Source organism: Rhodopseudomonas telluris (genome assembly GCF_042432815.1).
Taxonomy (GTDB): Bacteria; Pseudomonadota; Alphaproteobacteria; order Rhizobiales; family Xanthobacteraceae; genus Rhodopseudomonas; species Rhodopseudomonas telluris.
In genome coordinates this window covers 169,341-623,107 of record NZ_JBHLWM010000005.1, presented here as the reverse complement: position 1 = coordinate 623,107, position 453,767 = coordinate 169,341, and the positions used below count along the sequence as shown (strand labels likewise).

416 protein-coding genes, 1 pseudogene and 1 riboswitch (2 of these 418 cut by a window edge) are annotated in these 453,767 nt (G+C 65.6%); of the genes and pseudogenes, 254 read left to right on the top strand and 163 right to left on the bottom strand.

The annotated features are described in order from the left end of the window. The 13 genes in view from ACFFJ6_RS14410 to hemA are tightly spaced (at most 21 nt apart) and all read left to right on the top strand, a layout consistent with a single transcriptional unit that may run on beyond the window. Positions 1-130 carry the 3' end of a ferredoxin:protochlorophyllide reductase (ATP-dependent) subunit N gene (locus tag ACFFJ6_RS14410; RefSeq protein WP_378388830.1) on the top strand. 1,157 nt of this gene lie to the left of the window's left edge, so the window shows 130 of its 1,287 coding nt (coding positions 1,158-1,287); its start codon lies beyond the left edge, outside the window; its stop codon occupies positions 128-130. A 1-nt stretch (position 131) separates the two neighbouring features. Continuing rightward, the gene (gene bchB, locus ACFFJ6_RS14405; protein WP_378388828.1) at positions 132-1,751 is read left to right on the top strand and encodes a ferredoxin:protochlorophyllide reductase (ATP-dependent) subunit B; all 1,620 of its coding nucleotides are present in this window, start codon (positions 132-134) and stop codon (positions 1,749-1,751) included. Continuing rightward, positions 1,726-5,472, top strand: coding sequence for a magnesium chelatase subunit H (locus ACFFJ6_RS14400; RefSeq protein ID WP_378388826.1), 3,747 nt, complete (start codon positions 1,726-1,728; stop codon positions 5,470-5,472). Before bchB ends, ACFFJ6_RS14400 begins: the two co-directional genes overlap by 26 nt. Further along, complete coding sequence (gene bchL / locus ACFFJ6_RS14395) at positions 5,469-6,407, top strand: ferredoxin:protochlorophyllide reductase (ATP-dependent) iron-sulfur ATP-binding protein (RefSeq protein WP_378388824.1); 939 nt, start codon at positions 5,469-5,471, stop codon at positions 6,405-6,407. Before ACFFJ6_RS14400 ends, bchL begins: the two co-directional genes overlap by 4 nt. Continuing rightward, positions 6,407-7,108, top strand: coding sequence for a magnesium protoporphyrin IX methyltransferase (gene bchM, locus ACFFJ6_RS14390; RefSeq protein ID WP_378388822.1), 702 nt, complete (start codon positions 6,407-6,409; stop codon positions 7,106-7,108). The genes bchL and bchM overlap by 1 nt, the downstream gene beginning before the upstream one ends. Beyond that, positions 7,105-8,538 (top strand): MFS transporter, encoded by a 1,434-nt coding sequence (locus ACFFJ6_RS14385; RefSeq protein WP_378388820.1) that lies wholly within the window; start codon positions 7,105-7,107, stop codon positions 8,536-8,538. Before bchM ends, ACFFJ6_RS14385 begins: the two co-directional genes overlap by 4 nt. Before the next feature lie 21 nt (positions 8,539-8,559). Continuing rightward, positions 8,560-9,327, top strand: coding sequence for a photosynthetic reaction center subunit H (gene puhA / locus ACFFJ6_RS14380; RefSeq protein ID WP_378388818.1), 768 nt, complete (start codon positions 8,560-8,562; stop codon positions 9,325-9,327). Then, positions 9,324-9,986, top strand: a complete 663-nt coding sequence (gene puhB, locus ACFFJ6_RS14375; protein WP_378388816.1) for a photosynthetic complex putative assembly protein PuhB — start codon at positions 9,324-9,326, stop codon at positions 9,984-9,986. Before puhA ends, puhB begins: the two co-directional genes overlap by 4 nt. Positions 9,987-9,999: 13 nt before the next feature. After that, positions 10,000-10,488 carry a photosynthetic complex assembly protein PuhC gene (gene puhC, locus ACFFJ6_RS14370; protein ID WP_378388814.1) on the top strand — a complete coding sequence of 163 codons (489 nt, stop codon included), beginning with the start codon at positions 10,000-10,002 and terminating at the stop codon, positions 10,486-10,488. Beyond that, positions 10,485-10,790, top strand: a complete 306-nt coding sequence (locus tag ACFFJ6_RS14365; RefSeq protein WP_378388812.1) for an O2-dependent cyclase accessory protein — start codon at positions 10,485-10,487, stop codon at positions 10,788-10,790. Before puhC ends, ACFFJ6_RS14365 begins: the two co-directional genes overlap by 4 nt. After that, on the top strand, positions 10,787-11,890 hold the full coding sequence (acsF, locus tag ACFFJ6_RS14360; protein ID WP_378388810.1) for a magnesium-protoporphyrin IX monomethyl ester (oxidative) cyclase: 1,104 nt from the start codon (positions 10,787-10,789) through the stop codon (positions 11,888-11,890). The genes ACFFJ6_RS14365 and acsF overlap by 4 nt, the downstream gene beginning before the upstream one ends. Before the next feature lie 13 nt (positions 11,891-11,903). Beyond that, positions 11,904-12,974 carry a putative photosynthetic complex assembly protein PuhE gene (puhE, locus tag ACFFJ6_RS14355; RefSeq protein ID WP_378388808.1) on the top strand — a complete coding sequence of 357 codons (1,071 nt, stop codon included), beginning with the start codon at positions 11,904-11,906 and terminating at the stop codon, positions 12,972-12,974. Then, a complete protein-coding gene (gene hemA, locus ACFFJ6_RS14350; RefSeq protein WP_378388806.1) occupies positions 12,971-14,182 on the top strand; it encodes a 5-aminolevulinate synthase in 1,212 nt (403 codons plus the stop codon). Before puhE ends, hemA begins: the two co-directional genes overlap by 4 nt. 378 nt (positions 14,183-14,560) lie before the next feature. Here hemA and ACFFJ6_RS14345 read toward each other — a convergent pair whose 3' ends face one another. Further along, entirely contained in the window at positions 14,561-15,541 is a 981-nt protein-coding gene (locus ACFFJ6_RS14345) for a LysR family transcriptional regulator (protein WP_378388804.1), read from the bottom strand. Positions 15,542-16,049: 508 nt separating this feature from the next. On the opposite strand from ACFFJ6_RS14345, the gene ACFFJ6_RS14340 reads away from it, so the two are divergent. The 6 genes from ACFFJ6_RS14340 (at position 16,050) to cbbX (ending at position 23,328) form a co-directional block, all read left to right on the top strand. Then, positions 16,050-16,736, top strand: a complete 687-nt coding sequence (locus ACFFJ6_RS14340; protein WP_378388802.1) for a response regulator — start codon at positions 16,050-16,052, stop codon at positions 16,734-16,736. Between the two features lie 18 nt (positions 16,737-16,754). Then, positions 16,755-17,609, top strand: coding sequence for a response regulator (locus tag ACFFJ6_RS14335; protein WP_378388800.1), 855 nt, complete (start codon positions 16,755-16,757; stop codon positions 17,607-17,609). A gap of 86 nt (positions 17,610-17,695) precedes the next feature. Next, positions 17,696-20,317: a PAS domain S-box protein gene (locus ACFFJ6_RS14330; protein WP_378388798.1), complete on the top strand. Its 2,622-nt coding sequence runs from the start codon at positions 17,696-17,698 to the stop codon at positions 20,315-20,317. A 192-nt stretch (positions 20,318-20,509) separates the two neighbouring features. Beyond that, complete coding sequence (locus ACFFJ6_RS14325; protein WP_378388796.1) at positions 20,510-21,967, top strand: form I ribulose bisphosphate carboxylase large subunit; 1,458 nt, start codon at positions 20,510-20,512, stop codon at positions 21,965-21,967. A gap of 12 nt (positions 21,968-21,979) precedes the next feature. Beyond that, positions 21,980-22,402, top strand: a complete 423-nt coding sequence (locus ACFFJ6_RS14320) for a ribulose bisphosphate carboxylase small subunit (RefSeq protein WP_378388794.1) — start codon at positions 21,980-21,982, stop codon at positions 22,400-22,402. A gap of 11 nt (positions 22,403-22,413) precedes the next feature. Continuing rightward, on the top strand, positions 22,414-23,328 hold the full coding sequence (cbbX, locus tag ACFFJ6_RS14315; protein WP_378389696.1) for a CbbX protein: 915 nt from the start codon (positions 22,414-22,416) through the stop codon (positions 23,326-23,328). Between the two features lie 196 nt (positions 23,329-23,524). Here cbbX and ACFFJ6_RS14310 read toward each other — a convergent pair whose 3' ends face one another. From ACFFJ6_RS14310 to ACFFJ6_RS14300, 3 genes are all read right to left on the bottom strand, one after another. Next, a complete protein-coding gene (locus ACFFJ6_RS14310) occupies positions 23,525-24,307 on the bottom strand; it encodes an alpha/beta fold hydrolase (protein ID WP_378388792.1) in 783 nt (260 codons plus the stop codon). Between the two features lie 3 nt (positions 24,308-24,310). Then, positions 24,311-25,606: an O-acetylhomoserine aminocarboxypropyltransferase gene (locus ACFFJ6_RS14305; protein WP_378388790.1), complete on the bottom strand. Its 1,296-nt coding sequence runs from the start codon at positions 25,604-25,606 to the stop codon at positions 24,311-24,313. A 162-nt stretch (positions 25,607-25,768) separates the two neighbouring features. Continuing rightward, the gene (locus tag ACFFJ6_RS14300; RefSeq protein ID WP_378388788.1) at positions 25,769-27,895 is read right to left on the bottom strand and encodes a S9 family peptidase; all 2,127 of its coding nucleotides are present in this window, start codon (positions 27,893-27,895) and stop codon (positions 25,769-25,771) included. A gap of 132 nt (positions 27,896-28,027) precedes the next feature. Here ACFFJ6_RS14300 and ACFFJ6_RS14295 point away from each other — a divergent pair, with 132 nt between their 5' ends. From ACFFJ6_RS14295 to ACFFJ6_RS14275, 5 genes are all read left to right on the top strand, one after another. Next, positions 28,028-28,903: a dihydrodipicolinate synthase family protein gene (locus tag ACFFJ6_RS14295; RefSeq protein WP_378389695.1), complete on the top strand. Its 876-nt coding sequence runs from the start codon at positions 28,028-28,030 to the stop codon at positions 28,901-28,903. Between the two features lie 288 nt (positions 28,904-29,191). After that, positions 29,192-31,522: a xanthine dehydrogenase family protein molybdopterin-binding subunit gene (locus ACFFJ6_RS14290; RefSeq protein WP_378388786.1), complete on the top strand. Its 2,331-nt coding sequence runs from the start codon at positions 29,192-29,194 to the stop codon at positions 31,520-31,522. A gap of 198 nt (positions 31,523-31,720) precedes the next feature. After that, the gene (locus tag ACFFJ6_RS14285; RefSeq protein ID WP_378388784.1) at positions 31,721-32,329 is read left to right on the top strand and encodes a LemA family protein; all 609 of its coding nucleotides are present in this window, start codon (positions 31,721-31,723) and stop codon (positions 32,327-32,329) included. A gap of 16 nt (positions 32,330-32,345) precedes the next feature. Further along, a complete protein-coding gene (locus ACFFJ6_RS14280; RefSeq protein ID WP_378388782.1) occupies positions 32,346-33,257 on the top strand; it encodes a TPM domain-containing protein in 912 nt (303 codons plus the stop codon). Between the two features lie 10 nt (positions 33,258-33,267). Continuing rightward, complete coding sequence (locus ACFFJ6_RS14275) at positions 33,268-33,765, top strand: TPM domain-containing protein (RefSeq protein ID WP_378388780.1); 498 nt, start codon at positions 33,268-33,270, stop codon at positions 33,763-33,765. Positions 33,766-33,782: 17 nt separating this feature from the next. On the opposite strand, the gene ACFFJ6_RS14270 is transcribed toward ACFFJ6_RS14275, so the two are convergent. Next, positions 33,783-34,106 carry a DUF2798 domain-containing protein gene (locus ACFFJ6_RS14270; protein ID WP_378388778.1) on the bottom strand — a complete coding sequence of 108 codons (324 nt, stop codon included), beginning with the start codon at positions 34,104-34,106 and terminating at the stop codon, positions 33,783-33,785. 67 nt (positions 34,107-34,173) lie between these two features. Between ACFFJ6_RS14270 and ACFFJ6_RS14265 the strand changes: the two genes are divergently transcribed. Continuing rightward, a complete protein-coding gene (locus tag ACFFJ6_RS14265; RefSeq protein WP_378388776.1) occupies positions 34,174-34,614 on the top strand; it encodes an RrF2 family transcriptional regulator in 441 nt (146 codons plus the stop codon). 9 nt (positions 34,615-34,623) lie between these two features. Continuing rightward, positions 34,624-35,514 carry an NAD(P)/FAD-dependent oxidoreductase gene (locus ACFFJ6_RS14260; protein ID WP_378388774.1) on the top strand — a complete coding sequence of 297 codons (891 nt, stop codon included), beginning with the start codon at positions 34,624-34,626 and terminating at the stop codon, positions 35,512-35,514. Positions 35,515-35,560: 46 nt separating this feature from the next. Here ACFFJ6_RS14260 and ACFFJ6_RS14255 read toward each other — a convergent pair whose 3' ends face one another. Continuing rightward, positions 35,561-36,172 (bottom strand): glutathione S-transferase family protein, encoded by a 612-nt coding sequence (locus ACFFJ6_RS14255; protein WP_378388772.1) that lies wholly within the window; start codon positions 36,170-36,172, stop codon positions 35,561-35,563. A 218-nt stretch (positions 36,173-36,390) separates the two neighbouring features. Here ACFFJ6_RS14255 and ACFFJ6_RS14250 point away from each other — a divergent pair, with 218 nt between their 5' ends. The 3 genes from ACFFJ6_RS14250 to ACFFJ6_RS14240 all read left to right on the top strand — a co-directional run bounded on the left by ACFFJ6_RS14250 (position 36,391) and on the right by ACFFJ6_RS14240 (position 39,162). Beyond that, positions 36,391-37,347 carry a hypothetical protein gene (locus ACFFJ6_RS14250; protein WP_378388770.1) on the top strand — a complete coding sequence of 319 codons (957 nt, stop codon included), beginning with the start codon at positions 36,391-36,393 and terminating at the stop codon, positions 37,345-37,347. Positions 37,348-37,473: 126 nt separating this feature from the next. Then, a complete protein-coding gene (locus tag ACFFJ6_RS14245; protein WP_378388769.1) occupies positions 37,474-38,970 on the top strand; it encodes a hypothetical protein in 1,497 nt (498 codons plus the stop codon). A 30-nt stretch (positions 38,971-39,000) separates the two neighbouring features. After that, the gene (locus tag ACFFJ6_RS14240) at positions 39,001-39,162 is read left to right on the top strand and encodes a hypothetical protein (protein ID WP_378388767.1); all 162 of its coding nucleotides are present in this window, start codon (positions 39,001-39,003) and stop codon (positions 39,160-39,162) included. On the opposite strand, the gene ACFFJ6_RS14235 is transcribed toward ACFFJ6_RS14240, so the two are convergent. Continuing rightward, positions 39,163-40,368, bottom strand: a complete 1,206-nt coding sequence (locus ACFFJ6_RS14235; protein WP_378388765.1) for a CaiB/BaiF CoA transferase family protein — start codon at positions 40,366-40,368, stop codon at positions 39,163-39,165. A 136-nt stretch (positions 40,369-40,504) separates the two neighbouring features. Further along, positions 40,505-43,510, bottom strand: coding sequence for a bifunctional proline dehydrogenase/L-glutamate gamma-semialdehyde dehydrogenase PutA (gene putA / locus ACFFJ6_RS14230; protein ID WP_378388763.1), 3,006 nt, complete (start codon positions 43,508-43,510; stop codon positions 40,505-40,507). Between the two features lie 180 nt (positions 43,511-43,690). On the opposite strand from putA, the gene ACFFJ6_RS14225 reads away from it, so the two are divergent. Then, positions 43,691-44,290, top strand: coding sequence for a hypothetical protein (locus tag ACFFJ6_RS14225; protein WP_378389693.1), 600 nt, complete (start codon positions 43,691-43,693; stop codon positions 44,288-44,290). Between the two features lie 85 nt (positions 44,291-44,375). Here the strand turns inward: ACFFJ6_RS14225 and ACFFJ6_RS14220 are convergent, their stop codons facing one another. From ACFFJ6_RS14220 to ACFFJ6_RS14205, 4 genes are all read right to left on the bottom strand, one after another. Beyond that, complete coding sequence (locus ACFFJ6_RS14220; protein WP_378388761.1) at positions 44,376-44,612, bottom strand: hypothetical protein; 237 nt, start codon at positions 44,610-44,612, stop codon at positions 44,376-44,378. A 258-nt stretch (positions 44,613-44,870) separates the two neighbouring features. Then, positions 44,871-46,631: a 2Fe-2S iron-sulfur cluster-binding protein gene (locus tag ACFFJ6_RS14215; protein WP_378388759.1), complete on the bottom strand. Its 1,761-nt coding sequence runs from the start codon at positions 46,629-46,631 to the stop codon at positions 44,871-44,873. A 350-nt stretch (positions 46,632-46,981) separates the two neighbouring features. Then, entirely contained in the window at positions 46,982-48,055 is a 1,074-nt protein-coding gene (locus ACFFJ6_RS14210) for a YcjF family protein (protein WP_378388757.1), read from the bottom strand. Further along, a complete protein-coding gene (locus tag ACFFJ6_RS14205; protein WP_378388755.1) occupies positions 48,052-49,521 on the bottom strand; it encodes a YcjX family GTP-binding protein in 1,470 nt (489 codons plus the stop codon). Before ACFFJ6_RS14205 ends, ACFFJ6_RS14210 begins: the two co-directional genes overlap by 4 nt. 210 nt (positions 49,522-49,731) lie before the next feature. On the opposite strand from ACFFJ6_RS14205, the gene trhA reads away from it, so the two are divergent. Both trhA and ACFFJ6_RS14195 read left to right on the top strand, forming a co-directional pair. Beyond that, positions 49,732-50,430, top strand: a complete 699-nt coding sequence (trhA, locus tag ACFFJ6_RS14200) for a PAQR family membrane homeostasis protein TrhA (protein ID WP_378388753.1) — start codon at positions 49,732-49,734, stop codon at positions 50,428-50,430. Positions 50,431-50,485: 55 nt separating this feature from the next. Further along, positions 50,486-51,289, top strand: a complete 804-nt coding sequence (locus ACFFJ6_RS14195; RefSeq protein WP_378388751.1) for an SDR family oxidoreductase — start codon at positions 50,486-50,488, stop codon at positions 51,287-51,289. 103 nt (positions 51,290-51,392) lie between these two features. On the opposite strand, the gene ACFFJ6_RS14190 is transcribed toward ACFFJ6_RS14195, so the two are convergent. Both ACFFJ6_RS14190 and ACFFJ6_RS14185 read right to left on the bottom strand, forming a co-directional pair. Continuing rightward, entirely contained in the window at positions 51,393-51,821 is a 429-nt protein-coding gene (locus tag ACFFJ6_RS14190) for a universal stress protein (RefSeq protein ID WP_378388749.1), read from the bottom strand. Between the two features lie 122 nt (positions 51,822-51,943). Continuing rightward, positions 51,944-52,474, bottom strand: coding sequence for a SixA phosphatase family protein (locus tag ACFFJ6_RS14185; RefSeq protein WP_378388747.1), 531 nt, complete (start codon positions 52,472-52,474; stop codon positions 51,944-51,946). 94 nt (positions 52,475-52,568) lie between these two features. Between ACFFJ6_RS14185 and ACFFJ6_RS14180 the strand changes: the two genes are divergently transcribed. From ACFFJ6_RS14180 to ACFFJ6_RS14170, 3 genes are all read left to right on the top strand, one after another. After that, a complete protein-coding gene (locus ACFFJ6_RS14180) occupies positions 52,569-54,032 on the top strand; it encodes an NAD(P)/FAD-dependent oxidoreductase (RefSeq protein ID WP_378388745.1) in 1,464 nt (487 codons plus the stop codon). A 125-nt stretch (positions 54,033-54,157) separates the two neighbouring features. Beyond that, a complete protein-coding gene (gene msrB, locus ACFFJ6_RS14175; RefSeq protein WP_378388743.1) occupies positions 54,158-54,655 on the top strand; it encodes a peptide-methionine (R)-S-oxide reductase MsrB in 498 nt (165 codons plus the stop codon). 221 nt (positions 54,656-54,876) lie between these two features. Then, on the top strand, positions 54,877-56,328 hold the full coding sequence (locus ACFFJ6_RS14170; protein WP_378389691.1) for a glycosyltransferase family 39 protein: 1,452 nt from the start codon (positions 54,877-54,879) through the stop codon (positions 56,326-56,328). A gap of 18 nt (positions 56,329-56,346) precedes the next feature. Here ACFFJ6_RS14170 and ACFFJ6_RS14165 read toward each other — a convergent pair whose 3' ends face one another. Beyond that, positions 56,347-56,619 carry a hypothetical protein gene (locus tag ACFFJ6_RS14165; RefSeq protein ID WP_378388741.1) on the bottom strand — a complete coding sequence of 91 codons (273 nt, stop codon included), beginning with the start codon at positions 56,617-56,619 and terminating at the stop codon, positions 56,347-56,349. Positions 56,620-56,705: 86 nt separating this feature from the next. Beyond that, positions 56,706-61,016, bottom strand: coding sequence for an ATP-binding protein (locus ACFFJ6_RS14160; RefSeq protein ID WP_378389689.1), 4,311 nt, complete (start codon positions 61,014-61,016; stop codon positions 56,706-56,708). A gap of 247 nt (positions 61,017-61,263) precedes the next feature. On the opposite strand from ACFFJ6_RS14160, the gene ACFFJ6_RS14155 reads away from it, so the two are divergent. Genes ACFFJ6_RS14155 through ACFFJ6_RS14145 form a run of 3 tightly spaced genes read left to right on the top strand, consistent with a single transcriptional unit; the run spans position 61,264 to position 66,624 of the window. Continuing rightward, the gene (locus ACFFJ6_RS14155; RefSeq protein ID WP_378388739.1) at positions 61,264-63,093 is read left to right on the top strand and encodes a flagellar hook-basal body complex protein; all 1,830 of its coding nucleotides are present in this window, start codon (positions 61,264-61,266) and stop codon (positions 63,091-63,093) included. A gap of 50 nt (positions 63,094-63,143) precedes the next feature. Further along, entirely contained in the window at positions 63,144-65,009 is a 1,866-nt protein-coding gene (gene flgK / locus ACFFJ6_RS14150; protein ID WP_378388737.1) for a flagellar hook-associated protein FlgK, read from the top strand. Between the two features lie 7 nt (positions 65,010-65,016). Continuing rightward, positions 65,017-66,624 (top strand): flagellar biosynthesis protein FlgL, encoded by a 1,608-nt coding sequence (locus ACFFJ6_RS14145; RefSeq protein WP_378388735.1) that lies wholly within the window; start codon positions 65,017-65,019, stop codon positions 66,622-66,624. 33 nt (positions 66,625-66,657) lie between these two features. On the opposite strand, the gene ACFFJ6_RS14140 is transcribed toward ACFFJ6_RS14145, so the two are convergent. Next, positions 66,658-67,587 (bottom strand): LysR substrate-binding domain-containing protein, encoded by a 930-nt coding sequence (locus ACFFJ6_RS14140; RefSeq protein WP_378388733.1) that lies wholly within the window; start codon positions 67,585-67,587, stop codon positions 66,658-66,660. 149 nt (positions 67,588-67,736) lie between these two features. Between ACFFJ6_RS14140 and ACFFJ6_RS14135 the strand changes: the two genes are divergently transcribed. The 14 genes from ACFFJ6_RS14135 to ACFFJ6_RS14070 all read left to right on the top strand — a co-directional run bounded on the left by ACFFJ6_RS14135 (position 67,737) and on the right by ACFFJ6_RS14070 (position 85,088). Then, positions 67,737-68,993: an MFS transporter gene (locus ACFFJ6_RS14135; protein WP_378388731.1), complete on the top strand. Its 1,257-nt coding sequence runs from the start codon at positions 67,737-67,739 to the stop codon at positions 68,991-68,993. 306 nt (positions 68,994-69,299) lie between these two features. Further along, positions 69,300-71,966: a DUF1522 domain-containing protein gene (locus ACFFJ6_RS14130; RefSeq protein WP_378388729.1), complete on the top strand. Its 2,667-nt coding sequence runs from the start codon at positions 69,300-69,302 to the stop codon at positions 71,964-71,966. Positions 71,967-72,146: 180 nt separating this feature from the next. Next, positions 72,147-73,079, top strand: a complete 933-nt coding sequence (locus tag ACFFJ6_RS14125; RefSeq protein WP_378388727.1) for an FkbM family methyltransferase — start codon at positions 72,147-72,149, stop codon at positions 73,077-73,079. 192 nt (positions 73,080-73,271) lie between these two features. After that, entirely contained in the window at positions 73,272-73,958 is a 687-nt protein-coding gene (locus ACFFJ6_RS14120) for an SIS domain-containing protein (protein ID WP_378388725.1), read from the top strand. Between the two features lie 207 nt (positions 73,959-74,165). After that, positions 74,166-75,104, top strand: coding sequence for an NAD-dependent epimerase/dehydratase family protein (locus tag ACFFJ6_RS14115; protein WP_378388723.1), 939 nt, complete (start codon positions 74,166-74,168; stop codon positions 75,102-75,104). Beyond that, positions 75,101-76,138 (top strand): GDP-mannose 4,6-dehydratase, encoded by a 1,038-nt coding sequence (locus tag ACFFJ6_RS14110; RefSeq protein WP_378388721.1) that lies wholly within the window; start codon positions 75,101-75,103, stop codon positions 76,136-76,138. Before ACFFJ6_RS14115 ends, ACFFJ6_RS14110 begins: the two co-directional genes overlap by 4 nt. 8 nt (positions 76,139-76,146) lie before the next feature. Continuing rightward, positions 76,147-76,806: a class I SAM-dependent methyltransferase gene (locus ACFFJ6_RS14105; protein ID WP_378388719.1), complete on the top strand. Its 660-nt coding sequence runs from the start codon at positions 76,147-76,149 to the stop codon at positions 76,804-76,806. Next, a complete protein-coding gene (locus tag ACFFJ6_RS14100; RefSeq protein ID WP_378388717.1) occupies positions 76,803-77,777 on the top strand; it encodes a thiamine pyrophosphate-dependent dehydrogenase E1 component subunit alpha in 975 nt (324 codons plus the stop codon). The genes ACFFJ6_RS14105 and ACFFJ6_RS14100 overlap by 4 nt, the downstream gene beginning before the upstream one ends. 10 nt (positions 77,778-77,787) lie before the next feature. Continuing rightward, positions 77,788-78,840 carry an alpha-ketoacid dehydrogenase subunit beta gene (locus tag ACFFJ6_RS14095; RefSeq protein WP_378388715.1) on the top strand — a complete coding sequence of 351 codons (1,053 nt, stop codon included), beginning with the start codon at positions 77,788-77,790 and terminating at the stop codon, positions 78,838-78,840. 144 nt (positions 78,841-78,984) lie between these two features. Then, positions 78,985-80,040 carry a zinc-binding dehydrogenase gene (locus ACFFJ6_RS14090; RefSeq protein WP_378388713.1) on the top strand — a complete coding sequence of 352 codons (1,056 nt, stop codon included), beginning with the start codon at positions 78,985-78,987 and terminating at the stop codon, positions 80,038-80,040. A gap of 5 nt (positions 80,041-80,045) precedes the next feature. Continuing rightward, complete coding sequence (locus ACFFJ6_RS14085) at positions 80,046-81,527, top strand: PfkB family carbohydrate kinase (RefSeq protein ID WP_378388711.1); 1,482 nt, start codon at positions 80,046-80,048, stop codon at positions 81,525-81,527. Then, complete coding sequence (locus ACFFJ6_RS14080) at positions 81,524-82,450, top strand: nucleotidyltransferase family protein (protein WP_378388709.1); 927 nt, start codon at positions 81,524-81,526, stop codon at positions 82,448-82,450. Before ACFFJ6_RS14085 ends, ACFFJ6_RS14080 begins: the two co-directional genes overlap by 4 nt. Further along, positions 82,451-83,257 carry an SDR family NAD(P)-dependent oxidoreductase gene (locus tag ACFFJ6_RS14075; protein ID WP_378388707.1) on the top strand — a complete coding sequence of 269 codons (807 nt, stop codon included), beginning with the start codon at positions 82,451-82,453 and terminating at the stop codon, positions 83,255-83,257. A gap of 28 nt (positions 83,258-83,285) precedes the next feature. Continuing rightward, a complete protein-coding gene (locus ACFFJ6_RS14070; protein WP_378388705.1) occupies positions 83,286-85,088 on the top strand; it encodes a thiamine pyrophosphate-binding protein in 1,803 nt (600 codons plus the stop codon). Between the two features lie 300 nt (positions 85,089-85,388). Here ACFFJ6_RS14070 and ACFFJ6_RS14065 read toward each other — a convergent pair whose 3' ends face one another. After that, entirely contained in the window at positions 85,389-87,524 is a 2,136-nt protein-coding gene (locus tag ACFFJ6_RS14065) for a tetratricopeptide repeat protein (protein WP_378388703.1), read from the bottom strand. A gap of 521 nt (positions 87,525-88,045) precedes the next feature. On the opposite strand from ACFFJ6_RS14065, the gene ACFFJ6_RS14060 reads away from it, so the two are divergent. The 3 genes from ACFFJ6_RS14060 to flaF all read left to right on the top strand — a co-directional run bounded on the left by ACFFJ6_RS14060 (position 88,046) and on the right by flaF (position 91,650). Next, the gene (locus tag ACFFJ6_RS14060; protein ID WP_378388701.1) at positions 88,046-90,703 is read left to right on the top strand and encodes a DUF1522 domain-containing protein; all 2,658 of its coding nucleotides are present in this window, start codon (positions 88,046-88,048) and stop codon (positions 90,701-90,703) included. Between the two features lie 195 nt (positions 90,704-90,898). Continuing rightward, complete coding sequence (gene flbT / locus ACFFJ6_RS14055) at positions 90,899-91,279, top strand: flagellar biosynthesis repressor FlbT (protein ID WP_378388699.1); 381 nt, start codon at positions 90,899-90,901, stop codon at positions 91,277-91,279. Between the two features lie 2 nt (positions 91,280-91,281). Further along, positions 91,282-91,650 (top strand): flagellar biosynthesis regulator FlaF, encoded by a 369-nt coding sequence (gene flaF, locus ACFFJ6_RS14050; RefSeq protein WP_378388697.1) that lies wholly within the window; start codon positions 91,282-91,284, stop codon positions 91,648-91,650. Between the two features lie 91 nt (positions 91,651-91,741). Here flaF and ACFFJ6_RS14045 read toward each other — a convergent pair whose 3' ends face one another. From ACFFJ6_RS14045 to ACFFJ6_RS14030, 4 genes are all read right to left on the bottom strand, one after another. Beyond that, entirely contained in the window at positions 91,742-92,122 is a 381-nt protein-coding gene (locus ACFFJ6_RS14045) for a hypothetical protein (protein ID WP_378388695.1), read from the bottom strand. A gap of 230 nt (positions 92,123-92,352) precedes the next feature. Continuing rightward, on the bottom strand, positions 92,353-92,841 hold the full coding sequence (locus ACFFJ6_RS14040; RefSeq protein WP_378388693.1) for a hypothetical protein: 489 nt from the start codon (positions 92,839-92,841) through the stop codon (positions 92,353-92,355). Positions 92,842-92,876: 35 nt separating this feature from the next. After that, a complete protein-coding gene (flgJ, locus tag ACFFJ6_RS14035) occupies positions 92,877-93,218 on the bottom strand; it encodes a flagellar assembly peptidoglycan hydrolase FlgJ (RefSeq protein WP_378388691.1) in 342 nt (113 codons plus the stop codon). Then, positions 93,218-94,339, bottom strand: coding sequence for a flagellar basal body P-ring protein FlgI (locus ACFFJ6_RS14030; RefSeq protein WP_378388689.1), 1,122 nt, complete (start codon positions 94,337-94,339; stop codon positions 93,218-93,220). The genes flgJ and ACFFJ6_RS14030 overlap by 1 nt, the downstream gene beginning before the upstream one ends. Before the next feature lie 308 nt (positions 94,340-94,647). Between ACFFJ6_RS14030 and ACFFJ6_RS14025 the strand changes: the two genes are divergently transcribed. From ACFFJ6_RS14025 to ACFFJ6_RS14010, 4 genes are all read left to right on the top strand, one after another. Continuing rightward, on the top strand, positions 94,648-95,067 hold the full coding sequence (locus ACFFJ6_RS14025) for a flagellar assembly protein FliX (RefSeq protein ID WP_378388687.1): 420 nt from the start codon (positions 94,648-94,650) through the stop codon (positions 95,065-95,067). A 190-nt stretch (positions 95,068-95,257) separates the two neighbouring features. Further along, complete coding sequence (dksA, locus tag ACFFJ6_RS14020; RefSeq protein WP_234831092.1) at positions 95,258-95,623, top strand: RNA polymerase-binding protein DksA; 366 nt, start codon at positions 95,258-95,260, stop codon at positions 95,621-95,623. 242 nt (positions 95,624-95,865) lie between these two features. Then, positions 95,866-96,135 (top strand): hypothetical protein, encoded by a 270-nt coding sequence (locus ACFFJ6_RS14015; protein ID WP_378388685.1) that lies wholly within the window; start codon positions 95,866-95,868, stop codon positions 96,133-96,135. Continuing rightward, positions 96,132-96,329 (top strand): hypothetical protein, encoded by a 198-nt coding sequence (locus ACFFJ6_RS14010; RefSeq protein ID WP_378388683.1) that lies wholly within the window; start codon positions 96,132-96,134, stop codon positions 96,327-96,329. The genes ACFFJ6_RS14015 and ACFFJ6_RS14010 overlap by 4 nt, the downstream gene beginning before the upstream one ends. Before the next feature lie 13 nt (positions 96,330-96,342). Here ACFFJ6_RS14010 and dapA read toward each other — a convergent pair whose 3' ends face one another. Both dapA and ACFFJ6_RS14000 read right to left on the bottom strand, forming a co-directional pair. Beyond that, positions 96,343-97,245 carry a 4-hydroxy-tetrahydrodipicolinate synthase gene (gene dapA, locus ACFFJ6_RS14005; RefSeq protein ID WP_378388681.1) on the bottom strand — a complete coding sequence of 301 codons (903 nt, stop codon included), beginning with the start codon at positions 97,243-97,245 and terminating at the stop codon, positions 96,343-96,345. Between the two features lie 11 nt (positions 97,246-97,256). Beyond that, positions 97,257-97,532: a hypothetical protein gene (locus tag ACFFJ6_RS14000; protein WP_378388679.1), complete on the bottom strand. Its 276-nt coding sequence runs from the start codon at positions 97,530-97,532 to the stop codon at positions 97,257-97,259. Between the two features lie 399 nt (positions 97,533-97,931). On the opposite strand from ACFFJ6_RS14000, the gene ACFFJ6_RS13995 reads away from it, so the two are divergent. Further along, positions 97,932-98,621, top strand: a complete 690-nt coding sequence (locus ACFFJ6_RS13995; RefSeq protein ID WP_378388677.1) for a response regulator transcription factor — start codon at positions 97,932-97,934, stop codon at positions 98,619-98,621. A 61-nt stretch (positions 98,622-98,682) separates the two neighbouring features. On the opposite strand, the gene ACFFJ6_RS13990 is transcribed toward ACFFJ6_RS13995, so the two are convergent. Beyond that, positions 98,683-98,940, bottom strand: a complete 258-nt coding sequence (locus ACFFJ6_RS13990; RefSeq protein ID WP_378388675.1) for a DUF3551 domain-containing protein — start codon at positions 98,938-98,940, stop codon at positions 98,683-98,685. A gap of 176 nt (positions 98,941-99,116) precedes the next feature. Next, positions 99,117-99,680 carry a TetR/AcrR family transcriptional regulator gene (locus ACFFJ6_RS13985; protein ID WP_378388673.1) on the bottom strand — a complete coding sequence of 188 codons (564 nt, stop codon included), beginning with the start codon at positions 99,678-99,680 and terminating at the stop codon, positions 99,117-99,119. A gap of 215 nt (positions 99,681-99,895) precedes the next feature. Here ACFFJ6_RS13985 and ACFFJ6_RS13980 point away from each other — a divergent pair, with 215 nt between their 5' ends. Both ACFFJ6_RS13980 and ACFFJ6_RS13975 read left to right on the top strand, forming a co-directional pair. Next, complete coding sequence (locus tag ACFFJ6_RS13980; protein ID WP_378388671.1) at positions 99,896-101,020, top strand: efflux RND transporter periplasmic adaptor subunit; 1,125 nt, start codon at positions 99,896-99,898, stop codon at positions 101,018-101,020. Between the two features lie 10 nt (positions 101,021-101,030). Continuing rightward, a complete protein-coding gene (locus ACFFJ6_RS13975; protein WP_378388669.1) occupies positions 101,031-104,183 on the top strand; it encodes a multidrug efflux RND transporter permease subunit in 3,153 nt (1,050 codons plus the stop codon). A 293-nt stretch (positions 104,184-104,476) separates the two neighbouring features. Here ACFFJ6_RS13975 and flgH read toward each other — a convergent pair whose 3' ends face one another. From flgH to flgF, 4 genes are read right to left on the bottom strand one after another with little or no spacing between them, the layout of a single operon-like run. Next, a complete protein-coding gene (gene flgH, locus ACFFJ6_RS13970; protein ID WP_378388667.1) occupies positions 104,477-105,235 on the bottom strand; it encodes a flagellar basal body L-ring protein FlgH in 759 nt (252 codons plus the stop codon). Between the two features lie 5 nt (positions 105,236-105,240). Next, on the bottom strand, positions 105,241-106,317 hold the full coding sequence (gene flgA / locus ACFFJ6_RS13965) for a flagellar basal body P-ring formation chaperone FlgA (RefSeq protein WP_378388665.1): 1,077 nt from the start codon (positions 106,315-106,317) through the stop codon (positions 105,241-105,243). A 12-nt stretch (positions 106,318-106,329) separates the two neighbouring features. After that, positions 106,330-107,118, bottom strand: coding sequence for a flagellar basal-body rod protein FlgG (gene flgG, locus ACFFJ6_RS13960; RefSeq protein WP_378388663.1), 789 nt, complete (start codon positions 107,116-107,118; stop codon positions 106,330-106,332). A gap of 11 nt (positions 107,119-107,129) precedes the next feature. Further along, positions 107,130-107,891 carry a flagellar basal-body rod protein FlgF gene (gene flgF / locus ACFFJ6_RS13955; protein ID WP_378388661.1) on the bottom strand — a complete coding sequence of 254 codons (762 nt, stop codon included), beginning with the start codon at positions 107,889-107,891 and terminating at the stop codon, positions 107,130-107,132. 360 nt (positions 107,892-108,251) lie between these two features. On the opposite strand from flgF, the gene fliL reads away from it, so the two are divergent. Genes fliL through ACFFJ6_RS13935 form a run of 4 tightly spaced genes read left to right on the top strand, consistent with a single transcriptional unit; the run spans position 108,252 to position 111,183 of the window. Then, positions 108,252-108,755 (top strand): flagellar basal body-associated protein FliL, encoded by a 504-nt coding sequence (gene fliL, locus ACFFJ6_RS13950; protein ID WP_378388659.1) that lies wholly within the window; start codon positions 108,252-108,254, stop codon positions 108,753-108,755. Positions 108,756-108,761: 6 nt separating this feature from the next. Continuing rightward, positions 108,762-109,964, top strand: a complete 1,203-nt coding sequence (gene fliM, locus ACFFJ6_RS13945) for a flagellar motor switch protein FliM (RefSeq protein ID WP_378388657.1) — start codon at positions 108,762-108,764, stop codon at positions 109,962-109,964. Next, complete coding sequence (locus tag ACFFJ6_RS13940; protein WP_378388654.1) at positions 109,961-110,398, top strand: DUF6468 domain-containing protein; 438 nt, start codon at positions 109,961-109,963, stop codon at positions 110,396-110,398. The genes fliM and ACFFJ6_RS13940 overlap by 4 nt, the downstream gene beginning before the upstream one ends. Continuing rightward, a complete protein-coding gene (locus tag ACFFJ6_RS13935; protein WP_378388652.1) occupies positions 110,395-111,183 on the top strand; it encodes a MotE family protein in 789 nt (262 codons plus the stop codon). Before ACFFJ6_RS13940 ends, ACFFJ6_RS13935 begins: the two co-directional genes overlap by 4 nt. Positions 111,184-111,456: 273 nt before the next feature. On the opposite strand, the gene ACFFJ6_RS13930 is transcribed toward ACFFJ6_RS13935, so the two are convergent. Beyond that, complete coding sequence (locus ACFFJ6_RS13930; protein WP_378388650.1) at positions 111,457-111,786, bottom strand: GrlR family regulatory protein; 330 nt, start codon at positions 111,784-111,786, stop codon at positions 111,457-111,459. Between the two features lie 344 nt (positions 111,787-112,130). Here ACFFJ6_RS13930 and ACFFJ6_RS13925 point away from each other — a divergent pair, with 344 nt between their 5' ends. Next, on the top strand, positions 112,131-115,937 hold the full coding sequence (locus tag ACFFJ6_RS13925; protein ID WP_378388648.1) for a tetratricopeptide repeat protein: 3,807 nt from the start codon (positions 112,131-112,133) through the stop codon (positions 115,935-115,937). On the opposite strand, the gene ACFFJ6_RS13920 is transcribed toward ACFFJ6_RS13925, so the two are convergent. Further along, on the bottom strand, positions 115,919-117,055 hold the full coding sequence (locus tag ACFFJ6_RS13920) for an FAD-dependent oxidoreductase (protein WP_378388646.1): 1,137 nt from the start codon (positions 117,053-117,055) through the stop codon (positions 115,919-115,921). The two genes, ACFFJ6_RS13925 and ACFFJ6_RS13920, sit on opposite strands and share 19 nt — an antisense overlap. On the opposite strand from ACFFJ6_RS13920, the gene ACFFJ6_RS13915 reads away from it, so the two are divergent. Further along, the gene (locus ACFFJ6_RS13915) at positions 117,033-117,905 is read left to right on the top strand and encodes a TetR/AcrR family transcriptional regulator (RefSeq protein ID WP_378388644.1); all 873 of its coding nucleotides are present in this window, start codon (positions 117,033-117,035) and stop codon (positions 117,903-117,905) included. The genes ACFFJ6_RS13920 and ACFFJ6_RS13915 overlap by 23 nt on opposite strands. A gap of 67 nt (positions 117,906-117,972) precedes the next feature. Here the strand turns inward: ACFFJ6_RS13915 and fliP are convergent, their stop codons facing one another. After that, positions 117,973-118,737 carry a flagellar type III secretion system pore protein FliP gene (gene fliP / locus ACFFJ6_RS13910; protein ID WP_378388642.1) on the bottom strand — a complete coding sequence of 255 codons (765 nt, stop codon included), beginning with the start codon at positions 118,735-118,737 and terminating at the stop codon, positions 117,973-117,975. After that, a complete protein-coding gene (locus tag ACFFJ6_RS13905) occupies positions 118,734-119,735 on the bottom strand; it encodes a flagellar biosynthetic protein FliO (protein WP_378388640.1) in 1,002 nt (333 codons plus the stop codon). Before ACFFJ6_RS13905 ends, fliP begins: the two co-directional genes overlap by 4 nt. Positions 119,736-120,067: 332 nt before the next feature. On the opposite strand from ACFFJ6_RS13905, the gene flgB reads away from it, so the two are divergent. The 7 genes from flgB (at position 120,068) to cckA (ending at position 126,398) form a co-directional block, all read left to right on the top strand. After that, the gene (flgB, locus tag ACFFJ6_RS13900; protein WP_378388638.1) at positions 120,068-120,478 is read left to right on the top strand and encodes a flagellar basal body rod protein FlgB; all 411 of its coding nucleotides are present in this window, start codon (positions 120,068-120,070) and stop codon (positions 120,476-120,478) included. Between the two features lie 22 nt (positions 120,479-120,500). Then, positions 120,501-120,926 carry a flagellar basal body rod protein FlgC gene (gene flgC, locus ACFFJ6_RS13895; protein WP_378388636.1) on the top strand — a complete coding sequence of 142 codons (426 nt, stop codon included), beginning with the start codon at positions 120,501-120,503 and terminating at the stop codon, positions 120,924-120,926. 34 nt (positions 120,927-120,960) lie between these two features. Continuing rightward, a complete protein-coding gene (fliE, locus tag ACFFJ6_RS13890; protein ID WP_378388634.1) occupies positions 120,961-121,266 on the top strand; it encodes a flagellar hook-basal body complex protein FliE in 306 nt (101 codons plus the stop codon). Between the two features lie 124 nt (positions 121,267-121,390). Further along, the gene (fliQ, locus tag ACFFJ6_RS13885) at positions 121,391-121,654 is read left to right on the top strand and encodes a flagellar biosynthesis protein FliQ (RefSeq protein WP_378388632.1); all 264 of its coding nucleotides are present in this window, start codon (positions 121,391-121,393) and stop codon (positions 121,652-121,654) included. A gap of 112 nt (positions 121,655-121,766) precedes the next feature. Then, complete coding sequence (fliR, locus tag ACFFJ6_RS13880) at positions 121,767-122,534, top strand: flagellar biosynthetic protein FliR (RefSeq protein ID WP_378388630.1); 768 nt, start codon at positions 121,767-121,769, stop codon at positions 122,532-122,534. Between the two features lie 26 nt (positions 122,535-122,560). After that, positions 122,561-123,637: a flagellar biosynthesis protein FlhB gene (gene flhB / locus ACFFJ6_RS13875; RefSeq protein WP_378388628.1), complete on the top strand. Its 1,077-nt coding sequence runs from the start codon at positions 122,561-122,563 to the stop codon at positions 123,635-123,637. Positions 123,638-123,851: 214 nt separating this feature from the next. Further along, entirely contained in the window at positions 123,852-126,398 is a 2,547-nt protein-coding gene (cckA, locus tag ACFFJ6_RS13870; RefSeq protein WP_378389686.1) for a cell cycle histidine kinase CckA, read from the top strand. Here the strand turns inward: cckA and ACFFJ6_RS13865 are convergent. Next, positions 126,395-127,303 (bottom strand): LysR family transcriptional regulator, encoded by a 909-nt coding sequence (locus tag ACFFJ6_RS13865; RefSeq protein ID WP_378388626.1) that lies wholly within the window; start codon positions 127,301-127,303, stop codon positions 126,395-126,397. The two genes, cckA and ACFFJ6_RS13865, sit on opposite strands and share 4 nt — an antisense overlap. A gap of 127 nt (positions 127,304-127,430) precedes the next feature. Between ACFFJ6_RS13865 and ACFFJ6_RS13860 the strand changes: the two genes are divergently transcribed. From ACFFJ6_RS13860 to ACFFJ6_RS13850, 3 genes are all read left to right on the top strand, one after another. Then, positions 127,431-128,420, top strand: a complete 990-nt coding sequence (locus tag ACFFJ6_RS13860) for an MBL fold metallo-hydrolase (protein WP_378388624.1) — start codon at positions 127,431-127,433, stop codon at positions 128,418-128,420. A gap of 378 nt (positions 128,421-128,798) precedes the next feature. Further along, complete coding sequence (locus ACFFJ6_RS13855) at positions 128,799-129,797, top strand: Tim44 domain-containing protein (protein ID WP_378388622.1); 999 nt, start codon at positions 128,799-128,801, stop codon at positions 129,795-129,797. A gap of 176 nt (positions 129,798-129,973) precedes the next feature. After that, complete coding sequence (locus ACFFJ6_RS13850; RefSeq protein WP_378388620.1) at positions 129,974-130,684, top strand: glutathione S-transferase; 711 nt, start codon at positions 129,974-129,976, stop codon at positions 130,682-130,684. A gap of 79 nt (positions 130,685-130,763) precedes the next feature. Here the strand turns inward: ACFFJ6_RS13850 and ACFFJ6_RS13845 are convergent, their stop codons facing one another. The 3 genes from ACFFJ6_RS13845 to ACFFJ6_RS13835 form a co-directional block, all read right to left on the bottom strand. Then, a complete protein-coding gene (locus ACFFJ6_RS13845) occupies positions 130,764-131,123 on the bottom strand; it encodes a GFA family protein (RefSeq protein WP_378388618.1) in 360 nt (119 codons plus the stop codon). Between the two features lie 145 nt (positions 131,124-131,268). After that, positions 131,269-131,439 (bottom strand): hypothetical protein, encoded by a 171-nt coding sequence (locus ACFFJ6_RS13840; protein WP_378388616.1) that lies wholly within the window; start codon positions 131,437-131,439, stop codon positions 131,269-131,271. Between the two features lie 213 nt (positions 131,440-131,652). Further along, on the bottom strand, positions 131,653-132,156 hold the full coding sequence (locus tag ACFFJ6_RS13835) for a hypothetical protein (RefSeq protein ID WP_378388614.1): 504 nt from the start codon (positions 132,154-132,156) through the stop codon (positions 131,653-131,655). 131 nt (positions 132,157-132,287) lie between these two features. Between ACFFJ6_RS13835 and ACFFJ6_RS13830 the strand changes: the two genes are divergently transcribed. From ACFFJ6_RS13830 to ACFFJ6_RS13815, 4 genes are all read left to right on the top strand, one after another. Beyond that, positions 132,288-132,569, top strand: a complete 282-nt coding sequence (locus ACFFJ6_RS13830) for a BrnT family toxin (protein WP_378388612.1) — start codon at positions 132,288-132,290, stop codon at positions 132,567-132,569. Continuing rightward, entirely contained in the window at positions 132,544-132,792 is a 249-nt protein-coding gene (locus ACFFJ6_RS13825) for a hypothetical protein (protein ID WP_378388610.1), read from the top strand. Before ACFFJ6_RS13830 ends, ACFFJ6_RS13825 begins: the two co-directional genes overlap by 26 nt. A gap of 99 nt (positions 132,793-132,891) precedes the next feature. Beyond that, positions 132,892-134,547, top strand: coding sequence for a fumarate hydratase (locus ACFFJ6_RS13820; protein ID WP_378388608.1), 1,656 nt, complete (start codon positions 132,892-132,894; stop codon positions 134,545-134,547). 16 nt (positions 134,548-134,563) lie between these two features. After that, positions 134,564-135,247: a DUF429 domain-containing protein gene (locus ACFFJ6_RS13815; protein WP_378388606.1), complete on the top strand. Its 684-nt coding sequence runs from the start codon at positions 134,564-134,566 to the stop codon at positions 135,245-135,247. Positions 135,248-135,477: 230 nt separating this feature from the next. On the opposite strand, the gene ACFFJ6_RS13810 is transcribed toward ACFFJ6_RS13815, so the two are convergent. Together ACFFJ6_RS13810 and ACFFJ6_RS13805 are read right to left on the bottom strand one after the other, a co-directional pair. Next, the gene (locus tag ACFFJ6_RS13810; protein ID WP_378388604.1) at positions 135,478-136,521 is read right to left on the bottom strand and encodes a DUF3616 domain-containing protein; all 1,044 of its coding nucleotides are present in this window, start codon (positions 136,519-136,521) and stop codon (positions 135,478-135,480) included. 221 nt (positions 136,522-136,742) lie between these two features. Then, on the bottom strand, positions 136,743-137,039 hold the full coding sequence (locus tag ACFFJ6_RS13805; protein WP_378388602.1) for a hypothetical protein: 297 nt from the start codon (positions 137,037-137,039) through the stop codon (positions 136,743-136,745). 301 nt (positions 137,040-137,340) lie between these two features. On the opposite strand from ACFFJ6_RS13805, the gene ACFFJ6_RS13800 reads away from it, so the two are divergent. Beyond that, positions 137,341-138,045, top strand: a complete 705-nt coding sequence (locus ACFFJ6_RS13800) for an Ig-like domain-containing protein (RefSeq protein ID WP_378388600.1) — start codon at positions 137,341-137,343, stop codon at positions 138,043-138,045. Positions 138,046-138,051: 6 nt separating this feature from the next. Here ACFFJ6_RS13800 and ACFFJ6_RS13795 read toward each other — a convergent pair whose 3' ends face one another. Continuing rightward, entirely contained in the window at positions 138,052-138,624 is a 573-nt protein-coding gene (locus ACFFJ6_RS13795; RefSeq protein ID WP_378388597.1) for an inner membrane-spanning protein YciB, read from the bottom strand. Positions 138,625-138,735: 111 nt separating this feature from the next. Then, positions 138,736-139,188: a hypothetical protein gene (locus tag ACFFJ6_RS13790; protein ID WP_378389732.1), complete on the bottom strand. Its 453-nt coding sequence runs from the start codon at positions 139,186-139,188 to the stop codon at positions 138,736-138,738. Between the two features lie 25 nt (positions 139,189-139,213). On the opposite strand from ACFFJ6_RS13790, the gene ACFFJ6_RS13785 reads away from it, so the two are divergent. Next, positions 139,214-139,573 (top strand): DUF6321 domain-containing protein, encoded by a 360-nt coding sequence (locus ACFFJ6_RS13785; protein WP_378389684.1) that lies wholly within the window; start codon positions 139,214-139,216, stop codon positions 139,571-139,573. A 148-nt stretch (positions 139,574-139,721) separates the two neighbouring features. Further along, positions 139,722-140,396, top strand: coding sequence for an SET domain-containing protein (locus tag ACFFJ6_RS13780; RefSeq protein ID WP_378388595.1), 675 nt, complete (start codon positions 139,722-139,724; stop codon positions 140,394-140,396). Between the two features lie 218 nt (positions 140,397-140,614). Here ACFFJ6_RS13780 and ACFFJ6_RS13775 read toward each other — a convergent pair whose 3' ends face one another. Further along, on the bottom strand, positions 140,615-141,013 hold the full coding sequence (locus ACFFJ6_RS13775; RefSeq protein WP_378388593.1) for a hypothetical protein: 399 nt from the start codon (positions 141,011-141,013) through the stop codon (positions 140,615-140,617). Between the two features lie 114 nt (positions 141,014-141,127). Here ACFFJ6_RS13775 and ACFFJ6_RS13770 point away from each other — a divergent pair, with 114 nt between their 5' ends. Together ACFFJ6_RS13770 and ACFFJ6_RS13765 are read left to right on the top strand one after the other, a co-directional pair. Beyond that, positions 141,128-141,949 (top strand): helix-turn-helix domain-containing protein, encoded by an 822-nt coding sequence (locus tag ACFFJ6_RS13770; protein WP_378388591.1) that lies wholly within the window; start codon positions 141,128-141,130, stop codon positions 141,947-141,949. 72 nt (positions 141,950-142,021) lie between these two features. Next, on the top strand, positions 142,022-142,687 hold the full coding sequence (locus ACFFJ6_RS13765) for a DsbA family oxidoreductase (protein WP_378388589.1): 666 nt from the start codon (positions 142,022-142,024) through the stop codon (positions 142,685-142,687). Here the strand turns inward: ACFFJ6_RS13765 and ACFFJ6_RS13760 are convergent, their stop codons facing one another. Next, positions 142,688-143,839 (bottom strand): GNAT family N-acetyltransferase, encoded by a 1,152-nt coding sequence (locus ACFFJ6_RS13760; protein WP_378388587.1) that lies wholly within the window; start codon positions 143,837-143,839, stop codon positions 142,688-142,690. A 248-nt stretch (positions 143,840-144,087) separates the two neighbouring features. Here ACFFJ6_RS13760 and ACFFJ6_RS13755 point away from each other — a divergent pair, with 248 nt between their 5' ends. Beyond that, a complete protein-coding gene (locus ACFFJ6_RS13755) occupies positions 144,088-145,569 on the top strand; it encodes a caspase family protein (protein ID WP_378388585.1) in 1,482 nt (493 codons plus the stop codon). A gap of 33 nt (positions 145,570-145,602) precedes the next feature. Here ACFFJ6_RS13755 and ACFFJ6_RS13750 read toward each other — a convergent pair whose 3' ends face one another. Together ACFFJ6_RS13750 and ACFFJ6_RS13745 are read right to left on the bottom strand one after the other, a co-directional pair. Further along, on the bottom strand, positions 145,603-145,842 hold the full coding sequence (locus ACFFJ6_RS13750) for a PilZ domain-containing protein (RefSeq protein ID WP_378388583.1): 240 nt from the start codon (positions 145,840-145,842) through the stop codon (positions 145,603-145,605). Positions 145,843-146,111: 269 nt separating this feature from the next. Next, positions 146,112-146,576 carry a PaaI family thioesterase gene (locus tag ACFFJ6_RS13745; RefSeq protein ID WP_378388581.1) on the bottom strand — a complete coding sequence of 155 codons (465 nt, stop codon included), beginning with the start codon at positions 146,574-146,576 and terminating at the stop codon, positions 146,112-146,114. Positions 146,577-146,902: 326 nt separating this feature from the next. On the opposite strand from ACFFJ6_RS13745, the gene ACFFJ6_RS13740 reads away from it, so the two are divergent. Next, positions 146,903-147,193 (top strand): hypothetical protein, encoded by a 291-nt coding sequence (locus tag ACFFJ6_RS13740; RefSeq protein WP_378388579.1) that lies wholly within the window; start codon positions 146,903-146,905, stop codon positions 147,191-147,193. Between the two features lie 188 nt (positions 147,194-147,381). After that, positions 147,382-148,038, top strand: coding sequence for a Crp/Fnr family transcriptional regulator (locus ACFFJ6_RS13735; protein WP_378389682.1), 657 nt, complete (start codon positions 147,382-147,384; stop codon positions 148,036-148,038). Positions 148,039-148,205: 167 nt separating this feature from the next. Here ACFFJ6_RS13735 and ACFFJ6_RS13730 read toward each other — a convergent pair whose 3' ends face one another. The 4 genes from ACFFJ6_RS13730 to ACFFJ6_RS13715 all read right to left on the bottom strand — a co-directional run bounded on the left by ACFFJ6_RS13730 (position 148,206) and on the right by ACFFJ6_RS13715 (position 150,205). Continuing rightward, a complete protein-coding gene (locus ACFFJ6_RS13730) occupies positions 148,206-148,343 on the bottom strand; it encodes a hypothetical protein (protein ID WP_378388577.1) in 138 nt (45 codons plus the stop codon). Between the two features lie 244 nt (positions 148,344-148,587). Then, the gene (locus tag ACFFJ6_RS13725) at positions 148,588-148,947 is read right to left on the bottom strand and encodes a hypothetical protein (RefSeq protein ID WP_378388575.1); all 360 of its coding nucleotides are present in this window, start codon (positions 148,945-148,947) and stop codon (positions 148,588-148,590) included. Positions 148,948-149,459: 512 nt separating this feature from the next. Next, on the bottom strand, positions 149,460-149,657 hold the full coding sequence (locus ACFFJ6_RS13720) for a hypothetical protein (RefSeq protein WP_378388573.1): 198 nt from the start codon (positions 149,655-149,657) through the stop codon (positions 149,460-149,462). A gap of 149 nt (positions 149,658-149,806) precedes the next feature. Then, complete coding sequence (locus ACFFJ6_RS13715; RefSeq protein ID WP_378388571.1) at positions 149,807-150,205, bottom strand: response regulator; 399 nt, start codon at positions 150,203-150,205, stop codon at positions 149,807-149,809. A gap of 168 nt (positions 150,206-150,373) precedes the next feature. Here ACFFJ6_RS13715 and ACFFJ6_RS13710 point away from each other — a divergent pair, with 168 nt between their 5' ends. Further along, complete coding sequence (locus ACFFJ6_RS13710) at positions 150,374-150,556, top strand: hypothetical protein (RefSeq protein WP_378388569.1); 183 nt, start codon at positions 150,374-150,376, stop codon at positions 150,554-150,556. A gap of 33 nt (positions 150,557-150,589) precedes the next feature. On the opposite strand, the gene ACFFJ6_RS13705 is transcribed toward ACFFJ6_RS13710, so the two are convergent. Further along, a complete protein-coding gene (locus ACFFJ6_RS13705; protein ID WP_378388567.1) occupies positions 150,590-150,835 on the bottom strand; it encodes a hypothetical protein in 246 nt (81 codons plus the stop codon). A 54-nt stretch (positions 150,836-150,889) separates the two neighbouring features. Continuing rightward, entirely contained in the window at positions 150,890-151,105 is a 216-nt protein-coding gene (locus tag ACFFJ6_RS13700) for a hypothetical protein (protein WP_378388565.1), read from the bottom strand. A gap of 292 nt (positions 151,106-151,397) precedes the next feature. Here ACFFJ6_RS13700 and recA point away from each other — a divergent pair, with 292 nt between their 5' ends. Then, positions 151,398-152,492: a recombinase RecA gene (gene recA / locus ACFFJ6_RS13695; protein WP_378388563.1), complete on the top strand. Its 1,095-nt coding sequence runs from the start codon at positions 151,398-151,400 to the stop codon at positions 152,490-152,492. Between the two features lie 568 nt (positions 152,493-153,060). Here the strand turns inward: recA and gcvP are convergent. The 3 genes from gcvP to gcvT all read right to left on the bottom strand — a co-directional run bounded on the left by gcvP (position 153,061) and on the right by gcvT (position 157,622). Beyond that, entirely contained in the window at positions 153,061-155,955 is a 2,895-nt protein-coding gene (gene gcvP, locus ACFFJ6_RS13690; protein WP_378388561.1) for an aminomethyl-transferring glycine dehydrogenase, read from the bottom strand. A gap of 143 nt (positions 155,956-156,098) precedes the next feature. Then, positions 156,099-156,464, bottom strand: coding sequence for a glycine cleavage system protein GcvH (gene gcvH / locus ACFFJ6_RS13685; protein WP_054162400.1), 366 nt, complete (start codon positions 156,462-156,464; stop codon positions 156,099-156,101). 9 nt (positions 156,465-156,473) lie between these two features. Then, positions 156,474-157,622, bottom strand: a complete 1,149-nt coding sequence (gene gcvT, locus ACFFJ6_RS13680) for a glycine cleavage system aminomethyltransferase GcvT (protein WP_378388559.1) — start codon at positions 157,620-157,622, stop codon at positions 156,474-156,476. A 135-nt stretch (positions 157,623-157,757) separates the two neighbouring features. Then, positions 157,758-157,863, bottom strand: a riboswitch (glycine riboswitch). Positions 157,864-158,101: 238 nt separating this feature from the next. On the opposite strand from gcvT, the gene alaS reads away from it, so the two are divergent. Next, entirely contained in the window at positions 158,102-160,771 is a 2,670-nt protein-coding gene (gene alaS / locus ACFFJ6_RS13675) for an alanine--tRNA ligase (protein WP_378388557.1), read from the top strand. 1 nt (position 160,772) lies between these two features. Continuing rightward, complete coding sequence (locus ACFFJ6_RS13670; RefSeq protein WP_378388555.1) at positions 160,773-161,546, top strand: GNAT family N-acetyltransferase; 774 nt, start codon at positions 160,773-160,775, stop codon at positions 161,544-161,546. 200 nt (positions 161,547-161,746) lie between these two features. Here ACFFJ6_RS13670 and ACFFJ6_RS13665 read toward each other — a convergent pair whose 3' ends face one another. From ACFFJ6_RS13665 to ACFFJ6_RS13645, 5 genes are all read right to left on the bottom strand, one after another. Next, positions 161,747-163,702, bottom strand: a complete 1,956-nt coding sequence (locus tag ACFFJ6_RS13665) for an AI-2E family transporter (RefSeq protein WP_378388553.1) — start codon at positions 163,700-163,702, stop codon at positions 161,747-161,749. A 58-nt stretch (positions 163,703-163,760) separates the two neighbouring features. Continuing rightward, positions 163,761-164,036 (bottom strand): GlsB/YeaQ/YmgE family stress response membrane protein, encoded by a 276-nt coding sequence (locus ACFFJ6_RS13660; protein ID WP_378388551.1) that lies wholly within the window; start codon positions 164,034-164,036, stop codon positions 163,761-163,763. Between the two features lie 229 nt (positions 164,037-164,265). Next, complete coding sequence (locus ACFFJ6_RS13655; protein ID WP_378388549.1) at positions 164,266-166,041, bottom strand: cation:proton antiporter domain-containing protein; 1,776 nt, start codon at positions 166,039-166,041, stop codon at positions 164,266-164,268. Positions 166,042-166,189: 148 nt separating this feature from the next. After that, a complete protein-coding gene (locus ACFFJ6_RS13650) occupies positions 166,190-166,522 on the bottom strand; it encodes a YnfA family protein (RefSeq protein WP_378388547.1) in 333 nt (110 codons plus the stop codon). Positions 166,523-166,675: 153 nt separating this feature from the next. Then, positions 166,676-167,902: an NADP-dependent isocitrate dehydrogenase gene (locus ACFFJ6_RS13645; protein ID WP_378388545.1), complete on the bottom strand. Its 1,227-nt coding sequence runs from the start codon at positions 167,900-167,902 to the stop codon at positions 166,676-166,678. 408 nt (positions 167,903-168,310) lie between these two features. Here ACFFJ6_RS13645 and ACFFJ6_RS13640 point away from each other — a divergent pair, with 408 nt between their 5' ends. From ACFFJ6_RS13640 to ACFFJ6_RS13615, 6 genes are all read left to right on the top strand, one after another. Next, complete coding sequence (locus ACFFJ6_RS13640; RefSeq protein ID WP_378388543.1) at positions 168,311-169,510, top strand: TrmH family RNA methyltransferase; 1,200 nt, start codon at positions 168,311-168,313, stop codon at positions 169,508-169,510. A gap of 162 nt (positions 169,511-169,672) precedes the next feature. Next, positions 169,673-170,665, top strand: a complete 993-nt coding sequence (locus ACFFJ6_RS13635; RefSeq protein ID WP_378388541.1) for a GGDEF domain-containing protein — start codon at positions 169,673-169,675, stop codon at positions 170,663-170,665. 323 nt (positions 170,666-170,988) lie between these two features. After that, positions 170,989-171,390, top strand: coding sequence for a DUF2147 domain-containing protein (locus ACFFJ6_RS13630; RefSeq protein ID WP_378388539.1), 402 nt, complete (start codon positions 170,989-170,991; stop codon positions 171,388-171,390). A 25-nt stretch (positions 171,391-171,415) separates the two neighbouring features. Next, positions 171,416-171,919 carry a mismatch-specific DNA-glycosylase gene (locus tag ACFFJ6_RS13625; RefSeq protein WP_378388537.1) on the top strand — a complete coding sequence of 168 codons (504 nt, stop codon included), beginning with the start codon at positions 171,416-171,418 and terminating at the stop codon, positions 171,917-171,919. A gap of 57 nt (positions 171,920-171,976) precedes the next feature. Then, entirely contained in the window at positions 171,977-172,459 is a 483-nt protein-coding gene (gene greA / locus ACFFJ6_RS13620; protein WP_378388535.1) for a transcription elongation factor GreA, read from the top strand. Between the two features lie 779 nt (positions 172,460-173,238). Beyond that, positions 173,239-174,060 (top strand): isocitrate lyase/PEP mutase family protein, encoded by an 822-nt coding sequence (locus tag ACFFJ6_RS13615; RefSeq protein WP_378388533.1) that lies wholly within the window; start codon positions 173,239-173,241, stop codon positions 174,058-174,060. Here ACFFJ6_RS13615 and ACFFJ6_RS13610 read toward each other — a convergent pair whose 3' ends face one another. From ACFFJ6_RS13610 to ACFFJ6_RS13600, 3 genes are all read right to left on the bottom strand, one after another. Continuing rightward, positions 174,061-175,290, bottom strand: a complete 1,230-nt coding sequence (locus ACFFJ6_RS13610; protein ID WP_378388531.1) for a three-Cys-motif partner protein TcmP — start codon at positions 175,288-175,290, stop codon at positions 174,061-174,063. 27 nt (positions 175,291-175,317) lie between these two features. Beyond that, positions 175,318-176,103 carry a phage Gp37/Gp68 family protein gene (locus ACFFJ6_RS13605; protein WP_378388529.1) on the bottom strand — a complete coding sequence of 262 codons (786 nt, stop codon included), beginning with the start codon at positions 176,101-176,103 and terminating at the stop codon, positions 175,318-175,320. 607 nt (positions 176,104-176,710) lie between these two features. Further along, the gene (locus ACFFJ6_RS13600; RefSeq protein ID WP_378388527.1) at positions 176,711-177,034 is read right to left on the bottom strand and encodes a DUF1476 domain-containing protein; all 324 of its coding nucleotides are present in this window, start codon (positions 177,032-177,034) and stop codon (positions 176,711-176,713) included. A 301-nt stretch (positions 177,035-177,335) separates the two neighbouring features. Here ACFFJ6_RS13600 and purC point away from each other — a divergent pair, with 301 nt between their 5' ends. The 6 genes from purC (at position 177,336) to ACFFJ6_RS13570 (ending at position 181,743) form a co-directional block, all read left to right on the top strand. Continuing rightward, positions 177,336-178,103 carry a phosphoribosylaminoimidazolesuccinocarboxamide synthase gene (gene purC / locus ACFFJ6_RS13595; RefSeq protein WP_182915243.1) on the top strand — a complete coding sequence of 256 codons (768 nt, stop codon included), beginning with the start codon at positions 177,336-177,338 and terminating at the stop codon, positions 178,101-178,103. A 295-nt stretch (positions 178,104-178,398) separates the two neighbouring features. Then, the gene (gene purS / locus ACFFJ6_RS13590; protein ID WP_054162419.1) at positions 178,399-178,644 is read left to right on the top strand and encodes a phosphoribosylformylglycinamidine synthase subunit PurS; all 246 of its coding nucleotides are present in this window, start codon (positions 178,399-178,401) and stop codon (positions 178,642-178,644) included. A 35-nt stretch (positions 178,645-178,679) separates the two neighbouring features. Continuing rightward, on the top strand, positions 178,680-178,934 hold the full coding sequence (locus ACFFJ6_RS13585; RefSeq protein ID WP_378388524.1) for a hypothetical protein: 255 nt from the start codon (positions 178,680-178,682) through the stop codon (positions 178,932-178,934). After that, positions 178,931-179,632 carry a phosphoribosylformylglycinamidine synthase subunit PurQ gene (purQ, locus tag ACFFJ6_RS13580; RefSeq protein ID WP_378388522.1) on the top strand — a complete coding sequence of 234 codons (702 nt, stop codon included), beginning with the start codon at positions 178,931-178,933 and terminating at the stop codon, positions 179,630-179,632. Before ACFFJ6_RS13585 ends, purQ begins: the two co-directional genes overlap by 4 nt. A gap of 315 nt (positions 179,633-179,947) precedes the next feature. Beyond that, positions 179,948-180,226, top strand: coding sequence for a DUF2256 domain-containing protein (locus ACFFJ6_RS13575; protein ID WP_378388520.1), 279 nt, complete (start codon positions 179,948-179,950; stop codon positions 180,224-180,226). Beyond that, positions 180,223-181,743 carry a cryptochrome/photolyase family protein gene (locus ACFFJ6_RS13570; RefSeq protein ID WP_378388518.1) on the top strand — a complete coding sequence of 507 codons (1,521 nt, stop codon included), beginning with the start codon at positions 180,223-180,225 and terminating at the stop codon, positions 181,741-181,743. Before ACFFJ6_RS13575 ends, ACFFJ6_RS13570 begins: the two co-directional genes overlap by 4 nt. A gap of 269 nt (positions 181,744-182,012) precedes the next feature. On the opposite strand, the gene ACFFJ6_RS13565 is transcribed toward ACFFJ6_RS13570, so the two are convergent. Next, on the bottom strand, positions 182,013-182,531 hold the full coding sequence (locus tag ACFFJ6_RS13565) for a PaaI family thioesterase (protein WP_378388516.1): 519 nt from the start codon (positions 182,529-182,531) through the stop codon (positions 182,013-182,015). Positions 182,532-182,663: 132 nt separating this feature from the next. On the opposite strand from ACFFJ6_RS13565, the gene ACFFJ6_RS13560 reads away from it, so the two are divergent. Beyond that, positions 182,664-184,028, top strand: a complete 1,365-nt coding sequence (locus tag ACFFJ6_RS13560) for a TrpB-like pyridoxal phosphate-dependent enzyme (protein WP_378388514.1) — start codon at positions 182,664-182,666, stop codon at positions 184,026-184,028. Between the two features lie 394 nt (positions 184,029-184,422). After that, a complete protein-coding gene (gene purL / locus ACFFJ6_RS13555) occupies positions 184,423-186,633 on the top strand; it encodes a phosphoribosylformylglycinamidine synthase subunit PurL (RefSeq protein ID WP_378388512.1) in 2,211 nt (736 codons plus the stop codon). Between the two features lie 406 nt (positions 186,634-187,039). Here the strand turns inward: purL and ACFFJ6_RS13550 are convergent, their stop codons facing one another. Both ACFFJ6_RS13550 and ACFFJ6_RS13545 read right to left on the bottom strand, forming a co-directional pair. Continuing rightward, on the bottom strand, positions 187,040-188,227 hold the full coding sequence (locus ACFFJ6_RS13550) for an acyltransferase family protein (RefSeq protein WP_378388510.1): 1,188 nt from the start codon (positions 188,225-188,227) through the stop codon (positions 187,040-187,042). An 85-nt stretch (positions 188,228-188,312) separates the two neighbouring features. Beyond that, a complete protein-coding gene (locus ACFFJ6_RS13545; RefSeq protein WP_378388508.1) occupies positions 188,313-188,675 on the bottom strand; it encodes a DUF427 domain-containing protein in 363 nt (120 codons plus the stop codon). A gap of 188 nt (positions 188,676-188,863) precedes the next feature. Here ACFFJ6_RS13545 and ACFFJ6_RS13540 point away from each other — a divergent pair, with 188 nt between their 5' ends. From ACFFJ6_RS13540 to ACFFJ6_RS13525, 4 genes are all read left to right on the top strand, one after another. Next, complete coding sequence (locus ACFFJ6_RS13540; protein ID WP_238734141.1) at positions 188,864-189,100, top strand: BolA family protein; 237 nt, start codon at positions 188,864-188,866, stop codon at positions 189,098-189,100. A gap of 22 nt (positions 189,101-189,122) precedes the next feature. Beyond that, a complete protein-coding gene (locus ACFFJ6_RS13535; protein ID WP_378388506.1) occupies positions 189,123-190,313 on the top strand; it encodes a low temperature requirement protein A in 1,191 nt (396 codons plus the stop codon). A gap of 438 nt (positions 190,314-190,751) precedes the next feature. Continuing rightward, a complete protein-coding gene (locus ACFFJ6_RS13530) occupies positions 190,752-191,570 on the top strand; it encodes a hypothetical protein (RefSeq protein ID WP_378388504.1) in 819 nt (272 codons plus the stop codon). Positions 191,571-191,653: 83 nt separating this feature from the next. After that, a complete protein-coding gene (locus tag ACFFJ6_RS13525) occupies positions 191,654-192,289 on the top strand; it encodes a hypothetical protein (protein WP_378388502.1) in 636 nt (211 codons plus the stop codon). 177 nt (positions 192,290-192,466) lie between these two features. Here ACFFJ6_RS13525 and ACFFJ6_RS13520 read toward each other — a convergent pair whose 3' ends face one another. After that, positions 192,467-192,745: a hypothetical protein gene (locus ACFFJ6_RS13520; protein ID WP_378388500.1), complete on the bottom strand. Its 279-nt coding sequence runs from the start codon at positions 192,743-192,745 to the stop codon at positions 192,467-192,469. A 233-nt stretch (positions 192,746-192,978) separates the two neighbouring features. On the opposite strand from ACFFJ6_RS13520, the gene ACFFJ6_RS13515 reads away from it, so the two are divergent. After that, positions 192,979-193,710, top strand: coding sequence for a hypothetical protein (locus ACFFJ6_RS13515; RefSeq protein ID WP_378388498.1), 732 nt, complete (start codon positions 192,979-192,981; stop codon positions 193,708-193,710). A 403-nt stretch (positions 193,711-194,113) separates the two neighbouring features. Here ACFFJ6_RS13515 and egtD read toward each other — a convergent pair whose 3' ends face one another. Then, on the bottom strand, positions 194,114-195,085 hold the full coding sequence (gene egtD / locus ACFFJ6_RS13510) for an L-histidine N(alpha)-methyltransferase (protein WP_378388496.1): 972 nt from the start codon (positions 195,083-195,085) through the stop codon (positions 194,114-194,116). A gap of 45 nt (positions 195,086-195,130) precedes the next feature. Then, positions 195,131-196,384: an ergothioneine biosynthesis protein EgtB gene (egtB, locus tag ACFFJ6_RS13505; protein WP_378388494.1), complete on the bottom strand. Its 1,254-nt coding sequence runs from the start codon at positions 196,382-196,384 to the stop codon at positions 195,131-195,133. 288 nt (positions 196,385-196,672) lie between these two features. On the opposite strand from egtB, the gene grxD reads away from it, so the two are divergent. The 4 genes from grxD to ACFFJ6_RS13485 all read left to right on the top strand — a co-directional run bounded on the left by grxD (position 196,673) and on the right by ACFFJ6_RS13485 (position 199,593). Then, positions 196,673-196,999 carry a Grx4 family monothiol glutaredoxin gene (grxD, locus tag ACFFJ6_RS13500; RefSeq protein WP_378388492.1) on the top strand — a complete coding sequence of 109 codons (327 nt, stop codon included), beginning with the start codon at positions 196,673-196,675 and terminating at the stop codon, positions 196,997-196,999. Continuing rightward, complete coding sequence (locus tag ACFFJ6_RS13495; protein WP_378389680.1) at positions 196,996-197,538, top strand: O-acetyl-ADP-ribose deacetylase; 543 nt, start codon at positions 196,996-196,998, stop codon at positions 197,536-197,538. The genes grxD and ACFFJ6_RS13495 overlap by 4 nt, the downstream gene beginning before the upstream one ends. A gap of 47 nt (positions 197,539-197,585) precedes the next feature. Beyond that, on the top strand, positions 197,586-198,866 hold the full coding sequence (locus ACFFJ6_RS13490; RefSeq protein ID WP_378388490.1) for a serine hydrolase domain-containing protein: 1,281 nt from the start codon (positions 197,586-197,588) through the stop codon (positions 198,864-198,866). A 427-nt stretch (positions 198,867-199,293) separates the two neighbouring features. Continuing rightward, a complete protein-coding gene (locus ACFFJ6_RS13485; protein WP_378388488.1) occupies positions 199,294-199,593 on the top strand; it encodes a hypothetical protein in 300 nt (99 codons plus the stop codon). A 128-nt stretch (positions 199,594-199,721) separates the two neighbouring features. On the opposite strand, the gene ACFFJ6_RS13480 is transcribed toward ACFFJ6_RS13485, so the two are convergent. Then, entirely contained in the window at positions 199,722-200,789 is a 1,068-nt protein-coding gene (locus tag ACFFJ6_RS13480; RefSeq protein WP_378389678.1) for a threonine aldolase family protein, read from the bottom strand. A 63-nt stretch (positions 200,790-200,852) separates the two neighbouring features. Next, a complete protein-coding gene (locus ACFFJ6_RS13475; RefSeq protein ID WP_378388486.1) occupies positions 200,853-201,476 on the bottom strand; it encodes a TetR/AcrR family transcriptional regulator in 624 nt (207 codons plus the stop codon). Positions 201,477-201,543: 67 nt separating this feature from the next. Between ACFFJ6_RS13475 and ACFFJ6_RS13470 the strand changes: the two genes are divergently transcribed. Continuing rightward, a complete protein-coding gene (locus ACFFJ6_RS13470) occupies positions 201,544-202,581 on the top strand; it encodes an NAD(P)-dependent oxidoreductase (protein ID WP_378388484.1) in 1,038 nt (345 codons plus the stop codon). A gap of 226 nt (positions 202,582-202,807) precedes the next feature. Here the strand turns inward: ACFFJ6_RS13470 and rpsD are convergent, their stop codons facing one another. From rpsD to purB, 5 genes are all read right to left on the bottom strand, one after another. Next, the gene (gene rpsD, locus ACFFJ6_RS13465; RefSeq protein ID WP_054162438.1) at positions 202,808-203,425 is read right to left on the bottom strand and encodes a 30S ribosomal protein S4; all 618 of its coding nucleotides are present in this window, start codon (positions 203,423-203,425) and stop codon (positions 202,808-202,810) included. Between the two features lie 245 nt (positions 203,426-203,670). Further along, positions 203,671-204,453, bottom strand: coding sequence for an acyltransferase (locus tag ACFFJ6_RS13460; RefSeq protein ID WP_378388481.1), 783 nt, complete (start codon positions 204,451-204,453; stop codon positions 203,671-203,673). Between the two features lie 6 nt (positions 204,454-204,459). Further along, positions 204,460-204,708, bottom strand: a complete 249-nt coding sequence (locus tag ACFFJ6_RS13455; protein WP_378388479.1) for a hypothetical protein — start codon at positions 204,706-204,708, stop codon at positions 204,460-204,462. 53 nt (positions 204,709-204,761) lie between these two features. Further along, entirely contained in the window at positions 204,762-205,559 is a 798-nt protein-coding gene (gene murI, locus ACFFJ6_RS13450; protein WP_378388477.1) for a glutamate racemase, read from the bottom strand. Positions 205,560-205,839: 280 nt separating this feature from the next. Then, complete coding sequence (gene purB, locus ACFFJ6_RS13445; protein WP_378388475.1) at positions 205,840-207,147, bottom strand: adenylosuccinate lyase; 1,308 nt, start codon at positions 207,145-207,147, stop codon at positions 205,840-205,842. A gap of 1,629 nt (positions 207,148-208,776) precedes the next feature. Here purB and ACFFJ6_RS13440 point away from each other — a divergent pair. Beyond that, positions 208,777-209,331 (top strand): hypothetical protein, encoded by a 555-nt coding sequence (locus tag ACFFJ6_RS13440; protein ID WP_378388474.1) that lies wholly within the window; start codon positions 208,777-208,779, stop codon positions 209,329-209,331. 252 nt (positions 209,332-209,583) lie between these two features. Here the strand turns inward: ACFFJ6_RS13440 and rpe are convergent, their stop codons facing one another. After that, positions 209,584-210,282 carry a ribulose-phosphate 3-epimerase gene (gene rpe, locus ACFFJ6_RS13435; RefSeq protein ID WP_378388472.1) on the bottom strand — a complete coding sequence of 233 codons (699 nt, stop codon included), beginning with the start codon at positions 210,280-210,282 and terminating at the stop codon, positions 209,584-209,586. Between the two features lie 302 nt (positions 210,283-210,584). On the opposite strand from rpe, the gene ACFFJ6_RS13430 reads away from it, so the two are divergent. Beyond that, complete coding sequence (locus ACFFJ6_RS13430; protein ID WP_378388470.1) at positions 210,585-211,349, top strand: EF-hand domain-containing protein; 765 nt, start codon at positions 210,585-210,587, stop codon at positions 211,347-211,349. 38 nt (positions 211,350-211,387) lie between these two features. Here ACFFJ6_RS13430 and ACFFJ6_RS13425 read toward each other — a convergent pair whose 3' ends face one another. Beyond that, complete coding sequence (locus ACFFJ6_RS13425) at positions 211,388-212,389, bottom strand: P1 family peptidase (protein WP_378388468.1); 1,002 nt, start codon at positions 212,387-212,389, stop codon at positions 211,388-211,390. Between the two features lie 143 nt (positions 212,390-212,532). Here ACFFJ6_RS13425 and ACFFJ6_RS13420 point away from each other — a divergent pair, with 143 nt between their 5' ends. Beyond that, positions 212,533-213,267: a cytochrome c biogenesis CcdA family protein gene (locus tag ACFFJ6_RS13420; RefSeq protein ID WP_378388466.1), complete on the top strand. Its 735-nt coding sequence runs from the start codon at positions 212,533-212,535 to the stop codon at positions 213,265-213,267. 66 nt (positions 213,268-213,333) lie between these two features. After that, positions 213,334-213,768 (top strand): pyridoxamine 5'-phosphate oxidase family protein, encoded by a 435-nt coding sequence (locus ACFFJ6_RS13415; RefSeq protein ID WP_378388464.1) that lies wholly within the window; start codon positions 213,334-213,336, stop codon positions 213,766-213,768. Between the two features lie 273 nt (positions 213,769-214,041). On the opposite strand, the gene ACFFJ6_RS13410 is transcribed toward ACFFJ6_RS13415, so the two are convergent. From ACFFJ6_RS13410 to ACFFJ6_RS13390, 5 genes are all read right to left on the bottom strand, one after another. Next, complete coding sequence (locus ACFFJ6_RS13410) at positions 214,042-215,154, bottom strand: branched-chain amino acid ABC transporter substrate-binding protein (protein WP_378388462.1); 1,113 nt, start codon at positions 215,152-215,154, stop codon at positions 214,042-214,044. Between the two features lie 161 nt (positions 215,155-215,315). Continuing rightward, positions 215,316-216,065, bottom strand: a complete 750-nt coding sequence (locus tag ACFFJ6_RS13405; RefSeq protein WP_378388460.1) for an ABC transporter ATP-binding protein — start codon at positions 216,063-216,065, stop codon at positions 215,316-215,318. A 163-nt stretch (positions 216,066-216,228) separates the two neighbouring features. Further along, on the bottom strand, positions 216,229-217,065 hold the full coding sequence (locus ACFFJ6_RS13400; RefSeq protein WP_378388458.1) for an ABC transporter ATP-binding protein: 837 nt from the start codon (positions 217,063-217,065) through the stop codon (positions 216,229-216,231). Then, on the bottom strand, positions 217,062-218,390 hold the full coding sequence (gene livM, locus ACFFJ6_RS13395) for a high-affinity branched-chain amino acid ABC transporter permease LivM (protein WP_378388456.1): 1,329 nt from the start codon (positions 218,388-218,390) through the stop codon (positions 217,062-217,064). The genes ACFFJ6_RS13400 and livM overlap by 4 nt, the downstream gene beginning before the upstream one ends. A 10-nt stretch (positions 218,391-218,400) precedes the next feature. Further along, positions 218,401-219,318, bottom strand: coding sequence for an ABC transporter permease subunit (locus tag ACFFJ6_RS13390; RefSeq protein WP_378388454.1), 918 nt, complete (start codon positions 219,316-219,318; stop codon positions 218,401-218,403). A 371-nt stretch (positions 219,319-219,689) separates the two neighbouring features. Between ACFFJ6_RS13390 and ACFFJ6_RS13385 the strand changes: the two genes are divergently transcribed. From ACFFJ6_RS13385 to ACFFJ6_RS13330, 12 genes are all read left to right on the top strand, one after another. Continuing rightward, positions 219,690-219,839 carry a hypothetical protein gene (locus tag ACFFJ6_RS13385; RefSeq protein ID WP_378388452.1) on the top strand — a complete coding sequence of 50 codons (150 nt, stop codon included), beginning with the start codon at positions 219,690-219,692 and terminating at the stop codon, positions 219,837-219,839. A gap of 264 nt (positions 219,840-220,103) precedes the next feature. Continuing rightward, positions 220,104-220,640 carry a hypothetical protein gene (locus tag ACFFJ6_RS13380; RefSeq protein ID WP_378388450.1) on the top strand — a complete coding sequence of 179 codons (537 nt, stop codon included), beginning with the start codon at positions 220,104-220,106 and terminating at the stop codon, positions 220,638-220,640. 173 nt (positions 220,641-220,813) lie between these two features. Beyond that, the gene (locus tag ACFFJ6_RS13375; RefSeq protein WP_378388448.1) at positions 220,814-221,278 is read left to right on the top strand and encodes an SRPBCC family protein; all 465 of its coding nucleotides are present in this window, start codon (positions 220,814-220,816) and stop codon (positions 221,276-221,278) included. 200 nt (positions 221,279-221,478) lie between these two features. Continuing rightward, positions 221,479-221,964, top strand: coding sequence for a (2Fe-2S)-binding protein (locus ACFFJ6_RS13370; RefSeq protein WP_054162453.1), 486 nt, complete (start codon positions 221,479-221,481; stop codon positions 221,962-221,964). Between the two features lie 55 nt (positions 221,965-222,019). Next, positions 222,020-222,826, top strand: a complete 807-nt coding sequence (locus ACFFJ6_RS13365) for an FAD binding domain-containing protein (RefSeq protein ID WP_378388445.1) — start codon at positions 222,020-222,022, stop codon at positions 222,824-222,826. A gap of 19 nt (positions 222,827-222,845) precedes the next feature. Beyond that, positions 222,846-223,754, top strand: coding sequence for an AAA family ATPase (locus tag ACFFJ6_RS13360; protein WP_378388443.1), 909 nt, complete (start codon positions 222,846-222,848; stop codon positions 223,752-223,754). 317 nt (positions 223,755-224,071) lie between these two features. After that, a complete protein-coding gene (locus ACFFJ6_RS13355) occupies positions 224,072-225,289 on the top strand; it encodes a vWA domain-containing protein (RefSeq protein WP_378388441.1) in 1,218 nt (405 codons plus the stop codon). 24 nt (positions 225,290-225,313) lie between these two features. Next, positions 225,314-225,637: an XdhC family protein gene (locus ACFFJ6_RS13350; protein ID WP_378388439.1), complete on the top strand. Its 324-nt coding sequence runs from the start codon at positions 225,314-225,316 to the stop codon at positions 225,635-225,637. A 194-nt stretch (positions 225,638-225,831) separates the two neighbouring features. Next, entirely contained in the window at positions 225,832-226,533 is a 702-nt protein-coding gene (locus ACFFJ6_RS13345; protein WP_378388437.1) for an XdhC family protein, read from the top strand. Beyond that, positions 226,530-228,143 (top strand): NTP transferase domain-containing protein, encoded by a 1,614-nt coding sequence (locus ACFFJ6_RS13340; protein ID WP_378388435.1) that lies wholly within the window; start codon positions 226,530-226,532, stop codon positions 228,141-228,143. The genes ACFFJ6_RS13345 and ACFFJ6_RS13340 overlap by 4 nt, the downstream gene beginning before the upstream one ends. 126 nt (positions 228,144-228,269) lie before the next feature. Then, the gene (locus tag ACFFJ6_RS13335; protein ID WP_378388433.1) at positions 228,270-228,596 is read left to right on the top strand and encodes a DUF4189 domain-containing protein; all 327 of its coding nucleotides are present in this window, start codon (positions 228,270-228,272) and stop codon (positions 228,594-228,596) included. Positions 228,597-228,638: 42 nt separating this feature from the next. Beyond that, entirely contained in the window at positions 228,639-229,049 is a 411-nt protein-coding gene (locus ACFFJ6_RS13330) for a DUF2000 family protein (protein ID WP_378388430.1), read from the top strand. Between the two features lie 24 nt (positions 229,050-229,073). On the opposite strand, the gene ACFFJ6_RS13325 is transcribed toward ACFFJ6_RS13330, so the two are convergent. After that, positions 229,074-229,280 (bottom strand): hypothetical protein, encoded by a 207-nt coding sequence (locus tag ACFFJ6_RS13325; RefSeq protein ID WP_378388428.1) that lies wholly within the window; start codon positions 229,278-229,280, stop codon positions 229,074-229,076. A 154-nt stretch (positions 229,281-229,434) separates the two neighbouring features. On the opposite strand from ACFFJ6_RS13325, the gene ACFFJ6_RS13320 reads away from it, so the two are divergent. The 5 genes from ACFFJ6_RS13320 to ACFFJ6_RS13300 all read left to right on the top strand — a co-directional run bounded on the left by ACFFJ6_RS13320 (position 229,435) and on the right by ACFFJ6_RS13300 (position 233,918). Further along, positions 229,435-230,151 carry a TetR/AcrR family transcriptional regulator gene (locus ACFFJ6_RS13320; RefSeq protein WP_378388426.1) on the top strand — a complete coding sequence of 239 codons (717 nt, stop codon included), beginning with the start codon at positions 229,435-229,437 and terminating at the stop codon, positions 230,149-230,151. Further along, positions 230,148-230,948 (top strand): HlyD family secretion protein, encoded by an 801-nt coding sequence (locus ACFFJ6_RS13315; protein ID WP_378388423.1) that lies wholly within the window; start codon positions 230,148-230,150, stop codon positions 230,946-230,948. The genes ACFFJ6_RS13320 and ACFFJ6_RS13315 overlap by 4 nt, the downstream gene beginning before the upstream one ends. Then, positions 230,945-231,880 carry an ABC transporter ATP-binding protein gene (locus ACFFJ6_RS13310; RefSeq protein WP_378388421.1) on the top strand — a complete coding sequence of 312 codons (936 nt, stop codon included), beginning with the start codon at positions 230,945-230,947 and terminating at the stop codon, positions 231,878-231,880. Before ACFFJ6_RS13315 ends, ACFFJ6_RS13310 begins: the two co-directional genes overlap by 4 nt. Continuing rightward, positions 231,877-233,049 carry an ABC transporter permease gene (locus tag ACFFJ6_RS13305; RefSeq protein ID WP_378388419.1) on the top strand — a complete coding sequence of 391 codons (1,173 nt, stop codon included), beginning with the start codon at positions 231,877-231,879 and terminating at the stop codon, positions 233,047-233,049. Before ACFFJ6_RS13310 ends, ACFFJ6_RS13305 begins: the two co-directional genes overlap by 4 nt. Before the next feature lie 260 nt (positions 233,050-233,309). Next, the gene (locus ACFFJ6_RS13300; RefSeq protein WP_378388417.1) at positions 233,310-233,918 is read left to right on the top strand and encodes a hypothetical protein; all 609 of its coding nucleotides are present in this window, start codon (positions 233,310-233,312) and stop codon (positions 233,916-233,918) included. Between the two features lie 12 nt (positions 233,919-233,930). Here the strand turns inward: ACFFJ6_RS13300 and bcsS are convergent, their stop codons facing one another. The 4 genes from bcsS to ACFFJ6_RS13280 all read right to left on the bottom strand — a co-directional run bounded on the left by bcsS (position 233,931) and on the right by ACFFJ6_RS13280 (position 236,901). Beyond that, complete coding sequence (gene bcsS, locus ACFFJ6_RS13295; protein WP_378388415.1) at positions 233,931-234,914, bottom strand: cellulose biosynthesis protein BcsS; 984 nt, start codon at positions 234,912-234,914, stop codon at positions 233,931-233,933. Between the two features lie 346 nt (positions 234,915-235,260). Next, entirely contained in the window at positions 235,261-235,500 is a 240-nt protein-coding gene (locus ACFFJ6_RS13290; RefSeq protein ID WP_378388413.1) for a hypothetical protein, read from the bottom strand. Positions 235,501-235,611: 111 nt separating this feature from the next. Next, positions 235,612-236,073 carry a DUF488 domain-containing protein gene (locus ACFFJ6_RS13285; protein WP_378388412.1) on the bottom strand — a complete coding sequence of 154 codons (462 nt, stop codon included), beginning with the start codon at positions 236,071-236,073 and terminating at the stop codon, positions 235,612-235,614. A gap of 24 nt (positions 236,074-236,097) precedes the next feature. Further along, a complete protein-coding gene (locus ACFFJ6_RS13280) occupies positions 236,098-236,901 on the bottom strand; it encodes a DUF72 domain-containing protein (protein WP_378388410.1) in 804 nt (267 codons plus the stop codon). Positions 236,902-237,192: 291 nt separating this feature from the next. Between ACFFJ6_RS13280 and ACFFJ6_RS13275 the strand changes: the two genes are divergently transcribed. The 3 genes from ACFFJ6_RS13275 (at position 237,193) to ACFFJ6_RS13265 (ending at position 241,196) form a co-directional block, all read left to right on the top strand. Continuing rightward, positions 237,193-238,326: a glycosyltransferase gene (locus tag ACFFJ6_RS13275; protein WP_378388408.1), complete on the top strand. Its 1,134-nt coding sequence runs from the start codon at positions 237,193-237,195 to the stop codon at positions 238,324-238,326. Positions 238,327-238,334: 8 nt separating this feature from the next. Continuing rightward, a complete protein-coding gene (locus ACFFJ6_RS13270; protein ID WP_378388406.1) occupies positions 238,335-239,828 on the top strand; it encodes a glycosyltransferase family 39 protein in 1,494 nt (497 codons plus the stop codon). A gap of 150 nt (positions 239,829-239,978) precedes the next feature. Continuing rightward, a complete protein-coding gene (locus tag ACFFJ6_RS13265) occupies positions 239,979-241,196 on the top strand; it encodes an NAD(P)/FAD-dependent oxidoreductase (protein WP_378388404.1) in 1,218 nt (405 codons plus the stop codon). Positions 241,197-241,434: 238 nt separating this feature from the next. On the opposite strand, the gene ACFFJ6_RS13260 is transcribed toward ACFFJ6_RS13265, so the two are convergent. Then, entirely contained in the window at positions 241,435-242,328 is an 894-nt protein-coding gene (locus tag ACFFJ6_RS13260; protein ID WP_378388402.1) for a sugar kinase, read from the bottom strand. A 184-nt stretch (positions 242,329-242,512) separates the two neighbouring features. Here ACFFJ6_RS13260 and ACFFJ6_RS13255 point away from each other — a divergent pair, with 184 nt between their 5' ends. Next, complete coding sequence (locus ACFFJ6_RS13255) at positions 242,513-242,764, top strand: hypothetical protein (protein ID WP_378388400.1); 252 nt, start codon at positions 242,513-242,515, stop codon at positions 242,762-242,764. Then, complete coding sequence (locus tag ACFFJ6_RS13250) at positions 242,761-243,600, top strand: VOC family protein (RefSeq protein WP_378389676.1); 840 nt, start codon at positions 242,761-242,763, stop codon at positions 243,598-243,600. The genes ACFFJ6_RS13255 and ACFFJ6_RS13250 overlap by 4 nt, the downstream gene beginning before the upstream one ends. A gap of 9 nt (positions 243,601-243,609) precedes the next feature. Here the strand turns inward: ACFFJ6_RS13250 and ACFFJ6_RS13245 are convergent, their stop codons facing one another. Further along, on the bottom strand, positions 243,610-244,833 hold the full coding sequence (locus tag ACFFJ6_RS13245) for a cytochrome P450 (RefSeq protein WP_378388398.1): 1,224 nt from the start codon (positions 244,831-244,833) through the stop codon (positions 243,610-243,612). A gap of 205 nt (positions 244,834-245,038) precedes the next feature. Between ACFFJ6_RS13245 and ACFFJ6_RS13240 the strand changes: the two genes are divergently transcribed. From ACFFJ6_RS13240 to ACFFJ6_RS13205, 8 genes are all read left to right on the top strand, one after another. Then, a complete protein-coding gene (locus ACFFJ6_RS13240) occupies positions 245,039-245,746 on the top strand; it encodes a TetR/AcrR family transcriptional regulator (protein ID WP_378388396.1) in 708 nt (235 codons plus the stop codon). Continuing rightward, complete coding sequence (locus ACFFJ6_RS13235) at positions 245,743-246,936, top strand: efflux RND transporter periplasmic adaptor subunit (RefSeq protein WP_378388394.1); 1,194 nt, start codon at positions 245,743-245,745, stop codon at positions 246,934-246,936. The genes ACFFJ6_RS13240 and ACFFJ6_RS13235 overlap by 4 nt, the downstream gene beginning before the upstream one ends. Before the next feature lie 141 nt (positions 246,937-247,077). Continuing rightward, positions 247,078-250,182, top strand: coding sequence for a MexW/MexI family multidrug efflux RND transporter permease subunit (locus ACFFJ6_RS13230; RefSeq protein ID WP_378388392.1), 3,105 nt, complete (start codon positions 247,078-247,080; stop codon positions 250,180-250,182). A gap of 280 nt (positions 250,183-250,462) precedes the next feature. Next, the gene (locus ACFFJ6_RS13225; RefSeq protein ID WP_378388390.1) at positions 250,463-251,713 is read left to right on the top strand and encodes an FAD-dependent oxidoreductase; all 1,251 of its coding nucleotides are present in this window, start codon (positions 250,463-250,465) and stop codon (positions 251,711-251,713) included. Positions 251,714-251,874: 161 nt separating this feature from the next. After that, positions 251,875-252,129: a DUF6489 family protein gene (locus ACFFJ6_RS13220; RefSeq protein WP_378388388.1), complete on the top strand. Its 255-nt coding sequence runs from the start codon at positions 251,875-251,877 to the stop codon at positions 252,127-252,129. Positions 252,130-252,148: 19 nt separating this feature from the next. Next, positions 252,149-252,937 (top strand): lipase family alpha/beta hydrolase, encoded by a 789-nt coding sequence (locus ACFFJ6_RS13215; protein WP_378388386.1) that lies wholly within the window; start codon positions 252,149-252,151, stop codon positions 252,935-252,937. 46 nt (positions 252,938-252,983) lie between these two features. Further along, positions 252,984-253,316, top strand: coding sequence for a poly(R)-hydroxyalkanoic acid synthase subunit PhaE (locus tag ACFFJ6_RS13210; RefSeq protein ID WP_378388384.1), 333 nt, complete (start codon positions 252,984-252,986; stop codon positions 253,314-253,316). Positions 253,317-253,529: 213 nt separating this feature from the next. After that, positions 253,530-254,018 carry a phasin gene (locus tag ACFFJ6_RS13205; protein ID WP_378388382.1) on the top strand — a complete coding sequence of 163 codons (489 nt, stop codon included), beginning with the start codon at positions 253,530-253,532 and terminating at the stop codon, positions 254,016-254,018. 312 nt (positions 254,019-254,330) lie between these two features. Here ACFFJ6_RS13205 and ACFFJ6_RS13200 read toward each other — a convergent pair whose 3' ends face one another. After that, positions 254,331-255,008, bottom strand: coding sequence for a TetR/AcrR family transcriptional regulator (locus ACFFJ6_RS13200; RefSeq protein ID WP_378388380.1), 678 nt, complete (start codon positions 255,006-255,008; stop codon positions 254,331-254,333). A gap of 163 nt (positions 255,009-255,171) precedes the next feature. On the opposite strand from ACFFJ6_RS13200, the gene paaA reads away from it, so the two are divergent. From paaA to paaE, 5 genes are all read left to right on the top strand, one after another. After that, the gene (gene paaA / locus ACFFJ6_RS13195; protein WP_378388378.1) at positions 255,172-256,155 is read left to right on the top strand and encodes a 1,2-phenylacetyl-CoA epoxidase subunit PaaA; all 984 of its coding nucleotides are present in this window, start codon (positions 255,172-255,174) and stop codon (positions 256,153-256,155) included. Between the two features lie 33 nt (positions 256,156-256,188). Further along, positions 256,189-256,476 (top strand): 1,2-phenylacetyl-CoA epoxidase subunit PaaB, encoded by a 288-nt coding sequence (gene paaB, locus ACFFJ6_RS13190; protein ID WP_378388376.1) that lies wholly within the window; start codon positions 256,189-256,191, stop codon positions 256,474-256,476. 240 nt (positions 256,477-256,716) lie between these two features. Then, positions 256,717-257,493, top strand: a complete 777-nt coding sequence (gene paaC / locus ACFFJ6_RS13185) for a 1,2-phenylacetyl-CoA epoxidase subunit PaaC (RefSeq protein WP_378388374.1) — start codon at positions 256,717-256,719, stop codon at positions 257,491-257,493. Next, positions 257,487-257,990, top strand: a complete 504-nt coding sequence (gene paaD / locus ACFFJ6_RS13180) for a 1,2-phenylacetyl-CoA epoxidase subunit PaaD (RefSeq protein ID WP_378388372.1) — start codon at positions 257,487-257,489, stop codon at positions 257,988-257,990. Before paaC ends, paaD begins: the two co-directional genes overlap by 7 nt. 8 nt (positions 257,991-257,998) lie before the next feature. Then, entirely contained in the window at positions 257,999-259,087 is a 1,089-nt protein-coding gene (paaE, locus tag ACFFJ6_RS13175; protein ID WP_378388370.1) for a 1,2-phenylacetyl-CoA epoxidase subunit PaaE, read from the top strand. A gap of 547 nt (positions 259,088-259,634) precedes the next feature. Here the strand turns inward: paaE and paaK are convergent. After that, positions 259,635-260,966, bottom strand: coding sequence for a phenylacetate--CoA ligase PaaK (gene paaK, locus ACFFJ6_RS13170; protein ID WP_378388368.1), 1,332 nt, complete (start codon positions 260,964-260,966; stop codon positions 259,635-259,637). Positions 260,967-260,977: 11 nt separating this feature from the next. Then, on the bottom strand, positions 260,978-261,379 hold the full coding sequence (gene paaI, locus ACFFJ6_RS13165) for a hydroxyphenylacetyl-CoA thioesterase PaaI (RefSeq protein ID WP_378389674.1): 402 nt from the start codon (positions 261,377-261,379) through the stop codon (positions 260,978-260,980). A gap of 219 nt (positions 261,380-261,598) precedes the next feature. Between paaI and paaZ the strand changes: the two genes are divergently transcribed. Then, a complete protein-coding gene (gene paaZ, locus ACFFJ6_RS13160; RefSeq protein WP_378388366.1) occupies positions 261,599-263,638 on the top strand; it encodes a phenylacetic acid degradation bifunctional protein PaaZ in 2,040 nt (679 codons plus the stop codon). A 65-nt stretch (positions 263,639-263,703) separates the two neighbouring features. Further along, positions 263,704-264,720, top strand: coding sequence for a quinone oxidoreductase family protein (locus tag ACFFJ6_RS13155; RefSeq protein WP_378388364.1), 1,017 nt, complete (start codon positions 263,704-263,706; stop codon positions 264,718-264,720). Positions 264,721-266,050: 1,330 nt separating this feature from the next. Here the strand turns inward: ACFFJ6_RS13155 and ACFFJ6_RS13150 are convergent. From ACFFJ6_RS13150 to ACFFJ6_RS13130, 5 genes are all read right to left on the bottom strand, one after another. Continuing rightward, entirely contained in the window at positions 266,051-267,277 is a 1,227-nt protein-coding gene (locus tag ACFFJ6_RS13150) for a bifunctional alpha/beta hydrolase/OsmC family protein (protein ID WP_378388362.1), read from the bottom strand. A gap of 123 nt (positions 267,278-267,400) precedes the next feature. After that, positions 267,401-268,063 carry a sulfite oxidase-like oxidoreductase gene (locus tag ACFFJ6_RS13145; RefSeq protein WP_378388360.1) on the bottom strand — a complete coding sequence of 221 codons (663 nt, stop codon included), beginning with the start codon at positions 268,061-268,063 and terminating at the stop codon, positions 267,401-267,403. Between the two features lie 17 nt (positions 268,064-268,080). After that, positions 268,081-269,280 carry a cytochrome P450 gene (locus ACFFJ6_RS13140; RefSeq protein WP_378388358.1) on the bottom strand — a complete coding sequence of 400 codons (1,200 nt, stop codon included), beginning with the start codon at positions 269,278-269,280 and terminating at the stop codon, positions 268,081-268,083. A gap of 61 nt (positions 269,281-269,341) precedes the next feature. Continuing rightward, positions 269,342-269,551, bottom strand: coding sequence for a ferredoxin (locus tag ACFFJ6_RS13135; RefSeq protein ID WP_378388356.1), 210 nt, complete (start codon positions 269,549-269,551; stop codon positions 269,342-269,344). A 100-nt stretch (positions 269,552-269,651) separates the two neighbouring features. Beyond that, positions 269,652-271,085 (bottom strand): amidase, encoded by a 1,434-nt coding sequence (locus ACFFJ6_RS13130; RefSeq protein ID WP_378388354.1) that lies wholly within the window; start codon positions 271,083-271,085, stop codon positions 269,652-269,654. Positions 271,086-271,208: 123 nt separating this feature from the next. Between ACFFJ6_RS13130 and ACFFJ6_RS13125 the strand changes: the two genes are divergently transcribed. Then, the gene (locus ACFFJ6_RS13125) at positions 271,209-272,303 is read left to right on the top strand and encodes an SbmA/BacA-like family transporter (protein ID WP_378388352.1); all 1,095 of its coding nucleotides are present in this window, start codon (positions 271,209-271,211) and stop codon (positions 272,301-272,303) included. Here ACFFJ6_RS13125 and ACFFJ6_RS13120 read toward each other — a convergent pair. The 5 genes from ACFFJ6_RS13120 to ACFFJ6_RS13100 all read right to left on the bottom strand — a co-directional run bounded on the left by ACFFJ6_RS13120 (position 272,290) and on the right by ACFFJ6_RS13100 (position 278,552). Next, positions 272,290-273,666 (bottom strand): GH1 family beta-glucosidase, encoded by a 1,377-nt coding sequence (locus ACFFJ6_RS13120; protein ID WP_378388350.1) that lies wholly within the window; start codon positions 273,664-273,666, stop codon positions 272,290-272,292. The two genes, ACFFJ6_RS13125 and ACFFJ6_RS13120, sit on opposite strands and share 14 nt — an antisense overlap. Before the next feature lie 185 nt (positions 273,667-273,851). Next, on the bottom strand, positions 273,852-275,330 hold the full coding sequence (locus ACFFJ6_RS13115) for an ATP-binding cassette domain-containing protein (RefSeq protein WP_378388348.1): 1,479 nt from the start codon (positions 275,328-275,330) through the stop codon (positions 273,852-273,854). Beyond that, positions 275,330-276,268, bottom strand: a complete 939-nt coding sequence (locus tag ACFFJ6_RS13110) for a branched-chain amino acid ABC transporter permease (RefSeq protein ID WP_378388346.1) — start codon at positions 276,266-276,268, stop codon at positions 275,330-275,332. The genes ACFFJ6_RS13115 and ACFFJ6_RS13110 overlap by 1 nt, the downstream gene beginning before the upstream one ends. A gap of 1 nt (position 276,269) precedes the next feature. Beyond that, positions 276,270-277,145 (bottom strand): branched-chain amino acid ABC transporter permease, encoded by an 876-nt coding sequence (locus tag ACFFJ6_RS13105; RefSeq protein ID WP_378388344.1) that lies wholly within the window; start codon positions 277,143-277,145, stop codon positions 276,270-276,272. 192 nt (positions 277,146-277,337) lie between these two features. Further along, the gene (locus tag ACFFJ6_RS13100) at positions 277,338-278,552 is read right to left on the bottom strand and encodes an ABC transporter substrate-binding protein (protein ID WP_378389672.1); all 1,215 of its coding nucleotides are present in this window, start codon (positions 278,550-278,552) and stop codon (positions 277,338-277,340) included. Positions 278,553-278,825: 273 nt separating this feature from the next. Between ACFFJ6_RS13100 and ACFFJ6_RS13095 the strand changes: the two genes are divergently transcribed. Further along, a complete protein-coding gene (locus ACFFJ6_RS13095; RefSeq protein ID WP_378388342.1) occupies positions 278,826-279,914 on the top strand; it encodes a tartrate dehydrogenase in 1,089 nt (362 codons plus the stop codon). An 18-nt stretch (positions 279,915-279,932) separates the two neighbouring features. Here ACFFJ6_RS13095 and ACFFJ6_RS13090 read toward each other — a convergent pair whose 3' ends face one another. From ACFFJ6_RS13090 to ACFFJ6_RS13075, 4 genes are all read right to left on the bottom strand, one after another. Further along, positions 279,933-280,793 (bottom strand): hypothetical protein, encoded by an 861-nt coding sequence (locus ACFFJ6_RS13090; protein ID WP_378388340.1) that lies wholly within the window; start codon positions 280,791-280,793, stop codon positions 279,933-279,935. A 147-nt stretch (positions 280,794-280,940) separates the two neighbouring features. Then, complete coding sequence (locus ACFFJ6_RS13085; protein ID WP_378388338.1) at positions 280,941-281,855, bottom strand: NAD(P)-dependent oxidoreductase; 915 nt, start codon at positions 281,853-281,855, stop codon at positions 280,941-280,943. 25 nt (positions 281,856-281,880) lie between these two features. Further along, positions 281,881-283,128 carry a Zn-dependent hydrolase gene (locus tag ACFFJ6_RS13080; RefSeq protein WP_378388336.1) on the bottom strand — a complete coding sequence of 416 codons (1,248 nt, stop codon included), beginning with the start codon at positions 283,126-283,128 and terminating at the stop codon, positions 281,881-281,883. Positions 283,129-283,203: 75 nt separating this feature from the next. Then, positions 283,204-284,175 carry a LysR family transcriptional regulator gene (locus ACFFJ6_RS13075; RefSeq protein ID WP_378388334.1) on the bottom strand — a complete coding sequence of 324 codons (972 nt, stop codon included), beginning with the start codon at positions 284,173-284,175 and terminating at the stop codon, positions 283,204-283,206. A 112-nt stretch (positions 284,176-284,287) separates the two neighbouring features. Here ACFFJ6_RS13075 and ACFFJ6_RS13070 point away from each other — a divergent pair, with 112 nt between their 5' ends. The 10 genes from ACFFJ6_RS13070 to ACFFJ6_RS13025 all read left to right on the top strand — a co-directional run bounded on the left by ACFFJ6_RS13070 (position 284,288) and on the right by ACFFJ6_RS13025 (position 297,335). After that, a complete protein-coding gene (locus ACFFJ6_RS13070) occupies positions 284,288-285,106 on the top strand; it encodes a putative hydro-lyase (RefSeq protein ID WP_378388332.1) in 819 nt (272 codons plus the stop codon). Positions 285,107-285,176: 70 nt separating this feature from the next. Continuing rightward, the gene (locus tag ACFFJ6_RS13065; RefSeq protein ID WP_378388330.1) at positions 285,177-286,427 is read left to right on the top strand and encodes an ABC transporter substrate-binding protein; all 1,251 of its coding nucleotides are present in this window, start codon (positions 285,177-285,179) and stop codon (positions 286,425-286,427) included. 133 nt (positions 286,428-286,560) lie between these two features. Further along, positions 286,561-287,439 carry a branched-chain amino acid ABC transporter permease gene (locus ACFFJ6_RS13060; RefSeq protein WP_378388328.1) on the top strand — a complete coding sequence of 293 codons (879 nt, stop codon included), beginning with the start codon at positions 286,561-286,563 and terminating at the stop codon, positions 287,437-287,439. After that, positions 287,439-288,425 carry a branched-chain amino acid ABC transporter permease gene (locus ACFFJ6_RS13055; protein WP_378388326.1) on the top strand — a complete coding sequence of 329 codons (987 nt, stop codon included), beginning with the start codon at positions 287,439-287,441 and terminating at the stop codon, positions 288,423-288,425. The genes ACFFJ6_RS13060 and ACFFJ6_RS13055 overlap by 1 nt, the downstream gene beginning before the upstream one ends. Next, complete coding sequence (locus tag ACFFJ6_RS13050; protein ID WP_378388324.1) at positions 288,422-289,156, top strand: ABC transporter ATP-binding protein; 735 nt, start codon at positions 288,422-288,424, stop codon at positions 289,154-289,156. The genes ACFFJ6_RS13055 and ACFFJ6_RS13050 overlap by 4 nt, the downstream gene beginning before the upstream one ends. Then, positions 289,140-289,844, top strand: coding sequence for an ABC transporter ATP-binding protein (locus ACFFJ6_RS13045; protein WP_378388322.1), 705 nt, complete (start codon positions 289,140-289,142; stop codon positions 289,842-289,844). Before ACFFJ6_RS13050 ends, ACFFJ6_RS13045 begins: the two co-directional genes overlap by 17 nt. A gap of 150 nt (positions 289,845-289,994) precedes the next feature. After that, on the top strand, positions 289,995-290,777 hold the full coding sequence (gene otnI, locus ACFFJ6_RS13040) for a 2-oxo-tetronate isomerase (RefSeq protein WP_378388320.1): 783 nt from the start codon (positions 289,995-289,997) through the stop codon (positions 290,775-290,777). A gap of 284 nt (positions 290,778-291,061) precedes the next feature. Beyond that, positions 291,062-292,753, top strand: a complete 1,692-nt coding sequence (locus ACFFJ6_RS13035) for a methyl-accepting chemotaxis protein (protein ID WP_378388318.1) — start codon at positions 291,062-291,064, stop codon at positions 292,751-292,753. A gap of 201 nt (positions 292,754-292,954) precedes the next feature. Beyond that, positions 292,955-296,149, top strand: coding sequence for an efflux RND transporter permease subunit (locus tag ACFFJ6_RS13030; RefSeq protein ID WP_378388316.1), 3,195 nt, complete (start codon positions 292,955-292,957; stop codon positions 296,147-296,149). After that, complete coding sequence (locus ACFFJ6_RS13025) at positions 296,139-297,335, top strand: efflux RND transporter periplasmic adaptor subunit (RefSeq protein WP_378388314.1); 1,197 nt, start codon at positions 296,139-296,141, stop codon at positions 297,333-297,335. The genes ACFFJ6_RS13030 and ACFFJ6_RS13025 overlap by 11 nt, the downstream gene beginning before the upstream one ends. Positions 297,336-297,502: 167 nt before the next feature. Here ACFFJ6_RS13025 and ACFFJ6_RS13020 read toward each other — a convergent pair whose 3' ends face one another. Beyond that, positions 297,503-299,014, bottom strand: a complete 1,512-nt coding sequence (locus ACFFJ6_RS13020) for an acetyl-CoA acetyltransferase (RefSeq protein ID WP_378388312.1) — start codon at positions 299,012-299,014, stop codon at positions 297,503-297,505. 34 nt (positions 299,015-299,048) lie between these two features. Beyond that, positions 299,049-299,828, bottom strand: a complete 780-nt coding sequence (locus tag ACFFJ6_RS13015) for an SDR family NAD(P)-dependent oxidoreductase (protein ID WP_378388310.1) — start codon at positions 299,826-299,828, stop codon at positions 299,049-299,051. Positions 299,829-299,989: 161 nt separating this feature from the next. On the opposite strand from ACFFJ6_RS13015, the gene ACFFJ6_RS13010 reads away from it, so the two are divergent. Genes ACFFJ6_RS13010 through ACFFJ6_RS13000 form a run of 3 tightly spaced genes read left to right on the top strand, consistent with a single transcriptional unit; the run spans position 299,990 to position 302,185 of the window. Further along, the gene (locus ACFFJ6_RS13010) at positions 299,990-300,790 is read left to right on the top strand and encodes an enoyl-CoA hydratase/isomerase (RefSeq protein WP_378388308.1); all 801 of its coding nucleotides are present in this window, start codon (positions 299,990-299,992) and stop codon (positions 300,788-300,790) included. 6 nt (positions 300,791-300,796) lie between these two features. Beyond that, positions 300,797-301,792 carry a phosphotransferase family protein gene (locus ACFFJ6_RS13005; RefSeq protein WP_378388306.1) on the top strand — a complete coding sequence of 332 codons (996 nt, stop codon included), beginning with the start codon at positions 300,797-300,799 and terminating at the stop codon, positions 301,790-301,792. A gap of 18 nt (positions 301,793-301,810) precedes the next feature. Further along, on the top strand, positions 301,811-302,185 hold the full coding sequence (locus tag ACFFJ6_RS13000; protein ID WP_378388304.1) for a DUF6285 domain-containing protein: 375 nt from the start codon (positions 301,811-301,813) through the stop codon (positions 302,183-302,185). 351 nt (positions 302,186-302,536) lie between these two features. Here the strand turns inward: ACFFJ6_RS13000 and ACFFJ6_RS12995 are convergent, their stop codons facing one another. Beyond that, a complete protein-coding gene (locus ACFFJ6_RS12995; protein ID WP_378388302.1) occupies positions 302,537-303,316 on the bottom strand; it encodes an enoyl-CoA hydratase-related protein in 780 nt (259 codons plus the stop codon). A 126-nt stretch (positions 303,317-303,442) separates the two neighbouring features. On the opposite strand from ACFFJ6_RS12995, the gene ACFFJ6_RS12990 reads away from it, so the two are divergent. Beyond that, positions 303,443-304,717: an acyl-CoA dehydrogenase family protein gene (locus ACFFJ6_RS12990; protein WP_378388300.1), complete on the top strand. Its 1,275-nt coding sequence runs from the start codon at positions 303,443-303,445 to the stop codon at positions 304,715-304,717. A 982-nt stretch (positions 304,718-305,699) separates the two neighbouring features. Here the strand turns inward: ACFFJ6_RS12990 and ACFFJ6_RS12985 are convergent. Together ACFFJ6_RS12985 and ACFFJ6_RS12980 are read right to left on the bottom strand one after the other, a co-directional pair. Beyond that, a complete protein-coding gene (locus ACFFJ6_RS12985; RefSeq protein WP_378388298.1) occupies positions 305,700-307,313 on the bottom strand; it encodes a fatty acid--CoA ligase in 1,614 nt (537 codons plus the stop codon). A gap of 316 nt (positions 307,314-307,629) precedes the next feature. Further along, positions 307,630-308,502 (bottom strand): SDR family oxidoreductase, encoded by an 873-nt coding sequence (locus tag ACFFJ6_RS12980; RefSeq protein ID WP_378388296.1) that lies wholly within the window; start codon positions 308,500-308,502, stop codon positions 307,630-307,632. 114 nt (positions 308,503-308,616) lie between these two features. Here ACFFJ6_RS12980 and ACFFJ6_RS12975 point away from each other — a divergent pair, with 114 nt between their 5' ends. Together ACFFJ6_RS12975 and ACFFJ6_RS12970 are read left to right on the top strand one after the other, a co-directional pair. Then, on the top strand, positions 308,617-309,429 hold the full coding sequence (locus tag ACFFJ6_RS12975) for a crotonase/enoyl-CoA hydratase family protein (RefSeq protein ID WP_378388294.1): 813 nt from the start codon (positions 308,617-308,619) through the stop codon (positions 309,427-309,429). Between the two features lie 219 nt (positions 309,430-309,648). Next, a complete protein-coding gene (locus tag ACFFJ6_RS12970) occupies positions 309,649-311,193 on the top strand; it encodes an acyl-CoA synthetase (protein ID WP_378388292.1) in 1,545 nt (514 codons plus the stop codon). A 292-nt stretch (positions 311,194-311,485) separates the two neighbouring features. Here the strand turns inward: ACFFJ6_RS12970 and ACFFJ6_RS12965 are convergent, their stop codons facing one another. Beyond that, positions 311,486-312,367, bottom strand: a complete 882-nt coding sequence (locus tag ACFFJ6_RS12965) for a LysR family transcriptional regulator (protein ID WP_378388290.1) — start codon at positions 312,365-312,367, stop codon at positions 311,486-311,488. Continuing rightward, a complete protein-coding gene (locus tag ACFFJ6_RS12960; RefSeq protein WP_378388288.1) occupies positions 312,364-313,416 on the bottom strand; it encodes a YeiH family protein in 1,053 nt (350 codons plus the stop codon). The genes ACFFJ6_RS12965 and ACFFJ6_RS12960 overlap by 4 nt, the downstream gene beginning before the upstream one ends. Positions 313,417-313,721: 305 nt before the next feature. Between ACFFJ6_RS12960 and ACFFJ6_RS12955 the strand changes: the two genes are divergently transcribed. The 4 genes from ACFFJ6_RS12955 (at position 313,722) to ACFFJ6_RS12940 (ending at position 320,486) form a co-directional block, all read left to right on the top strand. Then, the gene (locus tag ACFFJ6_RS12955; RefSeq protein WP_378388286.1) at positions 313,722-314,606 is read left to right on the top strand and encodes a hypothetical protein; all 885 of its coding nucleotides are present in this window, start codon (positions 313,722-313,724) and stop codon (positions 314,604-314,606) included. 86 nt (positions 314,607-314,692) lie between these two features. After that, the gene (gene ppc, locus ACFFJ6_RS12950; RefSeq protein WP_378388284.1) at positions 314,693-317,485 is read left to right on the top strand and encodes a phosphoenolpyruvate carboxylase; all 2,793 of its coding nucleotides are present in this window, start codon (positions 314,693-314,695) and stop codon (positions 317,483-317,485) included. Positions 317,486-317,781: 296 nt separating this feature from the next. Continuing rightward, positions 317,782-318,612: a glyoxalase superfamily protein gene (locus ACFFJ6_RS12945; protein WP_378388281.1), complete on the top strand. Its 831-nt coding sequence runs from the start codon at positions 317,782-317,784 to the stop codon at positions 318,610-318,612. A gap of 545 nt (positions 318,613-319,157) precedes the next feature. Next, complete coding sequence (locus tag ACFFJ6_RS12940; protein ID WP_378388279.1) at positions 319,158-320,486, top strand: OmpA family protein; 1,329 nt, start codon at positions 319,158-319,160, stop codon at positions 320,484-320,486. Between the two features lie 348 nt (positions 320,487-320,834). Here the strand turns inward: ACFFJ6_RS12940 and ACFFJ6_RS12935 are convergent, their stop codons facing one another. The 3 genes from ACFFJ6_RS12935 to ACFFJ6_RS12925 all read right to left on the bottom strand — a co-directional run bounded on the left by ACFFJ6_RS12935 (position 320,835) and on the right by ACFFJ6_RS12925 (position 323,443). Next, positions 320,835-321,749: an SDR family NAD(P)-dependent oxidoreductase gene (locus ACFFJ6_RS12935; RefSeq protein ID WP_011442468.1), complete on the bottom strand. Its 915-nt coding sequence runs from the start codon at positions 321,747-321,749 to the stop codon at positions 320,835-320,837. A 141-nt stretch (positions 321,750-321,890) separates the two neighbouring features. Beyond that, on the bottom strand, positions 321,891-323,030 hold the full coding sequence (locus tag ACFFJ6_RS12930; RefSeq protein ID WP_378388276.1) for a thiolase C-terminal domain-containing protein: 1,140 nt from the start codon (positions 323,028-323,030) through the stop codon (positions 321,891-321,893). A 5-nt stretch (positions 323,031-323,035) separates the two neighbouring features. Then, positions 323,036-323,443 carry a Zn-ribbon domain-containing OB-fold protein gene (locus ACFFJ6_RS12925; protein WP_378388274.1) on the bottom strand — a complete coding sequence of 136 codons (408 nt, stop codon included), beginning with the start codon at positions 323,441-323,443 and terminating at the stop codon, positions 323,036-323,038. 252 nt (positions 323,444-323,695) lie between these two features. On the opposite strand from ACFFJ6_RS12925, the gene ACFFJ6_RS12920 reads away from it, so the two are divergent. Next, positions 323,696-325,045 carry an amidase gene (locus ACFFJ6_RS12920; RefSeq protein ID WP_378388272.1) on the top strand — a complete coding sequence of 450 codons (1,350 nt, stop codon included), beginning with the start codon at positions 323,696-323,698 and terminating at the stop codon, positions 325,043-325,045. 225 nt (positions 325,046-325,270) lie between these two features. On the opposite strand, the gene ACFFJ6_RS12915 is transcribed toward ACFFJ6_RS12920, so the two are convergent. Both ACFFJ6_RS12915 and pobA read right to left on the bottom strand, forming a co-directional pair. Next, entirely contained in the window at positions 325,271-325,714 is a 444-nt protein-coding gene (locus tag ACFFJ6_RS12915) for a PaaI family thioesterase (RefSeq protein ID WP_378388270.1), read from the bottom strand. A gap of 452 nt (positions 325,715-326,166) precedes the next feature. Beyond that, on the bottom strand, positions 326,167-327,339 hold the full coding sequence (gene pobA / locus ACFFJ6_RS12910; RefSeq protein WP_378388268.1) for a 4-hydroxybenzoate 3-monooxygenase: 1,173 nt from the start codon (positions 327,337-327,339) through the stop codon (positions 326,167-326,169). A gap of 172 nt (positions 327,340-327,511) precedes the next feature. On the opposite strand from pobA, the gene ACFFJ6_RS12905 reads away from it, so the two are divergent. The 9 genes from ACFFJ6_RS12905 (at position 327,512) to ACFFJ6_RS12865 (ending at position 337,166) form a co-directional block, all read left to right on the top strand. Continuing rightward, entirely contained in the window at positions 327,512-328,537 is a 1,026-nt protein-coding gene (locus ACFFJ6_RS12905) for a TRAP transporter substrate-binding protein (protein ID WP_378388267.1), read from the top strand. 260 nt (positions 328,538-328,797) lie between these two features. Further along, entirely contained in the window at positions 328,798-329,292 is a 495-nt protein-coding gene (locus ACFFJ6_RS12900; protein ID WP_054162337.1) for a TRAP transporter small permease, read from the top strand. A 6-nt stretch (positions 329,293-329,298) separates the two neighbouring features. Next, positions 329,299-330,603: a TRAP transporter large permease gene (locus tag ACFFJ6_RS12895; RefSeq protein ID WP_378388265.1), complete on the top strand. Its 1,305-nt coding sequence runs from the start codon at positions 329,299-329,301 to the stop codon at positions 330,601-330,603. Positions 330,604-330,731: 128 nt separating this feature from the next. Beyond that, positions 330,732-331,193 carry a DUF3237 domain-containing protein gene (locus ACFFJ6_RS12890; RefSeq protein ID WP_378388263.1) on the top strand — a complete coding sequence of 154 codons (462 nt, stop codon included), beginning with the start codon at positions 330,732-330,734 and terminating at the stop codon, positions 331,191-331,193. A gap of 359 nt (positions 331,194-331,552) precedes the next feature. Further along, positions 331,553-332,359, top strand: coding sequence for a crotonase/enoyl-CoA hydratase family protein (locus tag ACFFJ6_RS12885; RefSeq protein WP_378388261.1), 807 nt, complete (start codon positions 331,553-331,555; stop codon positions 332,357-332,359). 13 nt (positions 332,360-332,372) lie between these two features. Next, positions 332,373-334,256: a feruloyl-CoA synthase gene (locus tag ACFFJ6_RS12880; RefSeq protein WP_378388259.1), complete on the top strand. Its 1,884-nt coding sequence runs from the start codon at positions 332,373-332,375 to the stop codon at positions 334,254-334,256. A 158-nt stretch (positions 334,257-334,414) separates the two neighbouring features. Next, the gene (locus ACFFJ6_RS12875) at positions 334,415-334,834 is read left to right on the top strand and encodes an acyl-CoA thioesterase (protein ID WP_378388257.1); all 420 of its coding nucleotides are present in this window, start codon (positions 334,415-334,417) and stop codon (positions 334,832-334,834) included. Positions 334,835-334,914: 80 nt separating this feature from the next. Continuing rightward, complete coding sequence (locus ACFFJ6_RS12870) at positions 334,915-336,072, top strand: ABC transporter substrate-binding protein (protein WP_378388255.1); 1,158 nt, start codon at positions 334,915-334,917, stop codon at positions 336,070-336,072. Between the two features lie 308 nt (positions 336,073-336,380). Beyond that, entirely contained in the window at positions 336,381-337,166 is a 786-nt protein-coding gene (locus ACFFJ6_RS12865; protein ID WP_378388253.1) for a GGDEF domain-containing protein, read from the top strand. A gap of 17 nt (positions 337,167-337,183) precedes the next feature. On the opposite strand, the gene ACFFJ6_RS12860 is transcribed toward ACFFJ6_RS12865, so the two are convergent. Genes ACFFJ6_RS12860 through ACFFJ6_RS12850 form a run of 3 tightly spaced genes read right to left on the bottom strand, consistent with a single transcriptional unit; the run spans position 337,184 to position 340,712 of the window. Further along, entirely contained in the window at positions 337,184-337,900 is a 717-nt protein-coding gene (locus ACFFJ6_RS12860) for an ABC transporter ATP-binding protein (protein ID WP_378388251.1), read from the bottom strand. Continuing rightward, positions 337,897-339,666 carry a branched-chain amino acid ABC transporter ATP-binding protein/permease gene (locus ACFFJ6_RS12855; protein WP_378388249.1) on the bottom strand — a complete coding sequence of 590 codons (1,770 nt, stop codon included), beginning with the start codon at positions 339,664-339,666 and terminating at the stop codon, positions 337,897-337,899. Before ACFFJ6_RS12855 ends, ACFFJ6_RS12860 begins: the two co-directional genes overlap by 4 nt. Positions 339,667-339,671: 5 nt before the next feature. Then, positions 339,672-340,712 carry a branched-chain amino acid ABC transporter permease gene (locus tag ACFFJ6_RS12850; RefSeq protein ID WP_378388247.1) on the bottom strand — a complete coding sequence of 347 codons (1,041 nt, stop codon included), beginning with the start codon at positions 340,710-340,712 and terminating at the stop codon, positions 339,672-339,674. A 162-nt stretch (positions 340,713-340,874) separates the two neighbouring features. Between ACFFJ6_RS12850 and ACFFJ6_RS12845 the strand changes: the two genes are divergently transcribed. Beyond that, positions 340,875-341,390, top strand: coding sequence for a MarR family winged helix-turn-helix transcriptional regulator (locus ACFFJ6_RS12845; protein ID WP_378388245.1), 516 nt, complete (start codon positions 340,875-340,877; stop codon positions 341,388-341,390). Positions 341,391-341,439: 49 nt separating this feature from the next. Here the strand turns inward: ACFFJ6_RS12845 and ACFFJ6_RS12840 are convergent, their stop codons facing one another. Further along, the gene (locus ACFFJ6_RS12840) at positions 341,440-343,164 is read right to left on the bottom strand and encodes a cation:proton antiporter (protein ID WP_378388243.1); all 1,725 of its coding nucleotides are present in this window, start codon (positions 343,162-343,164) and stop codon (positions 341,440-341,442) included. Positions 343,165-343,212: 48 nt separating this feature from the next. On the opposite strand from ACFFJ6_RS12840, the gene ACFFJ6_RS12835 reads away from it, so the two are divergent. After that, positions 343,213-343,800 carry a DUF3124 domain-containing protein gene (locus ACFFJ6_RS12835; protein ID WP_378388241.1) on the top strand — a complete coding sequence of 196 codons (588 nt, stop codon included), beginning with the start codon at positions 343,213-343,215 and terminating at the stop codon, positions 343,798-343,800. Positions 343,801-343,933: 133 nt separating this feature from the next. Next, the gene (locus ACFFJ6_RS12830; RefSeq protein WP_378388239.1) at positions 343,934-345,508 is read left to right on the top strand and encodes an adenylate/guanylate cyclase domain-containing protein; all 1,575 of its coding nucleotides are present in this window, start codon (positions 343,934-343,936) and stop codon (positions 345,506-345,508) included. A 277-nt stretch (positions 345,509-345,785) separates the two neighbouring features. Here the strand turns inward: ACFFJ6_RS12830 and ACFFJ6_RS12825 are convergent, their stop codons facing one another. From ACFFJ6_RS12825 to ACFFJ6_RS12810, 4 genes are all read right to left on the bottom strand, one after another. Next, positions 345,786-347,066 (bottom strand): glycerate kinase type-2 family protein, encoded by a 1,281-nt coding sequence (locus ACFFJ6_RS12825; RefSeq protein ID WP_378388237.1) that lies wholly within the window; start codon positions 347,064-347,066, stop codon positions 345,786-345,788. Between the two features lie 355 nt (positions 347,067-347,421). Then, positions 347,422-348,657, bottom strand: coding sequence for an ABC transporter substrate-binding protein (locus tag ACFFJ6_RS12820; protein WP_378388235.1), 1,236 nt, complete (start codon positions 348,655-348,657; stop codon positions 347,422-347,424). Positions 348,658-348,897: 240 nt separating this feature from the next. Then, entirely contained in the window at positions 348,898-350,436 is a 1,539-nt protein-coding gene (locus ACFFJ6_RS12815) for a UdgX family uracil-DNA binding protein (protein WP_378388233.1), read from the bottom strand. A 279-nt stretch (positions 350,437-350,715) separates the two neighbouring features. Then, complete coding sequence (locus ACFFJ6_RS12810) at positions 350,716-351,966, bottom strand: putative DNA modification/repair radical SAM protein (RefSeq protein ID WP_378388230.1); 1,251 nt, start codon at positions 351,964-351,966, stop codon at positions 350,716-350,718. Positions 351,967-352,131: 165 nt separating this feature from the next. On the opposite strand from ACFFJ6_RS12810, the gene ACFFJ6_RS12805 reads away from it, so the two are divergent. From ACFFJ6_RS12805 to ACFFJ6_RS12770, 8 genes are all read left to right on the top strand, one after another. Continuing rightward, positions 352,132-352,917 (top strand): ImuA family protein, encoded by a 786-nt coding sequence (locus ACFFJ6_RS12805; RefSeq protein WP_378388228.1) that lies wholly within the window; start codon positions 352,132-352,134, stop codon positions 352,915-352,917. After that, the gene (locus tag ACFFJ6_RS12800) at positions 352,805-354,403 is read left to right on the top strand and encodes a Y-family DNA polymerase (protein WP_378388226.1); all 1,599 of its coding nucleotides are present in this window, start codon (positions 352,805-352,807) and stop codon (positions 354,401-354,403) included. The genes ACFFJ6_RS12805 and ACFFJ6_RS12800 overlap by 113 nt, the downstream gene beginning before the upstream one ends. Positions 354,404-354,587: 184 nt before the next feature. Then, a complete protein-coding gene (locus tag ACFFJ6_RS12795) occupies positions 354,588-358,127 on the top strand; it encodes an error-prone DNA polymerase (RefSeq protein ID WP_378388224.1) in 3,540 nt (1,179 codons plus the stop codon). A 441-nt stretch (positions 358,128-358,568) separates the two neighbouring features. Beyond that, entirely contained in the window at positions 358,569-358,760 is a 192-nt protein-coding gene (locus ACFFJ6_RS12790) for a hypothetical protein (RefSeq protein WP_378388222.1), read from the top strand. Between the two features lie 254 nt (positions 358,761-359,014). After that, positions 359,015-360,412, top strand: coding sequence for a CoA transferase (locus ACFFJ6_RS12785; protein WP_378388220.1), 1,398 nt, complete (start codon positions 359,015-359,017; stop codon positions 360,410-360,412). Positions 360,413-360,731: 319 nt separating this feature from the next. Beyond that, a complete protein-coding gene (locus ACFFJ6_RS12780; protein ID WP_378388218.1) occupies positions 360,732-361,973 on the top strand; it encodes an efflux RND transporter periplasmic adaptor subunit in 1,242 nt (413 codons plus the stop codon). A gap of 189 nt (positions 361,974-362,162) precedes the next feature. Beyond that, positions 362,163-365,285, top strand: a complete 3,123-nt coding sequence (locus ACFFJ6_RS12775; protein ID WP_378388216.1) for an efflux RND transporter permease subunit — start codon at positions 362,163-362,165, stop codon at positions 365,283-365,285. A gap of 220 nt (positions 365,286-365,505) precedes the next feature. Further along, positions 365,506-365,775, top strand: coding sequence for a hypothetical protein (locus ACFFJ6_RS12770; protein ID WP_378388214.1), 270 nt, complete (start codon positions 365,506-365,508; stop codon positions 365,773-365,775). A 160-nt stretch (positions 365,776-365,935) separates the two neighbouring features. Here the strand turns inward: ACFFJ6_RS12770 and ACFFJ6_RS12765 are convergent, their stop codons facing one another. The 3 genes from ACFFJ6_RS12765 to ACFFJ6_RS12755 all read right to left on the bottom strand — a co-directional run bounded on the left by ACFFJ6_RS12765 (position 365,936) and on the right by ACFFJ6_RS12755 (position 369,116). After that, positions 365,936-367,354, bottom strand: a complete 1,419-nt coding sequence (locus tag ACFFJ6_RS12765) for a TolC family outer membrane protein (RefSeq protein WP_378389669.1) — start codon at positions 367,352-367,354, stop codon at positions 365,936-365,938. A 198-nt stretch (positions 367,355-367,552) separates the two neighbouring features. Then, entirely contained in the window at positions 367,553-368,332 is a 780-nt protein-coding gene (locus tag ACFFJ6_RS12760; protein WP_378388212.1) for an enoyl-CoA hydratase, read from the bottom strand. 82 nt (positions 368,333-368,414) lie between these two features. Further along, positions 368,415-369,116, bottom strand: coding sequence for a hypothetical protein (locus ACFFJ6_RS12755; RefSeq protein WP_378388209.1), 702 nt, complete (start codon positions 369,114-369,116; stop codon positions 368,415-368,417). Positions 369,117-369,541: 425 nt separating this feature from the next. On the opposite strand from ACFFJ6_RS12755, the gene ACFFJ6_RS12750 reads away from it, so the two are divergent. Together ACFFJ6_RS12750 and ACFFJ6_RS12745 are read left to right on the top strand one after the other, a co-directional pair. Continuing rightward, a complete protein-coding gene (locus tag ACFFJ6_RS12750) occupies positions 369,542-369,853 on the top strand; it encodes a DUF2946 family protein (RefSeq protein ID WP_378389667.1) in 312 nt (103 codons plus the stop codon). Between the two features lie 58 nt (positions 369,854-369,911). Further along, positions 369,912-372,131 carry a TonB-dependent receptor family protein gene (locus ACFFJ6_RS12745; protein WP_378388207.1) on the top strand — a complete coding sequence of 740 codons (2,220 nt, stop codon included), beginning with the start codon at positions 369,912-369,914 and terminating at the stop codon, positions 372,129-372,131. A gap of 27 nt (positions 372,132-372,158) precedes the next feature. Here ACFFJ6_RS12745 and ACFFJ6_RS12740 read toward each other — a convergent pair whose 3' ends face one another. Together ACFFJ6_RS12740 and ACFFJ6_RS12735 are read right to left on the bottom strand one after the other, a co-directional pair. Beyond that, positions 372,159-373,274 carry a DUF2336 domain-containing protein gene (locus tag ACFFJ6_RS12740; RefSeq protein WP_378388204.1) on the bottom strand — a complete coding sequence of 372 codons (1,116 nt, stop codon included), beginning with the start codon at positions 373,272-373,274 and terminating at the stop codon, positions 372,159-372,161. Between the two features lie 32 nt (positions 373,275-373,306). After that, positions 373,307-374,443: a GGDEF domain-containing protein gene (locus tag ACFFJ6_RS12735; protein WP_378388202.1), complete on the bottom strand. Its 1,137-nt coding sequence runs from the start codon at positions 374,441-374,443 to the stop codon at positions 373,307-373,309. 410 nt (positions 374,444-374,853) lie between these two features. Here ACFFJ6_RS12735 and ACFFJ6_RS12730 point away from each other — a divergent pair, with 410 nt between their 5' ends. The 3 genes from ACFFJ6_RS12730 to ACFFJ6_RS12720 all read left to right on the top strand — a co-directional run bounded on the left by ACFFJ6_RS12730 (position 374,854) and on the right by ACFFJ6_RS12720 (position 377,337). Beyond that, positions 374,854-375,423: a sigma-70 family RNA polymerase sigma factor gene (locus ACFFJ6_RS12730; RefSeq protein ID WP_378388200.1), complete on the top strand. Its 570-nt coding sequence runs from the start codon at positions 374,854-374,856 to the stop codon at positions 375,421-375,423. Then, a complete protein-coding gene (locus ACFFJ6_RS12725; RefSeq protein WP_378388198.1) occupies positions 375,420-376,289 on the top strand; it encodes a hypothetical protein in 870 nt (289 codons plus the stop codon). Before ACFFJ6_RS12730 ends, ACFFJ6_RS12725 begins: the two co-directional genes overlap by 4 nt. A gap of 463 nt (positions 376,290-376,752) precedes the next feature. Further along, entirely contained in the window at positions 376,753-377,337 is a 585-nt protein-coding gene (locus tag ACFFJ6_RS12720) for a TIGR03809 family protein (protein ID WP_378388195.1), read from the top strand. A gap of 11 nt (positions 377,338-377,348) precedes the next feature. Here ACFFJ6_RS12720 and ACFFJ6_RS12715 read toward each other — a convergent pair whose 3' ends face one another. Continuing rightward, positions 377,349-378,353 carry an alpha/beta fold hydrolase gene (locus ACFFJ6_RS12715; RefSeq protein ID WP_378388193.1) on the bottom strand — a complete coding sequence of 335 codons (1,005 nt, stop codon included), beginning with the start codon at positions 378,351-378,353 and terminating at the stop codon, positions 377,349-377,351. Between the two features lie 471 nt (positions 378,354-378,824). Here ACFFJ6_RS12715 and ACFFJ6_RS12710 point away from each other — a divergent pair, with 471 nt between their 5' ends. From ACFFJ6_RS12710 to ACFFJ6_RS12695, 4 genes are all read left to right on the top strand, one after another. After that, positions 378,825-380,891: a HAMP domain-containing methyl-accepting chemotaxis protein gene (locus ACFFJ6_RS12710; RefSeq protein ID WP_378388190.1), complete on the top strand. Its 2,067-nt coding sequence runs from the start codon at positions 378,825-378,827 to the stop codon at positions 380,889-380,891. A gap of 61 nt (positions 380,892-380,952) precedes the next feature. Beyond that, on the top strand, positions 380,953-381,447 hold the full coding sequence (locus ACFFJ6_RS12705; protein WP_378388188.1) for a hypothetical protein: 495 nt from the start codon (positions 380,953-380,955) through the stop codon (positions 381,445-381,447). Between the two features lie 168 nt (positions 381,448-381,615). Further along, the gene (locus tag ACFFJ6_RS12700; protein WP_378388185.1) at positions 381,616-383,619 is read left to right on the top strand and encodes a carbohydrate porin; all 2,004 of its coding nucleotides are present in this window, start codon (positions 381,616-381,618) and stop codon (positions 383,617-383,619) included. Positions 383,620-384,005: 386 nt separating this feature from the next. Continuing rightward, positions 384,006-384,356 carry a hypothetical protein gene (locus tag ACFFJ6_RS12695; RefSeq protein ID WP_378388183.1) on the top strand — a complete coding sequence of 117 codons (351 nt, stop codon included), beginning with the start codon at positions 384,006-384,008 and terminating at the stop codon, positions 384,354-384,356. Between the two features lie 222 nt (positions 384,357-384,578). On the opposite strand, the gene ACFFJ6_RS12690 is transcribed toward ACFFJ6_RS12695, so the two are convergent. From ACFFJ6_RS12690 to ACFFJ6_RS12630, 13 genes are all read right to left on the bottom strand, one after another. Next, positions 384,579-385,934: a TIGR03808 family TAT-translocated repetitive protein gene (locus tag ACFFJ6_RS12690; protein WP_378388181.1), complete on the bottom strand. Its 1,356-nt coding sequence runs from the start codon at positions 385,932-385,934 to the stop codon at positions 384,579-384,581. Between the two features lie 106 nt (positions 385,935-386,040). Continuing rightward, entirely contained in the window at positions 386,041-386,289 is a 249-nt protein-coding gene (locus ACFFJ6_RS12685) for a hypothetical protein (protein WP_378388179.1), read from the bottom strand. A 68-nt stretch (positions 386,290-386,357) separates the two neighbouring features. Continuing rightward, positions 386,358-387,014 carry a pyroglutamyl-peptidase I gene (locus tag ACFFJ6_RS12680; protein ID WP_378388177.1) on the bottom strand — a complete coding sequence of 219 codons (657 nt, stop codon included), beginning with the start codon at positions 387,012-387,014 and terminating at the stop codon, positions 386,358-386,360. Positions 387,015-387,188: 174 nt separating this feature from the next. Further along, the gene (gene meaB, locus ACFFJ6_RS12675; protein WP_378388174.1) at positions 387,189-388,181 is read right to left on the bottom strand and encodes a methylmalonyl Co-A mutase-associated GTPase MeaB; all 993 of its coding nucleotides are present in this window, start codon (positions 388,179-388,181) and stop codon (positions 387,189-387,191) included. Continuing rightward, complete coding sequence (locus tag ACFFJ6_RS12670; protein ID WP_378388172.1) at positions 388,165-388,950, bottom strand: PdaC/RsiV family protein; 786 nt, start codon at positions 388,948-388,950, stop codon at positions 388,165-388,167. The genes meaB and ACFFJ6_RS12670 overlap by 17 nt, the downstream gene beginning before the upstream one ends. Before the next feature lie 643 nt (positions 388,951-389,593). Then, complete coding sequence (scpA, locus tag ACFFJ6_RS12665) at positions 389,594-391,753, bottom strand: methylmalonyl-CoA mutase (protein WP_378388169.1); 2,160 nt, start codon at positions 391,751-391,753, stop codon at positions 389,594-389,596. Positions 391,754-391,813: 60 nt separating this feature from the next. Then, the gene (locus ACFFJ6_RS12660) at positions 391,814-392,278 is read right to left on the bottom strand and encodes a GFA family protein (protein ID WP_378388167.1); all 465 of its coding nucleotides are present in this window, start codon (positions 392,276-392,278) and stop codon (positions 391,814-391,816) included. Next, positions 392,275-394,146: a methylmalonyl-CoA mutase family protein gene (locus ACFFJ6_RS12655; RefSeq protein ID WP_378388164.1), complete on the bottom strand. Its 1,872-nt coding sequence runs from the start codon at positions 394,144-394,146 to the stop codon at positions 392,275-392,277. The genes ACFFJ6_RS12660 and ACFFJ6_RS12655 overlap by 4 nt, the downstream gene beginning before the upstream one ends. 120 nt (positions 394,147-394,266) lie before the next feature. Continuing rightward, positions 394,267-394,758: a 2-amino-4-hydroxy-6-hydroxymethyldihydropteridine diphosphokinase gene (folK, locus tag ACFFJ6_RS12650; RefSeq protein ID WP_378388161.1), complete on the bottom strand. Its 492-nt coding sequence runs from the start codon at positions 394,756-394,758 to the stop codon at positions 394,267-394,269. Beyond that, positions 394,751-395,128 (bottom strand): dihydroneopterin aldolase, encoded by a 378-nt coding sequence (gene folB / locus ACFFJ6_RS12645; RefSeq protein ID WP_378388159.1) that lies wholly within the window; start codon positions 395,126-395,128, stop codon positions 394,751-394,753. The genes folK and folB overlap by 8 nt, the downstream gene beginning before the upstream one ends. After that, the gene (gene folP / locus ACFFJ6_RS12640; protein WP_378388157.1) at positions 395,125-395,994 is read right to left on the bottom strand and encodes a dihydropteroate synthase; all 870 of its coding nucleotides are present in this window, start codon (positions 395,992-395,994) and stop codon (positions 395,125-395,127) included. Before folP ends, folB begins: the two co-directional genes overlap by 4 nt. 63 nt (positions 395,995-396,057) lie before the next feature. Next, complete coding sequence (locus ACFFJ6_RS12635; protein ID WP_378388155.1) at positions 396,058-396,465, bottom strand: DUF4332 domain-containing protein; 408 nt, start codon at positions 396,463-396,465, stop codon at positions 396,058-396,060. Between the two features lie 20 nt (positions 396,466-396,485). Continuing rightward, the gene (locus tag ACFFJ6_RS12630) at positions 396,486-396,854 is read right to left on the bottom strand and encodes a DUF2267 domain-containing protein (RefSeq protein ID WP_378389665.1); all 369 of its coding nucleotides are present in this window, start codon (positions 396,852-396,854) and stop codon (positions 396,486-396,488) included. 314 nt (positions 396,855-397,168) lie between these two features. On the opposite strand from ACFFJ6_RS12630, the gene ACFFJ6_RS12625 reads away from it, so the two are divergent. From ACFFJ6_RS12625 to ACFFJ6_RS12595, 7 genes are all read left to right on the top strand, one after another. Beyond that, on the top strand, positions 397,169-398,779 hold the full coding sequence (locus tag ACFFJ6_RS12625; RefSeq protein WP_378389663.1) for a helicase HerA-like domain-containing protein: 1,611 nt from the start codon (positions 397,169-397,171) through the stop codon (positions 398,777-398,779). Between the two features lie 404 nt (positions 398,780-399,183). After that, complete coding sequence (locus tag ACFFJ6_RS12620; RefSeq protein WP_378388153.1) at positions 399,184-400,590, top strand: M20/M25/M40 family metallo-hydrolase; 1,407 nt, start codon at positions 399,184-399,186, stop codon at positions 400,588-400,590. Between the two features lie 338 nt (positions 400,591-400,928). Beyond that, entirely contained in the window at positions 400,929-403,229 is a 2,301-nt protein-coding gene (locus tag ACFFJ6_RS12615; protein ID WP_378389661.1) for a TonB-dependent receptor, read from the top strand. 32 nt (positions 403,230-403,261) lie between these two features. Further along, a complete protein-coding gene (locus tag ACFFJ6_RS12610) occupies positions 403,262-403,984 on the top strand; it encodes a cobalt ABC transporter substrate-binding protein (RefSeq protein WP_378388151.1) in 723 nt (240 codons plus the stop codon). Further along, the gene (locus tag ACFFJ6_RS12605) at positions 403,981-404,262 is read left to right on the top strand and encodes a DUF3649 domain-containing protein (RefSeq protein ID WP_378388149.1); all 282 of its coding nucleotides are present in this window, start codon (positions 403,981-403,983) and stop codon (positions 404,260-404,262) included. Before ACFFJ6_RS12610 ends, ACFFJ6_RS12605 begins: the two co-directional genes overlap by 4 nt. Positions 404,263-404,326: 64 nt before the next feature. Next, positions 404,327-405,904 (top strand): PepSY-associated TM helix domain-containing protein, encoded by a 1,578-nt coding sequence (locus ACFFJ6_RS12600; protein WP_378389659.1) that lies wholly within the window; start codon positions 404,327-404,329, stop codon positions 405,902-405,904. Then, positions 405,901-406,203, top strand: coding sequence for a DUF3325 domain-containing protein (locus ACFFJ6_RS12595; protein WP_378388147.1), 303 nt, complete (start codon positions 405,901-405,903; stop codon positions 406,201-406,203). The genes ACFFJ6_RS12600 and ACFFJ6_RS12595 overlap by 4 nt, the downstream gene beginning before the upstream one ends. A 206-nt stretch (positions 406,204-406,409) precedes the next feature. On the opposite strand, the gene ACFFJ6_RS12590 is transcribed toward ACFFJ6_RS12595, so the two are convergent. Next, positions 406,410-407,189, bottom strand: coding sequence for a class II aldolase/adducin family protein (locus ACFFJ6_RS12590; protein ID WP_378388145.1), 780 nt, complete (start codon positions 407,187-407,189; stop codon positions 406,410-406,412). 265 nt (positions 407,190-407,454) lie between these two features. On the opposite strand from ACFFJ6_RS12590, the gene ACFFJ6_RS12585 reads away from it, so the two are divergent. Both ACFFJ6_RS12585 and ACFFJ6_RS12580 read left to right on the top strand, forming a co-directional pair. Beyond that, entirely contained in the window at positions 407,455-408,351 is an 897-nt protein-coding gene (locus ACFFJ6_RS12585) for a hypothetical protein (protein ID WP_378388143.1), read from the top strand. 162 nt (positions 408,352-408,513) lie between these two features. Beyond that, positions 408,514-408,933, top strand: coding sequence for a Ros/MucR family transcriptional regulator (locus ACFFJ6_RS12580; RefSeq protein ID WP_378388141.1), 420 nt, complete (start codon positions 408,514-408,516; stop codon positions 408,931-408,933). A gap of 24 nt (positions 408,934-408,957) precedes the next feature. Here ACFFJ6_RS12580 and ACFFJ6_RS12575 read toward each other — a convergent pair whose 3' ends face one another. Further along, a complete protein-coding gene (locus ACFFJ6_RS12575; protein WP_378389657.1) occupies positions 408,958-409,698 on the bottom strand; it encodes an SDR family NAD(P)-dependent oxidoreductase in 741 nt (246 codons plus the stop codon). Between the two features lie 82 nt (positions 409,699-409,780). On the opposite strand from ACFFJ6_RS12575, the gene ACFFJ6_RS12570 reads away from it, so the two are divergent. Both ACFFJ6_RS12570 and ACFFJ6_RS12565 read left to right on the top strand, forming a co-directional pair. Then, complete coding sequence (locus tag ACFFJ6_RS12570) at positions 409,781-410,443, top strand: TetR/AcrR family transcriptional regulator (RefSeq protein ID WP_378388139.1); 663 nt, start codon at positions 409,781-409,783, stop codon at positions 410,441-410,443. Between the two features lie 248 nt (positions 410,444-410,691). After that, positions 410,692-411,294 (top strand): DUF6456 domain-containing protein, encoded by a 603-nt coding sequence (locus ACFFJ6_RS12565; RefSeq protein WP_378388137.1) that lies wholly within the window; start codon positions 410,692-410,694, stop codon positions 411,292-411,294. A gap of 4 nt (positions 411,295-411,298) precedes the next feature. Here ACFFJ6_RS12565 and ACFFJ6_RS12560 read toward each other — a convergent pair whose 3' ends face one another. Further along, the gene (locus tag ACFFJ6_RS12560; protein WP_378388135.1) at positions 411,299-411,727 is read right to left on the bottom strand and encodes a SufE family protein; all 429 of its coding nucleotides are present in this window, start codon (positions 411,725-411,727) and stop codon (positions 411,299-411,301) included. A 115-nt stretch (positions 411,728-411,842) separates the two neighbouring features. Then, complete coding sequence (locus ACFFJ6_RS12555) at positions 411,843-412,247, bottom strand: DUF5330 domain-containing protein (RefSeq protein ID WP_378388133.1); 405 nt, start codon at positions 412,245-412,247, stop codon at positions 411,843-411,845. 400 nt (positions 412,248-412,647) lie between these two features. On the opposite strand from ACFFJ6_RS12555, the gene ACFFJ6_RS12550 reads away from it, so the two are divergent. The 3 genes from ACFFJ6_RS12550 (at position 412,648) to ACFFJ6_RS12540 (ending at position 415,706) form a co-directional block, all read left to right on the top strand. Further along, positions 412,648-414,465 carry a PAS domain-containing sensor histidine kinase gene (locus tag ACFFJ6_RS12550; RefSeq protein ID WP_378388131.1) on the top strand — a complete coding sequence of 606 codons (1,818 nt, stop codon included), beginning with the start codon at positions 412,648-412,650 and terminating at the stop codon, positions 414,463-414,465. Further along, positions 414,458-415,270 (top strand): peptidoglycan-binding domain-containing protein, encoded by an 813-nt coding sequence (locus ACFFJ6_RS12545; protein ID WP_378388129.1) that lies wholly within the window; start codon positions 414,458-414,460, stop codon positions 415,268-415,270. Before ACFFJ6_RS12550 ends, ACFFJ6_RS12545 begins: the two co-directional genes overlap by 8 nt. 88 nt (positions 415,271-415,358) lie before the next feature. Beyond that, a complete protein-coding gene (locus tag ACFFJ6_RS12540; RefSeq protein ID WP_378389655.1) occupies positions 415,359-415,706 on the top strand; it encodes a DUF1491 family protein in 348 nt (115 codons plus the stop codon). A gap of 54 nt (positions 415,707-415,760) precedes the next feature. On the opposite strand, the gene ACFFJ6_RS12535 is transcribed toward ACFFJ6_RS12540, so the two are convergent. From ACFFJ6_RS12535 to ACFFJ6_RS12525, 3 genes are all read right to left on the bottom strand, one after another. Then, entirely contained in the window at positions 415,761-416,729 is a 969-nt protein-coding gene (locus ACFFJ6_RS12535; RefSeq protein ID WP_378388127.1) for a DUF2336 domain-containing protein, read from the bottom strand. Positions 416,730-416,871: 142 nt separating this feature from the next. Beyond that, positions 416,872-417,912, bottom strand: a complete 1,041-nt coding sequence (locus ACFFJ6_RS12530) for a polysaccharide deacetylase family protein (protein WP_378388125.1) — start codon at positions 417,910-417,912, stop codon at positions 416,872-416,874. 80 nt (positions 417,913-417,992) lie between these two features. After that, entirely contained in the window at positions 417,993-418,496 is a 504-nt protein-coding gene (locus tag ACFFJ6_RS12525) for a hypothetical protein (RefSeq protein WP_378388123.1), read from the bottom strand. A 172-nt stretch (positions 418,497-418,668) separates the two neighbouring features. On the opposite strand from ACFFJ6_RS12525, the gene ACFFJ6_RS12520 reads away from it, so the two are divergent. The 3 genes from ACFFJ6_RS12520 to ACFFJ6_RS12510 all read left to right on the top strand — a co-directional run bounded on the left by ACFFJ6_RS12520 (position 418,669) and on the right by ACFFJ6_RS12510 (position 420,681). After that, the gene (locus tag ACFFJ6_RS12520) at positions 418,669-418,869 is read left to right on the top strand and encodes a hypothetical protein (protein ID WP_378388121.1); all 201 of its coding nucleotides are present in this window, start codon (positions 418,669-418,671) and stop codon (positions 418,867-418,869) included. An 8-nt stretch (positions 418,870-418,877) separates the two neighbouring features. Beyond that, the gene (locus tag ACFFJ6_RS12515; protein WP_378388119.1) at positions 418,878-419,654 is read left to right on the top strand and encodes a hypothetical protein; all 777 of its coding nucleotides are present in this window, start codon (positions 418,878-418,880) and stop codon (positions 419,652-419,654) included. Positions 419,655-419,799: 145 nt separating this feature from the next. After that, on the top strand, positions 419,800-420,681 hold the full coding sequence (locus tag ACFFJ6_RS12510; protein ID WP_378388117.1) for an oxygenase MpaB family protein: 882 nt from the start codon (positions 419,800-419,802) through the stop codon (positions 420,679-420,681). 67 nt (positions 420,682-420,748) lie between these two features. On the opposite strand, the gene ACFFJ6_RS12505 is transcribed toward ACFFJ6_RS12510, so the two are convergent. From ACFFJ6_RS12505 to ACFFJ6_RS12495, 3 genes are read right to left on the bottom strand one after another with little or no spacing between them, the layout of a single operon-like run. Beyond that, entirely contained in the window at positions 420,749-421,312 is a 564-nt protein-coding gene (locus tag ACFFJ6_RS12505; protein ID WP_378388115.1) for a DUF1254 domain-containing protein, read from the bottom strand. Further along, complete coding sequence (locus tag ACFFJ6_RS12500; protein WP_378388113.1) at positions 421,309-421,887, bottom strand: DUF1214 domain-containing protein; 579 nt, start codon at positions 421,885-421,887, stop codon at positions 421,309-421,311. Before ACFFJ6_RS12500 ends, ACFFJ6_RS12505 begins: the two co-directional genes overlap by 4 nt. 30 nt (positions 421,888-421,917) lie before the next feature. Then, positions 421,918-424,170, bottom strand: coding sequence for a transglycosylase domain-containing protein (locus tag ACFFJ6_RS12495; RefSeq protein ID WP_378388111.1), 2,253 nt, complete (start codon positions 424,168-424,170; stop codon positions 421,918-421,920). A 273-nt stretch (positions 424,171-424,443) separates the two neighbouring features. Between ACFFJ6_RS12495 and ACFFJ6_RS12490 the strand changes: the two genes are divergently transcribed. After that, on the top strand, positions 424,444-424,956 hold the full coding sequence (locus ACFFJ6_RS12490) for a YcgN family cysteine cluster protein (RefSeq protein ID WP_378388109.1): 513 nt from the start codon (positions 424,444-424,446) through the stop codon (positions 424,954-424,956). Between the two features lie 43 nt (positions 424,957-424,999). Beyond that, positions 425,000-425,743, top strand: coding sequence for a sulfite exporter TauE/SafE family protein (locus tag ACFFJ6_RS12485; RefSeq protein ID WP_378388107.1), 744 nt, complete (start codon positions 425,000-425,002; stop codon positions 425,741-425,743). A 345-nt stretch (positions 425,744-426,088) separates the two neighbouring features. Here the strand turns inward: ACFFJ6_RS12485 and ACFFJ6_RS12480 are convergent, their stop codons facing one another. Then, on the bottom strand, positions 426,089-426,595 hold the full coding sequence (locus tag ACFFJ6_RS12480) for a MarR family winged helix-turn-helix transcriptional regulator (protein ID WP_378388105.1): 507 nt from the start codon (positions 426,593-426,595) through the stop codon (positions 426,089-426,091). Positions 426,596-426,679: 84 nt separating this feature from the next. On the opposite strand from ACFFJ6_RS12480, the gene ACFFJ6_RS12475 reads away from it, so the two are divergent. From ACFFJ6_RS12475 to ACFFJ6_RS12465, 3 genes are all read left to right on the top strand, one after another. Next, positions 426,680-427,912 (top strand): cytochrome P450, encoded by a 1,233-nt coding sequence (locus ACFFJ6_RS12475; protein WP_378388103.1) that lies wholly within the window; start codon positions 426,680-426,682, stop codon positions 427,910-427,912. A gap of 9 nt (positions 427,913-427,921) precedes the next feature. Further along, positions 427,922-428,242: a 2Fe-2S iron-sulfur cluster-binding protein gene (locus ACFFJ6_RS12470; RefSeq protein ID WP_378388101.1), complete on the top strand. Its 321-nt coding sequence runs from the start codon at positions 427,922-427,924 to the stop codon at positions 428,240-428,242. A gap of 78 nt (positions 428,243-428,320) precedes the next feature. Beyond that, entirely contained in the window at positions 428,321-429,535 is a 1,215-nt protein-coding gene (locus ACFFJ6_RS12465) for an ABC transporter substrate-binding protein (protein ID WP_378388099.1), read from the top strand. 246 nt (positions 429,536-429,781) lie between these two features. On the opposite strand, the gene ACFFJ6_RS12460 is transcribed toward ACFFJ6_RS12465, so the two are convergent. From ACFFJ6_RS12460 to ACFFJ6_RS12445, 4 genes are all read right to left on the bottom strand, one after another. Next, a complete protein-coding gene (locus ACFFJ6_RS12460; protein WP_378388097.1) occupies positions 429,782-429,988 on the bottom strand; it encodes a hypothetical protein in 207 nt (68 codons plus the stop codon). Further along, entirely contained in the window at positions 429,985-431,133 is a 1,149-nt protein-coding gene (locus ACFFJ6_RS12455; RefSeq protein WP_378388095.1) for a PepSY-associated TM helix domain-containing protein, read from the bottom strand. The genes ACFFJ6_RS12460 and ACFFJ6_RS12455 overlap by 4 nt, the downstream gene beginning before the upstream one ends. Then, positions 431,130-433,445: a TonB-dependent siderophore receptor gene (locus ACFFJ6_RS12450; RefSeq protein ID WP_378388093.1), complete on the bottom strand. Its 2,316-nt coding sequence runs from the start codon at positions 433,443-433,445 to the stop codon at positions 431,130-431,132. The genes ACFFJ6_RS12455 and ACFFJ6_RS12450 overlap by 4 nt, the downstream gene beginning before the upstream one ends. 659 nt (positions 433,446-434,104) lie before the next feature. Next, on the bottom strand, positions 434,105-435,268 hold the full coding sequence (locus ACFFJ6_RS12445) for a serine hydrolase domain-containing protein (RefSeq protein ID WP_378388091.1): 1,164 nt from the start codon (positions 435,266-435,268) through the stop codon (positions 434,105-434,107). Between the two features lie 111 nt (positions 435,269-435,379). Between ACFFJ6_RS12445 and ACFFJ6_RS12440 the strand changes: the two are divergent. Then, positions 435,380-435,632, top strand: a pseudogene (locus ACFFJ6_RS12440) (BrnT family toxin). Continuing rightward, on the top strand, positions 435,625-435,927 hold the full coding sequence (locus tag ACFFJ6_RS12435; protein ID WP_378388089.1) for a BrnA antitoxin family protein: 303 nt from the start codon (positions 435,625-435,627) through the stop codon (positions 435,925-435,927). Before ACFFJ6_RS12440 ends, ACFFJ6_RS12435 begins: the two are co-directional and overlap by 8 nt. A gap of 29 nt (positions 435,928-435,956) precedes the next feature. Here ACFFJ6_RS12435 and ACFFJ6_RS12430 read toward each other — a convergent pair whose 3' ends face one another. Next, positions 435,957-437,030, bottom strand: a complete 1,074-nt coding sequence (locus ACFFJ6_RS12430; protein ID WP_378388087.1) for a linear amide C-N hydrolase — start codon at positions 437,028-437,030, stop codon at positions 435,957-435,959. A gap of 288 nt (positions 437,031-437,318) precedes the next feature. On the opposite strand from ACFFJ6_RS12430, the gene ACFFJ6_RS12425 reads away from it, so the two are divergent. The 9 genes from ACFFJ6_RS12425 to ACFFJ6_RS12385 all read left to right on the top strand — a co-directional run bounded on the left by ACFFJ6_RS12425 (position 437,319) and on the right by ACFFJ6_RS12385 (position 446,270). After that, positions 437,319-437,624, top strand: coding sequence for a hypothetical protein (locus tag ACFFJ6_RS12425; RefSeq protein WP_378388085.1), 306 nt, complete (start codon positions 437,319-437,321; stop codon positions 437,622-437,624). A 195-nt stretch (positions 437,625-437,819) separates the two neighbouring features. Continuing rightward, complete coding sequence (locus ACFFJ6_RS12420) at positions 437,820-439,415, top strand: MDR family MFS transporter (RefSeq protein ID WP_378388083.1); 1,596 nt, start codon at positions 437,820-437,822, stop codon at positions 439,413-439,415. Between the two features lie 141 nt (positions 439,416-439,556). After that, the gene (locus ACFFJ6_RS12415) at positions 439,557-440,969 is read left to right on the top strand and encodes a TAXI family TRAP transporter solute-binding subunit (protein WP_378388081.1); all 1,413 of its coding nucleotides are present in this window, start codon (positions 439,557-439,559) and stop codon (positions 440,967-440,969) included. Positions 440,970-441,094: 125 nt separating this feature from the next. Further along, entirely contained in the window at positions 441,095-441,259 is a 165-nt protein-coding gene (locus ACFFJ6_RS12410) for a Flp family type IVb pilin (RefSeq protein ID WP_378388079.1), read from the top strand. A 155-nt stretch (positions 441,260-441,414) separates the two neighbouring features. After that, positions 441,415-441,552 (top strand): twin-arginine translocation pathway signal protein, encoded by a 138-nt coding sequence (locus ACFFJ6_RS12405; protein WP_378388077.1) that lies wholly within the window; start codon positions 441,415-441,417, stop codon positions 441,550-441,552. Positions 441,553-441,861: 309 nt separating this feature from the next. Then, a complete protein-coding gene (locus ACFFJ6_RS12400; RefSeq protein WP_378388075.1) occupies positions 441,862-442,011 on the top strand; it encodes a hypothetical protein in 150 nt (49 codons plus the stop codon). A 209-nt stretch (positions 442,012-442,220) separates the two neighbouring features. Further along, complete coding sequence (locus ACFFJ6_RS12395; RefSeq protein WP_378388073.1) at positions 442,221-443,900, top strand: methyl-accepting chemotaxis protein; 1,680 nt, start codon at positions 442,221-442,223, stop codon at positions 443,898-443,900. An 83-nt stretch (positions 443,901-443,983) separates the two neighbouring features. Beyond that, positions 443,984-445,006 carry a hypothetical protein gene (locus ACFFJ6_RS12390; RefSeq protein WP_378388071.1) on the top strand — a complete coding sequence of 341 codons (1,023 nt, stop codon included), beginning with the start codon at positions 443,984-443,986 and terminating at the stop codon, positions 445,004-445,006. Beyond that, positions 444,999-446,270: a DNA-packaging protein gene (locus tag ACFFJ6_RS12385; RefSeq protein WP_378389653.1), complete on the top strand. Its 1,272-nt coding sequence runs from the start codon at positions 444,999-445,001 to the stop codon at positions 446,268-446,270. Before ACFFJ6_RS12390 ends, ACFFJ6_RS12385 begins: the two co-directional genes overlap by 8 nt. A 150-nt stretch (positions 446,271-446,420) precedes the next feature. Here ACFFJ6_RS12385 and ACFFJ6_RS12380 read toward each other — a convergent pair whose 3' ends face one another. After that, a complete protein-coding gene (locus ACFFJ6_RS12380) occupies positions 446,421-446,702 on the bottom strand; it encodes a GIY-YIG nuclease family protein (RefSeq protein ID WP_378388069.1) in 282 nt (93 codons plus the stop codon). 271 nt (positions 446,703-446,973) lie between these two features. Here ACFFJ6_RS12380 and ACFFJ6_RS12375 point away from each other — a divergent pair, with 271 nt between their 5' ends. The 10 genes from ACFFJ6_RS12375 to ACFFJ6_RS12330 form a co-directional block, all read left to right on the top strand. Further along, a complete protein-coding gene (locus ACFFJ6_RS12375; RefSeq protein WP_378388067.1) occupies positions 446,974-448,146 on the top strand; it encodes a phage portal protein in 1,173 nt (390 codons plus the stop codon). A gap of 53 nt (positions 448,147-448,199) precedes the next feature. Further along, positions 448,200-448,430 carry a hypothetical protein gene (locus ACFFJ6_RS12370; RefSeq protein WP_378388065.1) on the top strand — a complete coding sequence of 77 codons (231 nt, stop codon included), beginning with the start codon at positions 448,200-448,202 and terminating at the stop codon, positions 448,428-448,430. Beyond that, positions 448,427-448,624 (top strand): hypothetical protein, encoded by a 198-nt coding sequence (locus ACFFJ6_RS12365; RefSeq protein WP_378388063.1) that lies wholly within the window; start codon positions 448,427-448,429, stop codon positions 448,622-448,624. The genes ACFFJ6_RS12370 and ACFFJ6_RS12365 overlap by 4 nt, the downstream gene beginning before the upstream one ends. A 280-nt stretch (positions 448,625-448,904) precedes the next feature. Beyond that, positions 448,905-449,606: an HK97 family phage prohead protease gene (locus tag ACFFJ6_RS12360; RefSeq protein WP_378388061.1), complete on the top strand. Its 702-nt coding sequence runs from the start codon at positions 448,905-448,907 to the stop codon at positions 449,604-449,606. A 114-nt stretch (positions 449,607-449,720) separates the two neighbouring features. Further along, a complete protein-coding gene (locus ACFFJ6_RS12355) occupies positions 449,721-450,455 on the top strand; it encodes a hypothetical protein (RefSeq protein WP_378388059.1) in 735 nt (244 codons plus the stop codon). 11 nt (positions 450,456-450,466) lie between these two features. Then, positions 450,467-450,886, top strand: a complete 420-nt coding sequence (locus tag ACFFJ6_RS12350; protein ID WP_378388056.1) for a hypothetical protein — start codon at positions 450,467-450,469, stop codon at positions 450,884-450,886. A 20-nt stretch (positions 450,887-450,906) separates the two neighbouring features. Further along, positions 450,907-451,329 carry a hypothetical protein gene (locus ACFFJ6_RS12345; protein ID WP_378388054.1) on the top strand — a complete coding sequence of 141 codons (423 nt, stop codon included), beginning with the start codon at positions 450,907-450,909 and terminating at the stop codon, positions 451,327-451,329. Positions 451,330-451,482: 153 nt separating this feature from the next. Beyond that, complete coding sequence (locus ACFFJ6_RS12340; RefSeq protein ID WP_378388052.1) at positions 451,483-452,199, top strand: hypothetical protein; 717 nt, start codon at positions 451,483-451,485, stop codon at positions 452,197-452,199. Positions 452,200-452,312: 113 nt separating this feature from the next. Continuing rightward, positions 452,313-453,566 carry a phage major capsid protein gene (locus ACFFJ6_RS12335; RefSeq protein WP_378388050.1) on the top strand — a complete coding sequence of 418 codons (1,254 nt, stop codon included), beginning with the start codon at positions 452,313-452,315 and terminating at the stop codon, positions 453,564-453,566. Between the two features lie 95 nt (positions 453,567-453,661). Next, on the top strand, positions 453,662-453,767 hold the 5' end (the start) of the coding sequence (locus ACFFJ6_RS12330) for a hypothetical protein (protein WP_378388048.1). It continues 797 nt past the right edge of the window; 106 of the gene's 903 nt are visible here — the first part of the coding sequence; the start codon lies at positions 453,662-453,664; its stop codon lies off the right edge, out of view.

Here is a 453,767-nt window from a genome sequence, read left to right as displayed (position 1 = left end):
GGCGGAGGGCATCACGACCAAATGGTCGATCGAACTCGTGTTCACCCCGATCCAGGGCTACGAGCAGGCGGCCGACCTCGCTGAATTGTTCGCGCGCCCGCTCGTGCGCCGCGCCAAGCTGGTGGCTTGAGATGCAGCTCACCGTCTGGACCTATGAAGGACCTCCCCACGTCGGCGCGATGCGCGTCGCCACCGGCATGGAAGGCTTGCACTACGTGCTGCACGCGCCGCAGGGCGACACCTACGCCGATCTTTTGTTCACGATGATCGAACGCCGCGCCAAGCGGCCGCCGGTGACCTACACGACCTTCGCGGCGCGCGATCTCGGCAAGGACACCGCAGAACTGTTCATGACCGCCGCGCGCGAAGCCTATGCGCGGTTCCAGCCGCAGGCGATGATCGTCGGCGCGTCCTGCACCGGCTCGCTGATCCAGGACGATCCCGGCGGACTGGCCAAGTCGCTCGGCTTCCCGATCCCGGTGATTCCGATCGATCTGCCGGCGTATCAGCGCAAGGAAAACTGGGGCGCATCGGAGACGTTCTATCAGCTCGTGCGCGCGCTCGCCGGCCCGAGGGCGCCGGCGCCCGGCACCAAGCGGGCCGAGCGTGCGCCGGGTACGCGCGCCAAATGCAATCTGCTGGGCCCGACCGCGCTCGGTTTCCGTCATCGCGATGACGTCGCCGAAATCACCAAGCTGCTCGGCCAGCTCGGCATCGACGTCAATGTCGCCGCGCCGATGGGCGCCACGCCGGCGGACATCGCGCGGCTCGGCGATGCCGACTTCAACGTCGTGCTGTACCCGGAGATCGCGGGGCAGGCGGCGTCCTGGCTGCATCGCATCTTCCATCAGCCGTTCACCAAGACGATTCCGATCGGCGTCTCGGCAACGCGCGAGTTCATTCGCGAAGTCGCCGGTCTCGCCGGCGTCGATCCCGAGCCGGTGCTCGCCGCAGCCTCGACCCGGTTGCCATGGTACTCGCATTCGGTCGACTCGACTTACCTGACCAACAAGCGCGTCTTCATCTTTGGCGACGCTACGCACGCGATCGCCGCGGCGCGGATCGCGTCGGAAGAACTCGGCTTCAAGGTGGTCGGGCTCGGCACCTACAGCCGAGAATTCGGGCGCGACCTTCGCGAGGCAGCGGCGAAATACGGCGTCGAAGCGCTGATCACTGACGACTATCTCGAAGTCGAAGCCAAGGTGGCGGAGCTGCATCCCGAGCTGGTGCTGGGCACGCAGATGGAGCGCCACATCGCCAAGCGTCTCGGCGTTCCGTGTGCGGTGATCTCCGCGCCGGTGCATGTCCAGGATTTCCCCGCGCGCTACGCGCCGCAGATGGGGTTCGAAGGCGCCAATGTGATCTTCGACACCTGGGTCCATCCGCTGATGATGGGCCTGGAGGAACATCTGCTGACGATGTTCAAGGACGATTTCGAATTCAAGGACGGCGCGCTGCCGTCGCATCTCGGCACCCATGCGCCGCAGTCGGCACCCGAGATGGCCGAGGTAGCAATTGCGCTGCCGCAAGGCGCGGCAGCTCCACGCGACGCAGCATCCGTCTCGCCTGCTGCGAATGGTGCGGCCACGGGGGCGGTTTGGGCTCCCGAAGCAGAAAAGGAACTACAGAAGATCCCATTCTTCGTTCGCGGGAAAGCCCGCCGGAATACCGAGCGATTCGCCAACGAGAATGGCGTCGCAACCATTACTGTCGAGACCTTGTACGATGCCAAAGCGCACTTCGCCCGCTGACAAGACTCCGGTTCGGGTCGTCATCGTCACACTGGACAGCCATTTGTCCGGAGCCGCCGCGCGTGCACGGAACGTGCTGCGCAAGGATTATCCCGGCCTCGATCTGACCGTGCACTCGGCTGACGAGTGGGGCAGCGATGGCCATGCGCTCGAGCGCTGCCTCGCCGACATCGCGACTGGCGACATTATCATCGCCACCATGCTGTTCATGGACGATCACGTGCGCGCGGTGCTTCCTGCGCTGCAGGCGCGCCGAACGCAGTGTGACGCGATGGTCTGCTGCATGTCGGCGTCGGAGGTCGTGAAGCTTACGCACATCGGCAAGTTCGACATGAGCGCCGAAGCGCTCGGCATGATCAACTGGCTGAAGAAGCTGCGCGGCAAGAAGCACGAAGGCAGCGCCGGCAAGGGCGAAATGAAGATGCTGCGGCAGCTCCCGAAGCTGCTGCGGTTCATCCCCGGCACCGCGCAAGACATGCGCGCCTACTTCCTGACGCTGCAATACTGGCTGGCCGGCTGCGAGCAGAACATCGCCAATATGGTGCGGCTGCTGATCGACCGCTACGCGAACGGTCCGCGCAAGGCGCTGCGCGGCGCGGTCAAGGTCGAGCCGCCGATCGATTACGCCGATATCGGTGTGTATCATCCGAAGATGAAGGGCCGGATCGCCGAGACGCTGGACAAGCTGCCGGCGGGCCCGGCCGACAGCAAGGGCACGGTCGGCGTGCTGCTGCTGCGCTCCTATCTGCTCGCCGGCAATGCCGGTCATTATGACGGGATGCTCGAGGCGTTCGAGTCCAAGGGACTGCGAGTCGTTCCGGTGTTCGCATCGGGTCTCGATCAGCGTCCCGCGATCGAGAAGTTCTTCATCCACAACGGCCGTCCGACGGTCGATGCGGTGGTGTCGCTCACCGGCTTCTCGCTGGTCGGCGGCCCGGCCTACAACGACTCCAAGGCGGCGGAGGACATCCTGGCCGCGCTCGACGTGCCGTATCTGTCGGCGCATCCGGTCGAATTCCAGACGCTGGAGCAGTGGGCGGCGTCCGATCGCGGCCTGATGCCGGTGGAAAGCACCATCATGGTGGCGATCCCCGAACTCGACGGCTCGTCCGGACCGATGGTCTATGGCGGCCGGTCCGACGGCGGCGACGTTGCGTGCCCGGGTTGCGAGAAATTCTGCAAGTTCGAGCGCAGCGAGACCGGCGGCGACATGCATATCTGCGGCGAGCGCGCCGAGATGCTGGCCTCGCGTACCGCGCGGCTGATCGCATTGCGCCGCAGTGAGCGCAAGGATCGCAAGGTCGCGATCGTGCTGTTCAACTTCCCGCCGAACGCCGGCAACACCGGCACGGCCGCGTTCCTCGGCGTGTTCGAGTCTCTCTTCAATACGCTCGGCGCGATGAAGCGCGAGGGCTACACGGTCGAGGTGCCCGAGAGCGTCGACGCGCTGCGCGAGTCGATCATCAACGGCAATGCGGCGCGGTTCGGCGCCAACGCCAACGTCCACGCCCGCGTCACCGCCGGCGATCACGTCAAGGCGGAGCGCTGGCTGCGCGAGATCGAAGGGCAGTGGGGTCCGGCGCCGGGCAAGCATCAGAGCGACGGCAGTTCGATCTTTGTGCTCGGTGAGCGCTTCGGCAACGTCTTCGTCGGCGTACAGCCAGCGTTCGGTTACGAAGGCGACCCGATGCGGCTGCTGTTCGAGAAGGGCTTTGCACCGACGCACGCCTTCTCGGCGTTCTATCGCTGGCTCAAGCAGGACTTCGGCGCGCATGCAGTGCTGCATTTCGGCACCCACGGCGCGCTGGAATTCATGCCGGGCAAGCAAACCGGCCTGTCTGGCACCTGCTGGCCGGATCGGATGATCGGCGATCTGCCGAACATGTATCTGTACGCCTCCAACAACCCGTCCGAAGGCGCGATCGCCAAGCGGCGCTCGGCGGCGACGCTGGTCAGCTATCTGACGCCGCCTGTCGCGCATGCCGGCCTATATCGCGGCCTGCTCGAACTGAAATCCTCGCTTGAGCGCTGGCGCGGGTTGACGCCGGAAGAAGAGACCGAGCGCGCGAACCTCGCCGTGCTCGTGCAAGCGCAAGCCGCCGGTCTGGATCTCGCGCCGGCCGAACCGGCCTGGACCGCCGAAGAGGCCGGCGCGACCATCGCCAAGCTCGCGGATGCAGTGCTCGAGATGGAGTACGCGCTGATCCCGCACGGCCTCCACGTCGTCGGCAATGTGCCGTCGGAAGAAGAACGCGTCGAGACGCTGGAAGCGATTGCCGACGCGATGCACGGCAAGCGCCCCGACAAGGCGCTGCTCGAGGCGCTGGTGCGCGGTGGCCATCCTGAACATCTGTCGGGCAGCGGTCCGGAAGCGCAGGCCAATCTCGACATGCTCAAGGAGCTGGCCGGCATGGACAAGCTGCTGGCCGAGGATCACGAGCTCGCGGCGATTTTGCGCGCGCTCGACGGCAAGTTCATCCGGCCCGCGCCCGGCGGCGATCTGCTGCGCACCCCGCAGGTGCTTCCGACCGGCCGCAATCTGCACGGCTTCGATCCGTTTCGGATCCCGTCGGCCTATGCGCTGCAGGACGGCGCCAAGCAGGCCCAGCGGCTGATCGACAAGCACATCGCCGAGGGCAATCCCTTGCCCGAGACGGTCGCGATCGTGCTGTGGGGCACCGACAACCTCAAGAACGAAGGCGCGCCGATCGGCCAGGCTCTCGCGCTGATGGGTGCCCGGCCGCGGTTCGACGGCTACGGACGGTTGGCGGGCGCGGACCTCATTCCGCTCGCGGAGCTTGGTCGGCCGCGCATCGACGTGATCATCACCATGTCGGGCATCTTCCGCGATCTGCTGCCCCTGCAGATCAAGTTGCTGGCCGAAGCCGCCTACATGGCGGCGAGCGCCGACGAGCCGGCGGAGCAGAACTACATTCGCAAGCACTCGCTGGCCTATCAGGCCGTGCACAACTGCGACATGGAGACGGCCTCGCTGCGCGTGTTCGGCAATGCCGATGGCGCTTACGGCTCCAACGTCAACCATCTGGTCGAGAACAGCCGCTGGGAAGATGAGGACGAACTCGCCGAGACCTACACGAAGCGCAAGAGTTTTGCCTACGGCCTCAAGGGCCAGCCGGTCCAGCATGCAGAGCTGCTGAAGAGCGCACTCGCGGACGTCGATCTCGCTTATCAGAACCTCGATTCGGTCGAGCTCGGCGTCACCACGGTCGATCATTACTTCGACACGCTGGGCGGCATCAGCCGCGCGGTGCGCAAGGCGAAGGGCGGCCAGGCTGCGCCGGTGTATATCGGCGACCAGACTCGCGGCGCCGGCACGGTGCGGACGCTGTCCGAGCAGGTCGCGCTCGAAACACGCACCCGGATGCTGAATCCGAAGTGGTACGAGGGCATGCTGAAGCACGGCTACGAAGGCGTGCGCCAGATCGAAGAACACGTCACCAATACGATGGGCTGGTCGGCGACCACCGGCGAAGTCGCGCCGTGGGTGTACAAGCAGCTCACCGAAACCTTCGTGCTCGATCCGGAAATGCGCGCGCGTCTTGCGGCACTCAATCCGGTCGCTTCGGCGAAGGTGGCCCACCGCCTGATCGAAGCCCACGAACGAAACTACTGGTCTCCGGACCCGGAAATGCTCGAAGTCCTGCGCAAGGCAGGAGAAGAGCTCGAGGATCGCCTTGAAGGCGTAGGAGTTGCCGCATGAACATCCTGACTGATCCCCTCAAGCTGAAGACTTCGGGCTGCGCCGACCTGAACGCGTCGAAATGCGCCGAAGGCGACGGCGAGGGCAGCGTCCAGGTGCAGCTCGATCCCAACGTCAAGATCGGCAGCGCCAAGGTGTTCTCGATCTACGGCAAGGGCGGCATCGGCAAGAGCACGACGTCGTCGAACCTGTCGGTGGCGTTCTCCAAGCTAGGCAAGCGCGTGCTGCAGATCGGCTGCGATCCCAAGCACGACTCGACGTTCACGCTGACCAAGCGGTTGATCCCGACGGTGATCGACGTGCTCGAGGAAGTGAATTTTCACTCCGAAGAGCTGCGCCCCGAGGACTTCGTGTTCGAAGGCTACAATGGCGTGATGTGCTTGGAGGCGGGTGGTCCGCCGGCCGGCACCGGCTGCGGCGGTTACGTCGTCGGCCAGACCGTGAAGCTGCTCAAGGAGCATCATCTGCTCGAAGACACCGACGTGGTGATCTTCGACGTGCTCGGCGACGTGGTGTGCGGCGGCTTCGCTGCCCCGTTGCAGCACTCCGAGCGGGCGATGATCGTCGCCGCCAATGACTTCGATTCGATTTTCGCCGCCAACCGCATCGCCGCGGCGATCCAGGCGAAGTCGAAGAACTATGCCGTCCGACTGGCGGGAGTGATTGCCAATCGCAGCCGCGAGACGGACCAGATTGACAAGTTCGGCGAGCGCACGGGTATCAAGCGCGTTGCGCATCTGCCGGACCTCGATGTCATCCGGAAGAGCCGTCTGAAAAAAATGACACTTTTTGAGATGGATCACACCGACGAAATTCTGGCTGTGCAACAAGAGTATCTTCGGCTCGCTACCGAATTGTGGGAGGCGAAGGAGCCCCCGGTCCAGGGCAAGCCGCTGAAGGATCGCGACATCTTTGATCTCTTGGGATTTGATTGATGGCGTTGGGCAGCTACATCGAGCGACGCGGAGAGCTTGAGACCTATTTCGACCGCACCGCGGCCGATACATGGGCGAAGCTGACCTCCGATGCCCCCGTGAGCGGCATCCGCGCCACCGTGCGCGCAGGCCGCGATGAAATGCGCAACACGCTGTTGTCGTGGCTGCCGGCCGACATGACTGGCACGCGGCTGCTCGATGCTGGTTGTGGCACCGGTGCGCTGTCGATCGCGGCGGCGCGGCGTGGCGCGCAGGTGCTGGCGATCGATCTGTCGCCGACGCTGGTCGGCGTCGCGCGCGAGCGCCTGCCGGAAGATATCGATCCAGCTGCGATCGACTTCCGCTCCGGTGACATGCTCGATCCGGCGCTCGGCGAATTCGACTTCGCCGTCGCGATGGATTCGCTGATTCACTATCTGCCGCACGACATCCGCCGGATCCTGGCGACGCTGGCGTCGCGCACGCGGCAATCGATGGCGGTGACGTTTGCGCCGAAGACCCCGGCGCTGGCGCTGATGCATTTCGTCGGCGGTTTCTTCCCGCGCGCCGACCGTGCTCCGGCGATCGAGCCGGTTAGCGAGAAGAAGCTGCTCAAGCTGATTTCCGAGGACGCTGCGCTGGCTCATTGGCAGCCGGGCCGGACGCATCGCGTGTCGTCCGGATTCTACACTTCGCAGGCGCTGGAGATGGTTCGACGATGAGCCAGATGGCGGCAACATTAGCGAAAGGCTGGATGCGTCTCGGCACGCGCTTCCTGCCGTTTGCCGACGCCGCCACCAAGGAGCTTCCGCTTGGCCGTCTGCTACGACTGTCGCTGTTCCAGGTCTCGGTCGGCGCCTCTGTGGTGCTGCTCAACGGTACGCTGAATCGGGTGATGATCGTCGAGCTCGGCGTCTCGACGCTGCTGGTCTCGCTGATGGTGTCGCTGCCGCTGGTGTTTGCGCCGTTCCGCGTGCTGATCGGTTTCAAGTCGGACAATCACCGCTCGGTGCTCGGCTGGCGCCGCGTTCCTTATATCTGGATGGGCACGCTGCTGCAGTTCGGCGGCTTCGCCATCATGCCGTTCGCCCTGCTGGTGCTCTCCGGCGGCGGTGAGTATCCGGCAGTTTATGGCCAGATCGGTGCCGCCTTGGCGTTCCTGCTGGTCGGCGCCGGGATGCACACCACGCAGACCGCAGGCCTGGCTCTGGCGACCGATCTCGCGCCCGAAGAGTCGCGCCCGCGGGTCGTCGCATTCCTCTACGTCATGCTGCTGGTCGGGATGACCGGCAGTGCGCTGATCTTCAGCGAGCTGCTGCGCAATTTCAGCGAGCTGCAACTGATCCAGGTGATTCAGGGCGTCGCTGTTACGCAGTTGCTGCTGAACATCGTGGCGCTGTGGAAGCAGGAAGCGCGGAATCCGGCGCTGACGTCGGCAAGCCGCGAGCGGCCGCAGTTCAATCAGTCCTGGGCGCGCTTCCGCGCCGCCGGCGGTTCGTCGCGTATGCTGATTGCAGTCGCACTCGGCACTGCCGGCTTCTCGATGCAGGACATCCTGCTGGAGCCCTATGGGGCAGAAGTGCTGCGGCTGTCGGTCGGTCAGACCACGGCGCTCACTGCGTTCTTCGCGATCGGCACGCTGGTCGGTTTCGGCCTTGCTGCGCGCACGCTCGGCCGTGGCGGCAATCCCTATCGGCTTGCCGGCTTCGGCGCGCTGATTGGCATCTTTGCTTTCGCCGCCGTGGTGCTTGCCGCGCCGGCGCAGTCGGCAACGTTGTTTCGCGTGGGCACGGCGCTGATTGGTCTGGGCGGCGGATTGTTCGCTGCCGGCACCTTGACGGCCGCGATGGCGGTGGCGTCGGAGAGCGATCCCGGCCTGGCGCTTGGGACGTGGGGCGCCGTGCAGGCGACCGCGGCCGGCGGCGGCATTCTGCTCGGCGGCGGCATTCGCGATCTGGTCGCGTCGCTCGCGGATAGCGGTGCCCTTGGCAGCGTGCTGTCGGGGCCGGCGATCGGTTACGGCTTTGTCTACAACATCGAGATCGCGTTGCTGTTCGCAACGTTGGTTGCGGTCGGCCCGCTCGTGCGCACGGCACGATCGGCCGGAGCGCAGCCTGCTACCAAGTTCGGCCTCGCCGAATTTCCAGGTTAACAAAGAGGAAGGGGTCCGCTCATGCAACCCGGAGCGTATTTGGACTTAGCACAGGTTACCCTGTACGTATTTTGGATCTTCTTCGCCGGCTTGCTCTTCTATCTTCGCCGCGAAGACAAGCGCGAGGGCTATCCGCTGGTTGCCGACGTGGGCACCGGCACGCGTCTCGCCAAGATCGGCGTTCCGGCCCCGCCGGATCCGAAGACCTATCTGCTGCGCGGCGGCGCGACCAAGACCGTGCCGTCGACCGGCAACGACCGCCCGAATGTGGCGCTCACCCCGGCCGCGCCGTGGCCCGGTTCGCCGTTCGTCCCGACCGGCAACCCGTTCGCCGACGGCGTCGGCCCGGGCTCCTACGCTCAGCGCGCCGACGTGCCGGAGCTCGGCCTCGACAACCTGCCGATCATCGCGCCGCTTCGCGCCGCCAAGGGCATGTTCCTCGATCCGCGCGACCCGAACCCGATCGGTTTCCCGGTGGTCGGCTGTGACGGCCAGGTCGGCGGCACGGTGACCGAAGTCTGGGTCGATCGTGCCGAAGTGCTGGCACGCTATCTCGAAGTCGAGGTCGTCAAGACCAAGAAGAAGGTGCTGCTGCCCGTGCCGTTCGCGCTGATCAACAGCCCGGTCGGCAAGGTGTCGGTGGACGCCATCCGCGGCGAGCAGTTCGCCGGTGTTCCGGCTCTGGCGAAGGCCGATCAGGTCACCAAGCTCGAAGAAGACAAGGTCTGCGCGTATTACGGCGCCGGTACGCTCTACGCCACGCCGCTGCGTCAGGAGCCCATCGTATGACCGATTCCCCCAGCCAGTTTCGTGAGCTTCCGTCGCCACTGCCGGAGGGAGAGCGCGTTCTCTGGCAGGGGAAGCCGACCTTCAAAGGGTTGGCGTTCCGGACCTTCCACATGCGGGCAGTGGCGATCTATTTCGTCCTGCTGATCGTGTGGAAGGCCTGGTCGAACTGGTCACACGGTCAATCACTCGGAGAAGCGTCGGCGTCCGCGGCGACGCTTCTCGTCCCGGCGATCGGCGGTCTCGCACTGCTGACGCTGCTCACCTACCTGTTTCGGCGCGCGAGCTGCTACACTATCACCTCCAAGCGCGTGCTGATCCAGACCGGTGTGGCGCTGCCGATCACGCTGAACATTCCGCTCGGCAGGATCGCCAACGCCGATGTCAACGTTCTTCGCGATGGCAGCGGCGACATTCCGCTGCGGATCATCGATACCAAGCGCACCTCGTATGTTCTGCTGTGGCCGCATATCCGGCCCTGGCGCCTGCGCGAGCCCGAGCCGATGCTGACGTCGATCCCCGACGTCGCCAAGGTGGCTGCCACGCTCACCGAGGCGGTGAAGGCGCAGCTCGATCCCGCCGCAGTCTCTCTCGTTCAAACGGCTACCAGCGGACCTTCTCAAGGCCCGTTGTCGAACTCGACGGCCCCCGCCGTCGCTTGAACCGGAGACAGAGATGAGTGAGGCCGCCGAAAATTTCACCGTCCCCAAAGGCGCGCTGATCGGCGCCGCCGCGATCGTGCTGTTTGCGATCGGCGCCGGCGCGACCGTCCGCCTGACGGGTTACGGACACTCTCACATGACGCCGCCGGCCGTCGTGGAGAGCGTGGACTTGACGTTCGAGGACAGTCCTAACGGGCTGGTCAACATCTACCGTGCCGCTGATCACAGCCTGGTGCGCTCGATCCATCCTGGCGAGTCCGGCTTCGTCCGAGTGGCGATGCGCGGACTTGCGCGTGAGCGCATGCTGGCTGGCGTCGGTTCGGCGCCGCCCTTCGTGCTCGCCCGCCACAGCAACGGCCAGTACACGCTGACCGACACGGCGACCCGCAAGGTGCTCGACCTCAACGCCTTCGGCGCCGATAATCTCCGCGCCTTCTCTCAATTGATGCCCGGCCCGACGGTCGGTACAGCCAACGAAAAACACAAGGACGGCTCACAATGAGCACGTTCGGGATCGGGAAACGCACAAGCTTCGACGTACCCTGCACGGTGGAAATCGAGCAGACGTCGGAAACTCTCCATGCCCACGTGATCCTCGATGGCGACATCGAGATCGGTCCCGGCGACGAAGTGATGGTTCACGACGCGCCGACCCACGTCGAATTCGGCGAACGGCTTGTCGTTCGCCGCACCGCGACCGTGGTGCGGGCCACCTGGCTCGACAAGATCCGCGCGCGGCTGGAAGGTTATCGCGAACTGACCGAACTCTACGAAGTCAGCTTCTCAGATGGGAGGGTTTCATGATTCCAATGGAGGGAGGCGCGCAGGGCGCGCTCCGGCCGACGTCCCGACCCGCGATCAAGGGCAGTGTCGACAGCCTGAATATCGCCAAAGAGGACACCATTCTCACGCCGCGGTTCTACACCACAGACTACGCGGCGATGGACAAGCTCGACGTCACGCTGGTGCGTTCCGAATGGACCGCGATGATGAACGAGATGCGTGCCGACTATAACAAGTCGCACTTCAAGAAGACCGACGAATTCCGCGAAAGCGATCTCGAGAAGCTGCCGCCGGAGCTGCGGGCCGAGTTCAAGGACTTCCTAGTCTCGTCGCTGACGGCCGAGTTCTCCGGCTGCGTGCTTTATGCCGAGATCAAGAAGCGGATCAAGAATCCCGAGATCCGCGAACTGTTCGGCCTGCTGAGCCGCGACGAGGCGCGTCATGCGGGTTTCATCAATGAAATCCTCAAGGATCACGGCATCGGCGTCGATCTGTCGTTCCTGACCAAGGTCAAGAAGTACACCTACTTCCGGCCGAAGTTCATCTTCTACGCGACCTATCTGTCGGAGAAGATCGGCTACGCGCGTTACATCACCATCTATCGTCAGATGGAGCGCCATCCTGATCGTCGCTTCCATCCGATTTTCAAATGGTTCGAGCGCTGGTGCAACGACGAGTTCCGCCACGGCGAGGCGTTCGCGCTGCTGATGCGCGCCGACCCGTCGCTGCTGTCGGGCGTCAACAAGCTGTGGATCCGGTTTTTCCTGCTCGCAGTGTTCGCCACGATGTATGTGCGCGATCACATGCGGCCGGCGTTCTACGAGGCGTTGGGCGTCGACGCCACCGACTACGGCATGCAGGTTTTCCGGATCACCACCGAGATCTCCAAGCAGGTCTTCCCGGTGACGATCAATCTGGACGATCCGCGCTTCCTCGCCAATCTGGAGCGGCTGCGGAAGGCTGCGGACAAGATTGCCGAAACCCGCAGTCAAGGCTTTGTCGGCAGCCTGAAGCGGCCGTTCTACGCCGCGTCGGCGGCGATTGCCTTCGGCCGGCTGTTTCTGCTGCCGGCAAAGCGTAACGAACTGCCCCGCGTCATCGGCCTTCGTCCGGCCTGGTGAGGAGACTGGCGCAATGGTGTCCTATCTCGGCCCACCGATCTTCGCGGCCTTCGTCTGGTGGTTTTCCACCGGTGCAGTGCTGCTGCTGGTCGGCAGCGTCGGCCGCTCGGAACTGCTCCGGGCGGTTTGTGCGGGCGGCATGGTCACGATTGCGCTGTGCGGCCTGTCGGTCACCGCGCACGACACCAGTGTCGGCGCGGCCTATATGGCATTCAGCTGCATTATCTTCCTGTGGGGTGCCCAGGAGATTGCGTTTCTCTCCGGCTGGCTGACCGGCCCCCGCGCCGAGCCCTGTCCGCCGGATGCGAAGGGCTTCTCGCGTTTCAGCTACGCGCTGCAGGCGATCATCTATCACGAGATCTGCCTGCTGGCATGCGGTGCGGTTGTGGTGTGGGTGACGCTCGGCGCCGAGAACGAGGTCGGCCGCTGGACCTATCTGGCGCTGTGGGTGCTGCGCCAGAGCGCCAAGATCAATCTGTTTCTCGGTGTGCCCGTCACCAATGACGAACTGATGCCGGACGCCGTCCAGTTTCTGAAGACCTATTTCGCGCGCAAGCCGGTCAGCGCGTTTTTCCCGATCTCGGTGACTGCGGCCACGGCCGTGCTGGTGGTGATGATCCAGCGCATCGTCGAAGTCGCAGATACGCCGTTCGAAGTGGTCGGCCTGACGCTGGTATCGACTTTGTTCGCACTTGGCGTCGTCGAACATTGGTTCATGCTGCTACCGCTGCCTGCCATCACACTTTGGAGCTGGGGCATCCGTCCAGGTTTCTCGCCGGAGAGCATCATCATGGAACAGAATCCGTCCACCATCGCCGCTGCGTCCGTGCATGCCGCGCCGACGCAGGTTTCAGAGACGCAGGCCAGCGCCGAGGCCCGGACTATCGTGGGACCGCAGCTCGTCGTCGTCCCAACCGCTCGCAAGGAAGAAGCGCCGAAGGCGCGTTCGAGCTGCGCCCGCCAGCGACTCGAGGATCAGTTCCGACAGACTTTCCTCGAACAGCATCCGCGAAGCGGACTGGCTCCGGCCCGTGTCGGCATCGCTGCCGAACCGGTCGCAACGATCAACGGGAGGACGTCATGAATTACGAAGCTTATTTCCGCAGGCAGCTCGAAGGCCTCCATCGCGAGGGTCGGTATCGCGTATTCGCCGATCTCGAGCGCCACGCCGGCTCTTACCCGCGCGCCACGCATTACAAGCCCGACGGCACCGGCGAAGTCACGGTGTGGTGCTCTAACGATTATCTCGGCATGGGCCAGCATCCCGCGGTGCTGAGGGCGATGCACGAGGCGATCGACAGCTGCGGCGCCGGCGCCGGCGGCACCCGCAACATCGCGGGCACGAATCACTATCACGTCCTGCTCGAACAGGAACTCGCCGCGCTGCACGGCAAGGAAGCCGCGCTGCTCTTCACCTCCGGTTATGTCTCGAACTGGGCATCGCTGTCGACGCTGGCGTCGCGCATGCCGGGTTGCGTGATTCTCTCCGACGAGCTGAACCACGCCTCGATGATCGAAGGCATCCGCCACAGCCGCAGCGAGACGCGCATCTTCGCCCATAACGACCCGCGCGACCTCGAGCGCAAGCTGGCCGATCTCGACCCGCATGCGCCGAAGCTGGTCGCGTTCGAATCGGTCTACTCGATGGACGGCGACATCGCGCCGATCGCCGAGATTTGCGATGTGGCCGACGCGGCCAATGCGATGACCTATCTGGACGAAGTTCACGGCGTCGGCCTGTATGGCCCGAATGGCGGCGGCATCGCCGATCGCGAAGGGCTGAGCCATCGTCTCACCATCATCGAGGGGACTCTGGCGAAGGCGTTCGGCGTCGTCGGTGGCTATATCGCCGGCTCGGCTGCGGTGTGCGACTTCGTTCGCAGCTTCGCGTCCGGCTTCATCTTCTCGACATCGCCGCCGCCGGCGGTTGCGGCCGGTGCACTGGCCAGCATCCGGCATCTCCGCGCCAGCTCTGCGGAGCGCGAGCGTCATCAGGACCGAGTTGCTCGGCTCCGGGCTCGGCTCGACCAGGTCGGTGTCGCCCACATGGCGAACCCCAGTCACATCGTGCCGGTGATGGTCGGCGACGCTTCGCTGTGCAAGCAGATCAGCGACGAGCTGATCAGCCGCTACGGCATCTATGTGCAGCCGATCAATTATCCGACGGTGCCGCGCGGCACCGAACGGCTGCGCATCACGCCATCGCCGCAGCACAGCGACGCCGACATCGAGCATCTGGTGCAAGCCCTCAGTGAAATCTGGGCTCGCGTCGGTCTCGCCAAGGCCGCGTAAGCGCAACGGCCGTCAGCCCAGGACCGGCTATCGATCGCCGTCATTACGAGCGAAGCAATCCAAGGCCTCCGATCATGGAGCTGGATTGCTTCGTCAGTTTGCTTCGCACGATGACAGCTTTACAAGGCGATCCTGAGAGCCCGACAGAACGACAGCATTTGAAATCGGGCCGTTCCGTTTCCGCCCGTCATGCCCGGCCTTGCGCCGGGCATCCACGTCTTGCTGCCGGAAATGCGGGATAGCTTGGATGGCCGCGACAAGCCCAGTCACGCCGCGTTGGCGAGAACACTAAGCGATCTGGAACGCCGCGGAGACTTCACTTCGAATAGTGAGTCGGACTGCAAGGTCCGCGGCCCCGTTGTCTTGGACCATCTTTGTTCAGCGCTTGCCGCGTTGCGTCGCTGGCGGGGACGATGATCGCGTCAACCGCATTCGCCGGTCGGTGCGGGGCAGGAAATGCGGACCCTCCACCTTGAGGAAGTCCAGCATCGCGCGCGCCGGCGGCAGCAAAACCTTGTCGTTGCGTGTTACGACGAACCATTGCCGCACGATCGGCAGCCCGACAACATCGAGAATCACCAGCCGGCGTTCATCGAGCTCGGTCGCGACCGTGTGGGCGGACAGGAAGGCGATGCCGAGGCCGGCGATCACCGCCTGCTTGATGGTCTCGTTGCTGCCCATCTCCATGCCGATCGTCGGCCGGATGCCGGCGCTACCGAACAATTGCTCCATCAGGCTCCGTGTCCCCGAGCCGGGTTCGCGGGTCAGGAACGTTTCTCCGGCGAGTTCGGTCAGTGCGATATCGGACTTGCGTGCCAGGCGGTGGGCCGTCGGTGCGATAATGACGTGCGGATGGTCACCAATGAGATGGGTTTCGACCTCGAGATCGATCGGCGGCCGCCCCATGATGGCGATGTCCAGCTCGTAGCCCCGAAGGGCCGCGCCGATGTCCTGGCGATTGCCGATGAACAGCCGCACATCAATTTTTGGATTCTGCTTCAGAAATCCCGAGATCGCGAATGGCACGAAGTACTTTGCCGTCGACACCGCGCCGATCGAGATGCGCCCTGCTGTCTTGCCCGCGATCATCTCCAGCGAGGTGTCGCAGGCCGCGATCGCCGCCTCGATGCGCTCGCTGAGCGCCAGCACCTCGAGGCCAGCGTCCGTCAGTTGCATGCCGTCGTTGCGGCGCTGGATCAGCGGGAGGCCGGCGAGCGCCTGCAGATTGCGGAGTTGCAGCGTGACGGCCGGCTGGGTCAGATGCAGCTTATTCGCCGCCGCGGTGATGCTGCCGGTCTCGGCCAGCGCTGCGAGCGCGCGAAGCTGGCGGATCGAGACGGTTCGGAATTGACGGCTCATCGAGCGAATACTGCGCACGGAGGGATACTGGGGAAGTCTCGGCTATTCGCCAAACGCGGTCAACATTGAACAATGTGGCGCTCGTTGCTGCGCCGGCACAGGACCGCAGACCGAGGGGCGCGACTCCCAGGCCGGCCGTGGGGGCGACGAGAGTCGGCGGTCGACCGTCACCCCAGCCGACGCCCCTCCGTCGGCTCTCTCGTGGTTAGTTGGAAAATTCCAAAGTGTGCTCTGACGCGGTCCGCTACGTGTCGTTGAAGTATTTATTAAGTAATCAGTTCGCCGCCGACCTCGTACAAATTCAGGGAATACATCGATTGTGACGTTTCCCCGTTCTATGACGAGTAACAAGCGAAATGGCTTCCTCTGCAGCAAGAATCACCCTCATTTAAACGGTAAATTAGCGTGCAAACGACCAGAGTTCGCGCGATCGATGTAATTTGTAAACTAATCGAATTGTTTCGATCAGACCAATCGACAACTGCGCTACGGGCATAGGGGCTTGTCTGTGAGGAGTCGTATTCTGCACATCGATGACGATCCGGCGATGCTGAAAATCGTCGCCGCGGTGCTGTCAGTCGATCCAACCCTCGAAACAAAAGGCTGTCTTTCCGGCGAAGAGGGCGTGCGCGCGGCGGCGGAATGGCTCCCGGACTTGATTCTGAGCGACGTCTCGATGCCTGGCGTCAATGGTTTCGAATTGCTCGAACGACTACGTAATCGGGCAAGTACCATGGGAATTCCCGTGGTCTTCACCACATCCCGCAGCCGACTGGATCATATCGAGCAGTTCGTATCGCGCGGCGTCTCGGGCGTCATCGCCAAGCCGTTCAATCTGCGTGAACTCGTCAGCAACGTCCGCAGATATCTCGATCTCGCCGTGGCGGATCAGGGGAACGTCGAGCTTCCCGAGATTTCCATCGACCGCCGGCTCCAGGATGACAAGTCCAGTCTTCGGGAATTCCGCTGCGCGTTCGTAGCGGGTGACACCTCCGTGCCGATGCGCGACGTCGTGCACAAGCTCGTCGGGGTCGCCGGGCTCTACGGATATGAGGCGATCAGTGAAGCAGCAGCCTGTCTGGAGCGAGAGCTCGACAGCTTTGCGCGCGGTCTCGCGACCCGCACGGACGTTCTGTTCCGCCTTGATGCATTGCTGGGACAGCTCGATCGCGACACCGCAACCAGAGCTGAATGAGAACCCGGAGAGAAACCAATGGATGCGCGCAGAATTCTGATTGCGGACGATGATCCGGCGATTCTGGCCGCGCTGTCGACGCGTTGCCGGAAAATGGGATTCGAAGTCGATACCGCAGCCAATGGCCTGCAGATGCTGCTGAAGGCGCGACGGACCTCGCCGGATCTGATCATCGTCGACGTCAACATGCCTGAGCTCGATGGCCTCACGGCATCCTTCCATCTGCTGGAGCCGGGAGGGCCGCCCGTCGATGTCATCGTGGTCACGGGCATCTCGAGCGCCGAAACGCTGGAACGCTGCGAAGCGATGGGGATGTTCTACGCCTGCAAGCGACCGGCGTTTTGGCAGGACATCGGTCGCGCGCTGATACAGATCTTTCCCCAGATGGCTGAAGCGATCGCCGCAGAGACCGGCCCACAGACAAGGGCCCCGGGCGAAGTACCGACGCGGCCGCGGGTGCTGGTGGTCGATGACGACGAGCAGATCGGCGAGTTCCTCGCGAGCCGATTGAGGAAGCTCGGCATCGAGGTGCTCTATGCGTCCAATGCGGCGCGCGCCCTGCGGCTTGCCGCCGGTCAGTATCCGAGCGTCGTGGTGACGGACTATCACATGCCGGAAGGCGACGCCGGCTTTCTGATCACCCGGCTCCGGAGCAATCCGGCGACTGCGCAGACCCCGGTGATTGTCCTGAGCGGCAGAGACATCGACGAATCCACCGGGAAGCTGCTGACGCGCGATGTGCTGGGTTATCCGGGGGCAATCGGCATCTTCAAAAAGTCGTTCGACGTCAGCGCGTTGTTTGAGACGATTCAGCGTTACTGCTGCCCTGGACCAAGGGTGGATCCGATCGCCGAGGACAGGCCGCAGACGTGACCCCCCTGGATCCCGCAAAGCGCAAGTTCGAAGGCGCCCCGATGCCGAGCCGGCGTCTGCCCGAGCGCAGAAGCGGGCGCTCAATCGTGCGCCTCGGCGGGGTGGCGGTGATCGTTGCTCTGAGCCTCGTGGCCGGACGCATCGCCTCCGAGGATACACTATCCTGGAAAACATTCGGTACCTGGGCGCTCGATATTCCGTGGTGGATACTCGTGAGTTCGCTCGCGATCGGCCTCCTGATCGCCGGATTGATCGAGCTGCATTTGGCGGGACTGGAGCGCCGCAACGCCCGTACGCGTCAGTACATGCATTTGGCCGCGATCGTGGAAGGCTCCAGCTATGCGATCGTCGGCACGTCGATGGACGGCATAGTGCTGAGCTGGAACAAGGCGGCGGAGCGACTGTTTGGCTACACCGCCGAGCAGGCGATCGGCCGGAATGCCAGCCAACTCATCGTTCCCGATGACCTCCGCGAGGAAGAGCAGCAGATGCTCGCCGGCATTCGGGACGGAACGTCTTTTGCCTATCTTTGGACGAAGCGAAAGAAGGCGAATGGCGAGCTGGTCGACGTCGCCGTGAGCATTTCACCGATCCGGGCCGACGATGGTGAGTTGATCGGAATGGCGGCGTCGGCGCGCGACATCACCGATCTCGTCCAGGCCGAGCGGGAGATTCACAACCTCAACGCGTCGCTCGAGCGGCAAGTTGCCGAGCGAACCGCGCAGCTCGAAAAGACCTCGACGCTGCAAGCCGCAATCCTGGAGCGCGCGGCCTATGCGGTGATTGCCACCGATGTCGCGGGAACGATTACCCTGTTCAATCCGGCGGCCGAACGGATGCTGGGCTACAAAGCCGAGGAATTGATCGGCCGTGCGACGGCGATGCTGTTTCACGATCCGGATGAGCTCGCCGAGCGGGCGGAAGCAATGAGACAGGAGGGTGTTCATGTCGCCTCCAATCTCGGCGTCCTTCAGGCGCGCCTCGCCCGCAATGATCCGGACACGGCGGTCTGGACCTATATCGACAAATACGGCGACCGCATTCCCACAAGGCTGACACTCAGCCTGCTGCGGACCAAAGACGGCACAAATCTGGGCGTGCTCGGCATCGCCATCGATCTCACCGAGCAGCTGAAGTATGAGGACGAGCTCAAGGCGGCGCGGGCAAGTGCGGAGCATGCGAGTGCCGCCAAGGCGGACTTCCTGGCAAATATGAGCCACGAGATCCGAACGCCGCTCAACGGCATCATCGGCTATGCCGATCTCGTGCTCGAAGATCAGACGCTTGCCCCGGACACCCGTCGGCAGGTGACGCGCATCTTCGAGGCGAGCGATTCGCTACGTGTGATCATCGACGACATTCTCGACTTCTCGAAGATCGAGGCGTGCGGCGTCAAGCTGGAGAGCAAGCCGCTCTACATCAACGAACTCATCGCCAATTGCGCGTCGATCATCGAACCGAAGGCTGACGAGAAGGGGCTCAAGCTGGTCGCAACGGCGCGGGCCACCCCGCCGGTGCTGCTCGGCGATGCCTCCCGTCTGCGACAGGTCTTGCTGAACCTGATGAATAACGCGGTTAAATTCACCGCGGCCGGTTCGGTCGAACTGGTGGTCTCCTGCATCTCGCGCGTCGACAACGTCGCCCGTCTGCGGATTGCGGTGACCGACACCGGCATCGGGATCTCGCAGGACGAGCAGAAAGGGTTGTTCAAGCGGTTCAGCCAGGCTGACGAGACGATCTCCCGCAAATACGGCGGCACCGGTCTCGGTCTGGCGATCTCGCAACGCATCGTGCAAGCGATGCAGGGTGACCTGAAGATCAAGAGCCAGCCGGGCCTCGGCAGCACCTTCTACTTCGAAATCGACTTGCCGATCGCCGAGCAGATCGACATCGAGCGGCACGATACCCCGGTTCAGAGTAGCCGGAGAGCGCGCATCCTCATCGTCGATGACGTCGAGATGAACCGCGATCTCTGCAAGACCATGCTGGGGAGAGTGGGACACGAGGTCGATCTCGCGGACAGCGGCAGCACGGCGATCGCGATGGCCTGCGGCCGCAGCTACGACCTGATCTTCATGGACGTGCAGATGGGCGAGATGGACGGCATGGAAGCGACCCGTCGCATCCGCGCGCTGGGCGACGGCCTCAGCTCTGTGCCAATCATCGCCCTCACGGCGAACGTGCTCCCCGAACAGGTGGCGCGTTACAAGGCGGCGGGTATGGACGATCATCTCGGCAAGCCGATCAATCGTGCCGAACTGCTCGCCTGTGTCTGCCGATGGATCGAGGGAGGAATTGCGGAGGTGCCGCTGGCGCCGTCTGCCGTCGAGATCGACCAGCCGGTCTGTGATCAGGACGTGCTCGAGGATCTCCGGCTGTTCGCAAACGAGCAAGTGATCGCGGGGTTTGCGGCTCAGCTCTGCGAGACGATTGCGCGGATCAGGGCGCAATGGCCGCGCGACGTCGACCCGCGCTCGCTCGATCATCACGTATTCGATCTCGCGGCACGCGAGGCACTTGGAGCGATCTCCCACAAGGCGATATCGCTCGCCGGCCAGCTCGGCTTCGGCCAACTCGCGGAAGCGTGCCGCCGGATGGAGACGGCTTGCAGTGACCGCGCGCAGGACATCCCCTTCGCCTATGCGGCGCTTCATCAAGCGATCGACAATGCGCTGGTCCAGCTCGAAGCGCTGCAAGAGATCGCCTGACCGTTCATCGCCATATAAGTTTTACTTTGATGATGGCGAAGATAATGAAATTTCTCTTATTTCTGCCCGCGTGATCAAAGTCCCCCTGCAACGCATTCGCGATGCCGACCGGACGCGGGCCTCGTGAGCGGCGTCCACAACGGCATCCGACATCCTGTGGCTACGGCCTGCCAGGCTTTGAAGGAGGACGACATGAACGAGTCAGTCACCATCCGCGGCAAGGACCGCTATCGGTCCGGCGTGATGGAATACAAGAAGATGGGCTATTGGGAGCCCGACTACGAGCCGAAGGACACCGACGTCATCGCGCTGTTCCGCGTCACGCCGCAGGACGGCGTCGATCCGATCGAAGCCTGCGCGGCGGTCGCCGGCGAAAGCTCGACGGCGACCTGGACGGTGGTGTGGACCGACCGCCTGACCGCGGCGGAGAAGTATCGCGCCAAGTGCTACCGAGTCGATCCGGTTCCGAATGCGCCCGGCCAATACTTCGCCTATATCGCCTACGACCTCGACCTGTTCGAGCCGGGCTCGATCGCCAACCTCACCGCGTCGATCATCGGCAACGTGTTCGGCTTCAAGCCGCTGAAAGCGCTGCGGCTCGAGGACATGCGGCTCCCGATCGCCTATGTGAAGACCTTCCAGGGCCCGGCGACCGGCATCGTCGTGGAGCGCGAGCGTATGGACAAGTTCGGGCGTCCGTTGCTCGGCGCCACCGTTAAGCCGAAACTCGGCCTGTCGGGCCGTAACTATGGCCGCGTCGTTTATGAGGCGCTGAAGGGCGGTCTCGACTTCACCAAGGACGACGAGAACATCAACTCGCAGCCGTTCATGCATTGGCGCGAGCGCTTCCAGTATTGCATGGAGGCGGTCAACAAGGCGCAGGCGGCGAGCGGCGAGATCAAGGGCACATACCTCAACGTCACCGCGGCGACCATGGAGGACATGTACGAGCGCGCCGAATTCGCCAAGGAGATCGGCTCGATCATCGTGATGATCGATCTCGTCATCGGCTACACGGCGATCCAGTCGATGGCCAAGTGGGCGCGCAAGAACGACATGATCCTGCATCTGCACCGCGCCGGCCATTCGACCTATACGCGGCAGCGCAATCACGGCGTGTCGTTCCGCGTCATTGCCAAATGGATGCGGCTTGCCGGCGTCGATCACATTCATGCCGGCACCGTGGTCGGCAAGCTCGAGGGCGATCCGGCGACGACGAAGGGCTACTACGACATCTGCCGCGAAGACTACAACCCGATGCAGCTTGAACACGGTGTGTTCTTCGATCAGCATTGGGCCAGCCTCAACAAGCTGATGCCGGTCGCGTCCGGCGGCATCCACGCCGGCCAGATGCACCAGTTGCTCGATCTGCTCGGTGAAGACGTCGTGCTGCAGTTCGGCGGCGGCACCATCGGCCACCCGATGGGCATCGCAGCCGGCGCCACCGCCAACCGCGTTGCCCTGGAGGCAATGATCCTCGCCCGCAACGAGGGGCGCGACTACGTGCATGAGGGGCCAGAGATTCTGGCGAAGGCGGCGCAGACCTGCACGCCGCTGAAGGCCGCGCTCGACACCTGGAAGAACGTGACCTTCAACTATGAATCCACCGACACCCCCGACTACGCGCCGACCCCGTCGGTTTCGGTCTAAGGAGCAGAACCCATGCGACTGACCCAAGGCTGCTTCTCGTTCCTGCCCGATCTGACCGACGAGCAGATCGCCGCGCAGGTGCAATACGCGCTCGGCAAGGGCTGGGCGGTGAACCTCGAATTCACCGACGATCCGCATCCCCGCAATACCTATTGGGAGATGTGGGGCCTGCCGATGTTCGATCTGCAGGACGCCGCCGGCGTGATGATGGAATTGAACGAATGCCGCAAGGTGTACGGCGACCGCTACATCCGGCTGTCGGCGTTCGACTCATCGCACGGCTGGGAATCGGTGCGGCTGTCCTTCATCGTCAACCGCCCGAAGGAGGAGCCCGGCTTCCGGCTGGACCGCCAGGAAGTTGACGGCCGCAACATGCGCTACACCACGCGCGCCTATTCGGCCGATAAGCCCGAAGGCCGACGCTACGGAGGCTGATCGTGGACACGATGACGCCCGCAGCGACCAATGAGAGCGACGCGCCACCTGAGCGCGTCGACCTCCGCGCCGAGTTCGATGCCGTCGGCATCGGCGAGGTGCTGGACCAGCTCGACCGCGAGCTGATCGGGCTGAAGCCCGTGAAGACGCGGATCCGCGAGATTGCGGCGCTGCTGCTGGTCGAACGCTTGCGCAAGCGGATGGGGCTCGCCACCGGCAACCCGACGCTGCACATGTCATTCACCGGCAATCCCGGCACCGGCAAGACCACGGTGGCGCTGCGGATCGCCTCGATCCTGCACAAGCTCGGCTTCGTCCGCCGCGGCCACGTTGTCTCGGTGACGCGCGACGAACTGGTCGGGCAATATATCGGCCACACCGCGCCGAAAACCAAGGAAGTGCTGAAGAAGGCGATGGGCGGCGTGCTGTTCATCGACGAGGCGTACTATCTGTATCGCCCGGAGAACGAGCGCGACTACGGCCAGGAAGCGATCGAGATCCTGTTGCAGGTGATGGAGAATCAGCGCGACGATCTGGTGGTGATCCTCGCCGGGTATGCGGACCGGATGGAGAAATTCTTCGCGTCCAATCCGGGCTTCCGCTCGCGGATCGCGCACCACATCGATTTTCCGGACTACACCGACGGCGAGCTCCTCGGCATCGCCGAGGGCATGCTGAGCGACCAGAATTATCACTTCGACCCGGACGCGCGCGCCGCGTTCGAACGCTACATCGCGGTGCGCAAGACCCAGCCGCTGTTCGCCAACGCCCGCTCGATTCGCAACGCGCTCGACCGCATCCGCCTCCGCCAGGCCAACCGCCTGATCGCCGACCTCGACCGCTCGCTGAGCGCGGAAGATCTGATGACGATCGAAGCCGGTGACGTGCTGGCGAGCCGGGTGTTCGGGAAGGGGGAGGGGGCGTGAGCTGCAACAAGCCCACGCGATCGACCTCTCGTTCGTCATTCCGGAAGGCTCGCGAAGCGAGACTATCCGGAATCCATATTCCCTCTACTTGCTTTTGAGGTCGGCGTCGCGACGCGGTGCGCGAAAGCGACTTCGGTGGTTATGGATTCCGGGTTCGCGCTGCGCGCGCCCCGGAATGACGAACTTAAGGCTTTGCTTATGCCTGCAGCGCCTTCAGCACCTCGTCCGGCCGCTCGACCATCATTGTATGCCCGGCGCCCTTCAGGATCACGGTGCGCGATCCTGCGATCGCGGCCGCCAGCGTCTTGCCGTTCTTGGTCGGGGTCATCATGTCGCGCTCGCCGAGGATGAAGAGTGTTGGCACACTGAGCTTCGCTGCGGCCGTCAGCGCGTCCTTGTAGTCGTTACAGGCCGACAGGTCGTTGAAGATCACGCCGGGCTTGTTGGCTTCGAGCACGCGCACCGAGCCGCCGTGCATCCACAGGCCGGGGGCGAGGTTGCCGCCGATTTCGGCATCGGGGCCGAGACCCCAGATCGTCATCATCGCGATCGCCGCGGGGTCGTTGGCCTCGGCGGCTTTCAGCAGATCGGGGCCGACCGCCATCGTCGAGGTGGTGCCGATCAGCGCCAGCGACGCCACCTTGGCTGGATGCCGCGCGGCGGCTTCCAGCGCGATCAGCGAGCCCATCGAGTGGCCGATCAGCTTGGCGGGCTGCGCGCCAGCGGCATCCAGCAACGCGGCGATCCAGTCGGCCATCTCGGCGATGCTTTTCAGCGCCTCGCCACCGGAGCGGCCGTGGCCGGGCAGGTCGGGCGCCAGTACGGCGAAGCCGTGATGCGCGAACCAGCGCGTCTGCAGCGCCCACACCGAGTGATCGAAGCCGGCGCCGTGGATGAACACGGCGGCTGGTAGCGACGCGTCGAACGGCTTGCCGCCGGTGGCGAGGAAGGTGTCTGTCCCGTTGACCTTGATCTGCATGGCTCAGCCCTTCTGCGAAACGCGCAGCGCTTGCGCCAGGTCGGAGATGATGTCGTCGGCGGTCTCGATGCCGACCGACAGCCGGATCAGCTCTTCGCCGATGCCGGCGGCGGTGAGTTGCTCGGCGCTCATCTGCTGATGCGTCGTCGAGGCCGGGTGAATCACCAGCGTCTTGGCGTCGCCGACATTGGCGAGATGGCTGGTCAGCCGCAGCGCCTCGATGAATTTCCGTCCTGCTTCGCGACCGCCCTTGATGCCGAACGAGATGATCGAGCCGGCGCCCTTCGGCAACAGCTGCTGCGCCAGCGCGTAGTCCGGATGACTCTCCAGCGTCGGATGCAGTACCCAGTCGACAGCTTTGTTGGCCTGCAGCGCCTCCAGCACCGCCTTGGTGTTGGCGACGTGGCGATCCATCCGCACCGGCAGCGTCTCGATGCCCTGCAGCAGCTGGAATGCATTGGTCGGCGACAGACACGCCCCGAAATCGCGCAGGCCTTCCATCCGGGCGCGGATGACGAAGGCCGGCGGGCCGAACTGTTCGTCGAAGACGACGTCGTGATAGCCCGCATAGGGTTCGGTCAGCGTCGGAAACTTGCCGCTCGCGCGCCAGTCGAACCGGCCGCCATCGACCAGCACGCCGCCGATCGCGATGCCGTGGCCGCCGAGCCATTTGGTCGCCGAATGCATCACGATGTCGGCGCCGAGTTCGATCGGCTTGCTGAGATAGGGCGTCGCAAAGGTGTTGTCGATCAGCAGCGGAATCTTCGCCTCGTGCGCGATCGCCGCGACCTTCGGAATGTCAAGCACTTCGAGCCCGGGGTTGCCGATGGTCTCGCCGATCATCAGCCGCGTGTTCGGCTGGATCGCCGCTTGCAGTGCTGCATGATCGCGCGGATTGATGAACGTCGTGGTGATGCCGAACCGCGGCATCGTGTGCGCCAAGAGGTTGATCGTGCCGCCATACAGCGACGACGACGCCACGATGTGATCGCCGGCGTTCAGCAGCGTGGCGATGGCGAGATGCAGCGCCGCCATGCCGCTCGCCGTCGCCACCGCGCCGACGCCGTTCTCCAAAGCCGCGATGCGCTCTTCGAGCACGGCGATCGTCGGGTTGGAGATGCGGGTGTACAGATGCCCGGGCCGCTCCATGTTGAACAGCGCGGCGGCGTGGTCGGTGTCCTGAAACACGTAGGACGTCGTCTGATAGATCGGCACCGCGCGCGAGCCGGTGATCGGGTCGGGATGTTGCCCGGCGTGCAGGCTGAGGGTTTCAAATCCGGGCGGTTTGGGTGCGGCCATGATGTGCTCGGGTTGTTTCCTGGTGTGTTCGTTAGTTGGGCTCCGTCATTGCGAGGAGCGAAGCGACGAAGCAATCCAGGGGCTCGGTGCTCGGCGCTTCTGGATTGCTTCGCTGCGCTCGCAATGACGGGGAGAGGGTGTATTGCGGGCTTTATGACACGCTCACGCTTGCTCGTCAGCCAGGCCCACCGCCCACAGCGCGAAGGCGTAGACGATGGCGACCTCGTCGAGGCGGCTGAAGCGACCGGAGGCGCCGCCGTGGCCGGCGCCCATGTTGATGCGCAGCAGCACCGGGCCTCCGCCCGTCATGGTGGCGCGCAGCCGGGCCACCCATTTGGCCGGCTCCCAATAGGTGACGCGCGGATCGGTCAAGCCGCCCATCGCCAGGATCGCCGGATAGTCTTTCGCGGCGACGTTGTCGTAGGGCGAATAGGACAGGATGGTCTTGAAGTCCGCCTCGCTCTGGATCGGGTTGCCCCACTCCGGCCATTCCGGCGGCGTCAGCGGCAGCTTGTCGTCCAGCATGGTGTTGAGCACGTCGACGAACGGCACCTCGGCGACGATGCCGGCGAACAAATCGCCGGATCGGTTGGCGACGGCGCCCATCAGCATGCCGCCGGCGCTGCCGCCATGCGCGACGATGCGTTTGGCCGACGTGTAGTTCGCCGCGATCAGCGCGCGGGCGCTGGCGGCGAAATCGTCGAACGAATTGGTCTTCTTGTCGCGCTTGCCGTCCAGATACCAGCCCCAGCCCTTGTCGGCGCCGCCGCGAATGTGCGCGATCGCATAGACGAAGCCGCGATCGACCAGCGACAACGCGTTGGCCGAGAACCCGGCGCCCATGGCGTGGCCGTAGGAGCCGTAGCCGTAGAGCAGCAGCGGTGCCTTGCCGTCGAGCGCGAGGCCTTTTCGGTGCAGGATCGACACCGGCACCTCGGCGCCGTCATCGGCCTTGGCGGTGATCCGGGTGGTCACGTAGTCGGCCGGATTGTGGCCGGACGGGATCTCCTGACGCTTGCGCAGCACGCGCTCGCGCGCCGCCATATCGTAGTCGTAGACCTCCGATGGCGTCGTCATCGACGAATAGGAGAACCGCATCGTCGTGGTGTCGAATTCGTAGCCGCCGGAGGCCGACAGCGAGTAGGCGGCTTCGTCGAAGGCGATCGCGTGCTCGTCGCCATTGGCGAGATCGCGGATGGTCACCGACGGCAGCGCATTGGCGCGCTCCAGTCGCATCATGTGTCCGGAGAACAGGTCGAAGTCGATGATGTAGATGCCGGCGCGATGCGGGATCAGGTCGCGCCAGTTGGCGCGCACCGGATCGGCCAGCGGCGCGGTCACGATCTTGAAGTCGATCGCGCCGTCCGCATTGGTGAGGATGAACAGCTCGTCGCCGCGATCGCCGATCGAGTATTGCACGCCGAGCTCACGCGCCGCGACCAGCCGCGGCGGCGCAGTCGGATCGGCGATATCGATCAGCCGCTGTTCCGACGTCTCGTGATCGCCGCCTGCGATGACGCAGAACCGGCCGCTGGTGCTCTCGTGGATATGGGTGAACCAGCCGGAGTCTTGTTCTTCGTACACCAGCAGATCATTGGCCTGCGCGGTGCCCAGCTTGTGCAGCCACACCTGCATGGGCCGGTGGTTGTCGTCGAGCTTGACGTAGAAGAACGCCGACGAATCCGCCGTCCACACCACGCCGCCGTCGGTCTCCTCGACCACGTCGGGCAGGTCTTGCTTGGTGGCCCAGTCGCGCACGCGGATGGTGTAGTATTCGGAGCCCTTGGTGTCGGCGCTCCAGGCTTCGAGCTTGTGGTCGAGCGAATGCCGCCGCCCGCCGAATTCGAAGTACTCGAGCCCCTTGCCCAATTCGTCACCGTCGAGGATCACGTCGAGCTCGCCGCCATCACGCCGCGTGCGGCCGTACAGCGGGTGCTGGCCGCCTTCGCGATATTTGCGCAAGTAAGCGTATGGCCCGTCCGGCAGCGGCACGCTGGAATCGTCTTCCTTGATGCGCCCGCGCATTTCCGCGACCAGCTTCTTCTGCAGCGCGTCGGTGTGGCCGAGCACGCTCTCGGTGTAGCCGTTCTCGGCTTCGAGATAGTTGCGAATGTCCGGCTCAAGCAGCGACGGGTCGCGCAGCACCTCCTGCCAGTTCGGGTCCTTCAGCCAGGCATAGTCGTCGGTCAGCGTGATGCCGTGCGTGGTGAAGCTGTGCGGGCGGCGCGGCGCGACGGGGGGCGTCAGGCTGTCGCGGGAGGACTGGGTCATGGGCAGGTCTCGTTGCATGCGGAGGCCGTGGGTTGGCGAATGGGCTTAGCAGAGTTTGGCCCTTGCGGCGCGTGCCGGTTTGCGGTCGAAAGGACGCGGCCGGTTCCGCTGCCGGCCCAACCTTCGCGGAGTGTGCAAGTGGCTGAGATTATGTCCGAATTCCACGGCGTCTTCCCTTATCTGGTATCGCCGCTCGATCCGGACGGTGGCGTTCGCAGCGAGGTGCTTGGCCGGCTGTGCGACGATCTGATCAAGGCCGGCGTACACGGTCTGACGCCGCTCGGCTCGACCGGAGAGTTCGCCTATCTGGGCGCGCTGCAGCGCGAAGCGGTGGTGCGAGCGACGATCGAGGCCGTGGCGGGCCGCGTGCCGGTGGTCGCCGGCGTGGCGTCGACCTCGACGGCCGATGCGGTGGCGCAGGCGAGGGCGTATCAAAAGCTCGGCGCAACCGGCATCCTGGCGATCCTCGAAGCGTATTTTCCACTGAAGGATGCGCAGATCGAAAGCTATTTCCGCGCTATCGCCGATGCGGTCGATGTTCCGGTGGTGATCTACACCAATCCGCAATTTCAGCGTTCGGATCTGACGCTCGACGTCATCGCGCGGCTCGCCGAGCATCCGCGCATCCGCTACATCAAGGATGCCTCGACCAACACCGGGCGGCTGCTGTCGATCATCAACCGCTGCGGCGAGTCTTTGCAGGTGTTCTCGGCCTCGGCGCATATTCCGGCCGCGGTGATGCTGATCGGCGGCGTCGGCTGGATGGCCGGGCCGGCCTGCATCGCGCCGCGGCAGAGCGTGCAGCTGTACGAGCTGTGCAAGGCGCAACGCTGGGACGAGGCGCTGACGCTGCAGCGCAGGCTGTGGCGTGTGAATGAAGCCTTCGCCAAATTCAACCTCGCCGCCTGCATCAAGGCCGGCCTGACGCTACAGGGCTACGACGTTGGAGACCCTGTCCCGCCGCAAGCCGCGCTGACGGCGGACGAGCGCAAGGCGGTCGAGGCCGTGCTCGCGGAGATTGCATAGTCTCGAGCGGACGCCACGTATCGCGGCGCGCTCCCCTCCCCCTTGCGGGGAGGGGTTGGGGGTCGGGGTCCCCAGGCACAGACTCTCTTTGAGTTGCACTCTCTGAGTTGCAGATTGTCGCTCGCCCCGTGCCGACAATCGCACCGCCTCGCTCGCGGCACCCCCACCCCCGACCCCTCCCCGCAAGGGGGAGGGGAGGTCGTGCGCCTCGCCATTTCCGCCCCCTCTTGGCGTACCGCCGGGTTCTCCGCTAAAACCCTGACCAAGCAAGCAACAGAAGGAAGCGGCATGAACATTCTTCCCGGCTCCATGCGGTTCGGCGCGGGCCAGCCCGTCAAGCGTCTCGAGGATAAGCGTCTTGTCACCGGGCACGGCGGCTATCTCGACGACAAGCCCGCCGACGGCGCGTTGTGGCTGGTGATCATGCGGTCGCCGCACGCCCATGCCGACATCGTCTCGATCGATGCCGAGGCCGCGAAGGCCATGCCGGGCGTGGAGTCGGTGCTGACCGGCGCCGATCTCGTTGCCGACGACATCGGCACCATTCCGACCCTGCCGATCTTCAAGCGCCCCGACGGCTCGCCGATGGCGCTGCCGCCGCGCCGGCTGCTGGCGCACGAGAAGGTGCGGTTCGTCGGCGAGCCGGTCGCCGCGGTCATCGCGACCTCGCGCGATGCGGCGCAGGCCGCGATCGAAGCCATCGTGGTCGATTATAAGGAGCTGCCGGCGGTGACCGATCCGACCGCGGCAATCCAGCCCGGCGCCCCGGTGGTGTATGAGACCGCGCCCGACAACATCGTCGCGGCGATGAGCTATGGCGACGCCGCCAAGGTCGACGAGGCCTTCGCCAAGGCCGCCCACACCGTGTCGCTCGACATCGTCAGCCAGCGTCTGATCCCGTCGGCGATGGAGCCGCGCGCGACCATCGCCGAGATCGAGAAAAAGACCGGCCGGCTGATCCTGCACGTGCAGTCGCAGACCCCGGCGCAGACCCGCGACGCGCTCGCCGACGCCATCCTGAAGCGGCCGAAGGAGTCGATCCAGGTGCTGGTCGGCGATATCGGCGGGGGCTTCGGCATGAAGACCGGCGTCTATCCCGAGGACGCGCTGGTGGCCTATGCGGCGGTGAAGCTCGGCAAGAAGATCCGCTGGCGCGGCGATCGCACTGACGAATTCGTCGGTGGCACCCACGGCCGCGATCTGACCTCGACCGCCTCGATCGCGCTCGACGCCAAGGGCAAGGTGCTGGCCTATCGGGTGACCTCCATCGGCGGCACCGGCGCCTATCTGGCCGGCGCCGGCGTGATCATTCCGCTGGTGCTCGGCCCGTTCGTGCAGACCGGCGTGTACGACCTGCCGCTGGTGCATTTCGACATCAAGGCGGTGATGACCCACACCGCGCCGGTCGGCGCCTATCGCGGCGCCGGTCGTCCCGAGGCCGTGTACATCATCGAGCGGCTGATGGACGCCGCCGCGCGCCAGCTCAAGATGGACCCGCGCGCGATCCGCAAGGCTAACTACATCAAGCCGACGCAGCTGCCCTACACCAATGCGGTCGGCCAGGTGTACGACTCGGGCGCTTTCGCCCATCTGATGGAGCGCGCTGCCGAACTGTCCGACTGGGACGGCTTCAAGGCGCGCAAGAAGGAAGCGCAGAAGAAGGGCCTGCTCTACGGCCGCGGCGTCACCAGCTACATCGAGTGGACCGGCGGCCGCGCCCACACCGAGAACGTCAAGCTACACGCCACCGCGGAGGGCCGCATCGTGCTGCATTCGGCCACGCAGGCGATGGGGCAGGGGCTGGAGACAACGTACTCGCAGATGATCGCCGAGGCCCTCGACATTCCGATCGAGAAGATCGACGTGGTGCAGGGCAACACCGATCTGGCGCAGGGCTTCGGCAGCGTCGGCTCGCGCTCGCTGTTTGTCGGCGGCACCGCCGTCGCTGTATCGACCGTCGACATGATCGCCAAGGCGCGCGAGAAGGCCGCCAACATCCTCGAAGCCTCGATCGAGGACATCGAGTATTCCGGCGGCACGCTGACCATCGCGGGCACCGACCGCAAGATCAGCCTGTTCGAGATCGCCGCCAAGGAGAAGGGCGCGCGGCTCAGCGTTGATACGACCGGCGAGGTCGATGGCCCGAGCTGGCCGAACGGCGCGCATATCTGCGAGATCGAGGTCGATCCGGAAACCGGCGTGTCGCGAGTTGTTCGCTACACCACGGTCGACGACGTCGGCAACGCGGTGAACCCGATGCTGGTCGCCGGCCAGATCCACGGCGGCGTCGCGCAAGGCGTCGGGCAGGCGCTGTACGAGAACGCCGCCTACAATGACGACGGCCAGCTCCTGACGGCGAGCTATCAGGACTACTGCATTCCGCGCGCCGACAATCTGCCGCCGATCAACGTCACCCTCGACCCGTCGGCGCCGTGCAAGACCAACCCGCTCGGCGCCAAGGGCTGCGGCGAATCCGGGGCCATCGGTGGTCCGCCCTGCATCGTCAGCGGCGTCCTCGACGCGCTGGCTCCGCTCGGCGTCACAGCGCTCAATACGCCTCTCACTCCCGAGAAGGTCTGGCGCGCCATCCAGGACGCCAAGGCAGCGCAGGCAGCCTAAGGGCCATTCCGCGCTGGTTCCGTCACTGCGAGCCGCCGGCGAAGCAATCCATGTCGATCGGTAAGACTGGATTGTTTCGTCGCCGCGGTCCTCGCAATGACGGGGTGGCGCGATGATCTGAACCAATTCCGGCGAAGAACCGACAATCTGTCGCCCGGCGCGTGCTATGTTGCGCCGGTTCGCCCGGGAGAAGATTCGATGCGGAAGTTCCTGACGGTGCTGGCGGCTCTCGCCACGCTCAGCCTGACCAATTGCGGCTACAACACCATCCAGAGTGAAGACCAGGAGGTGAAGTCGACCTGGTCGGAGGTGGTCAACCAATATCAGCGCCGCGCCGATCTGGTTCCCAATCTGGTCAACTCCGTGAAGGGCTTCGCCCAGCAGGAGAAGGACGTGCTGCTCGGCGTCACCAACGCCCGCGCCAAGGTCGGCAGCATCCAGGCGACGCCGGAAGTCCTCAACGATCCGGCGGCCTTCCAGAAGTTCCAGCAGGCCCAGAGCGAGCTGTCCGGCGCGCTGTCGCGGCTCTTGGTCGTCACCGAGAACTATCCGCAGCTCAAATCCGATGAGCTGTTCAAGAACCTGATGGCCCAGCTCGAGGGTACCGAGAACCGCATCACGGTGGCGCGCAATCGCTACATCAAGGCGGTGCAGGCCTACAACGTCACGGTTCGGTCGGTGCCGACCAATTTCACCGCGATGATGTTCGGCTACAAGGAAAAACCCAACTTCACGGTCGAGAACGAGAAAGACATCTCGACCGCGCCGAAGGTCGACTTCACGCCGACGCCGGCTCCGGCCAAGTAAGCGCGGGACTGCGGCGATGAACGCCGTGCGGGCTTCGGTTATCGCGCTGCTGCTGGGCTTCGTCATGGCGGCGTCCGCGCAATTCGCGCGCGCGGACGTGGCTGTGCCGACGCTGACCGGTCGTGTGGTCGATCAGACCGGCACGCTGTCGAGCGACGCGATCGCGCGGCTTGATCAGAAGCTGAAGGCGTTCGAGGATCGCAAGGGCAGCCAGATCGCGGTGCTGATCGTGCCGACCACGCAGCCCGAGGCGATCGAGCAGTTCTCCATCCGTGTGGCCGAGGCGTGGAAGATCGGCCGTAAGAAAGTCGACGACGGCGCCATCCTGCTGGTCGCCAAGGTCGATCGCAAGCTGCGGATCGAAGTCGGCTATGGCCTCGAAGGTGCGCTTCCCGACGTCACCGCCAAGCGCATCATCGACGAGATCATCACGCCGAAATTTAAGGCCGGCGATTTAGCGGGCGGCATCGAGGCCGGCGTCGACCGCATGATGAGCGTGATCGACGGCGAGCCGTTGCCGACGCCGGAGCCACAGCACGAATGGGCGGCGCCGGAATCGTTCGACCAACTCTCCGGCTGGGCGATTCCCCTGTTGTTCGGCACGTTGTTCGTCAACGGCTTCCTGCAGCCGATGCTTGGCCGAATGGTGGCGTCGGCGCTGACCGGCGGGCTTATCGCCATCGCCGCCTGGGCGTTCGGACTGGTGTGGTTTCTCTCGCTGTTGGCGGGCGTGGCCGCGTTCGTCCTGACGCTGGTGATGGATCTGTTCGGAAGCGGAGCGATGCCGTCCGGCCGGCGCGGCGGCTCATCCGGCGGTTCTTGGTCGGGCGGCGGCTCGTCCTGGTCGAGCGGCTCGAGCAGCAGCAGCGGTGGCTTCAGCGGTGGAGGCGGCAGCTTCGGAGGCGGCGGCGCCTCCGGCAGCTGGTGAGGAGGCGGGCATGGGCATCCGGCGCATCGGCAAGCATCTCTTCACCAGCCGCGGGAAGGTTTATCGCGCGTTTCCCCCCGCCGCGTTCGATCGGATCGAGCGCGCCATCAAGGACAGTGAGACGAGGCACGGCGGGCAGATCCGCTTCGTCGTCGAGGGCGCGCTCGACAACGCGCCGCTATTTCGCGATCAGCCCGCACGCGAGCGCGCGCTCGACATTTTCTCGCAGCTCCGGATCTGGGACACCGAACACAATAACGGCGTCCTGATCTATCTGCTACTGGCCGACCGCGACGTCGAGATCATCGCCGATCGCGGCATCCATGCGCGCGTCGACGAGGGCACCTGGGACAGCATCTGCCGTGAGATGGAGGGAGCCTTCCGCGAAGGTCGCTATGAAGCCGGCGTGCTGCGCGGCATCGAGCTGATCACCGCGCATCTGGTCGAGCACTTTCCGAAGGACAGCACCGGCACCAACGAACTGCCGGACGCGCCCGTCGTAGTCTGAGGCGGCGGCGCGCGCCGTCAGTCGTCGGTCGTCAGCACCAGCGTCAGACGGCGCAGCACCGGCGCGGCGAACAATACAATCGGCAGCATCACCATCCACGAGGCCGCCCACGCGGTCAGCCAATGCGTGACGAAGACCGTGTCGCCGAGCAAATGCGCGCTGGCGATCAGTGAGGCCACCGAGGTAGTGATCCCCGACTGCAGGATCGCGTAAACGAAGTGGCTGAACCGTCTGGGAATGCCGAGCATCGCCATCAAAACCTTGTCCTGGATCGCCTCCGGCGCAGCAAGCTCCGTGCCAACTACATCGCGGACCTTGCGCGCGATGCTGCCCCCGATCACGCCCGATTGAGATCCGACCAGCGGAGGCGTCTTGCAAGCGCATCCGAATCGTAATAATCGAAGTTACATGAAAAGAGACAGCCGCCTGTCGTCGGTGCTCCATGCCCTGCTGCATATGGCGCAGCAGAACGAGCCGATGACGTCCGAGACGCTGGCCGCGTGCATGTGCACGAATCCCGTGGTGGTGCGGCGCACGATGGGGTTGCTGCGTGACGCAGGCCTCGTGACCTCGGCGCGTGGCCCGGCCGGCGGCTGGCTGATCAGTGCCGATCTCGCAACGGTCACCTTGCGTGACCTGCACGACGCGCTTGGTGAGCCTGCGATCTTCGCGATCGGCAACCGCAACGGGACGCCGGAGTGTCTCGTCGAGCAGGCCGTCAACGCCGCGCTCGACGGCGCGTTCGCTGAGGCCGAGTCGATGCTGCTCGAGCGCTTCGCCAAGGTGACGCTGGCGAAGCTCTCGGCTGACTTCAACCGGCGCCACGCGGCGCATCGCGCCCGCAGTTAAAGGATCGACATGCAATACGACGTCATCGTCATTGGCGGCAGCTACGCAGGCATGGCCGCGGCGCTTCAGCTTCTCCGCGCGCGCCGCAGCGTGCTGGTGATCGACGCCGGTCAGCGTCGCAATCGCTTCGCCGCGCACTCGCACGGCTTTCTCGGACAGGACGGCGCCGATCCCGCGGAGATCGCCGCCTCGGCGCGGCGCCAGCTTCAAGCCTACCAGACGTTGAACTGGATCGATGGCGTGGCCGACGTCGCGTCCGGACAAAAGGATGAGTTCACTGTCGGACTACGCGATGGCGCCCAGTACAGCGGTCGACGGCTGCTGTTCGCGACCGGCGTATCCGATACGCTACCCGCGATCGACGGCCTGCAGCAACGCTGGGGTGTCAGCGTTTTTCTCTGTCCGTATTGCCACGGCTATGAACTCGACCGCGGCCGCATCGCGGTGATCGCCACCGGCCTGATGAGCTTGCATCAGGCCCAGCTTCTTCCGGAATGGGGCGAGGTCACGCTGTTCACCAACGGCGCCGTCGTGCCCGATGAAGCGGTGAGCGCCGATCTCGGCGCCCGAGGCGTGACGATCGAACAAACGCCGATCGCGCGGATCGAGGACCATGCCGATGTCGTGCTGAGCGACGGCCGCCGACTGCCCTTCGCCGGCATCTTCACTGCTTCGCGGAACGCTCCGGCGACGCCGGTCGCGCAGTCGCTGGGCTGCGCGTTGAGCGAGACGCCGTTCGGCACGCAAATCCAGACCGACGATGCCAAGCAGACCAGCGTGCCCGGGGCGTTCGCCTGCGGTGATGCGGCACGGGTGCCGCATTCGCTGTCGCTGGCCGTCGCAGACGGCGCGTGGGCCGGCGCCAGTCTGCATCGGTCGTTGGTGTGGCCCGATGCGTGAGCCGATCGAGCCGTCTGGCGCCGAACGCCGCCACCACTCGTGAAGGTCAGGCCTTCGCTGAAGGCCGCGCCGCGACGCGCTGGTGCCAATCGGCCAGCACGGTGTTGGCCGGGTCCAGCGGCTGGCCGACCTGATTGCCGAACTCGATCCAGCCGAACAGCAACAGATCGGCCAGGGTGAAGCGCGAGCCGCAGACGAACTCCCTGCCCTGCATCTGCGTGTTCATCCACTGCAGGCGGTCGGCGGCGATCTTCTTCAGGCCCGGTGCGGCTTCGGGAATACACATAACGCGATCCTTGAACATCTTCAGCCCCTCGCTGAAGCGGAAGCCGTTGGCTAGCGGCTCGCAGATCGTCAGGTCGATCCGCCGCGTCCACATCCGGCACTCGGCGCGTTCCTTCGGCGTCGCGCCGATCAGCGGCGGCGTCGGATGGATCTCTTCGAGATATTCGCAGATCGCGGTGATCTCCGACAAAAAGCTGCCATCGTCGAGTTCCAGAGTTGGCGTCTGCCCGTGCGGATTGCGCGCCAGATGCTCGGGCTTGCGGTTTTCGCCGGAGCGGATGTCGACGGTCTGTGTCGGGATCGTCAGTCCCTTCTCGGCAATGAACATCCGCACCAGGCGCGGATTGGGTCCGATCGAATCGTAAAGCTTCATGGTCGTCTCCCCTGTCCCGGCGACTTGCTGCGCCGTGCTCGGTGACTGTCCTAGCGCGAGACGGCGTGCGGCGCAAAGCCGCGCGGCGATGGCCCGTGCGCGCCACACTGCGTGCCGAGATTTGTGATTCATGAAATTTCGGTAAGCACCGAGGGAAGTAACGAATTCGCAAGTAATCAAAGTTACCGAATGGTCAAGCGGACGAGGAGGATTGTGACGTGGACGAGCATCGCAAAGAGCCCATCAGCGAAGACCAGGCTGGCGCCGGCGTTGCGTCGTCCGGAGCGGGTGCGGTTGACGGCAACGACAGCGACGCTGTGAACGCAGCCGGGACCGAAGCGTCTTCTGAGCCCGGCAAGGAAGCCGCCGCTTCCAATCAGGTCGAGCGGCGCAAGGACAACGCTGCGGCCGCGCGGGATGCGGATCGCCTCGGCAAGGTCACCATCATGGCGCCGTCCCGCCACGAGAACTGGTATCGCAACTGGGACGACGAGATTGAAGTCGAAGCGCCGGACGAACCTGCCAACGCCGGCCGGCCGCACAACAAGCGCCAACTGGCGATGGTCGCCGTGGCGGTGATCTTCGCGGCCTTCGCCGGCGCGGCCGCCGGTGCGCTAACGAATGCCGGGTTCGTCCATTTCGGCGGCGGCGACGCAACCAAGCAAGCGCAGACACAAGCCCAGGCGCTGGACGATCAACTGGGCAAGCTGCAGGGTGAGCTCGCCGCGCTCAAGGCCAGCGTCGATCAGGCCAACAAGAGCGCGAGCGCGCAATTCGGCAAGACCGCCGACCGGCTGGACAAGATCGAGAAGGCGCAGGCCGAGCCGGCGCAGAAGATCGCCAAGCTGACCGAGACGGTCGAGAAGCTGCGGACCGCGCAGGTCGAAAAGCCCGCGCCCGCCCCGACGCAAGTGGCTTCGGCCTCCCAGGACGTGACCGGTTCGGTGTCGCCGAAGCCCGCGCCCAGGCCGAACGATGTCGGCCGCCTGCCGACCGTCGATGGCTGGGTGCTGCGCGATGTCTATGATGGAGCCGCGGTGGTGGTCGGCCGCGAGGGCACGTTCGAAGTCTATGCCGGCGACCCGCTGCCGGGCCTTGGCCGGGTCGACGCGATCCGTCGTCAGGACGGGCGCTGGGTGGTGGTGACGAGCCGCGGCCTGATCGTCGCCCGCTGATCATCACGAAATGCTTTGCGAGGGCGCGGCGTGGCAGACACGCTGCGCCCTTTTGCTTTAGGCTCCTAGCATAGTGCTGCACCGGCAGCGTTCAGGGAGCATGGCCGCGTGCGACGCCTGCTTGGATTGATCGCGCTGATCGGCGGTCTCGTCCCGCTCGTCGCGGGAGCGGCCGAAGAGTCGTCGCGTGCGCTGACCGTCACGGATCCGCATACGCTGCGCGAACTCGATCTGCGCGACCATCGCAATGAAGCGTCGCCGCACCCTGGCTTCGGCTTGGGACAGATGCTGGACCCGCAGCCAGGCGAAGCGAGGCCACCACGTCCCCTCGACAATGCTCGGCTGTTCGCATCGCCGACCGTCAGCGCGCTCCGCATGGCGCTCGACGATGAATTTCAGCGCTATCAGCTGACGCGCCCCGCCTCCGAATGGACGTTGTTCGATCGTGACAAACTGGCAGCGCCGACGACGCGCTTCATGCTTGCCGGCATCGTCAACCGGATGGATCGCGGCTATGTGGCCGTCGACGGTTGCGGCGAGATCCGGCTGATCTATCGGCCTGTCCAGGAGACGAATGACGGCGCGCAACGGCTGCCCATGACCTTGAACTTGGTGTTGCGCGCCCGCGGCGCAGGCGATGCGCTCACCTGCCGCGAGGTTGCGCAGCGCTGGCTCGCGGCGGAGGCATGGCCGGAAGTTGGCGCCGATCGCGCGCGGCGGCTGCTGGCTGCGGAGGGTCCGCTGGCGCCGCTCGGGCCTGCCGCCATCGATCGGCTCGAGATCAACCTGCAGATCGCAATCCAGCGCAATGCGGCAGCCGGAGCATTTGGCGCGGACTATCTGCTCAAGGTGTTTCGCTTCGATCGGACGAGCGGCCGCTACGAAGCTGCGCCGATGGAAAACCAGATCGACCGCGATCGTCTGCTGGCCGATCATGATCTGGGGGAGGCGTTCAAGCGCTGGCTGCTGCAGCCGGACACACTCACCGCGTTCGATCGCGGCACGCTGATCATCCCCGACGCCTATCTGGCCCGCGGCGCGATCGCCGCGACGCCGACAGCCTTTTCCCATGCGTCGGAGCGGCCGGCCGCAGGCTTGGTCGGCCCGGCGACGTCCGATCCCCTGATCAGCGATGCGGACATCGTCGCGGCCCTGCAACGCGCCGCCGATCGGGGAGTTGAACTGCAATCGGTTCGTTCGCCGGCAGGCTTCGAGCGGCGGCTCAACGACATCACTTGTTCGGGCTGCCACCAGACCCTCGGGATCGGCGGCTTTCATTTCCCCGGCGTGGACTGGACGGCCGATCCAGCGCGTCGCGCGGCCGCTGCCGGATCGCCGCATTTCATCGCCGACCAGGACCGCCGCCGCGCGATCGTCGCCGCGGTGGGGGAGGGGCGCTCGCCTAACTACGCGCGCGGCTTCAGCGATCGGCCGGAACTGCGCGGCACGGCCGCCGCGGGCGATGGCCCGCGCAATGGCTGGGGCGCTTCCTGCGGTTTGTCTCATGCCGGCATCGTCGATCCGAGCTTCCGGAACTGGACCTGTGCGGCCGGGTTGAGTTGCCAGCCGGTCCGCGGTGCCAAGGCGTTTCCCATCGGCATGTGCTTCGTAGCGCCGCGCTGATCCGCTGCGGACCTGATCAAGGAGGGGCCGGTGAGTGATCCAGGTTCTGACACCAAACAGATCAATAGCGAGATCGCCGACAATGAAAGCGCCCGGCAGACCGCAAGTTCGGTCCGCATCTCTGCCTTCGCGATCGCAATCACCATCGTGATTGCGATCGTCGTGTTCGGCTGGGTTTTCTTCCGCCGCTAACTATCCGACCGCGCCCGCCGCGCGTAGCGCGCGGATCGCCGCGTCGTCGTAACCGGCGCCGCGCAGCACTTCGTCGCTGTGTTCGCCGACGGCGGGCGGAAGTCGCGGCCTGGTTTTGGTGCTGCCCTCGACCCAGATCGGGCTGTTGATCGTCATGATCGTGTTGTTCTCGAACGGCACCAGCACTTCGTTCTCGATCATCTGCTGATCGTTCGGGATGTCGTCGAGAATGCCGACGACGCCGAACACCAGGCCGTTTCCGTCGAGCGCCTTGCGCCACTCCGCGAGATCGCGCGTCGCGAAGATCTCGTCGAAAATCGCGATCAGCTCGATCGAACGCGCGTGGCGATCGGGCTTGGTGGCGAAGCGTGGGTCATTGGTGAGATCTTCACGGCCGAGACAGCGCGTCAGCGTCGGCCACTGCCTCTCCTCGTTGAGCAGCGACAGGATCAGCCAGCGGCCGTCGCGGCAGCGATAGTGATTGGCCACCGCGTTGAGGGCGCGCTCGCGCGGCCGCCGCTCCTGGAATTCGGCGCCGACCAGCTTGGCCTGCGCCAGCACGCTCGACGACCAGATGCCGTTGGCCATCAGGTTGGATTTCACCTCGCTGCCCTTGCCGCTACGCTCGCGCTTGTACAGTGCGGTGACGATCGCGCCGTACAGCGCCATTGCGCAGGGATGGTCGCCCATGCCGGCGACCGAGCGGGCGGGCGTCGACTCCTCGTCGGCGCGGACCAGATCCATCATGCCGGAGCGTGCCCACCAGGCGTTGCTGTCGAAGCCCGGCTTGTCGGCTTCCGCGCCGCGCTCGCCATAGCCGGTGAAGCTCGCATAGATCAGACGCTCATTGAGCGGCGCGAGATCCGCGTAGGTGATCCCGAGCCGCGCGCGCACCGGCGGCGGGAAGTTGGTGATGAACACGTCGGCCTCGGCGACCAGCTTGCGCAGCACCTCTTTGCCTTCGGGCTTGGCGAGATCGAGTGCGAGGCTGCGCTTGTTGCGCGATTCCATCATCCACGCGTAGTTATGCTCGCTGCGCGGATAGCCGGGAAGATTGGGCAGGTTGCGATAGGGATCGCCGGCGCCGGGCGGTTCGATCTTGATGACGTCGGCGCCGAAATCGGACAGCACGGTGGCGGCCGCCGGGGCTGCGATGAAGCTGGCACAGTCGAGCACCTTGAGTCCCTTGAAGATGCCGTCGTCCATCGCAAACTGCTCCCTTGGCGTTTCTTGTTTCGTCGGCCGGAATATGCGCCGTGCGCATTCCGCGTCTCGCGCATATGAACCGCGTTCGCGCAGCGATGCAATATTCGAACCCGCATGCCGCTCTGCATGCCGGTGCTCACGCGTCGCCCGAAAGCAGGGCGGCATTGCCGCCCGCAGCGGCTGTGTTGATCGATAAAGTCTGTTCCAGTGCGAACCGCGGCAGATAATGCGGGCCGCCGGCTTTCGGGCCGGTGCCGGACAGTCCGGAGCCGCCGAACGGCTGCACGCCGATGACCGCGCCGATGATATTGCGGTTGACGTAAACATTGCCGACCGGCAGCCGATCGACGATTCGCGCAACTGTCTCGTCGATCCGCGACTGCACGCCGAGCGTCAGCGCGTAGCGGCTTGCCGCGATGGCGCCGACCACTGCGTCGAGTTCCGAAGCGTTGTAGCGCACCACGTGCAGGATCGGGCCGAACACCTCCTCGGTCAGTTCCGCGGCGCTGCGCAGTTCGAAGATGTGCGGCGCCACATAGGTGCCGGTCGTCGGTGCATCGCCCGCGTAGTGCAGCCGTGCGTCGCGTCTCATGTGCGCAATGTGAGCGTCGAGCTTGGCCTTTGCCTCGGCGTCGATCACCGGGCCGATATGCGTCGCCGGATCGCGTGGATCGCCGAGACGCAGTTCGCGCGCGCTGCCGGTGATCAGTTCGATCGTCCGATCGGCGACGTCGTCCTGCACGAACAATAGCCGCAGCGCCGAGCAGCGCTGCCCGGCGGAGCGGAATGCCGAAGCGACCACATCGTCCGCCACCTGCTCGGGCAGCGCGGTGGCGTCGACGATCATCGCGTTGATGCCGCCGGTCTCGGCAATTAGCGGCACGATCGGCCCGTCCTTGGCGGCGAGCGCGCGGTTGATCGCGCGCGCCACCTCGGTCGAGCCGGTGAACACCACGCCGGCGATGTCGGGATGCGCGACCAGCGCGGCGCCGATCGCGCCGTCGCCTTGCACAAGCTGCAAGGCCTCGGGTGGCACGCCCGCTTCATGCAGCAGCGTCACGGCGAGCTCCGCGATCACCGGCGTTTGCTCTGCCGGCTTGGCCACCACAGCGTTACCGGCCATCAGCGCCGCCGTGACTTGGCCGAGGAAAATCGCCAGCGGGAAGTTCCAGGGACTAATCGCGACGACTACGCCGCGGCCGCGCAGCCGCAGCGTGTTGCTCTCGCCGGTGGGGCCGGGGAGCGCCACGCCGTCCCCGAACAGACGCCGGCCTTCTGCCGCGTAGTAGCGGCAGTAGTCGATCGCCTCGCGCACTTCCGAAATGCAATCGTCCAGCGTCTTGCCGCCCTCGTCCTGCAACAGCGCGATGAAGGTGGTGCGCCGCTGTTCCAGCAGGTCCCCCGCGCGCTCGAGCGCGGCCGCTCTCACCTCAGCTGGCGTGGTGCTCCATACAGCGAAGCCTTTTCGGCCCGCAGCGATTGCCGCCACAGCTTGCTCCGCCGTGGTTGCGGCCATCGTCGAAAGCGGCCGCCGCGCCGCACCGATGTCGCCGAGCAAGGCCTGCAGTGCCGCGCGGTCGCCGAGTTCGATGCCGCGTGAGTTGATGCGCTGTGGCTGATACAGCGCGCGCGGCGGCCGAATGTGGTCGTTGCGCGCCTGCTTCGGCGTTCCGATGATCGTGGCCGGCCGCTGTAGCAGCTTTTCGACCGGCACGCGGTCGTCGCCGGCTTGCGCCACGAAGGACGAATTGGCGCCGTTCTCCAGCAGCCGCCGCACCAGATAAGCCAGCAGGTCGCGGTGGCCGCCGACTGGCGCGTAGATTCGGCAGGCCAGCGCGGGGTGATCGGCCAGCAGCCGCGCATACAGCGCATCGCCCATGCCGTGCAGCCGCTGGAATTCGTAGCCGTCGCTGCCGCCGGCGAGTTCGAGCACGGTGGCGACCGTCAGCGCGTTGTGGCTGGCGAATTGCGGATAGATCCGCGGTCGCAGCGCCAGCAGCTTGTGCGCACAATGCACGTAGTTGAGGTCAGTCATCGCCTTGCGGGTCAGCACCGGATAGTCGTCCAGCCCGCGCTCCTGCGCGCGCTTGATCTCGGTGTCCCAATAGGCGCCCTTCACGAGGCGCAGCATCAGCCGGCGGTCGAAGCGCTCCGCCAGTTCAGCGACGTGATCGATCACGGCGGCCGCGCGCTTCTGATACGCCTGCACCGCGAGCCCATAGCCATCCCATCCGCTCAGCGACGGATCGGCCAGACAGGCAGCAAACACCTCCAGCGACAGTTCGAGCCGGTCGGCCTCTTCGGCGTCGATCGTGAAGGCGAGATCATGCTGTCTTGCCTGCCGCGCCAACTCGATCAGCCGAGGCGTCAGCTCGCCCAGGACACGTTCCCGGCTCACCGCCTCGAACCGGGGGTGCAGCGCCGACAGCTTCACCGAGATGCCGGGCCGTGCCGGCAACGGTGCATTGGCGGCCGCGCGCCCGATCGCTGCGATCGCGTGCGCATAGGAGGCGTAGTACCGCTCGGCATCCTCCCGTGTCCGCGCGCCTTCGCCAAGCATGTCGTAGGAGTAGCGCACGCCCTCACGCTCATGCGCCTGGGCGCGCGTGAGGGCGGCCTCGATCGTCTCGCCGAGCACGAAGTGATTGCCGATGAGCCGCATGGCCTGCCGCGTCGCCGCCCGCACCGCCGGCGCGCCGATCCGCTTTGCCAGTGCGCCGAGCGTGCCCTGCGGTGTCTCGCCGGCCTGGACGACGAGGGCCGAGAGGCCGATCGCCCACGCCGATGCATTCACCAGCAGCGCGTCGGACTGGATGCGATGATGCGCGAAATCACCCTGGCCGAGCTTGTCCTCGATGAATGCGTCGGCCGTCGCGGCGTCCGGGATGCGCAGCAGCGCCTCGGCCAGCACCATCAGCGCCAGCCCCTCCTTGGTCGACAGCGCGTATTCGCGCAGCATCGCCTCGACGCTGCCGAGCCGGTCGTCGGCCCGGATCGCGTCGATCAGCGCGGTGGCGGTCGCATCGATCCGCGCCTCACTCGCAGGCTCGCGCGGAACCGCGTGCAGCAGTTCGGCGGCGAGCGTCCCGTCATCGGGCGCATAGGGTGCCGCAAAGGTGGGGATCGGCGGATGGGGCGACATTGACGATCCTCGAGTGTGTGCGGCCCGCATCAGCCTGTGCAGCAAATCGGGCGGTCTCTCACTCCCATATTGGCACCGGCAGCCGGTCACGCTAGCGTTCGCAGGGTTTTCGACAGGGCTGAGAACGGAATGCGGGCAGGAAAGCTGAGGTCAGACGCGAGACGTGGCGTGTTCGCCGCGATGACGGCGGTGGTCGCTCTCGGTGAGATGCTGATGCCGGCGCGGGCCGGTCAGCTCAGCTCCCAGGTGGCGCAGCTCTACACCTCGGTGTCGATCTTCCCGCCGACGGCCTCGACCATGACGGTCTGCTACGGCTTCGTTTGCCGCCGTCGTCACGAGTTCACCTTCACCGCCGGCGACCGTGCGGCGCTGACCCGGATCATGGCCGCGGGCAAGGCGTCCGCTGCGGCGGAACGCAAGGCGGTGCAGGCCGCGGTGGTGTGGCTCGACCGTAAGCTCGGCCCGGTGCTGGGCACCGACAAGCGCATCGCCCGCGCCGACTTCCGCTATTTCGACGACAAGCACAATTACGACTGCTGGGACACGACGCGCAACACGACGAGTCTGCTGCTGGTGATGCAGGAGTGGGGCCTGCTCAAGTATCACAGCGTCGGCGATCCGAAGTATCGCGGCAACGTGCTGGTGCTGCAGACGCCGCACAACACCGCCGTGCTGGTCGAGCGCGGCACCGGCGCCGAATGGGTGGTGGATATGTGGACCCGCGCTTATGCGCAGTCTCCGGAGGTGATGCCGGTGGACCAGTGGGTCAAGCTCGACTGAGCATCCCGAAAGCAGTCAACGCGATGGACGTCCCGGTCGCGCCGGCGACCGGGACGTCCGCATCTGCAACTGCGATGGGGATCGATCAGTCGCAGATGTTGAAGGTCCGCCACCGCCAGCCATAGGGCGTCGCGACGCGGCGGGTGACGTAGCAGCTGCCGCTGTCATAGCCGACGAAGCCGATCCCGAACGCCGGGCCATGCCAATGATGGTGGTGCGGATGCCAGCCCCAGCCGCCACCGGCGGAGGCCGCGGTCGGTGCCAGCGCCGCGACGCCGAGCGAAGCGGCAGCGATCAGTCCGAGTGCGAGTGTGCGAAACATGGTCGTACTCCTCCTCATGCGCACGAGGCGCGGTTGTTAGTCCAGTCGGATCCTGACTGCTAGATCCTGCCCATCGCACCTTCGTCGTCACGAAAATCAGACGGGTTCACGCTGTCCGGTTGTTTTCTGTCGCGGCCGACGCGCAGGATGCGGCTGCACGCGACTCGTGGCCCATCCCTCGAGGCCGTCGCTTCGCGACGACACCTCAGGATGAAGCTCAGCAATGAAAGAAACCGTCTTTGTGACGTCAGTTACTTGCTACGCCAGCGTCAGTTCGCTGGCGTCCAGCGCGGCCGTCAGTTCGCGCGACTGGGCGATCGGGCAGACCAGCATCGGCTCGGCGCGGCCGCGGATGTCCACCTGCTGGGTCGGCAGCGCGTCAGCGGGGAGGCCGGCGGTGGCGCGGAGTTCATCGGAGAGCAGCGTCTCGCAGCCGAGCGCCTTGGTCATGTCCTGCAGCCTCGCCGCGACGTTGACGGAATCGCCGAGCGCGGTGAACACCATGTGGTCGCGATAGCCGATCTCGCCGAGGATCACGAGGCCGCCGTGGATGCCGATGCCGAAGCGGATCGGCGAGCCGAGGTCGTGGCCGATGAAGCCGTTGAGTTCATCGACGGATGCGGCGATCGCAGCCGCGGCCCGGATCGCGTTGCGGCAAGCGTCGCGTGGCTGCTCGTTCATGCCGAACAGCGCCAGGACGCCGTCGCCGACGAACTGATTGGGCTGGCCGCCGCAGGCGATCACCGCGCGAGACACCGCGCCGAGGAAGCGGTTGACGATGAACACGGTGTCGAACGGCAGACGCGTCTCGGCGATCTGGGTCGAGCCGCGCAGATCGACGAACATGCTGACCAGATAGCGCTCGTCGCCGATCCGCGCCGACCGCGCGGCCTGTCGCGCGGCCGCGACGTTGCGTGGCGGAAACACCGGCAGGAAGGTGAGGTCGTGCGTGGGACGGAGCTGGCAGGCGAGCCGGATGGTCGGATCGTCGGCCGCTCCCACGCTGCCGAGGACGAAGGCCTCGCGGCTCGTCGGCGGCGGCAATTCGTCGACATCGCCGATCACGCGGATGCGGCAGGTCGAGCAGCGGGCACGGCCGCCGCAGACGCTGGCGTGGGGAATGTTATGGCGCAGGCTGGCTTCGAGCACGCTCATGCCCTTCGGCACGCGGACGGTGCGATCGCCCCCATAGGTCAGCCGGATCATGCCGCCGCGGCGCTCGTTGAGGCCGCGGATGGCGCGTGCCACCAGAGCGAGCGCGATCAGGCCGAGATAGCCGATCACGAATGCATCGCCGATCCGGTCGAGCGTCCGCTGCTGCTGCAGCGTGCCCATCTGCTTGATCGAGAGGTTGGCGTCCTGCCAGGCGGGATCGGCGGCGACGCGGATCACGTCGCGGCCGCCTTCATAGAAGCCGAGCAATGCGAGGGTCGGGATCAGTACGGCGACGACGAGTAGCGCCGGCATCGCCTTGCGGAAGGCGGGCTTGATACGCAGCCAGAGTCCAAGTCCGATGCAGCCGTGAATCCACGCCACCAGCATCACCGTGACCATCAGCCAGATCCGGTACGTCGGCCACGCCACCCAATAGGCGTACAGCACCTGCGGATACAGCTTGTCGATGCCGTACAGCACGTGGCTCAGCCGCAGGCCGATGACATGGGTGTAGATCAGCAGCGGCACGCTGAGACCCAGCACGAGCTGCAGCGGCTCGACGGTGCGCCAACGGAACTGGCGCCGCTGATACAAGGCCCATAGGCCGAGCGCCGCGTGGATCGTCACGGACCCGTAAAACAGGATCGCGACCGGCAGGAACTGCCAGATCTCCAGATGCCACAGCACGCCGGCCTGCAGTGCCTCCGGCGAGATATTGCCGAGCGCGTGATTGAGGAAATGGCTGAGCAAGTAAGCGAACATCACCAGCCCGGTGAACATCCGGAGCTGTCGGACGCCGATGCGGCGGAGCCACCCGAACGTCCGCGGGCGCGGACCGTCCGCTTCGCTGGCTCGGCGCTTCATCCAGTCCCTTCCCTGCAGTGCTCATGAATTCCGAGGGGCGCGCTTCTCGCGCCCCGGAATGACGACTTTTGAAAGGTCTGCCGGATGGCGTCAACTTACCAACGACGGTGATGGCTCGAATTGAAGCTTCGTGAGCGCCGAGAACATTGTGGGTCCGTCGGCGGCGAGGACGCGGTTCAGCTCCGCCAAGCATCGGCGACCCGCGGCCGTTCCTCACCCGACACTCTCCCGCATAGGCGAGGCGGCGCGCAGTGCTTGAGGTGAGGTGGGGAGCCAGTGACAGCGCCGTTGTTAACGGACGGTTAGTGAAAGTTAAGGAGGGCTTAGGCCCCCACGGCGTCGGCGCTGGTTTACTCTTCCTTCTCCCGCTTCTTCAGCAGGTCCTTGACCAGATCGCCGAGCACGGGGCGGGGCAGGGCGTTGAAGGGCAGGGGGCGGGTCAGGTCGATGGCGGCGAGGCCGAGGCGGGCAGTCAGCATGCCGTTGACGACGCCTTCGCCGAGCTTGGACGATAGCCGCGAGGCGAGGCCGTGGCCGAGCACGGACTGCATGACGCTGTCGCCGAGCGCGATGCCGCCGGTGATGGCAAGGTGCGACACTGTCTGGCGCATCAGCTTCATCATGCCGAGCGCGCCGGGGCGCCCGCCATACAGCCGCGCGAGCTGGCCGATCAGCCGGGTGGCGGCGATCGCCACGAACAGCACGTCGATCAGCGCCTTCGGACTGATCGCGGTAACGACCGAGACGCGCTGCGCCGCCTTCGAGATCAGCGCGCGCGCCTCGATGTCGAGAGTCGTCATCAGTTCGCGTTCGGCGAGCCGGATCAGGTCGGCGCCGTCGATGATGTCGTCGAGATGCTTGGTGAGCGTGGCGCGGCCGTGGGCGAGCTGGGGATTGGGGCTTTCGAACTTCAGGAGCTCGCGCACGATCGCCTGCGCTTCGGCGCGGTTGTCGGTCTCGATCACGCGGGCGGCGCGGCTGTGCAGTTGCTCGATCCGCGACAGCCGCATCAGGCCGAACGCCTCGCGGCCGATGATGATCGCGAGCGAGCCGCCGGCCAGCGTCGCGAGGATCGCGCCGACGGTGCCAAGCGTGGTGCTCTGCGCAAACAGATCCTCGACCAGCTTGCTGACCCACAGCCAGAACGCCAGCGACAGCAGGCCGGTCGCCGCGGTCCAGAACAGCGTGCCCCAGCTGAAGCCCTTCTTCGGATTGATGATGCTGCGCGGGGCCTTGGGCGCCACGATCGGCGTTTCCTTCTCCTGCGCGAGCTGCACGCGGGCGCGTGGCGGTGGCGCCGAGGGCGCCGGGTCGGGCGCAGTGGGGCGGGCGCTCGGGCCGGTGTCGTCCGAGTCGATCAGCACGACGCTGGGGTCGGTCAGCTTGAAGGTCGCCGGCCGGCGCGGAGGGACCCGCTCGGTCATTGCAGTTTGTCTCCGATCAGGAACTGGAGCGTGCGGTCGAGGCGGATGTGAGGCAGCGCCGGCCCCTCGGGGTCGTGCGTGGCGAGCCGTGGCGGCCGGAAGCGAAGGAAGCGGAAGTCAGCGTCCTGATGCGGGCCGGCCGCGAGGCCGCGGAAGGTGTCCTCGCCCTTGAACAGGCCCTGCAGATTGGTCGGCAGGTCGCCCGGGAAGGTCGCGACCTCGGTCTCGCCGTCGAACACTTCGCCCTCGGCCATTTCCCCTTTGATCGGCGTGCCGACGATCGACGGCAGCCGGTCGCGGCCGCGCTGCACCTGTGCCTCGCGGGTGGCGCGCACCGCGGCCAGCGCGACGACGTCGACGGTGGCGCCGGCGAATTCGGCGCGCTGCATGGCGCGCTCGACCAGCTTGCGCAGGATCGCCTCCAGCCGATCGTGACTGGAATGGTGCAGGTGATCGGCCTTGGTGGCGGCGAACAGGATCCTGTCGATCCGCGGCCGGAACATCGTCGCCAGCAGCGACGAGCGGCCGACGCGGAAGCAGTCGAGAATGCCGGCCAGCGCGGCCTCGAGATCCTGCAGCGCCTCAGGCCCGGCGTTGAAGGCACTCAGCGCGTCGGCCAGCACGATCTGCCGGTCGAGCCGGGCGAAGTGATCGCGGAAGAACGGCCGCACCACCACGTCCTTGTAGGCCTCGAACCGCCGCCGCATCATCGCCCACAGCGAGCGCTCCGGCGGCGTCCCGTCGATCGGCACGTCCAATGGGGCAAAGGTCAGCGCCGGCGAGCCGGCGAGGTTGCCGGGCATCAGGAAGCGGCCGGGCGGTAGCAGGCTCATGGCGAACTGCTCGTTGCGGCAGTTGCGCAGATAGGTGGTGAACAGCCGCGCCGCGGTCAGCGTTTCCTGCTCGTTCTCGCGGCCGTTCGGATCGAGCGTCGCCAGATGCGCGTGCCATTCCCGCGCCACCCGGGCGCGCGGATCCTGCCGCGATAGCGCGAGACTTTCCGTGGCCCATTGCTCGTAGCTCTTGTTCAAGAGCGGCAGGTCGAGCAGCCACTCGCCGGGATAGTCGACGATGTCCAGCGTGAGCGTCCGCTCGGCGCCGTTCTTGCGCTGATAGTCGATCACCAGCCGCAGCTCGCTGATATCCACGGTCGAACTCGGCCATTGCCGCTGCTCGATCAGCGTCGCCAGGAAGGTCTCGTAAGCGAACCGCGGCACCGCGTCGTCGGGCTGCGGCGCCAGCCGGGCCGTTGCGATCCGGCCGGTCGACATCGATTCGAAGATCGGAAACCGTCCGCCGCGGCACAGCCCATGCACCAGCGCGGTGATGAAGACCGTCTTGCCGGCGCGTGACAGGCCGGTGACGCCGAGCCGGACCGTCGGATTGAAGATGTTCTCGCTGTAGTCTTTCAGCGCCCGCGCCGACAGCCACGCTTCTTCGACCAGATCTGAAAAACTGAAGGCCATGCGGGCGATTATTCAATCAGAAGATAGGGTGGCGGGGACGTTAGCCGGAAAACGCGCAATGCGACAATCCGACCTGCGGGGGGCCTTGGCTTTGCCGCCTTTCCGACGGATAAAATTGGCAGGCAATTGCAGGCGGCCGGCCTGTATCGCACCGTTGTGCATCGCCATGTATGTGCCAGATCAACGAAAGACAGGGCCCACGCTCCGCCTATGACAGTGTTCCGCTTGAAGCAAATCGTTTCGCACGCCAGGATCGACGCCAAGGGCTCGGTGCACTGGAACTACGATCGTGCCGAACTGATCGCCGACGGTGTGGTCCACGTGCTGGGCCTGGTCGCCGGCCTGATCGCCGTGACGGCGCTGATCACGCTGACAGGGGTGTTCGCCTCGACCCCCACGATCGTCTCGGTATCGGTGTATGCGACCGGTCTGTTGGCGATGCTCGGCCTGTCGGCAGCCTACAATCTGTGGCCGGTGTCGCCGCGCAAATGGGTTCTGCGCCGGTTCGATCATTCGGCGATCTACATCCTGATCGCCGCCACCTACACGCCGATCATCAGCCAGATCCCGGACCAGAGCTTCGGTCTGGCGCTGCTCGCCGGCGTCTGGGGCGTCGCGGCGGTCGGCATCCTGCTCAAGCTGTTCAAGCCGGGCAAGTTCGACAAGCTCTCGGTCGGCCTCTATCTCGCGCTCGGCTGGAGCGGCATCATCGCCTACGATCAGGTGGTCCAGACGCTGCCGACGACGGCGATGTGGTTTCTCGGCATTGGCGGCGCGCTCTACACGCTCGGCGTGATTTTCCATGCGTGGCGCCGGCTACGGTTTCAGAACGCGATCTGGCATGCCTTCGTGCTGCTCGCCGCCGCCTGCCACTATGTGGCGGTGATGGATCTGGTGCTGGCGGCATAGCGGCCGCGCAGCCTTTGCGATAAAGACACCCCGGCAACAACAACACGGGGGAAACATGCAGATTGCAGGCAAGGTCGTCGTCGTCACCGGCGGCGGCAACGGCATCGGTCAGGCGCTGTGCGAGGCTTTCGCCAAGGCGGGCGCCGCCAAGGTGGTCGTGGCCGATCTCGACCAGGCGCGCGCCGACGCGGTGGCGCAGTCGATCGGCGGCGCGGCGTTCAAATGCGACGTCGCCAACGAATCCGACATCCAGCACGTCATCGAGGAAACCGAGCGCCAGTTCGGGCCGATCGACCTGTTCTGTTCCAACGCCGGCATCGGCGGCGGCTTCGATCCGCTATCGGAGAACGCCGGCGGCTCCTCGGACGAGCCGTTCATGAAGAGCTGGATGATCCACGTGATGGCGCATGTCTACGCCGCGCGGCATCTGATCCCGCGCTACAAGGCGCGCGGCGGCGGCTATTTCCTCAATACGATTTCGGCAGCGGGCCTGCTGTCGCAGGTCGGCAGCCCGGCCTATTCGGCCACCAAGCACGGCGCGGTCGGCTTCGCGGAGAACCTCGCGATCTCGCACAAGGCCGATAACATCCGCGTCTCGATCCTGTGTCCGCAGGGCGTCGACACCAACATGCTGCGCGGCCTGCCGAAGGGCCCGCAATCCGCCGACGGCAATCTGTCGCCCGAGCAGGTGGCGCAGGACGCGCTGAAGGGCATCGAGCAGGAGACCTTCCTGATCCTGCCGCACCCGCAGGTCCTCGACTACATGCGCAAGAAGACCGACAACTACGGCCGCTGGATCGGCGGCATGGCGAAGATCCAGGCCAAGCTGCGGGAGAGCTTTGGCGGGAAGGCGCACTAGAGCGGCCGCGATCGTCAGCCGTTCTCATCGCTAATTTCCTTGCCGGCTCCTCGCCTGTGGGGAGTCGCAAGCGGAACGCGCACCACCGCGGGGCAGCTTGAAACTAGCTGTCCCGCACCACCAGCACCGAGCAGGGCGCGTAGCGGACGACGTGTCCGGCGTTGGAGCCGAGGAAGTAGCTGCGCATCGCCGGGCGATGCGAACTCATCACGATCAGATCGGCGCCGATCGCGGTCACCTCCTCGATGATCTCGTGATAGATGCCGCCCTGACGCACCGCGGTGGAGAGCCGCGCCGGCTCGATGCCCGAAGCCGCCGCGACCTCGGCGAGCGCTGTCTCGGCATCGTGGCGCTGCTGCTCGTCGAAATCCGCCGGCACGTACTCGGCCAGCACCACCGGCGTGAGCGAGATCACGTGCAGCAGCCGCACCTTGCCGTCATAGGTCCGGGCCAGCGTCGCGGCCGTGTCGATGGCCTTCTTCGCCAGTGCAGTATCGGCGAGATCGATCGGCACCAGGATCGATTTGAACATTGGCAGCCTCCCGCGCCGCATGGCGATGCGCTGCAGTATGGCGCGAGGGCGCGGCGGACGGCAATGAGAAGGCGCTGGGTTGCGCACTGCGATGCGCGCCAGTCGTCTCGACGGGCGATCTGTTAACTCGCCTCGCGCAGAATCTTCGGGCTGACGAAGTGCTGCAGCTTGCCGGTGCCGAACCGGGCGTCGGCCCAGTCGGCGATCGGGAAATCGATCACCGCAATGGCACTGGTCGGCATGTTGCCCGACAGCAGCTTGCGGTCGGATTCGTTGCACCCGCAGGTCAGGCCGAGTGCCAGTTCCTGCAGGCCCGGATTGTGCCCGACCAGCATCAGCCGGTTGATGCCGGCCGACACCTCGTGCACGGCCTGCAGCAATTGTGCGGCGCTGGCGCTGTAGAGTTCCGGCAGATGTTCGACCTGCGGCTCGGCGCCCGCGGGGAACAGGCCGGCGAGGATGTCCCACGTCTCCCGTGTGCGCGCTGCGGTCGAGACCAGAACCTGATCCGGCACCAGCCTTTGCTCCGACAGCCATTCCGCCATCGCGGCCGCATCGGCCCGGCCGCGGTCCTCGAGCCGGCGGTCGTGATCGTTGCCGGTGGGCGCATCCGTTTCGGTTTTGGCGTGACGCAGCAGGATCAGTCGGCGCATGTGTCCCTTCCAGCGGGGGGCGAGCTTGCGGATTAATCGAAGTGCCCGGGCAGGACAAGGTGACAATCGCACGGGCTGTCCGTAAGGAAACGTCATGACCCCGCCCGTCACAAGTGCGACGAATGGACCGGACCCGCTGCCGACCGAAGCGGCCGCCGAACTGCACGCGCGGCTGACCTTCGATCTCGACGTCGATCTGTGCGTGATCGGCGCCGGTCTGGCCGGCCTGTCGGTGGCGCTGGAGGCGGCTCAGCTCGGCCTCAGCGTCGCCGTTCTGGAAGGACGGCGGGTCGGCTGGGCTGCCTCGGGCGCGACGCTCGGCAGCGTGCTGCCGGGTTACGGCGTGCCGATCGGCGACCTGATCGATCGGGTTGGTGTCGCCCATGCGGGCGAGCTGTGGAAGCTCTCCCATGAGGGCATGGCGATCGTCCGTGCGCGCGCCACCGAAGAGGCGATGCCCGGCATCGCACTGTCCGCGGGCGCGCTGGAGGTTTCCAACGTCGACCTCGGTGACCGCCTGATCACGCGGCTGCAAACGCTCGGCGTCGATTTCGGCAGCGAAGTGGAAGGCTGGCAGATCGACCGCGTCCGCGAGGTGCTGCGGACGCAGCGCTACTTCCACGCCATTCATTTTCCTGACGCGTTCCAGCTCGACGGACGGCGCTACATTCGCGGCCTCGAGGCGATGGCGCGCCGCGCCGGCGTCCGGATCTTCGAAGACACGCCGGCGCTCGGCATCGACTCCTCGGGCATCCGCAAGCGCATCGTCACCCCGCATGCGCGGCTGCGGGCGTCCGATATCGTCCTCGCCGGCAATGTGCATCTCGGCGCGGCGTCGCCGCGGCTGACGCGGACGCTGCTGCCGATGTGGCGCACCGCCGTGTTGACGGCCCCGCTCGGCGAGCGGCTGGCCGAGGCGATCGCCTTCCCCGGCTCGATTGCCGACACGCACGGCGTCGATCACTACCGCATCGTCGGTGGCGACCGACTGCTGTGGACCGGCCCCGAGACCACTTTCGAGATCCCGCCCAGACGCCTCGAAGGGCTGATCCGGCGGCGGATCGCCGCGCTCTATCCGCAACTCGGGGCCGTGGCCATCGAACGGAGCTGGAGCGGAGTGATCGGCCAGACCGTTCATGGGATGCCGCAGATCGGCGAATTGCGGCGCGGCCTGTGGGTGGCGAGCGGCTTCGGCCGCCAAGGGCTCGCCGCCACCACCATCGCCGGTCGGCTGATCGCGCGGGGCATTGTGCATGGCGACCGGCGCTGGCAGCTGTTCGATCCGTTCGAGCTGGTCTGGGCGGGCGGCCGGATCGGCCGGGTCGTCGGTCAGGGCGTCGCGATTGCCGAGCGGCGGACGGCGATCGCGGCCGGCATGCTCGCGCGCTACCGCGAACGGGCCGCCGAGCGTCGCCGGCTGCGCGAAGAGCGGCTCGAAGCCGCCAATCGCAGCGTGCGGCGCTTCCCGGCCGAGCGGACACCGACGGCGCGGCCAGCCGAGAGCCCCGATCATGCGGTGCAGGATGAGCATCGCGCCGATTCCGGCGGGCAGCATTAGCTGCCGACGCTCGCGACAATGTGAGCGCGGCCCGGACGCCGTGCTGTAACTTCCGGGACTGCGGCCGCGTATCTCCGTTCGACCATCACTGCGGCCGCCTGGGCCTGCATCGTACGGAGACAGCCATGATCGATCGTCGCCTGCTGCTTGCTTCCGCCGCCCTCGCAGCGGTGTTCGGCTTCCGGTGGCTGCGGCCCGAGGATGCGCGCGCCGCGGAGAAGTTCGAGATCGAGAAGACGCCGGAGGAATGGCGGGCGCAGCTGACGCCGATGCAGTATCACATCCTCCGCGAGGAAGGCACCGAGCGGCCGTTCTCCAGCCCGCTGCTGAAGGAGCACCGCAAGGGCACCTTCGCTTGCGCTGGCTGCGACCTGCCGCTGTTTGCTTCTGACACGAAGTACGACAGCGGCACCGGTTGGCCGAGCTTTTGGCAGCCGCTTCCAAACGCCGTTGGCGAACGGAAGGACTCGACGCTGGGCATGGTTCGCACCGAAGTGCACTGTCGCCGCTGCGGTGGGCATCTCGGACACGTGTTCGACGACGGTCCGAAGCCGACGGGGCTGCGGTACTGCATGGATGGCTATGCGCTGACCTTCAAGCCGGCGACATCGAACCCGAGCTAAGGGGGCGTTCCTGCACGCCGAGGGTTGCAACCCTCGGCTCCTCCGGTCTGGTTGCCTTGCCGCAGCGTCTCAGTGTGGAGGTTTTCCGAGAGGAAAGGCGCAACGGCGATTGACAAGACCGCCCCCCGTCCGCATCAAGCCGCCAACATTAACTTTTGGATATGTTGACGGCAGGCCAGATGGAGCGAGCGTCGTCCCGGTCGGGATTTTCCATTGGCTTGATGGTATTGGTCGCGTTCGCGCTTCTGCTGCCCGTCCTGCTTGCAGCGCTCGTTTTTCCCACGCCGCTCTACGATACACGCGAGCTGGTTGCGTGGGGCCGCCATTTCCCGCTGGTCACCCCGGTGCATCCGCCGGTGATGGTATGGGTCGGCGGGGTCGTCGATCTGCTGTTCGGCCCGTCCGGTACCGCGATCGTCTTCGTCAATCAGATCTGCCTCGCGATCGGGCTCGCCTATCTGTACGCCATCCTGCGTCTGCTGGTCGAACGCACGATGGCCGCCTACATGATCGCGCTGACGGCGGCGTCGTTCTACGTGGTGTTCGGTCCGCTGTCCTGGGCGCTCAACGCCGACATCCTGCAGCTCACCTCGTGGCCGGCGGTGCTTTATCACTTCCTGCGTGGCCGCAGCACTGATCGTTGGCTGCACTGGATCCTTCTCGGCGTATGGGCCGCGATTGCTGCGCTGACCAAGTACAACGCGTTGGTGCTGTTCATCGGAATGGCGGCCGGGGTTCTCGCGGTGCCGTCGTTCCGATCCTGCCTGCGCCGTCCGGGGTTTTACGTCGCAGCGCTGGTTGGCGTGTTGCTGTTCCTGCCGCATGTAATCGCGGCGCTGAAGGTCGGGACCACCATCCACTATGGCGAGCGCCACTTCACCGGCTTCGGCTCCGTCCCGAACACCGCGCGGCGGCTCGGCTGGCTGGTCGTCGGCTATCTTCCGCTGCTGATCCCCGGCGCGATCGTGCTGGCGACCGCCGTGGCTCGCCGCATGGTGATCTGGCGGGTGCCGCGTTTCGCCGAGGGGAGCGACGAGCTGAAATTCGTCGTCGTGGTCAATGCGGCGATGTTCGCCTTGCTGACCGTGATGATCGTCGGATTCGGCCTCGAATACATCGCTCGCTATGGCGCGCCATTTGCCGAATTGTCGGTGCTGACGCTGGCGCCGCTATTTTCCTGGGCTGCGGACAAGCGCGATGCCGTCATGCGCCAGACCGCGCAATCGCTCGGTGCGCTGTATGCGGTGCTGGCGATCATGGCCTCGGTGATCTACATCTTTTTTGCCTCGCACAGCGGATTGCAGGAGGCAACCGGACAGGCCGCCCGGCTCGTGCTGGCCGACTGGAACAGCAGGTACAAATGCGGCCCGGCCTATTTCCTCGGCGACCGTCAGACGGTGTACGGAATCGGCATCGCGGCGGGTCCCGAGGGCGATTCGATGACGATCGAATTCATCCCGAAGGCCCGCTGGTTCGATGCCAGGAAACTGGCCGCGCAGGGGGCCGTGCTGATCTACACGCTGCCGCAGGTGCCGGATAGTTTCGCAGCGGAGTTTCCCGATCTGCCGATGTCCGAGGAAAAGCAGATCAGCGTGCCGGTGCTGCGGACTCACACCGGAAAGACCAAAGAGTACTTCTATCGCTTCGTTGCGCCGAAGGCTTGCGGCGGCTGAGGACCGGCTCGACTCGGATCAGCCGACCAGCGATTGCCATTTCTCTGCGGCCTCGATTGCGGCCGGACGCAGCGCGTCGGCCGGCTGACCGCGGTGCAGCGCCTTGGCGTATTCGCAGACCGCCATGAAGGTCGAGGCGCGCGCCTCGTCGACCTCGAACGAATGCGGCGTGCCGTCTCCCTGAACCAGCCCGACCAGCCCATTGAGGATGCCCAGCGCTGACTTCGGATCGGTCAGTTCGGTCTGCCGCAAACACTGCAGCACATGCTGCGCCATCTCGCCTTCACTCATGCTCAACCCGTTCGACCGTGATTTCTGGTCGCCTGATACCATGATGCAGGGGCGGATGTCCTGATCTGGCGCAAGACGGAACCGGGTCAGCCGACCTTGGCGGATGCCGCCAGCGCCCGGCGAAGCACCTTCGACAGGTCCTCGACCGAATACGGCTTGTGCAGCAGCTCGAATCCGTGGTGGCCGTCGTCGGCCAGCACGTTGGCGTAGCCGGAATTCAGCACCAGCGGCAGGTTCGGCCAGCGCTTCCGGATTTCGCGACCGAGCGCCACGCCGTCCATGCCGGGCATCACCACATCGCTGAGCACGAGGTTGAAGCGCGCGGCGTCCTGATCGAGCAGTTGCAGCGCCTGCTCGGCGCTCGACGCCAGCACTGTTTCGTAGCCGAGGTCGTGCAGAAGCTGAGTCGAGAACTCGCCGACCTCGGCGTTGTCTTCCACGACCAGAACGCGGTTTCGGTCCTGCGATTTGTCGCTCTCACCCGGCGAGGGGCGTTCGCGTGGCACGACGGGCTTGTCGCTGAGCGGAAGCCGCAGCGTGATGGTGGTGCCTGCGCCCAACTCGCTGTCGACGGTGACGTGGCCGCCGGACTGTTTGACGAAGCCGTAGACCTGCGACAGGCCGAGCCCGGTTCCGCGGCCAACGTCCTTGGTGGTGAAGAACGGCTCGAAGATGCGATCGATCTGGTCGGGCGCGATGCCGCAGCCGGTATCGGCGACCGATACGGCGACCACATCGGAAACGCCGCCGGCGGCCTCCTGCAACGTCGGGCGTAACCGCGCGACGCGGATCTCGAGTTCGCCCTGGCCGTCCATCGCGTCTCGCGCATTGGCGACCAGATTGACCAGCGCAGCATCGAACTGATTGGCGTCGGCTTCGACGGCGAGCGGGCGCTCGTCGATCGTCAGCGTCAAGCCGGCACGCGACCCGAGCGCGGTGCTGAGCATCTCGGCGATCTGCTCGATCTGCGCGGCGACGTCGAAGACCTGCCGGTTCTGCGCGTGGCGGCGTGCGAAGGTGAGCAACTGGCCGGTGAGCTTGGCGGCGCGATCGGCGGTGTCGGAGATCGCATCGATGTAGCGGCGCATCCGGTCCGGCGGCAGCTCGCGCCGCCGCAGCAGATCGGCGGAGGAGCGGATCACGGTCAGAAGATTGTTGAAGTCATGCGCAACCCCGCCGGTGAGCTGGCCGATCGCCTCCATCTTCTGGGCCTGACGGAAGGCTTCCTCGGCCTTGCGACGCTCGGTGATTTCGACGGCCTCGGGCACGATGGCGATGACCTGCCCCTGCGCATCGTGAACCGGGCGCATCTGGAAGTCGAACCAGCGCCAGCCGCCGACCGGGAGATTGAGATGCAATTCGCGCCGGATCGTTCCGCCGGCCGCAACGCTGGCGACGGCTTCCTTGATCATCTCCGGCATGCCCGGCGTCGCGGCAAACCAGGGAGTGTCCCACACCGGCTTGCCGACGACTTCGTCCAGCGCCTTGCCGATGCCCGAGAGCGAGGTGAGGTTGGCGTCGATCAGGACGCCGTCGACGCCGAGAAGCGCCTGATAGGTGTAGCTTGCGGCGAAGATCGTGCGGAGCCGCGCTTCCTTCTGGCGCAATTCGGCGGTGCGCTGGGCGACCTGCTCCTCGAGCTTTTCGTTGAGGTTGCGCATCGCGGTCTCGGCGCGCTTTCGTTCGGTGATGTCACGGAAGTACACCGAGACGCTTTCGGCATTGGTCGGCGAGACGCGCAGGTGAAACCAGCGCCGTGTCGGCTGATGCTCGATCTCGAATTCAGAACCGGTTCGCCCGGTCATCGCCAGCTTGAGGCTGTCCTCGATGCGGCTGCCGATCAACGCCGGATACGCTTCCTGGCAGATCCGTCCGATCAGTTGCGACGCCGACCGCCGCATCATGCGTTCGGCGGCGGCGTTGATGTAGGTGAAGCGATAGTCGCTATCGATCGCGACGAATCCGTCGCTGATACTTGCCAGGATGCTCTCGGCGCGCTCGCGCGCGGCTTGCGCTTCCTGCCGCAGCGCGTGCTCGGTGCGGAGTGCTTCGCGCCGGACTTCGGCGGTGTCGAGATTGGAGCGGACCCGCGCCAGCAATTCGCGAGCGCTGAACGGTTTGCTGAGATAATCGTCGGCGCCGGCCTCGAGGCCTTCGACCTTCGCTTCCTCGCCGGCGCGGGCGGACAGAAAGATCACCGGAACGTCGGCCAGCTTGGGATCGTTGCGGAGCGCCTTCAGCAGATTCAGGCCGTCCAGCCGGGGCATCATGATATCGGACAGCACCAGATCCGGCCGCTGCTTCCAGGCTGCCTCGAGGGCCGCGATGCCATCGGCGACGGCTTCGATCTCGTAGCTCTCGCCCAGCAGGCGGACCACGTAGTCGCGCATGTCCGGATTGTCGTCGGCGAGCAGCACGCGAGGCCGCGTTCCGCTGGTGCGGGCGCTGCCGAGGCCGAGATCTTCGGCCGTGGAGGCGTAGGGCCGGTCGGTGTCGGACGCATCGCCGCCTTCGAGCCAGCCCATCGCTTCGTCGAGATAGGCCTGTGCGCGGACGTTGGTTGATACCTGATGCGTGGCGGGCTTCGGCCGGTCGAGTGGCAGGTGGGCCGTGCCGAACGGCAAGGTGATGCGGAAGGCGCTGCCGCGGCCGAGCGCGCTCTCGACGCTGATGCTGCCGCTGTGCAGCTTGACCAACTCCTGCACCAGCGCCAGTCCGATGCCGCTGCCTTCGATCGAACGTCCGCGCGCGCCCTCGACGCGGCGGAAGCGTTCGAACAGATGCGGGATCTCTTCGGCTGGAATGCCGGTGCCGGTGTCGCGCACCACGATCTCGGCCGACTTGCCGTCCGCCGTCACGCCGACCGTCACGGCGATCTCGCCTTCAAAGGTGAACTTGAAGGCGTTGGAGAGCAGGTTGAGGACGACCTTCTCCCACATGTCGCGATCGACATGGACCGGCTGCGGCAGCGGCGGCGCATCGATCGACAGCTTCAGCCCGGCTTTGTCGATCGCCGAGCGGAAGTTCGAGGCGAGTTCGGCGGTGAAGGCGGACAGATCGACCGGCCGAAAATGAGCAGTGAGCCGGCCGGCCTCGATCCGCGCGAAGTCGAGCAGGGTATTCACCAGCTTCAGCAGCCGTAGGCCGTTACGATGCGCGATTCCGAGCAGCGCGTGCTGGTCGCCAGATAGGTCGCTCTGGGTGAGCACCTCCTCGAGCGGACTGAGCATCAGCGTCAGCGGCGTCCGGAATTCGTGGCTGACATTGGAGAAGAACGCTGTTTTGGCGCGGTCGATTTCGGCCAGCGCCTCGGCGCGGCGGCGCTCTTCCTCGTATGCATCGGCATTGGTGATCGCCGAGCCGATCTGTCCGGCGACCAGCGCGAGAAAATCCCGATAGCCGGCGTCATAGAGGCGGAACGGATTGAGCCCCGCGATCAGCACGCCGGCGCGGCCGGTTTCGCCGCTCGACTGGATCGGCAGCACGATCGCCTGGTTCGGCGGACTGCGCCAACCGCCGGTGGGGAAGTCGAAGCCGAAACGCTCGTGGAGGCCGGTGACCAGTTGGGCCTCGTTGGTCTTCAGTGCAACGGCAAGCGGCCACGCCTCGGCGCCGGGCGCCAGCGACAGCACCGGCTTGACGCCTGGATGGTTGGCGTCGATGCCCGACGAGGCCGCAAGGTGCGCCGTCTCGCCGCCGGTCTCGACCAGGTAAATCAGCGCGAAGGGCAAGTCCCGCGGGTCGGTCGCCAGCGCGGCGGCGCTGCTTTCGCACGCCTGCGTGGCGTTGCGGGATTGCGCCGCGTTGCTCGCGACCTCGCGCAGCAGCGACAATTGCCGTTCGCTGATCACCCGCTGGGTGTCGTCGGTATTGGCGCAGAAAATGCCGCCGGGCGAGCCGTCCTCGGTCGGGATCGGGCTGTAGGAGAAGGTGTAGTAGGTCTCCTCCGGGAAGCCGTTGCGCTCCATGATCAGGAGCTGGGCTTCCACATAGGTGCCCTCGTGGCCGCTGGTCGCCTTGGCCAGCAACGGGGCGATGTCGTCCCAGATCTCGCGCCAGACTTCCTGGGTCGGACGGCCCAGCGCCCAAGGGTGCTTGCCGCCGATGATCGTCTTGTAGGCGTCGTTATAGAAGAAGATCAGGTCGCGGCCCCAGCCGATCCAGATCGGCTGCTGCGACGTCAGCATGATGCGGACCGCCGTCTTCAGCGCCTGCGGCCAATGCTCCGGCGGTCCCAGCGCGGTGGATTGCCAGTCGAAGTCGCGCGAAAGCGCGGTCAATTCGCCTTGCCCGAGGAAAAGATTCTCGTAACCGGCCGATCCTTCCGTGGGCGATACAACCGGCAATTTAAGGTCGGCCAACTCTTCCCCCGACACGAATGACCGATGCGAACGCATCAATCTGCAAAAAGTTCCTGAGCCTGGTTCCGTTCGGGAACTTTTCGCGGTCGCCGCGTCGGCGGACCGGCAAATATTGCCCGAGCCGGCAATTCCGCCACGCGCTCGGGCTGCTGCCCGCGGAGCTAAGCCCTTGAAATCATATGATTCCGAGCCTTGGCACAAGGCTTGCGGGAGCTTGTTCCGGATCGTTGCACCACCGGACAGCAAAAGGCCGCGCGGCGGCTCGAATTGGGAGAAGTGAGTAATGGGTATTTTCGGCGCTCTCACCACCTCGGTCGCGGGCCTGCGCTCGAACTCCTACGCGCTGGAGAACATCTCGGGAAACATCGCGAACTCCCAGACCACGGCATTCAAGCGGGTCGACACCTCGTTTCTCGATCTCGTGCCGCAGGCCGGGACGAGCCAGCAGGTTGCGGGTTCGGTGACCTCGCAGTCCCGCCTGACCAACACGCAGTCCGGTTCGGTGCAGTCGGCCTCGGTGTCCACCTACATGGCGATCAACGGCGAGGGCTTCTTCGCCGTGCAGAAGCCCGGGTCGTTCACCGACAACAATCCGGTGTTCACCGGCGTCAACAACTACACCCGCCGCGGCGACTTCTCGCTCGACAAGAACGGCTATCTGGTCAACGGCGCCGGCTATTATCTGCAGGGCGTGCCGATCGATCCGACCACCGGCAACCCGGTCGGCAGCACGCCGACGGTTCTGAAATTCCAGAACGACTTCCTGCCGTCGCAGGCCACCACCAAGATCAGCTATCGCGCCAACCTGGCGAGCTATCCGCTGACCACCAAGCACGACACCTCGCGGCCCGGCTCCGAACTGCTGCGCGCGGCCGACTTCGCCTCCAACCCGCAGGTCGCCGGCACGTCGCCGCCGCCGTTCGGCGACAACACCAAGGTCGGCCTGCAGGTCAACAGCAAGGCCGGCACCGCGATCACCGGCGCGACGCTGCTGAAGGGGGCGTCGGGCAACGCCGTGACCAACAGCTTCACCATCACCGACACGGTCACGGTCGGCAGCGGCTCCAGCGCCAAGACCATCGCGTTTTACGACTCCGGCGCGGGCGGCTCTGCCGGCTCGGCGGCGAACACGACCTACCTCGATCTCAACTCGGCCACGGTCACCGACCTGCTCGGCGCGATCGACACCGCGAACGGCAACACCGGCACGGCGTCCTCGGTCAGCGCCGGCTCGGTGACGTTGCACACCGGCGTCGCGTCCGATCTGCTCTTGACCTCGACGGCCGGCGGCTTTGCGGCGCTCGGCCTGACCAGCCCGGTGACCGTGACGCGAACCGGCGGCGGCACGGTGGGCACCGGCCAGGTGACCGGCGCCGACAACCAGACCTTCCTCGATGAATCGATTTCGGGCGGCGCCACCACGGCCTATGACGGCAGCGGCGCTCCGGTGAACGTGCAGTTCCGCTGGGCCAAGGTCGACTCGTCGACGCTCGGCACCGGCCACACCGACACCTGGAACCTGTTCTACCAGATCAATCCCAACGCCACCGGCACCCAGGTCGCCTGGCAGAACGTCAACACCAACTTCACGTTCAACTCCACCGGTCAGATGAATCCGGTGATCGGCCAGCTCACGCTGCCGAACCTTACGGTGTCCGGCGTCTCGCTCGGCAACGTGACGATGTCGTTCGGCACCGGCGGCCTCACGCAGTTCGCCGACACCAACGGCAACGTCCAGGTCAACCAGCTGCAGCAGGACGGCTACGCGGCCGGCCAGCTCGTCAGCGTGTCGGTCAGCAATGCCGGCCGCGTGGTCGGCTCGTACTCCAACGGCCGCAATATCGATCTGGCGGAAGTTTCGATCGCGACCTTCAACGGCGCAAACTTCCTGAAGCGAACCGATGGCGGCGCGTTCGAGGTCACCAACGAATCCGGCGAGGCGCTGTACGGCAAGGGCGGCAGCGTTTCGGGCTCCTCGCTGGAATCCTCCAACACCGACATCGCCGACGAATTCACCAAGCTGATCGTCACCCAGCAGGCCTATTCGGCCAACACCAAGGTCATCACCACGGCCAACACCATGGTGCAGGACCTTCTGAACGTGATGCGCTGAGCGGCGCATCACACCCCGTTCTGTTTCGTTCGTCCAACCGGTAGTCTGTCATGGGTCTCGGAGACGCACTTTCGATCGCAATGGCCGGCCTGCGTGCAAACCAGGCCGCGATGTCGCTGGTGTCGTCCAACGTCGCCAATGCGGAGACGCCCGGCTACGTCCGCAAGACGGTCGATCAGATCACCACCGGCTCGGGCGCGTCCGGCAGTGGCGTGTCGATCATCGGCGTCAATCGCGAACTCGACGCCTATCTGCAGTCGCAACTTCGAACCGAAACGTCCGGAGCCTCCTACGCATCGTTGCGGGCGGACTTTCTGAAGCAACTCCAGGGGCTGTTCGGAGACCCGAATTCGACCGGCACGCTGGAGAGTTCCTTCAACAGCCTGACCGCAGCCGTGCGGGCGCTTTCGACCAGTCCGGACAGCACGTCGGCGCGGATCGGTCTGCTTAACGCCGCGCAGGTGATGTCGGGCTCGCTGAATTCGATGTCGAACGGCATCCAGGCGCTGCGCACCGGGGCCGAAACCGGACTGTCGGACAGCGTCACGACCGCGAACAATCTGCTGCAGCAGATCGCCTCGATCAACAACAACATCCGCACCAATCCGGCCGGCGGCACCTCGACCGACGCGGCGACCGCATCGCTGCTCGACCAGCGCGATCAGGCGATCAGTCAGCTCTCGCAGCTGATGGATATCCGCGTCGTCACCGACGGCAGCAATCAGGTCACGATCTTCACCGGCTCCGGGATGCAGCTTGCCGGCATGCAGGCCGCCAAGCTGTCGTTCGACGCGCAGGGCACGGTGACGCCGGGCACGACCTGGAGTTCGAACCCGGCCTCCAGCCAGCTCGGATCGGTCAAGGTCACTTATCCGGACGGCTCGACGATGGACCTGACCAGTTCGTTGAAGTCGGGCAAGATGGCGGCCTATATCGAGCTGCGCGACAAGACGCTGGTGCAGGCGCAGACCCAGCTCGATCAGTTCGCCGCCTCGATGGCGAGCGCGTTGTCGGACAAGACCACGGCCGGCACCGCGGTGACGTCCGGTACGCAGGCCGGCTTCGCGCTCGATCTGTCGAACATGAAGTCGGGCAACACCGTCAATATCAGCTACACCGACACCACCACGGGCGCGCAGCGCACCGTCACGGTGATGCGCGTCGACGATCCGGCGGTGCTGCCGCTGCCGCAGACCGCGACGCTCGATTCCAAGGACTACGTGGTCGGCATCGATTTCTCAGGCGCGTCCGGATCGATCACCGCGCAGCTCAACGCGGCGCTGAACAGCCAGAACCTGCAATTCACCGGCACCGCGCCGAACATCACGGTGCTCAACAATGCCGGCTTCTCCACCGTCACCTCGGCGTCGGTGACCACCACCGAGACGTCGCTGGCCGGCGGCAGCGCCGCGCTGCCGCTGTTCACGGACGGCACCTCGGTCTACACCGGCGCGCTCAGCAGCACCGGGGCGCAGATGACCGGGCTCGCGCAGCGGATCGCGGTCAATCCGGCGCTGGTCAACGACCCGTCGAAGCTGGTGTCGTATTCGGCAGCGACCACGGCCGGCGACACGACGCGGCCCGACTTCATCCTCAAGCAGCTCACGACCAGCAAGTACCTGTATTCGCCGTCCACCGGCGTCGGATCGTCCACCGCGCCGTACAACGGCACGCTGGAAAACTACTTGCAGCAGTTCGTCTCGCAGCAGGGCTCCAACGCGCAGGCGGCCTCGCAGCTCGCGGACGGCCAGAACGTGGTGCTGAACACGCTGCAGCAGAAATACGCGACCAATTCCGGCGTCAACATGGACGAGGAGATGGCGCACCTGTTGTCGCTGCAGAACGCCTATTCGGCGAATGCGCGGGTGATGTCGACGGTGAACCAGATGTATCAGGCGCTGATGCAGGCGATGTGAGGCAGCAATGGCGATCGATGGCGTAAGCGGGCGTACTTCCTATATCGGCACCAGCATTCTGAACCTGCGCAGTCAGATCGAGAATCTGACCGGGCAGCTTGCGAATGGGCGGATCTCGACGACCTATGCGGGCGACGGCACCGGCCGCAGCCTGGCGATCGGGATGCGCACCCAGGTGGCGAACATCGCCAGCTATTCGGACACGATCACCAACATCAACACCCGGATCAGCGTCGCCAATCTGTCGCTGCAGCGATTGAATGCGATCGGCAGCGAAGTGAAGGGCGCGGCCGCGAGCGCCGGCGCGACGCTGGACAATACCGGACAGTCGTCGGGCCAGAAGACCGCCGGCCTGGACTTCTTCGATGCGGTCGACATGCTGAACGCGCAGTCGGGCGACCGCTATCTGTTTTCGGGGCGCGCGACCGACACCGCGCCGGTGACGGCGGCCGACCAGATCATGAACGGCAACGGTGCGGCGATCGCCGGGCTGAAGCAGGTGATCAGCGAGCGCCACGACGCCGATGTCGGCACCGACGGCATGGGACGCACCATCGTCTCGACAGGAGCCACGGCGACCTCGGTCCAGATCGGCGAGGACTTCGCCGCCAATCCCTACGCGACGCCGACGCCGATCGGCGCCTCGCCGTTCGGCCTGAAAATTTTCTCGATCGCGACCACGATCGCCGGCGCGACCGTGACGCAGCCGACCGAAACGCCGCCCACCACGGCGCCGACGGCGCCTAATCCGGTGGCGATGGGGATCGACCTGAACGGCAATCTGCCGAAGGAAGGCGACACCGTCACCTTCACCTTCAACCTGCCGGACGGCACGCAGGAGACGGTGAAGCTCACGGCGTCGTCGCAGACGCCGCTGCCGGCCAACAGCTTCGCGATCGATCCCGGCGACCCGCTCGCGGTGCCGCCCGTGGCCGCGTCGCCCTCGATCACGGCGAGCAATCTGAAGACGGCTCTCACCAACGCGGTGCAGAAGCTGTCGGGCAGTGCGCTGGCCGCCGCCTCGGCTGTCAAGGCCGGCGACGATTTCTTCAACAACACGCCGCCGCTGCGCGTCGCCGGCACGGCGCCGTTCGGCGCCGCCACCGCGCAGGTCGCCGGCACCAAGGCCAATACCGTGTTCTGGTACAATGGCGAACCGGACTCAGCTAGCGACCCGGCCCGCGGCACCGCGGTCGGCCGCGTCGACGACACGATCACCGTGCAATACGGCATCCGCGCCGACGAGCAGGCGTTGCGCAAGCAGCTGCAGACGGTCGCGGTGTTCGCGGCGGTGACGACCTCGGCGACCGATCCGAACGGCGCCAACAAGCTGGCCGCGCTCAATCAGCGGGTGGCGGCGAACCTTGCGACCGTGCCGGGCCAGCAGACCATCCAGAACATCCAGGCCGATCTCGCCGGCGCGCAGGCGTCGATGAAGGCGACCACCGATCGCCAGACCCAGACCAAGGCGCTGGCGCAGACCATGCTCGACTCGATCGAGGGCGTGAACAACGACGAGGTCGCGACCAAGATCCTGGCGCTGCAGACCAGCCTGCAGGCGTCGTATCAGCTGACCTCGCAGCTCTATCAGATGAGCCTGGTCAAGTTTCTCTAGAACCTTGCTCGGTTAGCCTCGCGCCGCGAGCTGTCACGGCGCGGAGGCTGCATTGCCGGCAGTCGGCCACCCTTCGCGTTCCAGCCAATCACAGAACACAGCGGTTGGTGAGCCAGCCTCGCTTCCGTCGGGCACGTAGGCGAAGTAGCTCCGCGCAGGAAGGCTGACATCGGGAAACGGCGCGATCAGGCGGCCGGCCGCGACGTCGTCGCCGATCAGCGCGGTGGGCCCCATGGCCACGCCCAGACCGTCCAGCGCGGCCTGGATGGAGAGAAAGAAGTGATCGAAGGTCAGCGTCTCGGCCGGGCTGAGGCGAGGCTGCCCAGCCTGGACCAGCCAGTCATGCCAAAGCCGCGGCATCGACGAGACGTTCAGCCAGGTGTGCGGCGCCAGATCGGAAATATCGTCGAGTGGCAGCTTCGCGATCAGCGAGGGGCTGCAGACCGGCAGGCGGCGCTCCGACAGAAACAGCCGGGATGTGAAGCCGTGGAATGCATCCGGTCCGCCGCGAATGACGACGTCGAAAACGTCCGGCAGCGCGTCGATCGGTTCGTTCGAGGTGGCGAGGCGAACCTCGATGTCGGGGTGCTCGTCCCGAAAACGTTTCAGCCGGGGAAGAAGCCAGCGCATGCTGAAAGTCGCCAGGGCGTTGACGCGGAGCACCGCCGCCGGCACGTCGCCGCCTGTCGCGCGATGGCGCTGGACGGCGTTGGCGATGCGATCGAGCGCTGGGCCGATCTCGTCGAGCAGAGCCTTGCCGGCGGCCGTGAGCGTTACGCGCCGCGTCGTCCGCCGAAACAACGCGGGCGCTCCCAGCCGGTCCTCGAGCAGGCGCACCTGCTGACTGATCGCCCCATGCGTGACGTTCAGTTCGAGCGCGGCCTGCTTGAAGCCTTCGAGGCGGGCGGCCGCCTCGAAGGCGCGGACGGCATTGAGCGGCGGCAGGGTCCTGCGCTGAGCCATTGATAGAAAACCTAACCCATCGGCCGATTATTACTGGTTTGTGACATCTGCATCGATCGTCCATGGTCGTTTCGACACGGTCTTCGAGTCTGAAAACGGATCATGATGCAGATTTTCTTTCACGCCAACCTGGTCCGCGACGCTTCGACATGAGCGCCGCGGCGAAAACGACTCCAAGCCATCCCCGCGATGCTGCGTCAGGATCATCGCGCCGGGAGCAATCGCGCAGCCTGCTGGCCGCGTGCCTCGCCCATGCGCTTCACGACGGCTACACCGATGGGCTCTATGCCTTCCTGCCGGTCTGGCAGGCGCAGTTCGGCTTGTCCTACGCGATGCTCGCCGTCGTTCGGGCGCTGTATTTCGGCACGATGGGAGGCCTGCAGATCCCGGCCGACCGGATTCTGCGCCGCGTATCGCCACGCGCAGCGCTGATCCTGTCCACGCTTGCGGCTGCGGCCGGGCTGCTGCTGATGGCGCTGCCGTTCGGATTTGCCGGGCTGTGCGTCGGGCTGGTCGTGGCCGGCATCGGGTCGAGCATTCAGCATCCGCGCGGCTCGATGCTCGTCGTCGACAGCTTTGGCACGTCCTCACGGCAACCGCTCGGCATCTACAATTTTTCCGGCGACCTGGGCAAAGCCGCGTTGCCCGCGATGATCGCGATGCTGCTGCCGATCTTCGCATGGCAATCAGTACTGGGGTTGCTGGCGGGACTTGGGCTGGTGATTGCGGCCGCGCTCGCGGTGCTGACACCACCGGCGCCCGCTCCGAACCACGCCGTCGAAGATGCGAAGCCCGCTGGCGGCCGCGGCGGCTTTCGCATCCTCACCACGATCGGCGCGCTCGATACCTCGACACGCATGGGGTACCTGCTCTTTCTACCTTTCCTGATCCACGGGCAGGGCGGCGGCCTGCAGGCTGTCGGCGTCGCGCTCGCCCTGCTGTTCATCGGTGGCGCGTTCGGCAAGGCGACATGCGCCTGGCTGGGTGACCGGCTGGGCGTCGTCGGCACCGTCATCATCACCGAGGCGGCGACCGCCTTGCTGATCGCGGCGACGCTGTTCACCCCGCTCGCGCTGACCTTCGTGCTGTTGCCGCTGCTCGGCATCGTGCTGAACGGGACGTCGTCGGTGCTCTACGGCACTGTGCCGGAGCTGTCCGACGGCGATACGGGGCGAGCTTTCGCAGTCTTCTATACCAGCGTCATCTGTGCAGGAGGTCTCGCGCCGATCCTCTATGGCACGATTGCCGACCACAGCAGCCGGACGGTCGGCGTGCTGGCCGCGTCGGCAACAGCCGCGCTGATCGTCCCGCTTGTCCTCGCTCTGAGGCCGCATCTGCGCGGGTCTCACTCAGCGGCGCCGGCGAGACGAACCGGGCTGCAAAGAGATTCGGAAGACGCAGCCTAGTTAAAGATCCGTCAACGAATAGATCGCCGTTGCGTTGATCGCGCAGCGGCCTGGGTTTGCTTGCTGATAAGCCGCGAACCGCGCAAGTCCCGCCAAAACCAGTATCTTTCGTCGAAAGCCGCGCGCCCGAGGTCGGCGCCGTCACTCACAACCTCGTTGTTATACGAGCGATAACCCCGTGGGTTTTACGCGCGTTCTGGTCCGTTAAAGCCGCTGCCTCTCCTTTACGCATTTTTAGAGTCTCACCGTCATGGTTCCGCGGTCGATCAAGAAGATCGTATTTGCGCACCAGGAAGGTAGCATCACATGTCAGGTATCGTTCTCTCGAACGCCGTTCGCCAGAATCTCTCGTCGCTCCAGGCCACGGCTGATCTGCTCGCCACCACCCAAAGCCGCCTCTCGTCCGGCAAGAAGGTGAACTCGGCTCTCGACAATCCGACCAACTTCTTCACCGCTGCTTCGCTCGACGCGCGCGCCAGCGACATCAACAACCTGCTCGACGGCATCGGCAACGGCGTGCAGATCCTGCAGGCCGCCAACACCGGCATCACCTCGCTCACCAAGCTGGTGGACAGCGCCAAGTCGATCGCCAACCAGGCTCTGCAGACGACCTCGGGCTACGCCACGAAGTCGAACGTGTCGGCGACCATCGCCGGTGCGACCGCGGACGACCTCCGCGGCACCCAGAGCTACTCGAACGCCGTTGCCACCGGCAACGTGATCTTCGACGGTACCGCCGGCGGCACCACCGCTGCGTCGGGTACCGACACGCTCGGCGGTGCGATCGTCAGCATCGCGGCGTCCGCGGCTGTCACCGTTCTCGGTGCGGCTGACAACACCGCGCTCGGCAGCGTCCTCAGCGTCGGCACTGGTACGGTTGCGGCCGCCGGCAGCGACCTGATCAGCGCGCTGACCAACGGCACCACCGCGACGGCCACTGGTCCGGCTGCGGGCGACTCGATCACGGTGAACGGCAAGACCATCACCTTCACCACCGCCGGCGCTGCCAGCAAGGACAGCAACGGCAACTACACGATCGGTCTCGACCAGACCCTGACCAAGCTGACCAACACCATCGACGACATCAACGGCAACACCGGCCATTCGTCGACCGTCACGGGCGGCAAGCTGGAACTGCACTCGGGCACCAACAGCCCGCTGACCATCGGCGACAACGCCGGCGGCGCCGTGCTGGCCAAGCTCGGCCTGACCGCGCAGACCGTTGACACCGCCGCTTCGACCGCGTCGGCCAACATCTCCGGCAGCACTCAGCTGTTCAACACCCATGGTGGTCTCTCCACCACCGCGATCGCTGACGGCACCACCATCTCGGTGAACGGCAAGACGATCACGTTCAAGACCTCCGATGCTCCGCAGGGCAACAACATCCCGTCGGGCACTGGCGTTCTCGGCCGTATCGGCACCGACGGCAACGGCAACTCGACCATCTACCTCGGCGACCAGACCAAGTTCACCAACGCGACGGTGGGCGATCTGTTGACCGCGGTCGATCTCGCGAACGGCGTCAAGTCGGCGTCGATCTCGAACGGCGTTGCCACCATCAGCACCAACTCCGGCCAGACTGCTTCGGCCGTGGCGGCTGGTATCACCACCATCCAGAGCTCGACCGGCGCCGACCTGAACATCACGGCCTCGACCGACCTGTTCAAGAGCCTCGGCCTCACCTCCGCGACCGGTACGGGTCCGCTGACCCTGACCAAGCAGCGCACCACCAGCGGCACCACGCTGGGCACGCTGATCGCGGACGGCTCGACTCTGAACGTGAACGGCAAGACCGTCACCTTCAAGAACGCCGCTGTTCCGACCGCGTCGTCGACCCACCAGGGCATCTCCGGCAACGTCGAAACCGACGGCAACGGCAACTCGACCGTGTACCTGCAGAAGGGCACTGTCGACGACGTCCTCAAGGCCATCGACCTTGCCACCGGTGTCCGCACCGCTTCGCTGGGTGTTTCCGGCGCGACGATCGCGACTGCCAACGGCACGGCCAACTCGTCGATCACGAGCGGCTCGCTGAAGCTGTCGACCGGCCTGGCGTCGGACCTCAGCATCAACGGCACCGGCAACGCGCTCGCTGCCCTCGGCCTCACCGGCCCGAGCGGTAACGCCAGCTCGTTCACCGCGGCTCGCGGTGCGGCGGCCGGCAGCCTGAACGGCAAGACGCTGACCTTCACCTCCTTCAACGGCGGTGCGGCCACCAACGTCACGCTCGGCGACGGCACCAACGGCACCGTCAAGTCGCTCGCTCAGCTGAACGCTGCGCTGGCCTCCAACAACCTGACGGCGTCGATCGACAACGCCTCCGGCAAGCTCACGATCTCGGCGTCGAACGACTACGCTTCCCACACCCTGGGCGGCGCGGACGGCGGTGCGATCGGCGGCACTCTGGCCTCGACCCTGACCTTCTCGGTGCCGAACGCGCCGGTGGTCGACGTCAACGCCCAGACGACCCGCTCGGGCCTGGTCAAGCAGTTCAACGACGTGCTCGACCAGATCAAGACCACCGCGCAGGACTCCTCGTTCAACGGCGTCAACCTGCTGAACGGCGACAACCTGAAGCTGGTGTTCAACGAAACCGGCAAGTCCACGATCTCGATCCAGGGCGTGACCTTCAACCCGACCGGCCTCGGCCTGTCGACCCTGAGCTCGGGCGTCGACTTCATCGACAACAACGCCACCAACGCGGTGTTGACGAAGCTGAGCGCCGCTTCGACCGCTCTGCGGTCGCAGTCCTCCGCGTTCGGTTCGAACCTGTCGATCGTGCAGGCCCGTCAGGACTTCTCGAAGAGCCTGATCAACGTGCTGCAGACCGGCTCGTCGAACCTGACGCTGGCCGACACCAACGAGGAAGCGGCGAACAGCCAGGCGCTGACGACCCGCCAGTCGATCGCGGTGTCCGCGCTGTCGCTGGCCAACCAGTCGCAGCAGGGCGTGCTCCAGCTCCTGCGCTGATCCGCGGCAGGCGTCGAACTAACGATCTGGAGGCGGCGGGGGAAACCCCGCCGCTTTCGTTTGTGGTGGCTGCGGCTTTGCGCAGCCTTCCGGCCGGTGTCGCAGGCGGGCATTTGCTTGCCCTCTCGCCAGAAATGTGGTCGGAGTGATTCATCGTCTCATCAGCGACGGCGTCGATCCATGAACCAGACCGCCCCGGTACCAGGTAGCACCGCGTCGTCTCAGCCCTCGGCCGCGCCGCACGCGCCGGCGGCCGATGAAGTTCTTGCCGCGATCATCGCCGCACTGCCCGAACTGACGCACCACCACGCGCCGGGAAGCGCCACCTATCAGGCCCTGGCCGCCGCGGCGCGGCAGGCGGTGGTGACGCTATTTGCACAAGGCGGCAGGGACGTTCCGTTCGGGCCGTTCGGTCGGATCAGCTTCCCGTATCATGCGATGGGCGCGGTCGACTCGCTGGACCTGTTCGGACTCGACGAACTGATCCTGTTCGCGTTCTACTGGCAGAACCGCGGCACCTACCAAAAGACCGCCGATATCGGCGGCAATATCGGCCTGCACAGCCTGGTCATGGCGCGCTGCGGCTTTGCGGTCGAAACCTACGAGCCGGATCCAGAACACGTCGCGCTGCTGCAGGCCAATCTGCGCGCCAACGGCGTCACCACGGTCCACGTCAACGAAGCGGCCGTCTCGGCGCAGGCCGGCGAGGCCGAGTTCCTTCGTCTGCGCGGCAATACCACCGGCAGCCACATCGCCGGCGCCAAGCTTGATCCCTATGGTGAGATCGACCGCTTCAAGGTGCGGCTCGAGGCCTTCGCCAGGATCGCCGCCGCCGTCGATTTCGCCAAGATCGACGCCGAGGGCCACGAGGCGGTGATCATCACCTCGCTGCCGGCCGCGCGGTGGGACAGCCTCGACGTCATGCTGGAGATCGGCAGCGACGCCAACGCCGCGGCGATCTTCGACTACGCGACCCAGGCGGGCGTCCGGCTGTTCACCCAGAAGACTGGCTGGCGCAAGGCGGAGTCGCTGGCGGATCTGCCGACGTCGTACAAGCAGGGCAGCGCCTTCCTGACGCGCAAGGACGCGATGCCGGGCCTGTCGCTCGCGTAGCCGCCGCAGCCCGCTGAGCTGTCCTGAATGGTCGGCCCGGGCCCCTCGTAGAATGCCGAGGGCGGCTGCGCGGATAGCGTGAGGAGGACCGGCGCGCGCTCGTTTATGTCTGTGGATGTCTGTGCGTTGCCAGTTGATTGCGATTCAGTCATTAGTGACGAATCAAGCGCATCTTGGGCGCCTGGGGCACAGATGATGAACTCGCGCAAGACGCAGGCCCGGGAGTCGGACTCCCACGAGTCCTCGGGTGATATCCAGACGGATGTCGCCGCGAGCCCGCTGGTGTCGCGCAAGCAGATGCTCGGCTATTTCGACGTGCTCCGCAACGCGCTGGCCGCCACCCAGGTTTCGAACCGCGACGGTCATACTTTCGGTCAGGAAGTCGCAGCTTCGCTGGTGATCGCCTGGGCGCGCGAGGCGCATGCCGAAGGTCGCAAGCTGATCTTCATCGGCAACGGCGGCAGCGCCGCGATCGCCAGCCATATGGCCGTCGATTACTCCAAGAACGGCGGATTACGCGCGGTCTGTCTCAACGACGGTGCGATGCTGACCTGCCTCGGCAACGATCTCGGCTACGAGCAGGTGTTCGCGAAGCAGATCGATCTGTTCGCTCAGCCCGGCGATCTTGTGATCGCGATCTCGAGCTCTGGACGCTCGCCGAATATCCTCAATGCGGTCGCGGTGGCGGAGCAGCGTGGTTGCCGCATCGTGACGCTGAGCGGCTTTGCGGCGGACAACCCGCTGCGCAGCCAGGGCGACATCAATTTCTATCTGGCTTCCGACCAATATGGCTTCGTGGAGATCGGTCATCTGACGCTGTGCCACGCGATCCTCGATTTTGCCTGCGGCCAGCGCGTTCCGTTGCCGGCGGCCGGCTGATCGCGTCGCGCGGCCCTACCAGCGCGTGCAGAAATGCGTGTATCTCTGGAAACATAGACAGCAGTGATTCGTGGACGCGGCACAGCCGTGTCCCGGTGTGGCGTTTTGCGTAGCGACCTTGCGTAGCGACTGGTGGCGGAGCCGGGTGTCCCGGTCCGGCCGCGGCCCGACACATCTGCTCTTGAATGATCTCGTTAGGATGATGCGATGAAGATCCTGGTGACCGGCGCCTGCGGCTATGTCGGGACCACGCTGGTGCCGAAATTGCTCGCGCGCGGCGACGAGGTGGTGGCGCTGGACATCATGTGGTTCGGCAACGACCTGCCGCAGCATCCGGCGCTGACGGTGGTGCGCGGCGACGTTCGCGACGCCAAATCGATCCCGCTGGACGGCATCGATGCGATCATTCATCTGGCCTCGGTCGCCAACGATCCGTGCGGCGATCTCAATCCCAAGCTGACCTGGGAGATCAGCGCGCTCGCCACCATGCAGCTCGCCGACCGCGCAGCGCGCGAAGGCATCGAGCGCTTCATCTACGCGTCGTCCGGCAGCGTCTACGGCATCAAGGACGAGGAGCACGTCACCGAGGATCTGACGCTGGAGCCGATCTCGGAATACAACAAGACCAAGATGGTCGCCGAGCGGGTGATGCTCAGCTACGGCGGCGACATGGCGGTGCAGATCGTGCGCCCCGCGACCGTGTGCGGTCCATCGCCGCGGATGCGACTCGACGTCTCGGTCAACATGCTGACCATGCAGGCGCTGACCAACGGCGAGATCACCGTGTTCGGCGGCAATCAGGTCCGCCCCAACATCCATATCGACGACATCACCGATCTCTACGTGATGCTGCTGGATCGGCCCGAACTGCGCGGCATCTACAATGCCGGCTTCGAGAACATCTCGATCCTCGACATCGCCCGGATGGTCGACGCGCAGGTGCCGACCAAGATCACGGTGACGGAGTCGAATGATCCGCGCTCGTACCGGATCAACTCCGACAAGCTGCTCGCGACCGGCTTCAAGCCGAAGAAGACGGTGAACGACGCGATCCGCGAGATCATCGTCAAGTTCCAGCGCGGCGAACTGAAGAACGAGGATCGCGCCTACAATCTGCGCTGGATGCAGCGGAGCATCGGGGCGTGACCGGACCGATCCCTGCGTCGTCGCCCGATGCGAAGGCCGGCGCGGCGTTCGGAAAGGTTCTGGTGCTCGGCAGCAACTCCTTCACCGGCGCCGAGATGGTGCGCGATCTGCTGGATCACGGCATGGAGGTCGTCGGCGTCAGCCGCTCGCCGGAGCCGCACGAGGCGTTCCTGCCGTATCGCTGGACCGATACGTCGCGCTTCCGGTTTCGTCAGCTCGACCTCAACCACGACCTCGACGCGCTGATGACGCTGATCGAGGCCGAGCGGTTTCCCTGCATCATCAACTTCGCCGCGCAGAGCATGGTCGGCGAGAGCTGGGCCAACCCCGATCACTGGTTCATGACCAACGTGGTCTCCACCGTGCGATTGCACGAGCGCCTGCGGCACTGCGATTTTCTCGATCGCTACGTCCACGTCACGACGCCCGAAGTCTACGGCGGCGCGACCGGAACACTGACCGAGGATGCGCCGTTCGATCCGTCGACGCCGTACGCGGTGTCGCGCGCGGCCGGCGACATGAGCCTGCGTTCGTACTTCCGCGCCTACGGCTTCCCGGTGCTGTACACCCGCGCCGCCAATGTGTACGGCCCCGGACAGCGGCTGTACCGCATCGTGCCGCGCACCATCCTGTTCATCCGTCTCGGCCGCAAGCTCCAGTTGCACGGCGGCGGCACCTCGGAGCGCTCGTTCATCGCCGCCTCCGACGTCGCCGACGCGACGCGGCGGATCGCCGCGAATGGCACGCTCGGCGAGACCTATCACATCTCGACCGACCGCATCGTCACCATCCGCGAACTGGTGGAGATGATCTGCGCCCGCATGGGCGTCGCCTTCGCGGATCACGTCGAGATCGTCGGCGACCGGCTCGGCAAGGACGCCGCCTACAAGCTCGACAGCGGCAAGATCCGCCGCCAACTCGGCTGGCGCGACCAGGTCTCGCTGGAGCAGGGCATCGACCAGACCATCGCCTGGGTCGATCGCTGGCTCGACGTGCTCAAGACGCAACCCTTCGACTATCAGCACAAGCCGTGAGGCCGGGAATGGGCCAGGAAATCGATCTGCTCGTCAACTATCCGCGCACCAAGCGCAATGTCGACGAGCGTGGCCAGACCAAGTCGGAAGAGGATCGCGCCGTCGCACGAAAGTTCGGCCAGGACTTTTTCGACGGCGACCGCCGCCACGGCTATGGCGGCTTCAACTACATGCCGCGGTTCTGGCAGCCGGTGATCCCGACGTTCCAGTCGCATTTCGGCCTCGACGCGTCGTCCTCCGTGCTCGACGTTGGCTGCGCCAAGGGCTTCATGCTGCACGACATGGCCGAACTGATCCCCGGCATCACCGTCAAGGGCGTCGATATTTCGGAGTATGCGATCACGCACGCGATCGACGACATGAAGCCGCATGTCAGCGTCGCCAGCGCGACGAAGCTGCCGTTCGCCGACAAGTCGTTCGACGTGGTGATCTCGATCAACACCGTGCACAACCTCGTCCGCGACGACTGCGCGACCGCGCTGCGCGAGATCGAGCGGGTGGCGCGCGGGGGTGCGTTCATCACCGTCGATGCCTATCGCGACGACGAGGAAAAGCGCCGGATGATGGCGTGGAATCTCACGGCGCAGACCATCATGCATGTCGACGAGTGGAAGGCGTTCTTCGCCGAGATCGGCTACACCGGCGATTACTACTGGTTCATCCCATGACGGCCGAGACGTCGCGCCGCCTGCTGTTCGACATGCTGCGGATCCGCAGCGTGGAGGAGACCATCGCGGCGCGCTACGGCGAGCAGAAAATGCGCTGCCCGACGCATCTGTCGGTCGGACAGGAGGCCGTCGCGGCCGCCGCCGGCGTGGTGCTTGAAAAGACCGATCTGGCCGTCAGCGGCCATCGCGCCCACGCGCACTATCTGGCCAAAGGCGGATCGCTGAAGGCGATGATCGCCGAGATCTACGGCAAGGTCACCGGCTGCGCCCGCGGCAAGGGCGGCTCGATGCATCTGATCGACGAGAGCGTCGGCTTCATGGGCTCGACCGCGATCGTCGGCGGCACCGTGCCAGTCGGCGTCGGTCTGTCCTATCCGATGAAGCTGAACAACACCGGGCAGATCGCCTGCGTGTTCCTCGGCGACGCGGTGCCGGAAACCGGCGTGTTCTTCGAGTCGGTGAACTTCGCCGTCGTGAAGCAGCTGCCGGTGCTGTTCCTGTGCGAGAACAACGGCTACTCGGTGTATTCGCCGCTCGGCGTGCGACAGCCGCCGGGCCGCAAGCTCTATGAACTCGTCGCCGGGTTCGGCCTGACCACCCATCATGGCGACGGCAACGACGCGCGCGCGGTGTATGCCGCGCTGAGCGAGGGCGTTGCGGCAATCCGGGCCGGCGAGGGACCGCGGTTCTACGAATTCGAGACCTATCGCTGGCGCGAACATTGCGGGCCGAACTACGACAACGACATCGGCTATCGCAGTGTCGCCGAATACGACGCGTGGAAGCTGCGCGATCCGGTGCCGGCGCTGCAGCGCGCGCTGATCGCCGAGGGCGTGATCGGCGACGCCGATGTCGCGGCGATGCAGGCGACGATCGACGCCGAAATCGCCGAGGCGTTCGCCTTCGCCGAAGCCTCGCCGTTCCCGCCGGCCGAAGACGCCTTCGCCGACGTCTATGCGGCGGCGGGCTGAGGAGGGCGCGATGGCAACCAGCTTCGCCGCCGCGATCCGGGATGGGCTCGCCACCGCGCTCGCCGCCGATCCCGGCGTGATCTGCTTCGGGCTCGGCACCGACGATCCCAAGGGCGTGTTCGGCACTACGCTGGATCTGCACAAGCAGTTCGGCTCCGACCGCGTGTTCGACATGCCGACCTCGGAAGCGGCGATGACCGGCTTTGCGATCGGCGCGGCGCTGAACGGGATGCGGCCGGTGCTGACGCATCAGCGGCTCGACTTCGCGCTGCTGTCGCTCGATCAGCTCGTCAACAACGCCGCCAAGTGGCGCTTCATGTTCGGCGGCCGGCGCGGCGTGCCGATCACCATCCGGATGATCATCGGCCGCGGCTGGGGCCAGGGGCCTACACATTCGCAGAGCCTGCAATCCTGGTTCGCCCACATTCCCGGCCTTAAAGTAGTAATGCCGACCACGGCCGCGGACGCCAAGACGCTGCTGCTCGGGTCGATCTTCGACGACGATCCGGTGATCTTCCTCGAGCATCGCTGGCTGCACAACATGCAGGGTGACGTGCCCGCCGGCGACGTCCGCGAGCCGCTCGGCAAAGCGCGCGTGGTCCGCAGCGGCGACGCGGTGACGATCGTGGCGATGAGCTACATGACGGTCGAGGCGCTGCACGCGGCCGATCATCTCGCCGCGCAGGGCATCGCCTGCGAGCTGATCGATCTGCGCAGCATCCGGCCGCTCGACTGGCCCACCGTGATTGCCTCGGTGCAGAAGACCGGCCGGCTGCTGGCGCTCGACCCGGGGCATCTCACCGGCGGCGTCGCAGGCGAGATCGTGGCGCGGATGGCGACCGATCATTTCGCCAGCCTGAAGGCCGCGCCGCAACGCCTCGCCGCGCCGGACGTTCCGGAGGCGACCAGCCCGGCACTGACCAAGAACTATCACGTCCGCGCCGAACACATCGCCGACGCCGTCGGCCGCATGCTCGGCCGCGAGGTCGAGACCGCGTCGCTGATCGCCCAGCGCACATTCCCGCACGACGTGCCGGGCACCTGGTTCTCCGGGCCGTTCTGAGGGCGCGATGATGGCACAATCTCACCCCGTCATTGCGAGGAGCGTAGCGACGAAGCAATCCAGCTCCGAGCACGGAGCGCTGGATTGCTTCGCTTCGCTCGCAATGACGGGGAGAGGGCAGGACTCGAACCTGCGGAGCCCGTCATGTCCGTGACCTTCCGCGCCGCCGTGCTGCACGAGCTCAATCAGCCGCTGTCGATCGAAACCGTCGAGGCGCCGGCGCTGGCGGCCGGGCAGGTGCTGGTGAAGCTCGCTTACTCCGGCGTCTGCCACAGCCAGGTGATGGAAGCGCGCGGCGGCCGCGGGCCCGATCGCTATCTGCCGCATATGCTCGGCCACGAGGGCTCCGGCGTGGTCGTCGAGATCGGCGAGGGCGTCGCCAAGGTGCGGCCGGGTGATCGCGTCATCCTCGGCTGGATCAAGGGCGCGGGCGCCGACGCGCAGGGCATCCGCTACAAGGGCCGCAACGGCTATATCAATGCCGGCGCGGTGACGACCTTCAACGAATACGCGGTCGTCGCGGAAAACCGCGTGACGCCGCTGCCGCCGGGCGTGCCCATGGACGTCGCGGCGCTGTTCGGCTGCGCGCTGCCGGTCGGCGCCGGCATCGTCATCAACATTGCCAAGCCGCCGCCGGGATCGACGCTTGCGGTGTTCGGCCTCGGCGGCATCGGGCTGTCGGCGCTGATGGCCTGCAAGCTGTTCAGCTGCAAGCAGCTGATCGCCGTCGATGTCGAGCCGGCCAAGCTGGAAATGGCGCGCGAGCTCGGCGCCACCGCGGTGATCGACGCCTCGCGCAGCAATCCGGTCGAGGAGATCCGCGCGCTCACCGGCGGCCTCGGCGTCGACTTCGCGATCGAGTCCGCCGGCCTGACGCGGGTGATCGAGCAGGCGTTCGACGCCACGCGGCGGTTCGGCGGGCTGTGCGTGTTCGCGTCGCATCCCAAGAGCGACGAGAAGATCGCGCTCGATCCGTTCGAGCTGATCTGCGGCAAGCGTATCCTCGGCACCTGGGGCGGCGACAGCCGTCCGGGCCACGACATCGAGCTGCTGGCGGGACTGTATCGCGACGGCAAGCTGCCGCTGGCGTCGATGTTCACGCGCCGCTACGCGCTCACGGAGATCAACGCCGCACTCGACGATCTCGAGCACCGCCGCAGCGTGCGGCCGCTGATCGAAATCGATCCGACGCTGGGGTGACCGCGATGCTGCATCCCGAGACAGAAACCACGCTGCAGCGCATCCGGGCCGAAGCCGGGCCGGACCGCGCCATCGTGTTCGTCTCCGGCAATTTCAACATCGTGCATCCGGGCCATCTGCGTCTCTTGAAGTTCGCCGCGGAGTGCGGCGATTTCCTCGTCGTCGGCGTCGCGGCCGATCCCGGCTATGACTGGATGCTGCCGAAGGATCTGCGGCTCGAAGGCGTCAACGCGATCGGCTTCGTCAACCACGCATTCCTGCTCGACGACAGGCCGGAAGATTTCATCGCCGCGCTGAAGCCGGCCGTGGTGGTGAAGGGCAAGGAACACGAAGGGGTCGACAATCCGGAGAAGCCGGTGCTGGATGGTTACGGCGGCCGGCTGCTGTTCTCGTCCGGCGAGGTGGCGTTCTCGTCGCTCGATTTGATCCGGCGCGAGTTTCGCGAGTTCAATCCGACGTCGATCTTCAAGCCGCTCGACTATCCGCGCCGCCATCGCTTCGGCTTCGCCGATCTCAAGGCGATCCTCGGGCAGTTTCCGGCGCTGCGCGTGCTGGTGCTCGGCGATCTGATCATGGACGAGTACATCGCCTGCGATCCGCTCGGCATGTCGCAGGAGGATCCGACCATCGTGGTCACGCCGGTGCTGCGCGAATTGTTCGTCGGCGGCGCCGGCATCGTCGCCGGCCACGCCGCCGGCATGGGTTGCAAGGTCGATCTGCTCACCGTCGGCGGCAAGGATGCGATGGCCGATCTGGCGCGCGAGCGGCTGGCCTCCTATCAGGTCGACGCCACCATCCTCACCGACGAAAGCCGGCCGACCACCAACAAGCAGCGCTTCCGAGCCGGCAACAAGACGCTGCTGCGCGTCAGCCATCTCAAGCAGCACGATATCGACGCCGACCTGCAGGAAACGATGCTGGCGGCGGTGCGCGACAGGCTGGCGACGACCGACCTCGTGGTGTTCTCCGATTTCAACTATGGCTGCCTGCCGACCAAGCTGGTCGAGGCGATCAGCGCGCTGTGCCGCGAGCGGTCGATCCCGATGGTCGCCGACAGCCAGTCGTCGTCGCAGGTCGGCGACATTTCGCGCTTCAGGAACATGCTGCTGATCAAGCCGACCGAGCGCGAGGCGCGGCTGGCGCTGCGCGATTTCGACTCCGGCCTCGTCGTGCTGGTCGAGGCGTTGCGGCAGAAGGCGAAGGCCAAGAACGTCATCCTCACGCTCGCCGCCGAAGGACTTCTGGTGCATGCCGCCGCCGGCCGCGGCTCGGTGCTCACTGATCGTCTGCCGGCGTTCAACACGGCGCCGAAGGATGCCGCCGGCGCCGGCGACTCGTTCTTCGTCTGCGCGGCGCTGGCGCTCGCGGTCGGCAGCGACATCTGGCGCAGCGCGTATCTGGCGTCGATCGCCGCCGCCTGCCAGGTCGGCCGCATCGGCAACATCCCGGTGACCACCGCCGACATCATCAAGGAGCTCGACGCGTGAGCGCGCCCGCCAAGGCGCTGCTGGTCGCGGCGGGGCTCGGCACGCGGCTGGCGCCGCTCACCGACGTGCTGCCGAAATGCCTGATGCCGATCGCCGGCCGGCCGCTGCTCGGGCTGTGGCTGGAGATGCTGTACGACGCCGGCTTCAGCGAGATCGTCGTCAATCTGCATCACCACGCCGACCTGGTCAGCGACTACATCCGCCGCAGCCCGTGGGCCGACCGCGTCATCCTCGCGCCGGAAGAAACGCTGCTCGGCACCGCCGGCACGCTGCGGCGGCACCGCGAGCGTTTCGCCGAGCGACCGACGCTGTTCGCGCATGCGGACAATCTCAGCCTGTTCGATCCACGCGCTTTCCTCGCCGCCCACGCGGCGCGACCGGGCGACTGCGCGATGACGATGATGAGCTTCGTCACCGATCATCCGCAGAGCTGCGGCATCCTTTCGCTCGATGCGCAAGGCCGCGTGCTGGAGATGGACGAGAAGCCGCAGCATCCAAAAGGCAACCTCGCCAATGCGGCGGTGTATCTCGTCGAGCCCGAGGTGATCGCGTTCATCGCGGCGCTCGGCAAGCCGATCGTCGACTTTTCGACCGAGGTGCTGCCGGCGTTCATGGGCCGGATCGGCTCGTTCCATAACGGTAGCTATCACCGCGACATCGGCAATCCATCGAGCCTGGCGCTGGCGCAGCTCGACTATCCGCTGGCGGCGACCCGGTTTGCAGCCTCTCCCCGTCATTGCGAGGAGGCGCTGCCGACGAAGCAATCCAGCCCGATGCAGGGGACTCTCGATTGCTTCGCTTCGCTCGCAATGACGGAAGCTAACGATCCCTGGTTCGGTCTGATGACCGACAACGATAATGCCCTCGCCAAAGCCTTCGCGCAGGCCGCGGCGAAGACTTACAGCAACGACGGAGCGCGCTAGATGCCGGGCAGCGTGATCATCGCGGCGATCTCCAGCGACATCGGCGTCAAGCTGGCGCAGCTCTATCGCGCGCAGGGCGTTGAGGTGATCGGCACCTATCGGTCGAGCGACAATCTCGCCGAGCTGAAGGCCGATGCCGGCATTCATCTGGTGCCTTGCGACCTGACCGATGCCGCGAGCGTCCGCAGCGCGGCGGCGCAGATCGCGGCGTTCGGCAATCCGTGGGAGCGGCTGATCAGCGCCGCCGGGCAGCTGTCGCCGATCGGCGATTTTTTCGGCCGTGATTTCGACGAGTGGGCCGCGTCGCTGTCGCTGAACTCCGTCGCGCAGATGCGGCTGCTGCATGCGCTGTATCCGCATCGCGATCAGTCGTCGGCCGCCAAGGTCGCGTTCCTGGTCGGCGGCGGCATCAACGGGCCGTTCCGCAACTACTCGGCCTACTGCCTCGGCAAGGTGATGCTGGTGAAGCTGTGCGAGCTGCTCGACGATGAGTATGCCGACGTGCACGCGATCGCGGTCGGCACCGGCTGGGTCAATACCAAGATCCATCGCCAGACCGTCGAGGCCGGCGATGACGCCGGCATCAATCTGCGCCGCACGCTGGAGTTTCTCGACAGCGGCCAGCAGGGCACGACGATCGAGGACATCTTCGGCTGCATCGAATGGGCTTTCGCGGCCGGCCGCGCCGCCACCGGCGGCCGCAATTTCTCGGTCGTGCACGATAGCTGGCGCGATGGCGGTGCGGCGCTGACTGCGCGGCTGGCGGCCGATCCCAACATCTACAAGCTGCGGCGGCACGGCAATTGAACGTCGCCGTCTGCGCCAGGAGGTTCGCGTGAAGCTCTCCGACTACGTCATCGATTTTCTCGCGCGGCGCGACGTCACCCATGTGTTCGGCATCTCCGGCGGCGCCGCGGTGCATCTGTTCGACTCGGCGGCGAAGCATCCCGACGTCACGCCGATCTTCCCGCAGCACGAGCAGGCCGCCGCGATCGCGGCCGACGGCTACGCGCGCGCCACCGGCAAGCTCGGTGTCGCGATCACCACGAGCGGTCCCGGCGCCACCAATCTGCTGACCGGCGTGTGCTGTACGTATTACGACTCGGTGCCGACGCTGATGATCACCGGCCAGGTGGCGACACATCGGCTCAAGGGCCAGAACGACGTCCGCCAGCTCGGCTTCCAGGAAACCGACGTGCCGTCGATCTTCGCCACCGTGACCAAATACGCGGTGCAGATCAGCGATCCGGCGACGATCCGCTATCATCTGGAGAAGGCCGTCTATCTTGCCTTCGAAGGCCGGCCCGGTTCGGTGCTGATCGATCTGCCCGACGATCTGCAGCGCGCCGAGATCGATCCGGACACGTTGGCGCCGTTCGTGCCTGAGGCGCAGATCGCCATCAGCGATCTCGACGCCGAGATCGCCGCGCTGCTGCCGCTGATCGCGCAGGCCAGGCGGCCCGTGCTGGTGCTCGGCGGCGGGCTGTCGACGCCGAGGATCGGCGCGGCGCTCGATCAGTTGATCGATCGGCTCGGCATGCCGGTGCTGACGACGTGGGCGGCGACTGATCTGATCGCGCACGCGCATCCGTTGCGCGTCGGGCCGTTCGGCGTGTACGGGCCGCGGCTCGGCAACTTCGCGATCCAGAACGCCGATTTGATTCTGTGCCTCGGCAGCCGGCTGTCGCAGAACGTCACCGGCGGCATCCTGCCGTCGTTCGCGCGCGAGGCGACGATCGTGATGGTCGATGCCAGCCGCGGCGAGATGGACAAGTTCGACAGCCGTGGCATCCGCATCGCCACGCGCATCGCGGCGCGGCTCGATGACTTCGTGCCGAAGCTGCTCGGCGCGCTCGAGGCGGCGCCGCCGCGCGCGGAGTGGCTTGCGAAGATCGCGCATTGGCGCAGCGCGTTGCCGGACGATCGGCCGGGGCCGGCCGGCGCCAATGCGGGCCATGTCGATGCCTACGACTTCGTCGACAAGCTCAGCGACGCCACGCCGAGCGACGAGCTGATCTATGTCGACACCGGCGGCAATCTGACCTGGACCTGCAACGGCTTCCGCATCCAGCGCGGCCAGCGGCTGATCTCGGACTGGAACAACACCGCGATGGGCTACGCGCTGCCGGCCGCGATCGGAGCGGCCGTGCAGGCCAAGGGCGGCGTGACGTGTATCATCGGTGACGGCGGCTTGATGCTGACGCTCGGCGAGATGGCGCTGCTGGCGCGGCACCGGCTGCCGCTGCGGCTGTTCCTGTTCAACAATCACGGCCACGGCATCCAGAAGCAGACGCTGGAGACCTGGCTCGACGGCAACTACGTCGGCGTCGATGCGCCGAGCGGATTGTCGTTCGTCGATTTCGCCAAGGTGGCCGAGGCGATGGACCTGCCGGTCGTCACCATCAGCCGCAGCGGCGACATCGCCGCGCAGCTCGCGGACGTCTATGCGCGCAGGGGACCGGTGTTCTGCAATGTCGAGATCAACCCGGCGCAGAAGCTGTTTCCGGTGCTGAAATTCGGCGCGCCGCTGGAGAGCCAGCTGCCGTCGATCGACGACGCCCTGATCGCGCGCGAGATGATCGTTGCGCCGTTCAAGCCCGGCGCGCCGCCGAGCCAGAGCGGCGGGGCGGGGGTGTGACCCGGGGGCTGCCGATCGGACTCCTTCTCCAACCCTGCGGCGCTTACCACATGTACTGAGTCCTCATCCTGCGGAGCCCGGCGAAGCCGGGCGTCTCGAAGGATGGGGCCACGCATCCCCCGCGGCCCATGGTTCGAGACGGCGCTGCGCACCTCCGCACCATGAGGTTGTTGTGTGTCGAAGTGCTGAAGACGTAGATGGCCGGGACGAGCCCGGCCATGACGACATGAAAACGATTATTCGTCGTGTCAGTTAGGAGTGTGCCGTAGCTGGCTCGTTGCTCAGGGGCTGACTCGTTGCTCAGCGTTTCCCAGTTAACACCACCTTCGCATCCGCCGGCGTGGCGCACCAGCGGTGCCACATGGTGCGGTAGGCGTCTTCGACGGCGCGGGTGTAGGCCGCCGGGCCGCAGCGCTCGACGATGAAGGCGGGCAGGCCGCGGCGGATCGAGCGGAGCTGTTCGCGATCCGGATCGAGCGCGATCGCCACATAGCGCTCCTCGTCGGTGGCGATGAATTCCGGCAGGCCGGCGGCCGCCAGGATCGCCGAACCGACGCGGCTGGCGACGGTGTTGCCGAGCTTGCTCACCACGGGCACGCCCATATGCAGCGCTTCCCAGGTCGAGACGCCGCCGGCCTGCGGGAACGGATCGAGGGCGAGATCGATGTCGCGCAGCGTCTGCAGGTGCTGCTGCCGCGAGGTCGAGCCGAGCAGGGTGATGCGATCGGCGGCGATGCCGTGGGCGGCGAACTTCTCCAGCAGCGTGTGGCGCACCGCGGGGTCGTCGATCTGGTGATCCTTCAGGATCAGCCGCGATGTCGGATTGCCGGTCATGATCCGCCCCCACACCGCGATCGCGGCGTCGGATAGTTTGCTGATGCGGTTGAGCGAGCCGTAGGTCAGATAGCCGTTGCGGTCGAACGGCAGCTCGGGCGAGCCCAGCCCGGCGGGCGGGGGCTCGATGATCACGATCGACGGCAGGTCGTAGATCGCCTCGGCATAGAACGACCGGACGTCCTTCGGCACTGCGACCGGGTCGGCGAACAGATAGTCGATCACCGGCAGTCCGGTGCCGGTGGCGTGGCCCCAGGCGGTGACCTGCACCGGCGCGGGTTTGCGCGCGAAGACACGCAGGCGGTTGCCGGCGGAGTGGCCCGAAAGGTCGACCAGAATATCGACCTTGTCGGCCCGGATGGTGTCGGTCAGGCGCGCATCGGTCCATTGCGACGAGTCGCGCCATTTGTCGGCCATCGTCTCGAACGCCTTGGTGGCCGCGTCCGGCAGCACCACGCCCGAGTAGCAGATCACTTCGACCTTGCTGCGGTCGTGGTGCTCGAAGATCGGCCGGAACGAGAACGCCGCCGAGTGCTGGCGATAGTCGGCCGAGACGTAACCGATGACGAGGCGCCGGTCCGGATCGCGATCGTTCGCGAACGGCGCCGCATGCGCCTTGTAGATCCGGGCGCCGACATGCTGCCACCAGCTCGCGCGCGCCGCCTGCTGCGAGGCGAAGTCGGCGTCGGAGCAGAAGTCCATCGAGAAGATCCGGCTGGAGATCGCCGGTTCGTAGTCCGGCCGCAACGCCAGCGCGCGGCTGTGCAGCGCGGTGGCGGTGTCGGCATCGCCGAGCGTCGCCATGCAGTTGCCCAGCAGCGTCAGCGACTGCACCGAGTTCGGCTCGATCTTCAGCAGCGCCGTGCAGGTCGCCAGCGCGCCCTCGACGTTCCGCATCTGCAGCAACAGGTCGGCGCGGGCGATGCCGGCGTCCATCGGTCGCTTGCCGATCGCCAGCGCGCGGTCGTAGCACGCCAGCGCCTCGTCGAACTGCTTCAGTTCCTTCAGCGTCGTGGCGCGATTGATGTAGGCGATGTCGTGCTGCGGATCGAGCTCGATGGCGCGCGCGTAGCTGGTCAGCGCTTCCTCGTAGCGGCCGAGCTTGTGAAGCGCATTGCCGCGGTCGTTCCACGTATCGACATGGCTCGGCAGCAGCTCGAGCGCCTTGTCGAGGCTGACGAGCGCCTCGTCAAAGCGGCCGAGCGCGATCAGCACATTGCCGCGGTTGGCGTGGGCGAAGGCGAGCGTGGGATCGAGCGCGATCGCCTTGTCGCAGGCGATCAGCGCCTCGTCGTAGCGCCTCGCGGCATTAAGCACGCTGCCGAGATCGGAATGCGCCTGCGCGGACTTCGGGTCCTCGATCAACGCGCGTTTCAGCGAGCGAATGCCGGCGTCGAGATGGCCGCTCTGATACTCGGCGAGGCCGAGGAAGTGCAGCGCCTGAAAATGGCTCGGGCTCTTCTTCAGCACCTTCTTGTAGAGCGATTTGGCCTCGTCGTATTGGCCGCCCTGATGCAGCACCCGGGCGCGCATCAGCATCAGCACCGGCTCGTAGGATTTGTCGTGAGACGAAGAGGCGGCAGAGGCCTTGGTGGGCGGCATGGCGTGTCCGAATCGGCCTGAGGAATCATGCTCTTCGGGCGATCCTACGCACCTCCGAGTCGATCGTGTAGATCGCGCTGATACTCGGGCCCCGGCGTAAATTATCCATTAACCATGATGGCCGCCGGATGGAGTCTCACCAGTCCCTTAACGGACCCACCCATTGGGCCCGATCATGGGGCCGGGAAGCTCGAATCAGCGGCATTCAGCCACCATTTCGGCGGCGCCCTTACCCAGCCCCGAGGCTTCCTATCATTGAAAAATCAGCGCTTTTTCCGTCCGGCGGGCTCTTAATTCGCTGTTAACCATATCTTAAAGACCGCTGGCCATAGTCCTGATGCTCAGGAAGAAGGTTGGCCGAGAATCGGCCGTGTTGATCCGGATCGTGCGCGAGTGCGGCCGAGGTCCCTCTCCAGAACAGGCGTCTAAACACAACCGGCAAGCGTCGCGGCAGAGCCCCGACGCAAGCAGCAGCGTACGACCGAAGTCGTCGCCCAGCGCGGATCAGGAAGGTTTGCACCATGTCTGATGTGGTTCTCTCGGCAGCGGTTCGCCAGAATCTGCTTTCGCTGCAATCGACTGCTGAATTGCTGTCGACCACCCAGAATCGGCTGGCGAGCGGCAAGAAGGTCAACACGGCGCTCGACAATCCGACGAACTTCTTCACCGCGGCCGGGCTCGACAGCCGCGCCAGCGACATCAACAACCTGCTCGACGGCATCAGCAACGGCGTCCAGATCCTGCAGGCGGCCAACACCGGCATCACTTCGCTGAACAAGCTGATCGACACCGCGAAGTCGATCGCCAATCAGGCGCTGCAGTCGAACGTCGGCTACTCCACGAAATCCAACGTCTCGGCGACCATTGCGGGCGCCACTCCGGACGATCTGCGCGGCACTCAGACCTTCGCCAGTGCGACCGCCACCAGCGCCGTGGTCAACGACGGCAGCGCCGGCGGCACCACCGGCGTCTCGCCGACCGACACGCTCGGCGGCGGCGTCGGCAGCCTCAGCGGCACCGCGATCTCCAAGGCTGTGGCGGCGGACGCCACCGCGACCGGCGCCGTGCTCTACACCGGCACCGCGACTGCGACCGCCACCAGCGCCGACCTGATCAGCTCGCTGACCAACGGTTCCACCGTGACGCCGAGCGGCCCGCAGGCCGGCGACTCGATCACGGTCAACGGCAAGACCATCACCTTCACCACCACGGGCTCGGCCAGCGCCGACAGCAACGGCAACTACACGATCGGCATCAATCAGCCGATCAGCGCGCTGCTGTCCACCGTCGACACCATCAACGGCAACACCAGCAACCCGTCGGTGATCGATGCCAACGGCCACATCCAGCTCCACACCGGCACCAACCGGGCGCTGTCGATCAGCGACTCGACGGGCGGTCTGGTGCTGGCCAAGCTCGGCTTCGGCGCCACCGTCAACGTCGCGCTCGGCACCGGCGCGGCGACTGCGATCACCGCCACCACCAAGCTGTTCAATTCGGTCGGCGGCCTCGGGCCGGCCATCGCCGACGGCACCACGCTGACGGTCAACGGCAAGTCGGTGGTGTTCAAGTCGAGCGATCCGCCGAGCGCCGCGGGTCTGCTCGCCGGTTCGGGCGTGCTCGGCAATATCGTCACGGATACGTCGGGCAACTCGACGATCTATATGGGGACGAGCAACACCTTCACCTCGGCCACCGTCGGCGACGTGCTCACCGCGATCGATCTCGCCAGCGGCGTGAAGACGGCGACCATCTCGGGTGGCGTTGCGACGTTCTCGGCCAACGGCACCCCGTCGCAATTGAACAGCGGCGTCGTGACGCTGCAGACCTCGACCGGTGCCGATCTCAGCATCACGGGTCCGGCCGACTTCCTGAACTCGCTGCGGTTGACCAGCTCGACCGGTCCAGGCCCGGCGACGATCACCGCGACCCGCACCACCAGCGCGTCCACCGTCGGCACCCTGATCCAGGACGGCTCGACGCTGAACGTCAACGGCAAGACCATCACCTTCAAGAATGCGCCGACGCCGTCGCCGTCGCTCACGCACCCCGGCGTCACCGGCCATGTCGAAACCGACGGCCTCGGCAATTCGACCGTGTTCCTGCAGGGCGGCACGATGGCCGACGTGCTGACCGCGATCGACCTCGCCACCGGCGTGCAGACCGCGAAGCTGGCGCAGGGCGGGGCAACGCTGACCACCCAGACCGGCTCGGCGAATTCGTCGCTGTCCAGCGGCTCGCTGAAGATCTCGACAGGCAGCGCTTCCGATCTGACGATCAGCGGCACCGGCAACGCCATGCTGGCGCTCGGCCTGGCCGGCAACACCGGCACCTCGACCGAGTTCAAGGCGTCACGCGCCTCCGGCAGCGGCGGCGTCGCCGGCAAGAGCCTGACCTTCACCTCGTTCAAGGGCGGCTCGCCGGTCAACATCACCTTCGGCGACGGCACCGGCGGCACGGTGAAGACGCTGGCGCAGCTCAACGCCAAGCTCGCGACCAACAACATGATCGCGCAGATCGACGCCAACGGCCTGCTGACGATCTCGTCGAACAACGACTACGCGTCGTCGACGCTCGGCTCGATCGCCGACGGCGGCGTGCTCGGCGGCACCATCACGGCGACGCTGACCTTCAGCACGCCGAACCCGCCGGTCGCCGACGTCACCTCGCAGATGGCGCGCGCCAAGCTGGTCGAGCAGTACAACAACGTCATTCAGCAGATCACCACCACGTCGCAGGACGCCTCGTTCAACGGCGTCAACCTGCTGAACGGCGATACGCTGAAGCTGGTGTTCAACGAGACCGGCAAGTCGACGCTGAACATCGTCGGCACCGCGCTCAGCCCCGCCGCGCTCGGCCTGCCGACGCTGGTGTCGGGTGTCGACTTCATCGACAACGCCGCCACCAACAAGACGCTGGCGGCGCTCAACACCGCATCGACCACGCTGCGCTCGCAGGCGTCGTCCTATGGTTCGAACCTGTCGATCGTGCAGATCCGCCAGGACTTCGCCAAGAACCTGATCAACGTGCTGCAGACCGGCTCGTCGAACCTGACGCTGGCCGATACCAACGAAGAAGCAGCGAACAGCCAGGCGCTGTCGACCCGTCAGTCGATCGCGGTCTCGGCGCTGTCGCTGGCCAACCAGTCGCAGCAGAGCGTGCTGCAATTGCTCAGGTAATCGTCGCGGTGAACCGCGAGGGCGCCGGTCGCACCCTCGCGTAACAGCCGCGATTCGTCGACCCGCAACGCCGCACTCGACTTATCCCCCGAAACACGACATTGGATCGCGACGCAAAGCCGGCGCATAACGGGCGCACGGTCTGGCGGGACGATTCGTCCTTGGTCGCATTCAACGCAATCAAAGGAAAACACGATGCCATTGCGAGTCGAATTGAAGCCGTTCGAGCGGATCGTGATCGGGCAGAGCGTGATCACCAATTCCGACTCGCGCACCACGTTTCTGATCGACGGCGACGCGCCGATCATGCGCGAGAAGGACATCCTCACGGCCGAGACGGCCAACACGCCGGTGAAGCGCGTCTATCTCTGCGTGCAGATGATGTATCTGCAGAACGACATCCCGGCGTATCAGGATCTCTATCTCGGCTTTATCAAAGAGTTGCTCGAAGCCGTGCCGAGTTTTCACGACACGATCGAGGCGACGAGTAATCTAATCTTAAGCGGCCAACTCTATAAGGCATTGAGGGAGCTGCGGCCTCTCATCAAGCGTGAAGAAGAATTGCTGCAGAGGTAACGATGTCGAGTGCTGCTCAAGCGTACGCCCGCACTGCACAACGAACGGCTTCACCGCGCGAAATCGAAGCCCAGGCGTTGCTCAAAGCCGCACGACAGCTTCAGGACGTCGTGACCAACTGGGACGAACGCGGCGCCATCGGCCTGAACGAGGCGCTGATGTTCAACCGCAAGCTCTGGTCGCTGTTCGTCAGCGATGCGCTGCGCGACGACAATCCTCAGACCCTCGAGATCCGGCAGAACATCGCCAACATCGGCGTGTTCGTGTTAAGCCAGTCGGCCGCGCTGCAGATGGCTCCGCAGCTCGAACCGCTCAACTCGCTGATCGAGATCAACCGCAATATCGCCGCCGGCCTCAGCGGCCGGCCCTGACGCGTCGTTCTTCATCCCGATTGCTCCGGACATGCGTCATCACCCGCGCTTGCAGGGGCAAGCCGGGGCATCGACAATCGACGACGTCTGCTCAGGCGATGCGATTGGTCGGAATCGGACCGGAGCGCTGCTGCAGTTTCGACTGATCCTGCTCTCGGAAATAGGCGCGAGCCTTGAGCTGCCAGGATTCAGGATACTGGTTGACGACTTCCGACGTCGATTCGTCGACCGATACGTACACCATCGCGGCGGCGGCCTGATCGAAGATCACCTGGCGCGAGATGCTGTCGGCACCGACCCGGGCGGCGTTGCTGGCGATCGCATTGCTGCTGGCGCCATTCGCCGTCGCGGAAACGCTCTGCGGCGCAGGCAACTGCGTCGCCACCGCTGATTGGACCGCTTCAGGCTCCGGCCTGACAACGGGCGGGATCACCAGCTGCCCGACGGGCTTCACGGTGAAGTCGAAACTCATGGCAGCCTCCTGGCTCCATCAAGACAAGTCCACCCCTCCGGTTCAGCATGCTGCACAGAACGCTTGAATCTAGTCCTGCAATCTGGGCGTGCATTTGATTTAAAGTGTAGAGACAGGTCCGCGAGGCGGCTGCAGCAGGGCTTGATGCCCTGCCACAGGTTTGCCTCATGGCTGCGAAGCCGCCATAGGCTCGCAAAAACGTAATTGGATACCGCTGCGGGACCGGCAGACTACAGCGAGCGACTGACGGCGATCGGCGTCAGGTTGCGCGGTCCCGGCGTGGCCTGCCGGCCGGCGGCCGTGTAGGTCTGCGGAATATTGCGACGCTGCACTTCGGCATTCACGCCGCGCACGATCCCTTCCGACACCGCATGCGCGGTCGCCAGCACCGTGAGATTGACCTGCAGCATCGCGCGGAAAACCTCATGATGGCGATGCAGTGCGCCAAGCAGATCCGGCGTCGCCTTGGCCATATAGGGCTGGCTTGCGCGCACCCGCGTGATCGCCGCGATGTAGCGTTTGGTGAGATCGTTCTTCTGCGCCTCGAGCTTCATCGCGTCCGGGATCCTGCCGGCGCGGACCAGCTCGGTCTCGCGTTCGATCAGGGCCAGCAGCTCGTTCATCACTTCGGTCAGCGCGTTGGCCAGTTGGCGCGCATCAGCCGGCGAAGCGACCGAGGCGGCCGGGGCGGGGGCCTGCTGGCGTTGCATCTGCATCATCGCGTGGTCCTTTCCACTCGAGCGGCGTTGTCCACTCAAGCCTTGGCGTTCGCTTGCTGAAGAATAAGGGTGCGGAAGACATCGCTGGCGATGCCGACGCCGCCGGCTTTCGCGACGGTCTGGGAATATTGCTCCGTCAGCATCGAGCGCCACACGCCGGTTCCGACGGTGTCGCCGAACGGGCCCTCACCCTTCAGGCCGCTGGTCATCTGCGAGAACATCGAGTTGAGAAACATCGCCTCGAAATCGCGGGCCGAACTGCGCGCCTTCGCCTGCGCCTCCGGGGAGACCTTGGGCAGCGCCGCGGCGAGATCGTAATCGGGGCGGCCGTTGCGGATCGGGATGGAGGTCGAGACCGGCGTCGGGACGATCGACATCACATCACCTCGATGTCGGCTTCGATGGCGCCCGCCGCCTTGATCGCCTGCAGGATGCCGATCAGATCGCGTGGGCCGATGCCGAGCCCGTTGAGACCGTCCACCAACTGCTGCAACGATACGCCATCCTTGACCAGCGCGAGCTTCTTGCCGTCCTCGGTGACGCCGATGCGGGAGTTCGGCGTGACTGTGGTGCGGCCGCGCGACAGCGGATTGGGCTGACTGACTTGCGGGCTCTCCGAAATCGACACGGTGAGATTGCCCTGCGCGACCGCCACTGTGGCGACGCGGACGTCGCGCCCCATCACGATGATGCCGCTGCGCTCGTCGATAATGATCTTGGCCGCCTGATCGGGCTCGACCTGCAATTGCTCGATCTCGGTGAGGAAGGCGACGGCGTTGCCTTTGAATTCCGCCGGGATCGAGAGCTGCACGGTCGAGGGATCGATCGGCTCGGCGCTCTTGGTGCCGAGGAAATCATTGACCGCGGCGGCGATCCGCTTTGCGGTGGTGAAGTCGGCATTGCGCAGCGCCAGCCGCACCATCGGCAGCCGGTTCAGTGCGAATTCGATTTCGCGTTCGATGATCGCCCCGTTGGCGATGCGGCCGACCGTGGGCACGCCGCGGGTGATCTTGGCCGCCTCGCCCTCGGCCTGGAAGCCGCCGATGGCGAGCGAACCCTGCGCCACCGCATAGACGTTGCCGTCGGCACCGAGCAGTGGGGTCACCAGGAGCGTCCCGCCCTGCAGATTCTTGGCATCGCCAAGCGCCGAGACGGTGACGTCCATCCGGGTGCCCTGCGTCGCGAAGGCGGGCAGGTTGCCGGTGACCATCACGGCGGCAACGTTGCCGGTGCGGATGGTGGCGCCGCGGATGTTGACGCCCATCCGCTCCAGCATCGCCTGCAGCGACTGCTTGGTGAAGGGGATGTTGTTCAGAGTGTCGCCGGTGCCGTTGAGGCCGACCACGAGGCCGTAGCCGATCAGCTGGTTCTGCCGGACGCCCTCGATATTGGCCAAATCCTTGATGCGCGAGGTCGCGCTCGCCGCCACGCCCGACAGCAGCAGCGCGGACAGGGCGGCTGCAGCGAGCTTCAAGATCGCGGTCGAAAGGCTCGGCATTCTCGGGCTCCTCGGGGACCGTCGCGCGCACGCGTGACTCGGCCTCGCTATCGTCTTGCGAGACCCGTGCCACTGCGGCGATGCAATCTAAGCATTTGTTTTTAATGGAATAAGTTTGGCGTTGGCCGCTTGATCGGGGCGGAGGCCACGGCAAAACTGCCTCTGGCCCGGCAAAATTTGCCGGGCGTTTACGTGGTGTTAACCATATCTGGCGACGGTGGGTTCCAGGGCTCTGAGCGCCCTTGCCAGCTTGGGTGTATGCTGTTCAGGCGCGGCGCCTAGCCAGGAACTGTCCGGCGAGAGAGACCATGCGAATCTACGGCCCGAACGGCACCACCACGTCGACCTCGTCCGGTCCCGCTCGTCGGACCGGATCGAGCACGTTTTCGCTACCAACCAGCACCACGACCCAGCCAGAGCCAGAAGCGCGCGCTGTCCACGCCCCGCTCGCGCCGACTGGCCTCGAGGCGCTGCTGGCCATGCAGGGAGTCGAGGACGCCACAGAGCGCCGCAAGCGCTCCGTGGCCCGGGGGCGCTCCGCGCTTGACGTGCTCGACGATCTCAAAATTGGCCTGCTGGCCGGCACCTTCAATCCTGCCACCGTGGCTCGGCTCCGTGCAGCCGCCGCGGAGCTCAAGACATCGTCCGGGGATCCGGGTCTTGATGCGGTCTTGTCGGAAATCGAGCTGCGGGTCGAGGTCGAGCTGGCCAAGGCCGGACAATACTGACCATCTCGCTGAAGTTCCGGCTTTTTTCTGCCTGTGCAGCCCGCTGTGTCCGGGCTGCAGTCGATATTGTCTGTCATCGGCGCGCGCTATATAAGCTGCCGCGCAGGCGGGGTTTTTGCCGCCCAACGAGATCATGGATTGCCCCTTGGATAAGTTGAAAAGCTATCGACCCTCCGAGAAAGAGCCGTTCATGAATGAACGGCAACGCGAGTATTTTCGCGCGAAGCTGCTGGCCTGGAAGGACGAGATTTTGCGGGAAGCAAAGCTCACGCTCCAGACCCTTCAAGAAGAAAACGTCAATCATCCCGACTTGGCCGATCGCGCCTCGTCGGAAACCGACCGCGCGATCGAACTGCGCGCGCGCGATCGGCAGCGCAAGCTGATCTCCAAGATCGACGCGGCGTTGCAGCGCATCGAAGACAACACCTACGGTTATTGCGAAGAGACCGGTGAGCCGATTTCCCTGAAGCGGCTCGAAGCTCGTCCGATCGCAACGCTGTCGGTGGAAGCGCAGGAGCGTCACGAGAAGCGCGAGAAGGTGTATCGCGACGAGTAGTTCTCGCCGCGGTCGGCTCGCCGATCTTCAAGTCTTTCAAGCGGGCCTCGTGCCCGCTTTTATTTTTTGCGTGTGGCGGCGTCGCAATATCTCGCCGAGGTCGCGCGTCGGGCCGGACCGCATACTTATTTCGTCCTTATGTTCGAGCGTCTTGTGTCGTCTCGATTCCTTATGCGCGTCTCTGCATCGTCCTTTCTCAGCCGGGCCTGGAGCCCGGCGATTTGGGAAAGGCGAGTGCCGACATGTCTCATTGGCGCCACAACGAGTTTCACGACATCCTGGGCAGCGACGCCTACCGGTCTTGGCTGATCAGCCGCAACGATCCGCCGATCGTGTACCCGTCCAGCGACATCGCCTGGAGGCGATTGCGCGCGCTGCTACGTCGCGCCACCAGCCGCATTGCGAGCTTCTTTGCGGCGATTCATATCGCCGTCGTGGCGCATAAGGTGCGGCGCGCACGTGGTGCATTTGTACGACTGGACGGCCGCGCGCCGTCCGGGAGGCGCTCATGAACCGCGATCGTTCGGCGGCGATCTTTGACCGGATTGGTTCGTACGGCAGGTTGATACCTGCACTGATCCAGAAGCTGCGGATGCTCCGCGATGCTCCAGATCGGTATCGGCGGGAGGCCCATTACATGCGCGGGCTCGGGCCGAAGTGGCGAGAAAAACATCGCCTGGAAACCCGGCCCGAGCCGAAGCATTGAGAGGGCTGGTGCTTCAAGGCGTACCTCTCAGAGCCGCCGCCGTCGCCTCGGTGACGGCGGCTTTCTGATCGCTCATCAAAGGCACCATCGGCAGCCGCACCCGTGGTGAACAAAGGCCGCGCAGCCCGAGTGCATATTTGAGAGATGCGACCGAACCGTCCGTCGCGAACGCGTCCCTGAGCGGAGCCATCCGGTCCATCAGCGTTGCGGCGCGCGCGACATCGCCGCGCGAAAACGCGCGAAACATCGCGAACGGCAGCGCCGGCAGGATGTTGGCGACGGTGGAGACGAAGCCGTCGCCGCCGTGCGCGAGATAGGTCAAGGCGGTCGCATCGTCTCCCGCCACCATCCGGAAGCCCGGCGGCACGTGCGGATGAAGCCGCAGCGGCCGCATCGCATCGCCGCTGCTGTCGCGGAGGCCGACGATGCGTGGATTATCGCAAAGTCTCATCAACGTCTCGTCGTCGAGCCCTCGGGCGCAGCAGGTTGGATTGTCGTGGATGACGACAGGCAGCCTCGTGGCACTGGCGATTGCATCGAAGTGCGCTTCGATGCCGGACTGCGTCGGCTTGTTGTAGTAAGGCACGACCGACATCACCGCATCGGCCCCGGCTGCCTCGGCGCGCCGAGTCAGGGCGATCGCCTGGCCGGTGCCGTTGCTGCCGGCCCCGGCGATGATTTTGACGCGCCCGCGCGACACCTTCACCGCTGTGCGGACGAGGGTGTCGTGCTCGGCCATAGTCAGCGTTGCCATCTCGCCAGCGGTCTCGCCAAGGAGCAGCGCGGTCGCGCCCGCCGCGATCTGCTGCGCGCAGAGATTCTCGAAGACTCCGATATCGATCGCGTCGTTTGCATCGAATGGTGAAGGCAAATCGGCGATGACGCCGGTGAGCCACGAGGTCTCGATCGAATTCATGGGATCGTTGCTCAGGCGGCGTGCCGTGATGCTTCGGCGGATAAAGGCGGCACGGCCTGGGCGGCGGAGGGGGCGGTTGTCATATTGAGTTCGAGGACGCATCCGATCGTGATGACGGCTTCCGGATGGTGCCCGTTCTCGAACAGGGCGTAGCGCACGGCGTCGCCGTGATGCGTGAACAGCCCGCCGTAGAGGCCGTCCCGGTGCTGTGCGACCCACTGGCCGCGGCTGTTCTTTCCGATCAGGACGATAGACGAGCTACGCGAGGGAGGTTCTGCAAAGGTCACGGTGGCGTCCTTGGTTGTTGTAAAGGTTGCGGAGTGAAGACTTGACTTGTGAAACCGCCAAGCGGGGAACAAAGCCGTCAAGTCGGCGATGCGCCGCAATGACGTGATCTTCGCTTCCGGAGATACGCAGGGCGCGGCGAGGGGGGACGGTCAGGTGATCTCGTCATGGCAGCAGTTCGATCCGTCAGCGGTCTCACTGCGCTAAACTGGGGCGCGCGATGTTAAGATTCGAGATCGAACCGTGGCGCAAAATATAAGCGCGGCATAATGGCGAGCGCGGCGGCACGACCCGCGGGCTGATCTTTACGATCGGCTTATGCTGCGGGTAGCCGTTTCACATCGAAAACTTACACGCGTGGCAGCAAGTCCCCCACATACCGAAGTGAGGGACACCGCCGCATGATTGCCAACCCCATGAAAGTGCTGGTCATCGACGATGACATGCCAATTCGTAAACTGTTGCGCACGGGGCTTGCGACGCAAGGCTATCAGATCCTCGATGCGGGGAACGGCAAGACGGCTCTCGAACGGCTGGCGCAGGACCCGGCGCTGATCATCCTCGATCTCAGCCTGCCCGACATTCAGGGGCACGATCTGATCGAGATCATTCGCGCGCGTAACACCAGCGTTCCCATCGTGGTGGTGTCGAGTCGAGACGACGAGGCCAGCAAAATCCGGGCTCTCGACCTCGGCGCAGACGACTACGTGGTGAAGCCGTTCGGTATGGATGAGTTGTTCGCCCGATTGCGCGCGGCGCTTCGCCACCATTTGCAGGCGCATGGCGAGCGGTCGGTCTTTCGCAGCGGCGGACTGTCCGTCGATCTGGTTCGGCGAATGGTCAAGATCGGCGACAGCCACATCAAGCTGTCGCCGAAGGAGTACGAGCTACTTCGCGTGCTGGTCCAGCATGCCGGGAAAGTCTTGACGCATCGCTTTCTGCTCGAAGAGCTGTGGGGCGAGTTGACCGACGCGCAGTACCTCAGAGTTTATGTGCGGCAGCTCCGCCGGAAGATCGAGCCGGATCCGGAGCGGCCTCACTTCATCCTCACCGAGGTCGGCATCGGCTATCGCCTGCGTCAGGCAGACTAGGCGACCGCCCTAAAGACCGGATCCGCCGCGCTGGCGACGGAGCATCATGAGCGCTGGAGCTTCAGCGCCGGTAGCGGCGCGGCTCGGGTTGCGACTGCTGTCGTTGCGCGCCGAAAGCGAACACCGGATTGACGTCGCAATACGCCTTGGTGCCGGATGCGGTCACCATGCACTGCTGATAGGAATCGAACTGGCAATTGCCCGGATAGCCCCATTCGCCGCCCTGCAGGCAGTAGGGAAAATCGCGCGCGTGAGCCGGCGCTCCCGCGAAGCTGAAGATCGTTGCGGCCGCGATCAAGGCGGCGCCCGTCCTGGTCATCTCGTCTCTCCATCGTACCCGCGCCCGCGGAGGCGGGGCTGATCGGGCCAAGGCCACACATGGGGGATCTGAGCGGCTGATACAACCACGAGAGCGGCATACGCGCGATGCGCGCCGTCAAGACGGCGGCGAGCGGTCCACCACGCGGCCCAGCCAGGCGGGCTGCTACCGGACGATCAGTCCTTCTGGGTCATCGCCATCAGTCGCGCCAGCAGCTTCTTGCGGCTCATCCGCAGGTCGGGCGCGAGCGCCGTGAGGTCGGCCAGCCAAGCGCCGTCAGCAGCGAGGCGGACGATTTCGAGCGCGGGCGCGGAGTCGGTCTTCTTGTGCTTGCTCATGCGGGCGCGCATCCAGACCGACCAGCGCGGCCGCAGCAGCGGGTCGGTCATCATCGACACCGCCAGAGCGCCGCCGCATTGGCCATCGTCAGATTCGCCGAGCGTGAAGGTGGCCATCACATAGGCACGGGTAAAACAGCCATAGCTGCCGTTGTCGTGCTGCAGCGCCTCGTCCACGGCGGCGCCGAATACGTCGAGTTGCGCATCGAAGACGGCCTCGATCAGTTTCTCCTTGCTGGCAAAATGATGAAACAAACCGCCTTTGGTCACGCCTGCCGCGGACGCCACGGCCTGCACGGTGACGGCCTGCAAGCCACGCTCCAGCGCAAGTTTGGCCGCGCAGTCGATCAAGGCGCGGCGCACGACCTCAGGTTGTTTCTTGCGCTCATAGGCGGTGCTCATGCGTCGCGACACCTTCTAAGTGGGCCTGACGAAGTCTTGATGTCGCCCGGTTGTCATTGTCAAGAATGTAATATACCAACCGGCCGGTATCTTTGAGGCGCACGCGGCGGCGTGGGGCGCGACGCGCAACGCCGTTTCGACCAGAGGTGAGTTCAGTGACGATGACGATCATGGTCCGCTTGCGAGCGGCCGCTGCCCCGACCCTGGCTCTGATGATGAGCGCAAGCCTGGCAGGATGCGGCGACAAGCAGGCCGAGGCCGAAAAGGCCAAGCCGCCTGTCGTGGTGAGCGTAGTGACGGTGACGCCCGAGACAGTGCGGATCGTCAACGATCTGCCGGGCCGCATCGCGCCGACGCGGATCGCCGAAGTGCGGCCGCGGGTTTCCGGCATTATCGTCGAGCGGGTGTTCAAGCAGGGCACGATCGTCAAGCAGGGCGACGTGCTGTACCGGCTCGATCCGGCGCCATTCCAGGTTCGCGTTGCCAGCGCCAAGGCCGCGCTGCAGCGCGCAGAGGCGACCCGCGCGCTGGCGGCCCAACAGGCCGAGCGGCAGACGCAACTGAAGGATCGCGGCGCGACGACGGGACAGCAATACGACAAGGCCGTCGCCGAACTGGCGCAGGCCGAGGCTGACGAAGCGTCGGCGCGCGCCGGCCTGCAGGCCGCCGAACTCGACCTGCAATACACGGAAGTCCGCGCTCCCATCACCGGCCGCATCGGCCGTGCTCTGATCACCGAGGGCGCGCTGTTCACCGTCGGCGGCAGCGAGAGCCTGGCCACCATCCAGCAACTCGATCCGGTCTATGCCGACTTCACGCAGTCGGCCAACGATCTGTTGGCGCTGAAGCGTGCGGCGGCGAAATCGGCGCGTAGCGGCGAGCCGATCGAGGCCGAAGTCCGCCTGCGCTTCGACGACGGCTCGGACTACGCGCGGCGCGGCCGACTGTTGTTCTCCGAAGCCTCCGTCGAGGCGGCCACCGGACAGGTGACGCTGCGTGGCGAGTTTCCCAATCCCGACGGCGATTTGCTGCCGGGGATGTATGTGCGGGTGCAGATCGTGCAGGGCGAGCAGACCAACGCGCTGACGGTCCCCGAGCGCGCGCTGCGCCGCGACCCGGGCGGTCAGGCGCAGCTTTACGTGGTCGGCGCCGACAACAAAGTGATGCTGAAGCCGGTGAGTCCGGCGCGGCTCGTCGACGGCCGCTGGATCATCGCCAACGGGCTCAAAGCCGGGGATTCCGTCGTGGTCGAAGGCTTCCAGACATTGTCGCCCGGCGCCGCCGTCGAACCCAAGCCGTGGCACAGCGCGACCTCGGTCGGCGCGGCGCGCGCGAACTGAGGCCATCACCATGTCGAGCTTCTTCATCTCGCGGCCCATTTTCGCGTGGGTGGTGGCGATCTTCATCATGATCGCCGGCGTGCTGGCGATTCCGTTTCTGCCGGTCGCGCAATATCCCAATGTCGTACCGGCCAAGATCTCGGTCACCGCCAACTATCCGGGCGCGTCGTCCGAAGAGATCTATCAGGGCGTGACGCGGCTGATCGAGGATCAGCTCAACGGCATTCCGGGCCTGATGTATTTCGAGTCGACCGCGGACGCGACCGGCGCGATCTCGATCGAGGTCTCGTTCCAGCCCGGCACGTCGCTGGCGCAGGCCACGGTCGACGTGCAGAACCGAATCCGGCGCGTCGAGTCGCGGCTGCCAAGCGCGGTCACGCAGCGCGGCATCGTGGTCGACGAAGCCTCCAGCGCGTTCCTGATGTTCATCTCGGTGCAGTCGACCGACGGCTCGATCGACAGCATCGGCATCGGCGATTACATCACCCGCAATCTGCTCAGCGAAATCCGCCGCGTCGAGGGCGTCGGCAAGGCGCAGCTGTTCGGTACGCAGCGTTCGATGCGGGTCTGGATCGATCCGGACAAGCTGCTCGGCCTCGGTCTCACGGTGGCCGACGTCTCCGGCGCGATCGCCACCCAGAACGCGCAGGTTGCGGCGGGCCGGATCGGCGCCACGCCGAATCCGGTCTCGCAGGAGGTCTCGGCGCCGGTGCTGGTCAAGGGCCAACTCGGCACGCCGCAAGAGTTCGGCGCGATCGTGCTGCGCGCCAACCAGAACGGCTCGACCGTTCGGCTGCGCGACGTCGCGCGCGTCGAAGTCGGCGGTGAGGACTACAACACCGAGAGCCGCCTCAACGGCCAGCCGGCTGCGGCCATTGGCATTCAGCTCTCCGCCACCGCCAACGCGTTGGCGACATCGAAGGCCGTCACCGCCAAGATGAAGGAGCTGTCGAAGTACTTCCCCAAGGGAATGACCTACGAGATTCCCTACGACACATCGCCCTTCATCCAGGCGTCGATCGAAAAGGTGCTGTACACGCTGCTCGAGGCGGTCGGCCTGGTGTTCGTCGTGATGTTCCTGTTCCTGCAGAACATCCGTTACACGCTGATCCCCACCATCGTGGTGCCGATCGCCCTGCTCGGCACCTGCGCGGTGATGTTCGCCACCGGATTCTCGATCAACGTGCTGACGATGTTCGCGATGGTTCTGGCGATCGGCATCCTGGTCGACGACGCCATCGTGGTGGTCGAGAACGTCGAGCGGCTGATGGCGACCGAAGGCCTGTCGCCGCGGGCCGCGACCGAAAAGGCGATGCAGCAGATCAAGGGTGCCATCGTCGGCATCACGCTGGTGCTGACCGCCGTGTTCGTGCCGATGGCGTTCTTCCCCGGCGCGGTCGGCATCATCTATCGGCAGTTCAGCCTGACCATGGTGGTCTCGATCCTGTTCTCGAGCTTCCTGGCGCTGACGCTGACGCCGGCGCTGTGCGCCACGTTCCTCAAGCCGGTGCCGGCGGATCATCACGAGAAGGGCGGCTTCTTCGGCTGGTTCAACCGCACGTTCAATCGCCTGGCGGGCCGCTACAGGTTCGCGGTGAGCTGGGCGACCGGGCGGGCCGGGCGCGTGATGGTGATCTATCTGGCCCTGCTGGCCGCGCTCGGATGGGCCTATATGCGGCTGCCCGCGGCGTTCCTGCCCGCCGAGGATCAAGGCTATCTGATCGTCGATATCCAGGCGCCGACCGAGGCGACGCAGACGCGCGCGATGACTTCGATCGAGCAGGCCGAGAAGGTGTTCCTCGACGATCCGAGTGTCGCGCAGGTGTTCACCGTGTCGGGCTTCAGCTTTTCGGGCAATTCCCAGAGCGCTGCGGTCGCCTTCGTGACGCTGAAGGACTGGAGCGTGCGCGGCCACGACGATGCCGAGACCATTGCCAAACGCGCCAACGTGCAGCTGGCGAAGATCGGCGACGCTTCGGTGATCGCGCTGTCGCCGCCGCCGATCGACGGCCTCGGCAATTTCAGCGGCTTCACCTTCCGCCTGCAGGATCGCGGCAGCCGCGGGCAGGCCGCGCTCGACGAGGCGGCTGCGCAACTGCTGGCCGCTGGCGCGAACAGTCCGGTGCTGACCGGCCTGCGCGTCGAAGGTCTCGCCAATTCGGCGCAACTCCATCTGGTCATCGACCGCGAGAAGGCCAACACCTTCGGCGTGTCGTTCGCCGATATCAACTCCACCATCACGGCGAGTCTCGGCTCGGCCTACGTCAATGACTTCCCCAACGCCGGCCGGATGCAGCGCGTCACCATCCAGGCGATGGACAAGCGTCGGATGCAGGCGGACGATCTGTTGAAGCTCAACGTCCGCAATGCCAGCGGCGGCATGGTGCCGCTCTCGGCCTTCGCCCGAACCGAATGGTCGAAGGGCCCGATCCAGGTGGTCGGCTTCAATGGCTATCCGTCGGTGCGCTTCACCGGCGACGCCGCCCCGGGGCATTCGTCGGGCGAAGCGTTGGCGGAGATGGAACGGCTCGCGGGGCAGTTGCCGAGTGGCTTCGGCTTCGAATGGGCCGGGCAGTCACTGCAGGAAATCCAGTCCGGCAATCAGGCGCCGTTCCTGCTCGGACTCAGCGTGCTGTTTGTCTTCCTGCTGCTGGCGGCGCTGTACGAAAGCTGGTCGATCCCGCTGTCCGTGATGCTGGTCGTGCCGCTCGGCATCATCGGCTCGCTGCTGGCGGTGATGCTGCGCGATATGCCGAACGACATCTACTTCAAGGTCGGCCTGATTGCCATCATCGGCCTGTCGGCCAAGAATGCGATCCTGATCGTCGAATTCGCCAAGGATCTGCACGCCGAGGGCAGGTCGCTGCGCGAGGCGGCGGTCGAGGCGGCAGCGGTGCGCTTCCGGCCGATCATCATGACGTCGCTCGCCTTCATCCTCGGCGTGACGCCGCTGGCGTTCGCGACCGGCGTCAGCGCCGGCAGCCAGAACGCGATCGGCACCGGCGTGTTCGGCGGCATGTTGTCGGCAACTCTGTTGGCCGTGCTGTTCGTGCCGGTGTTCTACGTGTTCGTGTTGCGCAAGGTCGAACGGCGAAAGCAGGCGGACGGCAAGAGTACGACGGGCGACGGCGAGCTGCAGTCGGCGACGCTTCCTCGACCGTAAGGTGACGACCGCCACCGCGCGTCTTTGCATCGTCCAACAGGTGAGGTGAGTTGACCCGTCATGGCCGGACTCGTCCCGGCCCTCCACGTTTTGCTGGCGGTTGACGTCGTAGTTCGTGGATGCCCACGGCAAGCCCGGCACTACAAGACGAACAGACGAAGCTCTGCTGTCGCGTGGTATGAAAAGGCCGCGGCCTCCGTCCGGAGGGAGAGCCGGAGGAGGCCGCGCTGGAGACACCTCGCCGCGCCTAGGTTCGCGGCCAGGTGTGGGAGCTCGTTGTCAGGTCATGACGATCAGAACGGGAGCAGCACGTCCATCACCTGCTGGCCGTAGCGCGGCTGCTGCACGTCGGTGATCTGGCCGCGGCCACCATAGGCGATGCGGGCCTGCGCGATCTTGCTGCTGTCGATGGTGTTGTCGCTCTGGATGTCTTCCGGCCGGACGATGCCGGCGACGATCAGTTCGCGGACTTCGAAGTTGACGCGGATTTCCTGCTTGCCCTCGACCACCAGGTTGCCGTTCGGCAGCACCTGCGTCACCACCGCGGCGACGCTGGTCTGCAAGGCTTCCTGGCGCTGCACCGATCCCTTGCCGTCGCTCGAGGAGGTCGAGTCGGTGGTGAGGATGCGGCCGGGCAGCACCTTGGCGGCGTCGCCGGTCAGCAGCTTGCTGCCGGCGAAATCGGTGATACCGGAATCTTCGGAGTTCTTCCGGCTGCGCTGGGTCTCGTTGGCGATGTTGGCCTTGTCGGTGAAGTTCACCGTCACCGTCATGATGTCGCCGACCTTGGCGGCGCGCTGATCGCGGAAGAACGCGCGCGAGCCGTTCCGCCATAGCGAGTTGGCGTTGTAGGACGCGACCTCCGGCTTCGGCATCGGCATCTGCACCGGCTTGTAGCCGGGCTGCGTCGTCGGGTTTTCGATCGCGCTCAGCGCCGGCCGTTCGCCGATCGAGGCGAGCCGGTCGATCGAGGAGCAACCGCCGGCGAGACCGCCCGTCGCGATGAGCGCGGTGATCAGGACGATGCGGTTGGTCGGAACTGACTTGAACATTGAACTCACTCGGGCTTCGCTGAGGCGGACGTGCGGACGGTCGCGGGTTCGGGCGCTGGGGTCGGTGCGGCGCTGGCAAGGACGCGCGGTACGGCGACCGACACCATCACCTGGCCGCGTCCGACAACGGTCGCCGTCACGGTGCGCTTCGATTGCAGATTGAGCACGTTGATGACGTCGCCCTCCGTGCCGGTTTCCAATGCCTTGCCGCGCGAGGTGAGATAGATGCCGGCGGCCTGGTAGATCAGCGTCACGCCCTGGTCGCGGGTCACGAGATCGGGCTTGGTGAGGTCGGCCGTGCGAAGGATCTGGCCGCCGCGCAGTGTGCGCCGGGTCTGCATGCCGATCGCGGCGTCGCGAGCCACCGTGTCGGAAGCGACTTCGGCCTTCGGCCGGCGCTCGATCGCCAGATCCGACGTCTTGATGACTTCATTGCGTTCGACCGGTCGGGTCAGCACGGCCACCGGCGTGGTTTCCACCACCGTGCCGGTGACGCGCAGCCGCACCGGTGCGGCATCTGCGCCGCCGGCGATTTCGAAGCTGAAGTCGAACCGGCCGCTGCGCCGGTCGAAGCGGTCGGCGACCAGTTGCGGCGCGCCGTCGAAGTTGGCGGGCAGCGTGCGTGCTTCGATCTCGCGGTCCCAGTTCAGCGCGAGATCCTCGGCCTCACCGAAGCCGTGACGTCGCTGCAGAGTCTCGATCACCTGCTGCTCGATCTCCTTGGCCGCCAGGTTGCGCGCGAGCCGCGTCACGGTGACCTCGCGGATGTCGCGGGTGTCGACGCCGATCACCTGATGGGCACGCAGCGCGGCGATCACCGCCGTCGTCGACAGTGCGCCGGTGGTGCCGAGGTCGGGCGCCCGATACACCGGGATCTGCGCCGCCACGCCGGCATTGTCGATCAGGTCGCCGATCCGCACCAATTCGTCGGCAACATCGACATGAGCGCGGAGCACCGGCGTGCGGAGAACTTCTTCGACCTGCGGCGACAGCCCGGAAGCCGTACTCTGCGGCGCCGTTTCGGCGGCGACGGCGGCCAGCGGCGTTGCGAGCAGGGCGGCGGCGAGGAGTGAACGGATCATCGGTCAGCTCCCTTAGCGGAACATGTTGGACGTGGATTGCAGCATCTGGTCGGCAGCGCTGACGACCTTCGCGTTCATCTCGTAGGCCCGCTGTGCGGCGATCAGGTCGGAGATCTCGTTGACGACTTCGACGTTGGCCTGTTCGAGCGTCTTCTGCATGATGTCGCCGAGACCATCGTTGGTGGCGATGCCGTCCTGCGGCGGGCCGGACGCCTGCGTCTCGAGGAACAGATTGTCGCCTTCCGGCTGCAGGCCGGTCTTGTTGATGAACCGCGTCAGGCCGATCTGCCCGATCACGGTCGGCGTGGTCGAGCCCGACACGGTCACCGAGACCTGGCCGTTGGTTGCGACCGTGATGCCGTAGGCGCCGTTCGGGATTGTGATGGTCGGCTGCACGGGATTGCCGCTCGCAGTCACCACGCGGCCGGTGTTGTCGGTCGTGAACGAGCCGTCGCGGGTGTAGCGGAAGGTGCCGTCCGGCATCTGGATCTTGAAGAAGCCTTCGCCGCGGACCGCGAGGTCGAGATCGTTGCCGGTGGTCGACAGCGTGCCCTGCGTCATCAGCCGCGGCGTGCCGACGGTCTTGACGCCGCCGCCGATATCGACGCCGACCGGAATGATCGTGCCCTGGTCCGACGCCTGCGCGCCGACGCGGCGGACGTGATCGTAGATCAGGTCCTGAAACTGCGCGGTCTGCTTCTTGAAGCCGGTCGTCCGCATATTGGCGATGTTGTTGGAGATCACCTGGACGTTGAGCTCCTGAGCGGCCATGCCGGTCGCTGCGGTGTAGAGTGCGCGCATCTCAGGTCTCCTTACGCCGGTACATCAGCGAGCCGCTCGATGGCGGTCTTCTGCAGATCGCCCTCCTGCTGCAGCAGGGAAGCGACCGACTGGTAGGAGCGGGTGACGGCGATCATCCGAGACATCTCGGCGACCGAATTCACGTTCGATTTTTCGACGAAGCCCTGGCGAACCACGGCCTTGGTGTCCGGCGCGCCTGGATCGTTGGTGGCGGCGAACAAGTTGCCGCCCTGCTTCTCCAGGCTCTGCGGTCGCGCGAACGACACCAGCCGAAGCTTGCCGCGCAGCGAGTCGATCGTGGCGGTGCCCTCGAGCACGCTGACATTGCCGTCGGCGGCGATGTTGATCGCCCTGTCGGTCGGCTGGAACACGATCGGGCCGGAATTGCCGAGCACCGGGTAGCCCGAGGCGTTAACGAGCTGGCCCTGCGGATTGATCGTCAGCTTGCCGTCGCGGGTGTAGCGCTCGCCCGCCGGGGTCTGCACCACCAGGAAGGCCGAGCCGTCGATCGCGATGTCGAGCGGGTTCTTGGTTTCGTCCAGAGGCCCGGAGGAGAAATCGTGATAGGCGGCGCGGTCCTGCACGAAGCTGACGCGGCGGTCCGGCGACGGGAAATTGTCTTCGTGCGCCCCGGTGTTCAGGAATTCCTGAAACATCGAGCGCTCGGCCTTGAAGCCGTTGGTATTGATGTTCGCCAGGTTGTTCGCGACGACATCCATCTGTCGTTCGAGCACGACCTGCCGCGACAAGCCGACCAGAAGCGTATTCTGCATCGGTGGTTCTCCCTTTAAGGATCTGCCTCCGGTCCTCCCAGACCATCCGCGGATCTCCGCGAACCGATGCTCTCCCAAGCGCGGCTCGCCCCATCGTCTTGCGAGCGGCGTGCCAACTTACAAAGTTAAATTATTTCAATTGGTTGTCTGTTTTCTCGGTCGCCCGGCGGTCGGCAATAAGGACTTGTTGACCATGTTGCCCGGCAAAAACTTCCTAGCTGGGAGCGGTCTGGAAAGGTTCCGTTAACCATTGCGACATTAGCGTCGTGCAATCAGGGCTCGAGGCGCTGGCGGCTTTAGTATCGCGTTGACGGTTCGCCTGGACGGCACATCGGCTCTTCTTGCAGGCGGACGCGGCCGATGGCGGATACAGAAAAACCGGAAGAAGGCGCCGAGGGCGCCGAAGGCGCTGCGCCTAAAAGCAAGAAGAAGCTGATCATCATCATTGCCGCCGCCGCGCTCGTGCTGGTCGGCGGTGGTGGCGGCGCCTGGTTCTTCATGTCCAAGGGCCACGACAAGGACAAGCAGCACGCCGAGGCCGCCGAGAAGGTGAAGCCGCCGAACTTCCTCGAGGTGCCCGAGATCATGGTCAACCTCGCCGGCTCGCCGGGCGAGCGGGTGCAGTATCTGAAGGCCAAGATCGTGCTCGAGGTGAAGGACGACAAGCTCGCCGAGCAGATCAAGCCGACGATGCCGCGGATCACCGATCTGTTTCAGACGTACTTGCGCGAACTACGCTCGAACGACCTCAACGGGTCGGTCGGCATGTTCCGGATGAAGGAAGAGCTGACCCGCCGGGTCAACGTCGCGATCGCACCTGCCCAGGTGAACGCGGTGCTGTTCAAGGAAGTGCTGGTGCAGTGAGCTGACATGGCCGGCCAGGAACAACTCGACCAAGACGCCATCGCTGCCCAATGGGAAGCGTCCATGGCCTCGGAAGATCCCGAGGCCGCAGCGAAGGCCGCGCAGGAGAACGAACTTACCGGGACGATGGCGGAGCAATGGGCCGCCATGGTCGACGACGGCGGCCGCGATCTCGGCGGCGGCAAGAACGGCGGCGAACGCGTGCTGTCGCAGGAGGAGATCGACAATCTCCTCGGCTTCAGCGTCGGCGAGGTCAGTCTCGACGAGAACTCGGGCATCCGCGCGATCATCGACTCGGCGATGGTCTCCTACGAGCGTCTGCCGATGCTCGAAATCGTGTTCGACCGCCTGGTGCGGTTGATGACGACGAGCCTGCGCAATTTCACCTCCGACAACGTTGAAGTCTCGCTCGACCGCATCACCTCGGTGCGGTTCGGCGACTACATGAATTCGATCCCGCTGCCGGCGGTGCTGTGCGTGTTCAAGGCCGAGGAGTGGCAGAACTTCGGTCTGGCCACTGTCGACTCCAGTCTGATCTATTCGATGATCGACGTGCTGCTCGGTGGCCGCCGCGGCCAGGCGTCGCTGCGCATTGAGGGCCGGCCCTACACGACGATCGAAACCAATCTGGTGAAGCGGCTGCTCGAAGTCGTGCTCGCCGACGCCGAGCAGGCGTTCCGGCCGCTGTCGCCGGTGGCATTCTCGATCGACCGCCTCGAGACCAATCCGCGCTTCGCCGCGATCAGCCGACCGGCCAACGCGGCCATCCTGGTCCGCCTGCACATCGACATGGAAGATCGCGGCGGCAACATCGAGCTGCTGCTGCCCTACGCCACGATCGAACCGATCCGCGGCGTGCTGATGCAGATGTTCATGGGCGAGAAATTCGGCCGTGATCAGGTCTGGGAAGGCCATCTCGCGACCGAGATCGGCCAAGCCGACATCTCGGTGGACGCCGTGCTGTACGAGGCCGAAGTGCCGCTGAAGCAGCTGATGGCGCTGCAGGTCGGCGACACGCTGCCGCTCGAACTACGCGCCGACGCGTTGGTCGCAGTCCGCTGCGGCAACGTGACCCTGACGGAAGGCCGCATGGGCCGTGTCGGTGACCGCGTCGCCATCCGCGTTACCAAACCGCTGCGCAAGCCGGTGACGACCTACGCGATGTTCGAACGGACCGATGAGCAAAGCAAAATGATGGAGGCACAATGAGCCACACCCTGGGACTCGTCATCGAAAGCCTCGTCGCCATGCTGCTGCTGCTGACGATCGGCTATTGCTGGTTGCTCAACAAGCGGCTGCTGCGCCTGAAAGCCGACGAACAGTCGCTGAAGGCGACGATCGGCGAACTGATCACCGTCACCGAGATCGCCGAACGCGCGATCGGTGGGCTCAAGCTCACCGTGCGCGAGGTCAACGAGAATCTGGGCCGCGAGATCGCCTCGGCCAGCACGCTGTCCGAGCATCTCAAGAAGCAGCTCGCCGAAGGCGACGCCGTGCTGCGCCGGTTGTCGAAGATCGTCGCCGCCGCGCGGCCGTCGTCGGAGCAGCCGGACGCGCAGCCGCAGCTATCGGCGGCGCGCGCCAACGCCGCGGCGGCTGAAGCCTTCGCCGAACGGCGACGACACAGCGGCCTCGCTGCATGAACGCATTTCGGGACGTCCGCATCCTTCCGGTTGTGCTGGTCGCGATCCTCGGCCTCGCCGTGCTGAAGATCGCCGGCCTGCTGCTGGATGGCGGCTACGTGTTCGATTACGATCCGAACACCAGCAAGCCGTCATGGGCGCAGGCGAACCTGAACTATCCGGGCGGAGCCACCGTCAAGGCCGCGGATCCCGATCTGAACTCCGATATCACCGGATCGGTGCAGGCGCCGCCGAAGAAGGAAGAGCCGAAGCCGGCCGTCGCGGCGCCCGAAGAGGTCAAGCCATCCGAGCCGCCGGTCGATCAGCCCGCCGGTATCTCGCCGTCCGAGCGCGCCATCCTGGAACGCCTGCAGGCGCGCCGGCAGGAGCTCGACGCCCGCGCGCGTGAGGTCGAGATTCGCGAGAGCCTGCTGAAAGCCGCGGAAAAGCGCATCGAGTCCCGCGTCGAGGAGATGAAGGCGACCGAGGGCCAGATCGGCAAGGCCAACGAGCAGAAGAGCGAGGCGGATGCGACGCGGTTCAAGGGCATCATCACGATGTACGAGTCGATGAAGCCCAAGGATGCCGCGAAGATTTTCGATCGGCTGGAAATGCCGGTGCTGATCGAAATCGCGTCTCAGATCGCGCCGCGCAAGATGTCCGACATTCTCGGCCTGATGACGCCGGAAGCCGCCGAGAAGCTGACGGTGGAGCTGGCACGCCGCGCCAGCGGCAAGGGCGCAGCCACGGCCTCGGCGGCAGCGCTTCCGAAGATCGAGGGACGGCCGGTGCCGGCGCGGCAGTAGGCGAGTGCGCGCGGCCGGCTGATCTCGGCAAGCTCGATCGCTTCAGCAAGAAGGCGTCGCGGGAGATGAGCCGGCGTTTCCAGGGCGCATGTCTCGACTTTGCGCACGGTGGTCGCCCGACCTGGTCACGCTACGATGTCGAGAACCGCCGCACGCGCACCTTCGACCATACCGACCGGGAGGAAAGCGATCCGCGGCGAGATCGCCGTCCCGCGTGGGGTGATTTCATCGTGTCTTGAACTCGTCATCTTGCGAGCTGCGGGGGCCGATATCCTAATCGCAGATCCGCGTCAGCACGGCCTTGAAGCCGAGCGCCGGGGCTTCGGCCGCGACGCCTTCCACCTGCGCGAAATCGCCGATCGACGAGCCGTGAAACTCGACGCGAACTTCATCGACACCGAACACCGACGCGATGTTCGGATCGTTGGTGTGGCGGCGGCTGCTGATCTTGCCGCGGATCTTGCCGCCATCCTGTTCGTAGGTGCCGATATAGGCGAAGGCGGAGCTGCCTCCCCGCAGTTTGCCGTCTTCGGCGAAAATGACGCCGACGGCTTTGCGTCGCGGCGTTTCAAATTCGACTTTGTACAATCCCTTCAACAGCATGACTAAAGCGGTCCCCAATTGAACGGCTGGTCTGAGTCTGGTCTGTGCGGGTGCGGATATGGATGTGGGAGAAACGGAGGATGTCTGCGCGAGGTCATACTACAAAAAACGGGATTAGCCGATCTATTTGAATCAAACTCGGCGCATCCCAGCTGCCCGCCCGGTTGTCGCACTGCTTTGATACCAACGGGTTGGGGCGATGGTTAAACCAGCGTTAACGGCTTTCATGATGAAGTAACGTCGAATTGCCTGCGCGGCGTGCCGCGCGGGACGCGATGCGTCGGATAACGCGAGAGGGCGGCTTCGGTTCGCCCGCCAAAAGGGTCGTTGACCGGAAGAAACCGATGGCGCGGATGGCTGCCGTTGCAAGCTGGTCGCAGGTGCTCTGGTGGCGCCTCGCACGAGTCTGCCTGACGCTGGCCGTCTGTTTCGGCGTGTTGCTGTCGGCACATCCGGCTGCCGCACAAGCGGTGCGCGGCGAAGCGAGTTTCGAGGCGACCGGCGGCTATGGCCGGCTGCTGTTCAAGCTCGCCGAGGATGTCGATTCCGACGTGGTGATGGCCGGGCTGATCGTGGTGATCAGGTTCAAAAAGCCGGTCGACATCCCGATCGACAAGCTGGCCGACTCCGCGCGCGAGTACATCGGTTCGGCCCGGCTCGATCCGGACGGCTATGCGGTGCGGCTGGCGCTGCTGCGCAAGTTCACCGTCAATCCGATGGTGGCCGGTGAGCGCCTCTATATCGATTTCCTGCCGGACAATTGGGTCGGCGCACCGCCGAGCCTGCCGCAGGACGTGGTCAAGGCGCTGGCCGAACGTGCGCGGGCCGCCGAGCGTGCGCTGCGCGCCCAGCAGGCCAAGGCCGAGGTCAAGAAGCGGCCGCCGATCCGCGTGCGGGCCTCGATGCAACCGACCTTCGTGCGCTACGTGTTCGAGGTCCCGCCGGGCGTTCAGGTGTCGTCGACGCTGACCGAGAGGAAGCTCACGGTGCAGTTCAACACCGGCTTGAATTTCGATCTCGCCGACGCACAGCTCGCCGGTGCACCGAATGTCGGCGCCATCAGCCAGAAGATCGACGGCAACGGCTCGAGCGTCGACTTTGCGCTGATCGGCGGCGCCGATGTGCGCTCCTTCCGCGAAGACAAGAACTTCATCGTCGACGTCAGCTTCCAGCCGCAGGAGAGCGAGCCGCCGAAGAAGAACGGCGCAGCGCTGGTGTTGCCGGAGATCGCCAAGATCGAGACCGCCAATCCGGAAGCGAAAACCGATTCTGGCAAACCCGAGGCAAAGCCCGAGATCGCCAAGCCGGAGATCAAGCCGGCGGCTGCCCCCGAGGTCAAGGCTGGGGGCAAGGCCGAAGCCAAGCCTGAAACCAAGTCCGAGGCAAAGCCCGACGCGAAACCTGTGGCGAAGCCGGCCGCACCCGCCGTCGCTGCGCCGAAACCGGCGGTGGAGCCGTCGCCCGCCGGCCCTTCGTCCCGCCTCGGCGACAAAGCTGTTGCCCCGGCCGCGCCGCCGGCAGTGGCCACTCCCGCCGCGGTCGTCGCCGCAGCCGGACCTGCCGTTGCCGCGATGGTCGCGCCGGCTGCCCCGCCTGCCACTCCTTCCGCCAATGTGCCGAGTGCCCCCGCGGCGGCTGCAAATCCCGCCCTGTCCGGCGCCGCCCGCCCGGTCGAGGCGCGCCGCACCTCCGACGGACTGCAGCTCGATCTCGCTTTCGCGCAACCGACGCCGGCGGCGCTGTTCCGGCGCGGCGAGGTGTTGTGGCTGGTGCTCGATAACACCGTGCCGTTCGATCTCACCGCGATCCGCCGCGAAGGCGGCGGTATCGTCGGCGACGTGAGCCGCGTGCCGCTGCCGAACGGACAGGCCATCCGTATCCGGCTCGACCGCCCGCAACTCGCGACCCTGAACGATGAGGATGGTGCCGGGAAATCCTGGTCGATCACGCTGGCCGATTCCGGCCGCTCCGCGTCACGACCACTGACCGCGGTACGCAACATCGCCGATCCGAACCGGGCGACCGTCAGCATCGCGTTGAGCGGGCTCGGCCAGATGCATCGCCTGATTGATCCGGAAGCCGGTGACGCACTGACGGTGGTGACGGCGCTGCCGCCGCCGCGCGGCTTCATCAAGCGGCAGACCTTTGTCGAATTCAATCTGCTGGAGACGCTGCACGGCGTCGTGGTCGAACTGAAGTCCGACGACGTGACGGTCGAGACGGCAGCCGACGCGGTGGTGCTGACGCGCCCGGGCGGGCTGACGTTGTCGTCCGCAGAGCCGGCGGGGCAGGCGGGCACGCCGGCCGAGCGGCCCTTCTTCGACGTGACGCAGTGGTCGAAGGATCAGGAGGGGCGCTATCTGCCCGCCCTCGACGCCCATATCAACGCGCTCTCGGCAGCGACCGGCGACGACGTTCTGCCGGCGCGGCTGGATCTGGCGCGGTTCTACATGGCGCGCGGCATGTATCAGGAATCCAAGGGCGCGCTCGATCTGGCGCTGCTCGGGATGAAGTCCGGGCAGGAGGACGCGGCGACGATGATCGGCCACGCCGCCGCCAGCGCCCTGATGGAGCGGCCGGAGCAGACGCTGAAGGACATCGCCAACCCGGCGATCGCGTCGACCTACGACGCGCAGATGTGGAAGGGCGTTGCGCTGGCGCGCCAGGGCAAGTGGGCCGAGGCGCGCGAGAAGCTGAAGTCGGTGCAATTCGCCATCACGGCGCTGCCGCTGGATATTCAGCGCGAGGTGCTGGAGACCGCCATGCGCGCCTCGCTGGAAGTGCGCGACTATGCCGGTGCCGCGAAGATCAGCAGCGACTTCGATCTGGTCGGCGTGCCGCCCGCGATGGCGCCGCAGCTCACGATGATGCGTGGCTGGCTTGACGAAGCGCTCGGCCGCGATCAGGACGCGCTGCGCCGCTACAAGGAGGCGATGGCCTCGCCGGACCGGCAGGCGGCCAGCGAAGCCAAATTCCGCGACATCGTGCTGCGCAGCAAGCGCAACGAGCTCACGCCGGAAGAAGCATTGCCGGAGCTCGAGCGGCTGTCGATGACCTGGCGCGGCGACGATCTCGAAGTCCGCACTCAGCAATTGCTGTCGAAACTCTATGCCAATGCCGGTCGCTATCGCGACTCCCTGACGGCGGCCAAGACCGCGACGCAGCTCGCGCCGAATTCCGAATATGCGCGCCAGGCGCAGGACGACAGCCGCGCGCTGTTCGCCCAAATGTATATCGGCAACAAGGGCGACGACATTCCGCCGATCGAGGCACTCGCGACCTTCTACGAATTCCGCGAACTGACGCCAATCGGCCGCCGCGGCGACGAGATGATCCGCCGGCTGGCCGATCGCCTGGTGGCGGTCGATCTGCTGGATCAGGCGAGCGAGCTGCTGCAGTACCAGGTCGACAAGCGGCTCGAAGGCGCGGCGCGCGCGCAGGTCGCGGCGCGACTGGCGATGGTCTATCTGATGAACCGCAAGCCGGATCGCGCGATCGCAGCGCTGCACTCGTCACGCATCGCCGACCTCGCCGGCGAACTGCGTCAGCAGCGGCTGCTGATCGAGGCCCGCGCGCAGAGCGACATCGGCCGTCATGATCTCGCGCTCGATATCATCAGCAATATTGGGGGCCGCGAGGCGATCCGTCTGCGCTCCGACATCTACTGGGCGGCGCGGCGCTGGCGCGAGTCGTCGGAGCAGATCGAATTGTATCTCGGCGATCGCTGGAAGGATTTCACGCCGCTGTCGTCGGACGAGAAGAGCGACGTGATCCGCGCCGTGGTCGGTTACGCGCTGGCCGAGGATGCGCTCGGCCTCGGCCGCTTCCGCGAGAAATTCGCGCCGCTGATGACCGATCCGGCCGATCTCGCCGCCTTCGACATCGCCAGCAAGCCGACCTCCGGCGACAGTGCCGCCTTTGCGGCCATCGCCAAGATGGCCGCCAGCGTCGACACGCTGGAAGGCTTCCTGCGCGAGATGAAGCAGCGCTTCCCCGACGCCAGCGCGCGTGCGACGCCGCCGGGTGCGGATATAACGTCGACCGGGTCTGTGCCGGCGATCACCGGCAAGCGGCGCGAGGCTGCGGCGGACCAGCAATCCCCCGGCGCTGCGCGACAGCGGCGGACGGGCGACTACGTGACGGGCAGGTAGTTGCCAAAGAGGTCGACCACGCACTGAGGCGCGGCGCTGCTGAAGAACAATCTGAGGTTCCGGTCAGTCTCGGCCGCCGCGGACGCGCTGCGGGGGAAGAGTTCTTTTTCATAAGCGACGAGCGCGGCGTCGACGTCATTGGCATTGGCGGCGATCGCCTTGCCAAGCTCGGCGCCGTCGTACATGGCGAGATTGGCTCCTTCGCCGGCAAACGGCGACATCAAGTGCGCCGCATCGCCGAGCAGCGTAACGCCGGGCAGGCGATCCCAATGGTGATCGACTGGAAGCGCATGGAGCGGGCGAAGCACGGGTTCGGTCTCGCTGTCGGTAATGAGGGCCGTCAGCTGCGGAGCCCAACCGCTGAATTCCGACGCGACCGTGGCCAAGGCCGTCGCCCGGTCGGTGAAGTCGATGCTGACAAACCAGTCTTCTGGCTTGTTCAGGGCCACGTAGGTATGCAGCGTGCCGTTGGCGTGGCGGTGAGCAAGGATGCCTTTGCCCGATGCAATTGCCATCATCGTGCCGCCACCGATCGCTTCAGCGCTGGCCTTGTGGCGGGTGTCGGCATCGAACAATTCGGTCTCGATGAACGTCGTGCCGACATAGGCGGGCGTTGCTTTGGAAAGAAGCGGTCGAACTTTCGACCACGCGCCGTCGGCCCCCACCAGCAGATCGGTACTCACCGTCGAGCCGTTGGTGAACGTCAGCATGTGCCGCCCGCCGCCCATCGGTGACACCGCTGCCAGCCTGTGTCCCCAGCGGACCGTGTCGGCGGGAAGAGAGTCGAGCAGAATCCTCCGGAGATCGCCGCGGTCGACCTCGGGCCGACCGCCGCCGCCGCGATCCGGCCAGTCCAGCAAGATGTTGCCGGCGTTGTCGACGATCCGCTTTGCATCGGCGCCGGGCTGGATGATCGCACGAAACCGATCGAACAGTCCCGCGGCCTTAAGCGCGAGCTGCCCATTGTATTCGTGAATATCGAGCAAGCCGCCCTGTGGCCGCGCGGCCGCTGATGCTTCCGCGTCGTAGACCGTGGCTGCGATGCCGTGAACGTGGAGGATCCTGGCAAGCGTCAGCCCGCCGAGCCCGGCGCCGATGATCGCGATCGGGTTGTTCATTGTTGCTCCGTTGCGGGTCGCCATTGGGGACGCGCCAAGGCGCCTATGGAACGTCGTTCCAGTCTATTGGAACGGCATTCCAAACCTGTCAAGATGCGGCATGGTCAGACATGCAGGTGGCACCCGGCGACGGCTGCAAGCGCTCTCGCGGGAGCGCATTATCGAAGCGTCGATCGATCTGTTGGACAGCAGCGGAGAGGACGGCCTGACATTCCGCGCCCTGTCCGAACGGCTTTCCACCGGGCCGGGCGCCATCTATGGGCACATCCCCAACAAGAGCGAGCTGCTGATCGCCGCCTGCGACTCCATCGTCGCCCGCACGCTCAACGCCTCTTTGGCGGGCGCGACGCCGGAAGCGACCATTCGTGGCCTCGCTCGGGGGGTGTTCGACATGATCGACGCGCATCCGTGGGTCGGTTCGGCACTGGCACGCGCGCCTGGACGGTTGCCGATGGTGCGCATTCTCGAAAGCATCGCTCAGCCGGTTTGCGCTCTTGGTGTGCCGGACGAGGAGCGGTGGGCGACGGTCGGGGCGTTGCTGAACTACATCCTCGGTGTCGGCGGGCAGAACGCAGCCAACGGGCAACTTGCCCGGACCCTCGGCCTGGATCGCTCCCACTTCCTGGGATCGGTGTCGACGGCCTGGTCCGAGCTAGATCCTGCCGAATATCCCTTCACGCAAGGCATCGCGGGACGGTTGCTCACTCACGACGACCGGGCCGACTTTCTGGCTGGTATCGACCTTATTCTCAGGGGTATCGACTCGGCGCGGCGTAGCCGAGCCCCAAGGGGCGCAGCGTCGCGAAGACCGTCAACTCGGCCACAGACATCAAACAGGCGTGGTGTTTAGATAGATGTTATCACGTGCGACGGCGTCGGCCGCGGACGAGGACTTGCCCAACGCGCGACTGAGCTGACTAACTCCCGCCGTAGCTCTGCACCAGGCTTCCCGCCACCAGCGACCAGCCGTCGACCAGCACGAAGAAGATCAGCTTGAACGGCAGCGACACCACGACTGGCGGCAGCATCATCATGCCCATCGACATCAGCACCGAGGCGACCACGAGGTCGATGATCAGGAACGGCAGGAACAGCAGGAAGCCGATCTCGAAGGCGCGCTTCAGCTCCGAGATCATGAAGGCGGGCATCAGGATGCGGAGCGACAGGTCCTCGGGAGTTGCCGGCGGCGGCTCGCCGGAGAGGTCGAGAAACAACTTGAGGTCTTTTTCCCGCACGTTCTTCTGCATGAAGATGCGCAGCGGGCCGGAGGCGCGGACCAGCGCGTCCTCGACACTCATCTCGTTGGCGATCAGCGGCTTGATGCCGTCGTCGTAGGATTTCTGCAGCGTTGGTCCCATCACGAAAGCTGTGAGGAACAGCGCCAGCGCGATGATCACCGTGTTGGGCGGCGCGGTCGCGGTGCCGAGCGCGGTGCGCAGCAGCGACAGCACCACGACGATGCGCGTGAACGACGTCATCATGATCAGGATCGACGGCGCGATCGACAGCACCGTCAGCAGCGCGATCAGCTGGATCGCACGCTCGGTGACGCCGGTACCGCCGCCGGCGCCGAGATTGATACTGACGTCCTGCGCATGCGCCGGTGCCGCCAGTGCGACAACGCTGGCGATCAGGACGGCGAGAAAATGGAAAACTCTACGCGGGTTGGTCGTCCGGCTCACGAAGGCGTCTTCGGGCGGCCCAGCAGCGACGCCATCTCGTCTTCGAGGCTCTCGAAGCCGGACTTGGTCGCCGGCGCGGCAGCCGGCGGCTCGGGACGCGGTTCAGGCGCTCGTGGCTCGGGCGCGCGTGGCGCGGGGCGAGCTGGTGTTTCGGCGGCAGCCGGCGCGTCCGGCTTGACGTCCGGCGGGCGGCGCAGCGCGGCTTCGAGCCGGTTGGCCATCTCGGCGAGATTCTGGTCGGCAGCAGACAGCGCGGAGGCGGACGGCGGCTCGGCCACGGCCGGCGCAGGCGGAGCGGGGGGCGCAACAGGGGGCGGCGGGACAGGACGCTCGGCGCGGATCGGAGGCGGCGCTTTCGGCAGCTCCGGTCGCGGCGGGCGCGGCATCACCGGATCCTGACGCGGGCGCGGCGCGGGCTCGAGGCGCGGCTCAGGCGCGCGCGGCTCGGGACGCGGCTCCGGTCTGCCGATCGGCGGGAGTTCGGGACGGACCATGGGCTCCGGGGCGAGGCCGGCGAACGGATCGCTGGCCGGAAACTCGCTGGTGCGGCGCGGCGGCATCGGAGGCGGACCTGGCCGGCGGGGCTCGTCGGCGAAGGACGGCCGCGCCGGGCGCGGCGGCAGCTCGGGCATCACCGGCTCGGGCGCTTCGGGGGCGGTTTCCGTCTCCCAATCCGCCGGTCCGAGCCGGGGTTCGACGCTCGGCCCCGTACGCACGGCCTCGCGTGCCGGGTTGGCGCGCACGATGCTGGTCTCGATGACGATGTCGCTGGGGCCGCCGATCATCAGAAGATGCTCGACATTGTCGCGGCGGACCAGAACCAGCCGGCGCCGGCCATCGACCGCTGCGGCATCGATCACCGCAAGTCGGGGCATCCGGCCGCTCTTGGTGTGCGTGCCGAGGCGGTTGCCGGCGAACCGGCGGACCAGCCAGGCGGCCGCGCCGATCATCGCCAGAACGGCCAGAAACGCAAAAAAGAACATCAATGGCTGCTGCATGCTCGATCCCCGGAGAAGCGCGTCGGTCTTGCCTTCGTCGGTAGCCGCCCCAAACGGGCCAGGGCCCCGCGACGCGCGGCGCGCTCCTTAACTCCTTCTTAATAACCGGCGGCCGGAACTGCCATCCGATTTTTCTCATACGCCACGAATCATGGGGACCAAACCGTGCGATCGGCCGCATCCCGGCTGGCGCACGGCCAGCGGCAACGCTTTCGTAACGAAGTCTCAAGCCTTTCGTAACGAATCTTAACCGGCCGTTAACCATCCACTCGGCAAATTCTGCCTACTCCCGGCGGACGCGCGACGCATCCGTGACCGGGACGGAGGCGGCGATGGCGATCAACGATCTTCCGATGCTGGCGGCTCTGCGCACCAAGATGCAATGGCATCAGGAGCGGCAGAAGGTGCTGGCCGAGAACGTCTCGAACTCGGACACGCCGAACTTCCGGCCGCGCGACCTGGTCGAGCCGAAGTTCGATTCCGCCGGCCAGCTGACCGGCCCGACCGCGGGCGGCTCGCTTCCCATGATGATGACCAGCGCCTCCCATCTGAAGCCGCCCGGCGGCACGACCTCGTTTTCGGAGGACCGCCGGGTCGGGTTCCAGACGAGGCCGGCGGGCAATGCCGTCAATCTCGAAGATCAGATGATGAAGGTCTCGGCCAACCAGATGGACTACGCCGCCGCGACCTCGCTCTACAGCCGCAGTCTCGGTCTGCTGAAGACCGCGATCGGCAAGCGCTGACGATAATCGGGGAGCCTGAGCCATGGCCGACGACGCAGGAGATTTCGCAAGGTCGATGGGGATCGCCACCTCCGGGCTGCGGGCGCAGGCCGGGCGGATGCGGGTGATCTCGGAAAATATCGCCAACGCCGATTCGACCGGGCAGACGCCGGGCGGCGACCCGTATCGCCGCAAGGTGCCGACCTTCACCTCGACGCTCGATCGTGCGCTCGACGCGCGCACCGTCGCGCTCGGCCGGGTCAAGCCGGACACGTCGGCGTTCCAGCTCAAATACGAGCCGACCAATCCGGCCGCGGATGCGACCGGCAACGTCAAATACCCGAACGTCAATTCGGTGATCGAAATGACCGACATGCGCGCAGCGCAGCGGTCCTACGAAGCCAACCTCAACGTCATCAGCGCCACGCGCCGGATGATCCAGCGCACCCTCGACATCCTCAAGTCCTGACCGGACCTGAGCGAACCTCTCCAGGAGACCATCGATGGCATCCCCGATTTCCGCAGCAAATGCCTATGCGAGCCTGGCGCGACTCGCCAATCCCGGCGGCGCCGGCAAGCCGACCGACAACGGCCCGTCGTTCGGCGCGCTGGTCAAGGACGCGATGAACAGCGTGCTCGACGCCGGGCGGAAGTCGGACGCGCAAACGGTGGCGATGGCCAACGGCAAGTCGAACATCATGGACGTCGTGACCGCGGTTGCTGAGACCGACGTCGCGGTCTCGACCCTGGTGTCGGTGCGCGACCGCGTCATCCAGTCCTACGAAGACATTCTGAAGATGCCGATCTGAACTTTCGCCGGCCGATAGAATCCCCGTCATTGCGGGCGAGCCAAGGCCGGCCAGACGCGCAGGGAATTGAACTGCTGCGTCGTTCGCTTCTCGCCCCGACGCAGCATCATATGAAAGATCATCCATGACCGGTCCTGAAACTCTCGACGTCGCGCGCGATGCGATCTGGACGATCGTCATCGTGTCGGCGCCGCTGATGGTGGTCGGCCTTGTGGTCGGCGTCGCGGTGTCGCTGGTGCAGGCGCTGACGCAGATCCAGGAACAGACGCTGGTGTTTGTGCCGAAGATCATCGCGATCTTCATCACGCTCGTGCTGACGCTGCCGTTCATGGCCGACCAGCTCCATCTCGAGATGATGCGGATCTCGTCGCGAATCACCGGCGGTTGACGCATGATCGGGACCCGCGCCTCCGGCCGGTATGCAGCGTCCGCGACGGCCCTCGTCGTGCGTGACGTCTGCGCCGCCGTGAAGGCGAGTTGTCCCGACGCAGAACCCGGCCATGCGCATCGACATCTCGTTCCTGCCCGCGCTCGGCGCCGCCTTCATGCTGGTGTTCGCCCGCGTGGGCGCGATGGTGATGCTGTTCCCGACGCTGGGCGAGACCAACATTCCGACCCGCGTCAAGCTGTCGATCGCGCTCGGGCTGACGCTGATCATCCTGCCGCTGCATCGCAACGCCTATCAGGTCGACATGTCGTCGCTGACGCCGCTGCTGGTGCTGATGATTCAGGAGATTATCATCGGCATCGTGCTCGGCGCTACCGCGCGCGTGACGCTCGCGGCGCTGCAGGTCGCCGGCTCAGTGATCGCGCAGCAGCTCGGACTCGGCTTCGTCACGGCGGTCGATCCGACGCAAGGGCAGCAGGGCCTGCTGATCGGCAACTTCCTTACCATTCTGGGTGTGACGATGCTGTTCGCTACCGACTCGCATCATCTGGTGATCGAGGCGCTGAGCGACAGCTACCGGATTTTCGCGCCCGGCGAACTGCTCAACAGCGGCGACGTCGCGGCATTGGCGACGCGGGCGTTCGCGGCCTCGTTCAAGATCGGCATGCAGCTCGCGGCGCCGTTCCTGGTGTTCGGCCTGGTGTTCAACATCGGGCTCGGCATTCTCGCACGGCTGATGCCGCAGATGCAGGTGTATTTCGTCGGTGTGCCGCTCTCGATCGTGATCGGCTTCATCATTCTCGCGGCGGTGCTCACCACGATGATGGGCACCTTCATCGGCTATTTCAGCGGCGTCATGCAGGACATGACACTGCGCTGAGCCTCACCCTTCGGGAAGGCTGAGCGATGGCCGACGATAACGACGAAGAGAAACAACAAGAGCCAACACAGAAGCGTCTGGACGACGCTCTCAAACGCGGCGACGTCGCCAAGAGCCAGGAGGTCAACACCTGGTTCGTGATCGCGGGCGGCACGCTGCTGCTGTCCAGCTTCTCGGGTTCGATCGGCACCGGCGTCACCGGCCCGATGAAAACCCTGATCGAGAAGTCGTGGATGCTCAAGGTCGACGGCGCGGGCCTTTTGGCGCTCACCAAAAGCCTGATGTACATGATGATCTCGGTGCTCGGCGTGCCGCTGTTTCTGCTGGCGGTGGTGGCTGTCGGCAGCAATCTGATCCAGCACCGGCTGGTGTTCTCGACCGAAGGCCTGACGCCGAAATTCAGCAAGCTGTCGCCGCTCGAGGGCGCCAAGCGGCTGTTCGGCAAGCAGGCGCTCGCCAATTTTCTCAAGGGACTGTTCAAAGTCATCACGCTCGGCGTGATCATGGTCGCGGTGCTGTATCCGGAGCGCGACCGGCTCGACGCGCTGCTGCAGATGGACCCCGCCGCGCTGCTCGGCGTCACCGTGTCGCTGACGCTGAAGCTGATGGGCGCCGTCGCAGCCGCGCTCGCCTTCGTGGCCGCGGGCGATTACTTCTTCCAGTATCGCACCTGGCACGAGCGGCAAAAGATGTCGCTGCAAGAAGTCAAGGAAGAGTTCAAGCAGTCGGAAGGCGATCCGCACATCAAGGGCCGCATCCGCCAGATCCGCTATCAGCGCATGAAAAAGCGAATGATGGCGGCGGTGCCGGGCGCCTCGGTGGTGATCACCAACCCGACCCACTTCTCGGTGGCGCTGAAATACGAGCGCGGCATGCAGGCGCCGATCTGCGTCGCCAAGGGTGTCGATGCGGTCGCGTTCAAGATCCGGGAAGTCGCCAAAGCCAACAACGTGCCGATCGTCGAAAACGTGCCGCTGGCGCGCGCCCTTTACGCCACCGTCGATGTCGACGAGGAAATTCCGGTCGAGCACTATCAGGCGGTCGCCGAGGTGATCGGCTACGTGATGAACCTGAGGCGCAATCTGTTCGGGCGACGGACCTGAGGTCGAAGCCGCCGCGGCTCCGCGTCGGCGCGGCGCCCGAGCTGTGGCGGAGCCGTTGCGCCCGCCGGCGCCCGTCGCCGGCCTTCAAACGGGCCCGGGAAAGCTGCCAAACGGGCGGTTTTCCGCGAGGTTGTACTTGCGCGGGCGGCTCCGATTCAGGCAGGTGGAAGCTGGCCGCCGCTGCGCCGGCAGGCAAGGGATCGGTTCGGTGACCATGACCATCAACGACCAGCAGGCTTCTTCCGCCGCGGAGCCGGCACGCCGTAGCGGCAGCATCGCGCTGGTGCTGCTGGTGGCAGGCGCCATCATCGCGGCTGCAGTCGCTTTCATGACGCTCGGCCGCGCCGAGGCGCAGCCCTACATTCTTGGTTTGCTGGCGCTGCTGGCGATGGTCGGCCTGTTCATGCTGTTCGCCTTCGCGGCCGGCATTGTCGGCTTTGCCGATCACGCCGCCGCCGACCCGGTGCTGCGCGCGATTTCCGAGAGCGCATTCGACGGTATCGCCGTGACCGACCCGCGCGGCCATGTCGTCTATGCCAATCCGGCCTATCTGGCGCTCACCGGCGCGACCTCGATGCAGGACGTGCGTCCGGTCGAACGGGTGTTCATCGGTAATCCGGATGTGTCCGAGGCGGTGTTCCGGCTACTGAAGGCGTCGCGCGAGGGCAAGCGGCTGCAGGAGGAGGTCCGGGTCGCGGGGGCCGACGGCGCGGCGGGCCGCTGGATGCGGCTGCGCGTGCGCCCGCTCGGGACCGGCAAGCGCGAGGCGAAGCAGACCGTGTGGTCGATCGCCGACATCACCCGCGATCGCGAGCACCAGGAGGACGTCTTCCAGGAGCTGCAGCACGCCATCGAATATCTCGACCACGCGCCCTGCGGCTTCTTCTCGGTCGATGCCGGCGGCAACCTCGTCTATGTCAACGCCACGCTGGCGAACTGGCTCGATCACGACCTCGCCGAGATCGGCTCGGGCGGCTTGAAGCTCGGCGACATCGTGTCCGGCGACGGCTCGGCGCTGCTCACCTCGATCGTGCCCGAACCGGGCGAAGTGAAGACCGAGGTGTTCGATATCGACCTGAAGATGCGCAGCGGCAAAACCATGCCGGTGCGGCTGTATCACAAGCTGGCCTTCGGCGCAGACGGCGTGCCGGGCGCGTCGCGCACGCTGGTGATTAGCCGGGCGCGGGACGAGCGCCTCGATCCGCAGCGCGCCGCCGAGATCCGCTTCATGCGGTTCTTCGACCACACCCCGATGGCGATCGCCACGGTGGACAAAGCCGGCGTGGTGGTGCGCGCCAATGCCCGCTTCGCCAAGCTCGCCCAGGGCCTCGATCCCTCGGGCGGCGCCGCCAAGTCGATTCTCGCCGCGGTCTCGACCCGTGATCGCGCCACGCTGGGCGCCGCGATCGAACAGGCCGCGCAGGGCCAGGCCGACATCGCCCCGGTCGAAGTGCTGCTCGACGGCGCCAAGGAGCGCTGGGGCCAGTTCTTCGTCACCGCGGTGGCGGACGACGGCGATGCCGAGGCGGCCATCGTCTATCTGCTCGAGACCACCGAGCGGCGCGCGCTGGAGAACCAGGTCAATCAGGCGCAGAAAATGGATACCATCGGCCAGCTCGCTGGCGGCATCGCGCACGACTTCAACAACGTGCTCTCGGCCATCATGATGGCCAACGACTTCCTGCTGAACGCGCACAAGCCGACCGATCCGTCGTTCCAGGACATCATGCAGATCAAGCAGAACGCCACCCGCGCCGCGACGCTGGTGCGGCAGCTCCTGGCATTCTCGCGCAAGCAGACGCTGCGGCCGCAGGTGCTCGATCTCGGCGAGGCGCTGACCGATATCGACAGGCTGCTGAAGCGGCTGATCGGCGAGAAGATCACGCTGGAGATGCAGCACGGCCGCGACCTGTGGCGGACCAAAGCCGACGTCTCGCAATTCGAGCAGGTGATCGTCAATCTTGCCGTCAACGCCCGCGACGCGATGCCGGACGGCGGCAAACTGACCATTCGCACGTCGAACGTCGCCGCGGCCGACGTGGCGCAACTCGCCCACAAGGGCATGCCGGCCGCGGACTATGTGCGCATCGAAGTCAGCGACACCGGCACCGGCATTCCGGCCGATATCGTCGACAAGATCTTCGAGCCGTTCTTCTCGACCAAGGAAGTCGGCAAGGGTACCGGCCTCGGCCTGTCGACGGTGTACGGCATCATCAAGCAGACCGGCGGCTTCGTCTATGTCGACAGCGCAGTCGGCAAGGGGACGACCTTCCACATCTTCCTGCCGCGCCATGACGTCGTGGCGGAGCCGCAGGCCACCGCCACCAGCGGCAGCGTCGCCGAAGTCGCGGCCGCGGCTGCGGCCGCCAAGCCGCGCGGCGACATGACCGGGCAGGGCACGATCCTGCTGGTCGAGGACGAGGAGGGGCTGCGCTCGCTCAACGCCCGCGGCCTGCGGTCGCGCGGCTACGAGGTGATCGAAGCCTCCAACGGCATCGAGGCGCTGGAGGAATTCGACGCCGTCAGCGGCGCTGTCGACCTCGTGGTGTCCGACGTGGTGATGCCGGAGATGGATGGGCCGACGTTGCTGAAGGCAATGCGCGGCCGCAATCCGGATCTGAAGATCATTTTCGTCTCCGGCTACGCCGAAGACGCGTTCGAAAAGAGCCTTCCCGAGAACGAGCAGTTCGCCTTCCTGGCCAAACCGTTCGCGCTGAGCGCGCTGGTCGCGAAGGTGAAGGAAACGATGGCGCCGAACTAAGTCGTCGTCGAGCGGCCCATCCGGGCGCGCAGGCGGGGCACGGTCCAGTCGAGAAAACTCCGCACTTTCCGCGGCAGCGGAAAGGCCGGCGCATGGATGAGATTCACCGGCAGCGGCTCCGGTGCGAACTCCGGCAGCAACTCCTGCAATTGACCGTCGCGCAACTGGTCGAGCACCTGGTAGGACAGCGCGCGGATGATGCCGACACCCGCAACGGCCGCCTGAATGGCTGCCTCGGTGGTGTTGACCGCCAGCTTCGGCCGTGGATCGACGCCGAACGCAGGGCTGTCTCCGCGGTAGCGCCATTCCGGCGCGGTCGCGAAGCCCTGGAAGCTGATACCGTCGTGCTCGGCGAGGTCGTCCGGCTGCTGCGGCGTGCCGCGGCGGGCAAGATAGGCCGGGCTGGCGCATAGGACACGGCGCACCGTACCGACGCGCGTCACGATCAAGGCGCTGTCCGCCAGGTGCCCGATCCGCAGGGCAACATCGATCTGTTCGTCGGTGAGGCTGACCTGCCGGTCGGCGAGGGTCAGGCGCAGATTGATCTCGGGCTGCTCCTTCAGAAACTCCAGCGCGATCGGCAGCAGATAGCGCTCGCCGAAGGCGATCGGTGCCGTCACGTGTAGTCCGCCGCGCAGCGCGCCGTAGTCACCGGCGGCTTGTCGCTCCGCTGCATCGAGTTCGTCCAGGATGCGGCGCGACGCTGAGACGAAGCCGCGGCCTTCTTCGGTCAGCGTGAGGCCACGGCTGGTCCGCAGCACGAGGCGGACACCGAGATGCTTTTCCAGCTCGCTGACCTTGCGGCTGACCGTCGCGAGAGGCGCGTGCAGCCGCCGCGCGCCGGCCGAGAGACTGCCCGCGTCGACAACGGCCAGCAGGACCGCCATCGCTTCGAAACGATCCATGGCGCTCTTCCAAAATTCGGGAGGCTAGCTTCCAAATTAGCAGGATACTTCCATAGATTGTAAGTGTCCTAGATTCTCCCGCGGAGCAACCGGCTCCTGCCACCTGCAACGACATGGGAGAGCGCGAATGCCTCAACTGTCCCGCCGCACCTTCGCCAGCGGCCTTCTCGGAGGGAGCCTCGTCGGGGGCGGCCTGATCAGTGGCGCTCTGGCGCCAGTCCACGCCAAGACGGAGCGGTCCGCCTCCGCGACAGCGGCGCCGGTGAGCGTGACGCCACTTGCACAAATCAAGATCGGCCGCTTCACGGTGACCGCGCTGACGGATGGGTATGCGGATATGCCCTACACGTTCTTCCCGGGGCGGTCGCCGGCCCAGGTGGAGCAAGCTGCCACTGCGCAGTTCACGGCACGGCAGAGCGGCGTGCGCTTTCTGTTCAACCAGTATCTGGTCGAAGACGGTCAGCGCCGGATCCTGATTGATTCCGGACCGGCGGGATCGATCGGCCAAACCGGCGCGCTGCCCAAGGCGCTCGGCGCCGTCGGCCTGCAGCGCGACCAGATCGATGCGGTGATCGTGACGCATATGCATCAGGATCACATGGGCGGGCTGATCGTCGGTGGGAAGAAGAACTATCCGAAAGCGGAGCTGTATATCGATCGCCGGGACGTCACCCATTGGACCGACCAGGCGAAGGCGAACGGCGCTCCCGACTATCTGCAACCGAGCTTTCGGATGGCCAAGGACGTCGTGCGACTTTATCCGAAGCTGCAAGCGATCGATGGTGAGCGTGAAATCGTCCGCGGCGTTTCGATCGTCGACCTCACCGGACATACGCCGGGCCATATCGGCGTGCGGATCGAAGACGGCGGCCAAAGCCTGATCATGGTGTCCGACATGATCTTCCCGGTCGTGCATCCGGCCGCGACCGATGTCTGCTTCCTGTTCGAGCAGGACCGTGCGGCGGCACAGGCGATGCGGGAACGCTTCTTCCCGCGCGCTGCTTCCGAAGGCGCGCTGATCGCCGCGACGCATATGCCCTTCCCAGGGCTCGGCCGGATCGTCTCCGACCGGGGGCAATTGCGTTGGCAGGCCGCCGACTGGGCGCTGCAGACCTGAGCTGCCTGCGGCGGGCGCGGTTCGCGGCGCCCGCCGACAGCAGCCTGATAATCAACCCGGAGTACGAGCGCTGATTTCGCTGTGAGGACGTTCCACCGCTGCCTGGCGCATTGATGCGCGGGCAGCGGCTCATCCCGACCGTTACTACGCTGCGTCCGCGGCTCGTGCTTCAGGGACGTCGTGCGCGAGCCGGCATTCGTGGCTGATCCAAGCCATGAAACTGCGACGCAATTGCTGGTTCAACAGCCGATGCCGCTTTTCCCGCGACCGAGGGCCGCAGGTTGCGACAGCCCCTGCGGCGTTGCGCATCCTTCACTTTTCCACGCCGCTGCCCATTTTGAGGGAGCTTTCCCCCTGCCGGGGAATCGAGGGAAACCAATGAAGTTTTTGCATCGCACGCGTGGCGCTGTTGCTGCACTGGCCGTGACCCTGTCGCTGGCCATGCCGCTGGCGCTTGCGCTCTCGTCGGCGGCCGAAGCCCGCGTCGGCGGCGGCGGCAGCTCGGGGTCGCGCGGTTCGCGCACCTTCTCGGCGCCGCAGTCGACCCCGACCGCACCGAGCGCCGCGCAACCGTTCAACCGCACCATGACCCAGCCGGGTAGCCCGGGCATGGGTGCCCCCGCGGCCGGCGCGGCCGCCAAGGGCGGCTTCTTCAACCGGCCCGGCATGGGCATGCTCGGCGGCCTCGCCGCCGGCTTCCTGGGTGCCGGCCTGCTCGGCATGCTGTTCGGCGGCGGCTTCATGTCCGGCCTCGGCGGCTTCGCGTCGATCCTGGGCCTGATCCTGCAGGTCGTCCTGGTGGTCGTGCTGGCCCGCCTGGCCTGGTCGTGGTGGCAGCGGCGGAACAACCCGCAGCCGGCGCCGGCCTATGCGTCCAACGCCGGCCCGACCGTCGGCCCCGGTCCGGAGCCCGCGCCCGCCTATCGCACCGGGTTCGGCTTCGGCAGCGGCGGCAGCGCGCCCAACCAGCCGCCGCTGGAGATCAAGCCTGAGGACTACGAGTCGTTTGAACGCCTGCTCGGCGACATTCAGGCGGCCTGGTCGAACGAGGATCAGGAGCGGCTGAACAAGCTCGCGACGCCGGAAATGGCTTCGTATTTCGCCAAGGATCTGGCGGAGAACAAGGCCAACAACGACATCAACAAGGTGTCCGACGTCAAGCTGCTGCAGGGCGATCTCGCCGAAGCGTGGCGCGAAGGCGAAACCGACTACGCCACCGTGGCGATGCGGTTCTCGCTGGTCGACAAGACGCTCGAGCGCGGCACCAATCGCCTCGTCGCGGGCAGCGAAACGCCGATCGAGGTCACCGAGGTCTGGACCTTTGCGCGTCGTCCCGGCACCGACTGGGAGCTGTCGGCGATCCAGCAGACGAACTGAGCTTCGTCTCTCCTTTTGAAGTCTCCGAGCGCCGCGGATTTCCGCGGCGCTTTTTTCTTGGCCGCAGCCGGGTTCCGCGGCGGTGAACCGGACCCGCGTTGACGCATTGACTATCCTGACGAGACTGCCGTTGCACGACGACGTGCCTTGCGGCCGCGCCGAGGAAAGGATCGCCGATGCGCTACGACCTGTACTACTGGCCAACCATCCAGGGACGCGGCGAGTTCGTCCGTCTGGCGCTGGAAGAAGCCGGCGCCGACTACGTCGATGTTGCGCGACGAAACAAGGCCGGCGTCTCGACCATGATGAAGATGATGCAGGCCAGGACCGGCACGCCGTCTTTCGCGCCGCCGTTTCTCAAGTCCGGCTCGCAGGTGATCGGCCAGACCGCGGCGATCCTGCTGTTTCTCGGCAGCCGCCACGGCCTCGCGCCGAAGTCCGAGGCCGGCCGGCTCTGGGTGCATCAGCTCCAGCTCACCATCGCCGATTTCGTCCAGGAAGTGCACGACACCCACCATCCGATCGGAACGTCGCTGTACTACGAAGATCAGAAAGGCGCGGCGAAGCAGCGCGCCGCTGAATTCCGCAAGGAGCGCGTACCTAAGTACTGCGGCTATTTCGAGCGGCTGATCGCAGGGAGCGGCGGGACGTTCGTGACCGGCCGCAAGCTCACTTACGCCGACCTGTCGCTGTTCCAGATCGTCGAGGGGCTACGCTACGCGTTTCCGAAGCACATGAAAAAATTCGAACGCGAGATCCCGAGTCTCGTCGCGCTCCACGACCGCGTCGAAGCCCGCCCCAACATCGCCGCCTACCTCGCCAGCGACCGCCGTATCCCGTTCAACGAAGACGGCATCTTCCGCCACTACAAGGCGCTGGATAAGTAATCATGCCTCTCCCCGTCATTCCGGGTTCGCGAGCTGCGCTCGGGCCCCGGAATGAAGACCGGGAGGGCCCGGCCCGCCGCTATCTGCTCCGCCCGTCTACCGGCGTCAGCTTCAGCGTGGCGAGGTCGATGCCGTCGATGCAGGCGACGTTGAGAGCGATGACTTCGCTGCCATCGGGCTTGGTCCCCCGCGCGAAGACCTCGACGCCGCATTCGCCGCAGAGCTGGTGGCTGATCGCCCGCTGATTGAACAGATATTCCTTCAGGCTCTCCTGCCCGGCCCGGAGCTGAAAGCTCTTCGGCGGCAGGAAGGTGAAGTGCAAGCCCTTCTTGGTGCAGATCGAGCAGTTGCAGGCCGTCACCGTCGCGAGGTCGGTGGTGCATTCGAACCGCACCAGGCCGCAATGGCAGCCGCCGGTATAGACTTTGAGTCCGCTCATGAGAAGGTTCGCTGGTCGTTGTCCTGCCGCGTTTATTCTACCAGAGCGATTACTGGCATGGATAGCGCGCCGAGCAGGCACCAGGGGCGGATATGAAAAGCCCCGCGCGAGGCGGGGCTGGTCATCGGGCATCGGAGTGACAGGCTCAGGCGAGCTGATCGACCCGCGTGCCCTGGCCGGGCGGCAGCGCCGCCTTGACCGGCTGCGTCGTCGTCGAATCGTCCTTGTCCTTCGGCGGGGGCGGCGGAGGCGGGGGACTTGCCTCGGCAGCCGGCTTCGAGACGGGCGTCGACGACACGCTCGAAATGCTACTCATCATCGATCCTCGTAGGTTGCGAGTGTCACCGACAACTCTTGGAAGCGGCCTTGCCACACCCGGTGGCCTGATCGCGCCCGTCATCGGACGATCGGCAGCATCGCGCTGTCCGGTGAACTTTGCGCGCAGCTCGGCGATCGGATTTGCTTCAAATGCAGCGCTTCCCGGGCGGTCCACGGGCCTCCGGTCGCCGGCCGAAATGTGCGGCGGCGCTTACTCGCTCTTGTCGCGCGACACCGCGATCGATGAGTCCGTCTTGCCGCGGATGCAGCGCATGTCGAGCCGGCGATAGCGCGATTTCACGTCGTTGCCGCGCAACAGGCCGACCCGGCCGAAGCACCGCTTCACGCCGCGCAGCGTATCGGCCTTCGGGATGGTGAACACGATCGCCGACGCACTCGCGATCAATTCCTGAAACTCCGCCGACGGCTTTCGCGACGGCGCAATCCCGAACACCTCGTTCTTCACCGTCCGGCTCGGGCACCCCAGCCGCAACGACTTCGCAGCCGGATGGGCCAGGTAGATCACATTGGCGACGGTCTTGCCGATCATCACCCCATCGATCTGCGACTTGAGCTGCTGCGCAAGGTCATCGCAGCGATCGGCATGGGCGGGGGAGGCGAGGGCGGCCGCGAGAACAAAGGCGCCGGCCAGTCCGCCGGCTTTCACCAGACGGCAGGAGCTTCGGAGCGCTGAGTCATCTGATTTGGTGAGCATCAATGTTCTCCGGGCGGCAATGCTATCAAATTTCATAGTCGAGCCGGGCAGGAATGCAAGCAGCGCTCCTGGCCGCAATTGCGAGCCATACAGGAGTATGGCAGTATCGCCGTACTCGGGCCGTGGACGCGATGTCTGATTTCGAGTGGGACGTTGCCAAAGACCGGCTGAACCAGGCCAAGCACGGCATTGGTTTCGAGATCGCCCAATCGGCATTTCTCGATCCTCGCCGTGTCATCGCTGAAGACGTCGACCACAGCCGGGACGAGCAGCGCTATTTCTGTTTTGGCAGAGTCCTGGGCGGTATCGTCACCGTGCGGTTCACCTATCGTGGCGGGAAGATCAGGATCTTCGGTTCCGGTTACTGGCGCAAAGGAAAGGCGATCTATGAAGAAATCAACGGCGAAGTATAGCAAAGGCGAGATCGGCCGGGTGCGGATCGTCGACGACTTTCTGCCATCGCCGGACCAACTCGTGCTGCGCGAGGACAACGTCAAGGTCACCCTCAGCCTGTCTCAGCGCTCGGTCGATTTCTTCAAACGCGCCGCAGCGAAGCAGAAGGTGCCGTATCAGCGCATGATCAGGGCGCTGGTGGATGCTTATGCGGAGAAGCAGGAGCCTAAGCGAGGGGGGTGAGCACGCCACTGCGCGGGGGCTCCCCCATTTTGAACCCTTCAAAATCCCGCCGAAACCGCCTAGACAGGGCCCCGAATTTCCCCATTCGAGGCCCCGCCCATGAACGCACCCACCCCCGTCCCGTCCGCCGCCACGCCGGTTCCGCCCTACAAGCACACGCCGCTGTTCCCGCTCGGCAAGGACGAGACGCCGTATCGCAAGATCAGCAGCGACGGCGTGCGGGTGGAGAAGGTGCTCGGCCGGGACATGCTGGTGGTCGAGCGCGAGGCGCTGCGGGCGCTGTCGGAGGCGGCGTTCGGTGACATCAATCATTATCTGCGGCCGGGCCATCTCGCCCAGCTGCGTAAGATCCTCGACGACACCGAGGCCAGCCCGAACGACAAGTTCGTGGCGCTGGACTTCCTGAAGAACGCCAACATCGCCGCCGGCGGCGTGCTACCGATGTGTCAGGACACCGGCACGGCGATCATCATGGGCAAGAAGGGCTGCAACGTCATCACCGCGGGTGACGACGAGGCGGCGCTGTCTGAAGGCGCGCGCGATGCCTATCTGCGCCGCAACCTGCGCTACTCGCAGGTCGCGCCGCTGACCATGTACGAGGAGAAGAACACCGCCAACAACATGCCGGCGCAGTGCGAGATCTACGCCGAGGGCGACGATGCCTACAAGTTCATGTTCATGGCCAAGGGCGGCGGCTCGGCCAACAAGAGCTTCCTGTTTCAGGCGACGCCCTCGGTTCTGACCAAAGACCGGCTGCTCGCGTTCCTGAAGGAGAAGGTGCTGACGCTCGGCACCGCGGCGTGCCCGCCCTATCACCTCGCCATCGTGATCGGCGGCACATCGGCCGAGCTGTGCATGAAGACCGTGAAGCTCGCCTCGGCGCGCTATCTCGATGCGCTGCCCACCCAGGGCTCGGCGGACGGCAATGCCTTCCGCGACCTCGAGATGGAGCAGGAAATCCACAAGATGACGCAGTCGCTCGGCGTCGGCGCGCAGTTCGGCGGCAAGTATTTCTGTCACGACGTCCGCGTCATCCGGCTGCCGCGCCACGGAGCGTCGCTGCCGATCGGGCTCGGCGTGTCGTGCTCGGCCGACCGTCAGGTGCTCGGCAAGATCACCAAGGACGGCGTGTATCTGGAGGAACTCGAGCACAACCCGGCGCAGTATCTGCCGGAGGTCGAGCAGGCGCTCGGCGGTGAGGTGGTGCAGATCGACCTCAACCAGCCGATGAAGGACATCCTCGCCAAGCTGACGCAGTACCCGACCAAGACCCGGCTGTCGCTCACCGGCACGATGATCGTGGCGCGCGACGCCGCCCACGCCAAGCTGCGCGAGCGGCTCGACAAGGGCGAGCCGCTGCCGGACTACTTCAAGAACCATCCGGTGTACTATGCTGGCCCGGCCAAGACCCCGGACGGCTACGCCTCGGGCGCGTTCGGCCCGACCACCGCGGGCCGCATGGATTCGTTCGTCGATCAGTTCCAGGCGGCTGGCGGCTCGATGGTGATGGTCGCCAAGGGCAACCGCGCGCCGGCGGTGCGCGAGGCCTGCAAGAAGTACGGCGGCTTCTATCTCGGCTCGATCGGCGGCGCCGCCGCGAACCTCGCCGAACACTGCATCAAGAAGGTCGAGGTGCTGGAATATCCCGAGCTCGGCATGGAGGCGATCTGGAAGATCGACGTCGTCGATTTCCCGGCCTTCATCATCGTCGACGACAAGGGCAACGACTTCTTCAAGGAGTTGAACCTCGGCTGACGCGCCGGCGTCGCCGATGATCGCCGTCGGCCTCGACGGCTACAGACACGGCTGGGTCGCCGTCACGCTCGACGGCGATCGCCATGCGATCGACTTCATCCCCGACATCTGCTGGCTCGCGAGCCAACGCTTCACCAGAGCAGCGATCGACATCCCGATCGGGCTCGACGCCGATGGGACGCGCGCCTGCGATCTCGAAGCCCGCACGCTGCTGCGGCCGCATGCGAGCCGCGTATTCACCGGCGCACGGCGCTGGCTGTGGACGGAGTTTCGCTACCCGGACGAATTTGCGCAGGCCAATCGGGCTGCGGCCGCGCGCGGCCAGCCGCGGGCGTCGCTGCAGCTCTGGCATCTCGGTCCGAAGATCATGGAGGTCGATGCGTTTATGCGCGCTCACCGCGACCTCGACGTCCGTGAGGCTCATCCGGAGTTGGTCTTCTTAAGGCTGAACGGCGGCCGGCCGCTGCCGTCGAAGCGAAGCGCAGACGGCCTTCGGCTTCGGCGCGAGCTGATCCGCGCGCAGGGCATCGTTCTCATCGACGAGTGGGTCGATCGCACGAGGATCGGCACCGGCGCCACGGCGGACGATGTGCTCGACGCTTGCGCCTGCGCGCTGGCGGCGCGCGACCCCGGTGGCTACTTGCCACCCGGCGAGCCGCCGCGGGACGAACACGGTCTGCCGATGCGGATCTGGTACTGATGAGGCTGAGCTAGAGCGGTCCTGCTTCAGGTAGAAACAAGCTTGATGACGCGCAGCTCATGCCACAAGTACATCCTCATCGTGAGGAGGCGCGTAGCGCCGTCTCGAACCATGGGCCGCAAGCACCCGTGGCCTCATCCTTCGAGACGCCCGGCTTTGCCGGGCTTCTCAGGGTGAGGACGCAGTGCCTCTGGACAGGCCGGATTGCTTCAATCGAACGATGAAGCGCTCTACCGCTTCAGTACGTACTCCAACGGATGACCGTTCTCCGGACCGTCGAACATCACCAGCACGCGGAGCGGGCCGCGCTCGTCGTCCTGCAGCACCAGCAGGGTCTCGGCCTTGGCGCCTTTGCCGGCTTGTGCGATGTCGAGGTCGGCGAGCTTCTGCAACGCGCCATCATCGACCCACAGGTAGATTGCCGGCTTGACCGGCTGGTCGTTGACCGGACCGGACAGCACCAGCAATCCGGCGCGTACCTTGGCAAGGTCGCGGATGCCGGTGTCTGCTCCCAGCTCGAGGTCGTGCGACTTGGCGTGGAGCGGCTCTCTGTCGGTGAAGATTGCGTCGCGGTCCACCGAGATGATGAAGGCCCGCTTGTCGAGCGACGGGCCGCGCAGGCCGAAATAGATCCGGCCGTTGCGGACCGCGAGGCCTTCGATGTTGATGCCGCCGTCTTCGAGCGGCTTGTCGTATTTGTCGGCCGTCGGCGGCAGCGTCTTTAACACGCCGCGCAGACGCGTCGTCGTCTCGAGGCCCTTCACGTCCTCGTCGGACACGAAGTCGGGCTGCAGCGTCTGCCTGTCCACCGGATAGCGGAATAGCGTGTAGCTCGGTGGATTCCCGGCCTCAGGCTGATGGCGCGGCCGGCCGTGCGAGCCGGTGACGTAGAAGTAGCCGTCGTCATACGCGGCGGCCTCGGCGTCCGGATCGCCCTCGGCGCCGTCCGGCATCAGCCGCACCACGCGACCGGGCCGTAGCGTGGTGCCTTCGATCGCGAAAGTCTGGGCGTATTTCTTGTCGTCGTTGACGATCACGCACGAGGCGAGCGGCGGCGAGGTCGGGGCGCAGGCCGCGCCGCTGAGATTGATCCTGGCTTTCTTGCTCTTGGCAAAGTCCTCGCTGACGCTCCATTTCGGCTCAGGGTGCACTCCGTCGCGCGCATCGGCCGGGACGAGGCCCATGAACATCAACCCTGCCAGGCCCATGATGGCGGCAGCGATCGGAGCGCGAGGGGACAGGTCGAACGATCCGACGAAAAGATGCGTGCTCATCACTGCCTCCCAGGAAGCTGTGGGGCAATCGGTCGATGAAATCGTCCGTGCGGAGCGATCGACGGGCAACCCCGCAAGAAGAATGAAGCAAGATCGCGCGTTCAAATATGCCGTTTAGTCTGAGGCGCTGCAGTCCTCTGTCAGTGAAAACCACGCGACCGCGTCGGGCGCGCTCGCGTGGTCATGACGTTGCGCCTGCACCCGCAGGCGCGATGGCCTGCTTACGCCCGCGTTCCGGTGAACGGGAACGAGCCCATCGGGCCGATGCCCATTTCGCCCGAGATGCTGTCGCCGCTCACCTTGCCGGTGTAGGTCAGCGTCAGCGGCATCGGGTTGGTGATGTCGAGCTTCCAGGCGACGTCGTCGCCGTTCACCGACCCGTCGAAGATTTCGCCGGAGTCGCCATCGGCCGATTGCGTGCCGGTGAGCTTGCCGCCGTCGGCCTTCAGCGTCAGGTCGGCCTGCCGCTCGCCCATCGGCGTGCTCATGGTGATCTTCCAGTTTCCGTCGACTGCCATCTGTTTCTCCCTTGAGCCGACCACGGGACACGGCCGGCAACCCTGCTTTAGAGCGTTTTCGCGCGAAACGGAATTCGGGGCGCCCGAAGAAAACGCGCGCTTTCAGAAAAATGCCAGCGCAGTTTCAGGATAATTCAGAACCGGCAGGCCGCCAGTAGGGCAGGATGGCGCAGCCGCATGCGCCCCGGGCTGAACCTCCGCGCTTCTACGGATACAGATACCAATGGTGCGGAGTCGATCAGGTGATAGGATGCAGCTCGGAGGACGCCTCGAGGTTCACCGCAAATGGTGGAGACTCGACATGCGGATGTCATTCTGGCGAGCCCTGATGCAGGTCTCCGTGCTGGCGCTGATCGTGCTGCCGGGCACGGCCTTCGCCCAATATGAAGTATTCAGCGAGCCGACGCGGATCGGCCTTGTCGCATCCATGGACCCGGACGCACCGGGCCATGTCAGCTTGCGCGCCGAACTCAGCAGTGCGGTCGGCACCGGCGTGGCGGACGGGCGGATCACCTTCATCGACATGACGACCCTGCAGGTGCTCGGTTGGACCAGCGTGGCGCAGCCGCAGATCACCGCGCAGGGCCTCGCGCCCGGCCGTCACATGCTACGCGCCGATTACAGCGGCAGCGCCGCACATCTGCCGTTGATCATCCTGCCGAGCCAGTCGGCCGAAGTCCCGCTCGATGTCACGATGCAACCGGCGCTGACCCTGTCGTCGTCGAGCGAACTGATCGCGCCCGGCGATCTGGTGACATTCGTTGTCACGGTGAGCGGCGACGCCGGAGTCGCTGGCGGCTGTGTGACATTTCGCGATGGTGAGAGCGTGATCGCGGCGCGTGTGCCGCTCGATCATGCCGGGACGGCGGCCTTCACGACATCGGCGCTGTCATCCGGCTCCCGCACCATCGTGGTGCAGTACGACGGCGATACCCGCTACGCCAAGGCGACGGCGCAAATCGAGCAGCAGGTGACCTCGCCGCTTGCCGCGGTCGAGCGCCGCTAGGCCCGGCTATTCGGCCATCGACACGGCGGCTGCGGGTTCGGCTCGGCGCCGACTGCGGATCGCCAGCCGGAACACCAGATACTGGGTCGCCACGGCCGCAACCTTCGCGGCCGGAGCGATCACCATGACGTAGAATGTCCACACCTTGATGTCGCCGGTCATCGCTGCAGCGATCACGCCGGCACCGAGCGTGATCATCAGGACGGCCCAGAAATATCCCGACACCCGCACGTAGTCCGGGATCGTCGTCGTCACGATCGGGGGCACGTAGCGCAGCATCCAGTCCCGCCGCAGCATGATGGCGCCGACCGCGATATGGCCGATGCTCGGCTTGATCAGCACGAAGCGCGGGTCATTGGTCAGCAGCGTCGCGCCGCCGAGGACGATCACCATCGCGACGCTCGCATAGGCCATCACGTCGAGCCGGAAGCCCTTGTAGCGCGCATAGGCGAACTGGCCGACGGCCCCGATCACCGCCACGATGGTAGCGAGCGCGACATTGCCGGTCGAGAAATACAGCACCACGAAGATGATGGTGGAGAAGAAGTCATTGCCGAGCTTGGAGAACACGGCCTTCATCGCAGGTTCCTCGCAGCGGCGGCCGCGCCTCGGCGCGGGCTGGTTGGCGCGATATTGCGCGGGACGGACAACGAAGTAAACCGCGCAGCGGCGCGAGGTGGCTGTCTCACGTCAGCGTGAAACCGCCCGGCTTTTCTGGCGTTGATGCGGCATGGCCAAGTCGACGAAGACATCAGCATCGAAGTCCTCCGGGGCAAAGACAAAGGCGAAAGCCGCCACCAAGAAGGCGCCGTGGTCGCGCGCGAATCCGCGCAAGCGCACCGGCAAGGCCTCAAAACATCTGTCGCCGGCCAAGAAGGCCGCCGCCAAGGCCCGCGCCAATCGCGCCGGCCGCCCGTATCCGAACCTGGTGGACAACATGGCCGTCGCGTCGAAGTCGAAATCATCCAAGTCCTCGAAGTCCAAAGCTTCAAAATCGAAGTCGTCCAAGGCCAAGGCTTCCAAGGCCAAGTCGTCGAAACGAAGGTCGGCCAAGACCTCCTCCGCCAGGAAAGCCAAGACGAAGTCGTCTGGGCGCAACGGCGGATCATCCAAGAAGAAAAGCGCAGCCACCGCGCCGCGCAAGGCTGCGGCATCCAGAACCTCTCCAATCCGGACATCTGCGGGCGGTCCGTCCGAGAAAGATCCCCGCGGCGGCCTCACCGCGGCAGGCCGCAAGGCGTTTGCCGAGCGCGAAGGGGCGCATCTCAAGCCGGGCGTAACCAAGAAGGCCGCGGAGATGTCGCCCGCCGAGATGCGTCGCAAAGGAAGCTGGGCCGTGCGGTTCTATGGACGGGCCAAGCTGCCGGCGCTGCAGGACAAACAAGGCCGCCCGACCCGCTTTGCGCTATCGGCACACGCCTGGGGCGAGCCGGTGCCGAAGACCGAGGCCGCGGCCCGGCGCATTGCCGCCAAGGGCGAGCGGCTGCTGAAACGCTATCATCGGCTGAAGGACAAAGGCGCGGCCTGACGCGGGGGGCGCACGAATCCCGGCGGAGATTCGAGGCATCAGGCTGGGGACGGTGCGCCGGAAAGGCCGGAAACCCCTGCCAATCGCGGTGGAATCGATCTAGAAGAACCGCTTGCGTTCCCTTCACCGCTCGCGACGTACAAAGCTCATGCCGGATCTTTCGACCAAGCCCTACCGTATCGGCCGCTCCAAGACCGGTCTCGGCCTGTTCGCCACCCAACCGATCAAGAAGGGCAGCAAGATCATCCGCTATTTCGGGCCGATGCTCGATTGCAACAAGAAGAAGGACGACGCGGTCGAGAACAAGTATCTGTTCCAGATCAGCAAGCGCTGGACGATTGACGGCTCGGTGCGCAAGAACATCGCGCGCTACATCAATCACTCCTGCAAGCCCAACGCGGAGTCGGACGTCAGCGTCAAGAAGCGCAAGATCATCATCCGGGCGATCAAGAACATCGAGCCCGGTGAGGAGATCAACTACGACTACGGCACCGAGTACTTCAAAGAATATCTGAAGCCGATCGGCTGCAAGTGTGACGCCTGCGAGAAGAAGCGCCTGAAGAAGGCCGCCGAAGCCCGCGCCGAGAAGAAGCAGAAGGCCGCGGGCCCCGCGAAGCCGGCCAAAGGAAAAGCCGCCGAAACGTCCAGGGGCAAGACCAAGGGCAAGGCTGCTCCGAAGTCCGGCAAGGCGAAGTCCGACAAGGTGAAGACCTCCAAGGCCGGCGCGAAGTCTGGAAAGACGGGAAAAGCTGCCGGCAAGGACTCCAAAGCGAAGACAGCGTCGAAGGCTGCAAAGGCCAAGTCCGGCAAGAAGGCCAAGTAGGCGGCTTCGGCCGCTCGACCGACCTCGACATAAGATCTCCGTCATGCCCGGGCTCGTCCCGGGCATCCACGTCTAGGGCAAGATTATCGGCAAAGAATGTGGATGGCCGACGCGGTTTGGTCGGAGTGTTTCAGCGTCATTGCGAGGAGCGCAGCGACGAAGCAATCCGGTATCATGCTCGGCGGATGGATTGCTTCGCTGCGCTCGCAATGACGGAGTTAGATCAACGCCGCCGACCGGCTCCGCTTCAGCCCCATATACTGCAGTTCCGCGAACACGCCGACCGCGATCGCCTGAATGACCACGAAGGCAATGCCGACGCCGTTCGGCGCCACGGCGCTACTGAGTAACAGCGCGATGCTGGCGAGAGTCCACAGCGCGTTGCCGATGATCACCAGCAGCACCAGCGGGCGCTGCAGGGCCGCGCGGGTGCCGAGCCAGCCGACGAAGGCGGCGTAGGCGATCAGGAACAGACCGGTTTCCAGCAAGAGCGGTTGCGGCAGCGCGAGCATCGGCGCAAGCGCGCCCGCGCCGGTGACGAGCAGCAGCGCCATGGCGCCGCTGACGAGCGCGTCGGCCTGGAGGGCGCGGCGGAGCAGCAAGGACGGATGGATCATGGTCGTCTCCTTCGGTGCGATGAACCATGACCGGACGATGCGCAGGCTTGCTGCCGAAATCGATTACCTCGCAGGTCATGGAAGCCGCGCAGGCTGCATGCTAGCTTTTCGGTCATGAACACCTCGATCTCCTCGGCCCAGGCCGCCGCCGGCGCGCAGCCGGTGCGCATCGGCGATTACTTGCGGCAATGGCGGCAGCGCCGCCGGCTCAGCCAGCTCGATCTCGCGCTCGACGCCGAGATTTCCGCGCGGCATCTGTCCTTTGTCGAAACCGGCCGCGCGGCGCCGTCGCGCGACATGGTGATGCGGCTTGCCGAGCGGCTCGATGTGCCGCTACGCGAGCGCAACGTGCTGTTGGTCGCGGCGGGGTTCGCGCCGGCATTTCCGCAGCGGACGCTCGACGACCCGGCGCTCGCGGCGGCGCGGGTCGCGGTCGATCAGGTGCTGAAAGCCCACGAGCCGAGCCCGGCGCTGGCTGTCGATCGCCACTGGAACCTGGTCTCGACCAATCGCATGGTGGCGCCGATGCTGCAGGGCGTTCCGCCGTCGCTGCTGGCGCCGCCGCTCAACGTGCTGCGGTTGTCGTTCCATCCGGAAGGACTGGCGGCGCGCACCGCCAACCTCGGCGAATGGTGCGCGCATCTGCTCGAGCGGTTGCACCGGCAATGCGAGGCGACCGCCGATCCGAAGCTGCTGGATCTGTATCAGGAGCTGAAGACCTATCCGGTGCCCGCCCGCGCCGCGCCGGTGGCCCCGGATGCCGTCGCGGTCCCGTTCCGCCTCCAACTCGGCGACCACACGCTGAGCTTCATCTCGACCACCATGGTGTTCGGCACGCCGGTCGATGTCACGCTGTCGGAGATCGCGATCGAGACGTTTTTCCCGGCCGACGATGCCACCGCGGCGACGCTGCGCAACATCGCTGCAGCCCTGTAACGCCTTGCGCGTGCTTGCTGGGCGCCCATCTGTATGGGAGTGTTCGGCAGGGAACAACACAAGGAGGCGCCGATGAGCGCGCTGAAGCCGCTGAAGATCGATGTCGTCTCCGACGTCGTCTGCCCGTGGTGCTATATCGGCAAGAAACGCATCGAGCAGGCGCTGGCGCTCGCGCCCGACGTGCCGGTCGAGCTCACCTTCCGGCCGTTCTTCCTCAATCCCTGGGTGCCGCGCGAGGGTGTTTCGCGCGACGATTATCTGACGCAGAAATTCGGCTCGCCCGCGCGCTACAAGGAACTGGCCAGCCGCGTCGTCGATGCCGCCGCGCAGGAGGGGCTCGAGTATCATCCTGATCGCGTGCAGCGGCAGCCCAACACGATCGATTGCCACCGCCTGATCCACTGGGCGGACGCGATCGGCAAGGGCCCGGCGATGAAGCAGCGGTTGATGGAATTGTACTTCCGCGACGGCGGCGACCTCACCGACATCGATGTGCTGGTGCAGGCCGCAGCCGAGATCGGCCTCGATGCAAACGAGGTCCGCGCCAAGCTCGCGACCGATGCGGACGTCGACCTGATCTCGGGGCAGGCCAATGAGGCGGCCGAGAAGGGCATTTCGGGCGTGCCGACCTTCGTGTTTGCGCAGAAGTATGCGGTATCGGGGGCGCAGGATCCGGCACAGCTCGCCAAGGCGATCCGTCACATCTCCGAAGAGATCAACGCCCAGGCGGCGGAGTAATCAGCGCTTCAGCAGCCGCTTGGCGGTCTGGCGCAGCGCCTCACGGGCGCGTAGCGCCAGCGTGATCGGTCCGAACAGCGGATCGCGGGCGCGTAGCGGGATCAGTACGTCGCCGACCGCGAACCGGCCGCGCCAGATCGGATCGATCATCGGATGATCGGGAGCGGCAGTCGAGTCGACCAGCTTGATGGCCGGATCGGCGCACAGGTGCCGCGTCAGCTCCAGCGTCAGCAGCACGCCGGGCGAACTGCGCGCGTGCTGCTCGGCGATCCCGAGCTTGAAGAAGTAAGCGCGATCCCCGTGGCGCAGCACGATGCCGGCAGCGATCGCCTCATCGCCGGCATGCAACAGTGCGACCTCACAGGCCCCCCGCGCGGCGAGAGTAACGGCGGCCTGGCGCAGTCGTGCCGCCAGCTCCGGTTGGTGCAGCAGGGCCGTGCCGCGGCGGCCCTTCCAGCCGCTGGCTTCGAGCGCCAGAAATACATCGTAGGCGCGAGCCACATCATCGGGCGCCTGTGCCACGCTGAAGCGGACCTCGCCATGATCGCCGAGGCGGCGCATCAACCGGCGATATTCCTTGAGCCGTTTGCCGCCCAGCGCGTCGCGCAGGAGGTCCTCGCTGTTGCGCGTCGCATCGAGGCAGGCGCGCGACCAGCCGTTGAGCAGCACGGGCGCGAGGCCCTCGGCCTGTGCCGCCTGCGTCAGCATCCGCACCGCCTCGCCGTCCCGCGAGACGTCGCGCAGCAGCAGCGCGCGAGCTCCCGTGGCGCGCGCCTTTGCCTGCAGCACGACAGCGGCCTTGGTGCCGTCCTCGCGGTCGAGCAGCGGCGTATCCAGCGAGCGAAACGGGTCGGCCGAGATCAGCACCGGCAGCGGCAGCCGGAAGGCGCGCCAGCATGACAGGACCGGCAGCAGCCCGGTGAGACGACCGGCGGCATCCTGCGCGGTCAGCGCGCGGGTCCCTCGGCTGGCTCGTTCGTCGCCATTGGCCGCCAGCGTCCATTCCGGCAGGTAGTAACCGTTCGGTTCGACGACGCGATCCGCCAGATCCCGCCAGGCCTGCGCGTCCAGTGCGGTGATCGACGGCAGAGCATGAGCTTCGCCATGCGACGCGCCCCGAGCGACCGGAGGTGCCTGCGAGATGTCCACCACGTTTACGTCCTGCGTTGTCTGGCGGCGCCGTGGAGCAGCGCCGTGTTTGCGCCGAACGTACCGGACGAAGTGTTCGATTGCGTAAGGCGTAGCTCTGATTTGTCGGGTAATGTTAACCCCGTCTTACCCGCGTTGGTTGTTCGCGGACGGCGCGCTGGCTCGGCCGTGGCGTCGAATTGCCACGGGCCTGAACCGCTTTCCTGATCGCGCCGACCAACCAGCGGGACGTCGATCGGGAAGGAGAGCCGATGGTGCGGGCGATGCTGTGGAACGCGGCGGTGGCTGCGGCTCTGATGTTGGGAACGGAGGCGGCGCTGGCGGAGAGCCGCGTCGCGCTGGTGGTCGGGCAATCGGCTTATCGGGCGGTACCGCCCTTGCCCAATCCGGCCAACGACGCCAAGGCGGTGGAGAAGATGCTCGGCGAGGCCGGCTTCGAGGTCACTGCCGCCAACGATCTGAGCCAGACCGAGCTACGCCAAATGGTCGGCGACTTCGCCGCCAAGATCGCCGCCAAGGGGCCGGACACCGTCGCGCTGGTCTTCTATGCCGGCCACGGCATCCAGGTCGACGGCGAGAACTATCTCATCCCGGTCGATATCGATCCCAAGCGGGAGACCGATATCCCGCTGCAGGCGGTCCGGCTCGACGACGTGCTCAATACGCTGACCTCGGTGCCGACCCGAAGCCGCATCATCATGCTGGATGCGTGTCGCAATAATCCGTTCCCCGAAATCCGCAAGACGACCGGGCAGGGGCTGGCGCTGGTCGATACCAAGACCGGTTCGCCCGGCACCTTCGTGTCATTCTCGACCTCGCCGGGCGCCGAAGCCGAGGATGGCGGCGGCGCCAACAGCCCGTACACGACGGCGCTGCTGAAGGCCGGCCGCGAGAGCGGGCTGCAGATCGAGGATACGTTCAAGCGCGTCCGGCTGGCTGTGAACAAGGCCACCGAGGGACGGCAGACGCCGTGGGACAGCTCGTCGCTGATCGACGATTTTCGCTTCTTTGGCGCTGTCGAGACCCCGGCCCAGCCGGCCGCGCAGCCCGAGAAGAAACGCACGGTCGAGGAATGGCGTAGCTTGCTGAAGGGCAAGAAGGTCGAGGAGGCCAATGAGCTGATCGTTTCGGACGGATCGGTCGACGCCTATGAGGCGTTCGTGTCGCTGTTTGCCGAGCCGCCGCTCGGCACGCAGGCGAAACGCTGGCTCGATCGCCATCGGCGGATGCAGGCCTGGAACAAGGCGGTTCTCGCCAACACGGCGGCGGCCTACAAGATATTTCTCGATCAGTATCCCGACAGCGACTTGACCGCGACAGCCAGGAAGCTGGAACTGCGGCTGCGTAACAAGCCCGAAGTCGCAGTGTCGGTTCCGGTCGCCACGTCGTTGAGTCCGACGCCGGTCGCGGCGCTGACGCCGGCGTCCGGCGCGACCTGTCCGTGCAGCACGCCGCCGGCGATCAAGAAGAAAGCGGACAAGAAGATCGACAAGTCCAAGGCGAAGCGCGCCGAGCGCGAGGAACCGCCAAAGCGGACCGCGTCCAAGCCGTCGCGCGGGCGGGTGTACTACGATGACGATGTCGATGACGTGGTGGTCGTGCGCCGGCCGCCTCCCGATTATGCCGATGTCCCGCGTGGGCCCACGATTTCGATCGGCGGCTATCGGGGTGGCAGCATCGGACCGCGTGGGCCGATCGGCGGAAACATCGGAGGACGGGGTAGTCGTTACTGATCGGCGATGAGTCCTTCGGGATCGGCCGAGCGACTACTCGAAGGCGACGCCGATACGCTGGGCGATACTCCAGACCGGCCGGCACCGGTGCATCACCTTGTCGCTCTCGATCACCAGCACGAAGTGCTCGGGGAGCCGCACGAGGCCGTCGATGTCGATCCGCGCACCGCCACCCGACAGGTTGCGAACCGTGCAATCGAAGCCGGCGCCGTTGAAGGCGATTGTGCCGCGCTTGTAGACCCGTTGGCGGGGCGATTCTCGTCGCTCGATCATCTCGTCTTTCCCATTGCCCCCGTGAGCGACGTGAATGTCCCACAAGGAAATTAGAAAGAGTTTGATGTGATTGCCGATGAAAAGCCGCGCCTATTCAGAGGTTGTTTACCGTGATCCGGAATCCCGCCTGTGCGGACCCCGGCGCCAGGCGCTTGCCCGCGCGATGTGATCATCGATGCCGACATGCTCGCCGCCTGACGCCAAGACGTTCAGCGCAAGCCAGAGCTTGAGCATCGTAGCGGCGGAGGTAATTAGGAGAGTAGTTGCCCCTACAGCATTGCGAATGCGCTCGATACCATCGCCACGGGCTTGCCGTCGCCGGCGCCGAGCAGCGTCACGCGGCCGAAGCTCATGGTGCGGCCGAGCCGGACCACGCGGGCCTCGGCGAGCACGTCGCTGGACGCGACCGCTTTGAGGAAGTGGGTGGTCTGATCGACCGTGGTCATCGGCCGAAAGCCGCGATTGGCGGCGAGAATCGCGAAGACCATCGCGGTGTCGGCCAAGGCCATCAGGGCCTGGCCGCAGACGATGCCGCCGCTGCGGCAGAGCCGCTCCGAGAATGCCATCCGCAGGGTCGCGCCCGGCTGCCAATCGGCCGCGGCGCCGGGGGGCGGGTCGGTTTCGATCGCCTCGACCGTCAGACCGAGATCGAGCACCCACGGCGCGAACACTTCACCGAGCGTTTGACGGGCCTGTTCGAGGCCGAACTCCGTTGCCTGCGGGGCTTCCGCCATAAATTGTCCCTCCCTGTGCGTTTTTTCTTTGCTGGACGTTGCCGACCGTGCCGATTGCACGGACGGCGTGTGATTTGTCGCATCGGAGCCGATTCTGGGCGGCTTGAAAACGCCACGGTCGATCCCTTAAGCTTTTGGCGGTTTGACAGGGTGGCGTATGGTCAAGCGTTCGATACTCGTGTTCGGCGTCGTTGCTGCGGCAATTCTCCTCAATGGTTGTACCCGCTGTGGTCCAATCTGGGAGGATTGGACGCAGTCGCCGAAGTCTTGCAGGTCCGATCGCCTCTGATGGCGGCGCCAGCCTGCCGCAAGAAGAGGGAAGTGACATGAAGGTACTGCGCGGCGCAGCGGTGTTGGTTTTGCTGATGGGGCCCGCGGTGGCCGTGGCCCAGGAGGCCCCGCACGTGAATCTGGTTCCCGAGATTCAGCACAAGTCGCCCGAGGAGAAGGCGCAGGACGCCATCCGCGAAAAGGCCTATCGCGAGTCACTGCGCAAGATTCCGGATGCCAAAGCTCCGAACGATCCCTGGGGTGACGTGCGTAGCAACGAGGCTGCATCCGCCAAGCCGAAGACTGCGACTACGAAGTCGAAGAAATCAGGACAGGCTGCGAACTAATTTCAGTGCCAACTACGACCACCGTCGAATAGCGTGGTCAAAACGGCACAGATTTTTCTTTGAAATTGATGTTGATGGACCGTCGCGGCGAATGTTTCGACGCGCGGCTATCGGCGCCTACACGGCGGAGGTCGTATTTCGCGATTGTAGGACAACACGTGAAGTCTCTCGATGTGGCGTTCGATCCAATGGCGTTTCTGAGTAGCGCGGGACCGGGTCGGACGATCCAGCAATTCCGCAAGCACCAAAGCATCTTTGCGCAAGGCGATAAGGCCGACAGCGTGCTGTATTTGCAGCAGGGGCGCGTCAAGCTCGTGGTGATGTCGGAGCAGGGCAAGGAAGGCGTCGTCGCGATCCTCGAAGCCGGGCAGTTCTTCGGCGAGAGCGCGCTCATCGGACGGCGACGCTTGTCGACGGCCGTGGCGCTTGAAGACTGCATGGTCACGGCGCTGACCGGTCCGATGCTGATTACTACCATCCAGCGCGAGCCCGGCATGTGCGAAGTTTTCATGACGCACCTGCTCAAGCGCAATTGCCGCGTGGAAGAAGACCTGATCGATCAGCTGTTCAATTCCAGCGAGAAGCGTCTGGCACGACTGTTACTGCTGCTCGCGGATTTGAGCGAAGGTGATAGTGCGAAGTCGCTGCCTGTTGATATCAGCCAGGAAACGCTGGCTGAAATGATCGGGACGACGCGCTCGCGCGTCAGTCACTTCATGAACAAGTTCCGCAAGCTCGGCTTCATCAACTACAACGGCCACATCGAAGTCTATCCGTCGTTGCGTAGTACCGTGTCGCCCGACAAGGCGCGGCTGCAGGACGGCGACACGCGCCGCTCCGATTAGCGCGATCGCGCTCTTCAGAACTGTGTGCGGGCGGTGGTCAGCACGCGGACACTCCTGACAAGAGACACGCCGAAACCGAGCACGTTCTCGGGCGCGGCTTGCACGGCTCTTGCCTGCCTATGCTCGCATCTCCCGATGCAAACGCAGGGGCGCGGCGGAGGCGCGCGTCAGCTTTTATCGCCCAGCAGCTTGCCGTCGACACGGTTGACGAAGTGGACCTGCGTGCAGGCGGGACAGCGGATCAGTTCGAAGGTGGTGGCCGTCGGAGGGGTGATGTCCTCAGCAACCCAGGCCTGAACCTTCATGGCAGTCCGCGGACATTTGTAGATCACATGAGGCATCAGGGCCGGAGCTCTGCGGGAATTTTCTGGACCATTGCCGGCCAGGCCTCTTCGTCTTTTGATCTAGATCAACTGTAGTATTCTTACACCTCAAAACTAGCGTGAATTCTTGGCAATGCGCAGCGTGCGCATACGCCCGGTAGCGGGATCCTCAGGGATGCCGACCGGACGTTGCAACGCGTGGACGGATAGAAGGTTTGTCTAGCGGCTATTGCCGGGCGCAGCTCACCACGATGCTGCTCGAGGTCGGACCGCAGCGCGCGGTCAGCACGCCGCGCTCGACCGTGATCGTATCGCTGAAGCGTGCCGAGGAGCTGCCGACGCACAGCGCCGAGACCAGGGTTTCGCCGCTGTCGCAGCTCGTCGGACAGCCGTTCGAAACGCAGCTGGCAGAAGTCACGGTGCGGATGCTGGAGGCCGAGACGCCGTCCTTGCCGGCCGGGCCGGGTGGTCCGGCGGGACCTTCGGGGCCCTGTTCGCCACGCGGGCCCGGAGTTCCCTGGCCGAGGTCGCATCCGCCCAGCGCAAGAGCCGCGGCCGTCAGTCCGATCAAAGTCCCGAGACGCATCTGCCCATCCCCCTGTGAATAATCGACCCGTAGCAGCCGCGGGCAGGAGCACGATGACCGCGCTGTCGAAGCTCCGGCGATGGCCATCAGCGATGGTCTGGAAACCTGCCGAGCATTCGACGTCTAGGTCAGAACCGGGCTCAAAACTTTGAGATGGCGCAAGACGATCGATCGGGACGGAGTGGCGCAAGAGCGAACACGCTGCAGAAGCTGCGCGTGCATCGATTTTCCGTGGCGCAGTTTCGGCGTACCGGCAGGCCAAAATGAAAGAGCCCCGAACGAGGCCATGTTCGGGGCTCCCGTCAGCGTCGGAACTCCCCACCTCTAGAAAGCTCGGCAATGACGGCTGGTAAGCTATCCAGCGAGGTGCGGCTCGCATTGCTTAGAATCAAATACCTCTGTGTTTGCAGCGCTCTGCAGAGCCTCCGGCGTTGGAGCGTAACCACGCGCCAATCGCATCGCGGGCGCTCGGAGAACTTGTCACGCCACTGTGCTGCCTACAAAGGCCCGCATCACGTTCCGCCACGGCTCGGCCGATCGCGCTCGCTGAGGTTCGCGATCAACTGCATCAGGACCCGGCGTCGCTCTTCGTCATGGGTTTCCGACAGCAGGCGGCGATAGAGTTTGAGGTTTTCCTCGCGAACAAACTTGTCCAATGGTGTTGTCCCCGTTCGTTTCAGGCACTGAACCATCCGGTCCGCGACCGGCATGAACTGACTGCGATGAAGCGAATGGTGGAAAAATACAGCGCCTGAGAATGGCTGTCGATCCGAGAGGCACAGACGAGGACGCACATAATTTAACTGACGTTGTAAGGTGAAGCCTTACATGCAGCCTTGGTCTTTGTCCGGATCGTCGTTCAAGCGCCCTGCGGCGCGCCGGGGGCGGGATTGTTGAGCAATTGGGTGATTGCCGCCACCACTTGCGAGGGCGCGAACGGCTTGGTGATGAGCAGGCTGTTGGGGACGCCGCGCGAGGCCCATTCGGCGGCGCTGTCGCCGGTCATGTAAACCACCGGAAAGCCCGGATCGATCTCCCGGACGATTCGGCCGACGTCCCATCCATCCAGGCGGTCGCGGCCGAGATTGACGTCGGTCAGGACCGCACGGAAACGCTGCGGATCCTCAAGCAGCTGCTGAGCCTGCTCGCCCGACGCGGCCACTTCGACTTTGAAACCACCTTCTTCGAGGGCTTCCTGTACGACACTCTGGATCATTGGTTCGTCTTCGACGACCAGGATCACGATCGAATTTTCCAAGACGAACCCCTGCCACAGGCATCGACCGGGACAACAAGTCTCGCGGGCGGTGGAAGTTCCATTTCGCCGGCTCCGAGGCCGGATGCGTGCGTCATGATTCCATTGGTGGATGGGGACTGGCGCGCCGAGACGTTAAGCAGGTACCGAGAAAGCACGGGAGTTGTTGCTATGACGTGGTACGTGGACGCCATCCTGGTCGGGATCATTCTGCCCTGGATCATCGTGACCTATCGGCTGATCGCAGCCTTTCGTTCCAGCGTCGCCAGCGGCCTCATTGCCTGGGCGAAATGGGCCGTGCCGTGCATTCCGGCGATGCTGCTGGTGATGTGGGGTGTTCAGAGCCTGCGCTAGAAAGCATGCCGGAATCATTGCGGGCGCGGCGGCTCAATTCGTTCCGTCGCTCCGGTTGATCGACAGCATCATGCCGTTCTTGATCCGTCGCGCTTCGGTGAAAGCGCGCTGCACGCCGAGATCGGCGGAGTCGGTCGAGAAGGTGATCAGCTTGTTGCAGTTGGGGCATTGCACCTGAACGCCTTCGCGGATGTTCCGGATCTTCTCGCGGAACGGCACGCGGCACTTGGTACACAGCACCCGAATCTTGTCCGGCGGCTTGGTCGGAGCGAGCTGCATGGTCATCCCCTAGTTCTGCGTGGGGACGATTGAGAAACGATGAACGGCGCGCGCTCAGGGCTCGGGGTGCGGGTCTTGTGGCAAACCTGTGATCTCGGGGAGGGGGGCAAAGCCCAGCCGCGAGGTCGCGTGCGCGGGCCGCCAATGCGTCGGTCGCCGCGGCACGAATTCATGGGTTTCGCAGTGCACCCATCCGCCGATCACCCGCCGGCACGGCTCCATGGTCCACTCGACCCGGCCGTCGACAATGACTGCCAGTTCCAGCTGCACGTCGAAGCTTTCTGTGCCGATGGGCTCCCACATACGACTAAAGGTGCGCTGTCCTATTCCGTGAGCATTGTCCCCAATCAATTACGGGCCGAGTCGGGCCGGGTTTCACGCAAAAATCGCGATTCCAACCGATCTAGCGAGGCGGTGACGGTGGATCGCGATGGGTGGCGGCCGTGATTATCTGCAAAGAACATATTGCGAACAGAGAACAAAGAGTGTACGTTCTTATCCATTGATTATCGGCCCCTCGCGGTTTGTCCCACCGGCGAATCCCGTCCATAAGGAGCATCACATGGCTTCCGCCCCCACTGCCCTGCGTATCGTCGAAGGTTCTTCCATGGACAAATCCAAAGCGCTGTCCGCCGCGCTGTCTCAGATCGAGCGCCAGTTCGGCAAGGGCTCGGTGATGAAGCTCGGCAAGAACGATCGCTCGATGGATATCGAGACGATCTCGTCCGGTTCGCTCGGGCTGGACATCGCGCTCGGTGTCGGCGGTCTGCCGAAGGGGCGCATCGTCGAGATCTACGGGCCGGAATCCTCGGGCAAGACGACGCTGGCGCTGCATTGCGTCGCCGAGGCACAGAAGAAGGGCGGCATCTGCGCCTTCGTCGATGCCGAACACGCGCTCGATCCGGTCTATGCCCGCAAGCTCGGCGTCAATGTCGACGAGTTGCTGATTTCCCAGCCGGACCACGGGGAACAGGCGCTTGAGATCGCCGATACGCTGGTGCGGTCCGGCGCGATCGACGTGCTGATCATCGACTCGGTGGCGGCGCTGGTGCCGCGCGCCGAACTCGAAGGCGAGATGGGTGACGCGTTGCCCGGCCTGCAGGCCCGCCTGATGAGCCAGGCGCTGCGCAAGCTCACTGCCTCGATCAACAAGTCCAACACGATGGTGATCTTCATCAACCAGATCCGGATGAAGATCGGCGTGATGTACGGTTCGCCGGAGACCACCACGGGCGGCAATGCGCTGAAGTTCTATGCCTCGGTCCGCCTCGACATCCGCCGCATCGGCCAGATCAAGGAGCGCGACGAAGTCGTCGGCAACCAGACCCGAGTCAAGGTGGTGAAGAACAAGCTCGCGCCGCCGTTCAAGCAGGTCGAGTTCGATATCATGTACGGCGAGGGCGTCTCCAAGATGGGTGAGATCCTCGACCTCGGCGTCAAGGCCGGCATTGTCGAGAAGTCCGGCGCCTGGTTCTCGCACGACAGCCAGCGGCTCGGTCAGGGCCGTGAGAACGCCAAGGCGTTCCTGCGCGCCAACCCGGATCTCACCGCCAAGATCGAAGCGTCGATCCGGCAGAACTCCGGCCTGATCGCCGAACAGATCCTCGCCGGCTCGCCCGAGAGCGACGCCGAAGGCGAGGAGCCGGTCGACGAATAAGGCTTGGCGCCGAGGCATCGGCGATGCTGTGAACGACAGCGCGGACAACGCTCCGCGCTGAGGAAATTCAAGACGGCGAGCGCTGCGCCCCCTGTTGCCGGGGATCCCGCAGCGCTCGCCGCATTTTTGAGCTGAGGCTGAGGCTGAGGCTGAGGCTGAAACAGCAAAATCGGCTGTCATCGCCCGCGAAGGCGGGCGACCCAGTATTCCAGAGCGCGTGTTGAGAGGTCGGGCTTCTGCTTAACGCTCTGCGATACTGGATCACCCGCCTTCGCGGGTGATGACGGGAGATTCTGGGGTATGGCGTTGCGTCATCCATCCCCGTCATGCGCCGGCTTGATTCGCGCATCCATCGCGCGCGCAGCGCGCTGCAGGACGGCCTCTTGCGGAGCGGATGGATAGCCGGGTCAGGCCCGCCAACGACGCCTTGGGTGATGTCGACGTTCGACGCGATGCGCCCGGCATGCGGATTTTTCCGGCACTGCGGCCGTGGCGGTCATTCTCCTTGCGCCCGGTCCCGAGTCGACGTTTCCGCCGACCCGTTGCCTCGCTTTCTCCACTACCGCGCTTACTCCGCGGCTCGCGCGTAGTCCGCCGCCAGTGCGTAGTCCTCGATCGGCGGGCAGGAGCAGACCAGGTTGCGGTCGCCGTAGACGTTGTCGACGCGGCCGACCGGGCTCCAGTATTTGTCGGTCCGCGAATGCGGCGCCGGGAAGCAGCCTTCCGTGCGCGGATAGGGCCGCGTCCACTCCGCCGAGGTGACGTCGTGCACCGTGTGCGGGGCAAAACGCAGCGGCGACTGCTCGATCTTGAAGCGGCCCTCCTCGATCTGCGCGATCTCGCGGCGGATCGCGATCATCGCGTCGCAGAACCGGTCGATCTCGGCTTTCGATTCCGACTCGGTCGGCTCGATCATCAGCGTGCCCGGCACCGGGAAGCTCATGGTCGGGGCATGGAAGCCGTAGTCGATCAGCCGTTTCGCGATGTCGTCGACGGTGACGCCGGTGGTGGTCTTCAGCGGTCGCGGATCGACGATGCATTCATGCGCGACGCGGCCGCGCAGGTTGCGATACAGCACCGGGAAATGCGGCTGCAGTTTCGCTGCGATGTAGTTGGCGTTGAGGATCGCGATCTCGGTGGCGCGCTTCAGGCCGGCGCCGCCCATCATCAGGATGTAGATGTAGGAGATCGTCAGGATCGACGCCGAGCCATAGGGCGCGGCCGACACCGTGCCGCCGCCGTGCAGCACGCCGCTGGTCGGCTCGCCCTCGGCCGGATGGCCGGGCAGGAACGGCGCCAGATGCGCCTTGACGCCGATCGGCCCCATGCCGGGGCCGCCGCCGCCATGCGGAATGCAGAACGTCTTGTGCAAATTGAGGTGGCTGACGTCGGCGCCGTAGTCGCCGGGCCGGGCGAGACCGACCTGCGCGTTGAGATTGGCGCCGTCGAGATAGACCTGTCCGCCATGGGCGTGGACGATGTCGCAGATCTCGCGGATGTGTTCCTCGAACACGCCGTGGGTCGACGGATAGGTGATCATCACCGCGGCGAGATTCGCCGAATGCGCTTCGGCCTTGGCGCGCAGATCGTCGACATCGACGTCGCCATGGCTGTCGCAGGCGACCACCACGACATCCATGCCGGCCATCGCGGCCGAGGCGGGGTTGGTGCCGTGCGCCGAGGACGGGATCAGGCAGATCTTGCGATGCGGTTCGTTGCGCGACAAATGATAGCCGCGGATCGCCAGCAGGCCGGCATATTCGCCCTGCGCGCCGGAATTCGGCTGCAGCGACACCGCATCATAGCCGGTGATCTCGGCCAGCCAGGCTTCGAGCTTGGCGAACATCGCGTGATAGCCTTCCGCCTGCGCGCGCGGCACGAACGGATGCAGGCTGCCGAATGCCGGCCAGGTCAGCGGCATCATCTCGGTGGTGGCGTTCAGCTTCATGGTGCACGAGCCGAGCGGGATCATCGCGCGGTCGAGCGCGAGGTCGCGGTCACTGAGCTTGCGCATGTAGCGCAAGAGTTCGGTCTCGGAGCGATAGTCCTGGAACGCGGCCTGCGTCATGTAATCGCTGCTGCGCGTCAGCGTTGCCGGCAGCGTGTCCGACGCATCCTGCTCGACGCTCGCATAGTCGAGCGCCCCGCCGAACGCGCGCCACAGCGCCTCGACCGTCGCCGGCGTCGTGGTCTCGTCGAGCGCGATGCCGAGCGACGTCGCGTTGATGCGCAGGTTGATGGTCTCGGCCTCGGCGCGGGCCACGATGGCGTCGCGCTTGTCGCCGACCTCCACCGTCAGCGTATCGAAATACGTCTCGTTCACCGGCGCGAAGCCGAGCTGCTTCAGCCCGGCGGCGAGCGTCGCGGTGCGGCGGTGGACGCGGCGGGCGATCGCAGCGAGGCCGTCGGGGCCGTGATACACCGCGTACATCGAGGCGATCACCGCCAGCAGCACCTGCGCGGTGCAGATGTTCGAGGTCGCCTTCTCGCGGCGGATGTGCTGCTCGCGGGTCTGCAGCGCCAGCCGATACGCCGGCTGGCCGTGGCTGTCGATCGACAGGCCGACAATGCGGCCGGGCAGGCTGCGCTTCAGGCTGTCACGCGCCGCCATATAGGCGGCGTGCGGCCCGCCATAGCCCATCGGCACGCCGAAGCGCTGGGCCGAGCCGATCGCGATGTCGGCGCCGAGTTCGCCGGGCGGCGTGATCAGCGTCAGCGCGAGCAGGTCGGCGGCCATCACGGCGATCGCGCCTTTCTCGTGCAGCTTGGCGATCGCGGAACGCGGATCGCGCAGCGCGCCCGACGAGCCGGGATATTGCAGCAGCGCGCCGAACACGTCGGCGGCGTCCAGATCGGTCTCGGGATCGCCGACCAGGATGGTCCAGCCGAGCGGCTCGGCACGAGTGCGTAGCACCGCCAGCGTCTGCGGATGGGCGTCGCGATCGACGAAGAAGGCCTTCGATTTCGCCGCGGAAGCGCGCTCGGCGAGCGCCATGGCTTCGGCGGCTGCGGTGGCCTCGTCGAGCAGCGAGGCGTTGGCGACGTCGAGCCCGGTGAGGTCGCAGATCATGGTCTGGAAGTTGAACAGCGCCTCCAGCCGGCCCTGGCTGATCTCGGGCTGATACGGCGTGTAGGCCGTGTACCAGGCGGGATTTTCCAGAATGTTGCGCTGGATCACGGTGGGCAGCACCGTGCCCGAATAGCCTTGGCCGATCAGCGAGGTGAACACTTGGTTCTGCGCCGCCAGCTCGGTCATGTGCGCGAGCGCTTCGGTCTCCGACAGCGGCGCGCCGAGCGACAGCGGCTCCTTGATGCGGATCGCATAAGGCAGCGTCTCGGCCATCAGCTGGTCGAGGCTGCCGGCTCCGACGGTGGAGAGCATCGCGCCGATGTCCTGCGGCGACGGCCCGATATGCCGGCGCACGAAGTCATTGGCGGCGTCGATCGGTCGGCGATGCGGCATGCTCTGGTCCTCGTTTCGAGAAATGCTCAACCGCGTCATTGCGAGGAGCGAAGCGACGAAGCAATCCAGGGGCTCAGTGCCCCGGAGCTGGATTGCTTCGCTTCGCTCGCAATGACGAATTCACGCGAACGGACGGCTTGTTATTAAGCCGTGTGGGCCTTGTAGGCGGCGGCGTCCATCAGGCCGTCGAGTTCGCTCTTGTCGGCGATCTTCAGCTTGAAGAACCAGGCGGCGCCGTCGGCGTCAGAATTCACCAGCGCCGGCTCGGTGCCGAGCGTCTCGTTGACCTCGAGCACCTCGCCCGAGATCGGCGCGTAGACGTCCGAGGCCGCCTTCACCGATTCGACCACCGCGGCGGCTTCAGCCTTCTTGACGCTGCGGCCGACCTTCGGCAGCTCGACAAACACCACGTCGCCGAGCTGTTCCTGCGCGTAGTTGGTGATGCCGATGGTGGCGACGTCGCCTTCGATCTTCAGCCATTCGTGATCGGAGGTGTAGAGGGTGGTCATGCGGAATCCTCAGCGCTTGTAGGTGTTCGGAACAAACGGCATGGCGGCGACGCGCAGCGGCAGACGCTGGCCGCGCACCTCGGCGAAAACCTGGGTGTCGAGCGTCGCGTGCGATCGCGTCAGATAGCCCATCGCCACCGGGGCGTTCAGGCTGGGGCCGAAGCCGCCGGAGGTGACGCTACCGATCGGCTCGGCCGCATCGGCGCTCGCGAACAGCGGCGCGCCTTCGCGCACTGGGGCGCGGCCTTCCGGCCGCAGGCCGACGCGAATGCGCGACGTGCCGCCGCCCAGCTGCTGCAGAATCACCGAATCGCCGAAGAAGCCGCCCGGCCGCGCGCCACCGGAGCGCCGGCTCTTCTGGATCGACCAGCTCAGCGCGCCTTCAACCGGGGTCGTCGTGGTGTCGATGTCGTGGCCGTAGAGACAAAGCCCGGCTTCGAGCCGCAGGCTGTCGCGCGCGCCGAGCCCGATCGGCAGCACGTCCGGATCGGCCAGCAGCTTCTCGGCGAATGCTTCGGCGCCGTCGGCCGGCACCGAGATCTCAAAGCCGTCCTCGCCGGTGTAGCCGGAGCGCGACACGATGCAGGGCAGGCCTGCCACGGTCAGCTCGGCGACGTCCATGAATTTCAGCTTGGCGACGTCCGGACAGAATTTGGCGAGCGCGGCCTCGGCCTTCGGCCCCTGCAGCGCCAGCAGGGCGCGTTCGGGCAGGGCGGTGATGTCGCAAGCCTCCGACAGATGCGCGCGCAGATGCGCCTCGTCCTCGGTCTTGCAGGCGGCATTGACCACCAGGAACAGCCGGTCACCCAGATTGGTGACCATCAGGTCGTCGCAAATCCCGCCGGTTTCATTGGTGAACTGCGCGTAGCGCTGACGGCCCGGCGCCAGCGCTGCGATGTCCTGCGGCACCAGACGCTCCAGCGCGTGCGCGGCGTCCTCGAGCTTGCCGGACTTCGCCCGCAGCTCGATCTGCCCCATATGCGAGACGTCGAACAGGCCGGCGGCGGCGCGGGTGTGGAGATGTTCCTTGAGCACGCCGGGCGTGTATTGCACCGGCATGTCGTAGCCGGCGAACGGCACCATCTTTCCGCCGCGCGCCAGGTGGAGCGCATGCAGCGGAGTTCGTTTCAAGGCAGCCGCATCATCACGGGCCAGCATATCCAGGCTCCCACGGTTCCCGAGACCGATTTCTCGTCACCATTTCGAGCCCCATCTGTCGCTGTGCCTGAGAGCATTATCCCGTCGGCGGACCTGCATCGGGCAGGGCCCAACCAGGTCTCTTTCCAGATGTCATCAAGTCGCGCGGTCCGTTTGCCTGAGAGTTTCCGGGGCGGTTGCTCCTTCGGCGCCGGCCCCCCTTCACTGAAGGATTGGGCCGATCTCTCCCGACGCGACTTAGTCTCAACAGGTAGGACACAAACACGGCCGCAGCAAGGCTGTCAACGCAGTGCAGCGAGCTATCAACGGCTGTTCGCAACCGCCCCAGGTTGGCCCCAGGCGGGACCTCGCCAGGTGGCAAACAACTGAATCAGCACCCACTTTCTGGACAGCGGCCGGCCCCGCGTCTAAAAGGCAGGACTCCGGGACAGTGGGGTCCGGCGGGCGTTTCGCGGGCATTCCGGACTGAATGGACGAACATGAGCGGCGTTAACGAAATCAGGTCTGCGTTTCTGAACTACTTCGCCAAGAACGGCCACGAGGCCGTCTCGTCGTCGCCGCTGGTGCCGCGCAACGATCCCACGCTCATGTTCACCAATGCGGGCATGGTGCAGTTCAAGAACGTCTTCACCGGGCTGGAGAAGCGTCCCTATCAGCGCGCCACCACCTCGCAGAAATGCGTGCGCGCCGGCGGCAAGCACAACGACCTCGACAATGTCGGCTACACCGCCCGGCATCTGACGTTCTTCGAAATGCTCGGCAACTTCTCGTTCGGCGATTACTTCAAGGAACGCGCGATCGAGCTCGCCTGGAATCTGATCACCAAGGATTTCGGCCTGAAGAAGGACAAGCTGCTCGTCACCGTGTACCACACCGACGACGAGGCCGCGAATTTCTGGAAGAAGATCGCCGGCTTCTCCGACGACCGCATCATCCGCATCCCGACCTCCGATAATTTCTGGGCGATGGGCGACACCGGTCCGTGCGGCCCTTGTTCGGAGATCTTCATCGATCGCGGCGAGCACATCTTCGGCGGCCCGCCCGGCTCGCCCGACGAGGACGGCGATCGCTTTCTCGAATTCTGGAACCTGGTGTTCATGCAGTACGACCAGGTGACGAAGGATGAGCGCGTGCCGCTGCCGCGTCCGTCGATCGACACCGGCATGGGCCTCGAGCGCATGGCGTCGATCCTGCAGGGCGTGGACAGCGTGTTCGACACCGACCTGTTCCGCAACCTGATCGACGCGACGTCCTCGGCGCTCGGCCGCGGTCCGAGCGGCGACGATGCGGCCTCGTTCCGCGTCATCGCCGACCACCTGCGCTCGTCGTCGTTCCTGATCGCCGACGGCGTGCTGCCGTCGAACGAAGGCCGCGGCTACGTGCTGCGCCGGATCATGCGCCGCGCGATGCGCCACGCCCAGCTGCTCGGCGCCAAGGAGCCGCTGATGTGGCGGCTGGTGTGGGCGCTGGTGCGCGAGATGGGCCAGGCCTATCCCGAGCTGGTGCGCGCCGAGGCGATGATCGAGGAGACGATGCGGCTCGAAGAGACGCGCTTCCGCAAGACGCTGGAGCGCGGCCTGTCGATCCTCGACGAGAAGAGCGCGACCCTGAAGAAGGGCGACATGTTCGACGGCGAGACCGCGTTCACGTTGTACGACACCTATGGCTTCCCGCTCGACCTGACGCAGGACGCGCTGCGCAACCGCGGCATCAACGTCGATATCGCCTCGTTCACCGACGCGATGGACCGCCAGCGCGCCAAGGCGCGCGCGTCATGGGCCGGCAGCGGCGAAGCCGCTACCGAAGCCGTCTGGTTCTCGCTGCGCGAAAAGCTCGGCGCCACGGAGTTCCTCGGCTACGACACCGAGACCGCCGAGGGCGTCGTCACCGCGCTGGTCAAGGACGGCGCTGAAGTCGATGAGCTGAAGGCCGGCGACAGCGGTGCGATCGTCGTCAACCAGACGCCGTTCTATGCCGAGTCCGGCGGCCAGGTCGGCGACACCGGCGTGCTGACCGCCGATGGCGTGCGCTTCGTCGTCACCGATACGCTGAAGAAGGCCGGCGATCTGTTCGTGCATTTCGGCACGGTCGAGCAGGGCACCATCAAGTCGGGCGTCGCGCTCGCGCTCGATGTCGATCATGCCCGCCGCTCGGCGATCCGTGCCAATCACTCGGCGACGCATCTGCTGCACGAGGCGCTGCGCCAGGTGCTCGGCGATCACATCGCCCAGAAGGGCTCGATGGTGGCGCCCGACCGGCTGCGCTTCGACTTCGTGCATCAGAAGCCGATCACGCCCGACGAACTGCGCCAGGTCGAAGACATCGCCAACGACATCGTGCTCGAGAACGACGAGGTGATGACGCGTCTGATGGCTGTCGACGACGCCCGCGAGGCCGGCGCCCGCGCGCTGTTCGGCGAGAAGTACGGCGATGAAGTTCGCGTCGTCTCGATGGGCAAGGCGGCGCGCGAGCATGGCTCGAACGCGCTCGGCTGGTCGGTCGAACTGTGCGGCGGCACCCACGTCAAGCGCACCGGTGACATCGGCCTGGTGTCGATCACCGGCGAGAGCGCGGTCGCCTCCGGTGTCCGCCGCATCGAGGCGCTGACCGGCCGCCACGCACGGCAGGCGCTGAACAACCTGCGTAACGATCTGCGCGTCGTCTCGGCGGAGCTCAACGCCTCGCTCGGCGACGTGACGTCGCGCGCCAGCGCGATCGTGCAGGAGCGCAAGAAGCTCGAGCGCGAACTCGCCGAGGCGCGCAAGAAGCTGGCGATGGGCGGCGGCGCTGCGGCCGGTGGCGGCAGCAGCGACGTGCGCGACATCGGCGGCGTCAAGCTGATGGCGCGCTCGGTCGAAGGCATCGAGATCAAGGATCTCAAGAGCCTGGTCGATCAGGGCAAGAAGCAGATCGGCTCCGGCGTGATCGCGCTGATCGCCAAGAGCGAGGACGGCAAGGGCTCGATCGTGGTCGGCGTCACGCCGGATCTGGTGGCGCGGTTCTCCGCCGTCGATCTGGTCCGCAAGGCGTCCGAAGTGCTCGGCGGCAAGGGCGGCGGCGGCAAGCCCGACATGGCCCAGGCCGGCGGCCCCGACGGCTCCAAGGCCGACGCCGCGCTGGAAGCGATCGCGGCCGCAATCGGCGGGTAGCATGACTGCGACGTTGGCGTGGCGGGTCGAGCAGGCCTGCCTCGACGCCTGGCCGGCGCTGCGCAGCGCGATGCAGGGCGACTGGTTGCTGCGGTTCGGCGAGGGCGTGTCGCGCCGCGCGAACTCGGTCAATCCGCTGCACGGCCGCGCCGCGAGCATCGCGGAGCAGCTCGATGGATTCGCCGCGCTGTATCGCGACCACGGCCTGCCGCTGATCGTCCGCGTCCCGACGCTGATCGCGGGCGCCGCGCAGGTCAATCGCGAACTCGATCAGCACGGCTTCACCAGCGAAGGCGAGACCTGCACGCTGCTGCGCGAGTTCGCCGGCGAGCGTTTCGCCGATGATACGTCCGCCGCCGCGCTGGACATCACACTGGCGCCGCGCCCGGACGCCGAATGGCTGGCCGCGATCGCGCGGCTGCAGGCACGGTCGTCGTCGCATGCGGCCGTGTACGCCCGCGTCGTCGATGCGATCGCGCTGCCCGCGGGCTTCCTCGCGCTTCGCCGCGACAAGGCGATCGTTGCGACCGCCTACGGCGTGGTGTCCGGCGATCTGTTGGTGGTCGAGTCCGTCGTGGTCGATGCAGCGCTGCGCGGCCAGGGCCTCGGCCGCCGCCTGATGCAGGCGCTGTTCGCCTGGGGCATCGGCAACGGCGCCAAGGCCGTCTGCCTGCAAGTCGTTGCCGACAACACCGCGGGCCGCGCCCTCTATGCGAGCCTGGGCTTCGACCAGGAACTGTACCGCTACGCCTATCGGCGGGCGCCGCAGAACTAACAGCCTCACCCCGTCCTTCCGGGGCGCGAGCGTAGCGAGCGAACCCGGAATCCGTACGCCGCAGCAGTGGCGGTCGAGGGACGGACTGAGTCCCGTTTTTTGCCGCTGAACACAGGGGGTATGGATTCCGGGTTCGCGCTGCGCGCGCCCCGGAATGACGAGAGGAGGAGTGGACGTATTGCGAAGTCCGTACTTCGCTCCTACACCGCCGCGCTGATCACCGGCATCTCGATGGTCTGCGGCGGCGGTTCGTTGGTGGCTTCCTCGACGCAGTATTTGACGGCGTCGCGTAGCGTCAGCACGGTCGCGTCGGCTTGAGCGGACTCGTTGGTATCGGCCACCTTCGGGGCATCCGCCGACCATAGCGCCACGATGATCTTGGCGTGCGGCGCCTTGCGGCGCAGGCGGCGGACGGCGTAGCGGATGTGCGTGGTGTTCGACGCTTCGAGATACGACAGGCAGATCAGCGCCACGTTCGAGACATCGAGACTGAAGATGTTCTTGGTCGACAGCGCGCTCGACGGCTCCACGCGCGCGCCGATGCCGTGCACGCGGCACAGATGCGACAGCATCAGCGCCGCGGCCTCGTCGAGCTGCGACCGCCCGCCGATGCACAGCACCGGCGCATCGCCTTGCCAGCCGGGCTTGAGGTCGGTCGGCTTCAGCACGGCGATGTCGTCGTCGGCGCTGTCGGTCGGCGTCTCTTCGACGGCGGCGGCCGCCTCGGCATCGGTGGTGGCGTCGTCGCCGACCGGCTCCTGATCGATCTCGTCGGTGAGGTCCTCGGTGAATTCCAGCACCGTGTCCTTGATCCGCGCGAGGCGTACCGCGTCGAGCGCGTCGCGGTCGAGGTCCGCCTGCGCGAGCTGCAGGCCCTTCAGGGCGACGTCGTCGTAGTAAGACGACAGCGAGCGTTCCTTGAGGAATTGCTCGGCCTTCTCGGCGGCTTCGGTCGGATCGCCCGCCAGCATGCGCTGATAGAAGATCTCCGGCGGCGACAGCGCCGGCCTGTCGCCGAACATCACGTCGAGAAATGCCAATCGCTCGACGTGGCGCCCGAGGACGACCAGACACACCGTCAGCGGGGTGGCGAGCACGAGCCCGATCGGTCCCCACAGCGCGGTCCAGAACGTCGCCGAGATCACCACGGCGACCGGCGACAGTCCGGTACTGCGGCCGTACACCATGGGCTCGATCACCTGGGCGATCGCCGGCTCGATCACGAAGAACAGGATCGCCGTCCAGGCCAGCATCGACCAGCCGGGATCGACCGCGACCGCAAGCGTCAGCGGGAAAGCGGCCGCGATGATCGATCCGATATACGGCACGAAGCGCAGCACCGCCGCGAGGATGCCCCACAGCGCCGGGCTCGGCACGCCGATGATCCACAGGCCGACGCCGATCAGGACGCCGAAGCCGGAATTGATCAGCAACTGATTGAGGAACAGCCGGCTCAGCCGGCTGGCGGCGTCGTCCAGCGCGGCGGTGGTGCGCTGCAGGTCGTGCGTGCCGGCGAGGCGGATCAGCCGGTTACGCAGATCTTCCCGCTGCAACAGGATGAAGATGACGAAGATCACGATGATGCCGGTCATCGCCAACGGCGAGATCAGCGGTGCGATCAGCGAGCGCAGATTGGCGAGCGTTCCGGGATCGGGCTGCAGCACTTCGACCGGAACGGGGGCGACGGGCCGCGACGGCGTCGTCGGCGTGTTGAGCGACGGCGTCGGCGCATTCTTCGGCTTGTTCAGCTCCTTGCTGAGATCCTGCAGCATGCCCTCGGCGCGTTCCAGCGTCGTCGAGCCGCCGGTGACGCCGCGCAGCGAGGTGATCTTGGCCTGGATGGTCGATTGATACTGCGGCAGGTCGCCGGCGAGGCGCGACAGCTGCGTGGCGATCAGGCTGCCCAGCGCGAAGATCACCGCGAAGGCCAGCAGCACCGTGGTGATCGCCGCGACCGCGCGCGGCACCCGCAGCGACTGCAGGAAGTTGACCGGGCGCGCCAGCACGAAGCTCAGCAGGATCGCCAGCGCCACCGGCACGAACACTTCGCGCCCGACATACAGCGCCGAAATGATGATGACGGCCAGGATCGTCACGGCGCACGCGCCGACGAGACCGGCGACGTCTTCCAGACTTTGCGGCTTCCCCAGCTTCATCACTTCGACGCTCTCGGCAGGATGCGGACCGGACTGACGCTGACGGCGGCGCGGCAGATTAGTATCGGCGGAAGCCGCCGCCCCGGACCAGCCGGAGGACGAGCAGCAGGATGATCGCGCCAATCGTCGCGTTGATGATCGCGCGCACGATGCCGGCGCCGAGATGGATGCCGAGCTTCGGCAGCAACCAGCTCCCGATGAAAGCGCCGACGATGCCGATCAGCAGGTCGCCGATCAGCCCGAAGCCGGCACCGCGGACGATCTGGCCGGCCAGCCAGCCGGCGACGATGCCGACGAGGAGAATAACGACGAGGCTTTCGCCGGACATGTTCATGAAGGAAGCTCTCCGTACGGCAGAGCGCCGATCATCGATAAGTGCAGTCGAGGTGCTGAGTTCCTTGCGCGGGCCAAGACTTGCGCGGGCCAAGACTTGCGCAGGCCCTGCCCGCCGCGGTCAAAACGAAACAGCGGGGCAGGTGGCTCGATGTGGAGGACGCGCACGCGCACGGCGCGTCGGCCGTCTAACGAACACGCGCGGGCGTCGCAAATCGGATTGCCGGTTATCAGTCCGTCGCCATTCCTTCGCGCACTTGCTTCTTCCGGGTGTCGCGCTCGTCGTGGATGATGGCGATCACCTTGCCGACCGGGGTGCCGAGCGTCTGCAGCACCGTGGAGGCGATCTCGAAGCTGGCTTCGAGCACTTCGCGGATCACGTCGGTGGCCCCGAGCTTGAACAGCCGGCGGGCGTGTTCGGCGTCGCGGGCGCGGACGATCACCGGCAGGTCGGGGCGCTCGGCGCGGGCGGCGGCGACGACGTGCTCGGCCGCCACCGCATCGTGCATCGTCACCACCAGCGCCGGCGCTCCGGCGAGGCCGCATCTGCGCAGGAAGGCGCGCTGGGTGGCGTCGCCATAGACCAGGTTGTGCCCGGCGCGGCGCGCCTTCGCCACCGCCTCGGGGTCGATCTCGATGCCGAGGAACGGCTTGTCCTGTTTCTTCAGGATGTCGCCGAGGATGCGGCCGACGCGGCCGTAGCCGACCACGATGATGCGGCCGTCTTCAGCCGGGCCGGGCTCGGCGTGACCGTCCGCCACTGCGGTGGCGTTGCGCACCCGCGTGCTGGCCTTGCGCGACAGCCGCGCCAGATACGGCGTCAGCATCATCGTGCCCGACGACACCAGCAGCATGAACTGCTCAACCTCGTGGGTGACGAGCCCCGACGAGCTGGCGAGGCCGAGCACCAGGAAGGCGAATTCGCCGCCGCCGGCGAGCAGCAGGCTGGCTTCCGCCACCACCGGCCACGACAGGCCGAACGCGCGTGTCAGGCCGGCGATCAGCGCCGCCTTCAGCGACACCATGCCGAACACCGAAGCCGCCACCATCAGCGGGTAGCGCGCCACTTCGGCGACGTCGATCCGCATCCCGACCGAGATGAAGAACAGCCCGAGCAGCATGCCCTTGAACGGCTCGATATCGACTTCGACCTGACGGCGGAATTCCGTCTCGGCCAGGACGAGACCGGCAAGGAAGGCGCCGAGCGCCATCGACAGGCCGGCGACGTGCGTCAGCAGCGAGGTGCCGACCACCACGAACAGGATGGTGGCCATGAACAGCTCGCGGTTGCGGGTGTGCGCCACCAGCCGGAACAGCCGGCGCAGCACCAGCCGGCCGAAGCCGATGATCAGCAGGATCGCGGCGATCGCCTGGATCAGCGCCATGCCGAGGCCGAACCACACCGAGCTGGCCGAGGTGGCGCCCTGCGCGGCGTCGCTATTGGCCTGGCCGAGCACCACGATCAGAAACAGGATCGGCACCACCGCGAGATCCTGCGCCAGCAGCACCGCGAAGATGCTGCGGCCCGCGAGCGTCGCCAGCCGCTTCTGCTCGGCGAGAAGCTGCAGCACGATCGCGGTCGAGGACAGCGCCAGACAGGCGCCGATCACCAGGCTGGCTTCCACCGTGTTGCCGAAGCCGATCGCGATGCCGGCGATCGCCGCGGTGGTCAGCACCACCTGCAGCATGCCGAGCCCGAACACCAGCCGGCGCATCGTCCAGAGCCGATCGAACGACAGTTCGAGCCCGATGGTGAACAGCAGGAAGGCGACGCCGAGTTCGGCGAGGCGGTCGACCGCGTCCTGCGACGTGATGGTGATCGCTTCCAGCCAGGGGATGCCGGTGCCGATGCGGCCGAGGCTGTAGGGGCCGAGCACGAGGCCCGCGACGAGAAAGCCGAGCACCGGGCTGATGCGCAACCGCGCCATCAGCGGAATCACCACGCCGGCGGTCCCGAGAAACACCAGTGCTTCGCGGTAGACTCCGATATCGCTTGCAGTTGTCATTTTGATTCCAGATCACGCGACCGACGCCGCGGCTCGGGGCTAAATCAAACTCTTGGAGAACTGCGTCAAAACATCGCAATGGATGGGGCGGCCAGCGTCCCGTGCCGCCGCGTGCAGGGCGTTGCCGCAGTAAAGAGATCGCGCCGGCTTACGCCGGCAGCGAGCGCGGGGCGAACAGGATCACGCTCATCCCGACCAGACAGATCGCCGCGCCGATCATGTCCCAGCTGTCCGGGCGGTGGCCCTCCATCGCCCAGCCCCATAACAGCGCGCTGGCGATGTAGATGCCCCCATAGGCCGCGTAGGCGCGGCCGGCAAATGGGCTCTCGGCAAGCGTCAGCAGATAGGCGAACAACGCCAGCGCGACCATGCCGGGGATCAGCCACAGCGGCGACCTGTCGAGTCGCAGCCAGGCCCAGAACGCAAAGCAGCCGGCGATCTCCATCACCGCGGCGGCACAGAAGGTGAGGAGGGAGGTCATCTTGCGGTCGCGCGCGGGCTCGAATTCGGAGGGGAGACGTCAGGCGTTGGACGTCCAGCATAGAGCGCGGTGGCCGAGAGGGAAGGCCGGCACCGGCCAAGAAAAAGGCGCGGAGGGCATCCGCGCCTTTCTGATCTTGAGATGTGCGCCCGATCAGGCGGCCTTGGTCTCGCTCATCGCCTTGTTGAGGTTCTGCGCGACCTTGTCGAGGAAGCCTTCGGTCGAGAGCCAGCGCTGGTCGGCGCCGACCAGGAGGGCGAGGTCCTTGGTCATCGCGCCGGCTTCGACGGTCTCGACGCACACCTTCTCGAGCAGGTCGGAGAAGCGGGCGAGCTCTTCGTTGGAGTCGAGCTTGGCGCGATGCGCGAGGCCGCGGGTCCAGGCGAAGATCGAGGCGATCGAGTTGGTCGAGGTCGCCTTGCCCTTCTGGTGCTCGCGATAGTGGCGGGTCACGGTGCCGTGGGCGGCTTCGGCTTCCACCGTCTTGCCGTCCGGCGTCATCAGCACCGAGGTCATCAGGCCGAGCGAGCCGTAGCCCTGGGCCACGGTGTCGGACTGCACGTCGCCGTCGTAGTTCTTACAGGCCCAGACGTAGCCGCCCGACCACTTCAGCGCCGACGCGACCATGTCGTCGATGAGGCGGTGCTCGTAGGTCAGGCCCTTGGCGTCGTATTCCTTCTTGAACTCGGCGTCGAAGATCTCCTGGAAGATGTCCTTGAAGCGACCATCATACACTTTCATGATGGTGTTCTTGGTCGACAGGTAGACCGGATAGTTCCGCATCAGGCCGTAGTTCAGCGAGGCGCGGGCGAAGTCCTTGATCGACTCGTCGAGGTTGTACATCGACATCGCGACGCCGGCGCCGGGCGCCTTGAACACTTCGCGCTCGATCACCGAGCCGTCCTCGCCGACGAACTTCATCGTCAGGGTGCCCGGGCCGGGGAACTTGATGTCGGTCGCGCGATACTGGTCGCCGTAGGCATGGCGGCCGATCACGATCGGCTTGGTCCAGCCCGGAACCAGCCGCGGCACGTTCTTGCAGATGATGGGTTCGCGGAAGATCACGCCGCCGAGGATGTTGCGGATCGTGCCGTTCGGCGACTTCCACATGTTCTTGAGGCCGAATTCCTTCACCCGCGCTTCGTCCGGGGTGATGGTGGCGCACTTCACGCCGACGCCGACCTGCTTGATGGCGTTCGCCGCATCGATGGTGACCTGGTCGTCGGTCGCGTCGCGGTGCTCCATCCCGAGGTCGAAATACATCAGCTCGACATCAAGGAAAGGGGTGATGAGCTTGTCCTTGATCATCTGCCAGATGATGCGGGTCATTTCATCACCGTCGAGTTCGACGACGGGGTTCTTCACCTTGATTTTCGCCATGCGGGATCGGGCCTTCTTTGAGACAGCGCTTCGGGGGCGGGATTGGGCTTGAGCCGCGCCCGCTATAGCACTGCCCGGCGCGCGCTGGAAAGCTGAATGGGCGGGCAATTGCGCAGGATTCGCAACGCTCCGGCGCATGGCGGGGACGCATGCGCGGCGGCTGTCCGGCAGGGCGCATAACGGCCCTTGCTCACGCGTCGGATGAGCGGGAACCTCAAGTTCTTAACGAATCGTCAAAACTCTTGGTAAATGTATTATTTCGCTTGAGAAAACGCGCCAGCCTTGGCACCAGCAAGGGCGCGGAACGGCGCCTGCGCGGTTGCCTTGTTCAAGCTCCGCTAGAATCTCAACGCGCCTCTGGCCGCCGACCTCGTGCGACACCGGGGCGCCCTTCCGAAAGCTCGTCCGATGGCCGGTTCAGGCACCGATAAATCCAAGCCCGCGGCGGACCTCGCCGGGCCTGTTGTGATTCTTGTTGAACCGCAGCTCGGCGAGAACATCGGGATGTGCGCGCGGGCGATGGGTAATTTCGGCCTTAAGCGTTTACGTCTGGTAAAACCGCGCGACGGCTGGCCGAATATCGCCGCGACCCGCGCCTCGGCCGGCGCCGATCACATCCTCAATGCGGTGGAGCTGTTCGACAGCGTCGAGGCCGCGGTGGCCGATTGCACGCTGCTGTTCGCCACCACGGCGCGCGCGCACGACCAGGCCAAGCCGGTGGTCGGGCCGGAAGCCGCCGCGCAGGAGATCGTCGCATCGACGGCCACCGGCGTCACCGCCGGCATCATGTTCGGCCGCGAGCGCCACGGCCTCGAGAACGACGAGGTGGCGCTCGCCAACCGCATCGTCACCTTCCCGGTCAACCCGGCCTTCGCCTCGCTCAACCTGGCGCAGGCGGTGCTGCTGATGGGCTACGAATGGTTCAAGCACGCCACGGGGGGCGCGCTGCCCTTCGCGATGCCGGAGCGCTCCGAGCCGGCGTCGCAGCACCAGATGACCGCGTTCTTCGACAACCTCGTCGCCGAGCTCGACCGCGTCGAGTTCCTCCGCCCGCCGGAGAAGCGCGACACCATGCTGGTGAACCTGCGCAACATCTTCACCCGGATGGATCCGACCAAGCAGGACATCCACACTTTGCACGGCGCCATCATGGCGATCGCCGAGGGCCGCAAGGGGCCGGCCAAGGGCGGCGTGCTCGACGGCGAGCAGGCGACGCGGCTGCGCGCGCTGCTGGCCGAGCGCGCGGCGGCCGGCGGCTCCGATGCCGAAGGCGGCTCGTTGCGCGGGCTCGCCCGCATGCTCCGCCGCAACCCGACCGATGCCGAGCGGCTGCTGTGGGAACATCTGCGCAAGGACCGCCGCTTCGCCGGCACCTTCAAGCGTCAGACCCCGGTCGGCCGCCACATCCCGGATTTCGTCTCGTTCCCCCACCGCATCGCGATCGAACTGGTCAATCCGGACGAGAGCGACGCGATCGTCCGCGACCGGGCGATGCGCAAGGAATGGCTCGAAGCGCGCGACTATCGCGTGGCGCTGATCGAGGCGACCGACGTCACCGGCGACATCGCCGCCGTGCTGGCGCGGCTGGAAGCGGTGCTGGCGGGGTAGGGCTCACCTCGGGTTAAGCATGCCACCGACGACGCGACCGGTTTCCCAACTGGTACCGCATTTGTAACGTATTTGTCCGAGCAATTCGCTTACCGCGATGGAAAGCCCCTTGCGAGGGGGGCGCGCGAAACTGCGACAAGGGCTCCGAGCTTGATACATGACATGCCAGATCGTGGACACGGCGGACCCGGGCAGCCGGCCTCGTCCGAGCCGCTGTGCCAGGTGACGATGTGCGAGTGCCTCAACGAAAACGCGCTGCTCGCCAAATATGCGATCGACCGGATCGCCGACATGATCATCTGGCTCGACGAGCACGGGCGGGTGATGTTCGTCAACGCGGCCGCGACCAAGCTGCTCGGCTACTCGCAGGCCGAGTTCCTGTCGATGACGGTGCTGGATCTCGATCCGCTGTTCAACGCCGACATCTGGCGCGACCACTGGCGCGACGTCGAATCCCGCGGCTCGTTCACGCTCGAAACCGTCAACCGGACCAAGGACGGCGTCGACATTGCGGTCGAAGTGACGGTCAATTTCGTCGAGTGTCTCGGCCGCAAGATGAACTGCTCGATCGTCCGCGACATCACCGAGCGCAAGCGCGCCGCCGAACAGCTCGCGGAGATGCACCGCAAACTGGTGCAGGCCAATCTCACCGACGAGTTGACGGCGATCGCCAACCGCCGGCATTTCGACAGCGTGCTTTCGACCAGCTACGCTAGGCATGTGCGGTCCGGCGCCCCGCTGTCGCTGATCCTGCTCGACATCGACCACTTCAAGGCCTTCAACGACCGCTACGGGCATCTGCAGGGCGATCGCTGCCTGCAGCGCGTCGCCGAAGTGATCGACAGGCGGATGTTCAGGCCGGCCGATCTGGCGGCGCGCTGGGGCGGCGAGGAGTTCGTCTGCATCCTGCCGGACACCGATGAGGCCGGCGCGCTGGTGGTGGCGACGGCTCTGCGTGAGGCCATCCTCGACCTCGCCATCCCGCACGAAGCGTCGCCGACCGCGCGCGTCGTCACCGCGAGTTTCGGCGTCGTCACCGCGACGTGCACGGCCGACAAGACGTCGCACAGTCTGTTCGAGACAGCGGATGCGTTGCTCTATGACGCGAAAAACCAGGGACGAAACCGCATCGTCCAGTCTCCCTCGCGCGGCTAGAGCAGTTTTGTTTCCGATGGAATCGGAGCTGACGATCCGGGTCTCTTGCCGCAGGGAAAGCCTCATGGTGAGGAGGCGCGCAGCGCCGTCTCGAACCATGGGCCACCCGTGCTGCGTTCCCTCATCCTTCGAGACGCCCGGCTTCGCCGGGCTCCTTCCTCAGGATGAGGACACATCGCCTCTGGAAAGACCGTATCGCTTCCATCAATCGATGAAGCGCTCCAGCAGGGCGGGGCGATCCGCGCCGATTGACTTGCGCCACATCCCGCGATTGGCTGGCTCACAAGCGGCGATGCGCCGCGTTCAAAATGGGGGAAGCAAACATGCGACAGCTCTCGATCGGTCGCCGCGCGCTCGGCATTGCGGTGCTGGCGGCGCTCGGCGCCGCCATGAGCGGCACCGCCGTCCGCGCCGATGACGTCGCCGGCATCTGGCTGCGCGACACCGGCGCCTCCAAGGTGAAGTTCGCGCCCTGCGGCGGCGCGTTGTGCGGCACGCTGGCCTGGATCAAGCCCGGCACCGACACGCCCGCCAAGGTCGGCCAGAAGGTGTTCTTTGACATGAAGCCGACCGGCCCGGACGCCTGGAGCGGCAGCGCCTTCAATCCCGAAGACGGCAAGACCTATGCGGGCAAGATGACCCTGTCCGGCGGCACGCTGACCACCCAGGGCTGCGCGATGGGCGGCCTGATCTGCAAATCCTCAACCTGGACGCGGAGTAACTGAGGCGGTCTTGCGAGTTACAGAACAAATGGTCTTGCCGGATGTCCTGAAGACGGGACTACGGATCGTATTTTGTGGCACCGCGGCGGGGCGTGCGTCCGGGGCCGCCGGTTGTTACTATGCGCACAAGCGGAACAAGTTTTGGAGCGTGCTCCACGACACGACCATCACGAACGAGAAGCTTGATCCCACAGCCTTCAACGAGGTCGTCAAATTCGGCATCGGACTGACGGACCTTTGCAAGGATCTAGCCGGCAGCGATCGCGACGTTCGGCCGAAGCCGGAACATCGGATCGTTCTGAGAGACAAGATCGAGCGACATCGCCCGACCTATTTGGCCTTTACGAGTCTGGAGGCCGGCAAGAGGTTCTTTGGTCGTCGCGTGGACTTCGGCCGGCAGTCCGAGTGCATCGGAGATACGAGGATCTTCGTGCTGCCATCGACCTCGCCAATGGCGGCTTGGAATTGGAACTCAAACGAGAAATATTGGTTCGAATTAGCCGAGGCCGCACGTTGCCTCGAATCTCGGTGAGAGCCGCGCATCTGCGTTTGCGTCCGGTTGGTCTTGCCGCTTGATCTGGAGTTGTGAGTGAGCGTCGCCTTTACCAAGGAAGAAAGTGCCGAGACCGCAGCGGAGACGATGCTGCCGGATCGGCCGATTTCGGAGCATCCCAATCTCGTCACGGCGGCGGGGCTGAAGGCGCTGGAGGCGCAGCTGGCCGAAGCGCGCGCCGGCGTCGAGGCCGCGGCTGCGATCGAGGACGTCAACGAACGGCGCCGCGCCGAGGCGATCCCGGCGCGCGACCTGCGCTATTTCGACATCCGCGTCCGCAGCGCGCAGCTGATGCCCGAGCCGGAAACCAACGAGGTCGTCGCGTTCGGCTCCACCGTCACCTTCCGCCGCCCCGACGGCCGCGTGCAGACCTACCGCATCGTCGGGGAAGACGAGGCCGACCCGAAGCAGGGCACGATCTCGTTCGCCGCACCGGTGGCGCGGCTGCTGATGGGCAAGGAAGTCGGCGACGTGGTGGGGAAGGGCGCACAGGAGCTCGAGGTGATGGAGATCGAGTAGGGGACTGCGTCGCCCGGCGTAGCGGACTCGTCGATGAGAAAGCGGATTGCTGCGCTGATATATGCGGCGGGTGGATGCACCGACTGTAGCCCGGGCGAGCGAAGCGACCTCGGGGATGAAGCTCCCCACGCAAGCCGCCGGGCCCAATCTCACATCGAGTTAGCCGCGTTAACGCTTTCGCCGTCCGCTCGTCGCCAAGCGAGCACGCGCCTCCCAGGTGTTGTAGGCCTTCCAACACTCGAACCCCGACATACAGGCGCGCTATCTCGCTCATCCCGATTCGCAGCGATTCGTCGGTGGTTTGTTCCGCCAGTGTTCGGAGTGTTAACGCGCAGACGAAAGCGCGTCACAGGATGGGACAGCCAACGTCGCCCGGGCGAGCGCGGGCGCGTACACGGAGAAAATCGGCCTGATCGTTCTCGCACTCGGCGCCCGCAGGCTGAGCGCGACGCGCGTTAACTGTTCGGCGGCCGTGAGCCGCGTGAATGGGCGCGTGCGCTCCTAGCGCTAGCGGGGGCGTGGGTGATCCAGCAACCACATCCAGCCCGCCTCGTCCCGCTGAGCCCGATTCGGCCGATTCGTCGCCCCTTTGTTCCGCCCGCGTTCGAAGTGTTAACGCGCGTCCGCCATGGCGTCACAAGCTGGGACGGTCGCGGCGCGTGGCGACCCGGCGCGTGCCGCTGTCACATCGGCCTTGTGCCGATCGTCCTGCTCTGCAGCCGCCGGGCGCGAGCGCGCACCGGGTCTGCTAGCCTGTCCGAAAATCAGGGAGATCGCCGATGACCACCACCTCGCAGAAGCGCGCCGCGTTTCGTCAGCTGCATCAGTCGGGCTGCTTCGTGCTGCCCAATCCGTGGGATGTCGGCAGTGCGCGGCTGCTGCAGCATCTCGGCTTTCAGGCGCTGGCCTCGACCAGCTCGGGCTATGCGTGGTCGACCGGGCGCGCCGACAATCACGTCACCTGCGACGACGTGCTGGCGCATCTGACGGCGCTGAGCGCCGCGGTCGATCTGCCGATCAACGCCGATTTCGAGGGCGGCTTCGCCGACGCGCCGGAAGGCGTCGCCGCCAACGTCACCCGCGCGGTGGCGACCGGCATCGCCGGCCTGTCGATCGAGAATTCCACCGGCGACGCGGCGCGCCCGCTCTACGACGACGCGCTCGGCACCGAGCGCATCAAGGCGGCCCGCGCGGCGATCGACGCCACCGGCGAAGACGTGCTGCTGGTCGCACGCTGCGAAGGTTTTCTGTGCGGCGAGCGCGACCTCGCCAAGACCGCGGCGCGGCTGGTGGCGTTCGCCGAGGCCGGCGCCGACTGCCTGTATGCGCCGGGCATCTCGACCGAAGCCGAGATCACCACGCTGGTGCAGGCCGTCGCGCCGAAGCCCCTCAACGTCCTGACGGTGCAGCCGGCCACCATGACCGTCGCCAACCTCGCCGCCCTCGGCGTCCGCCGCATCAGCGTCGGCGGCGCACTCGCGCGCGCCGCCTGGGGCGGGTTCCTCACCGCCGCGCGCGAGATCGCCGCGCAGGGGACGTTCACGGCACTGGCGGGCGCGGCGAAGGGGGCGGAGTTGAACGGGGTGTTTGGGGGGAAGTAATCAATAAAAGATTGGGAAACTGCGCTGACGCTTCACTCGAAGGATGTCGCCCGGCTTGATTGTGTTGGGGCGCTTTCGCTCGCCACCTTGTTCGGTAAAAATCTCCAAATCTGGATTCTCGATTATCACAGCGTGGACATCGTCCGTGTGTGCCGGCGTTGAGTTATAAATGCTGCTGTAAAACTCACTGACCGGTATCGCGTCGCCGAAGCTTGTAACCAATCGCGGAATATCTTTGTGAAGCTGTTGCTTGGCGTCTTCGCGTCCGGGGGGATCAAATAGATACAGCGCACCATCATGTGAAGGGTCGTAAGACAGCATATTTAGGCCGGAACGACCGAAGTGCGCCTGCATGGTGGCGTTCTCATGCAGCACGTTGTTGTACTCTTGTCTAGCTCTGTAGTTGTTAGCGAAGTGAATAAACCAATATCGCCATCCATCTGGATTGTTAATCGAAAATGGGCTTACGTAAGCGGCGCACCTGTTGAAGGAGTTAAATACGATCCGTTCGGCGGCGCCCAGCCATTCCTTATTGTTCATGACGCCGTCAAGGTTGACTAAGTCGTCTTCCGTGAGCCCGAATGGTCTGAGTTGTCTGCTTAGTTGTGCTCGATCTGTGCGTTGCAGAAATGCGAGAAGTGACGTGATCATGAAGGTATAGAAGATTTCGGCCGACGTGAAAGATTTGCAAATATCAATAATTGTTTCGTATTCAACGTGGCTGGTGCCACACTGGTCCAGATTGAAGATCACGCTGCGGTAGTTTCCGCGTTCGATTAGGCTCTTAATATCTGGATAGGCAGCTTCGAATTTGTCGTTGAAATATTGGACTTTGAGATGCAGTCGCCGCAGCCTGTCTTTCGATGCTGCAATTATTGGTTCTACTCGATCTTTTAGGATCTCAATTGCGTCCGGGTTAAAATCGTTAAAGATAAGTAAGCACTCGATGTCGATAGGCGACATGCCTTCCGCCGCGCGCTTGATGTTGAATGCTTCGGTGGCTATTTCAAGCTCTTGGAGGAAAATCAGCGGCGATCCCGGTGCGCCGCAATTATATGCGCCAGCCCCAGCAAAGCCGTCCACAATTGCAATTCGGAAGCGAGCCTGTTGTGGTCTCTGGCAGCGGACGGCTAGATAGCGCGAGAAATATTGGCGAACAATTTTGTGCTTGCGGCGCGAATGTTCTTCAAGTTCGGCGCCAATTTTCCACTCATAGGGCTTTCCGACCATCTGTCCCCAGTGCAATTGATCGCCCGTTTATGCTCCTAGTGCGAGTGCGGACTTGGGCATTTCGTCCCACTCGCGGCCACGATATTCGCGGCCGTTGTCTTTCTTGGAGCGGCGTTTGTTATCTTTGCCCCATGTACCCCATTGCTTAAAGAAAAATGCGGTGTTGTGGAGCTGACATTGGTCGTAGATGTCGTCAATCCATGCTTCTTTGATCGGTCTTGCTCCCCGACCGCTCTCGCCTCCAACGATGGCCCAATCAATTTCGTGCAAATCCACAAGCCCCACCGGAGCGATCAGGGGTTCGAAAGAGATGAAACGTATGGCGGCAGGAACATTTCGCAAATAGTCGATGCGTTCTGTCGCTTCGCCGCTTTCAACGCTCGTACCTAGCCACACGTTCGCCAGCGCTTTAGGAATTCGAGAGCGAAGCAGCGCGCCCATTCTGTCAGGGCGCTTAGTCAGTATTTGATAGTTGTGGTGCGGCGTGTCGCGCATCACTTCCCACACGCGGAGAATAAAATCGTCGCTAACGCGATCATGAAACAGATCGCTCATTGAGTTGACGAATATTTTGCGAGGTTTTTTCCATCGCATTGGGATGTTCAGCGCTTCGTGGTCCTCGCGAACGACGCCATTCCAAATCGTTCTCTTGCCGCTCTTCCGTGTGAGACCCTTGTATTTCGGTATGTTCATGGCCTGAAGGCGGCGAGCCATTTCCATTGCATAACAGTTTGTGCAGCCAGCGCTAATAATCGTGCAGCCCGCAACCGGATTCCAAGTTGCGTCCGTCCACTCTATAGAGGTCTCAGCCATTTTTTTCTCCGCCCGCGGAGATTGATTGCCAACGGTTAAATAAACCAAAACAGTACATGCTTTGTTCTTGTTCGTCTAATTGTAGTTGGGAGGGCCGCATCGGTTCGAATGGGTAGACCCGCGGCTAGGCGAAGGGACTGCAAAATCTGGAAGCAAAGATCGATCAGCGAAGCGGCTCAACTAGACCGCTGGTGGGATCGTGGCAGCTCTGGGCAAGGAGCCGTCGAAGCTTGGCGGCGTACTTGTCAAGATTTGCGGTCCGCCGGACTGGCGTTCGCATCCTAAGCCGAACCCGTAAGGATTGCTTACAAGTTGCCTTTGGGGCGGCGCTTGTCGACGTGTGCGGCGCCGGGTTCCAGGCTTCGTGCCAGTTCGACCGGGCGCCTGGCTTCGCGGATGGCTTCGGCGCCGGGCGCCGCTCTCAGCAGGGAATAGGAACCAGCGGCGATCGTAATATTCCTACCCCGGCGATTCCAGATAGTGCGAATCGGCTCTCATGACCGACCAACGGCCCCGCCAACAAAAATGCCCGGGACCAGCCCGGGCATTCTCAGCATCGCTTGTGCGACGAAGGGATGGTGCGCGCTGCGGGGACGCGCCGGCCGCCTTACTTCCCGGCCTTGATCTCGATCACCGCCTGGGCGAGGAACTCGCCGAGCTTGAGGCGGATTTCCTGCTCGGTGACCGAGACGCCCTTGTCGGCGAGGTCCTTGGTGACCTTGCGGACGACGTCGGCATCGCCGGCTTCCTCGAGGTCGGCCACCACGACCTCCTTGGCATAGGCCGCGGCGGCATCGCCTGTCAGGCCGAGCTTTTCGGCGGCCCAGAGGCCGAGCAGCTTGGAGCGGCGGGCCTCGGCCTTGAACTTCAGCTCCTCGTCGAGCGCGAACTTCTTCTCGAATCCTTCCTCGCGCTTGTCGAACGTGGTCATGTCTTGTTCCGATCTTGTCAGCCGGCCGCGGGAACGGGCCGGTTTGCGGTGGGCGGGTTCGATGCCTAGATATCCAGAGCGGAACGACAAGACAACTGCCAACAAGGACGCAGCCGAACGGGTAAAACTTGGCCGCACCCGGCCGGATCGATTGTGCCGGACCGGCCAATCAGCTAGGTTGCGGCAAGGCTAGGTTCTTGTTCTGTTTCCGGTTCCGGCCTTCACGGCAGCTCCGCCGTGGGTCCACATCCTCAGACGGAGCCACCCATCCATGGATTTCAACAAAACACGGTACATCCCCATGAGCCGGCGACGTCGCATTTACGAAGGCAAGGCCAAGGTGCTGTATGAAGGTCCGGAACCCGGAACCCTGATTCAGCACTTCAAGGACGACGCCACCGCGTTCAACGCCAAGAAGCATCAGGTGATCGAGGGCAAGGGCGTCCTCAACAACCGGATCTCGGAGTACCTGTTTCAGCACCTCAACGACATCGGGGTGCCGACCCATTTCATCCGCCGCCTCAACATGCGCGAGCAGCTGATCCGCGAAGTCGAGATCGTGCCGCTCGAGGTGGTGGTGCGCAACGTCGCCGCCGGCTCGCTGTCGCAGCGGCTCGGGATCGAGGAGGGCACCCAGCTGCCGCGCTCGATCATCGAGTTCTACTACAAGAACGACCAGCTCAACGACCCGATGGTCTCGGAAGAGCACATCACCGCGTTCGGTTGGGCGACGCCGCAGGAGATCGACGACATCATGGCGCTCGCGATCCGCGTCAATGATTTCCTCACCGGCCTGTTCCTCGGCATCGGCATCCGCCTCGTCGACTTCAAGATGGAGTGCGGCCGGCTGTTCGAGAACGACATGATGCGGATTATCGTCGCCGACGAGATCTCGCCGGATTCGTGCCGGCTGTGGGACATCAAGTCGAACGAGAAGCTCGACAAGGACCGCTTCCGCCGCGACCTCGGCGGCCTGCTGGAGGCCTACACCGAAGTCGCCAAGCGCCTCGGCATCCTGATGGAAAACGAGCGCCCGGTCGGCTCCGGCCCGGTGCTGGTGAAGGGCTGACGGCGACCAGCGCGGCCGCATTGGCGCGTGGCCCATGGTTCGAGACGCGTCGCTGCGCGACGCTCCTCACCATGAGGACGCGTCCAGGGCCGGCGCCGAGCCGCAGCCCTCATCCTGAGGAGCCCGGCGCAGCCGGGTGTCTCGAAGGATGAGAGTCGCAAGCGACGTCATTCCGGGCGAGCGTAGCGCGAAGCCGGAGTCGAGAAGTTGGTACGCACAACGATTCCGGGTTCGCGCTTCGCGCGCCCCGGAATGACAGAAGGGCAGGGCGAGCGCCCGGCATGACGAGGGGACGATGAAAGCGCGCGTGACGGTGACATTGAAGAACGGCATCCTCGACCCGCAGGGCAAGGCGATCGAGGGCGCGCTGAAGTCGCTCGGCGTCGCCGGCATCGCCAGCGTGCGTCAGGGCAAGGTGTTCGACATCGAACTCGCCGCCGATGCCGACAAGGCCAAGGCCGAAGCCGCCCTGAAGGACGCCGCCGACAAGCTGCTGGCGAACACCGTGATCGAGAATTATCGCGTCGAGGTGCTGGGCTAAGTTCGGCATCCTCGCGTGGAGCTGAGGGTTCTGCGATGGCTGAAGTCACTCCCGAACTGATGTACGAAGTCCTGAAATCGGTCCAGGCACGTCTCGCGCAGGTCGACGGCAAGGTCGACGAGCTCAAGCAGGACATGCAGGCGTTGCGGCACTCGCACAACGGACTCCGTCAGGAGATCGTCGGTATCCACACCGAACTCGGCAGCATTCACGCCACGCTGGTCCGCCACGAACAGCGCCTCGACCGCATCGAACGTCGTCTTGAAATCAACGAAGTGTCGACCTCATGAAATCCGCCGTTCTCGTCTTCCCCGGTATCAATCGCGAGCGCGACATGGCGCGGGCGCTGAAGCTCGTCTCCGGCAACGATGCAGCGATGGTGTGGCACGCCGACACCGAGCTGCCGAAGGGCACCGACCTCGTCGTCGTGCCGGGCGGCTTCTCCTATGGCGACTATCTGCGCTGCGGCGCGATCGCGGCGCGGGCGCCGGTGATGGATGCTGTGCGCAAGTTTGCGGCCGACGGCGGCCTGGTGCTCGGCGTCTGCAATGGCTTCCAGATCCTGTGCGAATCCGGCCTGCTGCCGGGCGTGCTGATGCGCAACGCGCGGCTGAAATTCATCTGCCGCGACGTGCATCTGCGCGTCGAGCGCGCTGACAGCCCGTTCACCCGCGGCTACACCGCCGGCCAGGTGATCAAGGTCCCGGTCGCGCACGGCGAGGGCAATTACGAGGCCGACGAAGACACCGTGAAGCGGCTCGAGGGCGACGGCCGGGTGCTGTATCGCTACTGCTCGCCCGAGGGCGAGATCGGCGAGAGCCACAACATCAACGGTGCCGCCGCCTCGATCGCCGGCATCGTCAACGAGCGCGGCAACGTGCTCGGCATGATGCCGCACCCGGAAAACCACGTCGAACCGATCATGGGGTGCACCGACGGTCGCGGCCTGTTCGAGGGACTGGCGGCGCATCTGAAGGCGGCGGCGTAGTCAGCGGCCGTCATTGCCGGGCTCGACCCGGCAAAACCCATCTTCTTCGCAACAACGACTGCACCACGGCTCGCTTCACGAGCGATCGATGCGCGAGCATTCGCCGCGCCGAACGGGCCTCGGCCCCGCAGGCGGGCCAGTTCCGCACCCCACCCTTCAGGTTCGTCATTCCGGGGCGCTCACGCAGTGAGCGAACCCGGAACCCATATCCCCTGTGGTCGTAATTAAAGGGGCGGTGCGCGGCTCGTGCAAAGCCGCGAGTCCAGGGGGTATGGATTCCGGGCTCGCGCAAGCGCGCCTCGGAATGACGGGGAGATGCTATGCGGGGCCTGTGCGGCGCAGGTCGATGCAACCCTTTCCAACCCGATGCGTAGTTGGTTCGACGCCACCTTGCTGCCGCCGAACCCGATGCCCCGGATGCGAACCAAAGCCGATCTACCTCGGAAGACCTGCGCCGCGTGCGGGCGGCCATTCGTGTGGCGCAAGAAATGGGCGCGGGACTGGGATGCGGTGAAGACCTGCTCGGAACGCTGCAAGAGTGAGCTGCGCCGCGCCAACCGCGACGCGCGAGCTGTGGACGTCGCCCGCGCATGACCACGCTTCGGCTCGTGCTCGGCGATCAGTTGACGCGCGAGGTCGCGGCGCTGCGTGATGTCGCGAAGGGCGATGTCGTGCTGATGGCCGAGGTCGCGGACGAGACTACTTACGTCAAGCACCACAAGCAGAAGATCGCCTTCGTGCTGTCGGCGATGCGGCACTTTGCCGAGGAGCTGCGCGGCGATGGCCTTACCCTCGATTACATCCAGCTCGACGCGCGCGGCAACACCGGCTCGATTGCCGGCGAACTGCGCCGCGCGGTCAAGCGACACAAGCCGTCGCGCGTGGTGATCACATCGCCGGGCGAATGGCGGCTGCTTGCCGAGTTGCGCGACCTCGATCTCGGCGTGCCGGTCGAGATCCGCGACGACGGTCGCTTCTTCGCGACCACCGCGCGGTTCGCCGCATGGGCCGCCGGGCGCAAGGCGCTGCGCATGGAGTTCTTCTATCGCGAGATGCGGCGCGAGACCGATCTGCTGATGCAGGGCGACGAGCCCGCCGGCGGGCAGTGGAATTTCGACAGCGACAACCGCAAGCGCCTGCCGGCCTCTGTCGCGGTGCCGCAACGCTTCGGCGTGGAGCCGGACGCGATCACGCGCGAGGTGATCGAGCTGGTCGAGCGCCGCTTCGCCGATCATTTCGGCGACCTTGAGCCGTTCGAGTGGGCGGTGACGCGCGCCGATGCGTTGCGCGCATTCGAAGACTTCCTGCGGCACGCGCTGCCGAATTTCGGCGCCTATCAGGACGCGATGGCGAGCGGCGAGCCCTTCATCTTCCACGCCGCGATTTCGCCCTATCTCAACGCCGGCCTGCTGACGCCGCGCGAGGTCTGCGTCGCGGCCGAGCGCGAATACATCGAAAAGCGCGCCCCGCTGAACGCGGTCGAAGGCTTCATCCGCCAGATCCTCGGCTGGCGCGAATATGTCCGCGGCGTGTACTGGCTGAAGATGCCGGACTACGCGCAGACCAACGCGCTGCATGCCACGCGCGACCTGCCGTGGCTGTACTGGTCCGGCGAAACCGACATGCACTGCATGGCCGAAGCGATCGCCCACACCCGGCGTCACGCCTATTCGCATCACATCCAGCGCCTGATGGTGACGGGCAATTTCGCGCTGCTGGCCGGCATCGATCCGAAGCAGGTCGCCGAGTGGTACCTAGCCGTCTACATCGACGCGTATGAATGGGTCGAACTGCCGAACGTGCAGGGGATGTCGCAATTCGCCGACGGCGGCCTCCTGGCGTCGAAGCCGTACGCGTCGTCGGGCGCCTATATCGACCGGATGTCCGACTTCTGCAAAAGCTGCGTCTATGACGTGAAGCAGAAGTCGGGGCCGAAGGCCTGCCCGTTCAACTATCTGTACTGGGCCTTCCTGATCCGCAACGCGCGCCAGCTGCGCGGCAACCAGCGCCTGGCGATGCCGTATCGCACGCTGGCCGGCTGGGACGCCGCGCGCAAGGCGGCGATCACGGCCGAGGCGGAGGCGTTTCTGGACGGGCTGGCGACGAAGTAATCCGTCCCCGCGACGAAGCCATAGCTGCGTCTCCGCACAAGCATCTCTCGTTCGTCATTCCGGGGCGCGCGCAGCGCGAATCCGGAATCCATAACCCCCGTGCGCTCGGTGGATACGCTGCGTTGCCGCCCCGACACATCGTCAGTCCAGGGGCTATGGATTCCGGACTTGCGCGAGGCGCGCAATCCGGAATGACGAGGAGAGGTTGTGCAGCCTGCGAGATTCCGGGGCGCGCTATGCGCCCCGGAATGACGGGGAGAGGCTGTGCCTCAATGGCTATCCGCCACCTCGGTCGGCGGCACCTTGCGTTTCACGCGCTTGATGGTGCCGGAGAAGGTGAACAGCGGGCGGTCGCCGCATTTCAGGATACCACGGACGAAGATCAGCGACTTGCCGGCGCGGGTGACTTCGCCGGTGGCTTCGATCAGTTCGCCTTCGAACGCCGCGTCGAGAAACTCCGCGCCGAACGCCACCGTCACGCCCGGTCCTTCCAGCTCGCGCGTCGCGATCGCGAACAGGCAGTAGTCGGCGAAGGTCATGAAGCAGCCGCCGTGCACGGCCTTCATGCCGTTGAGATGCTTCTTCTCGACGCGGAAGGCGCAGCGCACGCGGCCGTCGTCGTCGATGCGGTGCCAGAACGGCCCGTTGTGGGATTCGAAGGTGTCGCGCGTCCAGGTGCGCCAGCCGGCGAACTCGCCCTCGGTAGCAGTCTGAAGGTCCGGGCGGTGGGAGCGGGGCGGGGCGGCTTGCTGCACGGCGGAATTATCCTTTCGTCGGGTCTGCTCCATAAAACCGATGCCGCGCTGCAATGCAAATGCCGCGGCGATCTGGGCGCGTCGAATTGACCCTGCGCAAAGGGCGTGCATCCGGCCACAGTATAGGTTTCCGGCCGCCCGCGCGGCCGCCTCAGGGAGAACAGAATGAGCGACCAGATCAAGTACGTGCTGGACGAGGAGAACATCCCGAAGTCCTGGTACAACCTCACTGCCGACTTCCCGACGCCGATGCCGCCGGTGCTGCATCCGGGCACGCATCAGCCGGTCGGTCCGAGCGATCTGGAGCCGCTGTTTCCGATGGAGCTGATCCTCCAGGAAGTCGCGACCGAACGTTACATCGAGATTCCCGAGCCGGTGCGCGACGTGTTTCGGATGTGGCGCCCGGCGCCGCTGATCCGCGCGCGCCGTCTCGAGCAGGCGCTCGGCACGCCGGCCAAGATCTACTTCAAGTACGAAGGCGTCTCGCCCGCCGGCTCGCACAAGCCGAACACCGCGGTCCCGCAGGCCTGGTACAACAAGCAGGCCGGCATCAAGAAGCTGTCGACCGAGACCGGCGCCGGGCAGTGGGGCTCGTCGCTGGCGTTCGCCGGTTCGCTGTTCGGGCTCGACGTGCTCGTCTTCCAGGTTCGCGTCTCCTACGATCAGAAGCCGTATCGCCGCGCGCTGATGGAGACCTACGGCGCGCGCTGCATCGCCTCGCCGTCCACCGAGACCGACTCCGGCCGCGCCATTCTGGCGAAGACGCCGAACAGCCCGGGCTCGCTCGGCATCGCCATCTCCGAGGCCGTCGAAGTCGCGGCGAAGAATCCGGACATCAAGTACGCGCTCGGTTCGGTGCTCAATCATGTGATGCTGCACCAGACCATCATCGGCGAAGAGGCCATCAAGCAATGCGAGATGGCGGGCGACGATCCCGATGTGATCATCGGCTGCGCCGGCGGCGGCTCGAACTTCGCCGGCCTCGCATTCCCGTTCCTCGGCCTGCAGCTGCGCGGCGGCCGCAAGCGGCGCATCATCGCGGTCGAGCCGGCGGCGTGCCCGACGCTGACCCGCGGCACCTACGCGTATGACTTCGGCGACACCGCGCATCTCACCCCGCTGGTGAAGATGCACACGCTGGGCTCGACCTTCATGCCGCCGGGCTTCCACGCCGGTGGCCTGCGCTATCACGGCATGAGCGGGATGGTGTCGCACGCCTACGAACTCGGCCTGATCGAAGCGCGCGCCTATCAGCAGGTCGGCTGCTTCGAGGCCGGCGTGCAGTTCGCCCGCACCGAGGGCATCGTGCCCGCGCCGGAATCGACCCACGCGGTGCGCTGCGCAATCGACGAGGCGCTGCGCTGCAAGGAGGAGGGCAAGTCGGAGACGATCCTGTTCAACCTCTCCGGCCACGGCCATTTCGACATGCAGGCCTACATCAACTACTTCGAAGGCAAGCTGGTCGATCAGGACTACGACGAAGCCGACCTCGCGACCGCTCTGGCGGGACTGCCGGCGGTGGCGGCCTGAGGGCGGCCTGCTGCCTGCCCAACCTCATCCTGAGGTGCCGTCGCGCGGCGGCGGCCTCGAAGGATGAACCACAGCACGCGTCGCCGCATCCTTCGAGGCTCCCTTGCGGGCGAGCACCTCAAGGATGACGACGCCTCCCTTAAGAACGTCATGCCCGGGCTTGACCCGGGCATCCACGTTCTGAGGCACAGTGCCCGCGGCCGTGGATGGCCGGGACGAGCCCGGCCATGACGGGGATACGGGGTAATGTCTCGTCTAATCAGTGACTTGCGGTCAATTGGCCGCGTGCGGCGCCATCCCCAGCCGCGCAGAAAACCCTTTCCCCACCGGGCCGATGTTTCTACATAACAGCGGTCCGCGCCGGCCCCTCCGGCGTGCCGAGGAATGCTGCCCTATGTCCGCTCCCGAGCCGAAGATCACCCCGGAACTGATCGCCAGCCATGGCCTCAAGCCGGACGAATATCAGCGCATTCTCGATCTGATCGGGCGTGAGCCGACCTTCACCGAGCTCGGCATCTTCTCGGCGATGTGGAACGAGCACTGCTCGTACAAATCGTCGCGCATCCATCTGCGCGGGCTGCCCACCAAGGCGCCGTGGGTGCTGCAGGGGCCGGGCGAGAACGCCGGCGTGATCGACATCGGCGACAATCAGGCGGTGGTCTTCAAGATGGAGAGCCACAACCACCCGAGCTATATCGAACCGTATCAGGGCGCCACCACCGGCGTCGGCGGCATCCTGCGCGACGTCTTCACCATGGGGGCGCGGCCGATCGCCTGCCTCAATGCGCTGTCGTTCGGCGATCCGAAGCATCCCAAGACGCGGCACCTGGTGTCCGGCGTCGTCGCCGGCGTCGGCGGCTACGGCAATTCGTTCGGCGTGCCGACCGTGGGCGGCCAGACCCGGTTCCACACCCGGTATGACGGCAACATCCTGGTCAACGCCATGGCGGTCGGCCTTGCGGATGCCGACAAGATCTTCCTCGCCGCCGCCTCGGGCGTCGGCATGCCGATCGTCTATCTCGGCTCGAAAACGGGGCGCGACGGCATGGGCGGCGCCACCATGGCGTCGGCCGAGTTCGACGAGGGCTCTGAGGAGAAGCGCCCGACCGTGCAGGTCGGCGACCCGTTCGCCGAGAAGCTGCTGCTCGAGGCCTGCCTCGAGATCATGGCCAAGGACTGCGTCATCGCGATCCAGGACATGGGCGCGGCCGGCCTGACCTGCTCGGCGGTCGAGATGGGCGCCAAGGGCGACCTCGGCGTCGAACTCGATCTCGACGCGGTGCCGACCCGCGAGACCGGCATGACCGCCTACGAGATGATGCTCTCCGAAAGCCAGGAGCGCATGCTCATGGTGCTTAAGCCGGAGAAGGAAAAGGAAGCCGAGGACATCTTCCGCAAATGGGGCCTCGACTTCGCCATCGTCGGCTACACCACGCCGACCAAGCGCTTCGTGGTCAAGCATGGCGGGCAGGTGAAGGCCGACCTGCCGATCAAGGAACTCGGCGACGAAGCTCCGCTGTATGATCGGCGGTGGGTCGAGAGTCCGAAGTTGCCGGTGATCCACGCCCGCGACATCAACGCGCCGATGGGCGCGGCCGAGGCGCTGGAGAAGCTGCTGGCGACGCCCGACCTGTGCAGCAAGCGCTGGGTGTGGGAGCAGTACGACCACGTCATCGGCGGCAACACGCTGCAGCGCCCCGGCGGCGACGCCGCGGTGGTCCGCATCGAGGACGGTCCGAAGGGCCTCGCGCTGACCGTCGACGTCACGCCGCGCTATTGCGAGTCCGATCCGTTCGAGGGCGGCAAGCAGGCGGTGGCGGAAGCCTATCGCAACATCACCGCGGTCGGCGGCAAGCCGCTGGCGATCACCGACAACCTCAATTTCGGCAATCCGGAGCGGCCCGAGATCATGGGCCAGCTGGTCGGCTGTCTGCGCGGCATCTCCGAAGCCTGCATCGCGCTCGACTCGCCGATCGTCTCCGGCAACGTCTCGCTCTACAACGAAACCAGTGGCCGCGGCATCCTGCCGACTCCGTCGATCGGCGGCGTCGGCGTGCTCGATGACTTCACCAAGTCGGCTACGCTCGCGTTCAAGGCCGAGGGCGAGGCGATCCTGCTGATCGGCGAGACCAAGGGCTGGCTCGGCCAGTCGGTGTATTTGCGCGACATCTGCGGCCGTGAAGAAGGCGCGCCGCCGCCGGTCGATCTCGCCTGCGAGAAGCGCCATGGCGACGTCGTCCGCGGCATGATCCACGCCGGCACCGTGACGGCGGTGCACGACGTCTCCGACGGCGGCCTGCTGGTCGCGCTGGCCGAGATGGCTATCGCCGGCAACATCGGCGCCTCGCTCGATGCGCCGCCCGGCGAGACCGTGTCGCACGCCTGGTGGTTCGGCGAGGATCAGGGCCGCTATGTCGTCACCGTCAAGCAGGACGATCTGCTGACCACGCTGTCGAAGCTGAAAAACGTCGGCGTCCCCTGTGTCCAGCTCGGCACCACCGGCGGCCACACGCTGAAGATCGAAGGCGAACGCACCGTCGACCTTAAGGCCCTGCGCCACGCCCACGAGCATTGGCTGCCGGACTACATGGCGGGGAAGGCGTAAGCAGCGCATCCAGACGCCTGCCGCCGTCATTGCGAGGAGCGCAGCGACGAAGCAATCCAGCGCGGTGCACTGCGTTGGATTGCTTCGCTTCGCTCGCAATGACGCAGCGTGGGCTGTTCCCGTCATTTCGTGGGGCTCGTGTAGCGAGCGAACCCGGAATTTCTCCCGCGCATCAGCCGCGAACCCAACCCTCACGTTCGTCATTCCGGGATGCGCGCTCTTGCGCGCAGGCCCGGAATCCATAGCCACCGCAGTCGCGGCGAAGCAGTGCCTAAGTCCCGCTGTGCGTAAGTAACAAGCCGCAGTGATTATGGATTCCGGGCTCGCGCCAAGAGGCGCGCCCCGGAATGACGAACGAGAGGTGGTGGGCCGCGGCGGGGACGCCGGAGCGTGCCGACTTCGCTCGCTACAACACCCGATACGATCCGGGTATCTTCCGCAGCAGCGCCGTCGTTGCCCAGCTCAGGGCCAGCCCGAGCACGAACACCACGCTGGCCTTGACGATCGCCGGCCATTCGAGGTCGAACAGCGCGTATTGCAGCCACAGCATCCAGGCGTAGTGCACCAGGAAGATGCCGTAGGCGTCGTGCTGCAGCGGATCGAGGATGCTCCAGCCGGCGCGCTGGAAGCGCAGGAAGTAGGCCAGGATCGCGAAGATCACGGTGACGCTGAACGCCGCGAAGGCGAGGCCGTAGCCGGCTTCGTACCAGATCGGCAAGTCCGGCGGATTGTCGAGGATGCCGCGCTTGATGCCGATGAAGCCCCACATCGCCGCATAGGGCAGCACCGCCAGCATGGCCCAGATGTACCATTGCTTGGCCAGCCGGCCGCCGGCGCTGATCACGCCGCGCTCCGGATGGCAGGCGCCGATTCCGGCGCCCATGAAGAAATACGCCGCATACAGCAGGACGCGGCTCTCCTGCACCGAGAACGGGCCGACTTCGAACCATTGGTTCGGCCCGAAATACACCCGCGCCGGCACGTACAGCACGGCGGTGATCGCGAAGGTGGCGAGGATGTACACGAACGGCCGCTGATAGCCGAGATAGGCCAGCCGGTTCAGCGGATCGAGCGTGTGCCGCGAGATCCGGTACATCGTGCCGCCGATGAAGGTGTAGATGAACAGCACCCACAAAAACCACAGCGGGCCGCTCGGCCACGGGCCGACCGTGATCATGTTGCGGTAGAAATCGGCGAAGCTCAGCACCGGATCGGCGCGGAGCGCGATCGCGTAGTACGCGATCGGGATCACCGTGAAGGCCGCGATCACGAACGGGATGCCGAGCCGGATCAGCCGGTCGCGCGTCAGCGTGCCGATCTTCGGCCGATGGTCGAGGCTCGGCCACAGAAACAGCCCCGACAGCATGAAGAACATCGCCATGAAGAAGCTGTCGGTGGCGAGCACGACGCAGTCGAAGCCGATCCAGGACGCCGGGTCGGTGTGGCCGAAATGGGTGTAGGGAATCACCGAATGGTGAATCAGCACCAGGATGGTGAGGAAGGTGCGGGCGCGGTCGAGCGACAGGTCGCGGACACGAACGGCGGCGGATACGGCCGGCGCGACGTCGTCCCGGGTCGGATAGGTTGTGGTCACGGTCGGTCTCCCGTCCATCCGCGGCACGACAATGTCCGCGAAATGCCGGTCGGGCAAGATTGAAAACGTGGTCGAGCTTTCGGCTTTACGCCGGCAATTCTTCGATTTTGACCTTGTCTGGATAGAACGCCAGGTAGCCGGCGATCTCGGTCATCGCCGGAAACGGCTCCTCATAGCTCCAGATCGCGTTGTCGAGCGTGGTGCCGCCGGCCGCGACGCTGAAATAGCTGGCGTCGCCCTTGTAGGGGCAGTGGGTGGTGCGCGTGGTCTTGTGCAGCAGGGCCATGTCGGCATCGGCGCGCGGGATGTACTGCACCGGCGGGTAGCTCGCTTCCTTCAGCACCAGCGCCTTGCTCGATTCGGCGATCACCACGCCGCCGGCGGTGACGCGCACCCGCTTCGGATTCGGCGTGATCGTGATCGGATGATCGGGACCGGGAATTCTCATGGGCGTTCCTCGCGATGGGCGGATCTTGATTGGCAGATCTCGGTGGCCGGGGCGCCAGGCGCCGCGCCCAACCAGATGTGCGACCTCTGCGGGCTTTGAAAGGGCCGCGCTGCAATATAGTATCGCACAGGTAAGGGATGGCCGATGGCCGGGCCATCCGGAATCGATCAATTTTCGGAGGATTTCGAATGCCGATGGATGCCCGCGACATCGAGGCCATGATCAAGGCCGCGATTCCCGACGCGGAAGTGACGATTCGTGACCTCGCCGGCGATGGCGACCACTACGCCGCGACCGTGATTTCCGAATCGTTCCGGGGCAAGTCGCGGGTGCAGCAGCATCAGATCGTGTACGCCTCGCTGCGCGGCCAGATGGGCGGCGTGCTGCACGCGCTCGCCCTGCAGACCGGCGTGCCGGAAGCTTGAGGCCGCGCCCGGGCGTCTCGCCGTGACCGAGGCCCCGGCGGCCGTCCGCAACCTGCTGCGCGTGCGCAAGCCGCACGAGCACAGCCGCGTCACCTATGTCGAATTGTTCTTCGACCTGGTGTTCGTGTTCGCCGTCACACAGGTCTCGCATTTCCTGCTGGCGCATTTCACGCCGCTCGGCGCGCTGCAGTCGCTGATCCTGATGCTGGCGATCTGGTGGGTGTGGGTCTACACCTCCTGGATCACCAACTGGCTCGATCCCGAACTCACCCGCGTGCGGCTGATGCTGTTCGCGCTGATGAGCGCCGGCCTGCTGCTGTCGACCTCGATCCCGCGCGCGTTCGAGAGCCGCGGCCTGTCGTTCGCGCTGGCCTTCGTGGCGATGCAGGTCGGGCGCAGCGCCTTCGCGACCTTCACGACGCCGCGCTCCGAGCCGCTGCGGCTCAATTTTGTCCGCATCCTGAGCTGGCTGGTGATCAGCGGCGTGTTCTGGCTCGCCGGCGGCGCGCTCGACGGCACGGCGCAGATCGCGCTGTGGCTGGTCGCGCTGGCGATCGAATACACCGGCCCGGTGGCCGGCTTCTACGTGCCGTGGATCGGCGCCTCGACCACGCAGGACTGGAGCGTCGAAGGCGGCCACATGGCCGAGCGCTGCGCGCTGTTCATCATCATCGCGCTCGGCGAATCGATCGTGGTGACCGGCTCGACCTTCGCCGGCATCGAATGGACGGTGACGACGTTCGGCGCTTTCGCCTCGACGCTGCTCGGCGCGATCGCGATGTGGTGGATCTACTTCCACATCGGCGTGCATCTCGGCTCCGAGCGGATCTCGCAATCGAGCGATCCCGGCCGGCTGGCGCGGCTCGCCTACACCTACATCCACCTGCCGATCGTCGCCGGCATCGTCGTCACCGCCGTCAGCGACGAGCAGGTGCTGGCGCATCCCTCCGGCCATTCGAACATCGAAGTCACCCTCACCACGATCGGCGGCCCGCTGCTGTTTCTGCTCGGCGTGCTGCTGTTCAAGCGCGCAGTCCGCGGCCATCTGCAGCCGTCGCACATGGCCGGCATCGCGGTGCTGCTGGCACTGATCCCGTTCGCGCCGCTGATGGCCCCGCTGGCACTGTCGATCGCCACCACCGCGATCCTGCTGGCAGTCGGCATCTGGGAAGCCGTCTCGCTCGGCGCTGCCGCGCGCTCGCCGGTGGAGTGAGGGGCGGGGAGTGGGCTAGAGACGTCGGTGAGTATCGCTGAGGTCCGCTAAGGGCCACAACCAGACATCACCTCTGACGTTCAACGCAGAAGTCTCGACGGCGGAATTGATCGCCCCTTTTTCGGCCTAGCATCCAAACTTCAGCAGCAGCAAACGCAAATGATACCTCCGCTTTTCGAATGTGCAGGAGTTAGCGCCGGAAGGAAACGTGAAACGATGAATCAGGAGAATTTCTTAGTGCGCAGGGGCCGTAATCGTGGTCAGATCAACCACCTAGCAGTAGGGCGGGCGCATTCTTTGGCATTCCCGCGTCTACCGTAATTTCCAAGACGCCTGCACCGCACACTCGCCGGCACATGTTATCTGTCAGACTTGAGTCCAACCGATTGTAGCTACTCTCATGCAACTATGCTGCACCACCCAACCTTGAGGCTGCATATGGCCATCGAGATTCACCGAGTTATTTTTGAGAAGAAGCAGCTTGCTGACATACCTAAGGACGAGCGCTCACTCCTCCTACTCATGGGCCACGCCACCAACGAGCTGAACGTCCTCTCTAAGTTCATTCTGATGATGCGCAAAGATAAACCGCCCACGCAGGTCGAGGACTTTACCGAGGGTGGGCAGGTTTTCATCATCATGCGAACTCTGATCGGCAAGCTTCATGAGGCATGGGAGTTGTTCAAAGCGCGCGCGCAGTCGAACAAGGCAATCTCAGAAAAGCACCTAACGAAGCTCGACGAAGAAGCTGCGCGGGCGCTCAAAACGCTGAATGACTATTTCGGCAAGAAGAACGCTGTAACTGAGATCCGCAACAAGGTAGCGTTCCATTACAAAGATAAAGACGGCCTGATGGAAGAGAATTTCCAGCGACTTCCTGAGACGGAGCCTTGGGAATTCTACCTCTCAAAAACGCACGGCAACACCTTCTACTACGCTTGTGAGATGGTCGCGACTGGCAGCGCGTTGAGCCTTGCCGGGAAGATGGATGAAAAAGAACAGGATGGTCTTGCGGGGGATATCAAGGCGTTCTCTGAGCTGAGCAACGCGGTGCTAGAAGTCTCGAAGCACATCACCACCCTATTCTCATGGTTGATCTCGGATATTGTCGCCGCGCACGCTCCCGAGCCCAAAGTGATAACCGAGACACTCGAAGACGGTCCAAAGTTATCGGAATTCGCGCTGCCGTACTTTTTCGATGAAGACGAAGAGGATTGGACAAAGCAGTTCCAACAGAACGCCGAAAACGCGAAATAGTGAATGCCTGCAAACGAGCGATCAGGCCGAAGGAGCGCCGCGTCCGATACCAGCCACTCAATTGCATTGAAGAAGATGGATCAATGAACAAACTTATTACTTACGGCGGTGCTCTCGCCAGCGATATCATTTCAACCTTTATGCCCGGCGCCAGTACGCTTTCTAAATTTGCGGACGACTACGCTGAGAAAAAGAGAAGAGAGGCCTTAGATATTTTCATCAGCGAAGTGTCTCAAGGATACCATGGCAGGATTGATTTCGACGAACACGATATTGATCCGTTGATCGGAATTGTTCATCGTTTTTGGAAGGCGGTGGAAGATGGCGCGGCTCGTGAAAACCTCAGACTTCTCGCGCAAGTAATTGCCGGTTTGAAGAAAAATAAAGAGCTTGAAGATGCCGATCAATTTCGAAAGTGGGCGGGTATTTTGGAACAGCTTACGCGTGACGAATTGCTCGTTCTCGGCAAATCGCTACGAATCCGGCGAGATATCACTAATGCCGGCACAGATGTTGCGAACGATTTCTGGCAACGGCTGGAACCTTCGTTAGAGGCAGCCGGCTATTCAAAGAGAGAGATTGGCGCTCTCTGCGCTTCTGTGAGCCGGACAGGGCTATTGATCCCATTGAGCGGATTTGGGGCGCTCACTTACATGGACACCCCATGGCTTGAGAAGCTCGGCAAGTTGGCAGACCTTGAGAACCTTAGCCAGCGCTGAGTGTTTTTTGCCACTCAGCACTGACAAGGCCGCGTTAGAAGCCGCCTTCCGAGATGGGTCAGAACCGGAAGGCTTCAAGGCGAACACCGCGTTTGGAGTGACGGGCGCGGCGGACTCGGAATACGCGATGTCCGGGCGAGACCCGTAGCGGCCGTCATCTAGCGCCCGTTTGATGCGTTACCGACGCTGCTTCTTGCATCTTGACCGTACGATCACCGCCGAGCCGACCGTCAGCAAGGCGGACACGATCCAGATCGGTCCCAGCACGAAGATGGCGATCGCGCCCTGGCCGCAGTTCGTGGCAACGCATGCGGTCCCGAACAGATATGGAAAGCCCCCAAGCAGCAGCACGACGGCGAAGGCGGTGCTGAGCCAGAGTCCTTTGGCGCTCCATCGCGCCCCGAACAGCCACGGCAGGGCGGGAAAGCCGAACGACAGAACAACCAGAGCAATCATCAGATGATCGAACATGCTGTTGGTCTGTGACGCGCGGCAAACAGTTCAAACGACGAACGCGCGCTTGTCACTTGCTATCCCGAGTTCGGCAGCGGCATCGAAAGCCGGCAAGTAGACCGTCCACTCGACGACGGACCGCGTCGCCGACCGCTCGCCGGTTGACGCGCGGGCGCGCAGCCTTAACGAAGGCTTTAGGGCGACGCGGCACCGTGGCTCGGAGCGGAGGGGCGGGTTTGTCGAACTGGCGGGACGAGAAGGCGAAGGCCAATGCGCAGGCGCTGGCGCGGCTGACCAAGCGGCTGCCGGACGCGTTTCCGCAGGCCGTGCTGGTGCGGGCGCGAAGCTGCTCGTGGGCGCCCTCGACACTCCGCGTCGCGATCGACGGCTATTGGCGCACGCATCCGCTGCGCGCCGACCGGTTGGCGCGGGCGCTGGCGGCTCGCAGCGGCGCGCCCGAGGGATGGCAGTGGCAGGTCGGGGATTCCGACGCGGGACTGCCGGCGACGTTTCGGACGCCACCCGCGCCGTATCGTGAGAACGCCTTCGCGAAGGGACCGGGGTTCTGCTGCGTCTGCGGCCAGCCGGTGTATCGGTTCGGCTGGCACGCCGATCTGTGGGACGCCGGGCCGAACAACAATGCGACCTGGCACAGCGCCTGCGTCACGGCCTGGCAATTCTGGAACGCGCCGAGCGGCCAGACCAAGCTGCTGCGCCGGTTGCAGGGCCGGCGTTGCCGCGAGACCAACCGGCGCCTGTTCAAGGCCGCCGAGGTCGATCACCGGGTGCCGTTGTTTCAGGTCTGGCGGCAGCATCGCAACGCGCCGTGGCCGGAGCTGCTCGGCTATTGGGGGCTGCCGAACCTGCAGATGATCAACCGCGAGGTCCACGTCGAGAAATGCGCCAGCGAGGCGAGAGGGCGCAGCGCGGCGCGTGTCGCAGCATCAACGGAGACGGCATCCGCATAGTATCTCTCGCCTCCGGCCATGACGAGGTTGGGCCTGAACTGAGCGCTGATACGCGCGCGCTTGTGGCGAACAGGCTCAGGTCAACTATCAGGAGATGCCAACGAGCTCACTGCCTGCGTCGCCCTCACCCCAACCCTCTCCCGCAAGCGGGAGAGGGAGCCGGCTGCCGGTGCGGGGAGGTCGCGAATTAACGCAGGGAGGCTGCGGATGGAGGCAGGGAGGATGTCGCTGGACGGAGCAGGGAATTCATAAGTAACAACGGCCAAGGCCAGATCACTGCAGCCGCCCCGCCGGCAGCGCGCCCCCTCTCCCGCTTGCGGGAGAGGAGAGGGCGGGCGTGAGGGCGACGCGGGCACATAAGTTGCTTTTATAGCAACGTCCGCACTCGTACACAGCTCGGCTGTTACTCAGCCCGCTCCAGCGCATGCACCGAGAACAGCCCGTCCGCATCGGTCCAGCTTTGCTGCAGCGTCCAGCCCGCCTGTTCGGCCAGCGTGCGGAAGCGGGGGAGGCTGTATTTGTAGCTGTTCTCGGTGTGGATGGTTTCGCCCGCCGTGAAGGCGAAACGTTCGCCAAGGATGCGGACGGTCTGGTCGCGGCGGCTGACCAGATGCATCTCGATGCGGTGCTGATCGCGATTGTAGATCGCGCGATGAGCGAAGGCGCGCAGGTCGATATCGCCGCCGAGCTCGCGGTTGATCCGCGCCAGCAGATTGAGGTTGAACTGCGCGGTGACGCCGGCCGCGTCGTCATAGGCTGGCACCAGCAGCTTCTCGTCCTTCTCCAGATCGACGCCGACGATCAGCCGCGCGCCGCGTCCGAGGATGTCGCGGAAGGTGCCGAGCAGATGCGCGGCCTCCTGCGGCTCGAAATTGCCGATGGTCGAGCCGGGGAAGAAGCCGACCTTCGGCCGCGCGCGCACCGCGTCCGGCAGCGCGAACGGCGCGGTGAAATCCGCCGCGACCGGATACACCGCCAGCTCGGGAAAATCGGCGCACAGCTCTTCGGCCTGCGCGGCGATGAAGTCGCCGGAAATATCGACCGGCACATAGGCGGCGACCTGGTGGGCGGCGAGCAGCAGCCTGATCTTGGTCGTGGCGCCAGCGCCGAATTCGACGATCGCCGCATCGGGCGGGATCAGCGCGCCGATCTCGCCGGCGCGGGCGCGCAGGATGCCGAGCTCGGTGCGGGTCGGGTAGTATTCGGGCAGTTTGGTGATCGCGACGAACAGCTCCGAGCCGCGATCGTCGTAGAAGTATTTCGGCGGCAGCGACTTCTGCGGCCGCGACAGGCCGTCCAGCACGTCGGTGGCGAAGCTTTGCGTCTGCGGATCGAGCTGATGCGCTCGGGCTTGCACGGCGACGTGCATGTTCATGGGCGATCTCCCGGATGCGCGTGCCGCGCGTTCGTTATCAGGACGTCAGACGTCGTAGTCGGCGAGCCGCAGTCCGGTGAACTGCCAGCGGTGGTGCGGATAGAAGAAGTTGCGATAGGTCAGGCGGCTGTGGCCATCCGGCGTGACGCAGGACGAGCCGCGCAGCACCAGCTGATTGACCATGAACTTGCCGTTGTATTCGCCGAGCGCGCCCTCGATCGCCTTGTAGCCGGGGTAGGGTGCGTAGGCGCTGCGGGTCCACTGCCACACAATGCCGAAGGCGTCGGCGAGCTGACCGGCGCGCGCCGCGACTTCCCATTCCATCTCGGTCGGCAGATGCTTGCCGCTCCAGCGCGCGAACGCATCGGCCTCGTAGTAACTGACGTGGCAGACCGGCGCGTCGGGATCGATGCGCTGCAGGCCGCCGAGCGTCATGATCCGCCACTCGCCATCCACCTGCCGCCAATGACCCGGCGCTTCCCAGCCTTCGCGCTCGGCGCAGGCGAAGCCGTCCATCAGCCACAGCGTCGGCGTGCGATAGCCGCCGTCCGCCATAAAGGCGAGCCATTCGGCATTGGTGACGAGGTGGCGCGCGAGCGTCACCGGACCGACCAGCGCGCGGTGCGCCGGCTTTTCGTTGTCGAAATGGAAGCTGTCGCCGGCATGGCCGATCGCGTGGATGCCTTCCGGCAGATCGACCAGCGCGTCGCCGCTGTGCTCGGCCGCCGGCAGCCGCCACGTCGGATCGTAGGCGGGCGGTATGGGGTTCTGGGCGAAGGCGTGCAGGATGTCGGTCAGCATCAGCTCCTGGTGCTGCTGCTCGTGATTGAGACCGACTTCCACCAGCGGCTCGAGCTGCCGCAACTTTGCCTCATCGGATTCGGCGAACAGCGCCAGCATCGCCGCATCGACATGGCGCCGATAGGCCGCGACCTCCTCGACCCCCGGCCGCGTCAGCAGCCCGCGCGCCGCACGGGTGTGCCGGGGCCCCGCCGAAACGTAATAAGAGTTGAAAAGATAAGCATAATCCGGATGGAAGACGCGGTAGCCGGGCTGGTGCGGCCCGAGCAGGAACTGCTCGAAGAACCACGTCGTGTGCGCGCGGTGCCATTTCGCCGGGCTGGCATCCGGCATCGACTGCACCACCTGATCCTCGGCACTCAACGGCGCCGCCCGCCGCTCCGTCTCATCCCGCACCGTCCGATAGGCCTCAGCCAGCCGGGTCGCCAGCGCGCTTGGCGTCGAAGGAGATTCGGGAGAAACGGCTACAGAAACAGCGGCGGAGGAGAAATTCGACACGAGCAGCTCCGGTTTGGGAGAAAACGCTGCTTCCGAGAAGCGGTTCCGAGACTCGCCAAATAGGTGTTCGCGGCCGGAATGGAAGGCAGGAGCCCGACTCGGTCTGTCCGTTGGCAACCCTTGGGTGCTGGTGGGCGCGGCTCGCGATGCCGGAATGTTGAGGCAAATCAGACCGTCAGCACGCCTGACTGGCATTTTACTTGGGCTGCGAATGGTTTTCGCGCTACATATATGACAGACCGACCCGGCCGCTGGTGGTCAGCCGGCCGCGCCGCAAAGGGATCCGCCATGAGCATCGAGCAATTCATCGACACCGAAGTGAAGTCCAACGACGTCGTGCTGTTCATGAAGGGCACGCCGCAGTTTCCGCAGTGCGGCTTCTCGGGACAGGTCGTGCAGATCCTCGATCACATCGGCGTCCCCTATAAGGGCCACAACGTGCTCGAATCGGCCGAGCTGCGCGACGGTATCAAGCAGTTCTCGAACTGGCCGACGATCCCGCAGCTCTATGTGAAGGGCGAATTCGTCGGCGGCTGCGACATCGTCCGTGAGATGTTCCAGGCCGGCGAGCTGCAGAAGCTGTTCGCCGACAAGGGCATCAAGGTCGCGGCCTGAGCACTTTCGAACGCTTGAGCGGCGCGGCGACCCTCGAGGTCGTCGTCGCCGACATCACGACGCTCGCGGTCGACGCGATCGTCAACGCCGCCAACAGCTCGCTGCTGGGCGGCGGCGGAGTGGACGGCGCGATCCATCGTGCCGCCGGCCCGCAGCTTCTGGCCGAGTGCCGCACCCTTGATGGCTGCGCCACCGGCGATGCCAAGATCACCCAGGGATATCGGTTGCCGGCGCGGCATGTGATTCATGCCGTCGGGCCGGTGTGGCATGGCGGCGGTTCGGGTGAGGACGCCGCCCTGGCGTCTTGCTACCGCCGGGCGCTCGACCTGTGCCAGCAGCACGGTCTCGCCTCGGTCGCGTTCCCGGCGATCTCCACCGGCGTTTACGGTTTCCCGCCCGAGCGCGCCGCGCCGATCGCAGTCGGGACCTGCATCGAGACACTGAAGACAACGCCGTTCGTCACCCGAGTGGTGTTCTGCTGCTTTTCGGAACCGAGCGCCGCGCTGCACCGGGCTGCGCTATCGGCGACACTTGATTAGTTGACCGCGGCCGCTACCATCCTCCCTGCACAACTCGGGAGGACTTGATGATCTTGCGCCGTGTCGCGCGCCTGCTGATGACCGGAGCGCTCGCTGCGCTGATTGCCTCGCCGGCTCTCGCCGAAGGCAGTTTCGATCCGCCGCCGACCGCGCAGTTCTCGCAGGAGAAGCTCGGCCGCATCGATGCATTCTTCGGCAAGATCATCGAGGAGGGCAAGATCCCCGGCGCGGTGGTGTATATCGAGCGCCACGGCAAGCCCGTGTATAGTAAGTATTTCGGCGTGCGCGACGTCGCCACCAAGGCGCCGATGACCGACGACACCATCTTCCGGCTCGCCTCGCTGACCAAGCCGTTCACCGCCGTCGCGGTGATGACGCTGGTGCAGGACGGCAAGATCAAACTCGACGATCCGGTTTCCAGATACGTCCCTGCCTTCGCCGATGTGAAAGTCGGCGTCGAGAAGACCAAGGAGGGCGGCGAGAAATATCTCGACTTCGAGCCGGTGAAACGGCCGATCAAGATCAGCGACCTGCTGTTGCATACCTCGGGCATCACCTACGGCTTCTATGGCGACAGCCTGGCCCGCAAGGCGATCGCCGCGGCGAAGATCTACGACGGCGATCCGAGCACGGCCGAATTCGCCGAGCGCATCGCCAAGGTGCCGCTGCAGGAGCAGCCCGGCACGCTGTGGGACTACGGCAATTCCTACGAGGTGCTCGGCCGCGTCATCGAGGTCGCATCCGGCAAGTCGTTCTACGAATATCAGAAGGAGAAGCTGTTCGATCCGCTCGGCATGAAGGACACGCGTTACTACCTGCCGGAGGAGCAGCAGAAGGCGCGGATGGCGCAGCCGATGCCCAACGACGCCGACTTCCGCGTCGGGCGTCCGAGCCGGCCGGACATCGTCAAGAAGTGGGAATCCGGCGGCGGCGGCCTGACCTCGACGCCGCACGACGTGATCCGCTTTGTCCGGATGCTGCTGCACAAGGGTGAGCTCGACGGCAAGCGCTATCTCAGCGAAGCGACCTTCAAGGACATGACCACCGATCACGTCGGCCCGTCCTCCGGCATCGCGCGCGATTACTTCTATTTCCCCGGTGACGGCTTCGGCTATGGCTACGGCCTCGCTGTCCGCACTGATCCGGGCAACGCCAAGCCGCCGCCGCCCGGCTCGCTCGGCGAACTGAAATGGGACGGCGCCAGCGGCTGCTATTTCATCGTCGACCCCAAGCTCGACATGTTCGTCGTGCTGATGGAACAGACCCCCTCGCACCGCCAGCCGGTGCAGCGGGAACTCAAGAAACTGGTCTACGAAGCGCTGGAGTAAGCCGGCCCATCCATCAAGCAGCACCCGCGCCGACGACCGACCTCTTTATGAGTCATCCCGGGGCGCGCGAAGCGCAAACCCGGAATGACGGCAGGCTATCGCATACGGAAGCGGCTGATGCCGGAGACCACCCTCCCCTGGAGGGGGAGGGTCGCTCGCGTCGCGAGCGGGGTGGGGTGGCGAAGAGTTTATCCGCAGTGCCCGCGGCTCACCCCACCCTGTCGTCCATCCCGCCGGGCGGGCTGGACGCCGACCCTCCCCCTCCAGGGGAGGGTAAGGGATCGCTTCTGTGGTTGCTCCCTGCATAGATGCGGCCTGTCCGGCAATATCGAACAACGGCGCAGGAACTTCCCTCGCATCTTTGTGTTCCGAATTGACGCTGCGGCGTTTTGCAGCCACCGTTCCCGCGCAACCGAAAAGGAATCACATGACCTACAAGCAGCCTGGCCGTCAGGGCCTCGTCTCGCGCGTTCTCGCAGCGGTGGTGCTCACCAGCATCTATGCTTTCAGCCTCGTCGGCGCGACCGCGCTGATCACCGGCGTCTCGACCACCTCCGCCTCCGCGCAGCGCGGTGATTGGGGCCGTGGTCGCGGGCGGGGTTATCGCGGCGGCCGCGGCTATGGCCGGGGTTACGGACGCGGCTATGGCGGCCGTGGCGTTCGCGGTCCCGTGCGTGGCCGTGGCGCCTGCGTCGTCAACGCAGCCGGCGTGCGCATCTGCCTGTAATGACGTCGGGCCGCTGTGCCTGACAGATCATGACCTGATAGATCAAGACGTGAGTGGCCGGGTTCGTCCCGGCCATTTGCGTTTTCGGATTATTCAGAAAGCGCCGCGCGCCGGCACGGCGCGAGCGCCTACGCCTTCCGCAGGATCTCCCGCACCAGGTCGAGCGTCTCATCGATCATCGTGCGGCTGACGTCGAGATGGGTGCAGGCGCGGATGCGGCCGTCCATCATCGCCAGCATCACGCCGCGGGCGCGCAGCCGCGACACCATCTCGGGGCCCGGGATGCCGGCGCCGTCGGGCCTGAAGAACACCAGGTTGGTCTGCGGCTCCTGCACCTCGACGCCCGCAAGCTGCGCCAGACCCGCCGCGAGCGCCCGCGCATTGGCGTGATCCTCGGCGAGCCGCTCGACGTGGTGGTCGAGCGCGTAGTTGCAGGCGGCGGCGATGACGCCGGACTGCCGCATCGACCCGCCGAGCCGCTGCTTCCAGCGCCACACCTCGTCGATGAACGCGCGGCTTCCGGCCAGCGAGGCCCCGACCGGCGCGCCGAGGCCTTTGCTGAAGTCGATCCAGGCCGAATCCCAGCCCGCGACCATCTCGCGCGCCACGATGCCGGTCGCCACCACCGCATTCATCAGTCGCGCGCCGTCCATATGCGTCGCCAGGCCCGCGGCCTTGCCGGCGGCGGCGATCGCGTCGAGCGTCGCCTGCGGCCAGATCGTTCCGCCGCCGATATTGGCGGTCTGCTCGACGCTCACCATGGTCTGCGGCGGCTCGTAGCGCGAGCGCGGATGCAGCGCGGCGCGGAATGCCGCCAGCGAGAACTGGCCGCCGTCGCCATCGAGCGGCGTGATCTGGAAGCCGCCCAGCGCTGCGTGGGTGCCGCCCTCGCGCGACAGGATGTGCGCAGTGCGATGCGCGATGATCTCGTCGCCGGGCCGGCAGGTCGCCAGCGTCGCGGTGACGTTGCACATCGTGCCGGACGGCAGGAAGACCGCGGCCTCCTTGCCGAGCAGCGCGGCGACGCGCTCGTTCAGCGCGTTGGTGGTCGGATCGTCGCCGGTCTGTTCGTCGCCGACCTCGGCCCGCGCCATCGCCTCCCGCATCGCCGGCGTCGGCCGCGTCTGGGTGTCCGAGAGCAGATTGATGCGCACCGGCGGCGCGTTCGGATCGGGCGGGGGCGGGGTGTAGGACATCCCCGAAAAATAGACCATTTCCCGCGCTGATAGAACGAGAACCTCAGCCGCGGGCGGCTCCGGTCAGGCCGGCTGGCGCAGTCCGCCGAGGATCAGCGCGGCGAAAGCTGCGGCGGCCTCGGCCTCGCGGCACTGGCCACGGATCATCGCGGTCGACAGCGCTTCCCCGGCGCCGATCATGCCGACGCAGCGGCGCACAAGCTCGGCGCGCGGCAGGGTCGTGTACGGCTTCAGTGCGGTGGCGAACAGCTGGACGTAGCCGTCAAGCAGCTGCTGATACACAGCGTCCTTCTCCTGGCTGCCCGCCAGCGCGGCGCCGATCGCCTGCCATTCGCCGCTGGTGTTTGCCGAGCAATGCACATAGGCGGAGGCGAGAAGTTGCGCGGTGTCTTTCAGGCTGCGGTGACCGCTCGCCAGCGCCGCTCGCATCGCGTCGGCGTGTTCGGCGTCGATCGATTTGTACAGTTCGATAAGCAGCCCCGATCGCGTGCCGAAGTGATCATAGGCAATCGGCTTGGACACGCCCGCGCGCTCGGCGAGATGACCGAGCGTCAGCCGGTCGGCGCCCTCATCGCGCACGATCTGTAGCGCGGTCTCCATCAATTGCCGTCGCCGCTGCGCCTTCGGCAGCCGCTCGCCCGGTTCCGCGCCCGCCCCCGAGGCGGTGGCGGTTTTTGCTCTCGCCATGCAACCTACCTTTGGTAGCTTCGTTATGTTACGGATGGTAGGTTAAATGGAACGAGGGAGTCCCGCAATGTCGAACGATCCGATTCTCCTGATCGGCGGAGCCGGCCATGTCGGCCGCTGGACCGCACGATCGCTGCGCGCCGCGCATCCCGAGCTGCCGCTGCTGATCGGCAGCCGGGATCGAGCCCGCGCCGCGAAGGCCGCCGCCGAGCTCGACGCTGAAGCCGTGACGATCGACGACACGGCCGCCGATCTCGGCCTCGGGGATCGATCGCTGAGCGCGATCGCGACGCTGTTCACCGACCAGCGCCTGACCGCGCTGCATCTCGCCCAGACGCGCGGCGTGCCGCATCTGTCGATCTCGCCGGGGATCATCGAGCTTGGTCCGGAAGTCGCTGCCTACATGCATCGCCCGCAGGCGGCGCCGGTGGTGCTGGGAACGGAATGGATGGTCGGCGGCACGACGGCGCCGACGCTCGCCTTCGCCAGGGCGTTCGGCCGCATCGACGACATCGCGATCGGCGCGTTGCTCGACGAGGAGGATGCGTTCGGCCCGGCCGCTCAGGCCGACCTGAAGCGTCAGACCCGGACTATGCCGGTGGCCTTGCTGCGGCAGGACGGCGCCTATGTCTGGCGCGTCGGTGACGAACTCACGACCAACTTTCACTCCGTCGACGGCACCGCGATGGCGGCCTCGGCGCTGTCGCCCAATGACGTGCTCGGCCTTGCCGCCGCGACCGGTGCGCCCAACGTTCGCTTCAGCCTTGCCCTCGGCGTCAGTTCCAGCCGCCGGCGCGGTGAGCCGCTGTCGACCGAAATCATCATCGAACTCGCAGGTGTGGATCGCGCCAATCGGCCGCTGCGGCGTCGCCACGCGGTCGTCCATCCCGGCGGCCAGATGCCGCTGACCGGCCTCGGCGTCGCGCTGGTGCTCGAACGCTTGCTCGGTCTCGACGGCCGCCCTTCAACGCCGGCGGGCCTGTACTTCCCGTACCAGCTGATCGAGCCGGACGTGTATTTCGCGCGTCTCGCTCAGGCCGGCGGGGAGGTGATCGAGTTGGAGCCTTCTTCACCCTCCCCTGGAGGGGGAGGGGCGCTCGCGTAGCGAGCGGGGTGGGGTGGCGAAGAGTTTATCCGCAGTGCCCGCGGCTCACCCCACCCCGTCACGCATCCCGCTTCGCGGCATGCGTGCCGACCCTCCCCCTCCAGGGGAGGGTGGTACGCGCCGCGACATCTAACCGGACTTCACAAACAAAAAGGCCCCGGCGAACCGGGGCCTCGTTGCATCGGACTGAGCAGCAATCAGTACGAAGAAAGCAGTTCCGTCGCGCTTAGCGCGAGTAGAACTCGACGATCAGATGCGGCTCCATCTGCACCGCGAACGGCACGTCGGAGAGAGCCGGGATGCGCGCGAACTTCGCGGTCATCTTGTTGTGGTCGACTTCGATGTAGTCCGGCACGTCGCGCTCGGCGAGCTGGCTGGCTTCCAGCACGATCGCGAGCTGCTTCGACGATTCCTTGACCTCGATCACGTCGCCGACGCGCACCTTGTAGCTCGAGATGTTGACGCGCTTGCCGTTGACCTTGATGTGGCCGTGATTGATGAACTGGCGCGCCGCGAAGATCGTCGACACGAACTTGGCGCGGTACACGACCGAGTCGAGACGGCGCTCCAGGAGGCCGATCAGGTTCTCGCCCGAATCGCCCTTGAGGCGGGTCGCCTCGACGTAGATGGCGTGGAACTGGCGCTCGGAGATGTTGGCGTAATAGCCCTTCAGCTTCTGCTTGGCGCGCAGCTGAACGCCGAAGTCGGACAGCTTGCCCTTGCGGCGCTGACCGTGCTGGCCGGGGCCGTATTCACGACGGTTGACCGGGCTCTTCGGGCGGCCCCAGATGTTCTGGCCCATCCGGCGGTCGATTTTATACTTGGCTTCACTGCGCTTTGTCATCGCGTCCTCGGTTTGCATAGCCATCGCGACCGCGATGGCGTTTTTCAGTCTTGGATGAGGAAACGCGCCCTCCTGCTGCGGCCGGAATTCCTGCCGCCGACAGATCCGGCCCCAAAGCTGAGAGGGGTGGACCACGGGTCGCGAAACGCAACGCGGGCCGAAAGGCCCGCGTTGTTAGCCGGGTTCTAGGGAGAAACCGGCCGGATGTCAATTCGGCGACAGGCCGGAAATGGCGTCCGCCGGACTCAGGCGCCGACCACCCGCACCGGCGGCAGATCGGTGGCCGGGTTGTACATCGCCTGCAATTCGCTCGCGATGGTGGTGTTCAGCACCTGCTCGAGCCGGGTCATCGCCCGTGCGATCGGCGCGGCGTCGATCAGCCGGTGGTCGAAGCGGATCACCATGTCGAAGCGGCCGTCGTCGTGCAGCCGGCCATAGCTCAGCATGTAGGGGCCGGGGCTGATCGGGTAGAGATCGCCGGCGCCGAGCGCCGACACCGAGGACAGGCCGACGCTGCCGAAGAAATTCGCCTTCTGCCGAGCCAGCGCCATGCCGCCCCACCATACCATCCGCCGCAGCGGCCAGGGCAGGGCGCTGATCCGCAGCAGTTTGCGGAACATCGGCACGTTGCAGATCGGCGCGGTCTGCGCCTCGCGGATCAGGGCGTCCACGCAGCGCAGCGACAGCTCGTCGGCGCCGACCACCTTCTGCATCAGCACGCAATCCTCACCGCCGACATCACGCGCGATCGCGATCATCGCGACGCTGCGCGGCAGCTCGTAGAGGTGCGGGAACGGGAAATCGACCACCAGCGTACGCAGCATCGGCTGATCGCGCGCCACCAGCGCCCAGGCCTTGGCGACGATCGCCGCAAAGCCGGGCGGCGCCGCCAGCCGGCCACGGGCCAGCGCCAGCGGCGTCAGGTTCAGCGAGCGCTGATAAGTGATCAGCGGCACATCCCGCGACGCCCGCATCAGATCGGCGATCAGCCGCCGCCGCAGCGAAAGGATTCGGATCTTGCCGCGCACGTCGACCTACAGCGCCGGAGTCGCGAGCGGCTTGGTCTTGTCGACCATCCACACAGCCATCACCTTCGCGCCGCCATGTTCGTCGTCGCGCATGATCTCCGCCGGGAGTTCCGTCAGGCTGCTAACCGACACGTCACCGTCATGGAACTCGGTCGCGTGCAGCGCCGCACCGTCAATGCTGCTCGGATGCTGCTCTGCGATCGCCGTACCGGCTGTCATGAGGACGGCCCGCGCGATCAGAAGCCTGTTGGTCATGGCAGTCCTCCCTGCCTATGAAAGTAGCAGCGCCGGGAGCTCTCGGGAAGTACTCAGGCGGGGACGAGGCCACCGAAATATGGAGTTAGTGCGCTGACGAGCCGATGTCGCTGTCCTGAAGTGAACAGGATGGCGGCACTTTGTTCATGATGATGACTAGCGCTGCTGCTGCCGAGCAGGCTGACGACGCGGCGGGCGATCGCGGGCGCTGGATCGATCCACTCCACCGGCCAGGGCGCCAGCCGGACCAGCCGGTCGAGCAACAGTGGATAATGGGTGCAGGCCAGCACGATGGTATCGGTCCGGCTGTCCGGTCCGTCGCCGGCCACGAAGCAAGGCGCGATCTCGGCCAGGATCGCCTCGTCGGCGACCTTACCGCCGCCAAGCGCGGCTTCGGCCAGCGTCGCCAGATTCGCCGAGCCGACCAGCTTGACGTCGCAGCCCTGCGCGAAATCCCGGATCAGCGCGCGGGTATATTCCAGTCGTACGGTCGCGGAGGTTCCGAGCACCGACACCCGCTTGGTCTTGGACCGCGCGCAGGCCGGCTTGATCGCCGGCACCGTGCCGACGAAAGGCACGGTGTAGCGTGCGCGGAGCGGTGCCAGCGCGATGGTGGAGGCGGTGTTGCAGGCGATCACGACGAGGTCGGGGGCGTGGGCTTCGATCAGCTCGCCCATCAGCGGCACCACACGGCCGATCACCGCCTCTTCGCTGCGTTGGCCATAGGGGAAGAACGCGTCGTCCCCGACATAGACGTAGCGCGCATCCGGCCGCGCCTTCACCACCTCGCGCAGCACCGTCAGCCCGCCGAGGCCGGAATCGAAGACCAGAATGTTCGGATGCCCAGACACGACGCGAGTCTATCGCAGCTTGGTTAGTTTTCGGTTGTTTTTCCGGCGCCGCCGCAATGTCGCGGAGGCGGGTTGGGAATAGGGATGTCGGCTACACCCCGTTCATGGTCATTCCGGGGCGCGCAAAGCGCGAACCCGGAATCCATTCTGCCTGTGCTGCCGACTGATGCCCGGCGCCGGCCATGCTCTGCGCTGGCCGCGAGACCAGGGGGTATGGATTCCGGGCTCGCTCGCCGCGCGAGCGCCCCGGAATGACGAAGAGAGAGGTCGCGACGTCGCCTCAGCTCTCGCCGAACACCCGCTTGAAGATCGTGTCGACGTGCTTGAGGTGATAACCGAGGTCGAACTGTTCTTCGATTTCGGCGTCGGTCATGTACTTCTTCATGTCCGGATCGGCCTTCAGCAGCGTCAGGAAGTCGCCTTCGCCGCGCCACACCGGCATCGCGTTGCGCTGGACGAGCTTGTAGCTCTCCTCGCGCGAGCAACCCTTCTGGGTCAGCGCGGTGAGCAGGCGCTGCGAATGCACCAGGCCGCCGAGGCGGTCGAGATTCCTGGTCATGTTGTCCGGATACACCACCAGCTTCTCGATCACGCCGGCGAGGCGATTGAGCGCGAAGTCGAGCGTCACCGTGGAGTCCGGCGCGATCATGCGCTCGGCCGAGGAGTGCGAGATATCGCGCTCGTGCCACAGCACGACATTCTCCATCGCCGGATTGACGTAGCCCCGTACCATGCGGGCGAGGCCGGTGAGGTTCTCGGTCAGCACCGGGTTGCGCTTGTGCGGCATCGAGGACGAGCCCTTCTGGCCCTCGGAGAAATACTCCTCGGCCTCGAGCACTTCGGTGCGCTGCAGGTGGCGGATCTCGGTGGCGAGCCGCTCCATCGACGAGGCGATGACGCCGAGCACCGCGAAGTACATCGCGTGGCGGTCGCGCGGGATCACCTGGGTCGACACCGGCTCGACCGCGAGGCCCATCGCCTTGGCGACGTGTTCTTCGACGCGCGGATCGATATGCGCGAAGGTGCCGACCGAGCCCGAGATCGCGCAGGTCGCGACTTCCTTGCGGGCGGCGATCAGGCGCTCCTTGGCGCGTGAGAATTCCGCGTAGGCGTAGGCCATCTTCAGGCCGAACGTCACCGGCTCGGCGTGGATGCCGTGCGAGCGCCCGATCGACGGCGTCAGCTTGTGCTCGAAGGCGCGCTTCTTCAGCGCGGCCAGCACCTTGTCGAGATCGGCCAGCAGGATGTCGGCGGCGCGGGTGAGCTGGACGTTGAAGCAGGTGTCGAGCACGTCCGACGAGGTCATGCCCTGATGCACGAAGCGCGACAGCGGGCCGACGAATTCGGCCAGATGCGTCAGGAACGCGATGACGTCGTGCTTCACCTCGCGCTCGATCTCGTCGATCCGCTCGACATTGAATTGCGCGTCCTTGCCCTTGGCCCAGATCGTCTCCGCTGCTTCCTTCGGGATCACGCCCAGCGCCGCCTGCGCATCGGAGGCGTGCGCCTCGATCTCGAACCAGATCTTGAAGCGGGTCAGCGGCTCCCAAATGGCAGCCATTTCCGGACGGGTATAACGCGGGATCATCGGTGTCTCGTGATGTTGGGGGATTACGCCGCGCTTTAGCAGACGGGGAGCGGGGAGGCGAGTCGAACAGGCCGTCGCCCGGACTGGGATATTCGACCTTCGATCGTCATTCCGGGGCGCGAGCGCAGCTCGCGAACCCGGAATCCATACCCCCGGGCTTTCACGGTGGCGGGCCGCGTCGTGCCGCCGTACCTTAGTTCCGAATCCGGTGGTTATGGATTCCGGGTTCGCGCTCCGCGCGCCCCGGAATGACGACAGGCCCCGTAACCCGTAGCCTCGATGAAGCGAAGCGCAATCGAGGGCGGGCCGAGCGACGCGTTCGGCGCGCGATGCAGGTCGCCAGTGCTGCCCCGGATTTCGCTGCGCTCCATCCGGGCTACAGGTCTTGACAAAATTCCTACGAGGACTATAGTCCGCGTCGTCCTGTCCGTGAGGGGCGCTTCGCGAGGCGTCGTCAAGCGGGACAGATCGACGGGCCGGGCAACCGGTCCGGAACGATGGTTCGGCGGAGCTGACCGTTGTCAGCGAAGCCGAACGGACGCGGCGTCCCGCGCGGGTGGCTCGCACCCATTCGTCCGGGAGGCTTCGGGTACCCGTCCGGGCCTACTACGAGGCTCTGCGACTTGTTAGTTCGCTGGACGCGGGCAGGCGAAGGCGGCGTAATCCGCCGGATCCGTGGGGTTTCATTACCCCTGCCTGCCCCCGGAAGCACGGGCCCGAAGACAGAAAGCGCCGCGGTGGGCGCGCCGACGAGGCGTCGCGCGAGGACGCAAGCCCTCGCGACAAGCACCACCCCTTAGCGCCGACCGGCGCGCCCCCACCCCTCGCTGTGAAGCGACGGGCGCAAACCTCGGGCTCGATGGAGCCGCGAGAAGGATGAGGCGTGGCTGTTTGACATCGTGATCAACCGATCAACGCACTCGACGTCATCCTGAGGCGCGAGCGCAGCGAGCCTCGAAGGATGCGCCGCAAGCTCAGCACCCGTGTCCGCATCCTTCGAGGCTCGCCCTGCGGGCCAGCGCCTCAGGATGACGGCGCTGAGATACAGCGGCCGCTGTGTGGCCCACTCCCGTCATCGCCCGGCTCGACCGGGCGACCCAGTATCCCAGAGCGTCTGTTACTTCGCTGGGCATCGCCACAAGCGCCGTGGAATACTGGATCCTCCGCTTTCGCGGAGGATGACGGAAAATTGGGTGACACCGCGCGTTACTTGATGTGCCGCGCGTCCTCCTCACCACTCACTCCCATCATGCGCGGGCTCGACTCGCCTGCGGGGGAAGCCCCTTCGGCGCGGCGAAGGCCCGCGCATCCATCGCGCGAGGCAGCGCGCTGACCGGAACGCACCTTGCGAAGAGGATGGATTGCCGGGTCAAGCCCGTCCATGACGGCGTTCATTGCAACACGGCGTTTTATCGATCGCGCAGAGCGAAGCGTGCCCACGCTGAGCCTGCTGTGCTACGTTCGGCATGAGCCGATGAAACACGAAGCACACGGGTGCAGGCGCCTACACACCTGTCATTGATCTTCATTTCGCGCGAGGGGCCAGCTTGAAGCATGGGGCGTTCTGCGAAAATTCTGAAGCTTGTTCAGCCGCATTTGCCGAGCACAACTCTTTGCCGGGATATTCTTGTGGTCGGGCCGACCGAGTTCATTCTGCGCGGCTTGTTTCTCAATACGACCTCGCAAAAGCATCATATGGATTTGTGGAGGGTCGTGACCCCGCTGCATCGGCCGCTCGACGGTATCACGCTCACTTACGGTAACATCATTAGCGGGCCCGACAACACGCGCGTGAAGGTCGATGATCTGCAACGGGCCGCCGAGGTCGTGGAGCAGTACGCTCGCAATGAAGTCGGGCCATTGCGTTCTCTCCAGGCGCCGGCTCAGTTTTTGCAGCATATCGCCTGGAGGGGAGGCAGTGAATCCGAGCCCGTGCAGCTGGATTTTGCGCTCACGCATTTCCTCGTCGGGAATGTCTCTGAAGCGCTTCGAAGGCTGAAATTATTGACGACGCGCCAAGAGAGCTTTCCGGTCCACCGGCGCATCGCCGAGCAGGCGCTGGCCGCGCTTGAATACAGTCCGTCGGCCCTCCAGAAATTGATCGATGGCTGGCGCGACGCGAACGTTGCGGCGTTTGGTCTTGAGGCGACGGTTGTCAAGCGGTCGGGCTTGCGGCTGGTGTAGCAGACGGGTCAAGCGAAGCTTGCTCACACGATTCTGGTTATCAAGTTACGCGTGGGCACGACGCGCCTGCGGCGTATCACGGCCCACCCTACGCTTGTCTTGACCGTCTCGCCGCGGCGCGCGCCCATGCGGCGACACCGACTGCGATGGCCAGCATCAGCAACGGCATGCCGACAGCAACGAGCAATTGATCAGTCATTCGCTGAGACCTCCGAGAACGCCTCTCGCAACCAAATGAGCCTAACCTAACAACTAAACCATTTCCCCCCGCGCAATCGCGGCCGCATTCCTGATCCCCGCGATATTCGCCTTATACGCTTCCAGCGTTCCGCCCTTGAACACGGCCGAGCCCGCGACCAGCGCATTCGCGCCGGCGGCAGCCAGTTCGCCCGCGACCTTGTCGCTGACGCCGCCATCGACCTCGATATCGATCGGCCGTCCGGCCACCATCGCGCGGATCGCCTTGATCTTCTCGACTGCGCTCGGAATGAAGGCTTGGCCGCCGAAGCCCGGATTGACCGACATCACCAGCACGAGGTCGATATCGTCCAGCACGTATTCGAGCACGCTCGGATGCGTGCCCGGGTTAAGCGAGACGCCGGCCTTCTTGCCCAGCGCGCGGATCGCCTGCAGCGAGCGGTGCAGATGCGGGCCGGCTTCGGCGTGGACGGTGATGTGGTCGCAGCCGGCCTTGGCGAAGGCTTCGAGATAGGGATCGCACGGCGCGATCATCAGATGCGCGTCGAAGATCTTCTTGGTGTGCGGCCGCATCGCCTTGATGACGTCGGGGCCGTAGGAAATGTTTGGCACGAAATGGCCGTCCATCACGTCGAGATGGATCCAGTCGGCGCCGGCCTGATCGACCGCGCGGACCTCTTCGCCGAGCTTGGAGAAATCCGACGCCAGGATCGAGGGCGCGATGGCGAGAGGACGGGGCGCGAACTGGGACATGGCGGCTTCCTGGACGTTTCCTGAGCGGTCGCGGCGCTGCGGCGCGCGGCCGAGCGGCGAGGGGCCGATTCGCTAACACGCGAAAGAAGGCCTCGCAATGCGCCCCCGCATGGCGCGGCGCGCGCATTGTGCTCGGCAGGTTCTGCCGCCGCGGCAGAAATTTCCGCGGCCGCGGCGCCGCGTCGGGACGAAAACCTCAATCTTTCCAAGCCTCGGCGCGCTGGCACGGCGGTTGCTGCTGCTCCGGCAGGGATGCGGATGAGTAGTTGCGGCCGCGGCGCGGCGCTGAACGGAGTGTGGTCATGATTCCTGCCCTTGGCGCCCTCGGCGCGCTGTCCGGCTTGCTCAGCTCCCTGAGCTCGTCCTCGTCGGCCAATTCGTCGTCGAAGACGACCAGCCTGACCAATCCGTTCGAAACCGCGAGCTCAAGTTCGAGCAACAGCAGCAGCAGTTCGCTGCTCGGCTCCAGCAGCCTCAGCGGGTCGTCGTCCTCGGGCACGCTGTCGCCCGAAACCCTGCAGGCGCTGCTCGCGGCGCAGCAGAACCAGCCGGCCGATCCGACGACCACCAAGGACAAGAGCCGCGACGCCGCGCTGAAGGATCTGTTCGCGCAGCTCGACGGCAACAGCGACGGCTCGATCAGCAAGGCGGAATTCGAGGACAAGCTCGGCGCCGGCGGCACCAACGTGGCCAATGCCGACAAGGTGTTCGCCAAGCTCGACACCGACGGCGACGGCTCGGTCAGCATGGGCGAGCTGAAATCGGCGCTGAAGGGCAAGGGCCATCACCACGGCGGCGCTTCGGCGTCCGGCTCGGCATCGGGCTCCGGTTCGAACGCGGCCGATGCGCTCACCGGCGCGAGCGCCACGAGCGTCACCAATTCGGACGGCAGCGTGACCACGTCGATCACCTATCCGGACGGATCGAAAGTGACCTCGACCTCGGCGGCGACCAACAGCGCCTCCAGCAACGCCACCGCGAAGTACAATTTCGTCGAGCAACTGATCCATCGGCAGGCCAATCAGATTCAGGCCGGCGCGAACTCCACGGTCTCGCTTAGCGCGTAGTCGCCAAGGCCCGGATGGTGTCGCGTCGTGGCCTCACATCATGACGTCGAGCCGAACTTGTCGCGCCACGCCGGCTGCGCGCCGTCGAACGGCAGCCGCGTCGCTTCATAGACGCCGCGGGCAATCGCACGCGCGACCGTGTTGGCGGCGATCGCGCCGAGTTCGGTGAGGCCGGCCAGCGGATCGACCGCAATCTTGCCGGTCGCGGCGGCGAACACGACGTCGCCGTCGAGCGGTGCATGCACCGGATAGATCGCGCGGGCGAAACCGGTCTGCGCCAGCATCGCCAGCCGCTTCACCTGCGTCTTGGTCAGCACGGCGTCGGTGACGACAGCGACAAGCGTGGTGTTCTCCGCGGTCGCGGCGGCGGCGCCCTTGAGCTGGATCTTCAGATGCTCCGGCGTGAACTTCGCGGGCAAGCCGCAGCCGCCGAATTCGTCGCCTTGTTCGTACGGCGCCGACCAGAACCACGGACCGTCGCCGACCGTGACGCTGCCGATCGCGTTCACCGCCGCGATCGCGCCGACCGTGATGCCGCCGGGCGTCATCGCCGAAGCCGAGCCGAGGCCGCCTTTGTAGTTCGCCGTGGTGGCGCCGAGGCCGGCGCCGACGCTGCCGAGCGCGAAGTCCTCGCTCGCCGCGGCGGCTGCCGCGTAGCCGAGATCGCGATACGGCGAGAAACGGCCCCACGCCTTGTCGCCGCCATTGAGCATGTCGAAGATCACGCCGCCGGGCACGATCGGGATCGTCGCGCTGCCGATCGCAAAGCCGCGGCCTTGCTCGGCGAGCCAGCCTTGCACGCCGCCGCCGGCATCGAGCCCGAACGCCGAGCCGCCGGACAGCGTGAAGCCGTCGACCTGCTCGACGGTGTTGACCGGCTCGAGCAGCACGCCGTCGCGAATCCCCGGTCCGCCCCCGCGCACGTCGATCGAGGCGACGGCGGGCTGGTCGAACAGGATGGCGGTGACGCCCGAGGCGAGCTTGGCGTCGTCGGCATGGCCGACGCGAACGCCGGCGACATCGGTGATCAGGTTTTTCAAGGCAAGTCCGTGGATGTGGCGAGGTGAGGGCAGCATCTTCGGTCTAAACACTTGGTCGAAGCAACCCTCACGCGGCGATCACAAGGCGCGGAACGTTGCCGCATCGCCTTGCGCCGCGCGGGCGCGCCGGTGCATGTAGCCCCATGATCCACGACGTCTCCATCCCCGCCGCGCTGATCGCCGGTCTCGTCAGCTTCCTGTCGCCCTGCGTGCTGCCGCTGGTGCCGCCCTACTTGATCTATCTGACCGGCGCGACCATCGAGCACGTCGCGGCCGATGAAACCGAGCGCACCTCGAAGCGCGCGGTGATGATCTCGGCGGTGATGTTCGTGCTCGGCTTCTCGACCGTGTTCGTCGCGCTCGGCGCCAGCGCCAGCCTGGTCGGCGGGCTGATCCGTGCCTGGTCGGCGGAGCTGGCGATCGTCGCCGGCATCGTCATCATCCTGATGGGGCTGCACTTCCTCGGCCTGACCCGGATCAACATCCTGATGCGCGAGGGCCGGCTTCCGATCCCCAAGCCGGTCGGACTGTGGGGCGCCTATGTGATGGGCCTCGCCTTCGCGTTCGGCTGGACGCCGTGCATCGGCCCGATCCTCGCCGCGATCCTGTCGGTGGCGGCGGCCGAAGCCACGGTGGCGAAAGGCGCGGGCCTGCTCGCGATCTACTCGCTCGGCCTCGGCGTGCCTTTCCTGCTCGCCGCGCTGATGGTCGAGCAGTTCTCCGGCCTGTTCGCGCGGATGAAGAAACATCTCGCCACGGTGGAGCGCGCGATGGGCGTGCTGATGATCCTCACCGGCGTCGGCTTTCTTACGGGCGCGATCAGCGACGTCAGCATCTGGCTGCTGAATACGTTCCCGGCGCTGGGGAATATCGGGTAGGGCCACCGTCCGGAACGGATGCTTCCGTCGGGCGTCAATGCGTGAGCTTGCAGCAAGGAGCCACGCATGAGCCAAATGACCCTGTCGGACCTCTCGGAGAAGATGCGCGATATCGATTTTGCGATGCTCTCGACCCGCGCCGAAGGCGGCCAGATCGCCGCACGCCCGATGAGCAACAACGGCGACGTCGCCTATGACGGCGACTCGTATTTCTTCAGCTACGAAAACACCCACACGATCGACGACATCAAGCGCGACCCGCAGGTCGGCCTGTCGTTCACCGGCGCCAAGGGGTTTCTCGGCAAGCCGCCGAATTTCATCTCGGTCGAAGGCAAGGCCGAACTGATCCGCGACAAGGCGACGTTCGAAAAGCACTGGACCAAGGATCTGGAGATCTGGTTCGAGCAGGGCATCGACACGCCCGGCATCGTGCTGATCAAAGTCCACGCCTCGCGCATCCATTATTGGGATGGCGAGGACCAGGGCGAGATCAAACTCTGAGCTCTCTCTCGATTCCGAACCGCTGATCTAGATCAGGAGTGACCACGCCAATTGGTCACCCTCCGCGAAAGCGGAGGATCCAGTATCCCAGAGCCTTGGCTATGCTGACGAACGCTTCGAAAGACTGGGCCGCCCGGTCAAGCCGGGCGGCGACGGTTTTGCACCGGGCTTCAGCGTCATTGCGAGGAGCGAAGCGACGAAGCAATCCAGTTCAGTGCAGGGGGCTGGATTGCTTCGCTACGCTCGCAATGACGATAAAAGCAAACCACCGCCTCATATCGCCTTGCCGATCTCCGCGTAGTTGCCCTTGGCGTCCCACTTGTAGACGACGTAGTCGATCGCCTTGATGTCGCCCTTGGCGTCGAAGGCGAGCTTGCCGAGCACGGTGTCCCATTCGCCGGCCTTGATGGCGGCGATCACCTTCTTCGGGTCGGTGGTCTTGGCCTTCTCGACGGCCTGCGACCAGATCTGGAAAGCCGCGTAGGTGTAGAGCGTGTAGCCTTCCGGATCGATGCCCTTGCCCTTGAACTTCTCGACGATCGCCTTGGCGGTCGGCTTGTTGCGCGGGTCGGGGCCGAAGGTGAACAGCGTGCCTTCGGCGAGCGGGCCGGTGATCGAGGCAAATTCCTTGTCGTTCATCGCGTCGCCGGCCATCATCACGGTCTTGAGGCCCTGGTCGCGCATCTGGCGCAGGATCAGGCCGGCTTCCTGGTGATAGCCGCCGATATAAACGAGATCGATATTGTCGCGCTTCAGCCGCGACACGATCGAGTTAAAGTCCTTGTCGCCCTTGTTGTAGGACTCGAACATCTTCTCGGTGAAGCCCGCCTTGTTCAGCGCCTTCTTGGTCTCGTCGGCGAGACCCTTGCCGTAGGTGGTCTTGTCGTTGAGGATCGCGACGTTCTTGCCCTGATAGTTCTTCAGGATGTAGTCGGCGGCGACCAGGCCCTGCTGATCGTCGCGGCCGCAGACGCGCAGCACGTTCCACAGCTTGCGCTCGGTGAACAGCGGGTTGGTCGAGGCCGGGGTGATCTGCAGCGTGTTGCCGTCCGCATAGGCTTCCGACGCCGGGATCGACGACGACGAGCAGAAGTGCCCGGCGACGAACGGGATGCCGTCACCCGCGATCTTCTCGGCGATCGAGCGCGCCTGCTTCGGATCGCAGCCATCGTCGCCGGTCTGCAGCTTGAGCTGCTTGCCGAGCACGCCGCCGGCGGCGTTGAGGTCAGCGACCGCCTGGTCGGCGCCGTTCTTCAACTGCCGGCCGAACGCCGACTCGCCGCCGGTCATCGGACCGGCGACCGCGACCGTGATGTCCTGCGCCAGCGCCGTCGTCGACAGCGCCAGCGACGCGCCGAATGCCAAACCGAGAAGCTTGAGTTTCATGGAGTGATCCCTGAGATGAGACTGCAATTGATCGGCCGCGCCAGACCGGATCGCAGGCGCGACGTTCGCGGCATTGTTGGCAGATTTTGATGGCAAGTCATCGACAAAATGCCGCATCGCTTGCGTCGCGCTGGCACATTCTGCCGCAGGCGGTAACGAGGTCAGACCTTGCGGCCGCCTTCCAGATAGGCGGCGCGGACTTCCGGTCGCGCCAGCAATTCGGCGCCGCTGCCGCTCATGGTGATCAGGCCGTTGACCAGCACGTAGCCGCGATGCGCCAGCCGCAGCGCGTGGTTGGCGTTCTGTTCGACGATCAGCACGGTGAGGCCGTCCTGCCTGTTGAGCGTGCGGATCGCCTCGAAAATCTGGCGGGTGATCAGCGGCGCGAGGCCGAGCGACGGCTCGTCGAGCAGCAGCAGCCGCGGCCGGCTCATCAGCGCGCGACCGATCGCCAGCATCTGCTGCTCGCCGCCGCTCAGCGTGCCGCCGCGCTGGCTGGTGCGCTCGCGTAGCCGCGGGAACAGCGTCAGCACGCGCTCCAGCATGGCGGCGCGCTGATCGTCGGTGCTGTCGCCGGCGTCGGCGCCCATCTGCAGGTTCTCGGCCACGCTCATCCGCGGGAAGATGCGGCGGCCTTCCGGCGATTGCGCGATGCTCATCCGCGCGATGTGGTGCGTCGGCATCTGCGTGATGTCGACGCCGTCGAACACGATGCGTCCGGCCTTGGCGCGCGGCTTGCCGAAGATCGACATCATCAGCGTCGACTTGCCGGCGCCATTGGCGCCGATCAGCGCGACGATCTCGCCCGGCGCGATGTCGAGATCGACACCCTTCAGCGCCTCGATCTTGCCGTAGGCGGCGTGAAGGTTTTCGATGCTGAGCAGGGGCGTAGTGGCAGCGGTCGAAGTCATGATGCGACCTCACAACGCTCACGTCCGTCATGGCCGGGTTTGTCCCGGCCAGCCCCGATCGTCATTGCGAGCGAAGCGAAGCAACCCAGAAGCTCAGTGCACGGCGCTGGATTGCTTCGTCGCTGCGCTCCTCGCAATGACGAGAGCGTATGTTGTGACGACCTCACAGCCCGAGCTCCTGCTCGACGGCTTCGACCTCTTCGTCCTCGACGCCCAGATAGGCGGCGATGACGCGCTGGTCGTCGCGGATCTGCGCGGGCGTGCCATCGGCAATCTTGACGCCGTAGTCGAGCACGACCACCGCGTCGGAGATTTCCATCACCACGCTCATGTCGTGTTCGATCAGCAGGATCGATGTGCCGTCGCCGCGGATCTTGCGCAGCAACTCGCTGAGCTCGGCGCTCTCGCGCGCATTGAGGCCGGCCGCCGGCTCGTCGAGGCACAGCAGCACCGGCTCGGTGCACATCGCGCGCGCGATCTCGAGGCGGCGCTGGTCGCCATAGGGCAGGTTGCCGGCAGCATCGTCGGCGCGGCCGCGCAGCCCGATCTGGTCGAGCCAGTAGGTGGCACGCTCGATCGCCTGTTTCTCCGCGGCGCGCCACGATGGCGTGCCGAACAGGCCGAGCAACGTGAAGCCCGACGCGCGGAGCAGCGCGTTGTGCTGCGCCACCATCAGGTTTTCCAGCGCGGTCATGCCGGGAAACAGCCGGATGTTCTGGAAGGTGCGCGCCACCTTGGCGATCTTGGTGATGCGGAAGTCGTTGAGCTTGTCCAGCCGGTGCGTCGCGCCGTCTTCGTGCGTGAGGCTGATCGCGCCGGCGCTCGGCTTGTAGAAGCCGGTGATGCAGTTGAACACGGTGGTCTTGCCGGCGCCGTTCGGGCCGATCAGCGCGGTGATCTTGCCGCGCTGCGCGGTAAACGACAGATCGTTGACGGCGACGATGCCGCCGAACCGCATGATCAGGCCGTCGACGCGGAGGATGTCGCGATCGTCGCTCATCCGTGGCCCTCCTTGACGAGGTCGGACGAGATTGCCTGCTTGTGCTCGAGAAACACGGTCGGGGCGCGGTGGCCGATCAGGCCGCGCGGGCGCCACACCATCAGGAACACCATCGACAGGCCGAACACCAGCATGCGGAACTGATCGAGCCCGCGGAACAGTTCGAAGCCGCCGATTAGCGTCAGCGCCGCCAGCGCGACGCCGAGCTGCGAACCCATGCCGCCGAGCACGACGATCGCCAGCACCAGCGCGGATTCCTGGAAGGTGAAGGACTCCGGCGAGATGAAGCCCTGCCGCGTGGCGAAGAACGCGCCGGCGAAGCCGCCGAACATCGCGCCGGTGGCGAACGCCGTGAGCTTGGTCGTGGTGGTGTTGATGCCGAGCGCGCGGCAGGCGACTTCGTCCTCGCGCAGCGCTTCCCAGGCGCGGCCGATCGGCAGCCGCCGCAGCCGGATCGTCGCCCAGTTGGTGATCAGCGCCAGCGCCAGGATCAGATAGAACAGAAACACCAGCCGCTGCGATGGCGAGAACGGGATGCCGAGCATCGCCGCGAGGCCGTTCTCGCCCGGTGTCAGCGGGATGCCGAACACGGTGGGGCGCGGAATGCCGCTGATGCCGTTCGGTCCGCCGGTGAGGCTCTGCCAGTTGATGATGACCAGACGAATGATCTCGCCGAACGCCAGTGTGACGATGGCGAGGTAATCGCCGCGCAGCCGCAGCACCGGAAAGCCGAGCAGCACGCCCCAGAACGCCGCGAGGATGCCGGCGAGCGGCAGGCAGACCCAGAACGACAGGTCGAAATTGGTGGCGAGCAGGGCGTAGGAGTAAGCGCCGACTGCGTAGAATGCGACATAGCCGAGGTCGAGCAGGCCGGCGAGACCGACCACGATATTCAGGCCCCAGCCGAGCATGACGTAAGTCAGCACAAGGATGCCGAGGTCGAGAATGTAGCGCTGGTCGTAGAAGATCACCGGCACCAGCAGGGTGAAGACCAGCAGGGCGGGGGCGACAACCCGGCCGGCGAGGCTCAGCGTCTTGCGTGCGGCTTCGGGCACCAGCTTCGGCGTATCGACCGGTCCCCACCAGCGCCGCAGCAGTTCGACCACGATCGAGCCGAAAAACACCGCCGCAACCATGCCGGCGAGTTCCTCGAAGCGCGTCCAGTAGATCAGTCCGCCTTCGGGACCAGCCTCGGTCCGCACGCCGATCATCAGCGAAAACAAAACCAGCGCCACAAGGGCGCTGATCAGGGCTTTCTTCAGAATGAATCCTGCGCCGGCTTTGGCGGCGGCAGGGGCGGCGACGGCGTGCGCGAGTTTGGCCACGTCGATCCGCTCAGACTTTTTCGACTTCGGGGCGGCCGAGCAGGCCGGTCGGCATGAAGATCAGCACGACGATCAGGATCGAGAACGCCGCCACGTCCTTGTACTCGACCGAGAAATAGGCCGACCAGAACGTCTCGATCAGGCCGATCAGCAGACCGCCGAGCATCGCGCCGGGCAGCGAACCGATGCCTCCGAGCACGGCGGCCGTGAAGGCCTTGATGCCGGCGACGAAGCCCATGAAGAAATCGACCAGGCCGTAATACAGCAAGTACATCATGCCGGCGACCGCCGCGAGCGCGGCGCCGATCACGAAGGTCATCGAGATGGTGCGATCGACGTCGACGCCGAGCAGCGACGCCATGGTCTGGTCCTGCTCGCAGGCGCGCATGTCGCGGCCGAGCCGCGTCTTCGACACCAGCCAGGTGAAGATCGCCAGCAGCACGATGGTGGTGACGACGACCAAGATCTGGACGTTGGACAGCCGCACCACGAAGCCGTCGGCGCTTTCATGCAACGTGTAGCCGCCGGTGATGATCGGCGGCACCGGCTTGACGCGGGCGCCCTGCGACACCTGGGCGAAGTTCATCAGCACGAACGACATGCCGATTGCCGACAGCATCGGGGCAAGGCGAAACGAATGCCGCAGCGGTCGGTAGGCGATCCGCTCGACGGTCCAGCCATACAGCGCGGTGATCGCCATCGATACCAGCAGCACGACCAGCAGGATCAGCGGCACGAAGGTGAGTCCGAACGAGACCAGGATCAGGAAGCTGATCAGCGCGATGAAACCGCCGATCATGAAAATATCGCCATGGGCGAAATTGATCATGCCGACGATGCCGTACACCATGGTGTAGCCGATGGCGATGAGGCCGTAGATCGAGCCGAGGACGAGGCCGTTGATGAGCTGCTGGGCGAAATAGTCCATGCGCTGCCGTTGTCAGACGATCGAGGCCGACGTCCGGAAGAAGACGTCCGTAGGGATCCGATACTCGCGGCGCACAGGCAAAGCTCAAGAGCACCCGCTCGCGCTGGAGACACGATGCGGCGAGAGCCCCGGCAGCCGGCACGTCGCTTCGCTTGCAGATTTTGTAACAGTGCGAAGCGTTTACGGCAACAGCGCGGGATTACGACCTTCTTCCCTGTGGACGATGGTCGCAATCGCCTGGTTCCGCGACACCGGGCCGCCGCGCAAATGCCTCGTAAAGATCACGCCCCGGAAAGGTTGTTCCGGCAACCGGCAAAGCGGCACCCGCGTTATCTCGCCGGCTGATGCAAACAGCCGAAGGAGAAATCATCATGTCGAATCAGAACCAGCAGAATCCGACTCCAGGCCAAAAGCCCGGCCAGCAGCAGCAGGGTGGTGGAGCACGTCCGGGTCAGCAGCAGCAGGATCCGGGTCGGCAGGGCAATCCGCAGCAGGGCCAACACGGCCAGCGCGACCGCTAGTCCACCGCAACAGGACTCTCTCCAGGAGTCGGAAGGTCCCGCCGAAAGGCGGGATTTTCTTTTGGTGGCGGGCTTGGAGCTAAAGGGCCCTCACGGCAAAATCCGTGCCGATGTTCGATCCAGAGAGGTCGTTGGGCACCAAATCCACAGGGTTAACGGAAATTAAGGTTAACAAAGCGTTTCCGTTGTCGGATGTCGTTAACCGGGTTTAGCTCGGAAATTGCTGCTTTCCGCGTGTGGAGGCAGCCGGCAGCGGGAACCACGATGGCGAATTGGCGGATAAGCTCTGCGAACGGCGTGCTGATCGCGGCGTATTTCATCCCGAGCTGGGTGATCGTCGCATTCAAGATCATCATGTCGCCGATCCATGGTCTGTACGACCGGCCGAACATCTCCGTGGCGATCTTCCTCAGCGATCACTTCCATCTCGCCGCGCTGGCGACCATCCGGGCGGCGTGGCTGCTGGCCTTGGCCAAGCTGACGGTGGCGGCTTTCTTCGCGTTGTTTGTTGCGCTGCTGACCCGGCCGTCGATCCGCACCTCCGGTGGCTGCAACGAAGCCCTGTCGATCGCGCTGGCGCTCGGCAGCATCATCAGCTTCGCCAGCATGCTGATGGCCTCGCAGGCCGGCGAGATGGAAGCGATGCGGCTGCACGCCACCGAACTGCTGCTGCTGCTCGGCACCGGAATCGTCATGCTGGTTGAACGGCCGACGCCGGTCGTTATGCCGGTTGCGGAGCCGGCGCCGCGCGCGACGCGCCCGCTGATGACCAACTACCCGCACGCGGCCCAGAATTCCTGACCCTGCTCTAACCGGGCGGCCGCTGCCCACTTATATCGCAATGCGCAAAGCTCTTATGCGCGGTCCGTAACAACTTGCGGCCGCGCGCAGCTTTTGCTTTTGCGAATTGCGTGCTTTATTCGGCCGGCAACGCCGCCGATCAAGGCGTGCGACTGATTGCGGGAGGACGATCCATGGCCATGACGATGAACGGCGAAGTCCAACTGGACGCGCCGAAAGATCTGGTGTGGACCAAGCTCAACGATCCTGAAGTTTTGAAGCAGTGCATCCCCGGCTGTGAAGAGCTGGAGAAGACCGAAGACCAGGAGGGCTTTCGCGCCGTCGCCAAGCTCAAGGTCGGCCCGGTCTCGGCGCGCTTCAAGGGCCGCGTCACGCTGAGCGATCTCGATCCGCCGAACGGCTACAAGATCACCGGCGAAGGCGAGGGCGGCGTCGCCGGATTCGCCAAGGGCGGCGCTGTGGTCGGACTGTCCGAGAAGGACGGCGGCACGCTGCTGTCCTACGACGTCGAGGCGCATATCGGCGGCAAGCTGGCGCAGCTCGGCCAGCGGCTGATCAACGGTTCGGCCAAGAAGCTGGCCGATGAGTTCTTCGCCAACTTCTCCAAGGCGGTGCAGAACGGCAACGGCGCCGCCTGAGCGCGGCGTAACGTTCTGCCCGGGCACGCCTTCGATCACGCTGTCGTTATCACGCGGCTGTTATCAGGCGGCCGCGCGCCGATGTTCCGATCGGAGGTTGCCGATCCGGATCGGGGCCCCTAAGATATCCTCAAGAAACACAACTAAAGCGCGAATTCGCTGCCGTGCAACGCGGCGGTGCGCAACCAACGAGAGGGCCGATGGCCAAGATTTCCCTGATCGTGAACGGCAATCCGGTAACCGCCAACGTCGATCCGCGCACGCTGCTGGTGCAGTTTCTGCGCGAGAACCTGCGGCTCACCGGCACCCATGTCGGTTGCGATACGTCGCAGTGCGGCGCCTGCGTGGTGCATCTCGACGGCAAGGCGGTGAAGTCCTGCACCACGCTGGCGGTGATGGCGGACGGCCATGAAGTGACGACGATCGAGGGCTTGGCCGCCGACGGCGCGCCGCTGCATCCGATGCAGGAAGCCTTCCGCGAGAATCACGGTCTGCAGTGCGGCTTCTGCACCCCGGGCATGATCATGACCGCGGTCGATCTGGTGCACCGCAAGGGCCACGACCTCTCGGACGAGACGATCCGCGAGGAGCTGGAAGGCAATCTGTGCCGCTGCACCGGCTATCAGAACATCGTGGTGTCGATCGCCGCCGGCGCCAAGGCGATGGCTAATTCCGACCGCGCCTGATCGCGCGTCCGACCACGACCGCAGGCCGAAGCCGAACACGCTTTAGGGAAGCTCGATGTACGAATTCAAATATCACCGCCCCGGGACGGTCCGTCAGGCCGCGAACCTCTTGATCAAGAACGAGGACGCCAAGCTGATCGCCGGCGGCCACACGCTGCTGCCGGTGATGAAGCAGCGCCTCGCGGCGCCGCCGCATCTGGTCGACCTGTCGCATATCGAGGGCCTGAACGGCATCGAGATCAAGGGCCGTTCGCTGGTGATCGGCGCCACCGCCAAGCACGCCGAAGTCGCCAATTCGCCTATCGTCGGTGAGGCGATCCCGGCCCTGGCCGAGCTGGCGTCGCTGATCGGCGATCCGGCGGTGCGCCACAAGGGCACGATCGGCGGCTCGCTCGCCAACAACGATCCGACCGCGGACTATCCGGCGGCCGTGATGGCGCTCGGAGCCACCATCGTCACCAACAAGCGCAAGCTCAAGCCCGAAGAGTTCTTCCAGGGCCTGTTCACCACCGCGCTGGAGCCGGACGAGATCATCGTCAAGGTGCTGTTTCCGCTGCCGAAGAAGGCCGCCTACATCAAATTCCGCAACCAGGCCTCGCGCTACGCGCTGGTCGGCGTATTCGTCGCGCGGCGTCCCTCGGATGTCGCGGTGGCCGTCACCGGCGCCGGCTCCGAGGGCGTGTTCCGCGTCACCGCGTTCGAGGAGGCGCTCAAGGCGCGCTTCAATTCGAAGTCGCTCGACGGCATCCACGTCCCGCACGACGGCCTCAACAGCGATCTGCACGGCAGCGCCGAGTATCGCGCGCATCTGATCGGCGTGCTGGCGAAGCGTGCGGTCGATGCCGCCAACGGCAAGGCGTGACCTTGCGATCGGATCGCTCATGAGCGTCACGGCGCCTCCCGCTTCGGTCGACGCGACGCTCGAGCTGCTGACCAGCCGCGGTTACTTCGCCGAGCGGTCGCTCGCGACGGTGCTGTTCCTGGCGTTGCGGATGAACCGTCCGCTGTTCCTGGAAGGCGAGGCCGGCGTCGGCAAGACCGAGATCGCCAAGGTGCTGTCGTCGACGCTGGGGCGTCGGCTGATCCGGCTGCAATGCTACGAAGGCCTCGACGTCGCCTCCGCGGTGTACGAGTGGAATAGCTCGGCGCAGATGATCGCGATTCGTCTGGCCGAAGCCGCCGGCGACACTGACCGCGGCCAGCTCTCCAGCGACATCTTCTCCGAGCACTATCTGATCAAGCGGCCGCTGCTGCAGGCGCTGGAGCCCAACGTGTCCGGCCCACCGGTGCTGCTGATCGACGAGCTCGACCGCGCCGACGAGGCGTTCGAGGCCTATCTGCTGGAAGTGCTCAGCGACTTCCAGGTGACGATTCCGGAGTTCGGCACCATCAAGGCGCCGGCCCCGCCGATCGTCATCGTCACCTCGAACCGCACCCGCGAGATCCACGACGCGCTGAAGCGCCGCTGCCTGTATCACTGGGTCGATTATCCGAATGCGCAGCGTGAGCTGGCGATCGTCAAGTCGCGCGTGCCCGGCATTTCCGAAAAGCTGTCCGCGCAGGTCGTCAGCTTCGTTCAGGCACTGCGCGAACAGGACTTCTACAAGTCCCCCGGCGTCGCCGAGACGATCGACTGGGCGACCGCGCTGACCGAACTCGACGCCCGCGCGCTGACCGCCGAAGTCGTCGGCGACACGCTCGGCGCGCTGCTGAAGTATCAGGACGACATCACGCGGATGCAGGGCGACGCGCTGGCCAAGCTGGTGAAGGACGCGACGAGCGAGAGCTAGTTGCGGCGAAGCACTGCGCTCGCCGCATCGGCAGCGCACTCCCTCTCCCGCTTGCGGGAGAGGGTTGGGGAGAGGGAGCCCCAGGCACTGAGCTCGCGTCGCCCTCACCCCAGCCCTCTCCCGCAAGCGGGAGAGGGGGCAGGCCGTGCTCGCGGTAAGGTCGTGCACTGACTGAGAGCGATATTGTGCACTGACTAGGAGTGTCATTCCGGGGCGCGCCTCTTGGCGCGAGCCCGGAATCCATACTCCCGGCGGTGGTTATGGATTCCGAGCTCGCGCTTCGCGCGCCCCGGGATGATAATAGAGAGGGTGTGCGAATGCAGCGTAACCCGATGGCCGCGATGGATCACCTCAATCCGGCGACCGGCCGGATGGCCGACAATGTCGTCGGTTTCGCCCGGGCGCTGCGGGCCGCGGGGCTGCCGGTCGGACCGGGTGCGGTGATCGATGCGCTGGATGCGCTGCAGCTGATCGACATTGGCCAGCGCGCCGATCTCTACGCCACGCTCGAAGCGATCTTCGTCAAGCGCCGCGAGCATCTGCTAATCTTCGAGCAGGCCTTCGCGCTGTTCTTCCGCGCCGCGGAGGACTGGCAGAACATGCTGGACTCGATCCCGCTGCCGGACGCCGCCAAGAAGAAACCGCCGCCCGCGTCGCGCCGCGTGCAGGAGGCGATGTCGCCCTCGGCGACGCGCGACCTGCCGTCCGCCGAGGAGCAGGAATTGCGGCTCGCCGTGTCCGACAAGGAAATCCTGCAGAAGAAGGATTTCGCGCAAATGAGCGCGGCGGAGATCGCCGAAGTCACCCGCGCGATCGCGCGGATGAAGCTGCCGCAGGCCGAGCTGCGCACGCGCCGCGTCCGGCCCGACAAGCGTGGCCTCAAGCTCGATCTGCGCCGCACGCTGCGTGCCTCGCTGCGCAGCGGCGGCGAGATCGTCGACATCCGCCGGCTCGGGCTGATCGACAAACCTGCGCCGATCGTCGCGCTCTTGGATATCTCCGGCTCGATGAGCGAGTACACGCGGCTGTTCCTGCACTTCCTCCACGCCATCACCGACGACCGCAAGCGCGTCTCGACCTTCCTGTTCGGCACGCGGCTCACCAACGTGACCCGCGCGCTGCGCCAGCGCGATCCGGACGAGGCGCTGGCGAGCTGTACGTCCTCGGTCGAGGACTGGGCCGGCGGCACACGGATCGCGACCTCGCTGCACAGCTTCAACAAGCTGTGGGCCCGGCGCGTGCTCGGCCAGGGCGCGATCGTGCTGTTGATCTCCGACGGGCTGGAGCGGGAGGCGGACACCAAGCTTGCCTTCGAGATGGACCGGCTGCATCGCTCGTGTCGGCGGCTGATCTGGCTCAACCCGCTGCTGCGCTATCAGGGGTTCGAGCCGCGCGCCCAGGGCATCAAAATGATGCTGCCCCACGTTGACGAATTCCGTCCGGTACATAATTTGACCTCGATGCAGACGCTGGTCGAGGCGTTGTCGTCGGCGCCGCCGCCGCACCATTTCAGCGCGATCCGTTCCGCCGCCTGACGCCCCACCGCCGAGGAGACACCCATGCTCGATCGCGACGAAGACATTCTCAAAGCGGCGCAGGACTGGAAGAGCGCCGGCCGCGGCGTGGCGCTCGCCACTGTGGTCGAGACCTGGGGCTCGGCGCCGCGTCCGGCCGGCTCCAACCTCGTCATTAATGACGACGGCACGTTTCTGGGATCAGTGTCGGGCGGCTGCGTCGAAGGCGCGGTGGTCACCGAGGCGCTCGACGTGATCGAAAGCGGCCAGCCGAAGCTGCTGGAATTCGGCGTCGCCGACGAGACCGCCTGGAAGGTCGGGCTATCCTGCGGCGGCACCATCCGGGTGTTCGTCGAAAAGGTCGCTTAGTTCGTAGGCGGCGAGATTACGACCGAGGACGTGAGAATTCGTCCGTCATTGCGAGCGAAGCGAAGCAATCCAGAAGCGCAGTGCACTGGGCTGGATTGCTTCGTCGCTTCGCTCCTCGCAATGACGGGGGGTAACTACCAAGGCCATTGTCTTCGGCTGGGGTTTAGTTGCGATAAGAGAAGTGGGGCGCTGACGTGAAGTTCGAGACACTGCAACAGCTCAACACCGAGCGCGCCGCGCGTCGTCCGGCGATCGTCGTCACCGACACCGCGACCGGCGAGCAGCGGCTGGTGAAGGCCGCCGATATCGCCGCCGATCCCCTCGCCGCCGAATTGTCCAGGCAGCTGCGCATGGGCAAGAGCGCGACCATCGAAGTCGACAGCAAGAAGCTGTTCCTCAACGTTTACGCGCCGACCGCCAAGCTGGTGATCGTCGGCGCGGTGCATATCAGTCAGGCCTTGGCGCCGCTGGCGCGTTCGCTGGGCTACGACGTCACCGTGGTCGATCCGCGCACGGCTTTCGCCAGTCCCGAGCGCTTCCCGGACGTACCGCTGATCGCCGAATGGCCGGACGTCGCGCTGCCGCCGCTGAACATCGATCGCTACACCGCTTTCGTCGCGCTGACGCACGATCCGAAGATCGACGATCCGGCGCTGCTGCACGCCTTCGCGCGTGACTGTTTCTACATCGGCGCGCTCGGCTCGAAGAAGACCCACGCCCGCCGCGTCGATCGGCTGAAGGAGCAGGGCGCCAGCGAGGCCGACGTTGGCCGCATCCACGCGCCGATCGGGCTCGCGATCGGCGCGGTGTCGCCCGCCGAGATCGCGGTGTCGATCATGGCCGAGATCACCGCGACGCTGCGCCTGCCGGCGGCGGCGAAAGCCGTCGCGGCATGAAGTTCGGGCCGCGGCGCCCGGCAGAGGCGATCGGCGGTGTCGCCGTGCATTCGTTGCGGCAGAACGGACTGCTGCTGAAGAAGGGCACGCTGATCGGCCCGGCCGAAGTCGCTGCGCTCGAGCAGGCGGGCGTCGCCGAAATCGTGGTGGTCCAGCTCGAACCAGGTGACGTTTCCGAAGACGTCGCCGCCGGTGATGTCGCCAAGGCCGTCGCCGGCGACGGCGTTACCGTCGAACGTGCCTTCACCGGCAGGGCCAATCTGTTCGCAAACCGTCCCGGCGTTCTGGTGATCGATCGCGCCGCGGTCGATCGCGTCAACGCAGTCGACGAGGCGATCACCTTCGCGACGCTGCCGGCATTCAAGCCGGTGGTCGAGGGCGAGATGATCGGCACCGTCAAGCTGATCCCGTTCGGCGTCGAGGCGGGCTTGCGGGACGCTGCGGTCGCAGCCGGGACCGGCGGCGCGCTTCGGGTCGCGCCTTATGTCATCAAGCGCGTCGGAATCGTTTCGACGCAGTTGCCGGGGCTCGCCGCCAAGGTGATCGACAAGACGCTCCGCGTCACTGCCGAACGGCTGGCGCCGGCCGGTGCGTCGATCATCGCCGAGCGCCGCATCGCCCACGATCAAGCCGCATTGTCGGCGGCGCTGACGGAATTGCTCGGGCTCGGCGCCGAGCTGGTGATCGTGTTCGGCGCATCCGCCATCGCCGACCGCCGCGACGTGATTCCAGCGGCGATCACTGCGATCGGCGGCGCGATCGAGCATTTCGGCATGCCGGTCGATCCCGGCAATCTGCTGCTGATCGGCAGCGCCGGCGGCGTGCCGGTGCTCGGCGCGCCGGGTTGCGCGCGCTCGCCGGTGGAGAACGGCTTCGACTGGGTGCTGATGCGGCTGCTCGCCGGGCTGAAGGTGACGCGCGCCGACATCACCGGCCTCGGCGTCGGCGGACTGCTGATGGAGATCGTGACGCGGCCGCAGCCGCGCGTGCCCGTCGCCGAAGGCGGTCGCAACGTGGCGGCGATCATTCTGGCGGCAGGCCGCTCGACCCGGATGGGCGGGCCGAACAAGCTTCTGGCGGAGCTGAGCGGCAAGCCGCTGGTACGCATCGTCGCCGAACAGGTGATCGCTTCCAAGGCTGCATCCAAGGCCGCGCGCCCGATCGTCGTCACCGGCCACCAGGCCGACAAGGTCGAGGCGGCGCTGGCCGGGCTCGATCTCAGCTTCGTGCACAATCCGGACTACGCGGACGGCCTGGCCTCGTCGGTGAAAACCGGCATCGCTGCGGTCGGTGAGAACGCCGACGGCGCCGTGGTGTGTCTCGGCGACATGCCGCTGATCGATACCCAGCTGCTCGATCGGCTGATCGATGCCTTCGATCCGGATCGCGGCGCGCTGATCGTGGTGCCGGTCGCCGACGGCCGCCGCGGCAATCCGGTACTGTGGTCGCGCCGGTTTTTCGGCGAGCTGATGACGCTCGGCGGCGATGTCGGCGCGCGGCACCTGATCGCCAAGCACGCCGAGGCGGTCACCGAGGTCCCGGTCGACGGCCGCGGCGCCTTCGTCGACATCGATACGCCCGATGCCCTCGAAGACGCCCGGCGCGGCTAGCGCGACGGATTATTCACCAAGTTGAAAGTCCTTCGCTCATAAGTTCCCTCGGGGATCACCTCGGGGGAGGACGTCTTGAGCTTGTTTGCTGCCGCACGCCGTCGCGCGCTTTGTGCTGCCTTGTTGATGACCGTCACTGCACTCGCTCCGGCTCACGCCGCCGGCGCCATGGCGGTCGGCAAATGCGGCGCCTACGGTCAGGCGTTCGACTATCCGGCCGAAGCCGCCGCCATCGCGGCGGCGCGCAAGAAATGCAACGGCGACTGCACCACGATCACCATGCGGCGCGCCTGCGCGGCGCTGGCGATCGATTTGCGCAATCCGTGTGGCGCGCACGGCTACGCGGTGGAGCCGAAGATTTCCTCGACCCTCAACGAGGCCACCCGCAAGTGCTACGAATACGGCGGCAAGGAATGCGTCATCCGCGCATGGGCTTGCGACGCCAAAGGATGATGGCAGGCTGACAGCCAAGCCGATTTCGGTTAGTTGTTCGCCATGCAGTTCGATACCAAGATCGCGTTGGTGATCCGCACCGACCTCGAAGCCTGGCAGAAGCTCAACGTCGCCGCGTTCCTGTCTTCCGGAATCGCCGCGGCGTTCCCGGAATGCATCGGCGAGCCGTATCAGGACGGCAGTGATACGCCGTATCATGCGCTGATCGGCCAGCCGATCCTGATTTATGGCGCCGATCGGCCGGCGCTGGCCCGTGCCCTCGATCGGGCTCTCGCGCGCAATGTGAAACCGGCGATCTACACCGCCGAGATGTTCAAGACCACGCACGATGCAGCCAACCGCGAGGCGGTGCGGGCGGTGCAGCGGACCGATCTGGATCTGGTCGGGCTGGCAGTGAGGGCCGACCGCAAGGTGGTCGACAAGATCCTCGACGGGCTCAAGTTTCACACCTGAACCGGCCGCCGGTTTCCACCTCTGTTATTCCGGCATGGGCCGTGCGCGCTCGCCCGCGCCGGGCACGGGCTGGCCGGTCTCCTTCCGCTCCTCGGCCCGATAATTCGCCTTGGTCGCGGCTTCGGTGAGCTGCTTCTCGGCAGTCGTCCGTTGGCGATTGCGCATCAGCCCGTAGATCAGCGCGCCTGCGAGGATCACGACGCCGATCCCCCACATCCATTCGATCGACATGAGCTGTCCTCCCTCGGTGATTGTCGTTGCGAAGTGACAATCGACGGTCGGAGCGCCCGTTCCCCGCGGGTCCGTGACAATCCCGACGCACGACGTCGCACCCTCCGGGATGATCCGGATTGATTATGACTGACCAGTCAGTCACAATATGAGGATGAGCAGGTCGACTCCCTCTTCGCGGAAATCCGCAGTTCCAAAGCCCAAGCCGGGTCGGCAGGTGGCCACGGCGACGTCCGGGCGTTCCTCCAAGAGCCAGGCGAGGTCGGCATCGCTTCGGGCGCTGAGGGCGGCCGAGCGGCGTGCGGCGATCGTCGAGGCGGCGCTCGAGGAATTCACGGCGCGCGGCTTCGCGGCGACACGGCTGGACGACGTCGCCAAGCGCGCCGGTGTCGCCAAGGGAACGATCTATCTGTATTTCGCCGACAAGGAGACGCTGTTTCAGGAGTTGCTGCGGTTCTCGCTGCTGCCGTTGATCGGCGAGCTCGGCGCTCCGCCGCCGCCCGGCGTGTCGGCACGGGCGATGTTCGAGAGCTTCGCCGAGGTGTTCGTTCGCGAGGTCACCGAAACCAAGCGTGCCGACCTGCTGCGTCTGCTGATCTCCGAGGGGCAGCGGTTTCCATCGCTGGCCGAGTTTCACTATCGCGAAGTCGTCGTCCACGGCATCGCCGCGATGCGGCGTGTCATTGCGTACGGCATCGAGCGCGGCGAGATCAGCAACAAGGCGCTGCTCGACTATCCGCAGTTGCTCATGGCGCCGGCCATGCTGACCGTGGTGTGGCAGGGCCTGTTCAACCGCTTCGCGCCGCTCGATGCGCGCGCTCTGCTGCGGACACACATCGACATCATGTTCGACAAAGGAAACGCGCCATGATCGCGCGCCCGTTCACCATCGCCATCGCTGGGGCCGCGCTGCTCGCGCTGGCCGGCTGCGGCAACCCCGCCGATCGCGGTTACCAAGGCTGGGTCGAGGCCGACCTGATCTTCGTCAGCCCCGACGAGTCCGGCCGCATCACCAGGCTGACGGTGCGCGAGGGCGACGAGGCCCGCAAGGGCGAGTTGATCTACACGCTCGACGACGACCTGCAGCAGGCCGACCTCAACCAAAACAACGCGACGCTGGCGAACGCCAAGCAGAGCTTCGACCGCGCGCAATCTCTGTCCAAGACGGGCTCCGGCACGCAGGCCAATCTCGACGCGGCGGTGTCGGCGCTCCGCGTCGCCGAGGCCCGGGTCGAGACCTCGAAGACCCGGCTGTTGCGCCGCCAGGTCTTTGCGCCGGTCACCGGTCCGGTGCAGCAGATCTACTTCCGCGAAGGTGAGATGGTGGCGGCGCAGAAGCCGGTGCTGTCGATCCTGCCGCCGGGCAACATGAAGCTGCGCTTCTACGTGCCCGAACCGGTGCTGCCGAAGCTCGCCATCGGCGACACCGTCCGCGTGACTTGCGACGGCTGCGCGCCGGATCTGACCGCCAAGATCTACTTCATCGCCACCCAGGCCGAATACACCCCGCCGGTGATCTACAGCCTCGATGAGCGCAACAAGCTGGTCTATCTGATCCAGGCGCGGCCGGATCGGCCGACGGCCCTGCGCGTCGGCCAGCCGGTCAGCATCTTCCCGATGCCGAAGACGCCGGAACCGACGCCAGCCGCGGCGGGCGCCAAGTCATGACCTCTGCGGCCCCCGAGATCGCGATCGATGTCAAAGGGCTGACCAAGTCCTTCAATGGCCGCGAGGTGGTGCACGACCTGTCGATGCAGGTGAAGCGCGGCTCGATCTACGGCTTTCTCGGGCCCAACGGCTCCGGCAAGACCACGACGATCCGGATGCTGTGCGGCCTGCTGACGCCGGACAGCGGCGAGGGCACTTGCCTAGGCTATGACATCACGCGCGACGCCGACAAGATCAAGCGCCAGGTCGGCTACATGACGCAGCGCTTCAGCCTGTATCAGGACCTTTCGGTGCGCGAGAATTTGGAATTTGTGGCGCGGCTGTACGGCGTGCCCGACGCGCGCGGCGCGGCGCGCGAGATGATCCGGCGGCTCGGCCTGTCCGGCCGCGAGGAGCAACTCGCCGGCGAACTCTCCGGCGGCTGGAAGCAGCGGCTCGCGCTCGGCGCCTGCACGCTGCCCAATCCGCAATTGCTGCTGCTCGACGAGCCGACAGCGGGCGTCGATCCGAAAGCGCGGCGCGACTTCTGGAACGAAATCCACGCGCTCGCCGCCGAAGGCCTCACTGTGCTGGTCTCGACCCACTACATGGACGAGGCTGAACGCTGTCACGAGATCGCCTACATCGCCTACGGCTATTTGCTGGCGCACGGCACCGTCGAGCAGGTGATCGCCGCTTCGCAGCTCGCGACCTGGGTGGTGACCGGTGAGGGGCTCGGCGCGCTGGCGCATGACCTCGCCGGCAAGCCCGGCGTCGACATGGTGGCGCCGTTCGGCAGCAGCCTGCACGTCTCCGGCCGCGATCACGCGGCGCTCGAGGCCACGATCGCGCCGTATCGCAGCAATGCCGATCAGCATTGGCAGCACGGCGCGCCGTCGCTGGAGGACGTGTTCATCGAGCTGATGAGCCGCAGCAAGGACAATTTCCAATGAGCGCGGCGACAGACAAAACGCCGCCGCGCATCCAGCCGATTCCACGGCAGCGCTTCGGCTTTCTGCGCCGTACTTACGCGATGCTGGTCAAGGAGCTGATCCAGCTGCGCCGCGATCGCCTCACCTTCGCGATGATCATCGTGATCCCGGTGATGCAGCTCTGCCTGTTCGGCTATGCGATCAACACCACGCCGCGGCATTTGCCGACCGCGGTGCTGCTGCAGGAGGACAGCGACCTCGGCCGCTCGATCCTCAAGGCGCTGGAGAACACCGCGTACTTCCAGTTCGTGCATCAGGTGCAGAGCGTCGACGAATTCGATGCGCTGCTGCTGTCCGGCAAAGTGCTGTTCGGGGTCGAGATCCCGCGCGGCTTCGAGCGCGCCGTGCGGCGCGGCGACAAGCCGGCGCTGCTGGTCGCGGCGGACGCCACCGATCCGGTCGCGGCCGGTTCGGCGCTGTCGGCGCTCGGCGCTATCGTGCAGTCGGCGCTGGAGCACGACCGCGTCGCAGGCGATCCCGGCAATCCGCCGTTCGAGATCCGCGCCCACGCGCGCTACAATCCGGCGGCCTCGTCGCGGCTCAACATCGTGCCGGGGCTGGTCGGCACCATCCTGACCATGACGATGCTGATCTTCACCGCGCTCTCGGTGACGCGTGAGATCGAGCGCGGCACGATGGAAAACCTGCTGGCGATGCCGATCACGCCGGTCGAGGTGATGCTCGGCAAGATCCTGCCCTATGTGGGTGTCGGCTTCATCCAGGCGTCGCTGATCATCGGCATCGGCGTGCTGCTGTTCGGCGTGCCGTTGCGCGGCAGCCTGCCGCTGCTGGCGCTGCTGTCGACGCTGTTCATTACCACCAATCTGGCGATCGGCTACACTTTCTCGACACTGGTGCAGAACCAGCTGCAGGCGATGCAGGCGTCGATGATGTTCTTCCTGCCATCGATCCTGCTGTCGGGCTTCATGTTTCCGTTCGCCGGCATGCCGCGCTGGGCGCAGTACATCGGCGAATGTCTGCCGCTGACGCACTATCTTCGCATCGTCCGCGCCATCATGCTGAAGGGCTCGACGCTGGAGAACCTGCGCTACGACACGCTGGCGCTGGCCGCGCTGATGCTGGTGGCGATGACGATCGCGGTGACGCGATTCCGGCGGACGCTCGACTGACGCGCAACAATCCAGCCACCCTTGCGGCTACCAAGCTCCGCGCTCGGATCCATCCTCCGATCGTGGCTTCATGTGCTGCGGGCGGTCGGGGGCTCGGGACCGGAGAAGTATTGATAGCAATTGTCGATGTATTGATGTGTATATATAGTATTGTTTATTCTAATTTTACTGAATTGTTATCCTTAACCAATTCTTAATGCATTGGTTTACACGATTAATACTTTGTTTACTGTCGTCTCCGTGGGGAAATGGAGACGGAAATGGTGGGATTCGTGCGCGGGGCTGCGCTGGTCTTTGTCGGCATCATCAATTGGCAGGCAGCTGCCCAAGCGCAGTCGGCGCTGCTCGGCGTGGCGCCCGAGGCCGAGCTGCTGCAGCCACTCGAGGCACGGGGCTGTCCGCCGGCTGAACCGTCCGATCCCGCGACCACGGCATCGCTTGGCGACCGCTTTGTGGCCGCACAGCATTTCCGTGAGACGGCGTCGGCGAGAAATGGCGTGGCGATCAGTTGGCTTGGGACGATGTTCCGCCAGCGCTTCGTGACGAAAACCGAACCTGCGTCCGCGCGCACCATGCTGCAGCCGCTCCGTTTGCGCCGGCCTGCACGCGCCAGCGAGATCGTCGCCTGGCTCGGTGATCGCGGCGAGGTCACGCTCGGCGAGCTATGGTGTCTGCTGTCGCTCCAGCCGAATGGAGAGCAGGGCGCTCTGCTGACGAATGCGATCCCGAATCTGTTCTTCGTGCGCGATCGCGAGGAGAAATTGTGGACGGTGGATGTGGTGTGGGGTGGGCCGGGCTGGGAGATCGGAGCGAGTGCGATCGATGGTGATCGCCGGTGGGAGGCTGGCGCGCAGCCATTCTCGCGTTGAGGCGGCGCGCTCTTAGAGACGGAGCTGGGTGGCCAGCCGAGTGTAGGCGCCGTTGCGGCCGAAACTGTCGCTGACGAAGCCGACCGCTCCCGACCACTCCAACGGTCCCGTTGGCCACCCTGTGACATGGAGGCCCCAGCGCGTCTGCCGGCTCAGCTCGTCGCAGGAGCCGGACCACTCGGGGCCGATCCACACAGCATCGGCCACGCGCCAGCCGGCGGCGGCTCGAAAGCCGTACCCGGCCGCGATCGTGGTGGCATAGACCGATGCGGCGAGCATCAGCTCCGGCATCGGTTGCGCCCAGATCTCCGCTGCCATGCGCAGCCCCGGATGTGCGCCGCGCCACTTCGATGTCGGGTTGTCGGGCGTGAGGTTGTGTTGTTCGAGGTCCGGTCCGGCGAACAACTTCAGTTCGAATTCGCCGGTCTTGAATCGGACACCCGGCATGATGGCGGCGCGGAAGATATCGGTGGTGTAGAGACGGTTGGGCGTTCGATAGAACTCGGTGCCGTTGCTGAGCATCAGGCGCACTACGAAGCCGTCCTGGTTCAAGCCGTTCTGGGCCCAGTGCAAACCCGCCGACGCCGAATGGCCGTTACTCCAGATATCGTAGCCGCCGAACAGCAGCACCTGATCGGCAGTCGAGCCGCCACTCAGCGCCGGAGCGGAACTGGGGAATGGAGTGAGCATTGCCATCGCGTTGGCATCGGCGGCGGCGCCGAACGTGTTGTCGCCGTGATCAGTTGCTTGTCCTGTACCAAGTCCAGACTTGAGCCCTGTGGCAAGTCCCGCTCCAAGTCCTGCGCCGAGTTCTGCTTCGAGGCTCGCTTCCAGGCCGGTGGTGGGGAAATCGCCGGAGTCGAAATCATCCGGCTCCGACGGGACTGCATCGTTCTCGCCAGCAAGCTGCGCGACGTTACGATCCATGTTTGGAAGATCAGCCGGAGTGGTCTGGGCGATCGCGCCGAAGGCTCCGGCCGTAACGACCGCGGCCACGCTCACCACGCGTACCCAACTCACGCAACGCACCGCAACTCATCCTGAACGCAATGACTTGGTCGGCAATGCACGGATTAGAGCAGTGGTGTTATTCCTTGTCCAGTGACTACGATACGACCGTCGGGAAGCCGTATCTCATCACCGTTTAAAGTGATCGTCGTCCTCGAAACGCCTGACATAAACACGATCAATGAGCGACATCCCTGACGCCACCAAGGTCCTGTCCGATCTTGTCACGCGAAGTCGATCGAGGGCTTGCGCGAAGGCGCGGCCATGGCCGCGCCGGCCACGGCCAAACGAACGATCAGTTAGGTGATCGAGCGGCGATCGTTCAGCTGTTGTCTCAGCGCGGTGCGGTCGCGATGGCGTGTTCGAGGGCGACCGCGATCTTGCGGTCGATGTCGTGCATGCCGTCGACGTAGGCTTCTGACAGCGACAGACCTTCGGGCGAATTCGGATCGGCGCGGGCGATGGTTTCGAAATGATGGCGCAGCTTCTCCGGCGCCGGATGCGCCTTGATCACCGCGTTTGCAAAGTTCAGCAACGCCTTGATCTGGCCGTTCATGAAATCGAGTTTGTCCATCGTCACTTTCCCATCCGTGAGGTGGGCAGATCGTACCAGCGGGGAAGGGCGGTGCGATTGATCCCGCGCAAGCGAAAATCGTGAGCGACAGCTTGCCGCAACGGCCGGCTCTCAGAGCTGCGGAGCCACCAGATTATGGACTCCGACGCCATCGCGGGCGGAGACGATCTCCGCGATCCATTGCCGATGGCATTGGCGGTGGTCGCGCTCATAGCACAGGATGCAGACCGGACCCGCCTTCATCACCAGTGACGACAATTCGTCGAGCTGCTCGCGGGCCTGCGGCGTCTTCAGATGCGCATCGTAGATTCGGTGCAGCGTCTGCATCTGTCCGCCTCGGGCCGCCTCGCGGCCATCCTTCGGCGTACCAAGACCGCGCAAATGCAGGTAGCCGATGCCGTGCGCATCGAGCCCCGCGGCAAGCTGGGATTTCGAGAAGCCCGGACGGCGCGAGGCCGCGACCGCGCGAACATCGACCAGCAGCTTGACGCCGGCGCGCTGCAACTCGTCGAGCACGGCGCTGGCCGGCGTCTGTTCGTAGCCGATCGTGAACAGCGTGGGAGCTTTGCTCATGAATGCCTCGAATTGGTCGCCAGCCTAGCTCACCAGGCGGATCAGCTCCATCGCCGCGGCGGGGGCGCGGACCTTGCCCTCGTGAATCACATAAGCGAACACATCGCGCTTTTGTTTCTTGGTGTGTCCGGCGCCGACCTTCGGCAGGTCGTCCGGCTCGCCGCCACTTGCCCAGGTCTCCAGCCGCTGGGCCCAGGCGGCGAGCGCCTTCGGCGGGTAGCCGGCCGTGATGTCGTCCTTGCCCTTCTGCAGCCGGGCGTAGACGAAGTCGCCGACCACATCGGCGATCTCCGGATAGGTCGCGTGTTCGGAGTACACGACGGGAATGCCGTGCTCGCGAAGCAGGGCGATGAAATCCGGCGCGCAGAAGCTGTCGTGCCGGACCTCGACGACATGGCGCAGGGAGCGTCCGTCGATCGTGCGTGGCAGCAGCGCCAGAAATGCGCCGAAATCGACCGGATCGAATTTCTTGGTCGGGGCGAACTGCCACAGCACCGGGCCGAGCTTGTCGCCGAGTTCGAGCACGCCGGAATCGTAGAACCGCTTGATGCTGTCGCCGGCCTCGGCCAGCACCTTGCGGTTGGTGGCGTAGCGCGGTCCCTTCAGCGAGAAGACGAAGCCATCCGGCACCTCGCTGGCCCATTTGCGGAAGCTCTCCGGCTTCTGTGAGCCGTAGAAGGTGCCGTTGATCTCGATCGAGGTCAGCTTCGAGGCGGCGTATTCTAGCTCGCGCCGCTGCGGGAGCTTGTCGGGGTAGAACACGCCGCGCCACGGTTCGTAGGTCCAGCCGCCGATGCCGATGCGGATGTCGCCTGCCTTGCTTTTCATTCCCGTTTCCTCTTGCGCGCCGCCCAGGCCGTACCTATCTTGGTTGCAACGGCGATGGTGCTGCTGGCAAACGCCACGCACCGCCCGCCGAACGACCACAGAATAGTAGGGAGCGCCGGATGTACGCGCACCTGTTGTTCGTGGTCGTTAACGTTTGACCGGCCCGCGCTGGCGTCGGTGGGTCCAATTGGCCACTGGCCGCATCGTTTCCACCCGCTTCCCGATTGTCCCTCGGATTTGTAACGGAACGCGCCTTGGCAGCGTCCATGGGCCTCGATATACGCTGGCGCCATGACCCAAGCCAGCCCAGCGGTTGCAGAAACACGCGTGCAGCCATCCCCGGCGCTCCAGCTGAGCGTCGTCGTGCCGACCTTCAACGAGCGCGACAATATCGAGCCGCTGTTCCGTAAACTGGAAGCGGCGCTCGGCGGCATCGCGTGGGAAGTCATCTATGTCGATGACAACTCGCCCGACGGGACCTGGCGGGTGGTGCGCGAGCTGGCATCGCGCGAGCCGCGGGTGCGTTGCATCCGGCGGATCGGCCGGCGCGGTCTGGCGGGCGCCTGCATCGAGGGAATCCTCGCCGCCAGCGCGCCGTTCGCCGCCGTGATGGACGCGGATCTGCAGCACGACGAGACCCGGCTCGGCCAGATGCTGGCCCTGCTCGAAAGCGGCTCGGCCGACCTCGTGGTCGGCAGCCGCTACGTCGAGGGCGGCAGCGCCGCCAGCTTCGACAAGCAGCGCGCCGGTTTCAGCGCCCTCGCCACGACGCTGGCGCGGCAGGTGCTGAAGGTCGAGGTCGCCGACCCGATGAGCGGCTTCTTCATGATCCGCCGCGACCGCTTCGAACAGCTGGCGCCGCAGCTCTCCACCCAGGGCTTCAAGATCCTGCTCGACGTCGTCGCCACCGGCCGCGGCAGCCTCCGCACCGTCGAGGTGCCGTACAGCTTCGGCTCGCGGCTGCACGGCGAGAGCAAGCTCGACTCCATGGTGGCGCTCGATTTCCTCGGCCTGGTCCTGGCGAAATACAGCAACGATATCCTGTCGCTGCGCTTCATTCTGTTCGCGCTGGTCGGCTCGACAGGCGTCTTCGTGCACTTCCTCACGCTGTTCGTCGTGTTGAAGGTGTTCGACCAGCCGTTCGCCGAGGCGCAGGCCGTCGCCGCGCTGGTGGCGATGACCAGCAACTTCATCCTCAACAACTTCCTGACCTATCGCGACCAGCGGCTGAAGGGCTTTGCGATCCTGCGCGGCCTGCTGCTGTTCTATCTCGTGTGCGGCGTCGGGCTGCTCGCCAATGTCGGCGTCGCCTTCGCGGTCTACAACGAGCACATCACCTGGTGGCTGGCCGGCGCCGCGGGCGCGCTGATGGGCGTGGTCTGGAACTACGCGATGTCGGGCCTGTTCGTCTGGCGTAAGCGTTGACGTTCGCAATGCCGACTGCGACGCGGGATGTCGTCCGTGTCACGGCGATCGTCGTCGCCGTCCTGGTGGCGCTGCGCCTCGTTGCCGCCGCGGTGACGCCGCTGACTTTCGACGAGGCCTATTACTGGACCTGGTCGAAGCATCTCGCGCTGTCCTACTTCGATCACCCGCCGATGGTCGCCTTGGTGATCCGGCTCGGCACGCTGATCGCCGGCGACACCGAACTTGGCGTGCGGCTGATCTCCGTGCTGCTGGCGCTGCCGATGAGCTGGGCGACCTGGCGGTCGGCGGAGCTGTTGTTCGGCGGCCAGCGGCTTGCGGCCAACGCGACGCTGCTGCTCAACGCCACGATGATGGTGTCGATCGGCACCGTGATCGTGACGCCGGATGCGCCGCTGCTGGTTGCGGCCAGCTTCGTGCTCTACACGCTGGCGCAGGTGCTGTCGTCGGGCAAGGGCGTGTGGTGGCTCGGCGTCGGCGTCGCCGTCGGCGTCGCGCTGCTGTCGAAATACACTGCGCTGTTCTTCGGTCCGGCGATTTTGATCTGGCTGCTGTGGGTGCCGAAGCTGCGGCGCTGGCTGCTGACGCCGTGGCCGTATCTCGGCGGACTGATCGCGTTCGCGCTGTTCTCGCCGGTGGTGATCTGGAATGCCGATCACCAATGGATCTCCTTCATCAAGCAGTTCCGCCGTGCCCAGGTCGAAGGCTTCAATCCGAGCTATCTGCTCGAGCTGGTGCCGACCCAGTTCGTGCTGACCACGCCGCTCGTCTACATTCTCGGCCTGATGGGGCTGTATGCGCTGGCGCGCGGGGCGGGCGCATCCGGTGCGCGCGTGCTGGTCAGCTCGATCGTCTGGACCATCGCGCTGTATTTCGCCTGGCAGGCCACCCACGACCGCGTCGAGGGCAATTGGCTCGGCGCGCTGTATCCGGCCTTCGCGGTTGCCGGCGGCGTTGCCGCCGGACTGGCGAGCTGGGAGCCGCGCGCCCAGCGTGTCGCTGCGTTCTGCATGCGCTGGGCGGTGCCGGTCGGCGTGGTGATGTTCGTGCTGGTCGTTGTGCAGGCCAACACCGGCGTGCTCACCGGTTATCGCCGCGACGCCAGCGTCCGCGCGGTCGGCGTCGGCTTTCCCGAGATTGCCGCCGAGATCGCCGCGGTTCGCGAGAAGACCGGGGCGACCTGCGTGATGGCGGACGATTACGGCAACACGGCCTGGCTGGCATTCTATCTGCCGAAGGGCACCTGCGTGTTGCAGCGCAACGAGCGTTTCCGCTGGCTGCAGCAGCCGGCTCCGACGCCCGAGCAACTGGCCGGCAAGCTGCTGCTGGTCGGCGAAACCAACGCCGCCGCGCATCCAGGCCTGAAGGCGACGTTCGCCCGGATCGAGAAGGTCGGCGAGGTCGAACGCCGGCGCGGGCCGTTGGTGATCGATACGCTGGAGCTCGACATCCTCGACGGCGCCAAGCGCGACGTGCTCGACCTCACGCCGCCGGTCTATTGAAACGGCCGCCTGCCGCTTCTTTAGTCTAAACCTGCCCTGCGGAAAGCTGACCACGCGCGGGGCTTTGTGCTAGAGGCTGCCGCGATCCAGATCGGGTTTTCAAGTCCATCGACGCACGGCGCGCCGAGCCCAAACGAGACGAGAGATGCGATGAACGACACGGTGTTGATTGTTGGAGCCGGACACGCCGGATTTCAGGTCGCGGTTTCGCTACGCCAGGCCAAGTACACCGGCCGCATCGTGCTGATCAACGACGAGAAGCATCTGCCGTATCAGCGCCCGCCGCTGTCGAAGGCGTACCTCAAGAGCGGCGGCGATCCGGCGTCGCTGATGTTCCGTCCGGAGAAGTTCTTTCACGACCAGACCATCGAGCTGATCTCCGATCGCGCGGTGGCGATCGATCGCGCGGCGAAGACGCTGCTGCTCGGCTCTGGCGAAAAGATGGAGTACGGCCATCTGGTGCTCGCCACCGGCGCGCGCAACCGTCAGCTCGACGTGCCCAACGCGACGCTGGGCGACGTGCTGTATCTGCGCACGCTGGACGAAAGCGAGCAGGTGCGCCAGCGCATGCCGGAGAAGAAGCAGGTGGTGGTGATCGGCGCTGGCTTCATCGGCCTCGAATTCGCCGCCACCGCGCGCGGCAAGGGGCTTGAAGTCGATGTCGTCGAACTGGCGCCGCGGGTGATGGCGCGCGCCGTGACGCCGGAGATTTCCAACTACTTCCACGATCGCCACACCGCGGCGGGCATCCGCATCCACTACGGCGTCCGCGCGACCGAGATCGCAGGCGAGGACGGCCGCGTTACGGGCGTGTCGCTGAGCGATGGCCGCACGCTGCCGGCCGACCTCGTCGTGGTCGGCGTCGGCGTCATTCCGAACGTCGAGCTCGCCGCAGCGGCCGGGCTGCCGACCGCATCGGGCGTGATCGTCGACGAAAACCTGCTGACCGAAGATCCGAACATCTCGGCGATCGGCGATTGCTCGCTGTTCAACAGCGTGCGGTTCGGCGAGGTGATGCGGCTGGAGTCGGTGCAGAACGCCACCGACCAGGCGCGCTGCGTCGCCGCGCGGCTCACCGGCGACACCAAGGCCTATGACGGCTATCCGTGGTTCTGGTCGGATCAGGGCGACGACAAGCTGCAGATCGCGGGCCTCACCGCCGGCTTCGATCAGGTGGTGATCCGCGGCAGCGTCGCCGAGCGCTCGTTCTCGGCGTTCTGCTACAAGGACGGCCAGCTCATCGGCATCGAATCCGTCAACCGCGCCGCCGACCACGTGTTCGGCCGCAAGATCCTGCCGCTCGGCAAGTCGATCACGCCCGAGCAGGCGATGGATGTCAGCTTCGATCTGAAGAAGGCGATGGCGTAGCTGCGCACTACGCCTCCTCCGTGATTGCGAGCGAAGCGAAGCAATCCAGCTCCGTGCACTGGGCTGGATTGCTTCGTCGCTGCGCTCCTCGGAATGACGGGGAGAGTTAGTTCGTCATGGCCGGGCTCGTCCCGGCCATCCACGCCTTCCGGCCTTTCGAACGCTGCAAGGCGTGGATGCCCGGGACGAGCCCGGGCATGACGGAGTGGGGTGGCTTAAATCAGTAGCGCAGCCTGCCTCACGCCAGCGCCGCAAACTCCCGCTGCACCGCTTCGATATCCGCCACCGTCGGCAGACCGGCTTCGTTGCCGAGGCGCTGGATCTTGTAGGTCGAGGCGGCGCGGGCGAATTCGAAATGGTGCTGCCAGCCTTTGTCCGGGCTGTGCAGATACGAGAACACATAGGCGCCGTGAAATACGTCGCCGGCGCCGTTGGTGTCGATGACGCGCCCGCGCGGGATCGGGAAGGCCGGCTGGGTGCGGACGGTGCCGTCCTCGTCGTACCACAGCAGGCCGCGCTCGCCCTGGGTCACGCCGCCGACGCGGCAGCCGCGCGACTTCAAGTAATCGAGCATCTTCTCCGGCGTCATGTCCATCTGCTCGCACAGCCGCTCGGCGACGATCGCGACGTCGATGAATTCCAGCAGCTCGTGGGTGTTGGTACGCAGGCCGCCGCCGTCGAGCGAGGTCAGGATGCCGGCCTCGCGGCAGAGTTTGGCGTAGTGGATCGCAGCGTCGGGCTGGTGGCCATCGACATGCAGCGCGCGGCAATTGCCGAGATTGAGCACCGGAAACGGATGGATGTGTTCGTCGTCGCGGCAGCGCACGATGGCGCGCTTGCCGTCCTTCGGCATGATGAACGACAGCGACGACGTCGCGACCTTGCGCGGGTGCACGGAAATTCCGTACTTCGCCGTCATGTCCTGAAACATCCGGCCGAGCCAGTCGTTGGCCACGGTGGCGATCAGGTCCGGAACGACGCCGAGCTTTGCGCAGCAGAACGCCGCCGTCACCGCATTGCCGCCGAACGAAACCGCGTAGTCGGAGGCCACGTGTTTCTCGTCGCCGGTGGGGAGATGGTCGGTGATGAACGTGACGTCGATATAGGTCTGTCCGATAAAGAGTGCGTCCATGAGTATCCCGTACTGCGAGGCCTGACCCGACCTTCAAACCATAGCATCTGCTTGTTGCAGTGCATCGGCTAAAATTTTCCGCTGCGGCGGAACGGAAGCGAGACGCCTTGGGCCGAAAATCCCGGGCCAACGAAGCGGCGTCCGCCCTGGTTCCCGGCGGAATGTCGCAGTGAGGAAACGCGCTTTGGGAGCCGACGACCGGCCCGACAAGATTCGGCTGCGTCGCGACCGGGTATCGGACGAGGTGGGCAATGCGACGCGAATATCCGATGGTCGCGCCGCGGGCGGCGACCCGGTGCAGCGAGTCGCGCAGAAAAAGGCGGCGATTGCGACCGGTGCGATTCGCCGGGCACGTTCGACCGACAGACAGGCGAGGATGTTGCCATGGGCAGCGAACAGCGCGAAGCCGGTGATGGAGCGGTGCGAGGCCGCGTGATCACGGCGATCGATCATCTGGTGGTTCTGGTCAGCGACCTGCCCGCGGCTGTGGCTGCGTATCAGACGCTGCTGGGCCGCGCGCCGGCGTGGCGCAACGCCGACGACGGCACGGAGACCGTGCTGTTCACCCTCGACAACATGTCGCTCGAGCTGATGGCGCCGGCCGGCAGCGGCGGCAATGCCGATCGGATCCGCACGGTGATCAAGCTGCAGGGCGAAGGTCTCGCCAGCCTGTGCTTCCGGGTTTCGGACATCGATCGGACGCAGCGGCGGCTGGAACGTCTGGCGCTGCAGCCCGATCCTGTCGCCGAGGTCGAGCGGCGCGACGCCCAGACCGGTGCGACGCTGGGCTGGAAGCGGACGCGCGCGGCCACGGCGCTGACTCGGGGCGTGCGGATGTTCTTTCTGGAGCTCGGTGCCGAACGCCCGCGCTCCGAGGCGATCGGGCCGGCCCCGATCCTGGCGATGGACCATCTGGTGATCTCGACCACCGATCCGGACCGCGCGGCCGCGCTGTACGGCGCCAGGCTCGGGCTCGACATGGTTCTCGACCGCGCCCATCACGAGTGGGGCCGCCTGATGTTCTTTCGCTGCGGCGATCTCAATCTCGAGGTCGTGCACCGCCCCGTCGCGGGCTCTGACGCCGAGCACGACAAGCTGTGGGGAATCGGCTGGCGGGTTGACGATGTCGAAGCCACCCGCGCCCGCCTGGTCGAGGCCGGGCTCACCGTGACCGAGCCGCGCGCCGGCCGCACGCCCGGCACGCGCGTCGTCACCGTGCGCAGCGGCACCTGCCATATTCCGACGCTGCTGGTGCAGCTGCCACGGGATTGATCCGGCCGCTCAGGCCGAGAGCCGGCAGGGCACCCGCAGAAAGCCGCGAAACCGTGCTCGCCCGCCGCGCGCCGGCGCGCCGCTGATCGCGTAGTTCGGGAAGCGGGCCAGGAAGCGGCGCAGCGCGATCGCACCCTCCAGCCGCGCCAGCGCCATGCCGGCGCATTGATGCGGCCCGGTGGCGAAGGCGAGGTGCCGGTTCGGCGTCCGGCCGACGTCGAAGCGATCTGGATCGGGAAATTGCGCCGGGTCGCGGTTGGCGGCGCCGATGCACAGTGTCAGCGACGTGTTGGCCGGCATGGTTATGCCGCCGATCTCGGTCTCGGCGGTGGTGATGCGGTTGCCGAGCTGGTTCGAGCTTTCGTAGCGCAGGATCTCCTCGACCGCGGTCCGGGTCAGCCCGGGATCGGCAATCAGCCGCTGCTTCTCGGCGGGATGGGCCGCGAGGGCCACCAGTCCGTTGCCGATCAGGTTGGTGGTGGTCTCGTGGCCGGCGTTGAGCAGGAAGATGCAATTGTGCAGCAGCTCCTTCGACGACAGCTGTTCGCCGCTGCCGTCGCCCTGGATCAGCCGTGTCAGCACGTCTTTCTCCGGGTCGCCCGGTGCGGCGCGGCGGCGGGCGATCAGGGTTTCGAGATAGGCCAGGAAGTCGCGCACCGCGTCGTTGCCGCGTGCGAAGACCTCGGGGCCGATCACCGGCTCCAGCGCGCCGAGAATCGCCAGCGACCAATCCCGCAGCGGCCCGCGCTCGCCGTGCGGCACGCCGAGCAGGTTGCCGATCACCTCGATCGGGATCGCGGCGGCGAAGTCCTCGATCAGGTCGACCTCGTTTTTTGCGGCCATCGCGTCCAGCAGCCGATCGACCAACGCGATCAGGTCCGGCTCCATGCCGGCGATGGCGCGCGGCGTCAGCGCCCCTATGATCAGCCGCCGCACCCGCGTGTGCGAGGGCGGATCGTTGAACACTAGGCTGGTGGTGTGGTGCTCGAACAGCAGCGAGGCGCCGTATTTCGGGGCGAATTCGCGCTGCTTGTCGGAGGAGAACAACGTGGTGTTCTTGTAGACCGCGACCAGATCGTCATAGCGGGTCAGGAAATAGCCGCCATTGCGCAGCCGTTTGACCGGCTGGTGAGCGCGCAGCGCCCGGTAGGTCGGGTACGGGTCGGCATAGAATTCGGGCGTCAGCCGTTCGATCTCGAACGCCGTCGCCAGCTCGCTTGCGGTCGTTTCCATCTGCATCTCGTTTTCCCCCTTGTAGAGGGTTTCGGTCCCGAAGGGGATACCGGTTCGTGCGGCCCATCGCGGGATGGGGGGTGGGTGTTCGCTACGCGGATGTGGATGGCTAACTGTGCGCTTTTGAGCAATTTTCACGCTCACGATATGGTGGAACACAGCGAAGCCGATTGACAATCCAGTCGGTGAGTGCCTACTCACAACAATGAGTTCACTGCGAATGACGCGCGATTTGCGCCGGGAATTGATCCTTGGCGCAGCCAAGCGGTGCTTTGCCCGAAATGGCTTTGCCGGGACCACGACCAAGAGCGTCGCCGCCGCGGCGGCGATCTCGGAAGGGTTGCTGTTCAAGCATTTTCCGAGCAAATCGGCGCTGTATGCGGAGATTCTGGCTCAGGAATGCGAGGCCGATCCGGTGCTGGCCGGGTTTCTCGGTCTGCCGGCGTCGACCGAAACGCTGGTGGTGCTGATTCGAAATCTTGTCGCACACTTCCTGCATGTTTCGGATCAGCCGGACGAGGAGGAGGCTCAGCGGCTGCGGCTGCTGATTACCAGTCAGCTCGAGGATGGCGAGTTCGCCCGCCTGGTGTTCGAAAAGATCGCGAGCCTGATGGGGCCGCAGTTCTGCGCGTCGCTGGATCGCGCTGTGGCCGTGGGAGACGCCGTACGGGTCGGGAGCGATCCGATGAACCTGTTCTGGCTCGCCCATCAGACGATGCTGATGGTCGCGTTGGGCCGGCTGCCCGCGATCCACAGCCTGACCTTTGGCGGCGAGCAGGATTTCGAGCGCCAAACGTGCGAATACATTTTACGTGGTATTGGACTGAACGAAGCCGTAATTGCCGCGCATCTGGACCGTGAGCTTTCGCCTTGTCCGGCGCGTGCGGAAAACGACAGAGAGTGCACAAGATGACGGTTGCCGCAGACACTCCGCCCGCATCGCGGTCGGCCCCTGAAAAGCCGCGCCCGCGCCCGGCGCGCACCATCCGCTGGTTCATCATCGTCGGGGTGCTTCTGGCGCTGCTGGTCGGCGGGATCGTCGGCTTCAACGCCTTCCGCAACCACATGATCGCGCAGTTCTTCGCCAACAACAAACCGCCGCCGATCACGGTGTCGGTCGCCGAGGCGAAGTCCGAGGTCGTGCCCAATCTGCTGACCGCCGTCGGCGACCTCGCCGCCGTGCATCAGGTCAACGTCACCTCGGACGTCTCGGGCCGTATCACCTCGATCATGTTCGAGGCCGGTTCGCAGGTGGACAAGGGCGCGCCGCTGGTCCAGCTCTACGACGCGCCGGATCAGGGCGATCTCGCCAACTACAAGGCCCAGGCCAAGGTCGCCGAGCTGTCGCTCGATCGCGCCAAGCAGCTTGCCGCCCGCCAGTTCGGCCCGCAGGCCACCGTCGACCAGGCCCAGGCGTCGTTCGACCAGGCCAATGCCGGCATCGCCAAGACCGAAGCGATCATTTCGCAGAAGCTGGTGCGCGCGCCGTTCGACGGCGTGCTCGGCGTCCGCCAGGTCGAAGTCGGCCAATACCTCACCGCTGGCACCCAGATCGTCTCGCTGACCAACCTGTCGCGGATCTTCGCCAATTTCACCGTGACCGAGAAGGATTCCGGCACGCTGAAGGTCGGCCAGACCGTGCGGCTCAAGGTGGACGCCTATCCGACCCGCCAGTTCGAGGGCAAGATCACCACGATCGAGCCGCAGATCTCCGCCGACACCCGCAACATCAAGGTGCAGGCCACGCTCGACAATCCGGACCACGTGCTGCGGCCGGGCATGTTCGCCACCACCACGGTGGTGCTGCCGGACAAGCCCGCGGTGATCACCGTGCCGGAGACTGCGGTCGACTACACGCTGTATGGCGACTCCGTGTTCCTCATCAAGGAAGACAAGGCCGAAGACGGCAAGACCAATCTCTCCGCGGTGCGGACCTTCGTGCGCACCGGCGAACGGGTCGGCGGTCGTGCGGTCATTCTCAGCGGCGTGAAGCCGGGTGACCGCGTCGTGGCGGTCGGCCAGCTCAAGCTGCAGTCGGGCGCCGCGGTGGCGATCTCGAAGGATCCGCTGCCGCCGACGCCGGCGACGCCGCCGCGCTACTGATCCGAAAGGGCAGGCGGCGCTCTTCTGGCGCCCCGCTCACCTTGAAAAGGTCCGGCCGGCGATCGTCGCCGTCCGGGATCAACTGATCAACCGCACTGTCGCTGCGCATCGCGCGCGAGCTGTGCGCCACGGAGCGTCCGGATGGTCATCACCGATATCTTCATCAAGCGGCCGGTGCTGTCGCTCGTGGTCAGCATGCTGATCCTGCTGATCGGCTTCCGCGCGGCGATGACGCTGCCGATCCGGCAGTATCCGAAACTGTCCAACACCGTGGTGACCATCACCACGACCTATCCGGGCGCGTCTCCGGACCTGATGCAGGGCTTCATCACGACGCCGCTGGAGCAGGCGGTGGCCTCGGCCGAGGGCGTGGACTACATCACCTCGTCCTCGACCCAGGGCCAGAGCCTGATCACGGTCTACGTCAAGCTGAACTTCGACCCCAACCAGGCGCTCACCGAGGTGCTCGCCAAGGTCAATTCGGTCAAGTACCTGATCCCGAAGGAAGCCAACGACCCGGTGATCGTGAAATCCACCGGCCAGACCACGGCGGTGATGTATATCGGCTTCGCCAGCAACGAGCTGTCGGGATCGGCGATCTCCGACTACCTGACGCGCGTGGTGCAGCCGGTGCTGTCGACGGTCGATGGCGTGGCGTCCGCCGACATCCTCGGCGGCCAGACCTTCGCGATGCGGATCTGGCTCGATCCGGTGCGAATGGCGGGCCGCGGCGTGGCGGCCTCCGACATCTCCGCGGCTATCGCCGCCAACAACTTCCAGGCGGCCGCGGGTCAGACCAAGGGCTATCTGACGGTCTCCAACATCACCACCAACACCGACCTGCAGAACGTCGATCAGTTCAAGCGAATGATCGTCAAGGCGCAGGGCGGCGGCTTCGTGCGGATGGAGGACGTCGCCACGGTCGAACTTGCCGCGCAGAGCACCGACAGCAGCGTGGCGTTCTCGGGCGAACGCGCGATCTTCATCGGCGTCCAGGCGACGCCGCAGGGCAACCCGCTCAACATCGTCACCGGCGTCCGCGCGCTGTTCCCGGAGATCGAGCGCAACCTGCCGCCGTCGATGACCATGAAGGTCGCCTACGACTCGACCAAGTTCATCCGCTCGTCGATCGACGAGGTGGAGAAGACGCTGATCGAGGCGGTCGGCATCGTCATCGTGGTGATCTTCCTGTTCCTCGCCTCGCTGCGCTCCGTGATCATTCCGGTGGTGACGATCCCGCTGTCGCTGATCGGCGTCTGTACGGCGATGCTGGCGCTCGGCTTCTCCATCAACCTGCTGACGCTGCTGGCGATGGTGCTGGCGATCGGTCTGGTGGTCGACGACGCCATCGTGGTGGTGGAGAACATCCATCGACATCTGGAGGAAGGGAAGAGTCCCGTCCAGGCCTCGTTGATCGGCGCCCGAGAGATCGTCGGGCCGGTGATCTCGATGACCATCACGCTGGCGGCGGTGTACGCGCCGATCGGCTTCCTCGGCGGTCTCACCGGCGCGCTGTTCCGGGAATTCGCCTTCACGCTCGCCGGGTCGGTGATCGTCTCGGGCGTCATCGCGCTGACGCTGTCGCCGATGATGTGCTCGGTGCTGCTCAAGCATCAGGAGAGCCAGGGCTGGTTCGCCCGCAAGGTCGACTCCGTGTTCGGCGCCGTCACCCGCTGGTACGGCCGTCAGCTCGACCGTTCGCTCGACTATCGGCCGATCACCGCACTGTTCGCCGTCGTGATCCTCGGCCTCGTCGGCTTCATGTACATGAACACCGCGAAGGAGCTGGCGCCGGAGGAAGATCAGGGCATCGTGTTCGCGGTGACCAAGGGGCCGAAATACGCCAACATCGACTACTCGAACTTCTATGGCGAGAAGCTCGACAAGGCCTATGCGCAGTTCCCCGAGACCGATCTGCGCTTCATCCTCAACGGCACCAATGGTCCGAACAACGGCATCGCCGGCATGCTGCTCAAGCCCTGGGACGAGCGTACGCGCAGCGCCATGAAGCTGAAGCCGCTGGTGCAGGCCGAACTGAGCAAGATCGAGGGCGTCAACGCCTTCGCCTTCAACCTGCCGCCACTGCCGGGCGGGCCCGGCGGTCTGCCGGTCCAGATGGTGATCAACTCCACCGCCGGCTTCCGCGCCGTCTATGAGGAGATGGTCAAGCTCAAGGACGCGGCGCGCAAGAGCGGCCTGTTCATCGTCTCGGACAGCGACCTCGACTTCAACCAGCCGGTGGTGCGGGTGACAATCGATCGGACCAAGGCGAGCGACCTCGGCGTCAACATGCAGCGGCTCGGCTCGACGCTGGCGACGCTGCTTGGCGGCAACTACGTCAACCGCTTTAATCTCGAAGGCCGGTCGTATCAGGTCATCCCGCAGGTGCCGCGCATCGACCGGCTGTCGCCGCAGTCGCTCGACGGCTACTACGTGGCGAGTGCGTCGGGGAAGCAGATCCCGCTGTCGACCCTGGTGTCGATCGAGACCGCGACCGATCCGAACGCGCTGTCGCACTACAACCAGCTCAACTCCGCCACTTTCCAGGCGGTGCCGATGCCGGGCGTCACCGTCGGCCAAGCCGTGGACTTCCTCGAGAAGCAGGCCAAGAATCTGCCGACCGGGTTCGGCCACGACTATCTGGCCGACGCGCGGCAATACGTTCAGGAGGGCAATCAGCTCGCCATCACCTTCGGCTTCGCGCTGATCATCATCTTCCTGGTGCTGGCCGCGCAGTTCGAAAGTCTGCGCGACCCGCTGGTGATCATGATCTCGGTGCCGATGGCGATCTCGGGCGCGCTGATCCCGCTGTTCTTCGGCGTCGCGACGATCAACATCTACACCCAGGTCGGTCTGCTGACGCTGGTCGGCCTGATCTCGAAGCACGGCATCCTGATGGTCGAGTTCGCGCGCGAACTGCAGATCAAGGAGGCGCTCGACAAGCGCACCGCGATCGAGCAGGCGGCGCGGGTGCGGCTGCGGCCGATCCTGATGACCACGGCCGCGATGGTCACCGGCCTGCTGCCGCTGCTCACCGCGTCGGGCGCCGGCGCCGCCAGCCGGTTCTCGATCGGCCTGGTGGTCGTGTCCGGCATGATGATCGGCACGCTGTTCACGCTGTTCGTGCTGCCGGCGGTCTATGTGGCGATCGGCACCGATCACCGCGCCGCGCTGGAGTCCGATCGCGCCAAGCAGATCGAAGACTACGAACTGGAGCAGGCCTCGCCGTCGCTGAAGCCGACCTGAACGATTCGGCTCCACGTCGATCCGCAAAATCACGTCATGGCCGGGCTCGTCCCGGCCATCCACGTTTCAGTCTTATCGGCTTGTGCGCTTCGTGCTTATCGATGGTGCGGAAGGCGACCTCGACGATGGACAGCGATCGCTGTACGTCCACGCGCGTTGCAACCTTATGGCGACATGCCGCGCGACGAGCCGGGGTCGATCGTCGCACGTATGCAAATCTGCCGGTTCTGCCGAGGTCCGCTGTTTGCGAAATCGCGGCGATCTGCTTAGCTGGTGCAGCATGAAACACGAGACTGATGTTCTGGTGCTGGGCGCCGGCATTGTCGGCGTCAGCGCGGCGTTGCACTTGCAGCAGCGTGGCCGCGACGTCGTGCTGGTCGATCGCAATGCGGCGGCGGGCGACGAAACCAGCTACGGCAATGCCGGGCTGATCGAAGTCGCTTCGGTGCAGCCCTATCTCTTCCCGCGCGATCTCGGCCATCTGCTGCGCTACGCACTCAACCGCTCGGCCGACGTGCACTATCATCTGTCCGGCCTGCCGGAATTCGGGCCGTGGCTGGTGCGCTACTTCATGGCGTCGTCGCCGGAATCGGCCGCGCGCATCGCCAAGGCCGCATTGCCGCTGATCCGGCAGAGCCTCGCCGAGCACGAAGCGCTGATCGCCGAGGCCGGTGTGCCGGAGCTGCTGCGCAAGACCGGCTGGATCAAGTTGTTTCGCTCCGAGCAATCGTTGGGCAAGAGCGTCGCCGAACTCGAGGGCGTCAAACGTTTCGGCGTCACGGCCGATGTGCTGGACGATGCGGCGATCGCCGCGCGCGAGCCGAATCTGATGGGCCGCTTCGCCGGCGCGATCCACTGGCTCGAGCCCGGTTTCATTCCCGATCCCGGCGCGCTGGTGAAAGCCTATGCGGCGCTGTTCGCGCGCAAGGGCGGCCGCTTCCTGCGCGGCGATGCGCGCACGCTGCATCAGCAAGGCGGCGGCTGGCGCATCACCACCGACGACGGTGTCGTGTCGGCGCGCGACGTGGTGGTGACGCTCGGGCCGTGGTCCGATCTGGTCTACAAGCCGCTGGGCTATCGCATCCCGCTGGGCGTCAAGCGCGGCTATCACCAGCACTTCACCCCGCACGGCAACGCGGTGCTGCAGCATCCCCTCCTCGATGCCGATCGCGGTTACTTGCTGGCGCCGATGAACCGCGGCATCCGCCTCACTACCGGCGCCGAGTTCGCGCGCCGCGATGCGCCGCCGACTCCGGTGCAGGTGACGCGCGCCCGGGCGCTGGCGCGCGATCTGTTTCCGCTCGGCGACGCGATCGAGCCGCAGCCCTGGATGGGCGCGCGGCCCTGTCTGCCCGACATGCTGCCGGTGATCGGCAAGGCGCCGCGCCACGAGGGGCTGTGGTTCGACTTCGGCCATCAGCATCACGGCCTCACGCTCGGCCCGGTGACGGGACGGCTGCTCGCCGACATGATGACGGGCGCAGAGCCGTTCGCCGATCCCAAGCCGTTCGCGCTCGAGCGTTTCGGTTGAGGCCCACGGGCCACGCTTCGGATTGCTTGCATCGCACCGCCTGTCGCGGCGATACTGGTCGCGTTCAGGATGCTCCGCGGGGCGTCGCTGGGACGTCCTTAGCGCGCGGTGCGGAGAATGGTTCGCATCGCCGACACGCGCACTGCAAGTCTGGAGCGGCCATGAAAGTCAACGTCGAGATCGATTGCACCCCCGATGAAGCACGGGCCTTCTTCGGCCTGCCGAACGTGCAGCCGATGCAGAACGCGGTGATGGACAAGCTGCAGCAGCAGATGATGTCGAACATCGAGAAGGTGTCGCCCGAAGCGCTGATGCAGAGCTGGTTCACCTTCGATCCGAAGATCGCCGAACGCTTCCAGGAAATGTTCGTGACGATGGCCGGACTCGGCAGCACGCTGCCGAAGGAGAAGAAGTAAGGAGTTCGCAGGAGGCAGCATGCCGCTCGACGACCGTGCAAACGCTCACGATCGTCTGCGCCCGCCGAGCCTCGCGCTGTTGCTCGCAGAGGCGCGCAGCATCGTCGAGTTCAACGCGAGCGTGCTGCTGTCGCCGCTGTTGATGCAGGCGGCGAAAGGCGACGGCCATCCGGTGCTGGTGCTGCCGGGCCTGCTGGCGAGCGACTTCTCGACCGCGCCGCTGCGGCGTTACCTGCGCTACCTCGGCTATCAGGCGTTCGCCTGGGAGCTCGGCCGCAATCTCGGCGGCGTCTACCGGATGCGCGAACGGGTGCGCCGGCGGCTTGCCGCCGTGCACGCCGCGACCGGCCGCAAGGTCAGCCTGGTCGGCTGGAGCCTCGGCGGCATCTATGCGCGCGATCTGGCGCTGCATGCGCCGGAAACGATCCGCGGCATCGTGACGCTCGGCAGCCCGTTCACCGGCGACATCACCGCCACCAACGCGCGCCGCGTCTACGAGAAGCTGTCCGGCGAGCAGCTCGGCGGTGCCCGGCTGGAAGATCTGCAGGCGCTGGCGGGCGATATGCCGGTGCCGGCGAGCTCGATCTATTCGCGCACCGACGGCATCGTGAACTGGCGCACCTCGCTCGTGCGGCCATCGCCGACCGCCGAGAATATCGAAGTGCTGCTGGCCAGCCATATCGGCCTGACGGTCAACGCCGCCGTGCTATGGGCCATCGCCGACCGGCTGGCCCAGCCGGAAGGCCGCTTCAGCCCGTTCGACCGTCGTGGCCCGTTCGCGCTGGCCTATGCGCCGCCCGAGCGCTAAGCGAGCAGTTGCGGCGGATCGACGGGATCAAATTCAGGAGGACACGATGGCCGACAAGGACAATGACCCGGCATCGGCGTGGCAGGCGATGCTCGGCGAAATGAGCAAGGGCTTCACCACGCTGGCCAACCAGGCGATGGCGACGCCCGAGATCGCCAAGGCGGTCGGGCAGGTGAGCGGTGCCACCGCCGAGGCGCAGAAGCAATTCGGCACGATGGTCGAGCACTATCTCGCCGGCCTCAATCTGCCGACCCGCGCCCAGATGGACGACTTCGAGGCCCGGTTGGCCGCGATCGAGGCCAAGCTGGACCGGCTGGTGGCCGCCGTCGAGCAGGGAGCGGCTGGGGCGTCCGCCACCAAGCCGCCTCGGGCGAAGTGATCGGGCTGCAGCCTCCGAGGCGAAGCTACTTCCCGACCGGTGAGCGTCTTCAACGAAAGTCTTGTCTCATCAAATCAAAGGCTTAGGAGGCCTGTCATTGTTGCGTTGCACCAATTATATTGCAATGCAACATAACCTGTGTCATATTGAGCCTGTCCCGGGCCGCATCCGGACGGGGCAGGACCATAGCTCACACGAGGATGGAGACACCCGATGACTGACACCCATACCGACAGCCACGAAGCCGCGTTCGATCAGGTCAAGCAGGCGTTCGCGCCCGTGACCGACGCGTTCAAGAATTTCCAGAACCTGGAAGTTCCGGAAGCGACCCGCGACTTCGTCAAGCGTGCTGCCGGCACCGCCAAGGAAAAGGCTGCCGATCTGCACGCCGGCTCCGAGAAGCTCACCGCTTCGCTCGAGGAAGCGGTTGCCAATTCGGTCACCGAAGCGGCGCGGATCACCCGCAACATCCAGCAGGCGATCCATCACGACACCCAGGCGTTTTTCTCCGGCATCGACAAGCTCGCTTCGGCGAAGTCGATCAACGAAGCGGTGCAGATCCAGTCGGATCTGGTTCGCTCGCATGGCGAAGTGCTGGTGTCGCGCGCCAAGTCGGCCACCGAATATTTCAGCCGGCTGGCCGCCGACACCGCGAAGTCCGCGCAGGACAATTTGACCAAGACCTTCAGCAAGTCGGCCTGAGCCGACCGTCTGAACCTCCCGAGTCCTCAGGCCCGCTCACGCGGGCCTATTTTTTTGAGGCGTTGGTCTGGGTCAGCCATCGCTCCTAGCGCAAACACTCCCCGTCATTCCGGGGCGCGCGAAGCGCGAACCCGGAATCCATAACCCCTGCGCTTCGTGATCGCGCTAAGGTCTCTCCAGCTTTGCCGAACAGCGGCTGCTGCGGCGTATGGATTCCGGGCTCGCGAGCTGCGCTCGCGCCCCGGAATGACGAACGCTGAGTTTGTATTTGCTACGTCTCGGTTGTTCTCGTCGCGTAGCAGCTGATCGAGCTCACGCCCGCCGCGCCAAGGCCACCTGCGCGTCGCTCTTTTTCCGCGCTGCTCGCGCCGGCTTGTCAGCCGCGCCATCCACCACCGCGATCGCCTGTTCGGCGCCGGCGATCATCAGCGTCGTCGCCATCTGCGCATAGGCGTCGCGCGACAGGCCCTTGCCTTCGCGGAACCACAGATAGTGCCAGTTCAGCATGCCGAACAGCGACATCGTCAGCGGCTTCAAGAGCTGTGGCTTGGCCGCGGCCGCCGGGATCGCGGCGGCGATCGCGTCCGACATCAGCACCACCAGCCGGCGCTCCAGCGCCTTGAGTTCGTCCTGCTGTTCCGCCGGCAAGAGTTTCAGGCTGGAGATCTGCACCTGATGCTCGGCGTCGGCGCCGCGATAGGCTTCGAGCAGCGCCGCCGAAATCGCGAACAGCCGCTCGCCGGGCTCGGCCTGCTGCGTTGCTTCCTCCACGACGCTGACCAGATGCTGCAGATGATCGGCCAGCAGATCGAACAGCACCGCGTCCTTGGAGCGGTAGTAGTGATACATCAGCGCCTTGGAGACGCCGCAAGCGTCCGCGATCATGGTGATCGAGGTGCCGGTGTAGCCGTGCTCGGCGAACAGTTTCGCGGAACGCCCCAGGATGCCGAGGCGTTTCTGATCGTAGTCGGTCGCTCGCGTGCGAGCCATGGCGGGCAAAGTCCTTGGTGCAAATTGCTGTCGGCGCGGCGCGCCGGCACGCGCTGCGGATGATCCGGTTCCGACACTTGCATTGACCGTCCAATTGGTCAATTATATTTCCAACAAGGCGGGGCTGCAGGCTCCGGCCAATCAGGAAACGCCGAGGTCAGCCATGTACACACAGGCGCTCAACATCACAGAAGCCGAGGATCGCAGCCTCGAGGACGCCGGCCGCGCCGCGCGGTTCCAGCAGCGGATCGATGCCGAGGAGCGGATCGAGCCCAACGACTGGATGCCCGCGGCCTATCGCAAGACGCTGACCCGGCAGATCTCCCAGCACGCGCATTCCGAGATCGTCGGCATGCTGCCGGAAGGCAACTGGATCACCCGCGCGCCGACGCTGCGCCGCAAGGCCGCCTTGCTCGCCAAGGTGCAGGACGAGTGCGGCCACGGCCTGTATCTCTACGCCGCCGCCGAGACGCTCGGCTCCTCGCGCGAAGAGCTTGTCGATCAGATGCTGAGCGGCAAGGCCAAGTACTCGTCGATCTTCAACTACCCGACGCTGACCTGGGCGGATATCGGCGCGATCGGCTGGCTGGTCGATGGCGCCGCCATCATGAACCAGATCCCGCTGTGCCGCTGCTCCTACGGCCCCTATGCGCGGGCGATGATCCGCGTCTGCAAGGAGGAATCCTTCCATCAGCGCCAGGGCTACGAGATCATGCTGACGCTGGCGAAGGGCTCAACCGAACAGAAGGCGATGGCGCAGGACGCGCTGAACCGCTGGTGGTGGCCGTGCCTGATGATGTTCGGCCCGCCGGATCAGGCCAGCCAGCACAGCGACACTTCGACCAAGTGGAAGATCAAGCGCTTCTCCAACGACGAGCTGCGCCAGAAATTCGTCGATGCCACCGTGCCGCAAGCGCACTATCTCGGCCTGACACTTCCCGATGGCGACCTCAAATACAACGAGGCCACCGGCCATTGGGAATATGGCACGATCGACTGGGATGAATTCAAGCAGGTGCTCGCCGGCAACGGCCCCTGCAACCGCGATCGTCTCGCCGCCCGCCGCAAGGCGCATGACGACGGCGCCTGGGTCCGCGAAGCCGCCGCCGCCTACGCCGACAAGCGCAAGAAGAAACTCGCGGCGTAAACGCCCGCGATCTCAGTCTCCGGGAGGAGTGTGATGACCACGCCGAACACGCAGCTGTGGGAAGTCTTCATCCGCAGCCGCAACGGCCTCGCCCACAAGCACGTCGGCTCGCTGCACGCCGCCGACGCCACGCTGGCGCTGCAGGCCGCCCGCGACGTCTACACCCGCCGCGGCGAAGGCCTTTCGATCTGGGTGGTGCCGTCGAGCGCCATCACGGCGAGCGATCCCGCCGAGTCCGGCATGCTGTTCGAACCGGCGGAGAGCAAAATCTATCGGCATCCGACGTTCTACGACGTGCCGGACGAAGTCGGACACATGTAGTTCGCGGCCGTGGCCGCCACGCATCACGACGTCATCCTGAGGGGCCGCCGCGCATTCCGACCTCATCCTGAGGAGCCCGGCGTCGCCCGAAGGGCGAGGCCGGGCGTCTCGAAGGATGGACCACGAATCGAAGCCTTGTCCTCGCGTCGTCATCCTTCGAGACGCCTGCTGCGCAGGCTCCTCAGGATGAGGCCGTCACCACAACGAACGATGAGCCTGAGACAACCCGAGTAACAACCGATGTCCACCGCCTCGATCGCCATCACCGACTCCCCGCTGTTCATCTACACCCTGCGCCGCGCCGATGATGCGTTGATCCTCGGGCATCGGCTGTCCGAATGGTGCGGGCATGCGCCGATGCTGGAAGAGGACATGGCGCTGTCGAACATCGCGCTCGACCTGATCGGGCAGGCCCGCGAGCTGTACAGCTATGCGGGCGCCGTCGAGGGCAGGGGGCACGACGAGGACAGGCTGGCTTACTTGCGCGAAGAGCGCGACTACCAGAACCTGCTGCTGGTCGAGCAGCCCAACGGCGACTTCGCCCGCACCATCGCCCGGCAGCTCTACTACTCGGCCTTCGCCGATCCGTATTGGCGGGCGATGATGCGCTCGGCCGATCCGACGCTGGCGGCGATCGCCGCCAAGTCGGAAAAGGAAAGCGCCTATCATCTCCGCCACGCGTCCGAATGGATGATCCGGCTCGGCGACGGCACCGCCGAAAGCCACCACCGCGCGCAGGACGCGGTCGATGCGCTGTGGGCCTTTGCCGGCGAATTGTTCGATGCCGACGCCGGCGAGCAGCGGCTGATCGACAGCGGCGTCGCGATCGATCCGGCCAGCCTGCGCGACGCCTGGCACGGCACGATCAGCGCGGTGGTGAGCGAAGCGACGCTGACCCTGCCGACCGGCACATGGGTGCAGCGCGGCGGTCGCAGCGGCCGGCACAGCGAGCATCTCGGTCGGCTGCTCACCGAGCTGCAATACATGCAGCGGACCTATCCGGGCCAGACATGGTGACGCTGGCGGACAGCGACGCCGAACTGCGCGCCCGTGCCTGGGACGCCGCTGCGACGGTGGTCGATCCGGAAATCCCGGTGCTGACCATCGCCGATCTCGGCGTGCTGCGCGAGGTCGCTGTCACGGACGGTCGCGTCGAGGTCACGATCACGCCGACCTATTCGGGCTGTCCGGCGATGAACATGATCACGCTGGAGATCGAGACCGCGCTGGCCCGCGCCGGCATCGCCGATGCGCGGGTCAAGACCGTCCTGGCGCCGGCCTGGACCACCGACTGGATGAGCGCCGACGGCCGCGCCAAGCTCAAGGACTACGGCATCGCGCCGCCGCTCGTATCGTCCGGCCGCCGCGCGCTGTTCGGCGCGCTGGAGGTGGCGTGTCCGCAATGCGGTTCGGTCGATACCGAGCAGCTGTCCGAATTTGGCTCGACCTCCTGCAAGGCGCTGTGGCGCTGCCGGAGCTGCCGTGAGCCGTTCGATTACTTCAAGTGCCATTGAGCGCCACCATGAACATCTCCGCCACCATCCCGCGCTTCCACCCGCTGACCATCGCCGACCTGCGCCGCGAGGGCCGCGACGCGATCTCGCTGGCGTTCACCGTGCCGCCGGAGCTGGCGGACGCGTATCGATTTGCGCCCGGCCAGTATCTGACGCTGCGCACCACGATGGACGGTGAGGAGGTGCGGCGCTCCTATTCAATCTGCTCCGGCCCCGATGACGGCGAATTACGGATCGCGGTGAAGAAGGTCGACGGCGGCGCGTTCTCGGTGTGGGCCACCGAGGAGCTGAAGGCCGGCCACACGCTCGAGGTGATGACGCCGACCGGCCGGTTCGGCGCCGCGCACACGGCAAGCGAGGCGCGCACGTACGTTGGCTTCGCCGCCGGCAGCGGCATCACGCCGATTCTGTCGCTGATCAAGGCGGTGCTGGCGCGCGATCCGGACAGCCGCTTCTTCCTGTTCTATGGCAACCGCTCGACCGAACAGATCCTGTTTCGCGACACGCTGGAGACGCTGAAGGATCGTTATTTGCAGCGCTTCGCGGTGTTCCACGTGCTGTCGCAGGAAGAGCAGGACGTGCCGGTGATGCAAGGCCGGCTCGACCGCGACAAGGTGCGGCTGCTACTCACCGCGATGCTGCCGGCGGCGGGCGTCGATCACGTCTTCGTCTGCGGCCCGACCGGGATGAGCGACGACGTCGAGGCCGCGTGCCGCGAACTCGGCATCGCCGAGGACCGCATCCATGTCGAACGCTTCGTCTCCGGCCTCGGCGGCAAGCCGCGTCCGAAGACGGTGGTCGCCCCCGGCGCGCCGCCGAAGGCGATCGCGTCGCTGATCATCGATGGCAAGCGCCGCGAGGTCCCGGTCGCGGACGGCGAAGCCATCCTCGACGCGGCCCTGCGCGCCGGCGTCGATCTGCCCTTCGCCTGCAAAGGCGGCATGTGCTCCACCTGCCGCGCCAAGCTGGTCGAAGGCGAAGCCCCGATGGACCTGAACTACTCGCTGGAGCCGTGGGAGCTGCAGGCGGGATTCGTGCTGACGTGTCAGGCGAAGCCGACGACGGCGCGTGTGGTGGTGGACTACGATCATTTGTAGGAACTAACGTTCGTCATTCCGGGGCGTGCAGCGAAGCTGCACGAACCCGGAATCCATACGCCCTGTTTTCGTTGGTGCAGGAAGACGCCGGTTGCCGTCCTTGCGCGGAACGTAGCGGCCAGGGGTTATGGATTCCGGGTTCGCGCTACGCGCGCCCCGGAATGACGAACGAGAGGATGATGGTTGGTGCGCCCGCCTCAACGTCGTCATTGCGAGCGAAGCGAAGCAATCCAGAAGCCCCGTGCACGAAGCTGGATTGCTTCGTCGCGGAGCCTGTGCCCGGACAGCGCGTAGCGCTGATCCGGGTGCTCCTCGCAACGCCGTTGATAGTTCGTCATTCCGGGGCGCGCGCAGCGCGAGCCCGGAATCCATACTCCCTGCACTATCGATGTTATTGAGTCTGACCCACGCACGTCGTGCCCAACAACGAGCACAGGGGCTATGGATTCCGGGTTCACGCGCTACGCGCGTGCCCCGGAATGACGAACGAGGGGGGAGTGTCTTCGATCAGCCGTGGTGAGCGCGCGCGACGCTTCCCCTTCGCGCGCTACCCCTTCGGCCGCTTGTCGTACACCCGCTTGGCTTTGCCCAGCGAGCGCTCCAGCGTATCCGGCGGCACCACCTTCACCGTCGTCGAAATCCCGATCGTGTTCTTGATATACGCCGCCACCCGCTCGGCATGCGGCACCAGCCCGGCGCCGTCCCAGCTTTCCGGGCGGGCTTCGGCCAGTACGGTCATCTCGTCCATCCGGCCGTCGCGGGTCAGTTCGATGATGAAGTGGCCGCCGCACCAGTCGGTGGCAAGCAGCACTTCCTCGATCTGGGTCGGGAACACGTTGACGCCGCGCAGGATGATCATGTCGTCGGAGCGGCCGGTGATCTTTTCCATGCGGCGCATGCCGGGGCGCGCCGTGCCCGGCAGCAGCCGTGTGAGGTCGCGGGTGCGATAGCGGACGACCGGGAAGGCTTCCTTGGTCAGCGAGGTGAATACCAGCTCGCCCTTCTCGCCGTCGGGCAGCACAGCGCCGGTCACCGGATCGATCACTTCCGGATAGAAATGATCCTCCCAGATGTGCAGGCCATCCTTGGTCTCGACGCATTCCTGCGCGACGCCGGGGCCGATCACTTCGGATAGGCCATAGATGTCGGTCGCGTCCATGGCGAACGCCTGCTCGATCTCGGCGCGCATCGCGTTGGTCCAGGGCTCGGCGCCGAACACGCCGTATTTCAGCGACGACGCGCGCGGGTCGAGGCCCTGGCGCTTGAACTCGTCGAGGATCGCCAGCATGTAGCTCGGCGTCACGGTGATGACGTCCGGCTTGAAGTCGTTGATCAGCTGCACCTGCCGCTCGGTCATGCCGCCGGAGATCGGCACCACGGTGCAGCCGAGCTTCTCGCCGCCGTAATGCGCCCCGAGCCCGCCGGTGAACAGGCCGTAGCCGTAGGCATTGTGCAGGATCATGCCGCGCCGCGCACCGGCCGCGCGCAGCGAGCGCGCCATCACGGTTGCCCAGGTGTCGATGTCCTTCAGCGTGTAGCCGACCACGATCGGCTTGCCGGTGGTGCCGGACGAGGCGTGCACCCGGGCGAGTTGCTCGCGCGGCACCGCGAACATGCTGAACGGGTAGTTGTCGCGCAAATCGAGCTTGGTGGTGAACGGAAATTTCGCCAAATCGCTCAGCTCGCGGAAATCCGACGGATGCACGTCGGCGCGGTCGAACGCGGCCTTGTAGTGCGCGACGTTGTCGTAGGCGTGCTTCAGCGACCAGGCGAGGCGCTTGGTCTGCAACGCCACGATCTCGTCGCGCGAAGCACGCTCGGCATCGTCGAGTTCGGCGGCGTAGCCGGCCGGCTTGATCTGGTGAACGGTCGCGACCATGGCGGTTTCCCTCAGCGTGGTTGGGGCTCAGTCGGCGGCACCAGCGTCCCGCCGATCGAGCGGGAATGGCCGCGGAATTCGGCGATCACGGTGCCGGCGGAGGTGACGCGGACATCGTAGATTCCGGAACGGCCGGCGCGATTGATCTCGCGGGCGCTGGCGACGAGGCGCGCGCCCAGCTTGCTCGGCCGGATGAAGGTGATCTGGCCCTGCGCCGCGACGGTGTTGTCGTTGCGCGAGTTGCAGGCGTAGGCGAAGGCGCTGTCGGCGAGGGTGAAGATGAAGCCGCCATGGGCGATGCCGTGGCCGTTGACCATCTCGGTGGTGATCGTCATCGCCAGCGTCGCGAAGCCCGCGCCGATCTCGACGATCTCCATGCCGAGCGCCTTGCTGGCATGATCGTTCGCCCACATCGCATCGGCGCAAGCGCGCGCTAGCGCGTCGGGCGACAGACCCGCGAATGTGGTCGGGGCGTCGGTCACGTTTCTCTCCCTCGTCGTCCCGGGCTTCGAAAGCCTCTTGAATTGAACGATCGGTCAGTCAATTATTATGCGAACATACCATCGTGTCAACGGCCGCCGCGGGCGTCAAACCGCGCAACCAACAAGGCCGCACCAACGGGGAGGACGATCATGAGCCACACGCTGCAAAGCTTCGCGCGCGACACTTGGGTGACGCCGGCGCAGGGGCTGGTCGATATTCCCAGCGCGATCGACGGCCGCGTGGTGGCGCGCGCCTCCAGCGCCGGGCTCGACTTTGCCGCGCTGGTGCGGCACGCCCGCGAGGTCGGCGGGCCGGCGCTCCGCGCGATGAGTTTCCACCAGCGCGCCGACAGGCTGAAGGCGCTCGGCGCGTATCTCACCGAACGCAAGGAACAGCTTTACGCGCTCGCCGCCGACACCGGCGCCAATCGCCGCGACAACGCCATCGACATCGACGGTGGTCTCGTCACGCTCGCGGCCTTCGCGTCGCGCGGCAGGCGTGAGTTGCCGGATTCTAATTTCATCACTGAGGGCGAGGTCGAAGCGCTGTCGAAGCGCGGCAGCTTCGTCGGCCAGCATATTCTCACCCCGCTGCACGGCGTCGCGGTGCATATCAACGCCTTCAACTTCCCGTGCTGGGGTTTGTTGGAAAAGCTGGCGCCGGCGCTGCTCGCCGGCGTGCCGGTGATCGCCAAGCCGGCGACCGCGACGGCCTATGTGGCCGAAGCGCTGGTCAAACTGATCGACGAGTCGAAGCTGTTGCCGCCGGGCGCGCTGCAGCTGGTCTGCGGCGGGCTCGGCGATCTGCTCGATCATCTGAATGGTCAGGATCTGATCGCGTTCACCGGCTCGCTCGAAACCTCGGAGAAGCTGCGCGCGCATCCGAACGTCGCGCGCCACGCGATTCGCTTCATCGCCGAGCGCGATTCACTCAACGCCGCAATCCTCGGACCCGACATCACGCCGGCCGATCCGGAATTCGACCTGTTCGTCCGCGAGATCGTGCGCGAGATGACCGCCAAGGCCGGGCAGAAATGCACTGCGATCCGCCGCGTGCTGGTGCCGCGCGCGCAGCAGGCTGCGGTGATCGATGCGCTCAAGGCGAAGCTCGCCGAGGTCAAGCTCGGCGATCCGCGCAGCAACGACAAGGCGATGGGCCCGCTGGTCAGCCGCGGTCAGCGCGACGCGGTGCGCGCCGCGATCGCCACGCTGCAGAGCGAGGCCGAGATCGTGTTCGGCGATCCGGAAACAGCGGCCGGCGAGGGCATCGACGCGCAGGTCGGCGCCTACATGGCGCCGGTGCTGCTGCGCGCGCGCGAGCCGATGGCGGCCAAGCACGTCCATGCTACCGAAGCGTTCGGCCCTGTCGCGACCGTGCTGGCCTATGACGACGTCGGTCAGGCGATCGAGCTGGTCCGGCGCGGTGAGGGCAGTCTGGTGGCGTCGCTGTTCACCTATGAGGATGCCGTCGCTGAGCAGATGATCCTCGGCCTCGCGCCGTTTCACGGCCGGCTGCTGATCGTCGATCGCGACGATGCGGCGGAATCGACCGGCCATGGCACGCCGCTGCCGGCGCTGCTGCATGGCGGCCCCGGCCGTGCCGGCGGCGGCGAGGAGCTCGGCGGCTTGCGCAGCGTGGTTCACTACATGCAGCGCACCGCGATCCAGGCCTCGCCGCGGCGCCTCGCCAAGCTGACCGGCACCTGGACCCGCGGCGCCCCCGCCGCCGCGACGGCCGTGCATCCGTTCAAGCTGAACTACAACGAGCTCCAGATCGGCCAGAGCATCGAGACCGAAAGCCGGCCGATCACGCTCGACGATATCGAGCACTTCGCGCACTTCACCGGCGACACCTTCTACGCCCACATGGACGAGGCGGCGGCGAAGGCCAACCCGTTCTTCCCCGGCCGCGTCGCGCACGGCTATCTGATCCTCGCCTTCGCCGCCGGCCTGTTCGTCGATCCGGCGCCGGGCCCGCTGCTCGCCAATTACGGCCTCGACAATCTGCGCTTCCTCAAGCCGGTGTCGCCCGATGATACGATCAAGGTGAAGCTGACGGTGAAGCAGAAATCCGCGGCGCGGCGGCCCGAATATGGCGAGGTGCGCTGGGACGTCGAGGTGGTGAACCAGAATAACGAGCCGGTGGCGCGCTATGATCTGTTGACGATGAGCGCACGTCCGGCCGCATAGCTCGCGACGGCGAAATCTGGCAGAACACGGCGCCGCGCGTTGCGGCGTCCTGCCGGAGTTCGATCATGAGCGAAACCGCCACCCCCGTGTTCAAGACGGTCGAGGCGCGCTGCGTGCGCCTGCACGCCAAGGCGAGCGACGCCGCGGCGATCGCGCCCGCGATTGAGCGTCTGCCGCTGGCGCGCCGCGCCGAGACCGAGGTGCTGATCGAGCTGCGCGCCGCCGCGGTCAATCCGTCCGACGTCAAGGCCGCGACCGGGCTGATGCCCTACGCGGTGTTTCCGCGCACGCCGGGCCGCGACTACGCCGGCGTGGTGATCGACGGCCCGACCGACTGGATCGGCCGCGACGTGTTTGGCTCGTCCGGCGACCTCGGCATCCGCCGCGACGGCACGCACGCGACGCATCTGGTGGTGCAGGCCGCGGCGCTGGTCGAGAAGCCGGCAAGCGTGTCGTGGGAGGAGGCGGCCGGCATCGGCGTGCCGTTCGTCACCGCCGCCGAAGGCCTGCGACGCGCCGCGCTGGCGAGCGGCGAGACGCTGGTGATCATGGGCATCAACGGCAAGGTCGGGCAGGCGGCCGCGCAGATCGCGACCTGGCGCGGCGCCCGCGTGATCGGCGTGGTGCGCAAGCCGGAGCCTTACGCCGGTTACGCCAGCGCGCCGGTCGAGATGATCGACTCGTCGTCCGTGGACGTTGCCGCGCGCGTGCGCGAGCTGACCGGCGGCAAGGGCGCCGACGTGGTGTTCAACACCGTCGGCGATCCGTATTTCGCCGCGGCGAACGCAGCGCTCGGTCTGAAGGGCCGCCAGATTTTGATCGCCGCCGTCAAGCGCATCGTCGAATTCGACATCCTCGCCTTCTACCGCGCCCAGCACACCTATGTCGGCATCGACACGCTCGGCTTCTCGTCGATCGCCACCGGCGACGTGCTCCGCACCCTCGGCCCTGGCTTCGCGAGCGGCGCCCTGCAGCCGTTTCCGATCGTTCCCGGCGCGATCTATCCGCTCGACCAGGCGCAAGCCGCCTACCACGCCGTCGCCAACTCCTCCCGCGACCGTGTCGTGCTGCGACCGGAATAGAAGCGAAGTAGCATCCACCGCTCAGCCACGTGGGTCGTGATGACGCCATCCACCGGCCTATCGCGCTTCCACCCACCTCTCCCGGTCATTCCGGGGGGCGCGCAGCGCGAACCCGGAATCCATACCCCCTGGAGTCACGGCAAGCGCACAGCGCGGCGACACCGAGCTTCACAACGCAGCACAGGGGTTATGGATTCCGGGCTCCCGCGCTCCGCGCGTGCCCCGGAATGACGAACGAGAGGCCTTGAGTTGCTGCGAAGTAAGCGTTCGCCATCCGTGTAGCTCAATGCCCAACCCCGAGTCGCAGCGCGCTCCCTCTCCCGCCTGCGGGAGAGGGCTGGGGTGAGGGCGCCCCGAGCACTGAATCCGCGACTCGCGGAGCAGAGTGCCCTCACCCGGATCGCTGCGCGATCCGACCTCTCCCGCAAGCGGGAGAGGTGGATGAACGCGCGCCCCGGACTCACGAACGTAGCATGGGGGCGCAGGTGCACTTGACAAAATTCCTAAAAGGACTATAGTCCGCCTCAACCCGTCCCGGGGAGAGGGGCGAAACGCGATCGTCACGGTTCGCGGGGCGGGGGGCGATGGACGCGGCAGCGTCAGGCGGGGACGTGAAGGCAGGGCGGGCTCTCTTCCACTGGAAGATCCCGTGAGCCGACACCGAAGCGCTGACGACCACGTTGCCGCGGACGGCAAAGGCGTGTGGTCCTGATGTCCCGCGTGGCATCAAGCCCCGACCAGCTGTCATGCTTCCACCGAAGCGGACACCACAGTCGGACGCGACGGCGACCAAAAACCGTGTCGGGCGCCGGGGAGAGCACGAGATAAGCCGGAAGCACCATCGCGCGCGGAACGCCGGATGTTCTCCGGTGTGACCGTGGTTTTGAACTCGTGTGCTTTTTACTTACGCACACGAGGCCGCGGGTGCATCGGGCACCCGGCGTTCCGCGCGCCCTCTTCCCAAAGAGGGCGAAGGGATCGCAGCAAACCTCGGGCGCGACGCGCCGCGAGAATGCGGGCGCGTGGCTGCGTGGGGCTGTTGCGTAGTCGTGGCTGTTTCGTTCTGCGCAAAGCTATGGCGATTGATCTTTGAAGAGCGTCGAAGGGGCTGTTTGATAGTTGAATATGTTCGACGTGGAGCACGGGCTTTCCGCATCCTCCCCCGTCATCGCCCGGCTTGACCGGGCGACCCAGTATCCCAGAGCGCTCGTTGGAGCGCCGTGCCTTCTCCTCCACCGCTCTGCGATCCATGAGCACCCGCTTTCGCGGGTGATGACGGCTTCTTTCTTGGGAGCGCCTCGACCTTCACCCTGCCGTCATGCGCCGCTCCTCACTCCGCCTGCCGCGTCACGATCTTCACCTCCGAGGTCAGCGTCCGGTGCACCGGGCATTTGTCGGCGATCTCGATCAGCTTGGCGCGCTGCTCGGCGTCGAGATCTCCCTCGAACGCGATGATGCGTTCGATGCGGTCGAGCAGGCCGACCTTGGTTTCGCAGTCGGCGCAGTCCTCGGCGTGGATCTTGGCGTGGCTCAGCGTCACGGTGGTGCGCTCCAGCGGCAGCTGCTTGCGGTCGGCATAGAGCCGCACCGTCATCGAGGTGCAGGCGCCGAGCGCCGACAGCAGCAGGTCGTAAGGTCCGGGTCCGGAATCCGCACCGCCGACCGAGACCGGCTCGTCGGCGCGCAGCCGATGCGGCCCGACGCTGATCGCGTTCTGGAACTTGCCGCCGCCGGTCTCCTGCACCACGACGCTGCGCGGCACTTCCGGCGCGCCGGCGGGGGCTGCGACGGGCTTGGCGGCGTCGAGATAGCGCTCGGCCCAGGCGGCGATCACGTCGGCCGCGTAGCTGGCATCGCGGCGATCGCCGAGCAGGTGATCGGCATGATCGAGCGAGACGAAGCTCTTCGGATGCTTGGCGGCGAGGAACAGCTTGGTGGCGTTGTCGATGCCGACGGTGTCGTCGCCGGGCGCGTGCAGGATCAGCAGCGCCTTGTGCAGCTTGCCGACCTGCGCCAGCAGATTGTGCTCGGCGGCGTCGTCGAGAAACTCGCGCTTGATGGTGAAGGGCCGGCCGGCGAGCGACACCTCGACGCTGCCCTCTGTGCGGATCGTGTCGACATGCTCGGCGAACAGATGCGTGACATGCGACGGATCGGACGGCGCCGCGATGGTCGCGACCGCCTTGGCCTCGGGGATCTGCGCCGCAGCCGCCAGCACCGCGGCGCCGCCGAGGCTGTGGCCGATCAGCAGCGTCGGGGCCTGATGAACCTGACGCAGATGATCGGCGGCGAGCACCAGATCGGCAACGTTGGAGGAGAACGTCGCATTGGCGAACTCACCCTCGCTGGCGCCGAGCCCGGTGAAGTCGAACCGCAGCACCGCGATGCCGCGCGCCGCCAGTGCCGCAGCGATCCGCCGCGCCGCGAGGTTGTCCTTGCTGCAGGTGAAGCAATGCGCGAACAGCGCGAAGGCGACCGGCGCGGACTCCGGCAGATCGAGCGCCGCGGCGAGCTGATGGCCACCGCTGCCGGTGAATTGAAAACGTTCGGTCGGCATGGGGGCTCCATCATGCGGTCGTCATTGCGAGGAGCGAAGCGACGAAGCAGTCCAGCCCCGTGCACTGCGCTGGATTGCTTCGCTTCGCTCGCAATGACGGAGATAGGAATTGTGCGATCGCGATCAATCGTCCGAGTAGCGCTGTTCCTGCCACGGATCGCCACGATTGTGATAGCCGCGGACTTCCCAGAAGCCGGGCGCATCGTCGTCGCGGAATTCGACCGCCTGCAGCCACTTGGCGCTCTTCCAGAAATACAGATGCGGCACGACCAGGCGCACCGGGCCGCCGTGCTCGGGCTCCAGCGGTTCGCCCGACCACGCATGCACGATCAGCGCATCGGCGGCGGCGAAGTCGTCGAGCGCGAGGTTGGTGGTGTAGCCGTCATAGCTGCGCAGCACGACGTGGCGCGCCTGATCGTGCGGCTGGCAGGCTTCCAGTAGATCGCGTGTGGCAACGCCCTGCCAGCGGTTGTCGTAGCGCGACCAGGTCGTGACGCAATGGATGTCGGAGACGAAGTCCGATTGCGGCTGCGCCATGAACTGCGCCCAGTCCCAGAACAGCGGCTGCGCCACCGCGCCGTAGACGTCGAGCCGCCAGCGCTCGCGACTGATCGGCGGCGTGGTGCCGAGATCGAGCACCGGCCAGTCCTGCGTCAGATGCTGGCCCGGCGGCAGGCGCTGCTCGTCCGGGCGCGCATGGCGCCCGGTGAGAAACTTGCCCTCGGCAGCCCAACGCTGCTTGCTGCGGGTGAGCTTGGACTCCGGCGGTTCTGGTTGATCCGACATGGCTCTCCTGATGACGATTAGTTCGGGCGGCCGAGCAGCAGAGGCAACTGCCGCGGCCCCCGCACCGTTCCCTCCGACCAGCGCACAGCCTTGGTCGGATCGAGCCGGAACTGCGGAATCCGCTTCAGCCACTCCTCGAGCGCGACCGTCATCTCCATCCGCGCCAGATTTGAGCCGACGCAGCGGTGAATGCCAAGCCCGAACGCGACATGCGGATTTTCCTTGCGGTCGATCTTGACGCGGTCGGCATCCGGAAAAATCGCCGGATCGCGGTTCGCGGCCGGGAACGACAGCAGCATCATGTTGCCCGCCTTCACCGGGCAGCCGGCGATCTCGGTGTCCTTCATCACTTCGCGCGCCATCGTCACCGGCGAATAGGCGCGCAGAAATTCCTCGATCGCGGTCGGCATCAATTCAGGCTCGGCGACCAGCCGCGCGCAGTCGTCCGGATGCGCCGCCAGATGCCACAGCGCTGCGCCGATCGCGCTCCAGGTGGTGTCGATGCCGGCGATCAGCAGCAGCCGGAGCGAGCCGAGCACATGCGCGTCGGACAACGGCTGGCCCTTGTCGTCGCGGGCATTCATCAGCGTCGAGATCAGGTCGTCGCTCGGGTGCTGCTTGCGCTGCGCGATATGGCCGGCGAAGTACGTGCTCATCTCGTACACCGCCTTCATCAGCACCGCGTCGTCCTTGATACCGAGCTCGAGGACTTCGTGAATCCAGCGGATGAAGATGTCGCTGTCTCTCTCCGGAATCCCGAGCATGTGGCAGATGGTCTTGACCGGGATATGCTTGCTGTAGGCCGCCGCGGCGTCGCAGCTGTCGTCGGCGATGAAAGCGTCGATCAGCTCGTTGCACAGCTCGCGAACGCGCGGCTCCAGCTTCGCGACCGCGTCCGGCGTGAACGGAGGCAGCAGCAGGCGTTTGGCCGGCTTGTGCTCGGGCGGGTCGGAGGTGATCGGCGGAGCCGGCGGCGGCGAGGCCAGGCGCACTTCGCGCACGATGATCCGTCGCGACGAGAAATGCTCGGTGTCGTAGGAGATTTCCTTCACCGCCGCGAAGGTCGTCGGCATGTAGCAGCCGAGATAGCGGTTGGTGTGGACGACGGGGCTGGCGCTGCGGAGCTCGTCCCAGATCGGGTAGGGGTTCTCGGTCCAGCGCGGGTCGGTATGGTCGAAATCGTGAATCCAGTCAGTGACAGGTGCTCTCTCGGTCATCGGGCGTGTCCTCGGGTTCGTTGCTGCTGCGGTCTGCGCCGCGGTTGGTACGAAGCGGAGATCAGCTCTCGCTGACCTCGATCGCGACTTCCGGACAGTTCGACCTGGCGAGCCAGGCCTTCTCTGTCAGTTCAGCAGGGACGGTCCCGTCGCCCTTCTCGTGAGCGTTGCCGTAGTCGTCGAGGTCGAACAATTCGGGAGCCAGCGCCTTGCAGCGCGCGTGGCCCTGGCATTTGTCCTGATCGACGTGGATCTTGAGCGTGTCGGACATGCGGCGTTTCCTCATCGCCCGCCTTGATGGCAGGTCGGGTTGTCGTAACGCGCCGAGAGTAGCACAGCGCGTTACAACCGCCAGTGTCCTGCGGACCGCGTTACAGGCTCGCGGGCGCGGGCCGCGGGTCGATCGGCGTCGCCCCGCGCAGGCCGAGGATGTCCTCGAGCACGGCGGCGCCGGCGAGCAGCCCGGCCTCGTTGCGCGGCCGCGCGACCATCTGCAGGCCGACCGGCAGGCCCGAGGCGGTGAAGCCGCAGGGCAGCGACAGCGCGGGGCAGCACACCAGCGTGATCGCATAGACGATGCCGAGCCACTCGACGTAGTTGTCGAACTTGTGGCCGTTGCATTCGGCGAGGTAGCGCTGCTCGACCGGGAACGGCGCGGTGATCGTCGCGGGGCACAGCAGCAGGTCGTAGGTCTTGAAGAATTCGACGGTCCGGGCCGTCATCGTGACACGCTGGGCTTCGGCCTTGGCGAGATCGTCGACGCTGAGCGCGAGGCCCTGCTCGATGTTCCAGATCACCTCGGGCTTCAGCAGGTCGCGCTTGGTGCGCAGCAGCTCCGCTTTGCTAATGGCGAAGTCAAAAGCGCGCAGCACGTGGAAACACTCGTGCGCTTCGGAGAGATCGGGCTGTGCCTGTTCGACGATGACGCCGGCTTCGGCGAACCGCTCGGCCGCCTTGCGGGTGATCGCGGCGACTTCCGGATCGACCGGGGTGATGCCGAGATCCGGCGAGTAGGCGACGCGCAGCGGCCTGGTGCGGGCCCGCGCTGCAGCAAGAAAGGAGGAGGCAGGCGAGGGCAGCGACAGCGGGTCGGAGGCGTGCTCGCCGCTCATCGCGTCGAGCAGCAACGCGACGTCTTCGACATTGCGCGCCATCGGGCCATTCACCCCGAGATTGCGGTCGATCGCCGCGGCTGGCGTGTGCGCGACGCGGCCGAAGCTCGGGCGCAGGCCGACGATGCCGCAGAAGCTCGCCGGATTGCGCAGCGAGCCCCCCATGTCGGAGCCCTGCGCGAGCCAAGCCGTGCCCGAGGCGAGCGCGGCGGCGGCACCGCCCGACGACCCCGCGGCCGAGCGCGACAGATCCCAGGGATTGCGCGTCGCGCCGAACACTTCGTTGAACGTGTTGGCGCCGGCGCCGAATTCCGGCGTGTTGGACTTGGCATAGACCAGCGCGCCGTTGTGCTCGAGATGCTCGACCATCAGATCCGACTGCACCGGGATATTATCCTTGTAGATCGGCGACCCCTGCGTGGTGAGCACCCCCGCGACCGCGGTGAGATCCTTGATCGGCAGCGGCAAGCCGGCGAGCAGGCCGCGCTCGGCGGCCGGTCTCTTCATCAGCTCGGCCGCGCGATCGCGGGCGCGATCGAAGCACAGCGTCGGCAGCGCGTTGACGGCGCCGTCCACCTCCGAAATCCTCTGCTCCAGCGTGTCCAGCAGATCGAGCGGTGTGACCTCGCCGGCCTTCAGCTTGTCGACGATCGCACACGCGGTTTCCCGCACCAGAGCCGGATCTGCACTCACCCTGTGAACTCCCCTGAGTTGATTGTAGGCACCATGCGACTACATGAATGCCGCCGCGAGACTAGACGCATTGGGTAGCCCGGATCGCTTCCCAAGCCGCAGGTTCGGGCCTTATATCGCGCCATGGGTCTCTTCTCACATAACGACTCGAACGGCCACAACCTGTCCGAGTTCTGGCAATTGTCGCAGCGGTTCTGGCTCGGCGGCAAGCCCCGGGTCACCGGCCTGATCGTCGTGATGATCGGCGTCGTGCTCGCCCAATTGGCGGTGCAGTTCTATCTAAACCAATGGAATAGGCACTTTTTCGACGCGCTGGAACGGCGCGACGGGGCCGAGCTCTGGACTCAAACTTTCGTGTTTCTGGTCTTGGCCTGCACCAGCATTTTCCTGGCCGCCACCTCGGTCTGGGCGCGGATGACCGGGCAGCGCAAATGGCGCGAGTCGATGACCCGTGCGATCCTCGAGCGCTGGTCGCTGCGCAGCCATGCGGCGCCGATGAACGGCCATGATCACAGCGCCGAGAATCCGGAATACCGTCTCGCCGAGGACGTCCGGGTCGCGACCGACGCGCCGGTCGACCTGATCCTGGCGCTGCTGTCGTCGGTGCTGACGGCGCTGACCTTCTTCGGCGTGCTGTGGAGCGTCGGCGGCAGCATCGGCGTGAGCGTGTTCGGCAGCCGCATCGACATCCCGGGCTATCTGGTGCTCGGCGTGATCGGCTATTCGAGCCTGATGACGGCGCTGATGCTCTGGTTCGGCCGCCGCATGACCAGCATCAGCGAGCAGCGTAATCAGAATGAGGCCGAATTCCGTGCCGCTGCCGAGGTGCTGCGCGGCTGCGACCCGGGCGGCGAGGGCCGCGAAATCAAATGGATGGCGAGGCTCGATCATCGGCTGCAGGCCGTGCTGCGGTCATGGCGCGACTTGTGCTGGCAGCTCGTCGACATGACGCTGGTGTCGCACGCCAACTTCCTGTTCGCGCCGGTGGCTGCGTATTTCCTGTGCTTTCCGAAATATCTCAGCGGCGCGATGTCGCTGGGCGAAGTCACGCAGAGCGCCGCCGCATTCGTCACCGTGCAGGGAGCCGTGAACTGGCTGGTGGACAACTATCAGCGTATCGCCGATTGGCGCTCGTCCGCCAACCGCGTCGCGGCTTTGCTCGCCGCGATCGATAATATGCCGGCGCAGGGTGACACGCAGACGGCTATGCGGTCGTAGCGCCGCGCGCGTGCCGGATGACGTCGGCGTACCAGTCGAACGACGCCTTCGGGATTCGCTTGAGGGTCGGATAGTCCATGAAGACCAGGCCGAAGCGCACGCCGTAGCCGGACTCCCACTCGAAATTATCGAGCAGCGACCAGACGAAGTAGCCGCGCACGTCGGCGCCTGCGGCCAGTGCGGCGTCGAGGCCGGAAATGTAGTCGCGCAGGAAGGCGATGCGGCCGGAGTCGATCACTTGGCCATTGGCGTCGAGCTTCTCCAGCGTCGAGCCGAAGCCGTTCTCGGTGACGTAGACTGGCTTGCCGTAACGGTGGCTCACTTCGATCAGCGTATCCCGGAAGGCGTCGGGCTCGATCGTCCAGTCGATCGGCGTGCGCGGAATATCGGCTGGCTTCGGGCCCCAGCCGAGGCCGACGATCGCATTCGGGTCGGAGTTGATATAGACCGGGCTGTAGTGATTGACGCCGATCCAGTCGAGTGGGCGAAAGATCGCCTGCATGTCGCCGGGTCGAACGTGCGGCGCGATCGCGTCCCGGATCATGGCCGGGTACTCACCGAGATATTGCGGATCGGTGAAGGCGCGATTCCAGTAATCGCCGATCAGCGCAGCCTCGGCGACGTCTTCAGGCTTGTCGCTCGACGGACAGATTGGCTGATAGTTGCTCACCAGGCCGATCTTCGCGTCCTTGACGGTCTCGCGCAGCGCATCGACCGCGGCGCCGTGGGCGAGATTCACGTGGTGGATCCAGCGATGCAGCTTGTCGTCGGCGGTGCGGTCGCGCGCGCCGAACGAGCGGGCGAACAGGCTGAAGATGCCCGGCTCGTTGAAGGTGGCGAAGTGCTTGACACGGTGGCCATAGCGCCGGCCGACCAGCCGCGCATAGTCGGCGAACCAGCCGACAATGTCGCGGTTGAGCCAACCGCCGCGATCTTCCAGCGCCTGCGGCAGGTCCCAGTGATACAGGCAGATCCAGGGCTCGATGCCGGCGGCGTGAAGCTCGTCGATCAGCCGGTCGTAGAATGCAAGGCCGGCTTCGTTGACCGCGCCGGTGCCCTGCGGAAGCACGCGGGGCCAGGCGATCGAGAACCGATAGGCCTGCAGGCCGAGCGCCTTCATCAGCGCGACGTCTTCCTTGTAGCGATGATAGTGATCGCAGGCGACGTCGCCGGTGTCGTTGTTGGCGACCTGTCCGGTCCGGCAATACGTGTCCCAGATGCTGGGGCCGCGGCCGTCTTCGTTCGCGGCGCCTTCGATCTGGAAGCTTGCGGTCGAAGCACCCCAGATGAAATTTGGCTTGACGTGCGACAGCGATGGAAGAGCCTGCATCGACTCGTTGATCTTCGCTGCGAGCTCGTCCATGGCCTCTCTCCGCGTTGTTTGCTCCGCGCTGTGATACGCCCCACGAAAGGATGAGGCGCTTGCGCTGGATCAAACCGCGGCGTTGTGCCGCCCGCGATGACGCCGGTGTGGCACGCGGAGCCCGGCGTCGGCGCGTGCTACGCTCATGGCAGCATTGCGCCGGCGTCAGATCATGTGCAGTGCGGCTACAAGTAGCCTTCGCCGGCTTCCGCCGCGAAGCGCGCCGGATCGCCTTCCCACACGATCCGCGCGTGTTCGAGCACGTAAACGCGGTCCGCGTGCGGCAGTGCGAAGGTGACGTTTTGCTCGCCGAGCAGCACGGTGATCGGCGTGGTCTGCCGAAGTCTCTCGAGCGCCTTCGATAATTGTTCGAGGATCACCGGAGCGAGGCCGAGTGTCGGCTCGTCGAGGATCAGGATCTTCGGCTTCATCATCAACGCGCGGCCGATCGCGAGCATCTGCTGTTCGCCGCCCGACAGCGTCTGCGCCATCTGGCTTTGCCGCTCCTTGAGGATCGGAAACAGCTCGAACAGCCAGGCGAGCTGCGCTTCGCGCTCCGCGTCGGGCAACGCCTGGCCGCCGAGGTCGAGATTTTCCCGCACGCTCATCTCGCCGAACAGCTCGCGCGACTCGGGACACTGCACGATGCCGCCACGCGCGATCTTGGCCGGTGAAATGCCGCGCAGCTTCTCGCCGCCGCGCACGATCTCGCCGGTGTAGGGCAGGAAACCGGAGATGGTATTGAACAGCGTGGTCTTGCCGGCGCCGTTGAGGCCGACGACCGAGACGAACTCGCCTTCGTGCACGTGGATCGAGACGTTTTCCAGCGCCTGCGCCTTGCCGTAAAGCACGCTGACGTTTTCGACCTGCAGCAGCGGCACCTTGTCCTTGAAGTTGGTCTCCGGCCGCGCCGAGGTCTCGATTTTGCCACCAAGATACACCCGCCGCACGGTCTCGTTCTTCATCACGTCGGCGGCGGCGCCGGTGCAGATCTCTTCGCCGAGATACATCGCGAGCACGCGGTCGACCAGCGCGGCGACGCTCTTGACGTTGTGATCGACCAGCAGCACCGCGCGGCCTTCGTCGCGGAAGCTTGCGATCAGATCGGAGAACACGCCGACTTCAGTCAGCGTCAGCCCAGCGAACGGCTCGTCCACGAGCACCACCTTGGGATCACGTGCGATCGCCTTGGCGAGTTCGAGACGCCGCAGATCGGCGAACGGCAGCGTCGGAGGCTTGCGCCGCATCACCGCGCCGAGGCCGACACGCTCGGCGATCGCTTCGGCACGTTCGGCCAGCGCCTTGTCGTGAAACAGGGCCAGCAGGCTGTCCGGCAGCAGCGCCACCATGATGTTCTCCAGCACGGTCTGCCTGTTCAGCGGCCGCGAATGTTGAAACACCATGCCGAAACCCTTGCGGGCGATCTTGTGTGCGGGCAGGCCGGCGATGTTCTCGCCCTCGAACACGACTTCGCCGGACGTCGGCCGCTCGATCCCCATCAGCGATTTCATCGCGGTTGATTTGCCTGAACCGTTCGGCCCGATCAGCCCGAAGATCTCGCCGGCATGCAGCTCGAACGACAAGTTCTTCACAGCGGTGAGGCCGCCGAATTTCTTGGTGAGGCCGCGCGCTTCGAGCACCGGCGCGAAGTTGCTGGCGTCCATCAGGTGCGCGCCTCTCGCGGAGTTGTCTCTCGAGACATGGCGGCGCCGAGGAAGCCGCCGGGAAAGAACAGCACGACGAGCAGCGCGATCGCCGAGACGATGAAGGTGGCGAGTTCGCCGGTCGGCCGCAGGAATTCGCCGGCGACGATCAGGAAGATCGCGCCGAGCGCCGCGCCCAGCACGGTGCGCCGCCCACCGAGCACGGCCGCGACGATGACGTTCACGCCGACGGCGATGTCGACCACGGTGCCCACCGAGGCAGTACCGAAGTAGAACACCAGCAAGGCACCGGCGAGGCCGGAGAAGAAAGCGCTGACCACGAAGGCGAACAGCTTGTGCTTGACGATGTTGAAGCCCAGCGCGCCCGCTTGCACCGGATCCTGGCCCGAGGCCTGCAGCACGAGGCCGATCGGCGATTGCGAAAGGCCGTAGAGGATCGCGGCGCTGACGGTCATGAAGCCGAGCGCGATCCAGTAATTGGCGCTGGCGCTGATGGTGATGACGTCCGGGATTGTGAGGCCGATCTCGCCGCCGGTAAGGTCTGCGAACACCACGATGAAGTTCTGCAGCATCAGCACCGCGACCAGCGTGGTCAGGCCGAAATACGGGCCGCGCACCCGCAGCGCCGGCAGCGCAAGCACGAAGCCGGCGACCACCGACGCCATCGCGCCGATGAAGATGCAGAAATAGGGCGAGACGCCATATTGGTTGTTGATGATACCCGCGGTGTAGGCGCCGACGCCGATCAGGAAGGTCGGGCCGAAGTTGACCTCGCCGGCGAAGCCGAACAACAGGTCCCAGGCCATCGCGAACACGCCGAAGTAATACGCGACGGTTAGCAAGCCGAGAATGTAGCCCGAGACGTAAAGCGGCAGCGTCGAGGCGACCGCGACCACGACCAGCGCGATCCAGAACAGCCGCGTCCTGAAGAATCCCATCTCAGCGCCTCCCCAGCAGGCCCTGCGGCCGCAGATACATCACGATCACCAGCAACAGCAGCGCCGGAATGCTCCGATAGGCCGGGGAGATCATGTAAGCTGTGAAGGTTTCGAGATAGCCGACCACGAAGGCGGCGATCAGCGAGCCCGAGACGCTGCCGAGCCCGCCCAGCACCACGATCGAGAACGCACTCGCCGTCAGCGGGCCGACGCTATAGGACGACACGCCGAGGAACATGCCGAGCAGCACGCCGGCAATGCCGGCCAGGACACCGTAGATCGCCCACACCACGACGTAGATGTTGGTGAGCTCCAGCCCGAGCAGCGTTACGCCGCGCGGGTTCATCGAGGCCGCCAGCACCGCCTTCCCCATCTTGGTGCGGTTCACCAGCAGCCAGAGCATCGCGATCACCAGGCAGCATACCAGCGCCGTGAAGATCTCGTTGCGCGGCGTGCGTACGCCGAAGATTTCGACCACGCCCTGCACGATCGGCAGCACCGTCTTGGCGTTGTTGGTGAAGAAGTAGGCGATGGCCTCCTGGATCATGATGCCCCAGAGCAGCGTGCCGGTGAGGACGAAGATCTCCTTTTCCTCATTGGCGATTCGTCGCGAGCGCTGGATCGGCTGCACCACCGCGAAATAGGTGAGCAGCGCCGCGACCAATGCGGTGGCCACGCCGATCAAGGCGCCGAGATAATTGCCGACACCGAACGTGCTCGACGCCGCCCACGCCGCCACCGCTGCGGCCACCATGATGGCGCCGTGCGACAGGTTGAGGACGCCCGACACGCCGAAGATCAGCGTGAAGCCGGTGGCGCCGAGCGCGTACAGTGCGCTGATGGCGAAACCGTCGATCAGGATTTGCAGGGGGAGCATTCAGGGCCTTCTGTGCAAACGGACTTCACGTTCGTCATTCCGGGACACGCCTCTCGGCGCGGGCCCGGAATCCATACTCCCGGCGGTGGTTATGGATTCCGGGCTCGCGCTCCGCGCGCCCCGGAATGACGTGGTGAGGGTGCCGATAAAGAAATGCTCCCGGCTTGCGACCGGGAGCATAACCTCCACCACTCAGTTCTCGGTGACCTTGATGAAGGCCGGGAACTTGATCTTGGCCTTGGCGACTTCCGGCGGCCACACCGCGACCTGCTGGCCATCCTGCCACTGCAGGATCAGGCCGGTGATCAGGCCCTTGCCGTACTTCAGGCCGTGGGTGAACGGCTCGTCCTTGCCATAGAACTGGACGCGGCCAATGGTGCCTTCGTAATCGGTCTTTTCCAGCGCCTCGACCAGCTTGTCGCCGTCGGTTGACCCGGCGCGTTTCACCGCATCGGCGATGTAATAGACTTCGTCATAGGCGGTGTAGCCGGCGTAGGACGGATAGTTGCCGAATTTGGCCTTGAAGGCGTCGGCGAACGGCACCGATTTCGGCGTCACCGCGACGCCCGTTCCCGACACGCCCTGATAGAGCACGCCGTCGGAGGCGTTGTTGGTGTCCTTGCCGAACGTCGAGTTGGTGGCCTGCGAGGAGATGCCGAACATCGGGATCGGCACCTGCTGGTTCTTCCACTGCACCGTCGGCTGCACGCCGACATGCGAGATGCCGGTGATGATCACATCGGGCTTGGAGGACTCGATCTTGTTGAAGATCGGGGTGAAGTCGGTGGTGTCGGGCGAAAACCGGATGTGATCCAGCACCTTGAGCCCGGCGGTCGGCAGGCACTCCTTGTAGCCGACGTCGAGCGGCTTGGTCCACGCGGCGTCCTCGCTCATGATCACGGCGCTCTTCATCTTGCGCGCGTCGACCAGCAGGTCCTTGCCGGCGTCGCAGACCGACTGGGCCAGCTCCCCCGAAGTCAGATAGCCGTGGAAGGTGTACTTGTTCTTCTCGTAGTCGGCATGGATCGCCTTGGTGATTTCGTTCGATGCCGCACCCGGCGTGATGAAGGGAGTCTTCAACCGCGAGGCCCAGGGCATCAGCGCCAGCACCACTTCGGAGATGTAGCTGGCGATTACGACGTTGACCTTGTCTTCGTTGACGGCGCGCTGGAACGCCCGCACGGAATCCGCCGAAGAGGAGTGGTTGTCGTAGGTGACGATTTCGATCTTGCGGCCGTCGACGCCGCCCTTGGCGTTGATTTCCTCGGCGGCGAGCTGGGCGGCCTGCGGGATTGAGGCGCCGGCGATGGCCTGGGCCTCGGCGATCACGCCGATCTTGATCGGATCCGCAGCCGAAGCTGACGAGATGCCGACGCCGAACGCCGTCGCCATCACGACGGCACGCATCGACCACGAACGGAGTGAAGGGGGAGCTGCTGTCATGACGTTTCCTCGTTGTTCTTATTTGTCGGGCGCTTTGGCTCCGTTTTTGTGGGCGCGTTGGCCACGGCCTTGTTGATCGGCCTGCGCAGAGTGTAGCGCGCGTTTTGTCGCAGGCAAGCACAATGGGAGATTGCTGATAGTTGTTTATGTGTGCGCTGCAGCGTTGATCGCGCGCGCGGTTTGGTCCACATCCTGCGTGCTGCCATTCTGTGAAGCTCACGCATCGAGGAACCGTCCTTGGACAATACGAAGACAACGAAGAGCGAGTATCGGATCGCGGTCATCCCCGGCGACGGCATCGGCAAGGAAGTGATGCCGGAAGGCCTCCGCGCCCTCGAGGCCGCGGCCAAGAAGCATCGCGTCAATGTGAAGTTCGATCATTTCGACTTCGCCAGCTACGATTACTATGCCAAGCACGGCCAGATGATGCCGGACGACTGGAAGGAGAAGATCGGCATGCACGACGCGATCTTCTTCGGCGCGGTCGGTTGGCCGGAAAAGATTCCGGACCACATCTCGCTGTGGGGCTCGCTGATCAAGTTCCGTCGCGAATTCGATCAGTACGTCAATCTCCGTCCGGTGCGGCTGATGCCGGGCGTGCCGTCGCCGCTCGCCGGCCGCAAGCCGGGCGACATCGACTTCTGGGTCGTGCGGGAAAACACCGAGGGCGAGTATTCATCGGTGGGCGGCCGCATGTTCCCCGACACCGACCGCGAGTTCGTGACGCAGCAGACGGTGATGACCCGGACCGGCGTCGATCGCATTCTGAAGTTCGCGTTCGATCTGGCGCAGTCGCGGCCGAAGCGGCACCTGACCTCGGCGACCAAATCGAACGGCATCTCGATCACCATGCCGTATTGGGACGAGCGCGTCGAAGCGATGGCGAAAGCCTATCCCGAGGTGAAGTGGGACAAGTACCACATCGACATCCTCACCGCTCATTTCGTGCTGCATCCGGACTGGTTCGACGTCGTGGTCGGCTCCAACCTGTTCGGCGACATCCTGTCGGACCTCGGCCCGGCCTGCACCGGCACGATCGGCATCGCGCCGTCGGGCAATATCAATCCGGAAGGTGACTTCCCAAGCGTGTTCGAGCCGGTTCACGGCTCGGCGCCGGATATCGCAGGCCAGGGCATCGCCAATCCAATCGGGATGATCTGGTCGGGCGCGATGATGCTGGAGCATCTCGGTGAGAAGCAGGCGGCGGCCTCGATCGTCAAGGCGATCGAACGGACGCTCGGCGAGCGCACGCTGCGCACCCGCGATCTCGGCGGTCAGGCCGATACGACGGCTTGCGGCAAAGCCGTGGCCGAGATGATCGAGTAGCGCGCCTGCCCGGAACGGTCAGTGGCGCACGGCCGCGGCGCGTTTCGACGTGCCGCGGCCGTTCGGTGTCACGGGCTTGCGCATCGTTGGCTTGCGGAGCGCCGTCTGCGGCCGCCTGGGTTTGTGCGGTCGGGTTGCGATCGGGTGGTCCGGCTTGCGGCTCGGCAAGTCGAACCGGGCTCGCAGCGGGCGCTTGAGCTTCTCGCGCGGCGTCGGCTTCGCGGTGGAGGGATGTTTTGCGGCGACGGGGCGCTGCGACGGCCGGCGCTGGCTGAGCGGCACCGGCTTTCGCGCGGCGCGAGATCTGACGTTGAGCTTCCGCGTGCGTTCCAGAATTTCGACGATCGTGCCGATCCGTTGCGATGATGGCGCAGGCGCGCGGGCCGGAGTGACCGGCGCCGGAAGCACAGAACGGACCGTCGGGCACGCGGCAGGCGGAAGTGCCGCGGGCGAAGATGCGGTGGCGGTCGTAAGGCCGGCATCAGGAATGTGGACCAGGCGCGGACGCGGGTCCGGGTTGCCGCGCAGGATCTCCGAGACGTAGAACGCGGCGATCAGCAACGCGGCGCCGTAAACGATGTCCGGCCAGAACATCAGTGCCAGGCTGATCACGATCAGCGCGATGGATGCTGCCTTGAACAGCCGCTCGCCGTCGTCGAGCAGGCGCTCGACCCAGAGCCAGTTGCCACGCTGCCAGATCGGCGGCAGCAGCTTGACGCCGAGCGTGTCGCGCGCGCGGGCGAAGCCGAGGTCGCGCGCGGCGAACAGATACCAGGCGATGCCGAAGGCCAGCAGGAAAGCCAGCGTGCCGCCGAGTCCGGCTGCGCAGCCGACGATGATCACAAGCCCGACGGCGCAAGTCGCAATCCAGTCCTTCATGGGCAAACTCCCTGCAAGCCGCAGCGATGTTGCACCAGGACGGCACGGCCCTGCGTTGATCGGGATCAGCCGCCGCGAGCGGACCGCGGCGCTGGCGGGTAATTAGTTGCCGCCGGCGCCTGGATTACGGGGAGAGGAGAGAAGCCGTTACGGCTCTGCGGCGATGCGCCGGCAATGTACCAGCGCAGCGTCGATCAGGTTTTCGCTCGCCTCCGGCGTGCGGAATGCGGAGTGCGCGGAGAGGGTGACGTTTGGCAGCGTCGCCAGCGGATGGTCCGCCGGCAGCGGCTCGATCTCGAACACGTCGAGCGCGGCGTGGCGCAGATGGCCGGAGCGCAGTGCGTCGATCATCGCCGCCTCGTCGGTGAGGCCGGCGCGCGCGGTGTTGACCAGGATCGCACCCGGCCGCATCGCGGCGATGCGCTCGCGCGACAGGAATCCACGGGTGGCGTCGTCGAGCAGCAGGTGCAGCGAGACGACGTGGCTGTCGCGCAGCAGCGTGTCGATGTCCACGAAGGTGACGCCTGCTATGGTCTTCGGCGTCCGATTCCAGGCGAGCACCTTCATGCCCGAGCCGTGTGCGATCCGCGCGACCTCGGCGCCGATGCCGCCGAAGCCAATCAGGCCGAGGGTCTTGCCGGTGAGCTGCATGCCGTCCTCGCGCAGCCATTGGCCGGCGCGCATCTCGCGGTCCATTAGCGCGAGGTTGCGCGCCGCCGCCCACATCAGCGCGATGGTGGCTTCGGCGACGGCGGTGTCGCCATAGCCGCGGATCAGGTGGACGCTGATGCCGAGTTCGGCGAGCTCCTCGATATTCATGTAGCTGCGCGCGCCGGTGCCGAGAAACACCACGTGCTTCAGCCCGGTGCATTGCCGCGCGATCTCGGTCGGGAGGTAGGTGTGATCGATGATGGCGATCGCGGCGTCGCCCAGCACGGCGGGCAGGTCGCCCGGGCTGACGTCCGGATCGCGATGGATCACGATCGGAAGATCGTCGGGCCGCGCCTGCTGCTCCATGATCAGCGCCAGCGTGTCGCTGGCATCGACGAACACCGCGTGCATGTGTGCTTCCCCCCAACCCCGATTGTTACTTCGCGACGCCGGCGAGCGACAGCACAGTGTGCAGCAGCACGTTGGCGCCCGCGGCACAATCGGCCTGGGTCGCGTCCTCCAGCTCGTTGTGGCTGATGCCGTCCTTGCACGGCACGAAGATCATCGCGGTCGGCACCTTGGCGTTGAGGTTGCAGGCGTCGTGACCGGCCCCCGAGGTGATGCGGCGATTGGCGTAGCCGAGCGTTTCCGCAGCCGTCGCGACCGCGCCGACCAGTGTCGTGTCGAAATGCGTCGGCTCCTTGCGCCAGACCAGATCGAGCGTCACCTCGACCTTGCGCTTGGCGGCGATCTCGGCGGCCGCGGCGCGGATGCGCGCATCGAGCTGCGCGAGAATGGCCGCGTCCGCGCTGCGGGCGTCGATGGTGAAGGCGATTTCGCCGGGAATGACGTTGCGCGACGGCGCGGCGATCACCGCTTCGCCGACGGTGCCGACCGCGTTGCCGAGCTCGGTCGCGACCCGCTCGACGGCAAGCACGATCTCGGACAGCGTCGCCAACGCATCGCGGCGCAGGTTCATCGGGGTGGAGCCGGCATGGCTCTCGAAGCCGGTGATTTTGCCGTCGTACCACAGCACGCCTTGGCCGTTCTCCACCACGCCGATGGTCTTGCCCTCGGCTTCGAGGATCGGTCCCTGTTCGATATGCAGCTCGATGAAGCCGCTGAACGGCTGCGTGCCGACGGCCTGATCGCCGCGATAGCCGATGCTGTCGAGCGCCTCCGCAACGCTGATGCCGGCGGCATCCTTCCGGCTCAGAATATCCTCGACGGTGAAGTCGCCGACGAAGGCCGCCGATCCCATCATCGCGGGGGCGTAGCGCGAGCCTTCTTCATTGGTCCAGTTGGTGACGCACAGCGGCAGCTCGGTCTCGATGCCGGCGTCGTTCAGGGTGCGGATCACTTCCAGCGCGCCGAGCGTCCCGAGAATGCCGTCGAACTTGCCGCCGGTCGGCTGGGTGTCGAGATGCGAACCGAGCCCGATCGGCGGTTTCGACATGTCGCGGCCCTTGCGCAGCGCGAACATGTTGCCGAGCGCATCGATCCGCACCTCGAGCCCCGCCTGTTCGCAGGCGCTGCGAAACCAGTCGCGCACCTGCTTGTCCTCCGGCCCCAGCGTCAGTCGCCGCACGCCGCCTTTCGGCGTGCCACCGAACTTTGCCGTGGTGTGGATGGTGTCCCACAGGCGTGCGGAATCGATCTGCAGGTTCGAGGCAGGCTTGGTCATGAGGTCTCCGAATAAGACAAGACGCCGCCGAGCGGCGCGGCAGAGGTGAGAGAGTTCAACGCGCCGCTGCGCGCGTCAACCAATTGCGGGTTCGCGCGCCGGCAGAATGTCGCGGAGCTGCGCTGCATCGGGCGCAGCCTCGGGCACAGTTTCCGGCATGAAGCCGCCGGTGTGAGCGATGTCGACTGCGAGTTCGGCAACGCGCTCGATCGCTACCGTGTCGGGAGAGGCGAGCCAGCTGGCCGAGAACCGCAGCGGCGGGATCTTGAGGTCGGTCTGCAGCAACTGAAGACGTCCGTCGGCGAGTTCGTTCTCGACGATCGCGGTCGGGATCACGGCGATGCCCAGTCCCTCGATCGCCATGTGAACGACGGTGCCGAGCGAGGCCGACGCGTGCAGCCGGATCGGCGGCAGCTCCGGTTTGTTGAACAGCGAGCGGACGATCTCGTAAGGCTGCGTCTTGCGCGGGAAGGTGATGATCGGAAATCTGGCGAGATCCTCGACAGCCAGCGGGCCGCTGCCGAGTCCGAGTGAGGGACTCGCCAAAAAGCCGATCGCATACTCGCACAGTACACGGCTGCGCACCGTCGAGGCCGTCATCGGCCCGAGCAGGAAGGCGAGCTCGATCTCTTGCGCCAGCAGGCGCGCGCGCAGGTTCGGGGTGATGTCGACTTCGATCTCCAGCGACAGGTTCGGATACAGCCGATTGACCCGCTCGATCAGCCGCGGCAGCCATGTGTGCACGATGGTCTCGGCGACGCCGAGCCGCAGCACGCCGCGCATGCTGGACTGATCGCCGACTACCGCGAGCATTTCGGTGCGCAGCCCGATCAGCTTTTCGGCGTAGAGCATCAGCTGCCGGCCGCTCGGGGTCGGCGAGGCCATGCGATGATCCCGCTGCAGCAACCGGACGCCGAGTTCGCGCTCAAGTTGTGCGATCCGCTGGGAGATCGCGGGCTGCGTGGTGTTGAGCTTATGCGCGGCCCCGCGGAAGCTGCCCAGCGTCACGACCCACAGGAAGGTCTCGAGCGCTTTGAAGTCCACCATCGGGTGGCTCCTCTCATGAATAACGAGAGCTTATCGTTTCTGATCAGAAACAAAGATTAGACATTATATTACGCTTGCGCTCCACTGCTGTCGAGAGAGGCAGGATGAGAGGATGACTGTTTTTATGGCAGGCGAGCAGCTCCAGTCCGAGGGTTCGATGAGTCCACCTCACCAGGCGAGGCTCGCTTATCGGGCTGGCCTGGCCGACTCGACCGCCGGCGTTGCCCCCGGCTTCGTCCAGGGCAATCTGGCGATCCTTCCTGAAAAGTACGCCGCCGCCTTCCATCGCTTCTGCCAGCTCAATCCCAAACCTTGCCCGATCATCGGCATGTCCGACGTCGGCAATCCGATGATCCCGACGCTCGGCGTCGATCTCGACATCCGCACCGACGTGCCGGCCTACCGGGTCTGGCGCGACGGCGAGGTGATCGACGAGCCGGCTGACGTCATGGCGCATTGGCGTGACGATCTGGTCGCTTTCGTGATCGGCTGCTCGTTCTCGTTCGAAGAGGCGCTGCTCGCCGACGATATTCCGATCCGTCACATCGAGGAGAAAGTCCGCGTCCCGATGTATCGTACCAACATTCCCTGCACGCCGGCGGGACCGTTCGCCGGCCCGATGGTGGTGTCGATGCGGCCGCTCAAGCCGAAGGACGCGATCCGCGCCGTACAGATCACCTCGCGTTTTCCATCCGTCCACGGCGCGCCGGTGCATATCGGCCTGCCGCAGTCGATCGGCATCGCCGATATCGCCAAGCCGGATTATGGAGATGCGGTGACGATCAAGCCCGACGAACTTCCGGTGTTCTGGGCATGCGGAGTCACTCCGCAGGCAGTGATCGCGGCCGCCAAGGTCCCGTTCGCAATTACACACGCGCCCGGATTGATGCTTGTCACCGACCTGAAGAACAAGCACCTTGCGGTGCTGTGAGGCCAACCGAACCTTCGATCCAAAACCTTCGATCCCTTGACCATCAGCGCTGGTAACAAAGGAATATGACATGAAGATCGATCGCCGTAATCTCCTGCTGGGTGGCGCCGCGACGGCGGCCGTGCTGCCGTTCGCCACGGCCGCACGCGCGCAGGCCAAGGAAGTCGTCATCGGCGTGATCTATCCGCTGTCGGGCGCCAGCGCGCAGATCGGCGTCGATGCGCAGAAGGCGTTCCAGACCGCGGCCGAGCTAATCAATGGCAACTATGACTACGACCTGCCGCTCGCACGCGGCGAGGGCCTGCCGGGGCTCGGCGGCGCCAAGATCCGTCTGGTGTTCGCCGATCACCAGGCCGATCCGCAGAAGGGCCGCGCCGAGGCGGAGCGCCTGATCACGCAGGAGAAGGTGTGCGCTATCGTCGGTACCTATCAGAGTGCCGTCGCGGTCACCGTCAGCCAGATCTGCGAGCGCTATCAGGTTCCGTTCCTGTCGGCCGACAACTCCTCGCCGAGTCTGCACCGCCGTGGTCTGAAGTACTATTTCCGCGCCGCGCCACATGACGAGATGTTCTCGCAGGCGATGTTCGATTTCTTCGATGCGCTGAAGAAGAAGGGCCAGAAGATCGAGACGCTGGCGCTGTTCCACGAAGACACCATCTTCGGCACCGACTCGTCGAACGCGCAGCTCAAGCTCGCGCAGGACCGGGGCTACAAGGTCGTCGCCGACATCAAGTATCGCGCCAACTCGCCGTCGCTGACGGCCGAAGTGCAGCAGCTCAAGGCCGCCGACGCCGACGTGCTGATGCCGTCGAGCTACACCACCGACGGCATTCTGTTGATCCGCACCATGGGCGAACTCGGCTACAAGGCCAAGAACATCGTCGCGCAGGACGCCGGCTTCTCCGAAAAGGCGCTGTACGACGCGGTCGGCGACAAGATCCCGGGCGTGATCTCGCGCGGCTCGTTCTCGCTCGACCTCGCGCAGAAGCGGCCGATGGTCGGCAAGATCAACGAAATGTACAAGGAGAAGTCCGGCAAGGACTTCAACGACTACTCGTCGCGACAGTTCATGGGTCTGATCGTGATGGCCGACGCCATCAACCGCGCCAAGTCGACCGACGGCGAGAAAATCCGCGAAGCGCTGGTCGCCACCGACATGCCGGGCGAACAGACCATCATGCCGTGGAGCCGCGTCAAGTTCGACGAGCAGGGGCAGAACACCTTCGCCGACCCGGTGCTGCTGCAATATGTCGGCGGCAAGTTCGTCACGATCTTCCCCGAACAGGCCAAGGTCGCGGAGGCGATCTGGCCGATGCCGTAAGGAGATCGCTACCGCTCACCGTCATTGCGAGCGAAGCGAAGCAATCCAGCGCGGTGCACTGATCTGGATTGCTTCGTCGCTTCGCTCCTCGCAATGACGGGGATGCGCTTTTTCTTGTTCAGGAGCATTGCCTTTGACCACCGCCACGATCATCCAGTCCCTGGCCAGCGGCCTGCTGATGGGACTTCTCTACGGGCTGGTCGCGGTCGGCCTGGCTCTGATCTTCGGCCTGATGGACGTCACCAACTTCGCCCACGGCGAATTCCTGATGTTGGCGATGTACATCACCTTTTTCCTGTTCGCGTTCTTCGCGATCGATCCGCTGCTCGCCGCGCCCCTGGTGGGGGCGGCGATGTTCGTATTCGGCGCGGTGGCGTATTTATTGGTGGTCCGGTTCGCGATGCGGGCCAAAGCCAATATCGGCATGGTCCAGATCTTCACCACCTTCGGCCTCGCCATCCTGATGCGCGGCCTGGCGCAGTACTTCTTCACGCCGGACTATCGCAGCATCAACGTCTCCTGGCTCGGCGGCAAGACGCTGCAGATCGGCGGCGTGTTTCTGCCGGTGCCGCAACTGGTCGGCGCGCTGGTGTCGCTGGCAGCGTTCGGGGCGCTGTACTTCTTCATCAAGAAGACCGACTTCGGCCGCGCGCTCGAGGCGACCCGCGAGGACGCCGGCGCTGTGGCGCTGGTCGGCATCGACAAGAACAAGGTGTTCGCGCTCGGCTGGGGCCTCGGCGGCGCGCTGGTCGGATTGGCCGGCGCCGTGATGGCGATGTTCTTCTACATCTATCCCGACGTCGGCGCCTCGTTCGCACTGATCGCCTACGTCACCGTGGCGCTCGGCGGCTTCGGCAGCGTGTTCGGCGCCTTCGCCGGCGGCATCATCGTCGGTCTGGTCGAGGCCTCCACCGCGCTGATCCTGCCGCCGTCGCTCAAATCCGTCGGCATTTACGCGGTGTATCTGCTCGTTGTCTTCATTCGGCCGCGTGGCCTGTTCGGATCGATCTGATGGACGACGCTCACAACAAACGCCGCCTGCGCGACCTCATCGTCGCCGCGGTGCTCGCCTGTATCGCGGCGCTGGTGCCGCTGTTCGTCAAGGACGTCTACGTCCAGAACATCATGGTGCTCACCCTGATGTATGCGGCGCTGTCGCAGGCCTGGAATATCCTGGGCGGCTATTGCGGCCAGATCTCGCTCGGCCACGCGCTGTATTTCGGCCTCGGCGCCTATACGACGGTGCTGCTGTTCACCAAATTCGGCGTGCTGCCCTGGTTCGGCATGCTCGGCGGCGGGGTGATCTCGGCGGCGATCGCGCTGGCGCTGGGGTATCCGACGTTCCGGCTGCGCGGCCATTACTTCGTCATTGCCACCATCGTGATCGCCGAGATCGGCTTCCTGCTGTTCCACAATTGGGACTGGGCCGGCGCGGCGCTCGGCATCGACATCCCGGTCCGCGGCGACAGCTGGGCCAAGTTCCAGTTCACCCGCAGCAAGCTGCCTTACTACTACTTCGCGCTAGTGTTCTGCTGCGTCGCCTGGCTGGTGACGTGGTGGCTCGAGAATTCGAAGTGGGGCTATTGGTGGCGCGCCGTGAAGGACAATCCGGAGGCGGCTGAAAGCCTCGGCGTCGTGGTGTTCAACTCGAAGATGGGCGCGGCCGCGGTCTCGGCCTTCCTCACCGCGATCGGCGGCGCGTTCTACGCGATGTTCGTGTCCTACATCGATCCTGAGAGCGTGATGACGTTCCAGTTCTCGCTGCTGATGGCGTTGCCGGCGGTGCTCGGCGGCATCGGCACGTTGTGGGGGCCGGTGCTTGGTGCGGTGATCCTGATCCCGCTCACTGAACTGACCCGCTCGTTCATCGGTGGCTCCGGCCGCGGCGTCGACCTGATCCTTTACGGCACTGTGATCGTGCTGATCTCCCTGGCGCGCCCCGAGGGCCTGATCGGCCTGTTCTCGCGGCGCCCGGCCTCGAAGGGAGTGCCGCAATGACCGCGCCGCTTCTGGAAACCCGCGGTGTCTGGCAGCGCTTCGGCGGCCTCGTCGCCAATAGCGACGTCTCGATCTCGGTCGGCCGCGGCGAGATAGTCGGCCTGATCGGCCCGAACGGCGCCGGCAAATCGACTTTGTTTAATCTAATCGCCGGCGTGCTGCCGCCGACCCAGGGTTCGATCATCTTCGACGGCGAGGACGTCACGAAGCTGCCGGCGACTGCGCGCTGCGCTCGCGGCATTGGTCGCACCTTTCAGGTGGTGAAGAGCTTCGAGTCGATGACGGTGATCGACAACGTCATCGTCGGCGCGCTGATCCGCACCACGGTGATGCGCGAGGCCCGCCGCAAGGCGCACGAGGTGCTGGCGTTCTGCGGCCTCGATGCCCGCGCCGACGTGCTGGCCAGCCAGCTGATCCCGTCGGAGAAGCGCCGCCTCGAAGTCGCCCGCGCGCTCGCCACCGAGCCGAAGCTGCTGCTGCTCGACGAGGTGCTGACCGGCCTGACGCCGACCGAAGCCGAGAAGGGCGTCGAGCTTGTCCGCCGCGTGCGCGACACCGGCGTCACCGTGCTGATGGTGGAGCACGTCATGGAGATCGTGATGCCGCTGGTCGACCGCGCCATCGTGCTCGATCTCGGCAAGGTGCTCACCGAAGGCAAGCCGGCCGACGTCGTGCGCAATCCGAAAGTCATCACTGCTTATCTTGGGGATCGTCATGCTGTCGGTGCGTGAGGTCACCACCGCCTATAAGGGGCTGGTCGCAATTTCCCAGGTCTCGATCGAGGTCGAGAAGGGCGAAATCGTCTGCGTCGCCGGCGCCAATGGCGCGGGCAAGTCGACGCTGCTGAAATCGATCGCCGGGGCCGAGCGCATTCGCTCCGGCGAAGTGGCGTTCGACGGCCAGCGCATCGACGGCACCGCGCAGCACCTGATCACCGCGCGCGGCATCGCCTATGTGCCGGAGAACCGCCGGCTGTTCCCGCGTCTGTCGGTTCACGACAATCTGCGGCTCGGTAGCTACATGTTTCGCGGCAAGCCGGATCGTGAGCAGCCGCTTGAGCTGGTGTTCAGCCTGTTTCCAAGGCTGAAGGAGCGGCTCGAGCAACGCGCCGAGACGCTCTCCGGCGGCGAGCAGCAGATGCTCGCGATCGGCCGCGCGTTGATGACGAGGCCGCGGCTCTTGATGCTCGATGAGCCGTCGCAGGGCATCATGCCGAAGCTGGTCAGCGAGATCTTCCAGTCGGTGAAGAAGATCCGTGACGCCGGCATGACGGTGCTGATCGTCGAGCAGCGCATGGCCGAATGCCTCGAAATCGCCGACCGTGCCTACATCCTGCAGACCGGCCGCGTGCTGATGCAGGGCAAGGCGGCCGAGCTGATGGACAACCCCGACGTTCGGAAGGCGTATTTGGGGTTGTAGACAGCCACTGTCCGGATAGAGTGCAGCAGCTTTTTCCGTCGCCGACGTCGTTGCGAGCGAAGCGAAACAATCCACAGGCTCAGTACGTGACGCTGGATTGCTTCGTCGTTTCGCTCCTCGCAATGACGACGATCTCCTGCCGGGCTGCAAATGCCGCGCTTCGCCGCCAATCTCTCTTTCCTGTTCACCGAAGTGCCGTTCCTCGACCGCTTCGAGGCGGCGGCTGTGGCAGGGTTTCGGGCGGTCGAATTCCTGTTTCCCTACGACCATGCGCCGGAGGACATCGCCGACCGACTGCGGCGCTACGATCTCACGCTGGCGCTGTTCAACCTGCCGCCGGGAGACTGGACCGCCGGCGAGCGTGGCTTTGCGGCGCGGCCGGACAAGTTCGAGGAGCTGCAGCGGAGCCTGCATACGGCGCTGCCTTATGCGCTGGCCACCGGCGCCAAGCGGGTTCACCTGTTGGCCGGGCTCGCGGATCGACACGACGGCGCAGCCGCGTTGGCGTTCCGTCGGTCTCTGGCGGTGGCGGCGCATTTCTTTGCCCCGCACGGCATCGACGTGATGATCGAGCCGCTGAACAGGCGAGACGTGCCGGGCTATTTTCTCGATGATTTCGGCGTGGCGCGCGATCTGATCCGCGAGCTCGGCATTCCGAACCTCAAGCTGCAGTTCGATATTTATCACTGCCAGATCCTGCACGGCGATGTGGTGATGCGGCTGCGCGAGCTGATGCCGATCATCGGTCATATCCAGATTGCCAGCGTTCCGTCACGGCAGGAGCCGGATAGGGAGGAGCTCAACTATCCGTTCCTGTTCTCGGAACTCGATCGGCTGGGCTATGCGGGCTTCGTCGGCGCGGAGTATCGGCCGCGCGCCGCCACCACCGATGGGCTCGGCTGGTTCGCCTCCTATCGGGCTGGCAACACCTGACAGTCGTCGATCATTTCCGCCTGTGATCCCAAGCACGTCGTTCGACTCAAGACCGGAGTCGATTCACGGGATGCACCGCTCGTCGCCGGGATGCTGAGTGTTAGCCCGGCCTGACATCTCGTCCACTCAGAGTAGTTGTGCGGAAAAATTCGCGCTGACGGTTCCGATTTTAAGTCCTGAGTGAGGATTACCCCACTAATTCAAAAGGTGCGGCAGAAGCCGCAGCGCGGTGTCAGCCGTGGGGGCAGGGCGGCGCGTCTTTCAGAGTATTTGGGGATCCGACGATGTTCGACCGCCTTTCGATCCGCGCCAAGATCATGTCAGTTCTGGCTTCACTCCTGATCCTGATGATGGGTCTCGGTGTCGTAGCCATTCTGAAAATGCAGTCCATCAATGCACATACCGATGACATCGCCGTCAACTGGATGCCGAGCGTCCGGGCGCTTGGCGACCTGCGCGCGACCGGAATCACTTATCGAACGGTCATTCGTCAGCACCTGCTGTCGTTCTCGGCTGAAGACAAGCAGGCGGTGGACAAGACGGTCGAGGCCGTCAAGACGCGCGTCGCCGATGCTCGAAGCGCTTACGAGCGCCTGATCACGTCTGCCGAAGAGCGGGCGCTCTATCGGGAATGGTCTCAGCTCTGGGACGAATACGTCCGCGGCACCGAAGAGGTGCTGGCGCGATCCCGCAAGGACGTCGGGCGCGTTTCCGAAGAAACCCGCGACTACAATGCCAAGGTGGTGAACCCGATCGGCGTCAAGGCCGACGAGGTGCTGCAGCGGGACATCGACTTCAACAACAAGGGCGGCGATCAGGCCAGCAAATCGGCGGCCGATAGCTTCCGCTCCGCGCTGTACATGGTGATCGGCATTCTCGCGATCGCGACGCTGGCTTCGATCGGTCTTGGGATCCTGCTGGTCCGCGATGTGTCACGCGGCATCGGCTCGATCATTCAGCCGATGCAGGCGCTCGGCCGTGGCGATCTCACCGCGGTGGTGCCGCACCAGGGAGAGAAGACCGAGATCGGCGCGATGGCCGATGTGCTGCAGGTGTTCAAGCAGGCGCTGATCGACAAGCGCGCCGCCGACCAGGCCGCCGCGGCGGATGCCGATGCCAAAATCGCGCGCGGTCAGCGCGTCGACGCGATCACCCGCTCCTTCGAGTCGATGATCGGCGAGATCGTGCAGACCGTGTCGTCGGCTTCGACCCAGCTCGAAGCCTCTGCGGGGTCGCTGTCCGCGACGGCTGGGCGTTCGCAGGAAGTCACCACGCTGGTCGCCTCGGCGTCCGAAGAAGCCTCCAACAATGTGTCTTCGGTTGCTTCGGCCACGGAAGAGATGGCGTCGTCGGTCAATGAGATCAGTCGGCAGGTGCAGGACTCGGCCCGTATCGCCAGTGAGGCGGTCGAACAGGCCCGGCGCACCAATGCTCGCGTCGGTGAACTGGCGCAGGCCGCCACCCGGATCGGCGACGTCGTCGAACTGATCAACACCATCGCGGGCCAGACCAATCTGCTGGCGCTCAACGCCACCATCGAGGCGGCGCGTGCCGGCGAGGCGGGCCGCGGCTTCGCGGTCGTCGCCAGCGAGGTCAAGGCGCTGGCCGAACAGACCGCCAAAGCCACCGGCGAGATCAGCCAGCAGATCACCGGCATTCAGGCCGCCACCCAGGACTCGGTCGGCGCCATCAAGGACATCGGCGATATCATCGGCCGAATGTCCGAAATCGCCTCGACGATTGCATCGGCGGTGGAAGAGCAGGGCGCCGCCACCCAGGAGATCGCCCGCAACGTTCAGCAGGCGGCGCTCGGAACCCAGCAGGTTTCGGCCAACATCGTCGATGTCCAGCGCGGCGCCGGCGAAGCAACGGCGGCCTCGACCCAGGTGCTGTCTGCCGCCCAGTCGCTCTCGGTCGAAAGCAACCGGCTGAAATCCGAAGTCGGGCAGTTTCTCGAATCCGTGCGAGCGGCCTGACACGACCAACCTTGCCTCTTGAGCCGGCCGCGGGCCGGCTTGGAGCGTGGCTCCTCGGAACTGATCACCTCGCGAGATTGTGCGATGCGGCGGGGCGCCATGCGTGCCCTGCCGCTTGGCTATTGGGCGACGGTTCGGTAAGTCTCGTGAAGAGGCTACGTGGCAGCGTGGCCCCGCACCAAGATCGGGGAACGCCGACGGATGATATCGCTGGTCCGCATCGCACTGAGCCGGCCCTACACCTTCGTGGTGCTCGCGCTGCTCCTGCTGATCGTCGGCCCGCTCGCCGCGATGCGCACGCCCACCGATATCTTCCCCGAGATCCGCATTCCGGTGATCGGCGTGGTCTGGCAATACACCGGTTTGCCACCGGACCAGATGGCAGGCCGCATCACCACGCCGTTCCAGCGTGCGCTGACCACCACCGTCAACGACATCGAGCACATCGTCGCGAATTCTTATAACGGCTTCGGCATCGTCAAGATCTTCTTCCAGCCCAATGTCGACATCCGGACCGCCAACGCACAGGTGACGGCGATTTCGCAGACGCTGCTCAAGCAGATGCCGGCGGGCGCGACGCCGCCGCTGATCCTGAACTACTCGGCCTCGACGGTTCCGATCATCCAGCTCGCGCTGTCGGGCGACGGCATGACCGAGCAGAGCCTCGCCGACCTCGCGATCAATCAGCTGCGCACGCCGCTGGTCACCGTGCCCGGCGCGGCGATCCCTTGGCCGTTCGGCGGCAAGCAGCGCCAGATCCAGATCGATCTCGATCCCGGCGCGCTGCAGGCCCGCGGTCTGTCGGGGCAGGATGTCGCCAATGCGCTCGCCGCGCAGAACCTGATCACGCCGGTCGGCACCCAAAAGATCGGCGAGTTCGAATACGTCATCCAGCTCAACAATTCGCCGCTCAAAATCGAGGATCTCGGCAATCTGCCGATCAAGGCGGTGAACGGCGCGATGGTCTACATCCGCGACGTCGCCTCGGTGCGCGACGGCAATCCGCCGCAGACCAACATCGTCCATGTCGACGGCAACCGCTCGGTGTTGATGATGGTGCTGAAGGCCGGCGCGGTGTCGACGCTCGACATCATCGACGGCATCAAGCGCAAGATCGTCGAGGTCAAGGACGCGATGCCGGAGTCGCTGAAGATCGCCTTGATCGGCGACCAGTCGGTGTTCGTGCGCGGCGCCATCGCCGGCGTGGCGGTCGAAGGCGTGATCGCGGCGCTGCTGACCAGCGTGATGATCCTGCTGTTCCTCGGCAGTTGGCGCTCCACCATCATCATCGCAGTGTCGATTCCGCTCTCGGTGCTGGGCGCCATCGTCTGTCTGGCGGCGATCGGCGAGACGCTGAACATCATGACGCTCGGTGGCCTCGCACTCGCGGTGGGCATTCTGGTCGATGACGCCACTGTGACGATCGAGAATATCAACTGGCATCTGGAGCAGGGCAAGGACGTCGAAACTTCGATCCTGGACGGCGCGCATCAGATCGTGACGCCGGCTTTCGTGTCGCTGCTGTGCATCTGCATCGTGTTCGTCCCGATGTTCTTCCTGCAGGGCGTCGCGCGTTTCCTGTTCGTGCCGATGGCCGAAGCGGTGATGTTCGCGATGATCTGGTCGTTCATCCTGTCGCGCACGCTGGTGCCGACGATGGCCAAGTATCTGCTGAAGCCCCATGTCCATCACGGCAGCCTCGACGGCAAGCAGCGTTCGCGCAATCCGCTGGTCCGCTTCCAGCAGGGCTTCGAAAGCTTGTTCGCGCGTTTCCGCCACGGCTACGGCGACCTGCTGACCCTGGCGATGGGCCACCGCAGGCTGTTCGTCGCCGGCTTCCTCGGAGTCGTCGCGGTGTCGTTCGTGCTGGTGCCGTTCCTCGGCCGCAACTTCTTCCCGTCGGTCGACGCCGGGCAGATCCTGATGCACGTCCGCACCCAGGTCGGCACCCGTGTGGAGGAGACCGCCAACCAGCTCGCCGAGGTGCAGAAGGCGATCCGCGCGGTCATTCCGCCGGACCAGATCGAGACCATGACCGACAACATCGGCATGCCGATCTCGGGCATCAATCTGACCTACAACAATACGGGCGTAATCGGCACCCAGGACGGCGATATCCAGATCAAGCTGAAAGGCGAGCACCGGCCGACCGAGGAATACGTCAAGCTGCTGCGCGAGCAGCTGCCGCGGCAATTCCCCGGCATGAGCTTCGCCTTCCTGCCGGCCGACATCGTCAGCCAGATCCTGAACTTCGGCGCGCCGGCGCCGATTGATCTGCAGGTGCGCGGCGCCAATCTGGCGGCCAATTTCGAATATGCCGGCAAGCTGCTTGCCAAGATCAAGCGCATCCCGGGCGTCGCCGACGCGCGGCTGCAGCAGTCGCCGAACAATCCGACCTTCAATATCGACGTCGACCGCACTCGCGCCCAGTATGTCGGGCTGACCACACGCGACGTCACCAACAGCCTGGTGGTGAATCTCGCCGGCTCGTCGCAGGTCGCGCCGACCTATTATCTCAACCCCGATAACGGCGTGTCCTATTCGATCGTGATGCAGACGCCGCAATATCAGATCGACTCGCTCGGCAAGCTGGAGACGATTCCGATTTCCGCGACCGGCACCGCCGGCGCCAGCGCGCCGATCCTCGGCGGCATCGCGGACATCACGCGCTCCGCCGGCAACGCGGTGATCTCGCAATACGACATCCAGTCGATGGTGCAGATCTTCGCTACCACGCAGGGGCGCGATCTCGGCGCGGTGTCGGCCGACATTCGCAAGGTGATCGACGAGACCAAGGCCGAGGTGCCGAAGGGCTCGTCGGTGGTGCTGCTCGGCCAGGTGCAGACGATGAACAGCGCGTTCTCTGGCCTGCTGTTCGGCCTGCTCGGCGCGATCGTGCTGATCTATCTGCTGATCGTCGTGAACTTCCAGTCCTGGGCCGATCCGTTCGTGATCATCACGGCGCTGCCGGCGGCGCTTGCCGGCATCGTCTGGATGCTGTTCGCCACCGGCACGACGATGTCGGTGCCGGCGCTCACCGGCGCGATCATGTGCATGGGCGTCGCCACCGCCAACAGCGTGCTGGTGATCTCGTTCGCGCGCGAGCGCTACGCCGTGCTCGGCGATCCGGTGCAGGCGGCGCTCGAGTCCGGGTTCGTCCGTTTCCGCCCGGTGCTGATGACGGCGCTGGCGATGATCATCGGCATGGCGCCGATGGCACTCGGGCTCGGCGAGGGCGGCGAGCAGAACGCGCCGCTCGGCCGCGCCGTGATCGGCGGCCTGATCTGCGCCACCGTCGCCACCCTGATGTTCGTGCCCGTGGTGTTCAGCATGGTCCACAAGAAACAGCCGGCGCAGGACGCCGCCCCGGCGCCGGAGTTGTCGCATGTCCACTGAAGCGCCGCCGCGCAAATCCCGTCGCGGACTCGGCATCGCCGGCCTGCTGCTCGCCTGCGGCGCGGTCGCGGTGGTCGTGACGGGCATCAGCGCGCGGCAAAAAAGCAACGCCGACCTTCGCGTCTGGACCGACGAGCAGGCGATCCCCAGCGTCGCAGTGGCCAAGCCGGACGGAAAGGCGCGCGCCAGCACGCTCGATCTGCCGGGCCGGCTCGAAGCCTATTCCCGCGCGCCGATCTACGCCCGTGTGTCGGGCTATGTGAAGAGCTGGAGCGCCGACATCGGCGCGAAGGTCAAGGCCGGGCAGGTGATCGCGGAGGTCGAAGCTCCGGATCTCGATCAGCAATTGCTGCAGGCCCGCGCCGATCTCCTGAGCCAGCAGGCCAGCGCGCGGCTCTCGGAGGCGACGCTCAACCGCCGCAAGACGCTGGTGGCGTCGAACTTCGTCTCCGCTCAGGAGATCGATGAGCGCACCGCGGACCTGTCGAACAAGAAGGCGGCGGTGAAGTCCGGTGAGGCGAATGTCGAGCGGCTCGAAGCGCTCGCTGGCTTCAAGAAAATCACCGTGCCGTTCGACGGTGTGGTCACCGAGCGCAACACCGACGTGGGTGCACTGGTCAGCGCCGGCTCCAACGCCGGGCCTGCGATGTTCGTGGTGTCGGACATCGCGCGGCTACGTGTGTACGTCAATGTGCCGCAAACTTATGTGCCGCTGATCCGGATCGGCGCCAGGGCGGTGATCACGCTGCCGGAATATCCGAACCGGACTTTCCCGGCCACCGTCGAAACCTCGTCCCAGGCGGTCGATGCCTCGACCGGCACGACGCGGATGCAACTCGTGCTCGACAACCCGAAAGGCGAGCTGATGCCCGGTGGCTATGCCAACGTGAAGCTGAGCCTCACCAGTGATCAGGTGTCGCTCTACGTGCCGGCGAGTGCGCTGATGTTCAACCGCGCCGGTCTGCGTGTCGCCACCGTCGGCCCTGACGATCGCGTGCAGTTCAAAGATGTGAAGATCGCGCGCGATCTTGGCCGCGAAATCGAGCTCGCTTCCGGCCTCGCTCCCGACGATCGCATCATCATCGCGCCGCCGGACGGCCTGTCCAGCGGCGACAAGGTCCGCGTCGTGGGCGACGCCGTCAAAGGCAAGCCGACCGCGTCGGAGAGGCAGGACGTGAAGGGGTAGGTTGCTACGCCGATCGTCGCGTAGCACCGCCTCCATTGGGCGTCATTGCGAGGAGCGAAGCGAAGCAATCCAGCTCGGTGCACTGAGCTGGATTGCTTCGCTTCGCTCGCAATGACGAAGGAATGGCGCATACCCGCCGCGGTACGGTGCGGCTCAGTGGGTGCGGCTTAACTCGCCCGCCACTCCGGCACGCCATCGGCACCGGCCGATATCGCGCCACGCGCGCCAACCGGGGTGCGATCCAAATCCGTCAGCACCGCCAGCGTCGCCTGGTCCTGCGCCGGCACCCGCGCGAGCGTGCGGGCGCCATCGGGCGTGCGCAGCACAACGACGCCGTGCTCGACCTCGCCGCGGCCGGTGTAGATCACCGTGGAGCTCTCAATGGCTGCGTCGCCGGTGACCTCGGTGACGAATGGCGGCACCTCGCCGTAAGCCGCGTCGGCCCTGGCCTGGACGCTGACATTCTCATCGAGTGCCGACTCCGGCGCCTCGCGCGACACCACGAGCGCGTGGTGCTTGGTGACGAAGCCGCCCTGGCCGTACAGCAGGCCGCGCTTGCCGCCGTCGCGCAGCTTGCGCACCATCGCGCAGGCGGCGTGGGTCATGTAGGTGTTGAGCGGCGCGCCGAAGAATGTCAGGCCGCCGGTCACGGTCGGCTGCACGTCGTCGCCGAGCCCGAGCGTTCGTCGCGCCATCTTCGGCACCACCGGGAAGCACGAATACAGCTCGATCGCATCGAAGGCGCGGCCGTCGCCGTCGACCATCGCCTTGATCGTCTCCAGCACCGCGTTCTGGGCGTGGCTCTGCATGAATTGATCGCGCGCCAGGAAATCGCGCGGCTCTTCGGCCGACGCGCCGCCGTGGATGTAGATCAGCTTGCCTTCGGGAATGCCGGCCTCGCGTGCTTTCGCAAGCGACGTCAGCAGCACTGCGCCGCCGAAATTCACGCTCGGATTGGCGACCATCAGCTTGGTGTAGGGCCAGGCGATCAGCCGGTTGTCGGCGGACGGCGTGGTGATTTCGCCCGGCGTGTAAGCGCGCTTGATCCAGGCATTCGGGTTCGCTGCCGCAGCCTGCGCGTAGCGCGACCACAGCACGCCCGACTCGTCGAGGGCCTGACGCGGGGTCTGGCCCCAGTGCGCAGCAGTTGCTGCTTCATAGAGCGGATACACGGTGATTGGTCGCGCGATACCGAGCTGCGTCGCGAGTGGCTTCTGGAACGCTGCGCCGCGCTTCGGCTCCGGGGCATCGCTGGCGAACGGTGTCCACGGCAGTTCGAGCTTGGCGCGCGCCGCTTTGGTCGCGGTCGATTGCGCTTCGGCGCCGCACACCACCGCGACATTTGCTTCGCCGCGCTGGATGCGCAGCGCCGCCTCATGGATGAAACGGATCGGGCTCTCGCCGCCGACCGGCCCGTAGAAGCAGTGCCGCGGCGTGACGCCCAGCCGCTTGGCGAGCTGCTGCTCCGGATCGTGATAGCGCCAGCTCAGGAAGTTGACGATATCGATCGAGTCGATCTCGCGTAGTAGCGCGGCGGAGCTGTCGTCGCCGGCGCGCCGCACGGCGGCGTCCAGCAGGGCCAGCGGCTCCAGACCTTGCGCGATGTCTTTAGGATGATCGGCGATTTCGCCGACACCGACGATGACTGGAATGCGCTCGGGCGGAAGTTGGCTGGCCATCTGCTTTTCTTCTTGTTGGTGGAGGTTGTGTTCGTCAGAACGCCGTGTAGCCGCCGTCGATCACGAAGGTGTCGGCGGTGTGATACGAGGACGCCTTGCTCATCAGATACACGGCGATGCCGCCGAAATCTTCAGGCTCGCCGAACCGGCGCACCGGAATACGCGGCATCACGTTGGCGACGAACTTGTCGTTGCCCATGATGCCGGCGGTCATGTCGCTCTTGATCCAACCGGGCAGGATGGCATTCGCGGTGACGCCGTTGCGCGCGAGCTCGACCGCGAGCGCGCGCACCAGCGCGTTGATCGCCGCCTTGGTGGCCGCGTAGTGCTCGTTACGCGCGGTGCCGAAGATCGAGGCGAGGCTCGAGGTCGCCACCAGCCGTCCGAACGGATCACCATTCGCGGCGCGCTCGGTCATATGCCGCGCTGCGGCCTGGAAGGCGTGGAAGACGCCGTCGAGATTGGTGGCGAACATTGTGCGCCACTGCTCCTCGGTGCGATCGATAAAGGCCTGGCGTCCGCCGCCGCCGATGCCCGCATTGGCGAAGCAGCCGTCGACGCGGCCGAAGGTCTTCAGCGTCGCTTCCATTGCGGCCTTGACCGACGCCGGGTCGGTGACGTCACAGACCTGGGCTTCGGCCTTGCCGCGCGCGCCCGCGAGACTCTGCACGGCGGCCTTGTTCTTGTCCGGATTGCGGCCCCAGATCGAGACGTTGCAACCGGCCGCGGCGAGCGCCTGCGCCATGCCGAGACCGATGCCGCCATTGCCCCCGGTGACGACCGCGACACGGCCGCTCAGATCGAAAATGCTCATACAGCGTTTCCATTTTTGTTGTTGGGCGCTAAACCGTGACCACGGCCGTGCGCTGCTATCGTCGTCCGACCATGGACAAGCGCGTCGCAAAAATCAAATATGGCCTCGGAGAACGAAGTCCTTCCACACCGCGGAATAACGCGGTCCACAGCGAGGAAACTATGCAGTTCAAACACGTCACGCTCGAATTCGAAGGGCCGGTCGCCGTCCTGAAGCTGGACCATCAGGAAGTGATGAACGCGGTGTCGATCGACATGCTGGGCGGCCTCGGCGAGGCGCTCGATGCGATCGAAGACAAGCGCGCCGAAGTACGTTGCCTCGTCATCACCGGCGCGGGCCGCGCGTTCTGCACCGGCGCCAATCTGCAGGGCCGCAACTCCGGCAACAACATGAGCCAGAGCGGCAAGGGCGCGGGCGCCGCGCTCGAGACCGCCTTCCATCCGTTCCTGCGCCGGCTGCGCAAGCTGCATTGCCCGATCGTCACCTCGGTGAATGGCCCTGCCGCAGGCGCTGGCATGAGCTTCGCGCTGATGGGCGACATGATCTTGTGCGCAAAGTCGTCCTACTTCCTGCAGGCGTTCCGCCGCATTGGTCTCGTTCCGGATTGCGGCTCGACCTGGCTGCTGCCGCGCCTGATCGGCAAGGCGCGCTCGGTCGAATTGTCGCTGCTCGGCGAGAAGCTGCCGGCCGAGAAGGCGCTGGAATGGGGCCTCGTCAATCGCGTCCACGACGATGCCGAGCTGTGGGCCGAGACCATGAAGCTGGCGCAGGAGCTCGCCAACGGTCCGACCATCGCGCTGTCGCTGATCCGCAAGCTGTATTGGGACTCGCCGGAGAATTCGTTCGAGGAGCAGCTCAACCTCGAGTTCGAATCGCAGCGCATCGCAGGCTCCACCGATGACTTCAAGGAAGGCGTCGGCGCGTTTCTCGAGAAGCGCCCCGCGCAGTTCAAGGGCAAGTAACCGCGAATGGCCCAGCCCGCGATTGCGGACGCGCTCGCGCACAGCGTCAGGCGCTGGTGCGCGGGCGCGACGGGAATTCGCGCCGCCGCGCAGCTCTCCGGCGGCGCGAGCCAGGAGACATGGTCGTTCGTGATCGAGCGGCCGGATGGCGATATCGCGGCGATCCTGCGCCGCTCGCCTCCGGGCTATGGCAGCGTATCCGGCCGCGCGGCGGGCCTTGATGCGGAAGCGGAGCTGATGCGGCTTGCTTTCGACGCCGGCGTGCCGTCGCCGCGCGTTCTGCACGTGCTGACCGACGACGATCAGCTCGGCGCCGGCTTCGTCATGCAGAAGGTCGACGGCGAAACCATCCCACGCAAGATCCTGCGGGACGAACAGTTCGCCGACGCCCGGCCGAGGCTGGCGCGGCAGATCGGCACGATCCTCGCCGGCCTGCACGGCATCGATCGGTCTGCGTTGCCTGAGCTGCGCACGATCAGTTCGACCGAGGAGATCGGTTTGTTGCGCGAGGATTATCGCGCGATGGACTGGCCGCGCCCGGTGTTCGAACTGGCGCTGCGCTGGCTCGCCGATCACGATCCCGGCGTATCGCGAGCGATCACGCTGGTGCACGGCGATTTCCGCCACGGCAATCTGATCATCGGGCCTGACGGCGTGCGCGCGGTGCTCGACTGGGAGCTGGCGCATTGCGGCGATCCGATGGAAGACCTCGGCTGGGTCTGCGTCAATTCGTGGCGGTTCGGCGAGATCGACAAGCCTGTCGGCGGCCTCGGCTCGCGCGAGGAGATGTTCGCGGGCTATCGGGAAGCCGGCGGCACCGTCGATGCGGATCGCGTCAAGTTCTGGGAAGTGATGGGCACGCTGCGCTGGGGCATCATGTGCTGCGGCATGATGCAGCGCTTCCGCCAAGGCCCCGATCACTCGATGGAGCGCGCGATGATCGGCCGGCGCTCGTCGGAGACCGAGATCGATCTGCTGCGGCTGTTGGCGCCGCGCGGTTAGTTAGGAAAGGCGAAGCCGATGCAGGACGAACCGAGGCCCGACGAACTAATCAAGGCGGTCGCCGATTTCCTGCGCGACCACATCGCGCCGCAGATCACCGGCCACGCCGCCTTCAAGCTGCGCGTCGGCATCAACGCGCTCGATCTAGTGACACGGCAGCTGACGCTGGCGGATCGAAGCGATGCCGCGGAGTTGGCGAGCCTGAAGGACCTGCTCGGCGTCGATGGCTCGCTGCTCGAACTCAACAGCCTGCTCTCCGAGCGCATCGCCGCCGGTACGATGGATCTGTCGTCGCCCGGTTTGCAGGACCATCTGTGGCAAACCACAATGGCCAAGCTCGCGGTCGATCAGCCGAACTACGCGAGCTATCGGCGCGAGCGGAAACAGAATTAGTTGGTCCGCTGAGCCCTGATCGGCTCGCCGTCGCCGCGTCCGACACCTATCGTTCGTCATTCCGGGGCGCGCGAAGCGCGAACCCGGGATCCATATCCCCTGTGCTGTTTGTTGAGCGAAGTGTCGGTTGCCCGCCATGCGTCACAGCGAATGCTGCGGCGTATGGATTCCGGGTTCGCGAGCTGCGCTCGCGCCCCGGAATGACGGGGACAAGCGGTGCTCCGCCGCTAAGCTTCGTCATTGCGAGCGGAGCGAAGCAATCCAGCGCTCCGCGGCGAGTCTCAGGATTGCTTTGTCGCTGCGTTCCTCGCAATGACGAGCAGATGTCGTGCTCAGGAACCAGCCGCCGAACTACTTCCCCGTCCAGTTCGGCTTGCGCTTTTCCGAGAACGCCTTCGGTCCCTCGATGTAGTCCTGCGACGCGACCATGGCCTTCACCGCCGGGTAGTCGCGCTGCTCGGCGATCGCTTGCGGCAGCGAGACTTCCAGGCCGCGGCTCAGCGTCTGCTTTGAGGCGCGGATGGACATCGGCGAGACGGTGCAGATCGTTTCGGCCCAGCGCTCGGCCGCGGCGAGCGCCTGGCCTTGCGGGACGACTTCGTTGACGAAGCCGAGCTCATAACCTTCCTGCGCTTTGACATGCCGCGCGGTCAGGATCATCCCCATCGCGCGCTTCAGGCCGATCTGGCGGGGCAGGCGGTGCAGGCCGCCGGCGAGTGCGGCGAGGCCGACGCGCGGCTCCGGCAACGCAAAGGTGGCGTTCTCCGACGCGATAATCAGGTCGCAGGCGAGCGCGATCTCGAAGCCGCCGCCCATCGCCACGCCGTTGACGGCGGCGATGATCGGCTTGTCGCAATCGAACCGCGAGGTGAGGCCGCCGAAGCCGCTTTCGCCCCAGCCGCGCTTGCCGCCGGACGCCTGCCACTTCAGATCGTTGCCGGCGCAAAACGCCTTGTCACCGGCGCCGGTGACGATCGCCACCCATTGCTCGGGATCGGCCGCGAAGTCGTTGAACACGCCTTCGAGTTCGTAATGCGCGTCGGTATGCAGCGCGTTGTACACTTCGGGCCGCGACAGCATGACGATGGTGATCGGGCCCTTGCGGGTCACGGTGGAGAATTGCAGCGCCATCGACGTTTCCTTTTTTCGTTGAGCAGAATTGATGCGGCTGAAGCGCGCTTGACTTGTCGTGCGCGGCGCATGTTAATCACTCGCTTAACAAGATCAACAACAACACGAAGACTGTGGGAGCACGCCTTGGATTTTTCTCTGCCGCCGGATCTGGTCGCCTATCTCGCCGAGCTCGATCGCTTCATCGACGCCAAGATCAAGCCGCTGGAACAGGCGGACGATAATATCCGCTTCTTCGATCATCGCCGCGAATGGGCACGGACCGATTTCGAGAACGGCGGTCTGCCGCGCCACGAATGGGAAGAGCTGCTGCGCAAGGCGAAGGACCTCGCCGACGACGCCGGGCATCTGCGCTTCGCGATCCCGAAGCGCTATGGTGGGCAGGATGGCAGCAATTTGTGGATGGCAGTGATCCGCGAGCACTTCGCCGCCAAGGGCCTCGGCCTGCACAACGATCTGCAAAACGAACACTCGATCGTCGGCAACTTTCCGATCGTGAAGATGCTCGATCTGTACGGTCGCGACGATCAGAAGGCGATGATCGACGGTTCGATCAAGGGCAAGTATCGCATCACGTTTGGTCTCACCGAACCCGATCACGGTTCCGACGCGACCCATATGGAGACGCGCGCCGAAGAGGCGACACGCGACGGCAAGAAGGGCTGGGTCATCAACGGCGAGAAAATGTGGACGACGGGCATGCACGTCGCGACGCATTGCGCGCTGTTCGCCCGCACCTCGGGCAACGACGGGGACGCGCGCGGCATTACCTGCTTCCTGGTGCCGGCCGATGCGCCGGGCGTGAAGGTCGAGGAATATCTCTGGACCTTCAACATGCCGACCGACCATCCGCGGGTGTCGTTCAAGGACGTGTTCGTCACCGAGGAGGCGCTGTTCGGCGAGGTCGGGCGCGGCCTGTCGCTGGCGCAATGCTTCGTGCACGAGAATCGGATCCGTCAGGCGGCGAGCTCGCTCGGCGCGGCGGTGTTCTGCATCAACGAGAGCGTGAAGTACGCGCGTGAGCGCAAGCCGTTCGGCGAGGAGTTGGCGCGCAACCAGGCGATCCAGTTCCCGCTGGTCGAACTGGCGACCCAGGCTGAGATGCTGCGGCTCCTGATCCGCAAGACCGCGTGGGAGATGGACCAGATGACCCAGGCGCAGGTCGAGCACACGCTGTCCGACAAGGTGTCGATGTGTAACTACTGGGCGAACCGGCTGTGCGGCCAGGCGTCCGACCGCGCCATTCAAGTCCACGGCGGCATCGGCTATTCGCGGCACAAGCCGTTCGAGCACATCTACCGCCACCACCGCCGCTATCGCATCACCGAAGGCAGCGAGGAAATTCAGATGCGTAAGGTCGCGGGATTCCTGTTCGGCTATATGGGCGCCAACAAGCGGTAAGTTGATCAGTGCCCGGACGCGCTGCGGCAGCAATGCCGCTGCGCAGAACCGGGGTCCCGTATCTGCGGAGCAGCGCTGGCGCGCTGCACCGCGCGCGGGACACGGAGTGCGGTTCAACGATTCAACTATCAAACAGCCACGCCTCATCGTTCTCGCGGCTCCGCTGAGCCCGAGGTTTGCGCCCGTCGCTTCACAGCGAGGGGTGGGGGCGCGCCTTGAAGCGCGAGTTGGGTGGTACTTGTCGCGAGGGCTTGCGTCCTCGCGCAACGCCTCAATGGCGCGCCCACCGCGGCGCTTTCTGTCTTCAGGCCCGTGCTTCCGTGGGCAGGCAGGGGTAATGAAACCCCACTGATCCGGCGGATTACGCCGCCTTCACCTGCCCCCGTCCAGCGAACGAACAAGTCGCAGAGCCTCGTAGTAGGCCCGGACGGGTACCTGAAGCCTCCCGGACGCGCGGGTGCGAACCGCAACGCGCAGGACGCCGCGTCCAGCCGACGTCGCCAGCCGAGCTGGCGTCGCCGGGTTATCACTCCAGCCGGTGACCCGGCCTTCGTGATCTGTCCCGCTATCCGACGCCTCGCGAAGCGCCCCTCACGGACAGGACGAGGCGGATTATAAGCCTAATAGGAATTTTGTCAAGAGGCGTGGCCTGTAGCTCGGATGCAGCGCAGCCCTCCGGCATTTGCGACCAACACGATGCACTGTCATCCCTCGATTACGCTTCGCTTCATCGAGGCTACGAGCTGCATCGAGGCTACACGTTGAACCTCTCCGTCGTCATTCCGGGGCGCGCGAAGCGCGAACCCGGAATCCATATCCCTGGCTTTGCGGTGTCGGCAGGTGATTGCTACGCGGTGCCTTAACGCGACCGCTGTGATTATGGATTCCGGGTTCGCGAGCTGCGCTCGCGCCCCGGAATGACTAACGTGAAGGATGTGCGCCGCGCCTTGGCCGCGCAGCGTCGCGTCCGACGTGGTGGCGCTCAGTTCACCTGCCGGTCCTTGCCCTGCCAATACGGATCACGCAGGTGGCGGCGGAGGATCTTGCCCGATGCGTTGCGGGGCAGGGCCGGGATGAAGTCGATCGACTTCGGCGTCTTGAATCCGGCGATCCGGGTGCGGGTGAAGCCGATGATGTCCTGCGCAGTGGCTTCCTTGCCGGGCTTCATCACCACCACGGCCTTGACCGCTTCGCCCCACTGCTCGTCGGGCACGCCCACCACGGCGACCTCGGCGACGTCGGGGTGATCGCAGATCGCGCTCTCGACCTCGGCGGGGTAGATGTTCTCGCCGCCGGAGATGATCATGTCCTTGATGCGGTCGTGGATGTAGATGTAACCGTCCTCGTCCATGTAGCCGGCGTCGCCGGTGCGCAGCCAGTTGTTGCTGTCGATGGTCTTCCGGGTCGCCTCCGGCAGATTCCAGTAGCCGGCCATGTTGGAGCCGGAGCGCGTCGCGATCTCGCCGACCGCGCGCGGCGGCAGCGGGTTTCCGTCGGGATCAAGAATTGCGATCTCGACGCCGGGCAGCGCCTTGCCTGCGGAGCGCATCCGCTCCAGCCCCTCGACGTGATCTTCGGGCGGCAGCGCCACGATGGTGCCGGTGGTCTCGGTCATGCCGTACATCTGCACGAAGCCGCATTTGAACACGTCGATGCATTCCTTCAGCAGCGCGGCGGGAATCGGCGAGGCGCCGTACAGCATGTATTTCAGGCGCGAGAAATCGACCTCGCGGGCGCGCGGCTGCCGCACCACGAACTGCATCGCAGCCGGCACCATGAACAGCTTGGTGATTCCGGACTGTTCGAAGAAGTCGAGCACCTTGGTCGGATCGAATTCGCGCGCGATCACGCCCTTGGCGCCGTGATAGATGCTCATCATGCCCCAGCCGGATCCACCGATGTGGAAGATCGGCATCGCCACCAGCGAGACGTCGTCGGTCGTCCAGGTGTTCCACTCGGGCTTGTTGTCCTGACCGGCGCGGACCAGCGACAGGAAGTTTGCGTGGCTCAGCATCGCGCCTTTCGGCTTGCCGGTGGTGCCGGAGGTGTAGAGCTGGATCGCGATGTCGGAGGGCGCGATCGCGACTTGCGGATCGTCGGCAGGCTGCGCGTCGCGCCATTTGGCGAAGTCCTGCCATTCCGGCGCGCCGCCCTCGGTGGTGATGATGGCGCGCACGCTCGGGATCTGATCCTTGAGACCGCGCACCTGATCGACAAATTCCGGGCCGACGAACAGGATCGCCGCCTTGCAGTCCTCGACGATGTAGGCGATCTCGGGACCGGCCAGCCGCCAGTTCACCGGCGCCATCACCACCTTGGTCTTGATGGCGCCGCCCCACAGTTCGAAATACACGTCGCTGTTCTTGCCGAGATAAGCGATGCGCTCGTTCGGCTTGACCCCTGAGGCGGTGAGCGCCCGGGCGATCTGGTTGGTGTGCGCGTCGAATTGCGCGAAGCTGGTGATACGGCCCTCGAATTCATAGACCACATCGTCGCCGCGCGCTTTGGCCTGCGCGCGGATGACGTCGGCCAGTGTGGCGGGCTCGGACGAAGCAGCCGGCGCCGCTGCGCGGGCCTTCTCCTGAAGGTCGGACATTGTCACTCCCTGGGTGTTTTTTAGTTAGTTGTTGCTTGGCCGGAAGTCTGCCGCGCTTCGCAGGCAAACACAAGCGGGAGGGAGTGTCGCGGGAAGGGGAGGAGGTGCAGGCCGTCGTGGCCAGTGGCGCCGTGGGCAGAGCACAATCGCCACGCAGAAGAAAGGGGTCATCGCCCGGCTTGTCCGGGTGACCCAGTATTCCAGGGCGTTGGTGGTTAGCCGCTGACGCCCTGCAATACTGGATCCCCCGCATGCGCGGGGGATGACGTCGTCGTTAGTTGCTTTGCGCGCCTCAAGATAGCGCACGCGTTGCGTGTTACCCCCGCTTGGCGCGGTCCTTTTCGTTCTGCGCCTTGATCGAGGCCTTGGCCTGCTCCCAATCGTCGTTGCTCCAGTCGCGGAGCTGATAGAAGTTGCCGCCCATCGCGAGGCCCTGGGCGCCGTCCATGGCGATGGTTTCGCCGCTGATCCAGTCGCAGCCGCCGGAGATCAGGAACACCGCGACGTTCTGCAGCTCTTCCATGGTGCCGACGCGGCCCATCGGATTCATCTTGACGGTGCGGGCGCCCGCTTCGTCGCCCGGCTTGATCCGCTTGCTCATGCCCTCGGTCGGAATTTCGCCCGGCGCGATGGTGTTGAGGCGAATGCCGTAGCGGCCCCATTCGGTGGCCAGCGACATCGTCATGGCGTGGATCGCCGACTTGCTCATGGCCGACGGCACCACATAGGGGCTGCCGTTGCGCACCCAGGTCGTGGTGATCGACACCACGTTGCCGCGATGGCCGCCTTCGATCCAGCGGCGGCCGACCGCGTGCGTCACGTAGAAGGTGCCGTGCATCACGATGTTGGCGACGGCGTCGAAACCGCGCGGCGACAGCTCTTCTGTCCGCGAGATGAAATTTCCCGCCGCGTTGTTGATCAGGTCAGTCAGCGGGCCGGTCGCCCAGATCGTTTCGATCATGTGGTCGACCGCCTGCGCGTCGCGAATGTCGACGCCGTAAGTCATCACCTTGCCGCCGTACTGATCCATCAGTTCGGTCGCGGTCTCGTCGCACACGCCCTTGCGGCGGCCGCAGATGTGCACTTCGGCGCCGAGCTGGAGAAAGCGCGCCGCCATCGCCTTGCCGAGGCCGGTGCCTCCGCCGGTGACGAGGATGCGACGGCCTGCGAGAAGCTGATCGGTGAACATGTCTGGTGCCCGGAAAAGTGGAAGGTCTGCGTTGATTAAGCGATTGACTAAATTCCGACAACGCTTTTCTGTAGCGCCGCATTTGCTGACAATCACAACAGAGGAAACCGCCCCATGAATGATCGCGTATCGGTATCGCTGACGGACGGCGTCGCCGACGTCCGGCTGGTGCGGGCGGACAAGATGAATGCGCTCGATGCCGCGATGTTCGAGGCGCTGGTCGCGACCACCGAGCGACTCTCCAAGGACAAGAGCGTGCGCGTTGTGGTGCTGTCCGGCGAGGGTAAGGCGTTCTGCGCCGGCCTCGATATGGGGCGTTTTGCCGCGATGAAAGAAAACGGTGGTAACGGAATTCCGGGAGGCGAATTTCGCGATCTCACCAAGCGCACGCATGGCCAGGCCAACGCGGCGCAGCAGGCGGTGTGGGGTTGGCGGACGCTGCCGGTGCCGGTGATTGCTGCGGTGCACGGAGTCGCGTTCGGCGGCGGCTGTCAGCTCGCGCTCGGCGCCGATATCCGGCTGATGGCGCCGGACGCGAGGATGTCGATCATGGAAATCAAATGGGGCCTGGTGCCCGACATGGCCGGCACGCCGATCCTGGCGACGCTGCTGCGCGACGACGTGCTCCGCGAGCTCACCTACACGGGCCGCATCGTCGATGCGAAGGAGGCGGTGAGCCTCGGGCTTGCGACGCGGATCGTCGACGATCCGCGCGCGGCCGCGCTGGAGATGGCGCGCGAGATCGCCGGCAAGAATCCGGACGCCATCCGCGCCGCCAAGCGGATGATGAACAGTCTGTCGGTCGATCCCGGTCCGGCGCTGCTGGCCGAAAGCGTTGAGCAGCAGAAGCTGATCGGCTCGCCCAACCAGACCGAAGCCGTTCGCGCCAACATGGAAAAACGCGCGCCGAATTTCGCGGACGGTTAAAGCCAAACGTTTCGCGTCGTCATTGCGAGGAGCGAAGCGACGAAGCAATCCGGAAAGCCACGAACTCGGCGTTCTGGATTGCTTCGCTTCGCTCGCAATGACGGGGAGAGACCTGCACTCTACTTCCTCATGGTTCGAGACGCATCGCTGGGCGATGCTCCTCACCATGAGGGCCGAGACTTGCAGCACACCCGACATCAAGAAGCGGACAACTCAACAATGACTGACACCCAACTCATCCACGGCATTATTTCCGGCGAGCGCCATCGCAGCTTCGACGATGTCAATGCGCGGGCGGCGCGGATGGCGGGCGGGCTGCAGGCGCTCGGCGTCAAGCCGGGCGACTGCGTCTGCGTGCTGATGCGCAACGACGTCGCGTTTCTCGAGGCCGCCTACGCGGTGATGACGGTCGGTGCCTACATGGTTCCGGTGAACTGGCACTTCAAACAGGACGAGCTCGCTTATGTGCTCGGCGACACCGGCACGCGGGTGCTGATCGGCCACGCCGATCTTTTGCACGAAGCCGCCTCGGTGCTGCCGGCCGGCGTGACGATGCTGAGCGTGGAAACGCCGCCGGAAATTCTCGCCAACTACAAGATCGCGCCGGAGCATCGCACGGCGCCGGCAGCGGCGATCGATCTCGAAGGCTGGCTGGCGCAGCAGAAGCCGTATGACGGCCCGGCGCTGCCGCAGCCGCAGAACATGATCTACACCTCGGGCACCACCGGCCACCCCAAGGGCGTCAAGCGCTTCGCGCCGACGTCCGAGCAGGCCAAGAATGCCGAGGCGATGCGCGCGATGATCTACGGGCTGAAGCCCGGCGCCCGCGTGCTGTGCCCGGGGCCGCTGTATCATTCCGCACCGAATGCGTTCGGCATCCGCGCCGGCCGGCTCGGCGGCCTGCTGGTGCTGATGCCGCGCTTCGAGCCGGAGACGCTGCTGCAACTCATCGAGCGGCATCGCATCGACACCGTGTTCATGGTGCCGACGATGTTTATCCGGCTGATGAAGCTGCCCGAAGAGGTGCGCAAGAAGTACGACGTGTCGTCGCTGACCCATGTGATCCACGCTGCGGCGCCGTGCCCGGCCGACGTCAAGCGCGCAATGATCGAGTGGTGGGGGCCGGTGATCTTCGAATTCTACGGCTCGACCGAATCCGGCGCCGTGACCTTCGCCAGCTCCGAGGACGCGCTGAAGAAGCCCGGCACCGTCGGCAAGATTGCGCCCGGCGCCGAGATCAAGTTCATCGATGATGATGGCAAGGAGTTGCCGCAGGGCGAGATCGGCGAGATCTTCTCGCGGATCGCCGGCAATCCGGATTTCACCTATCACAACAAGCCGGAAAAGCGCGCCGAGATCGACCGCGACGGCTTCATCACCTCGGGCGACGTAGGCTACATCGACGCCGATGGCTACGTCTTCATCTGCGACCGCAAGCGCGACATGGTGATCTCGGGCGGCGTGAACATCTATCCGGCCGAGATCGAAGCGGCGATCCACGCCATCCCGGGCGTGCACGACTGCGCGGTGTTCGGTATCCCGGATGCCGAGTTCGGCGAGGCGCTGATGGCGATGCTCGAGCCGCAGCCCGGTGTGACGCTGGACGAGACTTTTATCCGCGATCAGCTCAAGCACGCGCTGGCCGGCTACAAGGTACCGAAGCACATCCAGATCATGGCCGAACTGCCGCGCGAAGACTCCGGCAAGATTTTCAAGCGCCGCCTGCGCGATCCGTATTGGGCGAAGGCGGGGCGGACGATCTGAGTCTCGATCGTCAATAATGCCTCCTCGTCATTGCGAGCGAAGCGAAGCAATCCAGCGCCATGCACGGAGCTGGATTGCTTCGTCGCTGCGCTCCTCGCAATGACGGAGACTGTTACTTAGCACCACGTCATGGCCGGGCTTGTCCCGGCCATCCAAGCCTTTGGACGTCGATACGCAGTGAAGGCGTGGATGCCCGGGACGAGCCCGGGCATGACGGGTGGTAAGTCCAGTTCAGGACGCGCTCAGCGTATCGTGTGTCGATGACTTCACCTGCGGCGTCCGATCGCCTCTATCACTCCGCCCGCAGCGCCTCGACCATCGCCGTCACGGCCCTGCTCGCCGTGTGCTCCTTGTGGCGCAGCAAATAGAACGCGCGGCCGGGGAGGTCGAGGCGGACGCGGTGCAGCGTGCCGGCGGCGAGCGAGGGGGCGGCGACGAGGTCGGAGATCGCGGTGGCGCAGGTGGACTGCTCGACCGCAGCGCGCAGCGCCTCGTTGGAGGGCAGCTCCAGCCGCACGTCGAGATCGGCGAGCGCGATGCCGGCGCGGCGCAGTGCGGCCTCGAACAGCGCGCGCGTTCCCGAGCCGCGCTCGCGCAGCACCCAGCCGGTGCCGGTGAGCTTGCTGATCGCGATCCGGGACTGAGCCGCCCACGGATGCTGCCGCCCGACCACGATCGCCAGCGTATCACCGGCGATGCGCGTCGCGCTCAACGCCGGCTCGTCGACCTCGCCTTCGACCACGCCGAGATCGGCGCGGCCGTCGCGCACCGCCTCTGCGACCTGCTCGGTATTGGCGATCGACACCCGGAGTGCGATGCCCGGATAGCTCTGTTGAAACGCCAGCAGGCGCGGTGGCAGCCAGTAATTGCCCACGGTCTGGCTCGCCGCCAGCGCCAGCGCGCCGCGCTTCAGCCCGGCGAGATCGTCCAGCGCCTGCGCGGCCGCCTTGGCGCGGCTCACCACGGCGCGGGCCTCGCCAAGAAACTCGCGGCCGGCCTGGGTCAGCACGATGCCGCGGCCGACGCGGTCGAACAGCTTGACGTCGTAGCGCGCTTCCAGCGCGGCGATCGCCGCGCTGGTGGCCGATTGAGTGAGGTTCAGCTCGCCGGCAGCTCGTGTCACATGCTGTTGTTCGGCGACCGCGATGAAGATGCGCAGTTGCTCCAGTGTCATCCATGCCATCCGGTGAGCTTGATCAGCGTCAGCGATAAGCTGGCGACGAACAGCGCAGCAGCGAGGCCGAGCAACGCCGGCCGCAGCCCGCGCGCCGCGAGCTTGCGCAGATCGGTTTCCAGCCCCATCGCCGCCAGCGCCATCGAGAGCAGGAAGGTGGTCAGCGCGACGATCTCGCTCTTCACGCCGCTCGGGATCGCCACGACGTGATTGACGCCGATCATCGCCACGAAGCCGAGCACGAACCACGGCATCGGCGGCGCGGCGTGGCCGGCGCTGTCCTGGGTGTGGCGGGCGCGGGCGCGCGCCAGCATGCCGAGCCCGATCACCAGCGGCGCCAGCATCGCGACGCGGGACAGCTTGGCGATGGTGCCGAACTCGCCGGCGTCGTGCCCGGCCTGGAAGCTGGCGGCCACCACCTGGGCGATCTCGTGGATCGAGGCGCCGGTCCACAGCCCGAAGCTGCGTGCATCGAGGCCGAGCGGGCCGGCAAGCAGCGGCAGCGCGATCATCGCGGCGGAGCCGAACACGGTGACGCAGGCGACTCCGTAGGCGACGTCCTCGTCGTCGGCGCGGGTGACGGTGTTGGCGGCGATGATCGCCGAGGCGCCGCAGATCGAGGTGCCGGCGGCGATCAGCTCGGCGAGCTTGCGGTCGACGCCGAGCCGGCGGCCGAGCCACACCGTGAAGCTGAAGGTCGCCAGCAGCGTCACCGCGATGATCGCCAGCCCTTCGCCGCCGACTTCGGCCAGTTGCGCGGTGGTGAGCTGCAGGCCGAGCAGGATGATGGCGAAGCGCAGCACCCGGCGCAGGCTGACCTTGACGCCCGAGAGCGCCCAGGCGGGCGTGCCGATCAGATTATGCCCCGCGATGCCGATCACGATCGCCAGCAGCATCGGGCTGAGATCGGCCGCACCCGGGAGGGCGTGGACGAAGGTCGCGCCCGCGGCGATCGCGGCGGTGAGCAGCAGCCCGGGTGCGATGGTCGTGATGTGGCGGGTGAGATGAATGGGGCGGTGGTGATCGGCATGGGCATTGGGCGTTGTCATGGCGCGGCTCCTGTGGTCCGAGCCATTCCGCGCCGTTTTCAATCATCAATCAAACGTATTGGTTTTATCATTTCAACAAGAATTATCGATTATTCATCAAGGGACGGTCCGTGGTGGAACTTGGGCCGCGTCGCGCTGTTGGCTCCGAAACGGATCGCCGGTTGCCGCGGCTGCAAGCCGCACGGGACCGCGCGTGGTCGCGGACCAAGCAACCTCCGCCGACAGCCCAAGGCGTGATAGGGTCGGCGCTGCCTCGATCTGTCTGTCGACCGAACGCCGCAAGGCCAGCTTCAGGAGCTTCGATCATGACCGGCGTGGACTATGACACTGCCTCAGCACGCAAATGGCATTCCGGCTTCGGCGGCTTTCTGCTGCGGGACTGGCCCTACATCTTGATGCTGCTGCTGTCGCTCGGCGGCGTTGCCTACACCAGCTTCGACCCGACCGGGCTGTATTGGGTGCTGATCACACCGCTGTTCGGGCTGATCTGCGTGGTGGCCCGCTGGCCGCATGTGGTCGGCCGTGACGAGCACATTCATCTGGTGGTCTCGCAGGCGCTGCACTGGGCCGCCGTGCTGCTGACCATGCAGCTGATGTCGCTGCAGGTGCTACGCAACGTTACTGGCGTTGCCTCGGCGCTCAGCGTGCTGACATTGCTGGCGCTCGGCACCTTCAGCGCAGGCCTGCATATCCGGTCGTGGAAGGTCAGCGTCGTCGGCGTGCTGCTCGGCCTCAGCGTGCCGGCAGCGGCGCTGCTGCAGCAGTCGGCTTTGCTGATCCTGCTGGTGGTGGCCGTGCTGATTGCGATCGCGGTGCCATTCGTGTGGTGGCGGGCGCGATCGTCGGTTGGACCGGAGCATCCGCTCTACGAGGCGCCGACGCGCGCCGAGACCGCGCCGATGACGGCGGCTCCCGTCGCCCCTGTGGCACAGACCACTGGATTCGAGCCGCCGTTGTTCGATCCGCCGGAGACGACGCCGGCCCCGCGGCCGTCGCTGCACGACCCCGTGCTGCCGCCACGTCCTGCCGCGCCGCCGGTGAGCACGGCGGCGGAGCCAGGATCGGTCATCGAGCCGGTGGAGCCCGAGACGCCGGCAGAGCCGGTCACTCCGCGCGATTCGGCGTCGGCGCCGACCGATGAGGGGGAAACGCCGCCCGACAACATCCGGCCGCTGTTCGGCGGTCGATGACGGTCCGGTGATCACGCCGCCCGCGGGTTGAACTTGCGTGCGGCGCACAATCGGTCAGGATGGACGTCGCCAGCTTGGAGTGTGCGATGTCCATCACGATGCCGACGGAGCCCGACACGTTGCCGAACCGCGCCGACGACGGCGCGCTGACCGAAGAGGAAATTCGGCTCCGTAACGACATCCGGCTACTCGGCCGGATTCTCGGCGACACCGTGCGCGACCAGGAGGGCGCCGCGGTGTTCGACCTCGTCGAACGCATCCGTCAGACTTCGATTCGCTTTCACCGCGACGAGGACAAGACCGCGCGACGCGAGCTCGAGGGTATCCTCGACGGCATGTCGGCGTCGGACACGGTCAAGATCGTCCGCGCCTTTTCGTACTTTTCACACCTCGCCAATATTGCCGAGGATCAGAACAACATCCGCCAGATGCGTGCCGGTTCGACCGCCGGCTCGGCGCCGCGCGCCGGTATGCTGGCGAAGACGCTCAAGCACGCGAGGGACGAGGGCATCGGCGCGCGCGAGCTGCGCGACTTCTTCAAGACGGCGCTGGTCAGCCCGGTGCTGACCGCGCACCCGACCGAGGTGCGGCGCAAGAGCACCATGGATCGCGAGATGGAGATCGCCGCGCTGCTCGACCAGCGCGACCGCGTCCAGCTCACCGCCGACGAATGGGCGCAGAACGAGGAGCAGCTCCGCCGCGCCGTGCTGACGCTGTGGAAGACCAACCTGCTGCGCCGGACCAAGCTCAATGTGCTCGACGAGGTCACCAACGGCCTGTCGTTCTATGACTACACCTTCCTGTACGAAGTGCCGCGGCTGTACGGCGCGCTGGAAGACCAGCTCGCCGCCGAGGACGGCAGCAGCGAGGAGCTGGCGAGCTTCCTGCGCATGGGCAGCTGGATCGGCGGTGATCGCGACGGCAACCTGTTCGTCACCGCCGAGGTGCTGCAGGGCACGCTGCAGCTGCAGAGCGCGCGGGTGCTGCGCTATTATCTCGACGAGTTGCATGAACTCGGCTCGGAGCTGTCGCTGGCGTCGCATCTGGCGCCAATCAGCGACGAGGTTCGCGCACTCGCGGAGCGCTCGCCCGATCACTCGCCGCATCGCCGCTACGAGCCATACCGGCTGGCGGTGTCCGGCATCTATGCGCGGCTCGCCGCGACCGCGACGCGGCTGAAGATCGACAGCATCCGCGCCCCGGTCGGCGAAGCCGAGCCCTACGACAGCGTGCACGCCTTCAAGGCCGATCTCGACGCCATCCATCATTCATTGGTGAGCACCAATGCGACCGTGATCGCGCGTGGCCGGCTGCGGCGGCTGCGCCGCGCCATCGACTGCTTCGGCTTCCATCTCGCCAGCCTCGATATGCGGCAGAACTCCGCGGTGCACGAGCGCACCATGACCGAGCTGATCGACACGGCGCACCCCGGCAAGTCCTACGCGGCGATGAACGAAGACCAGCGCGTCGCGCTGCTGACTGCCGAGCTGTGCAGCACCCGGCCGCTGACGTCGATGTTCGTCAAATACAGCGACGAGACCGTCGGCGAACTCGCGGTGTTCCGGCAGGCCGCGGCGGCGCACGCCACCTACGGCGCGCGGTCGATCCCGCAATGTATCATCTCGATGACGAAGGGCGTCTCCGATCTGCTCGAAGCGGCGGTGCTGCTCAAGGAGGCGGGACTGCTCGGGCCGACCGGCCGCAGCGCCATCAACATCGTGCCGCTGTTCGAGACCATCGAGGATCTGCAGGCCTGCGCCAAGATCATGGACCGGCTGCTCGGCATTCCGGAATATCGCCGGCTGGTCGATAGCCGCGGCGGCGTCCAGGAAGTGATGCTCGGCTACTCCGACAGCAACAAGGACGGCGGCTTCGTCACCTCGGGCTGGGAGCTGTACAAGGCCGAGATCGGGCTGATCGAGGTGTTCGAGCATCACGGCGTGCGGCTGCGGCTGTTCCACGGCCGCGGCGGCTCGGTCGGCCGCGGCGGTGGCCCGAGCTACGATGCGATCGTGGCGCAGCCGGGCGGTGCGGTGAACGGTCAGATCCGCATCACCGAGCAGGGCGAGATCATCACCAGCAAGTATTCCAACCGCGAAGTCGGCCGCAACAATCTGGAGATCCTCGCGGCGGCGACGCTGGAAGCCAGCCTGCTGCAGCCGCGCCGCAGCGCGCCGCGCCCGGACTATCTGGAGGCGATGGAGCAGCTCTCGGCGCTGGCATTCAAGGCGTATCGCGGCCTCGTCTACGAAAACGAGGGCTTCGTCGATTACTTCTGGGCGTCGACAGTGATCAACGAGATCGCGACGCTGAACATCGGCAGCCGTCCGGCGTCGCGCAAGAAGACCCGCGCGATCGAGGATCTACGCGCGATCCCCTGGGTGTTCTCATGGGCGCAGTGCCGGCTGATGCTGCCGGGCTGGTACGGCTTCGGCAGCGCGGTCGAAGCCTGGGTGGTGCAGCACCCCGACAAGGGCGTCGCATTCCTGCGCGCGATGTATCAGGAATGGCCGTTCTTCCGCACGCTGCTGTCGAACATGGATATGGTGCTGTCGAAGAGCGCACTCGGCATCGCCTCGCGCTACGCCGAGCTGGTCCCCGACGAAGCGTTGCGTGAAAAGATCTTCGGCCGCATCCGCGCCGAATGGCACGCCTCGACCGACAGCCTGCTGGCGATCATGGGCCACGACCGCCTGCTGCAAGGCAACCCGCTACTCGAACGCTCGATCCGCCACCGCTTCCCGTATCTCGATCCGCTCAACCATGTGCAAGTGCAGTTACTTCGCGAACACCGCACCCACGATCCCGACGAGCAGGTGCTGCGCGGCATTCAGCTGACGATCAACGGGATCTCGGCGGGGCTGCGGAATAGCGGGTGAGGGGACGCATCCCGTAGCCCGGATGAGCGTAGCGACATCCGGGGCAAGAACATCCGCATGTGGCAGCTGCCCATGCGGGCTTCTGCGTCGGCACAGCGCAATGCCCGCTCGGGCAACCGTTGACATCAGGCGTGAGGCACGCGAACATTGACGCCAAGGTTGATGCGACCTGCTGCTTGCGCCCTGCGAAGGGAATGGCGAACGTATCGAGCCACTTTGGCTTCCTTTGCCCGGGTCGAACGGGCCAGTAACGCAAGCGTCTGGCTTTCCCCGTTCGCTCATGCAGAGGCTCACAGATGCGCGATTTCCGCGATGCCAAAGTCATGGCGCAAACGCTTCGCGAAGCGTTGAACGCCAGATCCTACCCCATCACTCACAGCGAGAGTCTCGAGCTCGTCGCCAAGACGCTCGGCTTCCCGGATTGGAATGTCCTGTCGGCGAAGATTCAGTCCGCTGCTCCTTCGTCTCGTTCTGGAAGTGAAGACCCGCCAAAATCCGTTCGCCGAGAGATAGAAATCGACCGTCGTGTCCTCGATCAGTATGTCGGTTTCTATCGGCTGGGCGATCAAGCCGTCATGACGATCAGTCGCGAAGGGGATCAATTGATTTCGCGGCTGACAGGACAGCAGAACGTGCCGATCTACGGCGAAACCAAAACCCGGTTCTTCGCCAAGGTCGTCGATGCCCAGATCAGCTTTATCGCGAATGGAGACGGCAATGTGAGCGCGCTGGTGCTCCATCAAAATGGACGCGACATCGAGATGAAGCGCATCGACAGAGAGGCCGCCGAACAATTGGAGCGCGGGCTTGAAGCGAAGGTCGATAGCCAGTCGCCCAGCGACGGAACGGAGCAAGCATTGCGTCGGTTGATCGATAGTCTGTTCGTCGGCGAGCCGAACTTCGACGACATGAGCGCGCCGCTTGCCGAGGAGGTCCGGAAGCAGTGGTCTGAGCTCCGTTCGAGTCTCGTCCGGGCCGGCAAGATGCAGTCGCACCGTTTCATTGGCGTCGGAAGTGGCGGCGTCGATGTGTACCTGGTTCGGCACGAGCATCGATCGCTTTACTGGCGGATTGGATTGGATAGTGGAGGGACCATCGTATCTGCTTATTTTAGTCCCGGGCTCTAAATGGTCTGCTCCTAATTGAGAGCCGCGCGGCGGGCTGCTGGTGAACGGACCAGCAGCCCCAACGCGGCCGACCAATAGGCGCTGCCTGGGCATTCAGCTGACGACGAACGGGATTTCGGCACGGTTGGGAATTGTAGGTGGCCGCCGCCCCGTAGCCCGGATGAAGCGAAGCGCAATCCGGGGTGAGGCTGTCCCCGCATTCCGCTGCGCTCCATGCGGGCTACCTGACCACGAGCTGGGCGATCGCCTTGTGACGTCCAATCTGATCAGCGCATAGTTTGCGCAGTGCCGTGGTCACGTTGCGGTAACTCATTGCCGCCCACCGCACTCCCATACAGTTCGGTCACGCAAATACCGCCGCGCGCTGCCGCGCCCCGCAGCGCGTTGCTCATTCCATCATCATTCGCAACTACACGCCTCAACTTAAGTCAGATGGTCGTGCCAATGCGCTCGGCGTTAGCTTGCGCGCGGAAAAGAAACCGTCGCAGCGCGCGCAGCGATCGCATCGCATCATCGCGCGCCGGCCGTCGTGGGGGACGTCGTCGATGATCTATCTGGTGATGCAATATTGGCCGTGGCTGGTGGCCGCGGGCGTGGTCGGGATCGTGACGCCGCTGATCGCGAACGAGGCCGGCTGGGCAGCGGACCTCGAGAACTACTGGCTGATCCGGGTCGGCGTCGCGCTGGCCTTGCTGGTGGTGGTGATCGTGGCGCAGCTCGCCTCGGGGCGGCCGGAGCTGATGCTGGAGGCCGCGGCGGGGCTGATTGCGGCCTACATCCTCGGCGGCATCGTCGGCGGCCTGTCGGTGCAGTTGCTGCCGGCGCGGTTCGAGGGCTGGTGGGTCGGGCTGTTCGCGACCGGGCTGATCCTGCTGGTGTTCGGTATCACCACGCTGCCGAAGATCGAGCCGGATCTGCGCGAGCGCGTCGCCGAGGTGGTGAAGACGGCGGGCGCCGATCCGCTGAATTTCGACGTCGCCGGACGTGACGTGCTGTTGCCGGAAGATCTCGGGGCAAAGCGCGCGGCGCTGAGCGAGCAGATCCTGCAGGTCAAGGGCGTCCGGTTGGTGTCGGAGGTCGAGGAGCTGAGTGGCCCGGCGCTGGCGGCGAAGACCATCGCCAAGCTACAGGCGGACGCCGCCGCGAAGGCCGAGGCGGAAGCCAAGGCCAAGGCGGAAGCCGAGGCGCGCGATGCGGTGGAGAAGGCCGCTTCGGCCGCCGCGGCCAAGGAGGCTGCCGCCAAGGCGGCGAAGCACGCCAAGGCGAAGGCCGATGCGGAGGCAAAGGAAGCGGCCGCCAAGGCTGCAGCTGAAGCTGCGGCCAGGGAAGCCGCTTCGAAGGAGGCCGCCGAGCAGGAAGCTAGCGCCAAGGAGGCCGCAGCCAAGGAAGCGGCTGCGAAGGCCGCCAATACGGAAGAGGCCAAGCACGCCGCCGTCGCGCCGGCCACGGCGCCCGCCGTTGCGGCAGCGACCCGCACCGCCAATGCCGACGACACGGCGTCGATCCCGTCGCTGCAGGCTTGCCAGAGTCGGCTGTCGGCGGTGGTGGCGGCGCAGAAGATCAACTTCGAGCGCGGCAGCGCCGAGATCGCGCAGGCCTCGCTGCCTGTGCTGAAGCAGCTCGCCGAGGTGATCGCGCATTGCCCGGCCGCGACCATCGAAGTCGCCGGCCATACCGACGCCGCCGGCAAGAAGGCCGCCAACGAGGCGCTGTCGAAGCGCCGCGCCGAAGCGGTCGCCGACAGCCTGACCAAGGCCGGCGTCGGCTCGGCCAAGCTCACCGCAGTCGGCTACGGCGCCTCCAAGCCGCTCGCCGCCAACGACAATGCGGAGGGGCGTGCGAAAAATCGGCGGATAGAGTTCGTGGTGAAGTAGTCGGCGGGCACAACATCTCAGCGCGTCATGGCCGGGCTTGTCCCGGCCATCCACGCTTTGCCACGCGCGAGGCTGATACGTGGATGCCCGGGACGAGCCCGGGCATGACGGCGGAGAGGGCGAAGATATACGGCGACGCCCGAGTATGCCGCGGGTTGTCAGCACCCCAGCGTGCTTAGTTGCCTCATCCTGAGGAGCCCGGCGTAGCTCGAAGAGCGTAGCCGGGCGTCTCGAAGGATGAGGTGGCACGGCCTCGGCCTCGTGGTTCGAGACGCCCGACGTCGCCTGTCGGCGGCGCCGGGCTCCTCACCATGAGGGACTAAGGCAGAGGCGTGCGGGGCGTTTAGGTCAGATGGCGTCCCAGTTGAAGATGTCGGCGGAGCGGTCGAGCTTGTAGAACGAGCCCTTCAGCGCCGGCATGCCGTGCTCGGCCAGCGTCTCGCAGGTCCAGCCGCCGTCGCGGTGCACCGAGCGGATCGGGCGCGACTGGCCCATCAGGAAGATCTCGTTCATCCGCACGGCGAAGATCTGGCCGGTGACGTCCTTGGCGGCGTCGCCGAGCAGGAATACCGACAGCGGCGCGATCTTCTCCGGGCCCATCTGCTGCATCCGCGCGACGCGGGCCTTCTCGGCTTCGGTCTCGGTCGGGATGGTGCCGATCAGGCGCGACCAGGCGAACGGCGACACGCAGTTGGAGCGGACGTTGAAGCGCTGCATATCGAGCGCGATCGACTTCGACAGGCCGACGATGCCGAGCTTGGCGGCGGCGTAGTTGGCCTGGCCGAAATTGCCGATCAGGCCCGAGGTCGAGGTGAAGTGCACGAACGAGCCGCTCTCCTGCTCGCGGAACAGCCGCGCCGCGGCGTGCGAGACGTAGAACGAGCCCATCAGATGCACCTTGATGACCTGCTCGAAGGCGTCGATGCTCATGCGGTGGAAGATCGCGTCGCGCAGGATGCCGGCGTTGTTGACCACGCCGTCGAGCTTGCCCCAGGTATCGACCGCCTGCTTGACGATCTTGCTGGCCGGCACGGCTTCCGCAACGCTCTCGAAGTTGGCGACCGCGATGCCGCCTTCCTTCTTGATCTCTTCGACGACCTGCTCGGCCGGCGAGGCGTCGGTGCCCGAGCCGTCGGCGGCGACGCCGGGATCGTTGACGACGACCTTGGCGCCTTCACGCGCCGCAAGCAGCGCGATCTCGCGCCCAATGCCGCGCCCCGCGCCGGTGACGATGATGACTTTGCCGTCGAGTGCCTTGGCCATGTGTGTCTTCCTTTTTGTTTGTTGGTTGATGCGTGCAGGTCATTCCGGGGCGCGCGCAGCGCGAACCCGGAATCCCGAGGTGTTCTGCTGAGAGAGATTCCGGGTTCGCTGACTTCGTCAGCGCCCCGGAATGACTCTTGGTTACTTCTCGTTCGTAAAGATGATCGTGCCGGACGCCGCGAACATGCCGCCGACGCCGTGGCAGACCGAGATCTTCGCGTTCGGCACCTGCGCGGGCGCGATGCCACGCATCTGGCGGACGCTTTCCTGCAACGCGTACATACCGTACATGCCGGAGTGCATGTAGCTGAGCCCGCCGCCATTGGTGTTGAGCGGCAGCTTGCCGCCGGGGCGGGTGTTGCCGTCGGCGATGAACTTGCCGGTTTCCTCATAGGGCATGAAGCCGAGGTCGCCGAGGCCGAACAGCGGCAGATGCGCGAAGGCGTCGTAGATCATCAGATGATCGACGTCGCTGTGGCTGATACCAGCCTCGCGGAACGCGGTCGGACCGGCCACCTTGAAGGCGCGCGAGGAGTTGAACGTCTCCATCTGGCTGACCATCGGCGTCTCGACGCTCTCGCCGGTGCCGAGCACGTAGACCGGCTTGTGCGGGAAGTCCTTGGCGCGGTCGGCCGAGGTCATGATCAGCGCGCCGCCGCCGTCGGTGACGAGGCAGCACTGCAGCAGCCGGAACGGATAGGCGATCATCCGCGAGTTCAGCACGTCCGCGACCGTGATCGGGTCCTTCATCATTGCGCGCGGATTCTTCGCGGCCCATTCGCGCTGCACCACCGCCACCGAGGCGATCTGCTCATGGGTGATGCCGTAGGTCTTCATGAAGCGCAGCACCGGAATCGGAAACTGGCTCGGCGGCCCGTAGATGCCGTAGGGCGCTTCGAACTGGCCCTGCAGGCTGTCGGCGGGAATCGAGCGCGGCAGCTTGCCGATCATCGACTTGCCGCTCTCGGCGTGGGTGATCAGAACGGTCTTGCACAGCCCGGCCTCGATCGCCGCGGCGGCGTGGCGGACGTGCAGCATGAACGAGCAGCCGCCGACCGAGGTGCCGTCGACCCAGGTCGGGGTGATGCCGAGATAGTGGGCGATCTGCTGCGGCGTTTCGACCGCGGTGGCGATGCCGTCGATGTCCGACGGCTTCAGCCCGGCGTCGGCCATCGCATTGAGCGCGGCGTCGGCGTGGAGCTGGATCTGCGACATGTCGGGAATGACGCCGAGCTTGGTGGTTTCGGCGGCGCCGACGATAGCAACCTGATTGCGACGCATGGTGCTTACCCCTTCGCCGGACGGAATTGCGGAAGGGTGAGGTTGTCGTCGATCTTCTGGAAGGTGACTTCCAGCTTCATGTCGAGCTCGAGAGCCTCGGGCGTCTGCGGGCACTCCAGGATGTTGCTCATCATCCGCGGACCTTCCTCCAGCTCGACCACCGCGATGGCGTAGGGCTCGGTGAAGCCGGCCGCCAGCGGGCGGTGGTTGATCACGTAGGAATACAGGGTGCCCTTGCCGGAGGCCTTGAACACGCTGACCTCGCGCGAGCCGCATTTCGGGCAGAACGGGCGGGCCGGGAAATACGCGTGGGAGCAGGAGTCGCAGCGCTGCAGCCGCAATTCGCCCTGCTTGGCGCCGTCCCAGTAGAATTGGGTTTCGGGAGTTATCTTGGGACGTGCGCGTTCGGCCATGTGTTGGTTTTCTCCCTGAGCTGGCTCAATAGGCCCATCGGTTGTGGCGTCTTGATGCGATATCGACCGGCCAGCGTCAACACGCGGCCGGCGCGGGGGGATGTGCAGGAAACGTATTCCGGGGTGCGAACAATCAGCAGGGTGCGCATGGTCAAATGCCGGGCTCCGCGCTACAGGAGTCTCCGATTGTCCATCCGGCGATCGCGGCGTTCCGACCGGGCGCCCGGTCGTCCTTCCAGCGGAACGAACGCCATGACCGACCTTCCCACGCTTGCCGCGCTCGCGGCGGATCTCGACGCCGGACGCACCACGGCACGCAAGCTCGTCGAGCAATGTCTGGCGCGGATCGACGATGCGGCGGGCGAGGGCGCGCGGGCCTTCATTCATGTCGACCGCGACGCGGCACTGAAGGCCGCCGACGCGATGGACGCGCTGCGCGCCATCAAGGCGGCGCCGTCGCCTTATGCGGGCATTCCGGTGTCGATCAAGGATCTATTCGACATCAAGGGCCAGGTCAGCCGCGCCGGCTCGCGTGCGCTCGACGATAATCCGCCGGCCGAAACCGACGCGCCCGCGGTGGCGCGGCTGCGCGGCGCCGGCTTCGTGGTGATCGGCCGCACCAACATGACCGAATTCGCCTATTCGGGCATCGGCATCAATCCGCATTACGGGACGCCGAAATCGGCCTATGGCCGCGACGCCGGCCATGTGCCGGGTGGCTCGTCGTCCGGAGCAGCTGTGTCTGTCGTCGACGGCATGGCGCATGTCGGGCTCGGCACCGACACCGGCGGCTCGTGCCGTATCCCGGCGGCGTTCAACGGCATCGTCGGCTACAAGCCGTCGCAGCAGCGCGTGCCACGTGACGGCGCCGTGCCGCTGTCGTTCTCGCTGGATTCGATCGGCCCGCTGGCGCGCAGCGTCGCCTGCTGCGCGGTGGTCGACGCCGTGCTGGCCGACGAGCCGATCGTGCCGCTGGCGCCGCGGCCCGTGAAGGGCCTGCGCATCGCGGTGCCGACCACGGTGGCGCTCGACGAACTCGACGAGACGGTGCGCACCGCGTTCGAACGCGCGCTGAAGACGCTGGCCAGCCACGGCGCGATCATCGAGAAGATCGAAGTGCCGGAATTCAACGACGTCGCGCCGCTCGGCGCCAAGGGCGGCCTCACCGCCGCGGAGAGCTACGCCTGGCATCGCTACCTGCTGGTCGCCAAGGGCGACGTGTACGATCCGCGGGTGCGCGAGCGCGTCCTGCGCGGCGAGACGCAGAGCGCGGCCGAGTACATCGACACGGTCGGCGCCCGCAAATCGCTCATCACCCGCGCCACGGCGCGGCTCGCGCCCTACGACGCGGTGGCGCTGCCGACCGCCGCGATCACCCCGCCGAAGATCGCCGACCTTGCCGACGACAAGGCGTTCACCAAGGCCAACCTGCTGGCGCTGCGCAACTGCACGCTGATCAACATGATCGACGGCTGCGCGATCTCGCTGCCCTGCCACCAGGCGGGCGAAGCGCCCGTGGGGCTGATGCTCGCCGGCGTGAACGGCGCCGACCGCAAGCTGTTCGAGGTGGCGGCCGGCGTCGAGGCGGTGGTCTGGGGCTGAGCTAACTTAGTCCAACCTCTGCTCCTCTTGGTGAGGAGGCGCAAAGCGCCGTCTCGAACCATGAGGCGGCACGGCCTTCGCCGCGGTGTGCGTGTGGCCCGTCCTTCGATACGCCCGGCGTCGCTCTTCGAGCTTTGCCGGGCTGCTCATGATGAGGGCGTGAGCGTGGAGAGGTCGCCGTTGCGGCCATCATTGCGGCACACGTCGGCGACCCGGTCGGAGCGGTTACTCCTTCGGAGTCACCACGCTGAAGCTGCCGTTGGCGCGGGCGCAGCGTGTGCCATCGGCGGTGACGAAGCATTGCGCGACGCACAGCGTCCGGCCTATTTTGATCACCTCGGGTTCGATCTGCAGCCATTGGCCGATCCTTGCCGAGCCGATGAAATCGATCGCCAGCGACGCAGTCAGCAGCCGCGCGGCGCCGCCGAGCTTGAGGCCGCAGCTGTAGCCCATCGCGTTGTCGGCGAGCGCGGTGATCAGCCCGCCATGGGCGAGGCCGCGCGAATTGGTGTGCGCTTCGCGAATCCGCAGACCGAGGATCACCGCATCGGCCGTGGTCTGCGCGTACAGCGGCTCCCATGGCGCGGTGAGGGGGCTGCGCCGCGTATGGCGCACGAAGCCCGGAGGGATGTCTTCAAGGGCGATGTCGCTCGGATCGTTGTCGGTCATCGGAGGGCACTCGCGTCGTTGCGTCACCCACCCGTAGACCGCAGGGCGGCATCACCCGCAACGCCGACAAAGTTTGAAGCGCGATTTGAGACAGTGTTTGAAACGGGCTGCGAGCACGCGCGCGATGCTAATGAATTAGGCGCGCCGGCCGCGCTTTGCGGCAAGGCCTCTCCCCGTCATTCCGGGGCACGCGCGCAGCGCGTGAACCCGGAATCCATACGCCGCAGCTTCAGCTGTTGTGCACAAAAGCCATGTAAACGCCGACAGCGCAGGGGGTATGGATTCCGGGTTCGCGCTGCGCGCGCCCCGGAATGACGACTCGATTTCGTCATTGCGAGGAGCGAAGCGACGAAGCAATCCAGCTCAGTGCTCTGCGCTTCTGGATTGCTTCGCTTCGCTCGCAATGACGGGGATAGTGTTTTGCCCGCAGCCGAACGGCCGTTACGCGAAGCTCAGTACGGCAGCCCGACGTAATTCTCGGCAAGCGAGGTCAGCGCGGCCTGCGAGCTGATCAGGTAGTCGAGCTCCGCGGTCTGGATGCGCTGGGAGAAGGCGTCGCTGTCGGGGAAGCGATGGAGCATCGAGGTCATCCACCACGAGAACCGCTCGGCCTTCCAGACGCGGCGCAGCGCGTTGGCCGAATAGGCGTCGATGCCGGCGCTCGACTTCTCGCCGTAAAATTCGCGCATCGCGCGCGACAGATAGTAGATGTCGCTGGCGGCGAGGTTGAGGCCCTTTGCGCCGGTCGGCGGCACGATGTGGGCGGCGTCACCGGCGAGGAACAGCCGGCCGAACCGCATCGGCTCGGCCACGAAGGAGCGCAGCGGCGCGATGCTCTTTTCGATCGCCGGGCCGGTGACCAGCTTATGTGCCGTCTCCGGATCGAGCCGGCTCTTCAGTTCGTCCCAGAACCGCGCATCGCTCCACTCCGCGACGTCGTCGCTGAGCGGACACTGCACGTAGTAGCGGCTGCGATGCGCCGAGCGCATCGAGCACAGCGCGAAGCCGCGCGTGTGGTTGACGTAGATCAGCTCGTGCGACACCGGCGGGGTGTCGGACAGCACGCCGAGCCAGCCGAACGGATACACCCGCTCGAAGGTCTGCAGCGAGGAGGCCGGTGCGCTCTGGCGGCTGACGCCGTGGAAGCCGTCGCAGCCGGCGATGAAATCGCAGGTGATTTCGTGGCTGACGCCGTCCTTGGTCCAGCGCACCTTGGGCGCCTCGCCGTCGAAATCGTGCAGGGTGACGTCGGCGGCGTCGTAGATCGTGGTGAGGCCGGCGGTCTTGCGCGCTTCCATCAGGTCGCGCGTCACCTCGGTCTGGCCGTACACGGTGACGACCTTGCCGCCGGTCGCGCCCTTCAGATCGATGCGGTTGCGCTTGCCCGAAAAAGCAATCTCGAAGCCGTCATGCACCAGCGCTTCCTGATGCAGCCGTGCCGCGACGCCGGCTTCTTCGAGCAGGCCGACCATGCCCTGTTCCAGCACGCCGGCGCGGATGCGCGACAGCACGTAGTCTGGATCCTTGCGCTCGAGAATCACCGCGTCGATGCCGTAGCTGTGCAGCAACTGGCCGAGCAGCAGGCCCGAGGGCCCGGCACCGATGATGGCGACTTGTGTGCGCATGGGCTTTCCCCCGCAAGTTGGTTTGGGGTTTGGTTACGAGACGCCGCCGCCGCCGTCCAGTTGCGGTCCGCTGTCTACCAGCTATTCCGCGCCGGTCACTTGCTTTGAAGGTTATATTCTATAACAATACAACCAAAGGCCGTTTGAAGCCATCCAACAGGGAGAGACCTCGATGAGGAGAACGATGCTCGCGCTGCTGCTCGCAGCCGGCGTGATGCCCGCCTGCGTGTCCGCAGCTTCGGCGCAGGACAAGACGGTCAACTGGAAGGTCTCGCTCTGGGTGCCGCCGGCGCATCCGCTGGTCCCCGCCACCAAGGAGTGGGCGGCCGACATCGAGAAGGCCTCAGGCGGCACCATCAAGATGGCCGTGTTCCCCTCCGAGCAGCTCGGCAAAGCCTTCGACCATTACGACATGGCGCGCGACGGCATCGCCGACGTCACTTACGTCAATCCCGGCTATCAGCCCGGCCGCTTCCCGATCGTCTCCGCCGGCCAGCTGCCGTTCACCTTCAAGGACGGCAAGAAGGGCACGCTCGCGTTCAACGAGTGGTACCAGAAATACGCGCCGACCGAGATGAAGGACACCAAGCTGTGCTTCGCCTTCATCCACGATCCGGGTGCGCTGCACGGCAAGAAGAAAGTGCTGGTGCCGGCCGACATGAAGGGCCTCAAGGTGCGCCCCGCGCAATCGACCATCGGCGAGATGGTGAAGCTGTTCGGCGGCACCAACGTCCAGGCGTCGGCGCCGGAATCGCGTGACGCGCTGGAGCGCGGCGTGGCGGACGAGATCACCTTCCCGTGGGGCTCGGTGTTCCTGTTCGGCATCGACAAGGTGGTCAAGTATCACATGGACGTGCCGCTGTACTCGACCGTGTTCACCTACAACATCGGCCTGAAAGCCTACAACGCGCTGTCGCCGAACCAGAAGAAGGTCATCGACGATCACTGCACGCCGGAATGGGCGTCGAAGGTCACCGATCCGTGGGTCGATTTCGAAGCCAACGGCCGCACCAAGATGAAGGCGCTGGAAGGTCACGAGGTCTATCCGCTGACCGACGCGCAGCTCGCCGAGTGGAAGAAGGACACCCAGCCGCTGCGCGACTCCTGGGCCGAAGGCGTCAAGAAAGCCGGCGGTGACGCCGCGGCGATCGATGCCGAACTCAAGGCCGCGCTGAAAAAGTACGACGCGGGGCTGTAAACCAGTGCCTCGTCATTCCGGGATGTGCCCCGGCGGGCTTTTGCCCGACGGGGCGCAGACCCGGAATCCATACTCCCTGCAGGGGTTATGGATTCCGGGCTCGCGCGTTGCGCGCCCCGGAATGACGTCTCGTTTGTGGTGACGTCCATGCCGACGATCGAAACTTCGCCAACCAACAAAACCCCATGACCTCCGACCTCGACAAGCTGGCCGATCGGCTGCCCGGCGCGCTGGAGACGAAGCGTGTCGCCAAGAACGGCATGGACCGCTTCATCGACGTGATCGAATGGATCGCGGCGTTCTTCGTCGGCATCGTCGCGCTCAACACCTTCCTCGCCGTGTTCATGCGCAAGTTCTTCGCGGTGACGATCCCGGACTACTACAATTTCGGGCAGTTCATGCTCGGCGTGCTGATCTTCTGGGGCATCGCGGCGACGTCTTATCGCGGCTCGCACATCACCGTCGATCTGGTGTGGGCGGCGGCGTCGCCGCGCTGGCAGCGCGTCATCGACATCTTCGCCACCTTGGTGTTGCTGTTCGTCGTCAGCGTGCAGACCTACACGCTGTTCGACAAGGTGGTGACCACGCGCGCCGACCACATCGTCACCATGGACCTGCAGGTGCCGATCTGGCCGTTTTATCTGGTGTCGTGGATCGGCGACGTCTCCGCGGTGCTGCTGATCGCAATCCGAACTTTCCGGCTGATTTTCCATCCGGAGCAGATGCGCGAGCAGCGCATGAAGCCGGTGGAGTAAGCCGCGATGTCCAACGAAATGGTTGCACTGATCGGCTTCGTCAGCCTGTTCGTGCTGATGTTGCTGCGGGTGCCGGTCGGCATGGCGATGGGCCTCGTCGGCGCCACCGGTTTCGGCTATCTCACCGGCCTCGATCCGGCGCTGAAGCTGGTCGGCCAGACCACGATGCGCACCGTCACCGACTACTCGTTCGGCGTGATCCCGATGTTCCTGCTGATGGGCGCGTTTGTGTCGGCCTCGGGCATCAGCCGCGAGCTGTTCCGCGCCGGCAACACTTTCGTCGGCCACTGGAAGGGCGGGCTCGGCATCGCCACGATCGGCGCCTGCGGCGGCTTCGCGGCGATCTCCGGCTCATCGGTCGCGACCGCCGCGACGTTCTCCGCGGTGGCTTATCCGGAGATGCGGCGGTTCGGCTATCCGCAATCGTTCTCGACCGGGGTGATCGCAGTCGGCGGCACGCTCGGCGCGATGCTGCCGCCGTCCACCGTGCTGGCTGTATATGGCATCATCACCCAGCAGGACATCGGCAAGCTGTTCATCGCCGGCATCGTGCCGGGGCTGCTGGCGATCGTCATGCACATGATCACCATCTGGATCATCGGCGTCAGCAAGCCGGGCTTCCTGCCGGCCGGCCCGAAGGCGTCGTGGAGCGAGCGGATGGCGGCGTTTCGCGACGTGTGGTCGCCGCTGCTGCTGTTCGTGTTCGTGATCGGCGGCCTGTATGGCGGGTTCTTCATTCCGACCGAAGCCGGCGCGGTCGGCGCGGTCGGCGCGTTTCTGATCGGCATCCTGCGTGGCAAGCTGACCCGCGACGGCATCCTGCAGTCGCTGCTGCAGGCGACGCGCACCGCCGCTGCGGTGTTCACCGTGCTGATCGGCGCGCTGTGTTTCGGCTATTTCCTCACCATCACCCAGACGCCGCAACTGATCACCGAGTTCCTCACCGGTCTCGGCATCGGCCCCTATGGCGTGCTGGCGCTGATCCTCTTGATGTATCTGGTGCTCGGCTGCCTGATGGACGCGATGGCGATGGTGATCCTCACCGTGCCGATCGTGTTCCCGGTGATCATGGCGCTCGGCTTCGATCCGATCTGGTTCGGCATCATCATCGTCATGACGGTCGAACTCGGCCTGATTCATCCGCCGGTCGGGATGAACGTGTTCGTCATCAAGAGCGTGATCAAGGACGTCAGCATGGCGACGATCTTCAAGGGCGTGCTGCCGTTCGTCGCCACCGACCTGATCCGCCTCGGCATCCTTGTCGCGTTCCCGGTGATCGCCACCTGGCTGCCGATGCGGATGATCGGGTAGGGACGGAAAGCCCCGACATTCAACCTCACCGTCATTGCGAGGAGCGAAGCGACGAAGCAATCCAGCTCAGTGCAATGCCTCTGGATTGCTTCGCTTCGCTCGCAATGACGAGAGAAAGGGATTTGACGATGACCCCCACCCTCGAAACCAAATACGTCTTCACCATCACCGCGCAGATCGGCGAGGTGATCTCCGCGGGCGACACCGGCGCGGGCGTGCGCCGGGTGATTCCGGTGATCGGCGGCGAGGTGAAAGGCGAGGGGATCAGCGGTCGGGTGCTGGCGTCCGGGGCCGATTTCCAGATCATCCGGCCGAACGAGCTGATCGAACTGGAAGCCAAATACGCCTTCGAGACCGACGACGGCGCCGTAATCTATGTCGAGAATGTCGGTCTCCGGTTCGGGCCGATCGAACTGCTGCAGAAGTTGAAGCGCGGCGAGCCGGTCGATCCCAAGTTGATCTATTTCCGCACCCGCCCACGGTTCGAGACCGGGCATCCGAAGTATCAGTGGCTGACTCAGTATCTGTTCATCGGCGCCGCCGCCCGGCATCAGGACCGCGTCGTCGTCGAGGTGCATCAGGTGCTGTAAGGAAGACGTAGCGCGCCGAGACCGTGGCCTTCACCCTCCCCTGGAGGGGGAGGGTCGCTCGCGTAGCGAGCGGGGTGGGGTGACAGCCTCTCCGCCCAGCACAGCCCAACCCTCTCGCCTCGTAGGAGAGGGTGGCTTCGCGCAGCGAAGCCGGGTGAGGGGGCGCCTCCGCGCGGCCGAGAGTCAGTGCTCGGGGCACCCTCACCCCAGCCCTCTCCCGCAAGCGGGAGAGGGAGCGCGCAGGTCGTCTTGGCTACGGTTGTGCATCTCATGGCGTCAGACTTCTCACGCCGCGCTACGCCCATTGACTCCCGCGCCATTCGTTATAATCTATAACTATTCTGCACAGGACGTAATAAGTGCTCACAGGAAACGCCTCTGCCGCGACGCTCGCGGACTCCTCGACGCTGGTCGTCGAAACCGTCGGCTCCGTGCTGACCATCGGCCTCAATCGCCCCGCCAAGCGCAACGCGCTGAATGACGGGCTGATGGCTGCGTTGAAAGATTGCTTCACCGACATCCCGGACGACATCCGCGCGGTGGTGATCCACGGCATCGGCGATCACTTCTCCGCCGGCCTCGATCTGTCCGAGCTGCGCGAGCGCGACGCCACCGAAGGGCTGGTGCATTCGCAGACCTGGCACCGGGTGTTCGACAAGATCCAGTATTGCCGGGTGCCGGTGATCGCGGCGCTGAAGGGCGCGGTGATCGGCGGCGGGCTCGAGCTCGCCTGCGCGGCGCACATCCGCGTCGCCGAATCCTCCGCCTACTACGCGTTGCCGGAAGGCAGCCGCGGCATCTTCGTCGGCGGCGGCGGCTCGGTGCGATTGCCGCGGCTGATCGGCGTGGCGCGGATGGCCGACATGATGCTGACCGGCCGCGTGTACTCCGCTGCGGACGGCGTGGTGCACGGCTTCTCGCAATATCTGATCGAGGACGGCTCCGCTTACGACAAGGCGCTCGAACTCGGCAATCGCGTCGCGCAGAACGCGCCGTTGACCAATTTCGCCGTGCTGCAGGCGCTGCCGATGATCGCGGAGGCCAATCCGCAGACCGGCCTACTGATGGAATCGCTGATGGCGACCGTCGCGCAGAGCGATCAGGAAGCCAAGAACCGGATCCGCGCCTTCCTCGATCACAAGACCGCGAAGGTCAAACCCACCTGAGGTGGATACCATGATGAACGCGACTGCACGCGCCGACGCGGCCGGGAGTGATCCCGGGGTTCATCCGCTGCGGGACATCTCGTTCGGCCAGATCGGCATTTCGACCGATCGCAAGCCCGACGGCACGATCTACGTTCGCTCGACCACCACGCTGGCGGATTTTCCGGTCCGCATCACCGACCGTCTGCATCACTTCGCCGAGCAGACGCCCGACCGGGTGTTCATGGCCGAGCGCGACGGCAGCGGCGGTTGGCGCAGGATCACTTACGCCGAGATGCTGCGCGCGGCGCAGCGCATCGCTTCGGCGCTGCTGGCACGCGGGCTGTCGGCCGAGCGGCCGGTGATGATCCTGTCCGGCAATTCGATCGACCATGCGCAGGTGATGTTCGGCGCGCTCTATGCCGGCGTCGCGATGTGTCCGGTGTCGCCGCCTTATTCGCTGGTGTCGAAGGACTTCGGCAAGCTGCGCTACATCGTCGGCCTGCTGACGCCCGGCCTGATCTTCGCCGACGACGTCACGCCGTTCGCGCCGGCGATCCTCGCCACGGTGCCGGCCGATGTCGAGATCGCGGCGACGCGTGGCGCGGTCGAGGGCCGCGAGGTGACATCGCTCGCCGCGCTGTTGGCGACGCCCGAACATCCGGAACTGGCGGCGAAGCACGATGCGATCGGCCACGACACCATCGCGAAATTCTTGCTGACCTCCGGCTCGACCGGCAATCCGAAAGCGGTGATCAACACCCAGCGGATGATCTGCGCCAACCAGGTGATGATCCGCGAGGCGATGGCGTTCCTCAAGGACGAGCCGCCGGTGATCGTCGACTGGCTGCCGTGGAATCACACCTTCGGCGGCAACCACAATATCGGCCTGACGCTGTTCAACGGCGGTTCGATGTATATCGACGACGGCAAGCCGACGCCGGCCGGCATCGCGGCGACGATCCGCAACCTTCGCGAGATCGCCCCGACCGTGTATTTCAACGTGCCGAAGGGCTACGAGTCACTGCTGCCGGTGCTGCGCGAGGACGCAGCGCTGCGCAGACTGTTCTTCAGTCGGCTGCACGCGATGTTCTTCTCCGGCGCGAGCCTCGCGCGGCACGTCTGGGACGGCCTCGACGAGGTCGCCGTGCAGGAAACCGGCGCGCGGGTGCCGATGCTAACCGGGCTCGGCGCGACAGAGACCGCCCCGTTCTTCATGTCGGTGACCCCGCAGACCTCTCGGTCGGGTCACGTCGGCCTGCCGGTGCCCGGCAACGAGGCCAAGCTGGTGCCCAACAACGGCAAGCTCGAAGTTCGCGCCAAGGGCCCGAACATCACGCCCGGCTACTGGCGCGCGCCGGAGCTGACCGCCAAGGCGTTCGACGAGGAGGGCTACTATAAGCTCAACGACGCGCTGAAGCCGGTCAATCCCAACGATCTCACCGCCGGTTTCGATTTCGACGGCCGCATCTCCGAGGACTTCAAGCTGGCGTCCGGCACCTGGGTCAGCGTCGGTCCGCTGCGTGCCAAGTTCATCGCCGCCTGCGCGCCGTTGGTGCGCGACGTGGTGATCGCCGGGCTCGATCGCGACACGGTGTCTGCGGTGGTGATCCTCGATCCTGACGGCTGCAAGCTGGTCAACCCGGCGCTGGCGCTCGACGATCTCGCCGGCATGGCGAGGGACGCCACGATCCGGGAGGCTTTTACTGAGCGCTTCCGCAAGCTGCTGACGCAGGCGACGGGCTCGTCGAACCGCATCACGCGCGCGGCGCTGCTCGGCGAGGCGCTGTCGATTGACGCCGGCGAAGTCACCGACAAGGGCTCGGTCAACCAGCGCGCCGTGCTCGAGCATCGCGCCGCGCTGATCGCCGACCTCTACACCGACCCGCCACCGCCGCACGTGATCGCGGTGGAGTGATGAATTGATAACTGCCTTAGCGTTCGTCATTCCGGGGCGCCGCGTAGCGGCGAACCCGGAATCCATAACCGCCGTCGGGGAATATGGATTCCGGGCCCGCGCCAAGAGGCGCGTCCCGGAATGACGAACTTAGATGTTTTCGGATTGGATTAGTCTTGATGCTCACCAACCGCCGTGACGTGCAGATTCAGTGGGGCGATTGCGATCCCGCCAACATCGTGTACTACCCGCGTTACTTCGAAATGTTCGACGACTCGACCTCAGCGCTGTTTGCCGCCGCCGGCTGCTCCAAGCAGGACCTGGTGCGGGTCTATGGGCTGGTCGGAATTCCAATGGTCGATACCCGCGCCAAGTTCTACATTCCGTCGACCTATGGCGACGTGATCACCATCGAGAGCCGGATCGAGAAGTTCAATCGTTCGAGCTTCGAGGTGACGCACCGGGTGCTCAAGGGCGAGGCGCTGGCGATCGAGGCGTTCGAGACGCGGGTGCTGGTGGGGCGCGATCCGGCAGATCCGGACAAACTGAAATCGACCGCCATCCCGGCGGAGATCGTCGAAAAATTCAAGCGGGGCTGACTCGACGCTCCGCATGACGTAAGAACACCACACCACAACCAGGCCGAACGGCCGTCAGCATCACGAGGGAGGAGGAGCAGATGAGCAAATTCAAGCTGTCCGTCGCCGCAATGGCCGTGGCGATCGCACTGCCGGCGCTGTCCGGCGCCGCGCTCGCGGAAACCAATGAAATCACGGTGGGCATCAGCGTCACCACGACCGGCCCGGCGGCCGCGCTCGGCATTCCTGAGCGCAACGCGCTGGAGTTCGTGCCGAAGGAAATCGGCGGCCATCCGATCAAGGTGATCGTGCTCGACGACGGTGGCGATCCGACCGCGGCGACCACCAATGCGCGGCGTTTCGTCACGGAGTCGAAGGCCGACGTGATCATGGGGTCGTCGGTGACGCCGCCGAGCGTGGCGATCTCCAACGTCGCCAACGAGGCCCAGGTACCGCATTTCGCGCTGTCGCCGCTGCCGATCACGCCGGAGCGCGCGAAGTGGTCGGTGGTGATGCCGCAGCCGGTGCCGATCATGGGCAAGGTGCTTTACGAGCACATGAAGAAGCACAATGTGAAGACGGTCGGCTATATCGGTTACTCCGACAGCTACGGCGACCTGTGGTTCAACGACCTCAAGAAGCAGGGCGAGGCGATGGGCCTCAAGATCGTCGCCGAGGAACGCTTCGCGCGTCCCGACACGTCGGTGGCCGGTCAGGTGCTGAAGCTGGTCGCCACCAATCCGGACGCGATCCTGGTCGGCGCGTCCGGCACCGCCGCGGCGCTGCCGCAGACGGCGCTGCGCGAGCGTGGCTACAACGGGCTGATCTACCAGACCCACGGTGCCGCCTCGATGGACTTCATCCGCATCGCCGGCAAGTCGGCCGAAGGCGTGTTGATGGCGTCGGGTCCGGTGATGGATCCGGAAGGTCAGGACGACAGCGCGTTGACCAAGAAGCCGGGCCTCGAACTCAATACGGCCTATGAAGCCAAGTACGGCCCGAACAGCCGCAGCCAGTTTGCCGGTCACTCGTTCGATGCCTTCAAGGTGCTCGAGCGTGTCGTTCCGGTCGCGCTGAAGACCGCCAAGCCCGGCACGCAGGAGTTTCGCGAGGCGATCCGCAAGGCGCTGCTGACCGAGAAGGACATTGCCGCCACCCAGGGCGTGTACAGCTTCACCGAGACCGACCGCTACGGCCTCGACGACCGCTCGCGCATTTTGCTGACGGTGAAAAACGGCAAGTACACCATCGTCAAGTAATCGCTGCGGGCGGTACCGCCCCGCATTGCGAGCTTGTCAGACTTTTGGACGTTCTTTGGAGCCGGCCTCGTTCCGCGAGGCCGGCTTTTCTGTGCTCCGCAAGTCCCGCCGCGCCTTCGTTGCGTTGTTCCGTACGAGTCGCAGCGATTGGCCGATTGCGTTAGCGATGCGTTAAGTCTGATGAATCGGATTGCATGGATTTAACGTGCTTGCCATTCAGGGTTTGGTACCACTGCGGCATTCGTCCATTGGTCGGACAAAGCGGGGGCAGGCTGCGCGGCCCGTCGCCGCTCAGGTGATTGCAAGGTATGCCGAATTCGATCGTCACGCATCGCGATGTGATCCGTTACGCTGCGGGCCGGGCGGCCATTGCCGGCGGCCTGACGGCGGTCGCCACGCTGATTTTCCTGGTGACGGATCTCGGCACTGACCTGCAGGCGGTGGTGCCGGTCGGCACGGTGGTCCGCTCGTCCTTGATCGTGGCGCTGTCGGTGTCGATCACGCTGTCTGGTGCGATGAGCTTCCGTTCGGCGATGCTGATGCGGCAATTGGCGTTGACGCGCGCCGAGCTGATGCGGGTCTCGCGCACCGATCCACTCACCGGGCTTCTGAACCGGCGCGGCTTCGACGAAGCCGCCGCTCTACTGCTCGCCAATGCCAGCGCGGCCGGGCAGCGCGTGGTTGCGCTGATGTGCGACATCGACCGCTTCAAAGAGATCAACGATCGCCATGGCCATGACGCCGGCGACCGCGTGCTGGCACGGATCGGCGAAATCCTGCGCGATTTCGGCGCGCGGAACGACATGCTGATTGCCCGCCATGGCGGCGAGGAATTCGCCGGACTGATGCTGGACGTCAGCGACGAGGAGGCGACCCGCCACGCGCTGGCGTTGTGCCGCCTGTGCTCCACCGACGTCACCGGCGGCGGAGCCAGTGTATCGGTCACGCTCAGCTTCGGCCTTGCGACGCACCTTCCCGGCGGGGATCTGGCGGGGCTGATGCGCCGCGCTGACCGGGCGCTGTATCGCGCCAAGGATCTGGGGCGCAATTGCGTGGTGCAGATCGACGAGATGGAAGCCGTCGCCGTCTGCTGAGGCGGCCGCGTGTCTGCTCAGGCGTGCGAAAAGCCCAGATAGCTCGCCACCACCTGCTCGTTTTCCGCGACGTCCGAGGCCGGACCGTCGAGTACAAACTCGCCGAGCTCCATCACATAAGCGCGGTCGGCAATCGCCAGCGCCGCCTTGGCGTTCTGCTCCACCAGCAGTACCGACACGCCGGCTTCGCGCAGCTCGCCGACGATCCGGAAGATGTCGGCGACGATGATCGGGGCGAGGCCGAGACTCGGCTCGTCGAGCATCAGCAGCTTCGGCGCCCCCATCAGCGCGCGGCCCATCGCCAGCATCTGCTGCTCGCCGCCCGACAGCGTGCCGGCGAGCTGCTTGCGCCGTTCCTTCAGCCGCGGAAACAACCCGTAGACGCGCTCCTGGGACTGTGCTGCGACGGACTTGGCGATGCGGAAGGCGCCGAGTTCGAGATTGTCTTCAACCGTCATGGTGGCGAACAGCTCGCGATGTTCGGGCACCAGCGACAGCCCGGCGGCGACCCGGTCCTCGATGTCGAGGCGCGAGATGTCGACGCCGTCGAAGGTGACGCCGCCCTTCAGCGGGAAGATCCCCATCGTGGCGCTCAGCAGCGTGGTCTTGCCGGCGCCGTTGGCGCCCACCACGGTGACGATCTCGCGCGGGCGCACCTCGAGATTGACGGAACGGACTGCCTCGACTTTGCCATAAGACACCGAGACGTCGGAAATCTGCAGTAGCGCGCTCATGACAGCGCTCCCAGATAGGCCTTGATCACTTCGGGATTGGTCTTGATCGTCTCGGGCGTCCCCTCTGCGATCCGCGTGCCGAAATCCAGCACGACGATGCGGTCGGCGAGGTCCATCACGAAACCCATGTCGTGCTCGACCAGCAGCACCGACATGCCGCCGTCGCGCAGTTGCCGCAACAGCGCGGCGAGACGCTGCTTCTCCATGTGGCGCAGGCCGGCGGCCGGTTCGTCGAGCAGCAGCAGCACCGGATCGGCGCACAGCGCGCGCGCGATCTCGACGATGCGCTGCTGGCCGAGCGACAGCGAGCCGGCGAGCTGATCGATCTCGGCGCCGAGCCCGACGCGCTCGATCTGCCGGGTGGCTTCGGCGAGCAGCTTGGCTTCCTCGGCGCGGTCGAACCGCAGCATGCTCGACAGCGCGCCCGAGCTGCCGCGCAGATGCGCGCCGATCGCGACGTTCTCCAGCACGGTCATGTCCGGCACCAGCTTGACGTGCTGGAAGGTGCGGGCGATGCCGAGCTGCACCACGTCCTGCGGCGGCGCGTTGTCGATCGGCTTGCCGTGCAATTCGATCCGCCCGCCAGTGGTTGTGAGGATGCCGGTGATCAGGTTGAAGGTGGTCGACTTGCCGGCGCCGTTCGGGCCTATCAGCGCAACGATCTCGCGGGCGTGGACGTCGAACGAGACGTCGTTGACCGCCACCACGCCGCCGAATTGCTTGCGGGCGCGCTCGACTTTGAGCAGCGTGCCGGTCTCGGCCAGCGTCCGCTCGCGCGGCGGCGGCGCGGCGCTCGGATCGATGCGCGGACGCCGCAGCTTGATCGGCACGAGATTGCTGAGCAGCGGCCAGACGCCGCCCGGCGCGAGCTGCAGCAGAATCACCAGCATGATGCCGAATACGATGATCTCGAGCTGGCCCTGGCCGCCGAACAGCATCGGCAGATAGCTCTGAAGAACTTCCTTCAGCACGATCACGATCGCGGCGCCGAGCACGCCGCCCCAGACATAGCCGGCGCCGCCGACCACGGCGATGAACAGATATTCGATGCCGGCTTGCGGCCCGAACGGCGTCGGGTTCACGTTGCGCTGGAAGTGCGCGTACAGCCAGCCGGACAGGCCCGCGAGCACCGCGGCGTAGATGAAGACCAAAAGCTTCGCCCGCGCGGTGCGCACGCCGAACGCTTCAGCGGCGATATGGCCGCGGCGCAGCGCGCGGATGGCGCGGCCGGTGCGGCTGTCGAGCAGGTTCATGGTCAGCAGCGCGCTGATCAGCACCATCGCCCAGATCACGAAATAGATCGACTGCGGCGACCACATTTCCAGTGCGCCGATCGACAGCGGCGGCACGCGCGAGATGCCGTCGTTACGGCCGAGAAAGTCGAGCTTGCTGAACAGATAGTACAGTGAGATGCCCCAGGCGATGGTGCCGAGCGGCAGATAATGGCCGCTGAGCCGCACCGTCATCAGCCCCAGGATCACCGCCGCGCCGCCGGCGACCAGCAGCGACAGCGGCAGCGTCAGCCAGGGCGAGACGCCGTAGACGGTGGTGATGTAGGCGGTGGTGTAGGCGCCGAAGCCGCAGAACGCGGCCTGGCCGAACGAGGTGAGGCCGCCGACGCCGGTCAGCAGCACCAGCCCCATCGCCACCAAAGCGGCGAGACCGATATTGTCGAGCAGCACGATCCAGAACGGCGGAATGCCGGGGACCAGCGGCAGCGCCGCCATCACGACGGCGAACACGAGAATGGGCAGCCAACGCGGCATCGCGCTCAATCCTTCTCTTCTTCGACCGCGGGGGCCGCGAGCGAGCGCAGCACCAAGACCGGCAGGATCAGCGTGAAGACGATCACCTCCTTGTAGTTCGAGGCGTAGAACGAGGAGAACGCCTCGACCACGCCGACCACGATCGCCGCCACCGCAGTGAGCGGATAGCTGATCAGGCCGCCGATGATCGCGGCGACGAAGCCCTTGAGGCCGATCAGGAAGCCGGTGTCGTAATAAAGCGTGGTGATCGGGACGATCAGGATGCCCGAGATCGCGCCGATCACCGAGGCGAGCAGGAAGGCAAGTTGGCCGCTCAATGAGGTGCGAATGCCGACCAGGCGCGCGCCGAGACGGTTCACCGCGGTGGCGCGCAGCGCCTTGCCGTAACGGGTGTAGCCGAAGAACAGCCACAGCCCGATCATCACCACGATGGTGATGGCATAGACGGCGAGGCTCTGGCCGGTGAAGCGCAGCGGACCCAGCGTCACCGCCGCATCCGACAGCGGCGGACCGCGCAGGCCTTCGGCGCCGAAGAACACCAGGCCGAAGCCTTGCAAGGCGAGGTGCACGCCGACCGAGGCGATCAGCAGCACCAGCACGGAGGTGTGCGCCAGCGGCTGGAACGCGATGCGATACAGAAACAGACCGATGGCCGCGACGATCAGCAGCGACAGCGCGATGTTCACCGCAACGCCCGGCTTGGTGGCCGGCAGAGCCATCGTGAGCCCCAGCACGACCGCCGGAAACACCAGATAAATCAGCACGGCGCGGATAACTTTGCCGGCGCTGAGCGATTTGCGGATGCCGAACAGCTCGAAGCCGAAGGCGACGAGTCCCATGACCATCGCGAGCCCCGCTGTGCCCGGAATTCCGCCGGCCGACAGCGTCGCGTAGGTGAGGGCGCCGAAGGTGATGAATTCGCCCTGCGGGATCAGGATCACCCGCGTGACGGCGAAGACCAGCACCAGCGCCAGTCCGAGCAGCGCGTAGATCGCGCCGTTGGTGATGCCGTCCTGTAGCAGAAACAGCAGAATCGTGGTGTTCAAGCGGACGCTCCCCTCACGCGCAAACGGCGGTTGCACCGCCCTTCGCCAGCCGGCAGTTGAATTCCGCGCGGACTATTTGATATAGTTCATAACAATTATCGATTATAAGCTCAAGGCCCGGACGCAGTGGTCTTGAACAATCAAACACCGAGAGCCGAGGCGATGACCTCTTCCAAAGCTGCCGTCGGCAAACCGCTCCGTGCCCGCAAGGAGGCGCCCGCCGCCGAGCCCACCCACGAGGCCGGCGAACTGGCGATGGGCGAACTCGCCGGGCTGCTCGGCTACGCGCTGAAGCGGGCGCAGCTGCGTGTGTTCGAAGACTTCCTGCACTGCGTCGCGCCGGTGCAGCTCACGCCCGCGCAGTTCTCCGTGCTGCTGCTGCTCGACGCCAATCCCGGCCGCAACCAGACCGAGATCGCCACCACGCTCGGCATTCTTCGGCCGAACTTCGTGGCGATGCTGGATGCGCTGGAAGGTCGCGGTCTGTGCGTGCGCACCCGCTCGCCGAACGATCGCCGCTCGCACATCCTGATGCTGACCGACAAGGGCCGCGCCACGCTGGCGCGCGCCAAGAAGCTGGTCGAAACCCAGCACGAAGCGCGCCTCGTCGAACTGATCGGCGACGACAACCGCACCGCGCTGCTCGCCATGCTGGCGAAAATCGCGCGGGAGTTTTGAGCGCGCGCCCGAGACGATCAGGCTGATCGTCCCGACATTCGGCATGCCGCTATGGCAGCACTTCCTTGCGCTCCGCCAGCAAGGCATCGAGTGCCGCACGCTTGTCGTCGAGCAGGCCATCGTCGGCGGCTTCGATCACACTGTAGAGCTGTTCGGCGTCGCTGATCCGCGTCACCGTGACGTAGTCGGCGCCGGCGGTGTAGAGCGACTCGACGTCTGCGAGCAGGTCGGCGGTGGCGACGATCTTGGCGGTCGGGTTGAGGCCGCGGACATGGCGCACCAGCCGTTCGTTGGTGGCGCCCTTCAGCAGCGAATCCGGCACGCTGAGGATGATGATCTCGGCGCTGCCGACGCCGGCATGCACCAGCGTGTCGACATTGCTGATGTCGCCGTAGATCACGTGCATGCCGCGGTCTGCCAGTGTGCGATAGACGTTCGGATTGAAGTCGATCACGCTGATCTGCTGCAAGAGGTCCTGGTTGCGGCGTTCGATCTCGCTGATCAGGGCGCTTGCCGCGCGGAAGAAGCCGAGAATGACGATGCGCCGCGCGGCGCCGTGGCCGGAGCCGTGTTCGGGCTCTTCGGCCTGATGATCGAGGTCGCGCAGGCCGATCGCCTTGAGCAAGGGGATGGCGCGGCGGGTGATCTGATCGCTGCGGACCATCACGAAGGTCGACAGCACCGCCAGCAGTACGAAGGCGAACGACGCCGCGCTCGAGGTTTCGGTGCGCAGGTGGCCGGCCGGGATGCCGGTCTGGATCACCACCAGCGAGAATTCGCTGATCTGCGCCAGGTTCAACGCCGGCAGCAGGCTGGCGCGCAGCCCCTGCCGCATCAGATACAGCGGCACGAAAGTGGTCACCACGCGGCTGACCACGGTGAAGGCGGCGATCGCCAGCGCCATCGAGATGATCGAGCCGTTCGGGATCGGAATCGTCATGCCGAGGCCGACGAAGAACAGCGTGATGAAGAAGTCCCGCAGCGTTGTCACCTTGGCGGTGACGTCGAGCGCATAGGGGAAGGTCGATAGCGACACGCCGGCGACCAGCGAGCCCATCTCCCGCGACAGATGCAGCCGCTCGGCGATCTCGCCGATCAGAAAGCACCACGCCAGCGCGCCGAGCAGCACCAGCTCCGGGGTGCGGGCGATGCGGTGAAACAGCCAGGGCAAGACGTAGCGCGACAGAACCAGAGCGGTCGCGACCAGCGCCGCGACCCGGGCGATCGACAGCACCAGCACGCTGATCTGCAGGTCGGCCAGGCTCGGCTGCACGGCGAGGAACAGGATCGCGAAGATGTCCTGCAGCACCAGAATGCCGAGCGTGATCCGGCCGGGCAGGGTGTCGAGCTCGCGCTTCTCGTACAGCACCTTGACGATGATCACGGTGGACGACAGCGCGCAGGCGACCATCAGGTACACGGCGTCGAACTGGCCGCCACCTATCGCCAGCCCGATGGTGGCGAAGAACGCGATGCCGAGTACGCAGCCGCCGATCAGCTGCACGCCGGCCGCCACCAGGATGACGCTGCCGGCGCGAACGATCTTCTTCAGGTCGATCTCGAGCCCGATCATGAACAGCATGAAGATCAGGCCGAGCTCGGAGATCACCGAGATCGATTCCTGCGACTGCACCAGACCGAGGCCGAATGGACCGATGACGAAGCCGGCGATAAGATAAGCGAGGATCAGCGGCTGTCGGAAGAAATGGGCCGAGAGGCCGAGCATCCAGGCGAACAGGATGCACAGCGTTATGTCGCGAATCAGTTCGTGCATGCCCTCGGCCGCCGTTGAATGGATGGGCCGCACAATAAAGGTAATGCCATGCGATCGAAAGCCATAACTCGGAGCGATTGTGCGGCCTGGCGAATTGGTGCCAGCTGCCGGGCTGGGCTGATCGTCGCCGGACTGCTGCTGGCATCGGCGGCGCCGACCGCGGCGCAAAGCCGGGCGGACGCACCGAGCCTGGAGCAGACCTTCGCGTCGTCGCTGACCACGCTGCCGGCCGAGCCGCTATCGACCAGCGGCGCGGTCTATGTGCCGGCCTACTCCAGCGTCTCGATTGCGCAGGGCAAGGCCCGCGCCGATTTTTCGGTGACGCTCAGCGTCCACAACGCCTCCGAGACCAAGCCGCTAGTGATCCGGCGAATCGCGTTTTTCGACGGCGCCGGCAAGATGGTGCAGAGCTATCTCAAGGCACCGGTGGCGCTGAAGCCGTTCGCCACCGTCGAGGCGTTCGTGCCGACGCTCGACACCCGTGCCGGCACCGGTGCCAATTTCGTGGTCGACTGGGCCGGCAGCGGCGAGATCGCGGAGCCCGTGGTCGAAGCGCTGATGCTCGGCACCTTCGCCAATGGCCACTATGCGTTCATCTCGCAGGGCCGTCCGATCCGCACCACCGGCAAGGACTGATCTCGCTCGGCGCAGCCAGGCCCGCTGCGGGCGCCGCCGCCGCCCGGCGCTCGGTATCTGCGCCCGCTTCTCATCCGCAGCCGAAAGCATTAGGGTCCGATCCCGCCGGTAATTGGTGAGGCAGATCGCGCAGATGGATACGGAAAACGCCGAAAACCTCAGGTCGCGCGGCGTCTTGACCGGCGTCCTGATCGCCTGCCTGCTGCTGGCGCTGCCGGTGGCGGTGTGGCTCGATCTGACCCATCTCGCCGACGCGGCGCTGCGCCGGCAGGCCTCCGACCTTAATTCGGTGATCAAGAGCGTCAGGCACTACTACGCCGCCAATGTCGTCGGCCGGATCCTGGCGCATCCCGGTCAGGTTCAGGTGATCCACGACTACGAGACGGTCCCGGGCGCAATCCCGATCCCGGCGACGCTGTCGCTCGAGCTCGGCAAGGTGATCGGCGAGCAGCAGAGCAACATCTCCTATCGCTTCGTCTCGGACTATCCCTTCGCCAACCGCGCGCCGCATCAGCTCGACGGCTTCGAGCGCGACGCGCTGGCGGCGCTGCGCAAGGACGCCAGCGAGAATATCGTCTCGGCGACCGCCGGGCTGTTCAGCGACAGCGTCCGGCTCGTCTCGCCGGTGACGATGGCGCCGGCCTGCGTCGCCTGCCACAACACCCATCCGGAGAGTCCGAAGACCGACTGGAAGGTCGGCGAAGTCCGCGGCATCCAGGAGGTGACGATCACCCAGCCGATCGCGGCCAATCTGTTCTCGTTCAAGTTCCTGCTCGCGTACTTCGCGCTGGCCGCGGTGTGCGGCGTGTCGTTCGTCGCGATGCAGCGGCGCCAGGCCGACAAGATCGTCGCGATGAACAAGGAGCTGGAGACCAACAACGACTTCCTCGCCTCGCTGTCGATGAAGATCTCGCGCTACATCCCGCCGCAGATCTACAAGAGCATCTTCTCCGGCCAGAAGGACGTCACCATCCACACCGAGCGCAAGAAGCTGACGATCTTCTTCTCGGATATCCAGAACTTCACCGCGACCACCGAGCGGCTGCAGCCGGAACTGATCACCCAGCTGCTCAACGAGTACTTCACCGAAATGTCGGAGATCGCGCATCGCTACGGCGGCACGATCGACAAATTTATCGGCGACGCGATGCTGATCTTCTTCGGCGACCCGGAAACCAAGGGCGACCGCGCCGACGCGCAGGCCTGCGTGCGGATGGCGTGGGCGATGCAGCGGCGGCTGGCCGAACTCAACAGCAAATGGCGCGCCGCCGGCATCGAGCAGCCGTTCCGCGCCCGGATGGGGATCAACTCCGGCTATTGCAATGTCGGCAATTTCGGCAGCGCCGACCGGATGGACTACACCATCATCGGCGCCGAGGCGAACCTCGCGGCGCGGCTGCAGTCGATCGCCGAGCCCGGCGGCATCGTCATCAGCTACGAGACCTACGCACTGGTCAGCGACATCATCGCGGCGCGCACCCTGCCGTCGATCACCATGAAAGGCATCAGCCGCGAGGTGGTGCCCTATGTGATCGACCATCTGCGCGACGGCGACGAGCAGTCCGAGGTGGTGATCGAAAAGATGCCGGGACTCGATTTCTATCTCGACACCGCCGCGGTCACGCCGGCCGACAGCGACAAGATCCGCACGGTGCTGCTGCACGCGCTGTCGTCGCTGGAGCGGCGCGAGGTGAAGGCGGCGGAGTAGCGGCGGCTGTTAGTCAGGGCGTCCCCGCAAATGGGCGGGGTTCGAACTGGCTGTCGTTCTCAGACAGCTACGCAATGAGTGCGTCCGTCGCCGGGCATCGGACGGGTCGCAGCCTTGGTCCCTCATGGTGAGGAGGCGCGCAGCGCCGTCTCGAACCATGAGGCGGCACGGCGCCGGCGTCGTGGTGGATTGTCGTGCGTGTGGCCCATCCTTCGAGACGCCCGGCTGCGCCGGGCTCCTCAGGATGAGGGCGCGCCGGTTGAAGCGCCTGACGTCGTCACACCAAAATCACCCGGATATCGTTGACGTTCGTCAGCGTCGGGCCGGTCAGCAGCAGGTCGCCGGTGTGTTCGAACAGGGTGGTGGCGTCGTTGTTCGCGAGCGTCGCGGCGGGATCGAGCTGCAGCTCTTCGATTTTCGCGAAGGTGCGGGCGTCGATCAAGGCGCCGGCAGGATCGGTGGCGTTGCCGGCGCCGCCGTCCGCGCCGTCGGTGTCGGCGGCGAGCGCCGCGACCTCCGGCAGGTCGGCGAGATGCTGCGCCAGCGCCAGCGCGTACTCCTGATTGGGGCCGCCGCGACCGTTGCCGCGCACCGTGACGGTGAGTTCGCCGCCGGACAGGATCGCGAGCTTCTTGCCCGCCGCACGGGCCTCGCGCGCGAGTTGTGCGTGCGAGGCGGCGACGTCGCGGGCTTCGCCTTCGAGGTCGGCGCCGAGATCGACGACCTCATAGCCGGCGTCGCGCGCGACCTTGATGCTGGCGTCGAGCGATTGCCGCGGCGTCGCGATGATGGCGAAGCGAGCGCGCGCGAAGGCGTCGTCGCCGGCCTTGACGCTTTCGTTGCGCGGATCGTCCAGCGCGGCGCGGATCGCGTCGTCGAGATCGAGCTGATAGCGCGCGACGAGCGCGCGGGCGTCGGCGAGCGTGGTCGGATCCGGCACGGTCGGCCCCGACGCAATGGCAGAGGGTTCGTCGCGCGGCACGTCGGAGATCGCCAGCGTGACGATTTCGGCGGCGTTCTGCCCGGCGCGGGCGAGGCGGCCACCCTTGATCCGCGACAGATGCTTGCGCACCGCGTTGACCTCGCCGATCGGCGCGCCGGAGCGCAGCAGCGCACGCGTGGTCTGCTGCTTCTGCGCCAGCGTGATGCCCTCGGCGGGCAGGATCCAGTTGGCCGAGCCGCCGCCGGACAGCAGCACGAGCAGTAGGTCGTCCGGTGTGGCGGTGGCTGCGAGCGCGAGGCTGGCTTCGGCGCCGCGCAGGCCTTCGGCATCGGGCATCGGATGGCCGGCTTCGATCACCTCGATGGCGCGGGTCGGCACGCGGTGGCCGTGGCGTGTGGTGGCGATGCCAATGAGGCGCGCGGGATCGAGGCCGAGCGTGTCGAGATAATGCCGCTCGGTGGCGGCGGCCATCGCGGCGGCGCCCTTTCCGGCGGCGAGGCAGACGATCCGGCCGCGCGGCGCCGGCGGCAGCTGCGCGGCGAGGATGCGGTCGGGGTGCGCTGCCGCAACGGCAGCATCGAAGATGGCGCGGAGCAGGGGGCGGTGATCGGTCATGCCGCGGTTGTGGCAGGCACAATGCGAGGCGGCAAGAGCGTGAGGCACGGCGCCGCTGCAACCCTTTCCGTTTGTGGGAGAGGGTGCCGTTGCGCAGCGACGGGGGTGAGAGGTCTAAGGGCGATGCTGTTGACGCACGCGTCCGACCTGCTGGCGCGCCCCCCTCATCCGGCACGGGCTGCGTCCGTGCCACCTTCTGCCACGAGGGAAGGAAGAGAGTTGCGGAAGCCGAGTACGAAAAAGTCCTCCGCGGTGACCGCGGAGGACTCGATGATCAAGTTGAAAAGTCGGCGATAACCTCGGGATTCCGGGTTCGCGAGCTGCGCTCGCGCCCCGGAATGACCGGGTAGGTCAACTAGCCGCCGGTCGGCGCGGCGACTTCGCCTTCGATGACGTCGCCGAACAGCTTCCAGTTCTCGCCTTCGAACTTCATCATCTGCAGCTGCTCGATCGGCGCGAAGTCGGTCGCCGAGGTCTGGAGCTTGACGCCCGGCAGCAGGCCGCCGAGCTGCACGCCCTGCAGGTTGGCCGCCTGCTTCATGACGTTCTCGCGGGTGAGGTCGTCGCCGCACTGCTTGATCAGCACCGCGACGGTCTCGGCGATGTTGTAACCGGTCATGAACGAGCTGTCGGCGCGGCTGGCGTCCGGCGCGTACTTCGCCATGAACTCGTAATACGCCTTCATGCCCGGATCGTTTTCCCACTGCTTGTCGGTGGCGTCCTTGGCATAGGAGGCCGAGATGATGCCCTGGGCGTTTTCGAAGCCGGCGGGCTTCATCACGCTGCCGGTCGAGGCCGAGACGTTCGGCACGATCATCATCGGCTTCCACGCCAGCTCGGCGACCTTCTTGATGGTCTGCGCGGCGAATTTCGGCGTGGCGAAGATCACCAGCACGTCCGGATTGGCGGCCTTGATCTTGACGATGTGGGAGTCGACCGTCGGTTCGGTCAGCTCGTAGCTGTCCTCGATCACGACCTGCGAGGCCTTGGCGCCGAGGCCGTCCTTGAGGCCCTTGAGATAGTCCTTGCCGAAATCGTCGCCCTGGTACAGCACGGCGATCTTGGCGTCCGGCTTCTCCTTCATCAGGTACTTGGCGTAGATGCGACCTTCGCTCTGGTAGCTCGGCAGCCAGCCCATCGTCCACGGGAAGCGCTTCGGATCGTTCCACTTGGTGGCGCCCGACGCCAGGAACAGATGCGGCACCTTCTTGGCGTTGAGATATTTCTGGATCGCGGTGTTCGACGGCGTGCCGAGCGGCGAGAACATGAACAGGACTTCGTCGCTCTCGACCAGCTTGCGGGTCTGCTCGACCGCCTTCGGCGGCGAGTAGGCGTCGTCGTAAGAGATGTAGACGATCTTGCGGCCGTTGATGCCGCCCTTGTCGTTGATCATCTTGAAGTAGGCGTCCTGCGCCCGGCCGACGCTGCCATAGGCGGACGCGGGGCCGCTGTAGGGCACGATGTTGCCGATCTTGACTTCGGTATCGCTGGCGCCGGGGCCGTATTTCTTCTGCGCCATCGCCTGGCCGCCGGCGGCGGACAGCAGAGCGGCGGTCGCCAGGGTGGCGATCGTGCGGGAGAGAGCGGACATCAAGTTCCTCGCAGGTTGTTGTTGGTCTTGCTGCAGGCGCTGCTCTGCAGTGCAGCAGTGCGCCGCAGGGTTAGCCGGTTCGGCGGCTCCGCTCAACCCGTTGCGATCGCGACGGTTACTGAAAGTCGTTGGGTTTCGGTTGAATCAAAAGCCATCGCGCCGCCTGCGCGGAATTGTCGCGTTTGTCAGGGGGGCCTAGTGGCTTCTGTTCGACGGACCAGCGGCGGCTGCGGAACTGCATCAAGCCGCATGAGCTTTTTTCAAATGCGCCGCGACGATTTTGAGGTCGTCCACGAAGCGGGCGTATTCGCGTTCCTTGGCGTCGGCATCGGGCAGCCGGAGCAGGTAGGACGGGTGGACGGTGACCAGCACCTGGGGACCCTCGTCGCGCTCGATCAGATGGCCGCGGTTGGCATTGATCGGCGTGACCTTGCCGAGCACGCTCTGCGCCGCGGTTGCGCCCATCGCCACCACCAGCAACGGCTTGATGACGGTGAGTTCGCGCTCGTACCATTGCCGGCACGCCTTGATCTCGGGCGTGTTCGGCTTCTGGTGCAGCCGGATCTTGCCGCGCGGCACGAATTTGAAATGCTTCACCGCATTGGTGACGTAAGTCTTGCTGCGGTCGACCCCGGCCTCGGCCAGCGCGCGGTCGAGCATCTGCCCGGCGGGGCCGACGAACGGCTTGCCGGCGAGGTCTTCCTTGTCGCCGGGCTGCTCGCCGACCAGCATCACGGTGGCGTGCTGCGGGCCTTCGCCGAATACGGTCTGGGTCGCCGGCTGCCACAGGTCGCAGTCGCGGCAATCGCGCGCCTGGTCGCGCAGCGCCTCCAGCGTATCGCCGCTGTGCTTGGCTGTCGTCATCGGCTGTTCCTGTCGCTGCGGCTTCTTCGGCGCGGTCGCCTCGGCGGCGACCATCGCGTGGGTCTTGCGCTCGGCGTCCTCGATCAGCGGCTTGATCAGCTTGGCTTCGGGGAGGTTGCGCCAATATTTCTTCGGCATCTCGGCCTGCATGGCTTTGGTCTTCAGTCGCGCCGGATTGAAGATGCTGGCGTAGTAAGTCAGCCAGGTTTCCTCCAGCCGATCCTCCGACGGTGCCATCGATTTTGCCACGCCGGGCGTGATTGCGATCGCGTGGCCGTCCCAATGCGCGCAGACGTCCGGCGTCAGGATCGACCAGGCCATATCGGCGAAGCGGCGCGCGAAGAACGGCGCGGCGAGTTCGACGATGTGGTGCTCGGGCTCGAACCAGGCCACGTAGCGTGACTTCGGCTCGCGGCCGATTTCCTTGAAGCGGACGAAGGCGTGCATCTTGTGCTCGTCTCGCCGCACCGCTTTCGCCATCGCCTGCAGCCGCGCGACGTCAGGGTCGGTGGCGATCGACATCAGCTCGGGATTGGCGCGCAGCCGCCACAGCAATTGATAGAGATAGGCGAAGCGTTGCGGATCGCGATGCAGGATGGCGGTCTTGGCCAGCTCGACGAAGCGGGCGGGGACGTTGAAGGTCGGAGTAGGAGAGGGGGCGGTTGCGTCAGAGGATGGCGATGCCGGCTGCGTCGGCGGCGCTGACTGATCGAAAGGCGCTGGCGCCTCCGCAAACGCCCCGGTTCCTGAAGCGGCTGCTCCCGGCGCCAGCCCCGGCGCATCGAACAACTCAGGCTCGTCCCCCGCCACCGTCCAGGTAACATCCGCCGGCGCCACATCCGCCAACACCAACCCCCGCGCCGCCGTGCGCCAACCATCGAAATCGGTGTCGCTGTCGAGGCGGATGGCGTGCATGGCGGTGATTGCTTCTCTCCCTGAGCGACTTGTTATTTCGTCGTTGCCACTTGTTCATCGTCATCCTGAGGTGCCGCCGCAAAGCGGCGGCCTCGAAGGATGGGCTCCAAGCGCTTGTAGCTCATCCTTCGAGGCTCGCTGCGCTCGCACCTCAGGATGACGGCTTTGCTTGGAGTTAATCACCCATCCCCGTCATTGCGAGCGAAGCGAAGCAATCCAGCCCAGTGCACGGCGCTGGATTGCTTCGTCGGCTGCGCCTCCTCGCAATGACGCTAAACCTCAAAACCCGAATCCCAGTTGCTGCGCCTTCGGCTTGAAGCGCTCCGCCAAGCGTGCGCCGTCGAGCAGGTAGCTCGGCGGGCGGTGGTCGGGGAGAACGATGAAGGGCAGGGCCTTGTTCCGTGGGATGTGGAGTTTCGAAAGGTCCGCGGTGCGGATGGCGCTGTAGCGACGCGTGTCGATGATGCGGTCGACCGCCTTGCGGCCGAAGCCGGGCACCCGCAGCAATTCCTCGCGGCTGGCGCGGTTGACGTCGAGCGGGAAGCGATCGCGATGGCGCAGCGCCCAGGCGAGCTTGGGATCCATCTCCAGCGACAGCATGCCTGCGGCCGGATCGATGATCTCGCCGGCATCGAAGCCGTAGAACCGCATCAGCCAGTCGGCCTGATACAGCCGATGTTCGCGCACCAGCGGCGGCGCCGCCAGCGGCAGCGCGCGGCTTGAATCTGGGATCGGGCTGAACGCCGAGTAGTACACCCGCTTGAGATTGTACGAGCCGTAGAGATTGGCACTGGTGTCCAGAATGGTCTGGTCGGTGGCGGCGTCGGCGCCGACGATCATCTGCGTGCTTTGCCCGGCCGGCGCGAAGCGCGGCGGCCGGGCGCGGCTCGGCTGCTTGCGCGCCTCGGCCTTGGCTTCAGTCGCTTCATCCAGCCGCAGCCGCAGTCGCCCCATGGTGCGGCGGATGGCGCGGACGTCCTTCTCCGGCGCCAGCTTGGCCAGGCTGTTCTCCTCCGGCACCTCGATGTTGATGCTGAGCCGGTCGGCGTAGCGGCCGGCCTTGGCGATCAGCGCATCGTCGGCCTCGGGGATGGTCTTGAGATGGATATAGCCGCGGAAGTGGTGCTCCTCCCGCAGCCGCCGCGCGACTTCGACGACCTGCTCCATCGTGTAGTCGGCGCTGCGGATGATGCCTGACGACAGGAACAGCCCCTCGATGTAGTTGCGGCGATAGAAATCGAGCGTGAGCTGCACCACCTCGTCGACGGTGAAGCGCGCGCGCGGCACGTTCGACGAGGCGCGGTTGACGCAATACAGGCAATCGTAGTTGCAGGCATTGGTCAGCAGCACCTTGAGCAGTGAGATACAGCGGCCGTCCGGCGCGTAGGAATGGCAGATGCCCATGCCGGGCGCGGTCGAGCCCAGCCCACGGCCGTCACGGCTGTCGCGTTTCTCCGTGCCGCTCGAGGCGCAGGAGGCGTCGTACTTGGCCGCATCTGCCAGGATGGCCAGCTTGCGCTGCACGTCCATTGGGAATCTCCTTGATTCAACTCGGGAAAAAATTTGGCGCGGGACCTCGTGCCGATCCCGATTGACTCCCCATCACGCTAGGGCTTTATTAGAACATATCATGAACAAATGAGCCGGCAACGGGTTCATCGAATCTCGTGACGGCAACGGAAAAAGGAGCGGCGCATGGACGGCGCGCGCCACAGCATGCTTGCGCGCCTGAAGGGCGAAATCGACCGGCTCGAAAGCGGGACGACCGAAACGCTGCGCCGCGTGCCGCTCGGCCACGCCGAGGCCGACGCCGTGCTGCAGGGCGGGCTGGTGCAGGGCGCGCTGCATGAGGTGTTTTGCGACGGTCACCACAGCGCGGCGGCGACTGGTTTCACGGCGGGCGTGGCGCGGCTGCTGGCTGAGCAGCGCTTCCTGCTGTGGATCCGTCAGGACTTTTCCGCGCGCGAAAACGGCGAGCTGGCGATGGAGGGCCTCGCCGAACTCGGCCTCGATCCGCGCCGGCTGGTGATGGTGCGGGCGCACGATGCCGACAGCGCGCTGCGCGCGGCCGCCGATGCGCTGGCGTGTAATGGCCTTGGCGCGGTGATCACCGAACTGTGGGGCGAGACCCGCGCGTTCGATCAGGTCGCCTCGCGAAAACTGACGCTGGCTGCGCAGGACAGCGGCGTCACCGCGCTGATGCTGCGCATCGCCGCCGCGCCGCAGGCCTCGACCGCGGAGACGCGCTGGATGGTGCGCGCGGCGCATTCGCCGCCGAGCGAAGACTGGGGGGCTCCGGTGCTCGAAACCTCGCTCATCCGCAATCGTCACGGCCAGACCGGCCATTGGATCATGGAATGGAATTGTGATGCGTGCCACTTCCGTGAACCGCAGACGCATTCTCGGCCTGTGGCTGCCGAGGTTGCCGACCGATCGGTTCGAACGTCAGTTACTTCCGCCGAGCAGCGGCTCGCAGGTTGATGCCTCGCGCGCGCCACGGGTGGTCGCCGCCAAGCGCGACAACGCGCTGGTGGTGGTGGCTTGCGACGTGCGGGCGACGCAGGGCGGCGTGCTGCCCGGCATGCCGCTCGCCACCGTGCGGGCGATGCATCCGGCGCTTGAGGTGATCGATCACGATCCGCATGCCGACGCGCTGCTGCTGCATGCGATCGCCGACTGGTGCGATCGCTTCACGCCGCTGGTGGCGCTCGATGGCAGCGATGGGCTGCTGCTCGATATCACCGGCTGCGCGCATTTGTTCGGCGACGAGGCGAAGCTGCTGACAATGCTGACGGCGTCGCTGACGCGGCAGGGCTTCGCAACCAGTGCGGCGATCGCCGGCACGGCGGTGGCGGCGCGGGCGCTGACCCGCGGCGCGCCGCGGACTATCGTGGCGCCGGGCGAGGAGGCGCAAGCGGTGGCGCCGCTGCCGGTGGCGGCGCTCGGCGTCGATGAGGCGACCGTGCGCGGGCTGCGCCGCGCCGGGCTCAGGACCATCGGCGAGGTACTGGCGCGGCAATCCTCCGAACTCGCGGCGCGGTTTGGCGAAGGGTTCGTCGCGGTGCTGCGCCAGGCGGCCGGCGACGACGACGCGCCGATCTCACCGCGCAAGCCGGCACCGGACTACGTCATCGACAAGCGCTTCCCCGAGCCGGTCGCGACCACCGACGTCATTCTGCCGACGCTGCTGGGGCTGGCGAAGCTGCTGATCGCCGCGATGGAGCGGAGCGGTAAGGGCGCGCGGCAGCTCGTCGCCAGCTTCTTCCGCAGCGACGGCGCGGTGCGCAGCATCAGCGTCGAGACCGGCCAGCCGGTGACGCGGGTCGAGGTGGTGCAGCGACTGTTTGCCGAAAAGCTCGACGCGCTGGCCGATCCGCTCGATCCCGGCTTCGGCTACGATCTGATCCGGCTCGCCGCCAGCGTCAGCGTACCCACCACCGAGGCGCAGCGCGGTTTCGACACCACCGCGCATCAGGCCGAAGACGTGGCCCTGCTTGCAGATACGCTGGCGGCGCGGCTCGGGGCACGGCGCGTCGTCCGCTATCTGCCGCAGGACACGCATATTCCCGAGCGCGTGGCGCTCGCCGTGCCGGTGCAGCATTGCCCGCCGGATAGTAACGATGCGCCATGGCCGGCGCGCGCCGACGAGCCGCCGCTGCGCCCGCTGCGGCTGCTGCAACAGCCCGAGCCGATCGAGGTGCTGGCCGGCGTGCCGGACGGCCCACCGGCGCAGTTCATCTGGCGCCGCGTCACCCACCGCGTCACCCGCGCCGAAGGCCCGGAGCGGATCGCCGCCGAATGGTGGCGCGCCGCCGAGCCCGGCCTGACCCGCGATTACTTCCGCATCGAGGACGAGGAAGGCGCGCGGTTCTGGCTGTATCGCGACGGCCTCTATGCGATCGAGGTGATGCCGCAGTCCGACGGCACCGGCCAGCCGCGTTGGTACATGCACGGGCTGTTCGCGTGAGGTGGAGTTAAGCTCTAGGCCATGACCTCTCCCCGTCATTGCGAGCGAAGCGAAGCAATCCATAGCGTCGTGCACTGAACTGGATTGCTTCGTCGCGGAGCCCGTGCTCGGACGGCGCGAAGCGCCGATCCGGGTGCTCCTCGCAATGACGGACTAAATTACGAATTACTAAACCGAGACGCCCATGAGCGCGCGCTACGCCGAGATCGGCGTTACCACCAACTTCTCGTTCCTGGAAGGCGGTTCGCATCCGCAGGAGTATGTCCGTCAGGCCGGCGAGCTCGAACTCGATGCGATCGGCATCGCCGACCGCAATACGCTGGCCGGCGTGGTGCGCGCCTACAGCGAACTCGACAATAAGGAGCTGATCCACAAACCCAAACTGCTGATCGGCACCCGGCTGTGCTTCATCGACGGAACGCCGGATCTGCTCGCCTATCCGACCGACCGCGCCGCCTACGGCCGGCTCTGCCGCCTGCTCAGCACCGGCAAGCTGCGCGCCGAGAAGGGCGAGTGCCATCTGACGTTTGGAGACCTGGAAGAGTTCGTCCACGAGCCTGCGCCACCTAGCGATCGGCCTTCAGCTACTATCCACCACCTCCCCACGTCGTCATGGCCGGGCTTGACCCTGCCATCCACGGCTCCGAGCAAGGCCGTGCTGGCGTCCGTGGACGCCCGGGTCAAGCCCGGGCATGACGGTGGAAAGGTCACGGTTGATAGCTCGAAAATACTGCTGGTCGTGATGCCGTCCTATCGCTTCCAGACCAAGACCATCGCATCCGCGCTCACGCGTCTCACCGCGCTCAACACCGGAAATATCTGGCTCGGCCTCGCGCCTTATTATCACGGCGACGACAAGCGGCGGCTGGATCGGCTGCGGCGGATAGCGGCGTCCGCCAAGGTGCCGTGTATCGCCACCAACGATGTCCTGTATCACCATCCGGCGCGGCGTCCGCTGCAGGATGTGCTCACCTGCGTGCGCGAGAAGACCACGATCGGCAAGGTGGGGCGCCGGCTGGAAGGCAATGCCGAACGCCATCTCAAGCCCGCCGCCGAAATGGCGCGGCTGTTCCTCCATGATCCCGATGCTATCGCCGAGACGCTGCGCTTCGCCGATCGCATTACGTTTACGCTGAACGAGCTGAAATATCATTATCCCGACGAACCCGTGCCGCCCGGCAAAACGGCGCAGCAACATCTGCAGGATCTGACCGAGCAGGGCATCGTCGAATATTTCCCGCGAGGCATCAGCGAAAAGCTGCGCGCAACGATCGACAAGGAGCTGGCGATCATCGCGCATCGCGGCTATGCGCACTACTTCCTCACCGTGCACGACATCGTCCGCTATGCGCGGTCGCAGGACATCCTGTGTCAGGGCCGGGGTTCGGCCGCGAACTCCGCGGTGTGCTACGTGCTCGGCATTACTTGCGTCGATCCGACCGAGATCAACTTGCTGTTCGAGCGCTTCGTCTCCGAGGAGCGCGACGAGCCGCCGGACATCGATGTGGATTTCGAGCATTCGCGCCGCGAGGAGGTGATGCAATATGTCTATCACCGCTACGGCCGCCATCGCGCAGCGATCGTGGCCACCGTGATCCATTATCGGCCGCGCTCGGCGATCCGCGACGTCGGCAAAGCGTTGGGGCTGAGCGAAGACGTCACGGCGGCGCTCGCCGATACGGTGTGGGGCAGCTGGGGCACGGGGCTGAACGAGATGCAGGTGAGGCAGGCCGGGCTCGATCCGCAGAACACGATGATCGGTCGTGCGGTCGAACTCGCCACCGAGTTGATCGGATTTCCGCGGCATCTGTCGCAGCATGTCGGCGGCTATGTGCTGACCCAGGATCGGCTCGACAGCTACGTGCCGATCGGCAACGCGGCGATGGCCGACCGCACCTTCATTGAATGGGACAAGGACGACATCGATGCGGTGCAGATGATGAAGGTCGACGTGCTGGCGCTCGGCATGCTGACCTGCCTTCGCAAAGGGTTCGACCTGATCGCGCAGCACAAGGGCGTACGGTTTCAGCTCTCCGACATCAAGTCGGAGGACGACAACGCCGTCTATAAGATGCTCCAGCGCGGCGAGTCGATCGGCGTGTTCCAGGTCGAGAGTCGGGCGCAGATGAACATGCTTCCGCGGCTGAAGCCGCGCTGCTTCTACGACCTCGTCATCGAAGTCGCGATCGTGCGGCCTGGCCCGATCCAGGGCGACATGGTGCATCCGTATTTGCGGCGGCGGAACGGCCAGGAGCCGGTGGTGTACCCCTCGCCATCCGGAGAGGCCGGGGACAAGAACGAGCTCAAGGACATTCTCGGCCAGACGCTCGGCGTGCCGCTGTTTCAGGAACAGGCGATGCGGATCGCGATCGAGGCCGCGCACTTCACCCCGGACGAGGCCAATCAGCTGCGCCGCGCGATGGCGACGTTTCGCAATGTCGGCACGATCGGAAAATTCGAGAGAAAGATGATCGGTAATCTGGTGGCGCGCGGCTATCCGCAGCAATTCGCGGAAAACTGCTTCAATCAGATCAAGGGGTTCGGCACTTATGGATTTCCCGAGAGCCATGCCGCAAGTTTTGCCAAGCTGGTCTACGTCTCGGCGTGGATGAAATGTGAACACCCCGACGCCTTCTGCTGCGCATTGCTCAATTCGCAGCCGATGGGGTTCTACGCGCCGGCGCAGATCGTCGGCGATGCGCGGGCCAACAAGGTCGAGGTGCAGCCGGTCGATGTGTCGTTCAGCGAGGGGCAATGCACGCTGGAGGAGCGCTGCGGCAAGTATCACGCGGTGCGGCTCGGCTTCCGCATGATTGACGGCTTCCGTTGGGCCGATCCGGACGAGGAGCGGGTGCGGCGCGAAGCCGGCGAGGCGCCAAGCGACGATTGGGCGGAGCGCATCGTCGCGGCGCGGGCGAGGGGGGCGTTCACGTCGCTCGAACAGTTCTCCCGCATCACCGCGCTGCCGAAGCGTGCGCTCATCTTGTTAGCTGACGCCGATGCGTTCCGCTCGCTCGGGCTCGACCGCCGCGCCGCGCTGTGGGCGGTACGGCGGTTACCCGACGATGTGCCGCTGCCGCTGTTCGAAGCTGCCAGCGCGCGCGAGCAGGAGGACGAGCGTGCCGCGCCGCTCCCGGCGATGCCGATGGCCGAGCACGTCGTCGCCGATTATCAGACGGTGCGGCTATCGCTCAAGGGCCACCCGATGGAATTTCTGCGCGCGCTGTTCGCGGCCGAGCGCGTGGTGACGTGCCGCGACGTCTCTGACTCACGGCGTAACGGCCGCAGCGTGCGCTGCGCCGGCGTCGTGCTGGTGCGGCAGCGGCCGGGCAGCGCCAATGGCGTGATCTTCATGACCATCGAGGACGAGACCGGCATCGCCAACATCGTGGTGTGGCCGGCGGTGATGGAGAAATATCGCAAGGAAGTGATGGGCGCGCGGCTGGTGCTGGTCGAAGGCAAGGTCCAGGCGAGCCCGGAAGGCCTCGTGCATCTCGTCGCCGAGCGGCTGATCGATCGCAGTCACGACATGGGCCGGCTGGCGGACGGCCTGGTCCGCCCGGCGCTGCCAGACGGCGCCGATTTGTACGAGCCGCTCACTTCAGAGAAAGGCAACTACGAGGCCCTCAACGGCGACCGCCGCGACACGCCCGACACTCCCGCCCAGCGCCACCGCCATCCCCGCGACGTCCGCATCCTGCCGCCGTCGCGGGATTTTCATTGACGGATCACTCGCGGTCACGACCCGCAGCGGAAAATGGCTCCGTGGCAGGCACTTTGGAGCGCTCGGCAAAGACGGAATCCCTCGCGCTGGTCAATCGAGTCTGCTGTCTGACAGCCGAGAGGCTTGTCGTTCCGATCACCTTCTTGATCGAGAGCGAGATACGTCTCGCTATCGGTCCACTCACCTGTTACACAACGACCATCACCGCGTGCTCGCTGGCTGTTATCGGTGACTGAGAGCATTGCGCTCCCGCCTTAACCGAAGAGGCGGTGACATGCCCGACTCCCGCAAATTTGATATCCGCGAATGGATGGTTCCGCCGGTCCTGGTGCCGGTCTTCATCGTCGTGCTGATCGTTATCGCCGGCGTCGTGCCGCGCTGACGCGCCGGATCCGCGATCGGCGCGGGAGCGATAGAGCTCAATTTAACGGGAGACACGGTGTGACAGACAAAGCCGCCATTCGCGACGCTTACGGTGCTCCTGCCATTTTCGTCGGATCAAAGACCGGCCAGGACGATGCGCCCTTCGTCTTCGTCAGGGTCGGCGACGAAGAACGTCGCATGCGGCGTTCGGAATGGGACGCGCTTCCCGCCTGGACCGGGCCTCGCCCGATCTGGGCCAACAAAAGATAAGCGAACGAGTCCGGCCCGGCCCAGCTCTTCCTTATTCTGCCTGAGCGACTGATGTGGGCGTCGACCGTCACCTGGGGAGGGGCTTTTGCACAACTCGGGTGCAGCGCGCCCAGGGGCTGAAAAGGCTTGGCTGGGATGTGCGCCATGCCGGGCGCGCGCTTGCTCTTCGGATGGATACGCGCGTCACGTCCGCGTATGACGATGGTGTGAGTCGGAGGTCCGTCCAGAGGCGGACCGGAAGGCGAGGAAACACCATGCAATCTCCCCGCGAACTGCTTGCTGATCTGTGGATTTCCGTCGGCGGCGATGCCGCCGCGCTGGAGCGCGTCGCGCTGACCGGCGACGAGCCGCAATTGCCCTCGTCCTTTCGGGTCGATGCAGCCGCGCAGGTGTCGATCGCGGCGAGCGCGATAGCGGCTGCGCAGATCTGGGAGATGCGCAGCGGGCAGACGCAGACGATCAAGGTCGACAGCCGTCACGCCGCAATCGAATGCCGGTCCGAACGTTACTTGCGCCGCGATGGCGAGCCGCCGCCGCCGATGTGGGATCCGATCGCCGGCGTGTATCAGGTGAAGGGCGGCGGCTACGTCCGGTTGCACACCAATTTCCCGCATCATCGCGACGCGGTCTGCAACGTGCTGAACTGCGAGCCGACGCGCGAGGCCGTGCAGGCCGCCCTGCTGCAATGGGATGGCGAGGCGTTCGAAACCGCGGCCTATGCGGCCGGCGGTGCCGTCTCGTTCATGCGCTCGCGCGAGGAATGGCAGGCGCTGCCCCAGGCGGCCGCGCTGGCCGCGCTGCCGCTCGTCGAGATCAGCAGGATCGGCGAGGCGGCGCCGAAGCCTTGGCCGGCCGGCGATCGGCCGCTCGCCGGCCTGCGGGTGCTTGATCTGTCGCGCGTCATCGCCGGCCCTGTCGCCGGCCGCACGCTGGCGGCGCACGGCGCGGACGTCATGCTGGTATCAAGTCCGAAGTTGCCGTCGATCCCGTGGCTGGTGATCGACACCGGTCGCGGCAAGCTTTCGAGCTATGCGGACCTCACCACGCAAGCCGGCCACGCAGCGCTTCGCGCGCTGCTCGCCGAGGCGGATATCTTCAGTCAGGGCTATCGCCCGCGTTCGCTTGCCGCGCTCGGCTTTTCGCCCGAGGAGGCCGCCGCGATCAATCCCGGGCTCGTCTACGTGTCGTTGTCCGCCTATGGCCGGAGCGGGCCGTGGGCCGAACGGCGCGGCTTCGACTCATTGGTGCAATGCGCAACCGGATTCAATCACGCCGAAGGGCAGGCGGCCGGCGTCAGCGGACCGAAGGAATTTCCGATGCAGATCCTCGATCACGCCACCGGTTACCTGATGGCATTCGGGGCAATGGTCGCAAAGGCGCGCCAGGCCCGCGAGGGCGGAAGCTGGCACGTGCAGGTCTCGCTCGCCCGTACCGGCCAATGGCTGTGGGAGATGGGGCGGCTGGCCGACGGCCTCTCGGCTCCGGACATCAGCGCAGCAGACGCGGCGCCGTTTCTTGCGGATATGCCCTCCGGCTTCGGCAGGCTGACGGCAGTGCGGCACGCGGCCGAACTGTCGGCGACCCCGGCGCACTGGGCGCGTCCTGCCGTGCCGCTCGGCTCGGACCCGGCGCAGTGGCCGGTGCGGGGCTGAGCGCACCCGTTCGATGATCGTCGGAAGCCCGCTCTGCCCGGTTGTGACGATCAGACGAGACAAGCGGAGCGGGCTGCTCACTCTTGAAAAACTGATCGGCGCGACCGAGAAGTTAACGGGATCTTGAGCCGGTTAATCCACCATTCAGGTTCCGCTGGATAGGAACATTCGTCCGGGCGGCCATCTGCCGGGATGGTGCGCTGCGATGGTGATGCGATTTCACGCTGGACGCGCTTTTTAGTTGGCGTGTCACATGAATTCGGCACTATGAGCCGCCGGGAGGCGAACGCGGCGATCAAGCCGGATCTCGAGCTGGGCCATGCTGAACGAATTTACCGAACGTCTGCGAGCGGTGCCGCGCAAATGGCTCATTGTGGCCGGCTGTGGAGTTGTGGGCGCGGCGGTGATCGGCACCGTCGCGGTGCAGAGCTTCACGACCCCGGAGGTTCATTCGGAGATCTCCAGCCAGTCCCGCCGCAGCGCCGATCGCTACACGCCGAGCCCGTCCGAATGGGCCAGCCTGACGATCGAGCCGGTGAGCGATTTCAGCTTCCGGGCCGAACACATCACCGAAGGCAAGATCGCGATCGATGAAGATCGCTCGACGCCGGTGTTTTCGCCCTATGCGGGGCGGGTGATGAAGCTGCTGGCGCGCCCCGGCGATCATGTTGAACAGGGCCAGCCGCTGTTCACCATCGAGGCGCCCGATACGGTCCAGGCGCAGAACGATTTCATCGCCGCCTCGACAGCGCTCAACAAGGCGAAGTCGCAGCTTGAACTGGCGCAACTGCAGGACAAGCGGGCCCGCGATCTGTTCGAAGGCAAAGCGATCCCGCTGAAGGACTATCAGCAGGCCCAGACTACGCTGATCAGCGCGCAGAACGATATGCAGTCGGCGACCACGGCCCTCGAAGCCGCGCGCAATCGGCTGCGCATCCTCGGTCTCACCGAGGCGGCGATTACGACGTTCCAGGACAAGGGCAAGATCAATCCGGAAACCACGATCTACGCGCCGCTCGCGGGCACCGTCCTGCAACGCAAGATCGGCCCCGGGCAATATGTCAACGCCGGCGCAAGCGATCCGGTGTTCGTGATCGGCGATTTGTCCACCGTGTGGCTCACGGCCTTCGTTCGTGAATCCGAAGCCGCCGCGGTCGAGATCGGCCAGGACATCAGCTTCAAGGTGCTGGCGCTCCCGAACCGTAATCTGACGGCCCGCGTCAACTACGTCGCCGCGGCGATCGATCCGAACACCCGCCGGCTGATGGTCCGCGCCACGCTGGACAATCCGGACGGTGCGCTGAAGCCGGAAATGTTCGCCAATGTCACGATCTACTCGGCGTCCGACCATCCTGCCGTCGGCGTGCCGCGCACGGCGCTGATCTACGAAGGCGATCAGGTCCGCGTCTGGGTCGCCCGCGACGATCGCTCGATCGAGCTGCGCACCATCAAGCCCGGTCTCACCGCAGGCAATCTGGTCGAAGTGATCGGCAATCTGAAGCCCGGCGAGAAGATCGTCACCAAGGGCAGCCTGTTCATCGACCGCGCCGCCACCGGCTGAGGTTTTCTGACCTAGGGCACCCTTTCACTCCTCCTTCGCCTTCCCCTCTTGCCTCCTCGTCCCGCGCGAAAGGCCGCTCTCGCGTAACCTGTCGCAAAGTTCATTTGACGGTGCGGAACGATGATGGAGAGAACACCGGACGCCTGATCGCGGTTCCCGCCGCCTGCCTGCCTGAAAGGTTCGATCCGGATGGGTCGCCTCGTAGCCCTTGCCGTCAACCGACGCTTTTTGATGGTCGCGATGTTTCTGCTGGTGCTGGCCGGCGGCGCGATCGCTTTCAAGCAGCTCAACATCGAGGCCTATCCGGATCCAACCCCGCCGATGGTCGACATCGTGACCCAGAGCCCCGGGCTCTCGGCGGAAGAAATCGAGCGCTACATCACGATCCCGATCGAGACCCAGGTCGCGGGCATCAAGAACCTGAAGACGATCCGGACGATTTCGCTGTACGGCCTGTCCGACGTCAAACTGCAGTTCTCGTTCGATTACACTTATGACGAAGCGCTGCAGCAGGTGCTCAACCGGCTGTCGCAACTGCCCGCGCTGCCCGGCAATGCGCAGCCGGGCATCTCGCCGCTGAGTCCGATCGGCGAAATCTTCCGTTATCGGCTGGTCGGCCCGCCCGGCTACAGCGTGCTCGATCTGAAGACTTTGCAGGATTGGGTGCTGCAGCGCCGCTTCCGTGCGGTGCCGGGCGTCATCGACGTCACCGGCTGGGGCGGAAAGACCAAAACCTATGAGGTCCAGGTCGACTTCAACAAGCTGGTCGCCAATGGCTTGACCTTGCCGCAGGTACTGCAGGCGGTTTCCAACTCGAATATCAATGTCGGCGGCAACACCGTCGATATCGGCACCCAGTCGGCGGTGGTCCGCGGCGTTGGGCTTATCCGGTCGATCGACGATCTCGCCAACACCATGGTGACCTCGAGCAACGGCAACCCCGTCCTCGTCAAGGACATCGCCAATGTCAGCGTCGGCGAAAAGCCCCGGCTCGGCATCGCCGGCATGAACAATGACGACGACATTGTCCAGGGCATCGTGCTGATGCGGCGCGGCGAGAAGAGCTCGCCGACCATCGCGCGGGTCGAGCAGACGGTGAACGCGATCAACGCCTCTGGCGTGCTGCCTCCGGGCGTGCGGATCGAGCGGATTTACGACCGCAAGGATCTGATCGACACCACCACCCACACCGTGCTGCACAACATGGTGGTCGGCATCCTGCTGATCGTGTTCCTGCAGTGGGTGTTCCTCGGCAATTTGCGAAGCGCGCTGATCGTCGGCGCCACCATTCCGTTCGCGTTGTTCTTCGCGGTGATCATCCTGGTGCTGCGCGGTGAATCCGCGAATCTGCTGTCGGTCGGCGCGATCGATTTCGGCCTGATCGTCGACGCCACCGTGATCATGGTCGAGGCGATCTTCAGACGGCTGTCGCACAGCACGCCCTTGTCGGACGAAGAGCGCAGCCACATCTCGTCCGAAACCATCATGGACATGAAGAGCCATGCGATCCTGTCGGCCGCCGCCGACGTCTCGCGCTCGATCTTCTTTGCGGCAGCGATCATCATCGCGGCGTTCCTGCCGCTGTTCACGCTGTCCGGCGTCGAAGGCAACATCTTCGGGCCGATGGCGCGGACCTATGCCTACGCGCTCGCGGGCGGCCTGCTCGCCACCTTCACGGTGACGCCGGCGCTCTCGGCGATCATCCTGCCGTCGCACGTCAAGGAAACCGAGACGTTCCTGATGCGCTGGCTGCATCGGCTGTACATGCCACTGCTCGGCTGGGCGGTCGCCAATCGGCGGCTGGTGATGGCCGGCGCCGTCGGGCTGGTGCTGATGACCGTGGTGGCATCGCGCTTCCTCGGCCTCGAATTCCTGCCCAAGCTCGAAGAAGGCAATCTCTGGGTGCGCGCGACGCTTCCGCCGACCATCTCGCTCGCCGAGGGCAACACCTACGTCAATCAGATGCGGCGGCTCATCCAGAGCTTTCCCGAGGTCGAGTCGGTGGTGTCGCAACACGGCCGGCCTGACGACGGCACCGACGCGGCCGGTCTGTTCAATGCCGAGTTCTTCGCGCCGCTGAAGCCGGTGTCGCAATGGCCCGGCGTCAAGGACAAGGACGAACTCACCGCGCGGATGCTGAAACAGTTGCAGGACAAATTCCCCGGCGTCGAGTTCAACTTCTCGCAATATCTGCAGGACAACGTGTCCGAAGCGGTGTCCGGCGTGAAGGGTGAGAACTCGATCAAGCTGTACGGCAATGACCTGCAGGCGCTCACCGATACGGCGAACAAGATCAAGGCCGTGCTTGCGACGGTGCAGGGTGTCACCGACCTCGCGGTGTTCACCTCGCTGGGACAGCCGACGATCCAGATAGACGTCGACCGCGCTCGCGCGGCGCGTTACGGGCTGGCGCCCGGTGACATCAATGCGACCATCCGGGTCGCGATCGGCGGCGACAGCGCGGGCGATCTTTACGAGCCCGGCAGCGACCGGCATTTCCCGATCATCATCCGGCTCGCGCCGGAGTATCGCAAGAGCGCCGAGGCGATCCACAATCTGCGGATCGGCGTGCAGGGGCCGAACGGCATTACCCAGATTCCGCTGAGCGAAGTGGCATCGATCCAACTCGTCTCGGGCGCCGCCTATATCTATCGCGAGCAGCAGGAGCGCTATCTGCCGATCAAGTTCTCGGTGCGCGAGCGCGACCTCGGCAGCGCCATTCAGGAGGCGCAGCAGAAGGTCGCCGAGCAGATACAACTGCCACCCGGCTCACGAGTCGAATGGGTCGGCGAATTCGGCAACCTGCAGGACGCGATCAAGCGTCTGTCGATCGTGGTGCCGATCAGCCTCCTTCTGATCGGCGTACTGCTGTTCTTCAACTTCGGATCGTTCGTCGACACGTTGCTGGCGATGAGCGTGATCCCGATGGCGATCTTCGGCGGTGTGATGGGGCTGCTGGTCAGCGGCATTCCGTTTAGCGTGTCGGCGGCAATCGGCTTCATCGCGCTGTTCGGCATCGCCGTGATGGACGGCATCATCATTTTGTCACAGTACAATCAGCTCATCGACCAGGGTCTCGATCGCATCAAGGCGGTGGTGCGAACCGGCGAGCTGCAATTGCGTCCGGTGCTGATGACCTGCGTGATTGCCGGCGTCGGCCTGTTGCCGGCGGCCGTGTCGCACGGCATCGGCTCGCAGGTTCAGAAGCCGCTGGCGATCGTCGTCGTCACCGGCATGATGCTTGCCCCTGGGGTGATTCTAATCACGCTGCCGGTCCTGATCTCGTATTTCTCGCGCCGCCGCCTCGGATGATTACTTAGGCTGCGCGTAGTTCTGCGAGGATTCGCAACAAGCACATTTCAAGAAATGCCTGCGAAACAGCAGGAAATGCTCTGTCGCGGTGCGGCATGCGCCTGTCGCGTCAAATATTCGCAGGCCTCGATTGACCTGCGTCAAGCGGCATGCGTGTAGGCCATGTCAGCATGCAATCATGGCTAGGCTCCTGGTATATCGATGTCCGCAAAGCGGTCTGATGACTCAGACCTGGCTCGCCGACGAGGCGGGCGGAGATCGGCTGACCTACGAGCCCGTGTTTTGTCTGGCCTGCTCGCAACAGCATTTCATCTGCGCCGAGACTGGCCGGGCCTTGGGTGACCGGGTCGAGGCGATCACCGTGACGCATGGACCGGCATTTCCGCCGGAGCAGGGCGGGGGCTACGCCGTGGGCAATCCGCAGGGGCAGGCCGAGTCGTTTGGGCTGCCGACCACCGTGCCCTCCGGCGATCACGCCAAGGCGTGCTGATTCGTCAAAGGCGTGCTGATTTTTCTGCTACTTGTCGCGATCTCGTCAACCCGACGCATGTTTGCGATCGCGGATTCGGCCATGGGGCGCGGGCGAATTAGCAGCCACGAGTGGCGATTGCTGCGAGGCTGCCGACAGCAGACGTGCGGCACGTGCCGGCTTATTGTCCGGACGGCGTCCGCAGGCCGTGCCAAGCGTCGCGCACCTGATGGTAGTGAACTTCAGGCAGGTAGTCGGGCGTGTTGAGGCCGAGGGTCTGGACGTCGAGGCGGCCGATCGCACTGAGCAGGGTGTAGGAGGCGATCACCCGATCGCGCTGCGCGCCGATCAGGCGTGCGCGCGCCAGGATCAGGTCCTGCTGCGAGTTGAGCACGTCCACGGTGGTGCGCTGACCGCCTTGGGCTTCGCGGCTGACGCCTTTCAGCGCTATCTCGGCAGCGCGCACTTCGGCCTCGGAGGCGCCAACTGCGATCTTGGCTCCCTCGTTGCTGACCCAGGCGGCGATCGCGGCGGTCCGGGACTGATTGCGCACCTGGTCCAGCACCAGCCGGCTCTGCGCAGCGAGTTCTTTCGACTGCCGGGTCTGCGCGGCGGCGAGGCCGCCGTCATAGATCGGCGCATTGATCTGGCCCACGATCGAAGCTTGATCGGTCCCGTTGGTGCCGAGCGTGGAGTCGGACTGCCGGCTGCGGCTGGCGCTGCCCTGCACGGTGACGGTCGGCAGCAGCGCGCCTTCCGCCACCTTGATGGTCGTGGTGGCGACATCGACATCGTAGCCGGCCGCCAGAACGGCCGGATTGCCCTGCATCGCCAGCGACATCGCGTCTTCGCGGCTGCGCGGCAGCAGCCGGTCGACCGGCGAGGCGGGCCCGAGTCGGGAGGGAGAATTGCCGACGACCTGCGCGTAGGTGGCCTCGCTGATCGCGAGATTGACCTCGGCGGCGTTCAGATCCGAACGCCCGCGGCTGAGGCGGGCCTCGGCTTGTGCGGTGTCGGTCGGCGTCACGTCGCCGGCATTCAGCCGCTTGTTGGTGATGTCCAGCGTCTGGCTGAGAAAGTCGACGTTGGCCTTCTGCGCTGCGACCAGCGCCTGATTGGCCAGCACGTTCGTGTAGGCGGTGACTGCATCGAGCAGCACACCCTGACCGACATTGCGCAGCGCCTCGCGACCGGATTTCACCTGCAACTCGGCGACCCGTACGCTGTTGGCGTTGCGAAAGCCGTTGAACAGCGTTTGCGTCACAGTGACGCCGATCGTCCAGGGCTTGAGCGTTGCGGTCTGGATGGTGTTGTCCGGCAGCAGATTGCGAACCGACTGCATGCCGGCGCCAAGGCTGGCGATGATCTGCGGCCGGTAGCCTGAGAGCGCCGACGGTACGTTCTCGTCGGTGGCCCGCTGCCGGGCACGCTCCGCATTCAACTGCGGATTGGTCTGATAGGCTTTTGCCAGCGCCTCGGTGAGGCTTTCGGCAGATGCCGGAGTGATCAGCAGCAAGGCGACGGCTGTCGCGGCGCAAAGGCTTCGCCGCGCCACGCGCAGGCAGCCTTCAACACCGCTGATATGGGCGTTCTTGTTCATCCGTCCCGCTGCGTTCTGCAACATCCGCCCCCGCCGATGCCTAGCATGTTTAGAACGCGGTGCCGCGAGAGGCAAACCGTCCGCGGGACCTGTGGATGTTTGCTGTGAGCACTGTGGTGCCTTGGCAACGCTGCGACGATCGAGCGCGCAGCAGAATGCAGCGACCGCCGGGCGGTCGCCGCATCTGTCATCTTCTCGTCAGCGGTTCTTGATGTTCGGCTTACGCTTCTCGATGAAGGCCGCCATGCCTTCGGACCGATCTTCCAGCGCGAAGGTCGCGTGGAAGAGGTCGCGCTCGACCGCAAGACCTTCGGCCAGCGTGCTCTCCAGCGCACGGTTGACCGCGTTCTTCGCCATCGCCGCGGCGGGCCGCGACATCGAGGCGATTTTCTCGGCGGCGGCGAGTGCTTCTTCCATCAGCTTGTCCGCCGGCACGATGCGGCTGACGAGGCCGGCGCGCTCGGCTTCCTGCGCGTCCATCATCCGTCCGGTGAGGCACAGATCCATCGCCTTGGCCTTGCCGATTGCGCGCGTGAGTCGCTGCGTCCCGCCAATCCCCGGAATCGTGCCGAGGGTAATTTCCGGCTGGCCGAACTTCGCCGTCTCCGCAGCGATGATGAAGTCGGCCATCATCGCCAGTTCGCAGCCGCCGCCGAGCGCATAGCCGGCAACCGCCGCGATGGTCGGCTTGCGGCAGCGCGCCAGCCGATCGCCGCCGATTGCGGTGAAGTCCTCGTTGAACATGTCGATGAAGCCTTTCGGCTGCATCTCCTTGATGTCGGCGCCGGCGGCGAAGGCTTTCTCGCTGCCGGTGATCAGGATGCATCCGATCGCATCATCGGCCTCGAGGTCCTCGACCGCGGCGCCGATCTCGCCGAATACGCCGAACGACAGCGCATTCAGCATCTTCGGACGGTTGAGCTTGATGATGCCGACCGCGTTCTGGCGCTCGACGATGATGAATTCAAAACTGCTCATGATGCATTCCCGTTGAGGGCCGGTCGCGGCCGCGGGCAATCTGCCCGCTGGCGCGAGGCGCTTCAAGGGGAGGCCGCGGATCTCAGGCCATGAACATGCGGGCGGCCGAAGCCAGGGTCAGCAGGCCGCCGGCGGCAATGAAGATCTTGCCAATCAGAGACGCCTTGTCCCAGGCGCCCTCGTTGGCGGTGGCGGAGGAGACCTGTGCGGTGCCGACCGTCGCCGGCGCCGGCTGCTGCGGCGCTGCGGTGGAGGCCATGGTGGTCGGGGCCGGGGCTTCTGCGGCGCGGTCGAGCTCATTCACCTCGTCGGGAGCGACCACCGGGGCGGCGGCTGGTTGTGCCGACGCAGGCTCTGACCCGTTTGCCCCCGGCGTGGAGGTTGTCGGGCTCGGCGTCGCGCCATCGGCAGCTGCGACCTGCGGCAATTGGGCGTTGGCGTTCGCAACGGACGCCGGAAGGCTAGAGGAGGGCGGAACCGACGTCGCGGCATCGGCCTCGGAAGCCGGCGCCTTCGCTGCGTCTGCGGCGGCCGTGTTGGTTTTGCTGTCGTCCTTGGTGTTCTGGGCGCTCGGCTTGGCGGGCTTGGCCGGAGCCGTTTTCTTCTTCACCTGCCTGGCATGGGGCCGGGCTGCCTTCTTTTTGGCGACGGGCGCTGGGCTAGCCTGAGTCGCGCCATCTGCCGGCGCGGCGGCGGCGTGGGTCGGTTGCAGCGGTCCGTACAGACAAGCCAGTAATCCGGCTGCGATGATCAATGCCGAGTGGCTGCTGACCACGCTCTTCATGGCAATCTCCCCAAGTTTGCCAGCCCCAGCGTCACAATGCCCCTGCGGCAATGGCGTCAGCGGGGCCAAACCGTGAGGAATCGTCGCCAGCCCGCGGCAATATTTTGGCAAGTTCTGTGGCAAGCTGCCTCATTTGTGGACCCGGCCAGCCGAAGCCGTGTCCCGGAATTCGCCGCGAGTCGGGCCTCATTGGGATTGGCGAAGGACCTTCCTGCACTTGCACTGCGTTCGGAAGAGTCGAGGCCGAGAATGGATTGCTGTAAGGCCGGGGCAGTGCAAGGCATTTCCGGTTTGTTACTGATTGCGAATGAAATTGACTCGCTTCCCGGCTGTGCTAGCAGAGCAGTGGGGGTATCAAGTTGAGCCAGTTTGCACGCAAGCGCAGGATTGCATGGGTCGCCGCATGGACGGCCACCTACGCGCTCGTGCTTAACGTGCTTCTCGCCAGCGCACTACTCGCTGCGCAATCGCCGGCGCAGCTGCTTGCCGGTCACGAGTTCTGTCTGTCGAGTGAAGATGCGGCGACGCCGGTCGACTCCGGCAAGGCCAAGCCGGCCGCGATCCATTGTCCCCTTTGTATCGGTCATCATGTCAGCGCAGCGCCGCCGCCGGTCGCACCCGCGGTCGCGATCCGGCTGGCCTTCGGCACGACGTATGATCCGCCGCGCCCGGAAATCTTCGTCGCGTTCGCGCAGACGCGAGACCATCAACCACGCGGACCTCCGGCTCTGAGCTGACGATTTGCGCCGTTGTGGCGCGCACATCTCTCGTCATCTCAGCTCCCGGAGTAAGTCCATGTCGTCCGCAATTGTGCGACCGCGCCGGCTCGTGCCGCTGCACGCCGCTGCGCTTATCACCACCTCTCTCGTCACGCTGCCTGCGGCCGCTCAAAGTCGCCAGGACCTGCCGCCCGTCACCATCCAGGCGCCGGATCCGGTTCGCCCCGCCGCACCGCGGCCACAGCAACGCAGTCCATCCAGCAGCACCCGAGCCGTGCGAACCGTGGCGCCGGCGCCGCAAATCACGCCGCCGCCGGATGCTGCGCCAGCAGCGGGGCGAGGCCCTGCGCTCACTGTGCTTACGGTCCAGCAGGCGCTTGCCGACATTCAGCAGACTCCGGGCGGCGTCGCGCTGGTGCCGGCCAACGCCTATCGCAACTCCACCGTCGCCAACACCATCAAGGACATTCTCGACTACGTGCCGGGCGTGTTCGCGCAGCCGAAATGGGGCGACGACACGCGGCTGTCGATCCGCGGCTCGAGCCTGTCGCGCAATTTCCATCTGCGCGGCGTGCAGCTCTATATGGACGGCATTCCGATCAACACCGCGGACGGCTACGGCGATTTCCAGGAAATCGATCCCACTGCCTACAACTATGTCGCGGTGTACAAGGGCGCCAACGCGCTGCAGTTCGGCGCCAATTCGCTCGGCGGCGCGATCAATTTCGTCACCAAGACCGGCCGCGATCCGTTCCCGAACGGCGTCAGCGTCGATGCCGGTGCTTTCGGCTTCCGGCGGCTGCAGGCCAATGCCGGCGGCGTCAACGGCGCGTGGGACGGCTACGTCACCGCCTCGACTCAGGCGGCCGAAGGCTTCCGCAATCACAGCGACGGCGAGGCGCACCGGCTCAGCGCCAATACCGGCTATCAGATCACGCCGGATATCGAGACCCGGTTCTATCTCAACGTCAACCACGTCCGGCAGCGGATTCCCGGCAGCGTCAGCAAGGACAGCGCGCTGAATTCCCCGCAGACCGCCACAGCCAACAACATCGCGCTCGATCAGCAGCGCAACATCGACACGGTGCGGCTCGCCAACAAGACGACAATCCGGTTCGACAATACGGTAGTCGATTTCGGTGCGTTCGGCGTCGACCGCCATCTCATGCATCCGATCTTCCAGTGGCTGGACTATCGCTATCAGGATTACGGTGGCTTCGCCAAAGTCACGGACGATCGTGAGATTGGCGGCTTCCGCAATCGCCTCGTCGCAGGCGTCAACATTCTCAACGGCCGCCTCGACAACAAGCAATACGTCAACATCGCCGGGCAGAAGGGCGCGCTGGCGTCGTCGTCGCTCGACAAGTCGACCAACGCCTCGCTGTACATCGAGGATTCGTTCTTCTTCCTGCGCAACGTGGCGCTGGTCGCGGGCACGCAGTTCCTGCATGCGACGCGCGACCGCAAGGACCGCTTCCTGTCCGACGGCGATCAGTCCGGATCGACGGAGTTCAATCTCTGGAGCCCGAAGGGCGGGTTGCTCTGGCAGATCGATCCGACATGGCAGGCCTACGCCAATATTTCGCGCAGCGCCGAGGTGCCGAGCTTTGGCGAAAGCGCGTCGGGGCCGGGCATCCCGTTCATTCCCTTCACCAGCATCCGGCCGCAGCGCGCGACGACCTATGAGGTCGGCACGCGTGGCAGCCGGCCGGACCTCACCTGGGAGCTGACCGGCTATCGTGCGGAGATCAAGGACGAACTGCTGTGCCTCTACAGCGCGTTCGGCAATTGCAACGTCACCAACGCCGATCGTACCGTCCACCAGGGTATCGAGGCCGGGCTGGGCGTTGCGCTGTTCAAGAACCTGTTCGAGCGCGGCCCGGCGCCGGATCGGCTGTGGCTCAACATGGCCTACACGTTGAACGACTTTCGCTTCGACAACGATGCGAAGTTCGGCAACAATCTGCTGCCCGGCGCGCCGCGGCACTATCTGCGCGCCGAGCTACTCTATAAAAATCCGAACGGATTCTATGCCGGGCCGAATGTGGAGTGGGTGCCGCAGGCTTACTACGTCGACAGCGCCAACACGCTGCAGACCGAGCCTTATGCGCTGCTCGGCCTGAAGGCCGGCATCGACAATGGCGGGCCGTATTCGATCTACATTGAGGGGCGCAACATCCTCAATAAGACCTACATCGCCTCCGCCAGCATCATCGACAAGGCCAACGCCAACTCGCCGCTGTTCGAACCCGGCACCGGCCGCGCCGTCTACGCGGGCTTCAAGGCACGTTGGTGATCTAGACGGTTGAAAGGCGCCGGCCGCTCAGGCGGCCGGCGGCTTGGCAACGGCGGTGGATTGCTGCATGCGGTGGAAGCGCAGCACCTGCTGTGCGGTCGAGGTGCGCAGGCGCTCATAGGTGAAACGGCACTCGTCGAGGTCGGCGGACTTGATGCCTGTCAATTCGTCGCGCATCTCGATGATCGCCTTGACGGTGGCCCAGCTCAGCTTGCAGACCTTGGCGAGGATCAGCAGGCCCTCGTCGCGCGACTCGACCATGAGAGACTCGGCGGTTTCCACCGACGTGCCGGCGAGGCAGGCAATCGCCTGGTTGATCTCGTCGAATTTGCGCTCGTTGGCGAAGGTGAAGACCTGCTCCTCGTTGATCCGGCCGTCCTCGTACAGCGCACGCACGAGCCCGTGGGCGATATTCGTCTGCAGGCTGATCGCCGCCGGCGCGGAGCGCGCCAGCCGGCTCGCCTGTTTCACGGCGCTCGTCACTTCACCGGCGACTTGGGGATTCGCAGCCTGGAGCTTCGCACGTACCGATGCGGAGGCAAGCGCGATCATCTTGAGATATTGCGCCCGCGGGATGGCGCGGCGGCTGAGCTCGCCGGCCAAACCTTCGTCCAGTTCGGCGCGCTTGACGAGGATCGAATAGCTGTTGTCGGAGAACTCCGCGCCAGGGTTCCGGACGGTGCTCTGCACCACGTGTTCGTTGCCGAGTTCAACCAACACGTCGGTGACGGCGCCGCTGAGCGAGCGGCGCGTCGAGATGGCCATCATGTGGTTCTGCCCTTTGGTGCGGGCATTGGCGATCAGCGTGGCATCGTCGAGCTGATCGGATTGCGACAGAACTGGCGCGGCAATTTCGATCATGTCCTCGAAGGCGAGATGATGAATGATCCGCGGCGGCGCTTTCACCGGCGCCAGACGCTGCGCCAGCAGCACCTTGGCGTTACTCTCGATGTTCTTGACCAGGCAGTTGAAGACGTCGTCGAACAGGGCGATCTGATCGTCGCAATAGTCGACCTCGCCGTCGAGATAGAGGTCCGTGACGCGGCGCAGGGTTTCGACCCGGCGCGCGACGGTGCCATGCATCAGAGTGGCCTGCAACTCATCGAGGAGGTTGGCGGCGGAAAGTGCCGGTTGTGAACTCATCATCCATCCTGGCGTATCAACAACCTGATTCTTCAGATTGCGAAGATGCGGTTACGTCCCATTTCTTTGGCGGTGTAGAGCGCGCTGTCGGCGCGGGTGAGGACGGTATCCGCCGACTCGGCCGTTGCCGTCGTCGCGACGCCGGCCGACAAGGTCACTTTCATCCCCGACGAGAAGGCCGTCCAATCCAGCTCGGCCACGATCTCGCGCAGCCGTTCCAGCATTGCTTCCGCCTCCTCGCTCGCGGTGTTGGGCAGCAGCAGCAGGAACTCCTCGCCGCCATACCGGCCGAATCGATCGAAGCTGCGGATATTTGCGAAGATAGTGATCGCGAATGTGCGTAGCACTTCGTCGCCGATCGGATGACCGAAGCCGTCGTTGATCCGCTTGAACCAGTCGAGGTCGATCAGCGCCAGCGATAGGGGAGCTCCGCTCCGTTCGGCGCGATCGATCTCTTCGTTGAGCATCCGCATGATGCAACGGCGGTTAAACGTCCCGGTGAGCTCGTCCAGTTCGGCAAGCTCCTCGATCCGCTGATACGCATCGCGCAGCTCGGCGCCGCGCTTGTAAAGCGTCTCTCGCAACTTGCTGGAATACATCCCGATGAAGATGCAGCGGCCGATCGTCAGTACCAGCACCAGCAAAGTGGCGAGGCGTTCGGAGATTGAGCCGTGTGGCATCGCGAACGGTCGATCGGTGAACAGGAACAGTCCGGCCAGCGCCGCCGTCATGGCGCCCCAGCACAGCAGACTCTGGCCAGGGCTGGCGCGGACCGATGCCAGGCTGAAGACGATGAACAGCGATCCCAGGAACAGGAAGGCGGCTTGCGGCACCCAGAAGCTGAAGCCGAGCATCACCGCCATGTTGACCGCGACGGTCGGCACGACAAGGTAGTGATCCTTGAAACGGTCGTGGAAACCCGCCTCGGACAGCAGGATGTTGCCACCTGTAAGGACCAACGCGCAGGCGAAATAGGCCGGTACGGTGCCGAACGAAATCGTCCCCGCATAGGCGTAGATCAGCAGCAGGAGAGTATCGATCAGGTAGCTCACCGCCACCAAATCGAACATCTGCCGTCGCTGCTTCATCCGCTTGGCACGCATCGCGAGCGTCTTGGCGGAATCCGCCGACGCTGGTGAGATGCCCGGGAATGCGGCAGTTGCTGTCATCGCTCGCTTCGGCGCGTGTGAGTTGAGGGAACCTACGTGGAAAAGCCTTTAGGTTTCGTATCCTTGCAAGGCGGAGGAAGTTCGGGGGATAGTTCTTATGTATCTGCAACCAAAGAATAAATTTGGTTCGGGTGGCCTGGGGCTGGTTGCCGCAGGAGGGCCTTGGCTCCTCCAATGTGGATAGGCCGCGCATTTGGCGATCCAAATTGATAAAGATCCGACCCTAAGGGCGCGGGCGAGTCGGCTTCCGGGAAACTGGCGGCGCACTGCCGGGGGCAATCCCGGATGCGGGCGGGAACCCGTGTGCTTGGCCTCACAGAAGCAATGTGGCATGCAGGTCCGATGATAAATTTGCCTTTGGTTGTCGAACCTTCTGCGGGTTTCAACCGACTTATCGTGCGGGACGGCCGGTGATTACCAAGCAGGCGACTACCGACGAGGATCTGATCAGGCGGATCGCCCAAGGCGACCGTGGGGCGATGCAGGTTCTCTACGGCAGGCACCATGTCCGGGTTTATCGCTTCGGTCTGAGGCTGGTGAGGAACGAACAGATCGCCGAGGACCTTATCAGCGAGGTCTTTCTGGATGTCTGGCGCCAGGCTGGGAAGTTCGAGGGGCGGTCATCTGTTTCAACCTGGCTGCTGGCGATTACGCGGTTCAAGGCGCTCTCCGCGCTGCGACGCCGCAAGGACGCCGAACTGGACGATGAAGCCGCCGCTGCGATCGAAGATCCTTCCGACGATCCGGAAGTGACGATCCAGAAGAAGGATACCGGCGATGTGTTGCGGAAGTGCCTTGAAGGGCTTTCGGCCGACCATCGAGAGATCGTCGACCTCGTCTACTACCATGAGAAATCCGTGGAAGAGGTCGCTCATATTGTCGGCATTCCGGAGAATACCGTGAAGACCCGACTGTTCTATGCGCGCAAGAAACTGGCCGATCTGCTTCAGGCAGCCGGCGTGCAGCGAGGCTGGCCATGATGGCGATGAGCAAATCGATGCTTGAGCATCAGGAGCCGGGCGACATCGAGGCGCTGCTCCCGTGGTATGCGGCCGGAACGCTCAACGCTCGCGACGCGCATCGCGTTGCGGAAGCGCTCGAGCACGATCCCGAACTCGCCAAACAATACGCCGCCGTGCTTGACGAATATTCCGCAACGATCGAGCTGAACGAGAGCCTTGGTGCTCCGTCGTCGAAGGCCATGCAGAAACTGTTTGCGGCGATCGACGCAGAGCCGTCGCGGTCCATGCAGGCCGGTTTCGCGCTGCCGGGGGAGAGCTTCGGCGCCCGTTTTGCCGCCTTCGTCAAAGGACTGTCGCCCAAGGTTTTGACTTGGTCTGCCTCGGTCGCCAGCGTGGCGCTGGTGCTGCAGGCGGGGTTGATCGGTGCAATGCTGGTCTGGACGCCGGGGGGCGTGCTCGAAACCGGCACTTATCAGCCGCAGAGCGACCGCGCCCCGGCATCTCGCGCGGAGCAGGAGCGTGTGCCGCCGGCTGCCGCCCCCGCGCCGTCGACCATCGCGCCGCCGGCGGTGAACTCCGCACCTTCGGCCAGCGTGCCGCCTGCGGGCGCACCTCCCGCGACGATTCAGCGCGCTGCACCGCTCACGCGTAGCCTCGGCGGCGAGACCGTGCCGCGGGTGTTCGTCCGCTTTGCATCGGATGCCCGTATGTCGGAAATCACCGCGCTGCTCGAGACCTATCAGGCTTCCGTGGTCGACAGCAGCAAGGGCGGTGTGTTCCGACTGCAATTCGCCGGCGGCGCGCGATCCCAGCAGGACCTGGCGCGGCTGATCGCCCGGCTGGAAAAAGAGCCGATCGTGGCGGCAGTTCTGCCGGCGCCCTGAGACCGGATGCCGGAGCCCGCGTACCGCTTACAAGCACCTCACGCCGCGTGGGCGCAGAGGGCGATTTGCCCGGCTATGCCGCGCCAGCCACTTCAGAAAAATTCGCAGCCGCGTTGAACGTTTGATGTTGTCCCGCTGACCAATTGGTGTGGGAGCGCAAAGCCCCAACGAGGCTGTATTCGGCGCGAGCGCCCATCCACCCCAGCGCCAATATGGCTTGTGACCCGCCCGGCTGTCCCCCCGGGCGGGTCCTTTCTTTTTGGGGCGCTGCACTCCGCCGGCAACCTCACCCAAATTGGACACGACGCTCCGGAAGTGTCGCTGGATTCGCTCAGCCATACTTCGTGGCATTACGGGGGCACCGTCAGCTGGACATGGTAAATTTTTGTTAACAAACTGATTCATATGCTTGCATCGATTCGTAAGTAGCGTCGCGTTCGTTTCCCCCTCTGGCGGATTGATCATGGAAGTCACCGACGCGATGCGCGGTCGTGCGATTGTCGAGCGCTGGTGCGTGCTCGCAGAGCAGCGGCTGGAATACCTGACAGAGCTGTTCGAAAGCGGCCGCTGGCGACGGTTCTTCAGCGAAGTGGCTTTTCTGGAGAATATCCAGGAGGCCAAGGCGGCGGTCGAGACCTGGCGTGACCTGCTGTATCGCGAGGCGACCATCGACAATAAGCCGATCGACATGTCATGGCTCGGCCATAATAAGAATCTCGCGCCACGACCGATCTTCTACCTCAGCGACGAGACGGCCGCGGAGCCGGTCCGAACGTTGAGCATCCCGCTGCCGGCCGCTCCTGAGCCGACCCCGGTCTACAGCCTGACGTTGCCGGCCGACCCCACCCCGTCGGTTCAGGCGCCGGCGATGGCTGCGGTGGAAACAGCGTCGACGCATCTGAGCATAGTGCCGTCGGCCGATCCGGACGACACCATTGACCCGCAATTCCTCGATGCAATCGAGCCAGATGGGCCGCCCGCGTGGCAGACCGCGCTCGACTTCGGTGTGCTTGCGGAGCGCTATCCGCTGCTCCGCAAGGCCGGTTGATCGCGACCGACTTACTTCGACAGGAAATCCAGCACCAACTCGCGATAGCGGTCGGGTGCCTCCAGGAACACGAGGTGTCCCGTGTTCGGGATCACCTCGGCGCGCGCATTCGGCATCTCGGCCGCGAGTTTCCTGGCCAGCTCGGCGTTCTGCCCCATCTTCGCACGCAATTGCTCAGGCGCATTGGGCCTGCCCGGTGCGTTGTGATCGTCCGCGCCCATGATGAACAAGGTCGGGCGGGTGATCAGTGGGATCTCGTGTGCCACCGGCTCACGATAGATCATCTGCCCTGACGCCACGAAGGCGCGCAACCACCGCGGATAATCCGGACTGCCCTTGATATTGAAGCGGGCATCGATGAACGGCGTGACCTGATCCGGCGGCAGCTTGAGTGCATAGTTGGTCTCAAGCTGCTTGCGATAGCCTTCTGCGGTGAGCTTGTCTTCATTCGCGATGATGGTGTCGGTCGGCGTCGGCGGCACATAGAGCCGGTAGTCCTCCAGACCGATCGGCGCAGTCAGGACGAGATGGTCGACCAGGTCGGGGTAGGCGCGGGCGATCCGGACGCCGAGCATCCCGCCGAGCGAATGAGCGACGATATCGGTCTTGGTGACTCCGAGCTTGTCGAGCAATGCAACGGTGTTGCGCGCGAGATCGTCGAAATGCAGATCCCCGGTCGGCTTCGAGGATTTGCCGAAGCCGATCTGGTCCGGCACCACGACCCGATAACCCGCCTCACTCAGGACCTTGATCACCGGCGCCCAATAGCTCGACGGAAAGTTGCGGCCATGCAGCAGAACGACGGTCCGGCCGTTCGGCTGCGCCGGGGCAATGTCCATATAGGCCATAGTAAGATGTTCGTTCCCGGCGACGACGCCGAACGCCTGCACCGGATATGGATAGGGATAGCCTTCGAGATTGATACCATAGGGCTCGCGGGCATGAGTCTCCGCCGAGGCGAGTGACGGAGCGAGAACGATGGCGGCAGTAAGCAGCAGCTTCAGCAAGTGAGACATGGGCTTCCATCTGCGGGAGGGAGATCTCGACCACGACGCCTGAGCGTGCAAGTCGTTCCGGAGAGCGATGCAGCGTCGCAGCAGACGCAAGATGCTCTGCTAGACTTTGGACCAATGCAGGGCGGCCAGGTCAAGGTGCGAAAGGTTGAGTCGGAAGTCTCGGACGGTGCAGAAAACCCGATGAGACAATGAGTTGTTAGTAGGCTTTGATATAGATCAACCATTCGTGTTCGCTTCGTTGCGCGAACTGCCTTTCGTATTTGATTGGTTGTGCTGCCTGCCTCTTTAAACTTTCAAAATGAATTCGGGCGCATCTCTGCGCGGCGAACACCGCCGTTCGCCCACAAGCATTCATATCACGCCAGGAAGACCGCCGCCCGATCAGAACTGCGTCGCGACGCGGAGCGATGCCTGCCGTGATTCAACAGGACACAGCCGAGCCGCTTATGGGCTCGCAGTGAAAGTCAGATCATGACACGCACAGCCAAACCGACTGCCGCTCCTTCGTCGTCGAGTGCTCTCGCCATTTTCACCAATCGCAAGATTGGCACCAAGATCGCGATCGGCTTCGCTGCAATCCAGGTGCTGATGGCGATCCTTGCAGTGATGAACTATACCAGTTTCGGGACGCTCGGCGCAGCGTTCACCTCCTTCGGTCAACGCGTCGAGGTCGTCGATCTCGCCCACGATATCGACGGCGGCTTCTCGCATTTGCGAAACACCGTTCGCGAATATGGTTTGACCGGCGACGAGCCGCTGGTCAGCGATGTTGAGCAGGCCCGCCAGAAGCTCGCCGGCAGCATCGCGCAGGGCATGCGGCAGATTCAAAATCCCGAGATCCACGCGCAGTTGACCGACATCGATCAACAATTCGCATTGTACGGCGAAAAGTTCGCCGAGGTGGTCAAGCTGCGTCGGGATCAGAATCGCATCACGCTCGAAGTCCTCGGCCCGGTCGGCCAACGCCTGACGGCGAAGTTCGAACAACTGCAAGCTGCGACGATGACCGGCGACGGTGAGGGCCGCAACGCGCTGCTGGTCGGGCAGGGACTGAAAAGCTTCATGATGCTGCGGCTGGCCGCCAGCAAGATGCTGGGGATCCGGTTCGAGAAGGACTCGCTCGCGACCGCCGAGAAGGTGCTGGTCGACCTGAAAACGGCATTGTCGGCGTTGAAGACCTCGGTCGATACGGCATCGGAGCAGAAGCAGATCGCCTCGGTCGAGGCTGATCTGGCGGTTTATGCCGACGGCTTCCGACAGGCGGGGGCGGACGTTGCCGGCATCGAGGCGAAGATCGGCGAGATGAGCAAGGTGGCGGGTACGCTGGCGGCCGCGACCAGGCGCATCAGCCAGATCGGCGTCGCCGAGCAGCAGCAGATCGGCAAGGAAACGCAGGCACAGGTGTTCGATACCAGGTCGCAGACGCTGATCATCACCATCTCGGCGCAGCTCCTCGGTGTCGTGCTCGCCTGGCTGATCGGCCGTGCGGTGTCGCGTCCGATCGTGCAGATCTCCGACACGATGCGCGAACTGGCGTCCGGCAATCTCGACGTCGAAGTCGCCGGCTCTGGCCGGCATGACGAGATCGGCCTGATGGCCTGCACGGTCGAAGTGTTCAAGTCCAATGCGCTCGACGTGAAGCGGCTGAAGGAAGAGCAGGAAGAAGCTGAGCGTCGCGTCGCCGAGGAGCATAAGGCCGAGATCAGGCGGCTGGCCGACGACTTCGAAGGTGCTGTCGGTGAAATCATCCACACCGTGTCGGCGGCCTCGACCGAGCTGGAGTCTTCCGCCGGCACCTTGACCTCGACGGCGGACCGCTCGCAGGAGCTCGCGACCTCTGTCGCGGCGGCATCCGAGCAAGCCACCGCCAATGTGCAGTCGGTCGCATCGGCCACCGAACAGATGGCCTCCTCGATTTCCGAGATCGGCCGTCAGGTACATGAAGCGGCGCGCATCGCCGGCGAAGCCGTCGATCAGGCGCGCAAGACCAATCAGCGCATCGGCCAGCTCTCGGACGCGGCGAACAGGATCGGCGATGTGGTCGACCTGATCAATACCATCGCGGGGCAGACCAACCTGCTGGCACTCAACGCCACGATCGAAGCGGCGCGTGCGGGCGACGCTGGCCGTGGATTTGCCGTCGTGGCGCAGGAGGTCAAGGCGCTTGCCGAGCAGACCGCCAAGGCCACCGGCGAAATCAGCCAGCAGATCGGCGGCATGCAGTCGGCGACGCAGGACTCGGTCGGTGCGATCCGTGAGATCGGCGGCACCATCGAGCGGATGTCGGAGATCGCGTCCACGATCGCCTCCGCAGTGGAAGAGCAGGGCGCGGCGACGCAGGAGATATCGCGCAACGTGCAGCAGGCCGCGCGCGGTACTCAGCAAGTATCGTCCAACATTGTCGATGTGCAGCGCGGCGCCAGCGAAACTGGTTCGGCGTCTTCTCAGGTGTTGGCTGCCGCCCAAATGCTGTCTCGGGACAGCGCGCGCTTGCGCCAGGAGGTCGGCCGCTTCGTCGAGACCGTGCGCGCGGCCTGAGCCGCGCCTCTACTTGGCGCGGCGAGGATCGTTCGATAGAGAGCGGTGTGCGGCGCGGTTCTTGGGATTGCGACCGCGCACCGCGACGTCTGCTGCTCTCGATGGCCGGCTGACGGCGTGGGACAACGCGGCTCACGGCCGCGACGTGCTGCGCGGGCAGCCCGCTTACGTACGCGGGCAGAGGACTGACGGCGTCAATTTGTATCACGCGATGCCGATCGACGCGAAGATCGCGCTCGATCACGAACTCGGCGGCTGGGTCGGCAGTGCCGAGGTGCAGCTTGTCGCCGCCAAGACCGACGTCAGCCAGGTGCACAACGAACTGACGACGCCGGCCTATGCGCTGCTCAATCTGCGCAACGGCTATCGCTGGCAGAACGTCCGTCTTGATGCCGGCATCGATAACGTATTCGACAAGTTCTACACCCTGCCGCTCGGCGGCGCCGATCTCATCGACTACCGCACGGTGTCGATGATGGGCTCGTCGCCGACCTGGGGCTATTCGGTACCGGGTATGGAGCGCTCGTTCAACACCAGGCTGACGGTCTCGTTCTGAGCCGGATGACCAAACTTCGGCCTCCCGGCGGTGGCGGGGAGGCCGCCTTCTGCCGCTAGATACCTTTGCGGCGGTGAGCTGCTACCAAAGATCAACTCCGCCGACATCTTCGGTCATACGTGCGTCGATATGGTAATCACCCCGCGATGAATCCCGACGAGTCGAAGGATGTGGAAGCCGGTCTGCCCCGCTGTGATCGCGGCCCTGATCGCCAGCCCTGCGGCCGGTGACGCGGCCGTCAAGGCCGTGCGCATGGCAGATCCGGTGTTCGACTGGAGCGGTTTCTATATCGGCAGCCATCTCGCGGCGGTTGCCGGCCGCTCGGTTTGGTCGGTGCCGGGCGCGGCTCGTGCGAACGGTTCGCTCGATCTGTTCGAGCCTTTTCAGGCGTTCAAGGGGACGGGCAGCTACACAGTCGGGCTGCAGGGCGGCTACAATCTCGTGCTGCCGTCGCATTGGCTGGTCGGGATCGACGCCGATCTGACGTCGCCCAATGCGATCCGCGGCGATCATGCCGTCGGCCCGCCGGCAGGCGGGGCGCGGTTTGATCAGCAGGTACTGGTCGCGGGCACGCTGCGCGGCCGTCTCGGGTATGTGTTCGACGGCTGGCTGCCTTATGCGACGGCGGGATTTGCCTGGAGCTACGATCAGCTGCGCTGGACAGGAGACAGCGCGGCGACGCAGGGAGAGACCGCGCTGTTCTGGCGGTTCGGCTGGGCCGCCGGGGCCGGCGTCGAGTTTCCGCTGGCGCTGGCATGGAGCGCGCGGGCCGAGTATCTCGCGACCGGGTTCGGCCCGGCGTCGGTGAGCTTTCCGATCGCCGGGCAGCGGCTGGAGACGGACCTGCTGCTGCACAGTGTCCGCCTCGGGCTCGATTATCACCTCGGTGAAAACCTCGCCCGCAGCGACGTCTTCACCAAGGGCATCGACGCGCTGGAGCGGGACCGCTTCGCCGTCCATGGCCAGGCGACGCTGACCTGGCAATACGCGCTACCGTTTCGCGCGCCCTATAGCGGCACCAACAGTCTGACGCCCAACCAGGGCCGCGAGACCTTCGACACCACGTTCTATCTCGGCGCGAGACTATGGGACGGCGCGGAACTGTGGATCAATCCGGAGATCGACCAGGGTTTTGGCCTGAGTGGCACGTTCGGCGTCGCCGCGTTTCCGAGCGGCGAGTCTTACAAGGTCGGCTCCAACTATCCTTATGCGCGGCTGCCGCGTTATTTCATTCGCCAGACGATCGATCTCGGCGGCGAGATCCAGAGCGTGCAGGGCGGGCCGAACCAGTTCGCCGGCAAGCAGGCGGCCGATCGCATCGTCGTCGCCGCCGGCAAGTTCGCGGTCGGAGACATTTTCGACGTCAACAGATACGCCCATGATCCCCGGGTCGACTTCCTCAACTGGGGCTTCGCAGACGTCGCGACCTTCGACTACGCGGCCGACGCCTGGGCCTTCACCTACGGCGCCGCGGTCGAGTGGTACATCGGCGCATGGACCGTGCGGGCCGGCGTGTTCGACCTGCCGGTGACGCCGAACAGCACCGATCTCGATCCGAGCTTCGGCCAATTCCAGATCATCGGCGAGCTCGAACATCGCCACGAGGTCGGCGGCCAGCCCGGCAAGCTGATGGTCACGGGCTTCTTGAATCGGGCGCGGCTCGGCAATTTCGGCGACGCCGTCCGACTGGCGCAGGCGACCGGCACGATCCCCACCACCCCCGACGTGCGGCGCTACGCCAGCAAAACCGGACTGTCCGCGAGTCTGGAACAGCAACTGACGCCGGATGTCGGGCTGTTCGGGCGCCTCGGCTTCAGCAGTCCGAATCTCGAAGCCAACGCCTTCACCGATTCTGATCGGGCGGTTTCGGCGGGGCTCTCGGTTTCCGGCCGGCTGTGGGGGCGCGCGGACGACACATTCGGGCTTGCCGGATTGATCAATCACATCTCGGCCTCGCGGATCGCCTATCTCGATGCCGGCGGCCTGACGGCGATTGTCGGCGACGGCCGGCTGCCCAATCCCGGCACCGAGCAAGTGATCGAGGCCTACTACAGCCTGCCGGTCTATTCCTGGCGCCTCACCGCCGACTATCAGTTCATCGCCAACCCGGCGTTCAACCACGATCGCGGCCCGGTCTCGATCATCGCGACGCGGCTGCGCACGCAGTTTTAGGGCGTTGCGTTGTTGAACTGAGGCGATATGGCCTCTCAAGACGCGCCGAATCCCTCGTCCTGAGAGCCTGGCGAAGCCGGGCGTCTCGAAGGACGAGGCCGCGCAGCACCCCTGGCGCGTGGTTCGAGACGGCGCTGCGTGCCTCCTCACCACGAGGCTGTGCCTGCTGGCAGGTGGCTGGTGTGAGGCCGCCAGAATCGGATTCCAATTTCGAAGTGACAACTTCGACGCTCCGCGGTCATCGGGTGTAGCTGCATCGCACTCGCAACTATCATGCGTATGCGTCGTCGGCGTTGAAAGCTTCCTGTCAGCTTCGCTCAACTATCGTCCTGCGCAGATTCACACGCGCGCCCAGTCGGGCGCAGATGCATCTTGGGGAGGGTGCCGTGATCTCACGTTCGATCTTGGCGAGCATCGCCTCGCTGGCGTTTTGCGGAGCGGGACTTGCTGCGTCGGCGCAGGCGCCGAAGGATCCGCTGTGGAATTCGTATCACCTTGCGCAGCTGCCGACGGAAATCCAGCGGGTAGTTGCGTCACGCTGCCCGGCCGGACCGATCGCAGGCCATTATTTCGCGACGTACGCGCCGTCCACCATCGTGCTGCACTTCGAATATCTCGGCTGCCGCAACGGCGTGGCCGCCGTCTGCCGCGATGGCCAGTGTCTGCGGCAGGTGTATCGCGACGTCGGTGGTCACTATCGGTTGGAGCGCAGCTTTTTCGCCGCGGCGTATCAGTAAGCGGCTGGGCACGTTGTCAGTTTACCACTGCGGCGGCTCTTCCGGGGCGCTCTCGATTGATTGAAGCAATCGGGCTTCTCCAGAGGCGCGTAGTCCTCGTCCTGAGGAGCCCGGCAAAGCCGGGCGTCTCGAAGGATGAGGTTACGGATGCAGGTCGCCCATGGTTCGAGACGGCGCTGCGGACCTCCTCACCATGAGGTCGTGCTTCGCTGAAAGTGTCGATCAGCGAACCGAATTAGCACCCAGTGCGATCTGCGCGAACTTCGCCGCACCCGGCGCCGCCAGGTCCGGCGTCACCGGCTTGGCATGATCGAGCCCGACCACCGCGCCGCGCTGCGTCTCGGCGATGACATTGCCGGTGATCGCGGCGGTCCCGGCACCATCCATCACTGACACGCCGATGCCGACGAAGGCCTTGCGCACGACGTTTCCCGTGATGGCCACGTCGCGCAGATAGCGGCCCCAGCCGGCGACGATGCCGAACGAGGGGGCGTTTTCGATCACGTTGCCGGTCACCGCGGTGTCGGCCTCGACATAGATACCGATGCCGGCGTCGTCGTCCGGCGCGGTGCCGATCGGCCGCTTCGGCCGCAGATTGCGGATGATGTTGCCGTGCACGGTGCTGAGCCGTCCGCCTTCGTTGAAGTTGCACACCGAGACGCCGAGCGCGGCGCCGTCGACGGTGTTGTTCGCGATCACCGCGCCCTCGAAGGCGAACTCGGAATACAGCGCGACCTCGCGGACGTCGCTGACGCTGTTGCCGGTGATCTGGATGTTCGACGCCGAGTTGCCGCGAACGGCCGAGTAGTCGCAATTTTTGATGCGATTGCCGCTGACGATGACATTGCCGGCGCGGAACGCATTGATGGCGTTGCCATACTGCCCGGAGCCTCCGGGGCCTGCCTTGATGTTCTCGATCCGGTTGCCGGTGACGATGCTGCCATCGTCGCCGATTGCGGTGCGCAGGATCTCGATGCCGTTGTCGTTGGTGCCGAGAATGGTGTTGCCGTCGACGCGCAGGCCGCGCCCATCGAACGACACGACGCCGGTCACGGCGATTGCGGTGAGGATGTTGTCGCTGATCGTCCCGGAGCTGGTTTCCAGCCAGATGCCGCTGCCCCCGCTCGCTGTGATCGAGCATTGTTCGATGCGCAGCGCACGCGCGCCCACGCAATGCACCAGCCCGCGCCGGGCCGGCAGCGCAATGCCGCCGCCGTCGAGGACGAGCCCGGAAAGAGTGGGGGCGTTAGCGCCCGCGCTGTCGAACAGTGACGAGCCGCCGGTGAACACCAGCCGCGTCGCGCCACGGACGCCGCTGAGCTGGGCGCCTGACGGCAGGCGCAATGTCCCGGTGCGATAGTTGCCGGGCGGCAGCGCCAGCGGGACGCGGCGTTCCGCTGCGTCGTCAATCGCGCGCTGCAGTGCTTCAGTCTGATCGTCCGAACTATCAGGACGAACGCCGAGCTGCGTCGCGTCGCGGCCGCGCTTGGAGGTCAGCGGCGCTGCGGTGACCGGCGTCGCCGCTGTGGTGAGCACGCCCGCGAGAGCACCGAGCAGGCCGCGTCGATGGATCGTCATGTCTGCGCCTCTGCGTGAACTAGAGTGCTTTGGTAACGCAAAAATCGCCGCTCTTCGGAGAGCGGCGGTGTCGCAGAGCTGCGATGTTTGGCGGTAGGGTTAACCTTCAGGCGGCGTCGCGTGACAATTGATAGTCCGCCTCGGCATCCGCGTCCTTGCGGTTCGGATTATCACTGGGCTCGGCGCTGCAAGCGCGGATCTCATAACCGTTGTCCAGAATGCGCCGCGGGCTGGACGTCTCGTCCTCGGGATCGTCAATGACGAGGCCGCTGTCTTCCGCGTGTTTCCACACGCTGGCTTCGGTCGGATAGGCCTTGCTGATCTTCGCATCGTCGGAATAGAGCGCGTAGGGCATCGGTTCCTCCGTCCGCCTTCCAACGCGGAGCCGCGCCGCTGGTTCAGATCCGGAACTACGCTGCCGGATCACGCCGTCGTGAGCGGGAGCGTTGCGCGCCGCGTTTGCCGGATCGCTTCCAGCAGAATCGCTTCGCCGGCGTCGACCAGCTGTTCGGCGCCGATCGTGCCGTGCCGCCACGGTCGGCCGTCGCGGGCGATCAGCGGGACGTGAATGAAGGCGGCGAGGCGGGGGCCGCGCGGCCGGTGTGTCGCCTCGATCGCTCGCCAGCTCAGATAGTTGCACAAATAACGGCCGGCATCGCGGGAGAGCCGGGCGTCGATCCCGGTCGCACCGGCGGCGCGCAGCAGTCGTGCACAATGCGGGCCGAACATCTGCGCATCCGGCCCCGGTCCGATCGACGCCGTCCGCAGCTTCACGCGCTCCGCATCCGGCCACAGGGTGGTGATCGCATTGCGCGCGCGGGTCTCGATCCGCAGATGCCGGGTGCGGGCGGCGAGGCCAAACATTAGCAGCGTGTCGGGCCGGTGCGCGTCCAGCAGCGCCGGCAATTCGCGGTCGACCGCGCGATAGCTCACCGGGAAGACATGGCCGATCCGCTCGACGGCATCGAATGCCGGCCGCCGCAGCCGCACCAGCCGATCGACCAGCATGGGCGTCGGATTATACGGCGCTCCCGGAAACGGGCCGAAGCCGGTGATTAGGATGCGGAGAGGAGCGGCCATGGCGCGATGCCCATCCTCGTCATTGCGAGGAGCAAAGCGACGAAGCAATCCAGCGCGGAGCGCGCGGCTGGATTGCTTCGCTGCGCTCGCGATAACGCTTGGGGCGCATGCCCTGTACGAGCCGCTGGCGCAATTTCACACGGCTTCTGCTTGCTTGAACGAACGCCATATCGCTCACGCCAGCAGCTCGGCGATCGCGTCGGCGCCGATTGCTGGGGTAAGGCGGCCGGCGGCGACTTCGGTCTCGGTGTGCTTGACCTTGGCGCGGATCGCGGCGTCGCTCTTCAGGCGGGCCTTCCAGCGGTCCTCGAGCATCGTCCACATCCATTTGACCTGCTGCTCGCGGCGGCGGGCGTCGAACTCGCCGGAGGGCGCCGTCGCGTCACGATGCGCCAGCACGCTCTGCCAAAGCTCGGCGATGCCGGTGCCGGTCATCGCCGAATAGGTCTGCACCGGCGGCTGCCAATGGACTGAGCGCGGCGTCAGAATATGCAGCGCGGCGCGATACTCGCCGGCGGCCAGATTGGCGCGGGCGATGTTGTCGCCGTCGGCCTTGTTGATGGCGATCATGTCGGCGAGTTCGACGAGGCCTTTCTTGATGCCCTGCAGCTCGTCGCCGGCGCCCGGCAGCATCAGCGCCAGGAAGAAGTCGGTCATGTCGCAGACCGCGGTCTCGGACTGGCCGATGCCGACGGTTTCCACCAGCACCACGTCGAAGCCGGCGGCTTCGCACAGCAGCATCGCCTCGCGGGTCTTGGCCGCGACGCCGCCGAGCGTGCCGGACGACGGCGAGGGGCGGATGAAGGCATCGGCTTCGGCCGACAGCCGCGCCATCCGGGTCTTGTCGCCGAGGATCGAGCCGCCGGTACGCGCGGAGGAGGGGTCCACCGCCAGTACGGCGACCTTATGGCCCTGCTCGATCAGATACATGCCGAGCGCGTCGATCGTGGTCGACTTGCCGACGCCCGGCGAGCCGGTGATGCCGACCCGAATCGCGCGGCCGGTCTCCGGCAGCAGCTCCTGCACCAGCGCGCGGGCCGAGGCCTGGTGATCGCTGCGGCGGCTTTCGATCAGCGTGATCGCGCGTGCCAGCGCGGCGCGCTGGCCGCTACGGACGTCCCCGGCCAGCGACGGCAGGTCGAGCAGCTTGTTACTTGTTGCGGTCATCATCGCCTTTCGGGCGATCGCCGCCGAAAATCGCCGTGCCTTCCGCGGACAAATAGGGTTTCAGGCTCTGCCACGGCACGTAGGCGTCGTAGCTGCCCTCGGCATAGGCACCGACCGCGTAGGGCGCGTAGTGGAAGATCAGGCCGGAGCTCTTGTCGGTCTCGGTCGAGCGGGCGAGCGTCACCGGGCCAATCTTCAAGAGCTTCGGCTCGATGCTCTTGGCGTAGTCCTCGCCGTCGTCCTCGGTGCCGCGCTCCTTCTTCTCGGCCTTCAGCGACGCCAGCACACCTTTGACCATCGCCTGCATCGCGGGGCTGCCGTCGGCCAGATCGGTGAAGAACGGCCGGATGCTGATGCGCTTGGCCTGCTGCTTGTCCCACAGGATCGTATCGATCTCAGTATTGGGGTGCGCACCGCCGGTGTAGCTGTAGTCCATGCGCAGCACGCTGACATAGCGGTTCGCGACCAGCGAGTCTTGCGTGTAGCTGCGCTCATAGGTCCATGGTCCGTTGCGGAACAGCTCGGGATCGCTCTTGAGTTCGGGCTCGGCTTCGGCGCGCTGCTGGGCGATGTACTTCTTGCCTTCGGCGAGACAGTTCTCTGCCAGCTTCGCATCGGCCTTGATGGCCGCGTCGAGCAGCACCGTGCCGTCGATCGCCTTGGTCTTCACCGCATAGTCGGGCTTCGGCTTCGCCGGCTCGGCGAGAGCGGGGGAGAGGAGAGTTAAGAAGCCGAGCCAGAACCCGGCCTGTTTGATAAAGAATTTCATGCAACGACAGTCCAGGTCGATGAAGGAGATGTTTGCGAAGGTAGCTAGCGCAAGTTGGTATGCGAGGTCTTGCTCAGTCTTCGTTCAGCGAACGTTTGAGAGACGGCAGTTCTTGCCGGCTGAAACGCGGCAATTCCGCCGCAGGAACACGATCGCAGGCATGGTCGAGCTTTTCTCCCATCGCTGCTAACCGTCTCTAATCAACGCTCGGATCGGGTTTAAGGCTGGCCGGCAAGTGGGCCGATGCGATAGTGATGATCTCAAGCAGCCGCTCCACAGCCATGCAACTCGCAGGTCGTCTGCAAGGGTTTCGGCGAGGCTCGTTTCGATACGCTGGATTGCAAGCAGGATGTGCCTCATTCGATCCTCAGTGGTAACGGCCCCTTCGGGACCGGAGGCCGGTCACATGTTCATCTTGAACCCCGCAAGGAGAACGAGTTGGATAACTCGTCAAGCCAAAAGGCTTACCAACAGCCTACGAAGTATCCTTTCGACGAGTTCAGTAGCGCTCGTCGTGGCCGGGCTCGTCCCGGCCATCCACGCCTTTTGTGTTTCCGTCTGTAAGGCGTGGATGCCCGGCACAAGGCCGGGCATGACGGATTGCTGAGACTGCCTCTCCAAATCTGCGATCACCGTAACGCAGCTACTCCGCCGCCTGGCTCGTGTGCCCCAGCCGGGCATTTAGCTTGTGGATCAGTTCCTCGGCGGCGTCGGCGATCACGGTGCCGGGCGGGAAGATCGCCTCGGCGCCCGATTTGTACAGCGCGTCGTAGTCCTGCGGTGGGACGACGCCGCCGATGATGATCATGATGTCCTCGCGGCCCTGCTTCTTCAGCGCGGCCTTGAGCTCCGGCACTGCGGTGAGATGCGCTGCGGCCAGCGACGACACGCCGAGGATGTGGACGTCGTTCTCGACCGCCTGCCGCGCCGCCTCGTCGGCGGTGGCGAACAGCGGCCCGATGTCGACGTCGAAGCCGATGTCGGCGAACGCCGAGGCGATCACCTTCTGGCCGCGGTCGTGGCCGTCCTGGCCGATCTTGGCGACCAGGATGCGCGGCCGCCGGCCCTCGGCGTCCTCAAACGCATCGATCAGTGCCTGCACCTTCTCCACGCGGTCCGACATGGTCGCAGCCTCCCGTTTATAGACGCCGGTGAGCGACCGGATCTCGGCACGATGCCGGCCGTACACCTTCTCCAGCGCGTCGGAGATCTCGCCGACTGTCGCCTTGGCGCGTGCCGCGTCGATCGCCAGCGCCAGCAGATTGCCGCTGCCGTCGGAGGCCGCGTTGGTCAGGGCGGTGAGGGCGGCGTCGACGTCGGCCTGCTTGCGCTCCTTGCGCAGCCGGCCGAGCTTGTCGATCTGCAGGCGGCGCACGGTCGAATTGTCGACCTTGAGCACGTCAAGCGGCGCTTCGTTGGTCGGCTTGTACTTGTTGACGCCGATCACCGACTGCCGGCCGGTATCGATTCGTGCCTGGGTCTTGGCCGATGCTTCCTCGATGCGCAGCTTCGGCACGCCGGCTTCGATCGCCTTGGCCATGCCGCCGAGCGCCTCGACTTCCTGGATGTGGCCCCAGGCCTTGACGGCGAGATCGTTCGTCAGGCGCTCGACGTAGTAGGAGCCGCCCCACGGATCGATGATCCGCGTGGTGCCGCTCTCCTGCTGCAGGAACAGCTGAGTGTTGCGGGCGATGCGCGCCGAGAAGTCCGTCGGCAGCGCCAAGGCCTCGTCGAGCGCGTTGGTGTGCAGCGACTGGGTGTGGCCCTGGGTCGCCGCCATCGCCTCGATCGTGGTCCGCATGACGTTGTTGTAGACGTCCTGCGCGGTCAGCGACCAACCGGAGGTCTGGCAGTGGGTGCGCAGCGACAGCGACTTGTCGTTCTTCGGATCGAACTGCGTCAGCAGCTTGGCCCAGAGCAGCCGCGCCGCGCGCATCTTGGCGACTTCCATGAAGAAGTTCATGCCGATCGCCCAGAAGAATGACAGCCGCGGCGCGAACTTGTCGACGTCGAGCCCGGCCGCGATGCCGGCGCGGACGTATTCGACGCCGTCGGCCAGGGTATAAGCGAGCTCGAGGTCCTGCGTCGCGCCGGCTTCCTGCATGTGATAGCCGGAGATCGAGATCGAGTTGAATTTCGGCATCTTCTGCGAGGTGTAGGCGAAGATGTCGGAGATGATCCGCATCGAAGGCGTCGGCGGATAGATGTAGGTGTTGCGCACCATGAACTCTTTCAGAATGTCGTTCTGAATGGTGCCCGACAGCTTCTCCGGCGGCACGCCCTGTTCTTCGGCGGCGGCGACGAACAGCGCGAGGATCGGTAGCACCGCGCCGTTCATGGTCATCGACACGCTCATCTGGTCGAGCGGAATGCCGGCGAACAGCGTGCGCATGTCGTAGATACTATCAATCGCCACGCCCGCCATGCCGACGTCGCCGGCGACGCGCGGATGATCGCTGTCGTAGCCGCGGTGGGTGGCGAGATCGAACGCGACCGACAGGCCCTTCTGGCCGGCCGCGAGATTGCGCCGATAGAACGCGTTGGAATCTTCCGCAGTCGAGAAGCCGGCATATTGCCGGATCGTCCACGGCTGATTGACGTACATGGTCGGGTAGGGGCCGCGCAGGAACGGCGCGATGCCCGGCCAGGTGTCGAGGAAATCGATGCCGGCAACGTCGGCCTCGGAGTAACCCGGCTTGACCAGGATGCCTTCGGGGGTCAGCCACGGCTCGGCCGCGCCTCCCGGGGCGGGGGCGGCGGTCGGCTGGAAGGCGAGGTCGGCGAAGTTCGGAATCTTGCTCATGTTCTTCGTTCTCTGTTCCAGCCGAGATTAGCACGGCCGGTTTGACGCGTCATTCGGGGCTCAGTCGTGGTCCGGCTGCTGATAGCTGAACACCTGCGACAGCTTCTCGGGTCCGTAATTCTGCTTGGTGGTTTTGCTCGGCAGGGCTGCGAGCGTGCCGACCCAGCCGAGCCGGGACTCGGTGCCGAATTGCGAGGTCGGCACCAGCCGGTCCGGCCGGTCGAAAGTTCCGGTCATGATCTCGATGTTGTCGCCTTCGATCCGCCGATAGCTCAGCGGCGTGCCGCAGGCCTTGCAGAAGTCGCGTTCGGCGATCGAGGACGAGCGGAACGAGGCCGGCTTGCCGCGGGTCCAGGCGAAGCTGTTTTTTGGAATATCGGCGAACGTTGCGAACGGCGCGCCGCTTGCCTTCTGGCACATTCGGCAGTGGCACAGCGTCACCCGGACCGGAGCTGCTGACACCGCGAAGCGGATCGCGCCGCATTGGCAGCCGCCGGTGAGCACTGGTCTGCCGGATGCGGTCATGCCGCCTCGATCTCGGTCCAGGCGTCGGTGAGAAGCGCGAGGGCATCGCCGCCGGCGAAGATGAACTCCTGCACGCCCGCATCCCGCAGGCTGGCCTCCAGCTCGCCCGGACGGCCGGCGAGATAGATCCGCTTGCAGCCGGCCTGGCGCAGCGCCTGAGCGGCCGGAGCCGCGTGCGCCGGGTAGGACTTGTCGGACGAGCACAGACAGGCGAACGCCGCGCCGGAGGCCTTGAAGGCGGCGGCGAGCGCGGCCGGGTCGCTGAAGCCTTCGCTGTCCACCGCCTCGACGCCGCCGGTCTCGAAGAAGCTCTTGGCGAAGGTCGCACGGGCGGTGAAGTCGGCCGGCGTGCCGAGATTGGCGAGGAACACCTTGGGCCGCGCCGTCTTGGCGGCCAGCACCGCATCCGATTTGTCGCGCAGCGTCTCGAACGGCGTGGCAAGTCGGATCGGCATCAGCGGAGCGAAGCTGATCTTCGCCTCGCCGGCTGGCGGCACAGCGGCCGGACCGGCATTCAGCACCGTCGGCGGCGTCTCGTGCAGGTTCGGGAATTCGCTGGCGCCGGTGAGCACGTCGCGGCGCTTGCCGATCGCCTTGTCGCGCGCCGCGCGGGTGGCGGCGACCTTCGGCTGGAGCAGGCCCGCGGCGAGCGCGGCGAACGCGCCGCCAGCCTTCTCGATCTCCTGGAACTGCGCCCAGGCGGAGGTGCAAAGCTCCTGCGTCAGCGCTTCGATGCCGCCGGCGCCGGCCGCCGGGTCGGCGACCTTGTCGAGGTTGGACTCTTCGAGAAGGATCAGCTGCGTGTTGCGGGCGACGCGGCGCGCGAAGGCGTCGGGCAGTCCGAGCGCCAGCGTATGTGGCAGTACCACCAGCGAGTTGGCGCCGCCCAGCGCGGCCGAGAACGTCGCCACGGTGGCCCGCAGCATGTTCACGGACGGATCGCGCTGGGTCAGCATCCGCCACGCGCTCTCAGCCGCGACGAACAACGGCTTCGGCGACAGCCCGCAGCTCTCCTCGACGCGGGCCCACAGCAGTCGCAGGGCGCGGAACTTGGCCAGCGTCAGGAACTGATCGGCGTCGGACGACAGCCGCGCGTAGATCATGTGGCGCGCCTCGTCGAGCGGCACACCGGCGGTTTCGAGCGCGCGCAGATAGGCGGTTGCGGACGCGAGCACGAACGCCAGCTCCTGCGCTTCCGAGCCGCCGGCGTCGTGGATGACGCGGCCGTCGGCGGCGAGCAGGTTAGCCTTGAAGCCGAGTGCGGCGAGCCCAGTGGCGACTTGCGCGATTCCGCCGGCGATCTCGGCCCACTCGGACGCGCTCGATCCCTGCACGGCGCGGGCGCCGAGCGGATCGATGCCGAAGCGGATATCGCAGGCGGTTGGATCGGTGCCGCGGCTCTTGATCAGATCGGCGAGAGCGCGGACGAGGTCGCAGGATCGCGGCGCGAACTGCAACTCGATCGCGATGCCGGCGTCGAGGTGAACGCCGTCCAGTACCGTCGCGAGCGCGTCCTTGGTCGGCGGCAGGCCGAAGCCGCGCGCACCGACACTGCCGGCGAACACCAGCGTCAAGCCGGTCGCGCCGTTTTCGAGATCGTGCAGCGCCTGCTTGTTGGCCTCGCGCGCATCCGGATGATCGATCCGCTGCATGATTTTCCATGGCGCGGCGGGCGCGCGGCCGGCGACCGGCGCAGCCCCCTTGGCGCGCGGATAGATCGGCTGGATGGTCATGCCGTCATGGGTCTTGCTGACCAGCTTCTCGAACGGTGCGCCCTTCAGCACGCCGTCGACCAGCTTGCGCCATTGGTCGTAATTGGCCGGCGGGAAATCGGCGGCGAGCGACAGCTCGTTGCTTGCGGAAGACATGTTGAAAATCGGACTCCCCGATACGAAAACTTGATTGGGCCGGAAAATGCCACGCGCGGCGCGTCATGCCAAACGGTTGTTTCGGGCCAAAAGGCGCAGGACGCACGATTGTGCGCCGCATTAACCGCGTGGCGGCAAACGCTCGATGCCGGCGGTGGACAAGGCCGCCAGCGCATCCTTGAACGACCGTCCGCCGACCGTTCCGTCCGGCCGGATTTCGACCAGCGGCACCAGCACGAAGGCGCGTTCGAACAGCCGCGGGTGCGGCAGGGTCAGATCGGGACGATTGATGACGCCGTCGTCATAGGACAGCAGATCGAGATCGAGCGTTCGCGGACCCCAGCGGCGCTCGTTGGCGCGGTCGCGTCCGAATTTCTTTTCGATCTTGTGCAGCGTGAACAGCAGCGCGTGCGGATCCAGCCTGGTGTCGATCGCGATGCAGGCGTTGACGAAGGCGTCCTGCTGCTCGTCGCCCCACGGCGGCGTGGTGTAGTCCGAGGACCGCGCCAGCAGATCGGCCTGCGTCATGCCGCAGATGTTGGCGATCGCCTTGTCGAACGTCGCGCGGACGTCGCCGACATTGCCGCCGAGCGCGATCAGCGCCTCAGACATGGGCGTTGGGGCGAGTGCGGGTGATGATCACGCCGACGTCGTCGAAGATCGCCGGGATCGGGGCGTGTGGTTTGTGGACCGTGATCTTGACCGCGCTGATTTTCGAAAAAGCCGATAGGATCGCTTCGGCCACGGCGCCAGCGGCGCGCTCGAGCAGTTTGTAGTTGGCATCCTTGAACGCCGCCGTCGCGCAGGCGACGACATTGGAATAGGACACGGTGTCGGACAGCCGGTCGGTGCGCGAGGATTCCGACAGATCGACCGCGAGTTCGAGATCGATGACGAAGCGCTGGCCGACTTCGGTCTCGTGATCCATCACGCCGTGCCGCGCATGCAGCACCAGGCCGGTGATGAAGATGGTGTCGCTCATCGGCGATCCTCGCTGCTGGTGGTGATCGCGTGCGCGACCTTGAGCGCCTGCACGGTGGCGGCGACGTCGTGCGCGCGGATGATGTGCGCACCGTTCTGCACGGCGATCAGGTGCGCCGCGAGCGAGCCGCCGAGGCGGTCCTTCGGCTCCGACGGCGCGATTGTGCTGATGAAACGTTTTCGCGAGGCGCCGACCAGGATCGGCAGGCCGAAGTGCTTGAACGCGGCGAGCCGCGCCAGCGCGATCATGCTCTGCCGCGGCGTTTTACCGAAGCCGATGCCGGGGTCGAGAACGATGTGATCGGTGGGGATGCCGGCGCGCGCCGCAATGTCGAGCGTGCGGTCGAAGAATGCGTTGATATCAGCGACGATGTCGATCGTCTCGTCGACGGCATCGCGATTGTGCATGACGACCACCGGCGTGCCGTGCGCAGCAACGACGGCCGCCATCTTCGGATCGCGCTGCAGGCCCCAGACATCGTTGGCGATCGCCGCGCCGTTGCTCAGCGCCCAATCGACCACCTCGGCCTTCATGCTGTCGATCGACACCGGCGTGCCGAGCGCCGCGACAGCCGCAAGCACCGGGCGCAGGCGCTGCAATTCCTGCTCGGCCGAGACCGGCTGCGAGCCGTAGGGGCGGGTGGATTCGGCGCCGATATCGATAATGTCGGCGCCCTCGGCGATCATCTGCGCGGCATGCGCGCGGGCAAGGTCCGGAGCGAGAAACTCGCCGCCGTCCGAGAAGGAGTCCGGCGTGATGTTGAGGATCCCCATCACCGCCGCCACCGGGCGCTCCAGCAGCGCGCGCAGCGTTGCTGGCCCCGCGGTTGCGGTTGAAGGACCGATGGTCGAGGCGGCTGCGCTCATGGCAGCGCTTTGCGCGGTCCAAACAGCGCTGTCAAGCGCCTGTCGAAAGGGGATCGATCGACGTTAGTAGCTGATCTTCAGCGGCAGCTTGCGGGCCTGTTCGATCAGTTGCCCGACTTCCCTCTCGGAGGGCAGGGCGCGCAGCAGTTTGCGCTGCAGATTGGCCTCTTTCATGTTCTGCGCCAGTCGCGCCGGATTGCGGTGGGTGAATTCGCGCAGCGTGCTGACGCCGGCGGCGCGCAGCAGTTCGGCCTTGGCCTTGCCCATGCCGGGGATGCGCATGCAGTCGGCGATGTTGGCCCATTCCAGCAGTTGCTGTTCGCTGAGGCCGGTCTTGGCGGCGAGAGCCTTGCGGCCGCGCATCGTCTTGGCGGCTTCGAGCAGGGCTTCGGTGGTGCGGATTCCGATGGACTTCAGCTTGGCGGCTGCTGCTGTCGTGATGCCGTCAATCTGGGAGATGGGGTATGTCATGACACTCGGGGAACTGATGGTCAGGTGAACTGGCGGAGGCCGGGCGTGCCGGAGATGATTTCGCTCATCCGTTCGGCGCCGATCTTTTCACGACCAAAATGGAACAGCTCGCGGGCGAGTTTCTGGATGTCGCCCATGCCGAGGCCGAGGCCCATCAACTTGGTACCGACCGCCATGATGCCGCCGCCCATCAGGCGGCTGAGCGCGCCGCGCGAACCCTCGGCGGACGCGATCGCCTCTTCGGCGCCGGGGATGGTGTCGATCAGAGCCTGGACGTGGACTTGTGGGCCTTCATTGCGGAGAAAGTTCAGGATGATGCCGACGCTCTTGCCAGCAATAGCTTTCTCCAGGCCGGCCTTCTCGGCCAGCCGGTCAATCAACTCATCCATTACGCCCCCGCCGCCGGTTTTCTGCCGGATTGTACTTGTCCGATTATCCTGATCTCCCGCGCTTCGAAAAACAAGCAACGCGCGCGAGAGAAGCCGCCGAGCGGCCGGGATTCGAATCAAGTGTTGCAACATTGCAAGAGCGTTCTTGCCCAAAGCTCTCTACCAACAGATTAAAGCTGGACGATTTGAGACAACTTCGCCGCGGCATTTGGTCTGCGATGAATGAGCGTTGAGAAGTTCTCTTCATTATGCAGGATATGCGGCGCATGGAGTCCTGTGACGGCTCCGGCGATGGCACGCGAGGAAACGACACGATGGCGGCGCGCGAGACCGGTTACGGCGATACCGATGGACAGATTTTCATCGGCAAGGGCGAGCAGCCGGCCTGGTTGACGCTCGGGCTGGCCAATCGCCACGGCCTCGTCACCGGCGCAACCGGCACCGGCAAGACGGTGACGCTGCAAGTGATGGCCGAAGGTTTTGCGCGCGCTGGCGTGCCGGTGTTCGCGGCCGACATCAAAGGCGATCTCTCCGGCATTGCCGAGGCCGGCGAGGCGAAGGACTTCATCCTCAAGCGCGCCAAGGAGATGGGGCTGACGTTCCAGCCCGATCAGTTCAGCACGGTGTTCTGGGACGTGTTCGGCGAGCAGGGCCATCCGGTGCGCGCGACCGTGTCGGAGATGGGACCGCTGCTGCTGTCGCGGATGCTCGATCTCAACGACGTGCAGGAAGGCGTGCTCAACGTCGCGTTCCGTGTCGCCGACGACATGGGCCTGCCGCTGATGGACATGAAGGATCTGCGTGCGATGCTCGACGCGATCGCGCCGATCGCCGCGAAGGTCGCGGAGAATGGCGACGTCAACGCCGATATCCGGCAAGCCGCGCAGGCGCTCGGCAACGTCACCAAGCAGACGGTGGGAACCATCCAGCGGCAGTTGCTGGTGCTGGAAAATCAGGGCGGCGAGAGTTTCTTCGGCGAGCCCGCGCTGCAGTTGAAGGATTTCATCCGCACCGACAATCAGGGCCGCGGGCTCGTCAATATCCTGGTCGCGGATAAGCTGATGAGCAATCCGCGGTTGTACGCCACGTTCCTGCTGTGGATGCTGTCGGAACTATTCGAGGAGCTGCCCGAAGTCGGCGATCCCGAGAAGCCGAAACTGGTGTTCTTCTTCGACGAGGCGCATCTGTTGTTCAACGACGCGCCGAAGCCGCTGATGGACAAGATCGAGCAGGTGGTGCGGCTGATCCGCTCCAAGGGCGTCGGCGTGTACTTCGTGACGCAGAACCCGATCGACGTGCCGGACCGCGTGCTGGCGCAGCTCGGCAATCGCGTGCAGCACGCGCTGCGCGCCTTCACGCCGCGCGACCAGAAGGCCGTGGCCGCCGCCGCCGACACTTTCCGTCCCAATCCGAAGCTCGACACCGCAAAGGCGATCACCGAGCTCGGTAAGGGCGAAGCGCTGGTGTCGTTCCTCGAAGGCAACGGCACGCCCGCGATGGTCGAGCGCGTGATGATCCGGCCGCCGTCGGCGCGGATCGGGCCGATCACGCCCGAGGAGCGCAAGGCGATCATCGCCGCGAGCCCGGTGAAGGGTAAGTACGACACCGCGATCGATTCCGACTCCGCCTACGAGAAGCTGCGCGATCGGCTTGAAGGCAAGACGGCCGGCGCCGACGCGGCGCCCGCGGAAGGCGGCCTGTTGGGCCAGCTCGGCAGCCTTGTGTCGACCGTGTTCGGCACCAACACGCCGCGCGGCAAACTCACCACCGGTCAGGTCGTGGCGCGCAGCGTCGCCCGCACCGTCGCCACCACGGTGGTCGGAGGCCTCGCCGCCGAACTCGGCAAGAAGGTCGGCGGCTCGATGGGCAGCTCGGTCGGGCGCTCGATTGTGCGTGGCACGCTGGGTGGGATGTTGCGGCGGTGATGCGTTGATGCACTGCGCGGCGCATGGTTCGAGACGCCCGGCTTCGCTGTGCGACGCCGGGCTCCTCACCATGAGGCTGTGTAGAATTTCGGCGCCATGAGGACTGTGCGGCGTGTGCCGCACGGACAGCACCCTCATCCTGAGGTGGGGCCGCAGGCCACGTCTCGAAGGATGAGCGACGCACTCACCCTTGACGGGCAGCGAGTCTGCGTTGGCGGCACTTCATAAGCTCTCCAATTCGCCTATGATCCGTCAAGGCCGGGCTCGTCCCGGCCATCCATGTCCTCTTCGCCTCGTTGACGCAAGGCGTGGATGCCCGGGATGAGCCCGGGCATGGCGCGTTGATACGAAGGTGCCCAATGTCGCTCGCTTGTCGAGCGACGACACGTAAGGAACACACAACCATGTCCGCCAGCTCTCACGTCCAAGCCGTTCTCGCTCGCGCCGATGCCGATTTCGATGCTGCGCTGGAGCGGCTGTTCGCGTTGCTGCGGATCAAGTCGATCTCGGCCGATCCGGCCTTCGCGGCGGATTGCAACAAGGCGGCGCTGCATTTGTGCGCCGACATCGCGTCGCTCGGCTTCGACGCCGAGGTGCGCGAAACCGCGGGGCATCCGGCGATCGTCGCGAAAGCCAAGGGCAACACCGGCAAGCGGCCGCACGCATTGTTCTACGGCCATTACGACGTGCAGCCGGTCGATCCGCTCGAGCTGTGGCATCGGCCGCCGTTCGAGCCGGTGGTCACGGACCATGCCGATGGTCGCAAGATCATCGTGGCGCGCGGCGCGCAGGACGACAAGGGCCAGGTCTCGACCTTCATCGAAGCCTGCCGCGCCTGGAAACACGTCACCGGCGAATTGCCCATCGACCTCACCATCGTCATCGAAGGCGAGGAGGAGGTCGGCTCGAAGAATTTCGTACCGTTCCTCGAAGCCAACAAGAAAGACCTCGCCGCGGACTTCGCGCTGGTCTGCGACACTGGGATGTGGGACCCGAAGACGCCAGCGATCACGACGTCGCTGCGCGGCCTCGTCTATGAAGAGGTGAAGATCAAGGCCGCCAACCGCGATCTGCATTCCGGGGTTTATGGCGGCGGCGCGCAGAATCCGATCCGCGTGCTGACGCGCATCCTCGGCGGCCTGCACGACGAGCACGGCCGCGTCACCATTCCGGGCTTCTACGACGGGGTGAAGGATCTGCCGCCGGACATCCTTGAACAGTGGAAGGGGCTGAACCTGACCGCCGAGAGTTTCCTCGGGCCGATCGGGCTGTCGATTCCGGCCGGCGAGGACGATCGCCTGTTGATCGAACAACTGATCTCGCGGCCGACCTGCGATATCAACGGCATCGTCGGCGGTTACACCGGCGAGGGCTCGAAAACGGTGATCGCCGCGGAGGCTTCGGCAAAGGTTTCGTTCCGCATCGTTGAAGGCCAGGACCCGCTGAAGATCCGCGACGCGTTCCGTGCCTTCGTCACGGCGCGGCTGCCGGGCGATTGCCGCGCCGAGTTCCTTGATCATTCCAACGGCGCAGCGATCGCGCTCGACTGGAACATGAAGCCCCTGGCGGCGGCGCGCCGTGCGCTGACCGAGGAGTGGGGCAAGGACGCCGTACTGATCGGCTCGGGCGCCTCGATCCCGATCGTCGCCGATTTCAAGCGCACGCTCGGTCTCGATTCCGTTCTGATCGGCTTCGGTCTCGACGACGACAACATCCATTCGCCGAACGAGAAGTACGATCTCAACAGCTTCCAGAAGGGCATCCGCTCGTGGGTGCGGATTCTCGGCGCACTGGCGGAGGCGCCGCGCTGACGCAGCGCGGCAGAACGTCACACACCGACACGCGTGTGGTTGCTCGGCAAACGATCAGCGCTCGATCGCAGCAAATCCGCGACGCGGTTCCATCCGAGTAGTTCGACAGCGCATCTAAAGAGAAGGCGCTGTCGCAACTCCGAATTTCCGGGCAGATCGACTTTGTCGCGATGCGATCGCGCATGCTCATGATCGAGGCTTCGCTAGAGTCGTTCTAATTTGGCGACGCTGCGGAGCAGCAGCTGCATCCCCAACGTAAACGCATTCTAAACTCGCCGCGTTGTCTCGCTGATCGTCATCTCCTAGTCACGTGCCTTAACGTGAACTGGGGGCATCCGGTGAATTACTTCAAGAACAACAAGAACCGTTGGTACTTGGGCGTCGCGACGGGCGTGATGTCGGTGTGCCTGACAGGCGTGGGCGTGTCGGAGAGCCGTGCGCAGAGCACGGAATCGCGCGTATTGCCCCCTGTTTCCGTCGATGCTCCCCAACAGCGCGCGCGCGCAACACGTGCCGTCCAGCCGCGCGCGACGGCTCAACGCGCCGCACGCGTCACGCCGCGGCAGACGACCGAGCGGCCACCGGCGCCGGTGGCGCCACCGACCACGATGGGCAGCACGCGCACCATCGGCGCGCCGGCTCCTGCTTATGCGGGCGGGCAGGTGGCGCGCGGCGGCACGCTCGGTCTGCTAGGCTCGACCAGCGTAATGAACACGCCGTTCTCGACGGTGAACTACACGTCTCAATTGATCGAGGACCAGCAGGCGCGCACCGCGGCCGACACGCTGATCAACGATGCCTCGGTGCGGACCAGCACGGGCGCCAACGGTTTTGACGACACGTTCATCATCCGCGGTTTCCCTGTGAACGCTACCGACGTCGGCCTCAACGGCCTGTACGGGCTGTCGTCGTCGCAGCGCATTCCGGCGCAGATCATCGAACGGATCGAGCTGCTCAAGGGTCCCGGCGCGCTGATCAACGGCATTGCGCCGAGCGGCGCCGTCGGCGGTGGCATCAACATCGTCACCAAGCGCGCCACCGAAACCGATTTCTCGCGGTTGACGCCATTCTTCATGAGCTCTGCGAATTATGGATTGCATCTCGAGACCAGCCGCCGCTTCGGCGACAACAAGGAGTGGGGCGTCCGCTTCAACGGCGTCGGCCGCAATGGCGAGGCCTCGATCGACGATGGCAATTTCCGTAGCGGTCTCGGCGCGCTGGCGATCGACTATCGCGGCGATCGGCTGCGCTGGACGCTCGATGCGATCTCGCAGAACGACAACACCGACAACTTCCGTCCGCAGATCAGCCTGTCGTCATTCCTGGGCGCCGTTCCTGCAGCGCCGGATGCACGCAGCAACTGGTATCCCGGCACAAAGCTGCGCCAGAAGGACAACACCATCGCCACGGGGCTCGAATACGATCTGACCGACTGGCTGACGGCCTATGCCGGCGTCGGCTATCGCGAGGGCTCGAACTACCAGACCTTCCCGGTGTCCACGTCGCCGGTCGACGCGCTCGGCAATTTCTCGGTTCGGAATGCTTACTATGACTCCTACACCAAGACCGTCAGCGGCAATGTCGGCTTCCGGTCGCAGTTCGAAACCGGCTTCATCGGCCACAAGGTGAACGTCGCCTATACGGGCTTCTATCAGGAGGCGGGCAACGCCTATATTCAGGGGGCGACGACGACCGCGTCCAATATCTACAACCCGGCGCCCCTCCCGGCCGTGACGGCGACCCGGACGTCGCCGCGGCTCGCGTCCGAATCGACGCTGACCAGCGCCGCGATCGTCGACACGATGTCGTTTTTGAACGAGTCGGTGTTGCTAACGCTCGGCGTCCGCCAGCAGAACGTGAAGGTAGACAGCTTCAGCACGACCACCGGCGCGTTCACCAGCGGCTATGATGCCAACGCGACGACGCCGCTCGCCGGCATCGTCGTCAAGCCGTGGCACAACGTCTCGCTCTACGCCAACTACGCGGAAGGCCTGACCCGCGGCACCATCGTCGGCGCCGGCTACGACAACGTCGGGGACGTGCTGGCGCCGTACAAGTCGAAGCAGCAGGAGGCGGGCGTCAAGGTCGACTGGGGTCTGATCACGACCACCGCAGCGCTGTTCCAGATCGCGCGACCGAGCCAGATCCGGACCGCGGGCGGCGTCCTGGGCTCGCTGGCTTACGACGGCGAGCAGCGCAATCGCGGCGTCGAGCTCAATGCCTACGGCCTGATCCTGCCGAATCTGCGCGGCATGGTCAGTGCGACCTTCCTCAAGCCCGAGCTGACCAACCCGAGCGATCCGACCCAGCGCGGCAACGACGCCGCCGGCGTGCCGGACAAGACATTCTCGGCGAGCCTCGACTGGGATACACCGTGGGTTCGCGGCCTCGCGCTCAACGGCCGCGTCATCTACACCTCCGGCTCGTACCTCACCACCGCGAACACGGCACGTTTCCCGGACTGGACGCGTCTGGACATTGGCGCGCGCTACACGACGGCGGCGCTCACCGGCAAGCCGGTCACGTTCCGCGCCACTATAGAAAATGTCACCGGCGAGAACTACTGGCTCACCACTGGCACCTACGTGACCGTCGGCGCGCCGCGCACCTACATCCTCTCCGCTGCATTCGATTTCTGATCGCGGCCGGCGCAACCCACGAGGTGGACGACATGAACAAGTTCTGGCTCGCGATCGTCGCATTGCTCGGCACCATACTGCCCGCGCAGGCGCATCAGATCTGGATCGAACTGGCGGACGGACAGAAGGCGGTGGTGCGGTTCGGCGAGTTCGGTGAGAACCTGCGCGAAGCCTCGCCCGGTCTGCTCGACAAGTTCGGCAAGGTCACTGCCACGCTCGTCTCGCCCAAGGGCGAGCAAAAGGCCGATGCGACCAAATCGGCCGACGGCTTCTCACTTCCGTTCGCTGCTGCGGCTGGCGAGGCCATCGTCGCTGAAGACGCGAACTATCCGCTGTACACCTGGAAGCAACAGGACAAGGAGGCCCGCAACTGGTTCTACCCGGCTGCGCGCCTGATCACCGGCTTTGCGGCCCAGCAGCCGAAGCTGGTGCTCGATCTGGTGCCGACGGGGCAGCCCGGCCAGTTCAAACTGGTCTTCAAGGATCAGCCGAAGCCCAAGACCAAAGTGACGCTGACCACGCAGTCGGGCTGGGCCAAGGAGGCGCATACCGACGCGCAGGGGCTGGTCAGCTTCGAGATGCCTTGGAAGGGCGTGTATGTCGCCGAAGTCAGCGTCAACGACAAGACGCCGGGCGAACGCGCCGGCGAGAAATACGATGCGGTGAGCTACGCCACGACCGTCAGCTTCGTGCAGGCCGACGGTCTGCCGCCGATCCCTGCCGGCCCGGCGGCGAAGCCGGCCGCGCCGAAATGACGGCGCTGGTCCAGCGGGTGCGACGCACCGGTCCGCTGGTCTCGCGGATCGTCGCGGCGCTGTTCGGCAGTTACGGCATCGCGACGCTGTTCAGCCTCGCCGTGCTGGCGCTGCCGATCAGCAAGCCGCAGGCGGTGCTCACCGGCCAGCTCGCGAGCTTCGCGATCTATACCGGCGCGGTGATCTGGGTGTTCGCGGTGCGGCGTGCGTCGACCGCGTGGATCGGCCTGCTGATCGTGGCCGCGGCGCTGGCGCCGCTCGCCTGGTCGGTGTCCTGACGAGGAGCGCCCGGTGAAGTCGGACAGTAATCAGCGTGTGGCCGGCCGTGGTATCCGGCAGAGCATGTCCGGCCTGCACACCTGGACCGGGCTGCTGCTCGGCTGGGTGCTGTACGCGATGTTTCTCACCGGCACGGTGTCGTTTTTCAAGGAAGAGCTGTCGCAGTGGATGCGGCCGGAGCTGTCGCGGCTCGCGCAACCGCTCGATCCCGCGGTGGTCGCGCAACGCGTCGCCGACGAACTCGCACAGATCGCGCCCGATGCGACGCAATGGAGCATCAAGCTGCCCGAGGGACGCAGCAACAGCGTCTATGCGTTCTGGCGGCTGCCCGGCAGGCAAGGTCCGCGGGGAGGGTTCGGCGAAGGCCATTTCGATCCCGTGACCGGTCATCGCGTCGCGGGGCGCGGCACACTCGGCGGTGACTTCTTCTATCGCTTCCACTTCCAATTCTACTACATGTCGCCGTTCTGGGGACGGCTGCTCGCCGGCTTGGCAGCGATATCGATGCTGGTCGCAATCGTCGCCGGCGTGATCACCCACAAGAAGATCTTCACCGATTTCTTCACCTTCCGCTGGGGCAAGGGACAACGCTCGTGGCTCGATGCCCACAACGCGCTGTCGGTGTTCGGGCTGCCGTTCCACATCATGATCACCTACACCGGCCTGGTGACGCTGATGGCGCTGTACATGCCGTGGGGGGAGCGCGCCGCGATCAAGACGCCGGCCGAGCGTCAGCAACTCGCCGCCGAACTGAGCGCCTTCATCCAACCCGGCAAGCCGAGCGGCGAGAAGGCACAGCTGGCGTCGATCGAAGCGATGGTCCGCAAGGCGCAGGAGCATTGGGGGCAGGCCCATGTCGGGCGCGTCAACTCGGCCAATCCGGGCGACGCCGCCGCCCGTATCGCCGTGACCCGTGGCGACGCGGGCCGCGTGTCGATGAGTCCGGACTACCTCGAATTCGACGGTACAAGCGGCAAACTGCTGGCCGTTCACGATCAAGTCGGTGCGGCGGCCGAGACGCGCGGCGTGCTGTACGCCCTGCATCTCGGCCGCTTCAGCGATCTGGAGACGCGCTGGCTGTATTTCATCGTCAGCCTGATGGGTACCGCGATGGTCGGCACCGGGCTAGTGATGTGGACGGTGAAGCGGCGGGCGAAATTGCCCGATCCGGAGCGTCCGTATTTCGGCTTTCGTCTGGTCGAGCGGCTGAACATCGCCAGCATCGCCGGTCTGTCGATCGCGATGACGGCGTTCCTGTGGGCCAACCGGCTGCTGCCGCTTGGGATGGCCGAGCGGGCGTTCTGGGAAATCCACGTCTTCTTCATCGTCTGGGGCCTGACGCTGCTGTACGCTTTGTTGCGGCCGGCGCGAGCGGCCTGGGTCGAGCAACTGTGGGCGGCAACGGCGCTGCTGGCGCTGGTGCCGGTTCTCAACGCCGTGACCACGCTGCGGCCGCTGTGGCACAGCCTTGCAGTCGGCGACTGGGTATTCGCCGGTGTCGATCTGATGTGCTGCGCGTTGGCGCTGCTGCACGCCGTGCTGGCGATCCGGACCGCACGGCACGGAGCACGTCGCCCGGCTGAAGCGAAGGCCGTTCGACGACATTCGAACGCCGTCGCGGCCAGCGAGGCCGCGCAATGATTCACGCGCTTGTTCTGGCGCTGTGCGTGACAGGCTTCAGCGCGCTCGCGCTGGCGACGCGCCGGCCGCAGCACGAGATCCTGCGGCGGTCACTGCCGCGCCGAACTGTGACCACGTTTCGCACTGCCGGCAGCCTCGCCTTGCTGATCGCGCTCGCCGTGCTGGTCGCAGGTCGTGGTTCGGGACTAGGTCTGGTGATGTTCAGCGGTCACACCACGCTGGCAGCCGCGGTGGTCTATGTCGGGCTGATCGCCTACGGCCGGACGTCCGCGCGCGGCGCGCATCCCCGGCGAAGCTGACCCCGAACGCAAAAACGCCGCCCGGAATGGGCGGCGTTTGAATTCCGAAAAGCGTAGAGGGTGATGCGGACAGGATAGCATCGCCTTCGCGAATTTCAATCGGGGCCCATGCCGTCATTGCGAGGAGGCGAAGCCGACGAAGCAATCCAGTTTCTTGCGTGGGGCCTATGGATTGCTTCGCTGCGCTCGCAACGACGGAGCAGGCATCAATTCCGGTAGCTCGGATCGATGCGGTCGAGCTTGCGCAGTAGCGGCGGCCAGACCAGGCGGGTGGAGCGTGCCTCGGCGCGATGCGGGTTCGACAGCACCGCGGTGTTCTTGTCGATCACCGCCTGCTCGACCGGATACGCGGTCGGACCGAGCATCCGGGTCCGGACCTGCATGGTGCAGGCCCGCTCCAGATGGAACATCCGCTCGAACGCCGACGCGACGCTGCGGCCCACCGTCAGCGTGCCGTGATTGCGCAGCAGCATGTGGTTCTTCTCGCCGAGGTCGCGTTGCAGGCGCGGGCGCTCGTCATGGTCGAGCGCGATGCCTTCGTAATCGTGATAGGCGAGATCGTGGGTGACCAGCTGCGCGGTCTGATTCAGCGGCAGCAGGCCTTCCATGCAGCTCGCCACCGCGGTGCCGTCCGGGGTGTGCAGATGGATGACGCAGCCGGCGTCCTCGCGCACCTCATGGATCGCCGAATGGATGGTGAAGCCCGCGGGGTTGATGCTGTACTCGCTCTCGGTGAGCTGGTTGCCGTCGAGGTCGACCTTGACGAGGCTCGAGGCGGTGATCTCGTCGAACATCAGACCGTAGGGATTGATCAGGAAGTGGTGCTCGGGGCCGGGCACGCGCGCCGAGATGTGAGTGTCGACCAGATCGTCCCAGCCGTAATAGGCGATGAGGCGATAGCAGGCGGCGAGATTGACCCGCTGCTCCCACTCCGCCTCCGTCATCTGCGAGGGGACTTCCTTCAGGCGGGCTTCGGCTGGCGACATGCGTTCTCTCCCGGTTGTTCGGCGGTGATTGTGGCCACGGTAGCCCTGCGACTGTTTCGCAGCAAGCCGCTGCGCGCGCGGCAGTCATGATTTGAGGATCGGGCCGGCAAGGCCCGGCTGGCCGGGTGCAACGGGCGTGTCCCGCGTGCCCGCAGACTCGCCAACAAGTTGTTTGCAAACGGGAACGGCGATTGCCGATCTCGATCATATGACGTTATCGTGGCTCGGTGACCGCCGCGCGTGCTGCGGCGGACTGGAGTTTGGGATGATTTTTCTGCTGGTGGCCGGGATTGTCTTCCTGCTGGCCGGAGCGGCGTCGATCCTGTTCGGCGTCCCGGTCAAGGAGTTCAGCTTCGGCAATACGTTGATCCTGTCGGGAGTGTTGGGCGGCTGCACCGGGGCGATCCTGGTGGGGCTGTCGTTCGTCGCCCGCGAGGTTCGCGCGCTGGCCGTCGTCACCGCGGCCGCAGGCGCAGCGGCGCAGCGCCCCGCCGGGAAGTCCAGCTCGGTGGTCCCCGCTGCCGCCACGGAAACGGACAGCGAAAGCGGACTACTGTTCCCCGGCGACCGCTCCGAGCGCGAGGTCGCGCCATCGCCTGCGGACGTGCCGGCTCCGTCCTCCGGCCCTGCACCGTGGCAGGACGAACCCCCGCCGCGCGACCGTCTCCGCTCACGCCCCATCGAAACCCCGCCTGCGCCACCTCCGACCGAGTCGGAACCGAAGAAGCGTAATCTGCTGTTCTCGACGTCGCGTCGCGATCGGGACCGTGCGGGTCGCGCAAATGGGACGGATGGGGACGATGCGACGAAGCCGGGGAGCGTGCTGTCACAGGGAGTGACGCGCAGCTTCGATGAGGCCTGGCCGGATGCGGACCGTCCCCGGGCAGACGCCGGCGCGCGCCGTCGCCGGTCGTTGCTGGGCGGAGGCGAGGAGACTGCCGAACCTGCGGCACCCGAGCCGGAGCGACCGCGTCTGCCGGAACCTTCGCCAGCGCCGCGCAGCGAGGAGATGACCGAAGTGACCGTGCTGAAGTCCGGCGTCGTCGACGGAATGGCCTATTCGCTCTACTCGGATGGCTCGATCGAGGCGCAGATGCCGGAAGGCATGATGCGGTTCGAGTCGATCGACGCGTTGCGGGAGCACCTCGACCAGCGCGGTTAATCTGTTGGTCTACTTGCGTCGACTGAATGACGCGAAATACAGTCAGGTCCAAGCAAGGTCAGTGTTGCGTTCGGCGCGCGGCCTGCCGATCATCGTTCGAGCAGCAGACAAGATTCGACTGGCGCGGGAGTCCGCAGCCGGTCCGAGGCGATTGGATTCCTTATGAGTGACCCCGCGGGCAAGAGCTTTATCGAACTGACCGCGAGCATTGTCTCCGCCTATGTCGGCAACAATCCCACGCCCGCGGCGGATCTTCCCAACCTGATCGGGCAGGTCCACGCCGCGTTGCAGAAGCTGTCGTCCGGGCGCGCGGAGACTCAGGTCGTCGAGCCGGCGAAGCCCGCCGTGCCGCTGAAGAAATCGATGACGCCCGAATATCTGATCTGTCTCGAGGACGGCAAACGCTTCAAGTCGCTGAAGCGCCATCTGCGCACGCAGTACAAGATGACGCCCGAGCAGTACCGCGAGAAGTGGGGCTTGCCGCCGGACTACCCGATGGTGGCGCCGAACTACGCGGTCGAGCGCTCGCAGCTTGCCAAGAAGATGGGCCTCGGTCAGCAGCGTCGCCGCCGCGGCAAGTGAGCCGCGGACGGCGAGCTTTGCCTGTCAGGCGCCGAAGCCCGCGTCGACCGTGACCACCGAGCCGGTCATCAGGCCGGCAGCAGGGCTCGCCAGGAACGCGACCGCCGCTCCGATTTCGTCGACCGTGCCATAACGGCCGAGGGCTGTCAGAGCGCGAAGACCATCTGCCTGCTCACCCGCGGCCGGATTCATGTCGGTATCGATCGAGCCGGGCTGGACGAGGTTCACGGTGATACCCCGTGGCCCGACTTCATGTGAGAGACCGCGCGTGAAGGCCAGCAGGGCCGACTTCGTCATCGCATAGATCGTCGAGCCGCCGAACGGCACACGCTCGGCCAGCGTCGATCCGATGGAGATGATCCGGCCGCCGTCGGGCAGATGCGGGATCGCGGCCTGTGTGGCAAGGACGACGCCGCGCACATTGACGTTTAGCAGGGCATCAATGTCGGCGAGGCCGATGTCGGCGACAGCGCCTGCGCGGGCGATGCCGGCATTGTTGACCAGGATGTCGAGACCGCCGAGCCGCGCCGCCGCCTCATCGACCGCACGCTTCACCGCCGCCGGGTCGCCGCTATCGGCCTGGATGGCGATTGCGCGGCGGCCCTTGGCTTCGATCGCGCGGACGACGTCCGCGGCACGGTCGGCGGAGCGCTCATAGGTGATCGCAACGTCCGCGCCCTTGTCGGCCAGCGCCAGCGCGATTCCGACTCCGATCCCACGCGATGCACCGGTCACCAACGCTCGCTTGCCTGCCAGTTCACTCATCATCCACCTCTTTATGTAGTGATCGATATATAAATTGTTAGGCGGATTGGCGGGGCCGGTCAATGGATTTATATAACGACCAATGCAGAAATCTGGACAGGACCGGAATATCGAGAAGGCGGCCAGGCCGCGTGGTCGCCCGCGTGCGTTCGACCGCGGCGCTGCGCTGGCGCAGGCGACTCGCCTGTTCTGGCTCAAGGGCTATGAGGCGACTTCGATCGCCGATCTCACCGAGGCGATGGGGATTGGCGCGCCCAGCCTTTACGCCGCTTTCGGCTCCAAGGACGCGCTGTATGCCGAGGCCTTGCGCTACTACGGCGAGACCCACGAGCATGAGGTGTGGGGGGGCTTTCATGCCGCCGCCACGGCGCGGCGGGCGATCGCCGCCTATCTGATGGATTCGGCGGCCGCGCTGACGGGCTCGCTCGCCGACCATCCGCTCGGCTGCATGGTGACGTTGTCGGCTGTGGGGAGCGAGGGCCATTCCGAGCTTGGCAAGCTGGTTCAGGCGGCGCGGTCCGTCACGTTCGACCGGCTGAGAGCGCGTCTCAGCCAGGGTATTGCGGATAACGAGTGGCCCGCCGGCCTGGATGTCGCGGGGCTCGCTCGCTTCCTGCAATCGGTGCAGGCCGGCATGTCGATCCTTGCCCGCGACGGGGCAAGCAGAGCCGAGCTGGAAGCGGTTGCCCGAGCTGCAATGCGGACACTGGACGCCGCGCAGCGTGACGGCGAGGGCGGAGACTGAGTCCAATTTCAATGACAACTCGCTTGCGTTCTGAGGAAAAAAATCCGAAAATCTATTGCGTCGGGATTGATCTCGCGGCCGTTATGAGAATATATTCCTTTAATGGAAGTCTCAGATGAGGTTGCCCCGATGTCGATGTCAGTGCTGCGGCAGACCGCCGCTCGTTTCCGCGAAGAAGCTGTTCATGCGCTCAAGGTAAGCCCCGTCGGGGTGGCTGGTTTCGGCTCGCGTGCAGCGGGAGGCGTCCGATGAGGCGCCGGCGGCCCGCGCCCAAAACGGCCGCGCAGGATGCTGCCGAGGTCGGTGGCTTTCGCGCTCAGCATCTCTCCCTCGCGGAACGTCAGATCATGACGGAAGACGGGCTTGCCCGCGTCACGGTCGACGAGAGCGAAAGTCCGCTTGCCTGGCTCGCGCGCCGCAAGGGGCGCGATGGGCGCAGCCTGATCAGCGTGCATCAGTTCGTCGCCGGCGAGCGGCTACGCGCCGACTTCACCCGCGGCAATCTCACGCCGCGCGTCACCTCGAACTGGGGTGCGCCGACTGGCCGCTCGGGTGGTGGCGGAGCGGGCGAGATGACCGATCTGGTGGTGGCGTCGCGGCAGCGGGTGCAGAACGCAATTGCGGCCTGTGGGCCGGAGTTCTCCGGCGTCCTGCTCGACGTCTGCTGCTTCCTGCGCGGGCTGGAGGACGTCGAGCGGGAGCGCGGCTGGCCGACACGCTCCGCCAAGGTGGTGCTGCAACTCGCGCTGGATCGATTGGCTCGCCACTACGGGCTCGCGCCGACCACCGGCGCGGCGAATCCGAAGCTGCGGAGCTGGCTCGCCGACGGCGCGGAATTCGTCGTGGGGTAGCGCGTCAGGCCGACGCTGCGATCGCTTCGTGCGCGTCGGCCTTGATCCGCTCGATCATCGAACGCAGGCCGTTGGAGCGCTGCGGCGTCAGATGTTCGCGAAAGCCGAGCTCGTCGAACACGGCGATCGGCTCGGCGGCCAGGATTTCCTTCGGCGTGCGGCCGGAGACCAGGGTCAGCAGAATGGCGATCAGCCCGCGCACGATGTGCGCGTCGCTGTCGCCCAGATAATTCAGGATCGGCTCGCCGGCGGCGTTCTGCGTCACCCGTCGCGACAGCCAGACCTGGCTGGCGCAGCCATTGACCTTGTTGGTGGAGGAGTGCTCGTCCTCGGGCATCGGATCCAGGGTGCGGCCGAGTTCGATCACGTAGCGATAGCGATCGTCCCAATCGTCCAGCAGCGCGAAATTGTCCCTGATTTCGTCGATCGTCATGATCACCCGTATCTGCTCGTCGCGGTCCGCCAGCGGAACCTCTTCGTACAGATATATGGGATCGCCGGCGCTCGAAAGCGATATCGCCGGGCTCGTCTGAAAGTCGAGCGTATGTTCAGTTGGTGGGCGGCGCCGGATTGGGCAGGCGCCATTCGATGGCGAGATCGGCCGGCGCCAGCGTGTCGCGCGGCGCGGCGGCGATCTTCAGATCGTCGACCTCATCCATGCCGCCGATCGAGCCGGTCTGGTCGTTCGCTTTCTTGTCGATGATCATCTTGTAGACTTTGCGGGCGCCTTCCTGCGCGCGATGACCGATCACCGTGACGGCATGTTCGCCGACTTCGCAGGCCGCCGGCTGACGCTTGCAGAACTGGCTGAAATCCGAGACGGCGGCGCTGGCGGCGGAGACGGCTTCGGACGCGCCGACCTGCGGCAGCTTCTCGGACTCGGGCGTCTTGTCCTGGGGAAGTAGCACCAGCACAAGTCCGAGCCAGAACGTCAATCGAAGCAGGAAAAACATCTCGCGACCCCGTCGTCCAATCCGCGTTGCGATTGGTTTCGCAATCGAACCCTTCCTAGTTGGCTTCAATGAATTCAGGGTGTTTCGGTTACTTACAATTCGAGCAAAATCCCCCGAAACAAAGCGTCGAAACGATTCGACGTAAACATTCGATTGATGGCGCAGCACATTCGGGATCGCCTGCACGATGTGGCTACCAATTCGAAACCATATCGCGGCCGTTTTCGAAACGATGCGTTCACCATCCGTGCCGAATGAGGTGCTGATCCCGTCACAAATTCGGCCGCGCCGCTCGCTGATCGAATGCCTTAGCGTTCGTTTAAGGTGGCTCTGACACGGTGAGCCAACCAGAAACGGGGGCTCCGTCCCCCGTCACGAGGCGACAGCGAGCGCGGACCGCGTGGCAATATCCAGGATCATCAGCGAGTGTCTCGATGCACTGCTGCACCCGTCGGCGCGGTTCGATGCGCTGGCGAGCGCGCGGCATCGTGCATTCATCGCGCCGCGTCTCCTGGGCAGCCTCGCGGCGCTCGCCGCGTTTCCCGTCTATCTCGTTTTGCGTGGTGCGCCGAGCGCACTCGAGACGCTGGCCTTCGTCTGGCTGATCGCCCCGATTCTGCTGTCATGGTTCCTGTCGCGGACCGGCCGCTACGAGAGCGCGCATGTGCTGTCGTCGCTGTCGCTGGCGAGCCTCATCATGGTGATCGCCGCTCTGACCGGCGGCATCGAATCCTTCGCGGCGATCTGGCTCGTGCTCGTGCCCTCGGAGGCCGCGCTCTCGGCGTCGCGCCGCGTCGTCGCCTTCGCGGCGGGTCTGGCGCTCGGCTGCGCCGCGGCGTTGATTGCCGCCGGCCATTTCGGCCTGCTGCCTGCGCCCGAGACCGGTGAATTGTCGCGTGCCGCGGCGATGGCGCTCAGCGTCGCCGCCGCGACCCTGTACGCTTCCGGGCTCGCTTTCGGCTCGGAATCCCTGACGCGTACCAGCGACACGCTGCTCAGCGTCGAGGAAGAACGCTACCGGCTGCTCGCGCTCCACATGAGCGACGTGATCTCGCGCCATGCGCGGAACGGCGACTTACGCTTCATCTCGCCTGCGGTGGAGGCCCTGATCGGCCAGTCCACAGCACGGCTGCTTGGACAGGGGCTGTTCGATCGCGTCCATGTGGCCGATCGGCCCGCCTACCTGAAGGCGCTGTCGGATGCCGGCCGAGGCGAGCCCGGCAGTGTCGAGTTTCGGGTCCGCCGCGAAGTGCCGCGCGACGATCGCGGCCGTCCGGTCGCATCCGAGTTCATCTGGCTCGAGATGCGGTGCCGGCCGTTCGATCCGGACGTCCCGGGGGCGGCGAGGGATCACGAGGTCGTCGCCGTGATGCGCGACGTCACCGATCGCAAACTGCAGGAACAGGCGCTGGAAGAGGCCCGGGCCGAGGCGAGCCGCGCCGACGCCGCCAAGGCGCGCTTCCTCGCCACCATGAGCCACGAACTGCGTACGCCCCTCAATGCGGTGATCGGCTTCTCCGACATGATCCTGCACGAGGACGATCTGAGGCTCGCCCCCGAGCGGCGCAAGGAATACGCGCAGCTAATCAATGACTCCGGCCAGCATCTGCTGTCGGTGGTCAACGGCATCCTCGACATGTCGAAGATGGAATCCGGCAATTTCGAAATCGTGCCGGAACCCTTCGCGCCGCGTCCGGCGCTGCTGAACTGCTGCAATCTGCTGGCGCTTAAGGCGCGCGAGAACGGCATCGACCTGGTGACCCGCGCGCCGGAAAACCTGCCCGAGATCGTCGGCGACCCGCGCGCCTTCAAGCAGATCCTGCTCAACCTGGTGTCGAACGCCATCAAGTTCACCGAGCGCGGCGGCGCGGTGTCGGTCGAAGCCGTCGTCGAAGGCGTTCGCCTGGTGCTGCGCGTCAGCGACACCGGCGTGGGCATCGCCGCCGAAGACCTGAAGCGGATTGGTGATCCATTCTTCCAGGCGGGCAAGACCTACCAGCGGCGCCATGAAGGCACCGGCCTCGGCCTGTCGATCGTGAAGAGCCTCGTCGGGCTGCATGGCGGCGACATCGACGTGAAGAGCGAGGTTGATCGGGGGACGACGGTCACGGTATCGCTGCCGTTGGCGCAGCCGATGCCGAGCAACGTGACGACGCTCGCGCCGGTCCAGCCGTCGGAGCCGAAACTGCAAGACTATCAGGTGAAGAAGAGTGCGTAAGAGCCGAAAGGACGATGATGCGCCGCGCCGTCGCGGCGCGGCTGCGGCGGCCGTCGTGGATAGCGACGAGCGGGGTCTGGCGATGCGTCTGCTGACGCACAGTCCGCGCGACGTCATTGCCGGGATGTTCGCCTCGGCGGCGGTGGTCGCCATCATCACCAACGCGATCTTCATGCAGGCCGGACAACATCCGTCGCCGATGTTCGGCCGCAGCGCCGCGTCGTCGTCGGTGTCGGTGGTGACGCTGCCGCGTCCGCGTCCCGCCGAACCGCGCGCGGAGACCAAATCGCTCGATGCGGCGCTGCTGGAACCGAGCGCGACGGAGCTGAAGCCGGCCGAACCCAAGGCCGCGGAAGCAAAGCCTGTCGAGGCCCGCGCAGCCGAGCCCAAGCACGTCGACGCCAAGCCGGACACGCGCCGCAATGTCCGCACCGCCGACGCCGATCCCAGCGATCCGCTGGGCAATCTGGTCCGCAGCACGTCGCAGCCGCGGGGTGCCGCGCCGGCCGCCGCCGTCAATACGTCGGCCTCGCCGAACGTGCCGCGCCCGCCCGCCGCAATTCCCGCTGCGGCTTCGCGCGATCCGGTCGGCGAGATGATCACGTCGTCGCGCCGGATCGCCGCCGTGCAACGTGCGCTGACCGAATACGGCTACGGCCAGCTCAAACCGACCGGCACCGCCGGTGCGGACACGCAGGCGGCCATCCAGCGCTTCGAGCGTGCGCGCCGGATGCCGGTCACCGGACAGGTATCGGATCGTCTGGTGCGCGAACTCGGCATGGTGATCGGTCATTCGATCGATTAGCGCAGGGGGGGTGTCACCACGCGTGCTTACACGCGTGACCCCGAAATCACTCTGGCTTTGCGGCGCCCCGCGGCCTAAACCTCGCCCCATGCGATTAAAGAGCTCAATTTGGGTGTCCGCCTATCTGCGCCGTTGCCAGGGCGAGGGCGTGTTCGGCGCGGTGAGCCGGCGTGGCGCCGAGGACGCGGGCGCAGTGTTCGTGAAGGTCGTGATGCCCGATCGCACGGCGATGCTCTACGCGCCGGCGCCGCAGACCGCCTATGACGAAGACCGGCCATTCGAGCGCGTGTTCGCTCCGGTGTCGCCGCAGCCGCAGCCGGAAGCGCTCGTTGATGAACGTCTCGCCAAGGAGATCCGGTTCGACCCTGATATCTGGATCATCGAAACCGAAGACCGCTTGGGTCGGCACTTCCTCGATGTCATCAAACAGGCCTGAGTCCCGCTCGCGCGCGGATCGGCGATGATCATCAAGCCGCTCGGCCGAGCGGCGTCACCGGCTGGTGCCGGTCCGCGACGGCAACGGCGTGCCGGGCTGTACGGCCGGCCTTGAAGTGGGCGTCGCAGTGCGGGCGCGGTGGCGCTCGTCATCGTGCAGGACGGAGCGATACTTCGCCCGCGCCGTGGCGACAGTGGCGCCGCGCCATGTCGCAACCATGATCAGAGCCGTGCGCTCGTCGAGCCGATCGTAAAGCCGCGAAAGCCGATAGACCCGATCGACGGACGCGCCGAGCTCGGGATCGAGAAACATCAGCACCTGCTCGAATGCGGCAAGCTTCATGCCCAGCGCCTTCAGCGCGCAGGCGAGCGGTTCGCCTCCGATGTCCTGAACAACGCGCTCGGCTGTTCCGGTTGCGAGGATCAGCGCGTCGCCGAGTTCGTGCGTGAAGTTCTCGGCGTCGCCCGCGAAGGCCGCCATATGCAGCGTCTCGATCGCGCGCTGCGCTCGCTGGGGCGGAATGCGCGTTGCCGGCCGGAGCGGCGCTTCGGCGAGATTGTGCAGGATGAGCGCACGTTCGCGCGCCGCCGCGGCGAAGAACATCTCGTTGATCTGCGCCGCATCGTCGGGCTGGATCAGCAAGCTCGCCGCGCGCTGCTCGGCTTCGGTCGCCGGGCGCTGCGGACGGATGGGAGACGTCGGCGCGGTGGTGCTGATCGCTGCGGCCTGCGGCATGCGCCGATCGTCGGCGCTGCGCAGCGCCAGGCGTCGCGCAATCGCTTCAGGCGTGTAGGGATACACTGATAGTCGCGCACGCACCGCGGCGCGTGTCGCGTCATCGACCTCGTCGATCAGTCGCGACGTCAGTTCGACGAACTGCTGTTCTTCCTCGCGGGTGTGCACGCCGCCTTGCACATACAGATCGGTCAGCACACGCAGCAGCGTCGGGCGAATGTCAATTCCCTCGCGGCGCGAGAGCGACATCAGTCCGTCGAATCCTGGGAATGGTGCTGACTGGTTCATGGCGTCGCAAAGCAGGGCAACTGCGCGAAATCTAGCGCACCGTGTTTAATGCCGCGTTAAGTAAAACGCTTTGTTAATCAGCATCGTCACGGTGATCGGACGCAGTGGCAGGCCACTGCGTCGTCGTTCGCATCAGCGCCTATTACTTCGCGCCGCTGACGGTGCGGATCACGCTGTTGATCGGCCGCGCATTGCTGGCGGCCGGCTGCGCCGGCTGCACCTGCGCATCGTATTCCGGCAGCGTCGTGACCCGGTCCTTGGCGGTGATGAAGACCACCTTGTAGCCGCCGGCCTTGAGCTGGGAGAGCAGCTCCGGCAACGCCTGCGCGGTCGACTTCTGGAAGTCGTGCATCAGGATGATGCCCTTGCCGACTTTCTTCAGCTTGGTCATCACGCCGGTGATCAGTTGCTCCGGCTTGTGAATGCGGAAGTCCTCGGAATCGATGTCGATCGAGAACGTCGCGATGTTGCGTTCGCCGAGATACGCCTTCAGTTCGGGCGTCTGGCGCAATTGCGGGAAGCGGAAGAACGGCGAGGTGGGCTGGCCGGCCGCCAGCACGGTGCCGCTGATGCCCTTCTCGATCTCGGCCTTCGCCTCGGGGAAGGGTTTGATCGCAAGGTTGACGTGCGACCAGGTGTGCGAACCGACCGTATGGCCGGCTGCGACCACCTGCTTGAGAATGGCCGGATGCCAGCTCGCATGTTTGCCGATCGGGAAGAACACGGCCTTGACGCATTCGGCCGCGAGCGCGGCGAGCACCGCCGGCGTATTCACCGGCCACGGTCCGTCATCGAACGTCAGCGCGACTTCGCCGGGCTCGAGGAAGTCGTAGTCGCGATACTGAGACAGGCCGAGGCCAGGTCCACCGGTGGTGTCGATCTCGACCGTGCGGGAGATGCCGAGCGCATTCGGATTGCTGCAGGCCTGCTGCTGGGGCGCGGGGGCCGGCGCAGGGATCGCCGCGGGCTCCTTGGCGACGACGGGCTGCACCATCGGCGCGGGCGCCTTCGAGGCCTCCGAGGCCGGCGTCGGCCAGCGGGAGGCGATCGCGCCGGTGGTGAGTTCGGAAGAGGCCGTTGCGGCGGGCGCGTTCGGAGCCGAGAAGTAGGCGCGTCCCGCGCCAAGGCCGACCAGAACCGCCAGCACGCTGCAGCCAGCCGTCAAAACTGCAACTCTACGCATACCCAACTCCCGAACATGATTACCGCCCACCAGCGGTCAACTTGCTCGCGAAATGGTTAAGCTCGGGTTTTTAACGTCGATCAGCGACGCGCTTTCGTTCGCTTGCGCAGCGGCTTGTGCGGCTTGCCGCGGGCGACCGGTTTCTTCGCCGCCGGGCGTTCGGCGGTGTCGCCGGGCTGCGCGGCGGCATAAGACTGACGCAAGTTGTCGAGACTGCTGCCGATTTCGCCGACCTGCTCGGACAGCTTCTTGGTCTCGGCTCGCTGCGCGGTGATCAGTTGCTGCAGGGTGTGGAGCTGATCCTGCACCGCCTGCAGCTGATCGATCGACTCCTGCTGGGACATTTCGAGGCCCTTGGCCTTCTCCATGATCTGCTCGGAGGTCTGAGCGACGCGGACCTGGATCTGTCGGCCGCCGGCGGCACGTTCGGCTTCCGGCGTCAGGCCGGTGGCCATTCGCCACAGCAGGATCGCGCCGATTCCGGAAACGATCAGCACCAGAGCGGCCGCTGACATTGCGATCGGCTGGGCTCCGATCGTCGCCATCGCGCGCGACCGGAAATCTGACGGTGGAATCTCGGTCATGGACGTCACAAGCCTCGCGTCCGTGTGAAGTTCCCGCCCCACCGCGATGAAATAGCATTTTGCCAGCGGGGGTTGCAACCGGGCGGGGCCCCGCCATTAACAGCGCATTAACCATAACGCGACTTAATGACCTCGCATCACTCCAAATCAGGAAGGGCTGTGAGAGGTCGCAATGGGCACCATCCTTGAATTTCCGGCGGACGCGGGATCGCGGCGGTCGGGCTCAACCATGGTCCCGACGCCGGGCCACCTTGCGCAGGTCGTGATCCTGCCGGCGATCCGGATCGAACGTCACGCCCAGACCCAGGACGATGGCGGCCCGGAGCAGGGGGACGCGCCGCGCCGCCGGCGCCGCCGCCGCGCGCGGTCCTGACCACCACGATGGGCGCGATCCGTCATTCGGCCCCGGTGAGGGGTGGTCGCGTTCATTCCCTGGCGCTCCTGTTCACATTGCTCGGCGTTATGCTGGGCGGCTGCGCGGGCGGCGATTTCGGCCGTACCCGCGGCGACTTCGTCAATGACGACATGCATCGGTGGATGGGGATCGAGGCGACCGGCAGCGTCGGCGCCCGGGCCTCGGACTTCCAACTGACCGACGACGAGCGCACGCTGCGCGACATGGCCTATCCGCTGGTCGAGCCGCCGCGCTCGCGGCAGGCGTGGAAGACCGTGTTCGGTGACTATCAGCCGATCGCCGCACCGTGGCGCCAGTCACCGCCGTTCGATCGCACCGCCTACGGCAAGATGCTGGTCGATGAACCGCATCGCTCCCACGCCTCGCGCTACGCGGCGCTGAACGAAGACATCCGCAACGATCTGACCCGGTTCGAGCCGTTCAAGTTCACCGCCATGCGGGTGGTCGAGATGGACCGCAAGCGTGCAGCGGCGCTGAAGTACGTGTCCGACCTGTCGCCCCGCGAGCGGGCCGATGCGATTGGCCGGATGGAAGAGAATGCGCTGATCATCCAGTGGGTGCAGCAGTGCCTGCATCGCCGCGCCTCGTCCTATCGCTGGGCGCTGGAGCGTCTGGTGATCATGGCTCCCGATACGGTGGCGGCCGATGCGGACCGTCTGATCGCCGAGCTGGAAGTGCAGGCTGCCAATCTCGCCATACCTGCAGGCCCGGCGAAGGGGCACGTGCTGGTGTCGAAGGGGTGAGCGCGACGCTTTGCTGAGCTGATGCGGCGCAGCATCATGCCGACGCTGCGGTGCAGCGTCTTTCTTCCGCTCCTCCCAGCCGCTTTACGCAAGACCGCCTTGGTTCCTGAGAATGACTCTGCGCGTCGCTTTGGAGGAGGCGCTCATGATCGATTCTCTTGTGATGCAGGTCACGACTCCTGACGAGTTGGCCGCGCCCGAAGGATCTCCCGAACTGGCGGAGGCCCAGCGGACGGCGTGGCGCTTGGCTCACATCGACTTTCCGTGGGACATCAACAAGGCGCTCGAGTTCGCGCTGCTACGCACCTACGCGGTGCCGTCGATCTCGGGCCTTCTCGCGCGCACGGGGGAGTTCTCGGAGCGCGTCTCCAAGCGATATGACGATACGGCGCTGCTGATCCGCGAGGTGCTGCGTAACGGCCTCGACAGCGAGCGCGCGCGTCGCGCGTTCGGCCGCATCAATGCGATGCACGGCCGCTACCGCATCGCCAACGACGATTATCTCTACGTGCTCTCGACCTTCGTGTTCTCGCCGATCGACTGGGTCGGGCGCTTCGGCCACCGGCCCATGACCGCGGCCGAGCAACATCTGTGGTTCGTCTATTGGAACGAGTTCGGACGGCGGATGGGCATCGACGGTCTCTCTCCGGACATTGCCTCGTTTCGCGCTTTCGCGGACGAGTTCGAGCGCAAACGGTTCGTCTATGCGCCGTCGAACCGTCTGATCTCGGAGCGAACGATCGACCTCGTTCTGTCGGACTATTTCGTGCCGCGCATTCTGCATCGCGGCGGACGGCAGATCGCCTTGGCCATCGTCGACCGGCCGCTGGTCGAGGCGTTGGGCTTCAAATACCCGTCCGTAGTGTTGCGCGGGATCGCCACAGGGGCGCTCGGCCTTCGCCGTGCAATCCTGAAGTTGCTGCCGAAGCGGCGAGCTCCCAAGTGGCAGGAGATCGGTGGCCGGACCTATCCGGAGGGCTACAACATCGAGGAACTGGGGACGTTTCCCCGGGCCAAAGGCGTCTGACGATCAGTAAGCCGCTGCAGTGCGTACCCGAGGTGGAGTAGGTGGGGCGCGCGGCGCAGTGGGCCGCTCAGGACTTTGCCTGCGGCTCGGGCTGCACCTTGCAGCTCGCCGAACTCAGCGCGGCGCGCGCCTGGGGCATCATGCCGGGCTCCGAGGCGAGGGCCCTCATCACGATCAGGCCGGTAGTGGTCGGCGAGTCGATGATCAGCCGGTCGGCGGCGGTGACGTCCTCGTCTTCCGGCAGGTTGCCGTGCTGCTCGGCGGTCATCAAATCGAGTTCGATCACCTTGCGGCCAGCAGAGCGGTCGTTGATCGCGTAGTAGGCGATCTCGCTGCGCGTGTAGAACGACACCGCGGTGTAGGCTTGGCTCACCGGCACCACCAGCTTCAGCGGACCGTTCGACAGATCGTAGCGGCACACTGCGACGGCGAACGCAGGATCGAGGAATGGCAGCGGCGCGGTGTTGGGGGAAACCTGCGGCAGCTGCGAGACCTCGTTGACCTTGGTCAGCGGTGTCAGCCGCGCATAGGCGTCCTGGCTCGCGATGCGCGGCAGCGCCAGCACGCTGACCAGGTGCACGATGCCGCCGAGAACGAGGCCGGCAATGATGGTGGCGATGAAGCGGATCATGGGCAGCCGACCGTTGTGATGGCGGGCATCGGCGCGTCGCGTTGCGTGCGGGTGGCGACGCCGACCGGGGTGTCGTACAGCCGCAGCATCAGCTGATAGCGATCGACGCCGCCGGTCGGCAGCCAGTTGCCGGACCGGGAGCGCGCGGCGATCCGGATCCTGAATTCGCCGTCGGCGGAGCGAATGATCTCCTGGCTGGTGAAGCCGTAACGCTCGAGGCTGTTCGCGATGAGATAGCCGCGCGGATCGTACAGCGTGAGCGTCCAGAACCTGGCCGGCGGAGTGACGCCGCTGACCTCGATGTCGCAGCGGCCGTCCAGTGGCCGCTTGTTATCATCGGCGGTGGCGACGAAGGCGATGCCGTCACCGGCGCCGACCGGCAGCTCTCCGCTGCGCGCGATCGAGGCGCGGGCATAAGGATCGATCTCGGCGGTGCCGGCGCGCGGCCGCGCCGTCCAGGCGCCGATGGTCAGCGTTCCCAGATCGGTGCCGCGCGTGGCGGTCATCCAGGTCGCGCCGACGCCGACGCCCGCGGCGATGATCAGCGCCAGCAAAGTGAAGAAGATCAGGCGCACGTTGCAACCGTCCCTGGATGTCCCGCGGCCTTAGTTCTTGCGCAGCGGCGAGGCCGCCGCGCCGTTCGGCGTCGCCGAGGCGAAGCTCTCGGCTGCGCCGACGCTGGTTGAGGACACCGGCTTGCCGGGTTCGGCCGTGTCCATCACCTTGGCGGCATCGTCGAGCATCTTCTCAACGCGCACCAGGATGTCGGCGCCGCGGCGGGTCAGCACCGGCGGCGGCGCCGGCTTGGCGTCGTCGTCGGTGGCGCGGGCGTTGGCCTGCGCCGGCGAGACCGGCAGCTTGGTGCCCATGCCGACACCGGCGAGTTCCTTGACCTCGACGCCCTGATGCGCCGCCACCATGATGTCGTGCCAGGTCTGCGCCGGCAGCGAGCCGCCGGTCATGCGGTTGGTCGGCGAGTAGTCGTCGTTGCCGTACCACACCGCGCAGGAGAAGTTGCCGGTGTAGCCGACGAACCAGGCGTCGCGATAATTGTTGGTGGTGCCGGTCTTGCCCGCGGTCGGAATGCCGTCGAGCGCGGCGCGGCGGGCCGTGCCTTCGCTGACGACGTGGCTCATCATGCCGGCCATGTCGGCCGCGACCGAGGCGGGGATCGCCTGCCGCGGCTTCGGCCCATCGCGATCGTAGCGCCACACCAGGTCGCCGGCGCCGGTGCGGACTTCCAGCACGGCGTGCGGCTTCACCGCCTTGCCCTTGTTGGGGAAGGTCACGTAGGCGACCGCATGCTCAAGCACCGTGACTTCGTCGGCGCCGATCGGCAGCGACGGCGTATCGGGCAGCGGCGCAGTAAGGCCGAAGCGGCGCGCGACTTCGACGATCTTGGCGCGGCCGGCCTTCGGACCGGCCTTGCCGCCGAGCGTGATCGACAGCTTCACCGGCACGACGTTGATCGAGCGGGTGATCGCCTGGGTCAGCGTCACCGCGCCGGAATACGAATGGCCGTAATTCTGCGGACACCAATTGCCGATGCAGACGGGGCCGTCGACCACGATCGAGGTCGGCTTGAAGCCGTTGAGCAGCGCCGTCGTGTAGACATACGGCTTGAACGACGAGCCGGGCTGGCGATAGGCGTCGACCGCGCGGTTGAACTGGCTGGAGCCGTAGTCGCGGCCGCCGACCATCGCGCGCACGCCGCCGTCGAGATCGGACACCACGGTCGCGGCCTGGGTGGCGTGATAATCGCGGCCGAACTGGCGGAGCTGGTTTTCGATGGCGCCCTCGGCGGCGCGCTGCACGTTCATGTCGATCGCGGTGCGGACCACGAAGACGCGCTCGGTGTAGGACTTCGGGAAAGTGTCGACGACCTTGCGGACTTCGTCGAATGCCCAGTCGAGATAGTAGTTCGGCGAGTTCTCGTCGCGGCGGTCGACCACCGAGGCGGGATTGCGCCGCGCGCCGAACACCTGGCCTTCGGTCATGAAGCCGGCGTCGACCAGATTGTCGAGCACGACGTTGGCGCGGGCACGCGCGGCCGGCAGATTGATGTGCGGGGCGAATTTGGTCGGCGCCTTGAACAGGCCGGCGAGCATCGCGGCCTCGGCCAGGTTCACGTCGCGCACCGACTTGTTGAAGTAGAAGTGCGCCGCACCGTCGGCGCCGAAGGTGCCGCCGCCCATATAGGCGCGGTCGAGATACAGCTTCAGGATCTCGTTCTTGGTCAGCCGCGTCTCCAGCCAGATCGCCAGAAACGCCTCGTTGACCTTGCGTTCGAGCGTGCGCTCGTTCGACAGGAACAGGTTCTTGGCGAGCTGCTGGGTAATCGACGAGCCGCCCTGGCGCACGCCGCCGGCCTGGGCGTTGGTGACCAGCGCGCGCGCGGTGCCGGCGACGTCGATGCCGAAATGATCGTAGAAGCGGCGGTCCTCGGTGGCGAGCGTCGCCTTGATCAGATTGTCGGGGAAGTCTTCCAGCGGGATCGAGTCGTTGTGCTTGATGCCGCGGCTGCCGATCGGATTGCCGTAACGGTCGAGAAAGGTGACGGCGAGGTCCGACTTCTTCAGCCAATCCTCGTCCAGCGTTTCTCGAAACGCCGGCTGCGCCAGCGCCAGCAGTACCAGCAGTCCGCCGGCCCCCATCGTGGCGGCTTCCGACAGCGGTTCGATGAACACCCAGCGCTTCCAATGGCCGACATAGAAGCGGTCCATGAAGGTGGCGAAGCGTTCCCACAATTCGCGGATGCCGGCCGCGGAAGAGAACAGCGTCGAGTCGAGTCGGGCGTCGAGGTCCAGAAACCAGTTCCGGATCCGCTGCATGAAATTGTCTGGCAGAATCTTCGGCACCGGGTTTCGACCAATCGCGTGTGACGCCGGGCGGGCGCCTCAATCTGTCTTGCGGCAGGGTTGCGGCAAACCGAAGGCGCTTGAAGCCATTCTGGAGAATCCTGTTTCTTGTACCCGAGCGTCGGCCATAAACCAATGGCCGGGCAGGGATTTTTCAGCAAACGGGCCGCCACGCCACAGCTTCCTCGGAAACCGACGAGGCTAAGCGCTTGCGCCGTCGGCGCAACTCCCCCTAGAACCGCGCTTTGACAGCACGAAAGCAACCGTCCCGGCATGACCGCAGCCCGCAAGAAGATCTCCGATCAGGACGGTTTCTTCTGGAAAACCAAAACCTTGGAAGAGATGTCCGAGGCCGAATGGGAGAGCCTGTGCGACGGCTGCGCACGCTGCTGCCTGGAAAAGCTCGAGGACGAGGATTCCGGGCGGATCTATTTCACCCATGTCGGCTGCCGGCTGCTCGATGGGCACGCGTGTGCGTGTCACGACTACGCGAACAGGTCGGACCGGGTGCCGGACTGCGTGCGGCTGACGCCGCAGAACGTCCGTGAGCTGACCTGGCTGCCGCCGAGCTGCGGCTACAAGCTGGTGGCGGAGGGGCGGGATCTGTACTGGTGGCACCCGCTGATCTCCGGCGATCCGAACAGCGTGCACGACGCCGGCGTCTCGGTGCGCGGCCGGGTCGAGGCGATGGAGACCGACATCTCGGTCGAGGACCTCGAAGACCACATCGTGTCGTGGCCGGCGCTGCTGCCCAAGCGGGCCAAGCTGAAGAAGCCGCCGAAGTGATCGCGCCGGCCTGCCGCCATCGGTCGCGCCCGGAAGGACCGAGATGACTGCCTTGCTTATCCTCGCTGCGGCCGGCCTGTGGGCCGGCATGCAGAACACGCTCGCGGGCGGCGGCTCGTTCGTCACGCTGCCGGCGCTGCTGCTGGCCGGGCTGTCGCCGCTGTCGGCCAACATCACCTCGACGGTCGCGCTGTTTCCGGGGCAGCTCGCCTCCGGCTTCGCGGGACGGTCGATGGTGCTCGGCGTCGGGCGGCTGTCGTTCTGGTGGCTGATAGGTATCAGCCTCGTCGGCGGCGTCGTCGGGGCGGTGCTTCTGCTGATCACGCCGCCGACGATCTTCGCCCGGATGATGCCGTGGCTGGTGCTGTTCGCGACCGCTGTGTTCGCCTGGGGCAGCTTCGTGCGCACGGCGCGGGCGGAGCCGGCCAAGATCAATGTCGGCATGCTGGGCGCCATTCAGTTCGTCATCGCCATCTATGGCGGTTACTTCGGCGGCGGCATCGGCTTTCTGATGATGGCGGCGCTGTCGGTCGCCGGCATGCATGCGCGCAACGCCGGCGCCACAAAGAACGCGCTCGCCGCGGCGATGAACGCCTCGGCGGTGGCGATGTTCGCACTGTCGCCGGAGGTGAAGTGGATCGAGGCCGCGGTGCTCGCCGCGTCGTCGACGGTCGGCTACCTCGCCGGCGTCTGGGTGCTGCGTCGCGTCAACGAGAAGGCGCTGCGCGTCGCCGTCGTCGTGCTCGGCATCGCGCTGACAATCGGGCTGTTCTGGCGGCAATTTTAATAGTTGCTGCAGCGCGGTCGCGCCCACCTTGTCATCGCCCGCGTAGTCGGGCGATCCAGTATGCAGAGCGCTCGCCAACGCGTTCAGCCCTCATCGCCGGCGCCCTCACGTACTAAGATCCTCCGCCTTCGCGGAGGATGGCGACTGCAGCGAAGACAGCACGCCAACTTATTTGTTGCCAAGGCAACTGATCTGTGAGAATTGTTCCGAACAAGAGCGATCCAGTCGCCGTGTTCGGGAGGAATCATGTTCGGCAATCCAGCCGGCAAATGCGGCGTCGTGCCCAATGTCGACGCGGCGCGCGGCCAGCTCCGCGCGCTGTCTGATCGCGGGCAGCAGGCCGCGTCAGCTTTCGCCGGTGACGGCGCCGAGATTGTTGTGCAGGCGGCGCAGCAGATCGATCAGCACTTCCTGCTCACCCGCATCGAGGCACGACATCAGCCGCCGCTCGCGATCGAGCGCGGCGACGATCACTTTGTCATGCGTGGAGCGGCCCTTCGCGGTCAGCGAGATCGAATGGGTGCGGCCGTCGTTCGGATCGCTGCGGATCGCGATCAGTCCGCGTTGCTGCATGTCGGCCAGCGTGCGGCTCACCGGGCCCTTGTTGAAGCCGATCACCTGGCAGATCCGCGACGCCGCGATGCCGGGCTCGATCGCCAGCAGCGACATGATCCGCCACTCCGTGACGTTGACGCCGAATTCCCGCTGATAGAACGCCGTCGCGCTGTTCGACAGTTTGTTGGCGATGAAGGTGATGAAGGCCGGAACGTAGCGCTCGAGGTCGAGCGTTTGCGCGCTCGGCGCCGCTGCGGAACTGCGTGGTGATTTTCTGGGAGGCGAACCGGCGGTCATGGCGCTTTCGAGGGCTGGCGGCGGGTGAGCAGACATAAAGATACGAGGGCACGGTTCACAAGTGCCGAATGAAGGGAGGACGAGATGACTGCGACCCCAGCCGCTTCGCTGGCCGCGCCAGCGGCAAGCGTGCCGATCCCGCATCTGGCGATCGATCCGTTCTCGCTTGCGTTCTTCGACGATCCCTATCCGGATCAGCAGGCGATGCGGGACGCCGGCCCGGTCGTCTATCTCGACAAGTGGAACGTCTACGGCGTGGCGCGCTACGCCGAAGTCTACGCCGTGCTCAACGATCCGCTGACCTTCTGCTCGAGCCGCGGCGTCGGCCTCAGCGACTTCAAGAAGGAGAAGCCGTGGCGGCCACCAAGCCTGATCCTCGAAGCGGATCCGCCGGCGCACACCCGCACGCGCGCGGTCCTTAGCAAGGTGCTGTCGCCGGCGACGATGAAGCGGCTGCGCGACGGCTTTGCGGCCGCCGCCGAGGCGAAGATCGACGAGCTGCTGGCGCGCGGCGGCACCATCGATGCGATTGCCGATCTCGCCGAGGCCTATCCGCTGTCGGTCTTTCCCGATGCGATGGGGCTGAAGCAGGAGGGGCGCGAGAATTTGCTGCCTTACGCCGGTCTGGTGTTCAACGCGTTCGGTCCGCCGAACGAACTCCGCCAGTCCGCGATCGAGCGCTCGGCGCCGCATCAGGCCTATGTCAACGAGCAATGCCAGCGGCCGAGTCTCGCGCCGGGCGGTTTCGGCGCCTGCATCCACGCCTTCAGCGACACCGGCGAAATCACGCCGGACGAAGCGCCGCTGCTGGTGCGTTCGCTGCTATCGGCCGGCCTTGATACCACGGTGAACGGCATCGGCGCCGCGATGTATTGCCTGGCGCGGTTTCCGGATGAATTGGAACGGCTGCGCCGCGATCCGTCGCTCGCACGCAACGCGTTCGAGGAGGCGGTGCGGTTCGAAAGCCCGGTGCAGACCTTCTTCCGCACCACGACGCGCGAGGTCGAACTCGGCGGCGCGGTGATCGGCGAGGGCGAGAAGGTGCTGATGTTCCTCGGCTCGGCCAATCGCGATCCACGGCGCTGGGTCGAGCCGGACCGCTACGACATCACCCGCAAGACCTCCGGCCATGTCGGCTTCGGCTCGGGCATTCACATGTGCGTCGGCCAGCTGGTGGCGCGGCTCGAGGGTGAGGTCGTGCTCGCCGCGCTGGCCAGCAAGGTCAAGGCGATCGAGATCGCCGGACCGGTGAAGCGTCGCTTCAACAACACGCTGCGCGGGCTCGAAAGCCTGCCGCTCCAAATGACGCCTGCCTGAGGATTCACGATGCCGAAGATCACGTTCATTCTGCCCGACGGCCGCAGCGAAATCGTCGAGGCCGCTGCCGGCGACACCGCGATGTATGCGGCGCTGAGCCAGGGGCTCGACGGCATCGTCGCCGAGTGCGGCGGCAACGCCGTGTGCGCGACCTGCCACGTCTATGTCGAGGAGGGCTTGAGCAGGCTGCCGCCGGTCGACGGCAATGAAGACGATCTGCTCGACGGCGCGGCGGCCGAGCGGCTGCCGACCAGCCGGCTGTCCTGCCAGATCAAGCTGAGCGACGACCTCGACGGATTGGTGGTGCGCATTCCGGACCGGCAGTTCTAGATCTTCAATTCCAGACCACCGTCGCCGGCAACGACCGGCGGCGTCAGCAACGAAAAAGATCACCTCAGGGAGAGAAACATGAAACTCACCAAGGGCCTGCTCGGCCTCGCGACCGCGTGTCTGCTCAGCAGCACGGCAAGCGCGGAGATTTCCGGCAATGTCGTGCGCGTCGGCGTGCTCAACGACATCTCCGGCATCTTCCAGGACACCAACGGCCTGGGCTCGGTCGAGGCCGCGCGCATGGCCGCGGAGGACTTCGCCGGCGGCGGCAAGGACATCAAGGTCGAGATCGTCTATGCCGACCACCAGAACAAGGCCGACGTCGGCAACGCGATTGCGCGCCGCTGGCTCGACAATGAGGGCGTCGATGCCATTGTCGACGTGCCGAATTCGTCGGTCGGGCTGTCAATCAATTCACTGGTGCGCGGCACCAAGATGACATTCCTGGCGTCGTCGACCGCGAGCTCGGACCTCACCGGCAAGGCGTGCTCGCCGAACACGATCCAATGGGTCAACGACACCTGGGCCACCGGCAACACCACCGCCGCGGCGATGATCGAGCGCGGCGGCAAGGACTGGTACTTCATCACGGTGGACTACGCGCTCGGCAAGGGCATCGAGGCCGAGGCCAGCAAGTACATCGAGGCGCATGGCGGCAAGGTGATCGGCTCCAGCAAGCACCCGCTCGGCACCTCGGACTTCGCCTCGTTCCTGCTGCAGGCGCAGACCTCGAAGGCCGGCGTGATCGGCCTCGCCAATGCGGGCGGCGACACCATCAACACCGTCAAGCAGGCGGCCGAATTCGGCATCCATCAAAGCGGGCAGAAGCTGGTCGCCTTCCTGCTCTTCATCAACGACATCCACGGCATGGGCCTGAAGGTCGCGCAGGGCCTGCAACTGATGGAAGCGTTCTACTGGGACGCGAACGACGACACCCGCGCCTTCGCCAAGCGCTTCGCGCAGCGGCCCGGGATGAACGGCAAAATGCCGAGCGGCAACCAGGCCGGCGTCTATGCCTCGACGCTGGCGTATCTCAACGCCGTTGCGGCCACCGGCAGCGACGACGCCAAGGAGGTCGTGCCGCAGATGAAAAAATTCAGCGGCAAGGACAAGCTGTTCGGCGACGTCACCATCCGCCAGGACGGCCGCGTCGTGCACCCGATGTATCTGTTCGAGGTGAAGAAGCCGGAGGAATCGAAATATCCCTACGATTACTACCGGCTGGTTTCGACCATCCCGGCCGAGAAGGCGTTCAGGCCGCTGGCGGAGGGCGGGTGTGAGCTGGTGAAGTAGGCGGGGCTGATCGCCACCCATCAGTCTCGTCGTGGCCGGGCTCGTCCCGGCCATCCACGTGCTACGTCGCGATGTCCAAGATCGGGGATGTCTGGCACACGGCCGGGCATGACGAGGACAAGCCAGCGTCCAGCATCGCCGTCATTGCGAGGAGCGAAGCGACGAAGCAATCCAGCGGCCACGCGGCCTGCGGCTCTGGATTGCTTCGCTGCGCTCGCAATGACGGAATAATTGGCGATCGCGACTCTAGCGCTGCTCCGCCCGCCGCCCACCCAATTGCCAATACACCACCGCCACCGCGACCGGCAAAGTCAGCGCGATCCAGGACATCCAGTCCCATAGGCCGTCGCCGAGCAGGGCGGTGGTCAGGCCGAGCGCGCTGATCACCGCGATGGCGAGCGGCGCGGCGAAGATCTGCGCCGTGGTGTACGATTCTCTCCGGGGCTTGGTCATGCCGGCCTCGTGTCGGCTTGCTGCGTGTCGGCACGGCTGCGGGCGCTGCCGCCGAAGCGTTGCTTCGCGACCCACAGATAGAGGCCGGTGATCAGCACGACGATGCAGACGAGATCGAGCAGACCCCAGATGATCTTGAGCGGCAGGCCGCCATAGTCGCCGAAATGTAGCGGGCGCGACATCTGCAGCAGCGTCAAGTACCAGGGCATCTGCGGCACCAGCACCGGCACGGTTTGATCGACATCGACCAGCGTCGGCGTCGCAATCAGGGCCGTTAGCGCGGAGTTGCCCTTCATCCAGACCACGAGATGGCGCGGGCTGCCGAAATTCTCCGCGGTCGGCATCGTGATCGAGGTGAGGCGGCCGTCCGGCAGCACGGCGCGGACACGCCCGATCGCCTGATCCAGTGAGGACGGCTGCGCCACCGGTGCGCCGCGATACGGCGCCAGCAGAGGCGGCAGCACCTGGCCGCGCCAGTAGTCATACATCGGCATCGCCAGCGTATTGATCGCGCCGGTGGCGCCGACGACGACCAGCCAGACCGTGGTGACGATGCCGAACAGATTATGCAGGTCGAGCCATTTCAGCCGCCGCGAGCGCTGGCGCACGGTGCCGAAGGCGAGCCGGCGCATGAACGGCGCGTAGACTAAGACGCCGGAGACGATCGACACCACCAGCAGCAGGCCCATCGCGCCGAGGAACAGTTCGCCGGGCAGGTCCAGCAGCATGTTCTTGTGCAACAGCAGGATGATATCCATCACGCCCTGCTGCGGCCGCTCCTCGCCCAGCACCGCCTTGGTGCGGCCGTCCATCACCAGCCGATAGAACTTGCCGCGCATCGGCTTGGGCGTCGGCGACATCGTGACCACGACGACGGACGGCTGTTCGTCGCGCCAGGTGACGAACAAGACGTGGTCGCCAGGCCGAGCCTGCTGTGCGGCAAGCAGCACGTCGTCCACCGGCGCGGCGGTGACGTTGCCCGGCAGATGCGGCGCGGCGAACTGTTGTTCGGTCAGCTCCTCGATCTCTTCGTGGAAGATCAGCGGCAGGCCGGTGAGGCACAGCATCAGCAGGAACAGCATGCTGATCAGCGAGGTCCAGGTGTGGACCTTGCTCCAAATCCGGAGGGCGCGTGTTCCGGTCACCAGCGATAGCTCGCGGTCGCGGTGATCACCCGCGGCGTGATGTACTGGCAGCCGCCGGTGACGGTGCACAGCGCGGTGTCCTTGTTGGCGATGTTCTTGACGTTGAGCGCCAGGTTGATGCCCTTCGGCTGGCGATAATGCAGCCCGGCGTCGAACACCGTGTAGGCGTCGTTGGTGATCGTATTGAGGATGTCCATGTAGGATTCCCCCACATAGCGGACGCCGGCGCCGAAACCCCAGCCGGCCAACGGGCCGCTCTGCAGCGTGTAGTCGGCGAAGGCGGACGCCATGTGGCGCGGGATCTGCACCGGCGTCTTGCCGACGTCGCCGTTGTTGCTCTCGGTGTTCTTGACGTTCTGCAGCGTGTAGGTCGCGAGCAGATTCAGCCCCGGCATCGGCTTGGCCAGCATCTCCAGCTCGAGGCCTTGCGAATTCACCTGTCCGGTCTGGATGCTGTAGTTGAGATGCAGCGGGTCGGCGGTCAGCACGTTGTCCTGGGTCAGGTCGAACACGGCGGCGGTGAACAGCACGTCGCGGTTCGGCTGGAACTTGATGCCGCCTTCGTATTGCTTCCCCTTGGTCGGCTTGAAGGCGTTCGAGCTGAAATCGATGCCGGCCGTCGGCAGGAACGATTCGGAGTAGCTGACATAGGGCGCGACGCCGCCGTCGAACAGATAGGTCAGGCCGACCCGCTTGGTGAAGGCGGTGTCGTCATTGATCTGCGGCACGCCGCTGATGCGGTTGAGCGTCGTCTGCTGCGCGGCGTCGAAACGGCCGCCGAGCGTCAGGATCCAGTTCTGCAACTTGACCTGGTCCTGCAGATAGATGCCGGCCTGGTTGAGATTCTGCTTGTAGCTCTGCAGCAGCGTCGTCGGCGTCGCGATCGGCAGGCCGTAGACCGGGGTGATCCGGCTCAGCGACGGCGCAGTGCCGCCGAATTGGGTGCCGCCGAGCTGGAACGCTTGATAGTCCGTGCCGATCAGCACGGTGTGCTGCAGCGGGCCGGTCCAGGTCTTGGCGATGACGTGGTTGTCGATGTTGAAGGTGTCGCTGCTCTCCAGCACCTTTCGCGAGACGCGCGGGAAGACGGTCTGGGTGTCGAGCGGCGTACCGGCGAAGGTGATGTAGCGATACTCCAGGTCGACATGTCCGTAGCGCGCCCGCGAGCGCACGATCAGATCGTCGCTGAAGCGGTGCTCGAACTGGTAGCCGATGCGGTACTGGGACTGGTCGAACGTATTGTAGGACGGATCGCCGAGGAAGATCGGCAGCGGCTTGACGTCGACCACCTTGCCGCCGCGCACGGTGCCGACCGACAACGGAAAGGCGTTGCCAAACACGTCGTGCTGATAGTCGCTGAGGATCGTCAGCGTGGTGTCGTTGGTCGGACGCCAGGTCACCGCCGGCGCGATATAGGCACGGTCGTCCTTGACCTTGTCGGAGAATTTGGCGATCTGCGCGTCGGAGTCCCGCAGCACGCCGGTCAGCCGATAGAGCAGGGTCTTGTCCTTGTCGAGCGGGCCGCCGACGTCGAACGCGCCCTGCAGCCGGTCGGCGGTGCCGACCAGGCCGACCACTTCGCCGAACGCCTGATCGGTCGGGCGCTTGCTGATCAGGTCGATCAAGCCGCCGGGCGGGCTTTGGCCGTACATCACCGAGCTCGGCCCTTTGACCACGTCGACGCGCTGCACGCCGTAGGGCTCGTTGCGAAACACCGAGAAATAGGCCGAGCCGTTCGCGGTGTCGCGCAGGCCGTCGCGGAAGTTGGAGAAGCCGTTGGTCTCGAAGCCGCGAATGCGCGCCTGATCGTAGCGCGGGTCGGCGCCACCCGTCTGCACCGCGACGCCGGCGGTGTATTGCAGCGCCTGGGCGATGGTGTCGACGCCGCGCGCATCGAGATTGTCGCGGCTGATGACGGAGATCGATTGCGGCGTCTCGATCAGCTTGGTGTCGGTCTTGGTGCCGCTGGCGCTGACGCTCGGCACGAAGCCGGGCACCGGATCTGTGCCGCGCTCGAAAACGGCGCGCTGCGTCGGCTGTGCCGGCTGCGGCGCTCGCGCGGCGCGCTGCGCACTGCGTCGCGACGGCCCTGTGGCGGCGCGATTGGTCGTGCGGGGAGCCTGCGCTTGTCGCCGGCTGGCCTGCGGCGCGGTGATTTCGACGGCGGGCAACTCGGTCGACGTCGGCCTCGTCGTCTGCGCGGACGCAGGAGACGGAAGCCAGATGCTCGGCGCGATCAACGCGCTGGTCAGCAACATTGCATAGAGCACGGATCTGCGGCCGGCATTTGCGCCAGCGTCGATAAACTTCATCACTCGCCCCCAGTTGTCAGGGCGTAGTAATCGAATGCAACGGCGTGCATCAACGTGGTTGCAAAGCTTTTGCGAGAACCAAACTTGGAATTGTTCGAACGACGAGGCCGTTGGTCGCGATGCAATGCGCGAGACGGAATTTATCGCCTTGATTCATTTGAGCTGTACGAGATCGGCCGGGGGGCGAGGCCGAATAGCGCGGCGATTTTGAATCGTTCAAATCTTGATGTGTTCTGCGGACATCAGATCGGCGACGTCACGCGGTCCTCGCCATGCCGAAAGCGCCAACTATGTCGCATTGTTGCCGCGACGAAGGAATGTGCATGCAAAGCAGGCGGGGCCGTCGTCGTCGCGACCGCAGGGCTCTACCGCGCCGAGTTCGCGCACCCGGTGCTGTTCGGCGGACCGCCTCCCGGTCTGAAGCGCCGTTTGCTCGTCCCTGAATGGCCGCGCGTTCAGGAGATCGGCATTGCCGCAACCTCCGTAAAACTACGGCTCGGGACTGTCCCAAATAGGACGCGGGCGCTGATTGTGAGACAAGAAGGACAGCCGCGGCGCGGTCCGTCGCGGTCCCCTTCCTTGGGGCGTTTCCTCCCTTGACTTGGCCCGGGCGCCGATCGGCGACCGGGCCTTTTTATGTCGCCCGTCAGCTCATCAGCTCAGCCGGCCAGGCAGCGCCGAATCTCCGGCAGCGCGCGATGCGTCACCGCCCATGCTGCATTGTCGACCGGCGCGCCCTGCGACGACAGTTTCGCGACCACCAGGCGATGCGCCGGATCGACGAACAGATTCTGACCGTGGATGCCCATCGCGAACATCATCCGCGGCTCGTCGTCGACCACGTACCAGCCGCCGCGATAGCTCATGCTTTGATAGGGAAACAGCTTCTGCCACTCGCCGGTCTTCCAGGCGGCGCGGTCGCCGTTGCGCCACAGATCGTCCACCCAGCCGCGCGGCACGATCGCGCGGCCGTCGCCTAGCATCATCTGGCCGATGCGGGCGAAGTCGCGCGCCGTCATGCTGAAACCGCCGGTCGCGCGCGCGAGTCCGTCCCGGTCCAGCGTCATAGAGGCCGGCTGCTCGGCGCCGAGGGGCTGCCAGATCAATTCCGAGACCAACTGCGCGAAGCGGCGCCCGCTGGCGCGTTCGATCGCCCAGCCGAGCAGATCGGTGTTGGCGGAGTTGTAGCGGAACGATCCTCCATGCGGCTGCGGCTTGATCGCCAGGCCCTGGTAGAATCGCTTGAGATCCGACGGTTGTTGATCGGGCGCGAGCGCGTCCCAGCCGGCTGCCGCCGCATAGTCGCGGGTCGCGTCGAGGTCGAGCATGATGCCGGTGCGCATGTCGAGCATCTGGCGCAACGTCGCGCCTCGATAAGCAGTCGCTGCGATTTCCGGCAGCAGTGTTGTTACCTCGGCGTCGAGGTCAAGCGTGCCGCGGCTGGCCAGAATGCCGGCGATCAGGCCGGTGATCGATTTCGATGCCGACATGATGATGTGCGGCGTCTGCGCCGTCATGCCGTTGGAGTAGGTTTCGCAGACGATAACGCCGTCCTGCAGGATCACCAGCGCATCGGTCGCGGTGGCGTCCAGGAAGCCGGCGAAGTCCAGCGTGTCGCCGCCCTGCGCGCGAACGCGGAAGTCATCGAAGCTGCGCGGCGCGCCGGGGAGCGGCCAAACGTCGTCGGCCGCATTGGCGATCGGCGCGGTCGCGATCAATTCGTCCACGTGCTGGAACGCCCAGCGGCTGAACGGCAGCATCCGCCAATTGGCGAGCGTGGCGCGCGACGCGGCGTCCGGCGGCAGGGAAGTTTCGAAAGGCATGGAGGTCTCCGGAAAGGTGCCGGGGTGATTTAGGCGGCTGGGGGCGGTTGGTCCATGCTGAGCGCTGCAGGAATTTCGCTCGTAAATATTCTGTAGCTACGATATAATTCAATGAAGATCGTCTGGGACGAACCGAAACGGATCGTCAACCTAGGTAGGCACGGGCTCGATTTTGCGGAACTCGACCCTGCATTCTTCGAGAGCGCGGTGATCCAGCCGTCGCATTCCGGGGCGCTATTTGGCATTCGGCAGACTGAATGCCGATGTGATCGCTGTCGTGTTCAAGCCGCTGGGGCGCGAAGCGGTGAGCGTGATCAGTATGCGTTCCGCAAACCGACGTGAAAGGAAGTTGTTCGATGGCTAAGAAGACATTGAAGGCCTTTCAGCCCGGCCATGGATACACCAAGCAGGATTGGGACGAAGTGGGCGACAATCCGCAGTGGACGGTGGACGATTTTGCGAAGGCGAGGCCGTTTGCCGAGGTGTTTCCCGATCTCGCCGACTCGATCCGCCGTGGGCGTGGGCCGAACAAGGCGCCGACCAAGAAGCTCGTGTCGCTGCGACTGTCGCGTGAGGTGATCGACAAGTACAAGGCCGGCGGCGATGGCTGGCAGTCGCGCATCGACGCCGACCTGCGGCGGATCAACAAAATCAAATAGGCGTTTGGGCGCCTTGGTGCGCAGCGCTCTTACTTGCCTTCCAACCCCAGAAACTTCAACGGCGCGCTCGGCTTGAACTGATCGTGGACCTCGCCGGCGAAGATGTTGGTCTGGCCGGGGCCGAGATCCAGCTTCTTGACCGCGCCGTTGTCGGCGAAGTCGATCTTGGTGAGATCGACCCAGAATACGTTCGGGGTCAGGGCGGATTCGAAGAAGTACAGCTTGCGCTTGTGATCCGCGACGCTGCGCCAGCGCGTCGAGGAGATGTTCGGCTGATCTGGCGTCGTGATGCCGTAGGGCACCGAGGCGTTGCGGATGACGCCGAACACGCTGGCGAGCGCTTCGGTCGGTTTCTCCGATTTTGGAATGGCGTCGACATAGAACGACGCGCGAGCGAAGCGATCGGCGGCGCGATTGGTGCCTGGCAACATCACGGTGCCGCCAATCTGCTGCCAGTAGGCGTTGAGCGCGAGCTGCTGGTCGAACACCGGCGAATTGGTCATGACCTGATAGCTGCGGCTGTGATGGATCACCTGCTTGCCGTCAATATATTCGATGATCGCGCTGTCGCCGCTGGCGTCGGACAGTGACAGATGGACGGTCGCCAGGCGCTGCTCGCCGGGCATCATGTCGGTGACCAGAATGAACGGTTCTTTCGCCAGCGCGTCGACGGCTTCCTGCACCGTAGCGAAGCTGTCGAGCACGTATTGCGGCCAGATCGAGATCGCCAGGCCCGGCTTCGAGCCATCGTTCTTCGGATACACCGACTCCGCCAGCCACAGAACGTTGGCGACGAGGCCGGCTTCGTTGATGCCGTCCGACGTGGCGATGTCGTAGGCGGAAGCGATGACGCTGCCGTAGCGCGACGTCCATTGCAGCGAATTTGGTCCCACTTCGCCGTTGCGTTTGGCACCGCGCGGGAAAATCCACAGGTTCGTGCCGATGTCGCGCGCCCAGTCCATCGATCGCGCGGTGATCACCTGATTGTCGGCACCCAGATAGACGAGCCGGGTGCAGGCGTCCGCTTCTGCAGACAGCAGCGGAGCGCCGATCATCAAGGCAGCGAGCGAGGCGGAGGCAAGGCGGCGTTTGACTGACAACATGGCTTAGCTCCGAGGCGGAACGTGTTGGTCGATCACGGGCATCGCGCCCGACGGACAGTGCGGCGCAACCAGACTGCCTGAATGTGCAAGCGTCGCACGCCAGCGCGACAAATCAATCCTGCGGCCGCCTGTTAGCAAACAATTCGTCAACACGCGGATGAGCCCTGGCATCTTGGTGTGCTTTGCGGTGCGCCGTTGCTGTCGGGTGTATAAGTTACGACGCATCTTCGCGGAGCCGTCACAATTCAGGACGAGCCGATCCGCGAATCTTGCGATAGGTTCTCGACGATGCTGCTCGATCTGGAAGGAGTTTCGATGGGCGTGCGTGCGGGGTTGTTGGCGGTGATCGCGGCGACGGTGGTGGTCAGTCCGGTGGCTGTCTTGGCGCAGGCCAGTTCCAAAAACGAAGCTTCCAGGGCTGCGCCGCCGGCGCCCGCTGCATCTGCCAAGGCCGAACCGAAGAAGCCGGCGAAGCCGATGACCCGGAGGGAAGAAATTCAGCACGCGATCGATACGCGAACCGTGCCGGAGCGCTATCGCAGCTCGGTGCCGAAGGAGTATCAGAAATACATTCCGTTCGCGAAAGACAGGTAGGCGGCCTCCCGGCCGGCGATGACTTTCGCTTCGGCATTTCCGCAGTGCGGAACGATGCTATTTGAGGCGGCCGAGGCGCCCGCGACCGGCGCGAGCCACCCATGCGCGGCGATGACTGCCTGTGCGACGTTCGTTGGGATACGAATGAAGCAGTGATTTCCCCTCAACCTCCCGCCGACGAGATTCCGCGCCCGCATGAGCATGCCCGAGCCCCAAAGCCGTGAGCCGGTGAGCCGGCATCTCCTGTCGGATGAAGCGGCGGCGGAACTCTCGCATATCCCGACCGAGGTGATCGACTTCGGCGAGGCGCCGCCGTTGGCGCCTGCAAGCCCGCTGGCACAGGGCGAAGTCCGCGCGATCCTGTTGAGCCTGCTGCTGGCGATGTTCCTCGCCGCGCTCGACCAGACCATCGTCGCCACCGCGCTGCCGACGATCGGCCGCCAGTTCGGCGACGTCGAGAACCTGTCGTGGGTGATCACCGCTTATCTGTTGTCCTCGACCGCGGTGGCGCCGGTGTTCGGCAGTCTCGCGGATATCTACGGCCGGCGCGCCACCATCATCGCCTCGCTCAGCCTGTTCATCGCCGGTTCAGTGATGTGTGCGCTGGCGCCGAGCCTGCTGGTGTTGATCCTGGGGCGCGCGCTGCAGGGGCTCGGCGGCGGCGGCATCATGCCGATCGTGCAGACGGTGATCTCCGACGTGGTGACGCCGCGCGAGCGGGGCCAGTATCAGGCGTACTTCTCCGGCGTGTGGGTCTCGGCCGGCATCGGCGGCCCGATCCTCGGCGGCGCCTTCGCCGAGCATCTGCACTGGTCGATGATCTTCTGGATCAACCTGCCGCTGGCGATCGGCGCGCTGGCGCTGCTGCTGCCGAAGATGGCGAAGATTCCGGTGTATCACCGCCGCCGCAAGGTCGACTGGCTCGGCGGCGTGCTGCTGATGGCGTCGGCGATGGCGGTGATGCTGATGCTGACCTGGGGCGGCACGCGCTTCGCCTGGCTGTCGCCGACCATCCTGGCGCTGGCCGGCGCCGCCGTGCTGCTGGCGAGCAGCTTCATCTGGCACGCGCTGCGGGCGCCGGAGCCGTTCCTGCCGCTGCAGCTGATGAGCGGCACGGTGGTGCCCTGGGCGATGGCGGCAGGTGGCTTCGCGATGGGGGCGATGATCGGCCTGACCGTGCACATGCCGCTGTATTACGAGGCCGTGTATCACCTCACCGCGAGCCAGTCGGGCCTGGCGCTGATCCCGATCGCGGCCGTCTCGGTGCTCGGCGCCGCGTTCACCGGACGCGCGATGGTGAAGGTCGAGCGCTACAAGCGGATCGCGATCATCGGCACCTCGTTCTCCGCGCTGATGGCGGCGGCCATCGCCGTTCTGACGCCGCTGCCGCTGTGGTTGTTCCTCGCCATGCTGTCGCTGTTCTCGATCGGGCTCGGCACGGTGTTCCCGGTGACGGTGGTGTCGATCCAGAACGCGGTGGCGCGGCCGCAGATCGGCACGGCGACGGGCGCGATGAACTTCTTCCGGGCGCTGATGGCGTCGTTCACCGTGGCAGCTTTCACGGCCGTGCTGATGATCGCATTCGGCGGCGAATTGCAGCTGGGCGGCACCGAGCATCGCCATGCGATCGGCACGGTGGCATCGGCCGACATGGTGGCGGCGTTCCGTTGGGTGTTCGCCGCGGCCGCGGTGATGCTCGCGGGCTCGGCCACCTGTGTCGCCATCATGGAAGAGCGCAAGCTCGCAGGCCCCGAGCAGAGCGATCCGCCGCCGCTGGAGATGGCGGAGTAGGGGCGGCGGCAAGCGCTCCCGCGACCTCCAGTTAAGCCTGCCGCACGGAATTCCTGCGCCATCGCCGGAAAACGGAGTAGTCTGCCGCAAATCCGCCCGCGGGGCGGCGCATGGCGCTGGGATGGTTCGGATCGCGCGCAGATGACGACACCGAGTAGCAACGACGGCGGCAGCAGCGACTCCCTGCGCAAGCGGCGGCGGCGCAATCGCGCCCGGCTGATGCTCGCGACGGTGGTGACCGTGCTCGTGCTCGTCTTCGGAACGCTCGGCGTGCTGTTCTACGAGCTACGACCGGTGACGTTGCGGATCGCGGTCGGCCCTCCCGGCAGCGATGATCTCAAGCTGGTCCAGGCGCTGGCGCAGACCTTCGCGCGCGATCACAGCTCGGTGCGACTGACGCCGGTGGTCACCGATGGCGCGTCGCCGAGCCTCGCTGCGTGGAACAAGGGGCAGGCCGATCTCGCGGTGACGCGCGGCGATCTCGATCTGCCGAGCGACGCCGAGGCGGTCGCAATCCTGCGCAAGAATGTCGTGACGTTGTGGGCGGTGCCGGCCAAGAGTCGGAAGGGCGGCACGGTGAAGACCATCGCCGATCTCGCCGGTCGCAAGGTCGGCGTGATCGGACGCACGCCGGCGAACGTCAAGCTGCTTCACGTCATCCTGACCGAGTCCGGCGTCGCGCCCGACAAGGTGCAGACCGAGCAGTTCTCGACCAGCCAGATCGCCGAGATGGCGCGCGACGAGTCGCTGTCCGCTTATCTCGCGGTCGGACCGCTCGATAGCAAGACGACCGTGGAGGCGATCGCCGCGACCGCGAAGGCGCGCGGCGAGCCGCGCTTCCTGCCGATCGATGTCGGCGACGCGATCGCCAAGAAGTATCCGATCTACGATTCCGAAGAGATCCCCGGCAGCATCTTCTCGACCTCGCCGGCGCGGCCGGACGACAAGGTCGACACCGTCAGCGTCAATCACCTGATCATCGCCAAGCACGCGCTGTCGAGCGTCACGATCACGCAGCTCACCCGTCAGATCTTCTCGGCACGGCAGCAGCTTTCGCGCGAGCTGCCGATCGCCGGCAAGATCGAGGCGCCGGACACCGACAAGGCGGCGGCGCTGCCGGCGCATCGCGGCGCGGCCGCTTTCATCGACGGCACTGAGCGCACCTTCATGGAGCGCAACAGCGATTACATCTGGGGACTGATCGTTCTGCTGTCCGGCCTTGGTTCGGCCGGTGCATGGTTTCGCTCCTACGTCACCCGCGACGAGCGCGCGGTGGGCACGCGGATGCGCGATCACGCGCTGGGTCTGGTCGCCAAGGCGCGCAAGGCCGAGTCGCTCGACCAGCTCGACGCGATCCAGCACGAGATCGATCATATCGTCCGCAACATGCTGGACTTGTACGACGACGGCGCGGTCGATGATCTGGCGCCGTTCAACCTCGTGCTCGATCAATTCCATAACGCCGTCGTCGATCGCCGCAGCGTGCTGACGATGCCCAGCGCCGGCCTCGCGCCGGTTCAGCCCGATCCGTTCGGTGTCGCCGGCGCCGGCTGACTTCGATTCACTTCGGTTCCGAATCTGAAACCGTCTCAACGCTCCGGTAACCACTCGGCGGGTAGTTTCTGCCGACCGCGGCAGAAGCCGTTATGGGCTGTGACGTCACAATCCAGGAGACGATGGTGCGACGCCTGATTTTTAAGTTCATTTCAGATAACAACGGCGCCACCGCGATCGAATACGCGCTGATCGCCGCCGGCATAGCGCTGGTGATCGTGACCGCCGTCAACGCGATCGGCGAGAAGCTCAACACCAGCTACACCGCGGTGAACAACGCTCTGCCGTAGTCGCTCGCTGCGGCGCAGCTCGCATCGACTTTGCGCGGCGCGGATGGTTAAGCAACGTCCTGCGGCCGTCCGCAAATTCGTCGGAATCGGCAACGCGAATCTTCAGAGACGGTAACTATCAATGCCTCCGCACAGAGCAAACAGGCGGGGGCATCATGCAACAGACCGACGTCCATCCGAATTTGTTCGGCTGGCTGACCGGGCGCGATATCGTGGCTGGCTTGGTGATGGCGGCGGTCGCGCTGACGCTGACTCCGGTGATCGGACTCCTGCTGCTCCTGCTGCTCGGCTGATTGCGAGATCGTTCCGGCAGCGCCCGCAAGTCTTGCGGCAAACCTGTGGCAAGGCGCGGACGCGATCATCGCGGCCTGCGGCGAACTGTTTGCAGGAAAAAAATCCTTGACAGCGTGACGCTGCCGCAGTAGTGTCCGGGCATGCTCCACACTTGGGTCTCGGGAACGCCGAGACGCGTCGATCGCGGCGCGCGTGACGTGCCGATCTGCGCGGCCGAGCCCACCCGTTAATACCGGAACATCGCGAGCGCCTCTGCGTTGGCCGCTGGGAGGGTGCCCTCGGGCATCGTGATCAGAGGGAGGGCAGACATGATTCCGAAAGATCCGAGCCGCGTCGTCGAAAGCGCGACCGATGTGAGGCAGGCCGAGCGCGGGCCGTCCGTGCTGGCGCTGCTGATGGCCAGCACCGGCCTGGCCATTCTGATTCTTGGCGTGATCTGGTTCGTCTGGTTCAGGTAGACGGGCAACGCGACGAGTGAAACGCCGGCTTCGGCGAAGGTGTGCAGAAGCAGCTTTGTCGCAAGCCGTGTTGAGTATGTGCCCGAGGTCGAACTACCACTTTAGTAGTTCTACCGGGCGCATGCTTAATTGATTGTTCGAACTTCCCGCTCAAAAAGACAACCAATCTCATTATCGGCACGGGCGCGTGCATTGAGCGAGGAGACGCCATGTTCGGGCGTAAATCAAAGAACAAAGCTGTTCCCCTGACGCTGATGGCCGCCCAGGCGGTTCGCGCCAACATCATGGTGTCCGACGCGGACCTCGACATCGTCTACATGAACGACGCAGTTACCGCGCTGCTGCGCGACGCCGAGAGCGACCTGCGCAAGGAATTGCCGAACTTCAACGTCGATACGCTGATCGGCACCAATATCGACGGCTTCCACAAGAACCCGAGCCATCAGCGGAACATGCTGAAGCACCTCAGCTCGGTGCATCGCGCCACGATCAAGATCGGGCCCCGGGTGTTCGACCTGGTGGCCACGCCGCTCAATAATCCCGATGGGAGCCGGGCCGGCGTCGCGGTCGAATGGGCCGACGCCGCCATCCGGTTGCAGAACGTGGATTTCGCCGGTCAGGTGGCGGCCGCGAACCGCTCACAGGCCGTGATCGAGTTCAACATGGACGGCACGGTCCGGACCGCGAACGAGAATTTTCTGAAGACGATCGGCTACTCGCTGGACGAAATCCAGGGCAAGCACCACAGCCTGTTCGTCGAGCCGGCGATGCGCGACAGCCCGGCCTATCGGGAATTCTGGGCGGCGCTGAACCGTGGCGAATATCAGGCGGCCGAATACAAGCGGATCGGCAAGGGCGGCCGCGAGATCTGGCTGCAGGCCTCGTACAATCCGATCTTCGACGACAAGGGCAAGCCCGCCAAGGTGGTGAAGTTCGCCACCGACATCACCGATCAGAAGCTGAAAAACGCCGACATGGCCGGCCAGATCGAGGCCATCCGAAAATCGCAGGCGGTGATCGAGTTCGACATGGACGGGCACGTCCTGATGGCGAACGACAATTTCCTGCACACGTTCGGCTACACGATGGCCGAAATCCGCAACAAGCATCACAGCATGTTCGTCGACCCGGCTGAGCGCGACGGTTCGTCCTATCGCAACTTCTGGGCGGCGCTGAACCGCGGCGAGTATCAGGCGGCCGAATACAAGCGGATCGCCAAGGGAGGCCGCGAGGTCTACATCCAGGCGTCCTACAATCCGATTCTCGACCTGAACGGCCGGCCGTTCAAGGTGGTGAAGTTCGCCACCGACGTGACCAAACAGGTGCTGGCCCGCATCGGCAACGAGCAGGTGCGCGGCATGATGGAGACGGTCGCGGCAGGCGCCGAAGAGCTCAACACATCGGTGCGTGAGATCTCGGAAACCATGACCAAGTCGCGGCAGACCGCATCCGGTGCCGTGGAGCGCGTCGCCAACGCCGACGCGCAGGCGCAACGCCTTAACAGCGCGGCGCAATCGATGAGCGGGATCGTCGAGCTGATCAACAACATCACCGGCCAGATCAATCTGCTGGCGCTGAACGCCACCATCGAGTCGGCCCGCGCCGGCGAGGCCGGTCGCGGTTTCGCGGTGGTGGCCGCCGAGGTCAAGAACCTCGCCAACCAGGCCAAGCAGGCCACCGACAAGATCGGCGAGGAGATCAGCAGCCTCAACATCATCTCGGGCGACGTCGCCGGCGCGCTGAACGCCATCAAGCAGGCGATCAACGAGGTCAGCGAGTACGTCACCTCGACCGCCGCGGCCGTCGAGGAGCAGAGCACGGTGACCAGCGAAATGTCGAGCAGCATGCAGCGCGCCGCCGCCGAGGCCGCGCGGATCGCGGCCGGCTAACACACCGCCCGAACGTCCTTCGACAGGGGCCCTGCGTTGCGCGACACGCGCGACGCGGGGCCTTGTGTTTTCAGGCCGCGCCGATGCCAGCGCGCCGCGCACGGAAGCATCTCATGCCCAGCACTCGTTCACGGTCGCCGGCCACCAGGACGACCGCCCGATCGCCCTCCCGTGCCAGGACCGGCGCTGTTGCCGCGCGGGATGCGACGCTGGCGGCATGCTCCAAGCCGATCGACAAAACGATCCGTACCGATCCGTCCGACGCGGATGGGTGCGAACGCGCGGCGCGCCTCCTGCGCCGCAGGACGAAGGCCGAAGACGACTCCGGCAAGGCAGCTGCGGCGAAGAAGACAGCCAAGCGGACGATCGGACACGGCGCCGCGAAAGTCGTGCCCAGGATCTCCGCGTCGAAGCGCGCCGCCTCCGATCCGTCCGCGACCAAGCCATCACGAGCGAAGTCATCACGACCGAAGTCATCATCGTCGAAGTCATCGCAATCCAAGCCGTCGACGTCCCGCACGATGGCAACCAACAAGCGGGCGCGGGCAAAAGCGACTCGCACGAAAGCGTCGGCCGAGGACGCGACCGACACAGCGCCGACGATGCCGAACGAATCGAGCGCGTCGCCGGAGCCGTCGCGAGACGCCGAGGCCGACGCGACCGTCGTCGTCGAGGCGGAAGCCGAGGTCACGGAGGTTGCCGACCCCGATGACGCGACCGATGCGCCGCGCCGGCGCGGGCCGAGCGGCGTGACGCGGACCGCAGTCGACAGGCTGGACGATCCGCCGCCTGAAAGCGGCGTGCCGCTGATCGACAACGTCAGCCGCGCGGTCGAGCGCGAGATCACCCAGATCGCCGTGATCGTCGGCGGTCATCATCTGAAGCAGGCGCAGCGCAGCGAGGCCGAGCGCCGCGCCCGCACGCTCGCATCGCTGGCGCGGACGCTGGCCGAACTACGCAAGCTGCGCAGCGACGAGGATCGCAAGAGGGCACGCGATGACGATGCCATTCCCCGAGATCTCGATGAGCTCAGGCGGGCGCTTTCGCGACGACTGGACCAGATGGTCGAAGGCGCAGCGGGACTACCTGCTGCAGGGGATGAGTGAGGCGGAGCTCGCATTTCTCGACGCGCAATGGGACGTGTTCGCGCACGATCACCAGCGGCCGCCGGAGCTGGCGCCGAACGGCAGGCCGTGGCTGACCTGGCTGATGATCGGCGGCCGCGGCGCCGGCAAGACGCGCGGCGGCGCCGAATGGATCCGCTGCCAGGCGCTCGGCCTGCCGCCGTTCGCAAGCGAGCCGGTGGCGCGCATCGCGCTGGTCGGCGAGACCGAGCACGACGTGCGCGAAGTGATGATCGAGGGCGTCTCCGGCCTGCTCGCGGTGCATCCGCCCGATCAGCGGCCGCAATGGCAGCCCTCGCGCAAGCGGCTGGAATGGAGCAACGGCGCGGTGGCGCAGGCGTTCTCGGCCGACGACCCGGAAAGCCTGCGCGGCCCGCAGTTTTCCTGCGCGTGGTCCGACGAGATGGCGAAGTGGCGCTACGCGGAGGCCGCGTTCGACATGCTGCAATTCGGCCTGCGCCTCGGCGCGCAGCCGCGCCAGCTGATCACCACGACGCCGCGGCCGACCTCCTTCATCAAGCGCCTGCTGGCCGATCCGGCCGCGGTGACGACGCGCGCGCCGACGCAGGCGAACGCCTTCAACCTCGCGCCGACCTTTCTCGACGCGGTGATGACCCGCTACGCCGGCACGCGGCTCGGCCGCCAGGAGATCGACGGCGAACTGGTCGAGGAGCGGCCCGACGCGCTGTGGTCGCGCGCGCTGATCGAAAGCTGCCGCGTCGCCGAGGCGCCGCCGCTGACGCGCATCGTCGTCGCGGTCGATCCGCCGGCCTCGGCGACCAAGCGCGCGGATTGCTGCGGCATCGTCGCCGCCGGCATCGCGGACAGCGGCCTCGTTTATGTGCTGGCCGACGACAGCGTCGCGGCGGCGACGCCGACGCTGTGGGCGAGCAAAGCGATCGCGCTGTGGCGCCGGCTGTGCGCCGACGTGCTGGTGGTCGAGGTCAACCAGGGCGGCGACATGGTGCGCAGCGTGATCAACGAAATCGACGCCGGCGTGCCGGTGCGGCCGGTGCGCGCGCTGCGCGGCAAATGGCTGCGCGCCGAGCCGGTCGCGGCGCTGTACGAGCAGGACCGCGTCAAGCACGTCGGCTGCTTCCCGGCGCTGGAAGACGAGATGTGCGACTTCGGCCTCAGCGGCCTGTCGAACGGCCGCTCCCCAGACCGCCTCGACGCGCTGGTCTGGGCCATCCACGCCTTGGCGCTGCAGCCGAAGGCGGCGGAGCCGCGGATCAGGTTGTTGTAAAAACGAGTTCTCTTCCCGTGTCCCGCACGAAGATGCAGCGCGAAGCGGTGCATCGCAGATGCGGGACCCCGGTTTGGCGGTGGATGAGTAAACCGGGGCCCCGGATCTGCGCCGCGGCACTGCGTGCCGCAGCTTGTCCGGGGCACGGGGTCAAAGGTCGTTCGCGAGATCGCGCCAGGACGCGTTGAGTTTCTCGATCAGCGCGAACTTCCAGTCGCGGCGCCAGCGTTTCAGGATGTGTTCGCGCGCGCGGGCTTCGAGAATGGACGCGTGTTCTTCGACATAGACCAGCGTGGTGACCTTGTAGGTCTTCGTGAACCCCTCGGCCGCGCCTGCTTTGTGTTCACCGATGCGGCGCGGCAGATCGTTGGTCACGCCGGTATACAGCGTGCCGCGATATCGGCTGGCCAGGATGTAGACGTAGTAGGGCATCGCCTCGTCCCCGGCGCGATCATGCGCGGCTTTGCTCCACGACGCAACACGAAACGTGTAGTCAGCGTGTCGTTATCTTGAGAAGTATTTAGAAACCGGGGCCCCGGATCTGCGCCGCGGTACTACGTACCGCGGCTTGTCCGGGGCACGGCACCTCGCACCCGTGTCCCGCACGAAGATGCAGCGCGTAGCGGTGCATCGCAGATGCGGGATCCCGGTTGGGGCGGTGAACAGAAACCTGGCCGCAAGCCATCAGCAACGGAATCTTCCCATGTTCGATCGACTCAAGGCCTATCTCGCGCCGCCCGAAATCAAGGCGTCGCGCACCGCGCGGCTGCTGGCGTTCGAGTCGGGAGGGATCGCGCGGTGGACGCCGCGGGACTACACCGGGCTGGCGCGCGAGGGTTATCTGCGCAACGCCATCGTGCATCGCTGCGTGCGGCTGATCGCCGAGCATGTCGGCGCCTGCGTGTACTCGGTGTTCGACGGCGCGCAGGAGAAGGAGGCGCATCCGCTTGCGCTGCTATTGGCGCGGCCCAATCCGCGGCAGGACGGCGCGACGCTGCGCGAGACGCTGGTGGCGCATCTGTTGCTCGCCGGCAATGCCTATCTCGAAGCGGTCGCGCTCGGCGACCAGGTCCACGAGCTCTACGCGCTGCGGCCCGACCGCATGAAGGTCGTGCCCGGCGCCGACGGCTGGGCCGAGGCCTACGACTACAGCGTCGGCGGCCGCAGCGTGCGGTTCGATCAGCACGGCGCGATCCCGCCGATCCTGCATCTGACGCTGTTTCATCCGCTCGACGATCACTACGGCCTGGCGCCGCTCGAGGCCGCCGCCGCCGCGGTCGATACGCACAACGCCGCGGCGCGCTGGAACAAGGCGCTGCTCGACAATTCGGCGCGGCCCTCCGGCGCGCTGCTGTATGCCGGGCCGGAAGGCGCGGTGCTGAGCGAGACGCAGTTCGACCGGCTCAAGCAGGAGCTGGAGCGCACCTATGAGGGCGCCGCCAATGCCGGCCGGCCGCTGCTGCTCGAAGGCGGGCTCGACTGGAAGCCGATGGCGCTGTCGCCGAAGGACATGGATTTCCTCGAAGCCAAGCACGCCGCGGCGCGCGAGATTGCGTTGGCCTTCGGCGTTCCGCCGATGCTGCTCGGCATTCCGGGCGACAACACGTTTTCCAACTATCAGGAAGCCAACCGCAGCTTCGTGCGCCAGACGGTGCTGCCGCTGGCGACGCGCACCGGCAACGCGCTGGCGCAATGGCTGGCGCCGCAATTCGGCGACGGCGTGCGCCTCGTCGTCGACACCGACCAGATCGACGCGCTGTCGTCCGACCGCGCCGCGCTATGGGACCGCATCACCGCCGCGCCGTTCCTGACGCTCAACGAAAAACGCGAATCCGTCGGCTACGCCCCGCTCGCGGACGGCGACCGGCTGGGGTGAGGGCGCACTTATCAGCAGGACGCGGCAAGCGTCTGCAAGTCAGGGAGAGGCCGATGTCCGACGTGATCAAGACATTTACCGAGCGGGGCGATCTCGCGCATCTCGCGCTGCTGCTGTGGGCCGCGGCGGCCTCGGCGGGGCTGTGGGTCAGCTTGCGCGAGCTGGCGGCAGCGTCGCGGCGGTTCGATGATTTCGTCCACGCGCTGGAGCTGTTCAACCGCCGCGCACGGCGACGCCGCGAGCGCAGCGCGCTGGAGCAGGACGACGAAGGAGGGGCACGATGAGCGATCAGGCTCAGCCGATGGACCGGCTGCACCGCGTGATGATGTCGATCAAGAGCGAGACCAAGTCGGCCAAGGATCCGACCCGGGTGTTTCGCGAATTCCTCAGCCATCTCGATCACGCGCAGCATCCCGTGCCACGCCGCGCCCGCGGCAAGCCGACGCCGCGACGGCCATCGCGCAAGCGGGCGAAGTAGTTCGAAAGGCCTAGCGGTCCTGCGCAGGCGCAGGACTCCGGCTGAAGAGCGATCGCATCCGACGCGGCGCGACGTCATCGCGCTGCCTTCACCCTCCCCTGGAGGGGGAGGATCGGCGCGTGGCCCGCATGGCGGGCTGCGCGGCGGGGTAGGGTGAGCCGCGCGCACAGCGGATGAAATCTTCGCCACCCCATCCCGCTCGCTACGCGAGCGACCCTCCGCCTCCAGGGGTGGGTGTTGGCTCCCACCCATCCTTCCTCCACTGATCCACGAGGCGCTCATGCTTGCCGCGTTGTCCGATGCTGGCCCGGCGCCGGCGCGATTTGTGCTGGCCGGCGACGGCAGCATCGAAGGCTATGCCAGCCTGTTCGGCGAGATCGACCAGGCGCGCGACATGGTGATGCCTGGCGCGTTCACGCAGACGCTGAAGCAGCGCGGCTTGCGCAAAATCCCGATGCTGTTTCAGCACGACCCGAGCGAGCCGGTCGGCGTCTGGCTCGACCTGATGGAAGACTGGCGCGGCCTGCGCGCGCGCGGCCGGCTGATCCCGGACGTGGCGCGCGGCCGCGAGCTGCTGGCGCTGCTGCGCGAGGGCGCGATCGACGGGCTGTCGATCGGCTATCGCACCGTGCGCGGCCAGATCGATCCCAAGACGCGGGTGCGGCGGCTGTATCAGGTCGATCTCTGGGAGATCTCGATCGTCACCTTCCCGCTGCTGCAGGGCGCCCGCGTCGGCGCGGTGAAAGATCGCGGGCTTCCGTCTTCGCCGCAGCGCCGCGCCGCCGAGGCGGCCTGGCGCAGCGTGCAGTCGACGGCTGCGAACACCACACACCTCACAGGATCGGCCGCCGCCGCGGATGCACCGGCGCCGGCCATCCGGCGCGGGCGGCAAGTGACAACACTCGCCTCCCGCGCCGGTCGTAAGGCGGCGCTGGCGGGGATGACAGGCCGCGCGGGCGTGAGCGGAGCTTTGCACAAGTAACCAGCGCTGCGATCCGCGGCGTCCTCACCCCAGCCCTCTCCCGCAAGCGGGAGAGGGGGCGCGCTGCGAAGCGGCGCTTCGTCGACATCCCAGATCAACCATCGAGGACGACCGATGTGGAGCTCCACCGCGAGCACCGCCGCGCATCAACGCGCGCGCTTCATGCAGCCCAACCCGGCGCGCTGGATGCGCCCGGACGCCGACCGCTGGGTCAGGCCCGACGTCGCGCGCTTCCTCGCGCCGGGTGTTCGACCGCAAGACGTCTTCCCAGCACTCGATCGCAAGTACAACCCGAACCAGCCGCGGGTGCCGAAGGGCAATCCGGACGGAGGCGAGTGGACGCTTGGGGCACTGGGATCCCGCTGGTCCATCGACCTCACAGGTGTCGTGCCCGATCGATCCGAGGGGGCTCTTGATCGAGTGCAACTCGCCCAAATCGGTAAGTTGATCACCGATATCTTCGGACTGCCGTACTACGAGCGAGGCGGCCACCACGAGGTAGTAAAGGCCGTCTACACGAAGTGGGACCTGCAGCCGGAGACCAGAAAGGTCTTCGAAAATTCCACAACGGGTAAATTGCCTGCCGGTAAATGGGTGGAATCGCCGGATGGTAGTCCTCTCCGTGGTCACTACTGGGATAAGCGTCATTTAGAGTACAACAAAGCAGTCGAAGAACTAAGCAAACGTTTTCTTGAAGAGAAGAAAATTACGCCTAAGATGATGACGCCTCGCCAAGCGGAGGAATTATGTGAGCGGGTGAGGCTCTCCGAGGTTCCGGCAATCAGAGAGTACAACAGCGCGATCCGGATGTTGCGGCAGGTGTATCGACTTAGATTTGGTCGAGAATAGCGGAGGCCATTATGACGAGCTCCAAAATCCGTTTCACGCGCGAAGAATTCCTGCCTCTTTGGACCGCCCTGCGCGAGCGGATCATCGGGTACTTCGAAAGTCTGGGTAAGGCGATCGATCCGTTCGGTCGGAAGGATTTTTGGGTGGTCGATGACGACCTCGGCATTGCGTTGGTCGAAATCGAAATCACGACCCTCGAGCTGCTCGACCCGCCGGTGATCTACGCCCTGCGCGACATGCTGCGAGAGTATCCCGGCTTCGCCATCACCGTGTCAGTGGCCCTGCCCGGCACCAATTGGCCGGGGATGGGGATCGCGCTGGTGCAAGGCGAGATCGTCGACGGCCTGAAGCGCTCGTTCCTTCCGCCGCCATACTGCAATCTACACTACTTCGGCTCCCGCCCCGAGCAGCCGACTGCGCCGGGACGGTGAAAAAGGCAGCGGAGTAGGATTTGACCGACGCAGATCGTCAGTCGCGCGAGTGGTCGTTGCTGAATGCACGGATCGACCGCGAGCTCGGAAGCTACGGGCGTCGCGGAAAGGACTATTGGCTGATTGATTTTGACCAAGGTGTCTACGAGCAATTTGTCGAGCTGAAGAACTGGGATTTGTTGCGGCCTGATCTTCTGATGAGGCTGCAGGCGATCCTGACGGACTTCCCGGATTGGTCGATCGAAGTGAATGTGCCCGACTGCAAAGCTCTGCCATTTGGGGCGCAGATGATGGTGGAGATCACCACCGACCGCATCATCGATCGGCTGCAGCACGATCTGTTGCCACAGCATCTGCAGCAGGTGCGCTTCGGGACGACGATCGCCGAATACAACGAGGAGATAGCCGCGAAGGTTCGGCGGCTGATGCGTAAGCAGGTCTGAGCGAGGATAACGCGCGGCCGGACGCCGTGATTGAAGAGCGCGGCGTCCGGCGGCTGCAACGGGCACTGCGGATGTTCGTGGGGGACGGCCGTGATAAGCTCCATCAATTTCTCTCCACCAAATTCCATCGTGTTCGTGCACAGCAAACAAGACATGGTGATGCCGACGCCGGCCTGGGGCGCGTATGTGTCGGCATCGAACAGCTGCCTCATCCTCGGCTGCATGCCGGACATCGACGGGCCCACGCAGATCGTGCTCGGCGACAGCGCCGAGGTCGATCCGGGTCGGCCGGCGGATTTCGTCTCGCTGCTGCGGGTGCCTGACGGCGAGGTTCGCGTCACGACGGTCGGAGGTGAGGTTCTTCTCCGAATGCCGGCGCCGCCGCTCTCGCTGGTGGAGATCTGGCGTAGCCATCCGAAATGGCCGGAGACGGTGATCATCGGGATCAATCCGCCCGCAAGTCGCTCGGTGCTGCCGGCGATGCTGCCGACCGAGCAGGCGACGCGGGCCGTGCTCGATCTGCCCGAGGGCACCGATCGCTTGTTTCTCTACAATGTGGTGATGGCGGACCGTCCGGGTGTGTTCAATCCCTGGCTGTCGGATCGGACTTTGGCGTCGGGACTTGTCGTTCCGATCGCCCCGGCGTCGAAGCTGGAGGTGACCGATGCCGAGCCTGCTATGTCCAACGATCCTGTGTTTCATGCCGTCTTGCCGACGCCGAACCGGCGCGTCGGCATCTTCCCGACCGATCGCTGTGTCATGCTGAGGGCCGACACCGCGGCCGAGCTGACACGCGTCCGCGCCTGGGTCGAATTGCGTCCGGAAGGAGCGATAGCGATCCTGGCTCTGACCCCAGCGGAAAAGCCGTAGCGTCCCACTGCCATCGCGCCGGTTCGCCGGCGCGCCGTCATCACATCCAACGCCGTGGCTTTGCGCCGCGGCGTTTTCGTTTTTGCCACACGACCAAGCACCAGGAGAACCCCATGGACTACGACATCGATACGGCCGCGCCGGAGACCAAGGCCGGCTTTGCGTCCGAGCGCGACGCGCATGACGAGCTGATGCGCACCCACGACGAGTTCAAGGCGACCAATGACGAGCGGCTCGCTGCGCTCGAGCGCCGCCGCGGCGACGTACTGCTGGAGGAGAAGGTCGACCGCATCTCGGACGCGATCGACCTGCGGCTGAAGCGGATCGAGGACTACGCGCTGAAGCAGGCGCGGCCGCAGCTCGACGGACGCCGCGCGGATTATGTCGCCGGTAGTCGTGAGCACAAGAGCGCGTTCGAGGCTTACGTCCGCTCCGGCGACGCGGCGCCGCTGCGTGCGATCGAGACCAAGGCGCTGTCGATCGGCTCCAATCCGGACGGCGGTTATCTGGTGCCGGTCGAGCTCGAGCACGCGATCGCGTCGCGGCTCGCGTCGATCTCGCCGATCCGCGCCATCGCGTCGGTGCGCGAAATCTCCGGAAGCGTCTACAAGAAGCCGTTCATGACGGCGGGCCCTGCGACTGGCTGGGTCGGCGAGACCGACGCGCGGACCCAGACCACGTCGCCGACGCTCGATGCGCTGTCGTTCCCGGCGATGGAGCTGTATGCGATGCCGGCCGCGACGGCGACGCTGCTCGACGACAGCGCCGTCAACATCGACGAGTGGATCGCCTCCGAGGTCGAACTCACTTTCGCGGTGCAGGAAGGCGCCGCGTTCGTGAACGGCGACGGCGTCAACAAGCCGAAGGGCTTTCTCGCAGCGCCGACGACCGCAAACGAGACGTGGAGCTGGGGCAAGCTCGGCACCATCGCGACCGGCGCCGCCGGCGCGTTCCCGGACGACGATCCGTCCGACGTGCTGGTCGACCTGATCTACGCGCTGAAGGCCGGCTACCGCCAGAACGGCGCCTTCGTGATGAACCGCAAGACCCAGGCGGCGATCCGCAAGTTCAAGGACTCGTCGGGCAGCTATCTGTGGCAGCCGCCGGCACAAGCGGGCGGCCGCGCCTCGCTGATGACGTTCCCGCTGGTCGAGGCCGAAGACATGCCGGACATCGCGGCGAATTCGCTGTCGGTCGCATTCGGCGATTTCCTGCGTGGCTATCTGGTGGTCGACCGCCAGGGCGTCCGCGTGCTGCGCGATCCGTATTCCGCCAAGCCCTACGTGCTGTTCTACACGACCAAACGCGTCGGCGGCGGCGTGCAGGACTTCGACGCGATCAAGCTGCTGAAGTTCGCGGCGAGCTGAGGAGCTTCCCCTCCCGATCACCAAACGGCGTGCCGATCGGCACGCCGTTTTTGTTTTGGATTTCGTCAAACCAGAATCCCTGAAGGTCACAGCACATGTTGCAACGTGACGAGGCCTGGCTCAGCTATCAACAAAGGCGATGGCTGCGACCAGACGGCGATCGATGGGTACGGCCGGATGCTGCGAGATTCCTGGCACCGG

Bases quoted from the DNA above. Each gene is read 5' to 3' on its own strand.
- puhC (WP_378388814.1), top strand. From the start codon at position 10,000: ATGAGTGAGGCCGCCGAAAATTTCACCGTCCCCAAAGGCGCGCTGATC.
- ACFFJ6_RS13245 (WP_378388398.1), bottom strand. From the start codon at position 244,833: ATGGAAACGACCGCAAGCGAGCTGGCGACGGCGTTCGAGATCGAACGG.
- ACFFJ6_RS14120 (WP_378388725.1), top strand. From the start codon at position 73,272: ATGATGAACTCGCGCAAGACGCAGGCCCGGGAGTCGGACTCCCACGAG.
- ACFFJ6_RS12525 (WP_378388123.1), bottom strand. From the start codon at position 418,496: ATGACCGAGATTCCACCGTCAGATTTCCGGTCGCGCGCGATGGCGACG.
- ACFFJ6_RS12775 (WP_378388216.1), top strand. From the start codon at position 362,163: ATGGGTCGCCTCGTAGCCCTTGCCGTCAACCGACGCTTTTTGATGGTC.
- fliL (WP_378388659.1), top strand. From the start codon at position 108,252: ATGGCGGATACAGAAAAACCGGAAGAAGGCGCCGAGGGCGCCGAAGGC.
- purB (WP_378388475.1), bottom strand. From the start codon at position 207,147: ATGATCCCGCGTTATACCCGTCCGGAAATGGCTGCCATTTGGGAGCCG.
- fliE (WP_378388634.1), top strand. From the start codon at position 120,961: ATGGCATCCCCGATTTCCGCAGCAAATGCCTATGCGAGCCTGGCGCGA.
- ACFFJ6_RS12575 (WP_378389657.1), bottom strand. From the start codon at position 409,698: ATGAGTGAACTGGCAGGCAAGCGAGCGTTGGTGACCGGTGCATCGCGT.
- ACFFJ6_RS13115 (WP_378388348.1), bottom strand. From the start codon at position 275,330: ATGGACGCCAGCAACTTCGCGCCGGTGCTCGAAGCGCGCGGCCTCACC.
- paaD (WP_378388372.1), top strand. From the start codon at position 257,487: ATGGTGACGCTGGCGGACAGCGACGCCGAACTGCGCGCCCGTGCCTGG.
- gcvT (WP_378388559.1), bottom strand. From the start codon at position 157,622: ATGCTGGCCCGTGATGATGCGGCTGCCTTGAAACGAACTCCGCTGCAT.
- ACFFJ6_RS12365 (WP_378388063.1), top strand. From the start codon at position 448,427: ATGAGCGATCAGGCTCAGCCGATGGACCGGCTGCACCGCGTGATGATG.
- ACFFJ6_RS12685 (WP_378388179.1), bottom strand. From the start codon at position 386,289: ATGCCCTACGCGCTCTATTCCGACGATGCGAAGATCAGCAAGGCCTAT.
- ppc (WP_378388284.1), top strand. From the start codon at position 314,693: ATGTCCATCACGATGCCGACGGAGCCCGACACGTTGCCGAACCGCGCC.
- ACFFJ6_RS14075 (WP_378388707.1), top strand. From the start codon at position 82,451: ATGCCGGGCAGCGTGATCATCGCGGCGATCTCCAGCGACATCGGCGTC.
- ACFFJ6_RS14235 (WP_378388765.1), bottom strand. From the start codon at position 40,368: ATGGACGACGGCATCTTCAAGGGACTCAAGGTGCTCGACTGTGCCAGC.
- ACFFJ6_RS14285 (WP_378388784.1), top strand. From the start codon at position 31,721: ATGCGGAAGTTCCTGACGGTGCTGGCGGCTCTCGCCACGCTCAGCCTG.
- ACFFJ6_RS13420 (WP_378388466.1), top strand. From the start codon at position 212,533: ATGATCCACGACGTCTCCATCCCCGCCGCGCTGATCGCCGGTCTCGTC.
- ACFFJ6_RS13835 (WP_378388614.1), bottom strand. From the start codon at position 132,156: ATGCTCACCAAATCAGATGACTCAGCGCTCCGAAGCTCCTGCCGTCTG.
- ACFFJ6_RS13340 (WP_378388435.1), top strand. From the start codon at position 226,530: ATGAAGTTCGGGCCGCGGCGCCCGGCAGAGGCGATCGGCGGTGTCGCC.
- flaF (WP_378388697.1), top strand. From the start codon at position 91,282: ATGTCGAGTGCTGCTCAAGCGTACGCCCGCACTGCACAACGAACGGCT.
- ACFFJ6_RS13770 (WP_378388591.1), top strand. From the start codon at position 141,128: ATGAACACCTCGATCTCCTCGGCCCAGGCCGCCGCCGGCGCGCAGCCG.
- ACFFJ6_RS14180 (WP_378388745.1), top strand. From the start codon at position 52,569: ATGACCCCGCCCGTCACAAGTGCGACGAATGGACCGGACCCGCTGCCG.
- ACFFJ6_RS12875 (WP_378388257.1), top strand. From the start codon at position 334,415: ATGCTCACCAACCGCCGTGACGTGCAGATTCAGTGGGGCGATTGCGAT.
- ACFFJ6_RS13145 (WP_378388360.1), bottom strand. From the start codon at position 268,063: ATGTCGGATCAACCAGAACCGCCGGAGTCCAAGCTCACCCGCAGCAAG.
- purC (WP_182915243.1), top strand. From the start codon at position 177,336: ATGAGCCGGCGACGTCGCATTTACGAAGGCAAGGCCAAGGTGCTGTAT.
- ACFFJ6_RS14310 (WP_378388792.1), bottom strand. From the start codon at position 24,307: ATGCAGATCAAGGTCAACGGGACAGACACCTTCCTCGCCACCGGCGGC.
- ACFFJ6_RS12435 (WP_378388089.1), top strand. From the start codon at position 435,625: ATGGCTAAGAAGACATTGAAGGCCTTTCAGCCCGGCCATGGATACACC.
- ACFFJ6_RS13035 (WP_378388318.1), top strand. From the start codon at position 291,062: ATGTTCGACCGCCTTTCGATCCGCGCCAAGATCATGTCAGTTCTGGCT.
- ACFFJ6_RS13030 (WP_378388316.1), top strand. From the start codon at position 292,955: ATGATATCGCTGGTCCGCATCGCACTGAGCCGGCCCTACACCTTCGTG.
- ACFFJ6_RS13705 (WP_378388567.1), bottom strand. From the start codon at position 150,835: ATGCAGCTCGCTCCGACCAAGCCGCCGGACAAGATTCGGGTGCTGTGT.
- ACFFJ6_RS13765 (WP_378388589.1), top strand. From the start codon at position 142,022: ATGAGCGCGCTGAAGCCGCTGAAGATCGATGTCGTCTCCGACGTCGTC.
- ACFFJ6_RS12510 (WP_378388117.1), top strand. From the start codon at position 419,800: ATGATCGATTCTCTTGTGATGCAGGTCACGACTCCTGACGAGTTGGCC.
- ACFFJ6_RS13850 (WP_378388620.1), top strand. From the start codon at position 129,974: ATGCGCTACGACCTGTACTACTGGCCAACCATCCAGGGACGCGGCGAG.
- ACFFJ6_RS12965 (WP_378388290.1), bottom strand. From the start codon at position 312,367: ATGACACTGGAGCAACTGCGCATCTTCATCGCGGTCGCCGAACAACAG.
- ACFFJ6_RS12570 (WP_378388139.1), top strand. From the start codon at position 409,781: ATGCAGAAATCTGGACAGGACCGGAATATCGAGAAGGCGGCCAGGCCG.
- ACFFJ6_RS13985 (WP_378388673.1), bottom strand. From the start codon at position 99,680: ATGAGCACCGCCTATGAGCGCAAGAAACAACCTGAGGTCGTGCGCCGC.
- ACFFJ6_RS13605 (WP_378388529.1), bottom strand. From the start codon at position 176,103: ATGGCTGAGACCTCTATAGAGTGGACGGACGCAACTTGGAATCCGGTT.
- ACFFJ6_RS12530 (WP_378388125.1), bottom strand. From the start codon at position 417,912: ATGCGTAGAGTTGCAGTTTTGACGGCTGGCTGCAGCGTGCTGGCGGTT.
- ACFFJ6_RS12930 (WP_378388276.1), bottom strand. From the start codon at position 323,030: ATGCGTCGCAATCAGGTTGCTATCGTCGGCGCCGCCGAAACCACCAAG.
- flgF (WP_378388661.1), bottom strand. From the start codon at position 107,891: ATGCAGAATACGCTTCTGGTCGGCTTGTCGCGGCAGGTCGTGCTCGAA.
- ACFFJ6_RS12395 (WP_378388073.1), top strand. From the start codon at position 442,221: ATGTTCGGGCGTAAATCAAAGAACAAAGCTGTTCCCCTGACGCTGATG.
- ACFFJ6_RS12880 (WP_378388259.1), top strand. From the start codon at position 332,373: ATGAACGCGACTGCACGCGCCGACGCGGCCGGGAGTGATCCCGGGGTT.
- ACFFJ6_RS12605 (WP_378388149.1), top strand. From the start codon at position 403,981: ATGACGGCGCTGGTCCAGCGGGTGCGACGCACCGGTCCGCTGGTCTCG.
- ACFFJ6_RS13000 (WP_378388304.1), top strand. From the start codon at position 301,811: ATGCAGGACGAACCGAGGCCCGACGAACTAATCAAGGCGGTCGCCGAT.
- ACFFJ6_RS12815 (WP_378388233.1), bottom strand. From the start codon at position 350,436: ATGCACGCCATCCGCCTCGACAGCGACACCGATTTCGATGGTTGGCGC.
- ACFFJ6_RS13150 (WP_378388362.1), bottom strand. From the start codon at position 267,277: ATGCCGACCGAACGTTTTCAATTCACCGGCAGCGGTGGCCATCAGCTC.
- otnI (WP_378388320.1), top strand. From the start codon at position 289,995: ATGCCGCGCTTCGCCGCCAATCTCTCTTTCCTGTTCACCGAAGTGCCG.
- ACFFJ6_RS12935 (WP_011442468.1), bottom strand. From the start codon at position 321,749: ATGGCCAAGGCACTCGACGGCAAAGTCATCATCGTCACCGGCGCGGGG.
- ACFFJ6_RS12480 (WP_378388105.1), bottom strand. From the start codon at position 426,595: ATGACCGCCGGTTCGCCTCCCAGAAAATCACCACGCAGTTCCGCAGCG.
- ACFFJ6_RS12795 (WP_378388224.1), top strand. From the start codon at position 354,588: ATGAGCGCGCGCTACGCCGAGATCGGCGTTACCACCAACTTCTCGTTC.
- ACFFJ6_RS13360 (WP_378388443.1), top strand. From the start codon at position 222,846: ATGAGCGTCACGGCGCCTCCCGCTTCGGTCGACGCGACGCTCGAGCTG.
- ACFFJ6_RS13780 (WP_378388595.1), top strand. From the start codon at position 139,722: ATGCCGGATCTTTCGACCAAGCCCTACCGTATCGGCCGCTCCAAGACC.
- ACFFJ6_RS14030 (WP_378388689.1), bottom strand. From the start codon at position 94,339: ATGCCGAGCCTTTCGACCGCGATCTTGAAGCTCGCTGCAGCCGCCCTG.
- ACFFJ6_RS13110 (WP_378388346.1), bottom strand. From the start codon at position 276,268: ATGGGATTCTTCAGGACGCGGCTGTTCTGGATCGCGCTGGTCGTGGTC.
- ACFFJ6_RS12845 (WP_378388245.1), top strand. From the start codon at position 340,875: ATGACCTCTTCCAAAGCTGCCGTCGGCAAACCGCTCCGTGCCCGCAAG.
- ACFFJ6_RS13300 (WP_378388417.1), top strand. From the start codon at position 233,310: ATGGTGGGATTCGTGCGCGGGGCTGCGCTGGTCTTTGTCGGCATCATC.
- ACFFJ6_RS13905 (WP_378388640.1), bottom strand. From the start codon at position 119,735: ATGCAGCAGCCATTGATGTTCTTTTTTGCGTTTCTGGCCGTTCTGGCG.
- ACFFJ6_RS13390 (WP_378388454.1), bottom strand. From the start codon at position 219,318: ATGGACTATTTCGCCCAGCAGCTCATCAACGGCCTCGTCCTCGGCTCG.
- purS (WP_054162419.1), top strand. From the start codon at position 178,399: ATGAAAGCGCGCGTGACGGTGACATTGAAGAACGGCATCCTCGACCCG.
- ACFFJ6_RS14160 (WP_378389689.1), bottom strand. From the start codon at position 61,016: ATGCGTTCGCATCGGTCATTCGTGTCGGGGGAAGAGTTGGCCGACCTT.
- ACFFJ6_RS14295 (WP_378389695.1), top strand. From the start codon at position 28,028: ATGTCCGAATTCCACGGCGTCTTCCCTTATCTGGTATCGCCGCTCGAT.
- ACFFJ6_RS12450 (WP_378388093.1), bottom strand. From the start codon at position 433,445: ATGAAGTTTATCGACGCTGGCGCAAATGCCGGCCGCAGATCCGTGCTC.
- ACFFJ6_RS14280 (WP_378388782.1), top strand. From the start codon at position 32,346: ATGAACGCCGTGCGGGCTTCGGTTATCGCGCTGCTGCTGGGCTTCGTC.
- ACFFJ6_RS12855 (WP_378388249.1), bottom strand. From the start codon at position 339,666: ATGCCGCGTTGGCTGCCCATTCTCGTGTTCGCCGTCGTGATGGCGGCG.
- ACFFJ6_RS13410 (WP_378388462.1), bottom strand. From the start codon at position 215,154: ATGAAACTCAAGCTTCTCGGTTTGGCATTCGGCGCGTCGCTGGCGCTG.
- flgH (WP_378388667.1), bottom strand. From the start codon at position 105,235: ATGTTCAAGTCAGTTCCGACCAACCGCATCGTCCTGATCACCGCGCTC.
- gcvP (WP_378388561.1), bottom strand. From the start codon at position 155,955: ATGCCGCATCGCCGACCGATCGACGCCGCCAATGACTTCGTGCGCCGG.
- acsF (WP_378388810.1), top strand. From the start codon at position 10,787: ATGATTCCAATGGAGGGAGGCGCGCAGGGCGCGCTCCGGCCGACGTCC.
- ACFFJ6_RS12420 (WP_378388083.1), top strand. From the start codon at position 437,820: ATGAGCATGCCCGAGCCCCAAAGCCGTGAGCCGGTGAGCCGGCATCTC.
- ACFFJ6_RS13330 (WP_378388430.1), top strand. From the start codon at position 228,639: ATGCAGTTCGATACCAAGATCGCGTTGGTGATCCGCACCGACCTCGAA.
- ACFFJ6_RS13005 (WP_378388306.1), top strand. From the start codon at position 300,797: ATGGCCCAGCCCGCGATTGCGGACGCGCTCGCGCACAGCGTCAGGCGC.
- ACFFJ6_RS13020 (WP_378388312.1), bottom strand. From the start codon at position 299,014: ATGGCCAGCCAACTTCCGCCCGAGCGCATTCCAGTCATCGTCGGTGTC.
- ACFFJ6_RS14010 (WP_378388683.1), top strand. From the start codon at position 96,132: ATGAACCGCGATCGTTCGGCGGCGATCTTTGACCGGATTGGTTCGTAC.
- ACFFJ6_RS13415 (WP_378388464.1), top strand. From the start codon at position 213,334: ATGAGCCAAATGACCCTGTCGGACCTCTCGGAGAAGATGCGCGATATC.
- puhB (WP_378388816.1), top strand. From the start codon at position 9,324: ATGACCGATTCCCCCAGCCAGTTTCGTGAGCTTCCGTCGCCACTGCCG.
- ACFFJ6_RS13285 (WP_378388412.1), bottom strand. From the start codon at position 236,073: ATGAGCAAAGCTCCCACGCTGTTCACGATCGGCTACGAACAGACGCCG.
- ACFFJ6_RS13670 (WP_378388555.1), top strand. From the start codon at position 160,773: ATGACTGCGACGTTGGCGTGGCGGGTCGAGCAGGCCTGCCTCGACGCC.
- ACFFJ6_RS12810 (WP_378388230.1), bottom strand. From the start codon at position 351,966: ATGGACGTGCAGCGCAAGCTGGCCATCCTGGCAGATGCGGCCAAGTAC.
- ACFFJ6_RS12465 (WP_378388099.1), top strand. From the start codon at position 428,321: ATGAAACTCACCAAGGGCCTGCTCGGCCTCGCGACCGCGTGTCTGCTC.
- ACFFJ6_RS13530 (WP_378388504.1), top strand. From the start codon at position 190,752: ATGGCCATCGAGATTCACCGAGTTATTTTTGAGAAGAAGCAGCTTGCT.
- ACFFJ6_RS13120 (WP_378388350.1), bottom strand. From the start codon at position 273,666: ATGGACGAGCTCGCAGCGAAGATCAACGAGTCGATGCAGGCTCTTCCA.
- ACFFJ6_RS12690 (WP_378388181.1), bottom strand. From the start codon at position 385,934: ATGACGATCCATCGACGCGGCCTGCTCGGTGCTCTCGCGGGCGTGCTC.
- ACFFJ6_RS13470 (WP_378388484.1), top strand. From the start codon at position 201,544: ATGTCGAACGATCCGATTCTCCTGATCGGCGGAGCCGGCCATGTCGGC.
- ACFFJ6_RS12680 (WP_378388177.1), bottom strand. From the start codon at position 387,014: ATGGCCGCTCCTCTCCGCATCCTAATCACCGGCTTCGGCCCGTTTCCG.
- ACFFJ6_RS14095 (WP_378388715.1), top strand. From the start codon at position 77,788: ATGGCAACCAGCTTCGCCGCCGCGATCCGGGATGGGCTCGCCACCGCG.
- ACFFJ6_RS14185 (WP_378388747.1), bottom strand. From the start codon at position 52,474: ATGCGCCGACTGATCCTGCTGCGTCACGCCAAAACCGAAACGGATGCG.
- ACFFJ6_RS13200 (WP_378388380.1), bottom strand. From the start codon at position 255,008: ATGGCTCGCACGCGAGCGACCGACTACGATCAGAAACGCCTCGGCATC.
- fliM (WP_378388657.1), top strand. From the start codon at position 108,762: ATGGCCGGCCAGGAACAACTCGACCAAGACGCCATCGCTGCCCAATGG.
- ACFFJ6_RS12735 (WP_378388202.1), bottom strand. From the start codon at position 374,443: ATGACAGCAACTGCCGCATTCCCGGGCATCTCACCAGCGTCGGCGGAT.
- ACFFJ6_RS13830 (WP_378388612.1), top strand. From the start codon at position 132,288: ATGTCTGATTTCGAGTGGGACGTTGCCAAAGACCGGCTGAACCAGGCC.
- ACFFJ6_RS13090 (WP_378388340.1), bottom strand. From the start codon at position 280,793: ATGAAGGACTGGATTGCGACTTGCGCCGTCGGGCTTGTGATCATCGTC.
- ACFFJ6_RS12780 (WP_378388218.1), top strand. From the start codon at position 360,732: ATGCTGAACGAATTTACCGAACGTCTGCGAGCGGTGCCGCGCAAATGG.
- ACFFJ6_RS14140 (WP_378388733.1), bottom strand. From the start codon at position 67,587: ATGGCTCAGCGCAGGACCCTGCCGCCGCTCAATGCCGTCCGCGCCTTC.
- ACFFJ6_RS13105 (WP_378388344.1), bottom strand. From the start codon at position 277,145: ATGCTCCCCCTGCAAATCCTGATCGACGGTTTCGCCATCAGCGCACTG.
- ACFFJ6_RS13865 (WP_378388626.1), bottom strand. From the start codon at position 127,303: ATGGATCGTTTCGAAGCGATGGCGGTCCTGCTGGCCGTTGTCGACGCG.
- ACFFJ6_RS13660 (WP_378388551.1), bottom strand. From the start codon at position 164,036: ATGAACATGTCCGGCGAAAGCCTCGTCGTTATTCTCCTCGTCGGCATC.
- ACFFJ6_RS13800 (WP_378388600.1), top strand. From the start codon at position 137,341: ATGCGGATGTCATTCTGGCGAGCCCTGATGCAGGTCTCCGTGCTGGCG.
- ACFFJ6_RS14275 (WP_378388780.1), top strand. From the start codon at position 33,268: ATGGGCATCCGGCGCATCGGCAAGCATCTCTTCACCAGCCGCGGGAAG.
- ACFFJ6_RS12980 (WP_378388296.1), bottom strand. From the start codon at position 308,502: ATGTTCACCGATCAGCTTCTCGCAGGCCGTCGCATCCTCGTCACCGGC.
- ACFFJ6_RS13155 (WP_378388364.1), top strand. From the start codon at position 263,704: ATGAGCGAAACCGCCACCCCCGTGTTCAAGACGGTCGAGGCGCGCTGC.
- ACFFJ6_RS12890 (WP_378388263.1), top strand. From the start codon at position 330,732: ATGACCCCCACCCTCGAAACCAAATACGTCTTCACCATCACCGCGCAG.
- ACFFJ6_RS14290 (WP_378388786.1), top strand. From the start codon at position 29,192: ATGAACATTCTTCCCGGCTCCATGCGGTTCGGCGCGGGCCAGCCCGTC.
- ACFFJ6_RS13480 (WP_378389678.1), bottom strand. From the start codon at position 200,789: ATGTCCTACACCCCGCCCCCGCCCGATCCGAACGCGCCGCCGGTGCGC.
- ACFFJ6_RS12865 (WP_378388253.1), top strand. From the start codon at position 336,381: ATGCCGAATTCGATCGTCACGCATCGCGATGTGATCCGTTACGCTGCG.
- ACFFJ6_RS13235 (WP_378388394.1), top strand. From the start codon at position 245,743: ATGACGGTTGCCGCAGACACTCCGCCCGCATCGCGGTCGGCCCCTGAA.
- ACFFJ6_RS13320 (WP_378388426.1), top strand. From the start codon at position 229,435: ATGAGCAGGTCGACTCCCTCTTCGCGGAAATCCGCAGTTCCAAAGCCC.
- ACFFJ6_RS12670 (WP_378388172.1), bottom strand. From the start codon at position 388,950: ATGAAATTCTTTATCAAACAGGCCGGGTTCTGGCTCGGCTTCTTAACT.
- ACFFJ6_RS12560 (WP_378388135.1), bottom strand. From the start codon at position 411,727: ATGACGATCGACGAAATCAGGGACAATTTCGCGCTGCTGGACGATTGG.
- ACFFJ6_RS12835 (WP_378388241.1), top strand. From the start codon at position 343,213: ATGCGATCGAAAGCCATAACTCGGAGCGATTGTGCGGCCTGGCGAATT.
- ACFFJ6_RS13210 (WP_378388384.1), top strand. From the start codon at position 252,984: ATGGCCGACAAGGACAATGACCCGGCATCGGCGTGGCAGGCGATGCTC.
- ACFFJ6_RS13655 (WP_378388549.1), bottom strand. From the start codon at position 166,041: ATGACAACTGCAAGCGATATCGGAGTCTACCGCGAAGCACTGGTGTTT.
- ACFFJ6_RS13995 (WP_378388677.1), top strand. From the start codon at position 97,932: ATGATTGCCAACCCCATGAAAGTGCTGGTCATCGACGATGACATGCCA.
- ACFFJ6_RS14210 (WP_378388757.1), bottom strand. From the start codon at position 48,055: ATGACCGAGCGGGTCCCTCCGCGCCGGCCGGCGACCTTCAAGCTGACC.
- ACFFJ6_RS12655 (WP_378388164.1), bottom strand. From the start codon at position 394,146: ATGTCTTCCGCAAGCAACGAGCTGTCGCTCGCCGCCGATTTCCCGCCG.
- ACFFJ6_RS12415 (WP_378388081.1), top strand. From the start codon at position 439,557: ATGACGACACCGAGTAGCAACGACGGCGGCAGCAGCGACTCCCTGCGC.
- folK (WP_378388161.1), bottom strand. From the start codon at position 394,758: ATGTCTGAGGCGCTGATCGCGCTCGGCGGCAATGTCGGCGACGTCCGC.
- ACFFJ6_RS12945 (WP_378388281.1), top strand. From the start codon at position 317,782: ATGCGCGATTTCCGCGATGCCAAAGTCATGGCGCAAACGCTTCGCGAA.
- ACFFJ6_RS13935 (WP_378388652.1), top strand. From the start codon at position 110,395: ATGAACGCATTTCGGGACGTCCGCATCCTTCCGGTTGTGCTGGTCGCG.
- paaE (WP_378388370.1), top strand. From the start codon at position 257,999: ATGAACATCTCCGCCACCATCCCGCGCTTCCACCCGCTGACCATCGCC.
- ACFFJ6_RS13810 (WP_378388604.1), bottom strand. From the start codon at position 136,521: ATGAGCACGCATCTTTTCGTCGGATCGTTCGACCTGTCCCCTCGCGCT.
- ACFFJ6_RS13375 (WP_378388448.1), top strand. From the start codon at position 220,814: ATGGCCATGACGATGAACGGCGAAGTCCAACTGGACGCGCCGAAAGAT.
- egtD (WP_378388496.1), bottom strand. From the start codon at position 195,085: ATGAACATGCACGTCGCCGTGCAAGCCCGAGCGCATCAGCTCGATCCG.
- ACFFJ6_RS13930 (WP_378388650.1), bottom strand. From the start codon at position 111,786: ATGCTGTTGAAGGGATTGTACAAAGTCGAATTTGAAACGCCGCGACGC.
- paaC (WP_378388374.1), top strand. From the start codon at position 256,717: ATGTCCACCGCCTCGATCGCCATCACCGACTCCCCGCTGTTCATCTAC.
- ACFFJ6_RS12505 (WP_378388115.1), bottom strand. From the start codon at position 421,312: ATGATCCGCTTCATCGCCACCATCATTGCCGGCCTCGTTCTCGGCGGC.
- ACFFJ6_RS14255 (WP_378388772.1), bottom strand. From the start codon at position 36,172: ATGAAGCTTTACGATTCGATCGGACCCAATCCGCGCCTGGTGCGGATG.
- ACFFJ6_RS14335 (WP_378388800.1), top strand. From the start codon at position 16,755: ATGGATGCGCGCAGAATTCTGATTGCGGACGATGATCCGGCGATTCTG.
- ACFFJ6_RS13855 (WP_378388622.1), top strand. From the start codon at position 128,799: ATGAAGTTTTTGCATCGCACGCGTGGCGCTGTTGCTGCACTGGCCGTG.
- ACFFJ6_RS13725 (WP_378388575.1), bottom strand. From the start codon at position 148,947: ATGCGTCTCGGGACTTTGATCGGACTGACGGCCGCGGCTCTTGCGCTG.
- ACFFJ6_RS12600 (WP_378389659.1), top strand. From the start codon at position 404,327: ATGTCCGGCCTGCACACCTGGACCGGGCTGCTGCTCGGCTGGGTGCTG.
- ACFFJ6_RS12710 (WP_378388190.1), top strand. From the start codon at position 378,825: ATGACACGCACAGCCAAACCGACTGCCGCTCCTTCGTCGTCGAGTGCT.
- ACFFJ6_RS12805 (WP_378388228.1), top strand. From the start codon at position 352,132: ATGGACGGCGCGCGCCACAGCATGCTTGCGCGCCTGAAGGGCGAAATC.
- ACFFJ6_RS13570 (WP_378388518.1), top strand. From the start codon at position 180,223: ATGACCACGCTTCGGCTCGTGCTCGGCGATCAGTTGACGCGCGAGGTC.
- ACFFJ6_RS12720 (WP_378388195.1), top strand. From the start codon at position 376,753: ATGGAAGTCACCGACGCGATGCGCGGTCGTGCGATTGTCGAGCGCTGG.
- pobA (WP_378388268.1), bottom strand. From the start codon at position 327,339: ATGCGCACACAAGTCGCCATCATCGGTGCCGGGCCCTCGGGCCTGCTG.
- ACFFJ6_RS12430 (WP_378388087.1), bottom strand. From the start codon at position 437,030: ATGTTGTCAGTCAAACGCCGCCTTGCCTCCGCCTCGCTCGCTGCCTTG.
- ACFFJ6_RS13920 (WP_378388646.1), bottom strand. From the start codon at position 117,055: ATGAACAACCCGATCGCGATCATCGGCGCCGGGCTCGGCGGGCTGACG.
- ACFFJ6_RS14100 (WP_378388717.1), top strand. From the start codon at position 76,803: ATGACGGCCGAGACGTCGCGCCGCCTGCTGTTCGACATGCTGCGGATC.
- paaI (WP_378389674.1), bottom strand. From the start codon at position 261,379: ATGTGGGCGAACGATCATGCCAGCAAGGCGCTCGGCATGGAGATCGTC.
- ACFFJ6_RS12475 (WP_378388103.1), top strand. From the start codon at position 426,680: ATGACTGCGACCCCAGCCGCTTCGCTGGCCGCGCCAGCGGCAAGCGTG.
- bchL (WP_378388824.1), top strand. From the start codon at position 5,469: ATGAACATCCTGACTGATCCCCTCAAGCTGAAGACTTCGGGCTGCGCC.
- ACFFJ6_RS12405 (WP_378388077.1), top strand. From the start codon at position 441,415: ATGCAACAGACCGACGTCCATCCGAATTTGTTCGGCTGGCTGACCGGG.
- ACFFJ6_RS12770 (WP_378388214.1), top strand. From the start codon at position 365,506: ATGACTCAGACCTGGCTCGCCGACGAGGCGGGCGGAGATCGGCTGACC.
- ACFFJ6_RS12630 (WP_378389665.1), bottom strand. From the start codon at position 396,854: ATGGATGAGTTGATTGACCGGCTGGCCGAGAAGGCCGGCCTGGAGAAA.
- ACFFJ6_RS13540 (WP_238734141.1), top strand. From the start codon at position 188,864: ATGCCGATGGATGCCCGCGACATCGAGGCCATGATCAAGGCCGCGATT.
- ACFFJ6_RS13205 (WP_378388382.1), top strand. From the start codon at position 253,530: ATGACTGACACCCATACCGACAGCCACGAAGCCGCGTTCGATCAGGTC.
- ACFFJ6_RS14025 (WP_378388687.1), top strand. From the start codon at position 94,648: ATGCGAATCTACGGCCCGAACGGCACCACCACGTCGACCTCGTCCGGT.
- alaS (WP_378388557.1), top strand. From the start codon at position 158,102: ATGAGCGGCGTTAACGAAATCAGGTCTGCGTTTCTGAACTACTTCGCC.
- ACFFJ6_RS13525 (WP_378388502.1), top strand. From the start codon at position 191,654: ATGAACAAACTTATTACTTACGGCGGTGCTCTCGCCAGCGATATCATT.
- ACFFJ6_RS12625 (WP_378389663.1), top strand. From the start codon at position 397,169: ATGGCGGCGCGCGAGACCGGTTACGGCGATACCGATGGACAGATTTTC.
- ACFFJ6_RS13585 (WP_378388524.1), top strand. From the start codon at position 178,680: ATGGCTGAAGTCACTCCCGAACTGATGTACGAAGTCCTGAAATCGGTC.
- ACFFJ6_RS12830 (WP_378388239.1), top strand. From the start codon at position 343,934: ATGGATACGGAAAACGCCGAAAACCTCAGGTCGCGCGGCGTCTTGACC.
- ACFFJ6_RS13560 (WP_378388514.1), top strand. From the start codon at position 182,664: ATGAGCGACCAGATCAAGTACGTGCTGGACGAGGAGAACATCCCGAAG.
- ACFFJ6_RS13645 (WP_378388545.1), bottom strand. From the start codon at position 167,902: ATGGCGAAAATCAAGGTGAAGAACCCCGTCGTCGAACTCGACGGTGAT.
- puhA (WP_378388818.1), top strand. From the start codon at position 8,560: ATGCAACCCGGAGCGTATTTGGACTTAGCACAGGTTACCCTGTACGTA.
- flbT (WP_378388699.1), top strand. From the start codon at position 90,899: ATGCCATTGCGAGTCGAATTGAAGCCGTTCGAGCGGATCGTGATCGGG.
- ACFFJ6_RS14385 (WP_378388820.1), top strand. From the start codon at position 7,105: ATGAGCCAGATGGCGGCAACATTAGCGAAAGGCTGGATGCGTCTCGGC.
- ACFFJ6_RS13325 (WP_378388428.1), bottom strand. From the start codon at position 229,280: ATGTCGATCGAATGGATGTGGGGGATCGGCGTCGTGATCCTCGCAGGC.
- flhB (WP_378388628.1), top strand. From the start codon at position 122,561: ATGGCCGACGATAACGACGAAGAGAAACAACAAGAGCCAACACAGAAG.
- ACFFJ6_RS12610 (WP_378388151.1), top strand. From the start codon at position 403,262: ATGAACAAGTTCTGGCTCGCGATCGTCGCATTGCTCGGCACCATACTG.
- ACFFJ6_RS13735 (WP_378389682.1), top strand. From the start codon at position 147,382: ATGGCGTTTCTGAGTAGCGCGGGACCGGGTCGGACGATCCAGCAATTC.
- ACFFJ6_RS12860 (WP_378388251.1), bottom strand. From the start codon at position 337,900: ATGAGCGCGCTACTGCAGATTTCCGACGTCTCGGTGTCTTATGGCAAA.
- ACFFJ6_RS12785 (WP_378388220.1), top strand. From the start codon at position 359,015: ATGCAATCTCCCCGCGAACTGCTTGCTGATCTGTGGATTTCCGTCGGC.
- ACFFJ6_RS12740 (WP_378388204.1), bottom strand. From the start codon at position 373,274: ATGAGTTCACAACCGGCACTTTCCGCCGCCAACCTCCTCGATGAGTTG.
- ACFFJ6_RS13135 (WP_378388356.1), bottom strand. From the start codon at position 269,551: ATGTCCGACACGCTCAAGATCCACGTCGATCAGGACAAATGCCAGGGC.
- ACFFJ6_RS13750 (WP_378388583.1), bottom strand. From the start codon at position 145,842: ATGATCGAGCGACGAGAATCGCCCCGCCAACGGGTCTACAAGCGCGGC.
- ACFFJ6_RS14400 (WP_378388826.1), top strand. From the start codon at position 1,726: ATGCCAAAGCGCACTTCGCCCGCTGACAAGACTCCGGTTCGGGTCGTC.
- ACFFJ6_RS12355 (WP_378388059.1), top strand. From the start codon at position 449,721: ATGTGGAGCTCCACCGCGAGCACCGCCGCGCATCAACGCGCGCGCTTC.
- folP (WP_378388157.1), bottom strand. From the start codon at position 395,994: ATGAGCGCAGCCGCCTCGACCATCGGTCCTTCAACCGCAACCGCGGGG.
- ACFFJ6_RS13940 (WP_378388654.1), top strand. From the start codon at position 109,961: ATGAGCCACACCCTGGGACTCGTCATCGAAAGCCTCGTCGCCATGCTG.
- ACFFJ6_RS14085 (WP_378388711.1), top strand. From the start codon at position 80,046: ATGCTGCATCCCGAGACAGAAACCACGCTGCAGCGCATCCGGGCCGAA.
- flgJ (WP_378388691.1), bottom strand. From the start codon at position 93,218: ATGTCGATCGTCCCGACGCCGGTCTCGACCTCCATCCCGATCCGCAAC.
- ACFFJ6_RS14130 (WP_378388729.1), top strand. From the start codon at position 69,300: ATGTCAGGTATCGTTCTCTCGAACGCCGTTCGCCAGAATCTCTCGTCG.
- flgC (WP_378388636.1), top strand. From the start codon at position 120,501: ATGGCCGACGACGCAGGAGATTTCGCAAGGTCGATGGGGATCGCCACC.
- ACFFJ6_RS12535 (WP_378388127.1), bottom strand. From the start codon at position 416,729: ATGAACCAGTCAGCACCATTCCCAGGATTCGACGGACTGATGTCGCTC.
- ACFFJ6_RS13545 (WP_378388508.1), bottom strand. From the start codon at position 188,675: ATGAGAATTCCCGGTCCCGATCATCCGATCACGATCACGCCGAATCCG.
- ACFFJ6_RS13980 (WP_378388671.1), top strand. From the start codon at position 99,896: ATGAGCGCAAGCCTGGCAGGATGCGGCGACAAGCAGGCCGAGGCCGAA.
- ACFFJ6_RS12380 (WP_378388069.1), bottom strand. From the start codon at position 446,702: ATGCCCTACTACGTCTACATCCTGGCCAGCCGATATCGCGGCACGCTG.
- rpe (WP_378388472.1), bottom strand. From the start codon at position 210,282: ATGTCCCAGTTCGCGCCCCGTCCTCTCGCCATCGCGCCCTCGATCCTG.
- ACFFJ6_RS14365 (WP_378388812.1), top strand. From the start codon at position 10,485: ATGAGCACGTTCGGGATCGGGAAACGCACAAGCTTCGACGTACCCTGC.
- ACFFJ6_RS12955 (WP_378388286.1), top strand. From the start codon at position 313,722: ATGACCGGCGTGGACTATGACACTGCCTCAGCACGCAAATGGCATTCC.
- ACFFJ6_RS12760 (WP_378388212.1), bottom strand. From the start codon at position 368,332: ATGAGCAGTTTTGAATTCATCATCGTCGAGCGCCAGAACGCGGTCGGC.
- recA (WP_378388563.1), top strand. From the start codon at position 151,398: ATGGCTTCCGCCCCCACTGCCCTGCGTATCGTCGAAGGTTCTTCCATG.
- ACFFJ6_RS13975 (WP_378388669.1), top strand. From the start codon at position 101,031: ATGTCGAGCTTCTTCATCTCGCGGCCCATTTTCGCGTGGGTGGTGGCG.
- ACFFJ6_RS12350 (WP_378388056.1), top strand. From the start codon at position 450,467: ATGACGAGCTCCAAAATCCGTTTCACGCGCGAAGAATTCCTGCCTCTT.
- ACFFJ6_RS13755 (WP_378388585.1), top strand. From the start codon at position 144,088: ATGGTGCGGGCGATGCTGTGGAACGCGGCGGTGGCTGCGGCTCTGATG.
- ACFFJ6_RS13915 (WP_378388644.1), top strand. From the start codon at position 117,033: ATGATCGCGATCGGGTTGTTCATTGTTGCTCCGTTGCGGGTCGCCATT.
- fliR (WP_378388630.1), top strand. From the start codon at position 121,767: ATGCGCATCGACATCTCGTTCCTGCCCGCGCTCGGCGCCGCCTTCATG.
- ACFFJ6_RS13635 (WP_378388541.1), top strand. From the start codon at position 169,673: ATGCCAGATCGTGGACACGGCGGACCCGGGCAGCCGGCCTCGTCCGAG.
- ACFFJ6_RS14225 (WP_378389693.1), top strand. From the start codon at position 43,691: ATGACGGCGGTGGTCGCTCTCGGTGAGATGCTGATGCCGGCGCGGGCC.
- ACFFJ6_RS12585 (WP_378388143.1), top strand. From the start codon at position 407,455: ATGATTTTTCTGCTGGTGGCCGGGATTGTCTTCCTGCTGGCCGGAGCG.
- ACFFJ6_RS13275 (WP_378388408.1), top strand. From the start codon at position 237,193: ATGACCCAAGCCAGCCCAGCGGTTGCAGAAACACGCGTGCAGCCATCC.
- ACFFJ6_RS12335 (WP_378388050.1), top strand. From the start codon at position 452,313: ATGGACTACGACATCGATACGGCCGCGCCGGAGACCAAGGCCGGCTTT.
- ACFFJ6_RS14265 (WP_378388776.1), top strand. From the start codon at position 34,174: ATGAAAAGAGACAGCCGCCTGTCGTCGGTGCTCCATGCCCTGCTGCAT.
- meaB (WP_378388174.1), bottom strand. From the start codon at position 388,181: ATGACCGCAACAAGTAACAAGCTGCTCGACCTGCCGTCGCTGGCCGGG.
- folB (WP_378388159.1), bottom strand. From the start codon at position 395,128: ATGAGCGACACCATCTTCATCACCGGCCTGGTGCTGCATGCGCGGCAC.
- ACFFJ6_RS14165 (WP_378388741.1), bottom strand. From the start codon at position 56,619: ATGAGTGAAGGCGAGATGGCGCAGCATGTGCTGCAGTGTTTGCGGCAG.
- ACFFJ6_RS13630 (WP_378388539.1), top strand. From the start codon at position 170,989: ATGCGACAGCTCTCGATCGGTCGCCGCGCGCTCGGCATTGCGGTGCTG.
- scpA (WP_378388169.1), bottom strand. From the start codon at position 391,753: ATGAGCAAGATTCCGAACTTCGCCGACCTCGCCTTCCAGCCGACCGCC.
- ACFFJ6_RS13045 (WP_378388322.1), top strand. From the start codon at position 289,140: ATGCTGTCGGTGCGTGAGGTCACCACCGCCTATAAGGGGCTGGTCGCA.
- flgA (WP_378388665.1), bottom strand. From the start codon at position 106,317: ATGATCCGTTCACTCCTCGCCGCCGCCCTGCTCGCAACGCCGCTGGCC.
- ACFFJ6_RS12800 (WP_378388226.1), top strand. From the start codon at position 352,805: ATGCGTGCCACTTCCGTGAACCGCAGACGCATTCTCGGCCTGTGGCTG.
- ACFFJ6_RS13125 (WP_378388352.1), top strand. From the start codon at position 271,209: ATGGGTCTCTTCTCACATAACGACTCGAACGGCCACAACCTGTCCGAG.
- ACFFJ6_RS12840 (WP_378388243.1), bottom strand. From the start codon at position 343,164: ATGCACGAACTGATTCGCGACATAACGCTGTGCATCCTGTTCGCCTGG.
- ACFFJ6_RS13010 (WP_378388308.1), top strand. From the start codon at position 299,990: ATGCAGTTCAAACACGTCACGCTCGAATTCGAAGGGCCGGTCGCCGTC.
- ACFFJ6_RS14325 (WP_378388796.1), top strand. From the start codon at position 20,510: ATGAACGAGTCAGTCACCATCCGCGGCAAGGACCGCTATCGGTCCGGC.
- ACFFJ6_RS12970 (WP_378388292.1), top strand. From the start codon at position 309,649: ATGACTGACACCCAACTCATCCACGGCATTATTTCCGGCGAGCGCCAT.
- ACFFJ6_RS12905 (WP_378388267.1), top strand. From the start codon at position 327,512: ATGAGGAGAACGATGCTCGCGCTGCTGCTCGCAGCCGGCGTGATGCCC.
- ACFFJ6_RS13610 (WP_378388531.1), bottom strand. From the start codon at position 175,290: ATGGTCGGAAAGCCCTATGAGTGGAAAATTGGCGCCGAACTTGAAGAA.
- ACFFJ6_RS12755 (WP_378388209.1), bottom strand. From the start codon at position 369,116: ATGAAGAGCGTGGTCAGCAGCCACTCGGCATTGATCATCGCAGCCGGA.
- ACFFJ6_RS13565 (WP_378388516.1), bottom strand. From the start codon at position 182,531: ATGGAGCAGACCCGACGAAAGGATAATTCCGCCGTGCAGCAAGCCGCC.
- paaZ (WP_378388366.1), top strand. From the start codon at position 261,599: ATGAGCCACACGCTGCAAAGCTTCGCGCGCGACACTTGGGTGACGCCG.
- ACFFJ6_RS12725 (WP_378388198.1), top strand. From the start codon at position 375,420: ATGATGGCGATGAGCAAATCGATGCTTGAGCATCAGGAGCCGGGCGAC.
- ACFFJ6_RS13845 (WP_378388618.1), bottom strand. From the start codon at position 131,123: ATGAGCGGACTCAAAGTCTATACCGGCGGCTGCCATTGCGGCCTGGTG.
- ACFFJ6_RS14125 (WP_378388727.1), top strand. From the start codon at position 72,147: ATGAACCAGACCGCCCCGGTACCAGGTAGCACCGCGTCGTCTCAGCCC.
- ACFFJ6_RS13270 (WP_378388406.1), top strand. From the start codon at position 238,335: ATGCCGACTGCGACGCGGGATGTCGTCCGTGTCACGGCGATCGTCGTC.
- ACFFJ6_RS14015 (WP_378388685.1), top strand. From the start codon at position 95,866: ATGTCTCATTGGCGCCACAACGAGTTTCACGACATCCTGGGCAGCGAC.
- ACFFJ6_RS14090 (WP_378388713.1), top strand. From the start codon at position 78,985: ATGTCCGTGACCTTCCGCGCCGCCGTGCTGCACGAGCTCAATCAGCCG.
- ACFFJ6_RS13775 (WP_378388593.1), bottom strand. From the start codon at position 141,013: ATGATCCATCCGTCCTTGCTGCTCCGCCGCGCCCTCCAGGCCGACGCG.
- ACFFJ6_RS12995 (WP_378388302.1), bottom strand. From the start codon at position 303,316: ATGGCGCTGCAATTCTCCACCGTGACCCGCAAGGGCCCGATCACCATC.
- ACFFJ6_RS12340 (WP_378388052.1), top strand. From the start codon at position 451,483: ATGGTGATGCCGACGCCGGCCTGGGGCGCGTATGTGTCGGCATCGAAC.
- rpsD (WP_054162438.1), bottom strand. From the start codon at position 203,425: ATGACAAAGCGCAGTGAAGCCAAGTATAAAATCGACCGCCGGATGGGC.
- ACFFJ6_RS12595 (WP_378388147.1), top strand. From the start codon at position 405,901: ATGATTCACGCGCTTGTTCTGGCGCTGTGCGTGACAGGCTTCAGCGCG.
- ACFFJ6_RS13085 (WP_378388338.1), bottom strand. From the start codon at position 281,855: ATGCACGCGGTGTTCGTCGATGCCAGCGACACGCTGGCGCTGATCATG.
- ACFFJ6_RS13140 (WP_378388358.1), bottom strand. From the start codon at position 269,280: ATGACCGAGAGAGCACCTGTCACTGACTGGATTCACGATTTCGACCAT.
- ACFFJ6_RS12580 (WP_378388141.1), top strand. From the start codon at position 408,514: ATGAGTGACCCCGCGGGCAAGAGCTTTATCGAACTGACCGCGAGCATT.
- ACFFJ6_RS13370 (WP_054162453.1), top strand. From the start codon at position 221,479: ATGGCCAAGATTTCCCTGATCGTGAACGGCAATCCGGTAACCGCCAAC.
- ACFFJ6_RS13260 (WP_378388402.1), bottom strand. From the start codon at position 242,328: ATGGACGCACTCTTTATCGGACAGACCTATATCGACGTCACGTTCATC.
- gcvH (WP_054162400.1), bottom strand. From the start codon at position 156,464: ATGACCACCCTCTACACCTCCGATCACGAATGGCTGAAGATCGAAGGC.
- ACFFJ6_RS13805 (WP_378388602.1), bottom strand. From the start codon at position 137,039: ATGGCAGTCGACGGAAACTGGAAGATCACCATGAGCACGCCGATGGGC.
- ACFFJ6_RS12915 (WP_378388270.1), bottom strand. From the start codon at position 325,714: ATGACCGACAACGATCCGAGCGACATCGCCCTTGAAGACATCCCTCCG.
- ACFFJ6_RS13385 (WP_378388452.1), top strand. From the start codon at position 219,690: ATGTCGAATCAGAACCAGCAGAATCCGACTCCAGGCCAAAAGCCCGGC.
- ACFFJ6_RS13990 (WP_378388675.1), bottom strand. From the start codon at position 98,940: ATGACCAGGACGGGCGCCGCCTTGATCGCGGCCGCAACGATCTTCAGC.
- ACFFJ6_RS14105 (WP_378388719.1), top strand. From the start codon at position 76,147: ATGGGCCAGGAAATCGATCTGCTCGTCAACTATCCGCGCACCAAGCGC.
- dapA (WP_378388681.1), bottom strand. From the start codon at position 97,245: ATGAATTCGATCGAGACCTCGTGGCTCACCGGCGTCATCGCCGATTTG.
- ACFFJ6_RS12565 (WP_378388137.1), top strand. From the start codon at position 410,692: ATGAGGCGCCGGCGGCCCGCGCCCAAAACGGCCGCGCAGGATGCTGCC.
- ACFFJ6_RS12485 (WP_378388107.1), top strand. From the start codon at position 425,000: ATGACTGCCTTGCTTATCCTCGCTGCGGCCGGCCTGTGGGCCGGCATG.
- ACFFJ6_RS13815 (WP_378388606.1), top strand. From the start codon at position 134,564: ATGATCGCCGTCGGCCTCGACGGCTACAGACACGGCTGGGTCGCCGTC.
- ACFFJ6_RS13365 (WP_378388445.1), top strand. From the start codon at position 222,020: ATGTACGAATTCAAATATCACCGCCCCGGGACGGTCCGTCAGGCCGCG.
- ACFFJ6_RS12900 (WP_054162337.1), top strand. From the start codon at position 328,798: ATGGACCGCTTCATCGACGTGATCGAATGGATCGCGGCGTTCTTCGTC.
- ACFFJ6_RS12715 (WP_378388193.1), bottom strand. From the start codon at position 378,353: ATGTCTCACTTGCTGAAGCTGCTGCTTACTGCCGCCATCGTTCTCGCT.
- ACFFJ6_RS13820 (WP_378388608.1), top strand. From the start codon at position 132,892: ATGAACGCACCCACCCCCGTCCCGTCCGCCGCCACGCCGGTTCCGCCC.
- ACFFJ6_RS13240 (WP_378388396.1), top strand. From the start codon at position 245,039: ATGAGTTCACTGCGAATGACGCGCGATTTGCGCCGGGAATTGATCCTT.
- purL (WP_378388512.1), top strand. From the start codon at position 184,423: ATGTCCGCTCCCGAGCCGAAGATCACCCCGGAACTGATCGCCAGCCAT.
- ACFFJ6_RS13430 (WP_378388470.1), top strand. From the start codon at position 210,585: ATGATTCCTGCCCTTGGCGCCCTCGGCGCGCTGTCCGGCTTGCTCAGC.
- ACFFJ6_RS14320 (WP_378388794.1), top strand. From the start codon at position 21,980: ATGCGACTGACCCAAGGCTGCTTCTCGTTCCTGCCCGATCTGACCGAC.
- ACFFJ6_RS13825 (WP_378388610.1), top strand. From the start codon at position 132,544: ATGAAGAAATCAACGGCGAAGTATAGCAAAGGCGAGATCGGCCGGGTG.
- ACFFJ6_RS14305 (WP_378388790.1), bottom strand. From the start codon at position 25,606: ATGGCCGCACCCAAACCGCCCGGATTTGAAACCCTCAGCCTGCACGCC.
- ACFFJ6_RS13070 (WP_378388332.1), top strand. From the start codon at position 284,288: ATGACTGTTTTTATGGCAGGCGAGCAGCTCCAGTCCGAGGGTTCGATG.
- bchM (WP_378388822.1), top strand. From the start codon at position 6,407: ATGGCGTTGGGCAGCTACATCGAGCGACGCGGAGAGCTTGAGACCTAT.
- ACFFJ6_RS12960 (WP_378388288.1), bottom strand. From the start codon at position 313,416: ATGACAACGCCCAATGCCCATGCCGATCACCACCGCCCCATTCATCTC.
- ACFFJ6_RS12390 (WP_378388071.1), top strand. From the start codon at position 443,984: ATGCCAGCGCGCCGCGCACGGAAGCATCTCATGCCCAGCACTCGTTCA.
- ACFFJ6_RS13225 (WP_378388390.1), top strand. From the start codon at position 250,463: ATGAAACACGAGACTGATGTTCTGGTGCTGGGCGCCGGCATTGTCGGC.
- ACFFJ6_RS13745 (WP_378388581.1), bottom strand. From the start codon at position 146,576: ATGGCGGAAGCCCCGCAGGCAACGGAGTTCGGCCTCGAACAGGCCCGT.
- paaB (WP_378388376.1), top strand. From the start codon at position 256,189: ATGACCACGCCGAACACGCAGCTGTGGGAAGTCTTCATCCGCAGCCGC.
- ACFFJ6_RS14045 (WP_378388695.1), bottom strand. From the start codon at position 92,122: ATGAGTTTCGACTTCACCGTGAAGCCCGTCGGGCAGCTGGTGATCCCG.
- dksA (WP_234831092.1), top strand. From the start codon at position 95,258: ATGAATGAACGGCAACGCGAGTATTTTCGCGCGAAGCTGCTGGCCTGG.
- ACFFJ6_RS12470 (WP_378388101.1), top strand. From the start codon at position 427,922: ATGCCGAAGATCACGTTCATTCTGCCCGACGGCCGCAGCGAAATCGTC.
- ACFFJ6_RS12425 (WP_378388085.1), top strand. From the start codon at position 437,319: ATGCTGCTCGATCTGGAAGGAGTTTCGATGGGCGTGCGTGCGGGGTTG.
- ACFFJ6_RS13400 (WP_378388458.1), bottom strand. From the start codon at position 217,065: ATGAGCGACGATCGCGACATCCTCCGCGTCGACGGCCTGATCATGCGG.
- ACFFJ6_RS13080 (WP_378388336.1), bottom strand. From the start codon at position 283,128: ATGACCAAGCCTGCCTCGAACCTGCAGATCGATTCCGCACGCCTGTGG.
- ACFFJ6_RS12460 (WP_378388097.1), bottom strand. From the start codon at position 429,988: ATGACCAAGCCCCGGAGAGAATCGTACACCACGGCGCAGATCTTCGCC.
- grxD (WP_378388492.1), top strand. From the start codon at position 196,673: ATGAGCATCGAGCAATTCATCGACACCGAAGTGAAGTCCAACGACGTC.
- ACFFJ6_RS12540 (WP_378389655.1), top strand. From the start codon at position 415,359: ATGCGATTAAAGAGCTCAATTTGGGTGTCCGCCTATCTGCGCCGTTGC.
- ACFFJ6_RS12765 (WP_378389669.1), bottom strand. From the start codon at position 367,354: ATGAACAAGAACGCCCATATCAGCGGTGTTGAAGGCTGCCTGCGCGTG.
- ACFFJ6_RS13650 (WP_378388547.1), bottom strand. From the start codon at position 166,522: ATGACCTCCCTCCTCACCTTCTGTGCCGCCGCGGTGATGGAGATCGCC.
- msrB (WP_378388743.1), top strand. From the start codon at position 54,158: ATGATCGATCGTCGCCTGCTGCTTGCTTCCGCCGCCCTCGCAGCGGTG.
- ACFFJ6_RS14195 (WP_378388751.1), top strand. From the start codon at position 50,486: ATGCAGATTGCAGGCAAGGTCGTCGTCGTCACCGGCGGCGGCAACGGC.
- ACFFJ6_RS13065 (WP_378388330.1), top strand. From the start codon at position 285,177: ATGAAGATCGATCGCCGTAATCTCCTGCTGGGTGGCGCCGCGACGGCG.
- ACFFJ6_RS13220 (WP_378388388.1), top strand. From the start codon at position 251,875: ATGAAAGTCAACGTCGAGATCGATTGCACCCCCGATGAAGCACGGGCC.
- flgK (WP_378388737.1), top strand. From the start codon at position 63,144: ATGGGTCTCGGAGACGCACTTTCGATCGCAATGGCCGGCCTGCGTGCA.
- ACFFJ6_RS13475 (WP_378388486.1), bottom strand. From the start codon at position 201,476: ATGGCGAGAGCAAAAACCGCCACCGCCTCGGGGGCGGGCGCGGAACCG.
- ACFFJ6_RS13740 (WP_378388579.1), top strand. From the start codon at position 146,903: ATGAAGGTACTGCGCGGCGCAGCGGTGTTGGTTTTGCTGATGGGGCCC.
- ACFFJ6_RS14205 (WP_378388755.1), bottom strand. From the start codon at position 49,521: ATGGCCTTCAGTTTTTCAGATCTGGTCGAAGAAGCGTGGCTGTCGGCG.
- ACFFJ6_RS13100 (WP_378389672.1), bottom strand. From the start codon at position 278,552: ATGCGTGCCGTCGTGATGGCGACGGCGTTCGGCGTCGGCATCTCGTCA.
- ACFFJ6_RS13925 (WP_378388648.1), top strand. From the start codon at position 112,131: ATGGCGCGGATGGCTGCCGTTGCAAGCTGGTCGCAGGTGCTCTGGTGG.
- ACFFJ6_RS13640 (WP_378388543.1), top strand. From the start codon at position 168,311: ATGGCCGGTTCAGGCACCGATAAATCCAAGCCCGCGGCGGACCTCGCC.
- ACFFJ6_RS13600 (WP_378388527.1), bottom strand. From the start codon at position 177,034: ATGACCACGTTCGACAAGCGCGAGGAAGGATTCGAGAAGAAGTTCGCG.
- ACFFJ6_RS13075 (WP_378388334.1), bottom strand. From the start codon at position 284,175: ATGGTGGACTTCAAAGCGCTCGAGACCTTCCTGTGGGTCGTGACGCTG.
- ACFFJ6_RS12360 (WP_378388061.1), top strand. From the start codon at position 448,905: ATGCTTGCCGCGTTGTCCGATGCTGGCCCGGCGCCGGCGCGATTTGTG.
- ACFFJ6_RS14145 (WP_378388735.1), top strand. From the start codon at position 65,017: ATGGCGATCGATGGCGTAAGCGGGCGTACTTCCTATATCGGCACCAGC.
- paaA (WP_378388378.1), top strand. From the start codon at position 255,172: ATGTACACACAGGCGCTCAACATCACAGAAGCCGAGGATCGCAGCCTC.
- ACFFJ6_RS13305 (WP_378388419.1), top strand. From the start codon at position 231,877: ATGAGCGCGGCGACAGACAAAACGCCGCCGCGCATCCAGCCGATTCCA.
- ACFFJ6_RS14260 (WP_378388774.1), top strand. From the start codon at position 34,624: ATGCAATACGACGTCATCGTCATTGGCGGCAGCTACGCAGGCATGGCC.
- ACFFJ6_RS14345 (WP_378388804.1), bottom strand. From the start codon at position 15,541: ATGAGCCGTCAATTCCGAACCGTCTCGATCCGCCAGCTTCGCGCGCTC.
- ACFFJ6_RS13230 (WP_378388392.1), top strand. From the start codon at position 247,078: ATGGTCATCACCGATATCTTCATCAAGCGGCCGGTGCTGTCGCTCGTG.
- ACFFJ6_RS13380 (WP_378388450.1), top strand. From the start codon at position 220,104: ATGGCGAATTGGCGGATAAGCTCTGCGAACGGCGTGCTGATCGCGGCG.
- flgB (WP_378388638.1), top strand. From the start codon at position 120,068: ATGGCGATCAACGATCTTCCGATGCTGGCGGCTCTGCGCACCAAGATG.
- ACFFJ6_RS12895 (WP_378388265.1), top strand. From the start codon at position 329,299: ATGTCCAACGAAATGGTTGCACTGATCGGCTTCGTCAGCCTGTTCGTG.
- ACFFJ6_RS13615 (WP_378388533.1), top strand. From the start codon at position 173,239: ATGACCACCACCTCGCAGAAGCGCGCCGCGTTTCGTCAGCTGCATCAG.
- ACFFJ6_RS12620 (WP_378388153.1), top strand. From the start codon at position 399,184: ATGTCCGCCAGCTCTCACGTCCAAGCCGTTCTCGCTCGCGCCGATGCC.
- ACFFJ6_RS12590 (WP_378388145.1), bottom strand. From the start codon at position 407,189: ATGTCGCCAGCCGAAGCCCGCCTGAAGGAAGTCCCCTCGCAGATGACG.
- ACFFJ6_RS13215 (WP_378388386.1), top strand. From the start codon at position 252,149: ATGCCGCTCGACGACCGTGCAAACGCTCACGATCGTCTGCGCCCGCCG.
- ACFFJ6_RS14155 (WP_378388739.1), top strand. From the start codon at position 61,264: ATGGGTATTTTCGGCGCTCTCACCACCTCGGTCGCGGGCCTGCGCTCG.
- ACFFJ6_RS13840 (WP_378388616.1), bottom strand. From the start codon at position 131,439: ATGAGTAGCATTTCGAGCGTGTCGTCGACGCCCGTCTCGAAGCCGGCT.
- ACFFJ6_RS12555 (WP_378388133.1), bottom strand. From the start codon at position 412,247: ATGTTTTTCCTGCTTCGATTGACGTTCTGGCTCGGACTTGTGCTGGTG.
- ACFFJ6_RS13795 (WP_378388597.1), bottom strand. From the start codon at position 138,624: ATGAAGGCCGTGTTCTCCAAGCTCGGCAATGACTTCTTCTCCACCATC.
- ACFFJ6_RS13265 (WP_378388404.1), top strand. From the start codon at position 239,979: ATGAACGACACGGTGTTGATTGTTGGAGCCGGACACGCCGGATTTCAG.
- ACFFJ6_RS14190 (WP_378388749.1), bottom strand. From the start codon at position 51,821: ATGTTCAAATCGATCCTGGTGCCGATCGATCTCGCCGATACTGCACTG.
- ACFFJ6_RS13405 (WP_378388460.1), bottom strand. From the start codon at position 216,065: ATGACTTCGACCGCTGCCACTACGCCCCTGCTCAGCATCGAAAACCTT.
- ACFFJ6_RS12940 (WP_378388279.1), top strand. From the start codon at position 319,158: ATGATCTATCTGGTGATGCAATATTGGCCGTGGCTGGTGGCCGCGGGC.
- ACFFJ6_RS12385 (WP_378389653.1), top strand. From the start codon at position 444,999: ATGAGTGAGGCGGAGCTCGCATTTCTCGACGCGCAATGGGACGTGTTC.
- ACFFJ6_RS13665 (WP_378388553.1), bottom strand. From the start codon at position 163,702: ATGAAGCTGGGGAAGCCGCAAAGTCTGGAAGACGTCGCCGGTCTCGTC.
- ACFFJ6_RS13455 (WP_378388479.1), bottom strand. From the start codon at position 204,708: ATGACCAACAGGCTTCTGATCGCGCGGGCCGTCCTCATGACAGCCGGT.
- cckA (WP_378389686.1), top strand. From the start codon at position 123,852: ATGACCATCAACGACCAGCAGGCTTCTTCCGCCGCGGAGCCGGCACGC.
- ACFFJ6_RS13485 (WP_378388488.1), top strand. From the start codon at position 199,294: ATGACCTACAAGCAGCCTGGCCGTCAGGGCCTCGTCTCGCGCGTTCTC.
- ACFFJ6_RS13055 (WP_378388326.1), top strand. From the start codon at position 287,439: ATGGACGACGCTCACAACAAACGCCGCCTGCGCGACCTCATCGTCGCC.
- ACFFJ6_RS12370 (WP_378388065.1), top strand. From the start codon at position 448,200: ATGTCCGACGTGATCAAGACATTTACCGAGCGGGGCGATCTCGCGCAT.
- ACFFJ6_RS13710 (WP_378388569.1), top strand. From the start codon at position 150,374: ATGACGTGGTACGTGGACGCCATCCTGGTCGGGATCATTCTGCCCTGG.
- ACFFJ6_RS12975 (WP_378388294.1), top strand. From the start codon at position 308,617: ATGAATGATCGCGTATCGGTATCGCTGACGGACGGCGTCGCCGACGTC.
- trhA (WP_378388753.1), top strand. From the start codon at position 49,732: ATGACAGTGTTCCGCTTGAAGCAAATCGTTTCGCACGCCAGGATCGAC.
- ACFFJ6_RS13355 (WP_378388441.1), top strand. From the start codon at position 224,072: ATGCAGCGTAACCCGATGGCCGCGATGGATCACCTCAATCCGGCGACC.
- flgG (WP_378388663.1), bottom strand. From the start codon at position 107,118: ATGCGCGCACTCTACACCGCAGCGACCGGCATGGCCGCTCAGGAGCTC.
- ACFFJ6_RS12820 (WP_378388235.1), bottom strand. From the start codon at position 348,657: ATGTCCGCTCTCTCCCGCACGATCGCCACCCTGGCGACCGCCGCTCTG.
- putA (WP_378388763.1), bottom strand. From the start codon at position 43,510: ATGTCGCCCCATCCGCCGATCCCCACCTTTGCGGCACCCTATGCGCCC.
- hemA (WP_378388806.1), top strand. From the start codon at position 12,971: ATGAATTACGAAGCTTATTTCCGCAGGCAGCTCGAAGGCCTCCATCGC.
- ACFFJ6_RS13720 (WP_378388573.1), bottom strand. From the start codon at position 149,657: ATGCCGGTCGCGGACCGGATGGTTCAGTGCCTGAAACGAACGGGGACA.
- ACFFJ6_RS13625 (WP_378388537.1), top strand. From the start codon at position 171,416: ATGGTCTTGCCGGATGTCCTGAAGACGGGACTACGGATCGTATTTTGT.
- ACFFJ6_RS12745 (WP_378388207.1), top strand. From the start codon at position 369,912: ATGTCGTCCGCAATTGTGCGACCGCGCCGGCTCGTGCCGCTGCACGCC.
- ACFFJ6_RS12515 (WP_378388119.1), top strand. From the start codon at position 418,878: ATGGGCGCGATCCGTCATTCGGCCCCGGTGAGGGGTGGTCGCGTTCAT.
- ACFFJ6_RS13575 (WP_378388520.1), top strand. From the start codon at position 179,948: ATGCTATGCGGGGCCTGTGCGGCGCAGGTCGATGCAACCCTTTCCAAC.
- ACFFJ6_RS12490 (WP_378388109.1), top strand. From the start codon at position 424,444: ATGACCGCAGCCCGCAAGAAGATCTCCGATCAGGACGGTTTCTTCTGG.
- ACFFJ6_RS13860 (WP_378388624.1), top strand. From the start codon at position 127,431: ATGCCTCAACTGTCCCGCCGCACCTTCGCCAGCGGCCTTCTCGGAGGG.
- ACFFJ6_RS14065 (WP_378388703.1), bottom strand. From the start codon at position 87,524: ATGCCGCCCACCAAGGCCTCTGCCGCCTCTTCGTCTCACGACAAATCC.
- ACFFJ6_RS12920 (WP_378388272.1), top strand. From the start codon at position 323,696: ATGACCGACCTTCCCACGCTTGCCGCGCTCGCGGCGGATCTCGACGCC.
- ACFFJ6_RS13015 (WP_378388310.1), bottom strand. From the start codon at position 299,828: ATGAGCATTTTCGATCTGAGCGGCCGTGTCGCGGTCGTCACCGGGGGC.
- ACFFJ6_RS13335 (WP_378388433.1), top strand. From the start codon at position 228,270: ATGACCGTCACTGCACTCGCTCCGGCTCACGCCGCCGGCGCCATGGCG.
- ACFFJ6_RS13050 (WP_378388324.1), top strand. From the start codon at position 288,422: ATGACCGCGCCGCTTCTGGAAACCCGCGGTGTCTGGCAGCGCTTCGGC.
- ACFFJ6_RS13315 (WP_378388423.1), top strand. From the start codon at position 230,148: ATGATCGCGCGCCCGTTCACCATCGCCATCGCTGGGGCCGCGCTGCTC.
- ACFFJ6_RS12660 (WP_378388167.1), bottom strand. From the start codon at position 392,278: ATGACCGCATCCGGCAGACCAGTGCTCACCGGCGGCTGCCAATGCGGC.
- ACFFJ6_RS14115 (WP_378388723.1), top strand. From the start codon at position 74,166: ATGAAGATCCTGGTGACCGGCGCCTGCGGCTATGTCGGGACCACGCTG.
- ACFFJ6_RS13025 (WP_378388314.1), top strand. From the start codon at position 296,139: ATGTCCACTGAAGCGCCGCCGCGCAAATCCCGTCGCGGACTCGGCATC.
- ACFFJ6_RS13520 (WP_378388500.1), bottom strand. From the start codon at position 192,745: ATGATTGCTCTGGTTGTTCTGTCGTTCGGCTTTCCCGCCCTGCCGTGG.
- ACFFJ6_RS12925 (WP_378388274.1), bottom strand. From the start codon at position 323,443: ATGGCCGAACGCGCACGTCCCAAGATAACTCCCGAAACCCAATTCTAC.
- ACFFJ6_RS12635 (WP_378388155.1), bottom strand. From the start codon at position 396,465: ATGACATACCCCATCTCCCAGATTGACGGCATCACGACAGCAGCAGCC.
- ACFFJ6_RS14135 (WP_378388731.1), top strand. From the start codon at position 67,737: ATGAGCGCCGCGGCGAAAACGACTCCAAGCCATCCCCGCGATGCTGCG.
- ACFFJ6_RS12400 (WP_378388075.1), top strand. From the start codon at position 441,862: ATGATTCCGAAAGATCCGAGCCGCGTCGTCGAAAGCGCGACCGATGTG.
- cbbX (WP_378389696.1), top strand. From the start codon at position 22,414: ATGACGCCCGCAGCGACCAATGAGAGCGACGCGCCACCTGAGCGCGTC.
- ACFFJ6_RS13310 (WP_378388421.1), top strand. From the start codon at position 230,945: ATGACCTCTGCGGCCCCCGAGATCGCGATCGATGTCAAAGGGCTGACC.
- ACFFJ6_RS13280 (WP_378388410.1), bottom strand. From the start codon at position 236,901: ATGAAAAGCAAGGCAGGCGACATCCGCATCGGCATCGGCGGCTGGACC.
- ACFFJ6_RS13730 (WP_378388577.1), bottom strand. From the start codon at position 148,343: ATGAAGGTTCAGGCCTGGGTTGCTGAGGACATCACCCCTCCGACGGCC.
- bchB (WP_378388828.1), top strand. From the start codon at position 132: ATGCAGCTCACCGTCTGGACCTATGAAGGACCTCCCCACGTCGGCGCG.
- ACFFJ6_RS13290 (WP_378388413.1), bottom strand. From the start codon at position 235,500: ATGGACAAACTCGATTTCATGAACGGCCAGATCAAGGCGTTGCTGAAC.
- ACFFJ6_RS12825 (WP_378388237.1), bottom strand. From the start codon at position 347,066: ATGACCGATCACCGCCCCCTGCTCCGCGCCATCTTCGATGCTGCCGTT.
- paaK (WP_378388368.1), bottom strand. From the start codon at position 260,966: ATGGTCGCGACCGTTCACCAGATCAAGCCGGCCGGCTACGCCGCCGAA.
- ACFFJ6_RS13350 (WP_378388439.1), top strand. From the start codon at position 225,314: ATGCTCGATCGCGACGAAGACATTCTCAAAGCGGCGCAGGACTGGAAG.
- ACFFJ6_RS14060 (WP_378388701.1), top strand. From the start codon at position 88,046: ATGTCTGATGTGGTTCTCTCGGCAGCGGTTCGCCAGAATCTGCTTTCG.
- ACFFJ6_RS12985 (WP_378388298.1), bottom strand. From the start codon at position 307,313: ATGTCCGACCTTCAGGAGAAGGCCCGCGCAGCGGCGCCGGCTGCTTCG.
- fliQ (WP_378388632.1), top strand. From the start codon at position 121,391: ATGACCGGTCCTGAAACTCTCGACGTCGCGCGCGATGCGATCTGGACG.
- ACFFJ6_RS14215 (WP_378388759.1), bottom strand. From the start codon at position 46,631: ATGAAGCGCCGAGCCAGCGAAGCGGACGGTCCGCGCCCGCGGACGTTC.
- ACFFJ6_RS14220 (WP_378388761.1), bottom strand. From the start codon at position 44,612: ATGTTTCGCACACTCGCACTCGGACTGATCGCTGCCGCTTCGCTCGGC.
- purQ (WP_378388522.1), top strand. From the start codon at position 178,931: ATGAAATCCGCCGTTCTCGTCTTCCCCGGTATCAATCGCGAGCGCGAC.
- ACFFJ6_RS12700 (WP_378388185.1), top strand. From the start codon at position 381,616: ATGTGGAAGCCGGTCTGCCCCGCTGTGATCGCGGCCCTGATCGCCAGC.
- ACFFJ6_RS12375 (WP_378388067.1), top strand. From the start codon at position 446,974: ATGTTCGATCGACTCAAGGCCTATCTCGCGCCGCCCGAAATCAAGGCG.
- puhE (WP_378388808.1), top strand. From the start codon at position 11,904: ATGGTGTCCTATCTCGGCCCACCGATCTTCGCGGCCTTCGTCTGGTGG.
- ACFFJ6_RS14170 (WP_378389691.1), top strand. From the start codon at position 54,877: ATGGTATTGGTCGCGTTCGCGCTTCTGCTGCCCGTCCTGCTTGCAGCG.
- ACFFJ6_RS13490 (WP_378388490.1), top strand. From the start codon at position 197,586: ATGATCTTGCGCCGTGTCGCGCGCCTGCTGATGACCGGAGCGCTCGCT.
- ACFFJ6_RS12520 (WP_378388121.1), top strand. From the start codon at position 418,669: ATGGGCACCATCCTTGAATTTCCGGCGGACGCGGGATCGCGGCGGTCG.
- ACFFJ6_RS12870 (WP_378388255.1), top strand. From the start codon at position 334,915: ATGAGCAAATTCAAGCTGTCCGTCGCCGCAATGGCCGTGGCGATCGCA.
- ACFFJ6_RS14300 (WP_378388788.1), bottom strand. From the start codon at position 27,895: ATGCAACGAGACCTGCCCATGACCCAGTCCTCCCGCGACAGCCTGACG.
- ACFFJ6_RS14040 (WP_378388693.1), bottom strand. From the start codon at position 92,841: ATGATGCAGATGCAACGCCAGCAGGCCCCCGCCCCGGCCGCCTCGGTC.
- ACFFJ6_RS12445 (WP_378388091.1), bottom strand. From the start codon at position 435,268: ATGCCTTTCGAAACTTCCCTGCCGCCGGACGCCGCGTCGCGCGCCACG.